This window comes from Maribacter sp. R86514, assembly GCF_044597005.1.
Lineage (GTDB): Bacteria > Bacteroidota > Bacteroidia > Flavobacteriales > Flavobacteriaceae > Maribacter.
Genome location: NZ_CP138999.1, coordinates 2,891,070 through 3,352,442, shown reverse-complemented (window position 1 = coordinate 3,352,442; position 461,373 = coordinate 2,891,070). Strand labels below are relative to the sequence as shown.

406 protein-coding genes, 3 tRNA genes and 3 pseudogenes (2 of these 412 running past the window's edge) are annotated in these 461,373 nt (G+C 35.0%); 194 read left to right on the top strand and 218 right to left on the bottom strand.

Annotated elements, in window-relative coordinates; translation table 11 throughout:
• A protein-coding gene (locus tag SJY30_RS14645) for a gliding motility-associated C-terminal domain-containing protein (protein WP_396632883.1) crosses the window boundary here: on the bottom strand, positions 1 to 7,415 show its 5' portion. Its footprint begins 1 nt before the window's first position; only the first 7,415 of its 7,416 coding nucleotides appear in the window; the start codon lies at positions 7,413 to 7,415; only part of the stop codon is in view: it crosses the left edge, with 2 bases visible at positions 1 to 2.
• A gap of 877 nt (positions 7,416 to 8,292) precedes the next feature.
• On the opposite strand from SJY30_RS14645, the gene SJY30_RS14640 reads away from it, so the two are divergent.
• The gene (locus SJY30_RS14640) at positions 8,293 to 8,616 is read left to right on the top strand and encodes a hypothetical protein (protein ID WP_396632882.1); all 324 of its coding nucleotides are present in this window, start codon (positions 8,293 to 8,295) and stop codon (positions 8,614 to 8,616) included.
• A gap of 177 nt (positions 8,617 to 8,793) precedes the next feature.
• On the opposite strand, the gene SJY30_RS14635 is transcribed toward SJY30_RS14640, so the two are convergent.
• From SJY30_RS14635 to SJY30_RS14585, 11 genes are all read right to left on the bottom strand, one after another.
• Positions 8,794 to 9,051 (bottom strand): hypothetical protein, encoded by a 258-nt coding sequence (locus tag SJY30_RS14635; protein ID WP_396632881.1) that lies wholly within the window; start codon positions 9,049 to 9,051, stop codon positions 8,794 to 8,796.
• Positions 9,052 to 9,189: 138 nt separating this feature from the next.
• Positions 9,190 to 9,960 (bottom strand): DUF1883 domain-containing protein, encoded by a 771-nt coding sequence (locus SJY30_RS14630; RefSeq protein WP_396632880.1) that lies wholly within the window; start codon positions 9,958 to 9,960, stop codon positions 9,190 to 9,192.
• A gap of 169 nt (positions 9,961 to 10,129) precedes the next feature.
• Positions 10,130 to 10,762 carry a hypothetical protein gene (locus SJY30_RS14625; protein ID WP_396632879.1) on the bottom strand — a complete coding sequence of 211 codons (633 nt, stop codon included), beginning with the start codon at positions 10,760 to 10,762 and terminating at the stop codon, positions 10,130 to 10,132.
• A 563-nt stretch (positions 10,763 to 11,325) separates the two neighbouring features.
• The gene (locus SJY30_RS14620) at positions 11,326 to 11,622 is read right to left on the bottom strand and encodes a hypothetical protein (RefSeq protein WP_396632878.1); all 297 of its coding nucleotides are present in this window, start codon (positions 11,620 to 11,622) and stop codon (positions 11,326 to 11,328) included.
• Positions 11,623 to 11,673: 51 nt separating this feature from the next.
• A complete protein-coding gene (locus tag SJY30_RS14615) occupies positions 11,674 to 12,129 on the bottom strand; it encodes a hypothetical protein (protein ID WP_247098033.1) in 456 nt (151 codons plus the stop codon).
• Positions 12,129 to 12,503, bottom strand: coding sequence for a helix-turn-helix transcriptional regulator (locus SJY30_RS14610; protein ID WP_116772511.1), 375 nt, complete (start codon positions 12,501 to 12,503; stop codon positions 12,129 to 12,131). Before SJY30_RS14610 ends, SJY30_RS14615 begins: the two co-directional genes overlap by 1 nt.
• A 15-nt stretch (positions 12,504 to 12,518) precedes the next feature.
• The gene (locus tag SJY30_RS14605) at positions 12,519 to 13,061 is read right to left on the bottom strand and encodes a hypothetical protein (protein ID WP_396632877.1); all 543 of its coding nucleotides are present in this window, start codon (positions 13,059 to 13,061) and stop codon (positions 12,519 to 12,521) included.
• 165 nt (positions 13,062 to 13,226) lie between these two features.
• Positions 13,227 to 14,339, bottom strand: coding sequence for a hypothetical protein (locus tag SJY30_RS14600; RefSeq protein WP_396632876.1), 1,113 nt, complete (start codon positions 14,337 to 14,339; stop codon positions 13,227 to 13,229).
• 30 nt (positions 14,340 to 14,369) lie between these two features.
• Positions 14,370 to 14,543 carry a helix-turn-helix domain-containing protein gene (locus tag SJY30_RS14595; protein ID WP_396632875.1) on the bottom strand — a complete coding sequence of 58 codons (174 nt, stop codon included), beginning with the start codon at positions 14,541 to 14,543 and terminating at the stop codon, positions 14,370 to 14,372.
• Between the two features lie 165 nt (positions 14,544 to 14,708).
• Entirely contained in the window at positions 14,709 to 15,320 is a 612-nt protein-coding gene (locus SJY30_RS14590) for an ImmA/IrrE family metallo-endopeptidase (protein ID WP_379935198.1), read from the bottom strand.
• A complete protein-coding gene (locus SJY30_RS14585; protein WP_291960099.1) occupies positions 15,289 to 15,636 on the bottom strand; it encodes a helix-turn-helix domain-containing protein in 348 nt (115 codons plus the stop codon). The genes SJY30_RS14590 and SJY30_RS14585 overlap by 32 nt, the downstream gene beginning before the upstream one ends.
• Before the next feature lie 147 nt (positions 15,637 to 15,783).
• On the opposite strand from SJY30_RS14585, the gene SJY30_RS14580 reads away from it, so the two are divergent.
• The 3 genes from SJY30_RS14580 to SJY30_RS14570 all read left to right on the top strand — a co-directional run bounded on the left by SJY30_RS14580 (position 15,784) and on the right by SJY30_RS14570 (position 17,833).
• Complete coding sequence (locus SJY30_RS14580) at positions 15,784 to 15,957, top strand: hypothetical protein (protein ID WP_379935196.1); 174 nt, start codon at positions 15,784 to 15,786, stop codon at positions 15,955 to 15,957.
• 55 nt (positions 15,958 to 16,012) lie between these two features.
• Positions 16,013 to 17,374, top strand: coding sequence for a Dyp-type peroxidase (locus tag SJY30_RS14575; RefSeq protein ID WP_396632874.1), 1,362 nt, complete (start codon positions 16,013 to 16,015; stop codon positions 17,372 to 17,374).
• A 117-nt stretch (positions 17,375 to 17,491) separates the two neighbouring features.
• A complete protein-coding gene (locus SJY30_RS14570) occupies positions 17,492 to 17,833 on the top strand; it encodes a YegP family protein (RefSeq protein ID WP_291960104.1) in 342 nt (113 codons plus the stop codon).
• A 76-nt stretch (positions 17,834 to 17,909) separates the two neighbouring features.
• On the opposite strand, the gene SJY30_RS14565 is transcribed toward SJY30_RS14570, so the two are convergent.
• The 3 genes from SJY30_RS14565 to SJY30_RS14555 all read right to left on the bottom strand — a co-directional run bounded on the left by SJY30_RS14565 (position 17,910) and on the right by SJY30_RS14555 (position 22,750).
• Positions 17,910 to 18,827 carry an Abi family protein gene (locus tag SJY30_RS14565; protein ID WP_379935192.1) on the bottom strand — a complete coding sequence of 306 codons (918 nt, stop codon included), beginning with the start codon at positions 18,825 to 18,827 and terminating at the stop codon, positions 17,910 to 17,912.
• A 185-nt stretch (positions 18,828 to 19,012) separates the two neighbouring features.
• The gene (locus SJY30_RS14560; protein ID WP_396632873.1) at positions 19,013 to 22,111 is read right to left on the bottom strand and encodes a type ISP restriction/modification enzyme; all 3,099 of its coding nucleotides are present in this window, start codon (positions 22,109 to 22,111) and stop codon (positions 19,013 to 19,015) included.
• A gap of 24 nt (positions 22,112 to 22,135) precedes the next feature.
• Positions 22,136 to 22,750, bottom strand: coding sequence for a recombinase family protein (locus tag SJY30_RS14555; protein ID WP_396632872.1), 615 nt, complete (start codon positions 22,748 to 22,750; stop codon positions 22,136 to 22,138).
• Between the two features lie 550 nt (positions 22,751 to 23,300).
• Between SJY30_RS14555 and SJY30_RS14550 the strand changes: the two genes are divergently transcribed.
• From SJY30_RS14550 to SJY30_RS14500, 11 genes are all read left to right on the top strand, one after another.
• Entirely contained in the window at positions 23,301 to 23,534 is a 234-nt protein-coding gene (locus tag SJY30_RS14550) for a hypothetical protein (RefSeq protein WP_396632871.1), read from the top strand.
• A 41-nt stretch (positions 23,535 to 23,575) separates the two neighbouring features.
• Positions 23,576 to 24,364: a hypothetical protein gene (locus SJY30_RS14545; RefSeq protein WP_396632870.1), complete on the top strand. Its 789-nt coding sequence runs from the start codon at positions 23,576 to 23,578 to the stop codon at positions 24,362 to 24,364.
• A gap of 23 nt (positions 24,365 to 24,387) precedes the next feature.
• Positions 24,388 to 26,052, top strand: coding sequence for a hypothetical protein (locus SJY30_RS14540; protein WP_396632869.1), 1,665 nt, complete (start codon positions 24,388 to 24,390; stop codon positions 26,050 to 26,052).
• Positions 26,053 to 26,186: 134 nt separating this feature from the next.
• Positions 26,187 to 27,221, top strand: a complete 1,035-nt coding sequence (locus SJY30_RS14535) for a BspA family leucine-rich repeat surface protein (protein ID WP_396632868.1) — start codon at positions 26,187 to 26,189, stop codon at positions 27,219 to 27,221.
• Between the two features lie 86 nt (positions 27,222 to 27,307).
• Positions 27,308 to 27,739, top strand: a complete 432-nt coding sequence (locus SJY30_RS14530) for a hypothetical protein (protein WP_396632867.1) — start codon at positions 27,308 to 27,310, stop codon at positions 27,737 to 27,739.
• Between the two features lie 34 nt (positions 27,740 to 27,773).
• Entirely contained in the window at positions 27,774 to 29,678 is a 1,905-nt protein-coding gene (locus tag SJY30_RS14525; protein ID WP_396632866.1) for an ATP-binding protein, read from the top strand.
• Positions 29,679 to 29,727: 49 nt separating this feature from the next.
• Positions 29,728 to 30,501: a tetratricopeptide repeat protein gene (locus tag SJY30_RS14520; protein WP_396632865.1), complete on the top strand. Its 774-nt coding sequence runs from the start codon at positions 29,728 to 29,730 to the stop codon at positions 30,499 to 30,501.
• A 100-nt stretch (positions 30,502 to 30,601) separates the two neighbouring features.
• The gene (locus tag SJY30_RS14515; protein WP_396632864.1) at positions 30,602 to 31,672 is read left to right on the top strand and encodes a sensor histidine kinase; all 1,071 of its coding nucleotides are present in this window, start codon (positions 30,602 to 30,604) and stop codon (positions 31,670 to 31,672) included.
• Complete coding sequence (locus tag SJY30_RS14510) at positions 31,669 to 32,301, top strand: response regulator (RefSeq protein ID WP_396632863.1); 633 nt, start codon at positions 31,669 to 31,671, stop codon at positions 32,299 to 32,301. Before SJY30_RS14515 ends, SJY30_RS14510 begins: the two co-directional genes overlap by 4 nt.
• A gap of 213 nt (positions 32,302 to 32,514) precedes the next feature.
• Positions 32,515 to 34,101, top strand: coding sequence for an IPT/TIG domain-containing protein (locus tag SJY30_RS14505; RefSeq protein WP_396632862.1), 1,587 nt, complete (start codon positions 32,515 to 32,517; stop codon positions 34,099 to 34,101).
• Positions 34,102 to 34,207: 106 nt separating this feature from the next.
• Entirely contained in the window at positions 34,208 to 36,400 is a 2,193-nt protein-coding gene (locus SJY30_RS14500; protein ID WP_396632861.1) for a hypothetical protein, read from the top strand.
• Positions 36,401 to 36,893: 493 nt separating this feature from the next.
• Here SJY30_RS14500 and SJY30_RS14495 read toward each other — a convergent pair whose 3' ends face one another.
• The gene (locus SJY30_RS14495) at positions 36,894 to 37,694 is read right to left on the bottom strand and encodes a membrane metalloprotease (protein WP_396632860.1); all 801 of its coding nucleotides are present in this window, start codon (positions 37,692 to 37,694) and stop codon (positions 36,894 to 36,896) included.
• A gap of 375 nt (positions 37,695 to 38,069) precedes the next feature.
• Here SJY30_RS14495 and SJY30_RS14490 point away from each other — a divergent pair, with 375 nt between their 5' ends.
• Positions 38,070 to 39,017 carry a DUF4382 domain-containing protein gene (locus SJY30_RS14490; protein ID WP_396632859.1) on the top strand — a complete coding sequence of 316 codons (948 nt, stop codon included), beginning with the start codon at positions 38,070 to 38,072 and terminating at the stop codon, positions 39,015 to 39,017.
• A 509-nt stretch (positions 39,018 to 39,526) separates the two neighbouring features.
• Here SJY30_RS14490 and SJY30_RS14485 read toward each other — a convergent pair.
• The 7 genes from SJY30_RS14485 to SJY30_RS14455 form a co-directional block, all read right to left on the bottom strand.
• On the bottom strand, positions 39,527 to 40,384 hold the full coding sequence (locus SJY30_RS14485; protein ID WP_396632858.1) for a DUF4138 domain-containing protein: 858 nt from the start codon (positions 40,382 to 40,384) through the stop codon (positions 39,527 to 39,529).
• Positions 40,381 to 41,160 carry a conjugative transposon protein TraM gene (gene traM / locus SJY30_RS14480; protein ID WP_396632857.1) on the bottom strand — a complete coding sequence of 260 codons (780 nt, stop codon included), beginning with the start codon at positions 41,158 to 41,160 and terminating at the stop codon, positions 40,381 to 40,383. The genes SJY30_RS14485 and traM overlap by 4 nt, the downstream gene beginning before the upstream one ends.
• A gap of 138 nt (positions 41,161 to 41,298) precedes the next feature.
• On the bottom strand, positions 41,299 to 41,913 hold the full coding sequence (locus SJY30_RS14475) for a conjugal transfer protein TraK (protein ID WP_396632856.1): 615 nt from the start codon (positions 41,911 to 41,913) through the stop codon (positions 41,299 to 41,301).
• Between the two features lie 20 nt (positions 41,914 to 41,933).
• Positions 41,934 to 42,776 carry a hypothetical protein gene (locus tag SJY30_RS14470; RefSeq protein ID WP_396632855.1) on the bottom strand — a complete coding sequence of 281 codons (843 nt, stop codon included), beginning with the start codon at positions 42,774 to 42,776 and terminating at the stop codon, positions 41,934 to 41,936.
• A gap of 3 nt (positions 42,777 to 42,779) precedes the next feature.
• Entirely contained in the window at positions 42,780 to 43,349 is a 570-nt protein-coding gene (locus SJY30_RS14465; protein ID WP_396632854.1) for a conjugal transfer protein, read from the bottom strand.
• Between the two features lie 60 nt (positions 43,350 to 43,409).
• Positions 43,410 to 45,821: a TraG family conjugative transposon ATPase gene (locus SJY30_RS14460; RefSeq protein ID WP_396632853.1), complete on the bottom strand. Its 2,412-nt coding sequence runs from the start codon at positions 45,819 to 45,821 to the stop codon at positions 43,410 to 43,412.
• A 270-nt stretch (positions 45,822 to 46,091) separates the two neighbouring features.
• Positions 46,092 to 46,379, bottom strand: a complete 288-nt coding sequence (locus tag SJY30_RS14455; protein ID WP_396632852.1) for a hypothetical protein — start codon at positions 46,377 to 46,379, stop codon at positions 46,092 to 46,094.
• A gap of 185 nt (positions 46,380 to 46,564) precedes the next feature.
• On the opposite strand from SJY30_RS14455, the gene SJY30_RS14450 reads away from it, so the two are divergent.
• Entirely contained in the window at positions 46,565 to 47,206 is a 642-nt protein-coding gene (locus SJY30_RS14450) for an N-acetylmuramoyl-L-alanine amidase (protein ID WP_396632851.1), read from the top strand.
• Positions 47,207 to 47,213: 7 nt separating this feature from the next.
• Here SJY30_RS14450 and SJY30_RS14445 read toward each other — a convergent pair whose 3' ends face one another.
• The 5 genes from SJY30_RS14445 to SJY30_RS14425 all read right to left on the bottom strand — a co-directional run bounded on the left by SJY30_RS14445 (position 47,214) and on the right by SJY30_RS14425 (position 51,320).
• The gene (locus SJY30_RS14445; RefSeq protein ID WP_396632850.1) at positions 47,214 to 48,338 is read right to left on the bottom strand and encodes a hypothetical protein; all 1,125 of its coding nucleotides are present in this window, start codon (positions 48,336 to 48,338) and stop codon (positions 47,214 to 47,216) included.
• A complete protein-coding gene (locus tag SJY30_RS14440) occupies positions 48,335 to 48,622 on the bottom strand; it encodes a DNA-binding protein (RefSeq protein WP_396632849.1) in 288 nt (95 codons plus the stop codon). Before SJY30_RS14440 ends, SJY30_RS14445 begins: the two co-directional genes overlap by 4 nt.
• A gap of 145 nt (positions 48,623 to 48,767) precedes the next feature.
• Positions 48,768 to 49,598, bottom strand: a complete 831-nt coding sequence (locus tag SJY30_RS14435; protein WP_396632848.1) for an RteC domain-containing protein — start codon at positions 49,596 to 49,598, stop codon at positions 48,768 to 48,770.
• Positions 49,599 to 50,009: 411 nt separating this feature from the next.
• Positions 50,010 to 50,086: transfer RNA gene (locus SJY30_RS14430), tRNA-Ala, on the bottom strand.
• A gap of 436 nt (positions 50,087 to 50,522) precedes the next feature.
• Complete coding sequence (locus SJY30_RS14425) at positions 50,523 to 51,320, bottom strand: universal stress protein (RefSeq protein WP_396632847.1); 798 nt, start codon at positions 51,318 to 51,320, stop codon at positions 50,523 to 50,525.
• A 53-nt stretch (positions 51,321 to 51,373) separates the two neighbouring features.
• Here SJY30_RS14425 and SJY30_RS14420 point away from each other — a divergent pair, with 53 nt between their 5' ends.
• The 7 genes from SJY30_RS14420 to SJY30_RS14390 all read left to right on the top strand — a co-directional run bounded on the left by SJY30_RS14420 (position 51,374) and on the right by SJY30_RS14390 (position 57,071).
• Complete coding sequence (locus tag SJY30_RS14420; protein WP_396632846.1) at positions 51,374 to 51,874, top strand: GNAT family N-acetyltransferase; 501 nt, start codon at positions 51,374 to 51,376, stop codon at positions 51,872 to 51,874.
• 12 nt (positions 51,875 to 51,886) lie between these two features.
• Complete coding sequence (locus SJY30_RS14415; protein ID WP_396632845.1) at positions 51,887 to 53,221, top strand: MATE family efflux transporter; 1,335 nt, start codon at positions 51,887 to 51,889, stop codon at positions 53,219 to 53,221.
• A gap of 21 nt (positions 53,222 to 53,242) precedes the next feature.
• Positions 53,243 to 54,010: an enoyl-CoA hydratase/isomerase family protein gene (locus SJY30_RS14410; protein ID WP_396632844.1), complete on the top strand. Its 768-nt coding sequence runs from the start codon at positions 53,243 to 53,245 to the stop codon at positions 54,008 to 54,010.
• A gap of 213 nt (positions 54,011 to 54,223) precedes the next feature.
• A complete protein-coding gene (locus SJY30_RS14405) occupies positions 54,224 to 54,649 on the top strand; it encodes a hypothetical protein (protein WP_396632843.1) in 426 nt (141 codons plus the stop codon).
• A 56-nt stretch (positions 54,650 to 54,705) separates the two neighbouring features.
• Positions 54,706 to 55,155: a 6-pyruvoyl trahydropterin synthase family protein gene (locus tag SJY30_RS14400; protein WP_396632842.1), complete on the top strand. Its 450-nt coding sequence runs from the start codon at positions 54,706 to 54,708 to the stop codon at positions 55,153 to 55,155.
• Positions 55,156 to 55,236: 81 nt separating this feature from the next.
• On the top strand, positions 55,237 to 56,223 hold the full coding sequence (locus SJY30_RS14395; protein WP_396632841.1) for a hypothetical protein: 987 nt from the start codon (positions 55,237 to 55,239) through the stop codon (positions 56,221 to 56,223).
• 83 nt (positions 56,224 to 56,306) lie between these two features.
• The gene (locus SJY30_RS14390; RefSeq protein ID WP_396632840.1) at positions 56,307 to 57,071 is read left to right on the top strand and encodes a UDP-2,3-diacylglucosamine diphosphatase; all 765 of its coding nucleotides are present in this window, start codon (positions 56,307 to 56,309) and stop codon (positions 57,069 to 57,071) included.
• Between the two features lie 639 nt (positions 57,072 to 57,710).
• Here the strand turns inward: SJY30_RS14390 and SJY30_RS14385 are convergent.
• The 6 genes from SJY30_RS14385 to SJY30_RS14360 all read right to left on the bottom strand — a co-directional run bounded on the left by SJY30_RS14385 (position 57,711) and on the right by SJY30_RS14360 (position 62,466).
• The gene (locus tag SJY30_RS14385) at positions 57,711 to 58,973 is read right to left on the bottom strand and encodes an MFS transporter (protein ID WP_396632839.1); all 1,263 of its coding nucleotides are present in this window, start codon (positions 58,971 to 58,973) and stop codon (positions 57,711 to 57,713) included.
• A 100-nt stretch (positions 58,974 to 59,073) separates the two neighbouring features.
• A complete protein-coding gene (locus SJY30_RS14380; protein ID WP_396632838.1) occupies positions 59,074 to 59,436 on the bottom strand; it encodes a hypothetical protein in 363 nt (120 codons plus the stop codon).
• Between the two features lie 62 nt (positions 59,437 to 59,498).
• Positions 59,499 to 59,687, bottom strand: coding sequence for a VOC family protein (locus SJY30_RS14375; RefSeq protein WP_396632837.1), 189 nt, complete (start codon positions 59,685 to 59,687; stop codon positions 59,499 to 59,501).
• Positions 59,688 to 59,728: 41 nt separating this feature from the next.
• Positions 59,729 to 61,417 (bottom strand): single-stranded-DNA-specific exonuclease RecJ, encoded by a 1,689-nt coding sequence (gene recJ / locus SJY30_RS14370; protein ID WP_396632836.1) that lies wholly within the window; start codon positions 61,415 to 61,417, stop codon positions 59,729 to 59,731.
• Between the two features lie 217 nt (positions 61,418 to 61,634).
• On the bottom strand, positions 61,635 to 61,997 hold the full coding sequence (locus SJY30_RS14365; protein ID WP_396632835.1) for a four helix bundle protein: 363 nt from the start codon (positions 61,995 to 61,997) through the stop codon (positions 61,635 to 61,637).
• 40 nt (positions 61,998 to 62,037) lie between these two features.
• Positions 62,038 to 62,466, bottom strand: a complete 429-nt coding sequence (locus SJY30_RS14360) for an OsmC family protein (protein ID WP_396632834.1) — start codon at positions 62,464 to 62,466, stop codon at positions 62,038 to 62,040.
• A gap of 65 nt (positions 62,467 to 62,531) precedes the next feature.
• On the opposite strand from SJY30_RS14360, the gene SJY30_RS14355 reads away from it, so the two are divergent.
• A complete protein-coding gene (locus tag SJY30_RS14355; RefSeq protein ID WP_396632833.1) occupies positions 62,532 to 62,735 on the top strand; it encodes a hypothetical protein in 204 nt (67 codons plus the stop codon).
• On the opposite strand, the gene SJY30_RS14350 is transcribed toward SJY30_RS14355, so the two are convergent.
• The 8 genes from SJY30_RS14350 to SJY30_RS14315 all read right to left on the bottom strand — a co-directional run bounded on the left by SJY30_RS14350 (position 62,719) and on the right by SJY30_RS14315 (position 68,825).
• A complete protein-coding gene (locus tag SJY30_RS14350; RefSeq protein WP_396632832.1) occupies positions 62,719 to 63,291 on the bottom strand; it encodes a uracil-DNA glycosylase family protein in 573 nt (190 codons plus the stop codon). The genes SJY30_RS14355 and SJY30_RS14350 overlap by 17 nt on opposite strands.
• A 77-nt stretch (positions 63,292 to 63,368) precedes the next feature.
• Positions 63,369 to 63,713: a HopJ type III effector protein gene (locus tag SJY30_RS14345; protein WP_396632831.1), complete on the bottom strand. Its 345-nt coding sequence runs from the start codon at positions 63,711 to 63,713 to the stop codon at positions 63,369 to 63,371.
• Positions 63,714 to 63,746: 33 nt separating this feature from the next.
• Positions 63,747 to 64,718 (bottom strand): transporter, encoded by a 972-nt coding sequence (locus SJY30_RS14340; protein ID WP_396632830.1) that lies wholly within the window; start codon positions 64,716 to 64,718, stop codon positions 63,747 to 63,749.
• A gap of 3 nt (positions 64,719 to 64,721) precedes the next feature.
• Positions 64,722 to 65,759, bottom strand: coding sequence for a cytochrome-c peroxidase (locus SJY30_RS14335; RefSeq protein ID WP_396632829.1), 1,038 nt, complete (start codon positions 65,757 to 65,759; stop codon positions 64,722 to 64,724).
• Between the two features lie 53 nt (positions 65,760 to 65,812).
• The gene (locus tag SJY30_RS14330) at positions 65,813 to 66,616 is read right to left on the bottom strand and encodes an MbnP family protein (protein WP_396632828.1); all 804 of its coding nucleotides are present in this window, start codon (positions 66,614 to 66,616) and stop codon (positions 65,813 to 65,815) included.
• Between the two features lie 231 nt (positions 66,617 to 66,847).
• A complete protein-coding gene (locus tag SJY30_RS14325; RefSeq protein ID WP_396632827.1) occupies positions 66,848 to 67,219 on the bottom strand; it encodes a hypothetical protein in 372 nt (123 codons plus the stop codon).
• A gap of 86 nt (positions 67,220 to 67,305) precedes the next feature.
• Entirely contained in the window at positions 67,306 to 67,977 is a 672-nt protein-coding gene (gene rsmI, locus SJY30_RS14320; RefSeq protein ID WP_396632826.1) for a 16S rRNA (cytidine(1402)-2'-O)-methyltransferase, read from the bottom strand.
• Between the two features lie 155 nt (positions 67,978 to 68,132).
• A complete protein-coding gene (locus SJY30_RS14315; RefSeq protein WP_396632825.1) occupies positions 68,133 to 68,825 on the bottom strand; it encodes a hypothetical protein in 693 nt (230 codons plus the stop codon).
• A 103-nt stretch (positions 68,826 to 68,928) separates the two neighbouring features.
• Here SJY30_RS14315 and SJY30_RS14310 point away from each other — a divergent pair, with 103 nt between their 5' ends.
• The 7 genes from SJY30_RS14310 (at position 68,929) to arfB (ending at position 76,125) form a co-directional block, all read left to right on the top strand.
• The gene (locus tag SJY30_RS14310; protein ID WP_396632824.1) at positions 68,929 to 69,573 is read left to right on the top strand and encodes a thymidine kinase; all 645 of its coding nucleotides are present in this window, start codon (positions 68,929 to 68,931) and stop codon (positions 69,571 to 69,573) included.
• Entirely contained in the window at positions 69,566 to 70,672 is a 1,107-nt protein-coding gene (alr, locus tag SJY30_RS14305; RefSeq protein WP_396632823.1) for an alanine racemase, read from the top strand. Before SJY30_RS14310 ends, alr begins: the two co-directional genes overlap by 8 nt.
• Positions 70,673 to 70,757: 85 nt before the next feature.
• The gene (gene mscL, locus SJY30_RS14300) at positions 70,758 to 71,159 is read left to right on the top strand and encodes a large conductance mechanosensitive channel protein MscL (RefSeq protein ID WP_276491319.1); all 402 of its coding nucleotides are present in this window, start codon (positions 70,758 to 70,760) and stop codon (positions 71,157 to 71,159) included.
• A gap of 242 nt (positions 71,160 to 71,401) precedes the next feature.
• Positions 71,402 to 72,391, top strand: a complete 990-nt coding sequence (locus SJY30_RS14295; RefSeq protein WP_396632822.1) for an aspartate-semialdehyde dehydrogenase — start codon at positions 71,402 to 71,404, stop codon at positions 72,389 to 72,391.
• 86 nt (positions 72,392 to 72,477) lie between these two features.
• Complete coding sequence (locus SJY30_RS14290; RefSeq protein ID WP_396632821.1) at positions 72,478 to 74,634, top strand: prolyl oligopeptidase family protein; 2,157 nt, start codon at positions 72,478 to 72,480, stop codon at positions 74,632 to 74,634.
• An 85-nt stretch (positions 74,635 to 74,719) separates the two neighbouring features.
• Entirely contained in the window at positions 74,720 to 75,709 is a 990-nt protein-coding gene (locus SJY30_RS14285) for an ABC transporter ATP-binding protein (protein WP_396632820.1), read from the top strand.
• A gap of 14 nt (positions 75,710 to 75,723) precedes the next feature.
• The gene (gene arfB, locus SJY30_RS14280; protein ID WP_396632819.1) at positions 75,724 to 76,125 is read left to right on the top strand and encodes an alternative ribosome rescue aminoacyl-tRNA hydrolase ArfB; all 402 of its coding nucleotides are present in this window, start codon (positions 75,724 to 75,726) and stop codon (positions 76,123 to 76,125) included.
• Positions 76,126 to 76,138: 13 nt separating this feature from the next.
• On the opposite strand, the gene SJY30_RS14275 is transcribed toward arfB, so the two are convergent.
• The 10 genes from SJY30_RS14275 to pdxA all read right to left on the bottom strand — a co-directional run bounded on the left by SJY30_RS14275 (position 76,139) and on the right by pdxA (position 85,079).
• A complete protein-coding gene (locus SJY30_RS14275) occupies positions 76,139 to 77,467 on the bottom strand; it encodes a GntP family permease (protein WP_396632818.1) in 1,329 nt (442 codons plus the stop codon).
• A gap of 73 nt (positions 77,468 to 77,540) precedes the next feature.
• Positions 77,541 to 78,011: a 3-oxoacyl-ACP synthase gene (locus SJY30_RS14270; protein WP_396632817.1), complete on the bottom strand. Its 471-nt coding sequence runs from the start codon at positions 78,009 to 78,011 to the stop codon at positions 77,541 to 77,543.
• Complete coding sequence (locus tag SJY30_RS14265; protein WP_396632816.1) at positions 77,998 to 78,609, bottom strand: hypothetical protein; 612 nt, start codon at positions 78,607 to 78,609, stop codon at positions 77,998 to 78,000. The genes SJY30_RS14270 and SJY30_RS14265 overlap by 14 nt, the downstream gene beginning before the upstream one ends.
• A 173-nt stretch (positions 78,610 to 78,782) precedes the next feature.
• Positions 78,783 to 79,898: an NAD(P)/FAD-dependent oxidoreductase gene (locus tag SJY30_RS14260; RefSeq protein ID WP_396632815.1), complete on the bottom strand. Its 1,116-nt coding sequence runs from the start codon at positions 79,896 to 79,898 to the stop codon at positions 78,783 to 78,785.
• A gap of 82 nt (positions 79,899 to 79,980) precedes the next feature.
• Complete coding sequence (gene accC / locus SJY30_RS14255; RefSeq protein WP_396632814.1) at positions 79,981 to 81,333, bottom strand: acetyl-CoA carboxylase biotin carboxylase subunit; 1,353 nt, start codon at positions 81,331 to 81,333, stop codon at positions 79,981 to 79,983.
• A gap of 84 nt (positions 81,334 to 81,417) precedes the next feature.
• Complete coding sequence (gene accB, locus SJY30_RS14250) at positions 81,418 to 81,909, bottom strand: acetyl-CoA carboxylase biotin carboxyl carrier protein (protein WP_396632813.1); 492 nt, start codon at positions 81,907 to 81,909, stop codon at positions 81,418 to 81,420.
• 33 nt (positions 81,910 to 81,942) lie between these two features.
• Positions 81,943 to 82,935, bottom strand: coding sequence for a beta-ketoacyl-ACP synthase III (locus SJY30_RS14245; RefSeq protein ID WP_396632812.1), 993 nt, complete (start codon positions 82,933 to 82,935; stop codon positions 81,943 to 81,945).
• A gap of 233 nt (positions 82,936 to 83,168) precedes the next feature.
• Positions 83,169 to 83,366, bottom strand: a complete 198-nt coding sequence (rpmF, locus tag SJY30_RS14240; RefSeq protein WP_027065618.1) for a 50S ribosomal protein L32 — start codon at positions 83,364 to 83,366, stop codon at positions 83,169 to 83,171.
• A gap of 7 nt (positions 83,367 to 83,373) precedes the next feature.
• A complete protein-coding gene (locus SJY30_RS14235) occupies positions 83,374 to 83,904 on the bottom strand; it encodes a YceD family protein (RefSeq protein ID WP_396632811.1) in 531 nt (176 codons plus the stop codon).
• A gap of 122 nt (positions 83,905 to 84,026) precedes the next feature.
• A complete protein-coding gene (gene pdxA / locus SJY30_RS14230; protein ID WP_396632810.1) occupies positions 84,027 to 85,079 on the bottom strand; it encodes a 4-hydroxythreonine-4-phosphate dehydrogenase PdxA in 1,053 nt (350 codons plus the stop codon).
• A gap of 138 nt (positions 85,080 to 85,217) precedes the next feature.
• Here pdxA and SJY30_RS14225 point away from each other — a divergent pair, with 138 nt between their 5' ends.
• Entirely contained in the window at positions 85,218 to 85,802 is a 585-nt protein-coding gene (locus tag SJY30_RS14225; protein WP_036150617.1) for a riboflavin synthase, read from the top strand.
• Positions 85,803 to 85,806: 4 nt separating this feature from the next.
• Here SJY30_RS14225 and SJY30_RS14220 read toward each other — a convergent pair whose 3' ends face one another.
• A complete protein-coding gene (locus SJY30_RS14220; RefSeq protein WP_396632809.1) occupies positions 85,807 to 86,895 on the bottom strand; it encodes an acyltransferase family protein in 1,089 nt (362 codons plus the stop codon).
• Between the two features lie 9 nt (positions 86,896 to 86,904).
• On the bottom strand, positions 86,905 to 88,716 hold the full coding sequence (locus tag SJY30_RS14215; protein WP_396632808.1) for a sodium:solute symporter family protein: 1,812 nt from the start codon (positions 88,714 to 88,716) through the stop codon (positions 86,905 to 86,907).
• 75 nt (positions 88,717 to 88,791) lie between these two features.
• Here SJY30_RS14215 and SJY30_RS14210 point away from each other — a divergent pair, with 75 nt between their 5' ends.
• Entirely contained in the window at positions 88,792 to 89,547 is a 756-nt protein-coding gene (locus SJY30_RS14210; RefSeq protein WP_396632807.1) for a sulfite exporter TauE/SafE family protein, read from the top strand.
• Positions 89,548 to 89,660: 113 nt separating this feature from the next.
• Positions 89,661 to 91,184, top strand: a complete 1,524-nt coding sequence (locus SJY30_RS14205; protein WP_396632806.1) for a GH3 auxin-responsive promoter family protein — start codon at positions 89,661 to 89,663, stop codon at positions 91,182 to 91,184.
• A 14-nt stretch (positions 91,185 to 91,198) separates the two neighbouring features.
• Here SJY30_RS14205 and SJY30_RS14200 read toward each other — a convergent pair whose 3' ends face one another.
• Positions 91,199 to 91,765 (bottom strand): hypothetical protein, encoded by a 567-nt coding sequence (locus SJY30_RS14200; RefSeq protein WP_396635336.1) that lies wholly within the window; start codon positions 91,763 to 91,765, stop codon positions 91,199 to 91,201.
• 59 nt (positions 91,766 to 91,824) lie between these two features.
• Positions 91,825 to 93,252 (bottom strand): cardiolipin synthase, encoded by a 1,428-nt coding sequence (gene cls / locus SJY30_RS14195; RefSeq protein ID WP_396632805.1) that lies wholly within the window; start codon positions 93,250 to 93,252, stop codon positions 91,825 to 91,827.
• A 130-nt stretch (positions 93,253 to 93,382) separates the two neighbouring features.
• Between cls and SJY30_RS14190 the strand changes: the two genes are divergently transcribed.
• The gene (locus SJY30_RS14190; RefSeq protein WP_396632804.1) at positions 93,383 to 93,793 is read left to right on the top strand and encodes an arsenate reductase family protein; all 411 of its coding nucleotides are present in this window, start codon (positions 93,383 to 93,385) and stop codon (positions 93,791 to 93,793) included.
• Between the two features lie 82 nt (positions 93,794 to 93,875).
• A complete protein-coding gene (locus tag SJY30_RS14185; RefSeq protein WP_396632803.1) occupies positions 93,876 to 95,432 on the top strand; it encodes a hypothetical protein in 1,557 nt (518 codons plus the stop codon).
• Between the two features lie 70 nt (positions 95,433 to 95,502).
• On the opposite strand, the gene SJY30_RS14180 is transcribed toward SJY30_RS14185, so the two are convergent.
• A complete protein-coding gene (locus SJY30_RS14180) occupies positions 95,503 to 95,685 on the bottom strand; it encodes a membrane protein (protein ID WP_036150642.1) in 183 nt (60 codons plus the stop codon).
• A 266-nt stretch (positions 95,686 to 95,951) separates the two neighbouring features.
• Here SJY30_RS14180 and SJY30_RS14175 point away from each other — a divergent pair, with 266 nt between their 5' ends.
• Both SJY30_RS14175 and SJY30_RS14170 read left to right on the top strand, forming a co-directional pair.
• Positions 95,952 to 96,998, top strand: coding sequence for a helix-turn-helix domain-containing protein (locus tag SJY30_RS14175; protein WP_396632802.1), 1,047 nt, complete (start codon positions 95,952 to 95,954; stop codon positions 96,996 to 96,998).
• Between the two features lie 152 nt (positions 96,999 to 97,150).
• Positions 97,151 to 98,188, top strand: coding sequence for a helix-turn-helix domain-containing protein (locus tag SJY30_RS14170; protein WP_396632801.1), 1,038 nt, complete (start codon positions 97,151 to 97,153; stop codon positions 98,186 to 98,188).
• Here SJY30_RS14170 and SJY30_RS14165 read toward each other — a convergent pair.
• The 3 genes from SJY30_RS14165 to SJY30_RS14155 all read right to left on the bottom strand — a co-directional run bounded on the left by SJY30_RS14165 (position 98,185) and on the right by SJY30_RS14155 (position 99,803).
• Positions 98,185 to 98,877, bottom strand: a complete 693-nt coding sequence (locus SJY30_RS14165) for an SOS response-associated peptidase family protein (RefSeq protein ID WP_396632800.1) — start codon at positions 98,875 to 98,877, stop codon at positions 98,185 to 98,187. The two genes, SJY30_RS14170 and SJY30_RS14165, sit on opposite strands and share 4 nt — an antisense overlap.
• 183 nt (positions 98,878 to 99,060) lie before the next feature.
• Complete coding sequence (locus SJY30_RS14160; RefSeq protein ID WP_396632799.1) at positions 99,061 to 99,510, bottom strand: PA2169 family four-helix-bundle protein; 450 nt, start codon at positions 99,508 to 99,510, stop codon at positions 99,061 to 99,063.
• A gap of 50 nt (positions 99,511 to 99,560) precedes the next feature.
• On the bottom strand, positions 99,561 to 99,803 hold the full coding sequence (locus SJY30_RS14155) for a hypothetical protein (protein WP_396632798.1): 243 nt from the start codon (positions 99,801 to 99,803) through the stop codon (positions 99,561 to 99,563).
• 265 nt (positions 99,804 to 100,068) lie between these two features.
• Between SJY30_RS14155 and SJY30_RS14150 the strand changes: the two genes are divergently transcribed.
• Positions 100,069 to 100,281: a DUF2945 domain-containing protein gene (locus tag SJY30_RS14150; protein WP_396632797.1), complete on the top strand. Its 213-nt coding sequence runs from the start codon at positions 100,069 to 100,071 to the stop codon at positions 100,279 to 100,281.
• A gap of 15 nt (positions 100,282 to 100,296) precedes the next feature.
• On the opposite strand, the gene SJY30_RS14145 is transcribed toward SJY30_RS14150, so the two are convergent.
• Positions 100,297 to 101,373, bottom strand: a complete 1,077-nt coding sequence (locus SJY30_RS14145) for a DNA topoisomerase IB (protein ID WP_396632796.1) — start codon at positions 101,371 to 101,373, stop codon at positions 100,297 to 100,299.
• Positions 101,374 to 101,624: 251 nt separating this feature from the next.
• Between SJY30_RS14145 and SJY30_RS14140 the strand changes: the two genes are divergently transcribed.
• Together SJY30_RS14140 and SJY30_RS14135 are read left to right on the top strand one after the other, a co-directional pair.
• Positions 101,625 to 102,233, top strand: a complete 609-nt coding sequence (locus SJY30_RS14140; protein ID WP_396632795.1) for a DUF2652 domain-containing protein — start codon at positions 101,625 to 101,627, stop codon at positions 102,231 to 102,233.
• Positions 102,234 to 102,337: 104 nt separating this feature from the next.
• Positions 102,338 to 102,805: a Dps family protein gene (locus SJY30_RS14135; protein ID WP_396632794.1), complete on the top strand. Its 468-nt coding sequence runs from the start codon at positions 102,338 to 102,340 to the stop codon at positions 102,803 to 102,805.
• 90 nt (positions 102,806 to 102,895) lie between these two features.
• On the opposite strand, the gene SJY30_RS14130 is transcribed toward SJY30_RS14135, so the two are convergent.
• The 3 genes from SJY30_RS14130 to SJY30_RS14120 are packed head-to-tail and all read right to left on the bottom strand — an operon-like array spanning position 102,896 to position 103,776.
• Positions 102,896 to 103,090 carry a hypothetical protein gene (locus SJY30_RS14130; protein ID WP_276470658.1) on the bottom strand — a complete coding sequence of 65 codons (195 nt, stop codon included), beginning with the start codon at positions 103,088 to 103,090 and terminating at the stop codon, positions 102,896 to 102,898.
• Positions 103,091 to 103,095: 5 nt separating this feature from the next.
• The gene (locus SJY30_RS14125) at positions 103,096 to 103,443 is read right to left on the bottom strand and encodes a phage holin family protein (protein ID WP_396632793.1); all 348 of its coding nucleotides are present in this window, start codon (positions 103,441 to 103,443) and stop codon (positions 103,096 to 103,098) included.
• Positions 103,444 to 103,776, bottom strand: coding sequence for a YtxH domain-containing protein (locus tag SJY30_RS14120; RefSeq protein WP_396632792.1), 333 nt, complete (start codon positions 103,774 to 103,776; stop codon positions 103,444 to 103,446).
• A 195-nt stretch (positions 103,777 to 103,971) separates the two neighbouring features.
• Between SJY30_RS14120 and SJY30_RS14115 the strand changes: the two genes are divergently transcribed.
• Genes SJY30_RS14115 through SJY30_RS14100 form a run of 4 tightly spaced genes read left to right on the top strand, consistent with a single transcriptional unit; the run spans position 103,972 to position 110,544 of the window.
• Positions 103,972 to 105,333: an NAD-dependent succinate-semialdehyde dehydrogenase gene (locus SJY30_RS14115; RefSeq protein WP_396632791.1), complete on the top strand. Its 1,362-nt coding sequence runs from the start codon at positions 103,972 to 103,974 to the stop codon at positions 105,331 to 105,333.
• 4 nt (positions 105,334 to 105,337) lie between these two features.
• Entirely contained in the window at positions 105,338 to 105,499 is a 162-nt protein-coding gene (locus SJY30_RS14110; protein WP_396632790.1) for a hypothetical protein, read from the top strand.
• A gap of 39 nt (positions 105,500 to 105,538) precedes the next feature.
• Complete coding sequence (locus SJY30_RS14105) at positions 105,539 to 109,279, top strand: ShlB/FhaC/HecB family hemolysin secretion/activation protein (RefSeq protein ID WP_396632789.1); 3,741 nt, start codon at positions 105,539 to 105,541, stop codon at positions 109,277 to 109,279.
• A gap of 53 nt (positions 109,280 to 109,332) precedes the next feature.
• Complete coding sequence (locus tag SJY30_RS14100) at positions 109,333 to 110,544, top strand: Pycsar system effector family protein (protein ID WP_396632788.1); 1,212 nt, start codon at positions 109,333 to 109,335, stop codon at positions 110,542 to 110,544.
• Between the two features lie 19 nt (positions 110,545 to 110,563).
• Here the strand turns inward: SJY30_RS14100 and SJY30_RS14095 are convergent, their stop codons facing one another.
• From SJY30_RS14095 to cobA, 13 genes are all read right to left on the bottom strand, one after another.
• Positions 110,564 to 110,689: a hypothetical protein gene (locus SJY30_RS14095; protein WP_396632787.1), complete on the bottom strand. Its 126-nt coding sequence runs from the start codon at positions 110,687 to 110,689 to the stop codon at positions 110,564 to 110,566.
• Positions 110,690 to 110,834: 145 nt separating this feature from the next.
• Positions 110,835 to 112,271 carry a rubredoxin gene (locus tag SJY30_RS14090; protein ID WP_396632786.1) on the bottom strand — a complete coding sequence of 479 codons (1,437 nt, stop codon included), beginning with the start codon at positions 112,269 to 112,271 and terminating at the stop codon, positions 110,835 to 110,837.
• Positions 112,272 to 112,282: 11 nt separating this feature from the next.
• On the bottom strand, positions 112,283 to 115,813 hold the full coding sequence (locus tag SJY30_RS14085) for a molybdopterin-dependent oxidoreductase (protein WP_396632785.1): 3,531 nt from the start codon (positions 115,811 to 115,813) through the stop codon (positions 112,283 to 112,285).
• Positions 115,814 to 116,172: 359 nt separating this feature from the next.
• A complete protein-coding gene (locus SJY30_RS14080; protein WP_396632784.1) occupies positions 116,173 to 116,850 on the bottom strand; it encodes a hypothetical protein in 678 nt (225 codons plus the stop codon).
• Positions 116,851 to 117,056: 206 nt separating this feature from the next.
• Positions 117,057 to 117,509: a hypothetical protein gene (locus tag SJY30_RS14075; RefSeq protein WP_396632783.1), complete on the bottom strand. Its 453-nt coding sequence runs from the start codon at positions 117,507 to 117,509 to the stop codon at positions 117,057 to 117,059.
• 33 nt (positions 117,510 to 117,542) lie between these two features.
• A complete protein-coding gene (locus SJY30_RS14070; RefSeq protein WP_036157525.1) occupies positions 117,543 to 118,214 on the bottom strand; it encodes a response regulator transcription factor in 672 nt (223 codons plus the stop codon).
• A 113-nt stretch (positions 118,215 to 118,327) separates the two neighbouring features.
• On the bottom strand, positions 118,328 to 119,608 hold the full coding sequence (locus SJY30_RS14065) for an alginate export family protein (RefSeq protein WP_396632782.1): 1,281 nt from the start codon (positions 119,606 to 119,608) through the stop codon (positions 118,328 to 118,330).
• 34 nt (positions 119,609 to 119,642) lie between these two features.
• Positions 119,643 to 120,461, bottom strand: coding sequence for an ABC transporter ATP-binding protein (locus SJY30_RS14060; protein WP_396635335.1), 819 nt, complete (start codon positions 120,459 to 120,461; stop codon positions 119,643 to 119,645).
• A gap of 17 nt (positions 120,462 to 120,478) precedes the next feature.
• Positions 120,479 to 121,318, bottom strand: coding sequence for an ABC transporter ATP-binding protein (locus SJY30_RS14055; RefSeq protein WP_396632781.1), 840 nt, complete (start codon positions 121,316 to 121,318; stop codon positions 120,479 to 120,481).
• Positions 121,319 to 121,337: 19 nt separating this feature from the next.
• Positions 121,338 to 122,438, bottom strand: coding sequence for an ABC transporter permease (locus tag SJY30_RS14050; RefSeq protein ID WP_396632780.1), 1,101 nt, complete (start codon positions 122,436 to 122,438; stop codon positions 121,338 to 121,340).
• 33 nt (positions 122,439 to 122,471) lie between these two features.
• Positions 122,472 to 123,860: a CmpA/NrtA family ABC transporter substrate-binding protein gene (locus SJY30_RS14045; protein WP_396632779.1), complete on the bottom strand. Its 1,389-nt coding sequence runs from the start codon at positions 123,858 to 123,860 to the stop codon at positions 122,472 to 122,474.
• 250 nt (positions 123,861 to 124,110) lie between these two features.
• Positions 124,111 to 124,869 carry a Crp/Fnr family transcriptional regulator gene (locus SJY30_RS14040; protein ID WP_396632778.1) on the bottom strand — a complete coding sequence of 253 codons (759 nt, stop codon included), beginning with the start codon at positions 124,867 to 124,869 and terminating at the stop codon, positions 124,111 to 124,113.
• Positions 124,870 to 125,193: 324 nt separating this feature from the next.
• Positions 125,194 to 125,967 carry a uroporphyrinogen-III C-methyltransferase gene (gene cobA / locus SJY30_RS14035; protein WP_396632777.1) on the bottom strand — a complete coding sequence of 258 codons (774 nt, stop codon included), beginning with the start codon at positions 125,965 to 125,967 and terminating at the stop codon, positions 125,194 to 125,196.
• 124 nt (positions 125,968 to 126,091) lie between these two features.
• Here cobA and nirB point away from each other — a divergent pair, with 124 nt between their 5' ends.
• From nirB to SJY30_RS14010, 5 genes are read left to right on the top strand one after another with little or no spacing between them, the layout of a single operon-like run.
• Complete coding sequence (nirB, locus tag SJY30_RS14030; RefSeq protein WP_396632776.1) at positions 126,092 to 128,608, top strand: nitrite reductase large subunit NirB; 2,517 nt, start codon at positions 126,092 to 126,094, stop codon at positions 128,606 to 128,608.
• A 36-nt stretch (positions 128,609 to 128,644) separates the two neighbouring features.
• Entirely contained in the window at positions 128,645 to 129,022 is a 378-nt protein-coding gene (gene nirD, locus SJY30_RS14025) for a nitrite reductase small subunit NirD (RefSeq protein WP_396632775.1), read from the top strand.
• 21 nt (positions 129,023 to 129,043) lie between these two features.
• On the top strand, positions 129,044 to 129,634 hold the full coding sequence (locus SJY30_RS14020) for a DUF4202 domain-containing protein (protein ID WP_396632774.1): 591 nt from the start codon (positions 129,044 to 129,046) through the stop codon (positions 129,632 to 129,634).
• 23 nt (positions 129,635 to 129,657) lie between these two features.
• Positions 129,658 to 131,508 (top strand): ATP-binding protein, encoded by a 1,851-nt coding sequence (locus tag SJY30_RS14015; RefSeq protein ID WP_396632773.1) that lies wholly within the window; start codon positions 129,658 to 129,660, stop codon positions 131,506 to 131,508.
• Positions 131,495 to 132,079 (top strand): bifunctional precorrin-2 dehydrogenase/sirohydrochlorin ferrochelatase, encoded by a 585-nt coding sequence (locus SJY30_RS14010; RefSeq protein ID WP_396632772.1) that lies wholly within the window; start codon positions 131,495 to 131,497, stop codon positions 132,077 to 132,079. The genes SJY30_RS14015 and SJY30_RS14010 overlap by 14 nt, the downstream gene beginning before the upstream one ends.
• Before the next feature lies 1 nt (position 132,080).
• On the opposite strand, the gene SJY30_RS14005 is transcribed toward SJY30_RS14010, so the two are convergent.
• Complete coding sequence (locus SJY30_RS14005; RefSeq protein ID WP_396632771.1) at positions 132,081 to 132,635, bottom strand: hypothetical protein; 555 nt, start codon at positions 132,633 to 132,635, stop codon at positions 132,081 to 132,083.
• Between the two features lie 182 nt (positions 132,636 to 132,817).
• Between SJY30_RS14005 and SJY30_RS14000 the strand changes: the two genes are divergently transcribed.
• A complete protein-coding gene (locus tag SJY30_RS14000) occupies positions 132,818 to 133,870 on the top strand; it encodes a phosphotransferase enzyme family protein (RefSeq protein WP_396632770.1) in 1,053 nt (350 codons plus the stop codon).
• On the opposite strand, the gene SJY30_RS13995 is transcribed toward SJY30_RS14000, so the two are convergent.
• From SJY30_RS13995 to SJY30_RS13945, 11 genes are all read right to left on the bottom strand, one after another.
• The gene (locus tag SJY30_RS13995) at positions 133,867 to 134,442 is read right to left on the bottom strand and encodes a TlpA family protein disulfide reductase (RefSeq protein WP_396632769.1); all 576 of its coding nucleotides are present in this window, start codon (positions 134,440 to 134,442) and stop codon (positions 133,867 to 133,869) included. The genes SJY30_RS14000 and SJY30_RS13995 overlap by 4 nt on opposite strands.
• A 133-nt stretch (positions 134,443 to 134,575) precedes the next feature.
• A complete protein-coding gene (locus SJY30_RS13990; RefSeq protein WP_396632768.1) occupies positions 134,576 to 134,767 on the bottom strand; it encodes a hypothetical protein in 192 nt (63 codons plus the stop codon).
• Between the two features lie 44 nt (positions 134,768 to 134,811).
• Positions 134,812 to 135,054, bottom strand: a complete 243-nt coding sequence (locus SJY30_RS13985) for a hypothetical protein (protein WP_396632767.1) — start codon at positions 135,052 to 135,054, stop codon at positions 134,812 to 134,814.
• 29 nt (positions 135,055 to 135,083) lie between these two features.
• Complete coding sequence (locus SJY30_RS13980) at positions 135,084 to 135,653, bottom strand: hypothetical protein (protein ID WP_396632766.1); 570 nt, start codon at positions 135,651 to 135,653, stop codon at positions 135,084 to 135,086.
• A gap of 37 nt (positions 135,654 to 135,690) precedes the next feature.
• Positions 135,691 to 135,960 carry a hypothetical protein gene (locus tag SJY30_RS13975; protein WP_396632765.1) on the bottom strand — a complete coding sequence of 90 codons (270 nt, stop codon included), beginning with the start codon at positions 135,958 to 135,960 and terminating at the stop codon, positions 135,691 to 135,693.
• Between the two features lie 9 nt (positions 135,961 to 135,969).
• On the bottom strand, positions 135,970 to 136,146 hold the full coding sequence (locus SJY30_RS13970; RefSeq protein WP_396632764.1) for a hypothetical protein: 177 nt from the start codon (positions 136,144 to 136,146) through the stop codon (positions 135,970 to 135,972).
• A 230-nt stretch (positions 136,147 to 136,376) separates the two neighbouring features.
• Positions 136,377 to 136,991 carry a response regulator gene (locus tag SJY30_RS13965; protein WP_396632763.1) on the bottom strand — a complete coding sequence of 205 codons (615 nt, stop codon included), beginning with the start codon at positions 136,989 to 136,991 and terminating at the stop codon, positions 136,377 to 136,379.
• Entirely contained in the window at positions 136,988 to 138,685 is a 1,698-nt protein-coding gene (locus SJY30_RS13960; RefSeq protein WP_396632762.1) for a sensor histidine kinase, read from the bottom strand. The genes SJY30_RS13965 and SJY30_RS13960 overlap by 4 nt, the downstream gene beginning before the upstream one ends.
• Before the next feature lie 169 nt (positions 138,686 to 138,854).
• Entirely contained in the window at positions 138,855 to 139,472 is a 618-nt protein-coding gene (locus SJY30_RS13955) for a hypothetical protein (protein ID WP_396632761.1), read from the bottom strand.
• A 328-nt stretch (positions 139,473 to 139,800) separates the two neighbouring features.
• A complete protein-coding gene (locus tag SJY30_RS13950) occupies positions 139,801 to 140,562 on the bottom strand; it encodes a hypothetical protein (protein ID WP_396632760.1) in 762 nt (253 codons plus the stop codon).
• A 265-nt stretch (positions 140,563 to 140,827) separates the two neighbouring features.
• Entirely contained in the window at positions 140,828 to 143,443 is a 2,616-nt protein-coding gene (locus tag SJY30_RS13945) for a M14 metallopeptidase family protein (RefSeq protein WP_396632759.1), read from the bottom strand.
• Between the two features lie 292 nt (positions 143,444 to 143,735).
• Here SJY30_RS13945 and SJY30_RS13940 point away from each other — a divergent pair, with 292 nt between their 5' ends.
• Both SJY30_RS13940 and SJY30_RS13935 read left to right on the top strand, forming a co-directional pair.
• Positions 143,736 to 144,047: a hypothetical protein gene (locus SJY30_RS13940; RefSeq protein WP_396632758.1), complete on the top strand. Its 312-nt coding sequence runs from the start codon at positions 143,736 to 143,738 to the stop codon at positions 144,045 to 144,047.
• Positions 144,048 to 144,246: 199 nt separating this feature from the next.
• Positions 144,247 to 144,444 (top strand): hypothetical protein, encoded by a 198-nt coding sequence (locus SJY30_RS13935; RefSeq protein ID WP_396632757.1) that lies wholly within the window; start codon positions 144,247 to 144,249, stop codon positions 144,442 to 144,444.
• 271 nt (positions 144,445 to 144,715) lie between these two features.
• On the opposite strand, the gene SJY30_RS13930 is transcribed toward SJY30_RS13935, so the two are convergent.
• Genes SJY30_RS13930 through SJY30_RS13920 form a run of 3 tightly spaced genes read right to left on the bottom strand, consistent with a single transcriptional unit; the run spans position 144,716 to position 147,373 of the window.
• Positions 144,716 to 145,048, bottom strand: coding sequence for a DUF6527 family protein (locus SJY30_RS13930; RefSeq protein WP_396632756.1), 333 nt, complete (start codon positions 145,046 to 145,048; stop codon positions 144,716 to 144,718).
• The gene (locus SJY30_RS13925) at positions 145,026 to 146,408 is read right to left on the bottom strand and encodes a HesA/MoeB/ThiF family protein (protein WP_396632755.1); all 1,383 of its coding nucleotides are present in this window, start codon (positions 146,406 to 146,408) and stop codon (positions 145,026 to 145,028) included. The genes SJY30_RS13930 and SJY30_RS13925 overlap by 23 nt, the downstream gene beginning before the upstream one ends.
• A gap of 5 nt (positions 146,409 to 146,413) precedes the next feature.
• Positions 146,414 to 147,373, bottom strand: coding sequence for a multiubiquitin domain-containing protein (locus SJY30_RS13920; protein WP_396632754.1), 960 nt, complete (start codon positions 147,371 to 147,373; stop codon positions 146,414 to 146,416).
• 451 nt (positions 147,374 to 147,824) lie between these two features.
• On the opposite strand from SJY30_RS13920, the gene SJY30_RS13915 reads away from it, so the two are divergent.
• Positions 147,825 to 148,172, top strand: coding sequence for a helix-turn-helix domain-containing protein (locus SJY30_RS13915; protein WP_396632753.1), 348 nt, complete (start codon positions 147,825 to 147,827; stop codon positions 148,170 to 148,172).
• Positions 148,165 to 148,686 carry an ImmA/IrrE family metallo-endopeptidase gene (locus SJY30_RS13910; protein WP_396632752.1) on the top strand — a complete coding sequence of 174 codons (522 nt, stop codon included), beginning with the start codon at positions 148,165 to 148,167 and terminating at the stop codon, positions 148,684 to 148,686. The genes SJY30_RS13915 and SJY30_RS13910 overlap by 8 nt, the downstream gene beginning before the upstream one ends.
• A gap of 97 nt (positions 148,687 to 148,783) precedes the next feature.
• Here SJY30_RS13910 and SJY30_RS13905 read toward each other — a convergent pair.
• Together SJY30_RS13905 and mce are read right to left on the bottom strand one after the other, a co-directional pair.
• Positions 148,784 to 148,857: transfer RNA gene (locus tag SJY30_RS13905), tRNA-Ile, on the bottom strand.
• Between the two features lie 132 nt (positions 148,858 to 148,989).
• The gene (mce, locus tag SJY30_RS13900; protein WP_396632751.1) at positions 148,990 to 149,394 is read right to left on the bottom strand and encodes a methylmalonyl-CoA epimerase; all 405 of its coding nucleotides are present in this window, start codon (positions 149,392 to 149,394) and stop codon (positions 148,990 to 148,992) included.
• 64 nt (positions 149,395 to 149,458) lie between these two features.
• Here mce and rbfA point away from each other — a divergent pair, with 64 nt between their 5' ends.
• Positions 149,459 to 149,851 carry a 30S ribosome-binding factor RbfA gene (gene rbfA / locus SJY30_RS13895; RefSeq protein WP_036150772.1) on the top strand — a complete coding sequence of 131 codons (393 nt, stop codon included), beginning with the start codon at positions 149,459 to 149,461 and terminating at the stop codon, positions 149,849 to 149,851.
• Positions 149,852 to 149,855: 4 nt separating this feature from the next.
• Positions 149,856 to 151,064: an ABC transporter permease gene (locus SJY30_RS13890; RefSeq protein WP_396632750.1), complete on the top strand. Its 1,209-nt coding sequence runs from the start codon at positions 149,856 to 149,858 to the stop codon at positions 151,062 to 151,064.
• Here the strand turns inward: SJY30_RS13890 and dusB are convergent.
• The 3 genes from dusB to SJY30_RS13875 form a co-directional block, all read right to left on the bottom strand.
• A complete protein-coding gene (dusB, locus tag SJY30_RS13885; RefSeq protein ID WP_396632749.1) occupies positions 151,061 to 152,059 on the bottom strand; it encodes a tRNA dihydrouridine synthase DusB in 999 nt (332 codons plus the stop codon). The two genes, SJY30_RS13890 and dusB, sit on opposite strands and share 4 nt — an antisense overlap.
• Positions 152,060 to 152,278: 219 nt before the next feature.
• Positions 152,279 to 154,678 carry an outer membrane beta-barrel family protein gene (locus SJY30_RS13880; RefSeq protein WP_396632748.1) on the bottom strand — a complete coding sequence of 800 codons (2,400 nt, stop codon included), beginning with the start codon at positions 154,676 to 154,678 and terminating at the stop codon, positions 152,279 to 152,281.
• A gap of 110 nt (positions 154,679 to 154,788) precedes the next feature.
• The gene (locus SJY30_RS13875) at positions 154,789 to 157,191 is read right to left on the bottom strand and encodes an outer membrane beta-barrel protein (protein ID WP_396632747.1); all 2,403 of its coding nucleotides are present in this window, start codon (positions 157,189 to 157,191) and stop codon (positions 154,789 to 154,791) included.
• A gap of 201 nt (positions 157,192 to 157,392) precedes the next feature.
• Between SJY30_RS13875 and lepA the strand changes: the two genes are divergently transcribed.
• On the top strand, positions 157,393 to 159,189 hold the full coding sequence (lepA, locus tag SJY30_RS13870; RefSeq protein ID WP_396632746.1) for a translation elongation factor 4: 1,797 nt from the start codon (positions 157,393 to 157,395) through the stop codon (positions 159,187 to 159,189).
• An 8-nt stretch (positions 159,190 to 159,197) separates the two neighbouring features.
• On the opposite strand, the gene SJY30_RS13865 is transcribed toward lepA, so the two are convergent.
• The 5 genes from SJY30_RS13865 to SJY30_RS13845 form a co-directional block, all read right to left on the bottom strand.
• Positions 159,198 to 159,962, bottom strand: coding sequence for a LytR/AlgR family response regulator transcription factor (locus SJY30_RS13865; RefSeq protein ID WP_396632745.1), 765 nt, complete (start codon positions 159,960 to 159,962; stop codon positions 159,198 to 159,200).
• 10 nt (positions 159,963 to 159,972) lie between these two features.
• On the bottom strand, positions 159,973 to 160,980 hold the full coding sequence (locus SJY30_RS13860) for a sensor histidine kinase (protein ID WP_396632744.1): 1,008 nt from the start codon (positions 160,978 to 160,980) through the stop codon (positions 159,973 to 159,975).
• 13 nt (positions 160,981 to 160,993) lie between these two features.
• Complete coding sequence (locus SJY30_RS13855) at positions 160,994 to 163,360, bottom strand: outer membrane beta-barrel protein (protein WP_396632743.1); 2,367 nt, start codon at positions 163,358 to 163,360, stop codon at positions 160,994 to 160,996.
• A gap of 182 nt (positions 163,361 to 163,542) precedes the next feature.
• Complete coding sequence (locus tag SJY30_RS13850) at positions 163,543 to 163,806, bottom strand: hypothetical protein (protein WP_396632742.1); 264 nt, start codon at positions 163,804 to 163,806, stop codon at positions 163,543 to 163,545.
• Positions 163,807 to 164,039: 233 nt separating this feature from the next.
• Positions 164,040 to 165,896 carry a cation:proton antiporter gene (locus tag SJY30_RS13845; RefSeq protein ID WP_396632741.1) on the bottom strand — a complete coding sequence of 619 codons (1,857 nt, stop codon included), beginning with the start codon at positions 165,894 to 165,896 and terminating at the stop codon, positions 164,040 to 164,042.
• Between the two features lie 424 nt (positions 165,897 to 166,320).
• On the opposite strand from SJY30_RS13845, the gene SJY30_RS13840 reads away from it, so the two are divergent.
• The 7 genes from SJY30_RS13840 (at position 166,321) to SJY30_RS13810 (ending at position 177,180) form a co-directional block, all read left to right on the top strand.
• On the top strand, positions 166,321 to 170,148 hold the full coding sequence (locus SJY30_RS13840; protein WP_396632740.1) for a PAS domain S-box protein: 3,828 nt from the start codon (positions 166,321 to 166,323) through the stop codon (positions 170,146 to 170,148).
• Positions 170,149 to 170,153: 5 nt separating this feature from the next.
• A complete protein-coding gene (locus SJY30_RS13835; RefSeq protein ID WP_396632739.1) occupies positions 170,154 to 170,552 on the top strand; it encodes a response regulator in 399 nt (132 codons plus the stop codon).
• Positions 170,553 to 170,689: 137 nt separating this feature from the next.
• Positions 170,690 to 171,550 (top strand): MBL fold metallo-hydrolase, encoded by an 861-nt coding sequence (locus tag SJY30_RS13830; protein WP_396632738.1) that lies wholly within the window; start codon positions 170,690 to 170,692, stop codon positions 171,548 to 171,550.
• A 43-nt stretch (positions 171,551 to 171,593) separates the two neighbouring features.
• Positions 171,594 to 173,243 carry a S8 family serine peptidase gene (locus SJY30_RS13825; RefSeq protein WP_396632737.1) on the top strand — a complete coding sequence of 550 codons (1,650 nt, stop codon included), beginning with the start codon at positions 171,594 to 171,596 and terminating at the stop codon, positions 173,241 to 173,243.
• A 16-nt stretch (positions 173,244 to 173,259) separates the two neighbouring features.
• Positions 173,260 to 175,113: a M1 family metallopeptidase gene (locus SJY30_RS13820; RefSeq protein ID WP_396632736.1), complete on the top strand. Its 1,854-nt coding sequence runs from the start codon at positions 173,260 to 173,262 to the stop codon at positions 175,111 to 175,113.
• Between the two features lie 74 nt (positions 175,114 to 175,187).
• A complete protein-coding gene (gene rnpA / locus SJY30_RS13815; protein WP_396632735.1) occupies positions 175,188 to 175,568 on the top strand; it encodes a ribonuclease P protein component in 381 nt (126 codons plus the stop codon).
• Complete coding sequence (locus SJY30_RS13810; protein ID WP_396632734.1) at positions 175,552 to 177,180, top strand: S41 family peptidase; 1,629 nt, start codon at positions 175,552 to 175,554, stop codon at positions 177,178 to 177,180. Before rnpA ends, SJY30_RS13810 begins: the two co-directional genes overlap by 17 nt.
• Before the next feature lie 7 nt (positions 177,181 to 177,187).
• Here SJY30_RS13810 and SJY30_RS13805 read toward each other — a convergent pair whose 3' ends face one another.
• The 3 genes from SJY30_RS13805 to SJY30_RS13795 all read right to left on the bottom strand — a co-directional run bounded on the left by SJY30_RS13805 (position 177,188) and on the right by SJY30_RS13795 (position 180,376).
• The gene (locus SJY30_RS13805; RefSeq protein WP_396632733.1) at positions 177,188 to 178,060 is read right to left on the bottom strand and encodes a DUF1080 domain-containing protein; all 873 of its coding nucleotides are present in this window, start codon (positions 178,058 to 178,060) and stop codon (positions 177,188 to 177,190) included.
• Between the two features lie 390 nt (positions 178,061 to 178,450).
• Positions 178,451 to 179,080: a hypothetical protein gene (locus SJY30_RS13800; protein WP_396632732.1), complete on the bottom strand. Its 630-nt coding sequence runs from the start codon at positions 179,078 to 179,080 to the stop codon at positions 178,451 to 178,453.
• Positions 179,081 to 179,182: 102 nt separating this feature from the next.
• Positions 179,183 to 180,376 (bottom strand): C40 family peptidase, encoded by a 1,194-nt coding sequence (locus tag SJY30_RS13795; RefSeq protein WP_396632731.1) that lies wholly within the window; start codon positions 180,374 to 180,376, stop codon positions 179,183 to 179,185.
• Between the two features lie 56 nt (positions 180,377 to 180,432).
• Between SJY30_RS13795 and dcm the strand changes: the two genes are divergently transcribed.
• Positions 180,433 to 181,662, top strand: coding sequence for a DNA (cytosine-5-)-methyltransferase (gene dcm, locus SJY30_RS13790; RefSeq protein WP_396632730.1), 1,230 nt, complete (start codon positions 180,433 to 180,435; stop codon positions 181,660 to 181,662).
• 138 nt (positions 181,663 to 181,800) lie between these two features.
• Entirely contained in the window at positions 181,801 to 182,175 is a 375-nt protein-coding gene (locus SJY30_RS13785) for a hypothetical protein (protein WP_036150827.1), read from the top strand.
• Positions 182,176 to 182,222: 47 nt separating this feature from the next.
• Here SJY30_RS13785 and SJY30_RS13780 read toward each other — a convergent pair whose 3' ends face one another.
• Complete coding sequence (locus SJY30_RS13780) at positions 182,223 to 182,666, bottom strand: GNAT family N-acetyltransferase (RefSeq protein WP_396632729.1); 444 nt, start codon at positions 182,664 to 182,666, stop codon at positions 182,223 to 182,225.
• Between the two features lie 111 nt (positions 182,667 to 182,777).
• On the bottom strand, positions 182,778 to 183,206 hold the full coding sequence (rpiB, locus tag SJY30_RS13775; protein WP_396632728.1) for a ribose 5-phosphate isomerase B: 429 nt from the start codon (positions 183,204 to 183,206) through the stop codon (positions 182,778 to 182,780).
• Positions 183,207 to 183,852: 646 nt separating this feature from the next.
• Here rpiB and rnr point away from each other — a divergent pair.
• The 3 genes from rnr (at position 183,853) to SJY30_RS13760 (ending at position 187,497) form a co-directional block, all read left to right on the top strand.
• The gene (rnr, locus tag SJY30_RS13770) at positions 183,853 to 186,045 is read left to right on the top strand and encodes a ribonuclease R (protein ID WP_396632727.1); all 2,193 of its coding nucleotides are present in this window, start codon (positions 183,853 to 183,855) and stop codon (positions 186,043 to 186,045) included.
• 87 nt (positions 186,046 to 186,132) lie between these two features.
• Complete coding sequence (locus SJY30_RS13765; protein ID WP_396632726.1) at positions 186,133 to 186,813, top strand: head GIN domain-containing protein; 681 nt, start codon at positions 186,133 to 186,135, stop codon at positions 186,811 to 186,813.
• A 3-nt stretch (positions 186,814 to 186,816) separates the two neighbouring features.
• Positions 186,817 to 187,497 (top strand): LysE family translocator, encoded by a 681-nt coding sequence (locus tag SJY30_RS13760; RefSeq protein ID WP_396632725.1) that lies wholly within the window; start codon positions 186,817 to 186,819, stop codon positions 187,495 to 187,497.
• A 45-nt stretch (positions 187,498 to 187,542) separates the two neighbouring features.
• On the opposite strand, the gene SJY30_RS13755 is transcribed toward SJY30_RS13760, so the two are convergent.
• From SJY30_RS13755 to SJY30_RS13735, 5 genes are all read right to left on the bottom strand, one after another.
• Entirely contained in the window at positions 187,543 to 188,049 is a 507-nt protein-coding gene (locus SJY30_RS13755) for an OmpH family outer membrane protein (protein WP_396632724.1), read from the bottom strand.
• Positions 188,050 to 188,287: 238 nt separating this feature from the next.
• Positions 188,288 to 189,124 carry a class I SAM-dependent methyltransferase gene (locus SJY30_RS13750; protein ID WP_396632723.1) on the bottom strand — a complete coding sequence of 279 codons (837 nt, stop codon included), beginning with the start codon at positions 189,122 to 189,124 and terminating at the stop codon, positions 188,288 to 188,290.
• A gap of 61 nt (positions 189,125 to 189,185) precedes the next feature.
• Entirely contained in the window at positions 189,186 to 191,054 is a 1,869-nt protein-coding gene (mnmG, locus tag SJY30_RS13745) for a tRNA uridine-5-carboxymethylaminomethyl(34) synthesis enzyme MnmG (RefSeq protein WP_396632722.1), read from the bottom strand.
• Between the two features lie 5 nt (positions 191,055 to 191,059).
• Complete coding sequence (gene ybeY, locus SJY30_RS13740) at positions 191,060 to 191,479, bottom strand: rRNA maturation RNase YbeY (RefSeq protein WP_396632721.1); 420 nt, start codon at positions 191,477 to 191,479, stop codon at positions 191,060 to 191,062.
• Positions 191,472 to 194,966, bottom strand: a complete 3,495-nt coding sequence (locus SJY30_RS13735) for a hypothetical protein (protein ID WP_396632720.1) — start codon at positions 194,964 to 194,966, stop codon at positions 191,472 to 191,474. Before SJY30_RS13735 ends, ybeY begins: the two co-directional genes overlap by 8 nt.
• Before the next feature lie 191 nt (positions 194,967 to 195,157).
• Here SJY30_RS13735 and gltX point away from each other — a divergent pair, with 191 nt between their 5' ends.
• On the top strand, positions 195,158 to 196,666 hold the full coding sequence (gene gltX, locus SJY30_RS13730; RefSeq protein WP_396632719.1) for a glutamate--tRNA ligase: 1,509 nt from the start codon (positions 195,158 to 195,160) through the stop codon (positions 196,664 to 196,666).
• Between the two features lie 30 nt (positions 196,667 to 196,696).
• On the opposite strand, the gene SJY30_RS13725 is transcribed toward gltX, so the two are convergent.
• The 3 genes from SJY30_RS13725 to SJY30_RS13715 form a co-directional block, all read right to left on the bottom strand.
• Positions 196,697 to 197,092: an ACT domain-containing protein gene (locus tag SJY30_RS13725; RefSeq protein WP_396632718.1), complete on the bottom strand. Its 396-nt coding sequence runs from the start codon at positions 197,090 to 197,092 to the stop codon at positions 196,697 to 196,699.
• Positions 197,093 to 197,204: 112 nt separating this feature from the next.
• On the bottom strand, positions 197,205 to 198,176 hold the full coding sequence (gene rlmF / locus SJY30_RS13720) for a 23S rRNA (adenine(1618)-N(6))-methyltransferase RlmF (protein WP_396632717.1): 972 nt from the start codon (positions 198,174 to 198,176) through the stop codon (positions 197,205 to 197,207).
• 55 nt (positions 198,177 to 198,231) lie between these two features.
• The gene (locus SJY30_RS13715; protein ID WP_396635334.1) at positions 198,232 to 198,834 is read right to left on the bottom strand and encodes a PepSY domain-containing protein; all 603 of its coding nucleotides are present in this window, start codon (positions 198,832 to 198,834) and stop codon (positions 198,232 to 198,234) included.
• Positions 198,835 to 199,301: 467 nt separating this feature from the next.
• Here SJY30_RS13715 and katG point away from each other — a divergent pair, with 467 nt between their 5' ends.
• A complete protein-coding gene (katG, locus tag SJY30_RS13710; RefSeq protein ID WP_396632716.1) occupies positions 199,302 to 201,545 on the top strand; it encodes a catalase/peroxidase HPI in 2,244 nt (747 codons plus the stop codon).
• 66 nt (positions 201,546 to 201,611) lie between these two features.
• Here the strand turns inward: katG and SJY30_RS13705 are convergent, their stop codons facing one another.
• On the bottom strand, positions 201,612 to 201,974 hold the full coding sequence (locus SJY30_RS13705) for a bleomycin resistance protein (protein WP_396632715.1): 363 nt from the start codon (positions 201,972 to 201,974) through the stop codon (positions 201,612 to 201,614).
• A 214-nt stretch (positions 201,975 to 202,188) separates the two neighbouring features.
• Between SJY30_RS13705 and SJY30_RS13700 the strand changes: the two genes are divergently transcribed.
• Positions 202,189 to 203,118: an SPFH domain-containing protein gene (locus SJY30_RS13700; protein WP_396632714.1), complete on the top strand. Its 930-nt coding sequence runs from the start codon at positions 202,189 to 202,191 to the stop codon at positions 203,116 to 203,118.
• 277 nt (positions 203,119 to 203,395) lie between these two features.
• Here the strand turns inward: SJY30_RS13700 and SJY30_RS13695 are convergent, their stop codons facing one another.
• A complete protein-coding gene (locus tag SJY30_RS13695; protein WP_396632713.1) occupies positions 203,396 to 205,072 on the bottom strand; it encodes a glutamine--tRNA ligase/YqeY domain fusion protein in 1,677 nt (558 codons plus the stop codon).
• 225 nt (positions 205,073 to 205,297) lie between these two features.
• Between SJY30_RS13695 and SJY30_RS13690 the strand changes: the two genes are divergently transcribed.
• Both SJY30_RS13690 and SJY30_RS13685 read left to right on the top strand, forming a co-directional pair.
• On the top strand, positions 205,298 to 207,544 hold the full coding sequence (locus SJY30_RS13690; protein ID WP_396632712.1) for a gliding motility-associated C-terminal domain-containing protein: 2,247 nt from the start codon (positions 205,298 to 205,300) through the stop codon (positions 207,542 to 207,544).
• A gap of 7 nt (positions 207,545 to 207,551) precedes the next feature.
• Positions 207,552 to 209,762 carry a type IX secretion system membrane protein PorP/SprF gene (locus SJY30_RS13685; protein ID WP_396632711.1) on the top strand — a complete coding sequence of 737 codons (2,211 nt, stop codon included), beginning with the start codon at positions 207,552 to 207,554 and terminating at the stop codon, positions 209,760 to 209,762.
• A 336-nt stretch (positions 209,763 to 210,098) separates the two neighbouring features.
• Here SJY30_RS13685 and SJY30_RS13680 read toward each other — a convergent pair whose 3' ends face one another.
• A complete protein-coding gene (locus tag SJY30_RS13680; RefSeq protein WP_396632710.1) occupies positions 210,099 to 210,485 on the bottom strand; it encodes a hypothetical protein in 387 nt (128 codons plus the stop codon).
• A gap of 138 nt (positions 210,486 to 210,623) precedes the next feature.
• Between SJY30_RS13680 and SJY30_RS13675 the strand changes: the two genes are divergently transcribed.
• The gene (locus tag SJY30_RS13675) at positions 210,624 to 211,043 is read left to right on the top strand and encodes a hypothetical protein (protein ID WP_396632709.1); all 420 of its coding nucleotides are present in this window, start codon (positions 210,624 to 210,626) and stop codon (positions 211,041 to 211,043) included.
• 153 nt (positions 211,044 to 211,196) lie between these two features.
• Here SJY30_RS13675 and SJY30_RS13670 read toward each other — a convergent pair whose 3' ends face one another.
• Positions 211,197 to 211,400 carry a hypothetical protein gene (locus SJY30_RS13670; protein WP_396632708.1) on the bottom strand — a complete coding sequence of 68 codons (204 nt, stop codon included), beginning with the start codon at positions 211,398 to 211,400 and terminating at the stop codon, positions 211,197 to 211,199.
• Positions 211,390 to 212,226: a class I SAM-dependent methyltransferase gene (locus tag SJY30_RS13665; protein WP_396632707.1), complete on the bottom strand. Its 837-nt coding sequence runs from the start codon at positions 212,224 to 212,226 to the stop codon at positions 211,390 to 211,392. The genes SJY30_RS13670 and SJY30_RS13665 overlap by 11 nt, the downstream gene beginning before the upstream one ends.
• A gap of 298 nt (positions 212,227 to 212,524) precedes the next feature.
• Between SJY30_RS13665 and SJY30_RS13660 the strand changes: the two are divergent.
• The 6 genes and pseudogenes from SJY30_RS13660 to SJY30_RS13635 form a co-directional block, all read left to right on the top strand.
• Positions 212,525 to 212,833: pseudogene (locus SJY30_RS13660) on the top strand (S41 family peptidase); the annotation flags it as partial.
• A 748-nt stretch (positions 212,834 to 213,581) separates the two neighbouring features.
• A complete protein-coding gene (locus SJY30_RS13655; RefSeq protein WP_396632706.1) occupies positions 213,582 to 227,027 on the top strand; it encodes a hypothetical protein in 13,446 nt (4,481 codons plus the stop codon).
• On the top strand, positions 226,973 to 230,893 hold the full coding sequence (locus SJY30_RS13650) for a T9SS type B sorting domain-containing protein (RefSeq protein WP_396632705.1): 3,921 nt from the start codon (positions 226,973 to 226,975) through the stop codon (positions 230,891 to 230,893). Before SJY30_RS13655 ends, SJY30_RS13650 begins: the two co-directional genes overlap by 55 nt.
• A gap of 20 nt (positions 230,894 to 230,913) precedes the next feature.
• Positions 230,914 to 231,858: a type IX secretion system membrane protein PorP/SprF gene (locus SJY30_RS13645; RefSeq protein WP_396635333.1), complete on the top strand. Its 945-nt coding sequence runs from the start codon at positions 230,914 to 230,916 to the stop codon at positions 231,856 to 231,858.
• Between the two features lie 44 nt (positions 231,859 to 231,902).
• Positions 231,903 to 232,274 carry a dihydroneopterin aldolase gene (gene folB, locus SJY30_RS13640; RefSeq protein ID WP_396632704.1) on the top strand — a complete coding sequence of 124 codons (372 nt, stop codon included), beginning with the start codon at positions 231,903 to 231,905 and terminating at the stop codon, positions 232,272 to 232,274.
• 88 nt (positions 232,275 to 232,362) lie between these two features.
• Positions 232,363 to 232,436, top strand: a tRNA-Cys gene (locus SJY30_RS13635).
• An 84-nt stretch (positions 232,437 to 232,520) separates the two neighbouring features.
• Here SJY30_RS13635 and SJY30_RS13630 read toward each other — a convergent pair.
• Both SJY30_RS13630 and SJY30_RS13625 read right to left on the bottom strand, forming a co-directional pair.
• Entirely contained in the window at positions 232,521 to 232,934 is a 414-nt protein-coding gene (locus SJY30_RS13630) for a DoxX family membrane protein (protein ID WP_396632703.1), read from the bottom strand.
• Between the two features lie 6 nt (positions 232,935 to 232,940).
• Positions 232,941 to 234,101 (bottom strand): ATP-binding protein, encoded by a 1,161-nt coding sequence (locus SJY30_RS13625; protein WP_396632702.1) that lies wholly within the window; start codon positions 234,099 to 234,101, stop codon positions 232,941 to 232,943.
• A gap of 125 nt (positions 234,102 to 234,226) precedes the next feature.
• Here SJY30_RS13625 and SJY30_RS13620 point away from each other — a divergent pair, with 125 nt between their 5' ends.
• From SJY30_RS13620 to SJY30_RS13610, 3 genes are all read left to right on the top strand, one after another.
• Positions 234,227 to 235,417: a phosphoglycerate kinase gene (locus tag SJY30_RS13620; protein WP_396632701.1), complete on the top strand. Its 1,191-nt coding sequence runs from the start codon at positions 234,227 to 234,229 to the stop codon at positions 235,415 to 235,417.
• 120 nt (positions 235,418 to 235,537) lie between these two features.
• Positions 235,538 to 237,169: a LysM peptidoglycan-binding domain-containing protein gene (locus SJY30_RS13615; protein WP_396632700.1), complete on the top strand. Its 1,632-nt coding sequence runs from the start codon at positions 235,538 to 235,540 to the stop codon at positions 237,167 to 237,169.
• A 13-nt stretch (positions 237,170 to 237,182) separates the two neighbouring features.
• A complete protein-coding gene (locus tag SJY30_RS13610) occupies positions 237,183 to 238,187 on the top strand; it encodes a DUF4837 family protein (protein ID WP_396632699.1) in 1,005 nt (334 codons plus the stop codon).
• Between the two features lie 105 nt (positions 238,188 to 238,292).
• Here the strand turns inward: SJY30_RS13610 and SJY30_RS13605 are convergent, their stop codons facing one another.
• The 3 genes from SJY30_RS13605 to tatA form a co-directional block, all read right to left on the bottom strand.
• Positions 238,293 to 238,469, bottom strand: a complete 177-nt coding sequence (locus SJY30_RS13605) for a DUF6747 family protein (RefSeq protein WP_396632698.1) — start codon at positions 238,467 to 238,469, stop codon at positions 238,293 to 238,295.
• Positions 238,470 to 238,764: 295 nt separating this feature from the next.
• Positions 238,765 to 241,308, bottom strand: a complete 2,544-nt coding sequence (locus tag SJY30_RS13600; protein ID WP_396632697.1) for an OmpA family protein — start codon at positions 241,306 to 241,308, stop codon at positions 238,765 to 238,767.
• A 332-nt stretch (positions 241,309 to 241,640) separates the two neighbouring features.
• Positions 241,641 to 241,826, bottom strand: a complete 186-nt coding sequence (gene tatA / locus SJY30_RS13595) for a twin-arginine translocase TatA/TatE family subunit (RefSeq protein WP_073241438.1) — start codon at positions 241,824 to 241,826, stop codon at positions 241,641 to 241,643.
• 194 nt (positions 241,827 to 242,020) lie between these two features.
• On the opposite strand from tatA, the gene SJY30_RS13590 reads away from it, so the two are divergent.
• From SJY30_RS13590 to purD, 16 genes are all read left to right on the top strand, one after another.
• Positions 242,021 to 242,893, top strand: coding sequence for a M23 family metallopeptidase (locus SJY30_RS13590; RefSeq protein WP_396632696.1), 873 nt, complete (start codon positions 242,021 to 242,023; stop codon positions 242,891 to 242,893).
• A 6-nt stretch (positions 242,894 to 242,899) separates the two neighbouring features.
• Positions 242,900 to 244,405, top strand: coding sequence for a GH3 auxin-responsive promoter family protein (locus SJY30_RS13585; protein WP_396632695.1), 1,506 nt, complete (start codon positions 242,900 to 242,902; stop codon positions 244,403 to 244,405).
• A 46-nt stretch (positions 244,406 to 244,451) separates the two neighbouring features.
• Entirely contained in the window at positions 244,452 to 246,134 is a 1,683-nt protein-coding gene (locus SJY30_RS13580) for a DUF6909 family protein (RefSeq protein ID WP_396632694.1), read from the top strand.
• A gap of 1 nt (position 246,135) precedes the next feature.
• Entirely contained in the window at positions 246,136 to 247,131 is a 996-nt protein-coding gene (locus tag SJY30_RS13575; RefSeq protein WP_396632693.1) for a hypothetical protein, read from the top strand.
• 3 nt (positions 247,132 to 247,134) lie between these two features.
• Positions 247,135 to 248,139, top strand: coding sequence for a dTDP-glucose 4,6-dehydratase (rfbB, locus tag SJY30_RS13570; RefSeq protein WP_396632692.1), 1,005 nt, complete (start codon positions 247,135 to 247,137; stop codon positions 248,137 to 248,139).
• Between the two features lie 3 nt (positions 248,140 to 248,142).
• Positions 248,143 to 249,003, top strand: a complete 861-nt coding sequence (gene rfbA, locus SJY30_RS13565; protein ID WP_396632691.1) for a glucose-1-phosphate thymidylyltransferase RfbA — start codon at positions 248,143 to 248,145, stop codon at positions 249,001 to 249,003.
• Positions 249,000 to 249,545: a dTDP-4-dehydrorhamnose 3,5-epimerase gene (rfbC, locus tag SJY30_RS13560; RefSeq protein ID WP_396632690.1), complete on the top strand. Its 546-nt coding sequence runs from the start codon at positions 249,000 to 249,002 to the stop codon at positions 249,543 to 249,545. The genes rfbA and rfbC overlap by 4 nt, the downstream gene beginning before the upstream one ends.
• Entirely contained in the window at positions 249,542 to 250,312 is a 771-nt protein-coding gene (rfbD, locus tag SJY30_RS13555) for a dTDP-4-dehydrorhamnose reductase (protein ID WP_396632689.1), read from the top strand. Before rfbC ends, rfbD begins: the two co-directional genes overlap by 4 nt.
• A 41-nt stretch (positions 250,313 to 250,353) precedes the next feature.
• A complete protein-coding gene (locus tag SJY30_RS13550) occupies positions 250,354 to 251,670 on the top strand; it encodes an O-antigen ligase family protein (RefSeq protein WP_396632688.1) in 1,317 nt (438 codons plus the stop codon).
• Positions 251,651 to 253,063 carry a lipopolysaccharide biosynthesis protein gene (locus SJY30_RS13545; RefSeq protein WP_396632687.1) on the top strand — a complete coding sequence of 471 codons (1,413 nt, stop codon included), beginning with the start codon at positions 251,651 to 251,653 and terminating at the stop codon, positions 253,061 to 253,063. The genes SJY30_RS13550 and SJY30_RS13545 overlap by 20 nt, the downstream gene beginning before the upstream one ends.
• Before the next feature lie 17 nt (positions 253,064 to 253,080).
• The gene (locus SJY30_RS13540; protein ID WP_396632686.1) at positions 253,081 to 254,493 is read left to right on the top strand and encodes an O-antigen polymerase; all 1,413 of its coding nucleotides are present in this window, start codon (positions 253,081 to 253,083) and stop codon (positions 254,491 to 254,493) included.
• On the top strand, positions 254,490 to 255,587 hold the full coding sequence (locus tag SJY30_RS13535; RefSeq protein WP_396632685.1) for a glycosyltransferase family 4 protein: 1,098 nt from the start codon (positions 254,490 to 254,492) through the stop codon (positions 255,585 to 255,587). The genes SJY30_RS13540 and SJY30_RS13535 overlap by 4 nt, the downstream gene beginning before the upstream one ends.
• A complete protein-coding gene (locus SJY30_RS13530; RefSeq protein WP_396632684.1) occupies positions 255,587 to 256,546 on the top strand; it encodes a glycosyltransferase family 4 protein in 960 nt (319 codons plus the stop codon). The genes SJY30_RS13535 and SJY30_RS13530 overlap by 1 nt, the downstream gene beginning before the upstream one ends.
• A gap of 16 nt (positions 256,547 to 256,562) precedes the next feature.
• Positions 256,563 to 257,351 carry a glycosyltransferase family 2 protein gene (locus tag SJY30_RS13525; protein WP_396632683.1) on the top strand — a complete coding sequence of 263 codons (789 nt, stop codon included), beginning with the start codon at positions 256,563 to 256,565 and terminating at the stop codon, positions 257,349 to 257,351.
• A 30-nt stretch (positions 257,352 to 257,381) separates the two neighbouring features.
• Positions 257,382 to 258,548, top strand: coding sequence for a glycosyltransferase family 4 protein (locus SJY30_RS13520; RefSeq protein ID WP_396632682.1), 1,167 nt, complete (start codon positions 257,382 to 257,384; stop codon positions 258,546 to 258,548).
• A 171-nt stretch (positions 258,549 to 258,719) separates the two neighbouring features.
• Complete coding sequence (gene purD, locus SJY30_RS13515; RefSeq protein WP_396632681.1) at positions 258,720 to 259,991, top strand: phosphoribosylamine--glycine ligase; 1,272 nt, start codon at positions 258,720 to 258,722, stop codon at positions 259,989 to 259,991.
• A gap of 57 nt (positions 259,992 to 260,048) precedes the next feature.
• On the opposite strand, the gene SJY30_RS13510 is transcribed toward purD, so the two are convergent.
• A complete protein-coding gene (locus SJY30_RS13510) occupies positions 260,049 to 260,270 on the bottom strand; it encodes a uracil phosphoribosyltransferase (protein ID WP_276491486.1) in 222 nt (73 codons plus the stop codon).
• A 73-nt stretch (positions 260,271 to 260,343) separates the two neighbouring features.
• On the opposite strand from SJY30_RS13510, the gene SJY30_RS13505 reads away from it, so the two are divergent.
• The 3 genes from SJY30_RS13505 to SJY30_RS13495 are packed head-to-tail and all read left to right on the top strand — an operon-like array spanning position 260,344 to position 262,921.
• Entirely contained in the window at positions 260,344 to 261,240 is an 897-nt protein-coding gene (locus SJY30_RS13505; protein ID WP_396632680.1) for a hypothetical protein, read from the top strand.
• 39 nt (positions 261,241 to 261,279) lie between these two features.
• Complete coding sequence (locus SJY30_RS13500) at positions 261,280 to 261,882, top strand: DUF4254 domain-containing protein (protein ID WP_396632679.1); 603 nt, start codon at positions 261,280 to 261,282, stop codon at positions 261,880 to 261,882.
• On the top strand, positions 261,869 to 262,921 hold the full coding sequence (locus SJY30_RS13495; protein ID WP_396632678.1) for a glycosyltransferase family 9 protein: 1,053 nt from the start codon (positions 261,869 to 261,871) through the stop codon (positions 262,919 to 262,921). The genes SJY30_RS13500 and SJY30_RS13495 overlap by 14 nt, the downstream gene beginning before the upstream one ends.
• On the opposite strand, the gene SJY30_RS13490 is transcribed toward SJY30_RS13495, so the two are convergent.
• From SJY30_RS13490 to SJY30_RS13450, 9 genes and pseudogenes are all read right to left on the bottom strand, one after another.
• Entirely contained in the window at positions 262,918 to 263,535 is a 618-nt protein-coding gene (locus tag SJY30_RS13490; RefSeq protein WP_396632677.1) for a TetR/AcrR family transcriptional regulator, read from the bottom strand. The genes SJY30_RS13495 and SJY30_RS13490 overlap by 4 nt on opposite strands.
• 245 nt (positions 263,536 to 263,780) lie before the next feature.
• Positions 263,781 to 264,748, bottom strand: a pseudogene (gene arsM, locus SJY30_RS13485) (arsenosugar biosynthesis arsenite methyltransferase ArsM).
• A gap of 18 nt (positions 264,749 to 264,766) precedes the next feature.
• Positions 264,767 to 265,822 (bottom strand): arsenosugar biosynthesis radical SAM (seleno)protein ArsS, encoded by a 1,056-nt coding sequence (arsS, locus tag SJY30_RS13480; protein WP_396632676.1) that lies wholly within the window; start codon positions 265,820 to 265,822, stop codon positions 264,767 to 264,769.
• Positions 265,823 to 266,032: 210 nt separating this feature from the next.
• Entirely contained in the window at positions 266,033 to 266,368 is a 336-nt protein-coding gene (locus SJY30_RS13475; RefSeq protein WP_082642972.1) for an arsenosugar biosynthesis-associated peroxidase-like protein, read from the bottom strand.
• Between the two features lie 237 nt (positions 266,369 to 266,605).
• Positions 266,606 to 267,238 (bottom strand): annotated as a pseudogene (locus SJY30_RS13470) (metallophosphoesterase family protein); the annotation flags it as partial.
• The gene (locus SJY30_RS13465) at positions 267,223 to 268,560 is read right to left on the bottom strand and encodes a sodium:solute symporter (protein WP_396635332.1); all 1,338 of its coding nucleotides are present in this window, start codon (positions 268,558 to 268,560) and stop codon (positions 267,223 to 267,225) included. The gene SJY30_RS13465 and the pseudogene SJY30_RS13470, both read right to left, overlap by 16 nt.
• A 54-nt stretch (positions 268,561 to 268,614) precedes the next feature.
• A complete protein-coding gene (locus tag SJY30_RS13460; protein ID WP_396632675.1) occupies positions 268,615 to 270,039 on the bottom strand; it encodes a SusD/RagB family nutrient-binding outer membrane lipoprotein in 1,425 nt (474 codons plus the stop codon).
• A 9-nt stretch (positions 270,040 to 270,048) separates the two neighbouring features.
• Positions 270,049 to 273,252, bottom strand: coding sequence for a SusC/RagA family TonB-linked outer membrane protein (locus SJY30_RS13455; protein ID WP_396632674.1), 3,204 nt, complete (start codon positions 273,250 to 273,252; stop codon positions 270,049 to 270,051).
• Between the two features lie 51 nt (positions 273,253 to 273,303).
• Positions 273,304 to 273,990 carry a DUF2064 domain-containing protein gene (locus SJY30_RS13450; protein WP_396632673.1) on the bottom strand — a complete coding sequence of 229 codons (687 nt, stop codon included), beginning with the start codon at positions 273,988 to 273,990 and terminating at the stop codon, positions 273,304 to 273,306.
• A gap of 376 nt (positions 273,991 to 274,366) precedes the next feature.
• Between SJY30_RS13450 and SJY30_RS13445 the strand changes: the two genes are divergently transcribed.
• Both SJY30_RS13445 and SJY30_RS13440 read left to right on the top strand, forming a co-directional pair.
• Positions 274,367 to 275,881: a Do family serine endopeptidase gene (locus SJY30_RS13445; protein WP_396632672.1), complete on the top strand. Its 1,515-nt coding sequence runs from the start codon at positions 274,367 to 274,369 to the stop codon at positions 275,879 to 275,881.
• 78 nt (positions 275,882 to 275,959) lie between these two features.
• Complete coding sequence (locus tag SJY30_RS13440; protein ID WP_396632671.1) at positions 275,960 to 276,733, top strand: patatin-like phospholipase family protein; 774 nt, start codon at positions 275,960 to 275,962, stop codon at positions 276,731 to 276,733.
• 60 nt (positions 276,734 to 276,793) lie between these two features.
• On the opposite strand, the gene SJY30_RS13435 is transcribed toward SJY30_RS13440, so the two are convergent.
• On the bottom strand, positions 276,794 to 277,843 hold the full coding sequence (locus SJY30_RS13435) for a 2Fe-2S iron-sulfur cluster-binding protein (protein ID WP_396632670.1): 1,050 nt from the start codon (positions 277,841 to 277,843) through the stop codon (positions 276,794 to 276,796).
• 399 nt (positions 277,844 to 278,242) lie between these two features.
• Here SJY30_RS13435 and SJY30_RS13430 point away from each other — a divergent pair, with 399 nt between their 5' ends.
• The 29 genes from SJY30_RS13430 to SJY30_RS13290 all read left to right on the top strand — a co-directional run bounded on the left by SJY30_RS13430 (position 278,243) and on the right by SJY30_RS13290 (position 304,481).
• Positions 278,243 to 278,587 (top strand): transposase, encoded by a 345-nt coding sequence (locus SJY30_RS13430; protein ID WP_396632669.1) that lies wholly within the window; start codon positions 278,243 to 278,245, stop codon positions 278,585 to 278,587.
• A 207-nt stretch (positions 278,588 to 278,794) separates the two neighbouring features.
• Complete coding sequence (locus SJY30_RS13425) at positions 278,795 to 279,148, top strand: hypothetical protein (RefSeq protein WP_396632668.1); 354 nt, start codon at positions 278,795 to 278,797, stop codon at positions 279,146 to 279,148.
• A gap of 1,000 nt (positions 279,149 to 280,148) precedes the next feature.
• Positions 280,149 to 281,618 carry a DUF5687 family protein gene (locus SJY30_RS13420; RefSeq protein ID WP_396632667.1) on the top strand — a complete coding sequence of 490 codons (1,470 nt, stop codon included), beginning with the start codon at positions 280,149 to 280,151 and terminating at the stop codon, positions 281,616 to 281,618.
• Positions 281,619 to 281,672: 54 nt separating this feature from the next.
• Positions 281,673 to 282,392 (top strand): ABC transporter ATP-binding protein, encoded by a 720-nt coding sequence (locus SJY30_RS13415; RefSeq protein WP_396632666.1) that lies wholly within the window; start codon positions 281,673 to 281,675, stop codon positions 282,390 to 282,392.
• Between the two features lie 39 nt (positions 282,393 to 282,431).
• On the top strand, positions 282,432 to 283,136 hold the full coding sequence (locus SJY30_RS13410) for a hypothetical protein (RefSeq protein WP_396632665.1): 705 nt from the start codon (positions 282,432 to 282,434) through the stop codon (positions 283,134 to 283,136).
• A 340-nt stretch (positions 283,137 to 283,476) separates the two neighbouring features.
• On the top strand, positions 283,477 to 285,987 hold the full coding sequence (locus tag SJY30_RS13405; RefSeq protein WP_396635331.1) for a tetratricopeptide repeat protein: 2,511 nt from the start codon (positions 283,477 to 283,479) through the stop codon (positions 285,985 to 285,987).
• A gap of 3 nt (positions 285,988 to 285,990) precedes the next feature.
• The gene (locus SJY30_RS13400; RefSeq protein ID WP_396632664.1) at positions 285,991 to 286,407 is read left to right on the top strand and encodes a polymer-forming cytoskeletal protein; all 417 of its coding nucleotides are present in this window, start codon (positions 285,991 to 285,993) and stop codon (positions 286,405 to 286,407) included.
• The gene (locus SJY30_RS13395; protein ID WP_396632663.1) at positions 286,385 to 286,612 is read left to right on the top strand and encodes an AtpZ/AtpI family protein; all 228 of its coding nucleotides are present in this window, start codon (positions 286,385 to 286,387) and stop codon (positions 286,610 to 286,612) included. Before SJY30_RS13400 ends, SJY30_RS13395 begins: the two co-directional genes overlap by 23 nt.
• 3 nt (positions 286,613 to 286,615) lie before the next feature.
• Positions 286,616 to 287,008 (top strand): DUF6168 family protein, encoded by a 393-nt coding sequence (locus tag SJY30_RS13390; RefSeq protein WP_396632662.1) that lies wholly within the window; start codon positions 286,616 to 286,618, stop codon positions 287,006 to 287,008.
• Between the two features lie 90 nt (positions 287,009 to 287,098).
• Positions 287,099 to 288,277, top strand: a complete 1,179-nt coding sequence (atpB, locus tag SJY30_RS13385; protein WP_396632661.1) for a F0F1 ATP synthase subunit A — start codon at positions 287,099 to 287,101, stop codon at positions 288,275 to 288,277.
• Positions 288,278 to 288,315: 38 nt separating this feature from the next.
• Positions 288,316 to 288,510: an ATP synthase F0 subunit C gene (gene atpE, locus SJY30_RS13380; RefSeq protein ID WP_027065438.1), complete on the top strand. Its 195-nt coding sequence runs from the start codon at positions 288,316 to 288,318 to the stop codon at positions 288,508 to 288,510.
• Positions 288,511 to 288,599: 89 nt separating this feature from the next.
• Positions 288,600 to 289,100, top strand: a complete 501-nt coding sequence (locus SJY30_RS13375; RefSeq protein WP_036151002.1) for a F0F1 ATP synthase subunit B — start codon at positions 288,600 to 288,602, stop codon at positions 289,098 to 289,100.
• A gap of 8 nt (positions 289,101 to 289,108) precedes the next feature.
• Positions 289,109 to 289,648: an ATP synthase F1 subunit delta gene (atpH, locus tag SJY30_RS13370; RefSeq protein ID WP_396632660.1), complete on the top strand. Its 540-nt coding sequence runs from the start codon at positions 289,109 to 289,111 to the stop codon at positions 289,646 to 289,648.
• Positions 289,648 to 291,546: a hypothetical protein gene (locus tag SJY30_RS13365; RefSeq protein ID WP_396632659.1), complete on the top strand. Its 1,899-nt coding sequence runs from the start codon at positions 289,648 to 289,650 to the stop codon at positions 291,544 to 291,546. The genes atpH and SJY30_RS13365 overlap by 1 nt, the downstream gene beginning before the upstream one ends.
• An 18-nt stretch (positions 291,547 to 291,564) precedes the next feature.
• Positions 291,565 to 293,142, top strand: a complete 1,578-nt coding sequence (gene atpA, locus SJY30_RS13360) for a F0F1 ATP synthase subunit alpha (protein ID WP_036151008.1) — start codon at positions 291,565 to 291,567, stop codon at positions 293,140 to 293,142.
• A 24-nt stretch (positions 293,143 to 293,166) separates the two neighbouring features.
• A complete protein-coding gene (locus SJY30_RS13355) occupies positions 293,167 to 293,505 on the top strand; it encodes a four helix bundle protein (protein ID WP_133671324.1) in 339 nt (112 codons plus the stop codon).
• A gap of 30 nt (positions 293,506 to 293,535) precedes the next feature.
• Positions 293,536 to 294,399, top strand: a complete 864-nt coding sequence (gene atpG, locus SJY30_RS13350; protein ID WP_036151010.1) for an ATP synthase F1 subunit gamma — start codon at positions 293,536 to 293,538, stop codon at positions 294,397 to 294,399.
• 141 nt (positions 294,400 to 294,540) lie between these two features.
• On the top strand, positions 294,541 to 295,761 hold the full coding sequence (locus tag SJY30_RS13345) for a TCR/Tet family MFS transporter (RefSeq protein ID WP_396632658.1): 1,221 nt from the start codon (positions 294,541 to 294,543) through the stop codon (positions 295,759 to 295,761).
• Positions 295,762 to 295,834: 73 nt separating this feature from the next.
• The gene (locus SJY30_RS13340; RefSeq protein WP_396632657.1) at positions 295,835 to 296,677 is read left to right on the top strand and encodes an alpha/beta fold hydrolase; all 843 of its coding nucleotides are present in this window, start codon (positions 295,835 to 295,837) and stop codon (positions 296,675 to 296,677) included.
• Entirely contained in the window at positions 296,677 to 297,171 is a 495-nt protein-coding gene (locus tag SJY30_RS13335) for an RNA polymerase sigma factor (RefSeq protein ID WP_396632656.1), read from the top strand. Before SJY30_RS13340 ends, SJY30_RS13335 begins: the two co-directional genes overlap by 1 nt.
• Positions 297,164 to 297,730 carry a hypothetical protein gene (locus SJY30_RS13330; RefSeq protein WP_396632655.1) on the top strand — a complete coding sequence of 189 codons (567 nt, stop codon included), beginning with the start codon at positions 297,164 to 297,166 and terminating at the stop codon, positions 297,728 to 297,730. Before SJY30_RS13335 ends, SJY30_RS13330 begins: the two co-directional genes overlap by 8 nt.
• Positions 297,731 to 297,805: 75 nt before the next feature.
• Complete coding sequence (locus SJY30_RS13325) at positions 297,806 to 298,246, top strand: hypothetical protein (RefSeq protein ID WP_396632654.1); 441 nt, start codon at positions 297,806 to 297,808, stop codon at positions 298,244 to 298,246.
• 51 nt (positions 298,247 to 298,297) lie between these two features.
• The gene (locus SJY30_RS13320) at positions 298,298 to 299,758 is read left to right on the top strand and encodes a polysaccharide biosynthesis C-terminal domain-containing protein (RefSeq protein ID WP_396632653.1); all 1,461 of its coding nucleotides are present in this window, start codon (positions 298,298 to 298,300) and stop codon (positions 299,756 to 299,758) included.
• Entirely contained in the window at positions 299,755 to 300,189 is a 435-nt protein-coding gene (gene dut, locus SJY30_RS13315; protein WP_396632652.1) for a dUTP diphosphatase, read from the top strand. Before SJY30_RS13320 ends, dut begins: the two co-directional genes overlap by 4 nt.
• Positions 300,190 to 300,204: 15 nt before the next feature.
• Positions 300,205 to 301,137, top strand: a complete 933-nt coding sequence (locus SJY30_RS13310) for a tetratricopeptide repeat protein (protein WP_396632651.1) — start codon at positions 300,205 to 300,207, stop codon at positions 301,135 to 301,137.
• A gap of 9 nt (positions 301,138 to 301,146) precedes the next feature.
• The gene (locus SJY30_RS13305; protein ID WP_396632650.1) at positions 301,147 to 301,932 is read left to right on the top strand and encodes a DUF4292 domain-containing protein; all 786 of its coding nucleotides are present in this window, start codon (positions 301,147 to 301,149) and stop codon (positions 301,930 to 301,932) included.
• A 4-nt stretch (positions 301,933 to 301,936) separates the two neighbouring features.
• A complete protein-coding gene (locus SJY30_RS13300) occupies positions 301,937 to 303,160 on the top strand; it encodes a murein hydrolase activator EnvC family protein (RefSeq protein ID WP_396632649.1) in 1,224 nt (407 codons plus the stop codon).
• A 12-nt stretch (positions 303,161 to 303,172) separates the two neighbouring features.
• Positions 303,173 to 304,018, top strand: coding sequence for an aldo/keto reductase (locus SJY30_RS13295; RefSeq protein WP_396632648.1), 846 nt, complete (start codon positions 303,173 to 303,175; stop codon positions 304,016 to 304,018).
• A gap of 151 nt (positions 304,019 to 304,169) precedes the next feature.
• The gene (locus SJY30_RS13290) at positions 304,170 to 304,481 is read left to right on the top strand and encodes a hypothetical protein (RefSeq protein WP_396632647.1); all 312 of its coding nucleotides are present in this window, start codon (positions 304,170 to 304,172) and stop codon (positions 304,479 to 304,481) included.
• Between the two features lie 101 nt (positions 304,482 to 304,582).
• Here SJY30_RS13290 and SJY30_RS13285 read toward each other — a convergent pair whose 3' ends face one another.
• Both SJY30_RS13285 and SJY30_RS13280 read right to left on the bottom strand, forming a co-directional pair.
• The gene (locus tag SJY30_RS13285; protein WP_276470492.1) at positions 304,583 to 305,095 is read right to left on the bottom strand and encodes an acyl-CoA thioesterase; all 513 of its coding nucleotides are present in this window, start codon (positions 305,093 to 305,095) and stop codon (positions 304,583 to 304,585) included.
• Between the two features lie 59 nt (positions 305,096 to 305,154).
• Positions 305,155 to 306,126, bottom strand: coding sequence for an SPOR domain-containing protein (locus tag SJY30_RS13280; protein ID WP_396632646.1), 972 nt, complete (start codon positions 306,124 to 306,126; stop codon positions 305,155 to 305,157).
• 92 nt (positions 306,127 to 306,218) lie between these two features.
• Here SJY30_RS13280 and dprA point away from each other — a divergent pair, with 92 nt between their 5' ends.
• Complete coding sequence (dprA, locus tag SJY30_RS13275) at positions 306,219 to 307,337, top strand: DNA-processing protein DprA (RefSeq protein ID WP_396632645.1); 1,119 nt, start codon at positions 306,219 to 306,221, stop codon at positions 307,335 to 307,337.
• Between the two features lie 182 nt (positions 307,338 to 307,519).
• Here dprA and trpS read toward each other — a convergent pair whose 3' ends face one another.
• Positions 307,520 to 308,488 (bottom strand): tryptophan--tRNA ligase, encoded by a 969-nt coding sequence (trpS, locus tag SJY30_RS13270; protein ID WP_036151051.1) that lies wholly within the window; start codon positions 308,486 to 308,488, stop codon positions 307,520 to 307,522.
• Between the two features lie 71 nt (positions 308,489 to 308,559).
• On the opposite strand from trpS, the gene SJY30_RS13265 reads away from it, so the two are divergent.
• Positions 308,560 to 309,300 (top strand): lysophospholipid acyltransferase family protein, encoded by a 741-nt coding sequence (locus tag SJY30_RS13265; protein ID WP_396632644.1) that lies wholly within the window; start codon positions 308,560 to 308,562, stop codon positions 309,298 to 309,300.
• Here the strand turns inward: SJY30_RS13265 and SJY30_RS13260 are convergent.
• The 5 genes from SJY30_RS13260 to recA form a co-directional block, all read right to left on the bottom strand.
• Positions 309,297 to 309,851 carry a DUF3575 domain-containing protein gene (locus tag SJY30_RS13260; protein ID WP_396632643.1) on the bottom strand — a complete coding sequence of 185 codons (555 nt, stop codon included), beginning with the start codon at positions 309,849 to 309,851 and terminating at the stop codon, positions 309,297 to 309,299. The two genes, SJY30_RS13265 and SJY30_RS13260, sit on opposite strands and share 4 nt — an antisense overlap.
• A 9-nt stretch (positions 309,852 to 309,860) precedes the next feature.
• Positions 309,861 to 311,375: an outer membrane beta-barrel protein gene (locus tag SJY30_RS13255; protein WP_396632642.1), complete on the bottom strand. Its 1,515-nt coding sequence runs from the start codon at positions 311,373 to 311,375 to the stop codon at positions 309,861 to 309,863.
• Between the two features lie 33 nt (positions 311,376 to 311,408).
• Positions 311,409 to 311,975, bottom strand: coding sequence for an RNA polymerase sigma factor (locus tag SJY30_RS13250; RefSeq protein ID WP_396632641.1), 567 nt, complete (start codon positions 311,973 to 311,975; stop codon positions 311,409 to 311,411).
• Positions 311,976 to 311,990: 15 nt separating this feature from the next.
• Positions 311,991 to 312,413, bottom strand: a complete 423-nt coding sequence (locus tag SJY30_RS13245; protein WP_396632640.1) for a hypothetical protein — start codon at positions 312,411 to 312,413, stop codon at positions 311,991 to 311,993.
• Positions 312,414 to 312,495: 82 nt separating this feature from the next.
• Complete coding sequence (recA, locus tag SJY30_RS13240; protein ID WP_396632639.1) at positions 312,496 to 313,503, bottom strand: recombinase RecA; 1,008 nt, start codon at positions 313,501 to 313,503, stop codon at positions 312,496 to 312,498.
• A 372-nt stretch (positions 313,504 to 313,875) separates the two neighbouring features.
• On the opposite strand from recA, the gene SJY30_RS13235 reads away from it, so the two are divergent.
• The 9 genes from SJY30_RS13235 to SJY30_RS13195 all read left to right on the top strand — a co-directional run bounded on the left by SJY30_RS13235 (position 313,876) and on the right by SJY30_RS13195 (position 323,335).
• Positions 313,876 to 314,907 (top strand): rhodanese-related sulfurtransferase, encoded by a 1,032-nt coding sequence (locus tag SJY30_RS13235; RefSeq protein ID WP_396632638.1) that lies wholly within the window; start codon positions 313,876 to 313,878, stop codon positions 314,905 to 314,907.
• Positions 314,908 to 315,150: 243 nt separating this feature from the next.
• Positions 315,151 to 316,353, top strand: a complete 1,203-nt coding sequence (locus SJY30_RS13230; RefSeq protein ID WP_036151068.1) for a regulatory iron-sulfur-containing complex subunit RicT — start codon at positions 315,151 to 315,153, stop codon at positions 316,351 to 316,353.
• Positions 316,346 to 316,831, top strand: a complete 486-nt coding sequence (locus SJY30_RS13225; protein ID WP_396632637.1) for a gliding motility lipoprotein GldH — start codon at positions 316,346 to 316,348, stop codon at positions 316,829 to 316,831. The genes SJY30_RS13230 and SJY30_RS13225 overlap by 8 nt, the downstream gene beginning before the upstream one ends.
• Positions 316,832 to 316,834: 3 nt before the next feature.
• Positions 316,835 to 319,180 carry a transglycosylase domain-containing protein gene (locus tag SJY30_RS13220; RefSeq protein ID WP_396632636.1) on the top strand — a complete coding sequence of 782 codons (2,346 nt, stop codon included), beginning with the start codon at positions 316,835 to 316,837 and terminating at the stop codon, positions 319,178 to 319,180.
• A 106-nt stretch (positions 319,181 to 319,286) separates the two neighbouring features.
• Positions 319,287 to 319,985, top strand: coding sequence for a CoA transferase subunit A (locus SJY30_RS13215; protein ID WP_036151072.1), 699 nt, complete (start codon positions 319,287 to 319,289; stop codon positions 319,983 to 319,985).
• Between the two features lie 4 nt (positions 319,986 to 319,989).
• The gene (locus SJY30_RS13210; RefSeq protein WP_396632635.1) at positions 319,990 to 320,643 is read left to right on the top strand and encodes a CoA transferase subunit B; all 654 of its coding nucleotides are present in this window, start codon (positions 319,990 to 319,992) and stop codon (positions 320,641 to 320,643) included.
• 491 nt (positions 320,644 to 321,134) lie between these two features.
• Positions 321,135 to 321,503, top strand: coding sequence for a hypothetical protein (locus SJY30_RS13205; RefSeq protein WP_396632634.1), 369 nt, complete (start codon positions 321,135 to 321,137; stop codon positions 321,501 to 321,503).
• 142 nt (positions 321,504 to 321,645) lie between these two features.
• Positions 321,646 to 322,170 carry a GNAT family N-acetyltransferase gene (locus SJY30_RS13200; protein WP_396632633.1) on the top strand — a complete coding sequence of 175 codons (525 nt, stop codon included), beginning with the start codon at positions 321,646 to 321,648 and terminating at the stop codon, positions 322,168 to 322,170.
• 16 nt (positions 322,171 to 322,186) lie between these two features.
• On the top strand, positions 322,187 to 323,335 hold the full coding sequence (locus tag SJY30_RS13195) for a serine hydrolase domain-containing protein (RefSeq protein ID WP_396632632.1): 1,149 nt from the start codon (positions 322,187 to 322,189) through the stop codon (positions 323,333 to 323,335).
• Between the two features lie 10 nt (positions 323,336 to 323,345).
• Here the strand turns inward: SJY30_RS13195 and SJY30_RS13190 are convergent, their stop codons facing one another.
• From SJY30_RS13190 to SJY30_RS13135, 12 genes are all read right to left on the bottom strand, one after another.
• Complete coding sequence (locus SJY30_RS13190; protein WP_396632631.1) at positions 323,346 to 324,503, bottom strand: methionine aminotransferase; 1,158 nt, start codon at positions 324,501 to 324,503, stop codon at positions 323,346 to 323,348.
• 82 nt (positions 324,504 to 324,585) lie between these two features.
• Positions 324,586 to 325,131, bottom strand: coding sequence for a type 1 glutamine amidotransferase domain-containing protein (locus SJY30_RS13185; RefSeq protein WP_396632630.1), 546 nt, complete (start codon positions 325,129 to 325,131; stop codon positions 324,586 to 324,588).
• A 133-nt stretch (positions 325,132 to 325,264) separates the two neighbouring features.
• Complete coding sequence (locus SJY30_RS13180; protein ID WP_396632629.1) at positions 325,265 to 325,747, bottom strand: very short patch repair endonuclease; 483 nt, start codon at positions 325,745 to 325,747, stop codon at positions 325,265 to 325,267.
• Positions 325,748 to 325,811: 64 nt separating this feature from the next.
• Positions 325,812 to 326,558, bottom strand: coding sequence for a succinate dehydrogenase/fumarate reductase iron-sulfur subunit (locus tag SJY30_RS13175; RefSeq protein ID WP_396632628.1), 747 nt, complete (start codon positions 326,556 to 326,558; stop codon positions 325,812 to 325,814).
• A gap of 10 nt (positions 326,559 to 326,568) precedes the next feature.
• On the bottom strand, positions 326,569 to 328,569 hold the full coding sequence (locus SJY30_RS13170; protein WP_396632627.1) for a fumarate reductase/succinate dehydrogenase flavoprotein subunit: 2,001 nt from the start codon (positions 328,567 to 328,569) through the stop codon (positions 326,569 to 326,571).
• A 12-nt stretch (positions 328,570 to 328,581) separates the two neighbouring features.
• On the bottom strand, positions 328,582 to 329,262 hold the full coding sequence (locus SJY30_RS13165; RefSeq protein WP_396632626.1) for a succinate dehydrogenase cytochrome b subunit: 681 nt from the start codon (positions 329,260 to 329,262) through the stop codon (positions 328,582 to 328,584).
• Positions 329,263 to 329,443: 181 nt separating this feature from the next.
• On the bottom strand, positions 329,444 to 329,863 hold the full coding sequence (locus tag SJY30_RS13160) for a hypothetical protein (protein ID WP_396632625.1): 420 nt from the start codon (positions 329,861 to 329,863) through the stop codon (positions 329,444 to 329,446).
• A 109-nt stretch (positions 329,864 to 329,972) separates the two neighbouring features.
• Positions 329,973 to 330,362: a DUF2721 domain-containing protein gene (locus tag SJY30_RS13155; RefSeq protein ID WP_299798667.1), complete on the bottom strand. Its 390-nt coding sequence runs from the start codon at positions 330,360 to 330,362 to the stop codon at positions 329,973 to 329,975.
• A 12-nt stretch (positions 330,363 to 330,374) separates the two neighbouring features.
• Positions 330,375 to 330,713, bottom strand: a complete 339-nt coding sequence (locus SJY30_RS13150; RefSeq protein WP_396632624.1) for a cupin domain-containing protein — start codon at positions 330,711 to 330,713, stop codon at positions 330,375 to 330,377.
• A 4-nt stretch (positions 330,714 to 330,717) separates the two neighbouring features.
• Positions 330,718 to 333,564, bottom strand: a complete 2,847-nt coding sequence (locus SJY30_RS13145) for a WD40/YVTN/BNR-like repeat-containing protein (protein WP_396632623.1) — start codon at positions 333,562 to 333,564, stop codon at positions 330,718 to 330,720.
• A gap of 81 nt (positions 333,565 to 333,645) precedes the next feature.
• Entirely contained in the window at positions 333,646 to 335,352 is a 1,707-nt protein-coding gene (locus tag SJY30_RS13140) for a M28 family peptidase (RefSeq protein WP_396632622.1), read from the bottom strand.
• Positions 335,353 to 335,372: 20 nt separating this feature from the next.
• A complete protein-coding gene (locus tag SJY30_RS13135; protein ID WP_396632621.1) occupies positions 335,373 to 336,824 on the bottom strand; it encodes a M20/M25/M40 family metallo-hydrolase in 1,452 nt (483 codons plus the stop codon).
• Between the two features lie 147 nt (positions 336,825 to 336,971).
• Between SJY30_RS13135 and SJY30_RS13130 the strand changes: the two genes are divergently transcribed.
• From SJY30_RS13130 to SJY30_RS13120, 3 genes are read left to right on the top strand one after another with little or no spacing between them, the layout of a single operon-like run.
• Positions 336,972 to 338,264, top strand: a complete 1,293-nt coding sequence (locus SJY30_RS13130; RefSeq protein WP_396632620.1) for an aminopeptidase P family protein — start codon at positions 336,972 to 336,974, stop codon at positions 338,262 to 338,264.
• Positions 338,265 to 338,273: 9 nt separating this feature from the next.
• On the top strand, positions 338,274 to 339,044 hold the full coding sequence (locus SJY30_RS13125) for an exodeoxyribonuclease III (protein ID WP_396632619.1): 771 nt from the start codon (positions 338,274 to 338,276) through the stop codon (positions 339,042 to 339,044).
• 3 nt (positions 339,045 to 339,047) lie between these two features.
• Complete coding sequence (locus SJY30_RS13120; RefSeq protein ID WP_396632618.1) at positions 339,048 to 339,221, top strand: hypothetical protein; 174 nt, start codon at positions 339,048 to 339,050, stop codon at positions 339,219 to 339,221.
• Between the two features lie 5 nt (positions 339,222 to 339,226).
• On the opposite strand, the gene SJY30_RS13115 is transcribed toward SJY30_RS13120, so the two are convergent.
• Positions 339,227 to 340,510, bottom strand: a complete 1,284-nt coding sequence (locus SJY30_RS13115; RefSeq protein WP_396632617.1) for a branched-chain amino acid transport system II carrier protein — start codon at positions 340,508 to 340,510, stop codon at positions 339,227 to 339,229.
• Between the two features lie 251 nt (positions 340,511 to 340,761).
• Between SJY30_RS13115 and SJY30_RS13110 the strand changes: the two genes are divergently transcribed.
• Positions 340,762 to 340,998 (top strand): hypothetical protein, encoded by a 237-nt coding sequence (locus tag SJY30_RS13110; protein WP_133671370.1) that lies wholly within the window; start codon positions 340,762 to 340,764, stop codon positions 340,996 to 340,998.
• 11 nt (positions 340,999 to 341,009) lie between these two features.
• Here SJY30_RS13110 and thiL read toward each other — a convergent pair whose 3' ends face one another.
• Both thiL and SJY30_RS13100 read right to left on the bottom strand, forming a co-directional pair.
• The gene (gene thiL / locus SJY30_RS13105; RefSeq protein ID WP_396632616.1) at positions 341,010 to 342,053 is read right to left on the bottom strand and encodes a thiamine-phosphate kinase; all 1,044 of its coding nucleotides are present in this window, start codon (positions 342,051 to 342,053) and stop codon (positions 341,010 to 341,012) included.
• 98 nt (positions 342,054 to 342,151) lie between these two features.
• Positions 342,152 to 343,561 carry a Gfo/Idh/MocA family protein gene (locus tag SJY30_RS13100; RefSeq protein ID WP_396632615.1) on the bottom strand — a complete coding sequence of 470 codons (1,410 nt, stop codon included), beginning with the start codon at positions 343,559 to 343,561 and terminating at the stop codon, positions 342,152 to 342,154.
• Positions 343,562 to 344,082: 521 nt separating this feature from the next.
• On the opposite strand from SJY30_RS13100, the gene SJY30_RS13095 reads away from it, so the two are divergent.
• The 5 genes from SJY30_RS13095 (at position 344,083) to sufD (ending at position 348,515) form a co-directional block, all read left to right on the top strand.
• Complete coding sequence (locus SJY30_RS13095) at positions 344,083 to 344,412, top strand: iron-sulfur cluster assembly accessory protein (protein ID WP_073241609.1); 330 nt, start codon at positions 344,083 to 344,085, stop codon at positions 344,410 to 344,412.
• 175 nt (positions 344,413 to 344,587) lie between these two features.
• Positions 344,588 to 344,821: a four helix bundle protein gene (locus SJY30_RS13090; protein ID WP_396635330.1), complete on the top strand. Its 234-nt coding sequence runs from the start codon at positions 344,588 to 344,590 to the stop codon at positions 344,819 to 344,821.
• A 40-nt stretch (positions 344,822 to 344,861) separates the two neighbouring features.
• Positions 344,862 to 346,307 carry a Fe-S cluster assembly protein SufB gene (gene sufB, locus SJY30_RS13085; protein WP_396632614.1) on the top strand — a complete coding sequence of 482 codons (1,446 nt, stop codon included), beginning with the start codon at positions 344,862 to 344,864 and terminating at the stop codon, positions 346,305 to 346,307.
• Between the two features lie 60 nt (positions 346,308 to 346,367).
• Entirely contained in the window at positions 346,368 to 347,120 is a 753-nt protein-coding gene (gene sufC / locus SJY30_RS13080; RefSeq protein ID WP_036151120.1) for a Fe-S cluster assembly ATPase SufC, read from the top strand.
• Positions 347,121 to 347,198: 78 nt separating this feature from the next.
• Positions 347,199 to 348,515, top strand: a complete 1,317-nt coding sequence (gene sufD / locus SJY30_RS13075) for a Fe-S cluster assembly protein SufD (RefSeq protein WP_396632613.1) — start codon at positions 347,199 to 347,201, stop codon at positions 348,513 to 348,515.
• A gap of 128 nt (positions 348,516 to 348,643) precedes the next feature.
• Here sufD and SJY30_RS13070 read toward each other — a convergent pair whose 3' ends face one another.
• Positions 348,644 to 349,237, bottom strand: coding sequence for an RNA polymerase sigma factor (locus SJY30_RS13070; protein ID WP_396632612.1), 594 nt, complete (start codon positions 349,235 to 349,237; stop codon positions 348,644 to 348,646).
• 45 nt (positions 349,238 to 349,282) lie between these two features.
• Between SJY30_RS13070 and SJY30_RS13065 the strand changes: the two genes are divergently transcribed.
• The 11 genes from SJY30_RS13065 to SJY30_RS13015 all read left to right on the top strand — a co-directional run bounded on the left by SJY30_RS13065 (position 349,283) and on the right by SJY30_RS13015 (position 365,101).
• Positions 349,283 to 350,455: a FecR family protein gene (locus SJY30_RS13065; RefSeq protein WP_396632611.1), complete on the top strand. Its 1,173-nt coding sequence runs from the start codon at positions 349,283 to 349,285 to the stop codon at positions 350,453 to 350,455.
• Positions 350,456 to 350,560: 105 nt separating this feature from the next.
• Entirely contained in the window at positions 350,561 to 353,887 is a 3,327-nt protein-coding gene (locus SJY30_RS13060) for a SusC/RagA family TonB-linked outer membrane protein (protein ID WP_396632610.1), read from the top strand.
• A gap of 19 nt (positions 353,888 to 353,906) precedes the next feature.
• A complete protein-coding gene (locus tag SJY30_RS13055; protein WP_396632609.1) occupies positions 353,907 to 355,490 on the top strand; it encodes a RagB/SusD family nutrient uptake outer membrane protein in 1,584 nt (527 codons plus the stop codon).
• Positions 355,491 to 355,570: 80 nt separating this feature from the next.
• Positions 355,571 to 358,918 (top strand): VCBS repeat-containing protein, encoded by a 3,348-nt coding sequence (locus tag SJY30_RS13050; protein ID WP_396632608.1) that lies wholly within the window; start codon positions 355,571 to 355,573, stop codon positions 358,916 to 358,918.
• 145 nt (positions 358,919 to 359,063) lie between these two features.
• On the top strand, positions 359,064 to 359,723 hold the full coding sequence (locus SJY30_RS13045; protein WP_396632607.1) for a porin family protein: 660 nt from the start codon (positions 359,064 to 359,066) through the stop codon (positions 359,721 to 359,723).
• A gap of 143 nt (positions 359,724 to 359,866) precedes the next feature.
• Positions 359,867 to 361,081, top strand: coding sequence for an aminotransferase class V-fold PLP-dependent enzyme (locus tag SJY30_RS13040; protein WP_396632606.1), 1,215 nt, complete (start codon positions 359,867 to 359,869; stop codon positions 361,079 to 361,081).
• A gap of 105 nt (positions 361,082 to 361,186) precedes the next feature.
• Positions 361,187 to 362,254 carry a zinc metalloprotease gene (locus SJY30_RS13035; RefSeq protein ID WP_396632605.1) on the top strand — a complete coding sequence of 356 codons (1,068 nt, stop codon included), beginning with the start codon at positions 361,187 to 361,189 and terminating at the stop codon, positions 362,252 to 362,254.
• A gap of 547 nt (positions 362,255 to 362,801) precedes the next feature.
• Positions 362,802 to 363,227, top strand: a complete 426-nt coding sequence (locus SJY30_RS13030) for a SufE family protein (protein WP_396632604.1) — start codon at positions 362,802 to 362,804, stop codon at positions 363,225 to 363,227.
• A gap of 6 nt (positions 363,228 to 363,233) precedes the next feature.
• Positions 363,234 to 363,566, top strand: a complete 333-nt coding sequence (locus SJY30_RS13025; protein WP_036151130.1) for an SUF system Fe-S cluster assembly protein — start codon at positions 363,234 to 363,236, stop codon at positions 363,564 to 363,566.
• Positions 363,567 to 363,601: 35 nt separating this feature from the next.
• Positions 363,602 to 364,108, top strand: coding sequence for a DUF2480 family protein (locus tag SJY30_RS13020; RefSeq protein WP_396632603.1), 507 nt, complete (start codon positions 363,602 to 363,604; stop codon positions 364,106 to 364,108).
• Positions 364,109 to 364,180: 72 nt separating this feature from the next.
• Positions 364,181 to 365,101, top strand: coding sequence for a DUF3078 domain-containing protein (locus tag SJY30_RS13015; protein WP_396632602.1), 921 nt, complete (start codon positions 364,181 to 364,183; stop codon positions 365,099 to 365,101).
• A gap of 276 nt (positions 365,102 to 365,377) precedes the next feature.
• On the opposite strand, the gene hflX is transcribed toward SJY30_RS13015, so the two are convergent.
• Complete coding sequence (hflX, locus tag SJY30_RS13010) at positions 365,378 to 366,589, bottom strand: GTPase HflX (protein WP_396632601.1); 1,212 nt, start codon at positions 366,587 to 366,589, stop codon at positions 365,378 to 365,380.
• Positions 366,590 to 366,753: 164 nt separating this feature from the next.
• On the opposite strand from hflX, the gene SJY30_RS13005 reads away from it, so the two are divergent.
• Together SJY30_RS13005 and SJY30_RS13000 are read left to right on the top strand one after the other, a co-directional pair.
• A complete protein-coding gene (locus SJY30_RS13005; RefSeq protein WP_396632600.1) occupies positions 366,754 to 367,731 on the top strand; it encodes an endonuclease/exonuclease/phosphatase family protein in 978 nt (325 codons plus the stop codon).
• Positions 367,732 to 367,895: 164 nt separating this feature from the next.
• Positions 367,896 to 370,094, top strand: coding sequence for a S8 family serine peptidase (locus SJY30_RS13000; protein ID WP_396632599.1), 2,199 nt, complete (start codon positions 367,896 to 367,898; stop codon positions 370,092 to 370,094).
• Between the two features lie 4 nt (positions 370,095 to 370,098).
• Here the strand turns inward: SJY30_RS13000 and SJY30_RS12995 are convergent, their stop codons facing one another.
• The 18 genes from SJY30_RS12995 to SJY30_RS12910 all read right to left on the bottom strand — a co-directional run bounded on the left by SJY30_RS12995 (position 370,099) and on the right by SJY30_RS12910 (position 391,342).
• A complete protein-coding gene (locus tag SJY30_RS12995; protein WP_133685927.1) occupies positions 370,099 to 370,608 on the bottom strand; it encodes a DUF3124 domain-containing protein in 510 nt (169 codons plus the stop codon).
• Positions 370,609 to 370,700: 92 nt separating this feature from the next.
• Complete coding sequence (locus SJY30_RS12990) at positions 370,701 to 371,423, bottom strand: 3'-5' exonuclease (RefSeq protein WP_396632598.1); 723 nt, start codon at positions 371,421 to 371,423, stop codon at positions 370,701 to 370,703.
• Between the two features lie 117 nt (positions 371,424 to 371,540).
• Positions 371,541 to 372,173: a hypothetical protein gene (locus SJY30_RS12985; protein ID WP_396632597.1), complete on the bottom strand. Its 633-nt coding sequence runs from the start codon at positions 372,171 to 372,173 to the stop codon at positions 371,541 to 371,543.
• A gap of 187 nt (positions 372,174 to 372,360) precedes the next feature.
• A complete protein-coding gene (locus SJY30_RS12980) occupies positions 372,361 to 372,741 on the bottom strand; it encodes a hypothetical protein (protein WP_396632596.1) in 381 nt (126 codons plus the stop codon).
• A gap of 518 nt (positions 372,742 to 373,259) precedes the next feature.
• A complete protein-coding gene (locus SJY30_RS12975) occupies positions 373,260 to 374,525 on the bottom strand; it encodes a glycoside hydrolase family 71/99-like protein (RefSeq protein WP_396632595.1) in 1,266 nt (421 codons plus the stop codon).
• Between the two features lie 550 nt (positions 374,526 to 375,075).
• Entirely contained in the window at positions 375,076 to 375,663 is a 588-nt protein-coding gene (locus SJY30_RS12970; protein WP_396632594.1) for a histidine phosphatase family protein, read from the bottom strand.
• A 135-nt stretch (positions 375,664 to 375,798) separates the two neighbouring features.
• The gene (locus tag SJY30_RS12965) at positions 375,799 to 376,755 is read right to left on the bottom strand and encodes a hypothetical protein (protein ID WP_396632593.1); all 957 of its coding nucleotides are present in this window, start codon (positions 376,753 to 376,755) and stop codon (positions 375,799 to 375,801) included.
• A gap of 4 nt (positions 376,756 to 376,759) precedes the next feature.
• The gene (locus SJY30_RS12960) at positions 376,760 to 378,208 is read right to left on the bottom strand and encodes an MBOAT family O-acyltransferase (protein WP_396632592.1); all 1,449 of its coding nucleotides are present in this window, start codon (positions 378,206 to 378,208) and stop codon (positions 376,760 to 376,762) included.
• 1,194 nt (positions 378,209 to 379,402) lie between these two features.
• The gene (locus SJY30_RS12955; RefSeq protein ID WP_396632591.1) at positions 379,403 to 380,065 is read right to left on the bottom strand and encodes a lysostaphin resistance A-like protein; all 663 of its coding nucleotides are present in this window, start codon (positions 380,063 to 380,065) and stop codon (positions 379,403 to 379,405) included.
• 114 nt (positions 380,066 to 380,179) lie between these two features.
• Positions 380,180 to 381,016: a LytR/AlgR family response regulator transcription factor gene (locus SJY30_RS12950; protein WP_396632590.1), complete on the bottom strand. Its 837-nt coding sequence runs from the start codon at positions 381,014 to 381,016 to the stop codon at positions 380,180 to 380,182.
• Positions 381,017 to 381,138: 122 nt separating this feature from the next.
• On the bottom strand, positions 381,139 to 381,615 hold the full coding sequence (locus SJY30_RS12945; protein ID WP_396632589.1) for a GNAT family N-acetyltransferase: 477 nt from the start codon (positions 381,613 to 381,615) through the stop codon (positions 381,139 to 381,141).
• 270 nt (positions 381,616 to 381,885) lie between these two features.
• Positions 381,886 to 382,923, bottom strand: a complete 1,038-nt coding sequence (locus SJY30_RS12940; protein ID WP_396632588.1) for a hypothetical protein — start codon at positions 382,921 to 382,923, stop codon at positions 381,886 to 381,888.
• A gap of 36 nt (positions 382,924 to 382,959) precedes the next feature.
• A complete protein-coding gene (locus SJY30_RS12935; protein WP_396632587.1) occupies positions 382,960 to 384,123 on the bottom strand; it encodes a hypothetical protein in 1,164 nt (387 codons plus the stop codon).
• Between the two features lie 223 nt (positions 384,124 to 384,346).
• Entirely contained in the window at positions 384,347 to 385,588 is a 1,242-nt protein-coding gene (locus SJY30_RS12930) for a toll/interleukin-1 receptor domain-containing protein (protein WP_396632586.1), read from the bottom strand.
• A gap of 484 nt (positions 385,589 to 386,072) precedes the next feature.
• Positions 386,073 to 386,660: a hypothetical protein gene (locus SJY30_RS12925; RefSeq protein ID WP_396632585.1), complete on the bottom strand. Its 588-nt coding sequence runs from the start codon at positions 386,658 to 386,660 to the stop codon at positions 386,073 to 386,075.
• Between the two features lie 156 nt (positions 386,661 to 386,816).
• Entirely contained in the window at positions 386,817 to 387,488 is a 672-nt protein-coding gene (locus SJY30_RS12920; protein ID WP_396632584.1) for a hypothetical protein, read from the bottom strand.
• 216 nt (positions 387,489 to 387,704) lie between these two features.
• Positions 387,705 to 390,365 (bottom strand): T9SS type B sorting domain-containing protein, encoded by a 2,661-nt coding sequence (locus SJY30_RS12915; RefSeq protein WP_396632583.1) that lies wholly within the window; start codon positions 390,363 to 390,365, stop codon positions 387,705 to 387,707.
• A 347-nt stretch (positions 390,366 to 390,712) separates the two neighbouring features.
• Entirely contained in the window at positions 390,713 to 391,342 is a 630-nt protein-coding gene (locus SJY30_RS12910) for a hypothetical protein (RefSeq protein ID WP_396632582.1), read from the bottom strand.
• Positions 391,343 to 391,567: 225 nt separating this feature from the next.
• Between SJY30_RS12910 and SJY30_RS12905 the strand changes: the two genes are divergently transcribed.
• Positions 391,568 to 391,795 (top strand): hypothetical protein, encoded by a 228-nt coding sequence (locus SJY30_RS12905; protein WP_396632581.1) that lies wholly within the window; start codon positions 391,568 to 391,570, stop codon positions 391,793 to 391,795.
• Between the two features lie 33 nt (positions 391,796 to 391,828).
• On the opposite strand, the gene SJY30_RS12900 is transcribed toward SJY30_RS12905, so the two are convergent.
• The 8 genes from SJY30_RS12900 to SJY30_RS12865 form a co-directional block, all read right to left on the bottom strand.
• On the bottom strand, positions 391,829 to 392,611 hold the full coding sequence (locus SJY30_RS12900) for a tetratricopeptide repeat protein (protein WP_396632580.1): 783 nt from the start codon (positions 392,609 to 392,611) through the stop codon (positions 391,829 to 391,831).
• On the bottom strand, positions 392,595 to 393,017 hold the full coding sequence (locus SJY30_RS12895; RefSeq protein ID WP_396632579.1) for a hypothetical protein: 423 nt from the start codon (positions 393,015 to 393,017) through the stop codon (positions 392,595 to 392,597). Before SJY30_RS12895 ends, SJY30_RS12900 begins: the two co-directional genes overlap by 17 nt.
• 84 nt (positions 393,018 to 393,101) lie before the next feature.
• Positions 393,102 to 393,716, bottom strand: coding sequence for a hypothetical protein (locus SJY30_RS12890; RefSeq protein WP_396632578.1), 615 nt, complete (start codon positions 393,714 to 393,716; stop codon positions 393,102 to 393,104).
• Between the two features lie 64 nt (positions 393,717 to 393,780).
• On the bottom strand, positions 393,781 to 394,119 hold the full coding sequence (locus SJY30_RS12885; protein WP_396632577.1) for a hypothetical protein: 339 nt from the start codon (positions 394,117 to 394,119) through the stop codon (positions 393,781 to 393,783).
• A gap of 220 nt (positions 394,120 to 394,339) precedes the next feature.
• On the bottom strand, positions 394,340 to 394,819 hold the full coding sequence (locus SJY30_RS12880; RefSeq protein WP_396632576.1) for a hypothetical protein: 480 nt from the start codon (positions 394,817 to 394,819) through the stop codon (positions 394,340 to 394,342).
• A gap of 708 nt (positions 394,820 to 395,527) precedes the next feature.
• Positions 395,528 to 396,202: an HNH endonuclease gene (locus SJY30_RS12875; protein ID WP_396632575.1), complete on the bottom strand. Its 675-nt coding sequence runs from the start codon at positions 396,200 to 396,202 to the stop codon at positions 395,528 to 395,530.
• Positions 396,203 to 396,755: 553 nt separating this feature from the next.
• Positions 396,756 to 397,613, bottom strand: a complete 858-nt coding sequence (locus SJY30_RS12870; RefSeq protein ID WP_396632138.1) for an IS3 family transposase — start codon at positions 397,611 to 397,613, stop codon at positions 396,756 to 396,758.
• The gene (locus tag SJY30_RS12865; RefSeq protein WP_024479941.1) at positions 397,613 to 397,984 is read right to left on the bottom strand and encodes a transposase; all 372 of its coding nucleotides are present in this window, start codon (positions 397,982 to 397,984) and stop codon (positions 397,613 to 397,615) included. The genes SJY30_RS12870 and SJY30_RS12865 overlap by 1 nt, the downstream gene beginning before the upstream one ends.
• Positions 397,985 to 398,798: 814 nt before the next feature.
• Here SJY30_RS12865 and SJY30_RS12860 point away from each other — a divergent pair.
• Positions 398,799 to 399,854: an IS110 family transposase gene (locus tag SJY30_RS12860; RefSeq protein WP_396632131.1), complete on the top strand. Its 1,056-nt coding sequence runs from the start codon at positions 398,799 to 398,801 to the stop codon at positions 399,852 to 399,854.
• A gap of 463 nt (positions 399,855 to 400,317) precedes the next feature.
• Here SJY30_RS12860 and SJY30_RS12855 read toward each other — a convergent pair whose 3' ends face one another.
• The 7 genes from SJY30_RS12855 to SJY30_RS12825 form a co-directional block, all read right to left on the bottom strand.
• A complete protein-coding gene (locus SJY30_RS12855; RefSeq protein ID WP_396632574.1) occupies positions 400,318 to 400,818 on the bottom strand; it encodes a hypothetical protein in 501 nt (166 codons plus the stop codon).
• A 220-nt stretch (positions 400,819 to 401,038) separates the two neighbouring features.
• Positions 401,039 to 402,016: a hypothetical protein gene (locus SJY30_RS12850; protein WP_396632573.1), complete on the bottom strand. Its 978-nt coding sequence runs from the start codon at positions 402,014 to 402,016 to the stop codon at positions 401,039 to 401,041.
• A 386-nt stretch (positions 402,017 to 402,402) separates the two neighbouring features.
• Positions 402,403 to 402,879, bottom strand: a complete 477-nt coding sequence (locus SJY30_RS12845) for a methylated-DNA--[protein]-cysteine S-methyltransferase (protein WP_396632572.1) — start codon at positions 402,877 to 402,879, stop codon at positions 402,403 to 402,405.
• 15 nt (positions 402,880 to 402,894) lie between these two features.
• The gene (locus tag SJY30_RS12840) at positions 402,895 to 404,019 is read right to left on the bottom strand and encodes a CNNM domain-containing protein (RefSeq protein WP_396632571.1); all 1,125 of its coding nucleotides are present in this window, start codon (positions 404,017 to 404,019) and stop codon (positions 402,895 to 402,897) included.
• 37 nt (positions 404,020 to 404,056) lie between these two features.
• The gene (locus SJY30_RS12835; protein ID WP_396632570.1) at positions 404,057 to 405,400 is read right to left on the bottom strand and encodes a serine hydrolase domain-containing protein; all 1,344 of its coding nucleotides are present in this window, start codon (positions 405,398 to 405,400) and stop codon (positions 404,057 to 404,059) included.
• Positions 405,401 to 405,422: 22 nt separating this feature from the next.
• Positions 405,423 to 406,412: a porphobilinogen synthase gene (gene hemB, locus SJY30_RS12830; RefSeq protein ID WP_396632569.1), complete on the bottom strand. Its 990-nt coding sequence runs from the start codon at positions 406,410 to 406,412 to the stop codon at positions 405,423 to 405,425.
• A gap of 18 nt (positions 406,413 to 406,430) precedes the next feature.
• Positions 406,431 to 406,580 (bottom strand): hypothetical protein, encoded by a 150-nt coding sequence (locus SJY30_RS12825; RefSeq protein WP_167333088.1) that lies wholly within the window; start codon positions 406,578 to 406,580, stop codon positions 406,431 to 406,433.
• 158 nt (positions 406,581 to 406,738) lie between these two features.
• Here SJY30_RS12825 and SJY30_RS12820 point away from each other — a divergent pair, with 158 nt between their 5' ends.
• Positions 406,739 to 409,381 (top strand): DEAD/DEAH box helicase family protein, encoded by a 2,643-nt coding sequence (locus SJY30_RS12820; protein ID WP_396632568.1) that lies wholly within the window; start codon positions 406,739 to 406,741, stop codon positions 409,379 to 409,381.
• Positions 409,382 to 409,402: 21 nt separating this feature from the next.
• Here the strand turns inward: SJY30_RS12820 and SJY30_RS12815 are convergent, their stop codons facing one another.
• Genes SJY30_RS12815 through hemA form a run of 8 tightly spaced genes read right to left on the bottom strand, consistent with a single transcriptional unit; the run spans position 409,403 to position 416,930 of the window.
• A complete protein-coding gene (locus SJY30_RS12815) occupies positions 409,403 to 410,191 on the bottom strand; it encodes a PhzF family phenazine biosynthesis protein (protein ID WP_396632567.1) in 789 nt (262 codons plus the stop codon).
• An 11-nt stretch (positions 410,192 to 410,202) separates the two neighbouring features.
• Positions 410,203 to 411,147, bottom strand: a complete 945-nt coding sequence (locus SJY30_RS12810) for a DUF4421 family protein (protein ID WP_396632566.1) — start codon at positions 411,145 to 411,147, stop codon at positions 410,203 to 410,205.
• Entirely contained in the window at positions 411,138 to 412,040 is a 903-nt protein-coding gene (hemF, locus tag SJY30_RS12805) for an oxygen-dependent coproporphyrinogen oxidase (RefSeq protein ID WP_396632565.1), read from the bottom strand. The genes SJY30_RS12810 and hemF overlap by 10 nt, the downstream gene beginning before the upstream one ends.
• On the bottom strand, positions 412,030 to 412,572 hold the full coding sequence (locus tag SJY30_RS12800; protein WP_396632564.1) for a GNAT family N-acetyltransferase: 543 nt from the start codon (positions 412,570 to 412,572) through the stop codon (positions 412,030 to 412,032). Before SJY30_RS12800 ends, hemF begins: the two co-directional genes overlap by 11 nt.
• A 49-nt stretch (positions 412,573 to 412,621) precedes the next feature.
• Positions 412,622 to 413,653: a uroporphyrinogen decarboxylase gene (hemE, locus tag SJY30_RS12795; RefSeq protein WP_396632563.1), complete on the bottom strand. Its 1,032-nt coding sequence runs from the start codon at positions 413,651 to 413,653 to the stop codon at positions 412,622 to 412,624.
• Positions 413,654 to 413,690: 37 nt separating this feature from the next.
• A complete protein-coding gene (locus SJY30_RS12790) occupies positions 413,691 to 414,047 on the bottom strand; it encodes a four helix bundle protein (protein WP_396632562.1) in 357 nt (118 codons plus the stop codon).
• 49 nt (positions 414,048 to 414,096) lie between these two features.
• Positions 414,097 to 415,677 carry a hydroxymethylbilane synthase gene (hemC, locus tag SJY30_RS12785; RefSeq protein ID WP_396632561.1) on the bottom strand — a complete coding sequence of 527 codons (1,581 nt, stop codon included), beginning with the start codon at positions 415,675 to 415,677 and terminating at the stop codon, positions 414,097 to 414,099.
• Positions 415,674 to 416,930, bottom strand: a complete 1,257-nt coding sequence (gene hemA / locus SJY30_RS12780) for a glutamyl-tRNA reductase (RefSeq protein ID WP_396632560.1) — start codon at positions 416,928 to 416,930, stop codon at positions 415,674 to 415,676. Before hemA ends, hemC begins: the two co-directional genes overlap by 4 nt.
• A gap of 192 nt (positions 416,931 to 417,122) precedes the next feature.
• Between hemA and SJY30_RS12775 the strand changes: the two genes are divergently transcribed.
• Positions 417,123 to 418,013 (top strand): helix-turn-helix transcriptional regulator, encoded by an 891-nt coding sequence (locus SJY30_RS12775; RefSeq protein ID WP_396632559.1) that lies wholly within the window; start codon positions 417,123 to 417,125, stop codon positions 418,011 to 418,013.
• 4 nt (positions 418,014 to 418,017) lie between these two features.
• On the opposite strand, the gene SJY30_RS12770 is transcribed toward SJY30_RS12775, so the two are convergent.
• Positions 418,018 to 418,860, bottom strand: coding sequence for an N-acetylmuramoyl-L-alanine amidase-like domain-containing protein (locus tag SJY30_RS12770; RefSeq protein ID WP_396632558.1), 843 nt, complete (start codon positions 418,858 to 418,860; stop codon positions 418,018 to 418,020).
• Positions 418,861 to 418,869: 9 nt separating this feature from the next.
• Entirely contained in the window at positions 418,870 to 419,940 is a 1,071-nt protein-coding gene (locus SJY30_RS12765; protein WP_396632557.1) for a mechanosensitive ion channel family protein, read from the bottom strand.
• A 177-nt stretch (positions 419,941 to 420,117) separates the two neighbouring features.
• On the opposite strand from SJY30_RS12765, the gene hemH reads away from it, so the two are divergent.
• The 4 genes from hemH to SJY30_RS12745 all read left to right on the top strand — a co-directional run bounded on the left by hemH (position 420,118) and on the right by SJY30_RS12745 (position 423,591).
• Positions 420,118 to 421,161 carry a ferrochelatase gene (gene hemH, locus SJY30_RS12760; protein WP_396632556.1) on the top strand — a complete coding sequence of 348 codons (1,044 nt, stop codon included), beginning with the start codon at positions 420,118 to 420,120 and terminating at the stop codon, positions 421,159 to 421,161.
• A 30-nt stretch (positions 421,162 to 421,191) separates the two neighbouring features.
• Complete coding sequence (locus SJY30_RS12755) at positions 421,192 to 421,965, top strand: DUF3050 domain-containing protein (protein WP_396632555.1); 774 nt, start codon at positions 421,192 to 421,194, stop codon at positions 421,963 to 421,965.
• 40 nt (positions 421,966 to 422,005) lie between these two features.
• Positions 422,006 to 423,382, top strand: a complete 1,377-nt coding sequence (locus tag SJY30_RS12750; protein ID WP_396632554.1) for an MATE family efflux transporter — start codon at positions 422,006 to 422,008, stop codon at positions 423,380 to 423,382.
• Between the two features lie 68 nt (positions 423,383 to 423,450).
• Entirely contained in the window at positions 423,451 to 423,591 is a 141-nt protein-coding gene (locus SJY30_RS12745; protein ID WP_396632553.1) for a hypothetical protein, read from the top strand.
• A gap of 1 nt (position 423,592) precedes the next feature.
• On the opposite strand, the gene SJY30_RS12740 is transcribed toward SJY30_RS12745, so the two are convergent.
• A complete protein-coding gene (locus SJY30_RS12740) occupies positions 423,593 to 424,897 on the bottom strand; it encodes an alpha/beta hydrolase family protein (RefSeq protein WP_396632552.1) in 1,305 nt (434 codons plus the stop codon).
• Between the two features lie 273 nt (positions 424,898 to 425,170).
• On the opposite strand from SJY30_RS12740, the gene SJY30_RS12735 reads away from it, so the two are divergent.
• The 3 genes from SJY30_RS12735 (at position 425,171) to SJY30_RS12725 (ending at position 432,285) form a co-directional block, all read left to right on the top strand.
• A complete protein-coding gene (locus SJY30_RS12735) occupies positions 425,171 to 428,335 on the top strand; it encodes a glycosyl hydrolase (RefSeq protein WP_396632551.1) in 3,165 nt (1,054 codons plus the stop codon).
• 161 nt (positions 428,336 to 428,496) lie between these two features.
• Entirely contained in the window at positions 428,497 to 431,622 is a 3,126-nt protein-coding gene (locus tag SJY30_RS12730) for a glycosyl hydrolase (protein WP_396632550.1), read from the top strand.
• Between the two features lie 111 nt (positions 431,623 to 431,733).
• Complete coding sequence (locus tag SJY30_RS12725) at positions 431,734 to 432,285, top strand: CopD family protein (RefSeq protein ID WP_396632549.1); 552 nt, start codon at positions 431,734 to 431,736, stop codon at positions 432,283 to 432,285.
• 28 nt (positions 432,286 to 432,313) lie between these two features.
• On the opposite strand, the gene SJY30_RS12720 is transcribed toward SJY30_RS12725, so the two are convergent.
• Positions 432,314 to 435,556 (bottom strand): two-component regulator propeller domain-containing protein, encoded by a 3,243-nt coding sequence (locus SJY30_RS12720; protein ID WP_396632548.1) that lies wholly within the window; start codon positions 435,554 to 435,556, stop codon positions 432,314 to 432,316.
• A gap of 224 nt (positions 435,557 to 435,780) precedes the next feature.
• Here SJY30_RS12720 and SJY30_RS12715 point away from each other — a divergent pair, with 224 nt between their 5' ends.
• The 3 genes from SJY30_RS12715 to SJY30_RS12705 are packed head-to-tail and all read left to right on the top strand — an operon-like array spanning position 435,781 to position 439,565.
• Entirely contained in the window at positions 435,781 to 437,193 is a 1,413-nt protein-coding gene (locus SJY30_RS12715; protein WP_396635329.1) for a sensor histidine kinase, read from the top strand.
• Between the two features lie 18 nt (positions 437,194 to 437,211).
• Positions 437,212 to 437,994: an enoyl-CoA hydratase/isomerase family protein gene (locus SJY30_RS12710; RefSeq protein WP_396632547.1), complete on the top strand. Its 783-nt coding sequence runs from the start codon at positions 437,212 to 437,214 to the stop codon at positions 437,992 to 437,994.
• A gap of 17 nt (positions 437,995 to 438,011) precedes the next feature.
• Complete coding sequence (locus SJY30_RS12705; protein WP_396632546.1) at positions 438,012 to 439,565, top strand: hypothetical protein; 1,554 nt, start codon at positions 438,012 to 438,014, stop codon at positions 439,563 to 439,565.
• Here the strand turns inward: SJY30_RS12705 and SJY30_RS12700 are convergent.
• Positions 439,558 to 440,214, bottom strand: coding sequence for a hypothetical protein (locus SJY30_RS12700; protein WP_396632545.1), 657 nt, complete (start codon positions 440,212 to 440,214; stop codon positions 439,558 to 439,560). The two genes, SJY30_RS12705 and SJY30_RS12700, sit on opposite strands and share 8 nt — an antisense overlap.
• Before the next feature lie 88 nt (positions 440,215 to 440,302).
• Here SJY30_RS12700 and SJY30_RS12695 point away from each other — a divergent pair, with 88 nt between their 5' ends.
• Positions 440,303 to 441,376, top strand: a complete 1,074-nt coding sequence (locus tag SJY30_RS12695; RefSeq protein ID WP_396632544.1) for a PA0069 family radical SAM protein — start codon at positions 440,303 to 440,305, stop codon at positions 441,374 to 441,376.
• Positions 441,377 to 441,675: 299 nt separating this feature from the next.
• A complete protein-coding gene (locus SJY30_RS12690) occupies positions 441,676 to 443,106 on the top strand; it encodes a glycosyltransferase (RefSeq protein ID WP_396632543.1) in 1,431 nt (476 codons plus the stop codon).
• A gap of 87 nt (positions 443,107 to 443,193) precedes the next feature.
• Here the strand turns inward: SJY30_RS12690 and SJY30_RS12685 are convergent, their stop codons facing one another.
• The 3 genes from SJY30_RS12685 to SJY30_RS12675 all read right to left on the bottom strand — a co-directional run bounded on the left by SJY30_RS12685 (position 443,194) and on the right by SJY30_RS12675 (position 445,100).
• Complete coding sequence (locus SJY30_RS12685; RefSeq protein WP_396632542.1) at positions 443,194 to 443,874, bottom strand: HD domain-containing protein; 681 nt, start codon at positions 443,872 to 443,874, stop codon at positions 443,194 to 443,196.
• Positions 443,871 to 444,455 (bottom strand): lysophospholipid acyltransferase family protein, encoded by a 585-nt coding sequence (locus SJY30_RS12680; protein ID WP_396632541.1) that lies wholly within the window; start codon positions 444,453 to 444,455, stop codon positions 443,871 to 443,873. The genes SJY30_RS12685 and SJY30_RS12680 overlap by 4 nt, the downstream gene beginning before the upstream one ends.
• Positions 444,456 to 444,689: 234 nt before the next feature.
• On the bottom strand, positions 444,690 to 445,100 hold the full coding sequence (locus tag SJY30_RS12675) for a BrxA/BrxB family bacilliredoxin (protein WP_396632540.1): 411 nt from the start codon (positions 445,098 to 445,100) through the stop codon (positions 444,690 to 444,692).
• Between the two features lie 130 nt (positions 445,101 to 445,230).
• On the opposite strand from SJY30_RS12675, the gene SJY30_RS12670 reads away from it, so the two are divergent.
• From SJY30_RS12670 to SJY30_RS12655, 4 genes are all read left to right on the top strand, one after another.
• On the top strand, positions 445,231 to 445,971 hold the full coding sequence (locus SJY30_RS12670) for a TerB family tellurite resistance protein (RefSeq protein ID WP_396632539.1): 741 nt from the start codon (positions 445,231 to 445,233) through the stop codon (positions 445,969 to 445,971).
• A gap of 26 nt (positions 445,972 to 445,997) precedes the next feature.
• Positions 445,998 to 446,582, top strand: a complete 585-nt coding sequence (locus tag SJY30_RS12665) for a HupE/UreJ family protein (protein ID WP_396632538.1) — start codon at positions 445,998 to 446,000, stop codon at positions 446,580 to 446,582.
• 85 nt (positions 446,583 to 446,667) lie between these two features.
• Complete coding sequence (locus SJY30_RS12660) at positions 446,668 to 447,105, top strand: deoxycytidylate deaminase (RefSeq protein WP_396632537.1); 438 nt, start codon at positions 446,668 to 446,670, stop codon at positions 447,103 to 447,105.
• Between the two features lie 14 nt (positions 447,106 to 447,119).
• Entirely contained in the window at positions 447,120 to 448,745 is a 1,626-nt protein-coding gene (locus tag SJY30_RS12655; protein WP_396635328.1) for a S41 family peptidase, read from the top strand.
• Here SJY30_RS12655 and SJY30_RS12650 read toward each other — a convergent pair.
• Both SJY30_RS12650 and SJY30_RS12645 read right to left on the bottom strand, forming a co-directional pair.
• Positions 448,742 to 448,945: a hypothetical protein gene (locus SJY30_RS12650; protein ID WP_276491622.1), complete on the bottom strand. Its 204-nt coding sequence runs from the start codon at positions 448,943 to 448,945 to the stop codon at positions 448,742 to 448,744. The two genes, SJY30_RS12655 and SJY30_RS12650, sit on opposite strands and share 4 nt — an antisense overlap.
• Before the next feature lie 36 nt (positions 448,946 to 448,981).
• Positions 448,982 to 449,560 (bottom strand): MarC family protein, encoded by a 579-nt coding sequence (locus tag SJY30_RS12645; RefSeq protein ID WP_396632536.1) that lies wholly within the window; start codon positions 449,558 to 449,560, stop codon positions 448,982 to 448,984.
• A gap of 114 nt (positions 449,561 to 449,674) precedes the next feature.
• On the opposite strand from SJY30_RS12645, the gene SJY30_RS12640 reads away from it, so the two are divergent.
• Entirely contained in the window at positions 449,675 to 450,244 is a 570-nt protein-coding gene (locus tag SJY30_RS12640) for a DUF3109 family protein (RefSeq protein WP_396632535.1), read from the top strand.
• On the opposite strand, the gene SJY30_RS12635 is transcribed toward SJY30_RS12640, so the two are convergent.
• Positions 450,237 to 452,174, bottom strand: a complete 1,938-nt coding sequence (locus SJY30_RS12635) for a tetratricopeptide repeat protein (protein WP_396632534.1) — start codon at positions 452,172 to 452,174, stop codon at positions 450,237 to 450,239. The two genes, SJY30_RS12640 and SJY30_RS12635, sit on opposite strands and share 8 nt — an antisense overlap.
• Positions 452,175 to 452,225: 51 nt before the next feature.
• Positions 452,226 to 452,960 carry a LytR/AlgR family response regulator transcription factor gene (locus tag SJY30_RS12630; protein ID WP_396632533.1) on the bottom strand — a complete coding sequence of 245 codons (735 nt, stop codon included), beginning with the start codon at positions 452,958 to 452,960 and terminating at the stop codon, positions 452,226 to 452,228.
• Positions 452,961 to 453,416: 456 nt separating this feature from the next.
• Between SJY30_RS12630 and SJY30_RS12625 the strand changes: the two genes are divergently transcribed.
• Complete coding sequence (locus SJY30_RS12625; RefSeq protein ID WP_396632532.1) at positions 453,417 to 453,974, top strand: hypothetical protein; 558 nt, start codon at positions 453,417 to 453,419, stop codon at positions 453,972 to 453,974.
• Between the two features lie 934 nt (positions 453,975 to 454,908).
• Here the strand turns inward: SJY30_RS12625 and SJY30_RS12620 are convergent.
• The 3 genes from SJY30_RS12620 to SJY30_RS12610 all read right to left on the bottom strand — a co-directional run bounded on the left by SJY30_RS12620 (position 454,909) and on the right by SJY30_RS12610 (position 458,271).
• Positions 454,909 to 455,832 (bottom strand): hydroxypyruvate isomerase family protein, encoded by a 924-nt coding sequence (locus tag SJY30_RS12620; protein ID WP_396632531.1) that lies wholly within the window; start codon positions 455,830 to 455,832, stop codon positions 454,909 to 454,911.
• A 79-nt stretch (positions 455,833 to 455,911) separates the two neighbouring features.
• Positions 455,912 to 456,559 carry a gluconate 2-dehydrogenase subunit 3 family protein gene (locus tag SJY30_RS12615; RefSeq protein WP_396632530.1) on the bottom strand — a complete coding sequence of 216 codons (648 nt, stop codon included), beginning with the start codon at positions 456,557 to 456,559 and terminating at the stop codon, positions 455,912 to 455,914.
• A complete protein-coding gene (locus SJY30_RS12610) occupies positions 456,559 to 458,271 on the bottom strand; it encodes a GMC oxidoreductase (RefSeq protein ID WP_396632529.1) in 1,713 nt (570 codons plus the stop codon). Before SJY30_RS12610 ends, SJY30_RS12615 begins: the two co-directional genes overlap by 1 nt.
• Positions 458,272 to 458,444: 173 nt before the next feature.
• On the opposite strand from SJY30_RS12610, the gene SJY30_RS12605 reads away from it, so the two are divergent.
• The 3 genes from SJY30_RS12605 to SJY30_RS12595 all read left to right on the top strand — a co-directional run bounded on the left by SJY30_RS12605 (position 458,445) and on the right by SJY30_RS12595 (position 461,157).
• Entirely contained in the window at positions 458,445 to 459,437 is a 993-nt protein-coding gene (locus tag SJY30_RS12605; protein WP_396632528.1) for a sugar phosphate isomerase/epimerase family protein, read from the top strand.
• 15 nt (positions 459,438 to 459,452) lie between these two features.
• Positions 459,453 to 459,896, top strand: a complete 444-nt coding sequence (locus SJY30_RS12600; RefSeq protein WP_396632527.1) for a DinB family protein — start codon at positions 459,453 to 459,455, stop codon at positions 459,894 to 459,896.
• 121 nt (positions 459,897 to 460,017) lie between these two features.
• Positions 460,018 to 461,157 carry a Gfo/Idh/MocA family protein gene (locus SJY30_RS12595; protein ID WP_396632526.1) on the top strand — a complete coding sequence of 380 codons (1,140 nt, stop codon included), beginning with the start codon at positions 460,018 to 460,020 and terminating at the stop codon, positions 461,155 to 461,157.
• Between the two features lie 74 nt (positions 461,158 to 461,231).
• Here the strand turns inward: SJY30_RS12595 and SJY30_RS12590 are convergent, their stop codons facing one another.
• Positions 461,232 to 461,373, bottom strand: the end of a protein-coding gene (locus SJY30_RS12590; RefSeq protein ID WP_396632525.1) for an ASCH domain-containing protein. The gene runs 317 nt beyond the window's last position; 142 of the gene's 459 nt are visible here — the last part of the coding sequence; its start codon lies off the right edge, out of view; it ends in the stop codon at positions 461,232 to 461,234.

Sequence of the window (461,373 nt, the reverse complement as noted above, 5' to 3'; positions counted from 1 at the left end):
TATCTGTTTATGTATAGGTAACCGGACTTGGTAAGGTTATTACCTTCCTTATCGTACTTGATCACGTAGAAGTACACACCGACCGGCAGTTCTGAATCTTGGCTTATGGTAACTCTACCATTTGAAACGCCTTGGAAGGTGTTCGTAACATTGTCGTAACCGTTCATCTCATACACTATGATTCCCCATCTGTTATAAATCTGTACCGTGTTGTTCGGATAAGACTCGATATTATCTATTAATAACTCATCATTGGTACCATCATTATCTGGAGTTATGATTTCATTGATAACAGATATACCTGTTTCTACTAACTCTTCACCACAACCTGCAGCTAAAGTAGGTACACCGTTCAATGAATCACAAGGGTTCAATGGGTCTGTACCATCTGTTATTTCTTGACCGTCTAGAATAGTATCACCATCCGTATCGGCTACATCTGGATCCGTACCGATGGCATCTTCCTGAGCAGTCGTCAATCCGTCGCCATCACAATCGCTATCCGGTAATGCCGTACCACCTACATGGTCACAATCATCTAAAGGATTTGTACCGTCCAATACTTCTTGACCATCTAGAATACCATCTCCATCTGTATCTGGATTGTTAGGGTCTGTTCCTAAAGCAGCTTCTTCAGCATCGGTTAAGCCATCACCATCTGTGTCGCACAATGCATTCGCATTATTTGGGTCGCATGGGTTTAATGGGTCTGAACCGTTAATAACCTCATCACCATCGGTAACACCATCACCATCTGTATCTGGATTGTTTGGATTAGTTCCGGCTGTAGTTTCTTCTTCATTGGTTAAACCATCATTATCACAATCTGCAGCTCCTGTTGGTGTACCACCAATTGAATCACAAGAATCATTTGGGTCTGTACCATCTAAGGCTTCTTGCCCATCGGATATTCCATCACCATCTGTGTCAGCTAGATTAGGATTTGTAATAGCACCAGTAGGATTGGCTGGTGTAGATGGATCGTTCACTCCGGTTATTTCTTCGTTATTCGTCAACCCATCATTATCACAGTCACTTGTTCTTAATGGGGTTCCACCCTTAGAATCACAATCATCTAGTGGGTTAGTACCATCTATGTTTACTTCTTGTCCGTCAGAAATGCCATCGTTATCCGAATCATTATCTCTAGGATCTGTTCCTAAAGCAGCTTCTTCATCATTGGTAAGACCATCATTATCACAGTCGCTTGTGCCAAGAGGTGTACCTCCATTAGAGTTACAGTCGTTCAGAGGATTACTGCCGTCCACATTTACTTCTTGTCCGTCATTGATACCATCACCATCCGTATCCGGGTTGTTAGGATTTGTTCCAATAGCAATTTCTTCATCATTGGTTAAGCCGTCATTATCACAGTCACTAGTTCCAAGCGGAATACCGCCAACAGAATCACAATCATTGTTAGGGTCTGTACCACCTAAGGCTTCTTGCCCATCAGATATTCCGTCACCATCTGTATCAGCATCATCTGGATCTGTAGTTTCTCCATTCGGATTCGCTGGCGTAACAGAATCATTTACTCCTGTTGTTTCCTCACCATAAGTTAGTCCATCACCATCACAATCACTGGTAGCCACAGGCTGCCAGTCAGGATTTGATCTTGGCATACAAGGATCATTAGGTGCAGGATCATCTACATCGCAAATATTATCGCCATCGGTATCAACACAGGTTGGAATGGATATGAAAACCGTCGCTGTTGCACATACCGTACCATTACAAACTTCATAGGTTACAGTAACCGTTGAGTTGTCTTCAGCAGCAATTGCTATATAGGTTAGTTCTCCTGTAGCAGGGTCAAAACTAATTGTTCCTGCAGCGGTACCCCCCGTAATGGTTACGGTACTGCCGTTTAGGAAATCATCATTGAATAAAATATTCAATATTTTAGGTACGCCAACATCTGCTGTAGTATTGTCGTCAACTGCCGTTGCTACTGTTGGGTTAGGATCCCTTCCGTTAGGATTACCGTCGCCATCACAATCAGTAGTTGCCAAAGGTGTTCCACCAACGGAATCACAATCGTTATTTGGATCTGTACCATCTATAGCTTCTTGACCATCGTTTATACCATCTCCGTCAGTATCGGCATCGCGAGGATCGGTTGTGTTGCCATTCGGATTTGCCGGAGTTGAAGGATCATCTACACCTGTAGTTTCTTCATCGTTTGTTAATCCGTCGTTATCACAATCACTTGCTCCTAATGCTGTTCCACCAAATGAACTACAATCATTGTTAGGGTCCGTGCCATCTAAAGCTTCTTGTCCGTCGGAGATACCATCACCATCTGTGTCTACTACATTTGGATCTGTTGTATTTCCGTTTGGATTTCCTGGAGTTGAAGGATCATCTACACCTGTTGTTTCCTCATCGTTCGTTAATCCGTCGTTATCACAATCAGTCGCGCCCAGTGCATTTCCGCCAATAGAATCACAGTCATCATTAGGATCTGTACCATCTAAGGCTTCTTGTCCGTCTGAAATACCGTCACCATCTGTATCAGTTATATTTGGATCTGTCGTATTTCCGTTCGGATTAGCTGAAGTTGCAGGGTCATCTACCCCTGTTGTTTCCTCGTCGTTCGTTAAACCGTCATTATCACAATCGGCAGTTCCAAGCGGTGTACCGCCTACTGAACTACAAGAATCATTCGGGTCTGTGCCATCTAAAGCTTCTTGCCCATCAGAGATACCATCACCATCCGTATCTGTTAGATTTGGATCAGTTGTATTTCCATTTGGATTAGCCGGAGTAGATCCATCATCTACACCTGTAGTTTCTTCATCATTAGTCAATCCGTCGTTATCACAGTCACTGTTTCCAAGTGGTGTTCCACCAACAGAATCACAATCATTGTTTGGATTTGTACCATCCAATGCTTCCTGTCCGTCAGATATTCCGTCACCATCGGTGTCTTCATCCATTGGGTCGGTAGTTTCACCATTAGGATTTGCCGAAGTTGAAGGGTCGTCTACGCCCGTGGTTTCTTCATCATAGGTTAATCCGTCACCATCACAATCGCTTGTACCTACTGGCAACCAATTAGGGTCGCTCATAGGAGCACAAGGGTCGTTGGGCGCTGTATCATCTACATCGCAAATATTATCACCATCTGTATCTACACAAGATGGTATGGTAATGTTGACCGTCGCGTTAGCACATACGGTACCGTTACATACTTGGTAGGTTACGGTTACCGTATTATTATCTTCTGCAGCAGTTGCTACATACGTTAATTCACCCGTTGCTTGGTTTATCGTTACGGTACCCGCAGCTGTTCCACCGGTTATCGTGATGGTGCTACCTGTTGGGAAATCATCATTGAACAGAATATCAATCCTTTTAGCGATGCCTACATCTGCAGTAGTGTTATCATCCACTGCCGTTGCTACTGTTGGGTTAGGATCCGTTCCGTTAGGATTACCGTCGCCATCACAATCTGATGTTGGTAAAGGCGTACCTCCAATAGCGCTACAATCATCATTAGGGTCAGTACCATCTAAGGCTTCTTGTCCATCAGAAATACCATCGCCATCTGTATCTACTAGATTCGGATTTGTTGTGTTGCCATTAGAATTTGCCGTAGTAGAAGGATCATCTACCCCTGTAGTTTCTTCATCATTGGTTAAACCGTCATTATCGCAATCGGCAGTTCCAAGTGGCGTACCACCTATAGAGCTACAAGAATCGTTAGGGTCTGTACCGTCCAAGGCTTCTTGCCCATCGGAGATACCATCACCATCTGTATCTGGATCATTAGGATCGGTGATATTTCCATTAGGATTTGCTGGAGTTGATGGGTCGTCTATTCCTGTATTTTCTTCATTATTGGTCAATCCGTCATTATCACAATCGACAGTTCCCAGTGGTGTACCACCTATAGAGCTACAAGAATCATTAGGATCTGTACCATCTAAGGCTTCTTGACCATCTGAAATTCCGTCACCATCGGTATCTACTACATTTGGATCTGTCGTATTTCCGTTCGGATTAGCTGGAGTTGCAGGGTCATCTACCCCTGTTGTTTCCTCGTCGTTCGTTAAACCGTCATTATCACAATCGGCAGTTCCAAGCGGTGTACCGCCTACTGAACTACAAGAATCATTCGGGTTTGTGCCATCTAAAGCTTCTTGCCCATCAGAAATTCCGTCACCATCAGTATCTTCATTCGTAGGGTCTGTTGTTTCACCGTTTGGATTTGCTGGGGTAGAAGGGTCATCTACGCCTGTTGTTTCCTCTTCATTTGTTAGTCCATCACCATCATCATCGCAAGCACCGCTTGTTACAGTATCATCTGTTGAACTTGTGCTTGACTGCCCTGTGCCTGCAACTAAAGGTATTCCTGTATTTGGGTCTACTCCACCTGTAAGTCGTCCGTTAGCATCAATATCATCTAGACCCAAACCGCCATCACCTTCTAAGGCGTCTGGGCAGCCATCGCCGTCTGAATCGTTATTTAATGCATTTGGAATATTGTCGGTATTGCTATCGCATCCCAATAAAGTAAGATTAACATTATCGATACCAATATCATTACCGGCACTACCATTCGATTGTGAATTTAAAATTACGATGTTTGATAGATTGGTGGTCGCGGTAAACCTGACCTCGATCGTTCTCCAAATATCATCGTTCAAGACACCTAGACCTGTAGAATTTACGGATGCAATAATTGTATTGGTGGCATCTTCTACATTAAGTCCAAGGATTGGAAGGTCCCCACAATTTTCGCAAAGACCTGCTAAGGCAATTTGAAAAACATAATCTTGTCCTATTTGAGTGTTCAACGAATTTATGCGATATATTTCAGAGGGTACAGGTATGGATGAATCCACATTGACCACCAAATACCTTCCGCTGGTATCACCACTGGCATCAACATTGCCATTTCTATTGGTTCTGTTGTAGAATTGTAATCCAGGGTTGGAAGAATTAGCTACTGCATAAAAACCATCTCCCACGGCACCTGATGCCCTGTAGCCATGGTTTACTACATTTGCATCACTTGCTCTGGTTGAACCAAAGCCAAAATTGTTGCTATATATTTCTTGTACAGGAATTTTACTTGCGGTTGGACAGTTTTGATTTTCCTCAGTATCCAAAATCCCATCATTGTCATCATCTTGATCACAACCATCTGGCACGCCATCGGCATCGTTATCCAATGTATCATCAAAACCTTCACATTTATCGGTTGCATTTGGCACACCATCTCCGTCACAATCGCTAGTGGGCGCGGGTGTACCGCCAATAGAACTACAATCGTTCAAAGGATCAGTTCCATCTATTGCTTCTTGGGCATCACTTATACCGTCATTATCATCATCCGGATCTGTATTATCTGGGTCACCATCGCCATCGGTATCTGCAAAAATGGTCACCTGTTCATCTAAATCATCTGTAATGGTATTTACTTCGGTTGCAGATTCATCAAAAGTAGCCGAAATTGTATTGGTCACAGTAATATCCGAAGGAACATTATTGGCCGTAGCAACTATGTCAAGTGTAAATAACTGACCTCTTTGCATGGTCCCTATCGTCCAATCTGGAGAAGACCATGTACCCGAACTAGGTGTTGCACTAACCAAGGTAAATTCTGTTGGTAATATATCTGTAATGACCAAGTTATTTATCGCATTAAAACCTAAATATTCGGCCGTGATCGTAAACGTAACATCATTGCCGGCAATGATAGGGTCCACATCGTCTATTTTGGTCAATACCAATTCTGGTGCACAACTATATACCGATAGAATGGCAGAATCATAGGTACAACCACCTTTGGTTACCCTTACAAAATAGTCTCCAGGGGTATCCGGGGTAAATGAACTATTAGTTTCACTTGCAATTATAGCCCCATTTTTAAACCATTGATAGGCATCAAAACCACCAGTTGCCTCAAAAACATCTGCTGGTAAACAACCACCACCGGTAACGTCGAGTTCTACCACCGGAACCGTATCGAAGCCAGAAAAGTAGCCTGCAATACCCGCATTATTATTTGCGCCTAAAAAACCAACGGCGATAGGTCCCGTAGAGTTAACGGATACATTGCCCGTAAGTCCACTTACAAAAAAGGTTTTCCAGTCCGATGTTCCCGCAACTGGTGTCGATGCCGGTAAAGCTACATTACCATTACCATCTGTAACGGTAATATTACCATCTGGTGTAGCTGTAGAAGCAACCACGGTAACACCACCATTAAAGTTTAAACCGTCGACGTCCTGTATATTCGGAATATTGCTTAAGACACTTGGTAATAAACAATTTACGGGAGCTATGAAATTAAGACCCAGCGTTTGTATACCAGAGGCACCAGTTAAACATTGATAGGCATAAGCCTCTTTGGAAGTAGTCACGAACATGTTCGCACCTGCTGTATTTGAAGAATAGTTACTACCCGGTATTTCAAAATACTCTCCGTTGTTAATTGTTGCAATGGCGGTTGCCGAACCATTAACAAAAATCTGGGTATTATTTTGTGTTCCTATAATGATCGGAAATTCGGTTTCGTTATTGGTTTGACCATTTCCTCTAATGAACACGTATTCCCTACCTAAAACGTTTTCAGGTACGGGTTGATCTATGGCAGCATCCCTAGCACCCGAGGTGGTTCGTACGCCCACATTAAGACCTCCATTGCTAATTACTATTTTTTTGTCAGATTTTATTGAAGCCCCTAACCAACCATCAATATTAGCTGCTGTTTGGTTTTTTGCAGCTTCCAATACATAGGTTTGACCTGCGTTCAATACAATTTGGATCGCATCGGCGGTAATTCCTCCAAGGTTGTTGCCAAGTCTAAATTCACACGCCGGATCATAGCCAAAAATATCTACTACGGTATTATCTACGGTAGCCATTATACCAAGGGTCGTGGTTAGATTTGCGTTGTTGGCCCGGTTGGGAATACCGCCCCATTTGAAGCTGTTTCCAGCGGCGGCACGACCTTTAGATGTTAATGAAGTTGCTTGAGAGCCCGATCGCCCTCTGTAGTTCACATAAAATTTTTCGCCGCCCGGGGCTTCAAAACGAAGTCCGCTGTTGCTAAGAACAATTCCTGTATTAGTTTCGTCAACAAGACTGATATTATTGTCACCATCAGAAACATTATACTGCCCAGATGTAGCATTTGAAATAGACAAGGTAGCGACAGGAATAGTACCAGTACCTTGATATACATTCACGTTAAAGACCGAAGTTTCGGGTGTGGAAAGATAAAATGCCTGTTGAACAATTGCCTGATTATTGGAAACCTGTTTTAATGGCGGCAAATAATGAACATCGCTTAATTGTGCTGCTAGTTCGCTTGTTCCAAAAATGATGGATGCCAAGAAAATTATAAGATGGAAAGTAAAATTACGATTTAATATAGTGGTCGGGAAAACTTTTTTCATAACTGAGGATAATGGTTTGTACTTCAATACTGATATTAATATGTTTACTTTCTAATCTTAAACTTTTAGCAAACAAGGAACTTGCGGATTTTCAATTCTTAGCTTGTCAAGTCCTTTTAATATATAAGAAACGGTTATTTCGTTTTGGTCACTATCATTTCCATCTTTTATAGGGAACGTTCGGATAAACTTATTTATGTTTCATAAAAGCCGAATACTTAAAACACCGCCTTGGCTAGTTTAGGGTTGGGCTAAAAATCAATAAAAAATAACTTGAACAGAAAGGTCGATGAAATACACAAAGAATAAAGAAAATTTGTTGCGAATTGCTTAAAATTATAGGCGAGTTAAGGCGATTCTGTAGTCGACCGGTATATTTTAACCTGTATTAAACCCTTTCAAATTAAGCCATACCATCATAACTCAACGCTTTATTGAATTTAATTTTTTTTCCATTTTTAATAAAATTTCATCCAAGAAATTTGGACCGTTACATTTGGATAAAGTATTTTCTACAACACTTTAGGAAAATATTCAAGAATTACAATAAATAGTCGCTTGTACCTTTGATTTAAAATTGATTCCTGTGATTTGTACTTATTAATTCGGTATAGCAGCTTACATATCAATATACCCCCTATATACAGGCAAATAATTTTCAATTTTCCAAAAAAATGAATAAAATTTACTGTAAACTTCCATTATAACAACATTTTTTAAAGTTAATCTTGATTTTGATAATGTTAACAAATGGAAATGTAATTAATATATTGTATTGAAATAGTTGACCAATGTTCGAACAAAATATATTGCTTAAAATAAATGTTGAGGACTTTTGTAAGGCAATAGAGTTTTATACAAAAAATTGAATTTTATTTTGATAGAAGATATTATCAAAGCTGACTCAGGAAAAAGGTGGATAATGATTTCACCACCAAATTCAAGACAAATTGGAATAGTACTTGTCAAGAAAAATAAACTCCATAATAAGAAGCAGAATGATAATATTTATAAGCAAAAAGCTTTTTTATGTTTGGATTCAGTTGACTTTTGGCAAGATTATTATAAAATGATATCAGCGGAAATCGAATTTATTAATGCACCAAAATATTCCGAATTTGGGATAATGGTATCTTTTAATGACTTGGATGGCAATTTTTGGAACTTATTACAAAGTGATTTTATAAAAATTTCCAAATAATAATGTATTTAATGGATACATATTTTCTTAGGTCCAAAAGATAATGGTCATCGAATCAAGCTTAGAATTGATATTCGAAATCATCCTTTATTTGAACTTTGAAGGAATATACTAAAAATCACCTAAAACAATAAACTCTTTACAAAAGATGCGTTCTGTAAAGAGTTTATTGTATAATCAGACTTTAGTTTTTCTGTTGGATTCTATAATACCAAAACCTCCTATTATAATAGAACCCACTACGGTAGCCAATAACGATAATTTTGAATTTGTGTAAATGTTTCGTTTAATTACTGAGGAACTTATTCTACCAGTAGAAAAAGTTTTTCTTTCTTTTACATGTTCTGGATATATATAGAAAAAGCCAGTTAAACCTATTCCTATGGCTACCCATAAAACCAAAATATTTTTATAGTATCTAATAAATGTGTTCATGTGATAATTAAGTTTCGGTATTGAAAAAATGGGTTTTTATTTTGACTACTATTTGCAGTATTCCTTAGTATGCTGGTTTAATAGTTATTTACCTTTATTTGAACTTCGACGCCTCATTTATTTGTTGCACATAATGCTTTACCGACTACTAATTACTACTGCAATTTCTGTCGCAATTTCCTCCACAGTAAATGATGAAGTGTTTCTTGCTAATTTGTCTGCTAAAGATGGACTGTAATCGATAACTTCTTTTTTAGTCAGATTATGCCAAATCGGTAACATAACCTGTTCGTCAGAAACGGACTTTGTAATAATTCCGTCAAGTTCGTAATTTGTCCAACCTTTGCGAATAAAGTCTTTCGATAAAACAACTATTCCAAATCGACTGTTTGCTAATCCTTTGTCAATTTTTCTTCTCAAAGAGTCTCCAATTTTCATTTCAAATTCATCATACCATACTTTCAGTCCTTCTGATTTTAGAGCTAAGGCTAAAGGTCTAACAACTTCATCTTTATCCTCTGAAGCGTGTGAAATAAAAACATCATATTCTCTTACTTCGTTATCGTATTCTGGTGCTTTTTCTTTGTCTTGTACTAATGATGGAACTGTCGATAAAGAAGGTTGTCGCATTTCAGGTAATGCACTTGGCATCATCCTAATCGAACTTCTTGTCGTTCCTCTCAATCCTTGCATATCAACTGTAACATACCAATGTCCCGAATTAGGGATTTTTAATCGAATTGGGGACTTTTTCGCTAAACCTCCAATATAACTATGTCTTCTTCCATTTTTATAACTTTGAAAACTTGATGAATTCATTAGACGCACATTGGCAGCACTTCCTTGTAATGTTATTTCAACCACATCACCTATTTGTTTGTTTCCTAAATCATATTTGGTAAAGTTCATTCTATTCTTAATGTTTTTTGGGCATTATCTACAACGTATGTTTCTGTACAATAATTATGTACTTATCTTAGAACTAAGATAAAAGATTTTTGATGTCTTTGTACGACCTTTTGGCCACATTGTAAGCTTCCCTTAAAACCGAACTGTTTAAATGTAGAATAATAATCGTTTATTTAAACTTTTTTGCAGTATCAAAATTAAATATTGTGGCGAATAGATGAAAGAGCGTTAAAATAAAATAAAAAATACTAAATACAATATCAACTGTTTTCCATTCATATTCATACGAAAAATCATTCATCAATTGTAAAATCCAATGCATGATTGGTGGTATTGAACTAAAAAATAATAAAGCAAAAAATAAATCTATGTACGCCTGAATTAAATAGTAAGATTTTGTTCTTCCTTGAGTTTCAATTTCAACAGACAAAAATTTTCCAATATTAGTAATACCTACAATTCTATGATGAATATTAATTGAACTAATAAAGTCCATTTTTTCTTGTTGGTTGTACTCAGCAGAATTATTAAAGCATATTAGGGATTGTATCTTAATTGATTCCTTTGGTTTCAATGTATCCCAAGAGATTGTTAACTTATTAGAATCAAATTCTAAGTTTTCATCTATAACGTCTGACTTTTCTTTTAATTTGGCGTCTAGAATCTTGAATTTCCCTGAAAAATCAATTTCAACGGGTTTTCTAAGCATTTGACTAGTGACATCAATTTCACCAGTATTTCTAATTGAAAACTCAAAAAACTTAGCATCAATTATATGTTTATTATCAAAGGATAATTTCAAATTAGGAAATTGGTCAAAAGCAGGGCGAATTACATCATATTCAAATTCCTTTACGAAACTTAAATCATATTCTATCTTTTGTTTAGGGTAAAAGTGTCTATAAATTTGAAATAAGAGACCACCTATACCTTAAAACTCTTTTGTTTCTAACATTAAAAACTATCGTTTAAATATATTTAAGAATTTATAATTCTTCATCTTGTCTTTCGTCCCAAAAAGAACCAATAAGGAAATAATGGTAATGATTATTTTTTATTTCTAGCTTAATCCCGATATCGTCATTGGAATAGTTCATGTCTTTGCATCCTTCTTAAATAAATTCGTCATAATATAGATAAAAGGATAAGATGTTGTTTTTTATTGTGAAAGTATTCATGTCTATTTCAAAATTTACTATCTGACCCCGTCGTTCTCCATAAGCTTGTAGCAACGAGCAAATCTCTGAATGATACGTTTTAGAAATTAAATCATTTAAGCACTGCTCATCATTCATTCTGCCAGATTCAAAAATTATATTTAAAGAAGAATTGAAATCTAATTCTGTTATTATTTACATCCTTTAATTAAAATATTGTTTGTGTTAACTGACAGCTTACCTCAAAGCAATCGAAACAGACAAATTGGTGTATTACCATACAATCGGCTAAATCGTATTTATCACCAATAGAATCTATCTGAGCGTAAAAGGTCATCTTTGAATTACATGAAACACATTTCGGATACATCTCTTCACTTAAACCGTCTGGTTCCCCACCTAATTTATGTCTAGTGCCTGCTTCTTTATTCCATTCATAACCCAAAGCCTTTTCGGCTTCATCTGTTTTGGGTTGCGGAATAAGTTTTATTTCAGGTATTTTCATAGAATCTTTTAAGTAGACTTTTCAAATCACCACCTTTTGTGTTAAATGACTTTATTCATTCTCAATCCAGCTTTGTAGTAGTATTGACGGCTTTATTACTGGAAGCAATAATCCGTTCCAAAGTGTTTTGTTAGTTTTTTCATAAATCATTCCTCTAAATGTAGAATATGAAATACCAGCAAGGGTAGCGACAAAATTCTCTTGAAAAACTGGAGTATCTTCTTCATTGTAAGTAAACATCTTATCCAAATTATCAACTTGGAAGTGAAAATTAACTCTGAAACTACACTCAGGTTGGTCTTGTATTTCAATAGCCTTAAAAACTACTTTCAAACCGAGTAAAAATAAATTTTCAGAAACATTAAAGGCACTTTTATGAGCAATTTTGGTATCAAATGAAGATACTGGTGTTTGATTTCCAATTAACTCTCCAATATCAGCATATAGCTCCTCTATGTGCTTAAGGTGTATTTTGGAAGGGTCGATATGGTGTGTTTTTTTAGTCATTAACCAACTTTCCCAGGCATTGTTTCTTGATATTTCGCTTCGGTATATTCATTTACAGACTCTTGCCAAGTTCCCTTAATTAGACCTAAATGGACATATTCTTTCACAGGTTCAACATGTAGAAGTCGTTCTTCTAAAGCCAATTCCATCTTGATAATGGATTTTCCAGTGAAATTATGCGTTCCACTTAACCATTTGCTAATTTCAGAAGGAGTTTTATTTAGCATTTTAGCAAAGTCTTTATCGCTAAGACCTTTTTCGTCTAATATGTTTCTAACCTTATTGGCAATAGCTAGATTGCGTTTTACAAGGCGCTCAATGACTGGGTCATTATTCTCATTAAGCCATTCGTTAATAATATTGTTTTTTTTCATTCTTTGGTTTTGTAACTATAAATCCATTATGATGTCATCTTCAAAGGCGATATCTGAAAAATTGTCTATCCATCTAATATCTTTCTCTTTGATTGCAGTATCAATAGCTTTAGTCAATCGATTTGCTTCTGCAAAGTGTGGGTTTACATTTGGGCAATCTTGGGCATATTTTGCAGTCTTTACAGCACCTGAGAAAAGAATTACCACATGTTCGTTTAATCTGTAGCAATATAACCTTAAGTTATTTGGTATGTTTTTACCAGCTTCAGTATAAGTAGGTCTTCTATTGGTACCTTCGGGCGGCAGTGCATTTGCTTCGCCTTGTTTTTGCTCATCTCTGAATAAATGTTTTTGCGCGCCATATCTTTCTCCAATTTCTTTTAACCAGTTAATAATATGGATTACCTTCTTTCTATTAACTTCACCTTGTGTTTTTAAAAAAGATTCATATAAGGAATCTTGGTCGTCAAAGGTTTGAGGGTCATCACCAACACAGACTGAATAGTAACTGACCTGATCATAATCTTGTATGTGTTTAAGCCGTGCAAAACTACTCATCTATTTGTAAATATAAAAATTAAATTCACTTATAAGTGAATTTGAAGGTTATTTGTTGTCAAAATGCAAAATTTAAGAGTATAAACGTTTGAATAAGAGGTATTAAGAATGTATTTATTTATCAGATATATCATGTTACATATATTACTTTAGTAATTAGAGGGATTATAGTCCTTTTAAATTCACATAATTTGAGCCTTGAAATATCCCTTTTTTATAAGAGTCTTCAGATATTACTTCACCTTTTTCATTATAAATTATAAGTGTGCCATTTCCATTTTTTAAAGTACCCATCTCTTGAGCAATTCCTTTAGAATCGAAATTAGAAATAACTGTCCAAGGAAAACCATTCTTATATATCCTTTCGCTCCAAATCTTACCGGTTGAATAGTAATAAACATACTTCCCATTAAATGAAGGTGCTAAATCAATAGTTTCTGCTATGAATTTAGCTGGTACTATTGCGGCAAAACCACCGGTTTTATCATTAATCGTTCCATGAACAAGACCAACAATATCAGGGCTCATTCTAACTCGTTTATTTGAATATGGATTTTCATATGACTCTTTTATGATAACAACGGGACCACCACTAAATCCTGAAATACTAGGGTCATCTAGTAAATAAAAAGCATTAGCAACTTTATTGTCAAATCTATTTAAATAAAGTATATCACTTGCAGCCTTAAGTTTTTTAGTTATCGGAGAAACTTGGTTTCCCATTGCTCCTAGAGACAATGGAAAGCCGAAAATTGTTAAATCCTGTAATCTGTTAGGGCTAGTAAGTTCATTTTTTATCGAAGAATAAGAAAAACTTGATATTCCCAATTCATCAAGATACATACTATCCTTTTCATTGATGTTTAACCGTAAAACTGAAACATCTGCCGTAGGATGTGAAATCCAAGTAGAGTTTTTATTTACTAGCTCTTTTAACTTCAGGCTTCTTTTTTCATTATCTACATTTTGAAAGTAAATTTCTCCTTCCAAAGAAATTTGATTAGCCACATGATTAGCTGTGACAAGATAGGAGTCTAGGTCCTTACTGACAAAAAATCCTGATCCTGTTACGGCATATTTAAAGGGTTTTATCTTTCCTGTGGAAATATCCTTAATATATATTTCGTAGTTGTTTTCCTTTTTCACAACTGAATCTTTAAGGTAAACGATAGAATTAAAAAAAACTCTTTCATCTCCATCTCCATCTTCGCTCTGAGCTAAAGCCTTTGAGTTATTGAGTATAATGACTAAAAATAATAGTGTATATTTTATTTTCATTTTTACTTTATATATTGATATTTGCAAAATTTATTCTTTTACTAGATAGGGTCTTAATTTCCCTTTAAGTCCGCGATGCTTTAAATACTTATAATAAGTTGCCCTCGAGATACCTACACGGTCGCAGATTTCAGAAACGGTTAATTTGCCCTCTTTAAAGTATTGTTCGCAAATTATCCTTTTATTAAACTTTTGATATCTCATAGCTCTCATTACCAGCATCTTCTTTGATCGAGATAGTTCCGGGAATAAAGAGACGTTCATAGACGTCTTGAGGTAAAATTACTTTCAATTGTTGTAAGGTGGTATTGCCCTCCTTTGTCAATTCATTTTCAGGTGAGTTGTCTATTATTTTATATTCTTACATAATCATGGATAGTTATAACGATTCAACTTTGAGTAATGAAGTTGTGCTTTGACTCCAGTTATATTTATACGGTACCTGGTCATTTCGATACTTGCATTGAAATAATCTGCAATATCTCTCTCCGACATTCCTTTTTTTAACGCCCAAATTAAGGCGGGCCTGGGTAGTTGCAAACACGCACCTAACCATTCAGCTTCATTTTCCTGCTCCTCGTTATAATCTCTCAAAAAACCTGATAGCCCCAAGCTTAGCTTATCTTGATCTACCTTGTGGCCACATATAATATGTGCAAGCTCATGCATTACATTACTCTGCTGCCTGGGAAGACTGTGAGTATTATTGTGAATTACCAAATATTTATCATTACCTAACGGAACTGTTGCTGCTGACCAATCATTACTTCCATTCGACAAAAGATGCTTAAGCATCTTAGGGTCTTGCCCTTTTATCTCACCTGGAGTTAAAATTGGTATTTTAAAAAATTTGCAAAGGTCAAACCCACAAAGTGGAGATATATTCTTCAACCCCAATTTCTTTCGTAACTCTAAGCATTTATCGTCAGACCACTTTTTAAAACCTCTTTTAAATTTGGGCTTCTTTTTTTGCTGACTCATATGCTAGATTAATCATTTGAATTAATGCTTCTGCCGTTGTTGAGGGCAATGTTTTATCAGCTCTTAGATGCGCTATTACATCACCATGGTTTTTTAATTCATCTTGCTTTTTCTTTAATACAAAATATTCCGTTGAAACATTTAACCAATTACACAATTTTAAATAAGTATCTATATCAGGTAGGTTTCCCTGTTCTATTCTAGATAATGTTGATGCACTAATACTTATTTCATTTGCTAGTAATCTTAGCCCTTTGCTTCCCCTTTTTGATTTAATCATTTCCGAGAATTTTTCGGTATCTAAAGTAGTGTTCATTGTAGGATGTTGATAAAGTGTTAATAACGTTTCGTTAAAAATACAAATGTTTCTTTGGTGATACAAAAATTATTTCGTGTCTTTGTCGGGACGAACGTTTCTTTTGAGAGACAGTTCAAATATATAACAAATAAATATAATATAAAGATGGCAAAGAATAAACCTGTTGGTGACAATGCAAGAAAAGGAGCAGTTAGAAATCGTTCTCAAGTTCTGAATCCTAAAACAAAGCTATATGTGAAGAGAAATAGCGACAACGGTCAGTTCATGGATATAAAGACTACTGGAGGTAAATTTAAAGGAGTACGAAAAGAAAGTTAAGCAATAAGCAATATAACCCCAAACCTATTTTACCAATAACATAATACTTATCGTTATGAATAAACAAGATATAATGATTGACTTAAATCAATCGATTAACTCTAATTCGGAAGAGTTTAAAAGATTGTCGTTCGATTTACAGGGGAATATCCTTTCCCCTCATGCTCGAGATAATGCTGCGCATATCTTTATCGAATTCAAAAACCCGCAAAGTGCTCGAAAATTCATTAAGGATTATTTGGTAGGCAGGATTACTTCATCTGCTAAACAAAAAGCCGATAGCGATGCATTTAAGACAGGGGAAAGTAATGGACTAAGGACTTTTATAAACTTTAGCTTCTCAATGAATGGATATCGATTTCTTGATATTGATGAGCATAAAACTCCAACGGATAGCAGCTTTCGAAATGGCATGAAATCTAAACAAAGAAACCTTAATGACCCCTTGATAGATTTTTGGCAAGGGGAATATCAGAAAGATTGGCACGCGGTGATGATAGTAAGTAATAAAAGCTCAAAAATTTTACGCAATAGAGTTTCAACAATAAAAAAAGAGCTCAATAAAGTAATTAAATCAATTTACGTTGAAATAGGCAAAGGAATAAGAAATAATGAAGGCAACCACATAGAACACTTTGGATATGTTGATGGTATTTCGCAACCCCACATGTTAACAGATAAAATTGATGATGGAAAAATTAGTATAGTAAATTGGAATCCAAAAGGTAGACTGAACTTAGCTTTAGTAGAAGACCCTGGAGGTCAGGGCCCAAATTCATTTGGCAGCTATTTGATTTTCAGAAAACTAGACCAGAATGTAAAAGCATTTAGACTCGCTGAGCAGAAATTAGCAGAGAAAATGCAAATTTCAGTTGATTACGCCGGTGCCCAGATGGTAGGACGTTATCGAAATGGCACTCCATTGATTCCTATTTCGCCACCGCAACCTACTTCGGCAGGTAAAATGAATGACTTTAATTATTCTTCAGATAGAACAACCGGTTCAAAATGCCCATTTGGGTCACATATAAGAAAAACGAATCAAAGAAATTCGATAATACCTGATGGTGTTCAATTTCCTAGACGTGGTATTACATATGGAGGTAACTTATCCAAAAATGCAGAAAGTGGGGTTGGTTTACTTTTTATGGCCTATAATAGTAATATTGGTAGTCAATTCGAATTAATGCAAAGCTCTTGGGCTAATAGTACTGGCTTTCCTGGTGGAGTGAATAGCCCAAATGGTATTGATTCGATAATTGGTCAGGGAAATGATACTGGAGGACAAGTATATTTCAAAGAATGGGGCAATGATTCAAGTGTTCTTAGAGAGGATAAATCCCTAGGCGGTTTTGTGACCATGAAAGGCGGTGAGTACTTTTTTACCCCATCCTTGTCATTTTTAAAGAATATTTAATTTTTACATAGTCGAATTATTTTTATAAAACGCCAAGCATATTATATATTGAAATTTAGTCCTGAAAATGACTTAAAAAGGTTCAAAATAATTTTATTAATACAAATCCTCAAATCTATGAGTACAATTACAAATCCAAAATTCCAGATTTACAAATCTGGCACAGAATTCCGCTATAGACTAAAAGCCAGAAATGGTGAAATTATTCTTCATGGAGAAGGATATACTTCAAAACAAGGGTGTTTGAACGGTATTGATTCGGTAAAACGCAATTCTCCAAATGATGAGCGTTATGATAGGAAAAACGCTACTAATGGCCAATACTATTTTGTCTTAAAAGCCTTAAACGGAGAGCCCATAGGTGTAAGTGAGACATATACAACTGTGTCCTCACGTGAAAACGGTATATATGCTGTTAAGACTATCGCTCCAACGGCACCAGTAGAAGACTTATCATAGAATTAGCGGGATTTTTGTAAAATAAAAAGCAACGATATAATTCGTTGCTTTTTTAGAACTTTTTAGCATTTTACAATTACTGTTGTTGCCATAGTGGTTCTTTTGTCCAATCAGGTTTCATTCCTAAAGCATCAGAATCAACATTTGGATATTTGGTAAATAAATTGTCTAACCGGTCAGTAAAATTATTTTTTGGCTGGATAACATTTATTAAATATTTCATAAGGCACAAATGGACATAAAGCTTACTGAATTCATGCTGCTTTGGAATGTTTCCCTCTTCGGTTATCCATAGGTGAGGTGGCTTCGATAATAATTTCACCGTTCCTGGTAAATTCCTATTCCAGAGTCTTGAATGATGTGCACAATAATTTCTTATTTGGGCAATAGACTGTAACCAGCTCGGCAAATACGTATGGTTTACAGCCCCTAATTCCTGTGCTATAATATCTTTAGAACGTACCGTTGGTTTTAAATTTCCATATAATTTTGATAACGCCCCAAAACTAGTTTGCTCCAATGCCTTCCATGCTGGAGGAAAGCGTTTGTCATCCTTGTGATTTTTAAAATGATTTTTAATCGTAATATCCTTAGACCTCTCTAATTCCTCTTGTAAATTGGATAAAGTTTTAACTAAAGCCATACTATCATTAAATAATTCAAAATTTTGAAACCACCATGGGTCGATTTCATGCGAAAGATGATATATTAGTTTGGTACGTAAACTGATTTCAATTTTTTCTATTACATCAAATAGTAGTAAGCGTAATTCAGCATCAAAATTATAGAGGGCTATCACATCCTTAAACTTACTATTTGGTTTAAAAATATGCTGTTCCTTATCTAATTGCATTACATACCAATACTCACCTAATCGGTAATAACTTATATTGGATAAATATTTTTCAGCAAGTAAATTGTTAGGTATATGTAGGCCTCTTTGTTGAAGTTGCTCTATTTGCTCTTTTATGGTTAGTGCCTTTTTGCTGAACATATTTAGTTTATTAATAAATTTCTAAAAACAAGAAGGTGTATAAAGCAAAAGACACACCCTGGGACGCTGTTCTTAAGGGTAGCGTGGTGTGTACTGTTATAAGCAAAAATACATATTTTATCACTTATTATAATATTTTTTAACATTTTTTAATTTAAATCAAAATTTCTAGTTCACCTTAATATCTACTCTATTTCTATTTTATCAATCTCTTTCATCAATCTATCGGTTTCAGAGAGCGCAACAATAATTTTTTGATAATGTAAAATATCCTCAAATTTTAATTCTCTTTCTTTTCTGTCTTTTAACCATTTTTGTGCAGGCTGGTAACCACCAATATAAAACTGCCAAGAAGTTACCGGAATATTGTCAAAATATTTGCTTTCATTAATCCAAATCCTACCCAATTGTTTTTCGGTGTCGATTATTTCCCAATCTTTCTTTCCAATTTTTGTGGTAATTACATTATGATCGTTTTCTGCATTATCTGCCATTTCATAACTCGTAATGTAATCCTCAATTTTATTACTTTCTAACAAATGAATTTCACGTACTTCTTTTCCTAATTTCACTAAATCCCAAAAAGTTTTTTCGTCTTTTGGATAAGGTACTCTTGGAAAATCAATCATTAAAAACTCTTCATATTTCTCTCTATAGGTAGGCGAGTGCAAAACTGCATAAATGTAATCTAATACGTCTATTGGTGCGTAAACATTCTTTCTTTCTTCTTTTTCTTTGGTAAAAGTTAAATCAATCTTCTTAGAAAAGTTACCTATGATTTCCTTGTTTAAATTTGGGTTTCTGTTGGCCGAAACTTCAATTTCCGTTTGATTGCTATTATAGTACTGATATAAAGGAAACACATAACCGTTATCCAAAGTTGAAATGACTGATTTATCTACTATGTGATTAACCATACCAAACTTAGACGTCAAATTATTACGAACACGTTTAAGACTTATGAGACCCAAATTATTCTTGTCCAATAAATGTGACATTAGACTTTCTCTTCCTCTTTCTATTTTGTCATTATTGTAATAGATATATCTTTTATCAAACAGTCTATAATTGACAGTTTTTACTAGCTTATTATGTTCAAATCTTTCTTCTAATTCTTTTCTATCGAATGATACATATTCTTTGTCATTACCAGTTGCTATACCCATTCCAGATTTAATGAATAAATCTGATATTAAAAATCCTTTTTCATAGTCTTTAAAAGTTGAGAAGTCCTTTTCGACCATAAAATACATTGGTTCGACATTTGGCAAATGTTTGAATTTAATATTTTTGAGACTTGATTTATTTAAAAACGCGTATTTATCTTCTCTTTTACCGTATAAATCATAATGAAAAACTTCCGCCAAACTATTTGATTTATTTTCAGTTTTTACAAAAAACGTTACAGCTACACCTTGCATTATATCGAACACATTTTCATCTACAGAACCGTCAGGACTTACTTCTTTCTTTTTACTATTTCCGTGTAAGTCTATAGTATATATTTTATCATAGGTTTTAAGTAAATTCCATCGCATTCCTCTAAAAGTAGGATTATCTAAAAAACCGTGAGGATTTATAAATGCTAAAATTCCTGACTTATTTTTTTCAATGTAATGTTGACTATAACGTATAAATTTGACATAATCGTCATTTATAGACTTTGGGTTTCTTTCTTTTAATTTTACTTTTCCACCAGGTTCTTTTTTATAGTCCTGCATTAAATCCATTATCCAATCGCCTTTATTAGCACTTTCGGCACTATAAGGTGGATTACCAATAACACACATTACAGGTGTATCTCGTTTTATATGATTGGCTTCATTGGCTTCACTACTTAACCAATTAGAAAATAAAGTTCCTGTGTCTTTGTGGTGTTCTTCTAAAGAATTAGTTAAGTAAATATTTAATCGTTCATTTTTAGTGGATTTGTAACCTGTTTCGGTTAACAACATATCTAATTTTAGATGTGCCATAGAGTAGGAAGCCATTAATAACTCAAAACCGTTTAGTCTTGGTATTAAGTGTTCTTCTACATAACCACTCCAAGCACCTTTCATTGCTTTAAAGTTCTTGCTGTAAATAAACTTCACCACTTCTGCTAAAAATGTTCCTGTACCTGTTGCAGGATCTAGTATTTGTACTCTATGTACTTCTTTTTCTACTTGTTTATAACCTGTTGTAGAACGTTTGTCGGCTACATCCGTATTAACTTTTATAGTCGTTTTACTCGTATCTGCTAAACCTTGGGGTAAATCAAATTCGGTTTTTAAAATATCATCTACAGCACGTACTATAAAATTTACAACGGGTTCTGGTGTGTACCAAACACCTCTTGCTTTACGTAATTTTGGGTCGTATTCTGCCAAAAACGTTTCGTAGAAATGTATTATAGGGTCATTAGTTTGTGTGCTTTTTCCAAAGTTATGCAAGAGTTGCTCCACATTTGTTGCTCTAAATACTTCTGCGAGATTATCTACCACCGTAACCATACGATCATCAATATCTGGTCCTGCAATGTATCCAAAAAGTTTACGTAAAAATGGATTTGATTTTGGGATTAACTCTGCTGCTTCTTGTCTACTAAAATCATCTAAAGTTGGGTCGTGTAAACGAGCTGCAAACATTCCGTAAGCTAAAGTTTGAGCATAAATATCTGCAAAGCCTTTAGGTTCTAAGTCGTGAATTAATATTTCTTTAAACGTATCATATTGTCCTCTTAGAGAGGTGTTTTCTTTTGTTTCTTCATCAGATGTAATAGCTCGTTCTAGAATATCTTGAAGTAAACGTGCTTTGCCAGCCATCATCTCTGCCAATTTTTTTGACGATTTGATGGTTTGACCAATGTGGGCAGAAAAATCTTTTATTAAGTTTTCAAACTTTGAAAAGTTTTCGGGGATTGGCCTAACTGAATTGTTTTCAATTTCTCCAATTTTTATTTCATGAACTAACTCTCCGTTTTGAAAGAATTGAAACCAGATGTAATCTGTAATTATTAGATTGTCAAGTGCTTTTTTATAACGTCCAAATTGTTCTTTGTAAGATTTACTGTTAAGATCTTTTCCAATATCTTTTGCCTCAATATAACCAACAGGGATTTTTCCTTTTGTAATTACATAATCTGGGTTTCCGCAATCGGTTACATTTGTAGGTTCGTTTGTTATTTCAATTCCGCTTACTAATTCTCTAATTAGTGTTTCTAAATCTCCTCTATAAGAATGTTCTCTTGATATTCCAGATTGAAGTCTTTTGCTAACTATGTCTATGTATTCTTTTATTGTCATTCCAGTTTTGTACAATATCTATAATTAATTTTTTTGTTTATAAGGCCTCAATTTCCCCTTAAGCCCTCGATACTTTAAATACTTATAATAAGTTGCCCTAGAAATACCTACACGATGGCAGATTTCAGAAACGCTTAATTTACCCTCTTTAAAGTATTGTTCACAAATTATAGCTTTTTGCTGGTTCTTTTTACTGATTCCCGTAGGGGCACCAAGTATTTTACCCCTTGCCCTTGCAGAAGCCAAACCCGCCTTTGTCCTTTCAATAATAATGTCACGCTCTAACTGCGCCAAGGCTGCAAAAAGGTTTACTATAAATTGTGAATGCGAAGACTTGTCTGTAGTATCTAGGAATGGTTCGGTAATACTGCGGAACTTTACACCTTTTTCATTGAGCTGGTTTATGAAATTTGTAAAATGGATCAAGCTTCTGGCCAAGCGGTCTAATTTCCACACCACAATAGTATCGCCTTCACGGGCATACTCCAAAAGTTTACTTAGACTTTTACGTTCTTCTTGGGAACTGGATACTTTATCGGTATAAATATTCTTTTCATCAATACCTTCTTTTAAAAAGGCATCCAATTGCAGATCCAGATTCTGTTCTGCGGTACTTACCCTAGCGTAACCAAAAACCATAACATAAAGTTTAAATAAACGTCAAAATACATACTAATAAATTAGTACGTCAATTTAAACTTTTTAAAACCAATAAACAAGGGTGCAATCTAAAGTTCAATAAAACGGTCGTTTGTTTATACTTTTTTAGTTCCGTAAAACGTGAATTACCGGAACTATTAAAAAGAACGACAAATGGAACTGGATAAGGATTTGTTTGACGCAAATATCGATAGTGCCGAAAAACGACCGATTTACGAAACCACAAATTTCTAGTACTTTTTTTGTACAGTATCGGCCTCAAGGACATCAGCAGCTGAGACCACAGCTTTTAGATATTTTTTTTTGTGTAATGGTTTCCCTTGACAAGTCCTTTTCCAATAGAAGGTAATACCCCCATGTTAATCTTATGTCATAAACCAGTTTTGACTATACGATACTACTCTTTCACGAAGGTGCCTATTCAAAACTCAGGGTTTTCCCTGAGTTTTTTATTTCAGGGAATACCCTGAACTGTAAACGCTTTATAATAAGCAACTTGCAACCAAGAATAACTATAAAACCTAGAACCATGAAAACGTCTATCATTTTACTCGCCCTTATCATCTTAAATACATCAGCCTTACTTTCTGAAACACTTGCCAGTTTGGTCAAGGGAATTAATCCTTGGTTTTTAGTTGGTCTTGAAATAATACTGCTTTTAATATTCTATGTGAACAAGCAGTTAAAAGGCCTACAAGAAATTGCCAATGTGGACTTTAACGGGATTGAGCTTTTTGTAATCAAGTCCAAAGAAAAGAAATAACGGCAACTCCTAACACGGTATTCCATTAAATAAAATTAAACATGAAGCAGCTATATTTTTTATGTATCCTATTAGGAACAGTTGTACAGAGTTGCGGTCAGGTTAAGACCGATGAAAACCAAACCATAGCCTCTTCTTACGGCTATGTCCTTACCGAAAGGCAATTTGATACCTATTTAAAATTTTTAGAGCAACAAACTGGGGAGGAGAGTACCCTAGACACTCAAATAGCTTTAAAAGCACAGCTAAAAGAAGCTTTTCTATCAAATCCTGAAACTATAGCCCAAGAACTGGCAACCTTAGAAAATATGCTGGGCGCTCCAAAAATAGATAAAGATGATAAGACCTTATTTTCCATGGCAGAAGGTCATAAAATTGTCCGCGATTTGTTGGGCAGCGACATTGGCGAGATGCAGTTTGATACCGATGCAGCGAATAGCTTTAGAAACTATATGACCAATACGGTATTGACTACCTCTTCGAATAATTATAATACAAGCTATAATTCTTCGGATTATTCAAGTTCACAAGGGCAGATTCAGTTTTGTGCCAATGGTACTTTCGTAGAAGTACTCTCTGGCCATCTAAGTATCGATACCGAAGGAATGGACGCTACAAGTTCTGGCAGTAGTGCCATGCCAGGTTATTGGGAGGCCGCCGCTTTACCCAATGGCATGTTCATCATTATCATGTACAGCACCCACGCTAGAATGTTAGAAGATTCTCCAAATGGCATATTGCCTTTTGTAGTGGCCAAACATGGGATAGATTTTGTGCAGCTGCCTAGTGGCGATCTATACCGTAGAACGCCGAACCAGTATTGTAATTAATTCAAATTTAAAATATAGAACTTATGAAAATTACACACTTTTTAAAAACCACATTTTTTATTCTCTTATTAAGCACAATGGCCTTCGGACAAAGAAGTAAAGAGTTAAAGTGCTTTGATAATTTTGAATATAATAATTCAAACAAAAGCAGAGCGAATGCATATCTGCTGGCTATGGTCAATTATTATATGTACCCTCATAACCTTTTGGGAGTAGCTTCAGGAGCTAGTGAATCGGTTAATTTATCTCGTCATAATGATCAATTTGAAGCTGCATTTAAACTTCGAATGGAGCCGTGGTTTCAAACCAATAGATTGGGAACCATAGCTATTAATAATAGTACGAAGTTTAGTTCTTTGAATGGGAAAGTTTTGAAAAAAGTAAATCAGACCCAAATAAAAACCCCGAGACAAGCCCCAATAATTGAATTTATTTCTGAGACTAACGGCGCAGGATACGACCCCGAGGTAATGTTAATATCTACCGCTGAATATATCATTTTGGCTTGGAGAGGAACAGATCGAGTAAGTAGTAACACGCCTATCTTAGGAGGCGCTATTTTTCAAGCTGGTGAATGGGTGCAAACTAATTTTGATTTTCCTTTGGTTAACGCGCCATCAGGAATTCCTGGAAGAGTGCATAGGGGGTTTAGTACAAGTGTAAATTATAATAATCTACTTGGCAGATTAGCAGATAGATTAATTGAATTAGATGTGAATAATAAAAATTTGTGGATAACGGGGCATAGTTTAGGAGGGGCACATGCTCAAATTTCAAGCCTTTATCTCAAAGAGCAGCATGATATTCAGCCTTTTGCGGTATATTCTTATGCGGCTCCAGCAGTTGGGGATCAACGATTCTGTAACGCTATTGAAGCAGTAGTTCCTGGATCCAAACTTCAACGTTTTAGATATATATACGACCCTGTTCCAACTGTTCCATCATCACTTTTACCTGGTATGTCCGATTATAGAAAAGCGGGTCAGTTAAATTATTTCAAGAGTGAACAAGGAAGCAAAAATTATCATTATGATTATAAAAGAGAACCAAAATATCCGATGCCTTTCTTCTGCCATCATAACCCGCATTGGTACGCCAGAGCTGCTTACTTTGAGTTAATAGATAAGACACCCGGAATGAATTCCAAAGTGCCAGATGCACCAGATATGCCAACAGAGGGCTGTACCCCTTTGGATCAACAAATGGCAGAAGGGCATTATAATTTTTTGAGTTCTATTAGAGGTATTGATGATGATTTGGAACCTGGAACCTATTATATCATAAATGCTAAAACAGGAGGCTATTTAAATATCCATCCGAATGATTTTAATGAGAGTGGTAGGCCAATAGGTTTAGATAGCTTTAGAACGGATAGGCGTTTTAAATGGGAAATAGAACCCATTGGTCTTAGCATATTATTAGGAGGCTCCTATATTACTAATAATAAAGCGAACAGGGTAATGGAAGCAAAGTTGGGCGATGTTGGAGAACAAAATAGCATTGTTCAAACCTACCGTAGATGGACTGGGCCACAGCAAAATTGGGAGATTGAAAGGCTTAATAATGGTAGGTTTCATATTAAGAACATGAGAAACCGACGATTTATGCTAAAAGTCACTAATTCAAATAGTATAGTTTTAGATGACGCTACCTCTATTGCTAGCCAATGGTATTTTGTAAAAATCTGATAAGCAATAACATTTCAATCGATTTTAAAAACTCAGGGAATACCCTGAGTTTTTTATTTCAGGGAATACCCTGAAGGTTTTCAAAAGTGGCTATGATACCTTGCTAACAATTAATCACCATAAAACTTTAGATTATGAAAGCCACAATAAAAATCATTTCAATACTGCTTGTTCTCCATGCTTTTCAAAGCTGTAGCAAAGACGATACTCCTGCGACACCACCTGTGATAGAAGAGACAAATAATGCTCCCGTTATCAATGCCCAGACCTTTACTGTTGACGAAAATGTAGCCGATAATATACCCATAGGCGAAGTGGTGGCAAGCGACCTTGATGATGATGCCTTAGCATTTAGCATCAGTGCTAATGATGGCAACCTATTTGAGATAAGCGAAGCAGGTGTTCTTAGTCTAGATGACCTGCAGCTCCTAGATTTTGAAACTACTCAAAGCCATACTATTACTGTTCAAGTAAGTGACGGCACAACAAGCACCGAGGCATTGATAACGGTAAATGTAACCGATATAGATGACACCTCTTTTGTGACCACTTGGGAAACCTCAAGTGCCAACGAAACCGTAACCATACCCACAAGAGCCGACGAGTATACCTATGATTATACTATAGATTGGGGTGATGGTACTATACAAAGTGGAAGAACGGGAGATGTTACTCATTCTTATGAGGTCTCAGGTACTTATGCTGTGCTTATTAGCGGTGTGTTTCCAGCAATTTCCATGGCAAAAGATCCAAACTCTGTATTAAGAACTGTAGAGCGTTGGGGGAACATTGAATGGCTAAGTATGGAGGGGGCTTTTAGTGATGTTGCCTTAACTATTAATGCGGTAGACACGCCTAATCTTTCACAAGTAAGTAGTATGAGAAGAATGTTCTTTTTTTCCGAGACCTTAAGTGGTGACCTAAGCAAGTGGGACGTTAGCAATGTGCTAGATATGCGAGGTATGTTTAGATCTTCTGCATTTAATCAAGATATTGGTGATTGGGATGTTAGTAATGCAACAGATATGGAAAGAATGTTCCAAGATTCTGAATTCAACAAAGATATTAGGGATTGGGATGTAGCCAATGTGACAATTTGTGACGATTTTTCAACAAATGCACCACTTACCCCTGCCAATACGCCCAATTTCACGAACTGTACCTTTTAACTAAGCCAATTTGGCCCAATGTATATAACAGACAAGAAAACTGTATTGAAACAAATCGTAAATTTAAGAACCTGAAAACCAACTCGATGAAAAAAGTCTTTCTCATTTTTGCATTCTTGCTTTGTTGTGCAAGTTCATTAACCGCACAAAAAGCCTCATCGGATATTACGAACAAGTTTTTCGAAATATTTGAAAATGATGCTTTACAGGCAATAGACTATGCTTTTGCCACCAACCCCTATCTGGAATCGGAAAAGCTGGCCATTGAAACCCTTAAGAATAAATATAAAAAGGCGATTAGCCAAACCGGGACCTACCTGGGTTTTGAAAAAATCACGGAAAAGGACATTGTCGACAGGTATAAAGTCTGCAGTTTTTTGTTACGCTATGAGAAGATGCCCATCCGGTTTACCTTTATTATGTACCGAGCAAAAGAGACCTGGTGCGTAAACCAGTTGTATTATGATAGTAGTATGCAGTTAGAACTGGAGGCCAGTGCCAAACAAGATCGCTTATAAGTAGCTAATAATAAGAATTTAAAAACCAAACTTTATGAAAAAAGTATTACCCACCTGTTTGCTTTTGTTGCTGTTTTCGGGTTTTGCCTTTGGGCAGACGAAGGAGATTGATACACTCGATATTATTAAAATTATTGATAAATCGGAGGCTATAGAATATACAGAACCAAAACAGGCATTAAGTGGGTATAAGAAAGCTTACGATTTAAGCAAATTATTGGATTATCACGATGGGGCTTTTAAAGCAAGTCTTTATGCCGGTCTGGTACATTCCAACATCGCTCAGTACGATTCCGCTTTGTATTATTATAAAAGGGCCGAGGACGTTAATAAAATTGTGAAGTCAAGCCTAAATGAAATGAAAATTTCCTTGAACAGGGCCAATAGCTATATGTTCAAGGGCGAACTTGAAAATTCAATTAAAAATCATTTACAAGGGATTCGCATTCTTGAAAAAAGAAAGGACAGTATGCGTCTTAGTGACGCCTATGTTAATTTATCGGCAGTATATTTAGAATTAGATGATTTTGATAAACAAATAGCGCTTTTGAAAAAATCACTGAATATCACACCCAAAACAAATATCGCTAAACTCGGACTCACCCATTGTGATATGGCATTGCCTTACTTGATGAAAGAGAACTATACAAGAGCATATTTTCATATGACTAAGGCAGATAGTATTTCGAAAATTATTACTGACCAAATGTTAGATTTTTTTGTAAGTAGAAATTGGGGAGAATATTATTTACATCAAGAAATGTTCGATAAAGCGATTACCTATCACAAAGCAGCTCTAAAATTGGCGAAAGAATACAACTATAGCTACTATGAAAAAGATCTTAGCATCGGTTTAGGTGATGCGCTACTAAATCAAGGTCTTTATAATGAGGCTGAAACATATATAAATACTGCGCTAAGTTTGGGGAAAGAGCAGGGCCTTGATGAGCTAACCAAAAAGTCTCTTTTTATGTTGGCAGTTTTAAATGAAAGGAAAAAAAATTACCAAAAAGCTTTCAAGTTTATGCAAGAGCATAATCAGTTAAAGGATTCTATGATTAATAAAGATCAAATAGGAATAGTAAACGCTTTAGATAAAAAATATCAATCCGAAAAAAAAGACAAAGAAATTGCCGAACAACAATTAGAACTGGCTGACCAACAATTAACAGTTCAAGAAAGCAAATCAAAAACCCGAACCATGACCATATTGATCGTTTCCCTCCTTTTAGGGTCTATATTATTGTGGTTCTCTTTCAGTCAACGTCAAAAACGTATGCAGCAGCAGTTGGTGTCTATTGAAAGAGAACAAGAAGTAAGAACGTTGGAATCGCTGATGGAAGGCGAAGAAAAAGAACGATTGCGTATTGCCAAAGAACTGCACGACGGCGTCAATGGCGACCTTTCAGCCATTAAGTTTAAGCTGGTCTCACTGTTGGAGACCAATAATACGGTAATTAACGAGGCCGTTGCTATGATTGATAGCAGTTGCGAGCAGGTACGGAGTATTTCCCATAATTTAGTGCCGCCTTCCTTACGTGATTTTGACCTTTTAGAAGCCGTTGAAAATTATTGCAACGATATGAATGCCATTCACAAACCGGAGATTACATTTCAGCATGTGGGTGATGCAATTGTTTTGGAGAAAAAACAAGAAGCCAATGTGTTTCGTATTATACAAGAGTTGGTCACCAACGCTATTAAACATGCCGAGGCCAAAGAAATTTTGGTGGAATTGAGTAATGTCGAAAATAACCTTCAACTTACGGTCGAGGATGACGGCAAAGGCTTTGACATAGACACTGTTAAAAGCGATGGTATAGGCATGCAGAATGTTCGATCAAGAGTGGCTTATTTAGATGGGCAGTTAAATATTAAATCGGATGCCAAAGGAACATCATTTACGATTAATCTTAAGGATAAAAACAAAAATGCATGATGACCAATTTAGTAAAGAGCAGCGTGCTATCATTTGAAAACCAAACTTTATGAAAAAAGTACTTTCCATTTGTTTGTTTTTCTTGCTGTTTTCAGGTTTTACCTTTGGGCAGACGAAGGAGATTGATAGTTTGAAAATGTTACTGAACACCGCTAATTTACATGACACTATTAAGATAAGAACCAACCTCAATATTGCTTCAAAATATGCGCGGTATAGTTTAGATAGCCTTAAAAAGTATACGACTAAGGCAGTAGACCTCTCTAAAGTAAATAATGATTATTTATTAGGTGAGGCTTACAGTAATTTCGGAGGATATTACGATAATATAGGTAAGTTGGAACTATCAAAAGAATACTATAGTAAGGCAATGACTTTAATAGATAGTGTTACGGCTACAAAAAAATTCGCTAGGGTTTTATCCAATTATGCCACATTATTAAATGAAACCACAGAACTTGATAAAAAAATTGCTTACAACCAACGAGCATTGAAATTGAGAGAAACGATTGACGATAAATTCCAAGTGGGAATATCGCAGTTTAATTTGGCAATACTTTATAGTGATACCGATTTTGATAGTCTTTCTGTTAAATACTTAAAGTTAGCTCTAAAAAACGGGGAAATTAGTAATGAAAAACTATTTACCGGGTATGTAATCAACAGCTTGATAATGTACACGATAAGAAAAGAAAATTTAATTGAAGCGAAAGAATACCTATTAAAATCTGAGGATATTTGTAAAGAAACAGGTTCAAATAAGCTTTGCTATAATACTTACACTAGAAAAGGTGAATATTTAGATCATTTTAAAAAGGTTTAGTGAAGCGGAAGGTGCATTTTTAAAATCAGTAGAATATGCTAAGAAAATAGAAGGGACTGGAGATATCAAGTTCGCATATGCTAATCTAGGTAAACATTATGTGCGTGCAGAAAAACCATATAAAGCGATTGAAAGTTTCAAAAAATTCAAAGAGAATAAAAAAAATAATCTTGAAGGAAAAATAAGTCAATTGGTTTATTCAAACTGGTCAAAAGCTGAAAAAATGGTTGGTAATTATAAGAAATCAAATGAGTATTTACAGCGATATATAGACCTAAAGGACTCTATGAATACAGAAATAAATAAAAGTTTATTGACTAATGCTGAAGCCAAGTACCAATCTGAAAAAAAAGACAAGGAAATAGCAGAACAGCAGTTGACCTTAGCCGATCAAAAATTGTCCATTCAAGAAAACAAATCAAAAACCCGTACCATGACGATATTGATCGTTTCCCTCCTTTTAGGGTCTATATTATTGTGGTTCTCTTTCAGCCAACGCCAAAAACGTATGCAGCAGCAATTGGTGTCCATAGAAAGAGAACAAGAAGTAAGAACCCTCGAATCGTTGATGGAAGGCGAAGAAAAAGAACGCCTTCGTATTGCCAAAGAACTGCATGATGGCGTCAATGGCGACCTTTCTGCCATTAAGTTTAAGCTGGTCTCACTGTTGGAGACCAATAATACGGTCATCAACGAGGCCGTTGCTATGATTGATAGCAGTTGCGAGCAGGTACGGAGTATTTCCCATAATTTAGTGCCGCCTTCCTTACGTGATTTTGACCTTTTAGAAGCCGTTGAAACCTATTGTGATGATATGAACGCCATTCATAAACCGGAGATCAGCTTTCAGCATGTGGGCGATGCCATCGTATTAGAGAAAAAACAAGAGGCCAATATGTTCCGTATTATTCAAGAATTGGTGACCAATAGTATCAAACATGCCGAGGCCAAAGAAATACTAGTGCAACTTAGTAATGTGGAAAATAATCTTCAATTAACGGTCGAGGATGACGGCAAAGGTTTTGATGTAGATACAGTGAAAAGCGATGGTATCGGGATGCAGAATATTCGTTCTAGGGTGGCTTATTTAAATGGTATGTTAGATATTAAATCGGATACCAAAGGCACTTCTTTTACCATAAGCTTGAATGATAATACCAAGAATACATGATACAAATAGCCATTACCGACGACCATGAACTTGTGATGCAAGGCATTGAAAGTATGCTTCAAAAGACCGATGTAAAGGTCATTGGTAAGTACACGAATGCTGTATCAACCCTTCAAGCACTTGCCGAGTCGCAACCTGAAATTTTATTGTTGGACATTAACCTGCCCGACATCAATGGCATCGACCTGTGCAAGCAGTTGGTGAAGTTGTACCCAACCCTTAAAATAATAGCTTTGAGCAGTCATGACGATACCTCATTTGTAAAACGAATACTCCGAAACGGCGCACATGGCTACCTCTTAAAAAACACAGGCAAAGAAGAATTACTGGAAGCCTTTGAAACGGTTCTTTCTGGAGGGCAATACCTGCAGAAAAACATCCAACAGAAATTATTGAACCAATCGCTGGGCACTAAAAAACGAAACACCCTAAAACCCAAACTCACTCGCCGGGAGAAAGAAGTACTCGCCGCTATCTGCGAAGAACATACCACTCAAGAAATCGCAGATCAACTTTTTGTAAGTCCCAAAACCGTAGAGACCCATCGCATGAATCTCATTAGTAAGTTGGGGGCACGAAATAGTGTCGGTTTGGTCAAGATTGCTATGGAGATGGAGTTGTTGAAGTAAAAATGCCCTCCCTAGCCCTCCCCGAAGGGAAGGGAACAAGAATTATTTCCACTAAAAGATTTATCCAACCTAAAAACGAATCCCCCTCCTTCGGAGGCGTTAGGGGAGGACTTTCTCAGGGAAAACCCTGAGTTTTTTATTTCAGGGAATACCCTGAAGTTTTATCGAACCTTCGCGAATACCTTGCACCCATAATCGATAAAACTAGAAATGATGAAAATTCAAACTAAAATTACAATGCTACTGTTCGTTCTTTTTGCGATAGGCTGTAGTAAAAAAGAAGACGATACTCCCGTGATTGTACAGAGCAGTGCAAAGCAGCTAACAAGCTTTGTTTTTAATGCTTCGGATAATGCAGCGCTTTCAGAAACTATTACTGTTAGTATTTCTGAAGCTGCTAAAACAGCGTCAAGCAGTATACCTGACGCAACAGATGTAACGGCGCTGACCCCGACCATTACCGCATCAGCTAAAGCAACTGTAAGCCCAAGTGGTGCGCAAGATTTTTCGTCACCCGTAATTTATACGGTAACTGCCGAAGACGGCTCAACTGCCGCATATTCTGTAAGCCTTGAAAAGGAAGCGCCAATTGCTACCGTTGCCAGTATGAGCCCCCTAAGCGGACCAAAAACAACAATCGTCACCTTTACGGGTACTAATTTTGGTGAGGACGCAAGTGTAGTACAAGTCTTTTTTGATGACCTAGAAGCTGAAATACAAAGTGTTACAAATACTGAAATTAAAACCGTTGTGCCACCGCGCTCGTATAGCGGTGAGGTGAAAATTATGATTAACGGTACAGAATTTACAGACTTTACTTTTGGCTACGAAATTGTTGATATTCAGGTGAGTACTATAGCAGGAAGTACAGGAGGCTTTACAAATGGCAATGGCACAAATGCGCAATTTAGATTTCCCTACGACATAGCTCTTGATGCTCAAGGCATTTTGTATGTAGCAGATAATGATAATGATGTTATACGTAAAATAAACTTGGATGGAGAGGTAACCACCTTGGCAGGAAGCACAGATGGATTTGCAGATGGTAATGGTGTAAATGCACAGTTTGATTTTCCTTCAGCTTTGGCAACTGATAATGCAGGAAATATTTATGTAGCAGACACTCGAAATTTTAAAATACGGAAAATAACTCCCTCTGGTGTGGTCAGTACTTTAGCAGGAAGCACATTAGGGTTTGCAGATGGTGATGGTTCGGACGCAAAATTTTCTGTAATGGAAGGTATAACTGTAGATTTAATGGGCAATGTATATGTGTCTGATTCTGGGAATAGTAGGATAAGAAAAATCACACCAGAAGGTACAGTTACTACAATTGCTGGAAATGGCCTACAAGGTTCTACAGATGGTGCCGGTACTAGCGCTGAATTTAGATTACCAGTTGGAATTACCACTGATAGTGCAGGAAATATTTATGTAGCTGATGAATTCAATCATAACATTCGAAAAATAGACCTTGAAGGGGTAGTTAGTACCATAGCAGGAGGTACCCCGGGTTTTATGGATGGTAATGGTACAAATGCTCAATTTAATTCTCCAAGAGGAATAACTGTAGATGCTTTTGGTAATATTTATGTCGCCGATGATTTTAACCACAGTATACGAAAAATCACAGCGGATGGAGAAGTTACTACTATAGCGGGAAGCACAGAAGGTATTGAAGACGGTACTGGAGCTAATGCACGGTTTAATAGGCCAAGAGGAATAATTGTTGATGAATCTTTTACGCTTTATGTTGCGGATACCGGTAATAGTAGAATTCGTAAAATAACACAAGAGTAGAAAAAAAGTTTAAAAGTTTCAAAACCTTTGGGCTTTTACTTTTTTTATAACCGACCAAAAAGTAGACGGCTCTTACGCTATTAACGGTCTTGAAAACACCACGAAAATGAAAAATAGAATAACCAAAATTCACTCTTTGCTACTAGCCGTTGTACTTTTATCGATGCTATCTAGCTGCCGAACCTATATATGGACACCCAAAGGCCCTGTGGGTAAGAGCGGCCCCGTAAAGCAAATTATAGTAGATAAAAACGATTCCAAAAAACTATATGCCGCTACCGAAAACGGCGGTGTGTGGGTAATAGCGGATTACACCGATGAAACTTCCCTTTGGAGACCGCTTACCGATGACTTGGAGAACTTACAGACCAGAGGTTTTGATGTATCAAAGCACGACCCTGACGTAATGGTAATGGGCAATGGACTAGGTAATCTGCATCTCTCCCGAAACGGGGGTGAAAGTTGGTCTAAAATCAACACTCCTAATTTCGGATATATACGAAAAATAGCAATTGATGACGCCTTAGGCACTATTTTGATTTTTAATGTCGCTTCGCAAAATGGCTTATATAAAATTGAAGTTAGAGGTAATGGCCAAAACCCGATAATTCATGATGATAGAACTATTGATAAAGAGATATTAGACTTTGTAATCGATAGAAATTCAGAAACACAGAATGTAAGGTATTATGCTGCTAGAAATGATGGAGTTTATAAATCTATTGATTATGGGCGTACTTGGAAGAATATTATAAGTGTTGATTCAACTGAAAATGGAATGATTAAAATAGCACAGCCATCCGAGGAAGACATAACAGTAGTTAAAATAGATAGGAAACTTTTTTCCAACAACAATTTAAACGGTAGATTTGATTCTATAAATAGACCTGTTGATGATAAGTTTACTAGAGCTAATAGTGATATTAGTTATCGGAATAGATTCGGAGGTAATACGAATGACTGGAACCATGCCATAGCTATTAATCCCAAAATTCCAGAAGAAATCATATTTGGAACGTTTAAGCCCTTTAGCTCAAATGACAACGGTGGAAATTGGTCTGCCATAGGTTATGGCCACGAAGATTTACATGATATTGTCTATGTTAATGATGATGTTTTGACTGCAACTGATGGTGGAGTTGTCAAGTTAATACGTAATCGTAGTGGTGATTTGGTCCCTGGTCATCAGTATTTAAATAATGGATTTAATACTTTTCAATTTTATAGAATTGCCATGACCGGTAATAATGCCGTAGGGAACGCCGATCACAATGGTATAAAATATACACAGAATCTAAATAATGATGAGCCCACTTGGGAAGATGTTTACTATTCTGGCTACGGTGATAATAGTTTAGAAAATGATTTTGTCCATAAAGACAACAAGAATCCCAACAGAGTTTTTGTGGCCTTTGATAATGAAAGCCTACTGCGATTGAAAATTCCTTTTGATAATGAAAGACCAGATGACTTTACGGAGCATCATGATTCGATACTACCGGTCAAGCCCTTTACCCGTTTTGTGGATGATTCGTTCTGTACAAAAAATGGAATACCGTATAACAACTGCAATCAATATTACAATAATCTCAACTACGCCCTTGGAACTTTAGCACAGGATCCAAGGTCATCTTCCAATACCATGCTATTATCTTCCCATGATTCACCCAATAAGAGAATTAATCAAAATGATGAATTTTTGATTAAAATTTCAAAAAATGCAAATCAAAATCCGGTAAATGGTGAACCCACATGGAGTATTTCGCACAACAACGGAAAAATTCCTATTGTAAGTATTGCATATTCCCCATATGAGAATGGTAGGGCATATGCTATGGATGAATCTGGTAAGGTTTTATTGAATATAGATCCAGACAGTACGGATACTTGGGCAGTACAAAACACCAGTACTATACAGAAAGGGGAAACCATGCGACAACTTATTGTTGACCGTACAAATGAAAACCGTTTGGTGGCTATTTCAAATGAACGCATATTTGTTAGTGCCGATGCCGGTAGCACTTGGGTGAACCTTCCTTTTGCGCTTTCCAATGAAAATAAGATCAATACCATAGCCCAACACCCTACAAATGCTAATACCGTTTTCGTTGGTACCGATAGAGGGGTCTATTCTTACAAAAGGAATAGATGGGTCAAATTCGGAAAGAACCTCCCAAACGCCCCCGTGATGCAAATTTCAATAGAAGGGGGCTCTTTATATGCTGCAACATTCGGTAGGGGACTATGGAAATGTAGCGTGAACAGTCAAAGAAGATTCGTACGGCCTGCGGGTTCCTGAAAATTCATTTGTACAAAATATGAAGACCTATCGTCAACTTTGGAATACTGTTTTCGGCATTCACGGGCGTTTCAAAGTATGTCAGACTCCATAGGTTCTTTTTTATTAAAGGTATAGCGTGGAAGAACTTTTTGCTGTACCCTCCTCAATGCTAAAGTGATAAAGGCTTAGTTCCCTAAAATGAACCTTTTTTGGCACTACATTTTATCTCTAACGTTCAAATAAACCTGTTTTCACTTAGTTGAACAGGTATGTTTAATCCCAGGTATAATTATACTTTCAATTCATCAGTTATAGTTTACTTTTAGCGGTCGAATTAGGATAAATTTAAAAATGTACTTGCTGAAAGTTGGACTGAATTTGCTTTATTCCAATCACAGACCCTGCCTATTCAGAGGTCGGTACAAAAGGACAAAATGTGTAATGACAACATTCGAAAAGTGAACATTTAGACCATAAGGAACCTGTTTGGCCGCTTAAGGAAAGAGATTCATTACTTCCCACCATTGGCCTGTAGATCTAAAATGCAGGAAGCGTCCAATGAGGGGATAGATCCTCCTGTCAACATGTTGAGCAATCCTTCCCCTGTTTCGGCCGTCCAAAACATAAGACAGTTGTCATCTGTACAATGTCTGCCATGTTCGATATCCTGGTGGTCTGTTTGCATGGTGGTTCCGGCATTTACCAAGCCGAGTAAATGCCCCACCTCATGATTTACTACAACCGATTCCAAAGTTGTCAAACTTGGAGCCAAAGGCTGGTCACTAAATTCCTTTATGGTCTGTTCGAAAATTACAAATGAAGTATTGCGATAGGCCACTCCAAGCACAGAACCGTTATCGGTATTTTGGTCGTACTCGCCATCTATGAATATTCCGCTTACCGCAATCGTTCCTTGATCATTGAATTTACTTCGATGCGTGTCTTCTATATTCCTTATGTCCTGTATGGAATATACTTCTTGGCCCTCGTTTTCAATTTGTCTCTGAACAATTTCAATTCCTTGCGGTTTGTTCAACCGGGCTTCCAAAAATTCCTCAAAATTATCCAATGTTGCGGAAGTTGGGTTCAGTTCTCCAACATACAATATTTCCACTACCAACTTCTCAAAACTACCTGATGATAGAAGATCGTTCGCCGAATCCCCTACATTTTTTTTATTTTCAGAAGTGTCTACTTCCATAGGGTTTCCATTTTCATCTTCAATAATTGCTGTGTTATTTTCTGAATCTTTTGAACAGGATATAATGACAGCGAATAAAATGAGAATAAGTTTTAGACTTTTATTATTCATGGTAATTGAATTAAATGCCTCGACCTACCTAAGTAGCCTTTATAAATTATAACGTGTTTCATTTACTGAAATTGTGTTTGTATTATAATTGAAAAAAACAATGAAAAATGGCCGTTGTTATGTCCTTTATTATTTAAAAATATTAGCCTCCTTTGTAAACACTGAAAATCCTTACCTAAAAATTCTACCTAGAAAAGGACTTTTTATAACCAAATTATTTTAAAGGAGCTGATTGGATTAATGGATTAGAAAACAAATGATTAAGTAATTCAAATATGAAGGTTTAGGATTGTTTTGGAAAATTTTAACACTTTTTATATAGGGTAAATTTATTTTCAGATGTTATATAATTCCAAATCATAAAAATTAATAAATATGAAAAATCATTTGAAAACAGTAGCAATCGCATTAACGACTATATTCCAGATAGCTTCGTGCAGTAAGGATGATGGGGGTTCGGAGATGGGTGCTGAATCTTATGAAACCACTTTCAAAATTACGGATGCCCCAATCGATAACGCCAATGTAGAGGCAGTTTTTGTTACCGTTTCCGACATTAAGGTCGATGGTACTTCCCTAGAGGGATTCAACAAAACAACGTTCGATTTGGCAGCACTGGTCAATGAACAGACTAAAACTTTAGGAAATTTACAGCTGGAAGCAGGTTCTTATTCCAATATTGAATTGGAGTTGGACTATGACATGGATGCTTCGGGTAATGTCCCCGGTTGTTATGTAGAACTGGTCAATGGGGAAAAAGATAAACTGGAGGCCGCTTCCAACAGAATAAATATTACTGATACGTATGAAATATTTGCTTCCAATACCAATGAGATAATTTTAGATTTTGACCTCAGAAAGACCATAAAAGAAGAACAGGGAACCGTATCCAGTAATTTTGATTTTGTAACAATGACAGAGCTTTCAGCAGGTATCCGTACCGTTAATAAGGAAGCTACGGGAAAAATCTACGGAACTGCCAACGATACCCAGAATCCTTCCGATAAAATTATTGTTTATGCTTACGAGAAAGGAACGTTTGACGCGGAGGTGGAAACAAAAGGGAAGGGAGATAGCAATATAACTTTTGCGAATGCCGTTACCAGTTCTGAGGTAAGCGGATTTAACAATGAATATAGTCTGAATTTCTTGGCCGAAGGTGAATATGAGTTGATCTTTGCCTCATACAGTGAGGAAGATGACGTGCTTACCTTTAGTTCGCTTTTGGAAGTCGAGTCGACAACAGGGCTCAATCTCGGGGCGCTCTCAGTGACCTCGGCTATCCAGTTAAGTGCCAACGTAACGATTACGGGTACGAAATAGTTAAAATTAGTTTGATTTATGTAAATAGCCCCTTTGAAATCCTGGGGCTATTTCTTTCAAATTTTGCACTACTGAAAAATTGTTCCTTAAAACGAAGGATTTTTGGCATTCTTCAAAAGGCAAATAATCCCACGTTTAATTGTACTTTAAATATCACTTTCAAAGTCTATAAAAAGGTATTTATAATTATACCTTACCTGAAGACTTGTAAATAGTTTGATTGTCCTTGCCTATCGATAAACTATTGGAAAGTTTAGCGAAACGCTAATTTTCAAAGGGGTCAAACGGTAAATTAATTGAACTACATAATGATCAATATTCATTTGAAATCTAGACCGCCATCATTTAAAATAAAAATAATCTTTCACATTAATAAAATAGGGAATTGATCTTTACTTATACTTTATTGTAAAATGAAAATAATTTATATATTGAAAAAAGGTTTTTAAATCCTTGATAATTTGTTGATATTCAATAAGCCTAAAACTAGCCTTAGACTCTTTAGGGTTTTATAGACTACTGCTTAGCACCAATTCCCTATTCCCATTCAATTCTTTGAGATAAACTTGGATTCTTTCTTTAGCACCAAAGGTAAACTTAGGAAGGACATAGACAAATCGGGAGGTCTCTGCGTATCTGGTTTTCTTAGGTATTTTATAGATGTATTTGGGAACTAGCGTATTAGTCTGTAAGGACGATTGGCGCTTAGTGTTGCCCGTTAAAATCACTAATTTTAAGTAGTCTATCTCAAAATCAATCCCAGAATCGTTTTTTATCTCGAACTGCATAAAAACTAAATCATCGTAGTATACCATGTTTTTGATTGCTAATGACATGCCATCTTTACTTTGTTTTATACTTTTCTTTTCTGGACGTTTCAATAAGGAAGCGCAGGATTTTTCAAGAAACTCCTTCGAATATTTAGTATGATTGTTAGAAATTGAATCTGAATCCATAGTTTCTATAGCGAAGAGAGAAGGAATCCAATTTAGCTTGCCCTTTTCCTTAGTACGACCTTCTTTTTCATTTCCAATACTTTCTGTTGCTAGAACAAAACGGTTTAGCTCTTTTAGTTGGGTGGAATATTTTAGAATAAAGGAGTACACTTTGCCATCCGTTGTAATCACCAATAGATTGCTATTTGCGCCCTTTGTTGCTTTTAATAGCCCAAGACGTTGCCCTTGCTCGCGGTTATGTGTAAACACAAAGTTGGAAGCGCCTGAGATGCCTTGCCGTATTTCGGAAGGAAATATTAGGGCTGTGTTCATTTTTTCATTGGCATAAATAGTATCCAACCTTTGAGAACTTTGGGCAAAGAAGAAGTTAGTATTTAAGAATAGCGAAATTAGCATTAGTGAACGTATCATAGTTTTGTTTTTATAATGAGTTTATAATTTGCATTGACGGTAACTTTTATATTTCTATTGTTTCGTTGAAAGACTCTTTTAATGCCACTTACTTGAGGTAGCCCTGGAATATTAATATCTCTGACCGCGTCTTCTAAAACCTCATTTAGCGCATCACCTTTAAAGCTATTTTTTATATAGATACCCTCTAAGCCATCAGCTAAATCAAAAGCTATAAGTTTGACAGGGCGATGTTCTATATTATCTACTTCTAATACCACCCTATTTGGTCGAAATTTTACAATACCGTAGATAATGGTGTTCTTTTTTATAAGGCTATTATTCACAAGCACATCTTTGATAACCCGCATTTGTAAACGGTCATTTACCTTTACCGTTTGTTCCCCATCTACTTCTACTTCAATTTTATCTGTATACCCAGCAGTTTGTATTGCAGGACTAACAGCAAAAAATAACTGTTGTTCTAAAGCCATTTCCTTTAGAGCGTTTGTATTTCTATCGTCATCAACTAAGACAACACTTTTCTTTTTTCTAACTTTCTGTTTACTTTTTATAAGTGGCAGACTATCCGAATACTTGATGCTTCCTAATCTATAGATACTATCTACCATCCGTTCTTTTTCCTTATCTAAAAGATTAGGGGTGTACTGCCCAGTGGAATCTAACAGGCTCTCGTTATAAATACTTGGAGCGTTACGTTCCCTCTTCTCTTCCAAGGCATCCACAGCCTCTTTTTTAGTTTTAAAGGCTGGCTTTTGAACTTCAAGTTCTGGCACTTAGGTATGTTTTAGAAGGTTATCACCTCCTGAGGGTGTTTTTATCATTAAATAGTAGTACCCAATCATGAATACCAAGATGATAAGCAGTATGCTACTAAATACTATTTTCTTTTTATCGATTTGCATAACATTGTTTTAGTTTCGATTATCAATTTTCTTTAAGGACTTTTCAAAATAATTTGAGATTAATAGTCCGTGTGTATTGGTAGGATAGTTGCGGTCAACCGGAACTAAATTCCCTGTAGTTGTCAATTCATATCTATCTACTGTAGTTCCTCTATTGATTTCAAAAATGGTAACTGTAGTGAAGGGATAAGGCTCTTTTTCTAAATCAACCTCTGAATTAACGCTGATTATCTTCTGCATTAAAGAGTACTGTAATAAACGATTATAGACCCCATCAGCCTTTTTTTGCCGATATACATTATCGACAGAACTATTTCCCAACCATAGTGCCTTTTCTAAATTAGATTCGTAATTACTGGCATCTATACCATAAAAATTTCTATGAAATAATTCAAGATGAGCTAGTGCCTCTACATTTAGATTTTCGCGTTGAGAAATCAATTTTAAGGGTATAATTGCACCATCAGTATTGATAGCAAAGGCATTATCCAATGCTTTTTGATACATTGTAAAGACTAAAATGCCTGAAAAGACACTGGACAGTAAAGCAGTTACGGTTACGATAATGGTTACATATCGATTGAATTTCAGTACATCGTAAATATTTTTATAAGGTAATTTCATGTGTCAATTTTGGTGTTAACTTATTGTGTGAAAATGCGAAGAGTGAATGTAATTGCACGTTTGTAGAGTTTAAACTTTAGAAAAACAATAAAACCAATTGTTGCAGCTTCTACCAATATTTCCATTGTAGTGCCACCCCTTGATGCACCCAATAGATTGATCCAAAAATTAGCATTGATTTCGGCATACAATTGGTTGACAAAAATATTGACCAGAAAGAAAGCCGGAACTAACATGTATACAGCGGCATAAAGTTTAAAATAAGCATAGGCCATACTGCGGTACTTTTCAAAAACGGCTAAGCTGATGACCAAAGGAAAAAACGCTTGCATAATGCCTAGAAGGAAATAACGTTCCGTTAAAAAGAGAGGATAAAGAAAAAGGTCTATCATCCAAAGAATTAAACCAATACCAAAGGAGAACATCTTAATGCCAAAAACGGGTGTTATTAATGCATCGAAAAGCAATGAAAGCGCCTTAGATGCTGCATCAAGAGTACCTAAATCCTCTTCAATTGGAATATCTTGAAGTTGAAGTGGAATTAATGCCGGTGCCGTATCCCGATATTGTGTTTCGATAGCCACTAATATGGAATCGAAAAAGCCGAGAATCTGCGTAGAAAAGATAACCAACAGTACAAAAGCAAAGTTTTTTGCTAGTTCACCAGGAGAAAGCCCCCATGAATATCCATACCTGTCCGCCACCCCTTCATTGTATTTTTTAAGGATATTGACCAAAAAAAATAAAACACCTAGACCCTTAATTCCGCCAATTGTATAGTTGGAAAAATCGGTCGCCTTTATGGTTTGGAAAACCGCATCTACATACTCAATTCCCATGCCTAAAAAAATAGTAGCTTGCATAGTTTAGTAGTTTGTTTCTCTATTGTTTATCTTGTCTTGCATCTCTCTGAAAGAAATAATCTCTTGATAACGTTTTGTTTTGCGCCCAACCGCTGAGACCATTTCCTTAGACTTTTGTTGTTGTAGGTGAATAGTGCTCATGCGTTCGCCATCAGTTAATTTTAAATGGTTACTAGAAAGTATTTCATTAATTAATTCCAAATCACTAGAGGCCTGCCGTAGAATTGCATTGAAGGATTCTGAAATTCGTGATACTTCTTCAACCTTGATATAGGGAGAATTGAGAATATTTCTTAAATCATCTTGAACAAGACTATGCAGTTGTGCATTGTTTCTTATCAGTTCTTGAACAGCATTAAGTTTTTCAATAGCGGCACTTACCTCCTCTATATTTTCTTTTTGTTCCTTTAGGAAATTTACAGTCTTTATAATATTGTCTGTCTGTTTAGCAGCTTCTAATAATTGCTTGCCAAATGACAAGAAATTTACATTGTCATAAACGGGCATACCTTGCCCTAAACTCTTCCCACTCATTAAAAGGCCTAAGGCCATTACAAAAAATAATTTTTTCATGATTTCTATGATTTGTGATGCACTCCTATTTTGAGGATATTCATCGGGTTAACCCATTAGTTATAATTTTGTTTGTACTAGATATTCTTTGATGGCTTTTTCCATGTTTCCGTATTTAGAAAAAAGCTTCATAATGGTTTCATTTTCAGACCCGTCTGTTAAATAGGCGGCAAAAACTTCTGGTGGGACTTCTAAACGGAAAATGTTGCTCTCTCTACCAATCTTGATAAACATCTCGGTATATTTTCGTTCTCCGGTAAAATTATTTTTGATAGATTTTAATTGGTTGAGGTCGTGACTGGAAAGGTGAAGTCGCTTTACAAGTTCATCATATCCCTTTTCATTGTTAAGGCTGTACACTATTTGTGTATTTTCTAAAATACTAGCGGAGGTAGAATTGTCTGGTAATTGATTTATAGATTGTAAAATGATACCAATTGCACCTTCCTGCTTTCGTATAGCCTGATAATAAAATTCTACACTCTCCAATACATTTGGAAATTTCAACTGTTTGGCAAATTCGTCAAAGAGAATAATCCCCTTTTCATTTTTGTTTCTCCAGATGGTTCTTTGGACAGCGGTTTTAATCAGTTTTAGCATAACCGAAAGAATTTCCTTGTTGTCTTTTACCTCGTCTAATTCAAAAACAATTAAGCGTTTGTCCTCTATTTTATAAGATTGATCTTCACTTGTCTCAAAAAGGAAACTATATAAACCACCTTCCACATATTCAGAAAGGATATGCAAGAAATTAGAGATGTTGAAGTAATCTGTATGAATGCCCAAGAGTTCCAAAAGAATTTCTTGGTTATCCTTTATAAACTGATAGAAATTATTCAGCGAATGTTGAGCATTACGCATTTCATCGTAATAGAATGCAAGCAATTTTTTTAAGGATACCGACTGCGCTTTTGATACTTTCGTATCTGAAGAAATCAATTCGAAAAGAAAAACGGACAAATCTTCCAAACGTTCTGGAGTAATGTCAATTTCACCAGAGATATAAAAGGGATTAATGCCTAAGCTTTTTCCACTTTCATAACGCAATACGGTATACTGTTCTGGGTACAGCTTAGCGAATTTGGTATAGGACCCACCAAGGTCGATAATGACCAAGCGGACGTTCATCTCAAAATACTGCCGAAGGATGTTATTGGCCAGAAAAGACTTGCCTTCTCCTGTAGGTGCGAAGATGGCAAAGTTTCTTGCTTTTATGCGTTTCTTTTTTTCATCCCATACATCTTTTAGAACAGGAATATTAAACTCCCTGTCATTGAAGATGATCCCTGTTTTATCTGATTTATAGTTGGTATTATTAATAAAGAGACAGAGTGCATGTTTCAAATCTGTAACGTAGAGATCGTCGTTATGAAAATTAGAGGAAAAGCACCCATAACTATTCAAGATATAATTTTTACGCTCTTCACTTCCTGGGTAGTAGGGGATAATATCAAGTTCTTTGAACTCTGTTTTTATTCGAGTAGCAATCTTTATAAGATTCTCTGGTCTCTTGTCCCAATACACAATGTTTAAATGTCCCCTAGTAATTCGAGAGCTATCGTCAGTATTGATTCGCTCCTGAATATCAATTATTTTTTTAAGGGTAACCTTGTTCTGTGAACCAAAATTTGAGCTTTTGGAAAGTTCTTCTATTTTCTTGTCCAAAAGTTTTCTCCATTTTTGCTTGTCATCTAAATAGATAATCTGGTTGACGATGTGGTTTTCATTAAGTGATAAGCCAAGACCATCTATGAATCCTTGATGGAACACAAAATCATCTGAGGCAAATCGTTCATTAATTTTACTGGTCTGCAAACCTTCCCCAAAAGAAAGTTCGCTGTTAACCGCCAAAACATCAAAGAAATTCTCGCCGATATGTATATGCTTTTTATCGAGTTCAAAGGAGGTATCAAAGCCTTCATTAAATCCATTAAAATATTCATTTGTAATGGCATGAATTTCATTTTCCTTGAGCAAGGAAAGGGTCATCTTTCTACTATTATTTACAAATAAAACTGTATCGTTTACAGAATTGCTAAACCTTTGCAGCTCTTCTTTTAGAATAGCTGGAATTTCTTTGCCTACACTCTTAAAAGGATTCACATATTTGGAATTATTTAGATGTTTGTTCTTAGTCAGGATAAAAAAGAGATAACAAGAATGTTGCATGTATTCTCTTCCTTTGAAATAGTCGTGGGTAGCCTTGGATAAAAAAGTACTATTAGGTAAGCTTTCAGATGAAAAAGCCTTTTTTAAATACACATCCTGTTTGTGTACCACACATCCCACAGGCAATGACTTTAGTGCTTGAAACCAAGTACTATGTAAATCCTCAAAATCTTTATCCGAAAGAGAATAAATCTCAGGAAGCATTAAGGAATAACAAAGAACTAGATTTCCATTATTGGCGATAATCAAGTTATCTGAGATATCGGAAATAGGATAATTTTCTGATAGATTAATCTTCGACATAATAGATTGGATTTACTTTTTTGTTACTGATACTCTTAGGAAAGACGGTTCGCCATTGAAGCTTTTTCAGAATAAAATTCAATCTCGTTAAGACAATATATAGACCACTGTTCCAAACAAGCAGTCCTATAATCATTGTCAGGCTAAAGGAGAAAATAATGACCAACATGGAAACGACCACGGAAACCATCAATAGAGCAAATAGCGTTATGGGAAGTCCCCAAATCAAAGCCCCTATTCGGATGTTGCGATATGCTTTATACTTTCTCATTACACAACAATTGAAATGAGATAAGTAAAGATGCCTACTACTGCACCTGCAATCAAAACAAAAACTAGTACCCTCGTGATACCTTTTTTTAAATCGGCATTTTCTCCAAAAAAATGACCAGCATTAAACAAGAAGCCAATTAAGAATATGACCCCTAAAATGATTGGAAATATAACACGTATAGTATCGGATACTTCGTTTACGGAATCTTCTATTCCGCCAATTTGAGCAAATGCGGGAAGTGCTGTTAAAAGCGTTCCCCATGTAAGATTTCTAACTCTTTTCATAATATGTAGTTTTAAAAGGCCTAGACTTTGACCCATTGATTAATTACTGCGAAATGTAGAAGTGGATAGTACTTTTTGTAGAAGGATTCTTAGAAATTAACTAGATAAAGGGTTAATTTTTAAAGAAAACACATGGTTTTGAAATATTCTTTGAACATTGTGTAACGAAAAATAATTCAAATGAAATGAAAAAAGCGGTAATAATTTTTTTAATATTTAAGTTGGGAACTTATAATTGCAGTGCTCAATCAAGTGATATAAAAAGGAAAATTATTGTAATAGACCCAGGTCATGGAGGTAGGGATTCTGGTACGATAACAACTAATGGAATACAAGAAAAGGAAGTGGTTTTAGATATAGCTAGATCTATGGTTTTCTGGAATAGGAACATTCTAAATAATGCTTTTGATATTTATCTCACCCGAAGCAAAGACACTCTAATATCTTTGAGTGATAGAACAAGACTTGCAAAACACTTAAAACCTGATATTTTTATTTCACTTCATTGTAATCATTCGGCAAGAAAGTCAATCAAAGGGGTTGAAATTTATATGTATGATTCAAAACTTAAATACTCCGAAATCAGTCCAGAATCAGAAAATAGCGCACAAACTATTTTAAGAAAGCTTGAAAAAAACTTAGGGTTAAAAACTAATGGAATAAGAATAGCAAATTTTCAAGTGCTACGAGAAACAATAAAACTATGCCCATCTCTGCTTTTAGAGCTTGGTTATCTGTCTAATAATGATGAGGCACTATATTTGGGTAAAGAAGAAAACAGAAATGCCATCGGACTGGCAGTCTTGATGGCACTTAAAGAAGAATAGCAGTAGTTTAAAGCGATATATCAGTCCAAATCAACGGGTGTGCACTAGCTGCATCAATTTCGTTTGTAACTGACTTGTATAGATTCCATTTCGGTATTTTAGAAGGCCATATTGCTTTTCGGTTTAAGCCGCTAGAATTTACAATTTTAAACAGTGATGGGGATAATAGTAGGTAATCTTTCTGTTTGATGTTTACCCCTTTTCTATAACCACCCATTCTATAGTATCCACTATGGTCGCCTAAGTCCAAATCTGCTTCAAAAGAATCATGCTTAACAATATCCTTTAAATTAGTGTCCGTCAAAATTGGAGTTAGGGATTTGGAATAGCAAGGTGCATTTAGATTTCCTAGAATAATGATATTCTTATGCCCCTGAGTTTGTAAATCTTTATAAATCTCAGAAATTTTCGATGCTTGTCGTTGTCTTTTGTTTTCTAGCTTTAAATTATCCGACTCTGGCGAAAGTTGGCAGGATATGATATAGACTTCAATGCCACTTGAGTTAGTTATCTTGAATTGCAGAACGTTTCCATTAAACAAAGGTTCTTCATCTAAATCTCGTTCATTAGCGAATGAACGGATAGCCGTAATGCGGAATTGCTTTTTCAAAAGTATACCCAACCCCAAACCTCTCGTTTCGTTGCCGTCCATATAAATAATTTCAGTATATGGATTTTCCATTTCTCTTATCAGAAACGAAGTATTAAATTGAAGAAGAGATTTTCTGTTTTCTACTTCTTGGAGAAAAAGGATGTCAGCATCGGTATCCACAATTACCTTTGCTTTGTTCTTAATAGCATTTTTATTAAAAGGATTTGTAGCCAAACTTATCCACCCGTTCCAATCGCTCAGTTCCGAAGCTTTATTGTCTAAATCCAATGGAGAGGTTTCCACCACTAGTTCCCCTTCAAGATTGCGAATAGAAAGATAAGGTTCAAATGGAGACTTATTGAAGCCTAATAGAATTGCCAATTCCCGCATTCTAATATAATCTTGTTCTGCTTTATTTTTCTTAGTAAAAAGTGTTTCAAGTTCTTCGTTCCAATCATCCTGTCGTTTCAATCGTCTTTCCTTTGATAAACTTTTATCCCTATGAAATAGATTCTGGATATTATATGTAGCTATTTTCATGACTTTAGATTTAGAAATCGATTTTTATTGTCAATCAGTATTTGATTGATTTCCTCTTCATCGTAATAGATGATTCCACCAAGTTTACTAAATGGTATGGTTTCGTTTATTCTAAAGTTTTGTAAAGTACCTGGGCTAATTTCAAGCTTGTTCATAACGGCACCTGACTTAATCCATTTGTCAATAGTGATTTTATCGTATTTAAGCAGTAGTTGCTTAATATCGGAAAGCAGTTCGTCTTTGAGAAGTTTTAAATCTTCTGTGGTAGCGATGTTTACAGGCATAGTATTGATTTTATAAGGGCTCATGCTAATTTATGCATGTATCAAACCCTTTGATTTCAATACAAATTTGAAGGATAATTACGAAAGGTTTTCGGGGGGTAGACAGTAGGTACGGTCAAATTTTAACATTTTAAATACCAATAATTTACCTGTCTTCGTTTCCCATTTTGGTTTGTAGGCCAATGGCCAGCTCATCAAGAAATTTGGTTCTACTTTTCTTTCGCATCCGCATTTCAGAATAATTTTTATATGGGTCACCAGAACTAAAATTAAATACCTGTTCTAATTGCTGAATGATTTCGTTAACGCTTGAATTTCCGTTATTAACCGAACCATGATATTTTAGAGCATAACCAAGCTCGGTCATGTCTACTTTTGAACCTGTCCAGTTTAATTTATTTAAAGTCAGATTACAATTTTTTCCGTTAGGGTTGCCCAAATTAGCTAATCTCATTCCTACATACTCTAGCATTCTTTTATTAGCATAATACTTCGCTAATAAAAGATCATGGGAACTACAAAAGGCAGAATTTCTAAAATACTGTTGGGAATGAGTAATATTTATATCGTTGAAGCATTTTGTCGTGAAATAATGTTCATCTAAGTAGGTTTTACCATGACCAATGTATTGGAAAAATTCAATATTTTTTACATAAAATTTATTGAACTTATCGAGTTTCTTTTCGATGTATTTTTTCTGTCTTTCTCTATAACCTTTAGGCATGAAAAGCTCAAAAGATTTGATATCAAAATAGTATACCAAATTTGAAAGTGGTACTAGCTTATATTCCTTAAAGTATCTAATCTCATCAAGCGTATTATTAAATCCATTAGCTAGAATTTCCTTGTTAAATTCTGAGAGTAAATCCCGGCAAAGTGTTATAGCTTTGTCGGTTATAAATAGAATACTATCATTTTTTGAATTTAAAACTGATAGTTGACTATTCAAGTTTAGTATTTTTTGTTTAAAATTCATGACTTTACCTTTTAAGTTAGAAAATAGAAGGAAGTTTCATGGGCCTATTTGAGGAAATACTTTTTTGGACCTTATTAATTCAATTAGAATTGTTATCCATTCAAGATTCATTGAGAATATATTTTTCTACACAACTCTAAACTAAATGATTATAATGTAAATTTCTAATTCTTTATATGGTAATTCATGAATATTAGCCTGTAAATTCATGAATTACTACATCTTTTTTCAATTCAAATATGAGTCTTGTTGTACAAGTGACTTAATAGTCTCTGACACTTAATTATGATACCATTTAACTTCTTTTAAAGCGAGATTTATTAAAATTTTGTTAAAAACAAAAAAATGTGCAAAAAGTGTGCAATTTCTAAAACCAAAAAAGGCTTCACATCTGTGAAGCCCCGTCTTTACTGGTGGAGAATACCGGATTCGAACCGGTGACCTCTTGCCTGCCAGGCAAGCGCTCTAGCCAACTGAGCTAATCCCCCTTCATTACCTTTTTCACTCGAAAAAACCAGAAACGACCTTCCCGAATGCCTTCGGGACGCTCTAGCCAACTGAGATAATCCCCCTTATATTATCTTTTTCACTCGAAAAAAAACCAGAAACGACCTTCCCGAATGTCTTCGGGACGCTCTAGCCAACTGAGCTAATCCCCCCTTATATTACCTTTTTCACTCGAAAAAACCAGAAACGACCTTCCCGAATGTCTTCGGGACGCTCTAGCCAACTGAGCTAATCCCCCTTATATTACCTTTTCCACTCGAAAAAACCAGAAACGACCTACCCGAACGCCTTCGGGACGCTCTAGCCAACTGAGCTGATTCCCATTCATTACCTTATTCACTCAAAAAGTCAGAATAAATCCCTCAAATTTTAAGCAGCTCAAAGAAAACCTATTTTAAAAAGCCATCAAAGCACTACTTAATCTTTCTTTACACTAAGCACCAATACCGGTACCGGGGCATAAAACTCTGTTTTTGAAATTGTACTCTTTTCCCATAATTTCTTGAAAAAACCACGTTTCCTTCTAAAAACACATAGTAAATCGGGGTGTTTTGCTTGAAAATGCTCTAAAACACCATGGTAAGTAGTTGAGTTTTCTGTAAAGGTCAATTGCGAACTTATGTCCATCAACGCCGTATTAATCTTTAAGTCGTCATCTGAATATCCTTGTGTTTTTACCATCAGTAAATTCACGTTTGCATTATGTTTGTTCTGAATTTCAATTAACGGATCAAGAATTCTTTTTCTCTTTAAAATTCCAGATTTGAATGCTACCAATATATTTTCAAACGATTTGTATGTTGTTCCTTTTGGTACGATCAACGTTGGTATATTGGTTCTTTTAATTATGGCTCCTGAGGTTTGTCCTAAATAGTTCTCTTCTTGAATGTCATTACTTCTAGGTGCCAAAACAATTAGATCAATACCAATTCCTTTATCAATTTCTTTTAGTCCGTCTTTTAGATCACCGTTAAAGCTTGCTATTTTTATTGATACTTCTTTTGTATCTACGGTCCCTATAATTTCTTTTAATCTTTCCTTCGAATTTTCGGCTACCTTTAGTGTTACATTGGTAAGTGTTCCTGTTTTTCCACTGACATTAAAAACCTCCATTACATATATTTCGGCACCAAAGTCTTTTGCAAAATCTACTGCATATTGTAATGTTTGATTCGCATTTGAGGAGGTCCCGATCGGAACAAGAATATTCATCATGATAAAAAGTATTGATTATAACTCTAAATTTACAATTTAATTAAATTCATTGTATGATAGCATCGGCAAAGATATCGCAAATACCCGAAATTTTAATCATGACACATGCTTGTAGAATTTCCATGGAAGCCAATGGTATTTACCAGTGGACTACAGAATATCCTTCTAAACAAGCTTTTGAAAATGATATAGAACGCAATGAACTTTTTGTACTACAGCCTGATAACGAAATAGTTGGTTGTATTGTTGTTTCCCTTTTTATGGATGAGGAATATACATCTGTTGATTGGTTAACGGAAAATACCAAGAACTACTACATCCATCGTCTTGCGGTGCACCCTAAACATCAAGGCAAAGGTTTTGCCCAGCGTTTAATGGACTTCGGTGAAAACTTTGCCAGAGAAAATAATGCCCTATCGGTTAGGTTAGATACCTTTAGCCAAAACAAAAGAAATCAGAAATTTTACGAGCAACGTGGGTATACCAAATTAGGAAATATTTTTTTTCCAAAACAAAGCGAACACCCCTTTCATTGCTACGAACTTGTACTATAGAAAACCTATTTTTTGAAGACCTCTGTTAATTTAAAATCTATAAACGCCTTAGCTATACCTGCTACCATTGCAGGTATAGCAGAACCTCTTTTATCTATAACCGATACGGCTATTGTAGGTAATATACCGGTGGACGGATTAGAGTCTCTTGCCGCTGCAGGTATTGTGGGTTCTTTTCTTTCTATGCTCATCTGGATTCTTGGTCAGACGCGTAGCGCCATTTCCGCCATTATTTCACAATACTTAGGTGCCGGTAAATTGGAAGAAGTTAAAACACTGCCCGCTCAGGCAATTTACCTCAACATTGCCTTAAGTATTCTAGTTTTGCTTTCTACCATTTTTGTCATTCAAGAAATCTTTGAGCTATTGAATGCCAAAGGAAAAATATTGCAATACTGCATCAGCTACTACTCCATTCGCGTTTGGGGCTTTCCATTAACCCTATTCGTATTTGCGGTAATGGGTATTTTCCGCGGATTGCAGAATACCTATTGGCCTATGGTCATAGCCATAACCGGAGCAATATTGAATATAATTTTCGATTTTGTATTTGTATACGGTATTGAAGGTTTCATACCTGCCATGTATCTTGAAGGTGCCGCGTATGCAAGTTTGTTGGCGCAAGCGATCATGGCTATCATGGCGTTCTATCTTCTTGTAACGAAAACCGATATTAGCCTAAAACTAAAACTGCCCATTCATCAAGAACTTGGTAGATTGGTAGTTATGAGCTTAAATTTGTTTGTACGTGCCATTGCACTGAACACCGCACTTATTCTTGCCGTTCGTGAAGCCACTGCGCTTGGCGATAAATATATTGGTGCACATACCATTGCGATTAACCTCTGGTTATTTTCCGCCTTTTTTATTGATGGCTACGGTGCCGCTGGGAATATTATGGGAGGTAGACTTTTAGGGGAACGCAATTATGACGGACTCTGGCTACTGGCAAAAAAGATTACGAAATACGGGCTACTCGTTAGCCTTGTTATTATGGCATTGGCAACTATTTTCTATAAACCTTTGGGCAGTCTTTTTTCTAATGAACCCTTAGTGTTATCTGCTTTTTACGGTATCTTCTATATTATTATTCTGGGTCTTCCTTTTAATAGTACCGCCTTTGTTCTAGACGGAGTCTTTAAGGGTCTTGGTGAAATGAAATACCTACGCAATACCCTGCTTGTAGCTACTTTTCTAGGATTTGTGCCAACGCTGTTCTTAGGCAAATATCTTCACTGGGGATTAACAGGAATTTGGCTTGCCTTCACCGTTTGGATGTTTATTAGAGGTGCTGCCCTGGTGTGGAAATTCAGAAACAAATTCAAACCTTTATTGCAAAATCCGTAATTTTGAGGCAAATAAAATGCTATGGTAACTACAAGAAAAAATGGAAGTTTATATACACGAATAGATGGTAAAGTTGCTCACGTAGAGTTTGGGCATCCTGCCAGTAATTCTTTTGTTTCTGAACTTTTAGAACGCCTGACGGATACCATTAACGAACTTTCTGATAATGAAGGTATTTCTGTTATCCTATTAAAATCTGAAGGTGAAAAAGCGTTTTGTGCCGGTGCTTCTTTTGATGAACTTTTAGAGGTTTCTAACCTTGAAGAAGGTAAGGCATTCTTTAGTGGTTTTGCCCATGTCATAAACGCCATGCGCAAATGTAAAAAAGTAATTGTAGGCCGGGTACATGGTAAAACCGTTGGTGGTGGTGTAGGTTTGGCCGCTGCTTGTGACTATGTGTATTCTAACGTAAACTCATCTATTAAACTTTCTGAGCTTAGTATTGGTATTGCACCTTTAGTAATTGCACCTGCCGTTGCCCGTAAAATAGGTAATGCCGCTATAGGCGAAATGTCTTTGGCACCTACGGAATGGAAAAGTGCTTATTGGGCTCAAGAAAAAGGACTATTCAATAAAGTATATGACTCTGCAGACGAAATGGATAAAGAACTTGACTTCTTCATTCATAAATTGGCAAGCTATAATGCCGAAGCTTTAACCGAATGGAAGAAAGTTTTGTGGGAAGGTACCGACCATTGGGATACCTTATTGACAGAACGTGCCGCTATCACAGGTAAATTAGCCCTTTCTGATTTTACTAGAAAAGCACTGTCAAAATTTAAAAAATAAACAATAACTGAAACAGCTATTCGTTCTGTTTCTAAATCATTAGTATGGAGTTTTTTCAATTTTTAAACGGCAATCTCGTATTTCCAGTTCTTGCACTTTCTGTTTTGATCATTTATGTAGTGAACAAAATGCGTGCGAAAAAGAAATACAAGAGGTAATTCAAGTCTCTACGCAACGAATTGGTATTTGAACATCTTATAAAAAACCAGTTTTATGTTCGCAAAAATCATAGTAGCTTTTCTATCTATATTCTTAGTTGCTTGCAACGATAATGACGATGCTGAACAACAAGATTGTTCTGAAGCCATTTGTACACTTAATTTTGTAACTATAACGGTTAGCGTTAAAGATGCGTCGGGCGAACCAGTATCCCTTGACAGCTATGAGGTTATCGATAATGAAATTGGAGAAAACCTTGCTACGGATTTCAACGGTGACGAATATCAATACCTCAAAGAACAAGGCTTCTATCCTATTCTTAGTGACGCCAATCGTATTCAATACCAAAATACTACGGCAACTCTTACATTTAAGGGTTTCAGAACTAATGAAGAGGTCATCAATGAAGATTATGAAGTTGGTGCAGACTGTTGCCATGTTAATTTATTCTCTGGAAATACCGAGATTGTTTTAGAATGATTTCTTCTTATAAATCCTTTTAAAGATTCCCTACCTTTGCCATATAATTATAGGTCATGAGCAATATTCGTATTACCAAACAATTCAATTTTGAAACCGGACACGCACTTTACGGGTATGACGGTAAATGTAGAAATGTACATGGTCATAGTTATAAATTATCCGTTACCGTTATTGGTAGCCCTATTACAGACACTAGCCACGTAAAATTAGGAATGGTAATCGATTTTGGAGATCTTAAAAAAATAGTGAAAGAAGATATCGTTGATGTTTTTGATCACGCCACCGTATTCAATAAAAATACTCCTCACGTAGAACTGGCCAAAGAATTGACAGACAGAGGGCATAACGTTATCTTGGCAGATTACCAACCTACTAGTGAGAATATGGTCATCGATTTTGCCGCGAAAATAAAATCTCGCCTTCCTGAAAACATTTCTTTATTCTCTTTAAAACTGCAAGAAACAGATACTTCTTTCGCAGAATGGTATGCCAGTGATAATTAAGTTCAACAAAACTTAACCATATACTTACTTTACAAGCTTTTAAATTGTTTTATTTTTAGGGAATCTCCTTAATATAACAACATGACAAAGCATCATATTTACTGGTGGAATCTTGAAAATCTATTTGACGTAGAAAATTCTCCGAGACGAAGTGAATTTTTAAATAACCATTTAGGTAAGGAACTTGACGGATGGAACGCTGCTATTCTTAATAGGAAAATTGCGAACCTAACCGCAGTCATATCAAAATTCAATGATGGTAAAGGTCCTGATTTATTGGGAGTTTGTGAGGTAGAAAATGAATATGTTATCGAATTACTTATTGATGCCATGAGCACTGCACTTGATAAGAACTATGGTTATGTTATCTCTGAAGGAGAAGATAAACGAGGTATTGATACAGCGCTTATTTATGACAAGACCAAATACGGACCTGAGCAACAAACTTTCAGTCTACGTATTATAAAACGAAATACCACCAGAGATTTATTTCAAGTACACATCAACACTGCCAATGGCAACAAGCTGGTATGTGTACTTAACCATTGGCCTTCTAGATCTGGCGGTGAACTTGAAAGTGAGCCATTTAGAATTATGGTAGCGGAAAATTTATCGTATTGGATAGAGAGAATTTACGAAGAACAAGGTAACGATGCCAATATCATATTAATGGGAGATTTCAATGACAACCCTTATAACAAGAGTATTACTGCGTATTTAAAGGCTATCAATAACAAAGCCTTGGTGAAAAGTAATAGAGTGCGCCTAAAGTACTTTTATAATGTAATGCATCGATTTTTAGATGATCAAATAGGCACCTTTGTATTCGGTAATGAGTATAATCTGTTAGATCAGTTTATGATCTCTAAAAGTATTTTGTCAGAGAAGTCAGAATTACCTTTTAAATTGAGTACCGTAGAAATCATCGCATACCCTGAGCTTACTTCTGGATCTTACCAGAAACCTGTAAAGTTTGGTAGACCCAATTCTTCAACCTTCAATGAAAAAGGGTTTAGTGATCACCTACCCATAAAAATAGTACTGAACGAAAAAGATGCCGTAGTATAATTACACCTCTATAAACTAGCATTCTCTTATTTTGACCAGTGTATTCCCGTGGTACGCAAAACAGTTATTATATTTACATCCTGATGACGAACATTGAACTTCCCGCAGGAAAAAAAGTATATTTTGCTAGTGATAACCACCTAGGCGCACCTACTATGGAAGAAAGTAGGGTGAGAGAGCTAAAGTTTATTCGTTGGCTAGATACGATCAAGTCGGATGCAGGAGTCATTTTCTTAATGGGCGATTTGTTCGATTTTTGGTTTGAATATACCACCGTTATCCCAAAAGGATTTACCAGAACACTGGGGAAACTTGCAGAACTGTCTGATGCCGGTATAAAAATACACTACTTTGTTGGTAATCATGATCTTTGGATGAACGGTTACTTTGAAGAAGAATTAAACATACCTGTTTACCACAAACCTCAACAGTATTCTATTAACGGAGCTTCGTTCTTTATAGGTCATGGTGACGGACTAGGACCAGATGATAAGGGTTTCAAAAGAATGAAAAAGGTATTTACAAACCCGCTAGCTAAATGGTTCTTTAGATGGCTACACCCCGATATAGGTGTTCGTTTGGCGAAGTACCTTTCTGTAAGCAATAAGTTGATTAGTGGAGATGATGATGCCAAGTTTTTAGGTAATGACAAAGAATGGCTGGTACAATACGCACATAGAAAGTTAGAAACCCAACATTACGACCATTTCATTTTTGGTCATAGACATCTTCCATTGGAAATTGAACTAAAAGAAAATTCAAAATATACCAATCTTGGAGATTGGATTAAATACTACACGTATGCCGAGTTTGACGGGCAGCAACTTTCGCTAAAAGAATTCAGCTAAATTCCAGCAAAAATATCGACGAAATACACAATTTATATTGTAATCTTTTTCTTACAACAAGAATTGGATAGTTCACAACAATAGTTTCATAAAACTAGGTCTCCGTTATATCTTTACAGTGTTATTAAGTTTAAGTGTTGACCCAAATCTTCACATTACCTACAAGTTTCCCCAGCTTAAAACCCAAATTTTAAGTGTACCTACTTTTAAGAACAGCCCCTATTTTAGGGGCTTTTTCGTTGTTTATACTTTTTCTATTCAATTTTAAATTTTTAGGATTAACAAATCCCATAAATTTTTCAAATCTGATATCTTATTAATTATCACTTCATAAATTGCAAATAATTTACATTCTGCATATGATGGTTTTATTATTGAAACAGACATATTCAAGTGATACATATCACTAAACCACATGTAATACTTTTCTTACATATTAAAATCGATAGTTCACAACAAAAGTTATCACAAACTAGACATTGTTACTATCTTTACACTGTTGTTAAGATTAAGTGTTGATTCCCAAATCTTCAGTTTACCTACAAGTTCCCCCGCTTAATGACCCAAACATTAAGCATTACCTACAATAAAAAAAGCTCCTTTATAAGGGGCTTTTTTTATGATGAAATTTGAAGTATGTTAGCTCTCATGCTCTTCCACATCTTTCTGCAAGTCTAGTTTTCTAAATTTTGGTGAAACAATTGCCGTAAGTCCCACGGTCAATAAGGTCATAGTACCACCAAAAACAACGGCGGTTACCGTACCCATCAATTTTGCTGTTACCCCACTCTCAAAAGCACCCAATTCATTAGATGATCCTACGAACATAGAATTTACAGAAGCTACACGCCCACGCATATTATCGGGAGTCTTTAATTGCAATATTGTTTGTCTTATAATCATTGATACACCGTCTACCGCTCCGCTTAAGAATAAGGCGATAACAGATAACCAGAAATAGGTAGATAATCCAAATACAATCATACACACACCAAAACCAAATACGGCTAATAATAACTTTTTACCTGCATTTTTATGCAAAGGAAATCTCGTAGACCCCAACATGGTTAAAGCAGCCCCAACAGCAGGTGCGGCTCTTAGCACACCAAAACCTTCTGAACCTACATGTAAAATGTCTTGTGCAAAAATGGGTAACAATGCTACCGCACCTCCAAAAAGTACGGCAATCATATCCAAAGTCAAAGCACCTAATACTGTTCTGGTCTTAAATACAAATGTTAATCCCTCTTTTAAACTCTGAAAAACAGGTTCGCCAATCTTCGGATTCAAAATTGGTTTCTTTGAAATATTGAAAAGAGCGGTCAACGCAAGCAATGAAAAGCCAAAAATGACGCACATAGACCAGTGCACCCCTATTAAACTAATAGAAAATCCTGCTAATGCCGGACCAAGAACCGATGCCATTTGCCAAGTAGTACTGCTCCACGTAGCCGCATTCGGATATATTTTTTTAGGTACGATTAAGGCTATTAAAGAAAATATTGTAGGGCCTAAGAATGCACGTACCAATCCGCCACAGAATACCAAGGCATAGATACCATAAAGAATTACTTTAGTTTCATAAGTCTCTAAAACTGAAGGCATACTCAACATAAAAAGTCCAAAACTAATGACAGAGAATCCGAAAATGCATTTTATCAATAGATTTCTTTTCTCTTTTTGATCTACAATATGACCGGCAAAAAGTGCCATACTCACCGCAGGTATCACTTCCATCAAACCAATTATACCTAATGATAGCGGGTCTTTTGTCATTGAATAGACTTGCCATTCTATGACTATAAATTGCATTGACCAGGCAAAAACCATGGCAAAACGAACTAGAAGAAAAATATTGAATTCCTTATATCTTAAGGCTGCATATGGATCGTTAACGCTCATAAGGCAATCGCTAAATAGGGTCTAAAGATATTTAATAAATAACAGGGCTAATAAATAATAACGAATTAATTAATAGAAGCAGAATCAGTTTCATTGCACCTTAATCAATGCCTAATTCTCCAAAATAGGAATCTAACTCTAGCTTAAATAATGTGCCGTTAATTAAATCTCTAACCTCTACAGCTTCTTGATAACTCACCGCAAAGGTTACCTGGTAGGCAGGTGTATTCAACAATAATGACCTGCAAGTCTCTTTTGTTTTACAATCTCCACAAAGATGACCCTTGCCGTTTTCAACAGTATCCGCAATGCATTTAGAAAAATGGCGCAATTCACTTTGGGTAAGTAATAATCCAATATCCCTGAAAATCACTTGAACTTTATTGGCTTGGCTAGGTTTATCTTTTTTCCATTGGAAGGCTATTCCAAAATCATTCTGGTAAATAGGATGTATATCGTTCATAAGAATCTACATATTTAATATAAATATATGCATCTTATTTAGAACTATTATAAATAGTATTGTTAAATGGTGATTTCTATCTGATTACCTTCTGGATCCAAGACCACGCTTTCGTAGTAACCATCTCCGGTAGTTCTAGGTTCGCCGGCAATTGTAAATCCGTCTGCTCTCAATTTTTCAGTTAAAACATGTACTTGCTCTTTTGAGACGACTAACAGGGCATTGAAATACCTTTCATAAAATACGCGCATTACTTCTAAATCTGCGACTCAAATAGCAATATGCTCTATTCTCATTTAATGTCCTTTAGCTTCAATTGCAAACTCACATTACCTTGCCATTCATTCTCATCAATAGAAAAAACAGCGCTAAAAGGTTTTCTACCCGTTACTAGAGATAGTTTATCACCCATATTAAAGCCGATACCATCAATTCTATGACTGTCTTGCTGAACCACAGAAACTTTTAAATGTGCTTCTTCTTTACCTACACCTTTTGCATAACCAGTATCATGTAAATCTTCTGCCATAAATATTGGCGACATATTACCGGGACCAAAAGGGGCGAATTGCTTTAGAATTCGCATTAACTTAGGTGTAATATCTTTTAATTCTATTACGGTATCTATTGTAATTTCAGGTATCAACATTTGTGGGTCAATACTCTCTTTCACAACCTTTTCAAACTGATGCTTAAAATTATTATACTGCGCCTCTAACAAGGTTAAACCTGCGGCATATTTATGACCTCCAAATTGCTCAATATAATCTGCGCAACCTTCTAAAGCATTGTAAACATCAAAACCTCTAACTGATCTTGCCGATGCTGCCAACTTATCGCCACTTTTTGTAAAAACCAGCGTTGGTCTATAGTAGGTTTCCGTTAACCTTGATGCTACAATACCGATAACTCCTTTATGCCAAGTATCTTTATAAACTACAGAAGTAAAACCTTCTTCTTCCTGATTTTCTTGAATTTGCCCTAGTGCCTCAATCGTAATTTCCTGATCTAGCCCTCTTCTATCGGTATTGAATTTTTCAATTTCAGAAGCGAATTGTATGGCTTGATTCATATTGGTTTCCGTCAGTAGGTTTACTGCATATTGACCATGTTTCATTCTACCGGCTGCATTAATTCTAGGGGCAATGATGAAAACTACGTCTGTAATGGTAAGCTCTTTTTTATTTATTTGATCGATAATAGCTTTAAAACCGATTCTAGGTCGCTGATTGATAACTTGCAAGCCATAAAAAGCCAGTATTCGATTCTCTCCAGTTATCGGTACAATATCCGCTCCTATTGCGGTTGCCACTAAATCAAGGAAATAGATAACATCGTCAATAGTTTCTCCTCTACGGGAACCTAATGCCTGAATCAGCTTAAAACCTACACCGCAACCACATAGTTCATCATACGGATATGAACAATCTTCTCTTTTTGGGTCTAAAACCGCTATTGCACTTGGTAATTTTGTGCCAGGCCTGTGGTGGTCACATATGATAAAATCGATTCCCTTTTCTTTGGCATACGCTACTTTGTCAATTGCCTTCACTCCACAGTCCAACGCAACGATCAATGTAAACCCATTATCCTCTGCAAAATCAATTCCTTTATACGATACTCCGTATCCCTCATCATACCGATCCGGAATATAGGTTGCAACATTAGGATAGTAGCTTAACAGATATGATGACATTAAAGCTACGGCCGTAGTACCATCTACATCATAATCGCCATATACCAAAATGTTTTCTCCGTTGGCAATGGCTTCTTCAATTCTGTTCACCGCAATATCCATATCCTTCATTAAGAAAGGATCATGCAAATCTTCTAACTGCGGACGAAAGAAATCTTTAGCCTCTTCATAGGTAGAAATACCTCTTTGTAATAACAATTGTGCCACCAAATCATCAACCTTTAACGCTTTTGCTAAAGCATCAATATCTTCTTGTTTCGGTTTTGGTTTAATTGTCCAGCGCATTCTAGTCAGTGTTCAGTTTACAGTTTCAGTTGGCAGTTTTTTAAATTCAAACTCAAATATCAAATTCAAACTCAAATTCAAATTCAAATTCAAACTCAAACTCAAATATCAAATTCAAACTCAAATATCAAATTCAAACTCAAATTCAAATTCAAACTCAAATTCAAATTCAAATTCAAATTCAAATTCAAATTCAATCTAAATGTGAAATTAAAATTTAAGTAATTGTTTGCTTCTTGTTTTTAATAATAGTCGCTACGATTTTTATTAATTGCTCAACTTCATCCAAAATCATTATTCTTTTAGCTGCATCACCATAATTTATCTTTGTCAGAATCTTTAAATTAATTCTAGATTCTTTTAACTCCTTTAAAGAGATAGTTGCTTTATTCTTAAAATCTTTATCCGATTGAGCACCCTGCATTTCTCCGAAATTAAGAGCTGAACTACCTGCAGACCGTAAAAGCTGATGTCCATAATATTGTCCTGTAAAATCATTCGGGATTCCTTTACAAAATAAAGCAGCATCAGCTGCAAAATTTACTAATCTTTCCTCCAAATCATACGGCTTATTAGACATCTAGTTGTATTTGATTTTTGAATTTGTATTTGAGTTTTTTTTATTTTTTGTGAAAAACAGTCTTAATATCAAGCTCGGCAAATTGTCTGAACATCTCCATTACTCCGCAATATTTTTCAATGGATAGGTCTACCGCTCTTTGTAATTTTTTCTCGGCTAAATTTGAACCATGAAAATGATATTCTATAACTACTTTGTCATAAAATTTAGGATGCTCATCTGTTAGGTTTGCGATTGTCTCAATATGAAACTCATCTACTTCCAACTTCATCTTCTTGAACATTGCCGCTACATCTAAACCAGAGCAACCAGCTAATGAAGACAACATCAGTGCTTTTGGTCTTAAACCACTACCATCACCACCATCTTCTTTTGCAATATCTATTCGTAAAGAGTGCCCTGAAGGATTGTTACTTTCAAAGGACATGTTGCCCAACCACTTTGTGCTAATATGATTTGTTGTACTCATAATTTTAAATTTTTGTAGGGTACAAAAATACGATAATATAGGCTGAGATGATGTTAGGTAGCCGAATGAAAAGAGTTAATGATTTAGGTATTGACTGCTGGCTGCTGGCTGCTGGCTGCTGGCTGCTGGCTGCTGGCTGCTGGCTGCTGGCTGCTGGCTGCTGGCTGCTGGCTGCTGGCTGCTGGCTGCTGGCTGCTGGCTGCTGGCTGCTGGAAAATAAAAATCTGCCTTTGGAAGTGCAAGACAAACTGTTTATTTTAAAATCTTAGCCACTAATTTCTGCAACTCCCCAACAACCTCATCTTCAAACCAAGGGTTTTTACTTCGCCAAAAGCGATTTACTGGTGATGGATGTGGTAAGAGGAAAAACTTTGGCAGGTATTCTTTATAGTGCAATACATTCTCGGTCAGGTTCTTTTTGGCTTGCTTACCTAAGTATTGATCTTGAGAGTATTTACCGATCAGTAAAATGAGCTGTACATTTTTAAATTGGTCCCACACCTGAGAATGCCATAAGGGGGCACATTCTTTTCTGGGTGGTAAATCGCCGGTCTTTCCTTTTCCCGGATAACAAAAACCCATGGGCAGTACTGCAAAATTATCAGGGTTATAGAATACCTCTTCGTTTACACCAAGCCACTCTCTAAGCTTTTTACCACTTGGGTCATCCCAAGCTTTATTTTCAACATGTGCTTTTCTACCCGGTGCCTGACTTACCAATATAATTTTAGAATTCTTAGTACCCGCAACAATAGGTCTTGGTTCTAAAGGCAAATGTGCCTTACAAACCTCGCAACCTCTTATTTCAGCTAATAATTCTTGCACGTTATCTTTCTATTGAATTGAATGTTTAATATAAATACCATCGAATTACCTTTTAGCAATGATAAATTAGATTGCCTTTAAAGCAACTTCAATGCTTCACCATCAAAAGACAATCCTTCAAAACCTGTTTCCATAAAGTTTCTAATATTTTGATGTGAAGTTCCTTTAAGGTCTAACAATACCTCATCAAAATAATATTGACCAAAACAGGCCAAGGTTTCCTCTTTTGAAAGTCCTTCTTTCATGGCAAAAGAGAATAATTTACAAGACCCGGAATTCTGACCAACCTCATTTCTAACGTTACCATTGGTATAAGCGGTTGGCGTAAATGCATATTTAGAATCTATAGCCGCCATAGTCTCTGAAAAGGAAATTTCTTTAGGACTAGCAGCTAATTTTTTCTTGAATTCTTCTAAGGTCATGGTTAGTTATTTAGATTTTTAAATAGTCATCAATTAAATATTGATGTTCAAATATAACGAAACCCTATTTTTTACCTCTACTTTACCTTGATTCAAATTTTGAGGAATCGGTAGCATACTTGAAATGCCCAATGCATATCTGTTGTAGTTTGCCTCTAGCCCAAATCTAGCAAAATACACATCGCCACCTGTGTCAGGAACAGCAAAATCAAACTCTTTATTTTTGGCGAAGAACTCTGCTCCCAAACCTGCTTGTGGGGTTAGGGAAACCGACGGAGACGGGTAATAGGTCTTATAGGTATTCAATGTTGCATTCCACTGATTTCCGAACAAATAATTTTTACTGTTTTCCGTTTTTATCGTGTAGTTCAATAGGGCGGCAAAACCCCAATTTCTATGTGTAATACCGTAATTTGCGGCTAATATATAATCCCAACTTCCCGTTCCTAATTGAAAACCAGGGTTAACACTGCCTTCATTATTGGCTGCATCAAAAGTTCCTGTCGGTAATTTTATACCTCCGCCAATTTGTAAAGCATGTTCTGGTTTTATTGAAATTATACTATCGGCAGTTTGCTTCAGTACATTGTAATATGCTAAAACCGTAGCATCACCAATACCATTTATAGTCTGCTCTGTATTATCTACAAATGTTCTATTGTGTGAATGATAGGGGAGTATGGCATTTACCAAAAATCGGTCTCCAATCGGAAATTTTCCCCATGCCTGCACGGTATTGAAATTCTCATTTATCCATGGCGAATTATCAAAAATACCATCGCGAGAACGGTACTTCTGACCAATATATCTAAGCCCTACAAAGTTATTATTCAATCCGGTTCCAAAACCCATACTTCCTCCATTACCACCACACCCACAGGTATCGCAGAAATATTCATATGCTGTATTTTTCCAGATACACTCGGTTGTTTCTTCTGGTAAATCATTTGCTTGGGCAGTAAAAAATCCGCCAAGCACAAGTATACTTATTATTATTTTTTTCATTTTTTAATATTCTGAAAATCGTTCGTCATTTATAAAAGTATCATCCGTCAAAGTTTCAAAAAAAGCTAATAACCCCTCTTTTTCTGTATCATTTAAAGCTATTCCTAATCCGTCATTGGTACGTAGAGCATCATCAATTGTTTCCGATTCAACCATGCCGTTGGTATAAAAATTCAATACCGATTCTAGACTTCCAAACCTACCATCATGCATGTACGGCGCGGTCAGTGATACGTTTCTTAAACTTGGCACTTTAAATTTATAATTGTCACTATCGCTACCGCTCACTTCGGCTCTGCCAATATCATTTAATTGTGGATTTGGTGGCAAGCCATTGTTTCTAAAACTGCCATCGGTAAATAGATCTGTTGCGTGACATGTAGCGCACTTTTGCTGAAACACTTCTAGACCATATGCCTCTTGCTCGGTCAATTCTCCTCCTTCTTCATTGCGTACATACTTATCGTATTTACTATTTGAAGAAATCATCATGACCATAAACTGTGATATCGCTTTTAGAAAGTTCTCGGCATTTACACCACCTTCCTCAAAAGCCATTTCAAATTCTATTTGATACTCGGCATCTGCTATCAGTTTATTGATTACCCCTGTCATGGTTTCACCCATCTCCACTTCATTAGTGATAGGAATTATTGGAAAGAGGTCTAAGTGAGACGTAGCACCATCCCAAGCGAATTCATTAAAGAATGCCATATTAGATATGGTAGGCGTATTTCTTGTACCCTCCAAATCATTTACACCGTGACTAAATTGATGTCCGTGGTGAGTGAAGGCAGAACTCTGCTCATGACAAAATCCGCAAGAGATAAATCCGGATGAGGATAGTTTACCATCATAGAATAATTTCTTACCCAGCTCAAATCCTAATTGTGTTGGTGGATTAGCCTCAATATCATAAGCCAATTCAGGAAAATTCTCTGGAACTTCTACCGTTAAAAGCGTGTTCTCAATAGCCACATAATCATCATCAATGCAAGACACCAAAAACACGGACAGTAATACCCAAAATAAATATTTCATCTGTTATCGTTTTAAAAATTAGGGTCGCCCTATTAAGAGCGACCCGGAAATATTTAGTGTGAATCTCCTGTGCCGTTATGGACATGGTCTACGGTAAACATGCTTGCAGTATTCAAAGCAACTTGTGGCGACTTTTCTTCGCTTACCATAATTACCGATTGCTCGGTTAATGACAGTTTGTTTTCTCCGTCTAAAATAGCACCAGCATCAGCTACCAGATGTATAACAGGCGACATTTCATCGCTTACCAAAGCATCTGTCCCCAAACTCAAAGTAACTTCTTTGTAGTTGTCCAAACTAGAACCGTGGCTACCCATGTGTACTTTAAAATCTGTTGCCTCAGTAATAGTTTCCGATGTGAAAGTCCCTTCAAAATTTAGAAACTTATAACCCGCTTGCCATGACCACATCATATTGGTTTCTTCGGCTACGGTCAAAAAATCGCCCTGACCCTCTGCTCCTTGAAGATACTTTTCTTGGTCTACGCCTATACCAAAAGTTAAAGACACATAATTGCCTGCAGGTATGTTCTCTAACACAACTTCTGTACTACCCGTTTCTTCACTAGTTACAAAATAGCTATCGTCTTTTTCATAGGTAAACACTTCACCTTCATCATTAGTTAATCTAAAATTACTGACAATGTAATTTAGTCTTGTAATAGTCAATGTTTCGTTTTGAGAATTGGTGTAACTTGAAGTTGCCAACAGCAAATCATCTGATCCAACACTATTGTCAAATTCAAGAGTTATGCTGTTTTCGCCCATTAATTCTTCTGTAGCATCGTCATCGTTACTACAACTGGCGAATACAGTTAATATTAAGGTTACTGCAAAAAGTTTATATATAGATTTCATCTGTTGATTTATTAATTATTCGATATAATTCGCCAAACTATATCTGGTTTTCACCAATAAATATAGCGGCGCATTACACCTTAGTTTATGTAATGGTTTCACCTAAATAGATTGCATTAGGCATGATTTTAAAATAATTGATTGTGTACACGACTACTGGATATGTGTCGTGATTAGAGTATACAACGGTATGCACCTTTTTAAAAAGGCATATGTGTACTGTGTTGTATTTTAAGATAAGAAGTTAGGCGGATGAAATACAGCTGATATATACTGCTGCTCGTTTAAGTTAGGATGCATTGAAACCACTTTTGTTTCAACAATTGTACTTTGAAAATTACAATCAAGAATACTTACAAAACCAATTGGGTATTCACGAAGGTCAGCAGAAGGTATATCTTGATGGTCTTCTTGCTGCTGCTTTTTAATCAATTGCGAGAGGTAACATTTACCATCGCAATTTAGCATCGGCTTATCTTTATTAACACATAAAACCTCAGCTATATAATCTTGATTAATTACATATTCTAATACAGGCAATACCGGTTTTACCATCGCAGTGATGTATAACAAGATAAACGTGTATGTGAGAATTTTTTTCATTAATCGCCACGAAGATAATTCTGATTTTGAAATTTTCTTAACTCCTTATTAGTATTAACACTTAAATCTTTAGAATTTTATTGTTTCTACTTATTCCCTCCAACAATAATAACAATTTCCCCTTTTGGTGGTTTTTCGGTAAAATGCTTTAGAACTTCTTCTGCAGTACCACGAACAGTTTCTTCATAAAGTTTGGTAAGTTCCCTTGAAACGGAAACAGGTCTTTCGGCACCAAAATATTCTACAAAATTGCCCAAAGTCTTTAATAACTTATGCGGAGATTCATAGAAGATTATAGTACGTGGCTCTTCAGCTAATAACTTTAAACGTGTTTGTCTTCCTTTTTTTACGGGTAAGAACCCTTCAAATACAAACTTATCATTAGGTAAACCACTATTAACCAAAGCTGGTACAAAAGCGGTTGCACCTGGTAAACATTCCACTTCTACACCTGCTTCAATACAAGCGCGTGTCAAAAGAAATCCGGGATCGGAAATTGCCGGTGTACCTGCATCTGAAATTAATGCGATGTTCTCTCCTCCTTTCAACTTTCCCACTAAAAAATCAACCATTTTATGCTCATTATGCATGTGGTGACTTTTCATTTGCGTACCAATTTCAAAATGATGCAAAAGCTTTCCACTTGTACGGGTATCTTCCGCCAGAATTAAATCAACTTCTTTAAGAATACGAATTGCCCTTAAGGTCATATCCTCTAGATTACCTATTGGCGTTGGCACTAAATAAAGTTTTCCCATGTATTTTAAAGTGAACAACCTCAAGGTATGTCCTTGAAGCATTGAATTGAAAAATTAATTTAGATTTCGATGCAAACTTAGGAATATTTAAATCTTTACTATCGAATAAAAAACCCAACACAAGTGCTGGGTTTATGATTTATATATTGTATTGATTACGAGAATCTACGAGATACCAACTCAATAAATCGTTCTTCGTATGGTTCTTTGCCCACCCAATTATTATAATCTGGCTTTACCATGTTTCTTATAAAAGCAATAGAACGCTCTTCTGTATCTATGGTATTTAGTTGAGACAATACACGATTATAATCTTCCATGTTATCATTGAACAAATGTTTTACAAAAGCCAAGCGATCGTTCAAATCTACTTTTACATTACTTTTTGCCAAACGGTCATTTAATGATTTTGGTGCGGTATCTACTGGTTTAAAATCTTCCTTTCTTGGTGTAAAGAGCTCCTTATCATTTTTCATAAGATCGGGCTTCGACATAAAATCTGCCAAAACATCTTCTAGCTCTTCATTATCCGGCATTTCAGAAATAAATCCTTTAATGGTGTCCATGCCTGGGTGCTTGACTATATCCTCTTCATGCGGATTATTTTCCGGCACTCCTGTATTTCCTTTCATTACGGCATTTGCCATTTCCTCAAATTTTGCCGCAATTGCATTTTTAGAAACATCGACTTCCATATCATTGAGTTCTACCTCAATAAATTTGAGCACAGCGAGTTTCTCATATAGGTTTTTAGAAACCTCATATAATTTTGTAACATCATCTAAGTTCTCTGCAGTTAAAATTTCTGTAGATAACTTTCTCAATTCCAGTTTCAACTTATTTTTCATCTCACAATTTTTACGGTAAAGACCTAAATAGCGGGTTTTTTAAATACCTTTATCATCTTTAAAGAATAACGAAAAACCAATTATTTTCGTCTAAAATTACAAAATGTTTCTTGAAAACACAGTTAATCATAAAGAACAATTCGGCTGGATAGAAGTCATTGCCGGCTCGATGTTTTCTGGAAAGACAGAAGAATTGATCCGTAGACTTAAACGAGCACAGTTTGCCAAATTAAAGGTTGAAATTTTTAAACCTATGGTAGACACTCGTTATGATGATGAAATGGTGGTATCTCATGATGCCAATGAAATACGGTCTACACCAGTACCCGCAGCTGCCAATATTCGCATTCTTGCAGATACGTGCGATGTTATAGGTATTGATGAAGCTCAATTTTTTGATGATGAAATAGTTACCGTTTGTAATGACCTGGCCAATAAAGGGGTTAGGGTAATTGTCGCGGGACTAGATATGGACTTTAAAGGAAAACCCTTCGGACCCATGCCTGCTCTTATGGCTACCGCAGAATATGTTACTAAAGTTCATGCTATTTGCACCCGTACGGGCAATTTGGCAAATTACAGTTATAGAAAATCTAGCAACGATAATTTGGTGATGTTAGGTGAAGTAAATGAATATGAACCGTTAAGCAGAGGTGCATATTACAAGGCAATGCTGAAAGAAAAGGTAAAAACGATGGATGTAAAATCTGAAGAGGTCGATACCCTTAAAAAGAAGCAAAATGGCTAAGGCAGAAGAGACCGTTTTAGAAATTGACCTAAAGGCACTTGGTCATAACTACTCTTATTTGCGATCTAAAATAAAGACGGAAACTAAATTTATGGCTGTGGTAAAAGCATATGCCTATGGCAGTCATTCTGTAGCTATTGCCAAACATCTTCAAGATTTAGGTGCCCATTATTTTGCCGTAGCCTATGTAGATGAGGGGATAACCCTTAGGAAAGGAGGTATTACCGCTCCTATTTTAGTACTGCACCCACAAAAAGTTCATTTTAAAACGCTCATTGTAAACAATCTTGAGCCCAGTATATATTCCAAAGCTATTCTATCGGATTTTATTGCAATAGCCGAAGAACTAGGCGAGACAGATTATCCTATTCATTTAAAATTTAATACGGGACTTAATAGATTAGGTTTCTCCGTAGATGAATTACCAGAAATCTCTACACTTATTCAGCAACAGAATGCTGTAAAAGCTATTGCCCTGTTATCTCATTTGGCTGCAACGGAAGATCCTAACGAAACCGAATTCACCAACCTTCAGCTAAAACGGTTCAACGCTATTTGTAAAAAAGCAGATGAACTTTTCAAAACCAAGACTTTAAAGCATGTGCTCAATACTTCGGGGATTATTAATTACCCAGATGCACAGTATGATATGGTCAGAAGTGGAATTGGACTATACGGTTATGGTAACGAACCGCATATAGATGCTGATTTACAACCTGTAATGACCTTGAAAACGATTATTTCCCAAAAACACACCATCGCTACAGGAGAATCTGTTGGTTACAATCGCAAATACAAATCTGATCATAAAACCATAACCGCTACCCTACCTTTGGGTCATGCAGATGGTATTGGTAGAGAATATGGCCATGGAAAAACGTATGTACTTATACATGGTAAACCAGCTCCAATTATTGGTAATGTTTGTATGGATATGATTATGGTAGATGTTACCGATATTGAATGTGAAGAAGGAGATGAAGTGGAAATTTTTGGAAAAAACCTGTCTGCGAACGAATTTGCAGAAACAGCCAATACCATAACGTATGAAATACTTACGGGACTTTCTCAACGCATAAAGCGAGTTTTAATAAATTGAATCGTTAACATTTCATTAAGGAATCAAATTTTTTAGTAAATTGCGTTACTTTTTAAATTTAACCATTAATATAAATTAAGTAAACATGTTAAAAGAATTCAAGAATTTTATTTTGACGGGTAACGTCATCGATTTTGCTGTAGCAGTTATTTTAGCTGGAGCAGTAGGATTAGTAGTAAACGGATTTGTTGCTGATATCATCATGCCAATCGTAGGTCACTTCGCAGGTGGAGTTGATTTCGCTGATTTGAAAATCGTATTAGATGAAGCTGTTGTTGGTGCTGATGGCGCAATCGCTAAGCCAGAAAATGCTATCCGTTGGGGTGCATGGGTAAATGCTATCGTTAACCTTCTTATTGTTGGATTCGTAATGTTTATCATTGTTAAAGCTTACAACAAAACTAAAACTCCTCCAGCTCCAGCTGCACCAGCAGGACCAACTGCAGAAGAGTTATTAGCAGAGATAAGAGATGCTTTAAAAAAGTAATCTTAATAATACTCCCTAGTTCTAGGGTACCGTTGCACTGCAACTTACATTAATTAAAACCGTCAACTTTGTTTCGCTAACATTGTTGACGGTTCTTTTTTATAGCACACTTTCCAAATTACGGCCCCATAAACAATTGTTATATTTTGAACAATTTGTTATATTTTGATTATTCTATTCTTTTTTACTTGTGCAAGTACCAGTAATACGTATTTTTGCCGCTTAATATAATTGTTTTACAAATGAAAGTAGCTGTAATTGGTGCCACAGGCATGGTTGGCGATGTAATGTTGAAAGTATTGGCAGAACGTAATTTTCCATTAACGGAGTTATTATTGGTAGCCTCTGAACGTTCTGTAGGTAAAAAGATGACCTTTAAAGGAAAAGAACATACGGTTATAGGCTTAGCTGATGCGGTAGCCGCAAGACCAAATATTGCCATATTCTCTGCGGGTGGTGATACCTCTTTAGAATGGGCTCCTAAATTTGCAGAAGTGGGAACTACGGTAGTAGATAATTCCTCTGCCTGGAGAATGGACCCAACCAAAAAATTGGTGGTTCCTGAAATTAATGCTCATGAGCTTACGGTAGAAGATAAAATCATTGCAAACCCTAACTGCTCTACCATACAATTGGTAATGGCATTGCACCCTTTACACAACAAATATAAAATGAAACGAGTTGTTGTTTCTACCTATCAGTCGGTTTCCGGTACTGGCGTTAAAGCGGTAAAACAATTGGAAAATGAAATTGCCGGCGTGCAAGGAGAAATGGCGTACCCTTACCCAATTGGTAGAAATGCATTGCCACACTGTGATGTTTTCATGGAAAACGGATACACTAAAGAAGAAATGAAATTGGCGCGCGAGCCACAAAAAATTCTTGATGATCGCACTTTCTCAATTAGCGCAACAGCAGTACGTATACCTACCGCTGGTGGACATTCGGAATCTGTAAACGTAGAGTTTGAAAATGATTTTGAGCTAAACGAAGTGCGTCGTTTGTTAAATGAAATGCCTGGTGTAACCGTTCAAGATAATCCTGATACAAATACCTACCCAATGCCAATCTATGCTCATGATAAAGATGAGGTTTTTGTTGGTCGTATACGTAGAGATGAAACGCAAAGAAATACATTGAATATGTGGATTGTTGCAGATAACCTTAGAAAAGGTGCTGCAACTAACGCTGTTCAAATCTCAGAATACCTAGTAGAAAAAGGCTTAGTTTAATTTATATCCTTTACAACGTTAAAACCTTCAAAACTTCACTGTTTTGAAGGTTTTTTTATGGTATTTTAGTACAAACTGAACTACTCATGATAAAAGTAATACCTGCGCTACTTGTCTTTGCGCTAATCTCTTCCTGTAAAAACGAATCTAAACCTGAACCTATTACTGTGAATTACCCTGTTACCGCAAAAGTTGATACTGTAGATACTTATTTTGGAACCGAAGTTAAAGACCCTTATCGTTGGTTAGAAGATGATAGAAGCCCAGAAACAGAAGCTTGGGTTAAAGAACAGAACAAAACTACATTCGGCTATTTAGAACATATTCCTTTCAGAACCGACTTAAAAAATCGTCTTGAAAAACTATGGAACTATGAGAAACTTGGTTCTCCATTTAAAAATGGCGACTATACCTATTTTTATAAAAATGACGGACTCCAAAATCAATATGTTGTCTACAGAGCCAAAGGTGATGAAGAACCAGAAGTTTTTTTAGATCCGAATACATTCTCTGAAGATGGCACAACTTCTCTAGCAGGTTTAAGCTTTACTAAAGATGGCTCATTGGCTGCCTACCTTATTTCTGAAGGTGGTAGCGATTGGCGAAAAGCGATAATTTTAAATGCTGAAACCAAAGAGATTGTTGAAGACACCCTAATTGATATTAAATTCAGCGGACTCTCTTGGAAAGGTAAAGAAGGCTTTTACTATTCCAGCTACGATAAACCAAAAGGTAGCGAGCTTTCTGCAAAAACAGATCAACATAAAGTATACTATCATAAATTAGGTACTTCTCAAAAAGATGATAAACTTATATTCGGTGGCACTCCAGTAGAAAAACATCGTTATATAGGAGCCTATGTTACCGAAGACAATAAATACCTACTGATCAGCGCTTCTGTTTCTACCTCTGGCAATAAATTATTCATCAGAAATTTAGAAGACCCTAACGGATTACTTATCCCCATGGTTGAAGACACCGATTCTGACAACTATGTTATTGATAATGTAGGTTCTAAACTGTATATCGTTACCAATAGAAATGCTCCTAACAAGAAAATAGTTACGGTTGACGCTGCTAACCCTGAGGCAAAAAACTGGGTAGATTTCATTCCGGAAACGGAGAATGTATTGAACCCCAATACTGGTGGTGGTTACTTCTTTACGGAATATATGGTAGATGCTATTTCTAAGGTAATTCAATATGATTATGATGGTAAACTTATTCGTGAAGTAGAGTTACCTGGTATAGGATCCGTTGGTGGATTTGGTGGTGATAAAGAAGATAAAGAACTGTACTTCTCTTTTACAAATTACAACACACCAAGTTCTACCTATAAATTCGATCCCGCAACCGGTGAATATGAATTGTACTGGAAACCTGAGATAGATTTCAATCCTAATAACTATACTTCAGAACAAGTATTCTACTCTTCAAAAGATGGCACTAAAGTGCCTATGATCATTACCTATAAAAAAGGCACAGAATTGAATGGTAAAAATCCAACGATCCTTTACGCCTATGGCGGATTCAATGTAAGCTTGACCCCGTCTTTCAGCATTGGTAATGCAGTTTGGATGGAGCAAGGCGGAATTTATGCCGTTCCCAATCTACGTGGTGGTGGCGAATATGGTAAAAAATGGCATGATGCAGGTATTAAAACTAAAAAGCAAAATGTATTCGATGACTTTATTGCCGCTGCAGAATATTTAATAGAAAACAAATACACTTCAAAAGAATACTTAGCTATACGCGGAGGTTCTAATGGCGGATTGTTAGTTGGTGCCACAATGACACAAAGACCAGATTTAATGCAAGTAGCCTTACCGGCAGTTGGTGTTATGGATATGTTGCGCTACCATACATTTACGGCTGGTGCCGGATGGGCTTATGATTACGGTACCGCCGAAGACGATGATGAAATGTTTCAGTACTTGAAAGGATATTCACCTGTACATAATGTAAAAGCAGGTACAGCTTATCCTGCTACTTTAGTTACTACCGGTGATCATGATGACAGAGTAGTACCAGCACATAGTTTTAAGTTTGCAGCAGAACTACAAGAAAAACAAGAAGGCACGAACCCAACCTTAATACGAATTGAAACAAATGCCGGTCATGGTGCTGGTACTCCTGTAAGTAAAACTATAGAACAATATGCAGATATTTTTGGCTTTACACTTTACAATATGGGCTATACCAAGCTACCTAACAAAAGTGTTTTAAAAGAATTTAAGGAGTAATTACTATCTTAAATCAATAAATTATTGAAAAATCCGTTTCAAATTGGAACGGATTTTTCAATTTTACATTCCTAAGAATAAAAGCATGTTACGAGTAGAGAATCTATCATTTTCATATGATAAACTTCCAGTTTTAGAGTCCATTGATTTACGTATTCAACGTGGAGAGCATGTGGCCATTATTGGTGAAAGCGGTTGCGGCAAAAGCACCTTGCTAAAACTAATGTATGGTTTAATGGATTTAGAACAGGGCGAAATATTCTGGGAAGACGAACAAATTTTAGGTCCTGCATTTCATCTGGTTCCAGGTATGCCTTTTATGAAATACTTGTCTCAAGATTTTGATTTAATGCCATTCATTACCGTTTCTGAAAACATTAGCCAGTACCTATCTGTTTTTTATCCTGATGAATTAAAAGAACGTACTCAAGAGCTATTAGAGATGATAGAACTCACTGAGTTTGCAGATAAAAAAGTAAAAACCCTAAGTGGTGGTCAACAACAACGCGTTGCTTTGGCTAGAGTATTGGCGCAAAAACCAGAAGTGCTTCTTTTAGACGAACCGTTTAGCCATATCGACAATTTTCTTAAAAACAGCTTGCGTCGAAATATTTTCAATTACTTGAAAGAGAATCTTATTACTACCATTGTTGCCACGCATGACGTACATGATGTTTTACCTTTTGCCGATCGCGCGGTTGTTTTACGTGATAAAGAAATTATAGCCAGGGCAAGACCTATGGAGCTATATAAAAACCCTAAAAACTTGTATGTAGCCTCTCTTTTTGGTGAGGCCAGTATGATTTCTATAGATGTGCTTAAAACATATGCGAATACCAAAAGAAAAATTATAGTATATGCACATGAGTTTCGGGTTTCACCCTCACAAGGCTTTCATGTTACCGTTGAAAAAGCTTATCCAATGGGCAGTCATTACCTAACAGAAAGTAAAAGCGATGATGATGAAACCATCTTCTTCAATGCTGATAAACTGTACCCAAAAGGGAAAGAAGTGTTTTTGAATGTAGCCATTGAAACTATCAATCAACGCATACAAGAAGCCGCTGCTAATTAATACAAAAGCAAGTTGTGAACAAAGAACAAATTCTTACCGAATTACAATTTAAAGCCATTAGAAGTAGTGGTCCCGGAGGTCAGCATGCCAATAAAGTTTCCTCTAAAGTAGAATTATCTTTTCATATTGAAGCTTCAGTGGGACTAACAGAACGCCAGAAGAAAAGGGTACATCTGAAATTAGGTAACAAACTGAGTAAAGAGGGCTTACTCATATTACAATGCGATGAATCTCGCAGCCAACATAAAAACAAAGAGTTGGTCATTAAAAGATTCTTGAAACTTATAGAAAAATCTTTAGTAGTACCTAAGGCAAGAAAGAAAAGCAGACCTACTAGATCATCTATTGAAAAGAGATTGAAAGGGAAGAAAATCGCTTCTTTAAAAAAGCAGAGTCGTGGTAAGCCAGACTACTAATATGTAAATCCATTTATGCGAAAATGGAATAGAATACAAATACGGTTATGGCTCCTGTTAGACCAAGCACTCCAGTGCCTAAGCCAAAAAGACGATAACCTGTCTTTACATTCATGCCGCTCATTTGAGTGACTACCCAAAAGAAGCTGTCGTTTGCATGAGAAATTACAGCAGAACCCGCACCAATTACTACTACAACCAGAGCTTTCTGTATTTCGGTATCAAAACTAAGTGACGACATCATCGGCATAATTATGGATGCTGTAGTTACCAATGCCACCGTTGAAGAACCTTGCGCTGTTTTCAAGGCTGCCGCTAAAACAAAAGGCAAGAAAATACCCATATTATAATCGGTCAAGGTTTGCCCTAGAATTTCTGCAATGCCGGAATTCTGTAATATTTTACCAAATATGCCACCTGCACCTGTAATCAATAAAATAGAGGCCGCATCCTTAATTGCTTTACCTACCCAACCAGCCGATGAGAGCATATCATAATTCAATTTTTTAGGCAAGAGCAGACATAAGAAAACTCCTATCAATAGTGATATTACCGGTTCACCCACAAAATTGATAAAATCTAATAGTCCGTTTTCTTGTCCGATATCCATGGAGTTCAGTACGGACTTCAAGACAATTAGAAAAATGGGAACCAGAATGGGTATAGATGCTTTTAAAGCACTGGGCGAATCTTTAATTTCTTGTTCTGCTTCTAAAGCATCTTCAACATCAGGCGCTATCATGGTTTTTGATGCATATTTCTTAGCGAATATGATTCCGACAATCAAGGCGACAATACTTGTTGGAAACCCAAAAGCAATAACCAAACCTAAATCTGCACCAAGAATACCTGCAGCTGCAATTGGGCCAGGAGTTGGCGGCACCATTGTATGTGATGCCATTAAGCCCAAACCTAATGCTATTGCCGGACCGGCAATTGAGATTTTCGCTTTTTTGGAAAGACTTTTATTCAAAGGATATAGCAGCATAAAACCACTATCCGCAAATACTGGAATAGAAACAATATAGCCAATGATTCCCATTGCCATCGTCACCCGTTTCTTCCCTATTATACCCAATACTTTCTCTGCAATGGCAAATGCACCACCAGTATGTTCTAGAAAAGCACCAATGATGACCCCGAGAACTATGATCAACCCAATTTTACCTAGCGTTCCGCCAAAACCGTCATTTATGGAAACAATGATATTAGCATAAGGCATACCTGCAAAAACGCCGTATAAAATTGAAATAATAAACAGCGCAAGAAACGCGTGAATCTTTAGTTTTGTCGTTAATATAATTATGGCAATGACTGCAAGAAATAGGTAAAATATTTCCATAATTCAAGTTATATATGTGGTTTGGTCTTTTAATTAATTGCTTTAAGATAGTTAAATAAAGACCAGGATGTAACTATTGAACGCTGACAATAGTCAACTCCTTTCCATTAAAACTAAAAACATCGCCTACTGCTTTACCAAAGGCGAGTTTACCAATAGGTGTTGCGGCAGAAATACAATAGACGGAGTTAGGTTTGCTTTTAAATTCTCCTGCAGATATAGCTATGTAATATATGAAGGCATCTGTAACAACCAAACTTCCTAAACCTACGGTTGGGGCATTTCTATCTTTTGATACTTTTGACAGTAATTGTTGTGTTTTTTCTAATTCTGCCAACTGTTGACCTAACTTTTCTCGCTCTAACTGAATCATTGCACGACCAGTTTCGTGCTTATCACCAGCACTACTTTTTGTCTCTGAGGTTAAGGCAGACTCTAATTCTTTAATTTGATTCTGTATTCTAGTTGACCGATCGTCAACAAACTCCAGGCAAAAATTATGGGCTTCTTTCTTTAAGTTATCAAGTGATTCAGTTTCCTTCAATGTGATACAGATCTGCTAGTTTATAGATCAAGTAATTTACGATTTGATTATCACTTTCACCACCACTTATCATGTTTTGAATTTCTATTTCATTTTCAGCTTTAAAATAGTCCAAATCACCAGAGCGATCGTCACTAAAAATATTCCACGATTTAAGTCCGTTTAGCATTGCTTTATGAGCTTCATATCGTTTTGTTATTGCTTGAATCTTCTTCTTATCAACTTTTACTGCCGACTCGTTTTCGATTAGCAATTTATAATCTGCCGTAATTTGTGCATCTGCTTTTTCTGCCTCGGTAATAATTTTAAAATAAGCTCTAGACACTAGAGATTCATATTTAGAATGAAATGTAGATTCCACGATATTATCATCAGCTAGTGGCACTTCAGCATCTGTACTGGCATATAAATCATCTGCAACATATGAATTATCGGCAATAAGGGATTGTTTCCAAGCCTCGCTCTTTATATATTCTTTCCAAACTTTTGCATATTCTCGCTGGTAGTGGGTTTTCGTCAATCCGCAGCTACTAAGACACACCATTGCCATAACGGCTAAAAATGTAGCCGAAGTAATTCTTCTAATCAATCTTTTCATATAGTATACTTGCTATTACAAACCATATTAGAAGTTTGCTGTTCTAAGGCAAACCAATAAGCGCATTTTGGGTAATAGATAATCTAAGGGGACGTACAATTTAAAAATAAATATAAGAGTACACCTACGTTTTGAATAAGATTTCTAAAAAATTGGATGAACGGGATATTTCATTAGTCTAATACATTGGCAAGCTTTTTACCTATAATGCTACCAATAGCAATACCCATACCACCTAAGCGGACACCGCATGCCACATTGTTGGTTACTTGTTTTACTATTGGCTTCTTTTGTTGACCTACACCCATTATACCACTCCAGCTGTAATCAATTTCAAAATCGCTTTTTGGTAGAATGACTGATTTCAACAACTCTTGTAGTTTATTTTCTACTAAACTAGTTGTGCCAAAGTCAGTAGTTTCTTCGGTTTTAAAATTCAGATTACGACCACCCCCCAATAAAATTCGATTATCAATATTTCGGAAGTAATAGTAGCCTTCTTCTAGATGAAATGTTCCTTTTATATGCAGGTCTTTAATTGGTTTTGTAATCAATACTTGTGCCCGTGCAGGTTTTACGTTCTCCGACAGTAGTTGAGCAGCAAAACCATTTGTTGCTATCAGTAATTTTTGGGTCATAAATTCCAGGTCATCTGTTTTGACTATTACTTTTGCACCTGCATCTTCAAAAGAATGTACTTGGGTTGAATTTACAATTGTGATGCCTTTTTGCTGTGCTAATTGCACTAAAGCTGACATCATCTTACCGGTATGGATTTGCCCTTCAAATACCTGAGAAATGTAATTACTTTTTATTCCATTGAAATTAAAAGTATTTGGCGTGACTTTAAAGGCATCATTCTTAAAGACGGGATGTAGTAGCTCATTGACCCGCGTTAATTCCTTTAGACAGCTCTCATATAACGCTACATCCTGATTTAAAAATAATTCGTGTCCGCCATTATTCTGATAACCAATTGCATCATCACCTAACAACGTACGTAGCGATTGTATTCCATGAAACCGATCTTGAACCAATTGCAATACTTCTTGTTCTGAATGTGTTTTTAGGTCTGATAAAATTTCAGAAATACTACCAAAACAGGCGAACCCTGCATTTTTGGTACTGGCACCTTGAGGAAGTTTTCCTTTTTCCAAAATAAGAATACGTGCTTTAGGATGCTTTCTTCTTAATTCTAAAGCACAGTTTAAGCCTACTATTCCACTACCTATAATTGTAAAATCGATATTAGAAAACCAAGATGTACGTTCCCAGTAGCTTAAATTCATAGTTGCATTTTGATAGAAGATAAAAAATCAATCTTAAAAAAAGAACATAAAAAAACTCCAACATTGCTGTTGGAGTTCGTTATTAATTTTCTGGTTGGGGATCCATTTTAAAATCATCCATAAAGGCTGTTGTATAATTACCAGCCAAATAATCCGGGTGGTCCATTAACTGCCTGTGGAAAGGAATGGTCGTTTTAATTCCCTCAATTACGAATTCATCTAAAGCACGCTTCATTTTGTTGATCGCCTCTTCCCTAGTTTGGGCAGTAGTGATCAGCTTTGCGATCATAGAATCATAGTTTGGAGGAATACTGTACCCACTATATACATGCGTATCCATACGTACACCATGACCTCCGGGCGTATGTAAGGTTGTAATCTTACCTGGTGATGGTCTAAAATTGTTATATGGGTCTTCCGCATTAATTCTACACTCAATTGAATGTAGTTTTGGAAGGTAGTTTTTACCTGAAATCGGCACACCTGCAGCTACAAGTATTTGCTCACGAATTAAATCGTAATCAATAACCTGCTCTGTAATAGGGTGCTCTACTTGAATACGGGTATTCATTTCCATAAAATAGAACTTACGGTGCTTATCTACCAAAAATTCTATGGTACCAGCGCCTTCATATTTTATGTATTCGGCAGCTTTAACCGCAGCTTCACCCATTTGCTCTCTCAACTTATCTGTCATGAAAGGTGACGGAGTCTCCTCTGTCAACTTTTGGTGACGACGTTGTACAGAACAATCTCTTTCTGACAAGTGACAAGCTTTACCGAATTGATCACCAACAATTTGAATTTCAATATGTCTTGGCTCTTCGATCAGCTTTTCCATATACATACCACCATTACCAAAAGCAGCAGTTGCTTCGTTAACGGCACTATCAAAAAGCTCTTCCATTTTGTCTTCGGACATTACGGCACGCATACCTTTACCACCACCACCGGCAGTAGCTTTGATCATTACCGGATAGCCCATTTTCTTCGCTATCTTCTTGGCATCTGCAACATCTTTCAATAGACCTTCTGAACCTGGCACACAAGGTACACCGGCTTCTTTCATGGTTTCTTTGGCCGTAGCCTTATCTCCCATTTTGTCTATTTGATCACCAGAAGCACCAATGAATTTTATATCATGCTCTGCACAGATTCGTGAGAACTTTGAATTTTCTGAAAGAAAACCATAGCCTGGGTGAATGGCATCTGCATTTGTAATCTCTGCAGCTGCAATTATATTTGGTATCTTTAAATAGGATTCACTACTAGCGGCAGGACCAATACATACAGCCTCATCTGCAAAACGCACATGTAAACTTTCTTCATCTGCCTTACTATATACGGCTACCGTTTTAATACCCATTTCTTTACAGGTACGGATAACACGCAAAGCGATTTCTCCCCTATTGGCAATCAGTATTTTTTTAAACATCTTTTAAATTTTAAGTTCTTGGTTCTACATAATTCTTACACACCGCAGAACAGCGGTATCTAACAATAACTACTCAAAATTTAGTTAAGAAGGATCTACCAAGAATAATGGTTGATCAAACTCTACCGGTGAAGAATCGTCTACCAAAATCTTAACGATTTTACCAGAAACTTCAGATTCTATGTCGTTAAACAATTTCATTGCCTCAATAACACAAAGTACATCTCCTGTACCAATTGTCTGACCTACTTCAACAAAAACAGGTTTGTCTGGAGAAGGTTTTCTGTAGAATGTACCAATGATAGGAGACTTTATTGTAATATACTTATCGTCTTCAGCCTCTGCTGCAGGTGCTGCAGGTGTAGCTGCTTCTGCAGGAGCTGCAGGTGCCGCTGCTATCGGTGCCGCTGCTGCTGGCTGTGCCATAGGCATAGTATGCACGTAAGTTGGTTCAGAATTACCAGTTAAGCTTCCGGTACGAATGGTGATCTTAATATCATCCGTTTCCAGTTTTACCTCGCTAGCGCCAGACTTGGCAACAAACTTGATAAGGCTTTGAATTTCTTTAATATCCATATTTTCTAAGTTATAATTGGTAGTTGATGTTAGTTAATACGCCCATTTAAGGTAAATAGAACCCCATGTAAAACCGCCACCAAAGGCTGCAAATACAAGATTATCTCCTTTTTTAAGCTGTTTTTCGTAATCAAATAATAATAATGGTAATGTTGCTGATGTAGTATTACCGTAACGTTGAATATTCATCAACACTTTTGAATCACCTACACCCATTCTTTTGGCCGTGGCATCAATAATACGTTTGTTCGCCTGATGTGGCACTAGCCAATCTACATCTGACTCGGTAAGATCATTTCTATCCATAATCTTTGCCGCTACATCTGCCATATTAGAGACGGCAAATTTGAATACCGTTTTACCTTCTTGAAAAATGAAGTGTTTTTTATTGGTAACACTTTCTATAGTAGCCGGCATTAGAGATCCGCCACCTTCCATGCCCAAATATTGTCTACCGCTACCGTCTGCTCTCAAATACTCATCTTGTAGACCAAGACCTTCTGTATTAGGTTCAAAAAGAACTGCGCCGGCACCATCACCAAAAATAATACATGTGGTACGGTCGGTATAATCAATAATAGATGACATTTTATCTGCACCTATTAGTAGTACTTTTTTATATCTACCGGTTTCTATATGACCTGCGGCTGTGGACATGCCAAAAAGAAAACTTGAACATGCAGCTAATAAATCGTAGGCAAAAGCATTAACGGCTCCAATTTCCGAAGCAACGAAAGCTGCTGTAGAAGCAACCATACTATCTGGTGTTGCCGTAGAAACTATAACAAGGTCTATTTCAGAAGCATCTAGTCCCTTCTTTTCCATTAGGTCTTGTGCCGCTTTAATGGCTAAATACGACGTACCTTCTCCCTCTTCCTTTTTAAGTACCCTTCTTTCCTTAATTCCCGTTCTGGTAGTGATCCATTCGTCATTGGTTTCAACCAAATCCTCTAGCATTTTGTTGGTCATTACAAACTGGGGAACATAGCCTCCTACCGCGGTAATAGCTGCTGTAATTTTGGTCATACTTTATTTGCTTTCTTGTAAAAAACTTAAAAAACCTGTCAAAAGTCATGAAAATTAGTGATTTTCAACGACTTTTTGGGTAAAGTTATCGGGTTTTTGAAAAATTGCAATTAATAGCCATACCTCTATCATCAGTTAATTTATCTGAGTAACAAGGGCGTAAAATACAAATTGGGCTAAAAAAAACTCCCTACTTCAAATGAAGTGGGAGTATAGTATAATGTAAAAGGTTCTTAAGCTTCTGCTTCTTCAGTTTTGTCAACCAAAACTTGACCTCTATAATGTAATTTACCTTCGTGCCAGTGAGCTCTGTGAAAAAGGTGAGTCTCGCCAGTTGTAGAATCGGTAGCCAATGTAGGTGCTACTGCTTTATAATGTGTTCTTCTTTTGTCTCTCCTTGTTTTGGAAATTTTTCTTTTAGGATGTGCCATTTAAACCTTATTTATCCGTTAATAGTTTCTTTAATGCGTCCCATCTGGGATCGTTTTCTTCTTTATCTGATCTTTTCTCTTTTGGTTGAAGCTCCTTTAACCTGTCTAACACTTCAGATTCTAAAGTGCCATCTTCAATACCAGGGTGAATTCTTTTTTGCGGAACTGCCAATACTAGCATTTCATACACGTATTGCGCAATGTTCAATTGGTGCTCGTTATGAGGAAGAATCAATATTTCATCATTCTCGTCATTATACTCTTCACCAAACTTTACCACCAAATGTAAATCTCCGCTTATAGCTTGATCATACGGTTCGCTAGTAATGTCACAATCAACATTCACTGTTCCAGATGCTTCCATATCAACCTCCATCATTGTACTTGTTTTATTAAGTACTACATCTAAATTGATGTTGGTAGCGTTGAATTCATCATATCCAAAAGAATCAAAGAACGTATTGTCAATCTGGTAATTAAAGTTGTGTTTTCCTTGCTTCAATCCTGAGAAAGGAATATTGAACTCCTTTTGCTTCATCACGTACACACTTAAATTAACACTAATTGCCCACAAAAGGCGGGTGCAAAGATACTATAATTTTGATAAAAGACAATAGTTATCAACTATTTATCTTTATAACTTTTTAATCCAACCAAATTTTAACGTTCTCTCTTTAAACGTTGCTTTTTTAATACGTCTTTCGTAAGCTCTTCGAACTCGGTTCTGTTTTTAAAAACCTTCAATGCCATAAAGACCGCTTCTTTAAAAGAACTCTCGTCTGCCACGCCTTTTCCTGCTATTTCATAGGCTGTTCCATGATCTGGAGATGTCCTCACTTTGCTTAAGCCTGCCGTGAAATTTACACCTTGACCAAATGCTATCGTTTTAAAAGGGATTAACCCTTGATCATGATATGCCGCTAAAATAGCATCGAACTTTTTATAACCATCAGATCCAAAAAAACTATCTGCTGAGTACGGTCCATATACTAAATGACCCATATTTGACATTTCTTTTATCACCGGCTTCATTACCTCATCGTCTTCTTTGCCAATTACTCCGTTATCTCCACTATGCGGATTTATACCCAGTAAAGCTATTTTTGGTTTGCGAATACCAAAATCCATCTTCAATGATTTTTCAATGGTATTGATCTTATCGCGTATTAACCTTGGTATTATAGCTGCAGAGACATCTTTTACCGCTACATGATCGGTCAACAAACCTACCTTTAAGGTATCTGTTACCATAAACATTAAACTCTCACCATCTAGTTCTTGTGCTAAAAAGTCTGTATGTCCTGGAAATTTAAATTCGTCTGACTGAATATTATTCTTGTTGATCGGTGCCGTTACCAACACATCTATATCTCCTTTTTTTAATGCATCTACCGCTGCTCTTAAAGATTTAATGGCATATTCACCACCAGCTTTGGTAGCTTGTCCAAAATCAATTCTTGGTACTTCTTTCCAAACATTTACAATATTGACCTTATTATCTATTGCTTTTGACGCATCTGGAATTCCGTTGAAAACAACATTAAGTTTCAACTGCTTCATTTGAAAGGAAACCGTTTTATTAGAGGCAAAAATAACGGGAGTACAGAAGTCTAACATTCTGCTGTCTTGGAATGTTTTCAATGCAACTTCACATCCTATTCCGTTCAAGTCCCCTATTGAGATGCCTAACCTTATTTTCCTATTTTCCTCCATGATAATCTGTACCTTTGTAACCCCACTTAAAAACCTTAAAATTGGTTTTGCCTTTCCAAAAGGAGAAGCAAAGTGGTCGTCCTAATTTAAATATTGGGACACATATTAAAGGACAAAATTACTTAAATTAAACGACACATGTTTACGGGAATTATTGAAACATTAGGTAAAGTCACCTCTCTGGAAGCCAAAGGCGGAAACTTAGATATCACTATAGAATCTAGCTTAACTCCTGAACTTAAAATAGATCAAAGTGTTGCACATAACGGCGTTTGCCTAACGGTTGTAAGTCTTACCGATACGACTTACACGGTAACTGCTATTGCAGAAACACTGAATAAAACCAACTTAGATACGCTTAAAACCAATGATGTTGTAAACTTGGAACGTGCCATGATCTTAGGGTCTAGGTTAGACGGTCATATTGTTCAAGGTCATGTAGATCAAACAGGGGAATGTACTAGCGTAAAAGAAGATAATGGTAGTTGGATATTTTCTTTCACCTACGATGTAAAAACTGGTAACCCCACCATTGAAAAAGGATCTATTACCATTGACGGTACTAGTTTAACCGTTGTTAATTCTGGAAAAAACTCTTTTGACGTAGCGATTATACCTTATACCTACGAACATACTAGATTTAACACCTATAAACCGGGTACTATTGTAAATCTAGAGTTTGATGTTATTGGAAAGTATGTTGCCAAGTTGATGGCGAAATAATCGGCTATACCTTTATAAATATATTTTTCTGATATAGAATATAGCCAACCAAGCTATAAAACAGCACTACACTTAATCCGTATAATAAGGACGATGTTTCTAGTGCCAGAAAATCATGGACATATACTTTTTGGAACAACCACCCATGTAACGAGGTGTCACCAACTTGTATTTGACCCATTACCTTGCTGATGAAACTAGACAAGAAATAAATGACAATGGCATTTGCCCCTGCATACCTAAAGACAGAACCGAATTCTATTTTCTTTACATCGGTCAAATAATAAATTAATGCTAGAATAAGATTTGCCCAACCTGCGGTTACTAACACAAAACTACTTGTCCAAAGGGCTTTGTTGATCGGGAAAACGAAATCCCAAATATGACCTATAATAAGAAGACTACCGCCCAACCCTATTAGAATAGTGGCTTTCTTTTCTTGTTTACTGGTTAAGATGAGTCCTGTGAATATCCCTAATAATGAGCTTGCAATTGAAGGTATGGTACTTAGCAACCCTTCTGGGTCATAATCTGCTTTGTAATTGTGACAACCGAATACTTGTACGTCTATCCAATTGGCCAAATTATTTGGAGCTCTTTCTAATGTAGATGCCACGCCTTCTACAGGAACAAATATCATCAGCAGCCAATAGCCTATTAATAATATCGCCGTCACCCAAATCAACTGTTTCCAATTTAGGTTAACGAACAATACTGCCGCGAAAAAGAATACGACACCTATTCGTTGCAACACTCCAGGAAAACGGATATCGCCGAAATTTTTAAAGAATGGAAAATGAATTATAAATGCGCCTAAGAAAAGACCCAATGCAATTAACTTCAATGACCTAATGGCAATCTTTTTATAGGCAGCTGCATCTACAGTCCTATTTTTATACGAGAATGCAATTGATGTACCTACGATAAACAAGAAGAACGGAAATACTAAATCGGTTGGGGTATACCCATGCCAATCGGCATGCAGAAAAGGGGCGTAAACATTAGACCACGTGCCTGGTGTGTTTACTAATACCATTAATACAATGGTGGCTCCTCTAAAAATATCAACCGAAACAATTCTGTCCTTTTTCATATCTCGCCATTATAGTATGTTCCCTTTTAAGCGATTCCAAGCTTTTACCAACAACACCCCTGCTATTGCAGAAACAATGGTTAAAACGATAGCTTGCGTAGTTCTTCCATAAATCCAATAACCGGTAGCGAACATTATAGAATAAATTAGAATTACGCCTAACAACATAGCGGTTACACCAGCAGGCACACTCCACTTCTCTTTATCTTCTACAATTTTAACGGCATCGGTTTTTGCATCGACAACTACTTTTGACCAACCCGGACCACCTGGTTGTATTTTCTTGTAAAAGCTTCTTAGGGTATCATTTGATTCTGGCTGCGTCATAAAAGTGGCAATCAACCAAATAATCGTAGTTACAACTACTATAAATATATACTCAGACCAGTCTGGTAATACACCTGTTTCCGTTGCAAAAAGATAAGCACCTACGGGAGTCAATTTTAGTATAATAGAAATAATACCTGATGCGAACATTGCCGCAATCTCACTCCAAGCATTGATCCTCCACCAGAACCATCTTAGTATAAATATAAGTCCGGTGCCTGCACCAAATGCCAATAAAATATCAAATAACTGAAGTGCATTTTGAAGCAACAAAGCCAATGCTGCACTAAACAACATTAAAACAATGGTTGAAATTCTACCTACGGCCACCAATCTTTTTTCAGATGCATTCGGGTTTATCTGCTGCTTATAAAAATCAAATACAATGTATGACGATCCCCAATTTAACTGTGTACTAATAGTACTCATATAAGCAGCTACCAAGGATGCCAACACAACACCCAATAATCCACTAGGTAGTTTGGTCAACATGGCAGAATATGCTAGATCATGACCTAATTTATCTGCCGTAACATTTGGGAAAGCTTCTTGTATACTCGCTAAATCTGGGTATACTACTATAGATGCCAATGCCACTAAGATCCACGGCCATGGTCTTAGCGCGTAATGCATTATATTAAAAAAGAACGTTGCGCCAATTGCATGATTTTCATCTTTTGCCGCCAACATACGTTGCGCAATATAACCACCACCACCCGGCTCTGCACCTGGGTACCAAGAACTCCACCATTGTACGGCTAGAGGAATTATAAATAAAGTAATCAATGCTTTCTTGTTACTAAAATCTGGAAGGATGTTTAGTTTTTCAGAAACATTTTCATTTGCCATTAAAGCTTCAATACCACCAACCTCTGGTATATTCACCAAGTAATAAGCAGCGCCAATTGACCCTGCCATGGCTACAAAGAATAAAAGGAAATCGGTATAAACCACCCCTTTGAATCCGCCAAGGGCGCTAAAGGTTACTGTAATCAGACCAGCACTTACAACCGTTTGCCAAGGTTCCAGACCTAGCATTATGCTACCTATTTTAATAGCTGCCAATGTTACAGCAGACATGGTTATTACATTGAAAATCACTCCTAAATAAACTGCCCTAAATTTTCTTAAGAAACTTGCCGGTTTACCGCCATATCGCATTTCGTAGAACTCTAAATCGGTATTTACATTCGATTTACGCCATAGTTTTGCATAAACGAAAACGGTCAACATTCCTGTAATCAAAAAACACCACCAAACCCAATTACCGGAAACACCGTTGGTACGCACAATATCTGTCACCAAATTGGGCGTATCGGTTGAAAATGTTGTTGCCACCATTGAAAGACCTAGCAACCACCATGGCATCGTACGACCCGATAGAAAAAACTCCGATGAATTTTTACCCGATGTTTTTGATACATAAAACCCTATGCCTAAGACAAGGGAGAAGAAAACTATAATAAAACTATAGTCTAGCGTACTGAGTTCCATAAGTTGGTTTTAGGTTGATTGTTAAAGATATATTATTTTAGGACATTCTTATACCTAATACGCTAAACGTACCACGTGCTACTATCAATAACTACAGAAATTACCCCAACAGCTTGGATATTGGCATCAATTGCCACCTTTATTATTGGATTATCTAAAGCGGGAATTAAAGGAATTGCTGTTTTGAACGTTACCATAATGGCTTTGGCATTTGGCGCAAGACAGTCTACAGGCATGGTGGTACCTCTTCTAGTTCTTGCTGATATATTTTCCGTTATCTATTATAATAAATATACACAGTGGAAATATGTTTTTAAAGTATTACCGTGGATGCTCGTTGGTTTATTAATAGGTGTATTCATAGGTAACGAGCTGCCCGAAAAGTTCTTTAAAATAGCCATGGCAATCATAATCATCATTACCGTTGGCATGATGTTTTATTGGGATCGCAAAAAGGACAAGAACGTACCTTCTCACTGGACATTTGCCGGAGCCATTGGCACCATAGCAGGTATTACTACCATGGTAGGTAATTTAGCCGGAGCTTTCTCTAACATTTACTTTTTAGCCATGCGTTTACCAAAAAATCAATTTATAGGTACGGCAGCTTGGTTATTTTTAATTGTAAATATTATTAAACTCCCCTTTCACTTTTTCGTCTGGAAAACCATAACCCTTGAATCTTTACAATTGAACTTGATGCTTTTACCTGGTATTCTTTTAGGGTTTTTCGTTGGAGTTCGATTTATAAAACACATTAAAGAAGCTTTCTTTAGAAAGATGATTTTAGTATTAACTGCTGTGGGTGCGGTGCTTATTATGCTTAGTTAGAATTTTGTTATTTCCGACTAAAGCTTAATAAAGTCCACATATTTCATATTAGGGTTAATCTTTACCCCACGTAACCAGTAATTTAGCAGTAATAACCTAAAATACCGTTACATATGAATATCATAGGAAATTTTATAAAAGGAGTTATTGATATTACCGACAAAATTACTGGTGATGATAACCCTATTGAAGATCAAAAAGCTGTTCTTCAAAACCTTTTAGAAACCGCAAAAGATACTTCTTTTGGTAAAGCCTATGACTTCAATAATATTCTAGAAAGTGATCATCCACAGCAAGCATTTCGTGATGCCGTGCCTTATTTCGATTATAATCAAATCAATGAAAAATGGTGGCATAAATTGCACGAAGACCAGACTGATGTAACGTGGCCTGGTAGTCCTGATTATTTTGCACTGAGTTCTGGTACAACTGGTAAAACAAGCAAACGTATTCCCGTGACCGATGCTATGATCGATGCTATTAGACAAGCAGGAATCAAGCAAGTGTTAGCGATTTCGAATTTCGATCTTCCGGCAGATTTCTTTGAAACGGGAATTTTAATGCTGGGCAGTTCTACTGATTTGGTTGAAAACGACGACCATTTAGAAGGTGAGATCAGCGGTATTAGTGCCAGTAATATTCCATCTTGGTTTAGTGGATATTACAAACCAGGAAAAGAAATTGCCAAAATTGATGACTGGGACGAGCGTGTTGCTAAAATTGCCGAAAAAGCTGCAGATTGGGATATTGGTGCTCTTAGCGGAATACCATCATGGATTGAGTTGATGTTGAAAGAAGTCATTAAAAAGCACAACCTCAACAATATTCATGAGATTTGGCCAAACCTGAAGGTGTACACTTCTGGCGGAGTGGCATTTGGACCATATGAAAAGAGTTTTAATGCCTTAATGGGGAAACCGGTAACGGTAATTGACACCTATTTAGCATCCGAAGGGTTTATTGCCTTTCAAGCAAGACCAGAAACCGATGCCATGAAATTAGTGACCGATAACGGAATCTATTTTGAGTTTGTTCCCTTTGATCCTGATTATATTTTAGAAGATGGTTCTCTTTCTCAAGATGCTCCTTCGCTAACTTTATCAGAGGTTGAAACCGGTCAAAATTATGTGCTTATAATCAGCACAGTTAGTGGTGCTTGGCGCTATCTTATTGGTGATACCATTGAGTTTACCGATGTGGAACGTGCCGAAATTAAAATTACGGGTCGTACCAAATTCTTCTTAAATACGGTGGGTTCGCAATTATCGGTCAATAAATTGGATGATGCTCTACAAGACATCATGGAAACCTTTGATATCGAAATACCTGAATATACCCTCTGTGCAAAAAAGTATGAAGACGGATTTTACCACACTTGGTATTTGGGAACTACAGCAACACAAGACGCCGAAGCTATAGCTGAAAAGCTAGATGAATCTTTAAAAGCCGCCAATAAAAATTATAAGGTTGCGAGGTCAAAAGCCCTAAAAGGAGTAAAAGTTTTTACCGTAAACCCTGAGGTGTTTTACGAGTGGAACGATAGTAATAAAAAGAAGGGCGGACAAGTAAAGATGGAACGCGTTATGAAAGAAGAAAAGTTTGCCGAATGGGAGGCATTCGTTCAAAAAAATCTATAACACATAGCTTAATTTTATTTTTTGAGCGCAGCATCTCTTTGTTCTACCAAAACCATAATTTCTTCTGGTGATAGGTATAAGTTTTTTATACGATTAACATAAGATTTGGTTAACCCTGCTTTTGTTAATATGAATTCTTTTGTAGCCAAAATATAGGTTTCCATACCATGTGCTACCGCAAATGAATCTGCCCTGCGTTCTGCCTCCCTAATATAAGGCTCAGAAGTTATATATTTAAAACCAAAAGCTATTAAATTAAAACCGCTTCGCTGCTGGTAGTCCATAATATGACCTAGTTCATGCCCCAACCAGCCTATCATAATTTCCGATGGTATGTCTACGGTATAGTAGACCGAATCTGCAATCTTAATTTTCTCGCTAATAAATATATTGTACGACCTGTTCTCTTTAGACTTGAAAATACTCCAAAAAGAAGGTTGTGCCTGCATTGTAGACTTTTTGATGTTCTTCTTGAACTTAAATTCTATTTTAGTATTGGCAAGCTCAGGATAATGTGAAAGGGCAATTTTTGCTTCTTCTGTTATTTCTTCAGGTATTATATGTTGTGCAGATGCAACCATAGGGTAGCTTAATTGTATTAAGATTAAATAGTTTAATTTGATTTGATAAAATAATTTCGTCACAATAGCGGACTAAAGAATTTGGCGAGACCTTCTAAAAACTTACTGAACGGCGACCTCTTTTTAAATGTTTCTAAATCTACTTTTGCATCGTCTGTACAATGCTTTGTAAAAAATTTTTCTATACGTGATGCTTTTTCTTTGTCATATAATATGGCATTGGTTTCAAAATTATGCTCAAAGCTTCGGTAATCGAAATTACCAGAACCTACAGAAACTATTTCTGAATCTATGATAATGACTTTGCTATGAGAAAAATCTGGTCTTAGGTAAATATTAGCCCCAACTTCCAACAAAGCCTCAAAGGTTGAGAACATACTGTATTGAGCCAATAAAGAATCTGATATTTTAGGGGTCAAAAGCGTAACTTCTACACCACTTAATGCCGCAATTCTTATGGCTTCCAATACCGGTTCTCCTGGAATAAAATAAGGGTTGGCTATACAAATACTTTTTGTGGCAATATTGATCATTGCCAAATATTGCTGCATAATGGCAGGGTATCTAGAATCTGGTCCGCTAGATATTATCTGAGCTATGGTGCTACCTACAGGCGCTACCTTTGGAAAATATTTGTCTTGCAACAACAATTCTTCCTCACCGGCAAAATGATAATCTTTAACAAAAATACGCTGTAAACTGTTCACCAAAGGACCCTGGATCTTTAAATGAAGATCTTGCCAAACACCCAATTCAGATACTGGTTTCATATACTTATCCGATACATTGAATCCGCCGGTGAAACCAACCTTACCATCAATTATCATAATTTTTCTATGATTTCTATAATTTAAGGTAAACAGTAAATTTCCAAACCTTATGGGCATGGTAGAAAATGCTTTTACACCTATATCCTTAAATCTTTTTACTCGTTTACCACGCATAGAATTACTACCAAAAGAATCGTATAACATTCTAATTTCTACCCCTTCCTTTACTTTTTTGGCAAAGAGCTCATGAAACCGATCCAATAACATACCTTCTTCTAAAATATAGTATTGAAGGTGTATAAAATCTTTTGCTTCATCTATGGCCTTGAATATAGAACCAAATGCCTCTTCCCCATCATTTAATAAGGTAATCTCATTACCCTCATAAGGGGCAAAATAACTGTTCTTTCTAATTAAACTGGCTAGCTTGTCGTGCTTATAATTATCGAATTCATGTACACTTTGCTCTCCGCCTTCTAATTCTTTATGGGTTTCGGAATATAGCTTTCGTTTCTCGGTCTGCTTTAACTTAAAGAGTTTAAATTTTCTTCTGTTAATTCCAAAAAGATAGTACAAAAGCGGTCCTAAAAAGGGAAATATAATTACGGACAAAGACCAACTGATCATTTTAGTTGCCTTTGATCCATTGAAGATTATATTGACAATGCTCCACAGTGTAACTGCAATATAAACAAGCCAAAGAATTGTATTTACCACCTTATTATTTCTTTTACATCAATATACTATAAATAACCCCAGCCTAAAACCTTAAAACCCTATGAAGATACTTTTCATTTTAAAAGAGTCAATTATTGGTTTTGATAGTGAGTACATTTAAAAAAAAGTAATGGGAGTAATTGCTATGGATAAAAAACAGATAACATTATACTACAGTTCAGAAAACTCTATTGGAAAACAATTGAATGCCTACGTGCAGTCTTCTGATAAAGAACATTTAACAATAGACATTTCTAAAACGAATGTAACAGGCACCCAATGGGCAGAGTTAGCCGATGGTCTTGGTAATAATCTTTCTGATCTGATCAATACCGATCACCCAGATTTTAAAGATGCTTATGGTGAAGATACCGTAAATCTTGATGATGACGGTTGGTTGAAAATATTGGACAAAAACCCAAGTTTTTTGAAAAACGCCATTGTCATAAAAGGTAAGGAATTTATTGAGCTTACAAGTGCATCAGACTTTAAGCAATATATGGATTCTGATAGTGCCGGTATAGAAAAACCTTATAAGTAAGGGTTTTTTTAAATAGCACTTAATTTATTTTTGAAACATAGGGTTTACTTAACTTCTAAAACCATTGCTTTAAATATACCTTATGTCCAAAATTTTAAAATGGCTTGTCTTAATAATTGTTTTCTGCGTGGGCGGTTATATGCTTGCCGAATGGAAAATGAATAAAGAGGTCGTTAGCTTTTTAGAAAGAAAGGTGCCCGATCATATAGACTTCTCTTACGACCAGATAAGTATCAATCTTATAAAGGGCAACATAGCGTTTAAAAATGTTGCCGTAATTAGTTCTGGTAAACAGACCTCTTCTTGCGAAATTAAGGTAGATGCAGAACTGTTATCTATAAAAGGTTTCGACTACTGGAAAATATTATTTCAGAACGCCATCTACATAAAATCGCTTACCCTTACTAAACCTCATCTAAACTTTAAGACCTGCCCGCAAGAATCAGATAATGTAGTTGCGAATAAAAGCAACCCGATTAATCTATTGAAAGAGATTTTCGTAGAAGAAATTATTTTTGATGCAGGTAAGCTTAATATCTGGGATTCTAATGAAGAAAAAGAACTCATAGCTATTGAGCAAATAAACCTTTCATTAAAAAAAGTTGCTACCGATCCAGATATCATAACAAAATATGTTCCTTTTGAATTTGCCGATTATAACATAGAGGTCAATAACATCAATGCACCATTGGGTGAATTCGAAGAGCTTGAAATGGCTTCTTTACTAATGAATAACACGACTATAAATATTACTGACATAGTACTTTCTACAGTATATTCTAAAGCTGAATTAAGTAAAAAAATAAGGTATGAAAGAGACCATATTTACTTATCCGTTCCTACTATAAAAGTAGACAAACATAATTATACGGTCTCCAACGACTCTTTACAAGTAAACTTTAAAGAGCTTCTGCTATCTAACCCTAAATTAGAAATATATCGCGATAAAGCTAGATTAGAAGATTTTAGAAATAAGCCACTTTATGGCAAATTATTGCAGAAACTACCTTTTAAAGTTGCAATTGACTCCATTTTTATTGAAAAAGGGACAATTATGTATGAAGAGAATATTCCAAATAATGTTGGGGCAGGTGCATTGAGTTTTGAAAATTTAGATGTAAAAATCAGCAATTTATCGAACAAAAGAAATGTTGAAAACCCTGTTCAAATTCAGCTTAATGCCGATTTAATGGGCACGGGAAAATTCGATCTTAATTGGCAGTTTAATGTTTACGATCCTAAAAGTACTTTTCTTATATCAGGTGGTTTATCTAATTTCAATACAGCTAGTTTAAACGATTTTTTGGTGCCCAATTTAAGAACACAGACTACAGGGACTATTGACCAGCTTTATTTTACTATATCAGGTGATGAGTATGCCGCAACAGGTGATATTAAAATGAAGTATGAAGATTTTAAATTTCAAGTGCTCAACAAAGAAAGAAACGGGGTCAAAAGCGTACTCTCCTTTATAGGCAACCTATTTATAAACGATGGTTCAAAAACAGACATTGACGGTTATAGATACGGCGAAATATCTACTGAACGGGTCAAAAACAAATCATTCTTCAATTATTTATGGATCAATCTTCAAGACGGCTTGCTAAGTGTATTAACTGGAAACGGAAAAAAAGATTGAAGTACCGTTGTAAATGAAAAAGCCAGATAGTTGAACTATCTGGCTTCGATTTTCATAGCAATATTATATTCTAGTTGTCATCTGTAGCATCTTCTACCGCGTCTTCAACTTCGTCGGCGCCATCTTCTATTTCATCTCCAACATCATCCATTCCTTCTTCAATTTTCTCTCCAGTAGTTTTTTCTTCTCTACAGCTTGTTGCAATGCTCATTGTAGCAAATGCAAATACAATCATTAATAGTGACTTTTTCATAATATGTGATTTTAATAATTAGGTTAACATTTTAATATGTAAGTATATTGGATAATTTGTTAACTATATAGTTTCCAATACCTTTCATGCCAAAGATGCATTTTTTAAGAGAGAGCGCTTAGTTGTAAAAAAAAGGATATTAACTCATCTACCCAATTACTATAATCAATTTGACGCTTACTATGTTTTATATGTTTAAACTACGGTTTTTTAACGTACATCATCTTTAAAAATTTAACCTATATTGTACATCTATACCGTTGTCAATGAGCACAAAAAAAGAACTTAAAGAATTGAATGTTATAGATGTGGTAAAAGACATTGCACTAAGATTAGGTGTGAACTATAAGGAAGAAAATAATGAGATATGTATGGATATTCCTGAAGAATCGGGTACCGGACATATAAAAGCAATTAGTTTTTCTCATGGTGTTGGTATTATGGACGTTGATATCACGCTTAAAAAAGATGTTCGGTTTGTGCTAAATCAGTCCTTGGTTCAGCCATTGGAAATAGTATTCAATAGAGAAAAAACATTGCTACATGAGTTTGATGGACAAGACAAACAGACAGAAATCAAGCATTTGGAAAGTGCCATTTTCTCTTGTAATAGTAAGTATGGTAATGTTCTTACCCTAAAAGCGAATGAACCTATGTGCTTTTTTAATCTTGAGATCAACAGAAAACTATTTGAAGAAAAAATAGAATCGTTTCTACCAGAAATGAATGAAGATCTTGAAGGGCTTTTTAGAGATGTAAACGGCATAAACCTGTTTTTTCACAAAGGCCATTATAGTTTAGATATCGCTAAATGTATTGATGCAATAAACGATACCGAAGATGAAGGTTTTACCAAAAGTGTTTTTATAGAGGGTAAATGTTATGAAATTCTTGCACACCACTTAAGGCAGTATTTAGACGATGCGTCGCCATCGGATAAGAGAACAATATTAAGGCAATCTACAGTAGTTAAAATTGAGGAAGCAGCAAATATTTTAAATAAAAACCTAGAAGAAACTCCAGATATAATTACACTAGCTAAAAAAGTTGGACTCAACCAAAATACATTGCAAAATGGTTTTCAAAGTTTATTTGGTTTATCGGTCAAAGAATTTTCCCAAGACAAGAAAATGGAAAAAGCGCGTAAATTAATGGAGACTACAACTTTGAATATAACAGAAATTACCTATAGAATTGGAATTAATTCTAGAAGCTATTTTTCTAAATTATTTAAAGAAAGATATGCAATGTCTCCAAAACAATACATGCAAAAATTGGCATCTTCAAATAGTTCAAATACAGAAATAAAATAATAATCGTCTAATCTTTATTGCATATATTTTAACACTTTAATTATTTACAAAGTGCTCATTCGTGTTAATTAACATTTCATAAATGTTAATCTTAAAATTCTGTTTTCGTTTTTTTTGTAGTGTACAATTAGTATTGTGCTCGAACTTAAAATATGAACGAACTAAATATAACCACTTCTACCTCTGACGATATAGTGGCTCAAATACAGAATAGCCTTAAAGGTAGGCTGTTGAAAAAATGGGGCGAGAGTATTATAACCTTTAACAATAGTTGTGGCAAAGGAACATTAAGAACAATCAGCTTTGAACGAGGTGTTTCATTTATTGACTGTAACATTAAACTTAATGAGGATGTTAAGGTTGTTTTTCAAAACCAAAATTTAACTCCTATAGAATTTATATTTATTTCCGAAGGATACTTTAAGTATAGTAATGATAATACGGATAAATATACCAGGTTAGAACAATTTCAAAACACGATAATATCTCACAAACGAGATACGAAAAAGACCTTTCTGTTTCCTAAAGATGAACTTCTAAAAATCAACTTTATTCGTGTAGATAGAAAAGAATATTTACAAAAGAAAAACAATAATGTTTCTCAATTAAATCAGCTATTGGTTTCACTGTTTAATGACAGTAAAGGCGAAATCTCCTTTCAGCACGAAGGAAACTTTAGCCTAAGAATTGCAGACGAGATTAAATTATTGAACGATATCGATGCAAATGATGGTATGCTAAGGTCACTTTCTTTAGAAGGCAGACTGTACATTATTCTATCATTGCAATTATTGGAACATAAAAAATTTGAAGAAAATATGAATTTACCTGAAGCTATTTCAAAAGAAGATATTCTTAAAATTCATAAACTTACAACCTATATTTTAGAACATATTTCCGATAATATATCTATTTCCGCTTTAAGTACAGAATCTGGGTTGAGCCCAAAAAAATTGCAATTAGGATTCAAAGTTCTATACTCAAAAACTGTAAACGAGTATGTAAGACAATTAAAATTAGAGATATCAAAAGACTATCTTAAAAATTCTGACCTATCAATATCTGAAATCGTATACGCCATAGGCATTAAAAGTAGAAGTTACTTTTCTAAGATTTTCTTTGAGACTTATGGTATTCTACCCACGGAATATAGAAAGCACATAAAGAATAAAAATGCTGCAATTCGCTAACTTTCTGGATATTCATAAGGCATTAGCATACTATCGTACGATATGCCTTGATTGAACAGATTTTTGGCAATAGGTCTTATCTCCAAATCTGTTTTATGCGGGGGCCGTAATATCTCTTTGGTCCTTTCGATTGTAGTGTCACTAAAGAACCATTCGTATTTATCATCGCGGTCAATTATTACCGGCATATAATCTACTAGGTTCTGAAAATTGACCACTTCTTTTTCTAAAGGTCCGGTCAATAAAGAACACGTAATAAAACCATCGTTCAGAATAGTATAAATACCCGCTAAATACAGAATTTCGCCTTTCTTACTGCTAATATGATACGGATAGATCTCTCCATTTTTCAATACCGAAGTAAAGAAGCCGGTTACAGGAATTATACACCGCCGATTCATGAAAGAATCATGGTACCAAATATCAGATTCTAATTTGTGTGCCGGTAGGGTCAGTGTATTGGTAAGCTTTTGAAACAACCCCCAATCATCATTGAAATTACTGGGCAACAAACCCCAAATTGCCAAATTAATGACTTCCGGCTCATTCATAGTTATTATAGGTATGGAAACCTCTGTTAAACCGCTAATGACCACTTGTGGACTATATAAATTTGGATACTTGAACAAAGCATTTACATCTCGCTCTATCTCCCTCATTTTTGCTGTATTCGAAATTTTAAAATACATATCAATCTTTTGCTTTAAACATAAAGTTCGGCAAATAACCACTGCGTCTTTATTGCAGAAACATAAAAAGATAACGCATTAAAGAAGAGCTGTAATTTCTTATTTTAAGCTCGATTTGTGTTTAAAACAAAGCAAAAAAAAAGAGGCTATAATAGCCTCTTTTTTAATTGGACAAACATGAGTTTATCTAATATCCTCTAACATTTTAATGTTTGATAGCCCGTTTTTAATTGCCTGTTTTTGGCTTGTTAAAACAGTTGCCGTTGTAGATGGTAACGAGGTGTCTTCTAAAACATCGTCATACTCCTCTATTGCGGCTTTCTCACCTCTAATGGCTTCCTCTAGCATGGCTTCTGCACTATCTAATGAGAATAACGCTTTTACATCCATCCAAGCTCTATGGGCTTTTCCGGTTACGCTATCACCTTTATCTATTTCTTGACCGAAGGTCTTGAATTCAGATTTTAGTTCATGCCCAAAATCGTAACGTTGTTGCGCCTTTGTTTCAAAATATGATTTTAACTGAGCGTTCTCGGTATTTTCAGCTGCCTTCTTAAAGCCTCTCTCGGCATCGTATGTTTTTTCTAAAAGGTCGTTTAACTTGTTTCCTACTTCTTCTGTATATGTACTCATTGTATATTATTTTAATGATGTGGTTTTTTATTTTAAGATGTAAACCACATTTACATCCTGTAAAATTTATTCCTATTCTTGAAATCCTGTAATTTTCTTTTAAGTTCGTTTAAGTCTTTTGGTTTAGATTGATTCGAATACATTAGCACGTGTTCCATATCAATCTCAAAAGCTGCATCGTTCTCGTCTTCGGTTAAATCTTTCAATGTACTTTCAATTAAATAATCTTGCACTAAAAAAGCTACATAGCCTAAAATGCCCATGATTAAAATACCTATTACTAAATCTAACATATGCTTTGTTTTGAATTCAAATTTATAGTAGATAAGCGGTCTTTTTTACCTTGAAAAAAAATTGGATTAACTCCTTTGAATTGGGTTAATAATCAGATGAATAGCATTAAAAATATAGTGCCCATCTTACACAATAAACTATTAGATTTTAGAACTTGCAGTATCAAATTAGTTCTCACGTTTGTGCATCTTATATAGGTAGTTTCCATCACTTGTTCTCCAAACACTAGAAGTGATGGAAAGCACAAACAAAAATTAAAATATTATGATTAGAAAAGGTACTACAGTAAAATGGTCATGGGGTAATGGCACCGCCGAAGGTAAAGTAGAAGAAACATATACTTCAAAAACAACAAAGACTATAAAAGGAAACGATGTTACCAGAAATGGTAGTGATGACGATAAGGCGCTATACATTAAACAAGATGACGGAGATTACGTTTTAAAAAGCGAAAGCGAAGTAGAACGTGCAGACTAAGGTTTTATTCGAGCCTTAGTTTTCTTGAGCCAAACTTTTTAACGGATTAAAGTCGGCTATTAAATTGATCAACACTTTCTCGGCAGCGGTTTGGTTTTCCGTTGCTTTTGTAGTTTCTACTTCTTTAATGGCTTCACCTAGCTCATTTCTTTCATATTTACTTACTACGAATGGATGTACATAGTACTTTTTACATACATTTCTAGTATTGCCCAAAGCCTTTGCGGTATCGTCAAAAGCCTTTATAATATTCTTCTTAATCTCGCTTTCTATCTTTGTGGGTTCATTTTCGACTAAAGATTCAAAGAAAATCAATGTTCCAGACCATGTTCTAAAATCTTTTGCCGTAAAAACATCTCCACTGATTTCTTGCAAATATTCATTTACCATACCACTATCTACCGCAGTTTTTGTACCGTCTTCATCAAAAAACTGAAAAAGGTCCCAACCTGGTATTTCTTCACATTGTAAAACCAATTTTCTTAATTTTCTATTATTAAGGGTAATATTATGTTTTTTACCCTTCTTACCGGTAAACTCAAACTTTAGCTTATTCTTACTGGTCTTTAAATGTCTCGTTCTTAAAGTCGATAAGCCATAGGTTTTGTTTCTTTTCGCATATTGTCTATTTCCAATACGAATATGGGTTTCTTCCATTAACCTAACAATTAAGGCCAAAACCTTTTCTTTGGGCCAGCCTTCTAACTGTAGATCCTCATCTACCTTTTTACGAATATTCGGCAAGGCTTCCCCAAAATGGTGCATTCTTAAAAACTTGGTTCGGTTTCTTACCCTTAGCCATAAATCATGATAACGATATTGCAGCCTTTGTTTTACATCATAGCCTACTGCCTGTAAGTGTGCGTTGGCAATAGATGCTATTTTTACTTCTTGCCATGCAGGTGGTATAACCAACTTTTCTATTCTAGTAATTTCAGACTTTTTTTTAAGGGGCTTATTTTTTAATAGATACAGAAATTTTTCTTTTTCCTTTATTCTTAATATGGACAAGGACTCTCTATTCACATATTTCAAATGCATATGCGCAGCTACATCATGTGGTTCACTTGATAATAGTTCAGAGTAGTTCATATATAAGTTCTTTTAAGAATATTTGCTTGACATAAACTAGAAAGAATAGTTGTCTATGTTCTTTTTACAATATGGAATAAAATTAATCATTCAAGTTACCAGTTGAGTGTTCTATTCCAATCTTTTGTAACCTAAAACCGCTGTTTGTGAGCTGGTTTATGTTTAGGCGAGTTGCTTTGGGATATTATTTTTCTGAAATGGATTCTTTTAAATAGTCAAAGTTGTATACCTTAATCCAAAATACAAAGCTTATGAAAGGAGAACCTATGTTAATATGTATACCAGACATAAGCGGGTTTACCGAGTTTATGAGCGAAACGGATTTTGAACTGAGCTCAAAAATTATACCTGCGTTATTAAACCAAATTATCTACACCAATAAAATTGGGCTAAAGGTTTCAGAAATAGAAGGCGATGCTGTTCTCTTTTTTAAGACCGGAGAAATGCCAAGTCTAGAAAACCTTATCGATCAATGCAGAATTTTTTATACTGAATTTTATAAAGAATTAGATACCCTTCGAAAAAAACATAAAACAAACAAAGATGCCGCTACGATCCCAGATATATTGGGATTAAAAATCATTTTACATTATGGAAAAGAAATAGCCCTTACCAAAGTAGGCAACAGTATTAAGCTATTTGGCGAGGATCTTATAATCGCCCATAAATTACTAAAGAATAAAATACGACTTAACGAATATCTTTTGTTGACCGAAGGTCTGACAAAATATTATAAAGATAACAACCTCAACGATCAATTCGATTGGGGGTCGCTAAAACAAAACTCTACCGAATATGACCATGTAGGCAAAATCAACTACTCTTACATCAACCTTAAACCCTTGGTAAACGAAGAGTAATTTATACGTAAAATATTTGTTAAAGGGTTCATCATGTAGGTATCTGAGTTAACACTAATGGATCAACTTCATTAATTTTGTTCAAAACAATTAAACAAAATTTTATGAGCTATTTAGATATAAAATCAAAAGATATAAAGCCAATTGTTAACGAATTAAATACCTTATTGGCAGATTATAATATATATTATCAAAACCTAAGAGGATACCACTGGAACGTGTCTGGAAAAAATTTCTTTGACCTTCATATCAAGTTTGAAGAGTTATATACAGATGCAAGAATAAAAATTGACGAAATCGCTGAGCGTATATTAACCTTAAGGGATAATCCAACAAGCGAGTTCTCAAAATATTTTGAAATGTCTTCTATCAAAGAAACTCCTTCTTTGATTGCCGATACCAAAATGGTTAAAAATATCTTGGATCAACATGAGACTTTATTAAAGCAAATGAACAAGGTCATCAAGAAAGCCGAAGATGGTGGCGATGAAGGTACTATTGATATGATGGGCGGTTATATTGGTGAAATAGAAAAGGTAAGTTGGATGTTAGATGCTTGGACCAAAGAATAACAACACTTAGTACAATCAACATAAAAAAAGCACCTTTTAAAGGTGCTTTTTTTATACCGTAGCTTTCACTACTAGAATATTTTATGCTAATTATTTTACCACTTTACGCATGAGATAAAGCATACCAAATTTTTTGGCTGCGGAAAATGCCGTAGAAACCCAGTTATACGGACTCAAATCTTCTTGTACATCTTGTTTAAGTCCTTTTAGTTCTTCTAAAGCTATCTCTCGCTCTAACTTTAAGCGTTTTAAATTAAACTCGACCTCCTCAAAATTTTTGTACATATTTTTTAATTAAAGAATTTATCCGATAACTTTTTTACCAACATGCTGTCAATTTTACTTCTAAGAACATAAGCTATAACCAACAACAATAAAAAGAGAGCACCTGCAATTAAACAAGCACCTACCATACTATCAATGACGTTTGCCAAAAAAACGACTCCGGCCACGGTAATGAACATAAGTGCCAAAAAAGCAAGACCACCCATAACTACCATTTTCAGTAGCATACCAGTGGTCATTGTTAATTGTTGAAACACTTTAAGCCTATAGTACTCCTGAGTTTTTTTATAATAAACCTCTCCTACATCAATTGCCTTGTTAGACGTTTCGTTAAGTGAATCAATAACTCCCATTTATACCGTTTTCTGCAATTTTTTGTTTTTCGTTTTCAACTCTGATAATTTCTTTTCAAGGGTTGAAATCACATCTTCTGTTTTATAACTTAAGTCAGATACCAAAGATTCTACTCTAGTGTCCAACGTTTGCTTTTCATCGGTCATTTTAGAGGCAACTCTATTTTTTAAATCTACCGCACTATCGGCAAAATTATCTCGAGTTGCCGCTGCTTGATCTGCTATTAATCTTCTAGTATTCTCACCCTTATCAGGTGCATAAAGAATTCCTAAGGCCGCACCAATGGCAGAACCTGCAATAATCGCCAATAATGTATTTCCACTATTATTCATGTTATAATTTTTAAGGTTAAACGTTCTTTTTAAATACGACCATAAATATATCATCGTCTTCAACAAAGGTCTAAGATCATTCATCGATTACTTGACTCTAAACCTTTTAATATTAACTATAACAATAGTTTAAACGGGTCAAGAATAAAATGAAACGAATTAACACATGGGTCTTCTTAACTCTACATTTGTACCATGGAAAAATATGAAGTTAAAAACCCATATAATGGTACTATAGTAAACACCTACACTAAAGATACCTATGCCGATATTGAAGCTAAGTTGAAAAAAGCCTTAACTATTGAAGCTTCTTGGGCAGAAATGGAAATTAAAGACAGATGTTCATTATTGACCAATGTCGCAGAACTGCTTATTGAACGTAAAGAGGAGTATGCTACACTTATGGCTCAAGAAATGGGTAAGCCATATACACAAGGTATATCAGAAATTGAAAAATGTGCTTGGGCGTGCGACTTTTACGCGCTAAATGCCGAAGATTTATTGGCAGACGAGATAATAGAAACCGATGCAGACGAAAGTTTCATAAGTCACGACCCTATAGGTTGCGTTCTTGCGGTTATGCCTTGGAACTACCCTTTTTGGCAGGTAATTCGCTTTGCAGCACCAACCTTGACGGCAGGTAATACGGCACTTCTAAAACATGCACAAAATGTAACGGGTTGTTCTTTGGCAATTGAACAGTTGTTTTTAGATGCAGGTTACCCTGAAGGATGTTTTCAAAGTATAAAAGCCGGACACGAAGAAATAGAAAAGCTAATTGGCGATGACGGTATTAAAGCGGTAACCTTGACCGGAAGTGAAAAAGCCGGAAAATCCATCGCGGCAACAGCGGGTAAAAACTTAAAGAAATCTGTTCTTGAACTTGGTGGTAACAATGCTTGTATAATTTGGGAAGATGCAGATTTAGATAGTTATTTAGACACCATGGTCACAGCACGTATGCAAAATACGGGTCAAAGTTGTATCGCCGCTAAACGCTTTATCGTCTGCGAAGAAATTTATGACGCCTTTTTAGAAAAATTTATAGCCAAAACGAAGTCGCTTAAAAGTGGTGATCCTATGAACGAAGATACATTTTTAGGTACAATGGCCCGCGAAGATTTAGCCGAAGAATTACAACAACAAGTCAATGATTCAGTAAAGTTAGGGGCAAAAGTAGTATTGGGAAACATGAGAAACCAAGCCTATTTTTCACCAACTATACTTACAGAAGTAACTGCGGATATGCCGGTATTCAAAGAGGAAACTTTTGGGCCCGTTGCCGCGATTACCAAAGTAAAAAACAGGAAAGAGGCTATATCTTTAGCAACGAATTCTAGGTTTGGCTTAGGTAGCATGCTATTTACAGCGGATATCAATGAAGCTATGAACGTAATTTCAAACATACCAGATGGTGCTTTTTTTATCAATGACATGGTAAAATCGGACCCAAGACTACCTTTCGGAGGCACAAAAGCATCTGGCTACGGTAGAGAATTATCTAGAGAAGGAATTCTAGAATTTGTAAACAAAAAAACAGTATATATTAAAAAATAAAACGATGACAGAAGAAACAAAATTTGTAAAAGAACCTGAAGAAGAAACACAAGAATATATTCTTCAAAAGAACAAGAAGACTAAATTGGGCGTAACCATATTAATTGCGTTTCTAGTACTTCTTATATGTGGTATTATTGTATCAAACATATTTTTCACCAACTAAGTACGGCAACATAGTGCCATTATCAACTTAACATAATATATGATCAACCGACCATTTCAACTTACCGATAGCAATTATAAAAAGAGTAAACACATTATTTTTGTTTTTCTGCTGCTCTTATTTGCTTCATGCGCTACATTTAAAGAACAGCGTAATTCACAAGAGCTTGCATTGCCTTTTAGCGATGAAATTACGTATTCATTTTATATAGCGGGTGGTTTAGGTAATATATCTTCAGCATCAAATGATAAGCTATTAAATCGATTTCAAGAAGAACTGAACAAGGCTCCTGAAAATAGCACTTTGGTATTTACCGGCGATAATATAACCGCAGAAACCAGTAATTGGGCTGTAGACAGTACTTTAATTCAAAAACAGCTAAACATTTCCGATAATTTTAAAGGCGAGACTATTTTCCTGCCCGGTAACAATGAGTGGAAAAGTTATAAGTTGGATAAAATTGAAAAGGTTGAAAATTATCTGAAAGACATTGAAAGAGAAAATACGGCGGTAGTACCCAATAACGGCTGCCCAATTGACCATAGAGTGATCAACGATGATTTGGATCTTATATTGGTAGATTCGAAATGGTTTGTATCTAACTGGTCTAGAATTGAAGGTATAAACAGTAAGTGCACTGATATTGTTACACGCAGACGGTTTATGGAAGAATTGGAAGGGTACATTGGTGACGGTCAAGGTAAGAATATTGTAATTGCCATGCACCACCCGGTATTTACAAACGGTACCTATGCCGGTAAGACAACGGTTAAGGATCATGCTACTCCGCTACCATTATTAGGCACTATTAAAAATGCCGTTATGGACTTGGGTGCATTTGATCCAGAACATGTAAACTCTAGACGCTACAACTACCTGCGCATTGCAGTTAGCGCATTGGCACAGGCTAATGACAGAATTACGCTAATCTCTGGGCATGAAGAAAGTCTACAATTACTTGAAGGCGGGGGTATTCACCAAATTGTAAGTGGTTCCCTTGGCACTAAAAGTGCAGCAAAATTAGGTCCTGGCAGAATTACCGCTATTGGTGGATCTATCGAATACAATGGTAAATACGTTTTTGGAGAAAGAGGTTTTGCTCGTTTAGACTACTTTAAAGATGGTAGTTCTAAAGTAACATTCATTACAGAAGACAATCTTGATTCTGGTAAAATTTTTAATGTTCTTCCTAAAAAAGAACCAAATAAAGAGTTTAGTTCATTTGCTTTAAATTCAGGAAAATCAAAGAAAGCTAAAATCTTGGATAATCCAAAAGACTATAATAAGAGTAAATCTTATAAATTTCTGTGGGGAGAGCGGTACCGTGAATTTTACGGACAACCTGTTGAGGCTCCCATAGTGCAACTAGATACTCTATATGGTGGTCTTTCGGTTGTAAAAGAAGGTGGGGGGCATCAATCTTTCTCCTTAAGGTTAGAAGATAAAAACGGTAGACAATACGCCATGCGTTCGCTAAAAAAGAGTGCATTAAAGTTCTTAAAATTCAAATTGCCCGGTATATCCTATAACACCGAAGATTATCAAGATACTTGGGCAGAAAAGGCTATTTCAGATTTCTTTACTACTGCACACCCCTACATGCAATTAGTAATCAACCCTCTAGCAAGGTCGGTAGATATCAATCATTCAGATACCGATTTGTTTTATGTTCCAAAACAAGATAGTTTAAAGCAGTTCAATGAAAACTACGGAGACGAACTTTACTACATTGAGCGTAGACCATCTGAAGAGCAGGCACATTACAAAGGCTATAGAAGAACCATTAATGAAAATTCGGGCGAGGTTACAGATTATGAAAGCACTACCGATATGCTTGAGAAAATTAAAAGTGACGAGTCTTACTGGGTAGATGAAAAAAGCTTGATCAGAGCAAGATTATTCGATATGTTGATAGGCGACTGGGATCGTCATCAAGATCAATGGAGATGGGTAGAATATGAAAGTGAGGATGGAGAAAAGGAATTTATGCCTATACCTAGAGATCGCGACAATGCATTTCCAAGATTTGACGGAAAAGTGATTCCGTTTATTAATTGGTTCGTACCTAACTCAAGAAACTGGGAAACTTACGATGAAGACATTGATAATGTTAAATGGTTAAACCTTTCGGGTAACAAACTTGACCGTACGTTACTAACATCTTATGGGCCTGAAGTGTGGGTAGAAGAAGCCAAGGCTATTCAAAAAGGTATGACCGACGATGTTATTGAAAAAGCATTTAAAAGATTACCTAAATCAGTACAAGACGAAACTTCTGAATATATTAAGAAGAGTTTAAAACAAAGACTTACAACGCTGACCCAATCAGCTAAAGATTATGCTGAATATCTCAATAAGATCGTGGCTGTAACCGGTACCGAAAAAGATGATATTTTCACCATGACCCGCATGGATAACGGAGATACGAAAATTGAGATTAGACGTAACCTATCCGACGAAAAAAATGAATTGTTCTACTCTAGAACCCTTAACGATAGTCTAACGAAAGAGGTTTGGCTATATGGTTTGGGCGATGATGATGTATTTGTCGTACAAGGCGAAAAAAATTCAAAGACAAAGCTAAGAATTGTGGGCGGATATGGTGAAGACACTTTTAATATTGCTAACAAGAAAAAGGTAAAACTTTATGATTGGGAGCATGAGAAAATCAATATCAAAAATCTACAACCCAAAACCTTATTGACCGACAATTACAAAACGAATACCTTTCATTTTAGATATTTTAAACCGAACACTAACATATTAGTACCAACTTTAGGTTTTAGAACAGATGACGGTCTGTTCTTGGGCGCATCTAACACATACACCCAACAAGGTATTGATGGTGGTTCGTTTAGACAGCGACATACCATTAGTGCAAATTATTTTTTCAAATTCAAAGCGGCAGAACTTTCTTACTCTGGTGTCTACGGAAGTGTTTTTCCGGGATGGAACTTTGAAATGGACGCTTATTTTGCCAACGACCGTTACGTAAGTAATTTTTTTGGTTTTGGAAACGAAACCATAAATAATGAAGATGCCTTAAGCAGAGATTTTTATAGAGGTAGAATTAGAACATTTAAAGCCAGTGCAGGTTTAGCTTATTATAGCTTTCGTATAAAAGGCCTTTTTGAATCTTTTAAGGTTGCAGATAATGCCGATCGCCTTTTTAAGCCCACTAATTTAGAAGATGCCATTTTTGAAAATCAAAATTACGGCGGGGCAGAACTAACCGGTTATTACGACCGCGACGACGCAGGCGATTTCCCTTCGAAAGCTATTTATTTTGGTTTTTCTGCAGGATACAAAATCAATCTTAATAATAATGCCAACAAATTTGGATATGCCTCTTTAAAAGTCGGTATTGATCACAAATTGGAATCTAAAGGAAATTTAGTACTAAGTACCACTGCAGAATACAAAGGTCTTTTTGATTATAATGATGTTTACTTTTACCATACCCCTTCTATTGGAGGTAATAACGGACTAAGAGGTTTTAGAGATGAACGTTTTACGGGAAAGTCTTACTTTTATCAATCATCAGATTTAAAATTAAAGCTTAAACGCTATGTAACGGCTGTGTCTCCTGTTACTATCGGAATGTATGGTGGCTTTGATTATGGTAGGGTTTGGATGCCCAACGAATCATCTAACGTATGGCATACCTCACAAGGTGGTGGTTTCTGGATCAGTAGCTTAAAGGCACTTACTTTTAACATTGGGTATTTTAATTCAAAGGAAAGTAATTTGATACAGGTAGGCTTTGGTCTATCCATCTAATGCTACTAAATATTTTCGTACTTTTCTAAAGTGTTCTTTTATACAATCGACCTATGTCTAAATTAGTTTCTAAAGCTGAAGTGTTTGCCACTGCAAAATTGAGTGACAATATTGATACACGATTTCTATATCATAATCTAAGGCATACACAACGTGTTGTAAATAGTACCAAAGAACTCATAGAAGGCGAAAAAGTAAATGAAACCGATAGTGAGCCGCTCTTGGTAGCTGCATGGTTTCATGATCTCGGCTACACTGTATCTTATGATAATCATGAAGAGAACAGCTGCCAGATCGCCAAAGACTTCTTAACACAACATGGGGTCGAAAATACATTTATAGAAACGGTATGTAGCCTTATAATGGCTACCAAAAAGAATTATGAGCCTAAAAATGAACTAGAAAAAATTATACGTGACGCCGATTCGTCCCATTTTCATGTAAAGAACTTTATAGCCACAACAGCGTTATTACGCGAAGAACTTTCCCTCTTAGAAAAGCAAAAGAAAACTGCTGCAGATTGGCGAGAAGAGAATATCACTTTACTAAGATCAAAACATCGTTTTTATACAGACTATGCGATTGCCAATTGGCAGAAAGGAAAAGATAAGAACATTAAAAAGCTCATTAAGGCAAAAAAGAAGTATAAAGAACTTGTTAAAAAAGAAAGTCTTAAAGCGAAATTTAAAGGAGAATTACCAGATAGGGGAATACAAACCTTGTACAGGGTAACCCTACAAAATCATTTAAAACTTAGTGATATTGCCGATACAAAAGCAAATATTCTACTTTCGGTAAATGCGATTATCGTCTCTATGGCTTTGGCAAACCTAGTTCCGAAATTAGATAACCCTACCAACGATTATCTATTTTACCCTACTTTCGTTTTTATTATTTTTAGTGTTGTTTCAATGGTCATGTCTATCATTGCGACCAAACCGAACATTACCACTGGGCAGTTTACCGAGGAAGAGGTGACTACCAAAAAAGTAAATTTATTGTTCTTTGGCAATTTTCATAAAATGAAGTTAGAGCAATATAATTGGGCAATGAACGAACTTATTAAAGATAAAGACTATATCTACAGTTCATTGACAAAAGATTTATATTTTCTTGGTGTAGTATTGGAAAGGAAATATAGAATTCTACGGTGGACGTACACCGTTTTCATGGTAGGCATGATTATTTCAGTAATTGTTTTTGGTATTGCCCTTAAGTTCTACGGGCCAGAAAGAGTATTAGAACTACCCGTAATGCAGCCTTAATCGGTATTTGATTACTGTTTTAAGCTCCAGAAGCCATTAGCCCAATACATAACAATATTCCTAATGCGGCAATTACTATGGTGAACTTCAATGCTTTTGCCAAAACTGGTTCTTTACTTTGGTTATTTATATTTACCCTGGTCATGAGCGTTGGTCTATTTCATATTATACCGTAAAATTATATGTAAACGGTTTATGTTTTTGACTTCATAGGGGAATTTGTTGTCTCAATTACGATTTTATTAACATTTACATATAGGTATACACCACTGTATTACATATGGTTACAATTAATTTAATTGAATCATTGCCTCTTTAAACCTTGATTTTGATGCTCCGCACATAGAGCATTCATATGAGTCGTCAATATCTTCAAACTGGGTACCCGCCGCAATATTGAAAACATCATCGCCAAAAGTGGCATCATATACCGTTAAACAATCTTGACATTGGTATACCGACTGAGTAGCTTCTAAAATTTCTACGCTAGTTTTTTCTTTATCATCATCCATTCTACCCAATTGATCAAAATACATTTTACTCAACTCCATTAAAAGACCAGGCAATTCAATTTTATCTATGTCTTGTGCATAGGTAATGTACTTTTGACTATTAGGGTCAAAATGTTCAAAATGCAATACATTATAGGTAGGGCGAACTTCAAATTCTTTAACGATAGTGGGCAAACTGTTCTTTTCAATTATCACCGAGGCAAAGTGCGAACGTTTACCCACCTCATTACTAATACCAAAGGTGAGGCCATAAGTACTAATATCATTTTGATCAAAGCTACGTACCAAATATTTTTTTAGCTCTAAGGCCTCACCGTCATCAATGGGCACATGCCAATTCATCTCTAGTTGAGAGTGCCTTACATTAATACCTTTTTTACCCAGAAAACGTTCAAGTTCTGGTCTGCTAGATTTTTTTATTCCTTTTACCACAAATGATTTCCATGGTGTAATACATATTTTACCTATACTGTTATCCAAGCAAAAACCACAAAATTCTTTTAAGAAAGACAGGTCATATTTGTTGTTTCTCCAATAGAGACCCAACCAGTACAAATCTGACCCTAAACGGTTCATACCTTCATAATACGGAAAGGTTTGAAAAGGAACCTTTAATTCCTTCTCCATAGTCTTATTATTGGTCTCCAAGTTTTTGTTCATGATGAAAAAAAGCTCGTCTATATCTGAGATATCTTCATATATTTCTTCAATCTGTTTGGAGATGGAATTGATATCCCAACTATAAATTAGAACAGGATAAAATGCCGATGAACTCCAGTGCGGAAGTTTTATATTCAGATACCAATAATCTTCTTGATCAGAGGCTATAAAGTTGAGGTTACCACTAAAAATTGGCACCAATCTTTGCTTTGGATCCGTAATATTGATTTTAAGCTTGGGCAAAAAATCAAATCCTTCTAAAATATAGAGATAGGTAGACCCTTTTAACCAATGGGTCATATCAAAAATATCTGCAGAAACATATGAACTAACGATATTCTGAAATGAACGATTGGCGATGATATCGGTATTGAATTTTGATATACTCTCTAGCTGCTCTTCTTTTGCATCTTTCAAAGGAAACAAAATATCTTGCCGTGATCCAAAGTTTACACTTGTTAGTCCCGCAGCTTCTAACATGGTAATAATATCTTTTAGTTCACCAGGAGAGGTAACGCCTCCTTTTATCAAAATTCTATGCAGATCATCATTCATAATGTGCTCTTTTAATTGGCTAAAACCAACTGTTTTTTTAATAAATCTTTTATTTCGGGCTTACAACTACCACATCCCAGACCTGCCCCGGTTTCTGAACATAATTTATTGAAGTCTGAGCATCCTCCATTGATAGCATCTATAACATTGCCTTCGCCAACCTGACTACAAGAACAGACCAATTTCCCTTTTAAAGGAACCGAGGTGGAAGCTCCACGCAACAATTCGTCTCGTTTTTCAGAGAGTTCAATTTCTTCTTCTATTAGCCTTTTAAACTCCGCAAACTCATTTTTATCGCCCATTAAAATGGCTCCTTTAAGGGTATCGTCTTTTACAATGCATTTCTTGTAAAAGCGCTTGCTTACATCCATTAAAATAATTTCTTCGTAAGATGAATCGCCAATTGGTGAATTCACCATACCTATACTGCAGAGATCAAGATTTTCAAATTTTAATATGTTCATTAACACCGAACCATTGTATATACTACTAAAGTCTCCCAGTATAAAATTGGCTGCAATATCTGCCTGTTGCTCTGCTGCAGAGGTAATGCCGAACAACGAATTCTTAAATTCCGCAATTTCTCCCAAAGCGAAAATAGAGGGATCACTGCTTTGCAAATATGAATTGACCACTACACCTCTACGGGTATGTACACCGGTTTGTTTTGCCAATTCTATATTCGGTCTTGTACCTATGGCATATACAATTGCATTACACTGAATGGTACGCCCCGTTTTAAGGTTTACCAACAAGCTATGTTTTTGTTCTTTATCTTCAAAAACGGTACTTACTTCATTGTCAAAATATAGATTAATACCGCGTTCCATAACATCTTCTGCCAACAAACGGCTGGCCACACTATCTAGTTGACGCTCCATTAATCGTGGTGCACGTTGAATAATACTGATGTTTATGTTGATTTTCTTTAAAGCTGCCGCAAGCTCCAATCCTAGGAGTCCACCACCAACGATAACCACATTTTGGTCTTTTGCCCGCAATCCGGTCTCTAACAGATATTTTCTAAGTTTATCTGCGTCACCTCTTTCACGCATGGTAAAACGACCAGGTAATTTTATTTGTACATCACTTGGTATAAAGGCTCTACTACCTGTTGCCATAATAAGCAAATCATAGCTATGCTTTTCTCCTTTAGAATCTATTACAGTTTTGTCATCTGCGTTTACGTTATTGATGCCTACACCTGGGTGTAACGTAACATCAAGCTTCTGTAATTCGCCATCTTTCAACTTTTCCAAAGCTTCCCATGAGAGTTCATCACTTACATACTCCGGTAATAATACACGGTTATAAAAAGGGTCTTTCTCCTTAGAAAATACATGAAGTTCATCTAGGCTATTTTTCTCTCTATATGATTGTATAAAGCGGTAAGCCGCAGCTCCAGCACCAATAACAACCACCTTCTGCTTTTCTTTTACAAACTTTGTTACCTCAACGGCACAGTACTTAAAATCTGGCTCTTTAGAAACCGGATCAACCAAATCATTAGTCAGGTTATTTGCCCTACCAAAATCATTGTTCAATACTTTACCCCAATGCATTGGTAAAAAAACAACCGATTCTCTAATATCATAATTAAGCTGCACTTTTACCTGTACTTGCCCTCTTCTACTTTTTACTACCGCAATATCACCTTCCCTAATTTTACGTACATAGGCATCTACCGCGTTCATTTCTAAATACGGTTGGGGTATATGGGTCAATAACCTTTTCACCTTACCGGTTTTGGTTCTGGTATGCCATTGATCACGTACACGACCTGAATTTAATATCAGCGGATAATCACTACTTGTTTCTTCAGATTTGTTGTACAGGGTACTTGGCGCATTAAAATGTGCCTTTTTATCGTCGGTCAAAAATTTACGATCTGTAAATAGCCTTGGTGTTCCTTTATGTGTTTTATGCGGTACCGGCCATTGAAAACTACCTTCGTTAATTAACCTTTCATAAGACAACCCAGAAATATCTATATCTGTGCCTTTGGTCAATAAACAATGTTCGTCATAAACCTCACTGCTATTATTGTAGTCAAAGCCGCTACAACCCATGGCTTGTGCAAAACGCCAAATAATTTCGGCATCTGGCAGTGCTTCACCGGGAGCGTCTATCACTTTAGGCAAGTGACTTATACGCCTTTCTGAATTGGTCATGGTACCTTCTTTCTCTAACCAACCTGCTGCAGGTAATAATAAATCGGCAAATTTGGTAGTCTCTGAGTTATGTGATATATCTTGAACGACTACGAACTTTGCCTTTTTCAATGCTCTTTCTACTTTATTGGAATTGGGCATACTTACCGCTGGGTTAGTACAAACGATCCAAACTGCTTTTAGCTTTCCTTCATCTAATGCATCGAACATTTCTGTTGCCGTGTACCCTGGTTCGGCTTGTATTTCTCCGCCTCCCCAAAAATCCGAGACTTCTTTTCTATGTGCAGGATTACCTAAGTTTTTATGTGCAGCCAATAAACTTGCCATACCACCAACTTCTCTGCCGCCCATAGCATTTGGCTGACCTGTTAATGAAAATGGTCCTGATCCTGGCTTACCTATTTGACCTGTTAATAAGGATAGGTTTAATAGCGATACATTTTTAGCAACACCTATAACACTTTGGTTCAGCCCCATGGTCCACATACTTATGAACTTTTTGGCGTTACCTATATATTCTGCCGCCTTACGAATATCAGCAACGGGAATACCACATTTTTTTGCCGCTTCTTTAAGAGACAGGCTATAAGCCATTTCTTTACAAGCTTCAAAATTGGCAGTGTGCTTTTTAATAAAAGCACTATCTATTTTTCTTTTCTCTATTAATCTACGGGCAATGGCATTGAATAGAATTACATCTGTACCCGGTAATATCTGCAAATGTAAATCTGCCCCGGCACAAGTCTGTGTTTTACGTGGGTCTACTACAATTATCTTTACATTCGCATTTTCTTCTTTATGCTTTTCCAATCTTCTATATAAGATAGGATGGCACCATGCCGGGTTTGCGCCTGCAATTAAAAAACAATCTGCCAGTTCTATATCTTCATATGAAATGGGAACGGAGTCTTCACCCAGGGTTTTCTTATACCCTACCACGGCAGAACTCATACATAGCCTAGAATTGGTATCTATATTATTTGTACCAATAAATCCTTTTGTTAATTTATTGATGAGGTAGTACTCTTCCGTTAAGCACTGACCAGACACATAAAACCCTACACTATCTGGACCATGTTTGGCAATAATACTTTTAAAAACCGCAGCGGCACGCTCAAAAGCGGCATCCCAAGAAACTCGTTGCAATGGGTGATTTCTGCTCCATTTCATTTCTGGATATAGAATTCTATCTGTAGTATCTTGAGCTACGTAGTTTAGATTACGCCCTTTTGTACAAAGCATGCCTTTATTAGACGGATAATCTGGATTACCGTCTACCGAAATAGTTCCTTTTGCATCAACATCTACAAGTATACCGCAGCCTACACCGCAATAGGAACATATTGTTTTATGAGTTTTATTACTGTTCATTTTATCAATGATAAAGAATGGTTCAGAAGTATACTGCAAATTATAAAAAGTACGTATAAATACGTACTTTTTTATCGTAAATGTTTTGGATTAAATCGAGTGATCCGCAATTTTAACAAGCAGACACTGAGAATTGATCAATAAATGAGAAAGTGAGGTGTTGAAATGTTAAAATAAAATGTTGATTGGGTGAACTGTACTGAGAATACTTTTAAGCGGAATTGACTGTTTTAGCTATAAACATTTCTGGAGAAAATTTTGCTAAAAATGCCATCATCGCAACAATAATGCGGTAAATAGTCTAATTTTTCTTGGTAAAGCGTGTCATCGCTTGAACTAGTAATTATCTCTATTCTTTATTAACTATCTAAATTATATTTTGGTTGTATTGAAGGTAAAACAATCTTGAGCTTTTCGTAATAGGGTTTCCAATTGGCATAGTTTGGTTTTTCAAGTTTCAAATCCACCATTGCTTTTTTCGATTCATAATTAGTGTCATTACATAGTTTAGAAATTATCAAAGCTCTAAAATTCGCATCTAGCGTACCTGCTAAAATTCCTCCATTTTTTCTATCATGCCAGAGTATACCCTCACTGTCAAGTTCATCCATTCTTTCAAGAATATTCGGCAAAGACAAATAGTTGTCCAAGAACAGCTTACCATCTCCATTGATGTAACTTTTTATTAGTTCAATACCTTGCTCTATTTCCTCATGAGTAGTTGCATTAAAACTATGTGAACCAATGCTTGACCAATCATACGCGGTATGTAAGTGATATTTTTTCTTATCATTAAAATGTTCTGGGAAAAAATCTAAATCAAGAATGTAATTTTCAACTTCGTAATGGGTAATACCTATTTTTGAAAAAGTTATTTTACCATAACTTTTAAAATTGAAAAAGAAATCTTGGGCAACTATTCCGTCGAAATAAACATAACTAGGATCTGTACCTGCTTTATAAAGTTTATACCCATTTGATTTTAACAAAGGATTTAAGCCTTCAAATAATATTTTACGTTTTTCTGCGGTAGTCATCGAATTAATTTCTTGCGGTGTAAGTGTAATTTTGTTTTTGTATTCAAAAAAGAATTCTAAAGATATATATCTCCGAAAATATTATTTACCATTGCAGCAAACAACCAAACAAGTACCTAAATCAAATTATGCCTCTGTAATTTTTAGAAAGATAAATGAAGTTTTTTACTTGCTTGTAAGCATTAAAACAAAGCCTGTTATTTAGTTTATTGCGTTACGAGGATGGTATAAATTCCATTTTCATCATTCAATTCAAATTCAGCGTTTTCAATTCTTATTTCATTATATTTTGTAAACGTGCAGCAATCTTCAGTAGTTCTTTCTGCGTCAACGATTAAATTGAAAATATCAATACCTGACACGGTAATCAATGCATCTACTGTTTCAGATTCCCAACCAATAGCATTTATTTGAATTAGATTAACATCATCTTCATCTATAAAATTAAATTCTAAATTCGAATTATCAACAAGGTTAGTTACACTAATTTCATTGGAACTAAAGGTCTCGTTTGTAAAAAGATTTTCCCTCGTTGTTTTATCTACCAATTCAAAAGTGAAGCCTTCTGGTGGTGTAAAGCAAGCTTTATCATCACAATTATCGCAAGAATTAAAAATAAATACGAAAGCTACAAGGGCTATGAGGATATTATTTTTCATTTAGAATTTTTCTTACAATATGGTAAGTTTTTACTAAATCAAATTGTGTTTCTGTGATTTTTTAGAAAGATCAATAAGGTTTTTTACATCCATCTTACGCATTAAATTAAAACGGTGCGTTTCTATAGTACGCTTGCTGTTTTGAAGTTTCTCTGATATTTGTTGATTGGTTAATCCTGACAACACCAATTCCAATACCTTCAATTCTTTATTGGTCAAATCAAAGACATTATCACCTGTTTTGCGCGGCGCTTCTTCTTTTACTTCTTCTTTTTTGGCTCCCAATAAGTTATTTACCAAAACATTACTTATATCTCCACTAAAGTATTTACCGCCTTCCCTTACGGTATGAATTGCCTTTATAAACTCTGATTTATCAGTGTCTTTCAACAAATACCCATTGGCACCAGAACTGATGGATTTTAAGATATATTCCTCAGAATCATGCATAGAGAGTATTATGGTCTTTACCTCTGATTTGCTCTTGGTCAATTCTGCAACGGCATCTATACCATTCATTACGGGCATTCTAATATCTATGATTAAAATATCTGGAGATACTTTGCCTACCAGCTCAATAGCTTCTTTTCCGTTGGCTGCCTCACCGATTACTTCTAAATCAGATTCCGATTCCAATAAAGAACGAATTCCGTCCCTAACCAAAGCGTGATCATCTGCTAATACTATCCTCGTTGTTTCACTCAAAATATAGGTAATTATACGTAACATGCTAAATTACGCAATATTTTAAAAATAAAAATACGGTCCATACAACCATAGCTGTATAGACCGCATAACTAACTACTTACTTTATAAAACTACTCTTTCTTTGTGTTCAAAAATTGGGGTTTGATCGTTAATTGAACCCAAGCCCAATTTTGACTGCTTGCCGCTAAATCATCTGTAATTCCTTTTAGCTCATACATACCATCTGCAGCGAACATTTGAGAATACCCAATTGCCAGACCGTAACCCTTGAATTTCTTTGCAAATACCAAATCTATTTCCGTACCCAATGATTTTTCACCACTTGCTAATCCTTGTTCTCCACTAAAGTTCAATACTTTGACCAATAGACTAGACTGCTTGCCTAAATCGAATTTCGCACTTGCATGAATATCAAAAAGACCCACTGAATTAGCATGGTTACCTACGTAGAAATAATCCATGAATCCGTTGAACTTATGATTGGTTCCGTATAAAGGAAAAAATGCTTCTGTTTTATCTGTAGTATCAGCCTTATTACCACTGATTACTTCCGTACCTACACCCAACATCACTTTATCACTTGCTTTATAACCCAATTCCAAACCTAATAAATACGCACTGGATTTCACTTCGTTTTGTCTTTCTCCTGTCTGTAAAAACAAGTTGGCGTTCGCATTGAATTTCCCTTGTTTAAAATTTAAGTGCGTACCAATTGTTTGTAGATTGCTTACACCGTCTGCAGCATCGGTATCATCGAAATTTTGAAAGCCATTATTCAATGCCAACAAACTTGCAGAAAAACCATCCCATTGTTGTTTTGCATATAAGTACTGCATTGTTTTGTAAGTAAAGAACCCAGCTGTATTATAGGCTGTACCTACAGATTGAAAACCTGTTGGGTTGTCAAAATCTTGACTGAAAGCCAAACCTATATCCATGATAAACTTATCTTTTTTATACTTTAAAAGCCCCGCATCATGGTTTCTACCTTGTTGCGCCCAGTCTAAGCCACCAAAAATTCTTTGATCGTCATAAGATATTACTTGACGCCCTAATTTGGTAGACCAGCCTTTACCTAAATTAATATTAGCCCATGCTTCAAATACAGCAAAAGAATCATTCTGATCATCTGGTAAAATTTGTCTGTTCTCTCCCCAAACCATTACATCTTGTAAGCTTAGGTAAAATTGATACGCCTCAGATTCATACTTTGCATTTAATCGTGCTCGTGTAGAAATGGCGAAACCTGCATCTGCAGCATCCGGTATTAAATTACCAAAACCATGTCTGTATTCTGTTCTTGGTCTAAACTGCCCGTCTAACGTAAATTGTGCATAAATGCCATTTGCGGTTAGAAACAATAGTGTAATGATTAGATATTGCTTTTTCATAATCGTAATTTTTAATGTTTGATTGAGTTATTTGTTAGTGTTCTAAGAAGTCTATTAAATGTTTTCTGTAGGTGTAATAATCATCGTTTTCCAAAACAGATTTTCTAGTCCTTGGTCTTTCAAAATCTATGGAAAGAATATCCCCTATTTTAGCTTTAGGCCCACTGGTCATCATTACCACACGATCTGCCAAAAAGATGGCCTCATCCACATCATGCGTAATCATGACCGCGGTAATTTTTTCTTTATTCCAAATCTCTATTAAAATATCTTGTAGTTCTCCACGGGTCAAAGAATCTAGCATCCCAAACGGCTCGTCTAACAACAATACTTTTGGCTTAATGGCAAAAGCCCGTGCTATACCCACACGTTGCTGCATACCTTGCGAAAGTTCAGATGCTTTTTTATAAAATGCGTCTTCCAAGCCTACTTTGTGCAAGTAATATTTTGCAACGTCTTGACGTTGTGTTTTAGTTGCACCTGGAAAAACTTGATTTACACCTAGCAATACATTATCCAAAGCGGTCATCCAAGGCATTAGACTTGGGGATTGAAAAATGACACCCCTATCTGGACCGGGACCTTTTACCGGGTTGCCCAAAACCGATATATTACCTCCAGAGATTTCATTAAGACCTGCAATCATAGAAAGCATGGTTGTTTTTCCACAACCTGAATGCCCAATAATGGTTACAAACTCTTCTTTTAAGATTTTCAGGTTCAAATCTTCAAGTACCACATAATCGCCCTTTGGAGTAGGATAGACCTTTTTCAAATTCGCAAGATCCAGCATTACATTATCAGGGTAGACAATACCATTCTCTGAATACACTTCGTTAGATTGTTGTGTCATGTTCATATTCTTTTTTTTTAGGCTACAAAGCTTTTAGGAGTAAGCTCCGGTAATTTATATTCTACCTCTGATACTGTTTTTCTCTCATCGCCAATATCCATTAGATATTCTATGATGGCATTTCTGGTTTTCTTGTATACAGGATTATCGTTCATTGCCGTTTTATCCCTTGGTCTTTCAATGTCGATTTTAAACTCTGGCCCCAACGTTGCATTTGGTCCTGGCTTTAGAGGAATAATCCGATCTGCCATATAAATACCTTCATCGACATCATTGGTAATCAATAATGCAGTACGCTTATCTTGACTCCAGATATTTAAAATTTCATCTTGTAAATTTCCACGGGTCAAGGCATCTAAAGCACCTAGAGGTTCATCCATTATGATCATTTCAGGATTCATGGCCAGCGCGCGGGCTACCGCAACTCTTTGACGCATACCACCAGATAACTCTTTAGGTCTTTTGTTGATTGCAGGGCTTAAACTTACCATAGCCACATACTCTCTTACACTTTCCATCAACACTTTTTTACTCTCTTTTGGAAAAGCCTCTTTTACGGCCATGTAAATATTTTGCCCAACGGTAAGCCAAGGTAAAAGCGAATAGTTTTGAAATATTACGCCACGCTCATGACTGGTATCAGTAACTGGAACTCCTTTAAAAAGAACCTCACCGCTTGTGGGTTGTAGAAGACCATTTATAAGATTTACCAATGTGGTTTTTCCACTTCCGGTAAAGCCGACAATAGCTACAAACTCTCCTTCATCCATAGAAAGGTTTATGTTAGAAAGTACCTCTGTACTGTTCTCACCCTCACCATAGGTTTTGTATATTTTATTTAGTTCTAAGTATGCCATGTTCTATCTTTTAAAAGCGTTATGCCATTTCGTTTTTATTGAAGGAAACCATATTCTGTACGGCAAGCATTAGTCTATCTAACAAGAAACCAATGATACCGATGACGAACATTGCCACAATAATTTTTGCGTTTGAGTCATTGGCTCCGTTTTGAAATTCTTCCCACACGAAAAGACCTAAACCTTGACTTTGTGCTAAAAGCTCAATAGCAATTAATACCATCCACGCCACAGAAAGTGTAATACGTAGTCCTGTAAAAATCAACGGTAATGAAGAAGGTAAAATCACCTTGAACACTTTTTGAAAAGTGCCCAACTTTAAAACCTTGGCAACATTGATGTAATCTTTATCTACCGATGCAACACCCATTGCCGTATTAACCAATGTTGCCCACATGGCACAAAAACCAACACTTATAAAGGAGATAACAAAAGCATTATCAGAACTGTCACCGATATACAAGGTTTTTACAATCATGAAAACCAACAAATACCATACTACAGGAGATACAGGCTTAAAAATTTGAATGAACCAATTGAAGGCACTACGTAATGACGGACTTAATCCTATAACTATACCAATAGGCACTGCTATCAATAATGCTAATAGGAAACCGGCAAATACTGTTTTTATACTAGTAAGAACGATATCTATAAATGATGCTCTACCCGTATAAACAATTGGGTCTTTACCCGCCGCGATCATCTTTTCATTGGTAGCGGCCATTTTCTCTGCAAAAGCAGCTTTGTCAGCGCTAATTACATGGTGATCCGCCACTAAAGATTTTAAAGAAGCCCATACTTGAGAAGGAGAAGGCAATGTATTTGGTTGGCAACTACTATCACCAGATTCTATACATGCGCGTTCTGCCGCAGCCGCTTCCTCTCCTCTTTCCGTTAAGGCTTTTTCAATTTTATAGTCCGCTTCTTTATTGTATAAGGCTTTAGAACCCATGTGCCATAACCCTAAAAACAATAATATGGATAGTAGTGTTATACCAGTATTTTTTAAGGATTTCATAATACCATCCTTTTTTATGCTTGGTGTAAGTTTTGCAAGTATCTGCTTGAAATTTGTAGACATACTCTTTTCCTTTTTTAAGACCATTTCCTGTTCCATAATATCTAGTTTAGGGTCAATGAATTGCTTTAATTATTTCTTGTCTTTGTTACCTATTGAGAAGCTATTGATATACCCAATTGGGTCTTTGGCATCATAACTAGTTCCATCTATAAAATCTGAAGTGGCAGCTTTGTAACCATCCGTATCAGGAACGTCTGCCGCAGGAATCTGTCCTTCAGCTACTAATAAATCGGCTGCTTTTTTCCAGATATCTGGACGATAAATATCCTTAATTGTAGATGCATACCAATCTGAAGATTTAGCCTCAGGAATCTGTCCCCATCTACGCATTTGAGTTAAGAACCAAATACCGTCAGAATAGAATGGATATGTTGCGTTGTACTTATAGAATACATTGAAATCTGGCATTTCTCGCTTGTCTCCTTTTTCAAATTCAAATGTTCCTGTCATAGAATTAGCCAATACTTCTTTTGGCGCACCTACGTATTGAGACATAGATAATATTTCTACCGCTTCGTCTCTGTTTGTTGGTTCATCTAACCACTTACCAGCTCTGATCAATGCTTTTGTTACCGCAATCGCCGTATTAGGGTTTTGCTCTACAAATTGCTTTGTCATTACAAATACTTTTTCAGGATTATTTTTCCAGATATCATAGTTTGTAGTAACCGGTACACCAATACCTTTAAATACCGCTTGTTGGTTCCAAGGTTCACCTACACAGTATCCGTAAATAGTACCAGACTCTAATGTAGCTGGCATTTGTGGCGGTGGCGTTACAGAAAGTAAAACTTCGGCATCTATCTGCCCTTGTACATTATCAGCTGTATACATACCTGGGTGAATACCTGCTGCAGCTAACCAATAACGCAATTCGTAATTGTGGGTAGATACCGGGAAAACCATTCCCATTTTAAAAGGTTTACCTTCATTTTTATAAGATGTTATTACCGGTTTTAAAGCATCTGCCTTAATTGGGTGAATTGGCTTACCATCAGAATCTGCAGGTACATTTGGTTTCATTTTTGACCAAACATCATTAGATACGGTAATTCCGTTACCATTTAAATCCATTGAAAACGGAGTAACCAATTCTGCTTGTCTACCAAATCCTGCTCCTGCAGCAATTGGCTGACCTGCCAACATATGTGATCCGTCTAATTGACCGTCAATTACACGGTCTAAAACATTTTTCCAGTTAGATTGTGCTTCTACAGAAACAAAAAGTCCTTCTTCTTCAAAAAATCCTTTTTCTTTAGCAATCGCCAAAGGAGCCATATCCGTTAGTTTGATAAAACCGAATGTTAACTGTGGCTTTTCAATATCTAGCATTTTAGTTTTTGAAGCTACCGCTTCTTCAGAAACCGCTTCGGTTTTCTTAGTTTTTGTATCTCCACACGCCGTAAATACCAAGGCGAGGGAAAGGGTTAAAATAGATGAAGTAAAAATGTTTTTCATAATCTTATCATTTAGTGTTCTACGTATTAATACTTATTTCTACAAATATATACGTAACAGCATTTCTCGTTAATGATATAAACGATGTTTAAACCTCTTTTTATAACACATTAAAACATATCAATCAAGCATATTAAAAACTGCTAAAAGACAGTTTATTACAAATAATACACTGTAAAACAATGACTTATAATGAATAAAAGGCGCGGTGTTAACTACGTAAATAGAAGTGTGAAATAAGTACGTACTACTAGCTGTCTAGATAGAAATTATGCTCTGATATTTCTTTTTTAAGCAAATCAATATTAGAAATACCGACTCTTTTGCCTTTGGTAAGTAATAACCCTTCTTTTTTAAGGATAGAGAACATTCTAATGACTTGTTCTTCTGTAGTACCCGCATAGTCTGCGTACTCTCGTCTGCTTAATAATAGGGAAGAAAATCCGTTGGTTTGCCCAAACTTACGATTGATGTATAATAAGGTATCTATGACACGTTCCCTTACTGTCATTTGGGATAAAGATTTTACTCGGATTTCACTGCGATTAAGCTCATTCGCATAAAACAGCATAAAATCATAGGTTAGACTAGGCGTCTCCCTTAATGTTTCTTGTAGTAATTCTTTTGAGAAATAACATAGTGTACAATCTACTAATGCAATGGCACTTATGGGGTAGGTCTCTTCTGTACCAAAACCTCTATGTCCAATAATTTCACCTGGTACTGCAAAACGTACAATCTGTTCTTTACCGTGAAGCCCGGTTCTTAATACTTTTACTTTGCCGCTCAATAAAAAAAACAGCCCGGTAACGGAAGCACCTTCCATGATGAACTGTTGCCCTTTTTTACATTTAATTTCTTTTCTTGCTTGAACTAATTTTTCAATATTAGAAGAATGAATATTCTTTTGAATCAGGCATTTTTTATTGGAACAAATACCACAGGCACTATCAAGTAGTTCCGAATTTTCAGAAGAAAACTTTGATATATTTGTTGTGCCTGTGCGCATAGATATATTTATTTATATAGTACTTGGGTTTAATTTAACGACAGGAGCATCAGATTTTTTGGATTGATTCTCCATGATATATTTTGTTTCGTTTATAAATCTGTACAAACCTAAACTATTTTATACGTAATTATACTTAGTTTTAAATAATTTACTAATTTACTACGTATAATTACATAAAATTTAGAATTTAAGTCTGTTCATTATTATATTATAAATTTTGAACGTATAAAATTTAGCTATTCTTAATTTCAGATTTGAAACAAGTAGTTGATTTCTTAAAATAGCTACGTAGAAAGCAATATTTAAAGGAAGAAATTTGCTCTAAATAGCATCATGCAATATACGTTGCACTTCATCTTCAAAAAAGGATGGGTGATCCGCGACAACATCACCAATAACTATGATACCGTGCATATTGGTTTCTATTGTCGATGTATACTTATGTATCGATTCTAAAGTAGCCACAACACATCTTTCATTTGGTGTTGTTCCATTTTGAATTACAGCAACAGGTGTCATTCTATCCCTGTATTTACTGACCTCATCAATAATTTGATTTAATTTTCTTATCCCCATTAAAATCACCATAGTAGTCGTTGACTTAGCGGCATATTGCAAATCTTGAGAGAATGTACCGTCTTTTTTGCTCGCGGTCATTACCCAAAAACTACTACTGACACCTCTTTTGGTCATAGGTATTCCTTGACTAGATGGTACGGCGATAGAACTTGAAATACCCGGTATAATACTTACAGGAATACCAAAAGCTTCTACATATTCTATCTCTTCGTTTGCCCTACCAAAAACAAATGGATCTCCGCCTTTTAATCTAACTACATGTCCGTATTCAAAAGCATATTTTACTATCAATTCATTGATCTCATCTTGAGTATGAGAGTGTTTTCCACATCTTTTACCCGTATATATCTTAGGAATATCAGTACGTAGTTCAGATAAAAGTTCATCACTAATTAATGCGTCGTACAATATAACATCTGCCTCGTTCAAAACTCTCAAACCCCTTACTGTTATTAGGTCTTTTGCTCCTGGTCCTGCTCCAACCAAACTTACTTTTGCCGTTTTCTCTAATTCCATCTTCATAGTATTTAGCATTATTAATTATCGATTCCTTAACAAGAATACGTATTTATTTTGGTATAATCATAGAATATGTACGTATTTATACGTAATATTGCTGTGTAGCATAAATAATAAGGGTATGAAAACTATACTAGTTGTCGGTAATGGAATGGTAGGATACAAATTCTGTGAGAAATTTGTAGCTAAGAAGGAAAGCAAACAATTTAAACTTATTGTTTTTGGTGAAGAGCCAAGACCTGCGTATGACAGAGTTCACTTAAGTGAGTTTTTCGAAAACCAAGATGCTAAAGCCTTGGAAATGGCTCCGGCAGAATGGTACACAGAAAATGGTATTGATCTTATCGTAGATGAACGCGTTGCCGACATCGACAGAACGAACAAAACCATAACTACAGCTAAAGACAGAGCGTTTTCTTATGACTATTTGGTTTTAGCAACAGGATCATCTGCTTTTGTACCACCTATTAAGGGTGTTGAGAAGGAAGGTGTTTTTGTATACAGAACTATTGAAGATTTAGAAGGCATGTTGGCTTACGCAGCTAAAATAAAAGCAAAGAACCCAAATGCAAAAGCTGCAGTTCTAGGTGGTGGACTTCTGGGTCTGGAAGCTGGAAAAGCGGTTATGGACATGGGTCTGGAACCACATATTGTAGAGTTCGCACCTAAATTAATGCCAAGACAGTTAGATTCTAGAAGTAGTCAGGTATTACAATTGAAATTGGAATCTATTGGTTTAAACATTCATTTAAGCAAAGCAACCAATCAAATTCTTGGGGATGACGGGTATATAACAGGAATGGAGTTTGGAGAAGATGATGTTCTAGATGTTGACATGTTAGTGGTTTCTGCAGGAATTTGCCCAAGGGATGAACTAGGAAAAAATTCGGGATTAGAAGTTGGTGTTCGTGGTGGTATCGTTGTGGACAACAAAATGCAAACATCTGACAGTAATATATACGCCATTGGCGAAATTGCTCTTTACAATCAAATGATATATGGATTAGTAGCTCCTGGCTATGATATGGCAGGTATTGCTGTAGACCAAATTCTCGGAGAAGAAACGCTAATGCCTGCTTCAATAGACATGTCCACCAAACTAAAACTAATTGGTGTTGATGTTGCCAGTTTCGGTGAGCCTTTTATGCCAGCAGCTAAAGGACATTCTATTATTTTTGAAAACAAAACAAAACACCTTTATAAAAGAATAAATGTAAGCCTTGACGGCAAAACATTATTAGGTGGTATTCTAGTTGGTGATGCATCAGATTATAGCATGCTGCACCAAATATTTTTAAATGGAATGGCTATCCCTGAGGATCCTGCACAATTAATTTTACCTGCTGGTGAAGGTGGTAGTTCTTTTGGTGATGTTATGGATTTACCAGATGAAGCACAAATATGTTCTTGTGAAAATGTTACCAAAGGACAAATTTGCGGTACTATTGAGAGTGGTGAATCTAAAGACCTTGCCGATGTGGTAAATTGTACTAAAGCAGGTACTGGTTGTGGTGGATGTAAGCCCATGGTTAAAGACCTTACCGAGGCTACTCTAAAATCTTTAGGTATAGAAGTCAAAGATACAGTTTGTGAACATTTTGATTTAAACAGACAAGATTTATATAAAATAATACAAGTAAAAGGATACAAAACTTTTAATGAGGTATTAGATAACCACGGAAACGGTGGTCATGGTTGCGAATTGTGTAAACCGGTTGTAGCATCATTAATGGCGAGTATAAATGCTGATACTGCAAATAAAGAATATGCTATACAAGATTCTAATGATCGATTCTTAGCAAACATTCAGCGTAATGGAACCTATTCTGTTGTTCCTCGCGTTCCTGGCGGGGAAATTACACCATATAAGCTAATTGCTCTTGGAGAAATTGCTAAAAAATATGATTTATATACCAAAGTAACTGGTGGTGTACGTATCGATTTATTTGGTGCTACCTTAAACCAATTGCCATTAATCTGGAAAGATTTAATTGATCACGGATTTGAAAGTGGACACGCCTACGGGAAATCTTTACGTACAGTAAAAACTTGTGTGGGTTCTACTTGGTGTCGTTACGGGATGGATGAAAGTGTAAGTTTTGGTATTGAATTGGAAAATAGATACCGAGGAATACGTGCTCCACACAAAATTAAAGGTGGTGTTTCTGGTTGTATTCGTGAATGTGCCGAAGCTCGTGGAAAAGATTTTGGTTTAATTGCCGTTGAAGGTGGTTGGAACTTATACCTTGGAGGTAATGGTGGCGCTACACCAAGACATGCTGAGTTATTTGCAGAACAGATAGATAATGAAACTGTGATAAAATATATAGATCGTTACCTAATGTTATACATGCGTACTGCAAAACCTTTACAAAGAACAGCAGCATGGCAAGAGCGTTTAGAAGGTGGTCTTCATTATTTAAAAGAAGTAATTATTGAAGATAAATTAGGGATTGCAGAAGACTTAGAAAATGAAATGCAAACGCTAGTCAATAAGTTTGAGTGCGAATGGACACAAGCTATTAACGACCCAGAAATGATGAAGCGTTTTAATCACTTTGTAAATAGTGAAGAAGAAGATGACAACTTAGTTTTTGTTCCATTAAGAGAACAAAAAATGCCAGAAAAATGGGTCTAACCACGTTTTAAACAACCAATTTCTAAGATTTAAAAAATGACTATAATTTCAGATAAATATAAGACCGTAAAACCAGAGGAAGTAACCGTTTGGTTTAAAGCAGCACCAGTTACTGCGTTTCCAAAAGATGGAGGCGCTTGTATAAAATATAAAGATTTACAAATTGCTGTATTTAATTTTGAACGACTAAATACATGGTATGCTTGCCAAAACCTTTCTCCTGAAAAACAAGAAATGGTTTTAAGCAGAGGTATGATTGGTGACCATAAGGGTATACCAATGGTAGCCTGTCCGTTACACAAAAAGACATTTTCATTAGAAAATGGCGAAAATTTAAATAGTGATTTGGACCCAATAGCAGTATATCCTATTAAAATAGAAGATGATTTTGTGTATGTTGGCTTTTCTGAATAGTTTTGAGTAAACATACGACTTATGGCCACCACGGATAAATTACTAGTAGCATTTCAACATTTTGATGAAGCCAATAAGCAAGACCCAAATACCGAAGTTTTTGAAGGTACTACCTACCCAAAAGAAGTACTTTATGGTATTAGAATGACAGAAAGACTAAACGAATTTGACCCAACAGCATCTGAAGCTTTACGGTTAACCGCAAGATGTCAACATATCTGTAGATGGGAAATACCACGAGAGTCTTATGAAATGAACCGTGAGGGCTACTTAAGATGGCGCCAAGAATTAAAGAAATTTCATGCAAAGAAAGCTGCTTCTATTTTAGAAGATGTGGGCTATGATGATGAAACCATTGATAATGTCAAGTTTCTTTTAGAGAAAAAACAGCTGAAGAAAAACGAAGAAACACAAGCATTGGAAGATGTCATCTGTTTGGTATTCTTGGAGTATTACTTTGAGCCTTTTGCACATAAACATGAGGAAGACAAAACTATAGATATCCTTCAGAAAACATGGAGAAAAATGTCTATTAAGGGCCAAGAGGCCGCATTAAAATTACCGCTATCTAAATTTTCCTTAGATTTAATTACCAAGGCACTTCAAGCCTAATTACTAGTTACTATTCAATTTTTATGGCCAATAACGAGCAAAATATACCATTGGACACGGCTACGTTTATACGTATTCGAAAATGGTATTTGTTGGCATTGGCAGCCATTGCCCTAACCGTTATTATAGCCCAAGTACTTATTCAATTACACCTAAAGGCACAATCTGGTGATTCTGAACTTATAAATATAGCAGGTAGACAGCGTGCCTTTAGTCAAAAATTGACTAAAGAGACCTTACTTCTAAAAGAACTACATAATCCAGAAGATAAAAAGATGGTGCTCTCTGAGATTGAGAAAACCCTTGCGGTTTGGAAAATATCTCACGAAGGTCTTCATTTGGGCGATGCCTCTTTTAATCTGCCTTATGAAGATGATCCCAAAGTTCAAGCATTATTTAAAAAACTTGACCCGCACCACTCGGCAATGGTAAGTGCAGTAGAGCATGTACTTGCAACCCATAAACAAGACATTAACGCATCTGTACAACAAAACGACTTAGATGCTTTGCTCAACAATGAACGTTCTTTTTTGAATCTTATGGATCAGATCGTAAACGAATATGATGCCCGTAGCAATGAACAGCTTCAAAAACTAAAACAAAAAGAATACTGGCTTCTTGCTTTTTCTTTACTAATTCTTCTGCTAGAAATTTTTGTAATCTTCAGACCCTTATCCATCCAAATTAAAAATACTATAGGACACCTTATTGGCAAAGACGAAGAGTCTAAAGGGCAATTAGAAAAGATTCAAAACTTATATGATGAAAAAGAGCGCTCATTAAAAGAATTGCAAGAACTAAATTTCGTAATAGATAACGCCGCGCTATTTGCCAGCATTCGTAAAGACGGTAGTATCGTATTTATAAGTAAAAAGTTTCTTGACCTTTTAGGTCTTGAGACCACACCTGTAAACAAGCCTATTTCTGAAATATTAACCACAGAAGAAGGTCAGCAATCCTACTTAAAAGAGGTGTTGAAAATCAATAGAAAAAATGTTATTCGTACAGAAGAGTTACAAGTTGTGAATGCCAAAGGCACCAATCTTTGGTTAGATATGTCTATTGTACCCATGCACCAGTCTTCTTTAGAGCAAGACATTTTAATTTTATGTTCAGATATTACCGAGCGTAAAGAAAACCAACTTAAGGTACAGCAATTGACCAAGCAGAATTTTGAGGAGCGCATGCAGCAAAAAAAGGTGCAAGCAAGCCAAATCGTAGAAGGCCAGGAAGAGGAAAGAAAGCGTATTGCCAAAGATATTCATGATGGTATAGGTCAAATGCTAACCGCTTTAAAGTTTAATATTGAATCTATAGATATTGAAGACCAGGCTAAAACCGGAGAAAAAATAGCCTATCTAAAAGGGCTAACATCTGATCTTATAAAAGGGGTCAGAACGGCCACATTTAACTTAACTCCACCAGAATTAAGTGATCACGGCATTTTCCCTGCAATACATAAAATGACTACAGAGCTGTCTAAACTTACAGGAAAAACTGTTCTGTTTAAAAATAAGACCGATGCCAATATAAGGTTTGATTCGTTAGCTGAAACCAATATTTATCGTGTTACCCAAGAAGCGGTTAACAATGCCATAAAATATGCAGAAGCAAATTATATTTTGGTTACCTTAAATTACTCCTATCCTATTTTAAGCGTAGTAATAGATGATGATGGCAAAGGTTTTGATGATTCTATTTTAGGAAAATTACCAAAAAATAATAGTGAAGGCGGTATGGGGCTGTTTTTTATGAAAGAACGTATCGACTATATTAACGGTCGTTTATTTATAAACTCAGAACTTGGAAAAGGTACACGTGTTACCATCAACTATAAAACAGAAGAAAATAAAATAGCAAATGGAACGGAATGAGCTTTACCCCGTATTTTTAAAAGTATCTAACCTTCAGATTTTAATTGTTGGCGGAGGCAATGTTGCCTTAGAAAAATTGACTTTTCTATTAAAGTCAAGTCCCACCGCACAAGTTGAAATGGTTTCCCCAATGTTTAGGGAAGAAACTATTGCATTGGCCAACAAGTTCAATATAAAAATGAATGTGGCAACCTATGATGTTTCTTATTTGAAAGGGAAAAATATTGCCATAGCAACTACAGATAATGTACCTGTAAACGAGCAGGTATATCATGATTGTAGGGAAAGACAAATACTTGTGAACGTAGCTGACAACCCTCCTTTTTGCGATTTCTACATGGGCGGCATTGTTACTAAGGGCAATGTAAAAGTGGCGATTTCCACCAATGGAAAATCTCCTACTACCGCCAAAAGATTGCGTCAATTTTTTGAGGATGTTATTCCAGAAAATATAGACGACTTGGTAAAAAACCTCAACGAGTTTAGAAAAACCATCAAAGGAGATTTCGAAGAAAAAGTGGAAACCTTAAATGAGTTTACCAAAGGTTTAGTTAATAAGAAAGAGGAGTGATCTAGTTCTCAAAACTAAGATGGGCAACGTCATGGCTACAGCTATAATGCGCATTGTCTGCTGCATATACTGCTGAATCTGCAGACTCTTGTGCTTCTCGCATAAGCCTTTGCGCTTTGCGCATGTAAAACTGTAAGTTACCCAAGTTGTTTGCCTTTGAGGCATTTTTTACATTCTCAAAAGCTTCGGTAGAAAAGTCACGAGAATCAATAGTATGTCTTTCGGCATCAATCGTATAACTCATGGCGTCTTGTAAACCACAAGTCTGTGAATCATATTGAGCTTCTGATGCTAAAATTACAGCTTCGTCTGCTGCATTAACTGCCTGACCCATTAACAACATTGCAGCTTTTGTGCTTTTTCTTGCCTTACTAATAGAGGCATCAAAAGAAGCAATTTCAACAGCGGTACTCAATGAATCTGAGAGCTGACTAAATTGCGACATGTAACGTTGTACATCACTGATTTCACTTTTAAAAACTTCGCATTGTGCTTGTACGTAAGTGGTTGTAAATAAAAATACAACAACTTTTAGGCAGGTTTTAATCTTACTCATTCTTGGGGGAAATTTGATTGGTTTAGTTATTAACTGCGATAATTTGAAAATCGTATTATAATTAGGCCAACTGCACAAAATAAAGAAAATTCTTATTAAATGCTATTTGTGGCTACTAAGTTTGTTCAAAACAGTGCGCAAGTTTTACATACCTTTAAAAACTGAATCTTAGTGCTAAAACAATGACCTCAGAGTCCATCCAAAAAATACTGATTGAATTCAACCTTAACGGAAATTCATTAAAATGGTCACCCTTGACTAGCGGACTCATTAATGACACGTATTTGGTTGCGGAGGACGATGGTCAACAGTATATCCTTCAGAAAGTAAACACTCTTATATTTAAAAATGCAGAAATACTAATGGATAACATTAGCTATACCCTCCCATTTTTGAATGTAGATGATTATGCACAAATCACTTTTTTACAAACAAAAAATGGAGAACATTCTTTAAAGAAAAATGATGGTCTATGGAGAATGATGACTTATATTCCTAACAGCACCACATATAACACAACTACAGATAATAATATTGCTTTTGAAGCGGGTCGTATTGTGGGTCGTTTTCATAGTTTATTAAAAGACGTGGTCCCTTCTATAGTTAAAGATACGTTGCCAAAATTTCATAACCTGAACCATAGAAAACAAGAGTTTAATGAAGCACTTGCAGATGCAGATGCACAGAAAAAACAAATTGCCGAACATGCCATTAATAAAGCTCATCTTTTCTTAACTGAACTTGAAGACCTTAATATTAGCGACTTACCTGTTAGAATTTGTCACAACGATACCAAGTTAAATAATATCCTATTCTCAGAAACCAACAATAAAGCATTGTGCCTTATTGACTTGGACACCATTATGAAAGGCTATTTCTTCTATGATTTTGGTGATGCTATAAGAACTGTAGTTAACAATGCACCTGAAGATGAGCAAAACCATGAACTCATAAACTTTGATGAATCATTATTTAAAGCTTTTCTTGATGGCTTAGCTGTTAATAGTTCATTTTTAACGATCGCAGATAAAAACAGTTTACCCTTAGGTGCTGTTTTTATGCCATTTATTCATGGTTTACGTGCATTAACTGACTATCTGAATAATAACAGATACTACAAAGTTACTTACGAGAATCAGAACTTAGACCGTTGCTTAAGCCTTTTTGATTTTGCTGAAAAGGCACTCAATAAAAAGGATTTTATGGCAGCTTGTATTAAAGAACGACTTAGCTAGTCAGAATAATTTGAAACTAAATCATCTAACAGATTGCGTATTTTTTTACTGTTCCAATCTGCGGCACCTGTTTCTTTAATGATGATTTTTCCTGTAGTATCAATTACATAATTAGTGGGGATGCTATTTTCTTGCAACACATCTGGAGCTTGCATTTGTGGAAAATAAATAGGTAGTTCATAACCTCTCTTTTCAATAAACCGCTGTACTTTTTCTGGCTCTTCTTGGGTCAATAATATAAAATTGACTTTGTCTCCGTAGTCTTTATACAAATCTTGAATTCCTGGTAATTCTGCAATACAAGGCGGACACCAAGTTGCCCAATAACTGATAAAAGTAATCTTGCCCTTACCTACGAAAATGCTTTCGGTTTTACCTTTTAAATCAATAACGGCATATTGAAATGGAGTAACTTGATCTTGGTCTTCTTCATCTTCAATACTAGGTGACCAAATTGCTACTTTCAGTTTATTGACAGCTACCTGAATTGGCGTTCTTGTCTGTGGAATTATCAACAACAGAATGAACACCACAAAAATGATATCACTGATTTTAAACTTTCGCTTTTTCATGTAATGTGTGAGTCGAAGTATTTGGTGATTGATTACGAAAATCTATATACAAGCTTAGATAATAATACTATTTTATCATTTTTTCCTTTCAATTGTGCCCAAAAATGGTACTATTGTTCAATTTTTTGAACAATCAGGTATTCTTTCTCTCCTTTAAATAACCATTCAAAATCACCCCGAACAAGGCAAGCCAAATTAAGCGATACATCCAAATATCCATTTCAAAACCAAATAAAGAACCGGTATCATTACCCTTAATAAAAGTAGATACTATTGTTATTATCGCTATTACCATTCCTATGATTGATATGGTTGTACTTTTCATTTTTTAACTGTTATTTTTCTAATTACTTGATAAAAATTGAACACTTATTTTCTAGAGTCCAATTCCTTTTTAAACGCATTCATGTTCTTTACATTCAAAGGAATGATGGTTGATAACGCTAACGGAACTGCCAATAAAGGAGTAAGTCCATCTTGTATTGAAATGTAGATAAAAAAGAGTAAAACTCCGGTTAAAACAATTGCCAAGAGCCACACCATTGTTTTTGCTGCTGTATGTTTTTTAAGTAGTTCTTCGTTACTTAGTTTAGAGAGTGATTCTTTGTTCATTTTCAAATAATTAAAATAAGACTATCAAGTTAATCTTTATTTGGACTACAACTTTTCTGTGTGTTCTTGTTTTTCCATTGAATCCAATATTCCTGTAGTCCTTCAGTGGTCGTTTTTAGCTTACTGATATATAAAGACTCGCCAAGCATTAAAAGAGAACTTAGTTCCTTCTTTCTTCTGGGTAAAGATGGTGTATGATTCCAGCCACCAACATGATCAAAAGACGTATAGGCTTCACATTTTGTAGCTACCGTAACAAACGGAATTTTCAGCTCATACCTCACCATACCAGAACCCATGCCCTTGGTAGTCATAAGTATGTTCTCAAAATCTACTTTTACGTATGTATCTTTAGAATAGAGTTCCTTTAATTTATGCCCTACTTTAGCAGACATGGTGTTAGAGAATTGATGAGCTACATCTGAACCATCTATAAATTCTTTGCCATAATAACTGCCAAAACATCCATCATCATTGCATTCAATATTAACCGTAGTTTGTATCTGGGTTTTTACTACTACTTTTTGAGAATAAGCAGCGTGAGACACCCAAACAGAAATAAGAATAAGAAATACTTGCATGTACTTTAAAAATCTCATTCCTCTTGTGTTATGTATTTGAATCTGCCAAAGAGGGTTACTCTGCCTCTTCTCCTTTAGATTTATTGTATTTGGTAAATTCTACTTTTTTATCTTCCAAAATTTTATAGAATCTGCGGTGACTTATTTTAAGGTCTTTGGTTATCTGTGCCACCTTTTTCTTTTTTTTCTTATAAAGTTTGATCTCTGCAGTTACCGCTTTATTGAAGTAATACTTACGTAATGCATCTACTACTTCTAGTTCGGTTTTATTATTAGAACTCGTCAACAGTTCAATTTCAGATTTTATTTGTTGTAAGCCTTTCATGGATTTGGGTTATTTTTCTGTCACTGGGTCAGAGAACCTAGTTTTTAAATGCTCATACTTGTCTAAATCTTCTAGAGAGTGGTTACCATATTCATTGAACACATCAAACTTTACGTTATTGTTTGCTAAAAAAGCAGCTACTCTTTCTAGCTCTTCGGGGGAACCTTTAATTTCAATCTTTGCCATTATTTACAAATGCATTTTATATAGTGCTTGCCTAATTTAATACTATTCTTTGAATTCTGTGCGGTAAAATTTACCACCAAGGCATATACCTTTTAAAGTTAATTGAATTTTTAGAATTATCAACGTTACGCTGCTTATTCCCAAGATTGTATTAGGCGTAGCTTTTTATATTTTTACTTAAATGGGGTAATTACCGTAATCAATAGCTAAGCATGTAGTATTAATAAAATTTAAAACTCATATTTCTTCTCCACCGCATATCGCAACAACTCGCCCGCACCACTTAAGCCCAGTTTACGGATCATGTTTTTACGATGGGTGTCTACAGTGCTTTTACCAATAAAGAGTTCATCCGCAATTTGATGACTGGTATGCCCATTACCTATTAATTGTAAAATTTCTCGTTCACGGGCACTGAGTATGCTTTTAGTGCTATTCTTTTCTCCATCGGGAATATGAATTTTCTTATCGTAGTATGTTTTGTTATCGTAGACGGTACGTATAGCTTCCAAAACCACATCTAAGCTGCTATTTTTTAAAATATAACCATGGGCACCAGCAGCTAGCATTTGCTGTACGGCATCATCTTGATCAAACATGGTAAAAGCAACTATTCTAGTATTTGGAAATTCTTTTAAAATACATTTGGTGGCTTCTATACCATCTAATTTGGGCATTCGAATATCACATAATACCACTTTGGGCTGTTTTAACCGTACCAACTTCAATAGTTCTTCTCCATTATTTGCATGCCCGATTATTTCAATATCATCTTCATGTTTTAAATAGGAGATGATGCCATCTATTAAGGCTTGGTGATCTTCAGCTATGGCTACGGTTATCATACAGGTATGTCTATTAAAATGGAAGTGCCTTTTCCCAGCACACTATCTATGGTAAAATTACCTTCTAAATGTTCCATTCGTTTTTCAATATTGGTGAGTCCCATTCCCGTTTTGCTTTTGTCAATTTTAGAACGGTCAAAGCCTTTTCCATTATCTTCTATAATAATATTCATGTTATCCTCATATTGTGAAATTTGAATACTAAGTTTAGTTGCTTCTGCATGTTTAATAGCATTTGCCACCAATTCTTGTATGGTTCTAAAAAGACTGAGTTCTAGGGAGTTTTCCATACGCTCGCCCATACCAAAATCTTCTACACTTACTTCTAAAGCATTGGTTTCTGAAATAACATACGCCATTTTTTTAATTGCAGGTAACAAACCCTGGCTACTCATTACTCCGGAGTTTTTACTATGCGCTATTCCCCTTACTTTTTGGTAGGCTTCTTCCAATAAAGATTGCGCTTGTTTTAGCGCTGGGTCCTTCCCTTTTCCCTTTACATTACTGAAGTGTAATTTTATGGTTGCCATAAGACTACCTAAATCGTCATGCAATTCGTTGGCTACGCGTTGGCGTTCTTTCTCTTGACCCTCAATCATGGCATCTATACTCACCAATTCTTGCTGCTTTAATAGATTGTCTACACGTTCTTGTTTCAATAGTGTTTCTTGTTCTGCCAGTTTGCGTTTTTTGGTCGTGTTCTTTTGAACCAGAATGGCAATACCTGTTCCAAAAACAAGGGCTAGAGTGGCAGCGATAAGCCAATTTCTAGTTATTTGTGCTTTTTGCTTTTCTTCAAGTATTTGTTTTTCTTTTTCTGCGGTTCTTAATTTAACTTCTAAAGCAGATTTTTCTAACATATTGGTTTTGTATTCAAGTTTATGCTCTAAATCTATAGATTCTTCTAACTGAGCATATGCAGTTTCAAAATTTTTAATTTTTAAATTATGCTTAGACTTGTATTTGTTAATATAAATCAGACTTCTCAATGTATCAGATTTATCTATATAGTTAATAGCTGTATCCAATAGTACTATACCTTTCTCAAAATCATTCTCCTTTTGTGCTATGATAGACATTCTAATCAATGATCTGAATGCAATATATTTTAGAAATGGCTTTTCTTTAGATAAATCTAAAGCCAACTGATGATATTTTAAAGCCTCTTGATTACTATCCGTGTATTCATATTTGAGCGCCTTGAGCGAATAAAATAATGGTCTCAAATTACTATTTTTAGATACCGATAACATGCGGTTTTCTAATTGTTTTAAGTCACGAATTGAAGACCAGCTCTCTTTTGATAAACTTTGTAAATTGAAATAAACTTTATATAAATAGAGCCATACATAGTCTAGATTACTTACACAAATTTTTTCAAATTCCTGGATATAGGTTTCAAATTGATTATTAGTTTGTGAATATTTGAACTGATAATATTCTAAAATACCAAGTAAGGAAAGTTTATATAAATTTGAATGGTGTTTACTTTTTGCTAAAGTATAGGCATTGAAAAAATATTCAAAAGAATCTTCTCCCGTTTTCTCATAAAGTATATAATATCCTTTACTTAAGTAATTAATGGTTTTTTCAATTGAATTATTATTTACGGATATTGTACTATCTTTAAAATAGGTGATGTTTGTTTTATTAGCTTGACCATTATTATATAAAATAGTAGCTAAATTTTTCATACTTATCTTAAGTTTATTATTTGTTATTTTACTGGAAATGGTTAAAGCATCTTGATAATTCAAATTCATCAAAGAATTGGCATAGCTCTTTATATATTCATTTTTCTCTGAATTTTGAGCATGCGAAATCGTCGTCATCAGTAGACTAAAAAATAATATACTGGAAAAATCAAAAAATAATTTTCGCATATCCTCTAGGGCATATTCCACCTGGACCAAGTAATTCAACGTTACCGTCATCTTCATTATCTAAATTATTGTATTTGTTCCAAGATGATAAACCACTAATCTCATTTAGTTTTTTTGGAATAGGCTTACTTAGTCCATCCCTATAGTAAAATTCAGAATCGAATACACCATCTACAACACAATTTCCGTTATCACTTAGAGGTAACAGTTTTCTGTTAATTTCAAGATAAGTCTCGTCGTTATTTATTGACTGTTCAATTGTTATTGGCTTCTCGCAACCATCTTGTTCAATAAGTGCCCTTACCCATAATGTAACAGAAACAACATTGATAGTTACGGAATCACCATTCATATGATCGATTATACTAATCTCTTTTCTCTTTACATTGTAAGTTGCTTCATGTATACCCAAATTTATTGGTCCCTTATAATTTATTAACTTAAGGTCAATGGAATTCATACATTTTTCATCCTTATTCGCTACTATTTTAGCATATACTGAAAAAAAGGTACCATATAATTGACTAGCATAAACCATCTGCCATGTATCTTTCAATTCTGGATTACAATTAATTGTGGTAGTTAAATTCAACTTCATAATTTCTAGCTTTTTGGTTTGATTAAAAATGAAATAAATAACAATGGGATATCATCCCTATGATTGGGTATTTTATTAGCGTGTGGGGGAAGTCTTGTCTTAAATATACACCAACAAAAAAAGCCCAATAATAAAGAGCAACACTAATAGATTCTGGGGGAACTTTAGTATACCAATATTAAGGGCTGCTTCAATTTAACATTTTATTGGGAAATACAAAAATCGGTTTTTTAAGTTATAATGAAATTTTAAACACAAAAACTACCTAAAAAGCAAGAAAGCAGCCTTTTAGGGCTGCTTTCTAATATCTAAAAATTTTTCAATTTACTTAGTCACCTACATAAGTGAATGTAGTTAAATATGTTTCACTGTCACTACCATCTGCCGATGCCGAAGATACGGTTGCTGCTGTTGGGTAATCACCATCATAAGTGTATGACATATTAATGGTGTATTCTATTTCACCTTCCTCATTTTTATACACTACTTGCGACGGATTATTGTTTGGGAACAATGCTTTTGCTCTTACAATTTCTTCTGCTTGTGGCGCCTCTGCAAAGTTTAATTTAATCTGATCTAATACAGCTATCATGCCTGCTGCTTCCGCAGTTTTGTAAAACGGATTCGGCTTATCGTCATAAGAGATTTCTGCCGTGTAATACACTACTTCTTCTTCGCCTGTCATATAATCATAATCGTACTCAATAAATTTAATTACAGATGGGTTACCGTTATCATCATACTCCTCAATTTGTCCGGTTTCAAAAGCATCATAAGGAGATTCATATAATTCTTCTACATTGCCGTTATCTACATTGCCCGTTACATTACTAAGATCACCATCTTCGTAGGTGAAATTGGTTGTTTCCGTTCCGTCGAAAATTGATGTTAACTGTAAATCATTATTATACGAAAATAAAATGTTTGCGCTGTCTTCTGAATCTTCTGCAGATGCTACATCAATAGCACTTATTAGCTTAGTTTCTACATTTCCGTTTACTTCTTCAAACTCTTCTGATGTTGATTTTTCACAGCTAAAATTAAATACTGCAATAGAAGAAAGTACTAGTAATTGATTAAATGTTTTCATTGGTGATTTTGGTTTTAATTTATTTGTTAGGTCTCTATCTAACCATTGAATTTTAAAATTATTGCTCTAATTATATTACGGTTTTCCGTAATATTCACCTCAAGTCAATAGCCACGGTATTTGTAGGATTATTTTTATTTTAAAGTTTTTAAAAAAGAAAAATGCCCATCAAATTTTGATGGGCATTTTATTAGAAAATTTTGTACGACTTGCTCTAAACTAATTTCGACTGTGCCTGTATATGATTAGTTTCCTCATCAATAGACTATTCTGCCGCTCCTTCAAAAATGGAGTTGAAAATAAGTTTATACGTTCCTCTTGGTTGCGCTCTAAACTGCGGTCTAAAAGCAAACAAAACGACAGATCCTTTTCCGTATGTTGCTTTTACCATAGCTGGCTTTTTTGCAATGTACTTTTTCTCGCCCATTGCCCAACCACTCATCAATAAATCTTTGGGTGCATAATTGGCAATGACCTCAACTTCTGGTGCCGGCGCATCTTTAATATCTTCTGTACCGCCTTCTCCTTTTTTAGATTGCTTATCAATGACAAATGCACGACTTTTATTAAAAGATACCGCTACCGTGTCTTGCATTCCAAATGCTAACGGATGCGTTGTATCTATTCCTGTTTTTATTAATGACCCCGGAATAAAGAATTCATTACTGTCGGTACCTTCGGTAGCATCTCTTAACGGCAAACCAAATTGCTCTATAACATAATTACTAGCTTCATCGAAAGCCAATAATGTACCACCATTCTTTACATAATTACTTAAAGCTACAGATCCTTCTAGACCAATACCACCTGTAAACTTCTCTGGCATTTTTAATGGGGAATTACCATGTAATATAGACTTTGGTCGTTGCGATGGTATGATCAATACATCATACTGCGATAAATCTTTTGTTTGAATATCGGTATCATGAAGCGTATCTGTTTCAAACGAATATTCATCCATGATAAAACGAGTCCAGCCTTCATCCATATTAGAAACCCAAGATTTGTACAAGCCTACTTTTGGTGCGTGAACCTTTGTCATTTCTACTTTTGGTTCTGCGGATAATCCTGTTACTTCTAAACCATATTCGGCTGCTAACTCTTCTACTGAAGCACTACCGCCTGAAACAATATAGGCACCCGCCGGATAGGTGGTTTTACCAGATTTAAATGATGTTTTTGTTTTATAAGCCGTGCCGCCGGCATTCAATACTTTGTTGGTTACTATAACCGATGCATTACTGTTAGCACTTAACAAATACCCGTAAGAAGCATTCCCTTTTACCTCTCCTTCATAATAAGGAGCTGAATCCAACACCTTTTCTGTAGCTACCTCAAAAGGTTTTGCAATTTTATCTACAGTGATTCCCATTTGCATAGGTAATGTCCAACCAGCTAAATCATACGGAGTATCTGGTGGTCCACCTGGGTATTGAAAACGTGTTGGATAATTTTGCTTTTCCATTAAATCCATCAAATACGGTCTAAATGCTTGTGCCGTGTAAATGATATAGGCACCTTTCTCGTATTTCTTACCGTTAAGTTCAAAGCTTTTAGTGGTTTTCTCTATTTCGATTCCACCCTTTAGAAGAACGTTTACTAAGTTCACGGACTCGAAAGCATCCCATTGATCTTTACCGATTACGTATGCAAACGGACCTTCTTCTTTCGACTTCTCGATTGCCGAAGCTCCCATTTTGTAAATGTTGTACAAGTAGTTGCTCTTGCGATCGGCAGATAAATCTAACGTTGCCCAAGTAGCGGTCAACATATAATCTACCGCATCACGAAAATGAGATTCACCACCTTTCCATGGATCCGGATACATGATATCCGTACCATCTGTAGGTGTACCGCCCGCAACGGTTTTAGGTAATTTCTCTGGGTCGTAATATCTTGGAGTTGGTGAGGTATGACCAACTTCTGTTAAAATACCAATCATGTTATGGTAATAAGGCACGGTACGCCCGCCACCGTTCCAGAACATGGTATAAAAATTATCTGCAATGGCACCTGGCATATTCTCCAATGAAAATCTTTTGGTCATTGCCGAACCTACCTCACTTACACCTGCAGTAATTGCTGGGTGAATTCTTGGGTTTACCGGATCTGCATATGGTGGTAAAGATATTTTTGTCCAAGACGGTGAAGATTGATGGTGGTTATACACAATTTGTGGATACCACTCATTGTACAATATCCTCGTAACATTATACGTCTCTGGCATGGTATTCATGAACCAATCTCTGTTGTTATCATGACCCATATAGTAGTGATATAAAATCGGTGGGCGAGATGTTTCATAAGCGGTACCTAAGTTCTTCTTGTACCAGTCTACAACAATATCCAACCCATCAGGATTCATTACAGGCATTAAAATGGTGATAACATTCTCCCTGATTTTCTTTATTTCCGTAGTTTCAGAAGTAGCCAAAGTATATGCAAATTCAGAAGTCATTTGCCCATGCGCCAACTCTGTAGAGTGCATACCGCCATCAATCCATACTATAGCTTTGCCCTCTTCAGACAATTTCATGGCTTCTTCATTAGAAACTTGTACTCTGGCAAGTTTGGTGCTAATGTCTTTCCACTTATCTAAATCCTTAAGGTTCTCTTCACTAGAAATAAAAAGAATGTACATTTTTCTACCAAGTACAGTAGTCCCTATTTCTACTTTTTTTACACGCTCTGAAGATGCATCTAATTGAGAAAGGTAGTCTTCAATTTGGCTGTAGTCTGCCAGTTTGTAGTCGGTACCTACCTTAAAACCATAAACATCTTCTGGTGAAGGTACGGTTTGCGCCATCGTCACAGATATGCACGAAATGGCTAGTGCAAGGGTTATTAAGACCAACTTATACAGGTTAAATTTTAAAGTCATTTTGAGTTAGTTTGAATTAGTCAGTAATTTAAACAAATGGATATAGAAAAATAAATTCTAACGTACGTAAAAAAGAAAAACGAATAAATTTTCACTTCTTATCAATTTGAGCCCACTTCTCTTGCCATATTATAAAAGTATATTAAGCCCAAGACCTTTTCAGCTTTAAATAGATACATCGTTTTATACAGGACATCTTTCTAATGAATACGACAACATTAGTTATTCGTGTTTGGCTATATTTAGGTAATATCGTACTGAATAAAATCAGCGACACATTAAATATGCTGTTATGAGCAATGAAACCTACCGAATATGTCAAAATTGCGGAACTGTAAACTTGAATCGCGATTATTGTAAGAACTGCGGGGAAATCATCAATATAAACCTTAAAAGAAAGCTAGAACGCGAAGAAAAGAACAAGAAAAAGATAGCATCTGAAAAAGTGAAAGAAAAAAATGATGTTACCCTATTTTTTGAGAATGCGAAAGATCATAAGAACATTTTTATTCGTTATATCTCCCGCTTTTTTTATTCCATCTGGATAGTGGTACTCGCTATAGGTTCTTTTTTAGCTTTGGTCTTTGGCTATATTGCCGCGTAGCTCAACAAAAATTTACATTTGACCACCATTGAAAATGTTTAAAATACTCATCAAAAAATACTATTTCCAAGTATGTATACTTATTGGTCTCTTAGTTTACTTATTACAACGCTTCAATGTTCATATACACCCACTTATAAACAATTATCTTAATGATCTTTTGTGCATACCAATTGTTCTTAAAATCGGACTTTGCTGTGTGCGCTACATAAAATCTGACAAACGTTTAAAACTACCTTTACCGTTACAAATTGTAGTCACTTTATTGTACGTCGTTTATTTTGAAGCGATACTTCCTCATATCAATGACCGATATACGGCAGATGTTTGGGACGTTGTTGCTTATCTCGTTGGACTCCTATTATTTATCCGTATTGAAGGATTTCACAAAAAATAGCCGCATTTTAAAAAACACTAATTGTAATCACTTTTCGTGTTAGTTTGTTTATACCAATAGTGACCTAGGCATAGCTAACCAAGACAGATTGTGTTAATAGAAATATTCATTTCTTAGTTGATAATCTAAAGGTAGTGTTATTGAGGAAATGGTGTGTATAATAAAGACTTAGTTAAATTACCTAATTTCTTACAAACAATTTCTTTAGAAATTGAATAAATACGACCGGGTATTAAAACTAGCAGATACCATCCTCTTTAAAATATCAAAATTATGCCCAAACCAACTTACCATCTTTTATCCAAAAATGGCTTTTACAATTTTTTGTTCTCCATACAGAAGGGTAAACTGAAGGGTATTTATTTACGCTTACTTTCCAACAAGGTTTTGTATCTGTAATGAGGTTTAGCATTATAATGTCCCCGCAACCGCAGGGACATTTTAACAATGCATACCAATAATCCTTTTCTTTAAAACTCCCTTCTAAGTAAAGAGTACGTTCTAATGGATTCTCTGGTAATTCAGAAACTATTTTCAATTTAAAATAATTACTTTCTTTTTTAAAGAAACTAACTATCCATTTAAATAACTGTTTCACTATCATATATTTCCAATTCGGGTTCTATATTACCTATCCCAATATGTCTCAACGCAGACTTAGATTCGGTTTCCTTCACTTCTGATCTATTGATATCCCAATCAGATAAATTTATACAAGTATGTGAGAACTTTATGTTATCGCTATATCTGAATGGGTGAAATCTTGCTAACATTTCATTTACAGCAAAAGAAGCAAAGGTCATATTAACACTTATGACAGCTGGGCTTTCAATATCCAAATTATCAAAATATGTTTTTCTCTTTTCATATTCATGAGGGGATATTCTTCTTAAAGATTCAGCAGTTAATTGTTCTTGTGTAAAAACACCTCTTTCCAAAAGCGTTTCAGAACCTGGATTAACGTAATGTATATTTCCGTTTATAGAATCAACTCCACCATTACCATCTGCAACTAATTTTACACCAATATCAATTAATGGAACTAAATAATAAGTGGAAATTAAATTCAAATAGAACCTTCCCTCAAAAGAATCAACACAACCAAAAATCATATCGCAACTAGCAAGTGTGTCTATTGCCTTTCTATTTTCTTGAATTAAGCTTGGAAACGTTATCACTTTAGTACCTAAACCAATTTTTTCTATATGGTTTTTAAGTGCTAAAACTTTAAGTGTATTAGCTTTTGCATCAGCGAAAGTTGAACCTATAATCCTATTAAGATTTTTATATTCAATAAAATCCCCATCCGCTAATACGAGTGTACCAACTCCAAGTCTAACTAATTGCTCAATAACTGGGCTTCCTGTACCAGAACATCCAATAACAGCTATTTTTAATCCTCGCAACAATTTGGTGGTTTTTTCGCCAAACGCCTGTTGGGTTCTAATAAACTCTTTACCTACACTTGCTCTTTCAAAAAACTGAAAATTCTTAATATCATTACCTACTACAGTAATTTTAGGTATAGCAGAAAAGCTCATGTCATTTTCAATTGTTCTTCCTTTCATTGAGCCATCAGGATACATTATAATACTAGCATGTGGTAAATCAGAGTTTGACCAACCATATACTGACTCAAAAAATGACTTATCTGAAATATCATCTAATTCTGAAAAATCAGAATCAAGCATAAAATGGGAATGAATTTTTACAATTGCAAAACCCTTGTCTTTAGCTTTATCTAATAGATGTTCTATATGCTTAGTTTTCCAACTTACATAATTTACATCTCTTGAACATTTTTCATATGGCATAAGAAAAATTTCATGTGCAAGTAACCAGTTATCGCCTTCATGATTTAATCGCCCGCATATTATGAACGCAAGAGCTTCCAAGCCATCTCCATTATGGAGATGACTCTTCAACTCTTGGCACATCTTATCTGTAATTTTAAAATGTACCATGGCTTTTATCGTTTAGCAAATTCAGCTGTTAAACATCTAACCATTAAATCAACATGAGACTCAACATTATGTATGTTGGGATTCCACTTGTTAGCGGCACTTCTGTGCCTAGACCATCTTTGATATCTTTTCCCTTCTATTGTTTGATTTGACAAAGCTTTTATCGCTGCTCCATCTTTTCTTGCAAGAGGTGGGTTTAAATACATCATATCTAATCCTGCTGTTGGATAGTGTGGAGGAATTAATATCGCTAAATCAGCAACTTCAACATTGTATCCATCAGGAATTTTGTAGCCTCTAAAGATTAACCACCGTCTATTACCCTCTTGAATCAAGTCTACTCCATTCCTAATTGAATCCAAAAAATGTACATCTTCATCAGGTAAAGTAAATTGGTTTTTAGTGACAAAACCCTCTGTACAATCCAAGGGTTCAGCTACAAATCTTTCTACTCCACATTTAGTAAGGTCAATTGTTTCGTCTGCATCAACAATGACTTTACCTTTTTTGGTGAACATCCTTAATCTATGGGTTTTAGAATCTTTTCCAGCCAAGGCCAAAATTTCTCTGCCAGTTAATATTTCCTTCTCAGATGTATACTTATCTCTATTTACCTTTATAACATATTGATAAGTTATTATTGGGGTCGCACCCTCGCAGAAACAAGTTTCCAAATCTATAGTTTCTTGCTCAAAAGGGCGAATAATGAATTTCTCTATTCCACATTTAGTAAGGTCTACCTTAGTTAAAGGCCCTACTTCCTTTTTACCCTCTTTTACTACCATTCTTATAAAATGGGTGCTGGCATTTGAACCAAATAACTCATGGAGGTCATTTCCTGTTATAACTTGTTTTCTTGTTAAGTAGTCTTCTTTAAATATTTTAAAGGAGTACTCATATGCTATTTCTGGCTTTACCCCATCACAATAGCATTTATATAAATCAACTGTATTATTATCTTTCATGATAATTCTTCTTTTTTAATTAAAAATTAATTTCTAACACTTAAACAACCACATTAGACCAAACAACTAGTTAGGAAATCAATGGAATAGATTGACCAGTAAGTCAAAATCAACCTTTTTGTTGTATAAATAATTTGTAAAAAATGCGCAATTATTAGTTTAAAATTCAACAATAATCAGGCGGAGTGCAGAAATTTGGTAATTTAAAGAAGAATATGTACCTTTGCTTTAACGAAAAGAAGAGGATTTCTCGGGCTGCGAACCCAAGTATATTCCAAAATTTAAATTAATCAGGTGCACTCCACCTGATTTTTTTTGGTCCAATACGAACCTGATTTGTCAAAGATACAACAAATAATTGATACTGGAAAATGTATTAAATATTTATAAATTTTAACCATTTGCTTGTTACATAAGCAAAATAAATCTATATTTGATACGTTAACATTATATGAGCAATAGGGGGGACTTTTTGTACGAAAGCATAAGTAAGAATATTAAAGAATTAAGAAAAGCAAAAGGATTAGGTCAAGAAAACTTAGCTGAACTTATATCTTTAAGTAGGTCTTCAATTTCGAATATTGAAATAGGTAAGCATCAACCCTCTATATTTACAATTTATGAGATTGCTATTGCATTAGATTGTAAAATGACTGATCTTCTACCTTCCATGGATACCTACCAATCTTCTTTAGGTACTATCGATGAGAAGTATAAAACTATCTTGGACTCTTTACCACAGGATAAAAGCAAAAAGAGTTTATTGATTATCAACGAAATACTTAGAAAAAATGGCTAGCACTACAATTGAATTCAAATCAAATGCACTATTAAAAGAGTTCGGACTATTTTATGTACCCGTAAATGTTGAAAAACTTACGAGAAAGATGGGTATTAATATTGATGAACAAGATTTAGACGATGATGTTTCTGGTTTTTTAGTTAGAAAAGATGGAGCAGATATTATTGGTGTTAATAAGTATCATCCAGAAGTTCGAAAAAGATTTACAATTTCTCACGAAATAGGGCATTTTAAATTACACGTGGAAACCCCTTTATTTGTAGATTATTATAAAGGTTCTAAATTAAATAGAAAGAATAGTGGGGGAGATTATAAAATGGAAAAAGAAGCGAACGCTTTTGCTGCTTCTCTTTTAATGCCAAAAAAATTAATCCTTTCTGAAATAACCAAACTGGATGACGATATGGAATATGAATCTAAATTATATTCTTTAAGTAAGAAATTTAAAGTAAGTACAGCCGCAATGGATTTCAGATTAAAAGCTTTAGGATTATATGATTATGGTTTCTAATGTAAAACCACACTTCTTAAAAATACAAAAACCGTACATATTATTAAATAAAAAATCCATAACTCCTTAATTAAAAGTGTGTTATGGATTTTAAATGTGGTCCCACCTGGACTCGAACCAGGGACCACCTGATTATGAGTCAGGTGCTCTAACCAGCTGAGCTATAGGACCGGTTATAATTTTGAAATGCGTATTCTGATTAAAATCAGTAAGACTGGTGCTCATGCCAGCTGCACTACAAAACCCGCAAATTGCGGATGCAATATTACTACTTATTTTTAACTGACACAAACAAAATAATGCTTACTCTCTAATTTCTTGACATAACTCTACCAACACTCCGTTCGCAGTCTTTGGGTGAACGAAGGCTACTAGCTTGTTATCAGCTCCTTTCTTGGGTTTTTCATTCAATAATGTAAAGCCTTCTTTTTTTAAACGTTCCATTTCTGCAACGATATCTTCTACCTCAAAAGCTACATGGTGTATGCCTTCACCTTTTTTCTCTAAAAATTTGGCAATGGGCCCGTTTGGTTCCGTAGCAGCCAAAAGCTCTATCTTATTGGGTCCGTTTTGAAAGAAAGAAGTCATTACGCCCTCAGAAGCCACTTCTTCTTGTTTATAGGGAGCGACACCCAATAATTTCTCGAAAAGCGCATTAGAATCTTCCATGTTCTTCACCGCTATACCTAAATGTTCTATCTTTTTCATTCCTTATTTACTTCAGTGTGCCTTATATAGGGGTTAAGATACAATTTCTATGTATTTTTGCAGTATGGAAACGCAAAGACAACGTAAAATAGCTGGGGTCATTCAGAAAGACATTGTAGACATTCTACAAAAGGCTGCCATTGATGGCGGACTTCGTAATACGCTTATCTCTGTATCCAAGGTTTCGGTAACTACAGACCTATCTATCGCCAAAATATACTTGAGCATTTTCCCTAATGAGAAATCGGGTGAATTGATGGAAGGTATAAAATCTAACCAACCACTTATTAAACATGAGCTTTCTCAACGTACCCGCAACCAATTGCGTAGAGTGCCCGAGTTGCTATTTTACCTAGACGATTCTTTAGATTACATAGAGAATATAGAAAAGTCGTTAAAACGCGAAGAGAACCCAATAGAAAACAGAGATTTGTTACCTAAACGTAAAAAGAGCTGATCGGTTGAATTTTCCTCTCTATATCGCTAAAAGGTATGTGCGTTCTAAAAGTACCCAGAACGCGGTCAACATCATTAATTTTATCACCTTTTTAGTTATAGTTATTGGTTCTGCAGCACTTTTTATTGTGCTTTCGGCTTTCGCCGGATTAAAAACTTTTAGCCTTTCGTTTACCGAATCTTTTGATCCTGACTTAAAGGCTTCTCCTATAACCGGAAAGATTTTTACCATAACGCCCGAACAGGAACAACGTTTACTTTCTGTTGACGGTCTCGCATTTTACGCTAAAGAAATAGAAGAAAAGGTATCTCTTGAACACCGGGGTAAAAACCATATTGCATACATAAAAGGAATCGATAGTAATTACACCAAGGTAACCGGTGTTGACAGTACACTCTACATTGGCGATTGGACCATTAATGATACCCAAGTAGTGGCAGGTTTAGGTATTGCCAATATATTAGGGGTAACCATCAATCAGTTTCGTAGCCCTATGCAGATTTATGCCTTCAAACCCGGTAAAGGTTCGCTTTCACAAACCATGAACACATCAACGCTCTACAATCAACTACCTATGGTCATTGGCGGTGTTTATGCCGTAGAGGCTGATTTGGATAATAAATATGTGTTTGCCGATTTAAGATTGACTCAGGCTTTATTAGAAAAAGATTCGCTTTCCATTTCCGGTATTAATTTTAAGATGGATGAAGGTGTTGAACCAATTACGGTTCGAGATGAAATTCAGTCTATTCTAGGTACTAACGTGCAATTGAAAAATAGACAACAACTGAATAGTACGCTTTATAAAATGCTGAATACCGAAAATGTGGCTACCTACCTCATTTTTACCTTAGTACTCATTATTGCACTGTTTAATGTGGTTGGTGCAATCATTATGATGATTTTAGATAAGCAACAAAATTCTAAAACACTTTACAGCCTTGGTACTACCATTAAAGAATTACGCCGAATATACTTTGTACAAGGAGTTCTAGTTACTGGTTTTGGCGGATTAATTGGTGTGCTACTTGGTGTGCTGATTGTATGGTCTCAACTTGCGTTTAGTTGGCTGAAAATTACGCCTTCGCTGGCTTACCCTGTAAAGTTTGAATTCATCAACATTGTCATAGTGCTGGCAACCATTTTGGTATTGGGCGTAATTGCTTCTAAAGTTGCAAGTAGCCGTATCAATAAAAAGCTGGTAGACCTTTAAGCGTTGGTAAATTGGTGGTCACCAAACTTTTGCAATACCTCATCAAAAGCAGCAAATACAGATGCAGAGTCATCGCTAGTAACCATTTTCATACGATACTCCTTAAAGTTGGGGATACCCTTGAAATAGTTGGTGTAATGCCTACGGGTTTCGAAGACCCCTAAAGTTTCCCCTTTCCAGTCTATTGACATCTGCAAGTGACGTCGAGCAGCTTCTACACGCTCTGCCATAGTTGGCGGCGCTAAGTGTGTTCCTGTTTCAAAAAAGTGCTTTATTTCCCTAAATATCCAAGGGTAACCGATACTTGCACGACCGATCATAGCGCCATCCAATCCGTATTCATCACGCATTTTCATAGCTGTTTCCGGAGAATTTACATCTCCGTTACCAAATACGGGTATATGCATTCTCGGGTTGTTCTTGACATCTCTAATTGGGTTCCAATCTGCACTACCCTTGTACATTTGTGCACGGGTTCTACCATGTATGGCAATTGCGGCACAGCCTACATCTTGTAAGCGCTCTGCAACCTCAACAATTTTTATAGAGCTATCATCCCAACCCAGTCTAGTTTTTACCGTAACGGGCAAATTGCTATGTTCTACCATTGCCTTGGTCAAAGAGACCATAAGGTCAATATCTTTCAAAATACCAGCTCCTGCTCCTCTAGAAACTACTTTCTTTACAGGGCAGCCAAAATTTATATCGATAATATCCGGCTTAGATTTCTCTACAATCTCTACAGATTGTAACATACTATCTAAATTCGCCCCAAATATTTGAATTCCCACTGGGCGTTCTTTTTCGTAAATATCTAACTTCATGACACTCTTTGCGGCATCACGAATCAATCCTTCCGAAGAAATGAATTCTGTGTATACCACATCGGCACCTTGTTCTTTGCAAAGGGCACGAAACGGCGGGTCGCTCACATCTTCCATAGGTGCTAAAAGCAACGGGAAATCAGGCAGTTGTATGTCTCCTATTTTGGGCACTGGCGTATTTTAATTTTGGGTTGCAAAGTTATATAAAAATACGGGAAGGGCATTACCGTATCTATTGTATAAATAATATGGCAATAATGATTATTAGAACAAATTGAAATACTTGTTTTATAATTAAAGAAAAAAGCGGGTAAGGTCTTTATGATTTTAGCCGGCGTGTATTGCTTAATAAGCCTTGGGATCTGCGGTGGTATTCTATCTTAGAAATTGTTATAATCGCTTATTTTCGTCTGTATTCTTTCTTTTAGAATTATCACGAATTTTTGTGTTTCCGAATTTATATCTAAAACCGAATACAAATAATCGACTTTCTGGCCTAGTACTTGTGGCATTATTCTGGTCAAGATAATTTCTTTTAGAAAAAGTATTTCCGTTATTAAATATATCTTCGACTCCTATTGAAATACTAGCATCTTTATTACAAAAAGTCTTTCTAAAACTTATACCTAATTTACTATATGCTCTATAACTAGCGTTACCTTTCACGTACGGAGAAATATAGCTGAAAGCCATGTCTGCGTACAACGATTCGTCTTTTAATAATGTAAAATAGTTATTTGCTCGTAAATAAGTGGTCCAAATAGAATTATCAATAATAGCACCTGTTGCTATATCATTAAACTTATTTTGATTATAATACTGGCTCACCAAAAAATAAAAATACCAGTATGAGGTAAGATATTTTGACACACTAATATCTGCACCAACATTATAATTGGTTTCTAAATTTAGATATTGTGCTTTAAGAATATTGGTGTCATTATCTTGAATAAATTGTTGTACTTGCTCGTCTGATTTTATACTGGTAAATAAGGCAAGCTTAAAGTCTTTGTCGTACACATAATCAACTTCTACGTATGTATTGTAAGCTGGTTTTAAATTAGGGTTTCCCTCAAAGATAGAATTTGCGGATAGATAATATTGAAAAGGGTTAATACTGCTATATCTGGCCCGGGTAATTCGCCTGTAGTATTTTAACATGAAGGCATTTTTTTCTTTCGTATAAGACATTGAAAGGTTTGGGAATAAATCAAAATAAGAAGTGGTGTTCGCTATTGATCGAACATCTAAATCTCCCTTTGTATCTGTATATTCTGCTCTAAGACCTACATTCAACTTCCATTTTTCCCAACTGTTGCTAAGACTGACATACCCTGCATAAATTTGTTCATCGTAATTAAAAATACCTGATCCTGTAGGGTTAATGCCTTCAAATGTTTCATCAAAACCGGACTGTAGAATACTTGACTCAGAATTTATATTTGCAAATCTCAAGCCTGTTTCCATGGTCGACTGTTCTGACAGTGGTAACGTTAGGTCTGTTTGAACACTGAAAAGATTTATGATTTGGTCTGATGCTATATCTAAGGTATTCTCAGAAGTATTATCGGTAAAACCCATTACTATATCATTGTTTAACTCTTGACTATCTTTAGAATCATAATATGTGAAATGTGCATTTGTTGTTATTTCTGCTCCTTTACCATTCAACTTATGCACCCAATCTAAATAATTAGAGGAGTTATAGGTATCATCGTTTAATATATTGAGCCCTTTTAAACGCGCTATTAAATCTACATCTGTATTTTCTATATCGGTCGTAGATGTATATATGGTTCTTCCATTGGGTGCAAAACTTGAGGTGGAAGAAAGACTAATCGCATTTTTATCATTTAATTCAACATCTAAGAAAAGGTTTAGACTATGACTTTTTTTCTTAGTTACCGATTTTTGTTCTGCTGTCCAAATCTCACTTTCCTGTTGGTCTTCAAAAAATGTGGTAACATCAGAATATCTGGTCCAATCCCTATCATGACTAAAACTATAATTCGTTGAAAAATCTATTTTTTTACCTTTAAAAAAGTGATCTGTACCTACAGTATGTTTTGGTAAAACCCCTTGTGTATATCTATTAAAAACAGCACCATTATAACCTGCAACCAGGTTTTTCTTCATTTTAATGTCAATCAACAATCCGCCTTCGGCACTATATTTTGCAGGGGGATTCGTTATTACTTCTATAGATTGTACATTACTTGCCGAACTGCCACTAAGTAAATTAATAATATCACCTTCTGGTAAGTTCACTAGCTTACCATTGATCATCACATTAACATTAGGGCTGCCATTAATGTACAATCGATTATTCATTACCATTACACCAGGAGTACGTTTTAGAACACTCCAGATATCTCCATCAGAAATTGCAGTGTTTTCCACGGTAAAAATATGCCGGTCTGCCCGTTGTTCTAATTTCGGTTTGTTTTGAGTTACGACCACTTCGTCTAACTCTTGGGCGCTTTGAAGAATTAAAGGTTTCAGTTCTATATTTTCTGTAACTGAAATATTAGCGCTCTCAACAGTATTTGCTATATAACTGGCGACAATATTATACGTACCCGAAGTAACTGCTTTAAATTCATAAAAACCCTGATCATTTGTTACTGTGCCTTTAATGAATTCACCTTCGCCGGTCAACAAAATTACATTTGCTAAAACGACAGGGTTTTGATTGTCATCTACTACTACACCTTTAATAATAAAATCTTGGGCAAACGCTAAGGTAAACGTAAGACAGAATAGTAGTGTTAAGTAAAAATTACCAGTCATTTAGTGTGCGTAAAACACCTAAATGTAGGAAAGTAATATTGAATTATCTTACAGTATTCTTAAGTTTTTCTTAATAAATAATCAAGTGGTTGATTGTTAATGTTTTAGCTTTACTCAAGTCGTTCACGCTCTATTTTATCTATATCACGTTGGTTGTCATCTAAGCGGAAATTACCAAATTTATAGGTGAAGCCAAACTTTACATACTGGGTTTCTGGCGTAGTAAGCAGACTATTATCTTGATTTAAATATTTAGAAGAAACTATATTGTTAAACTTGCCCAAAATATCATTGGCACTAAGGCTTAATACTGCCCTGTTGTTCATTAATGATTTTCTTAAACCTAGCGTTAAGTTGGTAGTTTCTTTTTGTATATAAGATCCTTCTAACCAACCTGTAAGGTAAACAAAACCTAACTCACCTTTAAAGCTGCCATCAGTAGAAAGGGTTATATAATTTGTTATGTCTATATAAGCTCCATTAAATTTATTGGTATATGAAAATGCATCGCTCTGCGCAGCCAAAAAAGTCTCTTCTTCATGAAAAAGGGATATATAGCTGTAGAGGTACCAAATGTTAGATACAGACTTCCCATAAGTAAAATCTAAACCAAAAGAAGTGCTGCCCAAAATATTTTGAAAATTATCGGTCAACACAAAATTATCATTGTTCTGAAATGTAAGATCAGAAATATACCTACCATTATCTCTATAATAGAGATCAAAATAATATTCTTGATTTAAGGTGTAATTCAAATTAAAATTATGAATAAAACTTGGTATTAAATTAGGATTACCTTCTTCAAAAGTTCTTTCATTCAAATATGTTCTAAAAGGATTTAAATTTTCATATCTCGGGCGTTGAACTTTTCTAGCATAATCAAAAGACAGACTGTGGTTATCATTAATAGTATGTAGAATATATAAAGAGGGAAATAACTCAAAATAACTAAGATCATTTATTGTCGATACATTTACAGATACCCCTGAACTTTCTGTATGTTCTGCACGCAACCCTGTTTTTACGCTCCATTTTTCCCAATCTTTAGATAAGCTAAAATAACCCGCATAAACACTTTCGTCGTATCTATAATCATCAGACAAACTAGGTATAAATTCCGTTTCCGTATTCCGTAAGAAATAATCTAATTTACTTTCAGAATCAATAAAAGAGCCTTTAGCCCCTATTTCAAAAAACACACTACCGAAATAATCTGTATAATCTATTTGAGCGGTCATTATTTCTATCTGCTGATCGGCAACAGTCGAGAAATTAAAATCGCGCAGAAATGAGCCGTTAGGTTGAAAATAATCTGAGTTGGCATCTTGATTTCGGTTCAGATCAAAATTTGTATAATGTGCATTTAACGTAACATTTGCTTGGTCTTCAAATTGATGTTTAAAAGTGAGGTCACCCGAAATATTATTCTTTCTTTCACTCAGAAAACTCTGTGTTGTAAATAAAGAGTCTAAAACTCCCGATGCATTTCTAATTGTAGTTTCCTGAAAAAAATCAGCATCTCTTTTTGGTTGTAACAATGCGTTGCTTGTTAAGCTTATGGTATTCTTATCATTAAACTCATAGTCTACAGCTAAACCTGCACTATGTGTATTAGTTCGTATTACTTGATCAAAATCTGTGTCCCAAATAGATACAATACCAATATTATCCATATAGTTGATATTGCTCAAAGTATTCTTAAACTCTTTCTTAGGTGTGTAATTGTAGCTTGCGTTTACATTTAACTTTTTTGTCTTGTAAAAGTGAGATGTTCCAAAATTGTACTTCGGAAAGACCCCTTGTGTATACCCGGCATTTACATTGCCTTTATAACCAACGGATACGTTTTTACTGGTAATGATATTTAAAACTGATCCGCCCTCGGCATCATAACTTGCTGGTGGGTTATGTATAACCTCAACCGATTTTATATTTTCCCCTTGGTAATTTTCTAAAAGACTTCTTACCTCATCTGAAGACAATTGCACTTTACGATTGTTGATATAAACTGTAGTGGCTTGATTTCTAACTTTCAGTTCATCATTCATCATAATCACTCCTGGTGTTTGACGAAGAATGTCCCAAGAACTGTTCTGAGAAATAACCGTGTTTTCTACATTGAAAACTATACGATCCACTTCTCTTTTAACTACAGGTTTGTTACTGGTTACGGTTACCTCGTTTAATTGTTCTGCTTCCTGTTCAATAATCAAGGCTCCGATTTTAGTGTTCTTTAAAATTTGAAGAGGCAACTTTTTAGAGACTTGACCAACATATGATGCCTTTAAGAAATAAAGTCCTTCATCAACCTCAGAAAACAAAAAAGCCCCATTTTCATCTGCAGAAGTACCTTTTACCAAACTTGAATCTGTAACAGTCAATAAAAATACCGACGCAAATGCAATAGGTTCTTGGTATTGATCTTTAACCTCTCCTTTTAGTTCAAAGGTTTGGGCATGCGCAGTATGAAAAACACCAATGGTGAAGAATAAAATAGCAAATAATACTTTCAATTGTAATTGGGGTTGGTTTTCAAATCTAACAAAAAAACGTGGTAATTTTTTACAATATATGTAATACAAACCAATCTTTGCAACAATAAATAGATAACCACTCTAAAGCTTAGCGCTGGAAATTAGATTATATTTGCAATTGCTCTTCAATACCGGGCGTTGTACCTAGTATAAATTAGCAATATTATTACTATTACCGCTATGAAAAACATTAGAAATTTCTGTATTATCGCACATATTGACCATGGTAAAAGTACCTTGGCAGATAGACTGTTAGAATTTACCGGATCGGTAACCGATCGAGAGAAAAAAGAACAGCTTTTGGATAGTATGGACCTTGAAAGGGAGCGTGGTATCACTATAAAAAGTCACGCCATACAAATGGATTACATTTATAAAGGAGAAGAATATGTGCTAAATTTAATCGACACTCCTGGCCACGTAGATTTCTCTTACGAGGTATCTAGATCCATTGCAGCCTGTGAAGGTGCCTTGCTAGTCGTAGACGCGGCTCAGAGCATACAAGCGCAGACAATTTCTAACCTGTATTTAGCATTAGAAAATGATTTAGAAATCATACCTGTTTTAAACAAGGTAGATTTACCAAGTGCCAACCCAGAAGAGGTTACTGACGATATCGTTGACCTTTTAGGGTGTGATGCAGAAGAAGTTATACCTGCATCTGCAAAGACAGGTATTGGTATAGAAGAAATATTAGCAGCTATCATTGAGCGTATTCCTGCTCCTACCGGTAATCCAGATGAAGCGCTGCAAGCTTTGGTGTTCGATTCTGTCTACAACCCTTTTAGAGGTGTTGAAACTTACTTTAGAGTTATAAACGGTGAAATTAAAAAAGGACAAAAGATAAAATTCGTAGCTACTGACAAAGACTACTTTGCCGATGAGGTAGGAACTTTAAAATTGACCCAAGAAGTTAAAAAGAGCGTAAAAGCTGGTGATGTTGGGTATTTAATTACTGGGATAAAAGATGCTCGTGAAGTTAAAGTGGGTGACACCATTACAGATGCCACTAACCCAACCAAAAATGCAATTGCAGGATTTGAAGATGTAAAACCAATGGTATTTGCAGGGATTTACCCCGTTGATACAGATGAGTTTGAAGAGTTACGTGCTTCAATGGAAAAATTACAATTGAACGATGCCTCTCTTGTTTTTGCACCAGAAAGTAGTGCTGCCCTAGGTTTTGGGTTTAGATGTGGTTTCTTAGGTATGCTTCACATGGAAATCATTCAGGAGCGTTTAGAACGAGAGTTCAATATGACGGTAATTACCACAGTACCCAACGTTAGTTACCATGCATATACTCGTAAAGATCCTGAAACACCTATTATTGTAAACAACCCTACAGATTTACCAGATCCTTCTGGTATAGATCGTGTAGAAGAACCTTATATTAAAGCCACGATCATTACAAAATCTGACTTTGTTGGTAATGTCATGTCTTTGTGTATAGAGAAAAGAGGTCAAATAACGAACCAAACGTATTTGACCACCGAACGTGTTGAACTTAATTTTGACATGCCATTGGCAGAAATCGTTTTTGATTTCTATGACCGACTTAAAACCGTTTCAAAAGGCTATGCTTCTTTTGATTATGCACCAATAGGTATGCGTACCTCTAAATTAGTACGTGTAGATATTCTTTTAAACGCACAACCGGTAGATGCCCTTTCTGCTCTTATTCATGCGGATAATGCTGTTCATATCGGTAAAAAAATGTGTGAAAAGCTGAAGGAATTGATACCAAGACAACAGTTCGATATTCCTATTCAGGCTGCTATTGGGGCAAAAATTATCTCTAGAGAAACTACCAAAGCACTACGTAAAGATGTAACCGCTAAATGTTATGGTGGTGATATCTCGCGTAAGCGTAAGCTGCTAGAAAAGCAGAAGAAAGGTAAAAAACGTATGCGTCAAGTAGGTAACGTAGAGGTGCCACAAGAGGCATTTATGGCGGTATTGAAGTTGAACGACTAAACATCAGATTACTCTAACCACTTTCTAAAGTCGGAAGTGGTAGAGGTACTGGTCATTGCTTTTTCTTTACATCCTTTTACCGTAATAAGTAGTCGGTTTTTAAAGTGACTCTCTATCTGTTCTATATAATCTATATGTACAATTTGACTGCGGTTGATTCTAAAGAACTTTTTAGGTGGTAATTGTTGTATTATGCCCCCAATAGTTTGTGATATTGGGTGTCTTTTGCCTTCTTGATCAACGGCTATACAGAAATCTCCAGAAGCTTCTATCATACTAATTTCAGAAGTATTCAATAACTGAATACCATTTGGTCTCTTGATAACAAAACGCTTCTTATAATTGCTCTGTTCTTCTTGCAAAGCTGATTTTAATGCACTTAATGTTTCATTGCTTAGTTTACTATCATATTCTCCCTGTTTAAAAAGAGATTGATACTTTTCCAATGCTTTTATGAAATCAGCATTCGTGTATGGTTTTAAAATATAGGCTATGCCGTTGGTATTAAATGCCTGAAATAAATAATCGTCATAAGCCGAACAAAATATAATCGGGCAACTTACCTCAACGGCATTGAACAAATCAAAAGAAATACCGTCTAACAATTTAATATCAGACAAGATAAGGTCGTACGAATTAGCTTCTAAAAGCGTTTTACCCTCTGCAATTGATCTTGCCCAATGATTTGTTATATCATTATCAAAAAACGTTTTAAGATGACTTAATAATTTCTGATAAGCGGGAATTTCATCTTCTAATATTAAAAGTGTCATAGGCTTCTTATTAGTTGCTTAACTTAATTATAGGAATTGAAATTTTAAACTCAATTTCACTATCCTCTATTTTAGGGATATCTTCTGAGAGTAATTTATATCGTGCTTTTAGGTTGTTAAGACCCGTACCTAAACTATCGTTTGATACTGTAAATTTTGATTTGTTGTTTGTCACTGTCAACCAATTCTCACCAATATCAATACTTGTATGTACTTTATTTTCTCCACTTGCTTTGTTGTGTTTTACGACATTTTCCAATAAGGCCTGTATAGCACCAGTGGGTAAAAATTTATTGGAAAAGTCGCTGTTCTTGTTTATATGAAAACTATAATCATCCCCAAATCGTGTTTGAATAAGAAACATATAATTATCCGCTAAATTCATTTCTTCTGAAAGCTCCATGACCTCAGCATCTTTTGTTTGAATCAAATATCTATAGATTAAAGAAAGGCGATTTATATATTCCTTTGCCTTATCAGCATTACTGTCTATTAAGGCATCTAAAGTGTTTAGATTGTTAAAAAGAAAGTGAGGGTCTAATTGCGAACGTAAAAGCTTAAGCTCATTCTCCTTCTGCTGTTTTTGAATTTTTACAACCTGTGTTTGGCTTTCATAAAACTTCTTGGTCAACAAAATACCTAAGGGAATACCAACATTATCAGCACCAGCAAAAAGACCGTCTAATAATGCTCTGTGCCAAACCGGATATGTTCTGCAATCATTTTCACATGACCAATACCCGGCAAGGTTTTCTATAAAACCCGTTACGGTCAATATTACAATTGCTAAGCTAATGAACAGTAAGTAGTTTGTATTCTTCAATAAAAAATTTGGTAACAACCAATACATAAACAACCCAATAGCAATGCATGCCATGACTATATATGTTGGAATATCAACTATAAATTCTAACAGATCATTACCATAAACATAATACTGCCAAACATTAAGAAGTGATGTTACGCCTATAATAACACACAGTAATATGAAGTCTGACTTATTTAGTTTCGTATTCATTTACGTTACTGTATTAATTGTCTTGTTTAATACGGTTTTGTTCCTCTTTTGAACCGTTCTCTCGCTTATTGCTTTTTCCAAATTTTGAACCAAAACTATAGTTCAATTGTAAAAATACATTGTTTCTGGCCCAATTAGAAACGATAGTTGCATCTACATTATCATACCTCACAGTACCTGTAAAAGGTCTTTGTATCAGCTCTTCATACTCTAAACTAACCTTTAATTTGTCATCAAGAAAGCTTTTGCTGATGGCTAAATCGATACCGGCCATCCATTCATATTCAATAATACCTTCCAATCCGCCTGAAGTATAATATCCAGATATTTCCGAATTGATTTCCCAAGGCAATTCATATTCTGCGCTTGTAAACCAAGTAATACTCCATTTAGACAAATCTAGCTCAGGATCTAGATTTTCTGACGCGTAACGATTATGATTAGCGATTACACCAGTATACCCATCTAATCCATTAATAAAACTTAAGGGTGCAAAGAGGCTAAAATTCCAATTTTCGTTTTTTGCCAAATTGATCATGGTTCTAGAAGTCTCAGCAGATGCATCATTTTGGGTTATGATTTCAAATAATTGGTCTGAGGTTTCTCTATAACTTATATTGAAGAAGGGTTGGTTCTCATACGTCAAATTAAACTGATAGCTGTTGGTAAAAGCAGGTTTTAGATTGGGGTTTCCTTCTTCAAAAGTATACGGATCATAGAAATACACGAAAGAATTTAGCGAGCTGTAAGACGGTCTGCGAATTCTATAACTGTATGCAAGATTAGCACTGATCTCTTCTGTAATTTCTCGGCTTAGGCTTGCACTTGGAAATAGTTTAGATATTTTTCTTGTTCTTGTTTCTCCTGTAGTCGTTGCAGTGCCCCGGGTATCACTTTCTTCCCAACGTAATCCTCCGGAAAAACTCCATTTATCAACCTTTACGTTTAATTTAGAATACAATGCCAGTATTGTTTCATCTACCAAGAACCTGTTGCTCTCTGCCGGTTGAAACTGAAATACACCTTCATCATCTTCTGTAAAAGACTGTAAATCGCTATCTGATTCTACATCTGAAAATTTGGCGCCTGCATTCCAGGAAAAGCTCTCATTGACCGTTCTTTTATAGTCGGCTTTATACGTATTAATCTTGTATGCTGCATCTTGAAAGTAACGTCTATTATCATAAGGTAGTTCAGAAGTGCCTATTTGAAATAAATTGTTTTCATTGTCATAACCGTAGTCCACAAAATTATAATCCAGTACAAGTTTATTCTTGTCATCTTTAAACTCGTAATAAGGGTTCAAGGATTTAATATTTCTATTTCTATCGAAACTATTATCGGTTAATAAAGTAATGTTAGATGTACCGTTTGATATGGTCGTATTGTTATTAGAAACACGATCAGAATCACTGTTTACTATTCTACCACTTACACCAATTGAATGTTTGTCTGTTATATAATAATCAAGACCTGCCCCAACATTAATAATAATTGGATCAAAGGCAGATTTTGAAGTCTGTTCATAAGTGTCATCCAAAACACTACGAGACAGTATAAGATCATCTCTAGAAGTTGATTTTCTATACCCTGCGCTTAATTGCCAATTAAGTTTGTTTTTATAACTAGCAACCGATGCACTTGTAGCATACTCAAACCTATTCTCATAACCTACCATTTGCTTTACGTTACCATGAGTACCTAGTTTTACATTATTCTTTAATATGATGTTTAATATAGGACCCGCGCCTTCCGCATCATATTCCGAACCTGGCTGTTGTATTAATTCTACTTTAGAAATATTGTCTGCAGGCAAATCTCTGAGCAAGCTAGCCGTATCCATATAATCTGTAGTCTTTCCGTTTATAAGTATTCTGATATTACCCTGACCTGCATAGCTTACATTACCATTAGTCAATATAATACCGGGAACCTTTTTTACGACATCTTGAAGATTGGTATTCACCATATCTGAATTTTCAAGATTTACTATAAGCTTTTCCGCGGTCTGTTTAATTTGTGGTCTCTTACTTTTTACAACAACCTCATCTAGGTTTTGAGTTTCTTCTTGTAAGGTAAAATCAACTACTTCATTCGATCCTGATAATTGTAGTTCATCAGATTTTTTGGTTTCAAAACCCAATACCGATACTTCTATTACATAAGTACCATTTGCAAGGTTTTCAAACACATAAGTTCCGTTGTCATTGCTAATTACTCCGGTAACCGCTTCTTCTTTTCCTACTTCGTACAGAATGATGTTGGCAAAAGAAAGCGGTGTTTCTAATGTGTCTGTAATAGTACCGTTGATGGTGTTCTGTGCAATAGAAACAGCTGTGATGAATAGTGCTGCTATTAAAGTTGTTAATTTAAATTTCATGACTGGTCGTTTTATTATTGATACCGTAAAACTATAGTCAGCACATGCTTTAATAAAGTAAATTCTGCCCAATTGGGATAAAAAAGGGATGAGTTGGGTATTCTTTTGGATATAGATTTTAGGAAACAAAAAAGTCCTACATTTTAAATGTAGGACTTTTAAAAAAATACTAATTTCCTATATTAGAAATCGGAAAGTAAATTTAAAGCTTCACAAGTTGCATCTACTACTTGTTGTGGAGACATACCTTCTAAATCAGATTCATCTAACGTTCCGGCGCTTTCACCGCCTACGGTTAAATCATATGTTCCGTCGCCATTATCGCAAATTTCCACTTTTTGATCTGCAGCGGTACATGATTTACATCCATTATCATCGTCATCTTTTGAACAACTAGTAAAAGCTACGGTAGCACATAATGCTAAAAATAAAATTGATTTTTTCATAAAAAATTTGGTTTTGGTTGGTTTTTCTTACCTACCTAACGAAATCGTTTTACAAAATATTTCGAGATCATGGTGTTTAGAAAATTTATGACCTGCCAAAAACAAATAGATAATAGTGCCAAACCTCTTATGTATATATAACAGTAGCGGAAAAAAAATCTTTTAAATTCTATATCGTTTACATGGTAAACAATAAGGATCAATATTAAGAAAATGATTTAAGCTTTGATGTTTTAGCTTTCTTTAGCTTCTTCTTTATCTGGGTCTTCGTTAGGAAACATTTTACCTAAATATGCCAATTTATAACCTTTCTGAATATCTGTAAATTCTTTACTGAATGCCGTAATAATGTGAATATCACCTTCTGGGTCCAAAAGAAACAAAGGAACAATATCCGCGTCTGCTTTTGTAATCTCAATCAAACCTTCATAATGCTCTGTGTCGTGAAGTTCTATTTCATGAATAGCCGGAAATTTTCTTGCTGCTTCGGTCAATTTTATAAAATCATCCGTATGTGAAAACAAGCCTTCTTTAGGGTTGTTTTCCGGGTCAGACATTTCATCTGCATCTACCAATCTAAACGATCCGTTCTCACCAAATGCATCTTGAAACTTATCTATGGCATACTTGTTTATATCAGAGTTTGCCGTTAATGCCATTAAATATCCAATATCGTTCAGTTCTATATTATCGGTTAAATTGTCTGAATATATATTAGCCGAAATAGCTTCTAATCCTAATTTTTCTGCTTTGTCAATATTAGATTGGTTATTGTCAATTAATACAACGTGCCTGTCGTTTTTATGTAGATATTCACCTATTAAACGTGATACCTTTGATGCCCCTAAAATCAAAATTCCTTCAGATTTATTTAGAAAAACCCCTATTAGTTTGGCAAACACTCTTGCCGTTGTGGCATTTAACAAAACAGTACCAAGAACAATCATGAATACCAATGGCGTAATATATTCTGCCCCGGCCTCTCCTTTCGTCAACAATTTTGATCCAAATAAAGATGCTATACCTGCGGCCACAATACCCCTAGGACCTACCCAACTAATAAACATCTTTTCATTGAACTTTAAATTAGAACCAATTGAGCTCAAGAAAACCCCAAGTGGTCTAATGATCAATACAATGGATAAGAATAGTGCAATCGTTTTCCATGTAAATATTAATTCTAGATCTGAAATGTCAATACTAGCCGCCAGTAAAATGAACAGTATGGATATCAAAAGAATACTTAAAGATTCTTTGAAATATAAAAGCTCTTTAATGTTCGGTAAATTGGTATTACCCATAACCATACCCATTACAACTACAGCTAGTAAGCCAGATTCATGTGCAAAAACATCTGACATTACAAAAACCCCCAAAACCACTGATAATGATACTACGTTCAATAAATAATGTGGAATAAAGTTTTTCTTGATTAAAAATGTAAGTGCATGGGCAAAAGTGAATCCGAATGTAAAACCGAATAATAATATTTTAGCAAACTCGATCAATGCAGTCATAGTATACGCCTGACCTTCGCCTACACTAATAAATTCATAAACCAAAACCGCGGCCAATGCTCCAATGGGATCAATTAAAATACCCTCCCATTTTAATATCGCCGAAACATCTTTTTTAAGCGGAATATTCCTTAAAATAGGAGTAATTACCGTGGGGCCTGTTACAATTATCAAAGCTGAAAACAGAAAACATAGCTGCCATGAAAGTCCAAACAGCAAATAGGCCGCCAATGCCGCCCCAAAAAAGGTGGTTAAACTACCAAGAGTAATTAATTTGGTAATTACAGGACCAATATTTTTAATCTCTGAACGCTTAAGCGTAAGTCCGCCCTCGAACAAAATAATACTAATGGCCAGCGACACAAAATAGTACAAACCTTCTCCAGGAAACAGACCTTTGTCCCCGTTCCATATGGGTTCAATAATCTTAGAACCATCTTCAGTATACAATGTTGACAACGGTCCAACGATTAAACCTATAAGAATTAAAGGTAAAATTGCGGGTAGTTTTAATCGCCAGGCCACCCATTGAGCAAGTATTCCTAAAATGATAATTCCAGCAAGCTCTAGCATTTATTTGATTTTGGATAAAAATAACAATTAAACACCACTATATAACATAAAAACATTGGTAAACAGTGCATTTTTAAAGACTGTTACAGCATACTAAATTTTACCATAGATTATTTAGATACTTTATAATCATAAAAATGTAACCCTTGATCTTACAAAAGCTATTCTATTTTATAACAAAGGGAGAAAAGGTTTTTAATCTGTGTTAAATAATAAATCTTTAAACAGTTTGTCTTACCGTATAAAAATATAAATTTTAGAACGCATCAACTTAACGCTCAGATAATAAGTGTACCTTATACACCGGGTTAAATCTTACAAAAAACAGAGAAAAAACGTTTATTTATACGATACTTTTTTAACTTCGTAGATATCACCTTGGTTTAGGCTGTTGTTGTTAACCAATAATTTTGAATTCATTTAAATGTCTGAACCAGAAAAAAGCTCCTTCCATAAAAACCCATTATTTTATGGTATTTCTACGTTTTTACTTGTTTTAATCATTACTCAATTCATTGCCTATCAAAATCATCAACTTTATCAAAAAACAGAACAGCAAGAAATTGAGCAACATGTTTCAAAATTAAAAATAGATTTACAAAATATCTTAGGTCAAAGTTATAACGCTACACAAACTCTTGCATTTATAGTAAACCAGTACGGGACACCAGATAATTTTGACAGTATTGCTCAATTGCTTTTAAATAACAATACTAGTATCGATGCTTTAGAACTAGTAAATGAAAAAGGTATCATCACCCATGTTTATCCATTAAAAGGCAACGATGTTCTTGGAATGAATATTTTAAATGATCCAGATAATAAGTTTGGTGCAAAAATTACGCTTGAAAAAAAAGATTATTATACAGCCGGACCCCTATATTTAAAACAAGGTGGCTCAGGAATTATTGGAAGAAGACCTTTGTATAACAATGGGAAATTCAATGGTTTTGTGGCGGCAGTTGTTCGTTTATCAACTGTAATAAATACTATTAAACTAGATAGTCCCTTTGATCAAAAATTCTCATATCAACTAGTAAAAATCAACGCCGATAAAACCGAAGAAACTTTTTACTCTTCTAATAATATTTCTAAAGAAAACGCTACCACTTTACCACTTACCACTAGCCAAGGAGAATGGAAGTTATATGTTTATTTGCATGATAATACCATTATTTCATCTAGCGTACTATTTTCTGTACTTGGCTTTTTACTCTCTTTGGTTTGTGGTGTTCTTTTTTGGTTTTTAATGCGACAACCTACAAAACTAAAAAAAATAGTAGACGAAAAAACAGCGCTTCTAAAAGATAGCAAAGAGCGATATAAATCATTGATAAACGGAGCTTCAGATGGTATTTTCTTGAACGATTTTCGGGGAAACATATTAGATGTAAACCCATATGCTATAAGTATGTTCGGTTTTACCAAAGAAGAATTGTTGAATAAAAACATTAATGAACTTGTACCTGCTGAAGAATCTAGTAAAAACCCACCAAGGTTTGCTGATATCAAATCAGGTAAAGCCTTACGTTCAGAACGAAAACTGTTAAAGAAAGATGGTTCGGTATTTTTTGGAGAAGTTAGAGCCAAAATGCTTGATGACAATATCATTATGGGCATTATCAGAGATATAACAGAAAGAAAAGAATTAGAGTTATCCGTTGAAGAAAACTTAGCTAAATTCAGCAAGGCATATAATAACAAATTTGTTGGTATGGCCATTAAGGACCAGAACAATAAATTTGTGGATGCCAACTCCTATTTTCTCGATTTAATAGGTTATTCGCTTGAGGAGATCAAAGGTAAATCCGCTACGGAACTAGGTTTGATAAATTTAGACAAAGTCAATAAAGATGGTAACGTAGATTTGTTGAACAGTCCTCATAAAATAGATAGACTTCAAGCTGAATTCATTACAAAAAAAGGTAGCATTTTACATTTATTATTATCTAAAGAACCTTATAAATATCTAGATAAAAACTTCAGTTTAAGTACTTATGTAGATCAAACAGAAGCAAAAAGAGCTGATCGAGAAAAGCAACGTTTAATTTCAATTATTGAAAATAGTCCTGGTTTCATTGGCTTGGCCACACTATCCGGTGAACCCCTCTATTTAAATGATGCCGGTAAAAAAATGATTAATTTACCTAGTGATTTTAATATTTACGAATCTAAAATTTTTGATTTTTTCGATGATAAATATAAAAGTGTTATTGTAAATGAGCATATGCCAACCGTAATGAAAAAAGGGTTGTGGACAGGAGAAGTACCACTTAAAAATTTTAAAACTGACACCATAACACCTTTAGAATTTTATGGTTTTCTTATTAAGGATGAAACAACAGATGAGCCTATTGCCATTGGTTCTATTGGTTTTGATCTTACCGAGCGTAAAAAAAACCAAAAAGAAATTCTAGAACTACAAAGTAAAATGAACGCAGCAATACGCATTGGTAAAATTGGGTATTGGGATTTTGATATTTCTACGCAATCTTTTGTATGCTCACCTTTAATGTATTCTATTTACGATATAGAACCTGATCAATTATTGACTATACCTTTACTTGAAAGTTTAATTCATCCTGACGATGTAGAAAAACATCGAAAAAATGTAAGAGAGATAATACTAGAAAAAAGTTCGCATGCTTTTTCTTATCGAATAATTGTCAAAGACGGTTCTATTAAATATGTAATGGTAGATATTGAGGTACTAAGAGATTCTGAAGATAAGGCCATTAATTTTAGGGGTACCGTAATAGATATAACAAAGCAAAAAGAAGCTGATTTTGAAATTTTAGACTTACAATCTAAAATGAACGCAGCTATAAGAATAGGCAATATTGGGTATTGGAATTGGGATATGTCAGATGATAATATAGAATGGTCCAAAGAAATGTATGCCATTCATGATGTGGAACCGGGCACGAAGATTACTCCAGATTTAATTAAAGAAATTATTTATCACAAAGATTTAGGTATTTTAGATAGAAAACTTGCTGAGAAAAAAGGGCAAGGCATTTCTGCACCAAGCAACTATAGAATTAAACTTAAAGACAATTCGTTAAGATACTTGCTGTCATTTTCAGAAATAATATATGACGATAATGACAAGCCTATTATTTATCGTGGCACCACTATGGATGTTACTAAAAACATACAATCGGAATTAGCACTTAAAGAAAGTCAAGAAAAATTTTCAAAGGCTTTTCAGACCAATTTAATGGGTATGCTCATTTTAGATGGGAAAAGAAGGGTAATCGAAGCTAATGAGATGGCTTATACCATTTTGGAGACATCTAAGAAAAAATTGATCGGTAAAACGGTTATGGATTCTAAAGAAGTTAAAATTGATGAAATAGAAAGAGATAGACTCTGGGGGAAACTACAAGAAGATGGTGAGATATTAAACGAAGAATATAAAATTGAACTTAAAAGTGGAGTGAAAAAAACACTCATAATGTCTATAGCACAACTGCAGTTAAAAGACAAAATAAATTATTTGGTCAATATCTATGACGACTCAAAGCGAAAAGAAGCCGAGAACAGACTTGAAACTCAATTCCATGAACTCCAAAAAACCAACTCAGAACTAGATAGTTTTGTATATAGCGCGTCTCACGAATTAAGAGCTCCTTTATCTTCAGTTCTAGGGCTCATACAATTAATTCAAATGGAAGATATAAACCCAAAATTATTTCAGCATTTGAATATGATGGAAAAATCTATTGAAAGACTAGATGATTTTATCAAAGACATTATTGAATACTCAAGAAATAAACACTTGGCCCTTAATTTAGAGACCATTGACTTTACCACTTTAATTGAACATTCTATAGAAAGTTTATGGTATTTAGAAAACACACATAAAATCAATATCAACATAAATGTAGAAGATAACATCGATTTTGCATCAGATAGTAAGCGAATTTCAGTTTTATTGAATAATTTTATATCCAATGCTATAAAATATCATGACACCAACAAGAAGGACCCTACTATTTGGATACTTGTAAAAACTACAAACCAAGAAGCTATATTAGTTATAAAAGATAATGGTCTTGGTATGGCTAACAGCCAACTAGATAAAATATTTGATATGTTTTACAGAGTATCTTCTAAAGTAATGGGTTCTGGTATAGGGCTATTTATAGCAAAAGAAGTTTTGTTTAAATTAAAAGGAACGGTAGACGTACAATCCAAAATAGGCGAAGGAACTACGTTTACTTTAAAAATACCAAACGAAATAAGCTAAAAAACATGGCAAAGGATATAAATATTTTACTGATCGACGATTCAGACGTGGACAACTTTATTAACAAAGCCATTATCTCGAAAGAAGATAATATTTCTCAAATTACAACCATGACCTCTGGGAGTGAAGCCTTAAATTATTTAAATACCAATATTCATAATACCGAGGCATTACCAGATGTTATTTTTTTAGATATAAAAATGCCAGGTATGAACGGGTTTGAATTTTTAGATGAATATATCAAATTACCCCACACTCTTATAAACCATTGTAAAGTTTATATTTTAAGTTCTTCTATAGACAGTTTAGATACTGAAAAGGGTAAAAATTATCCTGTCATAAAAAAACATTTAACCAAACCTTTAGCCCATCATTCCATCGGAGATATACTTAATGAGGATTAAGCCGAGATTTAAATCTTTTAATTTAAAAATTCATAATTAAACTTCTACACCTACAAAAACCTTATAATCTCAAGGTTAAATGATAATACTTTCTTAATAATACTAAGAATACAGACACTTTTATTATTTTGCCTTTTATGAAAATTTATCCTGTTGAAACCGGTAATTTTAAATTGGACGGTGGTGCTATGTTCGGCGTTGTACCCAAAACAATTTGGCAAAGAACAAACCCGGCAGACGATAATAATTTAATAGATATTGCCGCCAGAAGTCTATTAATCGAAGATGGCGATAGATTAATACTGGTAGATACCGGTATGGGCAACAAACAATCTGATCAATTTTTTGGCTATTACTACAGATGGGGAGATTATACGATAGATTCTTCTCTAAAAAAATATGGTTTTCACAGAGATGATATTACCGATGTTTTTTTAACACACCTTCATTTTGATCACGTTGGTGGTGCCATACAATGGAACAAGGATAAAACCGGATACGAACCTGCTTTTAAAAATGCTAAATTTTGGACCAATGAAAAACATTGGAAATGGGCTACGGAACCAAATCCGAGAGAAAAAGCTTCTTTCTTGACAGAGAATCTTTTGCCTATGCAAGAAAGCGAACAATTATTCTTTGTCGATGATGCAGAAAATAGTTTTCTAAAAAACAGTCCTTTAGGTTTTGACATCCGTTTTGTAGATGGTCATACCGAAAAACAAATGCTACCACAATTCTCATATCAAGGTAAAACAATTGCCTTTATGGCAGACCTTATACCTACAGTCGGGCACATCTCATTACCTTATGTTATGGGTTATGATACCAGACCACTATTGACAATGTCCGAAAAAAAGATATTCTTGAACGAAGCTGCAGATAATAATTACTTTCTCTTTTTTGAACATGATGCCCATAACCAACTTTGTACCCTAAAACACACAGATCGGGGTGTTCGTTTAGATCAGATATACACTTTTAACGAGCTCTTCAATTAATTTTACATTATAAATAAAAACATTAACTAACAGTTGCCCATATATGACGAATTCATATTTTAAATCAATTTTTGCCCTTTCTATAGCTGCAATATTAACAGGATGCGGAAGCACAAAAACTGCCGGAGGAAGCGGATTAATCCTTACCCCTGTAGAAAATATAGACGATACGCCTTTAAAAATTTCTGATCTTACTACAAAAGAAAAGAATAACTGGGGACATTTAGATCTAGTTGCCGATACTATACCTGGTATGAGTGTAGATAAAGCGTACAGCGAAATCATTAAAAATAAAAAAGGGACTAAAACAATTGTTGCCGTTCTTGATTCTGGTATTGATTTAAGTCATGAAGATTTAGATGATGTTTTATGGACGAACACCAAAGAAAAAGCCGGTAATGGTATTGACGATGACGGTAACGGGTTCATTGACGATATACACGGTTATAATTTCTTGGGCGAATCTTATAACGAGCAATTAGAATATGTTCGTATGCTTCGTTTGGGCATAGGTGACGCTGCTACTTTAGCAAAAGCAAAAACCAAACTAGACACCAAGTATAATGAGGCTTTACAAGGTAAAGAACAATATGAATCTATTTACCAAGCTGTAAAAAATGCAGATGCAGCTGTAAAAAAGTATCTCAATAAAGATACCTATACCAAAAAAGATTTAGCCGGTATTAATGCTACGGATGAGACTATGCAACGTAATGTTGCCATTCTTAATCAAATGTTCGGCATTAATGAAACCATACCAGGTGTTCTTGAAGATTTAACTAAAGGACTTAAATACTATACAGAACAACTTAACTATAATCTAAACAAAGATTTCAATGGTAGGGCCTCTGTTGGTGATAATGCCTATGACATTACCGATGTAGATTATGGTAACGGAAACCCAAACAATAGGGTAGATGATGAAAGCCACGGAACACACGTAGCGGGTATAATCGCTGCCGAACGTAACAACGGTAAAGGTGTTAACGGTGTTGCCAACAATGTAGCTATAATGAGTATTAGAGCCGTACCTAACGGTGATGAGTATGATAAGGATATTGCCAGAGGTATTCGTTACGCAGTTGATAACGGAGCACGTATAATCAATGGTAGTTTTGGAAAGTCTTTTTCACCTAATGCCGATTGGGTGTACGACGCTATTAAATATGCTGCAGATAATAATGTTCTTTTTGTACACGCTGCAGGTAATGATGCTGCTGATCTAGATAACCCGGTTAACGCTAACTTCCCTAATGATCAAATAAATAACGGACCAGAAATTACCGATAATGTTATAACCGTAGGTGCCTTAAATCCAAAATACGGCTCTGAGTTGGTGGCAAGCTATTCTAATTACGGTAAAATAAATGTTGATATTTTTGCCCCAGGTACAGACATCTATTCTACGTATCCTAATAACGAATATGAATATTCTCCAGGTACTTCCATGGCTGCACCTGGTGTCGCAGGTGTTGCTGCTTTGGTAATGTCTCAATATCCAAAATTAACGGCTGCCCAAGTGAAAAAAATAATACTACAATCTGGTTTACCTATTAAAACCAAAGTAGTGTTGGGTAAAAACACAGGTAAGAGCGGTTCTTTAGATGAAATATCTACTTCTGGCAAAATTGCCAATGCCTACAATGCTTTGGTTTTAGCCAGTAAAATAGCTGCAGGACAGATTAAATTATAATACTTACATAACTCATATGACTAAATCATTTTTTACATTTTTGACCGCAATTTTCTCTATAGGATTGCTGGCACAAAACAAGACAGATTATTGGCAACAGCATGTTGATTATACCATGGCCGTTGATATGGATGTTGAAACTTTTCAATATACCGGTACCCAAACCTTAGTATACACGAACAACTCACCAGATGAGTTAAAACGTGTTTATTTCCATTTGTATTTCAACGCTTTTCAGCCAGGTAGTGAAATGGATATTCGACTACAGACAATTGCCGATCCAGATGATAGAATGACTACTACAGACAAGAAAAGTAGAATTGCTTCTCTTACCGATAGTGAAATAGGATATCTACATGCTACCTCTTTAACACAAGATGGAAACAAGGTTACTTTTTCTGAGGAAGGTACCGTATTGGTGGTAGATTTAGCTAAGCCGATAGCTGCTGGTGCAAAGTCTACTTTTAATATGGAATTCAAAGGTCAAGTGCCTTTACAAATTAGACGTTCTGGTAGAAACAGTGAAGAAGGTGTTGCATTGTCCATGAGCCAATGGTATCCAAAATTGGCGGAGTATGATTTTGAAGGTTGGCACGCAGATCCATATATAGCTCGTGAGTTTCAGGGAGTTTGGGGAGATTTTGATGTGAAATTGACCATTGACAAAGAGTATACCGTTGGTGGAACAGGTTATTTGCAAAACCCAAACGAGATAGGTCATGGGTATGAAACCCCTGGTACCAAAATCAAAAAACAAAAGGGAAAGACCTTAACATGGCACTTTAAAGCTCCAATGGTACATGATTTTATGTGGGCCGCAGACCCAGAATACATTCACGATATTCAGCAAGTGCCTGACGGACCAGTGCTTCATTTTCTTTACAAAGACGATGCTAAAATTTTAGAGAACTGGAAAAAGCTTCAGCCTAAAACGATGGAGGCTATGCAGTTTTTCAGTAAAAACATTGGTAAATACCCATATGATCAATATTCGGTTATTCAAGGAGGTGATGGCGGTATGGAGTATGCCATGTCAACACTTATTACCGGTAATAGAAAGTTTGGTAGTCTAGTGGGTGTTATGGCTCATGAAATGGCACATTCTTGGTTTCAACATATATTAGCTACAAACGAAGCTAAACATGAGTGGATGGATGAAGGGTTTACTTCTTTTATTTCTAAACTTTGTATGACTGAAATTATGGATTATGAAAAAGAGAATCCTTTTGAGGGGACTTACAAAGGGTATAGAAACTTGGCGCTTTCAGGTAAAGAACAACCACAAGGTACATATGCAGACCGTTACGCTCTTAACTTTGCCTATGGTATTTCTGCGTACAGCAAAGGTTCTATATTTTTATCTCAATTAGGTTATGTTATCGGTCAAGATAAATTGATTGAAACCATTCGTAAATATTATGATGAGTTTAAATTTAAGCATCCTGTGCCTAACGATTTTAAACGTGTTGCAGAAAAAGTATCTGGTTTTGAACTAGACTGGTATTTAACAGATTGGACACAAACTACAAATACAATTGATTACGGTATTAAAGAAGTTACAGCATCAGAAAACAACACTAAAGTTACTTTAGAACGAATTGGTCTAATGCCAATGCCTTTAGATATTTTAGTAGTGTATAATGATGGTAGCAAAGAAACTTTTTATGCTCCTTTACGTATGATGCGAGGAGAAAAAGAGAATGCTTATGCTGGTATTGAAAGAACTGTTATTGAAGATTGGCCATGGGCTTACCCAACCTATGATTTTGAAATCAATAAACCAATGACCTCAATACAAGCAATCGTTATTGATCCTTCTCAATTAATGGCAGATGTTAATTTAGAGAACAATGTTTGGCAAGCAGAGTAATTTCTTCTTCTAAACGTTAAGATATTTATGCCCCCAAATTGGGGGCTAATTCTTTTTTAAAACTTCTTTTATAAATGGATGCATCCTTCGGAAAAAAGGAAAAACTAAAAAGTAAAATACTCATTACCCAGTTGTTTGAAGAGGGTAGGGGTATTTCTGTTTATCCGTTGAAATTAATTTATCTATCCGTAGAGAAAAAAGAAGTTCCGATTAAAACCGCTGTTACGGTATCTAAGCGCAATTTTAAAAGTGCCGTAGATAGAAACCACATTAAACGTTTGCTAAGAGAGTCTTATAGACTCAACAAAGGCTTGGTTATTAACAATACAGATACAAACTTTGCGTTTCTATTTTTATACCTTGGTAAAGATATGCCCACCTTTGAGCAGTTAGATCATAAAATGAAGCTCGTTTTAAACAAGTTTAAGCTACAGATTGATGAAAAAAATAGTTAGTAAAAAAGTACTAGTACCCATAATTGCCATCGCTTTCCTTTTTGTAGGAAGTAGTTATAAAAGCGACTTTTTCGAAATAGCCAAACAGATAGAAATCTTTACCACCTTGTTCAAAGAACTGAACATGAATTACGTGGATGAAACCAATCCGGCAGAATTAATGGATACCGCCATTAAAAATATGCTTAACGAGTTGGATCCCTATACCAAATTCTTAAACGAACAAGATGTTGAAACGTATCGTATAAACAATGCTGGTGAATATTCTGGTATTGGTGCCATGGTACGCTCTTTTGATGATAAATTACTGATTATTGAACCACACCAGGGATATCCCGCAGATAAAGCAGGATTAAAGGCTGGTGATGAGATAATACAAATAGGAGATATCAAAGTTGCGGATTTTGAAGATAATGCCAGTGAGCTTTTAAAAGGGGCTAATGGGTCAACTATAAACGTTACTTACAAGAGACAAGGTAAATTAAACACTACAAGTATCACAAGAGAAGGGATAGAAGTAGATGCCGTGCCTTTCTTTAAAATGATCGATAACAAAACAGGGTATATTGTTCTTGCAAAGTTCAATGCCAAAGCAACCGAACAAACGAAATCTGCCTTATTGGATCTGAAAGGAAAAGGGGCCGAAAAAATCATTTTGGACTTAAGAGGAAATCCTGGTGGTTTATTATCTGAAGCTATCAATGTTACCAACTTATTCGTTCCAAAAGGGGAATTAGTAGTAACTACAAAATCTAAGGTTAAAAAATTCAACCGAGAATATCATACCAATAACCAACCTGTAGATGAGGAAATTCCTTTAGTGGTATTGGTAAACGGTAGTAGTGCCTCTGCAAGTGAAATTGTTTCAGGTAGTTTACAAGATTTAGATAGAGCGGTTATTATGGGTGCCAGAAGCTTTGGAAAAGGCTTGGTACAACGCCCTCTTAAACTAACTTATGGTACACAGTTAAAGGTTACCATTTCTAGATATTACACTTCTTCTGGTCGTTGTATACAATCATTGGATTATTGGAACCGTGATGAAAGTGGTAAAGCGGTTCGCAATACTACCTTCAACGATTTTACTACTCGTAATGGTAGAAAAGTACAAGACGGTGGTGGTATTTTACCAGATATTGAAGTAGCTACTTCTAAAACCAATGACCTTACTTTGGCATTGCTACAGAACAATGTTATTTTCGATTATGCTACCAATTACCATTACACACACGAGTATAACGATGTTGCCGATTTTAAATTCACAGATGCTGATTTTAATGCTTTTAAAAACTATGTAAAGCAAAGTAGTTTCTCATTCGAGACCAAGGCAGAAGAAGCTATTAAAAAAGCGCTCTCAGGCGATGAAAACGACTTTTTAGGGGCAGATGTTAAGGATAGCTACAAAACCTTATTAGCGAACATAGAAAAAGGTAAAATCAATGCTTTAGATAAATACCAAAGCGAAATTCAAAAGAATCTTGAAGATGAAATCGTTAAACGTTATTTCTACAGAGATGGTTTATACCAATATTACCTAAATAACGATGATGCCATTTTAGCGGCTACCGAATTATTAAGTAATAATTCTAAATACAGCGCTATTTTAAAATAACGGGTAATTAATAAGTACAAGCTTCTTTATCCGATACTTGGTAGTATGCATTAAAGTTACTTGCCTTTGGGTCTGTGCATCCTTTTAGATTGCGGATTTTAATAGTTCTGAAATCAATTGGCTGACCTTCACTTTGTAAAGCAATAAAGCCCTTTGTCAACAGCTTACCATCTTGTTTCATTTTAGGGTCATATCCATTGGCTACACCACCACCAATTTGTGGTTTTGTGTATTCTAATACCGTTTTGCCGTTAATGATATGTTTAACCAATGAATCGTGATATACAACCAATTCCGCCGTTACCCATTGATCACCATAATAGGTATCTGATGTTGAGTTAATGCAGTGTCTTGGGTCTATTTTACCCTCATAAACTACATCGGTACCTGGTGAGCACATATTACCTGTTGGGCGTTCTACACCTTCTTCTACTCCCGCTAAAAATTGTATTTCTACACTAATGGGCCAATCTTGTTCTTTTAGCATTGTTTTGGGGTCTTGCGAATGAAACATTACACCGCTGTTTAATATTGTATAATCTGGTGCACCTCTATATAGTTCACCTACAAAACGATATTGCATCGTTAAATGAAAATCTGAAAAAGGCTTGTCGTAATATAAATGAGCATACCTATTGTTAAATTCTCCTTCATATTTATCATACCTCACCTTTACCATATTATCTTCAGCCCTAAAGGTATCCGCATAGTTGTCGCCCACTTCAAAATGATGTACTTTAGTTGTCCACCCATTTAAATCACTACCATTGAACATAGTTTCCCAACCATCGTTCGTTTCTTGCGAGGTAATTAATCCGCATCCTAATAAAAATAAAAGTGAAGTTCCTAGTAGTTGAGATTTAAGTTGTTGCGTTTTCATATTGATAAATAGTTGAATCTTTAAATACTGGATTTATAAAATGAATATTCTTCTAAATATACTTAATGTTCTGATACCTTAAATAATACCAATATATAAACATACATCTATAGGCTGCACATCAATTTGTGTTATAGCACTTTAATATGCTTGTTCTTCAAACGAATTATAGAAAATGTTTTGACAACTATTTTGTAGTATACTAGATACTTAATACAATAAACGTTATAGCTTATGGCAAACCAATAGAAGATAAAAATTGGTAATTATTGTCTTGAAATGAAGTATTATGAAGCTGGTCATATGATGTATACACATGAACCAGATTTTATAAAACTAAGTAAAGATATACGTGAATTTATTTCAACTAATTAATTAAAAATAATTACTCTATTTCTTTAAAACAACCACATGCTGATTATTACATTGTAGATTGTAAAATTTGACAATATCTCTAACATGCTTTTTCTTGAACTCTTTGTTCTGAATCTTAGTTATTAGTTCAGGGCAATCGGCAAAATATTCTGAAGCAGCATTTTTAAAATTTTTACTAAAAAGTTGATTTGAACCTAAGTGTGTAATTTCTCCACTTACACCTCTTCTAACATAAAGGTTTTTAATATCGTAGTAATTACCGTTCGACATATTCATTTGACCATTGGCACCACCAACGAACATTGGTGAAGAATACCCTGTTTGTTCTAAAATATATAGATTAACGATACCTATTTCAAGTTCTCTTACAACATTGAAATAGCCTTTTTTTGTCTCTAGATAGATATAAGTAGATGGCTCTTCCCTATCATTTATAACTGCTTGCTCTAGATTTTCAAAATGATATTTTTCCGGTTTATCTCCTTTATTTTTTTTGAATTTTACCTGGTCGCCATTTACAAGCTTTGCCATTCCCCTTAATTGTTTGCCATCTTTAAAGTATAAAGTTGCTGCATCTTTTTGGGCAATAGCAATAGATGATCCAACAAAACAGCAGATTAAAACTAAAAGATTTGTTTTTTTCATAGCAGGTAAATGAGAGATAACTATGATAAAACGGGTACAATTTTACTATGTTATAATTTTTATCTTAAAATCGATGAAACGCCATTTTAATAAATGAACTGCTTAATCTTTAATAGGCATAGTAATATGTAAGTTTTGAAGTAAAGGATCTTCTTCATTTAATAAGCGCTGTGTTCTTAAATATCTACCTACATTAAACGCATCATAATTTGGTGCATCTTTATCTACACTACTTATACGTACCATTTCAGATGAATGTATAAATTGATTATCACCGATCCACATACCTACATGCACTACTTTTTCTGAAGTAGTTTCTGTTGCTTTTCTTCCAAAGAACAATAAATCTCCTTTCTGCAATTTGCTGAAATCTGCAATAGAATCTATCGGTTTACCAGCGTGCACTTGTTGAGAGGCATCACGTGGAATTACCATACCATTTAAATAATAGATAGTCTTTGTGTAGCCACTACAATCAACACCTTTTGTAGAAGTACCACCCCACAAATATGGTACGCCCATTAATGTTTTTGAGGTTGCAATAAGTGAATCTGCATTAAAATTCAAGTTTGAAAGCCACGTGTTATATGCTACAGATTCGTCTTTAGAAATATACCCTTGTCTACCATCGGGAAATTCAATTTTATAATACTCATCATCACTACTTAATAGTTTTAACAAGCTACCGGCAACAATATCGGAAGTTCTTTCTTTAGCCTCTTCTGTATTAAAAGCATGTCCATAAGTATCGGTGTAAATAATTTTATCTGCTGCAATCCAATTTTCAATTTCCTGTGCGTTCATTAATTGAATTCCGCCTGGATCCACCCATGCTAAATACTTATCTGGTGTTTGTATCAAATACCAATCTCCTTCTTTTTTTAGAACATTAACAATGGTACCTAAAGTTGCCTGTGTTGCCAATTCTGCGGAATGTTTAGGGTTACTTCTAAGATTGGCGGCAGAGATGTTAATAACCGCCTTGGTCATACCTTCTAGCTCGTCGCCAGGTAAAATTTTAATATCGTTAGTGGTTTTTATTCCCTTTTCTTTTAAAAGATTATTCAAAGAATCTACAGCCAATGGTAAGTTAGTTTCACCAACTAAGGTAAAACCTGATGGACCATCTAATACTTCTAAATTAAAAAGTGCGGTACGTTTATCTGGTGCAAATGTGTTTTTTATGATTTCAATTTCTTTGACCAATAATTTCTTTTCGTCTATATGTACACCACATGCCGTATTTAAAGCAATCAAAATCAATACAAAAGACCTCTTTAAGATAATTCTCTTCATCCGTAAAATAATTTCTAATAGTATTAGCCTTGTGAAATTATGTAATTTTATCGCAAATGAAGAAACTAAAGGTCATAGAACTTTTTGCTGGCGTTGGCGGCTTTCGCTTAGGATTAGAGGATACCGAGAACTACGAAGTAGTTTGGAGTAATCAATTTGAGCCTAGTACGAAAGCACAACACGCCTCTAAAGTCTATGAAGCTAGATTTGGTCATGAAAACCATAGAAATGAAGACATTTCTGAAGTACCTACCAAAGACATACCAGATGGCGATATCTTAGTTGGTGGTTTTCCTTGTCAAGATTATTCAGTTGCCGCCACTTCAAATAACTCTAAAGGACTTATTGGTAAAAAGGGAGTTTTATGGTGGAGTATCCACAGAATACTATCGGAAAAGAAAAATCCGCCTAAATACTTATTTCTTGAAAATGTAGATCGGTTATTAAAATCTCCATCAAGCCAAAGAGGTAGGGATTTTGCCATTATGCTTAAAAGTTTAGATGACTTAGGCTATGCCGTAGAATGGAGAGTTATTAACGCTGCAGATTATGGAATGCCACAAAGACGTAGACGTATTTTTTTCTTAGGATACCATAAATCTACACCCTTATACAAACAATTTAAAAAGGTCAAAGCCGAAGACTGGATTTTTGAAAAAGGAACTATAGCAACGGCTTTTCCAATAACAAGCACTTCTTCAAAAATGATTTCTTTTGATATCACCGATGACCTTGTTACACTATCTGAGAATTTTAATCTAGGCGAAAAATTATCTCCATTTCAAAATACTGGAGTATTCATTAAAGGAAAAGCATATACTACTAAAACTACAGCTAGTTTTATTGGAAAAAGAACGGTCTTAGCCGATGTTCTTGAAAAAGGAACTATACCTGAAGAGTTTTATATTCCTGAAGAGGAGCATGATAAGTGGTACTATTTAAAAGGTGCTAAAAAAGAAACCAGAACTTCTAAATCTGGATTTGCCTATCATTATAATGAAGGTAACATGATTTTTCCTGATGCTCTAGATAATGCCTCTAGAACAGTTATTACAGGTGAAGGCGGTAAAAGTGCATCGCGCTTTAAACATGTTATCAACACCAAAAAAGGACTTCGTAGATTAACTCCCGTAGAACTTGAACGTTTAAATATGTTCCCCGATAACCATACTTTACTAGAAGGAATTTCTAATACCAAAAGAGCTTTTTTCATGGGTAATGCTTTGGTAGTTGGTGTAGTTAAAAGAATAGGTGAAGTGCTTTCAGATAAAATTAAATCAACATAATATTTCTTCCTTCTTTAAGCAAAAGGGAACTAGTCTAACTAAAAATCATACTTCATTAAAATCTGTTTTTAAACTCAACATATTGTTAATCAACGTTTAAAATTAGGAATTGTCCTTTTTTTTGTTATTTTATTAGGTATGGTAAAAGTAGAAAAGTCAGAAAACGTAGAATTTTTAGAAAAGTCAATTCAACATTTAGAAGCTACCGGTTTCGAGAATATCAAAGCTGATATGGAAGGTTATGAAACTCCTAAATCATACTCAAGAAAAGGTTTGGAAGACAATGTTACTCCAGATATTGTAGCTATCAAAAACGGTAGAAAATATTATTTTGATATTAGCTTAAAATCTCCAAAAACCAGATTACTGAAATCTAAGTGGTTGTTTTTAGATACTTTGAGTAGAATGAATTCCAACAGATTTAGAATTATTACTACCAAAGGGCACTATAAGTTTACAGATAATATGCTTGAGGATATTAACTTAAGTAATAAAACACCTATCAAAATTTAAATCTTTGAATGCAACATATTAAAAAAGACCGCTAAAAGCGGTCTTTTTTATTTTCTGATCATTGCTATATGTGGTATACCATCTTCTAAATACCCGTCTCCCATTGATTTAAAACCTAAGTCAGTATAAAATTTGGTAAGGTATTTTTGAGCTGAAATCTTTATTTCATCTTTATTAAATTGTTCTTCTACAGCTTTTATTGAAGCTTGCATAATAATTTTTCCATAACCAAATTTTCTATATTCTTTGTGCACCGCCACTCTACCTATACTAGCTTGGTCAAAATAATCACCTGGCTTAAAAATACGGGTATATGCTACTACCTTATCATTTTTATATCCTAGTACGTGAATGGCTTTATCATCTTTACCATCTATATCTAAATAAACACAATCTTGTTCTACCACAAAAATATCACTACGTAACTGTAGCACATTATATAGTTCTTCAATATCAAATTCTTTAAAACTTTTTACCTTAATATCTAACATGAAATTGTTCAATTAACGAGTTATGTTCATATCTATTATAAAATAACTAATTGATTACCATGTACTTATAATAACTATTTTAGGTTATCAACATAGTTGTAATAACTAACTTTATAATGGAATCTTTTCAATTCTACGTTCATGCCTACCGCCATCAAAAGAAGTGTTTAAAAAGGTGGATACCATTTCAAGTGCTTGAGGTAGTGCAATATACCTTGCAGGTAGGCATAATATATTTGCATCATTATGTTCTCTTGCCAATTTGGTGATTTCTTTTGTCCAACAAAGAGCAGCTCTTATATTTTGTTGTTTATTAGCGGTCATATTAGCCCCATTACCACTGCCACAGATTAAAATACCGAAATCTGCCGTACCATTTTCAACATCTAGCGCTACAGGGTGTGCAAAATCTGGATAATCTACGCTATCAGTACCATCTGTACCATAATTGATAACTTCAACTTGTTTAGATTTCAATAAACCTATAATAGCTAACTTGTATTCTGTACCAGCGTGGTCGTTACCAATAGCTATTTTCATATGTGTAGTATTTAAAGGTTAATAGTTCATGTTTATATCCAGTGGGGGTGGAACAAAACCGAGCTAAAGGTACAATAATCAGACATTCACAACAAAAAACGAGGAGTTCACAACAATAGTTATCATGTCATTAATAAAAATTGTTAATTAGTATGTTATAAGCAAGATTACGTAATGCATAAATTGTTTAGAAAAAGTTGCTAAAAAATTTGGTTATTAAAGTTGACATCTGCTTACACTTTTAATCCTCTGAAGACGAATTTAAATATTAGAAACTATTAGAGGATTTTCATCAAATTAACACCCCTAGTTAACATTAAAATTACATTTAGTTATTAATAAATTCATGTTAATAGCACTTATAAACCATGTTTAATAACTTCTCAAAATACTGATTTTCAATTGTAGATTTATAAAACATATTGTCAACAAGTATTAGTATCTCATAAAGACAAGTAATATTGAAATAAGTTATTCTAGATATTAACAAGCTATAATAACCATTAATTTTTAATTTAATTTAAAAGAAAAAATGTCTAATATGATATATATGTTAATAACAACTCGTTTACTTAACTTTTCAATAAGAAGTTGAATAACAGCTAGTGGATTATAATTCGTAATTTTCCAATAAATTAAAAGTTTAATGTCGAAGAAGAATAAGAAGGCGAAGAATCATAGAAAGAACGAAATTACAAGAGGAATTTTTACTGTTCTTGAAAAGGAACCGAATAAGAGTTTCAACTATAAGCAGATTGCTGCTAAAATTAATGTTACAGACGCTCAAGATAGAAATACCCTTATTAAAAGGTTAAATGAGCTTAAAGAGAAAAAAAGAATTCAAGAAATAGATCGTGGTCAGTATAAGGTTTTAGAAAATACAAAGTCTTCTCATGAAGGAACTGTGGATCTTACCGGAAAGGGTAATGCATATATAGTTGTTGATGGTATGGATGACGACATCTTTATACCTGCCAATAAACTAAATAAAGCCTTCCATAAAGATAAGGTTGAAGTATATATCTATCCTCGAAAAAAGAGTAAAAAGCTTGAAGGTGAAATAGTTAAAGTACTTGAAAGATATAAGACCACTTTCGTTGGTATTGTTGATATGCAAAAGACTTTTGCATTTGTTAGACCTTCAGATTTTAGAATGTATACTGATATTTTTGTCTCGAAGGATAAGTTGAATGGTGCTCAAGACGGTGAAAAGGTTTTAGTTGAAATTACCGATTGGCCAGATGATGTAGATTCTCCTTTTGGTAGAGTTACTGAAGTATTGGGTATTCCTGGAGAGCATGATACAGAAATTCATTCCATTTTAGCAGAGTATGGTTTACCATATTCTTTTCCTGCAGATGTTCAAAAATTTGCAGATGGTTTAGATACCAGTATTAAAGATGAGGAAATTAAAAAGCGTAGAGATTTACGTAAGGTTCTCACATTTACGATTGATCCAAAAGATGCTAAAGATTTTGATGATGCCCTTTCTTTTCAAAAATTAGAAAATGGTAATTATGAAATAGGTATCCATATTGCAGATGTTTCTCACTACCTACAAAAAAATACCATTTTAGATGATGAAGCCTATGAAAGAGCAACATCTGTGTATTTAGTAGATCGTGTGGTACCTATGTTACCAGAAGTGCTTTCTAATAATGCTTGTTCATTAAGACCTAATGAAGAAAAATATACTTTTTCTGCCATTTTTGAATTAGATAGCAACGCTATTATAAGAGATCAATGGTTTGGAAGAACTGTAATCGATTCTAACGAACGTTTTGCATATGAAGAGGCTCAGTATATCATTGAGAACGGTAATGGTAACATACCAGAGGATATATCCATTAGAGAAGCTGCATATACGGTTTCTAAGGATGTTGTAGAGGCTACGTTAGAAATGGATAGACTTGCAAAAATTATGCGCTCTAAGCGTATGAATCAGGGTGCACTTTCTTTTGATAAAGTTGAAGTTCGTTTTAATTTAGATGAGAATAGTGAACCTATTGGCGTTTATTTTAAAGAATCTAAAGATGCTAATAAGCTTATAGAAGAGTTCATGCTTTTAGCTAATAGAAAAGTGGCTGAATTTATAGGTAAACAAAAACCTAAAAAGACATTTGTTTATAGAATTCATGATGATCCAGATCCAGATAAGTTAATGGCTTTAAATGGTATCGTTTCTAAATTCGGACATAAATTAGATTTTAAGGATAAGAAATCCATAAGTTCTTCTTTAAACCAATTACTACAAGATGTAAAAGGTAAAAAAGAACAGAATATGGTAGATACGCTTACGATACGTAGTATGAGTAAAGCGATTTATACTATTGATAATATTGGTCATTATGGGTTGGCTTTTGATTATTATACACATTTTACTTCTCCAATTAGAAGATACCCAGATGTAATGGTACATAGATTATTACAACATTATTTGGATGGTGGTAGTTCTGCAAATGCTGAAGAATTTGAGAAAAAATGTAAGCATTCTTCTGATATGGAATATCTAGCATCAAGTGCTGAAAGAGATTCTATTAAGTACATGCAGATTAAATTTATGCAAGACCATAAAGATGAAGAATTCCGCGGAGTTATCAGTGGTGTTACAGAATGGGGAATCTATGTTGAAATCATTGATAATAAATGTGAAGGCATGATTCGTATTAGAGACATCAAAGGAGATTATTATATCTTTGATGAGAAGCAATACGCTATTGTGGGTGAACGTACCAAGAAAAAATACACATTAGGTGATGAAATAACCGTTATGGTTAAAAGTACCGATTTAATAAAAAGGCATTTAGATTTTGCTTTGATTCCTGATAACTTAAAATAATTTGGAATAGATTTTGGTATATCATGGCTGAATTAAGTAAACCCTTTGTTTATAAGTTGTTTACTTACATAAATTACATATAACAAAATGAAACAAGTTTTAGTTTTAATGTTTCTCTTAGGATGTCTTTCGGTGGTTGCCCAAGACAATAAGGTTACCCAAAACTTAGAACCTTTTAAAGAGTTAAAGGTTTTTGATGGTTTGAGTATTAACCTAATTAAATCTTCAGAAAACAAGGTTATTATTACTGGAGAAAATACGGGTAAAGTTGCTATTGTTAATAACGAAGGTATTTTAAAAATTAGAATGCAAATAGGTAAAATTTTCAGTGGTTATAAAACCTTTGTAGATTTATATTATGCTGGTGATATTGTGGTAATTGATGTAAATGAAGATGCTAGAATAGTTACGGAAGATATCATACAACAAGATGTTCTAGAATTGAAAGCTCAAGAGGGTGGTGAACTTGTTATTAATGCAGAGGTTGAACAGATGATAATAAAATCTGTATCTGGCGGAGTTATTAGAACTGCAGGTTTTTCAAATCTACAAGACGTTCAAATAAATACTGGTGGTGTTTATGAAGGCAAAGGTTTTCTTACCAATTTTTCCACAATTAATGTAAACGCCGGTTCAAGGGCAGAGATAAATGCAAAAGATTATGTAAAAGCAACGGTAAAAGCCGGTGGTGAAGTTCTGGTATTCGGTAACCCTAATAAATTAGAAGAGAAAACGGTATTTGGCGGTACCATTAAAAGAATGCAATAGTTCATGTTAGAAGATATACAGGCAGCAATTCCACTAGGCTTTTTCCTAAGTTTTATGGTTGGTCCAGTTTTCTTTGTCTTGTTACAAACTAGTGCGGTAAAAGGATTTAGGGCTGCTCTAACCTTTGATATTGGTGTATTATTAGCCGATATTCTTTTTATTCTTGTTGCTTATTTTAGTAGTTTCCAGTTATTGGAAAATTTAAGTAATCAACCTGGTCTTTATGTTTTTGGTGGTGTAATACTTCTTGTTTATGGCTTGGTAACTTTCTTTAAAGTAGATAAAAAGGAGATACCTGTAGATTCCAAGAAAATTAGAAAATCAGATTATTTCGGACTTTTCGTAAAAGGTTTTCTACTGAACTTTATTAATATAGGTGTATTGGTTTTCTGGTTAGGAATAATCATAATTGTAGGTCCAGCTTTAGATAATCAGCCTAATCGTTTTTTCACCTTTTTTGCAACTGTGCTTCTCTCCTATTTTGTAACAGATATTTTTAAAATACTCTTGGCAAAACAATTAAAGCGTAAGCTCACAGCTAAACGCATAATTTATATTAAAAAGATAATAGGAGTAATATTGGTTATATGTGGAATTGTTCTTATTACAAAAGGTTTTTTACCTAAGGATCAGTTTAACATAGAACAAGAATTAGAAAGATTTGATACACATACTATAGAATAAAAAAAGCCGGTCAATGACCGGCTTTTTAATTAAGAAATTTTGAATTTATTTCTTGTACTTATCGTTTAGTAGTTTTACTATTTCATCAGTAAGATCATTAGCTTCTTTACCATAAAGAACACTACCACCATCACCTCCACCTAAAATGTAAGAGTAACCTTTGGCTTCACCATAAGCTTTTATTTCTTCTTTTACTTTAGAAACAATACTATCCATTTCTGTTTGACCTTCCATTTGTAATTGTTGGTCTTGTTGTTGAAGTTGTTGACCTATAATCTGACCTCTTTGTTGCATTGCTGCATATTCTTCTTGAGCTTTTGATTGAGACATTTTTTGAGCTTTAGTTTGAAAAGCTTGAGCTTCAAATTGAAAAGCTTGAGTTATACTATCTCTAGTTTTAGCTAGGGCATCTGCCTTTACTTTGAATTTAGATTCAACATCAATTTTTTGTTGATACTCATCCATCAATTTTACGTTATCTACGTATCCAATTTTTTCTTGTTGGCAAGATGCTAATAATGCGATAGCGAAAATTAAAATTAGGTTTTTCATTTTTTCATTTTTATGTGGTGCAAAAGTAATAAAGCTTTTAGAATGAAAATATTTAAAATTTAAGATAAATACTTAGATTTGACTTAAAATAAGATTTAGTTATATTAAAATTATATTTCATTGATTTTACTTATTAGTAATTGGTATTTTAAAGAGTATTTAAGACGTTTATTTAAATTTTATAGTATTATATATGGTTTATGGTATATATGTTCTTAAAACAACTCTAAATAGGTATTTACTCTTTTTTAAGCACATATATAAGCGAGGAATACTCAGTTGTAGATTTTGCCTTTAAATTTGATACGAAACCACGATAAAATGCTTTTATATAATTGGACGAACCATTTTTATAATTTTCAGATAATAGAGAAACATAATATGAATCAAAGTACATTGGTAGTGTATCTTTAACTATAAAATTCTTTTCAGCAAAAATTGTTTTAATTGCTTTTTGGGAGAAATGCCATAAATGTCTTGGAGTATCATATGCTGCCCAATATTGCTTATAGTATTTTGCATCGTAAGATTTATAGTTTGGTACGGCTATTATTAAAGTTCCATTTTTTTCTAGAAGAGATTTTATTTTTAGAATTTGATCTTCTAAATTTGGCAGATGTTCTAGAACATGCCATAAGGTTATAACATCAAATTTTTGATTGTTTAAATTATCTAAACTTTTGAAAGTATCTATTTTTTTATTTGATGCCTTTTGTCTTGCTTGATCATTTAGCTCTACTCCTACTGTTTTCCAATTTTTATTTTTAGCATGTATTAGAAATTCACCTGTACCACAACCAATATCTAGAAGTTTTTTTTCTTGATTAGTATAGTGGTTTATGAGTTGAACTTTTTTATTTAAGGTATATTTTTTTACTAGCTGGTAAATTTTTTCTAACAAACCATTACCATCATCTGAATGTGAAATGTAGTTATTAGGGTCATAGTATTTCGATAAATCCTTAGGGACAGGTTTAGTAACTAGCATGTCTGTTTTGGAGTCATAGACTAATTCAAAATTTTCCTGCGTTACTAGAAAATCCCTGGTTTGTAGGTTTGTAATTTTTTCTTGCATGATGTTAGTAGGTGTTTTAATGTATAGTAATTTTTCATTGTTCCACGTGGAACAATTTGCCCTACCTTCCAAGATAAACTAAAAGTACACTGATGTCACTCGGTGTAACTCCACTAATTCTTGATGCTTGAGAAATAGTAACGGGTTGAATTTTTGTCATTTTTTCTCTTGCTTCAAAAGAAAGTGATTTCAATTTAGAGTAATCAAAATTTTCTGGAATCTTTACTGCTTCTAATCTATGAAGTTTATCAGCGTTTAATTTTTCTTTAGCTATGTACCCAGAGTATTTAATTTGTACTTCTGCTTGTTCAAGAATTTCACTATCAAAATTGTTTTGTTTTACAAAGTTTGAAACTGATTCTAATTGTAGCATATGATTCATGGTAACATTAGGTCTTGAAAATGCTTTATACATTTTGTCTGATTGCTTTACTAAAGAAGACTCAACACTTTCAAATATTGGATTAATGTCTTTTGGTAATACACTTGTTTCTCTAAAGAAGTTGACAAGAGCTTCAGACTGTTCTAATTTTTGCTCCATTCTTTTCATTCTAGAATCGGTTGCAAAACCTATAGCATGGCTCAATGGTGTTAATCTCAAATCAGCATTGTCTTGTCTAAGTAAGGTTCTATATTCTGCACGAGAAGTAAACATACGGTATGGTTCTTCTGTACCTTTTGTAATTAGGTCATCAATTAAAACACCAATGTATGCTTCGTCTCTTTTTAGAATTAACGGATTTTCTTCTTTTATTTTTAGGTGAGCATTTATTCCAGCCATTAATCCTTGAGATGCTGCTTCTTCATATCCGGTAGTTCCATTTATTTGTCCTGCGAAATATAAATTTTCAACTAGCTTAGTTTCTAGGGTATGCTTTAATTGTGTTGGCGGAAAGTAGTCGTACTCTATCGCATAACCTGGTCTAAAAAATTTTACTTTTTCAAATCCTACAACAGAACGTAATGCTTTGAACTGAACATCTTCTGGTAATGAAGTTGAAAATCCGTTTACATATACTTCTACAGTTTCCCATCCTTCTGGTTCAATAAACATTTGGTGACTATCTTTATCTGCAAACCTGTTTATTTTATCTTCAATAGATGGACAGTATCTAGGACCTAAACTTTTTATTCTACCGTTGAACATTGGTGATCTATCAAAACCTTCGCGTAACAAATCATGTACCAGAGCACTAGTATGTGTCATGTAACAATCACGTTGATGTGCTAATGGTTTTGTATTTGTATAAGAAAATTTTTCAGGAATTGCATCACCAGGTTGTACGATCATTTTAGAATAATCTAAAGATCTACCATCAACTCGTGGAGGAGTTCCGGTTTTCATTCTCCCACTTTCAAATCCTAATTCAACTAATTGTTCTGTAATTCCGGTTGCCGCTTTTTCTCCTGCTCTACCTCCACCAAATTGTTTTTCACCAATATGTATCAATCCATTTAAGAAGGTTCCGTTGGTCAATACTACTGCTTTAGATTTTATATTGATTCCTAAAGAGGTTTTTACTCCAACTATTTTATGATTTTCTACTAACAACCCTGAGACCATTTCTTGGTAAAAATCTACATTAGGTGTACGTTCTAACATTAAACGCCACTCCTCTGCAAAACGCATTCTGTCGTTTTGCGTTCTTGGGCTCCACATTGCGGGTCCTTTGGATTTATTCAACATTTTAAATTGAATAGCAGATTTGTCAGATACAATTCCACTGTATCCACCAAGAGCATCTATCTCCCTAACAATTTGTCCTTTTGCAATTCCACCCATTGCTGGGTTACAAGACATCTGTCCTATATTTTGCAAATTCATGGTTACTAATAAGGTTTTTGAACCCAAGTTTGCAGCTGCTGCTGCCGCTTCTGCACCGGCGTGTCCTCCGCCAACTACAATTACATCATATTCTTCTCCAAACATATTTTCTATTGTTCCACGTGGAACAGCTTTATTTTTTCTTCTTCTTTAGCGCGCATTTCGGCAGTAGCTGTATCCGATTTATCCGAATAACCCATAAGATGTAAAACCCCATGAATCATTACGCGTTTTAATTCATTATCAAATGAAACATTAAACTCTTCTGCGTTTTCTTTTACGCGGTCAATTGAAATGTAAAGGTCGCCCGATACATTTTTTCCTGACACATAATCAAAAGTGATAATGTCTGTTAGATAATCGTGTTGTAAATAATCTTGATTTATTTTAAGCAAGTAGTCATCACTACAGAAAATGTAGTTGAGTTCAATTATAGAAAACCCTTCGGTATTACAAGATTCAGTAATCCACGAATCGAAGTTATTTTCTGCTACAAGTTTAAAATCAGTTAGGTAATTGTAATTAATCATTTGCTTTGAAGTACTCTTTAACCTTAGATTGAAAATTTTGCCGCAAAGGTAAGCTTTGCCTATTTAAAATTTCAACTTCATTACGATAATTATCTAATAATGAGGGTTTAGTAGTAATAGGATTTGTGAAGTCTTTGGTATTTCTATTACTTTCTCGCTCAGATTTCTCTCCTTGCTTAAGAGCTGCATTTTCCAATTTCAACAATTCATACTGTATAGTATTGGCTTTGTTGATGGTACGTTGTGTTATTCCATTTTCTAAAAGATCGTTCTCAAAATCTTCCATCTGTTTAATTAATTTTTGACCTAGTTTTTGGTCACCGGAATTAATCATGTTTTCAAGTTGTTTTTCTAATTCCTGTCTTAATTTTTGCTGACTTTGATAGATTTCATAAATTTCTTTTAGCTCACTTTCACTCATTGACCCTGGCCCTTGCCCATTTGTACCGTTAGAGCCATTATTTCCTTGCCCGTTTTCTCCACCCTGTCCATTTTCTCCACTTTTCCCATTTTTTCCTTTTCCATTTTTCCCATTTTCACCGTTATTTCCATTCTCTCCCTCTTTTCCGTTAGCCCCTTGTTTACTAGGTTCGCCTTGTTTTCCATCTTCACCGTTTTCTCCATTTTCACCCTGTTTTCCTTCTCCACTTTTACCTTCTTTTCCTTCACTCCCAGACTGACCTTGTTGTCCCATTTTTTCACCTAATTCTTGCTGACCTTTGATGATATCTGGCAATTGAAAACCACCTTCACTTTCTCCAGAACCTTTTCCCATTTGCATACTTGAATTCATATTATCCATTACTTCGGCGAGAAAATCTGCAAGACTATTTGCTGAAGTTAAAACATATTTTTGATGAGAAATACCTTGAAACATTTGACCATCTGCCATAGTTTCTAAAGATTTATCAATGTTGTAATACACTTCGGTAATTTGTTCATTTACAAATTCTGAAATCTCAGCCTGTCTAAGTGATAATGCAAAAAGACTATCATCTACATGTTCAAATAAACCCTTCAATTCATTTTGACCACGCACGGTTTCAGAATACTGGGTTGCATCTTGGTCTTCTCTAGCTGATAATCGATCATATAGGATTTCTTGTTTGAATGAAAATATGATCAAGTTATCAAGAATTTGTCTCAACATTTCCGCATCTTCAGTTACAGATGAACCACCGCCTCCGCTTGAAGATGATTCGCTAAGTTGTTCACTCATTTCTTTCATCTTTTCTGCAGCAGATTTTTGCTTCTTATTCGCACCGGAACTGTTTGGTTTATTCTTGTCGTTTGTTGCATCTTTTTCTAGTTGTTCCAATGCATTTTTTTGGTCTTCTTTTATGCCATCTTTTTTTCTCTTTTCAATATTTATATCAATCGGTTTTTTGAGCTTTTCATTATCTTTTTTAAGGTCATCCATTTCAGCTGAAATCTCATCGAATTTTTTATTTAATTCTTTCTGTTTTTCAGCGGTATTATTTTCTTCATTTTGTTGAGAAAGCTCTTCTTGTTTTTTAGCTAATTCTTCTAAATCGCGTGCAATCTGAGATGCCTTTTCTGTTACATAATACCGTTTGGTTAATTCTAATAACTGTTCAAGACTACGTTGACTATTTTGTTGTTTTTTACCTAGTTCTTCAAGTTTTTTGGTTAAGTCTTCTTTCTTTATTTTATCAGCTACTTTATTAAGTTCTTCAAGGAGTTGCTGGTTTTTCTTAGCTTGTTCTTCTTGGCGTTCTAGGCGCTCTTGTAACAATTGGTTTAATTTGTCATCTTTATTTTCTTTACTCAGATTTTCTTTTAATTCTTTGCTGAATTTTTGCATCAGCTGTTCTTGTTGTTCTTGTTTTTTTAGATAGTCTTTTATCTGGTTTTTATCATTAAAATTTAGACTGTTTTTTTCTTTCTGATTTTGATTAATCTCTTCTAAGGATTCCTTCTGTTCTTTAGATTTTTGTAATGATTTATCAAGGTCTTTTATGAGAGATTGTTGGGACTCTAAATCTTTGTTTTTTAATTGATTTTCATCTAGTAATACCTGCTGGTAGATTTGGCTTTTTATCGTCTTGCCATTATGTATGGCATCGTTATCAGTAACCTCAAAATAAAAGCCATAATTTTTGCCTGCTTCAAGTGCTAAACCAGATGGGAAAGTGTAATAGAATTGTTCGTAATTAGAAGTAGTTTTTAATAGGTTAACCGTATTCTTCTTTTCTTCTTTTCCTACTTCAAAATAAACTACATCTATTTTGCGTAAACCATAATCATCACTTGCATTACCAGTGTAGTAAGAAACATTAGGATTTAAACTATCTAGAACCTGATTAACCTTCATTGAAGGGTATGCATCTTTTATTACTTTAAAATTATAGGTTAATCGTTCGTAATCTTGTACGTTTTTGTTTGTAGTTGTTAGTTCATAATTCAAATCAGTATAGATTCGTTTTTCTAATTGAAAGGTATTTTTTTCTTTATTTAATTGTATTACCGTATCTTTTGTAAAAAGATTAATCTTATCGGTATTTTCTCCATTTATCTTCCAATGTATTTTGGTTCCTTCTGGTATTACAGCGTTTCCCGTGCTTTTAATAGTTTCATTTGGTTTGTTCAGGTACGATGGATAGGTAAGATTCATGGTGAAATCTAAGATAGAAGGTGTCTCTAAAGCTGTTAAGGTATAATCTCTAGAACTTACTTCATTCGCTTTGAATTTGAAGTTCGTTGTGGATATCGGTGGGGTGAAAACATATTCATAAAAACCATTGTTTTTTTGTAAAAGCATCTGTTTGCCATCTATTTCTATAAATACGTTCTCTGGTTTTACTTCCCCTCTAGTAGCAATTTGTATGGTAAAGGCTTCATCTTGTAAAGTCTTCAGGTTATCCGATAGTACTTCAAAATGGAACGGTGCTGGTTTTTCATAAGCCATTTCATAGTTAACGACACGTTCGTAACTGCCAAAGAAAGTATTCCAGTTTCCGGAAATGAATAAAAGTGCTATTATGGCTATCGGAATTATAGCATATTTCAAATATTTTAAAGAATCTCTAAAATCTATGGCGTTTGAAAACGGAATGGGATCTAATTGTTTTGATCTTTGGTTTATACTGGCAAGTAATAATTCAGATTGTTGTGGGTCATTTGCTAGATCTAATAAGTTGGTAAGCTTATCTCCTACTTCAGGAAAATGCTTTCCTATCATTTGAGCAGCATCTTTTGGACCTATACCCTGTTTCAATTTAAGTAAGTAAAATATTGGGGTTAAGATGTATTTAAACAGTAGAAATAGCTCAACCGCCATAAAGATTCCGAAAAGTATCATTCTTCCGGTAGTGTTCATCCATAGAAAATATTCTACTCCTAAAATCAATAAGAAAAACAATAATCCTAAGGCAAAAAACAATAATATACCTTTCAGTAGAACTTGAGAATAATGTTTTTGAATAAACTGATTTAAACGCTGTAATATGTGCTGGTAGTCTTGCAATTGTTCTTTTTTATACCAAGATAACGGTTATCACCTATGTTTGTTGGGAAATATTTGTTAAATCAAAACACTGACCTGTTGATAACTACACAACTACATGAAACTAAGTAGCTGTTTTTTGTAAAAATCCTATTTAGCATTATTAAGTAAAAAGTTAGGGATGTGTATCTTTGTAGCCTTATAAAAATACTATGTCAAAAAAAGTTCGTGTTCGTTTTGCCCCTAGTCCTACTGGACCATTGCATATTGGTGGTGTTCGTACTGCCCTATTTAATTATTTATTTGCCAAAAAACATGGCGGTGATTTTATTCTAAGAATAGAAGATACCGACCAGAATAGATATGTTGAAGGTGCTGAGCAATATATTATTGACTCTTTGAATTGGTGCGGAATTCCTTTTGACGAAGGAATTGGTAAAGACGGTGGTTTTGGTCCGTATAGACAGAGCGAGCGAAAATCATTGTACAAAAAATATGCCGATGAGTTAGTTGAAAAAGGTAAGGCATATTATGCTTTTGATACTTCTGAAAGTTTGGATGGTCATAGAAAAGAGCATGAAAAACAGGGCAAAACCTTTATTTATAATTGGCACAATAGATTAAAGCTTAATAATTCACTTTCATTAATGCCAGAGGAGGTAAAAGCCAAGTTAGATAATGGTGATGATTATGTAATTCGTTTTTTGACTCCGCCAGATGAAACGTTACTTCTACAAGATTTAATACGTGGCTCCATAAAAATAGACACTAATGTTTTAGACGATAAGGTATTGTTTAAAAGTGATGGTATGCCAACATACCATTTAGCAAATATTGTTGATGATTATTTAATGGAAATTAGCCATGTAATTCGTGGTGAAGAATGGTTGCCTTCTATGGCATTACACAAACAACTGTATGATGCTTTTGGATGGGATGCTCCTGAATTTGCACATTTACCTTTGATCATGAAACCCGTAGGAAAAGGAAAGTTGAGTAAACGTGATGGCGAAAAAATGGGCTTTCCGGTTTTTCCCCTTTCTTGGAATGAATCTATTGGGTATAAAGAATCAGGTTATTTTCCTGAGGCGGTTATAAATTTCTTGGCATTATTAGGATGGAACCCTGGTACGGAACAAGAATTATTTTCTTTAGATGAATTGGTAAAAACCTTCAGTCTAGACCGTGTAAATAAATCTGGAGCTCGATTTGATCCAGAAAAAACCAAATGGTACAACCAGCATTATCTTCAAGAAACCGCTGATAATGAGTTGGCTAAGTTATTCTTACCGACAGTAAAAGAGCATACTTCTGATGATGACAAATTAGATTTAGCGTATGTTACCAAAGTGGTTACGCTAATAAAAGAGCGCGCAATTTTTGTTTCAGATTTTTGGGACTTGAGCGATTATTTCTTCGTAGCGCCTAATGAGTACAATGCGAAAGCTGCAAAAAAACAATGGAAAGAAGATACCGCTTCAATCATGAACGATCTTATTTCTGTATTAAGATCCATAGAAGATTTTTCTTCTGAAAACAGCGAAACCATTGTAAAAGCATGGATTGGCGAGAAAGAATTGTCTTTTGGAAAAGTGATGCCACCTTTACGCCTATTCTTAGTTGGTGATATGAAAGGACCACATATTTTCGATATCATGGCCATGATCGGTAAAGAGGAAGGTATTTCTAGAATAGAAACAGCTTTAAACAAATTGGGATAAAATAAAATTTTCAGGAAAATGAAGCAGTCTTTATTTTCCTGAAAATTCACTTAAAACTTCCATTGCTTTTTTTGTGTCTTTGGTTGATACAAAAATATGGTCATGATAATATGCCGCAACAACATTGCAACTGATATTATATTTCGTTAGTGCTGTAGAAACTGCAGCTGTTAAACCAACAGCATATAATGCAGAATGAACGGTAAGTGTAATCCAAGATGCAACAAATTCGTATTTAAAATTTAATTCATCGGCTTTGGCTTGTTCTAAGACGATAGTTATACCTTCTTTTTCTTTGAACTCGAATAAAATATTGTCCCTAGAAATATGCTGAATATCTTTTACAGATATAAAAACATAATTGCCTTTGTTCAAACTAGGTTTTAAAGTCCTTAAAAGTATATTTAAATCTGTTTCTCCTGCCATTTTAGCGTTTTTGCTGAATTTTCAAAAAAATTTCGACCCTTCGGGTCAATTTACAAAAGAGAACCGCTTAAAATACCTCCATTGATGATTAAAAAAGGTCCGCGGCAAAATTTTATTCGCTTACCCATCTATCTTCTGCCCAAGTTTTCATTTCTGCTGCCGATAAAAATGTCCAAGCAATTATTCTACTTAGTTTATTACCCTGCCCCATTGGTGTAGTTTTGTGCTCCACAATTCCTACTTTTTCTAATCTATCATAAAACGCACGTAGGTTAGATTGCTTTGAAACCAAAGTTGAAAACCAAGCACAATTTTTAGAATATTGCGCACTTTCATTAATCATATTAAGTACAAATCGTTTTTCTCCGCCATCCGTCCAAAGTTCTCCACCTTGACCGCTAAAATTCAGCTCGGGTTTCTTGACCCTTTTTTTCTTTAGATTACTTAATTTTCTAAGTGTTCCGGCTTCCGCTTCCGCTTGTGTAGCATGAAATGGTGGATTGCAGATAGTTAAATCTACTTTTTCATCGGTATTTAAAATTCCAGAAAATATATGTTCAGGTTTGGGTTGAAGTCGAAATTCGACTTTACCATGAAGATAAGGGTTTGAAGTCACAATTTTTTGTGCTGCTTCTATCGCCTTTGGGTCAATATCAGATCCTATGAAAGACCAACCGTAAGCATTATTTCCAATTATTGGGTATACACAATTTGCTCCTACTCCAATATCCAGGCATTTAATTTTATCGCCTTTAACCAAATTGCCATCGTTACTGGCTGCCAAGATATCAGCAATGTGGTGAATATAATCTGCTCTTCCTGGTATCGGAGGGCACAAGAAACCATCTGGTATATCCCAGAAGTCTAGTCCGTATTGTGAAATTAAAATTGCTTTATTCAGGGCTTTTACAGCAACTGGGTTAAAGAAGTCTATTGTAAAGTTTCCGTACTTATTTTTGGTTACAAATGGCTTTAAATCAGCATTTACCAATTTAAGTGCTTTAAGATCGTAACGACCGGTATGTTTGTTTCTTGGGTGTAAAGTTGGTTTTTCTAAACCCTCTTTTTTCTTGTGGTCTGCCATAATTATTGAGCCTTATTAAGACCCCAAAGCTAACCTTAATTTTTAAGCTGTTGTTTTATTTTTTTCGCATACGTTTTGGCCCATACCACAACCAAAAACCGGTTATCGTAAAAAGAAGAAGTGCAAGCCCCATTATTGTAGTGTAGAAGACTTTTATTTGATTATCACTAGTGCCCACATAATTATCTAAAATTGAACCATCATGTATTTGTTCTAAGAGGTCAGAATATCTACGTTCTATATGAAGTAATTTGCCGGTTACCCCATCTAATTGCAGTCCCCATAGATGATTTTCATAAACGAATTTCACCATTCCCTTTTCTTTTCTGATGTCAATTCTATCAATTTTAGTGGATAATTCTTTAGATACGTTTTCTAAAAGATAGGTATTAGCGAGGGTGTGTAAACTATCAATAGGTAACCAATGTTTTAATTCTGTAGAAGTGCCTTCATACGATTTTGATAGAATTACCCCGCCACTGTGTTTTTTCCATCCTAAAAGAAGTCCGGTAATAGCGATAATAAAGAAGAAAATAAACAAAGCCGCACCAGTGGCCCTATGTACTTTTCTAAAAATACGTAGCCATTTTGCTTGTCTTTGTCTTTTGGTGAATTTAGGCATTATTTTGGGGTAAGTTAACGGGCAATATAGATAGATTTACAAAACAGTTATTAGAAGGAATTGTTAAAATGAATGACTTAGTTTATTTGATTTTATCAATTGTTGGTTATTTCAGTATCAAGATTTCTTTTATATACTACGCAAATGAATGGTGCCCAGGTTTTGCTTATAATATCATGTCGTAAACAACCATAAGCACTACCATAGACTTATAGCGAAAGATCATTCAAAATTTAGATTGTTCTAGTAAGTTATGGTTTGCTGTTGTTTTACGAAATTATTAAATATCGTATAATGGTACTTGTTCGATAGAACTAAGTGTTTATCTTTAGGATATTCCAATATTTATGGGTTTTAAACAACGAACTTGATAATAATTTATGGGTTTATATGAATTAGGAATATGATACAATAAGTTTTATCTATCTAAATTTAAATATCAATAGATTTATTAAGCATAGTTTTACAATCAATATTAGAAACAACTTAAAAACTATATAATCATGAGTAGTACTAACGGAAAGGGTGAAGCTTGGGATTTAAATGAATCCGATGCAGCAAATTGTCCATTTTTAAATGGTGAAATGCATCAAGCTGCAGGAGGCGGAACAAGGAATAAGGATTGGTGGCCAAATATGTTGAATCTTAATATTTTAAGATTGCATTCTAAAATGGCTGACCCAATGGGAGATGATTTTGATTATACCGAAGAGTTTAATTCTTTGGACTTAGCCGCCATAAAGAAAGACTTAACAGATTTAATGACCGATAGTCAAGATTGGTGGCCTGCCGATTATGGTCATTATGGACCATTTTTTATTCGTATGGCCTGGCATAGTGCTGGTACTTATCGAACATCTGACGGTAGAGGTGGTGCTAGTGCTGGAAACCAGCGTTTTGCACCGCTAAATAGTTGGCCAGATAATGCGAATTTAGATAAGGCACGTTTGCTATTATGGCCAATTAAACAGAAATACGGAAAGAAAATTTCTTGGGCAGATTTAATGATACTTGCCGGTAATGTTGCGCACGAAAGTATGGGGTTACCCATGTTCGGTTTTGCAGGTGGTCGAGAAGATATTTGGCAGCCTGAAGAAGATATCTATTGGGGTTCTGAAACAGAATGGTTGGGTAACAAACAACGTTATGATGATGATGGTAAAGAATTGGAAAATCCTTTGGGTGCTGCACACATGGGATTGATTTATGTAAACCCAGAGGGTCATAATGCCAATCCTGATCCATTAGAAGCTGCCCATTATATTAGGCAAACCTTTAAAAGAATGGCAATGGATGACTATGAAACCGTTGCTTTAATTGCCGGTGGTCATACATTTGGTAAAACACACGGTGCCGCGAACCCTGATGATTATGTTAGTGTCGAGCCTGCAGCTGCAGATATTACAGCTCAAGGTTTAGGTTGGGCAAATAGTTATGGTACCGGTTCTGGTGCTGATACCATAACAAGCGGTATTGAAGGTGCTTGGTCTCAAACACCAACAAAGTGGAGTCATCACTTTTTTGAAAATTTATTTGGTTATGAGTGGGAATTAACAAAGAGTCCTGCAGGGGCTTGGCAGTATAAACCAGTTGGTGATGCGGGAGCAGGAGAAATGCCAGATGCCCATATTCCAGGTAAAACACACCAACCTTTTATGTTGGTAACGGATATGTCTCTACGTGTTGATCCTGCTTACGAAAAGATCTCTAGAAACTTTTTAGAAAATCCAGATGAGTTTAAAGATGCCTATTCAAGAGCTTGGTATAAATTAACACACCGTGACATGGGGCCTGTTGAACGTTATTTAGGACCTGAAGTACCAAAAGAGGAATTACTATGGCAAGACCCTGTACCGGCAGTCGATTTTGATTTGATTGACGATGCGGATATAGAAGCTTTAAAGAAAACAATTTTATCTTCTGGTCTGTCAACTGCTGAATTAGTTGCTACGGCTTGGGCCTCCGCTTCTACTTTTAGAGGTTCTGATAAACGTGGTGGTGCCAATGGTGGTCGTATTCGTTTAGCACCTCAAAAAGATTGGACAGTAAATAACCCTACACAATTAGCTAAGGTTACTACCATGTTAGAGAAGATTCAGAAAGAATTTAATGATAGTCAGTCTGGTAATAAGAAAGTTACTTTTGCCGATTTAGTTGTTCTAGCTGGTACTGCCGCTGTTGAAAATGCCGCTAAACTTGCAGGTTTTGATACTGAAGTGACATTTAAACCTGGTCGTACGGATGCGACTCAAGAAAAAACGGATATTGAGGCTTTTGACGCACTTGAACCACTTGCTGACGGATTTAGAAATTATACCAATAAGAATGTTTCTATTAAACCTGAAGAGTTGCTAATTGACAAAGCAAATTTATTGACCTTAACTGCGCCAGAAATGACCGTATTAGTTGGCGGTCTTCGTGTATTAGGGGCTAATTATGATGGTTCTAATAACGGAGTGTTTACCGATAAACCAGGGTTACTTACAAATGATTTCTTTATTAACTTATTAGATATGGGTACCACTTGGAAAGCTGCTTCTGATGATGATACCGTTTTTGAGGGTAGTGATCGTAAAACCGGAGCGGTAAAATGGACTGGTACTAGAGCAGATTTAATATTCGGTTCTAATTCAGAATTACGAGCTTTAGCAGAAGTTTATGGAACAGAAGATGCGAAACAAAAATTTGTACGTGACTTTAGTAGAACGTGGACTAAAGTGATGAATTTAGATCGATTTGATATCTAATGTTTATTTTTAATATATAAAAAAGGGCAGCTCGAAAGAGCTGCCCTTTTTCTTTTACTTACAATTCTATTTCTTGACTGATTCTCCGAATGTTAATAGATTGTGATCTGGGTCTAGTAGAGCGAACTCCTTTTGCCCCCAGGGTTTTATTTCTAAGGCGCCATTTGGATGTATGGGTACATTCCTATTTAAGAACGATTGGTATAAAGAAGTAATTTCCTTGGTACGAATATATACTTGACCATAATTTTCTTTTGGATCAAGGGTTTCAAACAGAAAGAAGTGTATTTCAACTCCATCCTTTTCTATCATTAAATAGTCAGGATAATCTAGTTCACCTACTTTTTTAAATTCGAGCGAATCAATATAATAGGATATGGTTTTCTCCCTATTTCGCATGGGTAACTTGGGGATTATGGCTGTCAGCATATTTTTTATATTACGATAATAACAAATTACTAAAACCAAAATAAAATGTTGATGTTGAACTACTTTATTTACGGTAAGATGTATAATCGTTAATGCTTAATACATTGCCATATCTATTTTAATTCTTGTGCTTTTGTAACAAATGTGCAACATTTGCTACTAATAGTATGAAGGCTTTTAGTATCTTCAAATATTAACTATAAAAGAAAAAAATATGGGCTCATTTATTTGGATTCCGATTGCGTTTTTAGTGATTATAACTATTCTGTCGGGTGTATTTATCGTAAAACAACAAACAGCTGTTTTAATTGAAACTTTTGGAAAGTTTACTAGTGTTAGACAATCGGGTATTCATTTTAAAATTCCTTTTGTACAGCGCATAGCTGCAAGAATAGGTTTAAAGATTCAGCAGTTGGATGTAATTATTGAAACGAAAACATTGGATGATGTATTCGTAAAATTGAAAGTATCTGTACAGTATGTGGTTATTAGGGAAAAAGTTTACGATGCTTATTATAAATTAGAGTACCCACATGAACAAATAACCTCATATGTTTTTGACGTTGTACGTGCAGAAGTTCCTAAAATGAAGTTGGATGATGTATTCGTTAAAAAAGATGATATAGCCATTGCGGTAAAATCTGAACTACAAGAAGCTATGTTAGACTACGGTTTTGATATTATAAAGACCTTGGTAACTGATATTGATCCTGATCCGCAGGTTAAGGAGGCAATGAACCGTATTAATGCTTCTGAACGTCAAAAGACCGCTGCACAGTTTGAAGGTGATGCTGCTCGTATCTTAATTGTAGAAAAAGCGAAAGCCGAGGCAGAAAGTAAAAGATTACAAGGTCAAGGTATAGCAGATCAAAGAAGAGAAATTGCTCGTGGTTTAGAAGAGTCGGTTGAGGTACTAAATAAAGTAGGTATTAATTCACAAGAAGCTTCTGCCTTAATTGTAGTAACACAACATTATGATACTCTACAAAGTATAGGTGAAGAAACAAATACGAATTTGATTTTATTACCAAATTCTCCGCAAGCGGGTAGTGACATGTTAAACAACATGGTGGCAAGTTTTACTGCTAGTAATATGATCGGTGAAAGCATGAAGAAAACCAATAAGCCTAAACTTGAGGAATAAGTAAATTTACTTTTATCAATTTCAGATATAGCCCGAGAATTTTTGTTCTCGGGCTTTTTAATGCTTATTTAATTCAGTATTGGTAATATACTTCTTAAGATAAACAACCTGTTCATTTTGGCTATTTTAAAGCCAATAGCGAATACTTTTATTAGTATTAATACCAATTAGTCTAAAAAACAAAAACCACCTTTAGACAACATGCCTAAAGGTGGTTTTTAATAGCTAACCTTAATTAAAACAGATTTTAACTATAAGGTATACCTATACTGTTTTTTTATTGAATTTTAGCCCAAGAATCGCGTAAACCGACCGTTCTGTTAAAAACCAAGTTATCAGCTGTCGTGTCTGGATCTACACAAAAATATCCGATGCGTTGAAATTGAACTCGGTCTCCAATTTTGGCATCCTTAAGATGAGGTTCTACATAACCGGTTATTACTTTTAGTGAATCAGGATTTACAAATTCCATAAAATCTTTGTCCTTGTGTGTATCTGGACTTGCATCTGTAAACAAACGATCGTATAAACGAACTTCTGCTTCAACAGCATGTTTTATAGAAACCCAATGTAATGTTCCTTTTACCTTACGTAAACTTTCTTCAGTACCGCTTCCACTTTTACTTTTTGGGTCGTATGTACACTGTACCTCAATAATATTCCCATCAGTATCTTTTGTGCAAGATTCAGCTTTTATAATGTATGCGTTCTTTAAACGAACTTCTTTTCCAAGTTTTAATCTAAAGAACTTTTTATTGGCCTCTTCTCTAAAATCTTCTTTTTCAATGTAAAATTCTTTTGAAAAAGGTACTTTTCTTGAACCTGCACTTTCATCTTCGGGGTTGTTTTCGGCATCTAACCACTCTTCTTCACCTTCTGGATAATTTGTAATGACCACTTTTAAAGGATCTAAAACACCCATAACCCTCGGGGCAACTTTATTTAAGTGATCTCGTACCTGAAATTCTAATAAAGAAACATCTATTAAGTTATCCCTTTTTGCGATACCTATAGTATCCGTAAAATTGCGGATAGATTCTGGAGTATACCCTCTTCTTCTTAAACCGGATATTGTTGGCATTCTAGGGTTGTCCCAAGAATCTACAACACCACTTTCTACCAATTTTGCCAGTTTTCTTTTACTAACTACGGTGTGACTCAAATTTCTCCGAGCGAACTCACGTTGTTTAGGTCTTACTTTAGTTTCATCATATACTTGATCTAAAAACCAGTTGTATAGCTCACGGTGCATGGCGAATTCTAACGTACAGAAAGAATGTGAGACCTGTTCTATATAATCGCTTTCTCCATGAGTCCAATCATACATCGGGTAAATACACCAATCGGTATTTGTTCTGTGGTGAGCTTTGTGTAAAACACGGTACATTATAGGATCACGCATTAACATATTTGAAGAAGCCATATCAATTTTGGCTCTAAGCACATGTGTACCTTCTTCAAGTTCTCCGTTTTTCATCTTTTCAAAGAGCTCTAAATTCTCTTCAATGGATCGATTTCTATTGGGGCTATCTTTTCCTGGTTCTGTAGGTGTACCCTTTTGAAGCGCCATTTCTTCAGAAGATTGATCATCTACATAAGCTTTGCCTTCTTTTATCAATTCAACCGCCCAGTCGTACAATTGTTGAAAATAATCAGAAGCATACCGTTCGGTATCCCACTTAAAACCCAGCCATTCGACATCTTTTTTAATGGCATCTACAAATTCTTGTTCTTCTTTTGCCGGGTTGGTATCGTCAAATCTCAGATTTACAGGTGCATTATACCTAAGACCTAAACCAAAATTTAAGCATATGGAACTTGCGTGGCCAATATGCAGATAACCATTAGGCTCTGGAGGAAAACGAAAACGTAATTCGTCTTTGGTATAACCATTTACCAAGTCCTCTTCAACAATTTGTTCAATAAAATTCAAAGACTTTGTTGTCTCGCTCATGTCATAATTTTTCAGGCTACAAAAGTAGCAAAATTGCCTTAAATCATTAATTTAAATAAAACACACCTTACTTAAAATGAGTTTCACAACAGAAATCTTCCTTCTAACAACATAAAATTCCTGTTCGTCGTATTTAATAACATATTTGTCTAAGAAATGTTGGGATTTTAAAAAACTTATTAACCAACTTTTCAACCGTAGTGGCCCCCATAACTACAAATGCATATGAAAACCTTGAACAAACTTACCCTATTTACAGCACTATCCATGCTATTTTGCGCATTTCAATTATCTGCACAAGCAATTGTGATCAATGCTCCTGAACCAGCAGACAATCCAAACTTGTCGGGTAGTACCCCGTGGTCTGCGGTATGCGCAGGAAATGGTGGATTTAATGAGTATTTCGTTAACATAACTTGGATCGGTACCGCCAATCCAAACAACGAATTTATTCTAGAATTATCCGATGCAACTGGCAACTTTGATAATGCACAAACTTTACAAACTATTACCGACAAAAACGATGTCAAAGATTTTGATACCAGTTTTGCTATACCTACAGATATCAGAGGGCAAGGTTATAAAATGAGAGTTCGTAGTACAGACCCGGTAAAGCTAGGTAACGAATCTGAAGCCTATAATATGTACTATATGGATGTTACCTCTAATTTGAACATTAGTGAATTAGGTGATGGAGTACCACCAGGTACGGTTTGTAGTACCGGTGCAATAACATTACAGGTAGACAATATTGCCAACCCAGAAACCTACCAGTATATTTGGTTTCGAAGTGGAACTGAACTAACAGGTGAAACCGGTCATACCTTAAACGTTGCACAATCGGGTATGTATAATGTATATATCGATTATGGACCAAGATGTACAGGTTCTGGTAATACGGATTCTAATATTGTCGATGTAACTATTGGCGGTTCTGGTAGTGGCATTGCAGTAACGGCCCCAACCAAAACTTCTTTATGTAGTACGGATATTGAAACGTTGACTATAGACCAAACAGATGCTTCATGGAACTATCAATGGTTTAAGGATGATGTTGAGATTGTTGGTGCTACTTCAACTTCTTATGATGTGAATGCTGCTAATGCAGGATTTGAAGGTGACTATGCAGTAGAGATTTCGGGTACAGGCATCTGTAATGAAAGATCAGCTGTAGTAAGCATAACCAATGCAGATTTATATACGGTAACTGTAGACAATGAAACCAATATGGTTTTATTACCTACACAGAACGAAGTTTTGGCTGTTAGTACTACGGCGGTTACACCAAGTTATAAATGGTTTAGAAATAACATAGAGATATCGGGTGAAACAAGTAACACTTTAACAATTACCGAAGATGGTGAATACTATGCAGAGGTTACGCAAACGGGGGGTACATGTTCTGTTTCTTCTAAAAACTCTGATGTTACCACTGTTGTTTCTCCTGCCTCATTTGAAATCACTATAGATTATACCGAAGCGTATACTTCTTGTGAAACGACTAGTACAACTTTGGGTGTTAACTTAATTAACGCTGTAGCCGCAGATGGTACAAAAACAGATGTTACCAGTGCTTTATTAAACGGGTTTACCTATGAATGGAGTAAAGATGGCGCAGCTATAAGTGGTGCAACAAACAATAGTATTAGTCTGGCTTCAAATTCTGAAAATGGCGATTATGATCTAAACGCAACTGTCGGCGGTTTCAATGTAGATTCAAATATTTTACCCGTTCAATTATTAACAAATGAGACGGTGGCGATTACAAGTTCGGGTACTGTATTCTGTAGTGGTGGCGAAACCATTACGTTAAGTACGACAACAGACCTAAGTTCTGCCAACTTTCAATGGCAATTAGACGGTAATTCAATTAATACTACAGATGCTGTTTTGACAGTTTCCACAGCGGGTACTTACAGCCTGGCAATAGAAAGAGATGGGTGTTCTTTGGTTTCTAATGAAATTGTAGTTACCCCATTAGATGAAAACTTAATTACACTTGACCCAGGTACAGAACTAGTAATACCTGAAGGTACCACTAGAACGGTTACAGCTAGTGGCGGTACAGCTTACAGATGGTTAGATGCCAATGCTGTTGAATTAAGCAACTCTGACAGCGTAACTATTACCGAAGCGGGTAGTTATACCCTAATTGCTTCTATTGACAATTGCGAGATTGTTAGGCAGCTAGAAGTATCTTATTTGGACACGTTCAAAGTACCTAATGTAATTACCGTGAATGGAGATGGTATTAACGATCAATGGATCATACCCAACTCTTATTCCAATAAGGCCGATGTCAATGTAATTATCTACAATGAGCAAGGTCAAGAAATTGTAAACGAATTCGATTATAAAAATAACTGGCCGCAGTCAACTACGGCTTTTACCAAACAAAACATGGTATTCTATTATAAGATCAGGAATGCCAGTGAAGTACTTAAACAAGGTACTATCACAGTAATACGTTAAGCTCACCATGCTAAAGAAAAGTGTTTTATATCTATTGTTATTTGTGTTGGCTATCATGAAGGTTAGCGGGCAAGAGGAAAATCCGTTTGTATCATACGATGTTCCTTCCCAAAACCTTTTGAAGTATAACCGATTCTTAATCAACCCAACGTTTTCAACGGTTAGGGAAGATAAATCCTATATTAACTTATTGCATCGAAACCAATCGGTACAATTTGATGATAACAATCAAAACTATTTCTTAAGTTATAGTGGGCGTATCAATGATAAAACAGGATTAGGTCTTAGTCTATATTCTCAAAGAGAAGGTATCTTAAGCAACTTTGGCGTGTTGGCAAATTATGCCTACGGTATTAAACTGAACGACAAGAGTAACTTTACTTTTGGTGCAAATGTTTCTTACTACCAAAGTGGGTTCGATAATGGTAGAGTTTCTACTGTAGAAGAAGATCCTTTTTTAGCAGGATTGCAAGATCAGAACCTTTTATCGTTTCAACCTGGTTTTAACCTTTCTTATGGTAAATTCGATGTTGGTGTATTTGCAGAAAACCTTTTTGATTACAACTTAAAAACAAGCGAATCTGTAACGGAATTTAAAGACAAAACATATTCTGGTCACTTACAATATACCCATCAGTTTGAAAAGCAAGATGGTATTTTTGAGCAAGGTCGTTTAATGCCTTTGGCGAGAGTTAGAAAAGTAGGAGAAGAAGATGTTACCCTTGGAGGAAGTTTAATTCTAGATCTTCCAAAACTAGGATGGATTCAAGGTGGGTACGATAGCTTTTATGGTGCAGCCGCTGGTGTAGGTTTTAACCTTAACCAAAGAATTTCTTTAGGCTATACCATGGAAAAAGGATTGTCTAATAACTTCGATAATTTTGGAGTTACGCATGAGATATCATTTGCCTATTCATTCACTCCAAACCTTACTGAAGATAGGGTAATGTTAGAAGATGATTATGAAGATGATTTAGTGCAGAATGATGAGGAGCCAGAGAACATTGCAACCAATGAGGAAGTTGAAGACTTGAAGATGAAGTTGGCAGAAAACGACGCCATCATCGAAGAGTTGATGTTTCGTCAAGATTCATTGGAAGCTATTCGTCAATCAGATTTAGAAAGACGTTTTGCCATGGTTATGCGTATGGTTCGTAATGAAACCAACGGAGAAAGACCAGACCTTGAAAATAAGGCAAAAGAACTGTTCTTAGACGGGGACAGTAATACTGCGGTTGCTTCTAATTATAACCCAAGCAATTCTGGTAATTCAAATACCGATAGTTATAATCCTAGTAACTCAGGTGGGTTGGTAAATGGTAATGAAACAGCTGGCGTAACCCAACAAGATAGGGTAGCGGTGATTACCAACGAAAGACAAAACCCGGTTACGGAAAGACAAGAGGTTGCTGAGACCAATACAATTTATACTGATAAGAATAATTTTAAAGAGCAAGTACAGCCTAAAGACGCAGTGGTTGCCAACAGACCAAGAAATACTTCTACTCCTGTAGCTAATGCAGCTAGAGAGGTTGCACAAGACGGAGTAAAAAGTCAAAGGTTTAAAGACTTACCAGATGTTACAGATGGTTATTATGTAGTAGCCAATGTATACAAGGGCGGTCAGTATATGAACAACTTTATTGATGACTTAAATGCTAAAGGTATTAATGCTGATTACATTGATAACCCGAATACAGGTTTGAAGTATGTTTACCTTCAACGCTATGACACTTTTGAAGATGCTGTTGCTGCACACGATTCTAAATTGAACGGTGCATATGATGGTGCTATGTGGATTATGAACGTTGATAATAGATATACTAATGACGCCTACGCTAGTAATGTAAATAAGATCAAAGAGAAGTCTTCTAAGTACGACTCTAATGTGCTTACCTCTAGTGAGGTGGTAAGAGATAACGTAGAGTCTAGAGAAGCCGATTCTAAATCTTATGTTATTGAGGGTGCCGGTTCTGGGTATTACTTAATTGCGAATGTATTTGCCAACCCTAGCAATGCCAAGAAGTTTGTTTCGCTTTTAAATTCATTTGGATTGAATGCGAGTTACTTCATCAACCCTAAGAATAATTACAGATACGTATACCTTAAAAAGCACGACTCTTGGACCAATGCTTTAATATCTTATTACTCTAAGCTAAACGACGCCTATGATGAGAAGATGTGGATTATGCGGGTCAATCAAGAACTGCTGGTTTAGAACGACTATAGGTTAACATAACAATTATACAAATCCCTTATCATCTAAGATGATAAGGGATTTTTGTTTTAATAGATTGAGATTCATTTTCAGTATAAAATATTTAAAAACCAACCATTATATTTTGATAAGGTGTTTCAAGTTTATTTCATAAAAAATTGAAATCAGACAAACTTAAAATGTTTTAACGATGGGCCAATTAAAAATACCGATATGTATTTATAGATTCTTATTCTAGTTTCAAAGAGTGAAGATATTTAATGTTTCAATGCCATCACACTATATGATTACTATGTCCTAAACAAAAGAGAAAGATTGTTTTAATACCATTAGGTTTTAGTTGCTTTTCTTTAAACTAAGAACGATAATATTACTAAGATGTAAATTCAAAATGCATTTTTTAAAAGTGATTTTTGAACGATAATCTTCTTGATGGTTTTTCGATTTTATAATAAGATAATCATCTTCTAAATACCAAAGTATCTCCTCTTTATATTTAAATTGAAACTGGTTACTTTTTGAAGTCATCAATAGTTGTTGACTTTCTGTAAATTTAAAAGTAGTCCCAATCATTTGGCTGAAATCATTTTGAATGCAAACTCCGGGTCGTGTAACTTGAACTTTTTCAATCTTCCATGTACCGATTAATTTTTTCTTCAGTATAATATCAGATGCAACTTGACCTTGAATTAGTATGAGAAGTAAAAGCATAATTCCTTTCATAAGTTTAAGACGAATGAAATCCATACGTGTTACTTAATTTTAATATGGAATCATCAATGTAATAAGAGAACAGTAATCTTCAATTTCTTTTGCAGGCAATGTTACTTATATTGGAACGGTTCTTGTTTTCTCTGATTCATGAGAAATTCAATATTATTGCTTACGCTTTTTTTAGCTCAATTAAGTTTTGCTCAAGAGAAGGAAATATCTAAATCTTTTCTGATCGATCGTTGGAAAGTTTATAAAACTATAAAAGATGGCGATACTGAAATTACAGTTTACAAGCGGAGTAGAACTTTGAAAATTGGTAGGGAACTTCGTTTTTTTACCACCGGCAAATTTCACATGACTTTTAATTCTAAAAGGAGAATAGGGAGGCGGTGCGGAAATAGAATTCTCCCAGAAGGAATCAATGGAGATTATTTTTTTAATACTCAAGATCAATCAGTAACTTTTAAAAGCAACGATACACGTTCTATGATGCATTGGAAACTTGTTTGGATTGATGAAAACTCATTTGGAGTTTTGAAAGCAAATGACAATAGTACTTATAATTAAAAAGGTCTTTTACTGTAGGTGTTTGCCAATCGACACAAAAAAAGCACATTGCAAGTAACCGGAAACCAAATAGATTTCCGGATGTTACTTGTTATATTAAATCTTAATAATCAAGATTATTACTATTGAAAACCAACTCGTCTAATTTGATTTTCAATAGCTCCTATTCCTTTTATTCATAGCCCGATAATTACAAACACTATTTTCATCATATCTAATTCTATGTTCAGATAACAGTTGTGTAATTATTTCTCTAGTTTCCTTTTCATCTAGTTGAATTTTTTCTCCTAAATCAAGTGTATTTAATTGACCTTGGTTTTCAATGAGTGCTTTAAAATATCTTTCTTTATTTTCCATGAATTTGTTTTTTTACGGCTATCATCATATGCGGACTAAATGGCAAAATGTAGCTGTCGTTTTCTGTAATTTGTAGTAGTTCAATTAATGTCTTTCTCTTTTTATGATTTCCCATGTTCGCAAAGAAGTCTTTATCAAGCCAAGCCATACCTTCAACTGCATATGTGTTTAAGTACGTTAAATCTTGCTGTAAAAATTCCTCTTTTAGTTGTTCGGGTTTGTGATAATAGGCTTCGGTCAAGAGCCAAGGAAAATCATCTGGTGGATTGTGTATTCCTGTCGTCAATTCCAACTTGCACATTTCAAAGAAAGACCTTTTATGTATGAGACCATTTAACAGCCCAACTAAAGTTGACGCCGTATAATTGATAGCAAACCCTAAAATAGTTCCGTCATTTTTTATAACTCGCCTAGCTTCTATAATGGTTGATTCTCGATCTTCTTTTCTCTGAAAATGATAAAGAGGGCCATGTAGTATGATGAGGTCTGCATAATTATTTGGGAAGTCTAATTTTCTAGATTCACCCAAATGAACCAAGAACTTGTTTTTTAATTTCCTAGCTCTATTTTCTGCTAGTTGTAAATGTTTAGCAACAGGTTCTACCAAATGAACTTCATGACCTTTTTTGGCAAGCCACTCCGCATACTTTCCTGTACCGCCACCAACATCTATAATCTTAGAAGATGATGTAGAAAGGTATTTTTCAATAAGGGATTTTATTCTTTCAAACTCAAATATGCCCATGCCTTTTTCAAGTCTGGTTTCTTCAGATGCTTTGTTATAGAATACCTCTATATTTCTTGATATTAACTGTTCATTTTTCATTTTTGGTTTACGGTAAGAGCATCGCATTTCAAATTGAGTTATACAATTGAAAGAGATACGGCAATCGATTTTTTAATCAATTGTTTTTGTTTAAAACTTTATAAAATAATGGGTCGTAATTATCTGTGCATTAGAAAGCTTCTATGCACTAGCTACTCGTTTATAGAGTTTGTCTTTTTAGAAAGACCTAGATAATATGTAGAATTAATATAACAGATTTTAAAGATAGAAATTCTTAATTAATATTTCTCAGTTGATTTACATTACAAGTAACTAAAATGATTTAAAATATAAAGGCAAAGTGGTCTTATTGGTAGGTGAGATATCTCAAAGTCGTACAGAATTTACCGCAATGTGTCTTCAAGCAGGCGATAATGTAACTACTATTGGTAGCCAAACTTCAGGTGCTGATGGAACTGTTAGTCGATTTGAAATGGTTGGTAACTATAAAACCATGATAACTGGTATAGGAATATTTTATCCAGATAAAACCGAAACTCAAAGAGAAGGTGTCAAAATTGATATTGTGTGTAAACCAACTATTGCTGGTATTACATCAAAAAAAAATGAGGTTTTAGAACGTGCTTTAGACTATATTAATAACTAAATACTGCCCATTTAAATTTAAAGCATTTAAAGAATGGTACTTGTCTTCAACTAGGTTATGAATTGCCTGTAATAGGATAGCGCAACACTGTTTTTAAGCCCAAGAAAGTGTTCTTTTATAATTACCTGAGAAATTTGCGCCGAGTATATGAAAAGCCGCTAGAGCGGCTTATTTTAATTTATCAGGCTTGTTTTTTAAAATGGGTTCTCGTCAAAATCACATGTTAATATGGCCCTATTTTGTAATCGATTAACCTATAAAGTGTAAAACTATCTTATTCAAAAAGCACTTTCAGTTTACATTTTTCATATAAAAAGTAAAGTAATTTCGCTTAAAACATGGTGTCTTTATATGGTGTTTTGGCTGTTTTAAACAGTACTTTTCAAGTCAACATTATAGTATTTAGTACTAAAATAGAACAACAAAAAAGAGCGATTATTTTAGATAAAATTGTTCTAGAAACATGAAATTTTGCAACTCTTCAAAAATATTTTCATCCTATTTTTTTTGAAATAATCTCAAACGATCAAATATTAAGATAGCGCTACTAGGTGTATTATCGTTGAAATACACTCTTTTCTAAAAAACGTAAACCCATTCTATTTGCTGTTTCACAACAGAAAACATCGTTGCTACAACAATAAATTCTTTACCTAAATACTTAGGTTAATATTTGTTATTGGAGAATTCCGCGTGGAACGATATGAAATTAATATCGATTGAATGGATTCTTCAGAAATTATAGAAGATGACCAAACTGACTCAATTTTTAGATTTTACCAAACACACTTCTCTTATGGGAAAACAGTACTCAAAATGTTTATTTTTCATTTTATTCTTGGCGTTAGGTTTACAAACCGCTGTATCTCAGGTTAAAAATGATTTCGACGTTCGTTACGAAGCTGATATTCGGGGAGATATCACTTTTATTGCCAATAGCATTGTTGGTCCAGTAAGAGACGGCTATTGTGAGGGAAATGGAAAAAATAGAGTTTGTTATCCAGGGCCAACTCCTAACGACCCCTATAACGACAATGACCCAGACACATCTACTTCTAATGATTCATTTGACATGCGGTATATAGATGTAGATAATGATGCTTCAACCTTTAGTTCTAGTAGTGCAACGTTAACCGTGCCAGATATTGACTGCGCCATTGTACGTTATGCCGGGTTATATTGGGCTGCGGTATATACAGACCCAGACAGATCTAATCTTGGTAATATAAAATTTAAAATGCCAGGCGGTGCATACCAAGATATTATTGGTGAAGAAATTTGGGATGGTTTCGGAGATAGTCAATTTGGATATTATTCGCCTTATGCATATTACAAAGACGTTACTTCCATGGTGTCTGGTTTAGCTGATCCTAATGGGGAATACTTTGCCGCCAACATACTTGCAGATAATACAGATTTTGTACGAGGAGGCATTTCTGGTGGCTGGAAAATGGTCGTTGTTTATGAAAACCCTAATTTACCGAATGATAAATTTATTACCACTTTTGATGGGTATGCAGGTATTGCTTCGGGTGAAACTTTAGATATTCCTGTAGACGGCTTTACCACGTTACCGGCACCTTTTCCAGTTTTTGCAAATATGGGGGTAGCAGCCTTGGAAGGTGATAATGGTATTAATCGTGATGCGCTACAAATAAATGCAAACGGTACTTTTACAACATTACTAAACGATCAAAACGAGAATGACAACTTCTTTAATTCAAGTATTACTTTTAAAGGTAATCAGGTTTTAGACAGAAACCCTAATAGTTTAAACACGCTTGGTTGGGATGTTGATTATTTTAATATACCTAATAATAGTAACTCAATTATCCCTAATGATGCTACAAGTGCCATTTTAAGAGCGAGTTCTTCCCAAGATAAATATGATATTTTCTTTACTTCTTTTGACGTAGACATTATAGCGCCCAAAATTGTTTTGGAGAAAAGAGTACAAACACCAGGTGGTGTTGATATTACAGGGCAAGGCGTAAATTTAGGTCAAACTCTTGATTATGTTTTAACGTTTGAAAATATTGGTAATGATGATGGTATTAATTATACGATTAGAGATGTATTGCCTGTAAATGTTTCGCCACCAGATGGAAGAAGCTTTTTTAATGATTCTGATTTTGTTTTTCCTGCGCGTATTTGTGAAGGAGGTTCATGTTATGAAATAACATACACGTATGACCCATTAACTAGAGAAATTGTTTTCACAATACCAGATGTATTTGTTCAAGAAGAAGATGGTGAGTATTCAATAATTTTTCGAGTTCAAGTTGCTAAAAACTGTTTTGACTTTATTGATGCTTGTTCAGATTTAATAGAGAACCTTGCTTATAGTACCTATACTGGTAAAACCAATTCTGCGCAAGTAACCGACGACCCAAGTGTTACTGAATTTAATACTTGTGGATTTATTATACCAGGCGCCACAAACTTTCTTCTTGATGACCTTTCTGATTGTAATTTTGAAAGAACAATAGAAATATGTGGAACAAATGCAATATTAAATGCAGGAGACGGATTTGATTCTTATATATGGTATCGCGATACTAACAATAATGGTGAAATTGATGATACTGATATTGAAATAAATGATGGTGATCCAGATAACGATCCTAGTACGCAAGTTGTAACTCTTGTTGGGCAGTATATAGTTGATAAAATTGTTGCTGATCCTTGTAAAGGATTTAAAGAGATTATTACTGTTGAGCCATTTGGTTCGGGTAATTTGCCAAACCCGATTATAGAGTATTTTAATGAAGTAAATAGTGATGCTGATCCAAACAATGATATACCTGGGGAAATAGTATTTTGTTCTGACAGTACTGAACTGCCAAAAATATTCTTGTGTGGTATTAATGACTCGCAACCATTAGCGGTTAATATTGTTGATGCGCAAAGTGTTACTTGGGAATTGCTAGACGAAGGAAGTTGTGGCGTAAATGCAGAAGCAGGTGAAGATTGTGCTAACAGAGCTCTTACATGTACATGGACAGAAGTAGGTACTGGTAGCAGCTATTTATTAAATGCACCAGGCGAATATAGACTATCTGTTGTTTATCAAAATGGTTGTACAAGTCGCTTTTTCTTTAAAGGTTTTCAGAACAACCTAGATATAGAATTTAATAATAGAGATATTATTTGTGATACCGATGGTAACATTACCATTACCAATATTGGGTCTGGTTATGGTTACCAACTAGTAGACAATGAAACAAATAATGTTATTGTACCGTTTAGTTCAAATAACGGACCAAGCTTTGACTTCGTAAGTGGTGAGAACGGATCTTATAGAGTAGAAGTTACACAACTAGACCTTAATGGCGACCCTATTCAAGATGCTTGTATTTTTACAACACCTGTAATTGGTATTCGTGATCGTTCTGTATCTTATGAAGTTAACGTTACGCCAGAAACTTGTTCTAGTCTTGGTACCGTAAACTTACAGATAGTAAACGGCGATCCGCCATACACTTTTGAACTAAGAAGCAATGACGGTGCCAATGGTGGCCTAGGCACACTCATAGATAGCCAAAACGGTCATGGCGATAATAATTTTACTTTTACAGACGTAAGTGAAGGCAATTATATTGCCTACATGAGTACTGACAACGGTTGTTCTTATAGTGAAGAAATCACCGTTATAGATGAAAACGATTTAGATTTAACCGCAAGGGTGTCTCAACATATTACTTGTAGAGAAGGTAATATTTTAATGGATTCTGAGGGCGGTAAAACACCACATACTTACGCCATTTGGGAGCATATAGATCCTTCCGGTACAACCGTAACATCTTATCCTAATTATTCTGATATTCCTGCAACTAATTTTCAATCGAGTCAAATATTTGACATTCTTGACCCGGGTGATTATACTTTTGTAGTGTTAGATAGAAATGGTTGTTATAGTGAATCCAATACGGTTACTATAGAATTTAGACCCGCTGCCGAATTTGCCGCTACTACGGTTAATGATGTTTTATGTTTTGGTGAATCTACTGGTAGAATTCAGTTTAATTTAATAGATGATAATGGGTATCAATTGACCTTTTACCTTTATGATTCTAATGATGTATTGTTAGCTGAAAACAATACTGGTCTTTTTCCTAATTTGGCAGATGACGATTATACAATTGTAATCAATCAAAGAAAAGGTAGCTCATCATGTGATTATGAAGAGAATTATTCAATAGCCGCACCTGCTACTGCTGTTAGTGGTACTTCTGTCTTAATTCAAGATTATACGTGTCTTCAAGAGGGTATTATTGAGGCACAAAATGTTACCGGCGGTACTGCACCATACGAATATAGTATTGATGGAATCAACTTTGTTCCAGATACGACCGTTAATGCACATCGTTTTGAAAACCTTACCGATGGTTCTTATACCATTACCATAAGAGATGCCAATGACTGTACATTTCCAACAAACCAAATAATAATTGACAGACCAAATCCACCAACGGATTTAACTATTGTAGAGTCTCAAATTTCATGTCCGGCACAAACCGTTAATTTAACGGTAAATGCTGTTAATGGTGCGGCGCCATATGTTTATACAATTACGGCACCTTCTGCTTTAACTCCTACAAGTACTTCAGGTAACGAAGCTGTTTTTGAAGATTTGGCTCCTGATACTTATACGGTAAGAGTTACCGATGCCGATGGTTGTTTTTATGAAGAAAATTATACGATTAATGCGATTAACCCAATATCTGCTAGTGGTCAAACAACACAGCCTATTAGTTGTTTTGGTGTTGCAGACGGGGTTATCCGTTTTAATGTAAACTTCCAAGCTGGTCAAAATTTCACGTATACGATTACAGGTCCTTCAGGAGTTGAAAGAACAGGTGGTGCCGAAGCTTTAATTGACAATATCAACAACTTGGCTCCTGGTATATATACCATAGCTATTGTTGATACTGATACTAACTGTACATACAGTGCTTCACATGAATTAGAAGGTCCTGCTTCAGCATTGACTATTTCTAGTTTAACCGAAATACAACCTAGTTGTACATCACAGGGTAGTGTAAGTGTTCTTGCCGATGGCGGATGGGGAAGTTATGTTTATGAACTGAACAATCCAGATAATACCGTATTCGGTTCTAATTCAACAGGTTCTTTCAATGGTTTAACACAAACAGGAACCTACAACGGTACAATTACCGATGCTAATAACTGTAGCATACCTTTTACTTTCGATTTAAACCCAGCAACTGCACCGGTTTTAGAAATAACACCTAATCAAGATTGTTTTGACGATGCTGTATTATTGACCTTGACCGCTAGTGTTTCTTCTGGTGGTGACGGTACTTTTGAATATAGCTTGAATGGTGGTGCTTTTAGTAGTACCAATATATTCTCTGGACTTGCAGCGGGTACATATACCATCGATGTTAGAGATGGTAATAATTGTACAGATACACAAAGTATTACTATTGACCCGGCATTAACAGTAAACGCAAGTGCAAGTAATATTACCGCTTGTAGTACCGATACCGACATTACTATCAGTGGTGCTGGTGGAGATGGTAATTATGTGTACGCTGTAGTAGCTGATGGTGTTACACCAACCGCTGGTGATTTTGACCCAAGTAATACAGTTACGGTGACCGGAACAGGTGACTATGATGTGTACGTTAGAGACAATAGCGGAAACGCTGATTTTTGTGAATCTTTATATGAGATTACAATAGACCAAGATGCTCCTGTAGCTGCAACAGAAACTGTTGTAGATGTTACTTGTTTTGGCGGAAATAACGGTAGTATTTCTTTAGCACCAAGTGGTGGTGAGGCGCCTTATACGTTTAGTATTAATGGCGGTACTTTCGGTACGGAAAGTTCTTTTAATAACCTTACCTCTGGTACGTATGATGTTAGGGTAAGGGACGCAAATAGTTGTGAAGCGATATTATCACTTCCGGTAAACGAGTCGCCTGAAATTATAGCGGAAAGCGCACAGACAGAAGATTATACTTGTAATCAATTAGCAGAAATTACTGTTGGTGGCATAACGCCTACAACGGGTGGTTCTGGTTCTTACCAATATAGCTTAAATGGTGGTGCTTGGACAACTGCTACGGCGGGCGGTACAGTTTTTACCGATTTAACGGATAATACGTATCAGGTTCAGGTTAGAGATGCAAACAATATTAATTGTGTTGTAACTCTTCCTGAAATTATAATCGCTCCATTACCAACAGTACCTTCTTTAAGTAGTAGTGTTGCTTATAGTTGTGATGGAACAGGGATAATTACAATTCTTCCAAACGATGCATCTTATTCCTATAGCATTGATGGTAATACTCCTCAAATAGGCGACAATGTATTTAATAATGTTTTAGTTGGTCAGCATACTATTACCGTAAATTATGGTAGTGATTGTACAACGGATATTACTGTAAATGTTGAAGACGGTTACCAATTTGAAGCTGCTTTGCTTTCTTCTAAAGATTTGGATTGTAATGCAGATAATTCTGGTGCGATAACTTTTGAAGTAGATAATTATGGTGCAAGCGGATTCGAATACAGCTTAGATAATTTTGCTAGTATTTTAGGAAGTACTACGGTATCACCACAAACCATATCTGGTCTTGCAGCTGGTAGTTATAGAGTTTATGTTAGAGAAGCTGGTAGTACTTTGCCAGGTTGTACAACATTTTTCGATGAAATTATTGAAGAACCAACATTGGTTGTTGCCGATGCAGATCTTACACAAGATTTTACATGTAACAATGGTGGTGCAGAAATTACGGCAAGTGCAACTGGCGGAACTCCAGGATATGAATATCAATTAGAAGAAGATGTTCTTGGTATTGTAACTGCATACAGAACAAATGCTGTTTTTAACGGATTGCCTGCCGGTACGTATTATGTTCGTGCTAGAGATACAAATGGCTGTATAGACGTAAGCGATACTCCAATTGTAATTACAGCTCCAGAAATACCTGCTTTCACTTTACGGGAAACACGATGTTATAGTGGTGGTAATGATGCAACTATAGTGGTAGATGTTACAGCTGGTAATGGAGATTACCTATTTAGAATCAATGGAGGTTCTTTTGTAACTCCAATGCCAGTAGATGCAACTTCTTATACCTTCACCGGACTTTCAAATGGTACTTATACCATAGAAGTAACAGATGCTTTTGGTTGTGATGCTCCGGCTCAAACGGTAACCATCGAACAAGAAGTTACGGTTAGCGCAAGTGCCAGTACAATTACAGCATGTGGCACCGATAGTGAAATTAATATTACCGCTGCAGGTGGTGATGGCAATTATGTTTATGCGGTAGTTGCCGATGGTGCAACTCCTTCAGCTGGTGACTATGCAGCAACTAATCCAGTTACTGTTACAGGTGCTGGAGATTACGATGTTTATGTTTTAGACAATAATGGAGGCGCAGATGCGTGTCCTGCAATGTATGATATTTCTATTGCTCAAGATGCTCCTGTAGCCGCAACAGAAACTGTTGTAGATGTTACTTGTTTTGGTAGTAATAATGGTAGTATTTCTTTAGCCCCAAGTGGTGGTGAGGCTCCATATACCTATAGTATCAATGGCGGTACTTTCGGTACGGAAAGTTCTTTCAACAATCTTACCGCAGGTACTTATGATGTTCGAGTTAGAGATGCGAATAATTGTGAGGCGACATTATCACTTCCTGTAAACGAATTGCCTGAAATTATAGCGGAAAGCGCACAGACAGAAGATTATACTTGTAATCAATTAGCAGAGATTACCGTTGGTGGTGTAACCCCTACCACAGGTGGTTCTGGTTCTTATCAATATAGCTTAAACGGTGGTAGTTGGACAGCCGCAACTGCTGGCGGTACAGTTTTTACCGATTTAACCGATGGTATATTTACTGTTCGAGTAAGAGATGCAAACAATATCGCATGTGTAATTAATCTTCCGAATATAATTATTGCTCCTTTACCAACAGCTCCTTTATTAAGTAGTTCTGTTGATTACAGTTGTGATGGAACAGGAATAATTACAATTCTCCCAAATGATGCATCGTATGCATACAGCATTGATGGTAATACACCTCAAATTGGTAACAATGTATTTAATAACGTAGCAGTTGGTCAACATACTGTTACTGTAAACTATGGTAGTGATTGTACAACAGATATCGTTCTAGATGTTCAAGATGGTAATGCTTTTGAAGCTGCAATTTTATCTTACGAAGATTTAGATTGTAATGCCGATAATTCTGGTACCATAACTTTTGAAGTAGAGAATTTTGGAGCAGGTGGTTATGAGTATAGCTATGATAGTGCTTTTACAACTATTGAGGGTAGCGATACGGCTGCAACGCACCAGATTACAGGTTTGGCTGCCGGTACTTATACTATCTATGTTAGAGATGTTGACAACCCTATTGCCGGTTGTACTGAAATGTTGACTCAAATTATTAATGAGCCTGCAGTTTTAACGGTTTCTAATACGCCAACACAACCTACATGTATAGATGATGGTGCTGTAGATATTACGGTTACAGGTGGTACTGCCGCATATTCTTATGTAATTCAATTACCAGATGCTTCCTTAACACCAGTACAAAACACGGGAATATTTACTGGTCTTGATCAAATAGGTTTACATACCATTACGGTTACCGATGCTAATGGATGTACAGATACGGATACTTTTACATTAACAGCACCTGTTATTCCAGTAGCTAGTATTTTACCAAGTTCAGATGTGTGTTTTGATTCTTCTGTAACTGGTTCTGCGACTATTGAAGTTGGTGCAACTGGTGGTGTGGCTCCATATTCATATAAAATGAATACAGGTGTATTTGGAAACTCAAACACTTTTACAAATCTTACACCAGGTAGTTATACTTTTGAAATTAGAGATGCCAATGGTTGTACTGATACGGTATCTTTTGATATTGAAGCTCAGTTAACGGCTAATCTTGCATTAACCAAAGACTTAGATTGTTCTGTATCACCAGAGGCAACTATGAACTTGGTAACCAATGGCGGTTATGCTCCTTACACCTATGAATTGGAAGTTAATGGTGGGGGCTATGCTGCTTTTGCAGGAACATTCCCGTATTCAACTTCAACAGTTGGTACTTATAGATTTAGAGTAACAGATGACCAAGGTTGTACTGCTGTTTCTAATTTGGTTACGGTTACTGCAACGGTAAACCCTGTTGCTAGCGAAACTGTTACGAACCCTACTTGTTTTGGTGATTCTAATGGTATCGTTGAAATCAATGTTGATCCTAATTTTGGGTCATCACCGTATGAAATTAGTTTTAATGGTAGTGCTTTTTCAAGTCAAAGAGTGTATACCGGTTTAGTCGCTGGCACATATAATTATATTGTAAGGGATTCTAAAGAATGTATTTATAATGGCAGCGCAACTGTTGTTGACCCTGTATTGTTTGATGCCAATGTTGTAGCTACTGATGTTAGTTGTGGTGCAACTGGTGATATACCAGGTAATATTGAAATTACGATTACAAGTGGTGGGGTGCCTAATTTTACGTATACCCTATATGATAATCTTAATAATGTTGTTCCTACGACAGGGCCAAACCCCGTTGTAAACACGACAGCAACTACGGTAACTTTTGACGGTTTAGCTTTCGGTGACTACTATGTTCGTGTATTAGATGCCAATGGCTGTGAGTACTATGAAAATCCGGTTAGAGTGCTTTCTAACCCATATTTGTCGGTTGATGCTGTAATACCTGCTGTTAGTTGTATTACTGGCGGTACGGCAGAACTTACGGCTAGCGGTGGTTCGGGTAATTATGACTTTACGATTTATGGTTCGGGCACAACTCCAGATGCTGAGTCTGCCGGTGCTAATCCAAATGAGGAAGTCGCAACTTACAACGGACTAAACCCAGGTCAATCTTATGTTTTTCAGGTAATTGATACTACAACAGGATGTTCAAGTTTTGTTGAGGTCGATGTTCCTAACCTATCAAGTATTGATGTAGTTCCAACACCAACGGTAACAGATGTTGCTTGTTTTGGTGATACAAATGGGTCAATTGCTTTTCAATTTGAGGGTTATGATACTTCGGTTACTACCATTAATTATGAATTAAGGGAAAGTATTAGCAACACACCATTAGGTGGTGCTTATTCAGGTAGCGTTACAGGTCCAAACGGTCCTGGTCCAACAGCGACTGAAACAATTTCGAATATTCCTCCAGGAGATTATGTATTATTCTTCCAAGAGGCAGCTACTCCTGAGTGTACAAATACTTTTGAGTTCAGAATATTAGAACCGAACCCGGTTACCTTGACTCTAGCAGACCAAAACAATGGCTACTGTTCAGAAGATGCCAATGTAACGGTTATCGCTGGTGGTGGTAATGGTTCTTATACGTATGCATATGTTGAAGACGGAGCTACTCCGGTTGCAACAGATTATATAACTAGTAACTATGCTGAATTAGATCCTTCTGTAAATACAGAATGGGATATTTATGTAATGGACGGAAATGGTTGTTCAACAGCTTTACCTATAGATGTTACTATTGCAGATGATCCAACCCCTGCTATTTCTGGTTTGGTTATTAACCAATGTACTGCAGATGAGGGTGACTTTATAATAGAAATTACGTTAGACGGAGAAGGGTCTCAACCATATACACTTAGTGTAAACAGCGGTTCATACCAGTCTTCTACGTTAACGACCGCAGGTACTACACATCAGTTTACCGACCTTAGTTCTGGTAATTATACTGTTCAGGTTCGTGATTTTAACGGATGTGGAAATACGGCAAACATTGAGATTTTCCCGCCAACATCTATTAAAGCTGAGGTTAACGCTCAACCTTCTTGTACTGAAGGTGATGGTGAAATTATAATTACCGCATATGGTGGTTCTACATTCTATGAATATGAATTATTTGATAATGGAGGAGTTAGTGTAGCTGGCGGACCTCAACTATCACCAATTTTTACAGGATTGGATTCAGGTGTATATACAGCTCATGTTTATGATACTGTTTTAGGTGGATGTACTGCCCAAACCGATGTTGAATTAGAATTGGCAACTCCTGTGCTATTTACTACAGATATAACAGATGTTACTTGTTTCGGTGATACAGATGGGTCAATTGTTACAGTTCTAGATGCAACAATGGATAATCCTCCTTATGTATACCAACTATTTATAGAAACACCAACTTCTGTATATACACCAGCAAGCTTACCTCAAACTACTGGGACATTTACAAATTTACCAGCAAATGATGATTATGTGGTTAGAGTTACTTCTGGTCGTGGTTGTGAATTAGAAGTTGACAGTCCGGTAGGTACTCCATTACAAATTACAAACGTGAATGCAGATGTTGTTGAATTTGGTTGTACCGTTGGTAACAATTCAAATAATGCAACGGTAACTGTAGATACAGCAGCAATAACAGGTGGTAGCAATATCTATGTTACGTATGAATTTATCGATAGCAGTTCTGCTGTTGTTCAATCTGGTACATCAAATGTGTTAACGGTTACAGACAGAACAGGCGAAACATATACAATTAATGTGTATGATGATAATGGTTGTTTTGGTAGCACAACGGCTACGGTATTGCCTTATGATGAAATGACAGGAGCAACAGCTGCAGTAACTACTACAGTTACGTGTGCTCCAGGAAGTGATGGTGTAATTACGGTTACAGCAACGTCTTCTGCTAGTGATGCTACTAAATATGAATATAGTATCGATAACGGTTCAACTTATGTTCCTACCAATGTCTTTGGCGGATTATCTGCAGGAAACTATAACTTCTTAATAAGACATACAGATACAGATTGTATTGTAACGGCTTCAGCTATTATTGAGGAACCAAATACATTTACTATCGATGTCGTTAAAACAAGTGATGTAATTTGTTTTGGAACAAATACTGGTGAAGTAACTTTTGAATTGGTCGATGCTACGTATAACACAGGATTCGATTGGGAAATTTTCCGTACCGATAATACCTCTGTTGATAGTGGTTCAGAAGCTGCAAATGGTACAACACCGATTATTAATTTAGGTGTAGGTGAATACTATGTATCAATATCACAATCTAATAATCCTTTCTGTACCAATGTTGAATATTTCAATATTGCAGGTCCTGATGCTGATATTACAGGAGATACTATAGTAACTGATATTACATGTGCTTTAGGCGATGGTTCAATTACGATTACTGACGTTGTCGGTGGTTGGGGCGGTTATACCTACTTTGTTGATACGGTAGCACCAACATTACCTACCGATTTCGTAGCAGATGCTGCTTTCACAGGATTAGGAGCGGGCACATACCAAGCTTGGGTTCGTGATGCTGAAGGTTGTGAAAGATTAATTCAAGATAATATTGTTCTTGATGTTCCTGAGGATATTAATGCCGATTTACTTGTTACTCAAGAGAATTGTACAAACTTACAGGGAGAAGTTACGGTAAGCAATGTTATTGGCGGACAAGGAAGTAACTATACTTACCAATTGGTAATGGATGGCTCTAATTTCCGAGCACCACAAAACACGCTGGTTTTCTCTGGTCTAGGTGCTGGTGAATATGAAGTAATTGTTTCAGATCAATGGGGTTGTACATTTACGACAGACCCGGTGGAATTATACGAACAGTTAAGTGCTACTACTTCAGTAGATAAAGCAATTGACTGTACAAGTATACCAGGTGGTACAATTACGATTAATGTAACGGGTGGTTCTACAAACCTTGAGTTTATAATGACACCTCCAGCAGGTGCTGCAGTAACTCAGTTGAATGACCCAACTTTTACAGGTTTGGTTGATGCTGGTTCATATAGCTTCTTAGTTAGAGATTTAGATACTACAAACCCTGTTTGTGAATTAACGGTTACGCAAGAGTTAGCTCCTGCAATTCAGCCAGTATTTACAGATTCTCATATAGATATTACTTGTTTCGGATCTAACGACGGTTCAATTACATTGACACAAACCGAAAACGGAGTAAACCCGCTGACATTTACCATATCTCCTGTAGCAGGAACATTTAACCCAAGCAACAATACGTTTGAAGGTTTACCTCCAAATACATACGTTGTAACTGCAACGGGAACCAATGGTTGTAGCTCAGTATCAGGTAACATTGTAATTGATGAACCTGCATTAATTTCGAATATCAATACTTCGGTAGTTGAATTCGGTTGTACTGTAGGTAATAACCCTAATAACGCTACAATTACAGTTGACGAGGCTGCCATAACCGGTGGTAGTGGTAACTATGTAATTTATGAGTTTGTAGATAGTAGTTCTGCCGTTGTTCAATCTGGTGCGTCTAACGTTTTAAACGTTTCAAATATAGCAGGAGGTACCTATACTATTAATGTGTATGATGATAAAGGATGTGTTGGTAGCACAACGGAAACCATACTTCCTTTTGATGAGATCACTAATGCAGTTGCAAATGTTTCCAATTCGGTTACTTGTAATCCAATTAGTGATGGAGAATTAACGGTAGTCGTAACTTCAACCTTAGGTGATGCTACTAAATTCGAGTATAGTATTGATAATGGCGTAAACTACCAATCATCCAACGTGTTCGGCGGATTATCTGCGGGATCGTATACGATTCTTGTGAAGCATTTAGATACAGATTGTTTCGTTTCTGCGACGCAAACTCTAGTAGAGCCAAATACATTTACTATCGATATTGTGAAAACAAGTGATGTTATCTGTTATGGTACCGCAACAGGCGCTGTTAATTTTGAATTAGTTGATGCAACATACCCTGGCGGATTTACTTGGACTATTTATGATACCGAAGGGACACTGGCAAATACCGGTGATGATACCATTGTTATCTCTGGTACAGAAGCAACAACAAATGGTCCTACAGCAGACATTAGCTTAGAAGCTGGTAATTACTATGTTTCCATAACACAAGATAATAACCCATTCTGTACAAATACAGAAGCATTCACTATAAACGGTCCTACAGCTGATATCAGTGGTGATACCGTTGTAACCGAAATTACCTGTAACCCTGGTGATGATGGTTCAATTACAATCATTGACTTAGTTGGTGGTTGGGGTGGCTATACATACTATGTAGGTGTGGGTGTTCCTGCAACTGTAGATTTCGTAGCAGGTGCTACTTTCGATTCGCTTTGGCCGGAACATATCAAGCTTGGGTTCGTGACGCTGAAGGTTGTGAAAGATTAATTCAAGATAATATTGTTCTTGAGGTTCCTGAGGATATTACTGCCGATTTACTTGTTACTCAAGAGAACTGTACCAATTTACAGGGAGAATTGACGGTTAGCAACGTAGTTGGTGGACAAGGAAGTAACTATACATATCAATTAAGATTAAACGGTACTGATTTCCGTGCACCACAAAACACGAGAGTATTCTCAGGTTTAGGTGCTGGTAGTTATGACGTAACGATTATAGACCAGTGGGGTTGTCCTTTTACAACCAATGCGGTGGTGCTTTATGAGCAAATGGATGTTTCTACGACAGTAGACAAATCTATTGATTGTTCATCTGTACCAGGTGGTGAAATCACCGTAAATGTTAATGGTGGTTCCACAAACCTTGAGTTTGAAATGACAACTCCATCTGGTAGTGTGGTAACGCAAACAACAGAAGTATTTACAAACTTAACTGAGGAAGGACTATATCGTTTCATCGTAAGAGATTTAGATACAACTAATCCTATTTGTGAAAGAGAAGTAACTCAAACATTAGATGCACCGGTTGATCCAGTATTATTAGATGCAACTATTGTAAACGTAAGCTGTTTCGGTGGTTCAGATGGTAGTATTAGCGCTAACATTGACCCGGCTACAAATACCAATCCTGAATATCAATATGAATTATATGATATTGCTGATTTGGTTACTCCGATTGCAACACAAACCAATCCTTTATTTACAGGATTAACGGAAGGTGATTATCAAGTAAGAGTAATTTCTAGTAGAGGTTGTGAAGACATCAAGAATGAAACTATCACAGAACCATTAGCATTAACGGTTAGTGCAACGGCAACAGAATTTAATTGTTCGGTAGATAATAGTGTTAATACCGCAACGATAACGGCAACTGCTGGCGCTGGTACAGGTACCGCACCATATTTATATAGTATTGATAATGTTATTTTCCAAGCATCGAATACATTCAACGTTAGCGATACTGGAAGTACACAAACGATTAATGTATATGTAAAAGATGCCAAAGGTTGTGACACGTTCGACACGGTTACAATTCAACCGATCAACACGTTCACAGCTTCAATTGCTCAAGATGTAGCTATTAATTGTACTGTTGATGAAACAATAACAATCACCGTTGCAGATAATGGACTGGCACATAACTATGGTTATGAGTTATTACCAATTGGTAATACTACGGCTACATTAGTTAGCTCTACCGCAACTTCTGCAACGTACGATTTAACGACTGTGAGCTCTTATGTATTTAGAGTTACAGATTTAGATACGGGTTGTTATGTAAATACAGCTAGTTATACGGTAGCACCTTTTGATTTCATTACGGCAACAGCCACACCCGTATCAGAGGTTACATGTTTTGGTGATGCAAACGGAAGTTTGGAAATTGATATCGATGGCTACACGGGTAATTATACTTACGAGGTATTTACCACGGCAGGTGTTTCTGTTATAGCATCGACCGCTACCGACACCAGTGTTAACCCAAGAACGATTACAGGATTATCTGGCGGTAGCTATTATGTTACCATTACAGAAACCGATATTCCTTTATGTTCAGAAGACACGAATATAGTGACTATTGTATCTCCGGATATAGCGTTAAGCGGAACTGTGACTCCTCTAGCAGAACCAACTTGTACTGATGACCAAGGTGCAATTAGAGTTGAAGTTGAAGGCGGTTATAGACTTTATGATATTGTATTGACTAACACTACAACGGGTGATTCATATACTATGGACGATGTTAGTGAAGGATTGTTTACTGGTTTAGCTTCAGGTGCTTATACGGTAAGTATTACCGATGATGCCGGATGTGCAGTAAACTATACAGAAACATTAACAGCAGCTACACCAATAGTGGCAAACGCAACTCCGCTTGTAACAGACTTAGCTTGTTATGGAGACAGGGGTGCCGTGGTCACTGCAAACGTAACTGGTGGCGGTAGCGGTAATTATGAATATCAATTGAATTATTATGATGAAACCGGTACTACAGTTACAAGTACAACTGGAGTTCAGACCAATCCTAACTTCAATGATTTAGGAGCAGGCTTCTATAGTATTACCGTTGTTGACGGATGGAACTGTGATACCACGACCAATATAGTTGAGGTAACTGAACCGACCGAGGTAGAAGCTAACTTAATTAGAACAGATGCATTGACTTGTGAGTCTGGTGTAGCGTTCGAGCTTAGCGCAACAGGTGGTAGTGGTACATATGAGTATAGTGTCGATAACATTAACTTCTTACCAATGACAAGTAACCCTATTGGATTACCGGAAACAGGGGAGTATGGTGCAGGTAGATATCAATTCTATGTACGTGATGCAATCAACGGTTGTGAATCTGCAATCTCCAATGCAATTACCGAAAGCGAAATACCACCGTTATTATTAACAGTTGATACTACGGCAGCAGTACTGAACTGTACTGGTGAAAGCACGGCTATTATTTATGCTACTGCTGATGGCGGATTAGGAAACTACCAATATGAATTGTTTACCGATAGCTCTTTAAGCGTAGCTTCTAGAATTGCCGGCCCACAATCTCTTGGTGTGTTTAGAGATTTAGGTGCAGGTACGTATTATGTAACTGTAGTTAGCGATGATTGTGAAACAGCACCAGAGACTGTTGTTATAGATGAGCCAACACCGCTTTCTTATACAGATAATGTTATTGACATTACATGTTCTGGTGAAAATGATGGCGAGATTACGGTAACACTTTCAGGTGGAGCTGGTGGTTATCAGTATGCGATTTCTCCGAACTTGAATCAATTTTATGCTGATGGTACATTTACCGAATTGACTCCAGGAGAATATACTGTTATTGCACAAGATCAAAATGGTTGTTTCGAATACTTGACATATACTATTTCAGAACCGTCAAGTTTAGAAGTAACGGTAGAGACTACACCAGAAATTTGTGTTGATAGTCAAGATGGTACTATCATCCTTGAAATAACGGGTGGTACGGCACCATACAGTACGGCATTGAATTCTAATAGTGATGAAGACTTTGTATTGAACAGAACAGAATTCTATGACATGGCTGCAGGTAACTACCTCATCGTAATTAAAGATGCCAATGGTTGTGATACTAACGTAGTGGTTGATATTGAAACAGGAGTAAACCTTAATGCAACAGTAGTACCGGTTTATGAATGTACAGGTGATATTCCAGATAATTATGTGAATATTACTCTTGAAGATGATAGTGTTATCGGTGATGTGCTTTATGCAATAGATTCCGTTGATCCAGCTGATTTACAGTTAAATGCTGACTTTAGAAATACTGCACCTGGTAATCATTATATTACCATAGCGCATTCTAATGGATGTTTACAAACCGTTGATTTCGTAATTGAAGCGTTTGAACCTTTGACTCTTGCTTTAGAGCAAAATAACATGAACGAAATTACAGCTATAGCAGAAGGTGGTCTAGAGGCATATACGTTCTTCTTTGACGGCTATGATAATGGCGACAGTAATACGTTCTATATCACTAGAACCGATACTTATGAGGTGCGTGTTGTAGATGAGAACGGATGTTCTACAGTTGCAAATATATTTATGGAGTACGTAGATATCGAATTGCCTAATTTCTTTACGCCTGACGGAGATGGACAGAACGATTTATGGATCCCGAGAAATATTGAGCAATACCCTGAAATACTAATAAAAATATTTGATCGTTATGGTAGAGTGGTTTCTGAACAAGCAGTTGATTCTGAAGGATGGGACGGAACTTATCAAAACAATGAATTGCCAACCGGAGACTACTGGTACGTAGTACAACTGAATGGTGAAAGAGACGAAAGAGAATTTGTTGGACACTTTACTTTATACCGTTAAAAACTTAACCTAAAATGATGATGCGGAACAGTCTATTGACACTGGTATTATTTATAAGCGTATGCTCCCTAAGAGGGCAGGAGCTTACGATACCTCAATTATCTCAATATCTAGCCGACAACCCCTTTGTAATGTCTCCAACTTACGCAGGTATCGGTGACCATGTTAAAATAAGACTTAACGGTCTTACACAGTGGGTAGGTATTAAAGATGCACCCGATACCCAATCTCTAGCTGCAGATATGCGTGTTGGTGAGAAATCTGGTATTGGTATGCTATTGTATAACGATAGTAATGGACAAACAAAGCAACAAGGAGCTAGGTTTTCTTTTGCACATCACCTTACATTAGATCGTTATGATGATGAGTTTTTATCATTCGGTATATCGTATAACTTTAATCAGTTTAGAATTGATATTCAGGAATTTGATTCTGAAGATCAGGCTGTTACCGACGATAGAGCAACTACTAATCATAACTTTGATATTGGGGCACTTTATAGATATGACAAATTTTATTTCAGTATCAATGCTTCAAATATCTTAGATAAGGATTTAAGTAATTTCAACGCCCTTTACGAGCCTAATAGATTAAGAAACTATTATGTGTATACGGGTTATAGATACATGAAGAAAAGAACCAGTAAGATGGAAATCGAACCATCTGTATTGTTCCAATTATTTGAGAGTGATGGGCGTTCTGTTACGGATTTAAACTTGAAATTTAGATTTTACGATTTTGAAGATTATTTCTATGCAGGTGTCAACTATCGTTTCTTGAATGATCAAATTGGTAATCCGCTTTACATCGCTCCTATAGCAGGTCTAAAGAAAAGTAATTTTTACTTCGGATATTCTTATCAAGTTATTCTTAACGAACTTCTTGGCTATAGTTCTGGTACGCATGTAATCACCTTAGGGGTAGATTTATTTCAGGGTATCAGTAATTGTCGTTGTACTTATTAATCCTTCATGGAGATTCATTAACTTTGATTTCCAGAACATAAATAATGGGTAAAGTACAATTAGAGAATATAAAAGCATATGCCCACCACGGGTGTTTGCCCCAAGAAACCAATATTGGCAGTGATTATTTGGTCAACGTATCCGTCGACACAAATTTATTGGTTGCCTCAGTTTCCGATGAGTTGAAAGATACTGTTGATTATGTTCATATCAACCGGATTGTAAAACAAGAGATGGCTACGCCTTCTAAGTTATTAGAGCATGTGGCCAAAAGAATAATCGACAGAATTTTTATTGAACTTCCAACCGTAGATGCTGCTATGGTTTCCGTTTCTAAAATTAATCCACCTATAAACGGTGACGTTGAAAAGGTAACGGTATCATTGAATTTGCAAAGGGGACAATCTGTTCAATAATCCATCCGACCTTAAATAAATATAATTTCTTAGTTGTTAATGCAGCTTAAATTGGGAATAATGTTTATTTTTGCTCTCGCTAAAAAATGGCATCGTGGCCGAGTGGCTAGGCACAGCTCTGCAAAAGCTTGTACAGCGGTTCGAATCCGCTCGATGCCTCCAAGACCCTCCTAATTAGGAGGGTTTTTTGTTTCCAAAACATTGGAATAAAAATGGGTTATCTTTTACAAGCAGTTTTACCTCTTATTAAAAATGATAGCTCTGAGCTTGTAGTAGAAATACAAGAAGAATTGTTGGTATAAAATAAACAGCTATTGTTTTAGCACCTTCATAATCTTTTGCAAGTCTCTGCCCAAATAATAGCATTAGCAATGTTATACCTGATAATATTGCCCCATACAGTGCGAAACTTGATTTTCCGGAACTAAAAATCTCATATATACCTACTATACATAACAAACCTGCAACAACTTCGGTAACCAAGATTATACCGACCAATAAAGGGACTATGTTTTTAAATATAGTTTTTGAGAAGTGTTCTTTAAGCCAAGATATATTACCGTTCCAATCGGTTATTTTATCAATTCCGCTTTGTAAAAAAGTAATAATCAAAAACAATAGCAATAAAATTTCTGTGGCGTTGTTCAAAACTGCATTCATGGTGGTTTATTTAAGTGCAGACTTCTTTCTGTGAAGTAGTCTAGTTAGTTTAATAGAAAGGTCGGTAAATATGATTTTAGAATTCCCATTTCTTTCCACGTGGTAAATAGCATCTTCTAGCTCTTTGGTAATGTCCAAAATATTATTTTCATGCACAAAGGGCGCAAATTTCTTTAGTTGAAAACCTTCGGCATGTATTTTTAGATAAGCAAGTTCTTCAGCTCCATAATTGATCATCAAAGCCTGCCTCATTACGGTAATGCAATAACTTAGAAAATTCTTCTGCGTTTCTCTACCGGTTTTCGCAACCTCTTCGCTCCATAATAACAATTCATGAATTGCGGCCTTGTTACCTTTTGCTTTGAATGCGGTTCTTACCCATTGTACAAACCAATTTTCAAACACAAGGTCTTCAGAATCCTTATTTAAGAGATCAAGAGCTTTGTTATAATTACCGTTGGCTTCGTGAGCCAATAGCATTGCTTCTGCATTGCTTGCCCCTTTCTCACTTAAAGCCGTGGCTATGGCGTCTTCCGCCAAAGGAGGAAAATGAACTATTTGACATCTAGATTTTATGGTCTGTATAATTTGCTCCTCGTCCTCGCACAATAGTAAGAAGATGGTTTTATCGGGCGGTTCTTCAATCAGTTTTAATAATTTGTTCGAAGCGGCTGTGTTCATCTTTTCAGCCATCCAAATAAGCATCACCTTATATCCGCCTTCATAAGATTTTAAGGATAATTTTTTTACGATATCCTGTGCTTCATCAACACCAATTTGACCTTGTTTCTTTTCAATTTCAATATGGCGATACCAATCGAACAGATTTCCATAGGGCTGTTCCGTAATAAACTCTCGCCACTCTTTCATGTAATGGTTGCTTACGGCGTGAGACTTCACCTTATCGGAATTAGAAACAGGAAATGCAAAATGAACATCTGGGTGGGCAAACGACTTGAACTTTAAATTACAAGCTTCATTGCCACCACTGTTATCTCCATTAGTGTTTTGACAGATAATATATTGAGCATAAGCTAATGCCATAGGCAGAAGCCCACAGCCTTCTGGACCAACAAATAACTGGGCATGTGGTATTCTACCTGCATCTGCACTAGAGGATAAATGCTTTTTAATATGTGAAAGTCCTAAAATTTCATTGAATAACATAGATTCAAATATAGTTGTTTAAAGCACAACAAATTTAATGGTATTGGGTGTAAATTATCCTAAATAGCACTTTATCACAAGCCATTTAATCTTTACATTTGTTACCTAACAAAAGGTAATATCACATGAAAGTATTGAATGACTTTAATTTTGAAGATAAAAAGGCGTTAATTAGAGTGGACTTCAATGTTCCATTAAATGACCAATTTGAAGTAACTGATAACACTAGAATTCAGGCAGCTAAGCCAACAATTATAAAAGTGTTGGAAGATGGCGGTAGTGCTGTGTTAATGAGTCATTTGGGAAGACCAAAAGGGGAACGCAATCCAGATTTGTCTTTAAGTCATATCGTAGATGCTGTTTCTGATGTTATTGGTGTAGCTGTAAAGTTTGTTGCAGATTGTGTTGGTGCAGAAGCTGAAAAAGCTGTTGCGGATTTAAAAAGTGGAGAGGTACTTTTATTGGAGAACCTTAGATTTCATAGCGAAGAAGAAAAAGGAGACGAAGCTTTTGCCGAGCAACTTTCTAAATTAGGTGATATATATGTAAATGATGCTTTTGGCACGGCTCACCGTGCACATGCATCAACTACAGTAGCAGCTAAATTTTTTCCGGAAGCTAAATGTTTTGGATATTTATTAGCGAAAGAAATTGAGTCTATAGATAAAGTGATGGCGACTGGTGAAAAACCTGTTTTGGCAATTCTTGGCGGAGCAAAGGTTTCTTCTAAGATTACGATTATTGAAAACATACTTGATAAGATAGATGATCTTATTATTGGTGGTGGTATGACTTATACCTTTATTAAGGCTCAAGGAGGTAAAATAGGAGATTCTATTTGTGAAGACGATAAAATGGAACTTGCTATGGAGATTCTTGAACAGGCTAAACAGAAGAATGTAAACGTTCATATACCTGTAGACGTAATTGCTGCAGATGCTTTTGATGCAAACGCAAATACCCAAGTGGTAGATGTAGATAAAATACCAGATGGTTGGCAAGGATTAGATGCCGGACCTGATACTTTACAAAACTTCAAAAAAGTGATTCTAGCTTCTAAGACTATTCTTTGGAACGGACCAATTGGTGTTTTTGAAATGGAGAAATTTGCTGCCGGGACCATAGCTGTTGGTGATTATATTGCCGAAGCTACCAAAGAAGGTGCATTTTCTTTAGTTGGTGGTGGAGATTCTGTTGCCGCAGTGAAACAATTTGGCTTTGAAAACAAAGTTAGTTATGTATCAACAGGTGGAGGTGCAATGTTAGAAAGTTTAGAAGGTAAAACATTACCTGGGATCGCTGCTATATTAGACTAGTAAAGGGGTTATCGATAAACGGCATACAACGAAAATTTGTGCATTTTAAGAGAAATTATTTTATTCTCATTAAAAAATGTACGATTTTCGTTTGTTCCGTTAACATATTTTCACCCCATTATGAAGAAAGTAGCCTATAACTGTTTTTATTTTTTAGGATTAAGCTTAGTTCCTATTTTAGGATCGGCACAACAACAGGAAACAGTCACAACTGTTACAGACTCTTTGATCACTACCACAATAGTCGTAAGTGATTCATTGAAAAATGAAGCTCCGTTAGGTCAAATGAGTATCGTACAAAATTCTCAAACAGAAAATTTAACGCTATTTAAACCAACGAAATCTTCTTCTTATAATCTTCAGGATAACGCTTTGGCTGCCAAGTTTGATAGTCTTTGGATGAAAGAATTGGTTGAGGCGGCACCTCTTTACAATGAAATGTACGAGGAAATCTTAGTTGAGCCCGATACAGCTTCTACATTCGTTTTAGATTTGCCTACAGATACATTGAAGATGCGTTTGGCAAGATTAAACGCAAAAACACCTTTTAACGTTGAGTACAATAAGTCTTTAGAAAGTGTTATCAAATCATTTTTGACCAGAAAAAGGGGGTTAATGGAGCGTATGCTTACCATTAGCCAATTTTACTTTCCTTTATTTGAACAAGAATTTGACAATAAGAATATTCCGTTAGAAATGAAATATTTGTCTATTGTTGAATCTGCATTAAATCCTAAAGCACGTTCAAGAGTAGGGGCAACAGGTCTTTGGCAATTTATGTACGGTACGGGTAAAGAAATGAAATTGAATATCAATAGTTATGTAGATGAGCGTAGCGATCCTATAAAATCTACAGCTGCAGCTGCTAACTATCTAAATAGATTACATAGAATATATGATGATTGGGATTTGGCATTGGCAGCCTATAATTCTGGTCCAGGTAATGTAAACAAGGCTATACGTAGAAGTGGTGGGCAACGTAATTACTGGAATATTAGAAGAAACCTGCCAAGGGAAACTGCTGGTTACGTTCCTGCTTTTCAAGCCACCATGTACATATTTGAATATGCGGAAGAGCATGGCTTAAAATCAAAAAAGACAGACCGTGCATATTTTGAAACGGATACCATACATGTAAAAAGCTTAATTACATTCGATCAAATTTCTGAATTAGCGGCTATTGATAAAGAAGAGCTAAAGGTCCTTAATCCTCATTATAAACTAGATGTTATTCCTTTTATAGAAGGTAAACCTCATGCATTACGATTGCCTGTTCATAAAATGGGAAAATTTGTGGCTAACGAAGCAGCAATTTATGCCCATGTGGAGAAGGAATTGAAAAGTAAAGAAAGTCCGATCGCTCAAATTACAAAGCAAGCAGACGCAAATAGTATTAGATATAAAGTTAGAGATGGTGATTTTCTTGGTAAAATTGCGGAACGTTACGGAGTGCGTGTAAGCCAATTAAAGCAATGGAATGGTTTACGAAGTAATAATTTACGTATTGGACAACGTTTAACCATATACCCTAGAAAAAAAGCTAGCTCTTCTGTAAAGCCTAAGGAAACCCCTTCTAGAACGGCAGTTGCAGGTAATTCTAAAACTCATGAGGTGAGAAGTGGAGACAGTTTATGGACGATTTCTAGAAAATATCCTGGTGTAACTATTGAAAATTTACGAAAGTGGAACGGTATTAGTGGTAATAATTTAAAGCTAGGCACAAAACTTAAATTGTGCGACTGTTCATCGTAAATTAAAAACACCAATGAAAAAAAGAATTTTACTTTGTTTTATGGCAATTTTAGGATTGTCAATTGCCTGTAAAGAAGAGGGCAAAGCAGATTACTTACCAGAATCTGTAGGCGCTATGAATACCTTAACAGTGGTTATTGATAACGACCTTTGGAATAGTAGTGTGGGTGATGCTATTCGTGAAAATTATACAGCCGCTGCCCAAGGTCTTACCTGGGATGAAGCTCTTTTTAGCGTTACACAAATACCACAGCAAATTTTTTCCGGTGCCATACGTAATACCAGTTCTGTGCTGTATGTTATGGAAGATACCCTTAATGTTGCGCATATGAAATCAAACATGTATGCCAAGCCACAGAAAGTAGGTGTCATCAAAGGATTGAATAAAGAAGAGTTAATAGCAAATATTCATAAAACCGCACCAGAGTTTATTGCCGATTTTAAAGCATTGGAAATTGGTAAGGCGCAAAAGCGTTTTGAGAAGTCTTTGAATAAAGAAAAGGCGCTAGAGGACAAGTTTGATATTTCAATGAAAATACCTTCTATTTATAGAGTGGGTAGAGAAGAAGATAACTTTGTATGGATAGATCGTCAAATTCAAAAGGGAAACATGAATATTATCGCATACACCATGCCATGGGATAGTTTCAAGAACGATTCTACTTTTGTACAGGATATTATAAAGATGCGCGATTCTATTGGCGGACTTTATATTGGTGGCGAAGATATACCTGGTAAGCAAAATCATATGATTACAGAAAAAGCTTTTTCTCCATATGTCTTCCCTGCTGAGGTTTCAGGTAAAAAAGCAGCAGAGGTAAGGGGAATCTGGGAAATGTCGGCTTACCCTATGGCAGGTCCGTTTTTAACCTATATTATTAGCGATAAAGAGAACAATCGTAAATTAATTATCGAAGGCTTTGTTTTTGCCCCTGCAACTAAAAAAAGAGATTACATGTTCGAACTAGAGGCGATCATGAAATCTGTGAAGTTCAATGTTAACGAGGAAAGTAAATAACTACTATTTATTTAGTATCATAAAAAGCAAAACGCTCAGGAATTTCCTGAGCGTTTTTTATATTAATACCGTTTGGTCTAAAATGAGAACTAAACTGTAACAGTATTATAAGTTGCTAAAAGAAAAACCTGTAGATACTCTAAAAATTAGGGCATAAGAAGCATATGCAATCAATAGAAAACACAACCAGGAGAATATTTTAAAATAATGTTCTAAAATGAAACTTTTCCAGTTTCTAAAGGCTTCAATGTAGATTTCTTTGACTAAAGTAATTTTTTCCATGTTCAATGATTTAGGAGTTCTACCGTAAAGATGTTCAATCTTAATGCCTTTATTGAAAAGTTTAGGTAAAAAACCCAATTACTCTACAAAATGTAACTGGTTGAGAAGCTTATCTTTTAAGTGTAAAAAATTATAGATTAACTACACATTTTAAATGTTGAAGTTGATTGATACATAACAGCTTGCATAACCAATCATGATTGTATTTACTTTGAAAGTACAATTCCTTGAATGTGATATAAAACAAAAGACCCGCTACATAGCGGGTCTTTTGTTTTATAGATGTTATTTTATATTACATATCTACGATTATGAACTCTGATCTACGGTTTAGGTAGTGTTGTTCTTCTGTACAACGAATGGTACCATCACAATCGTTTATTAATCTTTCTTCTCCATAACCAATAGCGCTTTCAATTCTGCTTGGGTCTATACCTTGAGAAATGATATAGTCTCTGGTAGACTTAGCACGTTTGTCAGATAAGTATTTGTTATATACCGCCGCACCCCTTGAATCTGTATGAGATTCTATTTTTATGACCATATTAGGCGAATCGTTCATTACTTCAATTAGTTTGTTAAGTTCTACAGCAGCATCGTCACGTATATATGATTTATCAAAGTCAAAGTGGATCATCTCTGTCTTAAGCTTCTTAATACCATTTTCAACAGCGATCATATCATTAAGTTTTCTCATCGAGATATCTACGTTGACAATTTCATTGTCTTTAGTTGCAGCTTCTCTTGTATCGTCAAAGTATGTTCCTTTGGTGGTTTTTAATACATATCTAGTATCAGCATCTAAATCTTCGAAAATGAAGTTACCGTTTTCATCGGTTTCCATTTCTTTAAGTTTAATGTTGTTTTCATCTAGTAGCTCCACTAATGCATTAGGCATTAAATCACCAGTAATCAATTCTGTTACCACACCAGCAATAGCATTTATACTAGTTGGTATTTCTTCAACTTCCAAGGTTTTAAATGAATAGATATCATCATCTCCTTTACCACCATCACGGTTAGATGCAAAGTACCCTTTTTGGGTTTCTTCATTAACAATAAATGAAAAATCATCTTTACTACTATTAACAGGCTTACCTACATTACGTACTTCTAAAAAGCCAGCTTCATCATCAAAAGCAACTTCAAAGACGTCTAAGCCCCCTAAACCGACATGACCGTCTGATGAGAAATATAACTTCTTGTCATTTATAAAAGGAAACATTTCCTTATGCTCCGTATTAATTTCAGGACCAAGGTTTCTTGGTGAAGAAAAAGAACCATCTTCAAGTACATCTACTACAAAAATATCGGTATCACCAATACTACCTGGCATATCAGATACGAAATATAATTGCTTTCCGTCAGGGCTCAATGCAGGGTGACCGGTAGAATAGTTATCACTATTAAAAGAAACTTCTTCTGCCTCTGACCATTCTCCATCTACTTTTTTGGAACGATAAATTTTAAGGTGATTAATTCCGTTTTTATCTCTCTTTAATTTTTTACCATAATTATTTCTAGTAAAATACATGGTCTCATTATCTGGAGAGAACGCTACAGAAGCTTCGTGATATTTAGTGTTTATTTTTTTAGAGAACTTAATGGCATCTTTAAAATCTTGAGACTCTTCGTTTACCTTTGCTACGAATAAATCTAAATACGGCTGATTGTTCCATTTATACTTTCTGGTATTAAAAATCGAAGAATCTTTAGCAGAGGCATAAACCACCTCGTCCCCACCGTAATACATAGGTGAGAATTCTGAGTACTTAGAGTTGATGGAAAGGTTGTCTATATCGAATCTTTCTTCCATTCTTAACAGTCCGTCCAAAACTATTTCATTTTGTTCAATGTCCTGCTCAATTTCTTCGCCCGCTAATTTTCTGTTATATAATTTTAAAAGGCGTTTTGACCTTTTGTAGTTTCCAATACCTTTAAGAGAGTGTGCATATTTAAATAGGTAGTCAGAACTCATGTCAGACTCATATTTAGTATATAATATGTTGTACCATTTATATGCGTTTTCCATATCGGTATTAAAGTAATGGGCATCACCTGCTTTCTTTAATACATCATATGTATATGCTTTTTCCCCTTTAGATAAAGCTTGCTCATAAATTTTAGCAGCCTCTGCATACCACATTTTATCAAAATACTCATCTGCTCTTTTTATAAGTTTAGATTTGTAGGCAGGGTCTTTTTCTTTTGACGAGGTAAGCATATCATAAGAAACATCTTCTACAGGTATAGTTTCTGTTTCTAACAAACTTTCTTGAGCTAATACTAATTCTGGTGTTTTTTCTAATGTTACGTTTTCATCGAATATTGTAGTAGTTTCTATTCCTGGTTCGGCAGGTAACTTAGCTAATGATTCTGATTCAACATATGAGTTACTGTTTATCATCTTTAAAATCCAAACTTCATCATCGTAACGATTATCAAATTCTGTTGAACAGTCATTCAATGCTTCTTCCCAAGAAGTATAGTGGTTTAAGTATAAATAGTATAAAAGGTTTTGAGGATTTTGAAAGTACCCTGCGTTAAAACCTTTTCTATTAAGTTTTTTAATTTGAGACTTTAGATTTTTATTTTTGGAGAAGGCACCTGCTACAACGTAATATCCATTTTCGGTTTCTGGAATATCATGAAAAGCCCTGTACGGAATAGATAGTGCTTCAGCAGCTCTTTGAAAATCTTTTTTGTCGTTTTCTTCGGCTACCGATACTATTGGGTTGTCGGTGTTATTTGATACATCGGACTCTAGTTCATCTTGAAAACCTTGAGCTTGGGCAAAAACGATAAAGACCAGAAAAAATAAATTCAATACACTTCTCATAGACATAATTCTTAGTTGAACTTTACATTCAACAGGGGTTTTAAGTATAGTACCAACGGTTAGTTATGGATTTTTAGTACTATAAGTCTAACGAAATTAGTAGTAAAGCAATATTTTGAATAGTAATTGTTGTGAAAGAGGGTTTTTATGTCGTGTATGCATACTATTTAGTAGCCTCGTAGCCAATGCGGTCTCGATAAACAGACAATTTATACGATAAGTTGCGCTTACGGTGCTTACACATGAGATTTCAAAAACAAATAAAAGGTGTGTAAAATAAAAAAGCCCTGAATATCAGGGCTTTAAAAGTTATATGAAAGAATAGATGTAACTTATTCCTTTTTCTTTTCTTCTAATTGTTCATCTTCTTTCGAAGCATCTTTAAACTCTTTAATTCCACTACCTAAACCTCTCATTAGTTCCGGTATTTTTTTTCCTCCGAATAATAGTAGAATTACGACTACCACTAGAATTATTTGTGGAGCCCCTATGGCTAAAAAAGTAGATAATATTGTCATAAGACCATGATTTAAAATGGATTTCAAAGATACTAAAAAGTACTAAAGAAAAGAGAGGTAAACACAAATTGGTTTTACTAAATCAACATTTTAACTATAAATTAGGTAGATAGCTGATCAAAGTAGTGATTATTGCTCATATATTTCACTTAAGAAACGGTAAAAACTAAATTTCTAAGTTTATCTTTGTTTAGATGGCCAAAAAGAAAGTCAAAAAAAGAAAGGAAATAAAAAGAAAACTTCTTCATAAGTATCGTTTGGTAATACTAAACGAAAGTACTTTTGAAGAGAAAATATCTTTTAAGTTAAGTAGACTTAATGTATTTGTAACGGGATCTTTATTCATGATTACCTTAATAGGGCTTACCACACTACTTATTGCCTTTACGCCATTGCGGGAATATATACCGGGCTATTCATCTACTAGATTAAAAAAAGAGGCTACAGAACTTACCTATAAAACAGATTCTTTGGTTAGAACCCTAAATTATACCAATAGGTATTTAGATAATATTCGTATGGTATTAAAAGGTGATATTGAAAATAACGTTGTCAATAGAGATTCTCTTTTTCAACAATTTAAATTGGATCCCGCTTCTGTAGATTTAAATCCCATAAAAGAAGATTCGTTGTTACGTGCAGAGGTTGCTCTTGAAGATAAATATAACTTGTTCGAAAGAACCATTGATAAGAAGAATTTGGTGTTGTTTACTCCCGTTTCAGGTTCGGTCTCCATGGGCTTCAATCCTAATGAAAAACATTATGCAGTAGATATCACTGCAAAAACCGATAGTCCGGTAAAGGCAGTTGCAAACGGTACGGTCATTTTTTCTGAATGGACGGCAGATACCGGGTATGTAATTATAATTGAACATGAAGGCGGATTGTTAAGTGTGTATAAACACAATGGTTCTTTGTCCAAATATCAAGGTAATATTGTGAGAGGCGGTGAAGTAATAGCTGCAGTCGGTAATACCGGTGAATTGACTACAGGACCACATCTGCATTTTGAAATTTGGGACAACGGAACACCTATTGATCCTTTAAATTATATAGATTTTAATTAGAACAAAATGTCTTTAAAGACCATTGCTGCCAAAATATTTGCACACCGTATCGCTAAACGAACCTATAGGTGGGTCAGTAATCCTATTGAAACCCAAGAAAAAGTTTTTAATAAACTTATTGCTAAAGGCAGCGAAACAAAATTCGGTAAAGATCACAATTTCAAAACAGTAAAAACACATAACGATTTTATAGCTCAGGTTCCTATTAGAGATTACGAAGAACTCAAGGATTATGTGAATTTATCGGTCGCTGGGCAAGAAGATATTCTATGGCCGGGAAAACCATTATACTTTGCGAAAACCTCTGGTACTACTTCTGGAGCAAAATATATTCCCATTACAGAAGGTAGTATTAAAGAACAAGTAAAAGCATCTAGAAATGCCATTCTTAATTACATACATGAAAGTGGTAATGCAGATTTTGTAACCGGTAAAATGATATTTTTACAGGGCAGCCCTGTTCTAACAGAGAAAAACGGAGTAAAACTGGGTCGGCTTTCTGGTATTTCGGCACATTATGTTCCTAATTATTTACAGAAAAATAGAATGCCAAGTTGGGAAACCAATTGTATTGAGGATTGGGAAACTAAAGTGAATGCCATTGTAGAAGAAACCAAGAATGAAGATATGACGGTAATTGCCGGCATACCATCATGGGTTCAGATGTATTTCGAGAAATTAAAGGAAAATACCAATGAGTATGTAGGTGATTTGTTCAAGAATTTTGAGTTATTTATTTATGGTGGAGTCAATTATGAACCATATAGAAAGAAGTTTGAATCATTAATTGGTCGTAAAGTAGCAAGTATAGAATTGTTTCCGGCAAGTGAAGGTTTCTTTGCCTATCAGAATTCTCAAACCGAAAAAGGAATGTTGCTGCTTTTAGATGCAGGAATATTTTATGAGTTTGTAAGATCAGATGAATTTTTTGACGAGCATCCAAAAAGAATCACTTTAAAAGATGTTGAGATAGGCGTTGATTATGTGATGATTATTACCACAAATGCTGGGTTATGGGCATATAACCTAGGTGATACCATTCGGTTTATTTCTACTTTTCCTTTTAAAATAGTAGTATCTGGGCGTATAAAACATTTTATTTCTGCTTTTGGGGAACACGTTATTGCCAAAGAAGTAGAAGAGGCTATGTTGGTAGCTACAAAGGCTACTGATGCTAGTGTAAATGAATTTACGGTGGCACCACAAATTACTCCACAAGAAAATGAATTGCCATATCACGAGTGGTTTATAGAATTTGAGAAACTACCGTCTGATATGGCGCTATTTATACAAGAACTAGATTCGGCACTTCAAAAACAAAATAGTTATTATTATGACCTTATTGTAGGTAAGGTGTTACAAACTTTAAAAGTAACCGCTGTGAAAAGTGGCGGGTTTTTAGAGTATATGAAATCTATAGGTAAGCTTGGTGGACAAAACAAAGTTCAGCGGCTATCTAACGACCGAAAAGTCGTTGAGGGTCTGTCAAAATATAAGGCTGATAACAACTAGCTTTTAAATAACAAATTATAAATCGTAATTTCGTTTGAAATCATAAATGGGAAAAGCAATTACAACAACAAGAGCGCAAGAGTCTACAAATGCCATAGAACGCATGTATATTACTATGCGTCATCTTTTTAATAGAGGTTTTTATAAGCCAAACGGAGTTTCAGGTGAAGCATTGAAAAATGCCTTACTGCAACTAAGACCAGAGATATATGGTTCTGTAGGAGAAGAGAAAGCTGAATTAAACGGACTTATATATGTTTTAGAAAGATTACCTGAAGGAATAGAACAATGTTCATTCATAAATTTAACTTCAGATGAAGGGTATGGTATTTCTCATATTAACCCAATTATTCCGCCTAAAAGAAGAAGAAACTGCTATCGTATTGATGATGAGCAGATGAATATTGAAATCACTAGAGGTCGTTCAGACATTTATGATATTCTAACACATCTTACTTTCCTATTCATTGAATCTGAAAAAATATGTAAACGTGTTTTAATTACGGATACAGAAAAAACTATAAGAGACTGGGAAAAACTTGAAGCTGCGGTTAAAAAAGAAGAATTAACACAGGCCGAGAGAGAAATTGCACTTATACATACAGCTAACATTTTGGGTAGGTCTTTTGAAGAAATTTTAGAGGTTTATAAAAAGTTCAGTTCCAAAAATAACCCAGATAGATTTTTGAATGTAATCTATTGGTTAGGTAAACTAGCGTTGGACGAAGAAATCTCTGGTGAAAAAAGAGCGGTTACATTTAGTGCTTTACTAAGAGAACGCTTAGGACATCATATTCATGGAGAACGTTGGGCAAATAACATTAAGGAGGTTTTAACCAAAAACAACCTAATGCATAGGCCAATTCATATTATCTCTGCGAATATGCATAGTGTTATGAATTCGCTTTTTGCCAAAGCAGCTCTTAAAAAGGAGTTCCCAAATACAGATTCATTAGAAATCTATGAAGCGCTTAGTAGCTCTGGTAATGCAGCGCTAAGAAAGAAAGTGACGGAATTGGCAGAGAAAAATGGTATGATCATTATGGATGATACCTCAGGAACAAATATAGATGTACAGATTTTTGATACCGCAAAAATCAAAATCAATAATTGCTCGTATGAATTTTCTGAGGAGGAGCTTGATAATAAACCTGTTATATTTGTAATGGATTACGCATTTGGCGAGCAAGCATATGAGACAATTGATGAGCTGTTGAAGCCATATATAACTAATAAGAACAATACCTCTTTAATCAATGTAGATTCCGTTTCAATAATGGGAAAAGCTGGTATTTTGGAAGGTGGAAAAGGAGATTTAATGATTCCTTCAGCACATATTTTTGAGGGGACGGCAGATAATTATCCTTTTAAAAATGAATTGTGTGCCAAAGACTTTGAAGGTTACGGTTTAGAGGTTTTTGAAGGTACGATGGTAACTGTTTTAGGAACCTCGCTTCAGAATAAAGATATTCTTAAGTTCTTTCATAAATCAACTTGGAATGTAATCGGTTTAGAGATGGAAGGTGTGCATTACCAAAAAGCAATACAGTCTGCATCAAAAATCAGAAAGAGTATAGGTGAAAACGTGAAAGTACGTTATGCGTATTATGCATCGGATAACCCTTTAGAAACAGGAAGTACATTAGCATCTGGAGGATTGGGAACAACAGGAGTAAAACCTACATACCTTATTACAGATAAAATTTTAAAGCAAATATTTAATTCATAAAATGGCAAGCAATCAATCACCATCAACTCAGAACAATTCCGATGAAATTGATTTGGGGCAGTTATTTCAATTAATAGGAAGGGGCTTCAATGCTATTTTTCGTTGGATTTTAAGAGTATTCCTATACCTTAAAAAGAATATTCTCTTACTTATCGGTCTAGTAGTTGTTGGACTTGCAATTGGTTATGGTTTAAACCAAATTATATCAAAAAAGTATAAAACCGAGGTGATTGTAAAACCTCAAATTGAAAGTAAAAATTACTTGTATGATGTAGTGAGCGAAATTCAATCTAATATAAAATCAAAGGACACTTTATTTTTTAATTCTATAGGTGTTGAAAATATCGATTTCAAGGGGTTAAACATTGAAATTAATAGAGTTGTTGAAATAGGTAATGCAGAGAGTGATCTTAAATATTTAGAATTACTTCAAAGTTTTGAGAATACCGATGCTATTTCAGATATCGTAAGGGCAGAATTACAGAATAAGAGCTCGTTTAATCATAGAATTACCTTCTATTATAAGGATACAGCTTTTGGAAAACAATTTGCAGAACAAATATTGAATTACATCAATACTAACGCATACTTCAACGGTCTCTTAGAGGTCTATAAGAGCAATGCAGCGGCTAGAATAAAGGAGGATGAAAAATTGTTGGAGCAAGTTGATCAAATTATTACTAATTATACAAAGGGATTAGTAAATAATGGGAGTTCTTCTTCAAATGATAAAATTGTTTTAGACAATCAAGAGCAAGTCAATATAGCTGATATTTTTCAATACAAAACAGGACTGATTAGAGATATTGAAACTAAGAAATTAGAACTAGAGGAGCGTAAAGAACCGGTCAGTATAATTAATTTGGGGCAACCTCAAGTTGAACAAAAGTCGTTCTTTGGTAAAAGTATTGTGTTGATTCCCGTAATATTTGTTTCTGTCTTTTTCATACTATCTGCACTGGTTTATTTAAATAGAAAAGCAAAATCTATAGCTTAGTTTATGTTGGACCACCATTCTAATAATACCATACTAATTACTGGTGGCGCTGGTTTTATAGGAAGCAACTTTATACCCTTCTTTTTAAATAAAAACCCAAGTGTCAAAGTCGTAAATTTAGATGTATTAACCTACGCCGGTAATTTGGGTAATCTAAAGGAAGTTGAGAAACACCCAAATTACACATTTAAAAGAGGTGATATCTGCGATAATGTTTTGGTAGGGCATTTATTTGAGGAATATGGAATTAGCGGAGTTATAAATTTCGCTGCAGAATCTCATGTAGATAATTCAATAAATTCTCCAAGGCAATTCATAAAAACAAATATTGAGGGTACTTTTAATTTATTAGAGACAGCTAGAAAATATTGGAATCGGAAGAATTATAGATTTCATCACATTTCTACTGATGAGGTGTATGGTTCATTAGGGGAAGATGGTTTTTTTACAGAGACATCAAATTATCAACCAAATAGCCCTTACAGCGCATCTAAAGCATCTTCAGATTTTTTGGTTAGAAGCTATCACAATACATATGGAATGAACGTAGTAACCAGTAACTGTTCAAATAATTATGGACCAAAACAACATGATGAAAAATTGATTCCCACGATTATTAGGTCAGCCATCAATGGTGTAAAGATTCCTATATATGGAAATGGAAAAAATATAAGGGATTGGTTATTTGTTAATGATCATTGTGTAGGTATCGACGATATTTATCATAAAGGAAAAGCAGGAGAAACTTATTTATTAGGAGGTAATAATGAATATGATAACCTAACAATAGCAAATAAAATATGTGATATTTTAGATGTAAAACTTCCAAAGAATAATGGTAGTTATCATGATCAAATTCAATTTGTTGAGGATCGTTTAGGACACGATTTCAGATATGCAATTGATGCGTCAAAGGTTTCAAAAGAGCTAAGTTGGAATGCCAATGAAAGCTTTGATACTGGCCTAGAAAAAACTGTAGACTGGTATTTAAAAAAATATCAACTTTAATATATGAAAGGAATCATACTTGCAGGTGGTACCGGATCACGTTTATGGCCATTAACAAAGGCTTTAAGTAAGCAGCTCATGCCTATTTATGATAAACCAATGATATATTACCCCTTGTCTACTTTAATGACAACAGGTATTCGCGAAATTTTAATCATTACTACTCCCGAAGATTTACCTTTATTTAAAAAGTTACTTTCAGACGGCAGTCAGTTAGGTTGTAGATTTGAATATGCCGTTCAAAAAGAACCTAAAGGATTAGCGGAAGCATTCATTATAGGTAAAGATTTTATTGGCTCTAGTAAGGTTGCCTTAATTTTAGGGGATAATATTTTTTATGGTAATGGTCTTGAGAGATTATTAAAAGAAAATTATAAGCCAGACGGAGGTATTATATATGGGTATCACGTAAATAACCCAAAGAGATATGGGGTAGTTGAATTTGATAATGACGGAAAGGCTATTTCAATTGTTGAAAAACCAGAAACACCGAAATCTAATTATGCTATACCAGGAATCTATTTTTATGACAATGAAGTAATTGAAATTGCTGAAAACATAGATCCAAGTAGCAGAGGAGAATTAGAAATTACAGATGTTAATATTGCTTACCTAAAAAAGGAAAGGCTACAAGTAAGTGTTCTTGATAAGGGAATTGCATGGCTTGATACCGGTACATTCAGTTCTCTAATGCAAGCTTCTCAATTTGTTCAGGTAATAGAAGAGAGACAAGGATTAAAAATTGGTTGTATAGAAGAAGTAGCTTTTACACAAGGTTTTATTGATGCAAAGCAACTTGAAAAACTAGCAAAACCTTTGTTAAAGAGCGGTTATGGGGAATATTTAATGAATTTGATTAAATGAAAATAACCGAAACTAAGCTAAAGGGTTGTTTAATTCTAGAGCCTCAAATTTTTGAAGATAATAGAGGTGTCTTTTATGAGGTCTTTAAAAAAAAGGAACTTGAAAGTGTTTTAGGGTATGAAGTAGATTTTGTACAAGAGAATACATCTATCTCTAAGAAAGGAGTTTTAAGAGGCTTACATTTTCAAACAGGAGATAGCGCGCAAGCAAAGTTAGTTTCAGTACAAAATGGTGAGGTAGTTGATGTTATCGTTGATGTTAGGTCAGATAGCGCATCATACGGACAACACATTAAGATAAACTTATCTGAGACAAATAAAAAAAGTATTTTTATACCAAAAGGTATGGCTCACGGATTTTTAGCTCTTACCGATCAAGTGGTGTTCAATTATTTATGTGATGACTATTATAACCCTAAAGAAGAGTCGGGCATTATATATAATGATCCTGATTTGGCTATAGATTGGAATTACCCTTTGTCAGAATTAATAGTGTCAGAAAAAGACCTGTTATTACCGACTTTTAAAAATTTAATGCAATGAAGAACGTATTAGTTACAGGGGCAAATGGGCAGTTAGGTCAGTGTTTACAGAAAATTGCTCCTAACTATAAGGAGTTAACTTTTGTTTTTAAGAATTCCAAGGACTTGGATATTACAAATAAGAATCAAATGAATTCTTTTTTTGCAGAAGATGATTTTGATTATTGTATAAACTGTGCCGCCTATACAAACGTTGAGCAAGCCGAGAAAACCCCAGATATTGCTTACGAGGTCAATGCAGAAGGGGTTAAAAATTTAGCTTTAGTATGTATAGAAAATGATACATTTTTAATACATATTTCTACTGATTATGTATTTGACGGGGAGAAAAAGGAACCCTACACAGTAAATGATATACCTAATCCAATAAATGAATACGGTAAATCTAAATTGCTAGGAGAAAAATATATTGAAGAGATAATGGAAGATTATCTTATTATTAGAACTTCTTGGTTATATTCAGAATTTGGAAAGAATTTTTATACTACAATTTTGGAGAAGGCTAAGGCTGGTGAAAACCTTTTGGTAACCGATGAGCAGATTGGTTGTCCTACAAATGCCAATAATTTGGCATTGCACATAGTAGAAAAGTTAACCCAGAATAATAATTTTGGTATCGAACACTTCACAGATGGATATTCGTGTACATGGTTTGATTTTGCCAAAAAGATACTTCTAGAAAATAATTTAACTGATAAAGTCCAACTTGAGAAAGTTAAGAATTATCGTACTTTTGCAAGAAGACCTAAAAATAGTGTGCTTAACTAGCTTTTATTTTTACTTCATACATAAAAATCATACATCTTAAAATGCCCAAACAAAAGGTATTTCAAAATATTCCATATTTTTTATTATTTACCTTATCATTTTTTCCTGTAATGAAGGCGAATATTGCATCAATGATTGCAATATGTTATTTGACTACAACTTTAGTATTTTATTGGAACAATTTTAAAACTAGATTTAATGAACTAGGGTTGAAACCTTTGATTGCGAACTGTGGTTTCTATATTCTGCTAGTTATTTCAATAGGTTATTCAGATGATTATTTTATCGCATTTAAAACATTGCAAGCTAGTATACTTCTTTTGTTTTTTCCTATTATTACTCTTTACTTTTTACCTAGAATTGAGAAAAAAACAATGGAGTATTTTTCTTATGGTTTTATCATAAGTGTTTTTGTCTTATTGTTATATTTTTTCAACTTACTTGTAGACGCTTTAGAGGTTGACAGAATCTATAAACTTTCTGAAAAGGGTTTTATAGAGCAACTTAAGGCTTTAAATACTTATCCTTATGAATTTGTGCTTTCTAAAGCATTTAAACATTTAGAGGTACTTTTTGAATCACATAAAGTTTATCTGTCCCTTCAATTTCTTGTGACAATTGTTTTGTCGGTTAATTTAATAGTTAAACACAAAGTAAATAATTTAAAAAAAGTAGTCTTATTATTTTTAATATTGATATTCACGATAGCAATTATCTACACACAGGCTATAACTACTGTTTTGACGTTATTTCTTTTAGTAATCATGTTTCCTTTCTTTTATTTTAAAGGAAGCTTAAAGAAAGTTGCTTATCTATCGCTTCTAATTATTTTTGGTTTCTTTTCTTTAAATTCAGGTTTTTTTAAGACTTACTCAAATAAAAATACAACATCGGTAATAAAACTATTAAGGTCAATATCAGAAAACGATTTAGAAGAAGGCACAGATAAACGAATTTACATATATAGCTGCTCTATACATTTGATTAAAAACAATGTTATATTTGGATATGGAGTTGGAGACGTTCAAAATGAATTAAATAATTGCTATCAAGAAAACGACTATGTTGTTGCGGAATATGAGTCGGTAGGTTCTAATATTAATTCTCACAACTATTATTTAAATCTGTGGTTAGCGGGAGGGATTATTACACTGCTTTTCTTTTTATTTATGCTAGTTACTAACTTACAAATTGCAATTAAATCGAATAGTTTTTGCTATGGTTTTTTTCTGTTAATATTTACAATCGGTCTTTTAACAGAAAATATACTAGTTAGAATGTCTGGTGTTTTCTTGTTTGTTATTCTTAACTCTCTTTTTCATTCAATAAACCATATAAATGACGAAAGAGAAAACTGAGTTAAAACCAAAGAGCCTTGCTAAAGGCTCTATTATTTATGGAATTGGTAATATTGGTACTTTGGTAATCAACTTTTTTTTGGTTCCATTATACACCTTTTATCTTACAAATGAAGAATTAGGATACTTTGATCTTGTTGCCTCATCTTTAATTTTATTTGCACCAATCTTTTTTGGTCATGTAGAACTAGCTGTAATTAGGTGGACTCTTTCTAGTAAAGACAAGGAAAATTTGACAAAGGTTGTTACCAATAGTCTTATTATATTTATCGTAGGTCTTATAATTTTCTCTATTGTCTATTTTTCAATTGACTTTTTTGTCACGTTAAAATTGGCTCCTTATGTATTTTTGTATTTCATTTCAAATTTTTTCTACATTATAGCTAAGCAAATAGTAAGAAGTGTGTATTCTTCTTCTCAATATGTTTTTACTGAGTTAACTTATATACTTATAGTACTTTTTTGCACTATTTTTTTAGTTCAAAATCATGGGTTGAAAGCTATATTTATTGCTTATGGCTTTGCTTCATTAGCATTTTTGGTTTACTTATTATTTTTGAAGATCAACAAGTATATTAGCTTTGCTTTCCTAAACTTTAATACCTGTAAAGAGCTTTTGACCTATTCTTTTCCATTAGTGTTAAATGCAATAAGCTTATGGTTAAATAATCAATCTAGTAAATATTTAATTGCAACATTTTTAACGCTAAGTGCTAACGGAATTTATGCCATAGCTTTTAAAATAGCATATGTAATTCAAATTTTTAACCGTATTTTTTATTATTCTTTTCAAGACAAGTTATATGCAGTTTTTGGGAAAGAAGGCTTTCAAGAATACTTTGCAAATACCATTAAAACATACTCTGTAATTCTTTTTTCACTTTGGTATATGATGATAGGTGTTCAACAATTAGCGTTACCATTGGTAATTGACGCTAAATTTCTAAGTGCTATGAATTATATACCGATATTAGGTTTAGGTATAGTATTTATGTCCTTGTCTTCTGTTTTAGGTATTATTTATCAATGTGTAAAAAAGAATATTAATGCTTTTAAAACTTCTTTATTATCTGGTTTAATAATTGTTTTGTTGGGGTTTTTAGTTATTCCTAAATATGATTTACTTGGTGCATCAATTGTTTTTACTTTAGGAAATTTTATGTGGTTGTTATATCGGTTTATAGATATTCAACAATTTGTAAAGGTTAAAATACCATATCAAAGATTCATATGTTACATTGTAATAGGATTATTAATTTGGTCTATTTCCATTTTTGGAACTCTTCTATCATTTATTAGTAGTTTTGTTGTTGCACTAATAATAAGTTTATTGCTCAATAAAGATATTTTCTTAAAGTATAGTTCAATTATTTATTTAAAATTTAAGCGATAATTATTCCAATATAGCAATTGAAAGTTCTATCATCCATATTACTCTGTTTACTTAGCTTGGTGTTTATTTCCTTAGAATGGTTTAATGCCGGGCTTGCATTTTCATTAATATCATATGGGATTCTATTATATTATACAATGAAGTCTGCAGGAGTAAACTCTGTTCTATTTTTATTTATGATTTTATTTGGCTTATACGGGTATAGTGTGCCAATATCTGTGTTTTTTGAAGCTGATATTGGCTGGCATAGGGTAGCAAAACTTTCTACATGGCAAAGTGTAGATTTTACCCTTTTTTCTTTCATGTTATCTAACCAATTGGCATTATTGGCTATAGCTTTATTATATCTGTTCTTTATAAAAAGAAGAACAATGAATATTTCGAATTCGGATTATAAGGAACCTAAATTCAGTTATTTCTACTTTGCTATAATTGCAGGGTTGTTTGCAAGTATAAGTGAGGCTCTAAATTTTCTTAGAGTAGGAGGTTTTAGTGCAATTAGTAACGGAAAGGCTTATTATCAAGGTGCGGTAAATGATTTGGTATTGAACATACCCTACGAAGGTTTTCTATATATTTCAATTGGGCTTTTTGCAATGTTTTTTGCTTCCTTAGGTAGGTCGATGGATAAATATTTGATATATCTGCCAATATATTTAACCAGTATATTTTTTGTTCTATTTACTAACTTATTAATAGGCGAACGAGGTCTTTTAGTAGTTGCAATGGTAATTTTCTTTTTGGGATTAACAATTAAGACTAGAATTACAAAAGTTAAATTTATTTATTTTGTTTTAATAGGTTTTCTCTACGTAGCGTTTAGTTTTCTAACGTTATTGAGGGAAGATAGAATTAAATACGAAGGTTTTACAAAGTTCATTACTACCTATGAGACTACTTTACTTCGAATTATGAATCCTGCAAATACTGAGTTTGGAGCACCTGCTTTAAATTACAGGATTTTTATGGATTTAAAAGATCCAGATTATAATTATAAATTTGGAGCAACTTATTTAGAGATAACTACAGCTTTCATACCTGTTTATATTTATCCAAATAAACCTATTGGTATTGTTTATGAATTTAGGAATACTTATTTTCCAGAACGCAGAAAACAAGGAAGTACTGCGGGTACAGGATTTTCCTCTCTAATGGAGGCTTATATGAATTTTGGGTATTTTGGACCGTTTGTAGCCTATTTGTTTTTTCTTTTTGTTCTAATTTACTTAGAGAGTAAGAGAGCTAATGACAATATTTTTGTAAATCTATTTTATTTACTTTCTTTTAATGTTTTTCTTATTTTTTCTAGGTCTTCATCACAATATATTCTGCAAACAGCTATATTTTACCTAGTACAAATTGCGGTTGTAGTGATTGTTTATAAGATTTTGCCTAAAAAAGTACTTGCAACTTTAAAATTTGATAAATGAAACGTTTGAAAATTTGTTTTTTCATACCCTTTTTTCCTTTTACTAAAGGAGGAGCTGAATATCAATCTAAGCTTATAGCTCTAGAACTATCAAATTTAGGACATGATGTCTTTTTTATTTCTCAGGGATTAAAAAATGGTCAAGTAATACATGAAGATGGATTCAAAATTCATGGGGTAGAGGTGATATCAAACGTTAAAGAAAAAGTTACTTTATATAAAGATTTTTCGAAAACCTTCAAGAAGATTATTTTGGTAGAAAACCCAGATATTGTATACCAAAGAATTTTAAACACGTTCTCTTATAGAATTTCTACAATAGCAAATAAGCTCAATATACCTTATGTATTACATATTGCGGACAATTATTCAATTGAATTTAAAGGTGTAAAAGGTTTTTTCAAGAAACAGTTGTTCAAAAGCATATTACAGAATAATGTTGCAATAATTACTCAGACAAATTATCAATATTCAATTATTAAGGAATTAGCCCAAAATAATTTGTTAATCAAGGTGCCAAATATGCATCCTATAATTTTAAACGAGGTAATTACTAAACAAAAAAATGAAATTCTATGGATTGGTAATGCAAGACCTGTTAAGCAATTGGAATTGTATTTGGAATTGGCTAAGAGCTATGAAAATTCAAATTATCTATTCAAAGTAGTTGGAAATTTGCCAAATACTGCATATGGACAGCAACTACAAAAAATAATAGATGAAAGCACTAATGTAGAGTACTTTGGAGAACAGGAGAATACTTTTATAAACAAAGAACTTTCAAGTGTAGGATTATTAATTAACACTTCTGTTTCTGAAGGCTTTTCAAATACCTTTATTCAAGCTTGGATGTCCGGAACACCTGTACTATCATTAAATTCTGATCCAGATGGTATTATAGAACAATTTAATTTAGGAGTTAACTGTAATGGTGATACTTCTAAATTATTTATTGAAATGAAGATTATTTTGGATTCTGATAGATATTTAGAAACATGTAAAAACGCATTAAAAGTCTCTAATGAACTTTTTTCACTTCAGAAAAACGTTAAATTAATTGAAAATCTATTTAAAGATATTTTAAGAGAAAACTAATGGACAAAAAGGTTGGTAAAAAGATATTGTGGACGCATAATTTTAAGAATGAACCTGGTGCAGGTGGCGTTTGGATGTTCAATCAATACGAGTACTTAAAAGATGATGTGGATTTATATTATTTAGATAGACTTAGAAACCCCTTTCAATTTATTAAGCATTTCTTTGCCTTAAGAAAGTTGTCTAAAAATTATGATATAATACATGCCCAATATGGCTCTGCTGTAGGTTTTTTAACTAGTTATACTAAAGCTTGTAAAATATTATCGCTAAAAGGTTCTGATTGGTACACTGCTCCTAATCCTTCTGTTCTTCATAAAATTAGGATTCTTGTAGGGGGTATTTTTACAAAATGGTCTATTAGAAGATTTGATCATATAATAGTAATGTCAGATAATATGAAAAGTTTGGTACTTCAGCAGTATCCTAGTAAACACGTTGAAACTATTGTAGACCCGATCGATTTAAAAAGATTTCCTAAACAGAAAGAAAATGAAAAAGAAAAAAATAGTATAAAAAAGGTGCTATTTGCTTCAGTAAATAAGAATAATCCCATAAAACGATTTGATTTGGCAAAAGAAAGTTTCGATATTTTGAATACTGATTTTCCAAACACAGAGTTGGTCGTGATGAGTAATATTGCTCATGATAAAGTTTGCGATTTTATGAAGGGCATGGACGTGTTATTACTTACTTCAACTCATGAGGGTTGGCCCAATGTAGTAAAGGAAATGCTTGCTTTAAATAAACCATTTGTAAGTACCAATGTAAGTGACTTAGACAAAATTGCTAGCCAAACAAAATCTTGTTTTGTATGTAAAGATGATCCAATAGAATTATCAGAAGCTTTAAAGAAATCATTATTGGCTCCTAAGGAAGATTTGAGAAGGTTTGTACTTAATTTCAGTATGGATAACAGCATAAGCTCTTATAAAAGAATTTATAATAAATATCTTTAAAATTCTTACTTTAAATATGAATGAAACAGTTTCAATAATTACTCCTGTATATAATTCAGAAAAGTTTATTAATCAATGTATTGATTCTGTTTTAGCCCAGAATTATACTGATTGGGAATTAATTTTAAGTGATGATTGTTCTACAGATTCTAGTGTAGAAATCATTCATGAATATCTTATGAGGGATAAACGAATAAAATTGATTCAAAGTGTAACTAATAACGGAGCTGGCATTGCTAGAAATCAGGCTATTAAACAAGCTGCCGGAAGATATATAGCTTTTTTAGACTGTGATGACTTTTGGCATGAACAAAAGCTCTCAAAACAGTTAGAATATATAAGGAAAAACAATTTAGAATTAGTTTTTAGCCAATACTATGTTGTTGAAGGTGATTCAAATTTACCAAACTTTAAGATTTGTTCACCTAAAACAGTTACTTATAGAAGAATGTTGTGTAATGATTATATAGGTTTTCTTACTTTATTATACGATACAAAGAGAATAGGTAAAATTTTAATGCCAGAAATTAGAAGAAGGCAAGATTGGGCCTATAAATTAAAGTTGCTCAAGAGTCTAAAAATTGCCCATGGTATTCAAGAACCTCTAGCTTTTTATCGAATTGGCAATTCATCTTTGAGTAGTAATAAGATAAAGTTATTAAAGTATAATTTTAAAATTTACCATGAAGAACTGGGTTATTCATGGTTGAACTCTATTTTAAGGATGATAAATTTTTTAGTTCATTATTTTTATTATAAAGCAGTTTCAAAGAAAAAGGTCAATTATCAACACACTTCTTCATAAAATCCTACTTTTGTATAAAACCATATAACATTGTTTTTCTTAGAAACCGCTATTTCTGTATTTATAGGTAGTTTTTTGCTTACATATCTTACAATACCAAAGATTATCAAAATCGTTGAGTATAAACGACTTATGGATGATCCTAACAAACGAAGTTCTCATTCTTCGAAAACCCCAACCCTAGGAGGTGTATCCTTTTACTATACTTTAGTATTTGTTCTATTTTTTATTCATGGTAGAGACTTAATGGACGAAGCAATTTATATTATACCTGGTTTAACCATTTTGTTTATGACTGGACTTAAAGATGATTTAGTGGTTATTTCACCAGGAGCAAAATTAATCGCTCAGGTCATTGCAGTTGCTTTTATATTAGTTAATCCTAGTTTTACTATTCATTCTTTCAATGGTTTTTTAAACGTATATGAGATTCCTTATTATCTTTATTTGATAATTGCTGGTTTTATTATGGTAACAATTATAAATTCCTACAACTTGATTGATGGGATTGATGGTTTAGCTTCTATAGTCGGTATAGTTATATTGATGATTTATACAACGATCTTTTATACTACAGGAGAGTTTTTTTTTGCTTTAATTAGTATTTCATTGAACGCATGTTTATTGGCATTTTTTGGATTCAATATTTCTTCAGAGAGGAAAATTTTTATGGGAGACACTGGGTCTCTAATTGTTGGTTTTGTAATTAGTGTTTTGACATTAAAGTTCTTGGCACTTACTCCAGATGCATATGACGGTTTACCGTTTTTATTAGAGAATGCTCCTTTAATAGCGATTAGTATATTAATAGTTCCTTTGTTTGACACTGCTCGTGTTTTTGCGATAAGAATTGCTAATAAAAAAGGTCCATTTTCTCCAGACCGTAATCATACCCATCACGTTCTTATTGACTTTTGGGGATTAAGTCATAAACAAGCTAGTTTTATTATTGGATGTTTTAATTTAGTTTTTGTAGTACTCTTTATCGTTCTTGGTAGTAAGGCAGAAAATTTAGGAATGGTCATATTCTTAATTTCTGCGGTAATTATATTGGCTTACATCTTTTTTAAGTATAATTATAATTTTACAACTTTAAAACAGAAAATCCTATTAAAGAGAAAAGTAGGTCAAATTAAGTCGAGTATTGAAAATCCTAAAAAAGAAAAGTCTAAAAAAAATTCTAAAAGAGATATATAATTAGTATTTCAATAAATATTTACAAAAATGAAAAATAGTGGACATTTAAAAATCGTATACGATTATTTCAAATCCTTGTCTCCAGAGGACTTACAAAAGAAAGAGCATAGAGATTTCTCTACTAAATAAGGTTATATAAAAGCGAAAAGTAATTTTGCAAAAATTGAAAAAATGAACATTTTAATTCTAGGATCAGGTGGTCGTGAGCATACTTTTGCTTGGAAATTGGCTCAAAGTAAAAAACTTTCTAAACTATTTGTTGCACCGGGAAATGCAGGTACTGAGAAAATTGCCACTAATGTACCAATTGGTGTAAATGATTTTGAAGCTATTAAAGAATTGGTTTTAAAGGAGAACATTGAACTTATTATGGTTGGTCCTGAAGATCCTTTGGTAAATGGAATTCATGATTTCTTTTTAGGGGACGTTGAATTAAAAAATGTGGCTGTTATCGGTCCTGAAAAATTGGCGGCTACTTTAGAAGGTAGTAAAGAGTTTGCGAAGGAGTTTATGATGCGTCATCAAATACCTACCGCTCAGTATAAAAGTTTTACAGCTGAAACGGTCGAAGATGGATTTAAATTTTTGGAAGAATTAAATCCTCCTTTTGTTTTAAAAGCAGACGGATTAGCTGCCGGTAAAGGTGTGGTTATTCTCAATGACTTAAACAACGCTAAGGTTGAATTGAAATCAATGTTAGTGGACAAAAAATTTGGCGCTGCCAGTACAACTGTTGTTATAGAAGAGTTTCTTGATGGTATTGAATTAAGTGTTTTTGTGCTAACCGATGGTGATAGTTATAAAGTGCTACCAACGGCAAAAGATTACAAAAGAATAGGTGAGGGCGATACCGGACTCAATACTGGTGGTATGGGTGCTATTTCTCCGGTTCCTTTCGCTAGTAAGGCTTTTATGGATAAAATAGAGCAGCGTATTGTAAAACCTACCGTAGAAGGGCTTAAAAAGGATAATATGCCTTATAAAGGTTTTATCTTCATCGGACTTATAAAAGTTGGCGATGATCCTAAGGTTATTGAATATAACGTTAGAATGGGTGACCCGGAAACTGAAGTAGTTTTACCGCGTATTCAAAACGATATGGTAGAAATGTTAAATGCGGTTGCTGGGCAAAAACTATCAGAGGTTGATTTAAAGCTAGATGAAAGAACAGCAACAACGGTTATGACAGTATCCGGTGGGTATCCTGGTGCTTACGAGAAAGGAAAAGAAATTTCTGGTATAGATGCTATTAGCGAATCTTTGGTATTTCACGCTGGTACTAAGCTTAAAGATGGTAAAGTAGTTACTAACGGTGGTAGAGTAATGGCCATTACTTCTTTTGGTAGCGATTTTAAATCGGCACTGGCGCAATCGTATAAAAATGTACAGAAGCTTTCCTTTGAAGGAATGAACTATAGAAAAGATCTAGGTTTCGATCTTTAAGTATAAATCAATTATCGGTTTTTAATAAAAGAAACCGATAGTTGATTTAATTTGATATTATAAGTAAGAGTGAGAAGTACTTGAGGTATCTTCCTCTCCTTTATCATTGTATTTCTTCAATTCAAGCATCCAATAAACAAAAGCGACTGAACCAATCAACATAAATATCCAGTTTAAGATATTTGATAATGCCCAGCTATCTGTAAAACGCAAAAAATCTAACGGTGCAAATAGTACATTTACGAACAAATCTGCGATACCTTCAAAAAATGATTTCATCTTATTACTATATTTACCAGCAAAAATATAAAAAGCTTAGATGATTTCAAGCATTTTTGAGAAAACAAAACCGGTGAATTTCATTATTCTCTTGGTTTTTTTGTTTCTTTTCTATTGGTCGGTTCAATTTTACCTATTCGATTTATCGATAGGCAATGTAGAAATTGTCCCGTCAATCGGTATTTTGACGATTCTTCTTTTTAGTGTTTTTGTTGTTGACTTTATAGTTAAGCGTAATAAACTCACGGGTACCAATTCATTTGCTATTTTGTTTTTTACCCTGTTATTTGTTGTATTTCCAGAGACTTTAGGTGATAACAACGCTATTTTTACTAGCTTTTTTCTGCTTTTGGCCATGAGACGCCTTTTAAGCATCAAGTCTCTGAAAAATATAAAACTTAAAATTTTCGATGCCGGACTTTGGATTTGCATTTCAAGTGTATTTTATGAATGGGCTTTGTTATACTTGTTATTGGTTTTTGCAGCTATTTATATTTATGATCCAAAAAATATAAGAAACTGGCTGGTTTTATTATCTGTTGGATTCTGTTTTTTTATGATACTCTACGGTATTTTAGTGTTGTTGGATAAACCAAATTTTATTCTCGATCATTACGATTTTGCTATTGATTATAGCGCTATATTTCCTATAAAATGGTGGACTAGTTTAAAAATGACACTCTATGCCCTGTTTAATATGGCGCTGGCTTTTTCAGCATTTGTAAACCTTAGTAAATCTGGTGTTGGTAAAGTTATAACACTGCGTTTAATTGCATTTTCATTTGTAATAGGTTTAATCGTTAATATTCTTGTTACTTCAGATAATAACAATGCGGTTATGATTACCTTTTTTCCTTCTGTGGTTTTTATAGTAAATTATTTACAATCCATTAAAAAACCAAAATTTTTGGAACTGATACTGATAGCAAGTATTATGGTGCCGATCATAGTTTTTGTAACTAAACTATAGAATACATCTTTAAGCTTTATCTTTGTAAAAAAGGCACTTATGTTTAGCGATTTCGCATTTAATATTTTTAATAAGAGTATTGAAAAGTACCACATCAAAGACGATGTATATCAGAGTTTTGAAAATCCTTATTCTAAAGAGGATATTGAACATTTGCTTTATAGAAAGAACTGGATAGATACCGTGCAATGGCATTATGAAGATATCATAAGAAATCCTGATATTAATCCGGATGACGCTTTGGTGCTAAAACGTAAAATTGATGCAAGTAATCAAGATAGAACAGACTTAGTAGAATTTATCGACAGTTATTTCCTTAAAAAATATCAATCGGTAGATGTTCATTTAGACGCTACTATTAATACAGAAAGCCCCGCTTGGGCAATTGATCGTCTTTCTATTTTAGCATTGAAAATTTATCATATGGCGGAAGAAGCCACTAGAGCTGACGCTTCTTTAGAACACCGCGAAAAATGTCAAGCTAAGTTAGAAGTTTTGCTTGTACAGAAAAACGATCTTTCTTCGGCTATAGACCAATTATTGGCAGACATTGAAAGTGGCGCTAAATATATGAAAGTATACAAGCAAATGAAGATGTATAATGATGAGGAACTAAACCCCATCCTTCGTGGCAATAAATAATACCAAACATATTCTGGTCATACGACTATCTGCAATGGGTGATGTAGCTATGACCGTTCCGGTTATTTTGGGTCTTATTAAAAAATACCCAGAGGTAAAGATTACCGTTTTAACCAAAGCTTTTACTGCGCCAATTTTTGCTAACATACCTAATGTAAGGGTTTATAAAGCCGATGTAAAGGGAAAACATAAAGGTGTACTAGGACTGTGGAAACTATACAAGGAATTAAAATCTTTGCAGTTAGATGCGGTCGCAGATATTCACAATGTACTGCGAAGTACCATTTTAAAACAGTACTTTAAATTTTCTTCGATTCCCTTTATTCAAATTGATAAAGGTAGGGCTGCTAAAAAAGAATTGGTTAATTCGCAGAGGACATCTTTTATTCCTCTAAAAACCACTTTTGAGCGCTATGCTGAGGTGTTCGGTAAGTTAGGTTATCCAATTGCTATATCAGAGATGGAAACCTTGCCAAAAAGGGCTATCTCAGAAAACGTATCGTATTTAAAAGATAGCAAGGCTAAATCTCTAATTGGCATAGCCCCGTTTGCCGCTTTTAGCGGAAAAATGTATCCACATCATCTGATGGAAGAAGTGCTAGGCTTATTGAATTCTTCTAATAATTATCAAATTGTATTGTTTGGGGGAGGAGAGAAAGAAATAGAAATTTTGAGCAAATGGGATGCTCAGTTCGAAAACTGCCACAGTGTTGCTGGTAAATTATCCTTTTCAGATGAATTAAAACTTATATCAAACCTTGAATTAATGTTGGCAATGGATAGCGGAAATGCGCATTTAGCAGCAATGTTTGCTGTGCCAACCGTAACAATATGGGGTGTTACTCATCCGTATGCTGGTTTTTACCCTTTTAATCAGCCAGAGCAAAATGCCCTTTTATCCGACAGAAAAAAATATCCTGCTATACCCACTTCTATTTATGGTAATAAATTTCCTGGTGGTTATGATAAGGTTATGGAAACAATATTACCTGAAACAATCGTCCAGAAAATCAGTGAAATTTTAAGTGATTCGGTTTAAGAATTTACGGGCTTAGCTTCTATACTTTTAAAGTATTGACGTATCTGAGACATAAATCGATATTTCTTAGAAGAAGGTGCTGCACTGGTCATTAAAACTCTTACTCCAAAATAAGAGCTCATGATAAAAGTAGCTGCAGCTTCACAATCTACATGGCGGTCTAAATAGCCATTAAATTTACCTTTTTGTAAAGCAGTTACCAGATTTACCTCCCATACAGTAACAATCTCATTTAGATGACGCATAACAACATCATTCTTACCATTGAATTCGGCTAAAAAATTACTTAGTACACAACCATAATCCATTTCATTATGCACTGCGGTTTCCAAGGCATCGTCGAAACATTTTGTAATAAGTGTTAATGGATTATCATGACCCTCAATAGGTTCTATTAAAGTGCTGTATATTTTACGTGCAAGAAGGTTTTCTATAATTTGTATGAAGAAATCTTCTTTAGATTCGAAGTGATAATAGAAAGCACCTTTAGAAAGGTCTAGTTTTTTTAGAATATCATCTACACTAGTATCATAATACCCTTGGGCATAAAACAATTCTAATCCGGTGTTCTGTAAACGTTGCATGGTTGCCATGCGCTTAAGGCTCTTGTTCATAATATGTAGATTTGGGTAAATCCGACCATGTGGTCTTTTTATAGAACGTTAGACTGTCAAACAACTTCAGGTTTTCTAGATTATATGCAGGTTTTTTCGACGAACGGAGGTTTTATCGGTGTATAACATCTTTTTTATACTATAGAACAAACCAGGTGGTCACTTTATAAAGTTCAAGACTAACGTATATAATTTAAGAAACCGTCTGAAATTAAACAGACGGTTATTAATATCAAGAATATATTTTAGCAGCAGCCACCACCATCATAGTGGTAGGTAGATTCACTGATATAAATATCACTACTGATTAATGTAGCTAATGCCTTAGCCGTTTTATCACAAATCGACAAGGGTTGGTTTTTAATTAATACATGACCATTTTGATCATCATAATAATCATCTTTACCATAGTATATTGCTGCTTTTCCAGTAAATATACAAGGACCATCTTTTGGCATGGGATCCTTAATAGCTGCTACTTCAATAGATTCTATATAAATTAATTCATCTGTTGGATATGCATTTGGGGCTAAAACTCTATAAGGTTTTCTAGCTCTAATCTCTATTGTTCCAAAACCTACATCGGTTAAAGCTTTTACATAATCCTTTATTGGGATACTTCCGCTTAAGCAAAGTGCTCTTAGTCTGTCATCTTCACGTAATACATCGTTCATTTGTTGCTCACATGTTGGATCGCTCATTACTAGTTTTCCATGTGGCTTTAATACCCTATACATCTCTTCAATAGCGCGCTTTAAATCTTCAGATTTAAAAATGTTAAACAAACAATTTTGAGCAGCGACATCAATCGTATTGTCCTCTACCGGTAAGTTTAGAGCATCACCTTTTTTAAATCAATAAAATCTGATTTAAACCAGTCGTTCTCTTCTTCGGCAAGGTTAAAATTCTTTCTGCTGGCTTCTAGCATTTCATCAACTACATCTACGCCTACGACACCGGATTTTTGACGATTGAAGTATGAGAATTGTAATAATTCCATTCCACCACCAACACCTACATAAAGCATTTTCGGATTGTTGGAAAGATCTCGTGCATGAACTGTACTACCACAGCCATAGTTCATTTCTTGCATTATTTTAGGAATCTTTAAACCTGGCAATTCCCAAATAGGGTTGGTTGTGCAACATAAGCCTATATCTGGTTTAAGTGCCGCTTCTTTGTAAAGATTGTTTGTTGCATCTAAATAACTCATGAATAATTTAATTAAAGGTTAAGCAACGGTACCCTGGCAACTACTACCGGCACCTGCCGTACAGCCATAGCAATGTTGAGATATAATAATGTTTCTATCGTTCAAAATATCCTCGTTATAATCTTTTATATGTTTCACTTTGCTAGCTACTTTTAGGTCTAGCATTTGATTAAAATCGCAATCATACAACCAACCGTCCCAACTAATTGAAATGGTATTGGTGCACATCACATTTTCTACTGCAGAGGGATTATAAGCTTCTACTAACGCATACATATAATCTTCATAATTTTCTGATGCAATTAAGTAATCCAAGAAGCGCGCAATTGGTAGATTGGTAATGGCGAAAAGATTGTGGAACTGAATATCAAAATCCTCTTTTAAGGCTTTTTTAAAATCCTTTTCCATAGCTGCTTGGTCGCCTGGTAAATAAGCCCCAGATGGATTATAAACCAAATCCAACTTTAAATCGCTACCGGGCATACCATAACCTCTTTCGTTTAATTCTTGCAATGCCTTTATCGACTTGTCAAAAACTCCGTCCCCTCTTTGCTTATCGGTTTTTCCACGGGTATAGTGTGGCATTGAAGAAATAATATGGACGTTGTGTTTTTTAAAGAAATCCGGTAGATGATGGTACTTCTTATTTGCTCTTATTATCGTCAAGTTAGAACGAACAATAAAATCTTTGATTCCGGCTTTGGCAGCTTCTTCTACAAACCACTCAAAATCAGGATTCATTTCTGGTGCACCACCGGTTAAATCTAAGGTATGCGCCCCTGTATTTTTAATCACCTCTAAACATTGCTGCATAGTTTCACGAGTCATAATCTCTTTACGATCGGGGCCTGCATCTACGTGGCAATGCTCGCAAACCTGATTACACATGTAACCTACGTTAATTTGCAAGATTTCCAGCTTTTTTGGGCGTAAAGGAAAATGCCCTATGTCTGCAATTTTATCTTTAAAGTAAGGAAGCTCGCCATCAGCAAATATGCCTCCGTTCAATATTTCTAACTGCTTGTTGGAAACCGCTAAATCGTTCCCTTTCGCTTTTAATGATTTTGTAGCCATTTTTTAGTTGTTCGTTGTTGGTTGTTGGTTGTTGGCATTTTGTAAATGCTTCAAACTTTAACATGACAACAATTAATTTCTTATTCTTAACCATGGATATTCATTATGAATATTCCATTTGCAATTTTTTAAACTAATTTAAATTTCAATCAATTGATTATTGCAGAAAGCTGCTACGAACAACCATCAACCAACAACCAACAACGAAATTTACATTGACAATTTATTGTACTTATTCATCATCTGTACACCATGCACCAATGTTGCGCCACCTTCAATTGCTGCTCCTACATGTACAGCCTCCATCATTTCTTCCTTCGTAATTCCTTTCTGTAAGCCGTCTTTGGTATAGGCGTCAATACAGTACGGGCATTTAACTACGTGCGAAACTGCTAAAGCAATTAAAGACTTTTCCCTAGCACTTAGTGCGCCTTCTTCGAAAACCTTACCATAATAATCAAAAAATTTAGTTCCAAGCTCTTCGCTCCACTCTGTAATTTTTCCGAATTTTCTTAAATCTGCTGGGTCATAGTATGTATTTGCCATCTTTTTTTGAGTTTTAGGTTTTATTGAATTTTTTTGTTCTTGGTTAAAATAAATCGGAATTCCCTGTCCCATTTTTTCTAGTTCGGGAAGTATTTCCATATTGTCCCAAATACCAGAGGTAAGTGTATCGCCGTAGGCTTCTGGCAAATGGTTTTTGTACATTAATTTTTGTGCGGTTTCTGCATCATATTCAAAAGAGTGATGTGCGTAATTAACTTCGCCACCCTCAATATCCAAAATCATATACCATACACGAGTAGTGCCATCATTTGCCGGCATACCTATTACACCAGGGTTTAGCCATACCTTCTCTTTTATGGTTTGATGAAATGGTAAGCCACAATGCCCCGCAACGATGATATCACTTTTAGTCTCTTGAAAACTACGTTCTTTACTTTCTGTAGCGTTTGATTTAAAGATGAATTCTGAAGTGTTGCCATAGTTGCCATGGACTACCGTTACTTTTTTGTTTCCATAATCAAAACTTAAGTATTCTCTAATTTGCTTAATCCAATCTAAAGACTGTTGTGATAAATGTCCTTTAGTATATGGAAACCACATTTTTGAGAAATCATCACAACGGCTACCGCTTTTAAAATCACAACCACAATCTTCACTATCGCTTGCTAGTTGCAATTCTACATTGCCGGCAATACTAAGTGCTCCCCATTTTTGAAATAGCTGTACCGTTTCTTCTGGTTGTGCGCAGTAACCGGTAAGATCTCCTGTACTTATACAGTTCTCAGGTTTAATCCCTGCTTCTTCGGCAATGGAAATTAATTTCTCCAATGCCTGTAGATTACTATACACACCACCGAAAAGCAACAGCTTACCGCTTTTGGTACCAATATGTTTTATTTCTTTATCCATGTAGGTATTATATAAACGAATAGGCAACATAAAATACCCCAAAAATTAATCCATAGTAAATTGGCATACTTGCCAGTCGTAAAAATCAAATTATCTGGAAACCAATTGAAAATCAACAAGAAACCAAATATCAGCCCAATAATAACACTTAAATGAAAACTGATTTTAGGTGCTTTATCTTTCCAGAATAGAAAAACAGGGGTTAGGCCAATAACCATTGTTCCACTAATAGTTGTAGCGGATAAAATTTCTGCATCTAAAAAAACGGGTACGGTACCTAAAACAGCAATTGCTACCATAGACCAACGACCAAATTTTAAAGTATTTCCCAGGTTTAGATCAAGTGCCAGTAATTTTGAAAATGATGAAAATGTAGAATCTAAAGTGGATGCTGCGGATGTAATCATGATGAAGTTGATGACCAGTAAAATCATTGTTCCAAAAGCCTTACCGACTTGAACAGCCGCTTGACCTTGCATACCTTGAGATTGGGCATAAACACCAATAAGGCTAAATAGAATGATACAAATAGCCCCTAGAATACTTGCCCATAAAAAACTCTTCAATGTTACGTTCGGACTACTGATAAAACCTCTATCGGTTAACACGGGGTCATGAAAAGGATAGCTGAACGATTGCAACAAGGCAGCAAATAATAAATTTAGTCCGGTTTCAAAAGACCAAATACCTGAATTTATAACTGTTGTCGTGCTTATAGCATTGTCTTTTCCAAAAATAGTGAACAATATTACCGCTAATAGTATAGAGAATAGCCCCATTTGAACAACATCGGTAAAAATAGAGCTGCTCATGCCTCCTTTGAGTACATATGCCAATGTTAGTCCGGTAAATACTAAGATGGACCAGTAATATGGACTCGTACCCATATCGCCAAAATAAGATCCAATGACCATGGTATTGCTCCAGACTTCATTGAATAACCGAAATGCAATAAGAATTGAAAAAACCGTTACCGCCGTTTTGCCAAATTTTGAGGATAAGAAATGATGAATACTGGTATACTTACCATGTAGCCTCATCTTATAAATTACGATACCCGCAACCGCAAAAGACAGATAATAACCCGCATAGGCAACCCCACCTACAATACCGAAATCCAATCCTAAATTGGCTGCATTGGTGATGCTTTTGGCGAAAATCCATGAGATGATCAAACTACCCATTAACATAAACGTATTGGGTGCTTTCTTCTTTTGTACGGCTTTAAAAAACTGATTGGTATCTTTTGCCCATGGGGAAAGGAAGAACAACACCAAACTTGATGCTATTATCAATCCCCATTGCCAAATCTTTACTTCAATCATTTTTTTGTTTTTTCCTAACTCCTAACTCCTAACTCCTAACTCCTAACTCTGTTACTCATCCCACCAAACTGCAACATTTATGCTATTGCCTTCAGTGTTATTTGAAGCTGCGATATAATTCGCATTATTTAAAGCTTCTTCCTCAGCAGGGTAAGGCATGCGTATGGGAATCAAATTATTGTTCAAACTTGCTGAAATCGTTTTCAATTGTGGAAAACCTGTTCTTCTATATTCGATCCAACCTTCATAACCATTTATACTATTTGCAATCCATTTTTGTGTGATGATATTTTCTAATGGATCTCCGTTATTCAATGCAGCATCAGCTGTTAGATAATCATCAGGAAGTGCTACCTGCCAATATTCAAAAGCTTGTGTTACTCCTGTGTTGTAAAGGGGTTCCGTGTCGGCTGAAATAAGCCCTTGTTGTGCAGCCTCAGCTAATAGAAAGTGAGTTTCCATGCTGGTCATAAAATTGGCATCTAAAAGCCCTGTATTCTCTCTGAAAATAGCACCCAATAAAGAGTAATCAGCTAACGATACTCCCGCAGAGGCATCGATTCCATTTAATAGTCCGTTATAACCGCCATCTGTACTATTGGCAAAAGGTTGGTATAAGCGTGCAATACGTGGATCGTTTAAATTGGTCAAAATTTCATCCATCGTTTCAGAGAGTACATAGTTGTTAAAGTCTCCAACCCTAAGTTGCGCAAGTCTAAAACTATTTGGTTCGCCATCGGTAAAGTTGAAAATGGCATTTTCGCTATTATCATCTATAAAATTACCTTCTGCGACAATTGCTTGTAGTTGTGAGGCCACATCTATTTTACTGGAAACTCGCATTAGATATTTAATTTTCAAGGAATTTGCAAAACGTATCCATCCGTTTAAATCACCATTAAAGAGAATGTCTCCCTCTAACGCTATGGTACCTGAATAATTCTGAATGGCTAAAATTCCCCTATCAAGATTGTCAAATATTCCTCCTTCATCCATATAAATTGACTCCTGTGTGTCATAGGACGGAGTAACAGTTTCTGTATCTCCTTGAAATGCTTCTGAATATGGTACATCACCGAATAAATCTGTTAAACCAGCTGCCATATACGCTTTCATAATTCTTGCTGGACCTTCATAAACGGCATACGCCGCATTCTCTTGAGATAAATTCAATATAATTTCATTGTCTCGTAAATTCTGATAGAATATGGGCCATGGGTTTCCACCCAGTTGGGGCGATTTTAAATCATGACGGTCAAACAGGTTAAAATCTAGTGCCGTACTATATTGACCCAACAGATTACCTGCAGTAAAACCTTCATAAGACATTTGCTCCCCAAAATCATAGATTACCTGTCTTAACAAAAGACTGGGTTGTACGGTAACGGGATCGTTGGTGTTCGTATTAATTTCTTCAAAATCTTTTGTGCAGCCAACGGCCAACAATAAGACTAAAATGCTATATATATGTTTCATTTTCTTTTCTTAAAAATTAAATCCGGCTTTAAAACCTATACTTCTTGTTGTGGCATATGACATATCTTCAACACCGCTAATAAAGCCTTGCCCTTGTACTGCCAATTGCTCTGGGTCAAAATGCGGATTCTCTGTAATGGCAAACAGGTTTTTCCCAATTAGAGATAAACTCAACGTGGCATCTTGATTAAACAGACTAAGGTTTTCAAACGTATAACCAACGGATACTTGACGTAGCTTCAAAAAGGAAGCATCATACGTATTGTTTTCCTCGTGGTTTCTATCATAAAATTGGCGGTAATAACTTTCTGCCGTGACGGCTACGGTATTTGGTGCATATACAGGATTATCAGTAGTGCCCGTATTTACAACGCCTTCCGGTACAATTCCTCCTTCTGGTCTAAAAGCCGTTTCTGCTAGCTGACCACCAACATTACCTAATGCTCTTGTTCTAGAAACAATGATGCCACCTTGTCGCCAATCGAAAAGGAAACCCATATTCCAGTTCTTGTAATTAAATTGATTGTTGAAACCCAACATAAAATCGGGATTGTAATTTCCTAATTTTTGTAGTTCATTATCGGGTATGTATCTGCCTTCATCCGTTAAAATAAAATCACCATTTTCATTCTTCAAATATCCTGTTCCATACAAATCACCAACACGACCACCTTCTTCTGCCTGTAAAAATACCGTTTGGTTTTGACTGTCATAAATTCTGGAGTATGCCAATGTTAATCGACCTTCATCTTGTGGTAAGCTTTCTACCGTAGATCTATTCGTGCTAAAATTTAAAGTACTGTTCCATTTGAAATCTTGACTTGTAACCGGCGATATGCCCAAAATAATCTCTACACCTTTAGAACGAACTTCACCACCATTAACTACTTGTTGTGTATACCCAGAAGATATACCTATTGGCAATGAAATAATTTGATCTTTGGTCAATGCGTTATAGTAAGAAACATCTAATCTTAATTGGTCTCCAAACAAACGTACATCTGCACCTACTTCAAATGAAGAGGTTAGTTCTGGTTGAAGATTTGCGTTTGCTATAGTGTTTGAGTTACTGAAAGTTGGTTGCCCATTAAAAGGAGTTTGTGCTACAAAAGCACCTGTAGTTTGGTAGGGATCAGTGTCATTACCTACTTGTGCCCAACTTGCCCTTAGTTTTGCAAATGAAACGACCTCAGGTAAATCAACCACTTCCGATACTATAAAACTACTTGATACGGATGGATAAAAGAATGACGTATTATCTACGGAAAACGGAGTAGCCAATGCACTAGACCAATCGTTTCTTCCTGTAACGTCCAAGAAAAGGAAGTCTTTGTATCCAAATTTTGCCAAGCCGTAAAAACTGTTGATTCGCTTATTAGATTCAAATTCGAATACTTCAATAGGTGAAGCTGCATTAGATAACCTAAAAATACCCGGTTGCGCCAAACTCGTGGTTTGCGATTGTGAAGTGAATGCCTTTTGATCTAATCTGTTTCCACCTAAAGAGACATCAATATTAAAATCATTGAACTGATTGGTGTAATTTAATAAGAAATCAGTGTTTATTTCCCTAAAAAATACATCATGCTCGGCATAACCACCATTTACAAATCGATTTGAACTATAGGCTCTACGCAGTTGGCGTAATTCACTTGAATAATCCATTCCGGTTCTAATAGTCGCAGTAATATGTTCGGTAATATCATAGCTAGCCGAAATATTTCCGAATACCCTGTCTCTATTAAAGGAGTTTCTATTTTCATTAAGAATAAAATACGGATTATCAAAAAACGTATAATTGTAAGAATACTGTTGTAAACCCTCTATACCTGGTTGCCAATAGTTTTTTAAGTTTTCAATATTTAATGACCTTGGTCCCCAAGCTACTAAAGAGTAATTGGCATTTTCAGATCCATAACCATTAGATGGTCTGTTGTCACTATTAGAATTAATATAACTTATAGAGGAATTTATACGCAGTTTATCAATTGGTTGAAAGTTTAGTCTTGTACCTATAGTTTGGCGGTCAAGATTTACTCCCGGAATGATAGATTCGCTTCGTAAGTCAGTAAACGATAGACGGAAACTCCCTTTGTCAAATCCATTAGAAATAGCAATATTATTGATTAAGGTTGTGCCGGTTTCATAGAAGTTCTTTAAGTTGTCTGGGTTAGACCTAAACTCTGTAGGTGTAATTGGTAATCCGCTGTAAAGGGCAGTATCACCACCACGTACTATAGTGCCATCTGCTAAAGTTACGGGGCTGTCATATTGTGGTATAAGATTGCCTACATCTAAGCGTGGTCCCCAACTATAGGTGATCAAATCATTGGTTCCACCACCTAATCCGTCTACAAAAGCAAACTCACCAGAATTTCCTTGTCCGTATTCATTTTGAAATTCGGGTAGTTGAAATGCCGAATCCACAAAGAAACTAGTGTTGTAGCTAACGCCTAATCCTTTTGAATTTTTTCCGCTTTTGGTTTCTATGATTATAACACCATTAGATGCTCTTGTTCCATAAAGAGCCGCCGCACTGGGTCCTTTTAAAACCGACACTTCGGCAATATCATCAGGATTCACATCCATAGCACCGTTTCCAAAATCTATTTCTTGAAATCCGGCTGCTGCCTCATTGGTAAAATTAAAGACCGAATTGTTGTTAATAGGCACTCCGTCTACAACAAATAACGGATTGTTATTGGAAAAAGAGGCTTCACCACGAATAGTAATTTTTGATGAAGACCCAACACCAGTAGCACCTTGGTTAATGGTTACACCTGCCAGTTTACCAGAAAGGTTGTCTAAAAAGTTAACCGATTTTACCTCTGTAACTCCTTTTGCGTCTAAGCTTTGAACTACATAGCCTAATTCTTTGGTTTCTCGTTTTAGACCTAAAGCCGTTAGCACGACTTCATCTAAAACTTCAGATGAATCTGCCAAGGTGATATTAATGGTACGTCTATTGTTTATGGAAACCACTTGAGTTTCATATCCTAAAACCGAAAATTCAATGGCGCCAGAAAGATCAGGGACATGTATAGTATAAAAACCATCTTCATTGGTTGTAGAGCCTGTTGCGGTGCCAGATAGTAGAATGTTGACATACGGTATGGTATTTCCATCGGTATCTGTTACAATACCTGTAATTGTTTCTTGAGCATTGACCATGTTTATTATAAACAGTGTCAACACTAGTAATAAGTGTTTCATATATAGTTTTTCGACTAAGGTTTCATTTATCCAACTATTGGATAAAGGGGATTAGATAAACGAAAATGCAGGAGAACCTTTGTTATAAGGAAAGCTGTTAGAATATTGAGAAGAGAAGTTCTGGTTAGTGTAGAATAGACTTCTGTTACTTTTTAATAGATTGATGATCAACAATAATATTGTTGATGACAGACCGTTAGAAAATGATAGTATGGATTGTAAATCTCTTTCGTTATCCAAATCCTGTAATACAGGTAATTTTATTAGTTCTGTTGATTCTTGATGTAACCACGAAGAAATTTGGTGATACAAGCCCAAGCGTTGCCAAGGTAAATTTTGAAATTCAGTAACATCAAAATTTGATTTTTGCAGACCTAACAAATAAAATCCACCATCAATTGAAGGACCTATTACAGTTTTGCCCATTGCCAATTGTTGTGCGGTATGCTTAAGATGATGGGTTTTTAAATGCGGTGTGTCATTGCCTATGGTGATAATACTAGAAAAACCCTTGTTGAAAACACTGGCGATGGCATTTGTAAAACGTTCGCCAAAAGAAGCACCAATTTGATCTTCATCTGAAAAGTGAAAAACAGGTAAACCCGTTTTTTTTGCTTTTTTAAGGGTAGAACGGGTTAAAACATCAAATAATTCTTCACCTCTAAGAATGTGCTTATTCGCCAAATCTTGTTTGGCGGAATTGGCAAATACTAAAATTGCAGTATGTAGTGAATTCAATTAATTGTTCTTTTTCGTCGTTAAACTTACGTAAAAATAAAGCAAAGGTTTTCTATGAAATGCATAATTGCAAAAATTAAAATATGCGAAATCTCTTACCCTGAGTCAAAATGTCAGTTTTAAACCAGGTAGTCGGTTTTAAATCATACAATTAAGCTTTAGTCTTATCATATTACCCATCAATTTGCTTTAAAATCAGATTATCTACCATTTCGATGCTTAAAATCTGACAAGATTTTAAGGTTACAGACTGGTTAGTCTAAAAAAAGCCTTAAAATTTCAATCAGTTTTAATTTTTTTTTAGCATTGGCAGTCCTATGCGTGGCATAGCCTTTGCCAATAAGACATCAGAAGAATCATAAAAATTTTAATACATATGAAATCAAACACAAATACCAGAAGCGCTTGGAAGGTTTACTTCTTCTCGGCAGTTATTGCTTTAGTCGTAAGTTACGGAGTAATTCAATTTAACAAACAAGAAACAAAAGAAACTAGCGGAGTTACCGTAGTAGAATCTGTACCCGGTGCACAGGCTTTATATACAAAAGATAATGAAGGAAATATTAAGCCATTAGATTTTACCGAAACTTCTGAAAAAGTTTTAGATGCTGTAGTACATATTAAATCTACCCAAACGGGATCAACAAGCCAGAGACAAGGCGCGAGAGAATTACCAGACCCTTTTAAAGAATTTTTTGGAGATATGTTTAAAGGGCAATCTCCAAATGGAGCGCAATCAATACCTAGAGTAGGTACAGGTTCGGGTGTTATCATTAATGATAAAGGGTATATCGTTACCAATAACCATGTTATCGATAATGCAGATGAGGTTGAGGTAACTTTATATAACAATCAATCGTATAAAGCTACTGTAATCGGTACAGACCCGACAACAGATTTGGCGTTATTACAAATCAAAGCAGATAATTTAAAAACGATGTCCTTGGTCAATTCAGATGATGTTGAAGTTGGCGAGTGGGTATTGGCAGTCGGTAATCCATTAGGATTGAATTCAACGGTTACCGCCGGTATCGTTAGTGCAAAGGCAAGAAGCATTCATATTAATACCGATAAGTTTGCGGTAGAAAGCTTTATACAGACAGATGCTGCTATCAACCCTGGTAACAGTGGTGGTGCTTTGGTGAATTTAGACGGAAACCTTGTTGGTATTAACACTGCTATAGCCAGTACAACAGGTACATATACAGGATACGGATTTGCTGTTCCTAGTAATATTGTTACTAAAGTGGTTGAAGATTTACTAAAATTCGGTAACGTACAACGTGGTATGTTGGGGGTTTCTATTAGAACTATGGACAGTAACCTTGCCAAAGAAAAAGATGTTGACTTTACCAAAGGCGTATGGGTAGAGCAAGTAGGTGAAGATAGCGGTGCAGATTTGGCAGGAATGGAATCTGGCGATATTATCGTTAGTGTTAACGGTAAAGAAACAGCTACGTCACCAAGACTACAAGAAATTATTGCAGGAAAAAGACCTGGTGATAAGGTCACTATTATTGTAAATAGAAATGGAAAGGAAAAAGAATTGGAAGTAGAGCTACATAATTCTCAAGGAGGAACCGATTTCATCAAGAAAGAGAAGAAAGAAGTATTTAATCTTTTAGGTGCCGATTTTGAAAATGTAGACAAGCAATTAGCTAAAAAATTAGATATTGATGGTGGGGTACAAGTTTCTAAACTATACCCTGGTAAGATTAAGAGTGAGACGCAAATGAGAGTTGGTTTCATTATTACGCATATTGATGGAAAACGTGTAGATGACATTGATGATGTTGCTGCTATTTTGGAGAACAAAAAAGGCGGAGTGATGTTAGAAGGTGTTTATGAAGATGGCACTAAAAATTATTATGCCTTCGGATTGGATTCATAGTCCGCTATAATGATTAATTTTATGCCAAGCGGATAATAGTATCCGTTTGGCATTTTTTTTGAAATTAATTCTAGATAGATGCAATTAGGTTCTAAGTCCATTGGTTTGGTGCTTTCCGGTGGAGGCATTAGAGGCATGGCACATATAGGTGTTATTAAGGCAATGCAAGAGTTTGGCATTGAGGCTAAGGTGGTATCCGGTAGTAGTATTGGTGCATTAGTGGGTGCATTGTATGCGGCAGACAAACCTGTAGTAGATATGCTTAAGTTTTTTAAGGAAACACCGCTTTTTAAATATAATTACTTTGCTGTTGCTAAACCAGGTTTATTGAATAGCGAGAGTTATATAGCTTCTTTTAAACAGTATTTTCCAGATGATAGTTTTGAGGCCTTGAATAGAGAGCTCCATGTAGTCGCTACAAATTTGCAAAAAGGTGAAGAGCTTTTTATCGATAAAGGTGAATTGATAAAGCCTTTATTGGCATCGGCCGCATTACCACCTGTTTTTAGTCCTGTAGAGTATAAGGGTGAACTATATGCCGATGGCGGGATCATGAACAATTTTCCGTCTGAAGCTGTGCTGCCAAAAGTTGATTATGTAATAGGTAGTAATGTATCTGTGGTTTCTAAATTAGAGAAAAAACATTTGAACAATTCATTTCAATTGACAGGCAGAGTAACCGGATTAATGATTTACGCCATTAACCGACAAAAAATTAATAATTGTCATCTTGTACTAGAATCTAAAGAACTGGAACATATTGGCTTGCTAGATAGAAGAGGCATTGAAAAAGCTTACGCAATAGGCTATGAAGCCGCGGTTAGAAAGTTTGAAGAAGTCTTTACTTCTTAGATAAATAAAAACGGCCGGTTGAATTGTATCAACCGGCCGTTTTTTGATTATTATATGAGCTTATACATCATCATAATCTACCTTAATAGTAGGTGTTGTAGCATGCGCTTGACAGGTAAGAATAAAACCATCTGCAATTTCTTTATCGGTCAGAATCTGATTCATAACCATTTCAGCTTTTCCTTCCGTTACCTTGGCAATACAGCTACTACATACTCCGCCTTGGCATGAATATGGCGCATCAATATTTTCTTTTAATACCGCATCAAGGATCATGGTTTTCTTATCCATAGTAAACTCAAATTCTTCGTCATCAACAAGAACGGTAACCGCGGTTTGGCCATCTGCCTGTATGGGCAATTCTTCTTTTATTTCAGTAGGCGTAAAAAGTTCAAAATGGATTTTATCCTTATCCACTTCATTCTCAATTAAGGTATCTTGTACCAAACGAATCATCTCTTCCGGTCCACATAAATAATATCCATCAAAATTAACGTCTTTATGCTTATTTAACAAAACATAATTTACAGTTGAGGTGTCAATTCTACCAAATAAAGCCTTGTCTTCACGGGTTTGACTATTGGTGAAATACACAAAAAACCGATTGGCATATTCTAGTTCTAATTTTACCAAATCTGTATAGAACATGGTCTCCTCGTAAGATTTGTTACCGTAAACCAAAACAAATTTGTTCTTAGGGTTACTATCTAAAACAGACTTCACAATACTCATAATTGGTGTAATACCACTACCCGCAGCAAAAGCGGCAATATTCTGTGCGTCATTGGTCGTATTGAATACAAAACGACCTTCTGGCTCCATTACTTCTAATGTATCACCAACTTTTAATTCTGAGTTGGCGTAATTGGAGAACCCGCCATTATCTACTTTTTTAATACCGATGGTGATGCCATCTTTTTCAGGTGATGAACTTATAGAGTATGCTCTTCTAAGTTCTTTACCCTTAATCTCTTTTTTAATGGTGATATACTGACCCGCCGTAAAGGTGAAAGTCTGTGCCAATTCTTTCGGAATTGAAAACGTAACGGCAACAGAGGTTGGCGTCAATTGTTTGATATGTTTAACCGTTAATGGGTGAAAATGCGACATATATTCGTTTCTTTAAATCGAATTACAAAATTAAGCATGCTTTTGCGATAAAATATGACATTTGTCAAAAAAGTCGGTATTACTCCTTTTTGTTTAACTTTTCAGATTATTACTTTGCTAGCGCTCGTCTGTGAAGAGTGCCGTACCGAGTAAGTATTGGGTTATAAATCGATAAAATATAATTTGAACACAATAGCTAGTTGGCAATCTGTACCATATCAATTAAAATCTTGGAGATATGGTAATAATTCTAATTTATAATAAAGTTTCTTTCTGTTGTGGTCACTTGTTGCAAACGAGCGCTAGCAAAGCATTGTCTATATTATTAAATAATAAAAAAGAAATAATGAGAAATGAAGAACATTTGCAAGATCTGTGGTTTTTGTATTTTTAATAACAATGAGTAGAAAATATAAATTTTATAATCCTACAGCAGTTTATTTCATAAGTTTTGCAACTGTTTATTGGATTGATGTTTTTACGAGACAAATTTATTTTGACATATTAGAACAAAGTATTCAATATTGCAGAAAAGTATGGTTGTTATGGATATTCGAAAGGGCTGGTAAGAAAAAAGATAACGTTTCAAAATATCAATTTTGGCAGCATCATAACAATCCTATAGAATTGTGGAGCAATAATGTAATAAAGCAAAAAATAGATTATATACATAATAACCCTGTTGTGGCTGGTTTAGTAGTTAGCCCAGAAGATTGGAAGTATTCAAGTGCTAGAAACTTTTAAGATGACCAAAACTGTTTTAGAAATAGATGCTATTGGTTTTTTCGATTAATCATCTAAAGGCTTACTGTTGTCGTAACCAGTTGCAAACTGGAAGTGGGACTCCATTTGCATATTACATCAGATTAGCTAGAATGGAGAAAAGATAAACTTACTTATGATAAATTTTTTTAAAAAGAAAAGTAAATCTATTGAAGACATTTAATTTTTTTGGTACAAAAACCAAAAATTAATTTTCAAATAGATATTATCAGAAACGATTTAGTTGAAATTCAAATAACTAGGCAAAGATTACTGAAAAAGTTTGACTTTAATATTCTTAACCCAGTTGGATTTTCGATATCGTTATCTTTTGATGAAAAAAATGAGATAGATTATCAAAGGTTTTTGAAGTCACATATTTTTAAAAATGCAATTCACTTTGAAAAATTAGGGAAAACTTATTTTTTACTTTGTAAAAATAACTTAAAGGATATTCTTAATTTATTAAATGAAATTCAAGTTTCTGTGTATGATTATAATCAGGGTACTATTTATGGTTTTAAATATATTAAACATAAATAATTAATTTTAAGATATCTGAATTCCAATCAAGGTTTGATGGCTATTCCACCGCTAGCGCTCGTCTGTGACGAGTGCCCTACCGGGTAAGTAGTGGGTTATGAATCGATAAAATATAATTTCAAAACTGGTCCAGTTGGCGTTAACTATTTAATGGCTTACTGTTGTCTCCACCTGTTGCAAACTGGCGATAGCGGGGAAGTAGATAAGGTAATTAAAAGAATATTGAAATCGAAAAAGGGTTAAGTTAGAAACTTAACCGTGTATATTTTCTATAAATAGACTCTACCTCAGTTTTTTTGGACCTTTGAGATTTTTTTGATTAACAGGAAGCTTAGTGTTATGAAAATACATATTCCAACTACTAATAGACCATATTGTAATAACCCTCTAAAAATCAATACAGAAAACACGTTAGAAGGGTACATGGAATACTTATTTTTTTCATAAAATTCAAATATAAAGTTATAATGGTCCAATAAGAAATAATAAACAATACAGACTAAACTAATAATATAAAGTCCATCAATTTTTAAATTCCTTTTATTCATCACTTATTTCTTCGTTATGTTATAATGGCTTAGCTCGCCGTCCAGAGTAAGAATAGGTTTAAAAATCAATTAATATAATTTCCACACTGGTCATATTAAGGCACTAATATAAGTAAACCCTAGCGCGATCTTTCAACTCGAACTGTAACAATAACCATAAGAGCCCCGCTAACGCTCGTCTGTGACGAGTGCTGTACCAAGTAAGTAGTGGGTATAAATCGATAAATTATAATTTACATACTGGTCCCAGTTGGCATTAATTAGCTAATGGCTTACTGTTGCCTTCACCAGTTTTAAACAGGCGGTAGCGTGGAAGAAAGAGGAATTAATCGGTTAATTTTTTCTGAATATATAGTAAGGTATGAAATAAGAGCTTAAAGAATATTTTGAATTTTGTTTGTAACAATCTCAAGATTTTTCTTACTTATATTTAGAATACTAAAACCAACCGAATGTTTAAACGTTTTTCTTCATTACAATGGAAATCCTTTTTTAGGTCCTCTAACCTTGGTAAAAGTCTAGGGATAAAAATAGTAATGGGATTTTTCGGCGTATACATGCTACTTTCACTGGCTGTTGCCGGTGGTGGAATGTACTTTCTTTTAAAAGAAATATTCCCTGATCAAAGCCCTATGTGGAGCATTAGCCAATATTTCATTTACTGGATTTTAATGGAACTATTCTTAAGGTATTTCATGCAGAAACTTCCTGTAATGGATATAAAGCCATTTTTGACCACTCCTGTTAAGAAAAGTACCATTGCACATTATATATTAGGTAGATCAGCAGCATCTATCTATAATTTATTGACGATATTCTTTATAGTTCCGTTTGCAATAGTGTTACTATTTAATGGCTACCCTGTACTCAATGTTTTACTTTGGGTAGTTGGTATTATAGGAATTGTTCTGAGTATAAATTACGTGAACTTGTTAGTAAATAAGAATGATAAGGTTCTTATTGGAATAGGTAGTATTCTTGTCTTAGGGTATGGATTGGATTATTTTGGGGTGTTCTCTATAAAAGAGTTTTTTGCTCCTGTTTTTCATGCGCTTTATGCATACCCAATTTCGGTTTTGATTCCTATTGCTTTAGCAGGAATTATATACTATGTGAATTATAAGTTCTTGAGAGATAAGATTTATCTTGATGCCAAGCTTAAAACAAAGTCAGTTGAGGCAAATACCTCAGATATGTCTTGGACAAAGCGTTTTGGAGAAATGGGTTCTTTCTTACAACTTGATCTTAAAATGATTTGGCGTAATAAAAGAACGAAGTCTCAGGTGTACATTTCAATTCTGTTCGTGTTCTACGGATTGGTGTTTTACACCCAAGATATGTACAGTAGTATGATGCCGATGAAAGCCTTTGTTGGCATTTTCATGACGGGTATTTTCTTGAGTAATTTCGGACAATTTATTCCTGCTTGGGATAGTAGTTACTATAGTATGATGATGTCGCAGAATATACCCATGCGCAAATATTTAGAGTCTAAAGTATCCTTAATTACTGTTAGTATCGTTTTCATGTTTTTATTGACCCTACCCTATGTTTACTTCGGTTGGGACGCTTTAGCCATCAATTTTGGTTGTGCATTATATAACTTAGGAATTAATATACCGGTCATTTTATATTTTGGTTCATTTAATAAAAAGAGAATCGAACTGGATCAGAGTCCGTTTGGGAATATGCAGGGTGCTAGTGCTACTCAATTTTTGGTAATGGTTCCAGTTTTAATCGTTCCTATTATCATATTTTCCATCTTTTATTACATCTTTAGTTTAGAGGTAGCAGTGGGAGTATTATCCGTTCTAGGCATTATAGGTTTTGCTATGAAGAATTATTTACTAGGGTTGATAACAGAACAATACAAGAAAAAGAAATACGGAATGATTGCTGGTTTTAAAGAGAAGGCGAGTTAAGGTTTTTCATTTGACGCATTTCATTTCATCCTAAAAAATTAGAATAATAAGATTATGATTACAATAGAAAATTTATCAAAGAAATTCGGTTCACAACAAGTACTAAATATCGAATCCTTAAATATACCAACAGGACAAAGTTTCGGTTTGGTGGGTAATAACGGAGCGGGTAAAACAACATTATTTAGTTTGTTGCTAGATTTAATACAGCCGAGTACAGGTCATATCATTAATAATGATGTTCAGGTAAACACCAGTGAAGATTGGAAACCATTTACATCATCTTTTATAGATGAAACTTTTCTGATTGGGTACTTGACTCCCGAAGAGTATTTTTACTTTATAGGCGACCTTCGCGGTCAAAATAAAGCCGATGTCGATGCATTATTAGCGCAGTATCAAGACTTTTTTCATGGAGAAATACTAGGACAAAAGAAATACCTGAGAGATTTATCTAAAGGAAACCAGAAGAAAGCAGGTATTGTAGCTTCTTTTATTGGTAACCCCAAAGTGGTCATTTTAGATGAGCCTTTTGCCAATTTGGATCCCACTACACAGATTCGTCTAAAGCAAATCATTAAAGAACTTGCTGCAAAAGAAGACGTCACCGTTTTAGTTTCTAGTCATGATTTAATTCATGTAACTGAAGTATGCGAACGTATTGTAGTATTAAATAAAGGTGAAGTGGTTAAAGACATAGAAACATCTACAGAAACATTGAAAGAATTAGAGGTGTTCTTTGGTGCAGAGAGTGTTCTACCGGTTGCGGAATAAATTGAATTTTCTTAATTTATAGATATTTAAACTATATAAATGGCTTCTGATTTAAATTCGTTAATTGATTATTATCAATGGGAAATTATTAGAATACAGGCTCAAATCGATGAAAATCTAAAAATGCATTTGTACAATGAGGTTGAATTTGATGTGGTTGCTTTACGCAACTTTAAAAATGAGTTGGATGCTATTTTAACATTGCAAGATTCAAGGTTCCCGAAAATTCAAAGAGTAAAAGATCAAATTGAATATTATAAAACTAAGATTACGGAACAAGGAAAATCAAGTGACTTCAAAGAAGTCTATGAAATTCGAATTCGTGAAACGGAGAAGGAACTGGAAGCATTATTACAGATTAAAAATAAGTCTATTTCGTTTGAGACTCAGTTTGTTGATGATGCTTTGTATAAGTTATATTCAAATGAAATCGTTGCTTTTAATTTATATCTAAATGATGATAAACAAGTATACTTAAGTCTTAGCATGGTAGGTGCTAATGAAATAAGAATAATAGTTTATCTTCAGAATAGGGATGCTTATTCTTGGTATAAAAAATACTCCTTAATTAAAGATTTGAAATTTCAGGATTTGGAGGGCGGAGGAATGTATTTGACAAGAAGTATTACTAACGCAAATACCTTGTTGGTAATTAAAGAGTTGCTATCAAGAATCGTAATAGCTATTAAGAATGGCTATTATTTAAAAAATGAAATCTATTTAGAACTCATCGACAATAAGTAGTTATCTAAATTTCATAGTAAAAATCCAAAAACCGACCACTAGGTTGGTTTTTCATTTCTGAGTTTTGTAGCAAAATGGATAAATATCCGATAAAGATCTCTTTAATCAGATTATCTGCTGTTAACTCATATTCGCTTGACTATTTTAATTCAAAACAAACTACATGGTTGGTAAAATTTGGTTGTAGTAGTCTAAAAATGTTGAGAATGCTCAAAAATAAATATGTAGTTTACCGATGAACGGTATAATAATCTGGTTGTTTTTAAGTTAAACATACATACGTAGATCAACTATTTTGAATCTTAGAAACAAACTTATTTTATCCGGTGTTTTGGCGAGTATGCTTTTTAATGCATGTTCTGTCAAGAAAGACAAGTTCGTAAACCGTAATTGGCATGCGCTCAATACCAAATACAATACCTTGTATAATGGTAATATTGCTTTTGAGCTAGGTCGAGAAACTTTGAACGATACCTATCAAGATGATTATTTTGAAGTCTTGCCTATAGAGCGTTTAGAGGTTAGCGGCGAAATAAAATTAGATTCAGAAGACAACAATCCTAATTTCCTTATTGCAGAAGAAAAAGCTACCAAGGCTATTCAACGCCATAGTATGGATATTAAGGATGAAGAACGAAACCCACAAATAGATGAAGCTTTTCTTCTTTTAGGGAAAGCAAGGTATTTTGATGAACGCTACATACCGGCATTAGAATCTTTCAATTATGTACTAAACAAATATTCTGAAAGCGATAAGTTGAACGAGGCAAGTATTTGGAGAGAAAAAGTAAACATCCGCTTAGAAAACGATGACCTTGCAATTAAAAATTTAAAGCGCTTAATGAAGTATGAGCGTTTAAAAGATCAAGAATATGCTGATGCTAGAGCAATGATGGCACAGGCATTTATCAATCTAAATGCCCCAGATACTGCTGTGCAAAATCTTAAGATAGCATCGCACTACACTACAAAAAATCCAGAAAGAGGAAGGTACTATTATATTATAGGTCAATTGTACAATCAATTAGGCTTTAAAGACAGTGCTAATTACGCATTTGATAAGGTGATTGAATTAAATAGGAAGTCGCCTCGTGTTTACATGATAAATGCCAAAATCGAAAAATTAAAGAATACCCAAGTCACTTCTGAAAATAGGGAAGAGGTTTTGGAGTATTTGACAAAAATGGAACTGAATAGGGAGAACAGACCTTATTTAGATGGTATTTACAGACAGTTGGCTGAGTTTCATTTAGAGCAGGAATCTGATAGTTTGGCTTTGGTTTATTTCAATAAATCTTTGCGTGCTTCTCAAAACAAGCCAAAATTGAATGCACTGAATTACGAGAATTTAGCAGAATACAATTTTGATGAAAGTGTTTATAAGCCGGCTGGTGCATATTACGATAGTGTATTGACCAACCTTAATGAAAACACCAAAAAATTTCGTGCTATTAAGAAGAAGCGCGATAATTTGGAAGATGTTATTAAATATGAAGACATCGTTCAGTATTCAGACAGTGTAATTACAATTTATCAAATGCCAAAAGATGAGCAATTGGCTTATTTTGGAAAGCATATTGAAGAATTACAGAAGGCGAAAGAAGCTGCACAGAAAAAAGAAAAAGCAAGAATCACCGATGGTTTTGCTGCATTTAGCAACAGTAAAGGTGGTAAAGAGAATAAGGGGAAATTCTATTTCTATAATATTACCAGTTTAGGATACGGTCAGAACGATTTTAAGAATCGTTGGGGCAATAGAGAATTGACAGATGATTGGCGTTGGTCAGACAAATCGGTTATCAATACTGAAAATGTTGCCTTGCAAAATGCATCGGGTGTAAATGATAGTTTAAGTGTAGTCAGTGAAGATGAGAAATTCTCTTTAGACTATTATATGGACCGTTTGCCAACAGATGTTGCGGTTATTGACAGCTTAAAAACAGAACGTAATTTTGCAAACTATCAATTAGGATTAATATATAAGGAGAAGTTTAACGAGAATCTGTTGGCAGCTGCCAAATTAGAAGATGTATTGGCGTCTAATGCTGAAGAACGATTGATTCTTCCTTCAAAATATAATCTTTATAAGATTTATGAAGAAGTTGATAGTCCGTTGAAAGAAACCATGAAGGCAGATATTATTGCGAACCATGCCGACTCTAGATATGCTGAGATTTTATTGAATCCGCAAGCGGTATTAGCAGATAGTTCCGATAGCCCAGAGAAACGCTATGAGAGTTTGTTCAAACAATATAAAGAGCAACAATATTTACAGGTAATTACGGGGTCAGAAGAGAATATTAATAGATTTACCGGTGACCCTATTGTTCCTAAATTTGAAATGTTGAAGGCAAATGCCATTGGTAGACTTCAAGGCTTTGAACCTTTTAAAGAAGCATTGAATTATGTGGCGCTGACATATCCTAACAATCCAGAGGGTAAAAAGGCGGAACAGATGATTGCAGAGCAGCTTCCTAAGTTAGAACAAAAGGAGTTTTCGCCAGAAACAGATTCCAAAGGAACATCGAACTGGAAAGTAGTTTTCCCTTTTAAAAGAAGCAATAATGAAAAGGCTTTAAAATTGATGGAACTCTTAGAGCAATCTATCATAGATCTTAAATATAAAAATATAGTCTCTAGAGATATTTATAACCTAGAAGACCAATTTGTAGTGGTACACGGATTTAAATCTAAAGATTTTGCCCTAGGGTATGCCGAGCTACTAAAAAATAATAAGGATTACCTTGTTGCTGATGAGAATTTTGTAGTTTTATCGGAGAACTATAAGATTGTACAAGTACACAAGAATATAATCGAATATAGAAATACGCTTTTAACCCCAAAACCGTGAACAATGTTTTCAGACAAACAAAAACCTAGAGCTATGAATGAAGTAGGAGGCCAACCTAACAGAATAGAGAAAAACACCAAAATTAAAGGAGATATCATATCTGAAGCAGATTTTCGTATCGACGGTAAGCTAGATGGTAATGTAAAAACCTCTGGTAAAGTGGTGATCGGTAAAGATGGCTACATACATGGTAAAGTAGAATGTGTAAATGCAGATATAGAAGGTAACTTTAACGGTGAACTTTTAGTGTCTGATCTTTTATCCTTAAAATCATCTGCAGTTATAGAAGGTACCGTATCTGTAAGTAAGTTGGCTGTTGAGCCAGGTGCTACATTTAATGCCTCTTGTACAATGGGTGGTGGTAAAGCTGCTGGTGCAGGTTTTAAATCATCTAATAATGGAGCCGCAAAAGCCTCGTAACGATAATTCTGAACTTTTAAGAAATGCCGCAAGCTTATCTGGTGTTGCTATACAAATGGGTGTCACTATATTTTTGGGCAATCTTTTAGGGGAGTGGTTAGATCAAAAATTTGAAAAAACGTTTTTAGAGGACGCATTTACATTACTTGCTGTATTTTTGTCCATCTATTTAGTCATAAAGAAAGTTATGGCGCTAAATAAATAAACGTTGCTAAAAAATATCATTTTATATATAGTCGTGTTCACTGTTGTGGGCGCGACTTCTTATTTTCTTCAAAATCTTGCCTTGTTGGATCCACCAACTTATTTTGGTTCGCTATTGGTCAAGGCATACACTTTTCACTTTGTGTTCTCTCTTGTGTTGGTCATCATTTTTTTAATCGTCTCAAAAAACAATTCTTTTTTTGATCAGCTGGGTTTTATGTATATGGGTGTACTGGTTTTTAAGATAACGATTTTTGCGGCACTGTTCTATCCTTACCTTTTAGGTGAACTGATTATGCCTCAAATATATAGGGGTGCGCTGCTTATACCGGTAATTATTTTTTTGTTTCTAGAAGTGTTTTTTATTTCAAAAATTATGCGCAAAAAAAGACTCTAAATTTTAAAGCTTTAAAATTGGGTGGTTTATGCAATAATTAACTACTTTTGCGCAAAATTTCTAGGAGCTAAATTTTTTGATAAAGAACTAATGATGCAAGTTTCAAATACGATTAAAACCTTATTACAACTTCTAATACTTTGTTTTTCATTGCAAAGTTTCGCTATATCCGATACTGAAACAGAAGGCGCGGTAAGTGGTAAAGAAGAGGTAGATGCCTATATTTTACATCACCTTAAAGATTCTCATGATTTTCATTTGTTCTCTTATACTGGTGATTCAGGAGAAAGAAAGCATGTTGGTTTTCCGCTTCCTGTTATTCTTTGGTCAAGCAATGGTTTGGCAACTTTTATGTCATCAGAATTTCACCATGATGATAACGGACATGTAATTGTTGAGAGAAACGGTTCTAAATTCGTAAAACTTCATAGTAAAATATATGAATTGGATGCTGGGGCATCTTCAGTAAATTTTGATGAAGAGCACCATGCAACAAATGCACACAAAGTTTTAGATTTTTCTATTACTAAGAGTGTTGTTGGGGTGTTGTTGGTAGGCTTACTTATGTTATTGGCCTTTTCATCATTGGCGAAACAATACGGAAAGAAGAAAATACCTACTGGTTTTGGTAGGGTGTTAGAACCATTGGTACTTTATGTAAGAGATGAGATTGCTAGACCTAATATTGGGGAAAAGCATTACAGAAGGTTTACAGGATACCTATTAACGGTTTTCTTCTTTATCTGGGTGTTGAACTTGTTAGGACTTACCCCATTCGGTTTTAACGTAACAGGACAAATAGCAGTAACTGCTTGTTTAGCTATTTTTACATTGATTATTTATACGGTAAGTGGAAATAAAGATTATTGGATGCATATTTTATGGATGCCAGGTGTACCTGTATTCGTAAAACCTATTTTGGCCATAATAGAATTAGCTGGTGCATTTATCATTAAACCATTTTCATTGTTAGTGCGTTTATTCGCAAACATATCTGCAGGTCACATTGTAGTAATGAGCTTAATTGCAATTATGTTTACATTGAAAGAGAGTTTAGGTGTAGCGGGGGCTACGGGTCTATCATTGGTATTATCATTTTTTATTACGCTTATTGAGGTTTTAGTAGCCTTTTTGCAAGCATATATTTTTACTGCGCTTTCAGCCTTGTTTATAGGTATGGCAGTAGCAGAACACGACCACGATCATGAGCATGATGAGGCGGGTCACGAAGTAGCCGATACAGAAGATGTAAGAGCGGACTTCATTTAATAAGAGTTTTTTTAATTTAATTATATAAATCAATTAGTATGGTAACTTACAATTTAATTGGAGCAGGTTTAATCGTTATCGGAGCAGGTCTAGGTCTTGGTCAAATCGGTGGTAAAGCAATGGAAGGTATTGCTCGTCAACCAGAAGCGGCAGGAAAAATTCAAACTGCGATGATTATCGTAGCTGCACTTTTAGAAGGTTTAGCATTCGGTGCTTTGTTCTTAGGAAAATAAGAACACGAAAACCCAAAGACATCTTCCTGTAACGGTTGGTTACAGGAAATGTTTTTTAATTATTTGATTTAGATTTTAAAGATTAGGATATGGAAGTTTTATTGAACGATTTTTCACCAGGTTTGTTTATAGTTCAAACAATATTATTATTAGGATTGATTTTCTTAATGGTAAAATTTGCTTGGAAACCAATTTTAAACTCTTTGAACGAAAGAGAAGCTGGTATTGAAGATGCATTGGCTGCTGCTGATAAAGCGCGTACAGACATGCAAAACTTACAGGCTGATAATGAGAAGATGCTTCAAGAGGCTCGTGCTGAACGTGAGGCGATGTTGAAAGAAGCTCGTGAGATCAAAGAAAAAATGATCGCAGACTCTAAGGAGCAAGCGAAGCTAGAAGGCGATAAAATGTTGAAGCAAGCACAGACTGCGATTGAAAGCGAAAAGAAAGCTGCTGTTGCTGACATTAAGAGTCAGGTTGCAGAATTATCTGTAGCTATAGCAGAAAAAGTATTGAAAGAAGATTTATCTAGCAATGACAAGCAATTGAAATTGGTAGATACAATGTTGAGCGATATAAAACTTAACTAAAAGAAATAATGAGCGAATCTAGAGCTGCATTACGTTACGCAAAGGCAATATTGGACATGGCCAAGGAGAACAAAGCCTTGGATGCTGTTGAGAAAGATATGCGTTCCATCACCTCTACTATTTCAGATAGTAAAGAACTTAAAGATGTATTGGCTAGTCCGGTGGTTTCCGGTACTGTGAAAAAGAATGCTTTACTTGAAATTTTCAAGGGCAGTCATTCTATTACAGAAGGAACCATTAACATGTTGGTAGACAACAAGCGTTTAGGAATGTTAAACGATGTTGCCTTGAAGTACATTATCCTTAATGAGCAACAAAAAGGTAAAGATGTAGCTTACGTTACAACAGCAGTACCTTTAGATGCCGCAATGGAAAAGAAAATATTAAAGAAAGTTGCAGAACTTACCGGTAATGAAGTTACCATTGAAAGTAAGGTTGACGAAAGTATTATTGGAGGTTTCATCTTAAGAGTAGGAGATTTGCAGTATGATGCTAGTGTTAGCAACAAGCTTAATAATTTAAAAAGAGAATTTTCAAATAGTCTATAATGCAAAGCATATCTAAAATTTTATTTCTTTTATTCTTTACTATTTCTTTTGTGAGTAATGCTCAAAAAGTTAAAGTAAAGAAAGATTTAATAATAATAGACAATATTGAAGTTGGTCTAATACAAGCAGTGGATAAAAAAGAAATTATCTACGTTGTAAAGGATCTTTCGGGTACAGAAATTATGACTGTCGATGTGGATATTGCAAAAGGCTCTACTAGACCTTTTGAATACAACTGGATGACAATTAAGTCTAAAAATTATCCGCAAGTGAATGTAGTAGACTACAGTATGATATCTATGTCTTTGAGTCATGCAAAAATTATAGCCGAAATTTTAACCAAGACCTATGATATTTTTTCAGCAGAAGGCTTGAATACTCAAAATGTAGAAGCTTTTTTTGCTGAAGAAAGGACTAGTAAATATAAAGCTGATGCTACTGGAAATGGTGGTGTAGATATGAAAGGGCTTAATGAAGGTTTTGCTGGTAAAGTAAAACTAAAAAAGAATCAAATAATATTTGATGGAGAGCCTGTGGTAAGTGTAAGTGAAAATCAAGGTGTCTATACGTATACTGACCTTAAAAGTGACGAAGTGCTAAGGGTTTCTTATAATGCTCTTACTATACCAGAAGTATATTCTAAAAAATGGCTTGTCGTTAAAGATTCTGAAAATAGAGAATCGGAGTTGCAGATGGATTATATGTCTGCTTGGGGTGGTTTAAACCTTAAAAAGGATTTAGCAAGATTACTATCAGAGAAATACAATATAATTACTAAAGAGGGTATCAAAAATTTAGAAACTTTCTATGCAGTAGACCGAGAAAAATTATCGGAAGGATACTTAGAGGAATACAATAAACTTCAATCCGAAATCAATAAGCGTGAAGCTGAAAATAAGGCAAGAAGAGCAGATTTTGTTACTAATGAAACAGGCTCGGTATTGTTAACGAACGGTAATGGTGATGTTGGAAGATTTTTCTTAAATGGAAAAAATATACAGAATGTAGGTGGAACGCGAAACCTTATGGTTTTAGGTGATGTTGAAGATAAAGTTATTGCAAAATTTGAAGGAATAGACGCAGGTAATTATACGGTTACCACTTTTGATAAGCAAGTTTATAATTTTAATTCTAAGGTGTTTAGCCCTAATAATAATAAAGACAAGTTTTTTAATGAGGCTTTAGATTTTATTATTGAAATTGGTTATGCTGATCAATTAGAATATAGTCTCAGAGGATATTTAGAAAAAAGACTGAAGGCCGCTAAAGAAGCTTATAATGTAGAAAAAGAAAACTCTGTAAATATATATAGCAAAAATGGATATGCTATAGATGAAGATGGGGTTAGGTTAGAAGGGAAAGTGACTATTTTGTTTGAAGAGTTGATAGATCCTACTAAAGCAACCGGCGGTAACATATTAACTATTGATGGTGGTGATAGCAAATTTGGAAAAGAGGCCAAGGTTGAATATTTAAATGCTAAAGATAAGGTTAGGTACAAAACATTTAAATCGAAATCAGAAGAACAAGTATTTGTTTTAAATGAGGATGGTAATTATACCAAATATTTAGGTATTAAGGTAAGTCCAGATGCAATTACCGCTTTAGAAAATACATCCTCAATTTCTTTTAATTACTCAGGTTTTTATGAAGTTTTGGAAGAGAATGAATTGGCTGTAATTTTTAGAGATCCGCTTGAAGGAGGGCTTGGAATTAAATTAGCAAGTGAAGATAAGGGGTATTTATTTCAAAATTCAATTAAAACAAAGAACACTCAAAAATTGGAGAAGTATTTTTCTGCATGTACAGATATGCCTAAAGAATTATTGAACTCGGAGTTTAATGAAATTTCCGATGTAAAATCAATTTTGGAGTATTATAAAGATTCTTGTAAATAACATATATAATTAGAACAAATGGCAGGAGTAAAAGCCGCTGAAGTATCAGCAATTTTAAAGAAACAATTATCAGGATTTGATGCTACCGCTACTTTAGACGAAGTAGGTACTGTATTACAAGTTGGTGATGGTATCGCAAGAATCTACGGATTAGCGAACGCGCAATACGGAGAATTGGTTGAGTTCGAAGGCGGACTTGAAGGTATCGTTCTTAACCTTGAAGAAGACAACGTTGGTGTGGTTCTTTTAGGACCATCTAAATCAGTTGGTGAAGGTGATACCGTAAAACGTACACAACGTATTGCTTCTGTAAAAGTTGGTGAAGGTATTGTTGGTCGTGTAGTGGATACTTTAGGTAACCCTATTGACGGTAAAGGACCTATTTCTGGTGATACTTATGAGATGCCATTAGAGCGTAAAGCTCCAGGGGTAATCTACAGAGAGCCTGTAACTGAGCCAATGCAATCTGGTATTAAGGCAATTGATGCTATGATTCCAGTTGGTAGAGGACAAAGAGAGCTTGTTATTGGTGACCGTCAAACTGGTAAGACTACAGTTTGTATTGATACCATTCTAAACCAAAAAGAATTTTATGATGCTGGTGAGCCTGTTTACTGTATCTATGTTGCCATAGGTCAGAAAGCATCTACTGTTGCTGGTATCGCTCAAGTATTGGAAGATAAAGGGGCAATGGCATATACTACTATCGTAGCTGCCAACGCATCTGATCCTGCACCAATGCAAGTATATGCACCATTTACTGGAGCATCTATTGGAGAGTATTTCCGTGATACGGGTCGTCCTGCATTAATTATATATGATGATTTATCTAAACAAGCGGTAGCTTACCGTGAGGTGTCTCTTTTATTAAGAAGACCACCAGGACGTGAAGCTTACCCAGGTGATGTTTTCTACTTACACTCTAGATTATTGGAGCGTGCTGCAAAAGTGATCAATGATGATGATATCGCAAAAGAAATGAACGATTTACCTGAGGTATTAAAGCCAATGGTAAAAGGTGGTGGTTCTTTAACGGCATTGCCAATTATTGAAACACAAGCGGGTGACGTTTCTGCCTATATTCCAACGAACGTTATTTCTATTACTGACGGACAAATATTCTTGGAGCAAGATTTATTCAACCAAGGTGTAAGACCAGCAATTAACGTAGGTATTTCAGTATCTCGTGTTGGTGGTAACGCACAGATTAAATCAATGAAGAAGGTTTCTGGTACATTGAAACTGGATCAGGCACAATTCCGTGAATTGGAAGCTTTTGCTAAGTTTGGTTCAGATCTAGATACCGCTACCTTGAACGTTATTGAAAAAGGACGTAGAAACGTAGAAATATTAAAACAAGCACAAAACGATCCTTATACTGTAGAAGATCAGGTTGCTATTATCTATGCTGGTTCTAAGAACTTGTTAAGAGATGTACCTGTTGAGAAAGTAAAAGAATTCGAACGTGATTATTTAGAGTTTTTGAACGCTAAGCACAGAGGTGTTCTTGATACATTGAAGTCTGGTAAATTAACCGATGAGGTTACTGATACATTGACTTCTGTTTGTAAAGAGCTTTCTGCAAAATACAAATAAGTTAAAAGTGCAGAGTGATGAGTTATGAGTAAATTGAATGAAAGTCCTATTAGGATAAAAAGTTTTGATTTTGCTTGTAATATTGTTTTGTACTGTGATACTTTAAAAGGAAATAAAGATTTTGAGCTTGCTTCTCAATTGTTAAGAAGCGGAACTAGTATTGGAGCTAATACTAGAGAAGCACAACGAGGAGTTAGTAAAAAAGATTTTAAAAATAAGTTTGGAATTGCTCTAAAGGAGGCAGACGAGACAATGTATTGGTTAGATATATTGGAAGCAACTGGAAGAAATGTACCAAAGGATATGAAAATTAAATGCGAAGAGTTAATTAGGATTTTAGTTTCAATTATTAAAAACTCATAACTCTTCATTCATAACTTTTAACTTGAACAAATGGCAAATTTAAAGGAAATACGTAATAGGATTTCATCGGTTTCATCAACGATGCAGATTACCAGTGCCATGAAAATGGTATCGGCTGCAAAATTGAAAAAGGCGCAAGATGCTATTACGGCTATGAGACCTTATGCCGATAAACTTACTGAACTATTGCAAAATTTAAGCGCTAGTTTAGAAGGTGATTCCGGAAGTGTTTATGCCGATAATCGTGCTGTGAACAAGGTTTTAGTGGTTTCAGTTACTTCTAATAGAGGTCTTTGTGGTGCTTTTAATACCAACATTTTAAAGCAATCTACTAATTTGGTCGAAAATGTTTACGCAGGTAAACAAGTAGATTTCATAGCAGTTGGTAAAAAAGCTAATGATTACTTAGAGAAACGTTATAAAGTAATCGCTAATCACAGTGGTGTTTATGACGACTTGACTTTTGATAATGTCGCTGATATTGCTGAGAGTCTAATGGCTCTTTTTACGGAAGGTGAATATGATCGTATTGAGATTGTTTACAATAAGTTCAAGAATGCAGCCACTCAAATTGTAATGACAGAGCAATTTTTGCCGATTGTTCCATTAGAAGAAGTTGAAGTAACCGCTAGTGCAGATTATACTTTTGAACCTTCTAAAGTGGAAATCATTGAGCAATTGATTCCTAAATCCTTAAAAACACAATTGTATAAAGGTATTAGAGATTCATTTGCTAGTGAGCATGGTGCGCGTATGACCGCAATGCATAAAGCAACTGATAACGCAACAGAAATGCGTGATCAATTGAAATTAACATACAACAAAGCAAGACAAGCAGCTATTACTAACGAAATCTTAGAAATCGTTGGTGGTGCAGAAGCATTAAATAATTAATACTTCTATTGTACTAATGACTTACTTTAATGAAGTCATGTAAAGCTTGAAAATATATTGAATTGAAAACCCCACCTAAAAGTGGGGTTTTTGGTTTTATAGCTTTAAGATTACTTTTTTTATCCGACTTTTGCTTTGACCATGAAATCTAAAAAAACCGCTTTACTCTTTATCTTCATAACCATTCTCGTTGATGTTATTGGCATTGGTATAATTCTTCCAATTATTCCAGATTTGATTATGGAATTAACGGGTGAGGGTAATCACATGGCTATTATCTATGGCATGTGGCTGACCACGGCATTTGCTGGTATGCAGTTCTTGTTTTCACCAGTGTTAGGTGAAATATCAGATAGGTTTGGTAGAAGACCAATTCTACTTCTTGCGCTTTTGGGTTTAAGTATAGATTACCTGATTCATGCTTGGGCACCAACAATCACTTGGTTGTTTTTAGGTCGTTTCTTAGCGGGATTTACAGGTGCTAGTTTTACGGTTGCTTCTGCTTACATTGCAGATGTAAGTACCAAAGAAAATAAGGCAAAGAACTTTGGATTAATAGGTGCCGCATTCGGAATAGGCTTTATCATCGGTCCTGGTATTGGTGGGTTTTTCGGTGAGATTAATATTCGACTTCCATTTTACATAGCTGCAGGCTTAACATTTGCCAACTTCCTTTTTGGATATTTCTTTGTACCAGAATCTTTAGCACCAGAGAATAGAAGACAGATTAATTTTTCTAAAATGATTCCAGGTGTTTCTTTGTTCGCATTGAGAAACTATAAAGGTATCCTGTTATTGATATCCGCTTTTTTCTTGGCTAATCTTGCAGGGCAGGCATTACCATCTACATGGTCTTACTACGGTATTGAGCGATATGATTGGACTCCGAAACAAATAGGATTGTCGCTAATGGTCGTAGGCTTATTAGTTGCAATCGTACAAGGGTTTTTAGTAGGTAAGATTGTAAAGAAGTTTGGAAAGCGTAAAGTAATTACATTCGGATTTCTGCTTTGGACAGTGGGTATGTTCTTATTTTCTTTCGCCAAAGAACCGTGGATGCTATATGCGTTCTTAATTCCGTATGCATTGGGCGGTATTGCAGGGCCTACGGTTCAAGGTGTAATTTCTAACCAAGTATCTGAAAAAGAGCAGGGAATTTTACAGGGATCGATTACTGGTCTGGTTAGTATTACTGCCATACTTGGACAATTCATCTTCGCGCCCGTGTTTTATTATTTTATACGTCCTGAGGGGTCAATTTACTTTCCTGGAGCACCATATGCTTTGGCGGCAGTATTTCTCTTAGCGGCTTTTATTTTAGCATCTACCGCTATAAAAAGAATGGATGTAGATCCAGAATAATTTTTTTTTCAATTTAAGATGTAACATTCTTTAGTTTTTGAATCTAAAGGGCAAACAAACAAAAACTCTTACGATGAAAACAATTAAAAATTTACTATTCGGATTACTAATTTTATCTGCACTTTCAACAACGGCACAAGGCAATCCTTTTGAAGTAAAAGTTACTGGCGAAGGAAACCCAATTCTTCTTTTTCCTGGATTTGCGTGCACAGGTAAAGTTTGGGACGCTACGGTGGTAGAGCTATCAAAAGAATATGAATGTCACGTTTTTACTTTTGCCGGATTCGGTGACGTTGCTGCCATTGAAAAACCTTGGTTACCAAAAATAAAGGAAGGTGTTGTATCCTATATATCAGAAAATAAATTAGAAAATCCTGTTTTGCTAGGTCATAGTTTAGGTGGTGCATTGGCGCTTTGGATGTCAGCAGAGGGTAATTCATATAAAGAACTGATTATTGTAGATGCTTTACCATCAACCGGTGCTTTAATGATGCCCGATTTTAAAAGTGAGTACATGGTGTATGATTCGCCATATAATAAACAGTTATTAGCTATGAACGATACCGATTTTGAAGCTATGGCTACTCAGATGGCAAGTGGTATGACCAAAGAAAAATCATATCAAGAAATAATTAAAAATTGGATGATTAAGGCAGATAGAGAGACCTATGTCTATGGGTATACAGATTTATTGAAGTTAGATTTACGTGAAGATTTGTCTAAGATAAATGCACCGGTGACTATTTTGGCGGCTACAGAACCTTATGGTTTAGAAATGGCGAAATCCACTTATGGCCTACAGTATAAAGCGCTTGCAGAATATACCATTGAATTTGCAAATGGGTCATCACATTTTATCATGTATGATCAACCACAGTGGTTTATAGAGAATCTTAAAAATGCGTTGAAGAACTAATGGGGTCAAAAGAAATCGCATACCAGAAAATATACGAAGAAAACTACCCAAAGGTAATGCGATTATGTATGGGGTATACTTCAGGTAACCAGTCTCTTGCTAAAGATCTGGTACAAGAAACTTTTATAAAAATTTGGCAGAATTTAGACGCTTTTAGAAATGAAAGCGGAATAGGTACTTGGATCTATCGTATTTGTGTAAATACCTGTTTAGCTGAAATAAGGCGGGAGCGTAAAAAGGAGAGAGAACTTCAGATTGATAGTCTGCAGGTAAGTGACAGTAGTGACAATCCTGTTGAGAAAGAAGATATGTTAGTGCAATTATACAAGTGCATTAATAAACTAAGCAGCACTAATAAAGCCATTATATTATTGGAATTGGAAGGCTTGCCGCAACTAGAGATTTCCGAGATAATAGGGATAAAACATGAAGCTGTACGAACTAGAATTCATCGAATAAAACAACAACTTACAAAATGTGTAAACAATGAATAATTTTGAAGATTTACAAAATAAATGGCAGAACCAATCTGAAGTTTCTGCAACCGAAGACGGATTTAAATCGCTTTTAAAAAGTGTAAAATCCATAGAACAGAAACAAAGAACAGGAAACATAGTTTTGACCCTTACTATTATTATTCTAGTTTCTTTTCTAATTTATGTTTCAGGTTATAAGAGCGCGACATTTATGCTTGGTATTGGTTTAATGATCGGTAGTTTAGTGATTAGAATTGCTATTGAATTGTTTAGTTTAAAGAGGCTGCGTACCATAAAATTTAGTAAAGATGCAAGTACTTTTACTGAAGATTTAACTACCTATTATTCCTTTAGAAAATATACGCATTACATAATTACACCTTTAGCTCTTGTAATTTATACCATTGGGTTTATAATATTATTGCCATTATTTAAGGCTAGCTTATCAAACGGATTTTATATCTATATTCTATGCTCATCAGTATTATTTTTAGTCCTGTTCTCTGTGTTTTTATACAAACAGGTAAAGAATGAACTTTTTAAATTGAAGCAATTGCAAATGCAAGAGGGAGTATAATATTTGTGATCACGATGTTAAATGACCTATTAAACCCATATTACTTATTATCTTTATAAGAATAATATGGGTCTAATGAAATATGTACTTAGTTGCTTTTTAATTTTCTGTCTTTGTTTAACCAGCTGTACCTCACAAAAAAAACTACAAGCAGAAGCTCCGTTTGACATAGGTAGCGCTACTTGTCAGCAATATGTTGGCGGTAGAGAAGAAAGTGGCTCTGGTACCGAATTACGTATTCCGGTTTCATTACTTGAAAATTCTGATATCGAATTAAATGAAGTTTATTTTCGCGGTAAGCAGGTAAAGGCATTAGTGAATATGGTTGATAATCAAAAGATGATTGTGGTTAGAATACCTAACAACAATCCTGAATCATCTGAAACATTAGATTTAAAATTAAATACAGATGAAGCTGTTATAAGTTATAATGAAGATGGAGAAATGAAATATGCTAAAGTAAATGGCATAAAACAAAAGCAACCATTAATTTATAAGGGCGCAACCAAAAACTAACTTTGTAACTAGGCTTTTAATAGGTACTTTTATCGCCTGAATGTATAGTGCTTGAATCCACTCAAAAAACTTTTTAAACAAACTGCAATCTATGGCTTGGCAACTGTCTTGCCTAGAATGCTTAATGTTATATTGGTACCTATCTATACTGGTGTAATGCAACCAGGTTCATATGGCGAAGTCGTTGTAATTTTTGCATATTTTGCTATATTCAATGTCTTCTTGGCCTACGGTATGGAGACCGCCTTTTTTAGATTCTATAAGGATACAGAAAATAAAAAAAGAGTAGTTTCTACATCGTTGATGTCCATTTTGGGATCAACTTTGTTATTTATGCTTATTGGGTTTTTGTTTAAATCTTCATTATCCGATGTTTTTGAAATATCTAATGAGTATATAGGCTATGTTTTTTGGATATTGGCTTTAGATGCTTTAGTAATAATTCCGTTTGCTTGGTTAAGAGCAAATGAAAGACCTATGCGTTATGCCATAGTAAAGCTGGTTAATGTAGCTTTGAACTTAGGTTTGAATTCTTTTTTCTTAATTTTTCTACCCAAAATTGCAGCTGCAGATAGCTCAGGTTTTTTAGGTTCTATCTATAAACCAGATTTTGAGGTTTCATATATTTTAATTTCTAACTTGGTTTCAAGTGCTGTCACATTAATTTTAATGTTAAGGGTTTATTTACGAAGACCTTATGTCTTTGATATGGATATCTGGAAAAGAATGCTAAAGTACGCCATGCCGGTAATGGTAGCGGGTATTGCATTTACCGTAAATGAAGTATTGGATAAAATTTTACTAGAAAAGATTTTACCTGTAGAAATCGCTAGTGATGAAGTGGGTAAGTATGGAGCTTGTGTAAAATTAGCCGTATTTATGACCTTATTTGCAACTGCATTTAGAATGGGTATTGAACCTTTCTTTTTTAGTCATTCAGACACAAAATATCCGCAAAAGGCGTATGCCCAAATAACGAATTACTTTGTAGTGCTTGGGAGTACCATTTTACTTGCTGTAGTTGTATTTTCTGATGTATTAAAGGTTCTTTTTGTTCGTGATGAAGCATATTGGGAGGCAATGCCAGTTGTACCAATAATTTTGTTAGCAGCCTTCTTTTTAGGTATTTACCATAATCTTTCGGTTTGGTATAAAGTTACCGATCGTACAAAATTCGGTGCATATATTTCAATGATAGGTGCTGTGTTGACTATTATCATCAATCTAATATTCATTCCGTATTTCGGATATATGGCATCAGCCGTTGCAACCTTATTAGCCTATGGGACTATGATGTTGCTTTCATTTTATTTTGGTCGCATGTACTATCCTATTCCGTATAACTTTAGAAAAATTATCTTTTATTTAGGAATATCCATCTTGTTTTCTATTCTTTCATTTTACATTTTTGATAGAAACCTTTTTGTTGGTATACCGCTATTAATTCTGTTCTTGGGTCTAGTGTATAAATTAGAGTTTGAGAACCTTAAAAAACTATATGTAAACAGATGAACATAAAAATTATTAATAAGTCGAATCACGATTTACCGCATTACGAAACAAGTGCTTCTGCAGGTATGGACTTAAGAGCTAACCTTACTGAAGCAGTTACTTTACAACCTTTAGGAAGAGCTATTATACCAACTGGTCTTTTCATTGAATTACCAGTTGGTATCGAAGCTCAAGTAAGACCTAGAAGTGGTCTTGCCGCTAAAAAAGGAGTAACAGTACTTAATGCGCCTGGTACAATTGATGCGGATTATAGAGGTGAAGTGGGAGTAATATTGATAAATCTTGGTAGTGAAGATTTTGTAGTTGAAAACGGAGAACGTATTGCACAAATGGTAATCGCCAAGCATGAACGTGCAGATTGGAATCTTGTCGATAACTTGTCTGATACAGCAAGAGGTGAAGGCGGATTCGGTAGTACCGGTGTAAAGTAATTTTATAAAATTGAAATGAAGAAGTTGATTTTTTTGGGCGTACTCTTTGGTGTTTTTGTTACACCGAGGTTAGTGCATGCGCAAGAAAATCAAGAACTGGAAGTGGAGCAAAGCTCAGAAGTTTTTCTGGAAGAATATTCAGATACTTTTCAAGAGAACTTTTTTGAAGGGCTAAAACAAATGGGGATACGAAATTATGATCGTGCTATCACCTATTTTCTGGAATGCAAACGTCTTCAGCCGCAAAATACGGTCGTCTCTTTTGAGCTTGCCAAGTTTCATTTGTATGATGAGCAATTTATACGTGCACAAGAATATGCATTAGAAGCGCTAAACGGTGAGCCTGAGAATTATTGGTATGCAGAAACATTGGTTGATGTTATAGATGCCAAAAAATCTGTAATAGAAGAAGTAAAGGGAGAATTACCATGGAGCAATGTTGAGCTTAGGGGAAATTTGGCGGAAATCTATTATCTAAATGAAGATTACCTTACCGCTAAGACCATGTTAAAAGGGATTAAAACTTCTAAAAAGCAAGAGTATCTAGAAAGTAAAATAAATGACTCTATTGCTCAACAAAAAAGGGAACTGGTACCTGTAGCAAAAAAAGAAGGTGTCGTGCCTTCTCAAGATTTAAATAGTGTAGAAGGGTTCAAGTCAAAAATCGAAACCTTGCTTATTACTGGTTTTGACAATGATAATTTACTTGAAACAACTGAGGAGGCAATGGAGCGTTTCCCTTCTCAACCGTATTTTTATTATGCCAACGGAACCGCTTTGAATAAAGCCCTGAAATATAAAGATGCTATAGATATTCTAGAAACCGCTTTAGATTATATTATTGATGACACTGCCTTAGAACATGCCGTTTATAAAGAATTGGTAAATGCGTATACGGCTACCAACAATACCTCTAAAGCAAATATGTACCTTAGTAAAATTAAATAGGAATTACAGATGACGAAGTTTTTGAATATGATGAAGATAAAGTATGTTTTACTAATAGTAGTAATAGCTTTTACTGCATCCTGTAAAAGTACAAAGGTGATTTCTGGTGGTACTGTAGATGCTAAATTAACGTCTAAATCGGTTATAAAAGCGCATTACCAAAATGAAGCAGGTTTTAATACATTGGCAGGTAGGGTTAAAATCGATTATTCTGATGGCGAATCTTCTCAAGGTGTTTCCGTAAGCTTGAGATTGGAGAAGGATAAAGCCATATGGATGAGCGCACCACTTGGTATTGTTAAAGCTTATATTACCCCAGATAGAGTATCGTTTTATAATAAGTTGGAAAACGAATATTTTGATGGTGATTTTTCATATTTAAGCGATTTACTGGGGACCGAAGTAGATTTTTCTATTCTACAAAATTTATTGACCGGTCAGGCAATAGTAGATTTGAGAGAGGAGAAATATGATGTTGGTATTTCTGAAGATACGTATAAGCTTACGCCTAAGCAGCAAGGTACTTTATACAAAACCTTATTTCAGATAGAGCCTAAAAATTTTAAAATGGCATTGCAGCAGCTTTCTCAACCTGCAGACAAACGCTTATTAGAAATTGCTTATAAAAATTATCAAATTATAGATAAAGAAGTTTTACCCAATGAAATTATGGTAAAGGCTATAAGTAAGGATAAGATGAATACGATCGACCTTGAGTTTAAAAATTTAGAATTGAACGGAAAAGTCAACTTTCCATATTCAATACCAAAAGGGTTTAATGAAATAGAGTTGTAAGCAGATGTTGTTCAAATTTAAAAATGTTTTTTTTCTATTAGTACTGTTCACTGCAGTCTCTGCTTTTGCGCAGACTAGTGAGCAAAAAGCCTTAGAGGAAAAACGGGAGCAGCTTCAATCTGAAATACGTGACATCAATAGATTGCTTTTTGCCGAGAAAAAGGAAAAAGGGAATGTCTTGGATCAAATGGAGGCGTTGGATAAAAAAATTACCGTTCGTCAACAGTTAATTCGTGTTACCAATCAACAATCAAATTTGTTGAATAGGCAGATCAATACCAATATTAGAAATATAGGTAAGCTAAAGACAGAGCTGCAAGAAGTAAAGGATGAGTATGCTAAAATGATTCAGAAGTCATATCAGAACAAATCCAAACAAAATAGATTAATGTTCCTGTTGTCTTCGGAAAGCTTTTTTCAGGCGTTTAAAAGGCTTCAGTATATGAAACAGTATACAGACTATAGAAAAGAACAGGGAGCTCAAATATTGGCTAAAACCGAAGAACTTTCGCGCTTAAATGCAGATTTGAACGAAGAGCGAAAAGTGAAAGAGGTTTTATTGGCTCAAAATAAAAAGGCAAAAAATCAATTATTTGCTGAAATACAGACTCAGAAAGCATTGTTGGGAACTATCCGTAAGAATGAGAGTAAGTATACCACTGCCATTGATAAGAAAAAGAAGGAAGCTAGAAAGATCGATCAGCAGATAGAAAAGCTGATCAGAAGTGCTATTGCAGCTTCTAATAAAAAATCTGGTAGCAAGACTAAAAATACTAGTAAGTTCGTTTTAACTCCTGAAGCAACCGTAATTGCAAATAACTTTTCCGCAAATAAAGGCAAGCTTATCTGGCCGGTTGAAAAAGGAATTAAAAGTCAAGGTTTTGGAGTATATGCCGATCCTGTTTATCCAGGAATAAAACATCAAAGTAACGGCGTTATCATTGCAACTGATGAGGGTTCTAAAGCCCGTGCCATTTTTGAAGGTGAGGTAATTGCTATTTTAGCGGTACCTGGTGGTAATAAAGGGGTGCAGATCAAACATGGTAATTTCATTAGTACCTATTATAACCTTTCTGAGCTTTACGTGAAAAAGGGCGATAAAGTAGCCAGTAAAGAAGAACTTGGCATAGTTTACACGAATAAGAACAATGGTCAGACACGATTAAAATTCTATCTATATCAAGATACATCTCGTCTTAATCCAGAAGAATGGGTGTATCGTCTTTAAAACTTTACACAAATGAAACAGCAACAAACAATTACGGATATTATAGGAAGCTTTGAACTGCGCAATGGGGTTCAAATGCCTTATTTAGGCTTAGGTACTTACCAATCAGATAATGATCAAGAGGTTGTAGATGCAATAAAGAGTGCACTTCAATTGGGATATCGTCATATAGATACTGCTGCTGCTTATAAAAATGAAGAGGGCGTAGGTAAGGGTATACGAGAAAGTGGATTAAATAGAAGTGAAATTTTCTTGGTGACCAAAGTTTGGAATTCCGATCAAGGATATGAAGAAACATTGAAAGCTTTTGATGCGAGTTTAGAACGTTTAGGTGTTGACTACCTTGATTTATATCTTATTCATTGGCCGGTTGAAGGTAAATACAAGGATACTTGGAGAGCTTTAGAGTATTTGTACGCGCAAAAGAAGATTAGAGCTATTGGTGTAAGTAATTTTCTTAAACATCATTTAGAAGATTTGATGAGTGATTGTACCGTGGTGCCTATGGTGAACCAAATGGAGTTTCATCCGCATTTAGTTCAGCAAAACCTGATCGATTTTTGTGTCGATAACGGAATTCAATACGAATCTTGGTCTCCTTTTATGCAGGGTAAGGTTTTTGAGTTGGATATTTGTGCAGATTTAGCCAGTAAGTATCATAAGAGTGTTGCACAGATTATTTTACGCTACAACCTTCAAAAAGGTGTTGTTGCCATCCCAAAGTCTGTTCATGCAAAACGTATTGCATCTAATGCCGATATTTTTGATTTTGAGCTGTCTGATGCTGATATTACCTTTTTAGATGGCTTGGAAACTGGAGAACGTTCAGGTCCTGATCCCGATAACTTCAATTTTTAGTAGCTAATTTTATTAATACTATTTTTCTGTTATTTAAATAATATGATTTCTTTAATTCTGAGTTATCATATTGATTTTCATGATATTATGTAAGGCTAGGTTGGTTGTTTTTTCCGAATTTTACGGTATTAATCAGTAAAAGGGAACTATTATGAGCAACACGATCACTTTGAATTCAGAGTCTACTCAAAATCAATTAGAGAAGAATACTAAACCATCAAGTTTAAATTTAAACTGGTCTCTTAAGCCAATTTTGGTATATGTTGCTTTTTTTGCTACATGTTTGACTTTAGCTTATGGGGGATTAATTGTCTATTCCATTTTCTTCTTTTTAATTGGAAGCATTGGTCTGGCTGCACTTTATATCTGGAATAATGCAAACAAAATTGAAATGGATCTTTCTTTTAAGATTGATTTAGAACAATCAGAACTAGAAAAAGATTTATATAGAGAAGTGGCTTAGCAGAATTTTTTCTATAATAAGGTATAATATAGTTACATCCTCAGCTCCTAATATTTACTTCGAAAATAATTCGGTAAGCTACTTATATTTTAATAGGCATACTACTTCGTAAACAATGCCTTAAGTTCAGTAGCATTATCAGGTTTCATTTTACCTGCAAGAACTAAACTTAATTGCTTTCTACGTAATGCTCCTTCAAAACGTGTAATTTCCAATGGAGTCTCGGGCGTTAGTTCGGGTACTTCGGTTGGCTTACCTGTTTCGTCTACGGCAACAAAGGTATAGATAGCTTCATTAGCTTTCGTTCTTTTGCCGCTGTAGCGGTCTTCTATCCAAACATCGATATAAACCTCCATAGAAGTATTATATGCTCTAGAAACAGCAGCTTCTACAGTAACAACACTACCAAGCGGAATGGCTAAATTAAATGCGACGTGGTTTACAGATGCGGTTACGGTAATTCTGCGGCTATGTCTACCGGCAGCAATACTAGCTGCACGATCCATACGTGCCAATAATTCGCCACCAAATAAATTTTGAAGTGCATTGGTCTCACTCGGTAAAACCAAATCGGTCATTGTAGTACGTGATGCTGCAGGAGTCTTTGCTTCCATTATTTGAAATTTTCCGCAAAGATACGGGCATCAATAGTACTTATAAAATGTGTACGGGTTTATTTTTCGGTTAATAACCAAGCATCTTTAGACTGCTTACGTTTAATTTCACGCAACGCTTTTAACGCATCGTTTGCATTGGTATAACTATCAAAAGTTACCATGTGCAGTCCGTGAGCGTTAGTGCCATAATAGCCGGCATTAAATCCGCTAGCTTTAAGTTGTTCTATTTTTCTATCCGCATTACTTCTAACCCTAAAAGCTCCTGCAACAATAAAATGTGTTACTTCACCCTTGCTTATTACTGGTTTTGCAGCCGAAGTTGTAATAGCATCAACCGTAACCGTTGGTAATTCTAATGGCGATAGGTCGAAGAAAGTAGCTTCTTGTATTTGCTTGTTTACAAACTCTTCCGCATCTTGTCTAGCAACTTGCTCGTTTGTATTTTTTTGTTGGTATGCACGATAGCCGGTTATTCCTGTAGAAAATGCCAACATTAGAATAGCGGCATATTTTAAATAAGGTCTAAAACGGCTGGTTTCTCTACGTTCAGGACTAATAACGAACGGTATTTTTTCTTCGATTTCTTCTACTTCAACCTTTAATACTTCTCTAGTAACAGGTATTGAATTAAAATTAGATAGACCGAATGATGAAGTTAAATAGTTTGTTTCATTTGCAGGTTGAAACAATATTTTATCTTCTTGATTTCTAGTTAAAGAACCAATATTATTTAAGTGCAAAGAAGTTTCTTTAACTAAAACCTCTTGCCAAGATTTTACTTGATTTTCAATTTCAACCAATGCCGTTTCATAAGACACCTTTTCTGCATTAGATACGTAAGAAACCAAAAGGCCATCATTTGAGATGAGCTGTCTATTGAAAACAATAGATTTATTTGGCGCGCTAAACGTGTTTGTAACCACATTTAATTGGGCTGAATTTTTTTGGGTAAGGAATGCTCCAAAACCAGGAACAACAACACAGTTGTACCTATAAAGTAAATCGCTTATATAGTGTTCTAAAACCATAGGATCACAAATATGGAAAAAATATAGAGGTATAAAAACCCCTTTCGTAACTTTTTATTAACATATTTTTTTCGCTTATTTGTGAACAAGAAATGAAAACTACACAACATACTGCTGATGAACTCATTGCAATTCTTCGTTTGCAACATGTACCAAATATTGGTGATGTACTTGCAAAGAAATTAATTTCACATTGTGGTAGTCCATCCGCAATTTTTGAAGATAAAAAGCAAAATCTTCTAAAAATTGATGGTATAGGTACGCATACCATCAGACATTTATTTGACTTGGAGCATTTAGAAGCTGCGGAGTCAGAATACAATTATATTCTTAAGAATGATATTAGTTGTACCTATTTTTTAGATGATGATTATCCTAAATATTTAAAGCATTGTATAGACGGACCTATTCTCATGTTTAAAAAAGGGAATATTGATTTACAGAACCGTAAGTTAATAAGCGTGGTAGGCACTCGTAATATTACGAGCTATGGAATGTCTTTTTGTGAGCAGTTTATTGAAGAAGTAGCGCCTTTAGACCCGGTCATTATTAGTGGTTTTGCATACGGTGTAGATATTTGCATTCAAAAAGAAGCGATTAAGCACGGATTGCAAACCATAGGTTGTTTGGCGCACGGATTAAATCAAATATACCCAAAAGTACATGCCAAGTACCAAGTCGATGTTCTAAAGAATGGTGGATTTTATACGGAATTCTGGAGTACCAGTAATCCTGAAAGAGAAAATTTCCTAAAACGAAACAGAATTATTGCTGGCGTTAGTGAAGCTACGGTTGTTGTGGAATCTGCCGAAAAAGGCGGAAGCCTAGTAACCGCTGATATTGCCAATAGTTACAATAGAGATGTTTTTGCCGTACCTGGCAGAACTACGGATAAATATAGTCTGGGCTGTAATAACCTGATCAAGCAGCAAAAAGCGCATGTTATGACTTCGGCGGCAGATTTGATTTATTTGTTGGATTGGGATATTGAAGAGAAACAGAATAAGAGCATTCAGAAACAATTGTTCATTGAGCTTGATGATATTGAACAAAGTATTTATACCTATTTACAGAATAACGGGAAGCAAATTTTGGATAGTATCGCCTTAGAGTGTAAACTGCCTATTTATAGAACATCTTCTACCTTGTTAACGATGGAAATGAAGGGTGTGATAAGACCCTTACCAGGAAAATTGTTCGAGGCTATTTGAGAATTTTACAAACTACTCAGTTTGTTTTTATGTGGTTTGTATAAAATACCTCATTAAATACACATTTAATCGATATTTCTGATTTTATTATCCATATATAAATGGCAAAGGGTGGATTATTAAAAACAAAAAACCGACCACTAGGTCGGTTTTTGATATTTGTGATTTTTAGACGTTGACAGTTAATAACCTAACTTTTCACGAACTCTTTCTAATACTCCGTCAGCTACTTTTCTTGCTTTTTCAGCACCTAAAGCTAGCGCATCATCAATCTCGTTTAAATTGTTCATGTAGTATTCAAACTTCTCGCGAGGTTCTTCAAACTTATTTACAATCACTTCGTAAAGTGCTTGTTTTGCATGACCATATCCATAGTTTCCTGCTAAATAATTAGCACTCATTTCTTCTATTTGTGGCTCACTTGCCAATATTTTATATAGTGCAAATACATTGTCAGTAGAAGGGTCTTTAGGATCCTCCATTGGTGTGCTGTCTGTTTGTATCCCCATAATCTGCTTACGTAACTTTTTATCGGTCTGAAAAAGACTGATTAAATTACCTTTGCTCTTACTCATTTTGGCACCGTCTGTACCAGGTATGTACATGGTTTCTTCTTGCACCTTTCCATCAGGTATAACAAAAGTTTCACCTAACTGCGCGTGAAAACGAGAGGCAACATCTCTTGTCATTTCTATATGTTGCATTTGATCTTTGCCAACAGGTACAATATCTGCATCATATAAGAGAATATCCGCAGCCATTAACATGGGGTAGGTAAAGAGTCCGGCATTTACATCGTCTAATCTATCTGCCTTGTCCTTAAAAGAATGCGCTAGTGTAAGGCGTTGGTATGGAAAAAAGCAACTTAGGTACCAAGACAACTCGGTGGTTTGTGGTACGTCGCTCTGTCTGTAAAAAACGGTATTCTCTATATCCAAACCAAAAGCAAGCCAGGTTGCGGCAACAGCATAAGTGTTATGACGTAGTTCTGCGCCATTTTTAATCTGTGTCAACGAATGCATATCTGCGATAAATAGAAAAGATTCGTTAGCCGGATCATTTGCCATTTCAATTGCTGGCTTGATCGCTCCTAGAATATTTCCTAAATGCGGGGTTCCTGTACTTTGAATACCTGTTAAAATTCTTGCCATTATCTTAATTTGTATAAAAGCAAAGGTAAAACAAATACAAAAAAACTATCGTAAATAACTACTTTTGATTTATGCTTAAATTGCTTAAACAAACCGGTCAAACGATATATCGTATTTGGTTTTATATTCTAGTGGCCATTCCTATTCTGCTCTTTTTTCCATTTCTTGTCATTTTTGCTTCAAGAGAAGCTTGGTACCCACAGTTTTTTTGGATGGCCAGAAACTTATGGGCAAGATTTATACTATATGGTATGTTTTGTTTCCCTAGAGTGAAATATGATCAGCGGTTAGTTAAAAAGAAGAGTTATATGTTGGTAGCTAATCATACCAGTATGCTTGATATTATGCTAATGTTAATCGTTAGTAGAAATCCGTTTGTATTCGTAGGAAAGAAAGAATTGGTTAAAATACCTTTATTCGGATTTTTCTATAAGCGCGTATGCATCATGGTAGATAGAGATAATACCCAAAGTAGAACGGCTGTCTATAGAAGGGCACAAAGAAGATTGCAACAGGGTTTAAGTATCTGTATTTTTCCTGAAGGTGGTGTGCCCGAAGAGCATATCTTGTTAGATAATTTTAAAGATGGAGCTTTTAAAATGGCCATTGCTCATAAAATACCGGTGGTACCCATGACTTTTTATGATAATAAGGAGCGATTCTCTTTTACATTTTTTAGTGGAGGTCCAGGTAAATGTAGGGCTAGGGTACACTCATTTGTAGAAACACATTCTATACGGCCAGAAGATACGGCAGAGCTTAGAAATAGCGTTAGGGAAACGATACTAAAAGATTTAACTAAAAAAAGCTAGAACCTGTAACCAAGGTTAATACCTCCTTTACCGATAATTGTAAAACCTCTATCGTTTTTAAATAGATTGCGCCCAATGCCTAAATCTATTTCGACTATAAAACCTCTTTTGGTTAATAATTTTACACCCGTGCCAATACCTAAAGCAAAATCGACAACATTATCATCGTATCCAGAATTTGAAAAATAGGTGTCCGTTGGTTCGTCATAATAGGAATCGTAGGTGTAGTCATCAACAGAATTCAGCATTCCAAAAGCTTCTACGAAAAAACCTGAGGCATATTTTTTTCCGAAATATTGACGATAGTAGGGCGCTACATAATAGTTGACGTCAAGAGTCCCATCATCGAAAGCAAACAATACATCGATACCCATGGCAGACTCTTCGTTTAATAAATATTGATAATCTACTTCAATAGCTCCCAAGATTAAAAAAAGACCGTTTATTTTTAATTCATGATGTTCTTCAGAAGTAATATTCGCGTCACTTTGGTTTTGAGAATACATAAAAACGCTAAAAAGACAAAAACAACTTAAAATGTACTTCTTCATATTTAATTTCTAAAATTGAAAGGTGAGTCCGCTATACACTCCAACTGAATACGGTCTAAAAGTACCATTAATGTCAGAAAACGTATTTAACTGATATTTAAATATAGGTTCAACATTAAATCTTACTTTTTGAGAAAAATTATAGTTGAGACCTAGCCCCATATTGGCACTAAAATTTAAATCATTTATGTTGTTAGCCTCTCCAATTTCAGTAGTTAAATCTCCAGAGGTTAGCGAAACCGAATTGTCCAATAAAAATAGTGAGCTAACACCACCAATAAGATTTATTCCAAATTTCTTATCGACCAATGCATAATTTAATTCTACAGGTAGTTCAAGATAACCCATCTGTTGAGACATAAAGCCTTCTCTTGTTGGGCTTTTTGCGGTAATATCTTGTACAGAATTCATAGTATTGAATTTTTCTGAGGCAACCCTATTACTAGAAATTTTCAGGGTACTTGAAGTTTCAGCATAATCAATACTAGCTAATTGTCCGCTTCTGGATTCTAAAGTGGATGAAGACGAAAAAGCAACATCTTGCGTGTCGTAACCGTAATCCACTTTATTGATTCCCGAACGTATAGTTAGTTTTTTAGTTACTGCATAAGCTACCGATACTCCGTAACTCATATTTATATTGCCTGATTTTGCATTGGGACTAAAAATAGAGTTCACTGGCGAACCTTCACCAAGTGCATTAAAATATACCGGTGCAACATTTGGACCTGCAGACCATCGGTTACTAGCAACTTTCTGCTTTTTTAATTCTTCTTGATCTTCTATTTCTTCAAAAATGGATTTCTTGTTAAGCTCCTTTTCTTCCGCAATTTCTTTGACGGTAGTATTCTCGGCTATTGCGTTTTCTTTAGCCATATTATTGGAGTCTGACTGAATAATGGCATCCGTATGGTTGTCAGCAATCGTCTCTTTTGTTTTTTGGATATTGGTAGATGAATTTTCAATATCATTTTTAGCAGTTCGTGGGCTAGCGGTATTTTCAGCCATCAATGCTTCATGCGCTGTAGCATTATTATCCGAAGCAGTTGTATTTTTTTTTGCAATAATGCTTACAGGTTCAGAGTTCTGGTTTGAATTATTACTAACTATTGCACCCTTGTTATAATCATCTTTGTTGTTTGGTGAGTTGCTTTTAGCATCTGAAGATTGTTCTTCTTTAACCGTAGTAGATTGCTCAACTATTGGGTTGGTGTTGTTATCTATAGAATCAATAAAAACCCCGGTTTTGGTAGTTGGTTGAATATCATTTATTACTTCTGATTCGTTATCGGTATCTACCAATATTTCATTGGTAGTGTGTTCTTCGGTAAAAGGATTGAATACTAATAAACCAATCATTATAGCGGCTGCAATGCCCCCAAATGACCACCATAAAGGAATGATTCTTTTCTTTTTTCTTTTGTCCAATGACGCATCAATCGCACGCCAGACCTTATTGTCTGGTGTTTGCTTGAAGTCCGATAACTTATCTCGGAAAAGTTCGTCTATATTTTTCTTCTGCATCTAGTACTATTTCTGTTTATAATCAAAATGAGATTATAAAAAGTGTGTTGATATTATAATTAAGACACTAACAATAGATTGCGTGATCTTAGTTTCTATTTTTTCTTTTAACAATGCGCGGGCCCTGGCAAGATTTGATTTAGAGGTGCCCACTGTTGTTCCCAGCATTTCGCTAATTTCTTTATGCGTATATCCATCCATAACATATAAATTGAATGTAGCGCGGTATTTATTCGGTAATTCTTGTATGTAACTTAATAGGGTTTGTAAGCTAATATCGTCAAAGGCATTATCTACGGTTACTTCCTCTTCTGTATTATCTGTAACTACATTTAAGTATTCTTGCTTTCTATATTTTTGTAGCGCCGTATTAACGGTAATTCTTTTCATCCAACCTTCAAATGAACCTTTGTTTTTAAACTGACCTATTTTGTCATAAATGGTCATAAAACTATCGTGTAAGGTATCTTCTGCCTGTGATTTTGATTTGGAGTATTTAAGGCATATACCAAATAGCGTAGTGGCATAGGCTCTATATAAAAGTTCCTGTGCTTTACGGTCTCCTTTTTTACAATTATGTATGAGTTCTTCTAGACTCACAAATGGTTGGTTGTTTTAAGGGTTGTTTACTGGAACGACAATTTCCATATATTCTGCCTCTCCGTCGCTATTATCTCCTTTGTAAAATTTAAATGTATAGGGTTCGGTATAAATTACCTGGAAATTGAAAGACGCTGTTTCTTCTATTAATTCTTCCATACAATCTTCAAAATCAGTTCTTACCGCCCCTATGGCAACAACACTTCTAACGGTAAGGGAATCTTTAACAACGTCAAAACCTTCATAGTTTGTGCAACTATCCGGTTTTAAATAATTTACAGAAATCGTATAGACCTCATTGAGATCAAAAGATTCTGGTACTTCTGCATCAACAATTTCCAATGCTGTGAAATGGAAATTAGCATCATCATTATCAATAGAACAACCATTGCATATAAATGCTAAGACCAAAGTCAATAACATCAATTTAATTTTCATCGTACAACTATTTTGTAATAAGATGAAAAGTAGCTGCAATGGTTGCGTTAACTCATTTATGTTTGCTTAAATTAAACTGATTTTAAGCATTTAAGGCAGCAATGGCTTCTCTAATCTTACCATCTAATTCCTCAAACAATTCTGGGTTGTCTAAAAGTAGGTTTTTAACCGCATCACGGCCTTGACCTAATTTTGTGTCACCATAGCTGAACCATGATCCACTCTTTTTTACTATTTCGTATTCCACACCTAAGTCGATCACTTCGCCAACCTTAGAAATACCTTCACCATACATAATATCAAATTCAGTGGTACGGAAAGGTGGTGCTACTTTATTCTTAACAACCTTAACTCTGGTCTTATTACCTTTTACATTACCGTCTGTATCTTTTATTTGTGTAGATCTTCTAATATCTAAACGAACGGATGCGTAGAATTTAAGTGCATTACCACCAGTAGTAGTCTCTGGGTTACCGAACATTACACCAATTTTTTCACGTAATTGGTTAATGAATATTACAGTACAATTTGTTTTGCTAATAGAACCGGTAAGCTTTCTTAATGCTTGTGACATTAAACGTGCATGAAGACCCATTTTAGAATCGCCCATTTCGCCCTCGATCTCACTTTTTGGAGTTAAGGCAGCAACAGAATCGACAACTACAATATCTATAGCTCCTGATCTAATTAGGTTATCCGCAATTTCCAATGCTTGTTCACCATTATCTGGTTGAGAGATAATTAAATTGTCTATATCTACACCTAATTTTTGTGCATAAAAACGATCAAATGCATGCTCTGCGTCAATAAAGGCTGCTATACCTCCGTTTTTTTGTGCTTCTGCAATTGCGTGTAAGGTAAGGGTGGTTTTACCTGAAGATTCCGGTCCGTAAATTTCGATTACACGACCTCTTGGGTAACCGCCTACGCCTAATGCTATATCTAAACCTAAAGAGCCAGAAGGTATCACTTCAACATCTGCAACAACGCTATCTCCCAGTTTCATTACAGCGCCCTTACCGTAGGTTTTATCCATCTTGTCAAGGGTCAACTTTAATGCTTTTAATTTTGCTTCTTTTTCAGAACTCATTCTCTATTTTTTTGGAAAGCTAAATTACCAAATCTTTTTTGAATTGAACAATATTGAAATGATTACGCAACCATTTTAATTAATCGCCATCTTTTAATAAATATAAGTTACTTAATTGGTTATCAATCGCTTTTAATTTTAAGCGATTATAGGTGGTTATCTCCTTCATGTATGTTTTTCAATAATGCTATGAAAAAGAGAAGAATGGAATAACCGATAAAGAGTCTTGCTAAAATCAAGGCTCTTTTTTATGCTTTAAGGTGGTTAAGCTTAATAAAATAGGTCTATTTTTCAATATTATAGCTATTTTTGCCTTTCAAAATTTTTCTATAAACCTTCTGCCTAAGGGCAGACTTAAATTATTAGTATAGCATGCAACTGTACAATACGTTAAGTGCAATAGAAAGAGCAGCTTTAATTGAAGAAGCGGGTAAGGAACGCCTTACCATCTCTTTCTATACCTATGCACACATTGGTAATACCAACATTTTTAGAAACCACCTTTTTATCAACTGGAACGATATGGATGTTCTTGGGCGAATTTATGTTGCCCATGAGGGTATTAATGCCCAACTTTCTGTACCAGCTGAAAATTTCAATGTTTTTAAAGCCCATTTAGATAGTATTTCATTTCTGGAGAATGTGCGACTTAATATTGCTATCGAGCAAGACAATCTTTCGTTTTTAAAGTTAAAAGTGAAAGTGCGTAAGAAAATTGTAGCGGACGGATTAGAAGATAATTCTTTTGACGTAACCAATAAAGGTATTCATGTAGGTGCAGAAAAGTTCAATGAACTTATTGAAGATCCAGATACCGTTCTGGTAGATATGCGTAACCATTATGAAAGTGAAATAGGGCATTTTAAGAATGCCGTTACTCCAGATGTAGATACGTTTAGAGATTCCCTGGATATTATTGAACGCGATTTAGCAGATCATAAAAAAGACAAGAAACTGGTAATGTATTGTACCGGTGGTATTCGATGTGAAAAAGCAAGTGCTTATTACAAACACAAGGGTTTTGAACAAGTATACCAGTTAGAAGGAGGAATTATTGAATACACAAGACAAGTAGAAAAGAATAATCTTGAAAATAAATTCAAGGGTAAAAACTTTGTATTTGATCATAGAAGGGGTGAGCGTATTAGTGATGATGTTATTGCCAATTGTCATCAATGTGGAGAGCCTTGTGATGAGCATGTAAATTGTGCCAACGAAGCTTGTCATTTATTATTTATTCAATGTAAATCTTGTGCAGAAAAAATGAACGATTGCTGTTCAGATGCTTGTAAAGAAGTACATGAGCTACCATATGAAGAGCAAAAAGCTCTACGAAAAGGAAAAGTGGTCAGTAATAAGATATTTAAAAAAGGACGATCAGAAGTGCTGAAGTTTAAAAAGTAGGCTTTATCATTCCATATGGTTTATGTCATTAAACTATATGATATATTATAAAAAGGCAGCGTTTTTTGCTGTCTTTTTAGGTTTTAGAAATGGTCTTTAGTTATTGGTAAAGTCACTATTTAAAACCATCACCGCTAATTTCACTTTTATTTCACATTAAAAAAACTGTATCTTTACCTATAAGTTTTTTATGAACCTTTTTTGGTGAATTTTATATAATTCGACCAAACCAATATATATAATATGAGTTGTAGTAGTTGTTCTACCGGTAAGGATGGACAACCAAAGGGATGCAAGAATAACGGTACTTGCGGTACAGATGGTTGCAATAAACTGACAGTCTTTGACTGGCTTTCAAATATGTCGCTCCCTAATGGGGAACGACCATTCGATTTTGTTGAAGTAAGATTTAAAAATAGTAGAAAAGAGTTTTTTAGAAATACAGAGAATCTCTCACTTTCCATTGGCGATATAGTTGCCACACAAGCACAATCTGGTCATGACATTGGTATGGTTACCTTAACTGGTGAACTAGTACGTGTGCAAATGAAACGGAAAAAAGTGTCTTTCACTGACGAAGAGGCACCAAAAGTGTATAGAAAAGCGAGCCAGAAAGACATTGATATTTGGCAGAAATGTAGAGATAGAGAAGAAGAAATTAAGAAAAGAGCACGTGAAATTGCCATCATCTTAAAGCTTCAAATGAAGATTTCTGATGTGGAGTTTCAAGGTGATGGATCAAAAGCTACTTTTTACTATACAGCCGATGAACGAGTAGATTTTCGTCAGTTGATAAAAGATATGGCAAAAGCTTTCGGTATTCGTATTGAAATGCGCCAAATAGGGTATCGCCAAGAAGCACAGCGACTTGGTGGTATAGGTTCTTGTGGGAGAGAGCTATGTTGCTCAACCTGGCTAACGGATTTTAGATCGGTGAGTACTTCTGCAGCTCGTTACCAACAGTTATCATTGAACCCACAAAAGCTTGCAGGTCAATGTGGTAAATTAAAGTGTTGTTTAAATTATGAGTTAGATGTGTATTTAGACGCATTAAAAGATTTTCCTTCACAAGACACCAAACTGTTTACTGAAAAAGGACTCGCTTTTTGTCAGAAAACCGATATTTTCAAAGAAATGCTATGGTTCTCATATAAAGAGGATCCGGGTAATTGGCATGTACTTTCTAAAGATCAGGTAAACGAGATTTTAGCAAAGAACAAGAAGAAAGAGAAGGTTTCTAGTTTGGAGATGTACGCAATGGAAGTTGTCGTAGAAGAAAAAGTGGTTTTTGAGAATGTTGTTGGTCAGGATAGCCTTACCCGTTTTGATAAGCCTAAAGGCGGAGGAAATAGAAACAAAAACAGGAACAAGAATAAAAACCGCAACCGCAATAAGAATAAGAACAAGAATAGAAATCGTAATAGAAATCAGAAGAAGGATGCGTAGTATATTTTGTTGTTTTTTAGCACTTGTGCTATTTGCTTCTTGTGACAGCAATATTATAAAAACTGAATATCAAACCTTAGAAGATGGGGTGTGGAACAAAGACAATGTTCTTGAATTCTCTCTGTCTAAACTGGACACTGTTGCAGCACATGATATATTTATCAATGTTCGTAACGATAATACTTTTCCTTATAGCAATTTATTTATTATTGCTTCATTGACTACGCCTGAGGGCGAAGTAACTAAAGATACCTTAGAATATGCGATGTCATTGCCAGATGGTACATGGCTTGGTAAGGGTAGTGGTAGTATCAAGGAAAATAAATTATGGTATAAAGAAAACATCGTTTTTTCATCTTCTGGCGTATATAGTATTGAGGTATCACAAGCGATGCGAAAAAATGGTAACGTTTCTGGAATTATTGGTCTAGAAGGTATTACAGATGTTGGTATAGAAGTAACAAAAAGCACCCCGTAAACAATGGCAAAACAGGTAAAGAAAAAAGCAACGAATAGTTTTTCTAAATTCATTTTATGGTTTTGGATTTTGTTTGCATCGGGTATTGCGATTGTGGCTTTGATATTTTTATCTGCTTCATGGGGGTTATTCGGTGAGTTACCGCCTTATGAATATTTAGAAAATCCGCAGACAAACTTGGCATCACAGATTATCTCTTCAGACGGTAATTTGTTGGGTAAATTTTATTTAGATGATAACCGTACCGATGTAAAGTTTGATGAGTTACCTGATAACTTGGTAAATGCTTTGATTGCAACAGAAGATGCTCGTTTTAAAGATCATTCTGGTATAGACGCTAGAGGTACAGTTAGGGCTTTTGCATATTTAGGTAGTAAAGGTGGTGCAAGTACCATTTCTCAGCAATTAGCACGTCAGCTTTTTGTTGGTGTACGATCTAGAAGTAAGTTCGATGCTGTAAAACAAAAGATTAAAGAGTGGGTGTTAGCCATTAGACTTGAGCGTAGTTATACCAAAGAAGAAATCATTAGTATGTATTTTAATATTTATGATTTTGGTAATAATGCCGATGGTATACGTTCTGCTGCTCGTATTTATTTTGGTAAAGAACCAAAGGATCTTAAAATTGAAGAGTCTGCCATGTTGGTGGGTATGTTCAAGAACTCATCGTTATTCAACCCTATGCGTAGGGAAGAAATGGTAAAGGATCGTAGAGACGTAGTTCTTGCCCAAATGGCAAAATACGATTATATCACCGAGGTAGAGAAAGATTCGTTACAGGCTATGAAGATGGATATTAATTATAATCCGGAAACGCATAGTGTAGGTTTGGCTACTTACTTTAGAATGTACCTACAGCGATTCATGAAAGATTGGATAGCGAAAAACCCGAAGCCGGCAATTGGCGACGAGCCAGATAAGTATAATCTGTATTTAGACGGATTAAAAATCTACACGACTATCGACTCTAAAATGCAGGCAAATGCAGAAGAAGCGGTAAATGAGCATATGACTAAATTGCAAGCAGAATTTTTTCATCAGAATACACCAGATAGGAATAAAACAGCTCCTTTCTTAGATATTACTCCAGAAGAAACGAAGAAAATCATGGAGCGCGCCATGAAAAATTCTGAACGTTGGAAGATCATGAAAGCTACCGGAAAATCTGAAAAAGAGATTCGCGAGTCTTTTGATAAGAAAACCGAAATGACTGTTTTTGATTGGAAAAGCCCGACCAAAGAAAAAGATACTATTCTTACCCCAAGAGATTCCATACGTTATTACAAGGCTTTCTTAAGAACGGCAATGATGTCTATGGAGCCACAAACGGGTCATGTAAAAGCATGGGTAGGTGGTATCAATTACAAGCACTTTCAATATGACAATGTAATACAAGGTGCTAGACAGGCGGGTTCTACTTTTAAACCTTTTGTATATGCTGCGGCTATAGATCAATTACGATTATCACCTTGTGAAACTCGCCCAGATACGCAATACTGTATTGAAGCTGGCAAGCATGGTAATGTTGAGCCATGGTGCCCAAGAAATTCTAATCTTAAGTATTCAGGTAATAGTTACACCCTTAAAAAGGCATTGGCTAATTCTGTGAATACGGTTACGGCACAATTAATAGATGAGGTAGGTCCAAAATCTGTTGTTAGTATGGTACGTAACTTGGGTCTTTCCGGTGATATTTTAGAAGTACCTTCCATTGCTTTAGGTACTGTAGATGTTAATGTGTATGAAATGGTCGGTGCCTATGGTGCTTTTGCCAACCAAGGGGTCTACGTGAAACCTGTAATGGTAACCCGTATAGAAAATAAAGATGGTACCGTATTATATGAGTATGTACCAGAGACTAAAGATGTGTTAAGTAAAGATGTTTCATACGCTATTTTAGATTTAATGAAAGGTGTTACCCAAGGCGGGTCAGGTACACGATTACGTACTACTGGCTATAATAAGTGGAGACCAGAGTATGATGAAATAATTACTGGCTATCCTTATAAATTGACAAACCCTATTGCAGGTAAAACAGGTACAACACAAAACAATAGTGATGGTTGGTTTATGGGTATGGTGCCTAATCTAGTTACTGGTGTTTGGGTAGGTGGTGAAGAGAGAGCTGTACACTTTAAAAGTATTACCTATGGTCAAGGGGCATCAATGGCATTACCAATTTGGGGCTTGTATATGACCAAAAATTATGCAGATGAAGAACTGGGTATTTCCAAAGAAGATTTTGAAAGACCAAGTAATATGTCCATCGCAATAGATTGTGATAAATTTATAGAGGACGTAGAGGAAGATAATGATATTGAAGACGACCTAGAAGATTTAGATTTCTAGAGAGCATTATTAGATGATTTAAAAAAGGTCTTAGCATTCGCTAAGACCTTTTTTATTTTTTCCCATTTATAATCGGTATTTTAGTAACAAGATAATTAACGACAAAATGATACGTAAAACAGTAGCAAATGTAACTGAGGCTTTGGCAGGTGTACAAGACGGAATGACCTTTATGTTGGGTGGTTTTGGACTTTGTGGTATTCCTGAGAATGCAATTAGTGAATTAGTAAGATTAGGAGTAAAGGATATTACTTGTATTTCTAATAATGCAGGGGTCGATGATTTTGGCTTGGGGTTATTGTTGCATCAACATCAAATTAAAAAAATGGTTTCTTCTTATGTAGGGGAGAACGATGAATTTGAACGACAAATGCTTAGTGGTGAACTAGAAGTGGAACTTACGCCGCAAGGTACTCTTGCAGAAAAGTGTAGGGCTGCACAAGCGGGTTTTCCTGCTTTTTTCACTCCGGCCGGTTATGGTACCGAAGTAGCTGAAGGAAAAGAAGTAAGGGAGTTCAACGGTAAAATGCATATTCTAGAAGAAGCCTTTAAGGCAGATTTCGCTTTTGTAAAGGCCTGGAAAGGTGATGCTGCCGGTAATTTGATATTTAAAGGTACAGCAAGAAATTTTAATCCATGTATGTGCGGTGCTGCGACTATTACTGTTGCTGAGGTGGAAGAGTTGGTGCCAGAAGGTGAATTAGACCCAAATCAAATACACATTCCGGGAATATTCGTTCAACGCATTTTTCAAGGAAAAGATTACGAGAAAAGAATAGAACAAAGAACAGTACGTCAAAAATAAGCTCATGTTAGATAAAAACGGAATTGCTAAAAGAATTGCACAAGAAGTGGAAGACGGCTATTATGTTAACCTTGGTATTGGTATACCTACATTGGTTGCCAATTATGTACGTGATGATATAAGTGTTGAATTTCAAAGTGAAAATGGAATTTTGGGTATGGGCCCTTTTCCTATAGAAGGAGAAGAAGATGCAGATTTGATTAATGCGGGTAAACAAACCATTACGGCGCTACCAGGCGCATCTTATTTTGATTCTGCTACTAGTTTTGCCATGATCAGAGGTAAACATGTAGACTTGACTATTCTGGGCGCTATGGAAGTGGCAGAGAATGGTGATATTGCCAATTGGAAGATTCCTGGTAAAATGGTAAAAGGTATGGGTGGTGCAATGGATCTTGTTGCATCCGCAGAAAATATAATCGTTGCTATGATGCATACCAATAGAGCTGGAGAATCGAAAATCTTAAAGCGTTGTAGTCTTCCCTTGACGGGAGTGGGTTGTGTTAAGAAGATTGTCACCAATTTAGCTGTCTTAGAAGTAACGGAAGATGGATTCTTATTATTAGAGAGAGCACCTGGTGTTACGGTAGATGATATTAAAACTGCAACCGAAGGTAATTTGATTATAAAAGGAGAAGTTAAGGAGATGAATGTTTAATAGGTGTAGGTGAATCATCGATGAAATAAGCTTTTCATATTTTTCACAACAGGTTATATTCAGTACACAACAATTATTATCAAAATTCTGAAGAGCTGATGTATCTTTATCACTCAGTTAAACCCATAACCTATTAATTACTTAACCGTCATGAATTCTCAAATTAACCACACAGCAAACGAACATAAAGTACAAGTTTATAGAAACGACTTTTTTAGTGGATTTCTAAGACTTACTAAAAAGTTATTTATGTTATAAATTACTTTAAAGATTTTAAAAAAGAGCGACTTATATAAGTCGCTCTTTTTTTTTGCTGTTATTTGAATACCGCCTTTTGGTTTTCTATAAAATGCTTTGATGAACTAACTTCTCTAGGTTCACCACATTTTTAATAAGTTTTACCACAAATAATATATTGTAAGAAAAAGACTACATATATTTGAAGTGTAATTAATAGTGAATCCCAAATCACTTATAAAACTTAACCTAAAATGAAGTATGTATTTAGTTGCCTAATCTTGTTGGTACTTGTTACCTCTTGTTCAAAAATTGAAGAAAATGACGATCCTATCATCGGTATTTGGAATCACACCGTGAAAACGGCTACCAATACGAATAAGATGGTTATTGATAATGAAGAATGGATTTTTAATGATGTCTATTTAGGTAGATTTCATGGTTATAAAGATGGGCAAGTCGTTTACTTGACAGATTTTAACTGGAGCGTAAATGGTGACGTATATATCGTTAGTTACCCTGGTACTGATTTTCCCGATGATATAGTAAAAATGCAAGAAACTGATGAAGGCATTATTCTGGTAAGAACAGAGGGTAAAGTTTTTGCAGAAAAACAAGAATGAGTTCGCAATTGAAAAATGCCCACGAACATAAGTATTGCCTTAATAGGTAGTGCGGTGAACAGAAAAGTTATCAAATCAACCTTTTTATAACATTTCCCCCGATTAGGAGCAAAGTAATTTGCTCCTTTTTTATTTTAGGGGTATGGAACTTAAATATAAATTGTGTTCTCTTACAGACCTCGAAGAATTAAGACTTATTTCTGAACAAACTTTTGTAACCGCTTTTGAAAAGGATAATGACCCTGTTGATTTTAAGAATTATATAGATAAAGCTTTTGCCAAAGAAAAAATAAAAGAAGAGCTGTTAAATAAGAATAGCACTTTTTATTTTGCCTATCAAAACAGTACGATTGTTGGTTACTTTAAACTTAATGTTGGTGATGCACAAACAGACCTTAAAACCGATGAAAGTATAGAACTTGAGCGTATATATGTTTTAGCTCAATATCAAGGTAAAGGCTTGGGAAAACATATCTTAGATTATATTAAGGGATTGGCTCTAAGCAAGAGCAAAAAAAAACTCTGGTTAGGGGTTTGGGAACACAATACTGCAGCTATTCGATTTTACCAACGCCAAGGCTTTGTAAAATTTGATACGCACCCTTATTATATTGGAGAAGATGAGCAGACAGATTGGTTAATGGGTTATGATTTAAGTAACTTGTAACATCAATCCAACACTTATGAAATTATACTATTTTACTTTTTTCGCATTAATTGGTTTTATAAACTTAAATGCTCAAGAATATTATTTCCCGGAAAGAAATGCAGATTGGGAAGTAAAAGCCCCAAAAGATTTTAAAATTAATGATGCAGCTTTAATTGAAGCGGTAGATTTTGCAGAAGCCAATGAATATTCTGGTTCTAGAGACCTGCGTATTGCCATTGTAAAAGGATTTGAAAAAGAACCATTTCATAAAATATTAGGTCCTACTAAGAAAAGAGGTGGTCCTGCAGGCATGATACTTAAAAATGGGTATATAGTCGCGCAATGGGGAGATACTAAAAGAGTTGATATGACTTTTAGTGTTACTAAAAGCTTTTTAAGTACAATGGCAGGTCTTGCCGAAGATGAAGGAATTATATCGGATACAAAAAACCTAGTGGGTGATTATATTTGGGACGGCACTTTTGATGGAGCACATAATTCGAAAATTACATGGGAACATCTTTTACAACAAAATTCGGCTTGGTCTGGCGAACTTTGGGGCGGAAAAGATTGGGCTGACAGACCGCCAAGTAAAGGTGGTATCGATGATTGGAAATTAGCGCAACCTAAAGAGCCAGGTACTGTAATGGAATATAATGATGTGCGCGTTAATGTACTGGCATATTCGCTAACTCATGTATGGCGTAAACCAATCCCTTTGGTCTTAAAAGAGAAGATTATGGACAAGATCAGTGCTTCTTCTACGTGGCGCTGGTTTGGTTACGATAATGCTTGGACAGAAATTGACGGTCTACAAATGAAATCGGTAACTGGTGGTGGGCATTCTGGCGCAGGTATTTTTATTAGTGCAGAAGATATGGCGCGTTTTGGAATGTTGTTTTTAAACAATGGTAAGTGGAAGAATGAACAATTAATTTCAGAAAATTGGATAAAGAAAGCAACAAATCCATCAACACCCAATGCGAATTACGGTTACATGTGGTGGTTGAATAAAAAAGGCGCCAGACATTGGGAAGGATTATCTGAAAACATCTATTATGCTGCCGGTTTTGGTGGTAACTTTATTGTTATAGACAAAGAGAATGATGTAGTGGTTGTTACACGTTGGCTAGAGCCTAGTAAAATTGGTGAATTTATGACTAAGCTAAACACTGCTTTTTAAACAGTAACTATTAAAGCTTGCATAGAATTTCAACTGCTTTTTCTAAAGTTTCCTGTTTTTTGGCAAAGCAGAATCTCAACATATAATCATTCCTATTACCGACATTGAAAGATGATATGGGTATAGATGCTATTCCATTTTCGGTAATTAATCGTTTTCCTATAGTTTCATCTTCTTCATTTGAAATGTTGGTATAATCCAATAATTGAAAATATGTGCCTTGGGATGGTTTAAACTTTAATTTGGACGATTTTATTCCATTAAGAAAGAAATCTCTTTTTTCTTGGTAAAAATTGTTCAAATCTAAATAGTGTGATGGATTTTGCAGATATGTAGCCAATGCACGTTGCACCGGATGGTCTACACAGAATACCGCGAATTGATGCACTTTTCTAAATTCGGCCATTAATTCAGCTGGAGCAGCACAATAGCCCATTTTCCAACCGGTTACATGAAATGTTTTTCCGAATGATGCGCAGACAAAACTTCTATTGGCTAAATCTGGAAATCTTGAAGCACTTTCATGCATTTGTCCATCAAAAATAATATGCTCATACACCTCGTCGCTCAAAAGAATGATATTGGTGGGCTTTAATATGTTCTCTAATTGCTCCATATCCCATTTTGATAAAACGGTTCCGCTGGGGTTATGGGGTGTATTGATAATTACCATTTTCGTCTTATCGGTAATTTTTTCTTGAAAAACAGTCCAGTCTATCTTATAATCTGGTGCATCTAATTGAACATAAACAGGTATGCCGCCATTTAATGTAATTGCGGGCTCATAACAGTCATAAGCAGGTTTTATGACAATTACCTCGTCACCTTTATTAATAAAGGCTGTAATAGCCGTAAAAATAGCTTGAGTGGCACCAACGGTTATCGTTATTTCATTATTGGGAGAGTAAGCACGATGATGTAGCGATGCTATTTTCTCTGAAATAATTTCCCTGAGACCATAATACCCTTGCATAGGTGCATATTGATTATGACCAGCTGATAATGCATCATTGACCAAAGACTTCAATTTCTTATCAGCCTGAAAATTTGGGAACCCTTGAGAAAGGTCAAGAGCATGGTGCTTTCTTGCAAGATCACCAACTGTAGTGAATATCGTTGTCTTTACATCTGGTAGTTTTGATGCTTTTAAGTGCTGTTCATAGTCCATAGTAGTAAATGTAAGAATTTTAAAAACGGACATAAAAAAAGCCCAACCAATTGGTTGGGCTTCTTAATTCCACTAAAATGAATTATGCATGCTGCATTTCATGTTTCCCTTCTTTTATTTCCTCAATTAATTTGGAATTAAAAGCTGGTAAATCATCCGGATTTCTACTAGTTACAAATCCTTCATCAACTACGACCTCTTGGTCTACCCAATTGGCTCCTGCATTGATTACATCATCTTTGATTGAATGAAATGAAGTCATTTTTCTTCCTTTAACCACTCCGGCACTAATCAGTGTCCAAGGAGCGTGGCAAATTGCGGCTACTGGTTTCTTTAATTTAAAAAAGTCACGTACAAAGTCCAATGCTGTTTCTTCTCTTCTTAACAAATCTGGGTTAATTACTCCACCTGGTAAAACCAAGGCATTGTAATCTTCAGCTTTTATTTCGTTTAGTGTTTTGTCTACTTTATAGCTGTTAGACCAATTACCATCTGCCCAACCTTTTATTTCTCCGTTTTCTAAACTTACGATCTCTACATTAAAGCCTTCTTTTTCCATGGCTTCTTTTGGAGATTTTAATTCACTTTCTTCAAATCCATTTGTAGCTAATATTGCTATCCTCTTCATATTATATATAGTTTTTAACGATTAATAATTTGTTTGATACTAAGTTACATACCATACTGTTTAAAATCCGTTAATGCCTTATTAATAAAGGACTCCCAAGGGTTAAACATTTATTAAATGAACTTTATAAAACTCATTTTTGGCTCATTTGCACTGTATTTAAGTGATGTATGGTTTTAGCTAAACATTCTTGAAGATTCTTTTTTACTTCTGTCTCCCAAAATCTAAATACGGTATAACCCAAAGCGGTAAGTTCTTGGTTTACTTCAACGTCTCGTTGCATATTTCGTTCAATTTTTGCAATCCAGAATTCTCGGTTGGTTTTTATTTTTGGTTTGCGCTCTTCCCAATTTTTACCATGCCAATATTCTCCATCTATGAATATGACCGTTTTATATTTTGGTAACGCAATATCTGGTCTTCCAATAAGCTTTTTGAAATCTATACGATATCTATATCCGGCAGCGTATAATGCTTTTCTAAAAGCAAGTTCTGGTTTGGTATTCTTACCCTTGATCTTGCTCATGATTTTAGAACGCTGAGGTGTAGTGTAAAATCCTGATGCTTCGTTGAACCTTGGTACTATAATTCGTTCTTTAGAGTAGTCTTTGGACATATCTAAAAATAAAAAATCCCGAACCTTTACGGTCGGGATTTTTTAAAACTTTATGATTAAAAGACTATCCTTTAACGTTAGCGCTTAAAAATTCGCGGTTCATTCTGGCTATATTCTCTAATGAAATTCCTTTAGGGCATTCAACTTCGCAAGCACCGGTATTGGTACAGTTACCAAAACCTTCAAGATCCATTTGTGCAACCATGTTTTTAACACGATCTACAGCTTCTACCTGACCTTGAGGTAATAATGCATACTGAGATACTTTTGCACCTACAAATAACATGGCAGAGGCATTTTTACAACTTGCTACACAAGCACCACAACCTATACATGTAGCGGCGTCCATAGCTTCATCTGCTGCATGTTTTGAAATTAATGTAGCGTTCGCATCTTGCGTATTACCCGAGGTATTGACCGAGATATATCCACCAGCGTGTTGTATTCTATCAAATGCTCCTCTATCAACCACTAAATCCTTAATTACCGGAAATGCCTTAGCTCTAAATGGCTCTATCGTAATAGTATCACCATCGTTGAACATACGCATATGTAATTGACAAGTAGTTACCCCTCTATCAGGACCGTGCGCTTCGCCATTAATGAACATAGAGCACATACCGCAAATACCTTCTCTACAATCGTGATCGAAGGCTACAGGCTCTTCACCTTTATTTATTAATTGTTCGTTAAGAACATCCATCATTTCTAAAAAGGACATGTGTTCAGATATTTCTGTCACTTTATAGTCGACCATTTTACCCTTGTCGTTCGCATCTGATTGACGCCAAATTTTAAGTGTTAAGTTCATGCTACCTTCTTTATTTATAACTTCTTTCTTTAACTTCTATATTTTCATAAACGAGGTCCTCTTTATGCAATACGGCATCTTTTGGTTCCCCCTTATATTCCCAAGCAGAGACAAATTGGAATTCGGTAAGTCTTTTCGCTTCACCTTCTTCTGTTTGGTGTTCTTCTCTAAAGTGTCCACCGGCAGATTCTTCTCTAACCAATGCATCTTTAGCAAATAATTCTCCTAACTCTAAGAAATCTGCAACTCTACCGGCTTTTGCCAATTGTTCGTTATATTCTGTCGTAGTTCCTGGAACATTTACGTTTTTCCAAAAATCTTTTCTTAGTTCAGATATTTCATTAATTGCAGTTTTTAAGCCTTCTGCATTACGAGACATACCACATTTATCCCACATTATTTTACCTAATTTTTTGTGGTAGTAATCTACAGAATGTTCTCCTTTGTTACTGATAAAGAAATTGATTCTATCTGTTACTTCTTTTTCTGCTGCATCAAACTCAGGTGTATCCGTTGGTATTTTACCTGTTCGAATATCATTGGAAAGATAATCGCCAATAGTATATGGTAGAACAAAATACCCATCTGCCAAACCTTGCATTAATGCAGATGCGCCTAATCGGTTTGCACCATGATCAGAGAAGTTTGCTTCCCCAATGGCATAACAACCAGGTATGGTCGTCATTAGGTTATAATCTACCCAAACACCGCCCATTGTGTAGTGAACTGCTGGGTAAATCATCATTGGTGTTTTGTATGGATCTTGATCAACGATTTTCTCATACATTTGAAAAAGGTTACCATACTTTGCTTTTACAATAGAAGCACCTAATTCATATATTTTTTCTGCGGATGCATTGTTGATACCGTGAATTTTAGCTTGCTCTTTACCGTATCTTTCAATAGCGGCGGCAAAATCCAAATAAACAGCTTCACCTGTTGCATTTACTCCATAACCCGCATCGCAACGTTCTTTTGCAGCTCTTGATGCAACATCACGTGGAACAAGGTTACCAAACGCAGGGTATCTTCTTTCTAAGTAGTAATCTCTTTCGTCTTCAGACAAATCGGTTGGCTTTTTCTTGCCTTCGCGAATAGCCTTAACATCGTCTAAGTTCTTTGGTACCCAAATACGCCCGTCATTACGCAGCGATTCTGACATTAATGTCAATTTAGATTGGTAATCCCCAGATCTTGGAATACATGTTGGGTGAATTTGAGTATAACAAGGATTTGCGAAAAATGCTCCTTTTTTATGTATTTTCCAAGATGCGGTAACGTTAGATCCCATAGCGTTGGTAGAAAGAAAATAAACATTTCCATATCCACCGGAAGCTATAACTACGGCATGTGCAGAGTGGCGTTCTATTTCACCTGTAACCAAGTTACGGGCAATGATACCACGAGCTTTGCCATCAACCTTAACTACATCCAACATTTCATGACGATTGTACGGGGTAATTTTACCACGTGCAATTTGTCTGTTCATAGCAGAATAGGCACCAAGCAATAATTGTTGTCCGGTCTGTCCTTTAGCGTAAAAAGTTCTTGAAACCAATACGCCACCAAAAGAGCGGTTGTCCAATAACCCACCATATTCACGTGCAAAAGGAACCCCTTGTGCAACACATTGGTCAATAATATTTGCAGAAACCTCTGCTAATCTATATACGTTTGCTTCTCTTGAACGGTAATCACCACCCTTTACGGTATCGTAAAATAAACGGTAGGTAGAATCACCATCTCCTTGATAGTTCTTTGCAGCGTTAATACCACCTTGTGCAGCAATAGAGTGTGCTCTTCTCGGAGAATCTTGGTAACAAAATGTTTTTACATTATAGCCCAATTCTGCTAAAGTAGCAGCAGCAGAACCACCTGCCAAACCTGTTCCAACAACGATAACATCAATATTACGTTTGTTGGCGGGGTTAACCAAATTAATATGGTTCTTATAATCGGTCCACTTAGTTTTCAACGGACCTTTAGGTACTTTTGAGTCTAATACAGACATAAGTAATAGGTGTTAATGATGATTAAAATGATGAAAAAGGGCAATGAAAATAAATCCTAACGGAATTAAAATCGAATACACTTTTGCAAACAATTGTAATTTTTCTTTTCTCATGCTAGACGCACCTGCAGACTGAAATGCAGAACTAAAGCCATGCATAAGGTGTAGTGACAAGAATATGAAGGCGATTACATAAGCACCAACACGTAAAGGGTTCTCAAATTTATGAGCTAATTCCTCATAATATCGGAAGCCTTCGCCGTTTGGCAGTAAGCCGGTCATGTCTCCATCAATAAACTTGGTATTGATTTCTGGTATCCAGAAATCGATAAAATGAAGTACTAGGAAAGCCAAAATAGCTAAACCACTGTAAATCATATTACGGCTCATCCAAGATGAATTGGCAGCACCATTGTTTTTAGCATATTTTTTTACTCTAGCACTTCTGTTCTTCGCTTCTAAAATGAAACCCATCACAAAATGATAGATAACACCGAAAATTAGAATTGGCTGTAATACATATTGTACGGCCCAAAAAGTACCCATAAAATGCGAAGCTTCATTGAACGCATCGGGACTGAAGACCGATAAAATGTTTATAGCAAAATGCTGAAGTAGAAAAAACATTAAAAAGAAAGCAGAAAGCGCCATTGCGTACTTTCTACCAATCGAAGATTTAAAAAATCCGCTCATTAGTTGTTAATTTTATATGCGAAGTTACATCACAAGCTAGTTATTAACAAGAATTAAGCAGTTTTAGTATGTCAATTTAGACTGATTTTAATATCATTTTTAGAGATGTTTAAGTTTTTTATAAAATTCACGTGTGTAGATTCGCAAACTTTCAACAAAAAAATGAGAATAATTTTAAAATTTATACTGAATTTTTAGAAATCTGCAGTGCCCATGCAACAGCTTCATCCAAATTTGTAAACATTCTTATTCTTTTTGGGAATATTAAGTTCTTAAAAAACGTACTCAAGATATTATTTTTCAATGGCCCCACCGAAGCTATATATTGCATATCAAATCGGTTTTTATGATACTTAAACCATTCAAAAGGAGCTACACGATATTTATTTACCCTATTGGCAATGTAAATTAGCGGAATGTCTTTGTCATAAATTTCTTGTGCGGCATAAACCGCTTTTTTTGCATTTTTCCAGTTAAAATGTGCACCTTCATGCATTTCAGAAATGACAATACCACCTTTAAAGAAATAGAAAACACCAAATTCAAATTCTCTAATTTCCTTTATTTGATTTATTAATTCGAGTTCTCGAACTCTTTTCATGCCTATAATTGTCAGAAGGCAAAGATACTGGTTATTAACTCAATAGCTTATAAAAACATCGACGAACGGTAAGGTTATTAGTTGGGATTCTTTAGTTGACATACAGCAATTATTTTTCCATATCCTTCAACTGAATTTCTAATGCTTTAGTCGATAATTGTACTTCTATCAATGAGAGTACTAATGATACCATTAAAGCGAATAAGCTAACCCCAAAGATTAAATTAGCCCAAAAGGTAAGTTCTACATAAATTAAAGTCATTGTAATTACCGCCAACAAAAAGCTTACTATGGCGGTTGCCTGCATGTTTTTGATAATGGTAAGCCGTTTTCTTAGTTTTTGCACTTGTAGACCTACTGACTGTGATGCTGTTTCTTGATATTTTTGATGTAGTTGGCGTATTAATGCCGCAATAGCCAAATAACGAGCGTTATAGGCTAGCATGGTCAATGAAATGGCAGGAAAAAGTAATGCAGGTATACCTAAAGTGAGTTCCATAAATAATATTTCTTAATCTGTAGCTATGCCGAAATAGGTCCAAGTGACATCAATGTCAAACGGATTGGATTGTCCATGAATTTCACCTGGTGCTATGGTAATGCATTTTCCGGGTCCTACTTCATATGCTTCTCCAGATATGGTGAAAATGGCTTTGCCGGTTTGTATATGAAACACTTCGAACATGGTGTCATGCTTGTGTAATTCTACTTTTTGACCCGGTTTAAAAACAGCAGTACCATACATCATTAATTGTGGTATCTCATCACGATCAATCAGTGTTCTTTTCTTTATACTTGGGTCATGACTTACCCCTAAATCAGGTAGTTCGTTCCAATCTACTATTTTCATGTGGCTATTCTATATCAAAAGTTACCTTTTCAGTGGTTCCGTTTCCAATAATTTCAACGCTGTAACTGCCAGTTGGTAAATATGTGCTACCATTTTTGGCTTGTTTTAAAACAGTTTTATGCTTTTTAAGATAATTTAATTTACCAGATTTTGAAAATGCAACATCATACGATAAGATGTTTAATCCCTTACTGGCTATAATTTCCGTCTCACTAACCACAATATTATCAGATGATTTTATTTTGGCTAGGTATACATCATCTCTGTCTGAGTAGAATGTAATGTCTAAACCTGGTGTTCTAGCTTTAGACCATGAACTCCAAGAGTTACCCCATCGTGAAGAATGTTTGATATTTTCCAAAGGGTAAACATGTAAGTCTTTGTTTAATATTTCTGATGTCATGCTTTGTAATGCGGAAATATCGGCTTTGTAAATACTTCTACCGTGTGTACCCACTAACAAATGTTTAGCTTCTTTCTGAATAACCAAATCATGCACGGCTACATAAGGCATTCCATTTTGAAAAGATTGCCATGTTGCACCTCTATCTAAAGTAACATATAGTCCATTATCCGTACCTACAAATAATAGATTTTCATTTTCAGGGTCTTCAATAATTACATTTATGGCAGAGGTTGGTATGTTTGCCGAAATGCTTTTCCAAGTAGCACCTTTGTCTTCACTTACATATACATACGGAGTAAAATCATCTGAGCGATAGCCATTTAAAGTGGCATACACCCTGTTTTTTTGATGTTTGGAAGCGATAACCCTGCTAACCCATAAATTTTGTGGTAGGTTTTTAGAAATAACATTCCAAGTACCACCACCATTTTCTGTGCGTTGTATGAATCCGTCATCACTACCGGTATATAGTAATCCAAATTTGAAAGGTGATTCTGAAATGGTTGCTAAGGTTCCAAATGCTACATTACCCTTTTTTCCGCCTTGGGTTAAATCGCCAGAAATGGTTTCCCAAGTATCGCCTTGGTTTAAGGAACGATGTAGCTTGTTGCTACCCATGTATAAAATATCTTGATTATGTGGGGAAAGTAGAATAGGGGACTGCCAGTTAAAACGATAAGGTGTTTCACCTAACTCATGCTTTGGCTGAATATAGTTGCGTGTTTCATTTTCTAAATCTATTCTGAAATAATTACCAAATTGGTATCCCGTATAAACGATATTAGCATTGCGATTATCTACTTCTACCTGCATACCATCGCCACCCATAATTGATTTCCATGGGTATTGACCTGTTTGTTGCCATTTGCTGTTTTCTTCAGCATTATTCGGTCCCATCCAAACGCCGTTATCTTGAAGTCCGCCATACACATTATATGGTTTTTCATTATCCACCGCTATGGCATAAAATTGACCAACGGTAGGTGAATTGTTTTTAAACCAATGTTTACCATCATCATAACTAGTATTTACACCACCATCATTTCCATTTATTAAATGTCCTGGTAAATTAGGATTTACCCATACCGCATGGTGATCAGAGTGTACATTGTCGCCACTTATAGAACTGTATGTTTTACCACCATCTTTAGAAGCTATTATTGGTACCCCAGATAAGTAAATGGAATCAACATTATTAGGGTCTACGGTTATTTGCGCAAAATAATACCCGTAACTATAGAATAAATCGTCTATATAATCTTCATTTTGCTTTGACCATTTGCTACCGCCATCATTACTACGGTACACTTCTGCACCAATTACAGGTGTATCAAAAAGCATAGAGTTGGCATCTTCTAAGTACAAGGCAAGGTCTGTAGGTTTTACAGCATTGCTACGTACCATCTGTTTTACATTTGCAGCTCTGTATTTTTCGTGAAAATTATTGGTCTTTAAAAACTCGTTTAAGTCTTTATCGTTTAGGTCTAAGAATTGTTCTTTTGATAGGATCTTAAAATCATCTTTGGTCAACCCAGCTTGCTTTTCTTTCTTTTCTTCGGATGCGTCTCTTCTAAATTGACTGTCATGCACGGCATAAATGGTATTGTCATCAAAAACAGCTAAACCAATTCTACCAACACCTTCACCTGTAGGAAAACCGCTGGTCGGAGTAGAAATTTTAGTCCAATTATTTCCTGCATCAATACTTTTGTAAATGCCAGAACCTTCACCATTTCCAATAAAATCCCACGCTTTTCTATCTTTTTGCCAAGCTGCGGCATATTGAATGTTGTAGTTTTTTGGCGAAACGGCAACATCTATTATTCCTGTTTTGTCATCAATGAACAATGTGTTTTTCCAAGTTTTTCCACCATCTGTAGTTTTGTAAATACCGCGCTCTTTATTTGTAGAATATAAATGACCCGTTACGCCAACCGTTACCTCATTAGCATTATCAGGATTCACCACAATGCGACCTATATGGTGTGAATCTGATAAACCCATATGTTGCCACGTTTTACCTTTGTCGCTAGATTTTAAAATACCGATACCCGCGTATGATGAACGAGAAGAATTGTTTTCCCCTGTACCTACCCAAATAGTACCACTCTGCCAGTGAACGGCAATATCACCAAGATTTTGGGTTTGAGTTTCATCCATTACGGGAGTAAAAGAATTACCGTTGTTGTTGGTATACCACAATCCGCCAGAGGCATAGGCAACGTAATATTCTGTAGGGTTATTTTCATTGACCGCTAAATCAACAACACGACCGCTCATGACAGATGGACCTATATTTTTCAGCGGAATGTTTTTAACCAAAGAACTTGCGTCCATAGCTTTTTTTGCTTGTAAAGACGCATCTATTTTTTGCGATGAGGTAGGTTGAATTTGTGCCGTTGCTATAGAAATGCTGGCGAATACTAATAGGTAAAATTGTTTCATTTTCATGTTGTTGATAGTGCTGATGGTAAGTTACTGATTACTTATGCTCTTGGCAAACTGTAATATCATTTGACTAAACTTCTATTTTAGTGATGCTTTTAATTCTTTCGATTTCGCTTGTATTTCTTTTTGTGCTTTGGAAATGGCCGTTTTAATGTCAGAATTGGTATTAATGTCATTAATAGAATTGAGCGATGATAAATACCACTCTTCCCAAGCCGTAATAATTTTTTCTTCTTCTTTAAAGGAGCTTCCATTTTTAAGTGCAGATTGGCTGAGTTCTGCTTCGTCTTCTAAACGTTGATTTGCTCGCTTCTTAAGATTTTCAATTTGTGCTTGGGCAAAAATATCTGATGCATTTACCAATTCCAGTCCACTAACTAAAGCCGCCGTGCCTACATTTTTCAAGGTTTTTTGAGATACCTTGTCAATACGGTCGTTATCGGTATGGTAAAATTGGTCTGTAAAGTGCCAAAGTAAAAGTCCGGGAATGTTAGCCTGTAAAAACGGAGTATGATCACTACCGCCTTCAAAAGGGTTTGTTCCAACGACCCAATTAGCATATTCTCCTTGCTTTTTAAAGTTTGAAATAATAAAATCATTGAGATAGTGGGGTTTCATATCCGCTAATTTTAAGACCTCACCACCCCATTCACTGTGCTTGTCTTTACCACGTGTCCAAATAGCACTTGGGTCTGGCATTTTTTCAATTAGGAAAGTTCCGCCAGTTACCGCGGTGTTTTCACCGACCATATCTAAACTAATTCCCCATTTAATACCTTTAGCTCGTTCTGAATTTTCTTGAATATACCGGTTGGTAGAAACAATTTCATCGCCCCATAAAAAGGTCATGCTACGCTTAAAATCTATTTTGTTATCCGTAAATAATTTAGAGGCTGTTTTAGCCATTTCTAATTGCGTACCAACGCCAGTTGCATTATCATTTGCGCCCGGTTCTTGAATATGTGCGCTATACACCAAACGCTCATCCGGAAATTTACTTCCCTTAATATCCGCAACAATAGTTAGTTCTTCTGACGGATATCTTTTGGTTTGGATATTCACCAGAACGTCTGTTTTTCCTTTTTTAAGCTGTGCTATTAATTTCTCTTTTGCTTCGTAGGATAGTGCAATGCCCCAAAAATTGTCATCATCCTGCGAAGGAAGACTTCTAAATTGTATAGAAGTAGTGTTCTTTTCTGGTTGTAAATATGCGGGATTATCATAAGTAAGAATCCCCAAAGCACCATTCTTTATGGCTGATTTGTAAAGCTTTCGAACATTCATTTCTGCAAATACCACTTTGCCTTTAACAGAAATTGTCTCTAGTTCATCAATAGATTTGATCCAAACTACTTCTGCCTTTAAACCATCTTTAGGGGTTGAAACCGAATTTAAATAAGTCATGTTACGGTTGGTTTCCGATACCAGTAAAGGCTTCTCTCTACCAACAATTTGCAATGATGCAGATACAGGTTCCCATGTTTGGTGTGTCATTGCCCGTTTTTCAATGCGGTAGGTAAATCGGTCACCTTTCTTGGCTTTTTCTTCTAAAACGTAACCTGCCGCTTTTAAACTATCTGCAATGAGGTATATGGTTTTATTAAAACCGGTATTGCCAACTACGCGCCAATAATCTTCTACAAAATCTGTGGTCTCGTATGCTAGCTGACCTGTAAATTCTGGACGTACAAGTTTAAAATAATCAACCTGTTTTTCTTCAACATGCTGTGAGCATCCTGTTAAAAAAGAAAGACAGAGTAGTGCGGGTACAATTCCCTGCCTCATTATAATTTTTTTGACTACGGTTATTCTTCCCATTTCCACTCGTTACCAATGATCAATTTTTCTTTTAAATCATTTTTAATCATAAATTCTTTAGTGGTTTCGCTATCCATTTTAGTAGCGGGTAATGTATCTGCATTTGCAAGCGCGTATAACATCATGGTTCCAAAACGTGCTGTGTTTTTCATATGATCTTCATTTACCAAATTGAAGTCGTCACAGTCAGAATGGTAACAACCATAAATAGAACGGTCTAGATTACTGTGCACAGATAAAATTGGCACACCTTCTAACATAAACGGTTGGTGATCGCTATGTAACCCTGACTTATTTGAAAACTTATTTTGATAGATGGTATCCTGCTTTTGAATTGCAGCTCCTAAATCTGTAAAGAATTGCTCATTATCTAACTGTCCGCCAGCGTTCATGCCAATAGGGTTACCAGACATATCTAAATTCATCATGTATTTAATGTTCTCGATAGTATTATTTTCAATTGCTTGTTCTACCAAATATTTAGAACCTAGTAATCCTTGTTCTTCACCCATGAACATCACGAATTTTACCGTACGCTTTGGGTGTAGGTTATTTGCTTTAAATGCTCTTGCAATGTCTAATACTGCAAACGAACCAATACCATTGTCAATAGCACCAGTGGCTAGATCCCAAGAATCTAAGTGACCACCAATAACAATTTCTTCTTCCGGAATCTCTGAGCCTGGCAATGTAGCTACCACATTTCTAGCTTTGATGACATCACTTGTATTGGTCATGTCAATTTTAGCAGTTGCTTTCTTAGATTTTAAAGTTTCTTTCAACGCCATACCATCTTCTTTGCCAATACATACTGCGGGTATCGGAATCAATTCTCCCGTAACCGATGCAGTACCTGTTAGTAGAACACCATTGTCCACTTGGTTGATGATGATAATACCAATAGCACCATACTTAATGGCTAAAGCTGTTTTTTCACTTCTGTGTAAATTGGTAAGTCCCTCTTCACTATCTGGAAGAATATTAATGTATACTAAAGAGATCTTTCCTTTAACGGCATCTGGGTTAGCTGCGTAATCTGCATCTAGACCATTACCCATATCTACAATTTCGCCGGTAACGTGTGCTTCTACAGGTGCGTGACCTAAAGTAACTACTTTAATATTTTCATCATTAATCTGTAAAGAAACCTCGTCTCTTGCCCAAGCCTCTACCTCAAAAGTTTGGTAGGCTACATCTTCAAAACCGTATTCTTTAAACTTATTATAGGTATACTCTTCTGCCTTAGCACCGTTGGCAGAACCCGTAAGTCGGTGACCAATAGTTTCAGTAGCTTCTTTTAATGAGCTGTAGCCTTTAGAATTTGCTTTGATTTCGGTATCTATACGTGCAAATAATTCAGCTTGTGATTCTTCTTTTTTGGTTTCTGAGCATGCCTGTAGACATAAAGCGCCTATAAATAGGTAAGCTATTTTTTTCATGAGTTGTTTGTGTTTGGTTTAGGTATACAAGTTAGCCAATTTGTAGTTAAGAATATGAGTAGGTGTTCTTGTAAATCTTACAATTCTATGACCTATTTTTTAAGGAAACAACACATAATGCGTAATTTTATATCAAAATAAGAATTCATGAAATACGATCAAATACCTAACTCCCTGTTTATAAAGAACCGTAAGAAGTTTATGGACCGCATGCAGCCTAAAAGCATAGCTGTTTTTAACTCTAACGATATCTACCCTATTGGTGCTGATAGCGTTTTGCCTTTTGAGCAGCATAGAGATATATTTTACCTTTCTGGGGCTGATCAAGAAGAAACAATTTTAGTATTATTTCCAGATGCCATTAATAAAAAACACCGCGAAATACTTTTTGTTCGTGAAACTAATGAACATATTGCCATTTGGGAAGGTGAAAAATTGACAAAAGAGAAGGCTACAGAAGTTTCAGGTATTGAAACAGTTTGTTGGTTACAAGATTTCGAGAAAATATTCTTCGATTTAATGACCGAAGCTGAAACTATATATTTCAATACCAATGAGCATTATAGACAAGCGGTAGAAACACAGACGCGTGAAGACCGATTTATAAAAAAATGCAAGCGAGAATATCCAGCTCATAAAGTTGCCAAGAGTAACCCAATTCTTCAAGAAATTAGAGGAATTAAGGAATCTGAGGAGATTGCTATTATGCAAACCGCATGTAATATCACCGAAAAAGGATTTCGTAGGCTGCTTGGTTTCGTGAAACCTGGAGTGATGGAATATGAGATCGAAGCAGAACTATTGCACGAGTTTGTTAGAAATAGATCGAAAGGTTTTGCATACCAACCCATTATTGCTTCTGGAAATAATGCCAATGTATTGCACTATTTAGAGAATAACAAACCTTGTAACGATGGTGATTTAATTCTGATGGATGTTGCAGCAGAGTATGCTAATTATTCTAGCGATTTAACTAGAACTATTCCTGCAAACGGAAAATTTACCAAACGCCAAAAAGAAGTGTATAACGCTGTTTTGCGTGTAAAAGATGAGGCTACTAAAATGTTGGTGCCTGGTACACTTTGGGCAGAATACCATAAAGAATGTGGTAAACTAATGACTTCTGAATTATTGGGACTTGGTTTATTGGATAAGGCAGATGTGCAGAATGAAAACCCTGAGTGGCCAGCGTATAAAAAATACTTTATGCACGGAACCAGTCATCACATTGGTTTGAATACACATGATTACGGAGCATTGAAAACACCTATGAAAGCTAATATGGTGTTTACCGTAGAGCCAGGTATTTATATTCCTGCAGAAAATATGGGTATTCGTTTAGAAGATGATGTGGTCATTCAAGAAAAAGGTGAGCCTTTTAACTTGATGGCTAATATTCCTTTAAAAGCAGATGAGATTGAAGAATTAATGAACAAATAAAAACGGAATATGAAATTAGTATCGTGGAATGTTAATGGTATAAGGGCTTCCGTTAAAAAGGGTTTTGAAGATATCGTAAAGGAATTTGATGCAGATGTTTTTTGCGTTCAAGAAACAAAAGCACAAGATGACCAAGTGGCTGAAGCTTTAAAAGGTATTACCGATTACAAGCTTTTCAGCAATAGTGCAGAAAGAAAAGGATATTCTGGTACTGGAATATTATCTAAGCAGGCACCTGTAAAGTTCGATAAGGACATGGGGGTTGAAGAACATGATTTAGAAGGAAGAATTACACATTCTGAATATGAACATTTTCATTTGATCAATGTTTATATTCCTAATAGTGGAAGCGGATTAAAAAGATTGGATTACCGTGCCGGATGGGATAAAGATTTTACTAATTACCTAAAAGAATTGTCTAAATCGAAGCCTTTGATTATTACGGGCGATTTTAATGTAGCTCATACCGAGAACGATTTGGCAAACCCGAAGAGTAACTACAATAAAACATCAGGATTTACGCAAGTTGAAATTGACGGATTTGAGCACATGCTGAAAGAAGTAAACTTGGTAGATAGCTTTAGAAAGTTACACCCCAATACGTTCGATAAATATACCTTTTGGAGCGCAAGAGGTGGTGCACGAGGGCGAAATGTGGGTTGGCGTTTAGATTACTTTTTGGTAAGTGAATCTATTTGGGACAAAGTAAAGTCAGCCGAAATTCATGATCAGGTTATGGGTAGTGATCATTGCCCTATTAGTTTAGAAATAGAATTTTAGATTATGAGGTTATTAGTTTTGATTCAAGATACTTCTGAAATTGAAGAGAAAATGCAAGAAGCACCCAATAGTGCTTATGAGATAGGTGTCGTTATTGGCACCTATTTACCTTTTGTCGTCATGGTTTTAATAGCTTATGCGTTCTATTATTACTCTAAGAAAAGGAAAAATTCGTAAGTGCTTTAAAGTGTGTTCGGCTTTTCCTTATACATAATATTGGTTGCAACAAACACCACCAACGCCGGCAAAACCCAACCTAAACTATATTGTTGAAGAGGTATCCATGAAAAAGTACCTTCTTCAAGTGTTAAGGCACTAATGCTTCCCAAAAAGTCTGGAATACTAAATATTATGGTAGCTATGGTTACGGATTTAAAAACAAGTGGCGAAGCATATTTATCTGGTACTACATTTAATAGAATAAGAATAATGGTTATTGGGTAAATGAACATTAAAGAAGGTACAGCTACTGCAATAATATACCCAACATTAAATTGCCCAACCAAAACACCTAATACACTACCAATTACTGCCATAATAGTATAAGCCAGTTTTGATTCTTTAAACGTAGCCGCTACAAAATCTGCCGTACCGGTTACAATCCCTACTGCCGTAGTAAAACAAGCCAAGCCTACTAGGATGCTTAAAAACAAATTACCTATGTTTCCTAGGCTTTCTATAGCCAAACCAGATAGTATTTCTGTTCTAGTGGTATCAGCATCGAATATAGAATGTACTAAAGATCCAGAAAGTATGAGTCCCATATAGATTAAGAACAACGCCAAACCTGCCAACCAAGCAGCGTTACGTATCAGTATTTTTTTATCCTCATAAGAAGCATTTACATATTTAAGGTTGATCGATATTATTATAACGCCGCCAACTACAACAGCACCAATCGCATCGAATGTCTGGTAACCTTCCAGTATTCCGTTTGTAAACGGACTAGCAATTGTGGTGCTTATAAAATCGAAAGGAAACGAGAAAACAGTAATTCCTATTATTAAAAGAAGAATTAGAATTATTGCAGGAGTTAATATTTTACCGAGTATGTTCAATATTTTAGAACGGTTCAAAGCAAATAATAAAACCAACCCAAAATAGATACTACTTGTAAACCATGAGGAGATATCCCAATAAGGCTGAATGGCCATTTCATGTGTTACCGAAGCTGTTCTAGGGCTAGGCAGTGCAATAGCAATGGCATAAATGAAAAAGGCATAGATTAAACTGAACGTTGGCGATACTTTGTTTCCAAAATCAATGAGCGTCCCCTGTAATTTTGCATGGGCCAAAATACCAAGTACGGGAATAGCTACTGCAGATAGTCCAAAACCAATTGTAACTATAAACCATTGGTCACCTGAATTAAAACCTAATAATGGTGGTAAAATAAGGTTGCCAGCTCCAAAAAAAAGAGAGAATAAGGCAAAGGATGTAACTAGGGTTTCCTTCTTTTTGAACATGGATGCAAATTAAGTGAAAGATTATTAAATAACAGGTAAGAGAGGCTTTTTCATTTTATGAAACAGCAAAAAAAAGGGTATTGACAACAGGTTATGTAAAACTCACAACAATTACTGGCACAGGCTTTTAATGTGTAGTACTTTAACAAAAGGAAACAAAGCGTATGCAAATTTCCTTGATTTTCAATCTAATATATTAACCGCATTTTCTCGATTGCCCAAATCGAAATTTTTGCTAAAAAACCTACAGCATGAAAAAAATATTCTGCAGCATCTTTGGTCATCACTATTCAATTTCAAAAAAGGTGACTTCTCATATTAAAGAGTACAAGTGTATTCACTGTCAAAAAGAAGTAACTACCGATGTAAGTGGTAACCTTTCTATTTTGACTCCTGAATTACAGGATATCAATAGAACTTTAGAGCATATTTATCAAAGAAGACATACTTCGGCACGTGCACATACGCCTACGCAACAAGTAGCTTAAATTTTTCAGATTTATCGGAATGAATTCCAGCCCTGTGCGGTCAATGGAATCTTTGTATTACTCCTTGAAATTAAGAATGCACCTTCGTCTTTTCCTGTAGTATGACCTATAACGGTCAAGTTTGGATTGCCCTTAATTTTCGGGAATTCTTTTTGGTCTATGGTAAACAATAATTCATAGTCCTCACCACCGCTTAAAGCAACTAAAGTACTATCTATCTTAAACTCTTCACAGGCAGAAATTACTGTAGGGTCTAAAGGAATTTTGTCTTCATACAAGTCAATTCCCAGTCCGCTACTCTTGCTTAAATGCAGGATCTCAGATGAAAGTCCGTCACTAATATCAATCATTGATGTTGGTTGAACTTCCAATTGTTTTAATAATTCAGGTATATCCTTTCTTGCTTCTGGTTTCAACTGTCGCTCTACGATATAAGAATAGGGTTCTAGGTCTGGCTGGCTATTAGGATTCACTTTAAAAACTTCTTTTTCACGCTCTAATACCTGCAGCCCCATATATGCGGCGCCTAAATCTCCGGTTACTACCAGAAGATCGTTTGGTTTTGCACCAGAACGGTAAGCAATATTTTCTTCATTTGCAATGCCAATTGCGGTAACGCTAATCATTAATCCTGTTTTAGATGAGGTTGTATCGCCACCTACCAGATCAACATTGTACGTTTTACATGCTGTAGCAACACCTGCATAAAACTCTTCAAGTGCCTCTAGCGGAAATCTATTAGAAACGGCTAAGGAAACGGTTACTTGTGTAGCTGTAGCATTCATGGCATAGATATCAGAAAGATTGACCATGATAGATTTATAACCTAAATGCTTTAATGGCATATAGGCAAGGTCAAAGTGTACACCTTCAATTAAAAGGTCGGTACTTAGAACTGTTTTAGATTTTTCATAATCTAGTACTGCTGCGTCATCACCAATTCCTTTTACGGTAGATTTTTGAGTAAGCTCAAAATCTTTGGTAAGGTGTTCTATGAGTCCGAATTCACCTAATTTCTCTAATGATGTTCTTTCTTGTTCTTTATCTTCTAGCATGATGCAAAAATAAGAAGTAAAACAAGATGTATGGCATAAAAAAATCCGAAGCTGAAAAGCTTCGGGTTTACTATTGAAAATATGAAAGTATTTATGGTTTACCCTAACGAATAACCTTCTCTATAGGTACGTTTCACGTATTTGTTTGCAGGTTCAAAATTGGTGATTTTCATATTTGCTGCATCCCATTGTAAACGTTTTCTGCCATAGTACTGTTTTCCACCTCCCCAGAAGCTTGGATTTTCTACGGTTGGGTCTACTTCAAAATATGATTTTAATGCCAAGTTTCCTATGAGTATGCTTTCTGTAAACGGACCAGCGTAATCAAAAGAAGAGCTTGTTTCAGCATTGCCATAACCTGCCATACATGCATTTACCCACTGTAAATAATGACCTTCAGGTACACGGGCAATAGTTTGTTCTACTTCAAATTGTTCGTTTAATGATAATGGTAACAAACGCGGATTTGCACCGTAGCAATCTGCCATTAATTTTCCTTTTGTACCAATGAAAAGTACACCACCATCCCAGTTTCCTAAAGCTTCGTCATCTCCTAATTCTTCTGGTCTTTCAGGTAGTAGTCCGCCATCCATCCAAGTGACTTTTATTTTTCCTTTGCCGTCCGTTCTTGGGTAGCTTAAATGTATTTTACTGGAGTTTGGAAAACTTTTTGGGTAGTCTTTGTATTGGAAATTTCCGCTGAATGAATCAGAAACACTGCATTCTACCGTATCAGGATATAAAATTGGAAGGATTCTATATACAGGGTCCATAATATGGCAAGCCATATCGCCAAGTGCGCCTGTTCCAAAATCTGACCAACCTCTCCAATCAAAAGGCAGGTAGGCATTATTGTAATCTCGCATTGCAGCGGTGCCTAACCAAAGATCCCAATTCAAGCCTTTTGGTATCCGGTCTTTCTTGGTGGGAGTTTGTAATGCTTGTGGCCAAATGGCTCTGTTCGTCCAACATTTTACGGTGTGTACTTCCCCAATTATGCCCGTATCATAAATTTCTTGCATAGTACGTACGCCATCACCGGAACCACCTTGGTTGCCCATTTGTGTAACTACCTTGAATTTCTTTGCAGATTCGGTTAGCATTCTTGCTTCCCAAATATCATGGGTTAATGGTTTTTGAACGTACACATGCTTGCCCATTGACATTGCCTGGTATGCTGCAACAGCGTGGTTGTGATCAGGAGTAGCTACAGAAACGGCATCTATATTTTTACCCTCCTTATCCAACATTTCCCTATAATCATTAAAATAACTGGCTTTTGGAAATGATTCTCTAGAGGTAATTGCTTGTCTATTATCAACATCGCAAAGCGATACGATATTTACATGGGCACTCTCGGCAAAAGATGCAATATCACTTTGACCTTTTCCACCCACTCCTATGCCAGCAATGTTTAGTTTATCGCTTGGCGGAATGTAGCCGGTACCCCCCAAAACGTGTCTGGGTACAATCATAAAACCGGCTGCCGCCATACCGGTATTTTTCATAAATTTTCGGCGGGTGTTGTTTTTGATGTTTGATTTGTTGTGTGACATAAGTTGTTGTTGTTTGATTTGGTATTGAAGGTAATTGAAATCTCTTAGATTTTGGTGGATTGTAAGGTGTTTTGAATTGTGTATCGATAATTATTTCAGTCTTATTAATTGATTAATAGTTAATTATGAAATATATAAGGTTCTGTATTAAACATTTTGCTTGTGTAGTTAGGGTATGAAATTCTTATTTATACACCTATGCAAATTATATTATGTTCGAGAAATAGATTTCAGTTTTTTTATGTATATGTAGGCGCATTTAGTATTGTTCTCAAAAAAGAAAGGCAAAGTTTCTTAATTAACAATACACAGCATGGTACAAGGTAAATGACCTTGTTGAATTGCAATATTTGTTTTCTTATGAAGTATAGTATTTCTCTATTAGAATATACTTTATAATAATGTTAGGTTCTATGGAAAAAACAGACTTATGACGTATATTTGTAAACTATTTAGATTAAATCTAATTCATTATGATTCAAGTATCAGAAACGGCTAAACAGAAAGTAATAAACCTTATGACAGAGGAAGGTTTTGACGCTACTACGGATTATGTACGTGTGGGGGTGAAGAGTGGCGGATGCAGTGGATTGTCTTACGAGTTAAATTTTGACGACAAGAAAGATGATGCTGATAAAGTATTCGAAGACAACAATGTACGAATTATTGTAGATAAAAAAAGCTTTTTGTACTTAGTAGGAACAGTATTGGAATACTCAGGCGGACTCAACGGAAAAGGGTTTGTTTTTAATAACCCAAATGCACAAAGAACGTGTGGTTGTGGTGAGAGTTTTTCATTATAAACGTTAAGTAAAAAAGAGAAAAAGAAAATAAGTAAAGGTTGTTATGTATAGTTCTTTTGAAGATTTAGAAGTATACAAATTATCGATAACATTTACTGGAAATATCTATAATCTGTTAGATAGGCAACCGTTAAAAAGTGATTTTGCAATGGTTGACCAATTAAGATGAGCAACTATTTCAATTTCTAATAATATTTCTGAAGGTTTTGAAAGAGAAACTGACAAGGAGTTGATTAGGTTTCTTTATTTTTCAAAAGGTTCTTCTGGTGAAGTCAGGAATCTTTTTAATGTAATGGAAGAAATTGGATATTTTGATAAAAGAGAATTAATAGAGTATAGAGAGCAGATTGTTGTAATTTCAAAGCAGTTGGCGAACTATATTAAATATGTTAAAAAGAGATGTGGTTAATTTTTAACTCTTTTACTTTTAGCTTATTAACTATAAATATATGGCATATACAGAAGAAGAATTAAAGAAAGAACTGGAAACCAAAGAGTATGAGTATGGTTTCTATACAGATATTGAGTCCGAAACGTTTCCCAATGGTTTAAACGAAGAAATCGTAATTGCTATTTCTAAGAAAAAGGGAGAGCCGGAATGGATGACACTTTGGAGATTAGAAGCTTTTAAATACTGGAAAGAAATGGAAGAGCCAGAATGGGCTAACGTTCATTACGAGAAGCCAGATTTTCAAGCTATATCTTATTATTCTGCGCCAAAGAAAGCTGATCCTAATAAAACATTGGATGATGTAGATCCAGAATTATTAGAGATGTACAAGAAATTGGGTATTTCTGTAGATGAGCAAAAAAAGCTTCAGAACGTAGCGGTTGACATTGTTATGGATTCTGTATCCGTAGCAACGACATTTAAAAAGACATTAGCTGAAAAGGGTATTATTTTCTGTTCCATTTCAGAGGCTATAAAAGAGCATCCGGAATTAGTAAAGAAATATATTGGTTCTGTTGTTCCACAAAGAGATAACTTTTATGCTGCATTGAACTCCGCTGTTTTTTCAGATGGTAGTTTCTGTTACATTCCTAAAGGTGTTCGTTGCCCAATGGAATTGTCTACTTACTTCAGAATTAATCAGGCAGGTACAGGTCAGTTTGAGCGTACTTTGGTTATTGCAGATGAAGATAGTTATGTAAGTTACCTTGAAGGCTGTACAGCACCTTCTAGAGATGAAAATCAATTACACGCCGCAGTTGTAGAGCTTGTAGCTTTAGATGGCGCCGAAATAAAATACTCAACGGTACAAAACTGGTTCCCTGGTAATAAAGAGGGTAAAGGTGGTGTATTCAACTTCGTTACTAAAAGAGCTATATGCGAAAAGAACGCTAAAGTATCTTGGACACAGGTTGAAACAGGATCCGCAGTAACTTGGAAATATCCTTCTTGTATCTTAAAAGGAGATAATTCTATTGGTGAGTTTTATTCTATTGCAGTAACCAATAATTACCAACAGGCAGATACCGGTACTAAAATGGTACACATTGGTAAAAACACCAAGAGTACAATAATTTCTAAAGGTATTTCTGCTGGTAAATCCCAAAATAGTTATAGAGGCTTGGTACAAGTGAATAGCCGTGCAGATGGCGCGCGTAACTTTTCTCAATGCGATTCTTTGCTAATGGGTAACGAGTGTGGTGCACATACTTTCCCATATATTGAAGCAAAGAACAAATCTGCTATGATAGAGCATGAGGCTACCACAAGTAAAATTGGGGAAGACCAAATATTCTATTGTAACCAAAGAGGTATAGATACAGAAAAAGCGATTGCATTGATTGTAAACGGTTTTAGTAAAGAAGTCCTGAATAAGCTACCAATGGAGTTTGCTGTAGAAGCACAAAAATTATTGGAAATTAGTTTAGAAGGTTCTGTAGGATAAAAAAGTAATTAAGATTTTAGTAAAACGCCGTAGGCGCCACAATATTTAAAGTAACATATTATGTTGAAAATTAAAGATCTACATGCTAACGTAGACGATAAGGAAATATTAAAAGGAATTAACTTAGAGGTAAAAGCAGGTGAAGTACACGCTATAATGGGACCTAACGGTTCTGGTAAAAGTACCTTGGCTTCTGTAATTGCCGGTAACGAGAATTTTGAGGTTACTCAAGGTTCAATAGAGTTAAGTGGTGAAGATTTAGAAGATGTTTCTCCAGAAGAAAGAGCACATAAAGGTGTTTTTCTATCTTTTCAGTATCCAGTTGAAATTCCTGGTGTTTCCGTTACCAACTTTATGAAAACGGCAATCAACGAATCTCGTAAGGCAAAGGGTCTTGAAGATATGCCAGCTAAAGATATGTTGAAGCTAATTCGTGAGAAATCCGAATTACTGGAGATTGACCGTAAGTTCTTATCTAGGTCATTGAACGAAGGTTTCTCTGGTGGTGAGAAAAAACGTAACGAGATTTTTCAAATGGCAATGTTAGAGCCTAAAGTTGCCATATTGGATGAAACCGATTCTGGTTTGGATATTGATGCTCTACGTATTGTTGCTAGTGGTGTCAACAAATTAAAGAGTAAGGATAATGCGGTAATCTTAATTACGCACTACCAACGTTTGTTAGAATATATAGTACCAGATTACGTACACGTTTTACATAATGGTAAAATCGTTAAGTCTGGTGGTAAGGAACTTGCGCTAGAGTTAGAAGAAAAAGGATACGACTGGTTAAAGCAAGAAACAGCGGTATAATTAAGTATACAGTATTCAGTGGCAGTAATTAGAGATTATAACTGCCAACTGCTACTGCAAACTGGCAACTGAAAAAATATGGATTTAAAAGATAAATTGATTTCCTCTTTTATGGCATTTGAGAACAACGTGGATGTTGAGCATCCAGTACACGATGTTCGTATGGCAGCTATAAAAAACTTCGAGGAAAAAGGATTTCCTTCTAAAAAGGAAGAAGCTTGGAAGTATACTTCATTAAATAGTATTCAAAAAATAGATTTTAGCATCTTTCCAAAAGAGCAGAACGCTTTAGAGTATAAGGATGTGAAACCTTATTTTATTCACGAAATCGATACGTATAAAATCGTTTTCGTTGATGGTATTTATAGTTCTTACCTTTCTGAAACTACACATGATGGTGTAGATATCTGCTTAATGAGTGCAGCGCTTACAAAGCCAATGTATAAGCAGGTAATTGATGTTTATTTTAATAAAATAGCATCTAAAGATGAATCTTTAACTTCATTGAACACTGCGTTCAGTAGAGAAGGGGCTTATATCTACATACCAAAGAATAAAATGCCAAAGAAACCTATAGAGATTTTACATTTCTCTACAGGTAATGAGGCTTCTTTATTATTACAACCAAGAAATTTAATTGTTGTAGAGGAAAATGCAGAGGTTCAAATTATTGAGCGTCACCAAAGCTTAACCTCTAATGAGGTGCTAACAAATGCGGTTACTGAGATATTCGCTGCAAAAAGTGCTATTGTAGATTTCTATAAAATACAAAATGATGCCCCTACGGCTTCACTGATTGACAATACCTATATTGATCAGAAAGATAAAAGTCTTGTTAAGGTGCATACGTTCTCTTTCGGTGGTAAATTGACCCGTAATAACCTTAATTTCTATCAAAATGGAGAGTATATAGACTCAACCATGAAAGGGATTACTATATTAGGAGAAAAGCAGCACGTGGATCATCATACTTTAGTGCATCATATTGAGCCTAATTGTGAAAGTCATCAAGATTATAAAGGAATCTATGGCGATGCTTCTACGGGTGTTTTTAATGGTAAGATTATCGTTGATAAAATTGCTCAAAAGACCAATGCTTTTCAGCAAAATAATAATATTTTGATAAGTGATAAGGCTAGCATCAATACAAAACCGCAATTAGAGATTTTTGCCGATGATGTAAAATGTTCTCATGGTTGTACTATTGGTCAACTTGATGAAGATGCTTTGTTTTATCTGCAATCTAGAGGAATTCCTCAGAAAGAAGCTAGAGCATTATTAATGTATGCCTTTGCAAATAACGTATTGTCTTCTGTTCGTATTCCAGAACTAAAGACTAGAATTAATAAATTGATTGCTAAGAAGCTAGGGGTGAACCTCGGGTTTGATTTGTAAGCTATATTAATTAAGAAATTTAAAAAGGGTAGTTATTTAGTTAGCTATCCTTTTTTTTATGCTTTTCAATCGTGTTTTAAGGTTAGTTACTTAAATTAATTACATAAGTTTGAATGTGATAGAAGGTGTTAATAGAAGGTACCTAATATAGTTGCGATAATTGCATTTTTTCTTAAAAAGTGTAGTGCTTTAGACATTTGGTTCTCTACCGTTTTAATAGAAATGTCCATGTCTTCTGCAATTTCCTTATATTTTCTTTTATGCAGTTTGTGCTGTATAAATACTTGTCTGCATCTTAAGGGTAATTGATTGATTAAAGAATATAATTTTTCTTCTTTTTTTTCTTTAATGCTGTTGTCGACATTACTTTCATAAATAACATCCCATTTTACTTGATCTAACCTATCGAATTTTATCTTTTTACTTTTCAAATGTTGTAAAAATTGATTGTGACAACATTTAAATAAATAGCTTTTTAGGGATGTGGTAATAATAATCGTTTTTCTTTTTTCCCAAAATTTAATGATGACTTCTTGAACAATATCTTCAGCCAAAGAACGATCATCGCATAGCTGAAATACATAGTTACAGAGCCAATTATAGTACTCTGAGAATATTTGCTCATATGCTTTTGCAGAGCCTTTTTTAAGCTCAATTATAAGTTCATTTTCTCTTTTTTTGGATAAAAGCATGGTGCAAAATAAAAAAAAATCAAAAAACATAGGGGTTTTTTATGAAAATTGCATCTTAAAGTTAAAAGATTGTTAATGCAGCACTATAAACATTTAATAGATAAATATTTATCGCAATCAATTTCTGAGGAGGAAAAAAGAATTTTGGGCTCTTGGGTTTTTGCCAATGAAGAGAACATGAATTTTTTTAAAAACCAAGTGCGCAATTTTAACAAACACACAGATCTAGATTTCGACGCGCTGTCATCTTATCAAGATTTTATACGAAAAACCGGTTTAAAAGATAAGAGAAGAAGTGTTTTTATGAAGCCGATGAAGTACGCTGCAATTTTTCTTTTGTTATTAGGTACTGGGCTATTCTTAAAAAAGGAATTTTTAGTTGAACCTCAGAAAGAGGTTCAAGTGAGTACAACCGTAGAAAAAGAGCTAAACTATGATGAAGATTCAATTGTTCTAAAATTGTCTGACGGTACTTCTAAAGTTCTTTCTGCAGATGGTGGTGAAGTTGTCTTAGATAAAAATGGTAATGTTATTGCTAGTAAAGCCGATAATTCCATGTCTTTTGATAATGAAGTTGACGGTAACGAAGCATTGGTTTTTAATGAAATATATATCCCTTACGGTGAAACGTTCAAGCTAACCTTGTCAGACGGTACTCAGGTATGGCTAAATTCTGGTTCTAGATTAAAATTCCCGCAGAAATTTGTTGGTACTCATACAAATAGAACGGTGTATTTAGAAGGTGAAGCTTTTTTTGATGTGACTACCAATAAGGAAAATCCATTTATTGTAAACACTAACGGTGTAGACGTAAAGGTCTATGGAACGATGTTCAATGTTTCATCTTACAACGAAGATGAAACTGTAGCGGCAACATTGGTCGAAGGTTCTATAAGCTTATATGAAACCAATGCTCCAGAAAAAGAGGTGAAAATAACACCAAGTCATCAAGCCACTTTTAATAAAAACAGTAGTCGTATTGAGAATAATAAGGTCGATACTGATCTGTACACGGATTGGATGCGAGATAAGCTTGTCATCAATGATTTAAAGTTTTCTGAAATACTTGCCAAGCTAGAGCGCAGAAACAATGTAAAAATCATAAACACTGTCAATGAACTAAATAATGAAACTTTTAGGGGAGAATTCGATGATGAAGAAATCGAGTTGATACTTAAGACCATATCTATGAGTACTCCTTTTAAATATGAAATAGAACAAAATATAATTACGATTTCAAAAAAATAGAGAAAGAGGTATTAGGGCACCTCTCTCTCTTTTATACATATCAATAATAAATCAATTAACTACTAACTACTGAACATTAACTAATTATTAAAGACATTCAAAATTATGAAAAAATGTATTAACCAGCGGGTTCTTGAAAGAGAGCGTGGTGCATCATTACGATTGAAAATGAAATTATGCTTCTTTTTTGCTTCAATAATGCTATTTCAGTTATCTGCAAATACCGTTATGTCTCAAAAGAAAATTAACATCGAATACGAGAATACTCCGCTCAGAAAGGTGTTAAAGGATATTAAATCTCAAACAGGCTATAATTTTTTCTACAATGTAAAGGAGATTAATGATAGACAAAGAATTTCAATTTACGTAAGTGGAGAAACCATATTTCCGGTACTTGAAGTGATTTCAGAAAGTGCAAGCTTAAATTTTAAAATAAACCTGAACCAGATTGTTTTAACTAAACGTATTATTCCCCAAGTGGATAATGCCGTTCAAGAAAATGAGGTATCAGGTACGGTGACAGATCTAGACGGTCTGCCATTAGCTGGTGCTAATGTTGTTGTAGACGGTAGTACGACAGGTACCCAAACAGATTTTGACGGTAACTATACCATAAGTGTATCAGAGGGAGATGTGCTTGTGTTCAGTTACATAGGTTTCATGGCAAAATCGGTAACCGTTGCAAGTAGCAACACTATTAATGTTCAACTTAAGGAAGATTTACAAGAGCTTGATCAGGTAGTGGTAATAGGTTACGGCGCCCAGAAAAAAAGCCTACTTACCGGTGCCATTTCCAGTGTAGATGAAAAAGCCCTAAGCAATAACTCGTTTACAAGAGCAGAGCAAGCTTTGCAAGGTAGAACCCCTGGGGTTTATATAGTACCCAATTCAGGTGCGCCAGGTGCATCGCCGGCAGTACGTATTAGAGGTGTCTCTTCTAACGGAAATGCTGACCCACTATATATTGTAGATGGTTTAAGAACTAGGGACATTAGTAGTATTGACCCTAACGACATCGAAAACATGGAAGTTCTTAAAGATGCTGCATCATCTGCCATCTATGGAGCCGAAGGTGGTAACGGTGTTGTGATCATTACTACTAAATCTGGTAAATTGGGAAGAAGTGAGTTTACCATAAACACCCAATATATCGTCAATTCTATACTTAATAACTCAGAGTATATGAACGCAAGTCAATATAAAGAATATTATGACTTGACCGATAATTCTCAGTTCGACACCAATTGGTTAGATGAGGTTTTTGAGACGGGGTATGCTAATAGACATAATATATCGTATAGCTCTGGAAGTGAGAAATCTAAAACTTTGGTATCAGCTTCTGTTCTTGATCAAGATGGAGTTATCGTTACCGATAAAGATAGTTTTAAAAGGTATTCGTTAAGAATAAATGGTGAGCACAAGGTCAACGATTGGTTGACAATAGGTAACAATATATCTTATATTCATTCTGAACGGTCTGCTATAAGAGAGAACGATCAAACTAACGGGGTACTTTCCTCTGCGTTAAGAATGGATCCTTTAACGCCTGCGGTTTACCCAAATGTTGCAAGCATATCAGATGCAAGTTTAGGTTTGATAAGTGATAGGTTCGATATTGTATTACGTAACAGAGATGGTAATATATTTGGTATTAGCCCAGTAGTTACGAGTATGAACCCATTGGCCCGTATTGCTTCTACGGAAGGTGAAACAAAAACAAATAGAATTTTAGGAAGTATCTTTGGCGACATTAAATTTTCAGAAGCTTTAAAATTTACTTCTAGATTAGGGTTTAACTCCAATACTTCTAACTTTCACAGATTTACAAGACAATTTCAATACAGCCCTAACCATAGAGGTGATCAATCTGAAGTGTATGAAGAGAATAGGTTTTCATTCTTTTGGCAGTGGGAGAATTTTGTAACTTATTCTAAAGATTTTGGCGATCATAATGTAAATGTTGTTGCAGGTGTATCTGCACAAGAAAATACTTTTAGGTCTACAGATCTATCGGCAGGGCCAACTACGGTAAATGATATTAGGTATGGTGAGTTCGATTTTATAGCTAACCAGAACGGATCTAAAGTTTTTGGTACAGAAGGTAAATCTAGTCAAGGCTCTTACTTTGGTAGGGTACAGTATAATTATAAAGAAAGATATCTTTTACAAGGAACCTTAAGAAGAGATGCTGCTAGTAATTTTTTCTTGCCATCAGAAAATCGTTGGGGTACTTTTCCATCTTTTTCTGCAGGTTGGGTAGTTTCTAATGAAGATTTCTTTCCGCAAGATTCCAATGTTATCAACTTTTTAAAGTTTAGAGGTAGTTGGGGTGAAAACGGTAGTTTATCCAATCTAGGTAATTTTGATTATTTAGGATTTCTATCTAGTAAAGATTTAAATTATACAGATGGTGAAGGTAATCTTATAACCGTTATTGAACCTAGACAACTAACGAACTTAGATTTAACTTGGGAAACAAGTGAGCAACTAGATTTAGGAATTGAAGCTAAATTTTTCAACAGTAAGTTGTCTATTGTAATGGACTATTACAAAAAAACGACAAGAGATCTTTTAACAGTGAACACTCCTCCTTTAGAGGCGGGTAATAAAGCCTCGTTTATAAATGCAGGTGATGTTGAGAATAAAGGTTTTGAATTTTCTTTAGGATATAACGATACGGTCGGTGAAGACTTTAGATATGGTCTTAATTTTAACTTTAGTACCCTAAAGAACGAAGTAGTTGGCTTAAATTCATCTGTAGATAGATTGGCAGGTACGGTTTCTAATAATAACTGGACATCGACATGGCTAGAAGAAGGTTTTCCAATCTGGTATTTTAGAGGTTACAAGACAGATGGAATAGATGCTACTACAGGCGAACCAATATTTGTAGATACCGACGGTGAAGAGGGCATTACAGCTGGTGACGAAACGTATATTGGTGATCCTCACCCGGATCTTATATACGGAGCAAATATTAACCTTGGTTACAAAGACTTTGATCTAAACGTATTTTTACAAGGTGTATCTGGTAATGAAATCCTAAACGGTATTATAAGAACCGATAACGGTAACATCAATTTACCTATAAATTATTATAATGGTCGATGGACACCTGGTAGAACCGATGCTACTTGGCCAACAGTAGCACATACCGGCAATGCATATAGAAGTGATTTATTGGTCGAAGATGGTTCTTATACTAAAATAAAGCAAATACAATTAGGATATACTTTACCAGAGTCTATTACAGATAAACTTCCTATTTCAAAATTTAGAACCTATATATCGCTTGAAAACTATTTTACATTTACTAATTACTCAGGTTTAGATCCAGAAATTGGAGCTTCTGCCAATAATAGTATTGGTGTGGACAAAGGTTTTTACCCAACACCAAGAAGTTTCATTTTTGGTATGTCATTATCATTTTAACGAATAAAAATTTAGAACTATGAAAAATTCAAATTATATAAAATATGCATTTGGCCTTTTATTAGCTGTAAGTGTAGTAATATCTTGTTCAGATGATTTTTACACTAATGAACTTAAAGGAGGTGAATCACCAGACACATTTTTTCAAACGGATCAAGGTGCTCTGCAAGGGGTACTGGCCGGTTATATGACCTTAGGCGTTACTTATTCTAATTTATGGGAAACACCTTGGACTTACAGGTTGATGATGGGTGATGAAGTTACCGCAGGTGGTATCAGAAGAGCAGACAAGCTAAGTTATGAAAGGTTGACAGAATATGATTTTGATGCCAATAATGCACACTCGAGTAAAATGTTCAATAATTTATTTCAAGGTATTGGTCGTGTAAACGTGTTATTGGATAATATGCCTACCGACAGTCCTGAGCGCGAAAAAATAGCCGGTGAGGCAAAATTTTTAAGGGCATATAATTATTTTGACCTTGTAACATTGTTCGGCGAGAATATTCCGTTGGTGACCTCTGAATTAAACCCTGATGAGTATCAACAGTTACCTGCAGAGCAAGGTACTATTTGGGCACAAATTGAGCAAGATCTTATAGACGCTATCAGTGTACTTCCTTTAAAAAGTGAATACAGTCAAGCAAATAAGTATAGAGCAAATAGAGGTGCGGCACAAGCCCTTTTAGGTAAGGCTTATCTATACCAACAAAAATATGCTTTGGCGGCAGAACAATTAGACCTTGCAATTATTTCTGGTGAATTTGACCTTGCTCCCGAGTATGATAGAATTTGGAGAAAAGACCAAGAATTCGGTATTGAATCATTATTTGAACTATCATATACAGAAGATAAAGCGATTACTTTAGGTGGTTATAATTGGGGAGAGGCTAAATTTAATTCTGATAATGTATTAATGTTGCAATTTGCCCCTAGAATTGAAAGTTTCGATACTATGGCAGGTATTAACCAAGAACCAGGTTTTGGTTGTGGTTATCCTTTGCCAGGTTTATATGATGCCTATCTTGCGGAAGGAGATGATGTAAGAAGACAAGGTACTATGATTACCGAAGAAGAATTTTTGGCAGGTGGCGTTACTTTCAAAGTACCCTCTAACGAAATTTATGGTTACCATGGTTTGATCAGATCAAAATTGGCACAGTATTTAGATGAGGCAAAAGGTCCTGTAATTACACTGAACAATGGTACAAACTGGCGTTTATTAAGATTTGGGGATGTATTGCTAATGGCTGCTGAGGCGCATGTATTAGGTGGTGGCGATTTGGGCAAGGCAAGAACCTATATCAATAGAGTTCGAACTAGAGTAGAATTGGCAAATACCACTGCTGCAGATGGTGATTTAATGGATGCTATTATAAAAGAAAGAAGATTAGAACTTTCTTATGAAGGCTATAGGTTTCCAGATTTAATTCGTTGGAACGATGCAGGAGTTATTTCTGATGCTGAATTGGCGTCAACACTAGCAGCTGTTACAAATGAAATACCATTAAGAAAACCATTTGAGGAGAAGTTTAAATTAGCTCCTATTCCTCAAATAGAGATTAATACAAACCCTAATATCGAGCAGAACCCTGGGTACTAAGTTATTGAGTTGAGTTAGTTTTTTTATAAGCTGTCAACAATAATGTTGGCAGCTTTTTTTTACCAAGTCATTAAATGTTTATGTTGTTAAGTCAAAAAAGTAGTTTTAAATATTTCTTGTTCTATTTGTTGTGTTTTTGCAGCACAATTGCCTGTAAAAGAATATCATCTAACGAAAATGATTTAGGCAATTCTGCACCATTGCTTTTTGAAACGATTTCACCAGATTCTTCAGGAATAGATTTTGTTAACCACTTAGAAGAAACTACAGACTCAAATTACTTCTCTTATATCTACCTTTACATGGGTGGTGGTGTGGCAGCTGGCGACATTAACAACGACGGACTGGTAGATTTATATTTTACTTCAAATCTTTCTCCAGACAAATTATATTTGAACAAGGGCAACTTTACTTTTGTCGAGGTCAGCGAAGAAGTGGGTATTTTGCATAGACCAGGCTTTAATACCGGCGTAACGTTCGCAGATGTAAACAATGACGGTTTTTTAGATATTTATATTTCTCGCGGAGGTTGGCAAGAAGAGGATGGTAAATTTGAAAACTTGCTCTATATCAACAATGGTAATCTCACTTTTACAGAAAAAGGAAAAGAAATGGGTCTGGCAGATGCCAATAGAAGTATACAGACCACCTTCTTTGATTATGACAATGATAATGATCTAGATGCATACGTTTCTAACGCACCAATGGGTGGATCTACAAGATCAAGCGTCTTAAGTTTAGATATGTTCTACAATAATCCATCTACATTAAAATTAAAGGGAAGTGATCGTTTTTACGAAAATGACGGTAACGGTAAGTTCAAAGATGTTTCAGAAGAAGCTGGTTTGGTCTATGATTTGGGTTACGGTTTAAATCCGCAAGTAGCCGACCTAAATGGTGATAGGTTTTTAGATATTTATATAAGTAATGATTTTAATGGTCCGGATCTGGTTTATTTAAATAATGGCGATAAAACCTTTACAGAATCAGGTAAAAATATGTTCAAGCATATGTCTTTCAATAGTATGGGTAGTGATGTTGCCGATATTAACAATGATGGTTTTTCAGATTTTATGACCTTGGATATGAATCCTGAAGATTACGTTCGTTCTAAAACGACCATGGCCATGACACCTTTGACCAAGTTCGAGAATATGGTGAATAATGGCTACCATTATCAGTACATGCATAACATGTTGCAATTGAACAATGGCAACGGTACGTTCAGTGAAATAGCGAATTTAGCAGGTATAGCGAATACCGATTGGAGCTGGTCATTACTATTGGCAGACTTTGATTTGGACGGATTTAATGATGCATATATAACCAACGGTGTATTTAGAGATGTAATTGATAGGGACAAAAGTGCCGAAATCAGTACTAAATTAATGCAAACCGCTGATGAGCCTACTAAAGAAGATAAGCTGAAATATTCTAAAATGTTACCGCAGCAAAAATTGAATAATTATTTTTTTAAGAACAATGGCGATTTAACTTTTAAGAATACGACTGAAAAATGGTCTAATACCGAGGCCTCTTTTTCAAATGGATCTACCTATGCAGATTTAGATAATGATGGAGATTTAGACATTATTGTCAATAATATAAACGAACCAGCTACCATACTTAAGAACAATGCTATAGAGCAAAATAAAGGAAACTTTTTAAAGGTAAATTTTAAAGGACCAGAAACAAATCCGTTTGGGGTAGGTGCAAAAGTAAAGTTGGTATTAAATGACGGTACTAGTTTAGTAAGGCAACTTATAAATGCCAGAGGGTACCTTTCGTCTGTAGCAAATAATCTTCACTTTGGGTTTGATAAAAATTCAACAATAGATTATTTGGAAATTTTTTGGCCAGATGGTAAAATTCAGAAAATTGAAGATGTAACCTCTAATAAATTGTTGACCATACATTTTAATGACGCAATTTTAGAGCATGAACCTGAAGATGAAAAGAAACCGTTGTTTGTAGAGGTAACTTCGTTGGCAAAGCATGAAGATGCTTATTTTAATGACTTTGACCTGCAAGTTCTTTTGCCTAATAAACTATCGCAGACGGGACCATCGGTAACGAAAGCAGATGTAAATAAAGACGGACTAATCGATGTGTATATCGGTGGGGCAAAAAATCAAGCGGGGCAGCTTTATATAGCTGAGCCCACAGGTGGTTTTAAAGAAACAGGAATTAAAGATTTTAAGACCGATAAAAACTATGAAGATCAAGGTGCGCTTTTTATAGATATAGATCAAGATGGTGATCAAGATTTATATGTTGTTAGCGGTAGTTATGAAGCATACAGCGATATTAATGATTTACAAGACCGGTTATATATAAACGACGGACAGGGAAATTTTAAAAGAGAGGTTCATAGACTGCCAAAAATAACATCTTCTGGTTCGGTGGTAATTTCAGGTGATTATGATAAAGATGGAGATTTAGATCTTTTTGTAGGCGGTAGGGTAGTACCCGGTAAATACCCAACAGCGCCAAAAAGTTATATCTTAAAAAATGAAAACGGAATTTTAAAAAATGTAACGGCTAATGTTGCTCCGCAATTAGAGAAAATAGGTATGGTAACCGCAGCAGCTTGGGCAGATATAAATAATGATGAAGTATTAGATCTTATCGTTACAGGCGAGTGGATGGGTGTTGAGGTCTTTGTAAACAATGGGGAACAATTAATACAAAAGGATACCTACAAAGAATTGGCAAAGCATTCTGGTTGGTGGAGCGCTATCTTGGTTGAAGATGTAGATCAAGACGGAGATATGGATATTATAGCAGGTAACTTGGGTCTCAATTCTAAATTTCATGCCTCTAAAGAAGATCCTTTTAAAATTTACACTAAAGACTTTGATGGCAACGGTAGTGAAGATATTTTGCTGGCAAAAACATATAAAGGCAAAGAAGTACCCATTAGGGGAAAGTCTTGTATGACAGAACAATTACCGTATTTGGAAAAACGTATTACTTCTTATCAAGATTTTGCCAGTCGTGATTTAGAAGGAATTATAGGAGAAGATTTAGAAGAATCGCTTCATTATGAAGTAGTTGAGTTTCGCTCTGGCATATTTATTAATAATGGTGAAGGAGACTTTAGTTTTGAACCTTTTAAATTTGCTGCACAAAGGTCGCCCGTTAATGCCATTATATATGAAGATTTTGATAAAGACGGGTTTAAAGATTTAATTCTCGCAGGAAACAACCATATGTCAGAACCAGAAACAACTAGGTATGATGCCGGTATTTCTACTTATTTTAAAGGTCAAAATAAAGGGCGGTTTAAAGAAATTCCAAATAAGGAGACTGGTCTTTATTTAAATGGAGATACAAGAAAGGTAATATCAATATTGCAAGCTGATCAACAATTTCTTTTGGTAATCAATAATAATGATCTGCATAAGCTTTACAGAAGCATTAATTAGTAACGGTTTACTTATGCGAATAAGGTTTTTTCAGTAAAAATTACCATAAAACTTACAAAAGCGACACTTCAACAGTGTAGCTTTTTTATGATGTATTTTACCTATAAATTAACTTCCTAAAAAATAACCAACAACCAATTTACTTATGAAAAAACACTACTTTTTAGTGCTTTCTTTTCTCATTTTTAATGCCGCTATCTGGGCTCAAGAATCTAGATTTGGAGTAAAAGCAGGATTAAATGTTTCTAACATAGATGATAAAGATTCTTTTTATGATGAAAATAGCAACTATAGAACCTCATTTCATGCAGGTCTTTTTGTAGAGATACCATTGAGCTCTAAATTTTCGTTTCAGCCAGAGCTGTTGTATTCTTCAATAGGGAAAGTAGATGAGTATGATTTAAATTATAGAAGTTTTGACTTAGAACCGCTAAGCGCAGATTCTTTTAAGCTCGTGCAAAAAATAAATTACCTTGCTGTTCCTTTGATATTCAAGTGGTACGTAGGACAACGTTTTTATATAAATGCAGGTCCACAAGTAAGTTTTCTTTTAAATACAGTAGATAAAGCTAAAGGAGATGATTTGCCTGAATCTTTTTCTGAAGTCTACAGGTCTTCGGGAGATTTTAAATTAGATTATGGGGCTGTTCTTGGTGTTGGCTATACTATAAATGACGATTTAAATATCGGTCTACAATATTATAGAGGGTTGAAAAATTTATTTGGAGATTCTGATTTTGGTATTATCGATCGTAAAGCCTATCATTCTGTATTTCAATTATCGGCATCATATTCTGTTTTTTAAATTAATATCTTTTAAATGAGGCTTGTGGTCTAATTCTCTCTTACAAACTTATAGCCCTTAAAGGATTTTAATACTATTTACAATACCCTTCATACCCGATATGTTTTCATTATCGGGTATCTTTGTATATAAGAAGATTGACTATGTTAGATATTAAAAAAATAAGAGAAAATTTTCCAATTCTTAAGCGAGAAGTAAATGGTAAGCCGTTAGTCTATTTAGATAATGCCGCTACATCGCAAACTCCACAGCAAGTTATAGATGTTATTGTAGATTACTATCAAAACTACAACGCAAATATTCACCGTGGGGTGCATACACTTTCTCAAGAAGCTACCGATAAGTATGAGCAGGCGAGAATAAAGATTCAGAAGCATTTTAATGCTGCAAAATCTTATGAGATAATTTTTACTTCGGGTACAACGCACAGTATTAATCTTGTTGCAAACGGTTTCTCATCACTTATAAAAAAAGGAGATGAAGTTATCGTTTCGGCAATGGAGCATCATTCTAATATTGTGCCATGGCAAATGTTATGTGAACGTACAGGGGCTGTCTTAAAAGTTATTCCTATGAATCAAGAAGGGGAATTACTGATGGGTGTTTATGAAGATCTATTATCCGATAATACAAAACTGGTTTTCTGTAACCATATTTCAAATGCTTTAGGTACTATCAACCCTATAGAGGAGATCATAGAAAAAGCACATAAGGTTGGTGCTGCGGTATTAATTGATGGTGCACAGGCGGCTCCACACTTAGTGGCAGATGTTCAAGCTTTAGATGTTGATTTTTATACTTGTTCAGCTCATAAAATCTGTGGCCCTACAGGTGAAGGTATGTTGTATGGCAAAGAAGAATGGCTCAAAAAATTACCTCCATACCAAGGTGGTGGCGAAATGATTGCCGAAGTTACTTTTGAGAAAACTACATATGCAGATTTGCCTCATAAATTTGAAGCGGGTACACCTAATATTTGTGGTGGTATTGCCTTTGGTGCTGCATTGGATTATATGAATGCAATTGGCTTTGATGAAATCGCTGAATATGAACATGAATTGCTAGAATACGCAACGGAAGAGTTATTGAAGATAGACGGACTCAAAATCTACGGTACGGCAAAAAACAAGACCTCTGTAATTTCATTTAATATAGAAGGCATTCACCCGTATGATATGGGTAGTATATTAGATAAGTTGGGTATCGCAGTTCGTACAGGACACCATTGTGCACAACCTATTATGGATTTCTTTAAAATACCGGGTACCGTTCGTGCTAGCTTCGCTTTTTATAATACGAAAGAAGAAGTAGACATACTTGTGCAAGGTATTCTAAAAGCTAAAAGCATGTTACTCTAATTGTAGAAAATGAATTAAAACTTATAATTTTCATAACATTCCTTTAACATAATGTTAATATTTTATATATTGGTGAAACACTAATTATATAATATTTATCTATTTATGAAAAAAGTAATTTTAAGCGTAGCGGTAATGGGAGCATTTCTTTTATCCTGCGAAAATGAGTCCACCACTGAGTTCAATTCAGAAATAGAGGCGCAAGAAGTACAAGTTGACATGAGCGATTTCTCGTTGTATGTTGATGAAGATGATTTATCTGGAAAATCTACAAGCAGTTTTGAAAAATGTGTTTCCATGAAAAACTTGGAATATAGATTATCCAAGAATAATGGTTTGGCTAAAAAGATGTACGATATAGAGTACAATACAAGAAAGGCCATTGCATTAAAAAATCAAGGAAAAGGTAAACCCGGCGGAGGAAATGACGGCGGAGGTACTACACCAACAATTTTTGAAGGAGCTATTACAATTCCTGTAGTCGTTAATATCATAGAACAATTTTCAGGACAGGTTACCCAAAATCAAATCAATTCTCAAATTAGAATACTGAATGAGGATTTCCAGAACAATAATAGTAATACCGCAGGTGTACCATCAGAATTTTCAAGTCTGGTTGCCGATGTTGATGTAGCTTTTGTTTTGGCAGGTGTTAATAGGGTAGTTAATACCAAAGCATCTTGGGGAACTAATGATGCTATGAAAATACCTTCGCAAGGTGGTATAGCACCAACGGACGCTTCTAGTAACTTAAATCTATGGGTTTGTGAGATTGGCGGCGGAATTCTTGGTTATGCACAATTTCCAGGTGGTTCAGATGCTACCGATGGTGTAGTAATAGGAACCAATTTCTTTGGTGAAACCAATGCTGGTGGAATTTATGGAAAAGGGCGTACAGGTACTCATGAGGTAGGTCACTGGTTAAACCTTCGTCATATTTGGGGTGATGGTAGATGTAATAGAGATGATTTCGTTGCTGACACTCCGTCTTCAGATGCTCCTAACTACAACTGCCCAAGTTACCCAACTGTAAATTGTAGATCGGCAGATATGACTATGAATTATATGGATTATGTACAAGATGATTGTATGTATATGTTTACAACTGGTCAAAATGATCGTATGCGTGCATTATTTGTCGCTGGCGGACCAAAAGAAGGTTTTGTAAACTAAAACAATTCCTAAGCTTATTATAAAAGGACATCCAATGGATGTCCTTTTTGTATTATTACATTTAAATATATAATAATGAAAATAGTGGTTTTACTGTTAGGCATAATTATGTTAAATACATGTGGACAAAAATCGAAGTCCAATAAAACAATTATTACCGAATTTAAATATTAGGTTATTTCAAGAGGCTCTAGATATGCATGTTCGATAAATGAAAAAGATATAGTTGTTACATCAAAAGGAATATCTGATTTTCAAAAATCTAACAGCATCAGCAGTGTGCAATGGACTTCTTTAATAAATTCTTCAAATAATATTGATGTAATAAACTTAGAGAAACTAATTGCGCCAAGTAATAATAGTAATACAGACAGGGCAAGAATTGCTATATTAACTATAATAACACCCGATAGTATTTTTATATCTAAACCTTTTGATGAAGGTAATCCCCATTCACAATTAACGTCTTTGATAAACAATATGTTGACCATTGCTAAAACTGTTGATTAACATACTTACTTGTTGTAATTTTGCATAAAATGAAGCAATGGAAATTAAAGAGATACAGGAAGAGATTATAGATGAATTTTCTATGTTCGATGATTGGATGCAGCGCTATGAGTACATGATTGATCTTGGCAAGTCACTTCCATTAATTAATGAAGAGTTTAAGACTGACGATAACATTATTAAAGGTTGTCAAAGTAAGGTTTGGGTACATGCCGAATTAGAAGGTAATAAATTGGTTTTTACTGCAGATAGCGATGCTATAATCACTAAGGGAATTATTGCCATTCTAATACGTGCATTTAGTAACCAAAAACCACAAGATATTTTAGATGCCGATACGCAATTCATTGATGAAATCGGGTTAAAAGAGCATTTGTCGCCTACAAGGGCAAACGGTTTGGTAAGTATGATCAAACAACTGAAGTTATACGCAGTGGCGTATCAAACACAAATTGAAGAATAGAAGATTATGAGTGATGAAAATATAGCTGAAGACAGCGCAGAATTAGGGGAGAAAATCGTTAAGATCCTTAAAACGATATATGATCCAGAAATTCCTGTAGACATATATGAACTAGGGTTGATCTATGATGTTTTGGTCAATGAAGATAATGAGGTTAAAATATTAATGACGCTAACCTCACCTAACTGTCCGGTTGCTGAAAGTTTACCTGCGGAAGTTGAGGAAAAAGTGAAGTCACTAGATGCTATAAAAGATGCTGAGGTAGAAATTACTTTTGATCCACCTTGGACACAAGACTTAATGAGCGAAGAAGCAAAATTGGAATTAGGACTTCTTTAATAAAAAGAAATCATTCCGATTTAAAATACGCCGATATGCAAGATGAAATCGTAAATAAAGTTGCCCAGAGCAAACTCATTACTTTTAACCTAGAAGATTACTATCCTAAGGGTAATAGAGTAGTGCTGGATATTAAAGACTGGCTTTTTGAGGGTTTTATATTAAAGGAAAAGGAATTTAGGGCTTTTGTAGACGCACATGATTGGTCTCAATATGAAGGCGCTTATGTTGCCATGCAATGTTCTACAGATGCTATTGTACCGGGTTGGGCATATTTACTCTTAAGTGTTAAACTTAGTGGTATTGCTAAAAAAGCAATTCAAGGTAGTTTAGTAGATTTAGAAACCAGAATTTATCAATCTGTAATTGAAAATATCGATGTTTCTGAATATCAAGATAAGTTGATTATTATAAAAGGATGCAGTAAAAAACCTGTACCTGCTAACGCTTATCTGTTTCTAGCAGAGCGTTTAAAACCTGTCGCAAAGTCTATTATGTATGGTGAGGCTTGCTCTTCCGTTCCTTTATATAAAAGAAAATAACATAATCGTACTTAAAGATGTTGCGAAGTATTATTACCTTTGCGCCACTATAAATTATAAACATTAATTATTATGAAGAAAATTGTATTAACTCTAGCTCTTGCATTTGTTGCAACTGTTGGTTTTTCTCAGACAGAAGAAGAACTTAAAGGTCAATTAGGTGCAGCGAAAGATTCTATCGCAGCTATTCAAGGAAGAGCTGACGCTATTCAGGGTGCCATAGATGCATTACCAGGATGGAAAAAAGGTGCTTTTGGTACTATTGGTGCCAACATCAGTAGCTTTAACAACTGGTATGGTCAAGGTACTCCAGATTTATCTTCGGGTAACATAGGTGTAACCGTAAATGCATTTGCCAATTTGAACGAAGAGAAATTTTTCTGGAGAAACTCTGGTAACATCAATTTAGGGTGGGTAAAGTTCGATGATAAGAACGACGATACAGATGATGATAGCTTTAAGCAAGGTACAGATGTATTTAACATCTCTTCTCTTTACGGAAGAAAGCTTAGCGAAAAGTGGGCTATTTCTGGTTTAGGGGAGTACAGAACAACGATATTGAATAATTTCAACGACCCAGGATACCTTGATCTAGGTGTTGGTGCTACATGGACACCGATTACTGATTTAGTTGTTGTTATCCACCCATTGAACTACAATTTCGTATTCAGTGATAACGATGCGGTTTTTGAGTCTTCTTTAGGTGCTAAAATCGTTGCTGACTATACAAGACAACTTGGTGCTGTTAGCTTTAAAACGAACCTTTCTATGTTTCAAAGCTATAAGAGCGGAGACCTTTCTAACTTAACTTGGATCAACTCTTTTGGTTATACTTTATGGAATGGTATTGGTCTAGGTTTTGAATTCGGTTTACGTGATAATAAGCAAGAAGCTTTAAATTTCGCATTGACTGATAACGTAAATGAAACGTTCGATACTGTTGACAATAAGTTACAGACATATTTCTTAGTTGGTCTTAACTATGCTTTCTAAGTTGTATTAAAAGTTTAAGTGTATAAATAAAAAAGCCCTCTATTTAGAGGGCTTTTTTCGGTTAAGTAATTATCGTAAAATTTGGGGTTTTACTTTTTAGTTTTCATAAGTTAAATATCGATTTGGGGTCAAGACTTATCTTAAGTACACTGTAAAATTAACTCATATGGTCTTGTTGCAAACAATTTATGTTGTGAACTGATGTCAAAATGTGGTGAGATTTACCATCGGTTTAATTTCATCGATGAACTGCATTAATTTGATTATAATCGGTATCTAATACTCGTCTAAATGTTCTGGATATAGAAAATTATTATATGGAAAGCGAGTTACGTGAATATCTCTTACCTCATCATACACACGTTTTCTAAATTCATCTAGATTTTCTTTGTTCAGTGCTGAGATAAAAATCGCACGGTCTCCCACTTTTTCCATCCAAGTTTGTTTCCAATCATTAATGGTAAAGTGTTTTCCGGTACGTTCGGTTATCAAATCATCATCATCAATGGTTTCGTGTTCGTATTGATCTATCTTGTTGAAGATCATGATGCTTTTCTTTTCTGAACTTTTAATTTCAGACAAAATCTGGTTTACAGACGCTATGTGCTCTTCAAACTGAGGGTGAGAGATATCCACTACATGTAGTAACAAATCTGCCTCTCGTACTTCATCTAATGTACTTTTAAAGCTTTCTACCAATTGTGTGGGTAGTTTTCTAATAAAACCTACCGTATCACTCAATAGAAATGGTAAATTTCCTATAACCACCTTTCTTACCGTAGTGTCTAATGTAGCAAAGAGTTTGTTCTCTGCGAATACATCACTCTTACTGATAACGTTCATTAAGGTAGACTTACCAACGTTGGTATATCCAACTAAAGCTACACGAACCAAAGCGCCACGGTTACCCCTTTGGGTTTCCATTTGGCGATCTATCTTTTTTAATTTCTTTTTAAGTAAGGTAATACGATCACGTACAATACGTCTATCTGTTTCTATCTCGGTTTCACCGGGTCCACGCATACCTATACCCCCTTTTTGACGCTCAAGGTGCGTCCAAAGTCCGGTAAGTCTTGGTAATAAATATTCGTATTGTGCAAGTTCAACTTGTGTTCTAGCATAACTTGTTTGTGCGCGTTGGGCAAAGATGTCCAATATTAAACTGGTACGATCAATGATCTTGCAGCGTAATTGTTTTTCAATGTTTCGTTGTTGACCAGGGGTAAGTTCATCATCAAAAATAACAGAACCTATTTTGTGCTGCTCTACATAACGTTCCACTTCCTCCATTTTACCACTACCGATAAGTGTTTTCGGATTTGGAACATCCATACGTTGAATAAAGCGTTTGGTAACCTCACCACCAGCTGTATATGTAAGGAACTCTAGCTCATCTAGATATTCATTTACTTTTTCTTCATTCTGATCCTTATTGATCACACCAATAAGAACCGCTTTTTCATAATCTATACTTTTCTTTTCTATCATAATACCGTAAAGTGCAAAATTAAGCAATTACCGATAAGCTATTTTGTATTTTTATTGACTCGATAATCGAGTTTACATGCACTAATGCTTTTCTGGAACGTTCAAGTTATTAATCCAGAAATTTTAAAGGACTTATCTTAATATAGTTACCATTAAAAATATACATGCGATTTTCATTCTTTAAAAAAAAGTCAAAAAAACAACGCTATACGGTTGCGTTCTACAATTTAGAAAATCTATTTGATCCAGAACGTAATACTAAGATTCTGGACAAAGATTATACACCAAATGGAGCAAAAAAATGGACGGTTGAACGATACCAGCGTAAATTGGATAAACTTTCTAAGACCATTGTCAAAATTGGTGAAGATGACCATCCTTACCCTCCTGCATTAATTGGTGTTGCAGAAGCTGAAAACAATAGTGTTTTTAAAGCATTGCTAGATACCGATGCAATGGATAATTTAGATTATGGATTCGTGCATTATGATTCGCCCGATGAACGTGGCATAGATACAGGTCTTATTTACAGAAAGCGTTTTTTTAAGGTATTACATTCAGAACCCTTTACCTTAATGGTAGATAATGCCGGGGGAGTTAGGGATACCACTAGAGATATACTATATGTAAAGGGCGAATTTAATAAAGAAGTGGTACACGTATTTGTAAACCACTGGCCGTCTAGAAGAGATGGTGGAGTAGAGACGGAATATAAGCGGGTTATTGCCGCAAATGAAATCGTTCAGAAGATTAAGATTTTAAAGGAAACCGAATTGGACCCCAATATTATTGTTATGGGTGATTTTAATGACGATCCTTCTTCTAAGAGTATGCAGATTTTAAAGCACGAAGCATCTTTGTTCAACCCTTTTGAGACCTTACACATACCCGAAACTATAGGATCATCTGTTTATGGTAACAAATGGAACATGTTTGATCAGATTTTGGTGTCGAACTCTTTTTTCAATTACCAAAAGAATACCCATAGTTTTGATAGTGCCGCTATTTTTGATCATAAATCTTTGAAAGAAAAGAAGGGTAAGTATAAGGGTTCTCCTTACAGAACATTCGTTTCAGATCGATATATGGGTGGTTACAGCGATCATTTTCCGGTTTATGCCATGTTCACCTTTAATTCTTAAAGTGTCGTATATCGAGAGAAAAGTCTTACACATCATAAATTGATGTTTTCACAACATGTCCAACATAATGTTGAAGCATTTCATCGAATAAAAGTGGTCATTCACCGAAACCCTAAACAAGATTAATATTTTTGTAGTCCAAATCTTACAAAATTAATCTAAGGATGAATACGTACAATACCACCTACCGTACCTATAGTATCTTAATAATACTATTTTTTATGTTATCGGCCGTAAACAAAATCAACGGTCAAACCTCTCAAGAACGTTTAAAAATCGCCGCTAGTAATAAGAGGGCTGAATTGGCAAATTTCAAGTCTAATTTGGTTTCTGAATATGCTCTTGAAAGAACTCATCTTAAAGAGGTAGCAAAACTGAACAACTGGAAAATCAAGGAAACCTTGGCGAACGGTAAAAAAATTGAATTACAGGGTATTGGTGAAGACGGTAGCCCGTTGTACTACGAAACCTATGCTGATGAGGCAGGTAAGGTTTCTAGAGCTAGTGCGTTAAATTCAGACGGATTAATGGGCTTGAACTTAGATGGCGATGGAATGGAAGTTGGTGTTTGGGATGCCGGTGTTGCCTTAAAGAATCATATAGAATATACTTCTAGGGTTACTATTGGTGATGGTAGTGCTGATGTTGACACCCATGCTACCCACGTTACGGGAAGTATAATTTCTACTGGACTTAAAAGAGATGCTAAAGGTGTAGCTAATATGGCGAAAGTAGTTTCTCATGATTGGACAAGAGATAAGATTGAAGTAACCGAAGCTGCTGCTGACGGACTTCTATTATCTAACCACTCATACGGTATTAGAGCGGATCGTGTACCAGACTGGTATTTTGGTGCTTACACGAAAGTAGCTCAAGATTGGGACAAGATCATGTATAATGCGCCTTATTACTTAATGGTTACTGCAGCGGGTAATGCCCAAAAAAGCAGAAATAACCTAGAACCTAATTATGGTAACGCAGCCGATGGTTTTGATGTGTTGTTAGGTTTTACCATTTCAAAAAATAATATTACTGTTGCTGCCGCAAATTCTGAAATTGATGGAAACGGAAATCTGAAAAATGCAAATGTTTGTACCTATAGTAGCTTCGGTCCGGTTGATGATGGTAGAATTAAGCCAGACATTGCCGGTAACGGTGGTGCTATTCTTTCTACAGATGCCGCCAGCAGTACTAGCTATGATACTTCTTCTGGTACTTCAATGGCAACACCTGGTGTTACAGGGTCATTATTATTACTACAGCAATACAATAAAGAATTATATGGTGAGTACATGAAAGCAGCGACTTTAAAAGGTTTGGCTTTACATACTGCAGATGATATCGACGATTTAGGTCCGGATTATAGAATGGGATGGGGCATTATGAATTCAAAAACTGCCGCAGAGGTTTTAAACAATAAAGATTTCTCTAGCCACATTGCCGAAGAAACACTAGAAAACGGAAACTCATTTTCATTTGATGTAACTGCAGAAGGTAATGAAACATTGATTGCTTCAATATCTTGGACAGATGTACAATCTAGTTTTATCAATACTGGTGAAATTAACAATACAACCGCTGCATTGGTAAATGACCTTGATATTAGAATCACTAAAAACGGACAGACTTTTTTACCTTGGAAATTGAATCCTGCTCAGGCTGCTAGTGCGGCAACAAAAGGAGATAATAAAGTGGATCCTTTTGAAAGAATTGAAATACCTAATGCAAATGGCACCTATACCATTACCGTTACACATAAAGGTGAACTTGTAAACGATATGCAAGATTTTTCATTGATCGTTTCTGGTGTAACTATGACTACCTGTTCTATAAATGCGCCAGAAGTTGGTCTGGAAGAAGCTGAAATAGCTACTGTAAAATTGGCATGGAATGCATCAGAAGATGCGCTTTATGAGATTCAGTACAAAGAAGTTCACCAACAAGAATGGACTACAGAGTATATTTCTGTAAATAACTTCAGCTGGAAGGGATTGTTAATCGATACTACCTATTCTTTTAAATTAAGAACATTCTGCTCACAGAACATCGCTTCTGAATTCAGTGAAGTTGCAACATTTACTTTTAATGGTGAAGATACCGAGTTAGAAACTTTACATGCGTTAAGTGCAGATTCTGATATTCCGTTTAGCGTATACCCTAACCCTGCGGTTGATGAAATACAATTGAATGTAAAAACGTCTGATACTGCTATCTACAGAATAATGAGTACAGGTGGTGTAGCATTGAAAATGGACAAAGCATCAGATGCTAGAATCAACGTTTCAGATTTACCTTCAGGTTTGTATATATTACAAATTCAAGATTCGAATATCAACAAAAGCACGAAATTTTATAAGTACTAGAAAACTATTTTATTCTTCTAGATTGTGTAGTAAATGAGAGTCCTTGTTGACCAACGGTAGAATTCATGATACCTTCGAATAATGGCTCTGGGCAATCCTTTGGTGCTTGCCATTCAAAAATAAAGTTCGAACCGGTACCGCCTTCAACATCCATCTCGTCAATAATAATTTCAGCCGTTTCTAAAGGGGCTAAATAAATAGGATGGCTGAAGTAATTTCTTAACGAAACCCCATGGGTATCAAAATACTCGGCCTTAGAAAGGTAAATAGTATCGACATCGCTTGTATTTCGTAAGCTGACCATAGCGGTTAAATTATGGGTCTTATGCTCAGAGCTGCTATAAATTTGAGAATAGATCGATAAATAAGATTTACCGTACTCTAAAGAATCTTGAACCTTCATGGTAATTTTTCTCTTAGACCAGTTTTCAGGGTGTATAGAGCTTATTTCCTTTTCTTGTAAACAGCTTGCCAGTACTATGACTACAGATAATAATAAGATGATTTTTTTCATAGGTATGGCTCGTTTTGAATAAATGTCGTTACTAACAAAATTACATCATTAGTGCTGTTTTTATATCGGTGGATGGTAATTTTAACGCGATTCTATGAATTAGCGACTTTCTTTACTTCATTATCGGTTAAAAGATTCTGATTTCTTAATCTTAAATAGACCTGAGCAGTGGTTAAAACGTCTAGTTCGCAATAGGTAACGATTCGGCTTAAATCGTTTTCTTTATAATACACCACCCTTACCATGCTGCCATCGATATCTTCTTTAGGGGAAGGTATGCCCAGCACATGTGCCATAAGTTTTAGCGAAGTATAATGTTTGTAGTCGCCAAATTTCCAAAGCTCCATGGTGTCTATATGCGGAACTTCCCATGGCTTTTTGCCAAATAGATCTAGTTTTTGAGGTAGCGATATACCATGAATAATCATTCTTCTAGCAATGTATGGAAAATCGAATTCTTTACCATTGTGCGCACAAAGTACATTTTTAACATGGTTAAAATGCTCGTCTAATAAGTTTTTGAAGTCCTGTAATAGCTTAGCTTCTTCTCCATAAAACGTTGTAATTCTAAAACTGCGTACCTCTTTTTGAAACGTAAAATAACCTACAGATATACAAATGATTTTACCGAACTCTGCCCAGATGCCGGCACGTTCATAGAATTCTTCTGCAGTTACATTATCTTTTCTTTGGTATTGAGATTTGTGCGCCCACAGTTCTTGTGTAGTTTCATCTAACTGGTCAAAAGAACTTTTTTCAGGGATGGTTTCTATATCTAAAAACAAGATATTTTCGAGATGTATTTTATCAGGCATAGATAGGTAAGATACTAATAAGTAGGAAATTATAACAATTTTGCTGTTACCCTTATTTAGATTTTAAAGATTCTAGTTACATTGAGGTTAATAAATTCTGTGTATAGTTGAGAATAGTTATTTCCAATATATCCCATTTACATTATTGCATTCTACCACAACTTCTTCAATAGTTTTTAATTCTTTTTTTTGAATTTTCTCAACAATTTCCGGGTATTCAGATAAGAATTTTTTTAATCTTTTGTTTTTAAAAAGTGCTTTAGAAAGAATTTTCTCAACACCATCTTTAATAGGTGTTTCTGCTGCTCTTCTAACAGACAACATTAAAATGTTTTGATTTCGGTCTTTTAAATATTTATATCTGTATTCATTTTTTAAAAGATTCAAAGTAGTACCTTTTATATCCCAACGAGTTGGAACAGCATTAGTTGGTTCGTCCCTATAATATAAAGTCATATTAGGGCCATGTATAATTTTTTTAGCTAAAACATAATTCTGAGAACTTAATATCAATGTTTCGAAGAATTCTTTGCCTCTAGTATAACTTTTAATGATTTCCAGAGATATTCTTTTTTCCTTTCCGGCTGCGTCTAAATATTTTAGGTAATTAAAACTCTTAAACCTATTTAGTACTTTTATTTTGCCTTGTATTGTGTCTCCGTTTCTAAAGACTATCTGTCCATACTCAAACTCTTGTTTTTGACTAAAAACGTAAATAGTACAGAATAAAAATATAAAAATTGTTTTCATTTTCTAAATATTGTTAGCGTTTTTGATAAATACAATATGCTGGAGATAAATATTTTATTTCTCTCTTTGAAAGAAGTTTTTCGTCTGAAAAAATTGACGATTACCGTCGAGATCACTATTAAATCCATACTTTCCTATTATGCTCTAAAGTCTGTATTATGTTTAGAATGTTAATAAAGTTCTTGTTTTAAGGCACATAGACTAATTCAATTTGAACCACATATTTATTGTTCTTTTCTCTTACTTCCACATTTAGAACTAAGTCGCTCATTCCCTCATCCTTAGTCCATAAATCAATTAGTAAATTCCAATACCCACCATAGTAAATATAAACTGATGTTATCCAAGTATCTTCAGGGAGTTCAACCAATTCCTCACCATAGTCTTCGATATACTCTTTAATTTGTTCAGCGGTGCTTTTAGAAACAGGTGATACATTTTCAATGCCTGTGTTTAAAGCGTAGTCTTTCTTTACAAAAGCACTTACAATTTCTTTTATAATTGATCGCCATACATGAGGTATTGGACCCTCGTTTTCTTCATTTTTCTCAACGATTATTTCCTTCATTTTTATAACAGTTCACTAAACGCACTCAAGCACGTTTATACCTTTTTCACTAGTAATTTAATAAAACTAAAGTAAAGTCAACAGTTCACTTCTGTTCGGCTGGTCTAATTTAAATGTTTTATAAATCTGCAAATGTGATTTAATAAGTAATGATAGGTACTGAGAGGAGAAATAGTCTTAAAAATAACAAACCGACCAAGCAGTCTGTTTCTTACTTAAAGAATGCGTTGAGAATTCTTTAAACTAACGACGGTAATCGCACTTATATCGATATAATGCAAAGCGTACGAAGTTAAATAGGTGTTTTAGAAACCAAACAAACCAAGCAGTTTGTTTTTTTGCTATATAAAATAAGGCTAGCGCTAACAGATTTTGGTTTTTCAATATAAAATTTGAAAGGTTTACGTTATTCGTTCCTGCACGTATAGAAGTAAAACGTAAACCTTTCATTATAGTTTCCGATACATATGATTGCGTTAAAAATGAAAGACCTTGTTTTTATTTCAAATTTATATTAGTTAAATATTGTACTTTTTTTCTAATGTAGATAATAGAATTTTTGCGTGATCTAAATCTAACATAAAAATGAATTGATATACCCGATCTAAAATAGTTTGAAGCCGTTGATCGTTTTTATGCTCTTTTCTTAACAAGTATAATCTATAAGGCAATTGCAGATCATCGTAGGTATAGTCTACACCGGTATAAGATTGAATTTCCTCTAGATAAGAAAATCCGAATTCATCTGTAGGCTCTATCATGGTGCCTTCACCAAAATCGTTCCAAGTAATCAATTGAATAAATTCTACCGGAGAAGAAGCATTTAAGTTCAGCGTTTCATTTAATACCTGAGTGCCATTGTGTACAATATCCCAATCATCGTCTGTATTTGTTCTCCATCCGCCTTCATAATAGAAGTCATTGAAACCTGGATAAGCACCACCTACGGTCTGTATATTGTTTTCAATTGAATATTGATAGTAATTGGATAATGTGGTCATATGATTTGAATCTACCCAACTATATTCTCCACCAGCATATTGTCCTAATCTATTACTAGCCTCCCATAAACTCATAAAGTAGGGCGTAGTATCTAATTGAGGTATTATGTTGTCCCACTCTAAAGGATCTGTAATAAAATTTGGTCCAAAAAGAAATAGTAACTCCGAATCATTTATTTTTATGTAGTTATCGCTCGTAAAATAGGTGTTTTGAATATATTGCAAATCTAAAACTACATTGTCAATAGATGAATTAGTTTCTGATTGCTCGGTCGAATATTGTGCCGTCTTATCTTCATACATTATGGCAAATTCTAACCCTACTTCTTCAATTTCTTTAATAAAGGACTCTGTACTTTTCTTTAATGCATTATAATCGTTTACATCTCTACTGCTGTACCAGTCAAAAATAACACCATCGATACCCGATAATTTCATTAATAGCAAATGATATTCTTGCAAGTCATCGTCATTAGAAGAATACGGTCCTATTAACGGGTAATAATGAGAGGCAATTTCTCTTTTACCATTAACATCAATAACATTCGGATTTTTATTGGTCATAGTCCAGTGTTGTCCCCAATAGCCATCTTGCTCTGGGTTATAAAACCAAGGCATATAATGAACATAAACTTTTTTAGTATTATTCTTTATGACCTCAGCAGAAGCTGGCTGTTCTTTTTGGTTTGTTACTTGTTGATATGCTTCTTTAAGGGCATCATTGGTTTGTTCGTTATCTATAACTTTAACGGAGTCTTTCTCGCAACTTATTACTAAACTCATTAAAAAGAGTACCCTTAATAATTTAAATTTTGGTTCCATATATTTTTATTAGTAAGAGTTAAAGTTGGTTTTTATTTGTTAATAAAGATTTTGGTTTTCGTTTAATGAATCAGACCTGAAGACCAAAAACAATTCTCTTTCGATGAAGTTGTTCTTCTTTCTAAAAAAAAGTGATTAATAATGTAAGTGTTGAATAAAAGGATGTCTTTACCTCTCTTTTAATTGAAATTGAAAATGGTCGGTTATACTATGTTCTAGAAACCATAATAGCTCTATTTAATTAGGGCTTAATCGATTATTTGAAATGCTCAGAAAAGAATTGCCTTGAAAACATCAAACCAACCAACCAGTCTGTTTTTTACTGGTAAAATGAGTTGAGAATTCTTGAGACAAACGACAGCATTCGCCATTACATCGATGAAATGCAAAGCGATTGCAATTAAATGGGTGTTTTAGGGAGTAAACAGACCAAGTGGTTTGTTTTTTAAATGTAAAAAGCAGCTGTTTTAAAAAAAAATTTGCTGTTTTTTTGTCAGAATTATGGCTATGTTTATGAGACTAAGGCAATGTCTTGCCAATCATGTATGATTTTAAAATTGTCTTTGTAAAAAGTAAAAAAATGACCACCACCATTTTGTGGTTGGTCGTATTGTCTTGATATTTTTTTACTTGCTAAAAAGCAGAATAGTAATGTTCCAACTCCGCCATGAGCGACCACTGCAATATCACCAGAACTCTTATCATTTGAAATTATATATTTTATTGCGGAAACAATTCTGTTTTGAGCGTCAATAGCTTTTTCCCAGCCTCTAATCGATTCATTTGGGTTTGCAAAGAAATTGTTGACTGTGGTCTGAAATTCTTCTTCAAAAAGAAACCCAGTAGATGATCTGTCGTTTTCTTTTAAAGATTCGATCTTTTTTAATTCAATGCCTAAATGATTAGATAATATGAGTCCGCCGTCAATTGCTTTTTGCTCGTAACTAGAATAAACTGCTGTAATATTCTTTGTTTCAGTATTCGAGTTAAACAATTCGTGACGTTCTTTTCCCTTTTTCGATAAACCCCAATCAGGTACAGGTTTGTTTGGGTCAACTACAACATTTGCATGTGTTATAAAGAAAATTTTCTTCAGCATTAATGAATTGTTCGGTGCGTTAGTATGCGAAGCTTAAGCTTTAAATAGTACAAAGTTTAATACAGACCCTAAAACTTCGATGTTATAATCTATGTACCTAGAAGGGCATTTTATAAGATTTTAAAAAAATTGCACCTACTCAGCTGTTAGTTTAATATTCGTTGGTTTTAAGTTTTTTAGAAAGAATTCGGTATATAAACGACTTCCTTTTTCATTTAAATGGTTATAATCTACAAATAAAGATTCTTGCCAGGTTTTGTCTAATGAATTAACAAAAATTGCATCATTATCAAGTAGTATATTCTCTATTTTAGAAGTGTGATTATTTAATATTGCTAATTCTTGTTTACTTAATTTTGAATAATACATCTCTCTAAATGGACTTTGAACAAAAATTAGTTTCATGCTATTCGAAGAACAAAGCTTAGAAATACTATCTAAGTAAGTATATTGAATTAAATCTATTTCCTCGTTAATTAATTTTTCACCTTTCCACCTTTTATCATTAATTTGAAAATTTGATAGAGGATAATTTACACCACCATAGGTATCGAATTTCAAAGATTGGTACATCGTGTTACTATTTTTGTACAAACCTAACAAACGAGAATCTAAAATTAATTGACTTAAGTTGCTGTTTTTTAAGTATTTAATTAAGTTGTTGCCTAAAAGGTATTCTTCTGTGTAATTGAACTTAATTGTTTGATATGAAGCTTGAAAATCACCAAAATTACTTGAGATTACAACTGTTTCTGGATGATATTTTTTTGAGTAAATTTTTAATAAATTAAATGTTTCTTCCATATTTAAACCCCAAGAAGATGCGTTTAAATATTGTTGATTACCATATGTTTTTGCTATTACGTTCGAATTTATATTGTTTAAACTCATTGATGAACCAATAGCAAGAATATCAACATTTTCTTTAGAGAACTTATTCTTTATATATAATGCCTTGGCATTGAAAGATATACTATTTGAAACATTTGGAGGTGGGAAAGAATAATATTGAAACCAACAAAATAAAAATACTAGTAATAAACCGGTAAATACTCCAAAAAACATGAGTAATTTTTTAATAAAACTTTTCATACTATTAAAATTGAAAGTAAATAAATTGTTGTTCTTTACCAGCAAACCAAAAGATTGCAATTATTATCGCGTAATACATAATATATCTTAATGGGCGTTTCCATTTTAAACCTAAATTGTCTAGAGCGTATTGTCCATCTCGTCCAATCCATTCAATTAAAGTAAAAACCATTACAAGAAGTATCGTGATCAAAGCGCCCGTAGTATTCTCAAATTCTGGAATAGTTAAGAGTGAAGCAGAAAAAATTTCGGAAATATAACTTACTGCATGATTAATATTATTTGCTCTAAAAAATATCCAAGAAAGAACGGTCAAACTAAAAGTTAGTAACATATATGAAAGTTCTTTTATGTTTGGAAAATTTCGTCCTAGAGCAACAGTCTCTATATTATTGCGGTTATTTTTAGTTAATAATAGTGGTAAAAAGTAAATAGCGTTTAAAGCTCCCCATACTATAAAAGTCCAGTTTGCACCATGCCAAAATCCGCTAACGATAAATATGATAAATGTATTTCGAATTTTCATCCATGTTCCACCGCGGCTACCACCTAATGGAATGTATAGATAATCTCTAAACCATGTAGATAGTGAAATGTGCCATCGTCTCCAAAATTCTGCAATATCTCTTGAAAAGTAAGGAAAGTTAAAGTTTCTCATTAAGTCAAAACCAAAAAGGCGTGAAGTTCCTATAGCTATATCTGAATAACCTGAGAAGTCACAATAAATTTGGAAAGTAAAGAATAATGCGCCCAATACATGTGTACTTCCAGAATACTCTATAGAATCATTGAATATTAGGTTTGCATATATAGCACAATTGTCGGCTATGACTACTTTTTTAAATAGGCCCCATAAAATTTGCCGTGCACCATCCACAGCCTTTACATAATCAAAAGATCTCTTTTTGTAAAATTGTGGTAGTAAATGTGTTGCTCGTTCTATTGGACCGGCAACTAACTGAGGAAAAAAGCTTACAAATGCTGAAAACGCAATGAAATCTTTGGTTGGTGCTAGTTTTCCTTTATAAACATCAATTGTATAGCTCAATGTTTGAAAAGTATAAAAGCTTATTCCTACCGGTAAAATTATATTAAGCGAATTTGATTTTATTTCGGTTCCAAAAAATGAAAAGGCTGTTATAAAATTATCCAAGAAAAAATTATAGTATTTAAAGAACCCTAGAAAACCGAGGTTGACTAAAATACTTGTCCAAAGTAAAACTTTCCTTTTAATTTCATTTTGTTCTACTCTTAGTTTTCTGCCAATTAAATAGTCAACAATGGTACTGAATAATATTAGGGATAGAAATCGCCAGTCCCACCAACCATAAAACAAATAACTTGCTGCAACGATTAAAAAATTTTGTAGTCTTAAATTCTTATTGGTTACAAACCAATAAAGTATAAAAACTATTGGTAAGAATATTGCAAAATCAATCGAGTTAAAAAACATGAATTCGTTCTATTTTTTAAAATTTATACCTGTTACCGAGTGTTCAATTTATAACATCCAAAAATAAGGCTAAACTTTAACATATTTTTTAAAATGTAAATTGATGCCTAAAATTGACTGTTGTAGAAACTAAAGGCAAATTTGATGCTTCAACTTTATTACGTTTATTTTAAAGATATCTTAGACTGCTGCCTATGCAAACATTATAATATACTATATGGGTTGTTCCCTTAATTATTACAATCTTTTATAGAAATCTGCTATGATATTTGAGCTTTCAAAATTTTTGGAGTAGCATAGTAACTAAAATAGTATACAGATCAAATGTTTCCATTTTGCACTTGGTTATGTTAATCTCACTGAACTGTTCAAGTAACGATTGTTCGTTTATAATTTCATAGTTCTTCATTTGTCTTGTACATATAAACTATCGGAATCATTAGTATTGGGCGTTTAAATTAGACTAGAATAATTAAAGCCTATGCGATTAGCAATGCTGTATTTTTGTTCCACTTAAAATAAGCTGAACCAAATCTTTAAAACATGAATTTTCTTAGAATTGATATGTTCAGTGGGTTGTCTTTTTAAACGTCTTTCTTTAATTAAAGACAATTTTACATAAATTATTAACTATATATAACCTCAGATTTCTAATAATGTATATACTGCTAATTTAGACTAGCCACTAATGCATCATTAAAGATTATACCTATAATTAGCATCTCTTATTTTAGTAATAAAAACTTTAATTAATTAAAATTATTTAGAATAAAATAGTTCTTTTTGAAACTCTTTAGGGATTTTACGTAAAGTTGAAAAACAGACCAACTAGTCTGTTTTTCAATTTAAATCTAAGTTAGAAATTGCTTAAACCTACTGTTGTAATCTAAATTACATCGATGAAATGCAAAGATTACGAAGTTAAAAGGGTGTTTAAAGTACCAAACAAACCAAGTGGTTTGTTTGGTAGTATTGAAAAGAGAGGTTAGAATGATCTATTTCTTACTATCCGTTAAAAATTTAAGGAGATTTACCGTTTATGTTTGTGCTCGCAGACACGTAAAAAGCAAATCTTTCATTTGAACCTATATCCTTTGTTGCTATTAGTGTTACAGTAAGATTTTAATAAAATAAAATGCACGGCGAATATCTATTTAGGGTAGGTGATGATATAACTAATGTTTCCAGTTATCATTAAGCCAAGCCGTAGTAAATGCAAATCAACGATATGGAATCAAAAAAACCATGTACAGCAATTACAAACCACAAATCGTATTTGCGTAAGTAGAATATCAACGCTATGAGGCCTCCAACGGTACCTGCAACAATTTGCCCGGTAATGCCTTGGTAACTATGCATAAAACCAAAAAAACAAGCTAACAAGACAATATTAAGAATAATACTGAATTTGCTTTCTCCAAAGAATTTTACAAATTGTCTCATAAAATAACCACGAAAAATAATTTCTTCTCCAAACCCAGCATTAGCCCACAGGATTAATAAGGCAACAAAGCATGCGGAAAGGTTTCCTTCTAATTCTTTAAAACTAGAATAATCTATGGGAACTCCTGTGAGTTTTGTAATTCCAGGAACTAGTAAAAAGACATAAAAAATAAAGAGACCTAAAGCAAGTAAAGGTGCTAGTACGAAGATGTTTTTTATTGTAGATTTTTCTCGTCGAAAGCCTAGCGCTGAAAATGGTTTTCCTTTGTATTCTATATAATTTGATAAGACGATTATTAGAGAAACAGCGATGTTTGTTATATAACTTAAATTAAGTGGTCCGAACCAAATAAAGCAGATGACTGCAACGGTAATTAATGGAATTAAGGTTTGTCGTAAGGTAACTTTGTTCATTATTTTTGTTTTTAAATTCTAAACGAATTAATGAACAAAAACGCTGAAACCCCTTTTAATTATTGATGTTCTTACTGAGTGGTAGTAAATTAATAACTGAATAGTCGGTGTTTATTATTGAAACCAATTCAAAAATTCTATTCGCTTATACCGACTGATATTTATTTCTTTAATAGCATCGTTTTCAATAGTTGCTTTTAATTGAATACGTAGTTTACCATTTTCAATTTTTTCTATTTCTTCTACAGCATCTTTGTGAACGATAATTTGCCGGTTGGCTCTATAAAACAATTGATTGTTTATTTTTTCTTCCAGCTCATTCAATATAAAATCGGTGCTTATTGTTGTGCCATCATTTTTAACAGCAAATACTATTTTATTTTCACTAAAAAAGCATGCAATATTTTCATAAGCGAGTTTTGTGGTTTTTGCACCGTTTTCTATGGTTACAACAGCATCTTTTATAGATGACTTATATAAATTGTAAATGTCTTGGGCATACGACAACCCTATAAGAATAAAACTCAATAGTAAGGTGATGAGTAAACCTATTAGTAAATAATAGAACTCAATTTCACCGTCTATGACTAGACTAAAACTAAAATTTACAGGAATATACATGAGTGTAATATATCCTAAGGTTGAAGACATAAACCATATAATAGTTGTGATTTCAACTTTTTTAATGAAATGCTTCCTCTTGTAATATTGAAAGTTAACCTCGGTTATGATGCCTATAAGAATACACAAAATAATAGATGCCAAAAAACCTTCAATGGGGAATCTATATACATCACTACCAGGAAAACTTTCTGGTGTAGATAAATGATTTATGATCAAAGAGAAAATAATTAATATGATAACTTTCTTAAACCAACGCCCTGCAGAACTATTGATAAAAGTGTGCCAGTAGGTTTTTAGGTTATTTTTGGTCGTTGGTATGGTGCTCATTAATTGGAAGCTCTATATTTTGGCATCGAACTTATGTTTAGAATATTCCTATACCGTTTAGTATAAAAAGTTATGGATTAATAGGCGCTAACATTATAGTTAAACAATAGTCTTTATTGTACTTACTTTATTCTGTGATATACATTTGGGTTATGTTTCTCCATATAAAATTCAGGATGAGGTATTTCTATAAACCCAAACTTTTTATAAAGCCATTCAGCTGTGTCGGTCAATAAAATCCAGCGTCTTAATCCTTGAAGATTGGGGTGCTCCATTATTTCGTTGATCAGCCATTTGCTTAATCCCTTTCCTCTATGTTCTTCAAGAATGTAAACATCCCCTAAATATGCAATTGTGGAATAGTCAGAAATTATTCTAGCAAAGCCAATTTGTTGGTCTTTGTAATAAAGACCAAAATTTAAAGAGTTTTCAATAGACGTTTTTAAAGTATTAAGTGGAATTCCGTTTGCCCAATCAGTTTCGTTTGCGAGGAATTTGTGAATACTTAAAACATCTAATTTATCCCTGTCGGTTGAAATGGAGTATTCATTTCTATGTGTTTCTCTAATTTCCAATTCTATTTTCTTAATTAATGCCACGATTTACAAACTAAGCTAAAGGGTATTGTTTAGTTTTATTTTTTCTTGTCCAAAGCTAAATGTATTCCCGATAGCTATCGGAATTAGTGACTTTAATAAACCAGCCCGCTGTCAGTCAGGTATACATTGACCTTTCGGTTTTGCACTAAAGTCCGAATTACGTTGAGGTTTTGTTGTCATTAGAAGTGGCACACTACAGTATGAACGTCTTTCCCTACTAGATATGTCCGTCTAGATAAAGAATTTAAAAACTCAATAGCAAAAATTAAACTAGGTAACAGTGGACTTCAATTGAAATTCCTTAATATATTCACACAATTTATTGAAAAATTTTTGTGGTTCGTCTACATGAAATGAGATTGTTGTAAAATTATTTTTTATACCATATAGGCTATAGAGAATTTCAGTCTTTTTTAGAGTTAAAATTACATTATGACTCTCATGTTTACCAAAAATGGAGAGTCTACTTGTTTTTTGAGGTTTATTTTTTGAAGAAAGTACAATACTTTTAATGTTGTTTAACTCAATAGAAGTTTCTTTCATTATGCCATATCTTAAATGAAGAATATCTTCTTCAAAAGAGATTGGTCTTTTAATAATAGATTTTAGGAAACCTAGAATTTGTAGTAATGAATAGATGCTTAAAAAGGTAATCAGCCAAGCTTTTGGATTGCCCTCTTGTTCTAAGATATAATGAAAGACTGTAGTTTCTACACCGATGATTAGCATAATGCCCAGTAATATTGAAATAGAGGTGCTTTTTTTATGAATTGAAAATTCCCCATTTTTAAGTGGGCGGCGTTTCCAATTTATAATTCCGTAGTACACTACTGTAATTTCTGTAGCAATTATTCTCGCCATAAAAATAGGGAGAAGGTCTTGAGAAATTGTTTTTACAATCGTATAAAAATCTATATTACTGTCTCTATTTTGCTTATAGTTTAGTCGTGCCTTTCGAAGGTTTATTAAAATATATACGAAAATTCCAACTTCTAAAATAGGCAACAGATAAGTTCTTAATATTGGTAATACGATTTGATTTTCTGCGGGTATTATTTTGTAACAGAAAAAAAGACCAATAATTAAAGCTAGAATAACTGTGTTCTTTGGAATTTCCTTTTTTCGAATTAAAAAGAAATAAATTAATGGAACGGTTAGAATTAAGTCTATAGTTATCCCTACAGAAATCAAACTAGGGTTTGCTAAAAACTGAGTTGATTTTGAAATAAAAATTAACATGCTTAAAAGTGCAAGAGGAATTAAAAAGGGTATAACTTGATTCTTAAAATCGATGTCTCTAATATCCATGGAGATTTATTAAAATTATATTATTTTTTTGAGCTTTTATTCCTCTTTAATCAATTTTGCAACCTTCGAATTGAAATTTTCTTTATTAATTCCGATTAATGTGTTGGTAGCTTTTAAATAACTTTCTAGCCTATCTTGACTACCAGCATTGATTAATTTTGAAATACCTTCTTTACCTTTTTCCTTTTCAATTTTCTCGGCAATGATTCCTGATATTACAGAACGAACAGAAATTTCTGGAGCGATATTGGTGAAAATCTTTTCATTAGTACTGAAAATCGCAAAGAGATTTGTGTTCGGATTATTGGTTAGATAATCTTTTAATTCAGTTACAAGTCTATCGTGTGTAACCATTTCGCCATTTTTGTCTGTATAGTAAGCGTTGCCCCACGCGTAGGCAATTCCCTCTTCGGTAATCCAATTTCGATTTTCACGTTTGTTAATTTGCTCAGAATAATAATGAAACATATCATGAGAAAAGTCTTCGTTGTTCATTACTGCAAAAATTGTTTTACTATCTACACCGTAACCATCTCTATACTTTCCGTTTGAATAAAGGGAATATCCAAAACCCAAAAGTTCAGAAACCTCCTGAAAATTATCGGTCATGTAGAAGTCCATTTTCTCTGGTTTTAAGCCTAATTTTTCAGCTATCTTACTATTTTTACTATCAAATACTTTTGCTCTCTCTTTATAAATATGATCTCTAAAGTGGTAGGTGATATTACCTACGGTTTCTGTTTTCCAGTATCGCGTTAAATAATCAAGAGGAACTGAAAATGTAAACTTGTCGTTTAATTCAGTTGCTACTAAATTTATCTTATAAAGAAGAATCGGATTCGTTTCGGGGTTTTGATAGGTATAAGAAATGGTGACTAAATAGTTGTCAGTCGAAATCGGATAGATATTTATCAATTGCTTGTCTTGAATCTTTTTAGCACTACTGTCCTTTTTTGCTTCATAGTTCATTAACTCTTGAAGTTGAGATTTTGTTAAATCAGCTCTTTGGGGTGTTAACAAATCTTCGCTTAGTTTACCTTGTTCCATTTCAGAAAAAAAGGTTTCTAAGGTTTCGTTGAAATTCTGTTTGGTAATTGAATCCATCGGGTTTTGTAGATATCTTGGAATACCAACAGATTCTTGGGCAATTGCAGAAGTCAATGCAAAAATTAATAATACTGTTACGATTTTTCTTATCATTTCGGTTTTTTTAAATTTTGTGCAACGTCTCCGTATATGAAACGTAGCGTGTAAAAAGACGCTATAGTTTCGGATTATACACGAGCCGAATTTTTTAATTTTTTTTTATCTTTTTTTTCTCAAAAAGCCAAATTAAAAAATTTGGCGGTCTTCGCAAATACACACAAACCTCTCGGAAAGCCTATGATAGCTATGTTTTATATACATTGTTGCCAGTAGTAATTTACCGCTCGTTCAGTCTTCTTAAACTTTCTACTTGACGTTTTTCGTAATCCAACTGCATTTCATAATCATCTTCCCATTCGCGTCTTCCTTTTTCTCTAATTACCTTAAATTTATCTTCATTGATATCAATTGGATTATGGTCTTTAAGTTTTTGAACTGCTGATGTATGCCTATTTATATAATCAAGTTGCATCTCAAAATCATCTGGCCATTCTTCCTCGCTTTTTCGTTTGATGATTTTGTCGGCATTCTCGAAATATGAGAGGTTTAAATTGTCCTTTGATTTTTTTGGTTTGGTCTTTTCCGTTTGTTCGTTTGAACTTGAGGTGTTTTCCAATAATACTTTTAATTCTTTAAGAACATTATCTCTCTTTCGTTCCCATACCGAATTACTAATTGGTTCTAGGTCAAGAAATTCTTCAACAATAGTTTTTAAACTATTATATTTTGGTTTTTCATTGATTTTCATCCCATTAGATGTTGGTATTACGCCCTTAACATCTTTGTAATCAAATGGTGGTATTAAAACAGGGATGTGTGAATTCGTCTTAACCCAAGTTGCTCCCATTTCACATAGGCTAACGACACTTGAATAAAAATTTTCTGACAAAACAAAAACAACTAAAACTTGACTATTTAAACGCTTTCTAATGTCTTGAAGAAAATCATTGCCCAATCTTACGCCATAACCCTCAAAAGATGAGCAAAAGATTTTATCACTTGGAACTCCAATTATTTCTAAAATGTCAATTATTTTTTCTACGTACTTGGCGTCAAGACTGGAATGACTAATAAAAATTTCTTTCATTTTGATTTCTGGGCTTTGTATTATGGTATCGCTATAGTATTCCACCACATCCATAAATTTTGATTTCCGCTTTAGTAAAACGAGTACATCCGCTTTTTTCTGAATACAAGTCAGAAGATGTTCATATTTGCTCGCAACTGTATCTACTTGCTGTCCTGCAAGAGATTTTATTGCAGCATTCCAATCCGCCTGACTAATATTCTTAAAATCGTTTAAATACTTATTGTCTAAAATAAATGTATGTAATCTTATTTCTAAAAACTCTTGAACTTCCGCATCCCAAAATTTCAATTCACGCTCCAATTTCTCTAGCTGAATTGTAGTTATAGGTGAAGATTTATAGGTTGTGAAAAGTTCGTTTCCCTCGTCAATATAATTGTCGAGTTCTTTTAAAAATTCTTTTCGTGGGTAATCTATTTCAATTTTACTCAAAGTTTCTTCATTATTACTGGCAACGTAAGTATAAACTGACCAGGGTAAGTTTATTTCTTGTTTTGGAGGTTAAAGCTTACTTATAGCTAATATACTATTTAAGAATAAACCTACAATTAACATCTGACATTCTATTACGGAAAACCATAATCATAAAATCACATTCAATAGAAATGGCTGAAAACAACAAACCAACCAACCAGTCTGTTTTTTTCGGGTAAAATAGGTGGTAAATCATTGAAAGTAAAGACAGCAATCGCAATTGTACCGACAAAGTTCAAAGCGTATGAAGTTAAATAGATGTTTTAGGTACTAAACAAACCAAGTAGTTTGTTTTTTGGCTGGGTAAGGCAGCTTTGTTAGAACAAATTTTACTGTTTAAACAAACCCTTATGGTTCAATAACCACTGTTTGCTGTGCAGATTATAATCCTCAAGGCAAAGCATTAGATGACTCCATAGATTTAGAAAGGAACAAACACGCATTAGTCTTCAGTGAGTGTTCTAAAGCCTTCCATCACATAGATTAACTTACGTTTATCTTCGAATCCCGGATATTCTTCATCTGTGAACATTGATGGTAAAAAGCTCTTATATTCTGTATAATTTTCGCCTTGGTATAAACCGAAAGTATAGGTTTGTCCACCACTTATGGCTTTTTTCCATGAGTTCGCTTTTTCTCCTAAGGTCGCTAATTGACTTAGATCTATATCGAATTTTCCTTCGCTAGCACAGAGATTCAAAAATGCCCAATACTCTGAATACTTTTTTTTCTTAACATGGATCCTCTTTATTTTGGCGGAAGCCATTGGTTGGGCGGACTCATTAATTCTGTAGCGCCTTACCTTACCGTTGTTGAGGTAAACGATATAATCTGATTCTGGTTCTATATGTGGCAGTATAGAGTAGACGATGCGAACGACCAATGCGTCTGCATTATTCAAGCTAAATAGCTCAACATACCGGTTTACTTCTTCTGCATTCGATTTAAAGTCGATTTTTGGTATTTGAGGTGCTTGCGAAAATGCTAAAAAGGGCAAAAGAATAAAAAGATAGCATTGAAGTTTTCTCATGGTATAGTTATAAAACACGGTTACGAGCGTATTCTGTTTATTGATTAAACAAGCTTACGAAATAGCTAAATCATGTTAAGATTATGGTAGAGAATATGTTGGTAAATTAAGCTATATTTTTTTATTTTTCATCTAAGTTCTTTGTTGGCAACAGTCTTAATCTGTTTTCAAAGTTTTATTTGGATTCGGTTCAAATACAGCCTTGTCTATATTCTTTTCCTCTATAGAAGTAACTTCTTCAATTGACTTAAAAAGCGGGAAATATTCGGTTTCGTTTCGAATACTTATCGCATTTGATTCCTTCACAAATAGATTCCAAAAACCATCTGTATATTCGGAATAGCGTTTCGCATTTAATTTATATTTGGGATTGAAAAAGTATTTCCCTCGCATTTCTGTAAAAAATGATAAAGAATCTTTAGGCTTGTATTGTAATGTTATCGATTCACATTTTTCTCCTAATATGATTTTTTTATCATTTTGATTGCGTTCAAACTTAATTAAATCATTTTTTTTAGTTCCGAATTTACTTTTGGTAATTGTGTCCAATTTTTCAAATTCCGTATAAGAATAACCTTCGTCTAGGCGGACAATTATTTTCATCCAGCCTTGTTGTCCTTTTCCATGGTATATCATTGCATACCTGTCTTCCTTTACATATGCAGTAAATGATGTTCCGAATTCTCGTTCTAGCATGGAAGTTGGTAAACTCTCATTATTTGATTGATATTCTATTTTATAATTTAATTCTCCTTCAAAAAAATCTTGTGCATTTAATGAAAAGGCGTAAAATATAATTAGTACAACTGAGATTTTGATTTTATTCATGTTTTTTTGATTGTTGCCAACACATTACCTAAGCGTAGTGCGGGAGCAAGGAAACTTTTAGTTTCCGTCTGCGCACGAAGCTAAAGCTTATTGTTTAGTTTTTATCTTTTCTTGTCCAAAGCTAAATCCATAGGATTTACCGACATTGTAAATATATACAGACCTTACGATTTAGCCCTAGTCCGCATTACGTTTAGTTATTGTTGGCAACTGGCTTTATCTTTTGAGGGAAAAGTGTCCTGAAAATACACTTCCGTTTTCAAGAAAGGTTTTAAACCAATAATCACTGGGTATCATTGGTCTACCATTGAATAAACCGTTCCAACCCTTAGCATTTGGTGCTAGCTGAGCTACTAACTTTCCATATCTATCGTAAATGTATGTATAAGAATTCGGGTACTGATCTATCCCATAAATTTGCCAATAATCGTTTACGCTATCATTATTTGGTGTAAAAAACTTTGGATAATCAATAATGGTAACTATCTCACTATCCTCACCGCAACCATTTTTATCTCTTACTTGTACAGTATATACTCCACCATCAACATTGGTAAAATAATTGCTTTCATTAAAATTTATACCATCTAAAGAATATTCAAAATCACCATCACCTGTTGCAATAATTTCTATGTAATTGTTATTCGACAACTCTTGGTAATTTACTTGAGTAATTGTGGGTGGTGATGATCTAATAAATTTAAAATCATAACTGTTTTCGCAATATACTCCATTTGTAGTTTTACCTATCGTAAGAGTATACGACCCTGCATTTATCAATTCTGCTTCATTTGTATCTGAAATTATGTCATCACCTTCATAGAGCCAATTATAAGACTCAAAAACATTCTCTACTTGAATAGTTAATGAAGGTTCTAAATGACATAAAAAATAGCTCGGCTCTAGCTGTGTTATAGGAAGTTCCATAACAACTAATTCAAAACTAGTTTCAGTAAAACAAAGTGGATTCAATGAATTCTCCGCTCGTACAGTAATGGTCTCATTCCAAGAGATACTATTTTCGTATGAATTAGTTAAGGGATTGGGTAATTGAACTCCATTTGCATCAAAATAAGATAGGTTTATTCCTATTTGACCATTAATGATTTCCGATTCAATATGGGAAAGGTCAAAACTGGCAAAACCGTTGCCCGTATCACATGCATAAATTGGTGATGGTATGTTTAGTTGCGGTTGTGAAGATGTTCTTAACACCAATGGAGTTTCTTCATAACAATAGGTCTGCGTATTGGTTACCCTTACGGTTATAGTTTCTTCATTTGCTATGGAATTGGTATAGGGATTGGGTAATGGACTTGGCAATGCATTACCACTTGTGTCAAAATAAGATACCAACAACCCAGTTTGCTCACTAACTATTTGTGATTCTACTGTAGAAGTATCAAAATATTCCGAAATACCATCACCATTGTCATCACAACCAATTAGCACATTAACATTATAGGCAATAGGTAATGAATTCACCTTAAGTTTAAACTTGGTCTCATTATAACAGTTGTTTACACTTTCAAAAGCACGTACGGTTATTTCTTCCTCATTTATAATTAGATTTTCTATTGCATTTAGTGGTCCTTGAATTTGATTTTCATTTGCCCTATAAAAGGAGACCGAAGTTGCCATACTGCTCCCTAAAATTTCATTTTGTACTTGTTCCAAATCAAAAATGGCGAACCCATTGGTATCGTTGCTACACATAAAGAGGTCTGAAATCACAGATAAGTCTGGAATTGGGTTCACAATTAAATCAAAGGAGGTTTCGGAATAACAATTTAAAGCGTTTTGATTAGCGACCCTAACAGTTATTGTTTCTTTATTTGGAATAGAGTTGGAAAAAGGATTTGGAAGCGGACTTGGCAATTCATTTCCATTACCATCAAAATACGTTAAAACAATGTTTTCTTGGCTATTACTTATTAAACTTTCAAGATTTGATGTGTCGAAAGAAGAAGAAAAACCGGAACCGAATGTATCAACACATGAAATTAGATCTGGAACCTTATTTGCATTAGGCCGTTCTAAAATTTCCAATTGTTTATTAATTACTTTAGGTACTGGATTATTAATAGTCTGTATAGTAACAGATACATCATAAACACCTACAGCCGCATAGACATGAGTAGGGTTTAATACATTGGAAGTCGTACTATCTCCAAAATCCCATAGAACAGTATCAATTTCTTCATCGAAATTTAAACTAAACTCAGTGTTATCTCCAAAGCACACATTATTATACTGAAAAGTATTATTCGAAATTATACCATTTGCTGTTATATATAAATTGGCGTTTGGTCTTGGAAGTGGCGCAATATCTGTACTTGTATATGTATAATAACCAAGACATCCTTTGTACCAAGCGGCATTTCCTCCTTCTTCCGTGCCTGCAATAAGAATATTCATTACACCAAAACCTGTGCCATCTGTTTTCTCTACTTCAATTAAAATACGTTCAACATTTGCAGGAACGGTTACTGGAGTATCAAAATCAACAGTTACAATTTGAGGAGATAAAATCGAAACAAATGGAAAAAACTCCTTCTGGCTACTACCTATTAAATTAGATTCTGAAAAAGTACCAGGAAATCCAGAATCAATACTATAAATATTAAATTGTAAGTATGCGTTTTGCTGACCAACTGAAGCCCTTACGCCAATACTACCCGAATTAATTTGAAATTCATCAGTTGCAGATATTCCATATTCCTCAAGGGTAAATGCTCTTGCCCAATGTTCAGGTTCAGAACATGAACCCACAGAAGGGTTTATTAATTCATCACCTACATTTTGGGTTAGTTTAATTTGAGAAGACACCACATTTAGAACTAATAAAAAAAGTAGTAAGAGTGTATTTTTGTGCATGAAGTTGGTAAGTCGTAACGTTTTAGATTTGCAAAATAGGGTTTATTTGATATACGGTTAAAGCTATTTTGACTATCTACATAAAACAACCCTTAAGATGCATACTTAATTTTTTTATCCTGTATTTATTAGCTTGTTGCCAACGTTTTAGCTATGAACAGTACGGGAGCAAACTAGCGTTTGCTTTCCGCCACGCACATAGCAAAATCTTTTTGTTTAGTTTTTTCTTTTCCTTGTTTAAAACAAAATCCAAAAGATTTTGCGGGCTTCATAAAATTACACAAACCCTGCGATTAAGACCAAAGCCCGAATTGTTTATAGGTTGTGTTTTGCTTTCGTACTTATTTCTAGTAAGGGCTTTTAGTAGTTTTTATTCCTTCAGGTAATTGCAAATCACTATCATTAATTTTCATTTCTGTCACTTCAGTAGCAATACTTTCCATTGTAAATTGAGCATTATTCACAATCATTTTTAAAGGCAAAGAGTTTGATTCTTTTAAAAAAGCATACCAATTTCCAAACTTGTGATTTTCAAAAAGGGAAACATTTACTTTTAAAGAAGTATTGAAATAATATTTTTGAATTCCACTTTTACATGTCAATATTAATTCGTCACAATCATAACCAAGTATTTTAATTACATTTTTATTCAATTTTACATTTGAAATAGTATCCACATTTATTAATCCGTCATTCCAAATAGCAGTTTCTGAATTCGCCATTTTACTATAAAGTCTATTTTCTGAATTCACATAAATTTGCCATTGCATAACAGTTCCATTAGTTACAGACCTGTAATCGCCATTTTTTATAAAGTATTCTTGTGTTCCACCCATCATAGTTTGCCATTGTTGGTCTGTCATTTGAGGGTTCTGACTTTCATAAGTATTTGAATAGGTTATTTTTCCTTCAAAATTTTGTCCAAATACTGTTAGTGTTGAAAATGTAATTAATACAAATACTAATATTCTGTTCATATTTTTTATTTAATTGACTTACTCTAATTAGGTTTTCTGTCTTCCTCCTTTTAATCCACCTTGGTTTTTTTGTATGAAGCAAAACGTACATATAAACTGACCACGGTACTTTTATTTCCTGTTTTGGTGGTTAAAGCTTACCTATAGCGAATATACTATTTAAGAATAAACCTACAATTTACATCTTACATTCTATTATGAAAACCCATTATCGCTATTAAATAGATGGAACTAATTGTCATTAATAGCTCTCAGAAGAGAATTGCCTTGAAAACATCAAACCAACCAACCAGTCTGTTTTTTACTGGTAGAATAAGTTCAAAATTCTGGAAGCAAACGGCAATCTTCACCTTTGTGTCGACAAAATGCAAGGCGTACGAAGTTATATGGGTATTTGGAGCATTTAACCAACCAAGTGGTTTGTTTTTTGGCGGATTAAACAAGCTGTTTTAGCGCGGTTTTCTTGCTAGTTGCTTTTCTTTTGGCTTATTTATTCTCCAGAGCATGTTTAAATTCCACTATTTCTGAAAGATAGATTTCGTTCAAATATTCATTATAATAATCGTCTCGTTTAGAGCCGATATGTTCTTCTGCACTAACAATATGTTCTCTTGCTTTTTCAGTTTGCCCTAGTTTTTCATAAGTCTTTGCTAAACCAAAATAGGCTTCTGGCACGTTTTCAGATTGCTGTAATGCACGTTGAAATTCTGCAATTGCTTTTTCGTAATTCCCAAGTTCGTATTCGCAAAGTCCCAGGTAAACAAAACTGTGAATATCTGCCCAGTCTTCTTTTTGGCTCTTGATATTTCTATTAAACATTTCAATTGCTTTTGGGTAGTCTTTTTTTCCATAATAGCATTCTCCACGTAAAAAGTCAATACCCTCTCCCCAAGGCGCATCAACTACATTTGGCGTAAGATTATCTAGGGTGTCAAAATCTAGCAAAGCCTTGTCATAATCGCGCATTTTGCGTAATCTGATCCACCCGCGATACCCCAAATGCTTTTCTGGGTCAAGTGCTACTGCTTTGTCCAAATATTCAAATCCCTTATTGAAATCTCCGGCTTTGTTATAGGAGACGGAACGCTCCATCCATGCATCGCTATTTTCTGGGTCGTATTCCAGTGCTTTCTCATATTGACGAGCTTCTACAAGAAAGTTAGATTTCTCGGTGTCCGGTTTTATTTGCCACCAGATGGTTGATCCAATAACTAGAAATAGAATTAGGGACCCCAAAAAAATGAATAGGTATTTAAAAAATTTCTTCAATTTTTCCGTTTTTAATTTTTAATCTAATAAGGTTGTAGGTCTTAAAATCTTTGTCTCTTTCCCAATTGGTTAAACTCAGTGCAATGGTCTCCAATGCTGTTATTAATGACCCGTTGTTAAATAACGTAGGTTCGTAATTTTCGTCTATTTGAAATGTTTCCATTTCGCAAAATTCTCCTGTTTTAGTAGTATACAGTCTCAAGGTTATAAAACCGCTACTGGGTGTTATGTTGGTTTCGGCTAATTGCACGTCCCTAAAAGCGTTTCTCAGCGTAGGATTCTCGCCTTCTATTCTGCTATTGATATTATTTGCCCAGTAAGGCATTGTACGTTCGTCGCAGTCGTTAGTTTCTTGCGAGAATGCTAGAAGGGGTAGAATGGTTAGTAGGAGTAGGAGGTTTTTCATTTGAATTGGAAAGGTAAAGTTTAAAAATCGTAGAACTCGGCTAGGAGCTAGACTTTTCTATATAGGTTTATAATTGATTTCATTTCATATTCCTTCCATGTAGCATTTAAAGTACTGGCATTCGCGATAAATTGCTTTTTCGTCATAATCGCTTGGCCATTCAGTAAATGGTACATTATGTTCCTTAAGTTCTCCCGAGGTTGACATATATTGGTGATTTAATATTACATCAATATTATTGGCTTCATATCCTTCTGGCATTTGAAAGAATTCAAAGAGGAAAGATGTTCCAAAACCAAACTTTTTGCCATCCTTCATTTTTACGCCGAAACCTGTCCAAGACATGGTTGTTTCGCCATCAATTGTGGATAATATATGTTTGGGTAAAGCAAATGGGCTTATTTCAACTCTGGCAATATCATATTCATTAACCTTATTACCACTTGTTGTATAGAGTTTGACCATATCTCTGTATCCATCAAACCTTAATATTTTTGCAAAAATGGATTTTCCCGTCCTTTCTTCTTTTAATCGTTTGATAGCTTGGTTTACTGTAGGTCCAGGATTTTGAAATATTACACAGGGAAGGTAGGTCCCATCTTTTAGATATGCAGAACATCTATATTGATTTCCTTCAAACTCCTTTTTAAGAGGTTCAATGTTATCTTTTAAAAATTGAATGATTTCAGAGTTATTCATTTAATTTGGACACAATTTTTGGATTAGCGTGAAAAATTGATTTGAGCTATATTTATCTCGGTAATCATTCAATTAAGGTTTTATCAAACCAAACATCTTCGTAATTATTTCCATCGATTAAAAAACGATATCCTGGTGGTAGGTCGAGATATTTAGTTAGGTCCATTTTAATATAGTCACTTAAATGTTCGGTACAAATAGGTTTGAAAAAATCATTGGAATCAGAATAATCTCCACACCATATATACCATCCATTGGATTCATTTTCTGGTGGATGTCGCAACCCATGAATTATGCCCTCATTTAAAGATTCTATAGCAAGACCAATTATTGACTTCTCATTCGGAGTGCTAGGTTTTACTCCTTGCCATTCACATATTGTTTTATTTTTTCTTATTTCCATGTTGGTAATACCACATAAAATTTAGGTTAGTAAAATGGGCAAGTAAATTTTTCGTTTCCGTCTGCATACGAAGCTAAAACTTATTGATCAGTTTTATTTTTTTGTCTAAAGCTAAATCCATTACCGATAGATATCGAGATTAGCGATATTATAAATATACACAGACCTTTCGGTTAAGCCCGAATCCTGTATTGTTTATAGGTGGTGTTACCAACAGACTTTATTCTATAGAAATGTATTTTTCAAACCTTTTTGTATAAGAAATTCCTTCTTCTTGTGAGTCAAGTATTTTTTCTAGAATCATTTCAGAATTGTTAATACTATTTATTTTAGAATCAAGGACCTTGGATGTTTTGTAAAAACTAAACTCATTATCAATGTTTGAAGTAATTAACAGATTACTATTGTTCAATTTCCAATTTCCATTATGAGTTTTTTCACTAAATGAGTAAGAAAACATAACAGATGAGTCTTCGTTAAATTCGAATGTAAAAGTGTCATGCATTCCAGAAATGGCGTTTCTAACCTCATTATCATTTCCATCGTAATAGAAATATTGGCTTTCTATAGGTCCATACCATTTCTTTGAAATTAATATCGATCGATTAGTTTTGTCTAAATTTTCGGAATCATCTTTTGTACATGAAAAAAATAGAAACAGATAAATTAATAGTAACAAGCACTTAAAAATAATCTTCATTTTTTTAATTTGTTGGTAACGACAGGGCTATAAGTAGTGTCCTTTTTCAGGCTAATATGTTTTTAGGACATTACTTATAGGACCTGTTGTAAGTGGTTTTATTTTAATTTTACTTTTGTCTAAAATTAGGAATAATAACCATGTATAGTTTGCCATAAGAGAATAATAAAGACTCTTTTTGTTGAGCCTCCCGTTTTATATTAATTTATACATTCGTGTATGATTAGTGTAAAACGGAACCTGAACACCTCTAAATGAGCAGAAAAACAATAAAATACCGTTTAAAATTTGACTTTCTCAAAATTTTTACCGTCCTTTTACAAGTAGTTTTTAACGTGTCAACGTTCTGAGAGTACACTCTCAACGCTGAAAGCTAAACTACTTGGGAAATATCCGCCGAAAGAGTCGAATATTACCTTAATCCTTTTCTGCTCATTTAGAGATTCCGACTTTTTATATCCACAATATAACTCAGGTAATCCTCAGCAAAAAGAACATTGGCGATGGCAAATTACTTACAACGGTTCGGCTATGGCAAGTAGGGCAGGCAAGGAAACTTTTCGTTTCCGTCTGGTCTGCTAGCCAGAGCTTTTTGTTTTGTAATTATTTTTCCTTTTTAATTGCCAAATCCAAAAGATTTGGCGGACTTAGTAAATTAGCCCAAGCCCTTAAATATAGCACTTTATGCCCTATTTGCTATAGGCATTGTTATCTGCTGCCTTTTTTTATCACTTTGTTGCTTTTTCCTTGATTACATTTTTTACAACTGGTAATTAGGTTGTGATAGTCGTCCGTTCCACCAGCTGAAACGGGCATAATGTGGTCAAGTTCCAATTTAATATTATCATCTTCTCTGGACTTACCGCAATATTGGCAGGTAAAATTATCTCGTTGAAATATTTCAAAACGTAATTTTTGAGAAATTCCAATTCTCCTTTTAGGGGGACTTTTTTTAAGAGGTACTTTTTGATAGTGATGTTTACTAAATTCAGCACATTCGCTGTAATGTCTATACTTTTTGTTTTCAAATTGAATTTTTCTTGAATCCTCCCATTCTCCGCTAATACTGGCAGTCCCACGTGCTTGGTTGAACGCCACGGAATCGAATAAATTTACTTCAGGACAAAAATTTGCATATTCCTTAAAGTTTTTTCCATTTAAGAATTCGGGTACCTCTCCGCTTAATTCGATTGCGTTTTCTTCAAAGTCCTCCTTCAGGGTATCGTTTTCCTGTAATATTTTTATCACGCTTTTCTTTTGTCCTCCAGTATAACCACCTAAAAAATATAAAGTGTACGCTCTTCGAGTACAATAGTCCAAAATCGGACATCTTGCAGGAAGTTTCTTTTGCTCACTTTTATTGAAATATTCCTTTTCTGTCATTATTTTTTTAGGTTGCAGATAACGACAGGGCTATAAGTAGTGTCCTTTTTCAGGCTAATATGTTTTTAGGACATTACTTATAGGACCTGTTGTAAGTGGTTTTATTTTAATTTTACTTTTGTCTAAAATTAGGAATAATAACCATGTATAGTTTGCCATAAGAGAATAATAAAGACTCTTTTTGTTGAGCCTCCCGTTTTATATTAATTTATACATTCGTGTATGATTAGTGTAAAACGGAACCTGAACACCTCTAAATGAGCAGAAAAACAATAAAATACCGTTTAAAATTTGACTTTCTCAAAATTTTTACCGTCCTTTTACAAGTAGTTTTTAACGTGTCAACGTTCTGAGAGTACACTCTCAACGCTGAAAGCTAAACTACTTGGGAAATATCCGCCGAAAGAGTCGAATATTACCTTAATCCTTTTCTGCTCATTTAGAGATTCCGACTTTTTATATCCACAATATAACTCAGGTAATCCTCAGCAAAAAGAACATTGGCGATGGCAAATGTCACGTCCTAAAATACGGCTACAGGTTAATATTAGTTTTAGGCGGCATATTGATGCACGTAATTAGGTGTTTTATAATCTAAAGATAAATGCAATCTTTTAGAGTTGTATAGTTTGATTGCATTTTTGGCTGCTTTTTTAGCATGAACCACACTGGTAAATGTCTGGTCAAGAAAAAATTCATCTTTTAGAATACCGTTTACCCTTTCGGCCAGGGCGTTTTCGTAGCAATGGTTTTCTTCGGTCATACTGATCTTGATTTTCTTTCTTTTTAGTATTTGGGTATAGACATTACTGCAATATTGAATACCTCTGTCCGAGTGATGAATAAGTCGGTCAATGTTCTTGGCATTGTAAATAGCCTTATTTAAAGCTCTGACACAACCTTTTAGTTCTAGGCTATCACTTAGGTCATATCCAACGATTTTACGTGAGTACATGTCCGTTATCAATGCTAGGTAACAGAATCCTTTAATGGTTCTGATATAGGTTATGTCGGAAGCCCATACTTGATTGGGTCTATTGATTTTCAAGTCTTTTATGATATTGCCATACTTGTAAAAGCGGTGATATGAATTGGTGGTTCTAGAGGAGTATTTCTTTCTTCTAATGAGCAATCGATTTTCTCTTAGGATACGGAACAGCTGGTCTCTGCCTACTTTTAAGTCGTACTTATGAAACTCATCTTTTAATGATCTCATGAGTTTCCTGGTACCTTCTCTAGGTAGTGTTCTTCTGCTTTTCCGAACAAGTTCGATTATATCCCGTTCTATCTGTTTTTTGATAACAAAACGTTTTTGGTATTTGTAATAGGCATCTCTTTTCAGATCAAAGGCATTACAGATAGTACCAATTGAATACAGCCTTTCATTACGGTTTATCGGTGCTACTTTCATCAAGGCTTTATGTTTAAGTTTTTTTTTAATTCTTCAACATCTCTATAGCCCAGGTTCTCGGCAGCTACCTCGAGATAGCTATCGGTCACCAGTTTGTCCAGGTCCTTTTTAATAAGAAGGTCCTTAAGTTGTTTCAACTCTTTTTGAAGGGCTTTGATACGGGAAAGTTCGTCGTCTGTTTGCACGGTTACACGGGTGTTCATTAAATCTTTACGGTCATACTTCTTGATCCATACGTTTATAGTACTGGATTGTATACCGTAAGTTAATGCAATTTGTCTTTTTGAATGGTTTCCTTTGGTAAGTTCTGCCAAGACTTTGAGCTTGAAGCTCTCACTATAGCGTTTTACATATCCATCATTTTTATACATATACTTGAAGTGTTTTGTATACATATTTCAGGACGGGTCAAAATTACTTACAACGTTTAAGCTAAAGTTAGTTGCGTTGTGAAATCCGACAGGATTTCCCATCGCGAACTAAGATAGCAAAATAGCTCTAGATTTTCCATCGGAAAATCCGGAGCAATTAATTTTAGGTATTGTTAGCGGTATTAAGCAGCCCGAACCAAACTCTTAAAAGACAAAACAAATGAACAATTCGCGTAGATTTTGCCGCATTTTCCATCCAGCGACAGACTTGGGCGGACATAAATATAGTTTAGCCGACTTTTAATATCTTAACAAAACATGACCAACCAAAAGTCCGTCAACATAACGATTGCGAACAGATTGCGTGCTGGCGGCAAAAGGGATGACCCCGAAAGCTGCTCTTTTTTTTAAGCCCGAACCAAACGATTTGGACTTGTTTAAAATACAAAAACCTTAGATTTTTTACTTTTCTGATAAACGTGCCTACTTACGAACAGAGCGGAAAATATAGGGTAAAAAGTAAAAAATGGGAAAGCCCCGAAGTTGCTCTAATTTTTTAAGAGCTTATTACCGCTAACGGTTTGCGCTATGAACAGTACGGGAGTAAACCAGCGTTTACTTTCCGCCATGCACATAGCGAAAATTTTTTGGTTTTGTTTTTTATTTTTTTTCTGTCAAAGCGAAATCCCAAAGATTTCGCGACATTATAAATATACACAGACCTAAGCGTTTATAACCTAAGCCCGTATTGTTTATAGCATCGATGAAAAAGCAGCAAGTCGAGTATCTTTAAAGTTCTCTAAAACAATAAGATATGAACACTCAACAAACTGCTTGCCCGAAGTTATACATTGGTATCGATATTCACAAACGAAGTTGGAAAGTACATTGTGCAACAGATCTGTTCGCTGGTAAGTCTTTCAGTATGTCGCCCGACCCAAAGCAATTACATAGTTATGTTTCAAAACATTTCAAGGAGTATGAAGTTACCGTAGCTTATGAAGCTGGTTGTTGCGGTTACCACGCTCATCGTTGTTTTGAGAGTTACGGTTGGCGAAGTCTGGTAGTCAATCCAGCAGACATTCATAGAAAGGGCAAAGAGAAACATACCAAGACCGATAAGATAGATGCGCAGTTGATAGCGAGAGAGTTGAAGGATAACCGATTGCAGAGTATCATAGTGCCGGACAGGAAACGTGAAGAACTTCGTAGTCTGTTCAGACGCAGAAATGACCTTGTAAAGGATTTCAGAAGGGTCAAGAGCTATATAAAGATGCAATTGTTGTATTTCGGAATCAGGGAACCTGAAGAGTTCGACAATGACCATTGGAGCCATAAATACAGAAATTGGTTGGATGATATAATGTTCGAGTACCCAACGGCGAAGGCCACATTAGAGAGTAGAATGCGTTTCTTCCGTTTTGTGGACCAAGAGCTTCGCGATGTGTCCACACAGCTAAGAAGGTACTGTAAAGTGAATTATAAGAAGGATTATCTATTACTGAGAAGTATACCTGGTATCGGAGGTATCGTGGCCTGTGGCATATTATGTGAACTAGGGGATTTAAGACGTTTCAAAAACATTAAACATTTGGCAGGTTACGTAGGTCTGGCACCAAGTATGTATCAAAGCGGAAACAGTCAAAGGACAATGGGAATGACCCCACGTGCAAACCGCTTATTGAGAAGTTATTTTGTAGAGGCATCTTGGCAAGCGATACGTGCAGACCCCGTAATGCAGGCCTATTATCGTAAACATCAAGGCAAGAACGTAAAAAGTATCATTGTCAAAGTAGCTAGAAAGCTACTAAGTAGAACCTTGGCGGTAATTAAAACAGAAGTCCCATATACCATTGGGGTTATTGAATAATAAGCAGAAAAACTAATAAAATAAAAATCATAACAAAGCTCTAATATAGTAGTGAGAACCGTATCACAAAACAAAACCCGTGACCTGTACTATTTAGGATCACATTTTTAGCAAGTGACCGGTTTTATTATAATTTATAATCATACAGATGCCGGTGACGTTTCAAGTTTCGAACCGATCACACATAGGAGTGCGAGCAAGTTATATTAAAAGAAAAAAAGGTGGTTTAAGGCAAAAAAGAAAATATTAATTAACTTTAAGAAACTGGACTAAGGCTTTTCATAGGAGGTTTTGTTGCCATTAGTAGAGAAGCGTGAGAGTAATCACAGGCTCTTTTCGTTTTTTGCATAAGAATTAGGTCGATTTCATTGTAGGTGCGTTATGATTACCTTATTGAAGACTCACTGCACAGTTTTATTAGATTAAGGACTAACAAGTAAAAGAGGTTTGAAAAGAGTTAATTCTATTTATTGGGAGTAATTTCATTTGTCTCAAGGTCTTTCATTTCTTTCTTCCTTTTTAGAACACTTTTCCAAAGAAAATCAGCGTCATCACCAAATAATGAATTGGATTTGAATACGTAATAATTTTTTGTACCATTTTTCCCATCTCTTACTACTATTTTCATGTTCTTATGGATAGTATATACCACACGATAAGAATTAACTTTTATGATATCTTCAAATTTTATAACCCATATTTTTTTTCGAAATGGTTTACGTAAAATTAGTTCATGACTTTTTGTGTTTACATAGCCTAAAAAGAAATCTATATAAATGTTAATTGCAATGATATTAGTTGCGAGTAGTACTATTGGAAGAAAATATTGATTATCTGCTATGATGTTTTTCCAGTCCAAAGCCAGTTTTATCATCAAAATAAAGGTTAAGAAAATCATTATAAACCAAAAATTTATTGTGAATTTTGACCTCCAAGAATTAATATCTATTAAGTTTTTTTTCATTTTTTACTAGTATTAATTAATTATTAGCTGAAGTTGAACGTTTTAAGAGCTCTTTTTAGTTTATATACCTTGATTTTTGTTTTGTGAATTTTAAATAATTTCTCGTTGAGTAGGTCATGATCTATTTTTTCGAGCTATTAATGGCAACTATAAAGTAATTGTCCGGTACATCAAAATTTCACGTGGTTTTTGCAATTGTTACCTTCAAGAAAAAACTTTATTAGTATTCAATAAATTTAAATTCAATTTGATCTAGGGTATTTCTATAAATAATTTCCCTATTTAATATGGTTGTACCGCCAAGAAGATAAAATTTATTATTATACTCGATAGGTAAAGCGTTGAATGTTCCTGTATAAAAACTATTCTCTATCTTTTTGGACTCATTATTTATTATATCATAGTAATAGAATTTATCATTGAGACTGAAACTTGCAATACCTCCGTGTACACCAGTTACGATATCTCCACCTAAACCGAAAACGATATTGTCATTAAAAACGAAAGCTGAGCCTCCTGTAAGCCAATCTTCATATTTAAATTCATTTAATAATTCAAAATTTGTAAAATCATCTATCCATTTATAAATGGCCATTTTACCACCATTGGTTAATCTTAGATAATAATAAGAACCTTTTATTTTTAAAATTGTTTTAGTCAATATACCATATACTGGTTTTTGTGTAAATGTACTATGTAGAATAAGTGAGTTGTTCTCAAAATTATATTTATACACATTATCATAAATATTTGAAAATATATAAAGTGAATCATTATGATATACTCCACTTGAAGCCAATAATAGATTGTCAGTAAATTCTTTTAGTATTTCCCATTTATTTGCTGAGAAATCGAAAGTCCATAAACCTTTACGATTTATAATATACCATTTGCTGTCTTTAATAAAACTTACATTAGAATCCTTTGTATTAGCTACATTTAAATTATTAGTATTAATCGTTTCCCAGATATTTGATTCGAAATTGTATTTGTATGTATTTAAATCACTTATTGAATATAAATTATCCTCGTAAATAATGGCTTCAGCAGGTTTTGAGAATGGCGTATTAGAAACACTAGAAGAGTTTGTGATAGTCAAAAGGTTAACACTTTCAATTATGTTTTCCTCAATATTTTCATTCTTATTTGAGCACCCTAAAATCATCATGATAATTAAAAGGTGTAAAATAAATTTCATTTTTAGTTTAATTTTAATTAGCATGTACATGAATTAATTAATGTATGTTTATTTCCTGTAGGTGTGGTCACTGTCTATTTAGCTAATATACCACTAAAGAATAAACCTACAATTAACATATTACTTTCCATTACGGGAAACCATAATCATCATAAATTTTATAGAAATAAGTACCCAGAAGTAGAACCAAGAAGAGAATCAACCTAAAAAACAACGAACCGACCAAGTAGTCGGTTTTTTACGTGAAGCATGTGTTTAGAATTGTTGAAAGCAACGATAGCAATCGCAATTGTGTCGATAAACTGCAAGGTGTACGAAGTATAGAGGGGAATTTTGAAAGGAAACAAACCAAGTAGTTTGTTTTTTAGTTGGGTAAGGCAGCTGTTCTAGAACAGACTTTGCTGTTTTACGGGGCTTTCATGGTTCAATAACCATTGTTTTCTATGCAATCCGCCAGCGTAACCGGTAAGTGAACCATCGGTACCAATAACTCTATGGCAAGGCACCACGATCCATAACGGATTTCGGGCATTTGCAGATGCGGCGGCTCTGGTGGCATTGGGGTCTCCTAATAATTTAGCAAGCTCTAAATAAGACTTCGATTTTCCGTAAGGTATATGCTGCAACTCCACCCAAACCTTCTTTTGAAACTCGGTGCCGTACGGGTTTAGTTTTAGATCAAACTGCGTTCTTGCGCCTTCAAAATATTCGTTCAGTTGATACACGGCATCTTCTAAAGACTCCGGTATCACATCGGTAAGTGGTTCATCAGAATTTAAAACGGTTATAGAAGTAAGGCCGTCAGTGTCGCCCATAATTTTGGCAACGCCAAGGGGTGTTTGTATGTAAGCAACATCGGCCATAGGGGTATTTGCTATTTATTCGTCTGGTGACGTTGGCTTTTCTATCACTCCCGTTGCCTGAGCACGTTTTTCCCAGTTTTTGCGAGCAAGACTCTGCAAATCGGCAACATTGTCGCTCTCATCCATTATTTCGAGCCCTAGAAGGGTTTCAATAACATCTTCCATAGTTACAATACCACTTACAGAACCATATTCATCAACCACTAGAGCAATGGCCTGTCGTTTTTGAATGAATATTTCAAACAATGTTGGTATCGGTGTACTTCTACGGGTTACTAGAATTTCGCGTTTAATATCCTTTAGCGGAATGTCTCCGTTCTGGTTGATCATTTCTTCCAAAACATTATCCTTTAAAACAAAACCGGTAATATTATCCATATTATCGGTATACACAGGTATTCTAGAAAAACGCAATTTAGGGTTATCAGTAAAGAAATCGGCTATCGTTTTCTCGTCAGATGCTACTTTCATTACCGCTCTTGGCGTCATAATATCTTTCACCAGAACTTCATCGAACTTCAATAAGTTTTTAATGATGGTAGATTCAGATTTTTCAAAAACACCTTCTTCATGTGCCATATCCGTCATCGCATGAAAATCCTCACGACTCAACACACTGCCGTGGTGATTGCCACCGCCCACCATTTTGGTAAACAAGCGTAACAACCATAACAGACCCGTATATTTTAAAGCAATGACCATAATATTCAAAGCTTTTGTAGAGAAATTGGCTAGTTGTTTCCAATACGTAGCACCAATGGTCTTTGGTATAATTTCAGAGGCAACCAGAATTAGAATAGTCATAATAGTAGATACGACACCTACCATTAGATCTTCTGTAAACGATATACCCAATATTGTTTTTGTTTCGCTACCGTATAATTCTGCATAAGCCACCTTTGCCTGTACACCTACCAAAATAGCACCAACGGTGTGGGCAATGGTATTTATAGTTAAAATGGCAATTAACGGTTGGTCAACATCTTTTTTAAGTATCTCTAGTTTTTTGGCATAGGCATGGCCTTCGTTCATTTTTACATTAATGAATGTTGGCGTTATACTCAATAACACTGCTTCTAGTATAGAACACAGAAAAGAGAAGAAAATAGAAATAAATGCGTAAAAAAGTAGTAGTCCCATGGGGTTGTTTTATAAATCGAAGATATTAATAAAAATGCTAAGGTTGGTGCTGTTTTGCGTTATCAAGTGCCTTATAAAATATTTGTTGGATGGATGGACGGATATTTAAGTTGTAAATATTGCGATTTTCTCTCGTAGGATACACTCTATTCGATAAAAATATATACACTAATTGGTTTTCAGGATCTGCCCACACAAAAGTACCCGTAAAGCCACTATGACCAAAGCTTGATGCGCCAACTTCTGGTGCAGGGTAGGCATCGGTAATTTTAAATGTATTGTTATTTAAGTAAGGTTTATCAAAACCCAAACCTCTTCTATTATCGTTTTCGGGATATTGAACTTTTATAAATTCTTTAATCGTCTTTTCAGAGATGTATTGCTTACCGGCATAAAGTCCGTTTTGCATGAACATTTGCATAATAATCGCCAAATCATCTGCTGTACCAAACAGCCCTGCATTGCCAGAAATACCACCCAGTAAAGATGCATTTTCATCATGTACCCAGCCTTGGGTCAGCGAATGTCTGTACATAGTATCTACCTCTGTCGGTATAATTTTGTTCGTAAAATTTTTGGTACTCGGCAGAAAACCGAAGGTTTTCATACCAAGTGGTTTGTAAAATTCTTGTGCCATATAATCTGCATACGGAACACCGGTAATTTGAGTAATGAGCTCAGGAAAAATAAGAAATGTGAGTCCGGAATATTTGTATTTTTTCTCAGCCGATACTTTAGAACGATTTATGATTTTGTACATTTTTCGGTGGAATCTATTTTTGACATAGATGCCATCAAAAGCTTGGTTGCTAAATCTGTTATTCGGATTTCTGCGGATGAACCTTTTTTTAAACCGACCGTTATTTTTTAAAGTCTCATTTAGGAATACGACATAAGGTTGAAGTCCCGCCTGATGTGCCAAAATCTCCCGAAGCGTAATATTTGCTTTATCTTTCTGTCTTTTCCAAGGTTTCCAATAGGTGCTAAAGGGAACATCTAAATCTAGCTTACCTTCATCAACCAATTTCATAATTGCTGGTAGCGGACCTAAAATTTTGGTCACCGAAGCCAAATCATAAATGTCATTTAAAGCTACCGGCTGAATGCTATCGTAGGTGTGAAATCCGTATGCCTCATGAAAAATAATATTCCCGTCTTTAGCGATTAAAACCTGAGCACCAGGGAAAGCGTTATTTTTTATACCAGTTGTTACAATACTGTCTACTTTACGATAAATAGATGCGGAATCCAACTCGTAAGCAGCCAATGAAGATGCTTGCAAACTAGAACCCACCGGAAGCAAAAGCGGTTTGTTAGTTGTCTCTTGCGAAACAGCCAAACTACTAATTAAACCAAATAGTATAAAAAATATTTTATGCATGAAAAGTTATTGCGATAATTGACTATCCTAATAATTTTACGGCATCTTTAGCGAAATAGCTGGCGATGATATTTGCACCTGCGCGTTTGATTGCAGTCAGCTGTTCCATCATTACGGCATCATGATCTAACCATCCTTTTTCAGCGGCAGCTTTAACCATGGCATATTCCCCGGAAACTTGATAAACGGCAACTGGCACATCTACTTCGTTCTTAATTTCACGAACTATATCCAAATAGCATAATCCTGGTTTTACCATAACGATATCCGCACCTTCGTCAATATCCATTTGAGTCTCACGAATAGCTTCAAATCGGTTTGCGAAATCCATTTGATAGGTATTTTTATCTTTAGGTACATTTTTAATATCTACCGGAGCAGAATCCAGGGCATCTCTAAACGGACCGTAAAAAGCACTGGCATATTTAGCACTATAAGCCATAATACCGGTGTTTAAATACCCCTCATCTTCCAAAGCCTCACGAATGCTAAGAATACGACCATCCATCATGTCGCTAGGCGCAACAAAATCAGCACCTGCATTGGCATGGGAAACACTCATTTCCGCTAGAACCTCTACACTTTCATCATTCAATATTTCTCCGTCAGCAACAATACCATCATGCCCGTAAGAAGAGTAGGGATCAAGGGCAACATCTGTCATGACCAACATATCCGGACATGCGTTTTTAACCGTTTTAATGGCTAGTTGCATTAATCCGTTTTCGTTCAACGCTTCAGAACCTTTATTGTCCTTTAAATTATCGGGCACTTTTACAAAAAGTAAAACCGAGCGTAATCCCATGTTCCAAAGTTCTTTGACCTCTTTGGTTAAATTATCTAGACTAAGACGGTAGTAATTGGGCATAGAAGGTATTTCTTCTTTAATGCCTTTGCCCTCAACAACAAACAACGGTACTAAAAAATCGCTTGGTGAAATAATGGTTTCACGAACCAAACTTCTAATGGCTTCATTGCTACGTAATCTTCTTGGGCGTATAAGTGGGTACATAATTTTATATTTTATTGCTTATTCAGATTCTTTACTCTTTTTAATGATTGCTTTTAGGCGTTCTTTTCTTAACGCGGCTTCTTTCTTCAATTTGTTCTTCTTTCTATCCATTAGCTTGGCGTGCTTTGCTTTGTTCAATGTGTTTTTAGCCTTGCCTTTTTTTGCCATACCTGAATATTTAAATTCGAATTTTTATTGCTTTAACCAAATAGTTTATATCTATTAAAACGAAAATATCTTGAAGTTTTACAAAAATAGGCGAATTTGAATAATAGCTAGAGCGGTTATTACTTATTTTTATAGGCTTAGCGCTTAAATCATCTTTGATGCATCAAATCAGTACTCTTTTACAATTCAAATACACCTGGCGTAATTACCAACAGAAATTTTTAGATGGTTTTCAAGAGCATATCAAAGATGAGCACTTACACGTAATCGCACCGCCGGGATCCGGCAAAACAATTCTAGGTATAGAAATATTAAAACGTATAGGTAAGCCTACTTTGGTGTTGTCACCAACTTTGACCATTCGTAATCAATGGCGCTCTAGATTGTTGGAGTTCTTTTCGGTCAATGGTGAATTTGATGCTTATTCGTTGGATATTAAGTCTCCAGACCAGATTACTTTTTCTACATACCAATCGTTATTTTCATTGTTCAAATCATTTGGTGAGAATGCTAAAGAGCAGCTGTTGGCGTTTATAAAACTTCATAAAATAGAGACCTTGGTTTTAGACGAGGCGCATCACCTTAAAAATGAATGGTGGCATTGTTTGTATCATTTAAAGGAAATTGAGGGCTTAACGGTCGTAGCTCTTACTGCTACGCCGCCCTATGATAGTACAGCAACAGAAATCAACCGATATTTTAGTTTATGCGGACCAATAGATGACGAAATCGCTGTACCAGATCTCATTAAGAACGGAGATCTATGTGCGCATCAAGATTTCATCTATTTTTCTAAACCAGAAGAAGCTCAGATTAAATATATCGTAAATTATCGTGAACGAATATTACAGTTTACCAATGCTTTAATTGCCAATAAAACCTTACAGGAAAACTTAATCACCCTTGATTTTTATACCGCTCCTAAAAAATCATTGGAATATATATACCAAAACCCCAGCTTTTTTTCGGCCATAATCATTTATTTGAATTCTTGTGGTTATGCCGTTAATGAAGATAACCTGAAGCTATTGGGGTTTGCTAACAACGATGTTGATTTTCCTAGTTTTAACTATGAATGGGCAGAAATACTTTTACAAAATCTATTGATCGATAAACGAGCGGAGTTCATTGATTTTGAAGAAGTGCTATCGCCTATTGAAAAGGAACTAAGGCGAATAGGAGTTTTAGAAAAAAAACAGGTAAATTTTGTCGGTGATGAAGTTTTATATCGAAACTTGTCGAACAGTCCAAGTAAGCTAGAAAGTATCTATCAAATCGTGAAGCATACCGATGAACATTTAGCGGAGCGCACCAGAACGGTCATTTTGACCGATTTTATACGTAAAGAGTTTTTGAATTTTAAAGGAAACGATACCAAAGCTCTAAATAAGTTGGGCATTCTACCTATTTTCAAATATATACTTGCCAAACAAGTAGGTAAAACTTCTTTAGGTGTTCTTACGGGTTCTTTGGTTATACTACATGCATCTGCTTTACCAAAATTGAAAGCGCTTTTAACCTTGCAGAAATTAACGAAAGCAGATGTAGAAGGGTCTGAAGGTTATGTTCTTATTCATGTACCCGATGCCTTAAAAAATGAGATAGCAGAAGCGGTTACCAAATTGTTTGCTAAGGGAGTTATTAAAACGCTTATAGGTACCAAGGCATTTCTTGGAGAGGGCTGGGATGCTCCCTGTATCAATACCTTGGTTTTGGCTTCATATGTGGGTTCGTTTGTGTCTTCAAATCAAATGAGGGGTCGTGCCATACGTGTCGATGCAACTGATCCTGATAAAACGGGTGCAATTTGGCATTTGGCTTGTTTGGATCCCACGGCTATTGACGGCGGAAAGGATATGGAAAAGCTAGAGCAACGTTTTGATGCTTTTACGGGAGTTTCGTTAAGGGAAGAGGTATATATTTCGAATGGAATAGACCGATTGGTATTGCCGTTTAAATGGTCTGAATCTACAGAAATAGCAAGGACTAACAAGGATATGTTGCAATTGTCTCAACAAAAATCGGTGTTTAAAGATAGATGGAACAAGGCTATTGAACATGGCAATGTTTTGGTAAGGGAGCTTAAAATTCCCTATGGTCAAGAGCAACCCTTTGCCAAGACCAAAAAGATGCATGCACTAAACGCCGGCAAATATGTAATGCTCGAAGTTGTTTTAGGTGTTTCGGTATTTGTGCCCGAATTTGTAATTAAAAATATGGGTGCAGTATTGAATAAGGGGATCGTGCAGGTAATGTATTTATTCTTTGCAGCATTGTTCTTAGGTTTTGGACCAAAAACTTTTAAAGCGCTAAAACTATATTTTCTGTTCGGCAATCAGTACAAGAAAACCAGGAAAATAGGTAAAGCTTTATTGGCTTATCTTTTAGAATCTAAAGTGTTTCATTTTGAATCGGTCAATGCTACTATTCATTCCGAACAAAATGTAAAAGGGTCATTTTCGATTTATTTGAAAAATGCGAGTCAGCATGATAGTAACTTGTTTATTTCGCTTTTAGAGGAAGTCATTGCTCCCATTGACAACCCAAAGTATTTATTGGTGAACGGTAACTGGGTAAAAAGGAAATTGGGTATTCGCAACTATTACGTGGTGCCTAAAAATTGTGGTAAGAATAAAAAGGAAGCCCTGCTTTTTCAAAAATATTGGAATAAGGAGGTCGACGGGTCTAAAATTTTATTCACCAGAAGTTTAAAGGGTAGAAAAGAACTGCTTAAAGCAAGATTCTCGCATCTTAAATATCAATTTGAAGAAGTTTCGAAAAAAGCGATTACTTGGAAGTAGAAATCAGGTAGTATAAATTTCTTAAAATGCTATCTCGCCAATCAAATAGCAAACCCCATGACCCGATAATTTTACGCGGTCTCCAAGATATTCGCATTGTATATCGCCACCACGTTCAGATAGTTGTTTTGCAGATAATGTTTTCTTATTCAGTTTTTCTGACCAATAGGGTGTAAGTGTTGTATGCGCAGAGCCGGTTACGGGATCTTCTGGGATACCACATTGCGGAGCAAAAAAACGAGATACAAAATCTACTTCGTTACCTTTTGCCGAAACAATCACCCCTCTACAATCCAATTCATTTAATAAATGAAAATTAGGTTTTATCGCCTCTATTTCTGCCTGAGATTTATAAATAAGCATGTAGTCGGTTTTCCCTTTATAGGTTTCCAACGGTTGCTTTCCTATCGCTTGTGTAATGTTGGTTTGCTCTGAAACAAGCGTTACATTATCCGTAGGGAAATCCATCGTTAATAATCCCGATTCACTTTTTTTAACTAACAGCTCACCACTTCTAGGTGAAATAAACCGAAGCGTATTTTCTTTGTAACCGTAGTAATTAAAGATGACGAAGGCAGTGGCAAGGGTAGCATGTCCGCAAAGGTCAACTTCTATCTCTGGGGTAAACCAACGTAGCTCATAATGATTAGTATTCTTCACCGCAAAAGCTGTTTCAGCCAAGTTATTCTCTGCAGCTATTTGTTGCATTGCATCGGTTTCTAACCAAGATTCTAGAATACAAACCGCTGCCGGATTACCGCCAAATAGTTTGGAGGTAAACGCATCTATTTGATAAATTTTTTGCTTCATGTGACTAAGGTTTATTCAATCCCTAATTTACGACTTATCTCGTCGGCTTTGGCAATCCATTTTTTAGGTGCATCAAAACGATAGCCTACATAGAACTCAAGAAAACTTATAGAATCATCTAAAATGAAGTTCTCATCTGAAGTGTGACTCAATAATTGCGTATTGATATTTACGCCACTAAAGAAATTTTCAGAATTGTAACCGCCAGTCATTCTAAAAATCAGTTGCGCCAAACCATTAAAAGATTTTTTTCCGTCGGTACTTGAATAATTGAAACCTAAACCGCCAGTAGCACCAGCAGAAACGAGGTAATTTTCTTCAAATACCCAATTGTAATAGTAACCCGGACCTATAGCAACTTTTAAAGATTTCTCCAATTGATTATCCAATATGGGATCTTCTAATCTAAACTTTGTGTAGTAGTACGATATGCTTGGAATAAAACTACCGACACTTTGTTTTTGCCATTCGTTCTGAAACCCAATAGCACGAAACGAAAAGTCAGGATTGAATATATAACTAGATGTTCCACCAATTTTAAAGGTTCTTAAATCATCGATAGGCAAGGTTAAATCTGCAGTTCTAACAAAGAATCCTTTTTGCTTATAGATGTCCAAGGTCTGCATGTATTGACTAAAGAACGTACGAATATTGAAAGTGATCAATTTAGAATCGCCGTTATCTTTATTCTCCGCTAAAAAATTAGGGGCATAACCAAAATCAACCTCCAGAAAATGAAATAGAACAGAAAGTCCTAAATAACTTTTGTCGTTGGGTATGAACTCTGTTTTGTTGCGTGTTATCTTGTGCCTAACCGTAAAACTATTAGAAGTGGTCTGTAAAGACAGCCTCACGGTTACCTTGTCAGGAAAAGCTTCTTTGTAATGTGAATTTTGTGCAATACTCAGTTGAGTAAAGCATAGTATACTCCAAAATAAAATGAATCTTACACCCATTCTTTTGGTTTCATCAATACGTCAATTAAACGTTCTTCTTCACTGCCCTTTTCCGGTTGATGGTCATAGCGCCATTGTACATGTGGCGGCAAGCTCATTAGTATACTTTCAATGCGGCCGTTTGTCTTTAAACCGAATAGCGTTCCTTTATCATGAACTAGATTGAATTCTATATATCTACCTCTTCTAATCTCTTGCCAATCCCTTTGTTCCTTGGTATATTCTAAATCTTTTCTTTTTATAACAATCGGTACATAACAATCTAAAAAGCTATTGCCTACTTCAGTTACGAAGTTGTACCAGTCTTGCATATCCATTTCCGGAGTTGCTTTGCAGTAGTCAAAAAATAGCCCGCCTAGTCCGCGAGCTTCATTTCTATGGGTATTCCAAAAATACTCATCGCAACGTTTTTTGTAGGTATCGTAGAATGTAGGATTATGTTTGTCGCAAGCAGTTTTGCATACTTCATGAAAATGAATGGCATCTTCGTCAAATAAGTAATACGGAGTCAAGTCTTGACCGCCACCAAACCATTGATCTACAATTTCGCCATCTTTACCATACATTTCAAAATAGCGCCAGTTGGCATGAACTGTAGGTACCATAGGATTTTTTGGGTGCAGCACTAAACTTAATCCGCATGCGAAAAAATTAGCATCTTCTACTCCAAAATATGCCTTCATACTATCCGGAAGCTCGCCATGTACTCCGGATATGTTTACGCCACCTTTTTCAAAAACTGCTCCGTTTTCAATAACTCTTGTACGGCCACCACCACCTTCTGGGCGTACCCAAATGTCTTCTTTAAAAGTAGCTGTACCGTCTACTTCCTCTAATTTAGAAGTAATGGTATCTTGAAGTTGTTCTATGTAGGCGTAAAATTTATCTTTCATTGTGTAAAACATAAAGTTCCATATCTAAAGGGTCTTCGTTAGGCGGAGTGTGTTCTTTTAATAGTGTCTCTTTCCAAAGATAACTACAATTTTCTGCTACCTTAATACTACCAAGATTCGTTTTATGAGCAATGATTCTTAGTCGCTGTAAATGTTGCTCACTGAAGCCCCATTCTGAAATGGTTTTAACAGCGGTAGAAGTAATACCTCTTTTTTGGTGTGTGTAGTCAATACAATAAGCAATTTCTGCTTCTTTTTTGGTTCGTTTTAGTTCTTTAAGATAAACCAAACCGATAATCTTTCTGTGTTCTGATTCTTTTAAGGTAAACAGATACTCTTTGCCAGATAGAAAATCTGATGCTTTCTCAAGAACAAAAATATTGGATAATGTTGGATTAAGATTTGCAGCTACCGTTTTTGGGAAGTATCTTTTTATATGGTCTGCATTGGTAGATATAAAATCGCACAAACGCCATCCATCTCTCTCTGAAATCGGATTTATTTCGAAATCTTGAAATTGAAATGAATTCATTATGCGATTATTATATCGGCTACTTTAATTCTCTTTAAACCTGTTAGGGTTAATCTTGCTTGTATTCTTTTACAGCATCAATAAATGCCTTGGCATTTTCAACAGGAACATTTGGTAGAATACCATGGCCTAAATTAACCACGTAACTGTCTTTACCAAATTCATTAATCATTTGGTGTACCATCTTCTTGATTTCAGAAGGTGGAGACAACAAACGAGATGGATCAAAGTTACCTTGAAGGGTAATTTTTCCACCACTTAAATAACGGGCATTTCTAGCGGAACAAGTCCAGTCCACACCCAATGCAGAAGCACCTGATTTTGCCATATCACCTAGTGCGAACCAACATCCTTTACCAAAAACAATTACCGGAGCTTCATCTTTTAAAGCATCAATAATTTGCTGAATGTATTTCCAAGAGAACTCTTGATAATCGGTAGGCGATAACATGCCGCCCCAAGAATCAAATACTTGTACCGCATTTACGCCTGCAGCAACTTTTGCTTTAAGGTATGCAATGGTTGTATCTGTAATTTTCTGAAGTAATTCGTGAGCAACAACGGGTTGGGTAAAGCATAACTCTTTAGCCTTATCAAACGTTTTGCTTCCTTGACCTTGTACACAGTAGCATAAAATCGTCCAAGGCGAACCTGCAAATCCTATTAATGGTACTTCATCGTTTAATTTTTCTTTGGTCGCTTTAATGGCCTCCATTACATAACCTAATGTTTCGTGAACATCTGGTACAATAACACTATCTAAATCTTTCTGATTACGAATAGGGTTCGGTAAATACGGACCAAAATTCGGCTTCATCTCCACATGAATGTTCATTGCCTGAGGAATCACTAGAATATCACTGAACAATATAGCGGCATCCATACCGTATCTACGAATAGGTTGAACCGTAATTTCTGATGCCAATTCTGGAGTCTGACATCTGGTAAAGAAGTCATATTTTTCTTTGATTGCCATGAATTCAGGTAAATATCTACCTGCCTGACGCATCATCCACACTGGTGGTCTTTCTACCGTTTCACCTTTTAAGGCTTTTAGAAATAAGTCGTTTTTTAAGCTCATATTCTTGTAATAGCTTTTAGCTGCTGGCCCTTGGCTTTTAGCTATTTTTTATTTTACTAATTAGACTATTGATCATTTTAGATTCTATTGAAATCAATTCAAAAATTGACTTCAAGTCTCCGCTATCTAAAAATTTCAATTCTTCTGATATTATTAATTGAGTTTCTACTTCAAAAAGAGAACCTAGTGCAATCTCTAAAAATCGTTTAAATTCAACTTCACTATTTCTACTGCATCCTTCTGCAATATTTGAAGGAACTGATACTGCGGCTCTAGAAAGTTGACTTTTAAGTCCGAATTTTGCTTCGCTTGGTAACTTTTGAACTAAACTATAAACATGCTTAACCATGGTGATTTCATTTTTCCATATTTCAAGCTTTTTAAAGTCCCTCATAATTTATTAAAAAGCCAAAGGCTAGCAGCCAAAAGCCAAAGGCAATTTATTAATCTTCATAATCCGCATTCACCAATTCAATAACACTTTCTACCGTTGGTATTTTGGCAACTTTTACTTCCTTGAAATGTTCCCTAGCAGCTTTTGCAGTAGTTTCACCAATACAGTAGGCAACTCTGTCAGTAGAATTCTCTTTTAAATAGCTTTCTACGTTAGACGGACTAAAGAACATGATGCCTTTTGCACTTTCTGGTATGGCTTTACCGGATAGTTTAGTACGGTAGGCTTCTATGGCGTTTACCTCAATATTGTTTTCCTCTAAGATGCTTGGCAACTCTTCTAAACTTAAATTACCATGAAAATAGGTGACCTCTGTGCCATCAATAAACTCCACTAAATGGTTGGCTAAATCTTTTGCATTGTTTTCATAATGCGTGATCTTACCAAAGGTATTTTTTAATAGCCTTCGCGTTTTTCTGCCTACACAGTAAATATTTTCAAAATCTAATTCTGCGGCACTTCTACTGGCTAAAACAGCTTCAACCGCATTTCTACTGGTAAAGACAACATTTTTGTGGGTCTTTTTCAATATGATGGGTGAAATACGATTCGGATTAATTTTGATAAAATCGTCGGAATCTGCATTCACGGATATATTCAATAACAATTGTTGTTGCGGAGTCAGTTTCTTGGTAGAGAAAACATTAATTTCTAAACCGGCATTTGCCAGTTCGGTCATCAATCTTTTGCCTCCTCTAGCTAAAATGCTCTTCGCACAGTCAATACCTAAATTTTGGTGTTTACCTAGTGGTGCAGTTAATTCAGCTTCTAGCTTCTTGCTTCCATCAACATTTAGTAAAACCCCTTTTAGGGTAACAATGTTTTCTTTGTTGATATATGATAATGCACCGATCGGTGCACTACAACCACCTTCCAACTCTCTAAGGAATTCTCTTTCCAAGCTTACGCAAGTGTCGGTTTCTTCATGATTTAGTTGAGCACAAGCTTCACGAATTTCTTCATCGTCTTCCATGGCAACTACCATGATAGCTCCTTGTGCAGGGGCTGGTAACATCCACGTTAGTCCGATGGTGTTTTCTGGTTCCAAACCTATACGTTCCAAACCTGCAGCTGCGAAAATAGCACCGTTCCATTCGTTGTTGTACAACTTTTCTAAACGGCTATTTACATTTCCCCTTAAATCTACAATGGTATGTGTTGGGTATCTATTTAGCCATTGCGCTTGTCTACGAAGACTTCCGGTAGCAATAACGGCATCTCTAGAGCCTAAAAATTCTTCATTGTCCTTGAACGCCATAATGTCCATGTAATTACCACGTTTTAAAACAGCGGCTTTTACAATGCCTTTTGGCAGTGCCGTAGGTACATCTTTCATAGAATGTACGGCAATATCAATATCGCCATTGATCATGGCAACGTCTAGTGTTTTGGTAAACACTCCCGTTATTCCTAATTCATATAAAGGCTTGTCTAGTATAAGGTCTCCCGTAGATTTTACAGGGACTAATTTTACTTTATGACCTAGTGCTTGAAGTTGATCTTTTACGGTATTTGCCTGCCATAGCGCTAATTCGCTATCGCGTGTGCCTAATCGTATTACTTTACTCATTTTTCGTCCAATTCTAATTGAAATACTTTTTGGATAAATTCTAAACTTGAATTGGAATCTACCGTGTCATCCTTAAGATGATTTGCAAATTGTTTGGTTATTTTTTGAATGATGCGATTGGTTACTACATCTGCTTGGTGCGAATTGAAATCGACCGTTTTTTTAGATTGGTAGTCTAGCTCTTCATCCTTAATTGTCTTCAATTTCTGTTTTAAAGCTTTAATTACCGGGGCAAATTTTCTAGTTTCTAACCATTGGTTGAAATCGTGTTTCACCTCTTCGTTTATTGCTTCTGCCTCTGGAATAAATTGCTTTCTACGCTCTAGGGTTTCATCCGTCATTTGCGATAAATGATCTAAATGGATTACGGTAACATTATCCATTTCCGAAACGCTGGCATCCACATTTTTTGGCACCGATAAATCTAAAATCAATAACGGTTTATTGGTGTATATTAATTCTTTGGTAATCGTAGGTTTTTGAGCACCTGTAGCAACTACCAAAATATCTGAAGTTCTTATTTCTGACTGCAGATCGCCATAATCCTTCACCTTAAGATTGAACTTACCGGCAATTTGCTCGGCTTTGCCTTTTGTTCTATTGATTAAAGTAATATGCGGATTCTTGGTATGCTTAATTAAATTCTCACAGGTATTACGACCAATTTTGCCAGTTCCGAATAAGAGAATATTCTTTTCAGATACATTTTCTACATTTCGCAATATGTATTGAACAGATGCAAATGCTACCGAAGTTGCACCAGATGAGATTTCAGTTTCATTCTTAATACGCTTACTTGCTTGAATGATGCTATTACAAAGACGTTCTATAAAAGGATTGGCAATGCCCAATTCTTTTGAGCGTTTGAAACTTTGCTTTAATTGACTTATTATTTCAAAATCACCCAATATCTGACTATCCAAACCTGTGCCTACACGGAACAAGTGATTGATGGCTTCTTTATTTTTATACACATATGCTACTTCTTGAAACGCTTCAACGGTTCCGTTAGAGTGGTCGCATAATAATTTTATAAGTTGAAAAGGGTGTTGCGCAAAACCATGTAACTCTGTTCGGTTACATGTTGATGTTGCCAATAACCCATCTATGCCCTGATTTTTAGCTTCTTGTAAAAGTGACTTTACAGCCACTTCGTCTAAACTAAATTTACCACGAGCCTCAGCATCAGCCTTTTTATAGTTAAGACCAATGGTGTAAAAGGAGTTATGTTTAGAAATGTGATAGTCCTTCATAAAGCGGATACAAAAATATGAGCATCCATTCAATAAAAACAACGCTAGAGGTACAATTAATGTCGTCTGCCGAATTTTTGGTCAAAATATGATATTTATCAGTTTATTAGCCATAATTTTATGGTGGTTTCAGTAAATAGGTGCAATTTTATTTAGATACTTTCTAAATAGATATAAAATCAATTGAAGAAAATGGATATAAAAAGTAACGCTCAAGGGTCATATGACGAAGTTTTGATCGAAGACGGATTTTACGTTCTTAAATTTCAAAATGATGAAGATAAGGTAGTTGAATATTCTCGTGATATCAGTAAAAGATTTATACAGTTTCACTTTTGTTTAAAGGGTAGCGGTACCTATAATTTTAACCAAGGAAATTATAGCTTAGATGTAAAGGAAGAAAATTCTTTGTTGTTGTTTAACACACAGTTAGACTTGCCTTTGAATCTAAACCTTAATCCGAAATCATCTTTGGTTTCAGTGGTAATGACCTTGCGAAAATTTCATTCCTTATTTACCGCAGAGGCGGATTACATTCCGTTTTTAAGTGCAGATAATAAAGAGAAAAAATACTATTCTCAAGAGCCTTTTTCACCATCAATTGCGGTTATTTTGAGTCAGATCGTGAATTATAATCTACATCCTTCTATAAAATCACTTTATGTAAAAGGTAAGATTTATGAATTGATAGCCCTGTATTTTAATAGGAGCCCAAATGCCGATATTGAACAGTGCCCTTATTTAGCCGATGAGGAAAATGTAAAAAAGATTAAAAAAGCCAAGGAGATCATATTAGCAAATATGGCAGAACCACCGACATTGGCAGAATTATCAAGTGAGGTCGGGTTAAGTTTAAAGCGCTTAAAGGAAGGTTTTAAGCAAATTTATGGCGATTCTGTTTACAGTTTTTTATTTGATCATAAGATGGATTATGCGAAGCGACTTTTAGAAACCGGTCAGTATAATGTCAATGAAATTGGGCTTAAAGTAGGGTATAGTACTTCTAGTCATTTCATAGCTGCTTTCAAGAAAAAGTATAATACCACACCAAAGAAATATTTATTGGCTTTATCTGGAAGTTAGAATTTTAAAGTGGTCTCGCCACCATAATACCTGTATTGCTTTTAATACCTTTCAGATAATCTGCTAACGGTAATTTAGATACTTCAACTTGCATTGATCCTGTAGATGCATGGAGCAAATGAATTCTGCCATCTTTTTCGCAAGTGGCAATACCTGTATGGGTAACATCTAATCCGTTAATAGAGGTAGCAAGTGCTATAATGTCTCCAGATTGAATTAAATGTTCATTTTCGGCAATTTTATCTTGTGCCAGTACGCAAATAGCTTGATTGTTCAGATAGTTCTCTGATGCCTTAATTTTTGAGTAGTTAGTATCATCCACCAAAAAAGGATATAAATCTCTGTGGGTGCTCATAAAATTGATGTCTTTCGTGATTTCAGCACCACCAATTTCACCGGTGATATCTTGCAGAAGTCCTTTCTCGGCATTATTGGCAATCCATTCAGAAAAGTAATGTAAACGGGAAGCGTAGCCGTCTAGTTCGCCGTCTTTATATCTGATTGTTTCTAAGTTTTTAATGAATGCATCAAAAGAAAGGTCGTCAGCTCTTAAAAGTTTTGAAAGGTCTAGCACATTTTCAACAAAGGTGGTACAATCTAGTCCATGAAGATTTACGACCAATGTTTCCGTATCGCCAATTTCAAGTGTCTTTGCTATATAAGGAGTCTCCATAAACGTTTTACCAACGCTCACCATAGTTTCACCGAAATTGCCATCATACATTCCATCAATTTCTACTAGCTTGTTTTCAACTGCAGCTTTGTCTTTTGGAGAGCAGGTGATTTGTTGAGAGAAAATAGATGCTACGCATGCAAAGAAAAAAAGGAATAGAAATGTATGTTTCATAACGCTAAATTATGAATTGTTATTTTCATCGGTAGATTTTTCCAGCATAACCCTATTTCTTGCAATACTTTCAGGGTAATTTTGTTGTAAAAAAGTAATTAATTTTTCACGTACAAGTACACGTAAGTCCCATGCGGTAGGGGAGTCTTTGGCACTCATTAAGGCTCTGATTTCTACTGAATTTTGCTTGCTTTCCGTTACTTGAAGTACGTTGACCTCTTTATCCCATAGATCCGTACTATTAAGAATTTTCGTCAATTCTTCACGAAGCGCATCAAAAGATACGTTGTAATCGGTATAGAGAAAAACAGTACCTAAAATGTCAGACGAAGTCTTGGTCCAGTTTTGAAATGGTTTTTCAATGAAATAGGGTGTGGGCACTATGAGTCTTCTTTTATCCCAAATCTTCACTACGACGTAGGTCAATGTTATTTCTTCTATTCTTCCCCATTCTCCTTCAACAATAACAACATCATCAATTTTAATAGGTTGGGCAATAGCAATCTGAATTCCTGCCAAGAACGTACCGATCATTTTTTGCGCAGAGAAACCAATGATGATACCGGCGACACCTGCAGAGGCAAAAATACTGACTCCTAATTCGCGAATACCCTCAAAACTCATAAGCACAGCACCAGCGGCAAAAATGATAATGATGAAAATAAATATGCGTTCCAGAATATTGAACTGGGTATAAACTTTTCTTGCTTTTAAATTGTTCTCTACATTAACATCGTAATTACTAACAACGACCTTCTTAATAATTTTTAAAAGATTTAGTGCTAACCAAGTAAGTGATACAATAAATAGAATGGTACTTGCCTTTTTAAAATAAAAGGTATAATCTTCTAATTGCAACAATGTGCGCAATGAGGGTGATCTAAGCCAAATAGAAACTATAATTAAAAAAATGGGACGGCTAATTTTTTTGAACGTACCGTGTGGTATTAAGTATTTGGGGTCTTTGCCAAATTTTTTAATCAATAAAGAGATAATCCAATACGCAATTAAAACCCCCAATGTGGAGGCTATAAAAAAGTAAAGTGCATTCGTTGGCACTGTATCAAAAAATGTATTCATTATAAAATGTGTTATAGTTTTTGATGAATTACAACTTACTAAAATTAAACAGCACTAAAAATTATTTAGGCAGTTATTAGATTGCTTTATGAGAGTATAGAAAAACTATTGCCGAAAATTAAAATATCATCGATTTGCATGTCTTATTTTTGCAATCGAATAACAAACACATACGCTATGAAAGGAGTATTATTGGTCAATTTGGGTTCGCCAGAGAGTCCTACCGCAAAAGATGTTAAGCCGTATTTAGATGAATTTTTAATGGATGAGCGCGTAATCGATGCTCCAAAATGGTTAAGAACAATTCTTGTAAGGGGAATTATTTTACAGACCAGACCAAAGAAATCTGCTGAAGCGTATGCTAAAATATGGTGGGAAGAAGGTTCTCCTCTGGTTGTTATCTCTGAGCGCTTTACAAACAAGCTAAAGACACAGACCAAAATGCCCGTGGCTTTAGGCATGCGTTACGGTACCATGTCTATTAAAAAAGCTATGCAAGAGTTGAAAGACAAGGGAGTTGATGATGTGCTTTTAGTACCGTTATACCCGCATTATGCGATGTCTAGCTTTGAGACTGTGGTCGTAAAGGCATTAGAAGAGCAAAAAGCAGGTTTTCCAGATATGAAAATTACAACGTTACCTGCTTTTTATAAGCATCCGGAGTTTATTAAAGCGCTTTCAGAAAGTATAAAAGACGGCTTAGAAGGTTTTGATTACGACCATATTTTGTTTTCATATCATGGTATTCCTGAACGTCATATTCGCAAAAGTGACCCTACTAGTTTTCATTGTAAAATAGATGGTACGTGTTGTAATGTAAATTCTGTTGCACATAATACATGTTATAGACATCAGGTTTATGATACTACTGAAATGGTAAAAGCATATTTAGGCTTAAAGGAAGAGCAAGTAAGTTCTTCGTTCCAGTCTCGTTTGGCAGGTGATCCATGGTTAAAACCCTATACCGATTATGAGTTTGAAAGATTGGCAAAAGAAGGCAAGAAAAAATTGGCTGTAATTACCCCTGCATTTGTTAGTGATTGCCTTGAAACTCTAGAGGAAATTGCAATGGAAGGAAAAGAGCAGTTTATGGAAGCTGGTGGTGAAGAATATAAACACATTCCTTGTATGAACGACAACGATACTTGGGTTAATGTAATGGCAAAATGGGTAAATGACTGGCAGGCAACCGATAAGCTTGACGTTGTGCCTAGTATCTAATTCATAAATAATTCTGAGAAAGTCACTGCTATGAAAATCGAAGAAATAGAAATAATATTACAACCGTTACGAGAGCAATTAAGAAACCACGCACTTTATTCAGAGCTGAAATCAGTAACTGATATACAAATATTCATGGAAAGCCATGTATATGCCGTTTGGGATTTTATGTCGCTTTTAAAGGCGTTACAGATTAATTTAACTTGTACTTCATTACCATGGAAACCGGTAAAGAATACAAATACCGCACGGTTTATTAATGAGATTGTTCTTGAAGAGGAAACCGATGTTAATGAGTTAGGTGTTTTAAAAAGTCATTATGAAATGTACCTGGACGCTATGGTTGAGGTAGGTGCCGATACTACCAAAATAACCGATTTTCTAAATGGATTGCATTCTCTTGATACTGCATTATCGGCTATTGAAAATGCTGATTTAAACGATGCCGTTAAGTCGTTTCTAAATTTCACCTTTAAAACGATACGAACACAAGAACCTCATAAAATTGCAGCAGCTTTTACTTTTGGTAGAGAAGATCTAATACCGGATATGTTCCTGAAAATTGTTGCTCAAGCTGGTAAAGATGCCTATCCTAAACTGGAGTATTATTTAAGAAGGCATATTGAGTTGGATGGGGATGACCACGGTCCGCTTTCACTAAAAATGATTCAAGAATTATGCGGAGATGATGAGACGAAATGGCATGACGTTTTAGAATGCTCTGAAAAAGCGTTGCAACAGCGAATTAATTTATGGAACCATATTGCAACAGCAATTCAAAAAAATAAAGAGATTACGGTTTAGCAATTTAATCTAGGCATATAATTAATTAAAAACCACACTAATGGCAAACGTTTCCGCAGAACAATTGGGTACGGAATCTATATCAAGTTTGCTCATTAAACAGGCATTACCTGCAAGTATAGGTATATTGGTAATGTCGCTAAACGTTTTGGTCGATTCCATTTTTGTAGGTAATTGGATCGGCTCTATTGCCATTGCGGCAATTAACGTCGTGTTGCCTATTTCCTTTTTCATTGGTGCTTTAGGTATGGCAATCGGTATCGGTGGTGCCAGCATTATTTCTCGTGCTCTAGGTGCTAATGATAAAGAAAAAGCGATACGTACCTTCGGAAATCAAATTTCGTTTACCATTTTAATAACGACTACAATGGTAGCGTTAGGGCTCACCTTTGTTGACACTTTAATACCTGCATTTGGTGGTAAGGGCTCCATTTTTGAGTTGGCCAAAATTTATTATGTCATAGTTTTATATGGTGTTCCTTTACTTGGACTCAATATGATGGGTACTAACGTAATACGTTCGGAAGGCAAACCAAAATTTGCCATGATCGCCATGATTATTCCTTCCATTGGTAATTTATTTTTGGATTATTTGCTTATTAATGTGATGGATTACGGAATGGAAGGTGCCGCCTGGGCAACCACTATTAGTTACTTTCTATGCTTCATGTACATAGTTTATTTTTTCTTGTCCGATAAGTCAGAATTAAAACTAAGCCCGAAGTATTTACGTATCAAATTTTCTATAATCAAAGAAATTAGCTCGCTAGGTGTAGTTACGCTATCTCGTCAAGCTGTTGTGAGTGTTATTTATCTATTGATGAATAATATTTTATTCGATTTGGGAGGAGAAGCTATGGTAGCGGTATATGCTATAATCGGTAGAATGTTGATGTTCGCCCTTTTTCCTGTATTTGGAGTCACGCAGGGCTTTTTACCTATTGCCGGTTTTAACTATGGTGCCGAAAAATTCGATAGGGTAAAAGAATCCATTTATACCGCAATAAAATATGCAGCACTATTGGCGACTATCGTTTTCGCGGGACTCATGATTTTTCCCGCCGAAATAGCCGGACTCTTCTTAAGCCATAAACCAGATATGAGTGTATTGGAGCTTGAAACAAACGCCTTTGTTCTAGGAAACACACCGTCTGCTATGCGTTGGGTATTTGCTGCTACTCCTATTATTGCACTTCAATTGATTGGTGCCGCTTATTTCCAAGCAATAGGAAAACCCGTGCCCGCATTGTTATTGACGTTATGTAGACAAGGCTTTTTCTTTATTCCTCTAATTTTAATTCTGCCAAATTATCTAGGAGAACTTGGTGTGTGGATTTCCTTCCCCATTGCAGATGTTCTTGCAACTATTGTTACCGGGTATTACTTGCGAAAAGAGATTAATACCAATTTGATTTAATCTCTAATGAATAAAACCTTCTTAAAATTCTTCCGTAAGTAGCGTTAGAAACGCTAAAGAATACGAATATGAATTTTATTTTATCGCAATTAATTGCCGGTGCCATTTTTTTATTGGTGTGGAAACTTAAAGAATTGATTTCCAATCAAAATAGATATATGAAGCTGCTAAAGGAAGAGACTCCTAAAGCAGCTACATTTAAAAATTAAATTAATTAGCGGGTTGTGCATGTAACAACTCCATTCCGGTTGAAGATCTTGGTTTAAAACCTATCCAATCTTTTTCATTTGAATTTTCCTGAACATCTAAAAACTTGGCATTGTCTTGTTTTTTAAGATGCTTGCCTATGAACGCGGTAACAAAATGTTGATTTACATTATTCAATTTGCGTTGGTCCCATGATGGTTCTGCGTATCTATAGTACTCGTCTATATGTAATCCAGGGGCTAAAGCTTCTGCTGGCGGTGGGTTAGGTGCTACGTTATGCCTTGCATTTTTATAAGTCAATAAATAACGATCTGCATTTACCGCACCTTCATAAATTGCTTTGATTCCTTTTTCGTAACCAGATATATCATCTTGGCTTCCGGCAATGAAGAAAGTAGGTGTTTTTAGTCCTTTTAATCCTTCGGCATCCCAAACTCCACGTTCCATTCCCCATGGTGCAAATGCTACGATTGCTTTTATTCTAGCATCAGCCAATTTTTCGTATTCCGTATTTCCAGCAAGATTTACGGAGATTGCAGAACTACCGCCTGTCATTCCTGTAAAAAATTGTCCTAAACCAGCACTATATCCAGCTCCGCCAACGTTTAGTACTCCGTATCCGCCCATAGAATATCCTATGATTGCCGTGTTACTGGCATCTACTAGTCCGGCTATTTTATTTTTAGAGCCTTTTGCTCCTAGTTTTTCCATTTCATTTATTACAAAGCGAATGTCTTTAGGTCTATTAAGTAAAGTACTTTGAAATGCGTTCGCATCTTTAAAAGTAGAATCGGTATGGTCAATAGCAGCTACGATGTACCCTTTAGAAGCTAAGTTTTCTGTTAAGTACGTCATTAAATACCTAGAACCTACATAACCGTGAGATACTACCACTAATGGAAATTTATTCCCTTTTAATGCATCGGCATCTCTATAAGCTCTTCCTTTAAAGGTAAATGGAGTTAACGGTCTAAGTGAATCGCCTCTTGTGCCCATGACTTCATCATATACTACGGTTTTTGCTTCGTTTTTTACGCTTGCAGGATACCAAACTTCAATAGTAATTGGTCTGTCATAGGTTGGATCTTTGCCTTCTTTCGAATTTAAAATGTCTATTTGATCAGGATTAGCAAGGTTTACGGTCTGTACGCCAACTTTATACTCGCCTCTTGCACTAAGTTCAGGAGCATCGGGCAATTGGTCTCCGTATAAAAAATCATTGGTTTGGGCATTTACTGTACTAATTGTCAATCCATTGAATAGAATGGCAATTAATGATGCCGAAAATAAAAGTGTTCTAAATTTCATAATTGTTAGTTTGTAGGCTTAAATATAAGAATAGTTTAATTATTTATTGATTTAGATGTTAAACCTTGAATTGCTTTTTTTCTTAGGATTAGTTATCGGGCCATTTAATGATACTTAGAATTTTAAAACTTGATCGAAGATTGTTTATGTAATGGGTAGTGGAACTCATAATCTGATAAATACGACGCTTCAGAGATGCTAATAAAATCTTAAAATAAACATTTGCGTAACAAAATGTTTAATTTTAGAGGAGACTAACATCAAACTATCAAAATGAAAAAGCACCTTACCAATGCTGGCATACTCATGCTGGCATGTTTTCTATTACCATTATCATTATTATCTCAAAGAAAGAAAAAATCACAAACTGCTACTCCAACGTATCCTGAAGAGCTATATTCTAGCTTGGACTATAGATTGATCGGTCCGTTTCGTGGTGGAAGATCGGCTGCTGTTACTGGCGTACCTGGCGAGCCTAATTTGTTTTACTTTGGCGCAGCAGGTGGCGGAGTATGGAAAACTTTAGATGGCGGTCGTACATGGGATAATATTTCCGATGGATATTTCGGCGGTAGTATCGGTGCCGTTGAGGTTGCTAAAAGTGACCCGAACGTAATATATGTTGGTGGTGGAGAAAAAACATTAAGAGGGAACGTATCTTCTGGCTACGGAGTTTGGAAAACGGAAGACGGAGGTAAAACCTGGACTTCTGCCGGATTGAAAAATAGTAGGCATGTACCAAGACTTCGCGTACATCCTACAGATTATAATACGGTTTATGCAGCGGTTCTAGGGGATATTTACAAACCAACGAAAGACCGAGGTATCTATAAAAGTACGGATGGTGGTAAAAATTGGAAGCAGGTATTATTTGTAAACGAGCAGGCGGGTGCGGTAGACTTGACCTTTGATCCTAATAACCCAAGAATTTTATATGCTTCTACATGGCATGCACAACGTACCCCTTACAGTTTAATAAGTGGTGGTGACGGTTCTGCTCTTTGGAAAAGTATGGATAGTGGAGAAACTTGGACAGAGATTTCAAAAAATGAAGGTTTTCCAAAAGATACTTTGGGTATTATTGGTGTAGCCGTATCTCCTAAGAATTCAGAAAAAGTTTGGGCTATAGTAGAGAATAAGGAAAAAGGTGGTTTGTACCGTTCCGAAAATGGAGGTAAAACTTGGTCAATAGTTAATTCGGAAAGAAAGCTAAGACAACGTGCATGGTATTATACAAGAGTATATGCCGATACGCAAGATGAAGATGTGGTGTATGTGTTGAATGTAAATTACCACAAGTCTACGGATGGTGGTAAATCTTTTAATACGTTCAATGCGCCTCATGGTGATCATCATGATTTATGGATATCGCCCGAAGATTCGCAACGCATGATCATTGGCGATGATGGTGGTGCTCAAATTTCTTATGATGGTGGTGAAACCTGGAGTACTTACTACAATCAGCCAACTGCACAATTTTATAGGGTTACGACAGATAACTCTTTTCCATATAGAATTTATGTGGCACAGCAAGATAATTCAACTTTAAGAATAGACCACAGAAGTGATGGGCGTACCATTGATGATAGTAATTGGGAAGAAACTGCCGGTGGTGAATCTGCTTGGATTGCTGTTGACCCAAAAGATAATGATATTGTGTATGGTGGTAGTTATGACGGATTTTTAACCAGGGTCAATCATAAAAACAAAACGGTAAGGGGTATCAATGTATGGCCAGACAACCCAATGGGTGCTGGTGCGGAAGCTATGAAGTATCGTTTTCAGTGGAATTTTCCAATTCTATTCAGTAGACATAACCCGAAGAAATTATATACATTTTCCAATTACGTACATGTATCGGAAAATGAGGGTCAGAGCTGGGAGGTTCTAAGTGGCGACTTAACACGAAACGACCCAACGAAATTGGGTTCTAGTGGCGGACCAATAACTCAAGATAATACGAGTGTGGAATATTACTGTACCATTTTTACGGCAAATGAAAGTCCGTTGAAAGAAGGTATTCTTTGGGTAGGTAGTGATGACGGATTAATTCATGTTTCTAAAGATTCTGGTGCAACATGGGAAAATGTTACGCCTTCAAACATGCCAGAGTGGAATATGATAAACAGTATAGAGCCATCAAACTTTGATGAGGGTACATGCTACGTTGCCGCAACAAGATATAAGTTGGGCGATTTTCAGCCTTATCTTTATAAAACCACGGATTACGGTAAAACGTGGACAAAAATAACCAACGGTATCCCTTCTGAACATTTTACTAGAGTATTGCGTGAAGACCCTAAGAAGAAGGGATTGCTATATGCAGGTACCGAAACAGGCATGTACGTTTCTTTTAATGACGGAGCTAGTTGGTCTCCTTTTCAAATGAATTTACCTATTGTGCCAATTACAGATTTGACTATTAAAAATGATAATTTAATTGTGGCAACGCAAGGTCGTAGCCTTTGGATAATAGATGATTTAACAGTGTTACATCAATTAGATGAAAGCAAGAAGAATGCGAATACTATCTTGTTCAAGCCAAAAGATTCGTATCGTACAAAAGGTAGGGCAGGTAAGAAGCCATCAAAAACTTCAGGTCAAAATTTGGAGAACGGTGTTATTACCCACTTTCTTTTGAAGAACTATTCTGAAAAAGACACTGTTCAATTAACATATACGAGTATGGCTGGCGATACATTGGCGCTTTATAAAAACCATTTGAAGAAAGGTGGGTCGCTGAGCGGAGTCGAAGCGAAGAAACTAGACCTTAAAAAAGGAGGCAACACTTTTGTTTGGGATACGCGCGGTAAAGGTGCTACCAAATTAGAAGGAATGATTTTCTGGTGGGCTAGTTTTGACGGTGCCAAAGCTGTGCCTGGGAATTACAAAGTACACTTGAATGTGAACGGAACTAATAACAGCGAAACGTTTACCATTTTGCCAGACCCAAGAGCAGAAAGTTCTGTAGCGGAAATGCAGCAACAATACGATTTTATCACCGATATCAATACTACTATTGAAAATGCGCATCAATCTATTAAGAAAATTAGAAATGTTACGAAGCAACTGAATGCATTTACTGAGCAGTATAAAGATGATGAAAGAACTACCGAGTTGATAGAAAAGGCCAAAAAAATGAAAGAAAAGCTGGGCGAGGTAGAGAAGGCGCTGTATCAAACAAAAAACAGAAGTCGACAAGATCCTTTGAACTTCCCTATAAAACTGACCAATAAGTTAGGTCACTTGAACAGTTTGGTTTCTATAGACGATTTTCCACCTACGGAGCAAGATATTGCTGTGAAGAATGAACTGACAGCTAAAATTAATAAGGAGCTTCAAGTATTTAATAACGTAATATCATCTGAACTTCAAGAATTCAATAAAGAGTTTAACGAGCTTAATTTGGATTATTTGTTCATTGATGAAAGTAAGTAAAGTCGAAAACGGTCATTTCGAGTGAATTTTTGAAGTATGAAAAAATTAGTATCGAGAAACTTTTGTGTTCAAAATGTTTCTCGATACAATTTTTCTTTATGTATTAAACGGCTTAAACTGACCATTTAGAATGCCTAAAACAATATCCAAACAACCTAAAAATGAAAAAACAACTACTCTTTTTTATAACGGTATTGGCAACTTCCATAACTTTTGCCCAATCTGCCAACGATTATTTTCAACCTTTAAAGTTCAGAAATATTGGTCCGTTTAGAGGTGGGCGTTCGGTAACTGCAACAGGGGTTATTGGTGATCCAATGACCTATTACATGGGTACAACTGGTGGTGGAGTATGGAAAACAGAATCTGCCGGGCAACGTTGGGAAAATATTTCTGATGGTTATTTTGATTTGGGTTCTGTTGGTGCGGTTTCAGTATCGGCATCTAACCCCAACATTGTTTACGTGGGTATGGGCAAACATGCGCCACGTGGGGTAATGACATCTTACGGAGATGGAGTATATAAGTCTACCGATGCGGGTAAAACTTGGAAGAAAATGGGACTTGAAAAAACCCAGCATATTTCAAGAATCATTATTCATCCAACAAATCCTGATATTGTTTATGTTGCTGCGCAAGGTGCTCTTTTTGAGGGTAATGCAGAACGTGGTATCTATAAATCTGTTGATGGGGGTAAGACTTGGAAAAACACCCTATTTGTTAATGAATTAACGGGCGCTTCTGAACTTTCTATGGATGCCAACTATCCTGAAATTATGTATGCCGCCATGTGGGAACATCAACGTAAACCAAATATGGTTGTTAGTGGTGGTGCAGGTAGTGGTCTCTATAAGTCTATTGATGCAGGAGAAACTTGGCAGAAAATACATAATGGGCTTCCGGAGGAAAAAGGAAAAATGGCAATAGCCGTTAGTCCGTCAAACTCTAACAAAGTTTATGCACTAATTGAAAGTGATTCCGACGCAGATAAAGGCGGACTTTTCGTTTCAAATGATGCTGGTGGCTCCTGGAGCATGGTTAGTGGTGATAATAGATTGGTACAACGCGCTTGGTATTATATAGAGGTTTTTGTAGATCCTAATGATGAAGATACAGTGTATGTTTTAAGTGCACCTGCGCTTCGTTCTGAAGATGGTGGAAAAACATGGGAAAGACTTTCAGGAACCCACGGAGATTATCATAACCTATGGATAAATCCAAATAATTCTAAGAATATGGTAATTGCCAATGATGGTGGCGCTGCCGTTTCATTCGATTATGCAAAAACTTGGTCCACTCAAGATAATATGCCTACCGCTCAGTTTTATCGTATTAACGTAGATAACCTGTTTCCTTATAATATTTATGCCGGTCAACAAGATAATACTGCGGTCAAAATTGCAAGTGCCTCTATGGGTAGAAGAAGTATAACAGAACAAGATTGGACATATACTGCCGGCGGTGAAAGTGCTTTTTTAGCTTTTGATCCAGATAATCCCCGCTATGTTTTAGGTGGTAGTTACCTAGGTACTATTGAAGTCTTGGATATGGAATCAAAGGCATCGACAAAAATTATGGCGGCACCCATTCAATATTTGGGTAGGGAAGCTAGAAACATGAAGTACCTGTATAATTGGAATGCACCTATAATTGGTTCTAAACATGAGCTAGGTACATACTATCACGGTGCACAATTGGTTTTGCGTACTAAAGATATGGGTGTAACCTGGGAAGAAATATCGCCTGACCTTACACGCGATATCGATGCAAAACAAGGTAATGGTGGTGGACCATATACGAACGAAGCAGTAGGTGCGGAGAATTATGGAACATTGGCATACATGCTAGAATCGCCACATGTAAAAGGATTTATCTGGACAGGTAGTGATGACGGATTGGTGCACTTGACTAAAAATGGAGGCGAAACATGGGAAAATGTAACCCCTAAAGGATTAAAAGAATGCTTGATTAATGCGATAGAGGTTTCTCCGCATGACCCGGCTACGGCTTACATTGCTACAACACGATATAAATTCAATGACTATACGCCAGGTTTCTATAAAACAACAGATTATGGTAAAACTTGGACGGCTATAAACTCAGGGATACCTTATGGTGCTTTTACGCGTGTGGTTCGAGAAGATGAGTTTAAGAAAGACTTGCTATACGCAGGTACCGAAAAAGGATTATATGCCTCATGGAACGGTGGTAAATCATGGGAACCTTTTCAATTGAATTTACCAAAAACACCTATTACCGATTTAAAGATGCATAAAGGTGATATGGTGGTGGCTACTTCTGGTCGCTCTTTCTGGATTCTAGATGATGTAGTTGCACTTGGGCAATACCAACCTTCTCAAGCGGGACTTCAAATTTTAAAGCCCAAAGATGCTTATAACGGCTCTTGGGGCAGTCCGCTAAGTGGTAATTCTAGTTCATTTACTGGTAGTGATGCGTTTAACGGTATTAACCCTGCCAATGGGGTGGTATTATATTATGAGCTGCCAAAATTAGCAGATAGTACGGCAATTACTCTTGAAATTTCTGATACAAATGGGAAATTGATAAGGACAATCAGTTCAGAAAAAGACTCTACATACAAACCACATAATGGAGGTGGTGCACCACCTGCACCAGTGTTGGGTAAAAAAGAAGGACTAAACCGTTTTGTATGGGATATAAAATATCCAATTATGCCAGGAGTACCTGATGTATATATTGAAGCAGGATTTAGCGGACATAAAGTTTCCCCTGGTACATATACTTTTACATTAAGGGTTGATGGGCAAACAGTTTCTACGACCGGAACAATAAAAGAGGTGCCTACCTATGAGACAAAACCTGGTCAGTATGAAGAGTTTGATACTTTTATGACCAATGCAGAAGCCGAGTTGACCGAAATGCATAATATGGTGAATCTGTTGTACAAAGCACAACAAGATTTGGCAGAAGTGTTGAAAAAGGTAAACGATGTAGAAGCCAAATCTAAAGGTGAAAAGTTGCTGGCTGATTTGAAAGCTTGGGATGCCGATATGGTACAACGAAAATCTCAGGCGTATGATGATGTAGAGAATTTTCCTAATAAATTCACTGCAGAATATCTGTTCATGATCAATCAGACCAATAGCAGTATTGCAAGATTGAACCAATCTAATAAAGACCGAAAGGCTGAATTGGATAAGAAATGGGAGACATTAAAAGCAAAAGGAAATCAATTGAAGAGCACGGCGATACCAGCATATAATAAAACCTTGTGGGATGCAGGAGTAGGTGCAATAAGATTATAAGGTAAGTTCTATCCGCTTTCGCTAACTTTGAACTTGTTTAAGTTGAGAAAATAGAAAAGAGAACTGAGAAATTAGTTTTGCACTTGAACTTGAGTTTGTTTTATAAGCACTATGACAGAATATTACAATTATATAAAATCCCTGCATCTTATCTTCGTAATAACTTGGTTTGCAGGGCTTTTTTATATTCCTAGATTATTCATTTATCATATAGAAGCGCACCTAAAACCATCACCAGAAAAGGAAATTCTTTCGAAACAATTAAAGTTGATGACCAAACGGTTGTGGTATATTATTACCTGGCCATCGGCTGTATTGGCGATATTTTTTGCCATTTGGTTGCTTATTATTTACCCAGGGTGGTTAACCCAACCTTGGATGCACATAAAACTTGGTTTTGTAGTGTTACTGATATTATATCACCTAAAAAATCATCAAATTTTCATGAAGTTTCAACAAGATGATATTCAATACACTTCAAAATTTATGCGTATATGGAATGAAGGTGCCACGCTAATTTTATTCGCAGTTGTCTTCTTGGTAATTTTAAAAAGTTCTTTTAATTGGATTTTTGGGATAGTTGGCATTATTGTCTTAGGCATTCTTTTAATGCTGGGTATAAAACTCTACAAAAGGATAAGAAATAAGAATCCGGAAGCTTAATTAGTGATGTTGTTCATGAATTCTATGCTTAGGATAATATGGAATTTTTTGCGGCAATTTTAGCTTTAGGTAAAATCAGTTTAAACGTTGACCCTTTTTTTATCCCTTCTGACTCAGCTACAATGGTACCACCATGGGAATGGGCAATTTGCTTTACCATATATAGGCCTAAACCGGTTCCTTTAATTTTTTCATGAAATCTTTCGAATGGGGTAAATAGCTTTTCTAAGGCAGCCTTATCCATACCTAAGCCGTTGTCTTTTACATAAAAAATATTTTTGTCTCCGTCTTCTTCGAAATCTACAACTATTTTAGGATTGGCTTGGTCTCCCATATATTTTATGGCATTATCTAAGAAATTTCCAAATACTTGTATAATACGATTGCGATCACCAAAAATATCGGGTAGATTTTCTGCTATGGTAAAATCAATGTTCTTTTTGTTCAGTTGACTTTTTATAAGGTTCGTTGATATGGATAATATTTCGTTTGTTTTTAATAGCTCATTTTTGTTTTCGATTTTACCTAACCTGGCTATTTCAGTAATATCGGATATTAATTCGTTCATATTATTGCACGAGACATTTATCAGCTTTAAATACTCTGCTATATCTTCGTTTTCTTTTAATTCCATTTCCAATGGTATTAGACTGACAAGTCCTTTTATATTGCTTAACGGACTTTTTAAATCGTGTGATACTGCGTAAGTAAAACGTTGAATTTCTTCGTTTTTAGATTTTAGATCATTGGCAGCTTCTATAAGTTTATTTTTCTGTAACTGTAATTCTTGGGTACGCTCGGTAACCATTTGCTTTAAAAGGCGTTGATTTTTTTTAAATGATTTTACTTTAAAATAATACGCAACATAGATCAATAGTAATAAAAAACACACCATTAAAAGTTTAAACCACCACGTATTCCAAAACGGAGGAGTAACGGTTATATGCAGGTCTATTTCATTATCTACCCATACGCCGTCAGAGTTGGTAGATTTCATTCTTAATACATATTCACCTTGATTTAAGTTGGTGTATGTTGCAGTTGGTTTATTGCCTACATAATTCCAATCTTTTTCAAATCCCTCTAGAAAAAAGGCATAATTTACATTTTCATGATGTCTAAAAGTAAGTGCCTTAAAATCAATATTGATAACAGATTGATCATAACTGAAAGTCAAAGAATCTACCTGGCTAATGTCTTTTTCCAATACGCCAAATTCGTCATTGGGTAAGACGGGTTGGTTAAAAATCTTTAGTCCCGAGACAAATAAAGTAAGGGTATCTTTTCGTTTTTCTACTTCACTAGCGGTAAATATGTTTAGACCGTTTACGCCTCCAAATAGATACTCTCCTTTTTTGGTAGTTAGTGAAGAACTTGCTATATATTCTTTAGCTTGTAAGCCATCGCCTAAATCATAATTAATGGTTTCCCCTGTTTTATAATTATATTTAATAATACCGTTTTCTGTACTAAGCCATAAATGACCATTTTTATCATTGATAATACCCTTTATGGCGTCATTTTTAAGTCCATCTTCTTTTGTTATCGCCGTAAAAGAATCCGTTTTGTTAGAATATTTGTGAAGGCCACCTTGTGTACCCACCCATACGGTGTTCTGATCGTCTTGGATGATTACGTTCACAAACCTATTGTTAAGACTATTTTTGGTATGAAAATGTTTAATTGACCATTTATTGTCTTTTTCTGTTAGTTTAAACAAACCTGAGTTTAATGTTCCTAGCCATATGTTACCTCGGTGATCTTCATATATTTTGTGTAAAGAATTTATGAAACGACCGTCAATATCTGAAATAAGCTCTATATTTTGATGTGTTTCTGTAGCTGGATCATATAGTTGTACACCTGCAAAATAATTTACGACCCATATTCTATTCTTTTTATCTTTTAAAAGATCAATGATGATATTGGATTTCAAAAATGAATTTTCTGAGGTTAATACACTGTAATCTTTGGTTTCGGTATTGAAAACAGAAATACCATGGGTCCAAGTTCCTGCCCAGAACTCATTTTCTTTCGTTTTCAATATAGAAAGGACAACATCGCTATTGAATGTTTTATTTTTTAAAGAATAGGTGTCAAACGTATTTAGCGATTTGTTCCAATAGTTTAAACCTCCGCCATCAGTACCTATCCAAATATTACCCTTTGGGTCTTCTAAGAAGCAGTTTACCAGTTTATTACTTAATGATTTCGAATTAAAAGGATTGGGTGAAATATGTTTGAACTTGTAATATTCCTTGTCGTAAAGGTTTAGTCCACTTTTATACGACGCAACCCACATAGTACCATTTCTGGTGCAACGTATAGCCCAAATTGAATTACCCGCCAATGAGCCCGATTTTCGAACATCATATTCTAAATGGTTCTTAAATTTTAAGTCTTTGGTGTAGATATATAGTCCGCTATTTTCAGTACCTATCCATAAATCCCCATTTAAATTTCTTTCAAGCGAACGTATGCCAAAACCCGGACATATTTCTTTTTCTTTATTAATAATGACTTTGTCGTTTTCAACCGTTAAATTATAGAGTATACCACTACCAGATCCTAACATATATGTGTCGTTGGGTAATTTAATACCTGTGATAATAGCCTTTGTTGTTTTGATATTACTAACAACATTCATGTCATGATCCATTAAAAGTGAATTGTAAGTGAAAACGGCAAGTATTTTATCACTATCTAATATTTCAACTTTCACCACTTTGTTCATTCGTGGATTTTTAATTTTTACAAGTTCGTTTGGTGGTGCAAAATGTTTAGTTTTCCCTGTTTTAAGTTCATATCTGTAGATGCCACTAGATTCTGCACCAAGCCACAGAATATCATCTTTTTTGACAATAGTTTCAAAAACTTCGTCTATTAATGATGTACCCTCGTTTTTAAAAGGGTATGGAGTAATTGTATTTAAACTTCGATTATAAAGGCTTAACCCTTCATTAGTACCTATAATGATGTTTTCACCGTCTTCATATAATGAAACTATATATTCATGTTTAAGCCCAGTTTTACCGTCTGTGCTTTTATTATATATTTTAAAATCCTTACCGTCATATCTATTAAGGCCGTTTCGTGTGCCGATCCAAAGAAAACCAAAGTTGTCTTCTAAAAGTACAGTAGCGGTACTTTGAGATAGACCATCGGTAATGTGCTGAAATTTTATTTCCTCTTCTTGCTGAGATTGTAAGCAAAAGGGAGTAAGAGTTAGGGCAAGTAAGTAAAAAAAAGTAACGTAATATTTTAATAACATGCTTAGTCTCTAAAGAAGTGTTTAGTTTAAACGCAAATAAATGTAAGAAATTACTTTCAATTGCATTTTATTGATTTATAAATTTTTATTTATTCCATATTTCATCTTTGTTTTATTGCACAACGCTCGATTTACTCGTTTTTGGTGCGATATTTGCTAACTTTAAACGAAATAATAGAATATTGTTAACAAGAGTATCTTTACGGTCACGTATTTTCTTATCCATGATATTTTTGGTGCTCATTGCATCGGTGTTGATTGCGGGTGTTACGGTATACCAATATCGTGAGCAATCTAAGGATTATCATGAAAATAGAATGGAACGTAAAGAAGAGCAGATACGACAGAGTATTGATCTTGCCATTCAGAAAACCACTTATCCCGTAACCACGGAAAATCTAGATTTAATATTTAAAAATGAAATTTATGAGATTGCCGTTGTGCAAAATATGAATTTCAATATCTATAGTTTAGACGGAGAACTTATAAAAAGTTCACGTCCAAAATTTGCCAACGATTCTATTTCGATGTGCTTGGATGCTGAGGTGTTAAACGAGTTGGAAATAAGTGCCAATAAAAGATATGTACGTGAAAATGCCTTGGCAGGAGACAAGTATCAAGCATCTTTTACCTATATAGCCGATCAAAAGTTTAAACCTATAGGTATTCTTAATCTTCCTTATTTTGAAGATAATTCTTTTAACGACTATGAATTAAAAGAATTTCTATTTCGCTTGTCAGGTGTGTACTTGTTGATGTTGCTTATGGCAATTGCCTTTGCATTTTTTATATCCAAGTACATAACCCGGTCTTTAGAAACCATATCTACCATGATGGGTAGAACCAACTTAAGCAAACAGAACAAGAAGATTTATATCGACAACCCTGGTGAGGAGATAGAAAAGTTAATTGCCGCCTATAACGGTATGATAGATGAATTAGGGCAAAGTGCCGTAAAATTAGCACGTAGTGAGCGTGAACAGGCTTGGCGCGAGATGGCGAAGCAAGTGGCGCACGAGATCAAGAATCCGCTAACACCAATGCGACTTACCGTGCAGAGTTTTGAGCGTAAATTTGATCCAGAAGACCCGTTGATCCATGAAAAACTTAGAGAATACTCAGACACTTTAATTCAGCAAATAGATACTATGAGCAGCATAGCATCTGCCTTCTCTAATTTTGCCGAGATGCCTGCGCAACAGAATGAGACGCTGAACGTGGTTAAAATTGTTAAACTGGCTTTAGATATTTTTAATGAAGATTATATTCATTTCATTGCTGAGGAAGAGGAAATAATTGCGAAATTAGACCGTACACAGTTAATACGTGTAGTAACCAATTTGGTAAAGAACGCCATACAAGCTGTGCCAGATGTGGTATCTCCAAGAGTTTTGGTCAGTGTGGCATCTGAAGGTGATATGGTTAAAATATCTGTGGCAGATAATGGTTATGGTATTGAAAAGGATAATGAAGAAAAAATATTTGAGCCTAAGTTTACCACCAAAACGAGTGGTATGGGGTTAGGCTTAGGAATGGTAAAAAATATTGTGGAAACTTATAAGGGATCAATCAACTTTACATCTCATTTAGGTAAGGGTACGGTCTTCTGTGTAAAGTTTCCCAAAGAAAATGTATAATTCAACAAATCAACAACAATGTCATACGAAACGTTATTAATTAAAAAAGAGGATACTACTGCAATCGTAACTATTAATCGTCCTACTAAATTAAATGCTTTGAATAAGCAAACCATAGGCGAACTACATGAAGCTTTTAAAGATTTGAAAAAAGATGAGACCGTAAAGGCTATTATCTTAACCGGTAGTGGTGAAAAGGCATTTGTTGCCGGTGCCGATATTTCAGAATTTTCTGATTTCAGTGAAAAAGAAGGGAAAAAATTAGCGGCTAAGGGACAAAAACAATTGTTCGATTTTGTAGAAGACTTATCTAAACCTGTAATTGCAGCAGTTAACGGTTTTGCCTTAGGTGGCGGATTAGAACTAGCAATGGCCTGTCATTTTAGAGTGGCAAGTGATAATGCCAAAATGGGCCTGCCAGAAGTATCTCTAGGTGTTATACCTGGTTACGGTGGTACACAACGTTTACCGCAATTAGTGGGTAAGGGAAGAGCTATGGAAATGATCATGACCGCAGGTATGATTACTGCAGAACAGGCAAACAATTATGGCTTGGTAAACCATGTTACTACGCAAGAAGAATTATTGCCTTTGTGCCATAAAATTATCTCTAGAATAACCAATAACTCATCTGTAGCCATTTCACATGCAATAAAAGCAGTAAATGCTGGTTTTAAGAATACTGTAAATGGTTATGAGCAGGAAATTGAAGCTTTTGGTGCCTGTTTTGGAACAGATGATTTTACCGAAGGTACCACTGCGTTTTTAGAGAAAAGAAAAGCAGAGTTTCCAGGTTCATGACATAAACCAATCTGGTTATGTTAAAACGTAGCGCTTTTTTATTTTTATTTCTTATTAATGTTATAAGCTCCTTTGCTCAAGAAGAATTGGTATCCTATACTATCGGTGAAAAATTTCATGATAAATATAGATACTCTAACATGCTTGCTATCGCAGATGATGGTAGCGAAGGTACTGTTGTGGTACGTGCATATTATACAGGTATCGTATTAAGACCAAAAGGGTATTTTATTGAACATTATAATAAAGATTTAGAGCTTGTCTCAGAATATAATTATAAACTTAAAAATGCCAATTTTATAGACGCCTATGTTCGTAACGGCCAAGTTTATTTGTTGTTTTTAGAGTACAACTATAATACCAGAAGTTATCAATATGAAGTGCATAGAAGCCCATTCTCTCAATTTCAGTTTACAAAAGAAACCTTGCTATCTATAGCGTCTGAGCCGGTAGAACAGCCTTTAGATAGAAATTTCTATAATAGAAACTTCTCATCTGGCTTTACCACTTCTATTTTATTCAATGATGATAAATCGGCATTTGCCATAACTACACATTATAAGAAAAGAAAGATCGATCAGCACACTATTCATGTATTCAACGCCAACTTAAACAAGTTAATGGAGCATGATTTCTCTGATGAGGTAGAAGAAAAGAATTATGCATTTGAAAATATAGCCTTCTCAAAAGATTTGCAGAATGTGTATTTGGTAGGTAAAGCATATTTTAAAAAGAAACGTTTTAATGCTACAGAGCGTAAGTTTCAATACGAAATGATTCGAATTTCTAACAGCGGTAGAAGCACTCAGTCATTTTATACTCCGGGTAAATTTCCTGAGTCTTTAAAACCCATTTTTAGAGGTGATGAATTGCTTTGTATCGGTTTTTATGCGGATAGAAAAGATAATCGTTATAATGGAATATCTTATTTCAACTTAGACCAGAAAACCTTAGAAATGAAGACTCAAAAATTTAACCCGTTTTCTGAACAGTTTATGATGGATAAGTTTGGGCGTGAAGATGACAAGGCTATAAAGGATTTAGTGTTCAAAGGAATGGATATTACAAATGAAGGTAATATTCTGTTTAATGCAGAAGAGTATTTTACAAGTAAAAGTGTACAGTCTAACTCTAGTGGTGGTCGCGTTGCAGTAACTAGATATCACCATAACGATATTGTTAGTGCGAAATTGAGCTCTTCGGGAGATTTAATTTGGGCAAGAAATATTAACAAGACAGAGGTAACACAGGGCGACGGTGCTTATGCCTCTTACAGTGCTTATACAAAAAACAATACAACCTACTTTTTTATCAGTACCTCTTCAGAGAATCCGCAGCAGTTGAGTGAAGACCGTATCATGTTCAAGCAAGGATTAAGTAGAAATAGAAATGTCTTTTTAATTCGATTGGATGAAAACGGACATATGAAATACAACAAGGTTATTGACGATACAGAAGCTCGTTTACCTTTGATGGTGTCTGTACCTTATATTGATAGATTGAACGATGAATTAGTGTTCTACGCGAAAAGAGGAACCAAAAAACAATTGGTTCAAGTGGGTGTTAAATAATCTGATTTCGTGCTTTAAAATTATATGAGATTCTAATACCAAGCCCTATGGTTCTGGTATTATAATTATCTTTTGAGAACGATTGGGCATTAAAATCTAATTGATTGAGCGCTTTACCGGCATTTAAACCATTGTAAATGAGGTAAAACCCGTATGTTGCATTGTTCGACCATTTAGATTCTTCTATACCTAATGCAAAAGACCAATAATACATTTTTAATTTTGTAACTTTTTCTAACGCTACATCATCAGAATCTAAGAAATTACCTTTGGCACGAATTTTTCCAAAATGATACTTAGGGATAAAAACCACTCGAGTACCTTCTTCTTCATAAAAGAGCTTTGGTGAAAACCCCAATACGAATCCTTCAAAGTTTTCATTTAAATAGGCGGCATATGTTGGTGGTCCTGTTTGTTCGGCATCAAACATTTCTTGTGAGTTTAAGCCATAGTAGTATGAAACATCAAACTCAGGAGCAATAAATTTGAATGAAGTCAATTCAGAGCCTAAAGTTATTTTATGAAAAATATTGTCGTTAAATTCTTCATCGATAAAAACATCATATTCGCCATAAAGACTCGGTGTGCCTAATTGACCAAAACATTGATAACTGAGAAAAAGAAGTGCTGCTACGAATATGCTTTTCATTTTACCAAATTAGACAATTAGAGCATTGAAATGATAAAAATATATTTAAATAGGATTATTTCCATAATTTTGGAATAAATCCCAATAAATGAAATATAATTCTTCGGTTAAAGGAAGAGGAGCCCAGAAAAATATTAATAATAAATTTTCTGCATACAGCTATGAAACTAGAGATGATTTTCTCGAATTCTGCCGAGTAGAAGGCGAAGTTGCCGACAGAAACAAAACCCAATACCTTCCTATTTTTCCAAAAACGATAGTCAATAAAGTCACTAGTCCAGATGTGGGTATGAGTTATTCCATGAATATGTACCAAGGCTGCGAGCATGGTTGTATTTACTGTTATGCCAGAAATGCACATGAATTTTGGGGCTATAGTGCAGGATTGGATTTTGAACGAAAAATTCTGGTAAAACACGATGCGCCTAAGCTATTAGAAGCTAAATTGAGAAGTAAAAGTTGGAAAGCATGTACCATAGTCATGTCGGGTAATACAGATTGTTATCAACCTGCAGAAAAAGAATTTGAACTGACTAGAAAATGTTTAGAGGTATTTTTAAAATATAGACATCCGGTAGGTATCATAACTAAAAATGCGTTGATTTTGCGAGATCTGGATATTTTAAAAGAACTTAATGAATACGGATTAATAGGCGTAAACATTTCGGTTACTTCCTTATCCGAAGAAACAAGAAGAATTTTAGAGCCGAGAACCACGACCATTAAAAAACGGCTTGAAGCTATACGTGTTCTATCTGAAAACGGTATACCGGTCAATGCAATGTTGGCACCAATAATACCTGGTATAAATAGTCATGAAATTTTGAATTTGGCTAAAGCGGTTTCAGAAAATGGTGCTGTGTCCATGGCATTCACCGTAGTTCGTTTAAACGGGGCAATAGGTGAGATTTTTACTGATTGGATCCGTAAAACGCTTCCTAATAAAGCCGATAAGGTATTGCATCAAATACAAGAATGCCATGGTGGAAATTTAAGCGATAGTAGATTTGGAGTAAGAAGTAGAGGAGAGGGTAAAATTGCTACTCAAATTCATGACATGGTGCGTTTGGCAAAGCGAACCTATTTTAAAGATAAATCTTTTCCTAAATTAAATAGCAGTCTACACGAATCTTGTAAAGACAGACAGCTAAAACTCTTCTAAGGTTGATTTGTTTTTCGTATGTGCGTTGATTACCCAACTAGTATTCTAGCGCTATTTTTTTATTTAGAATTCTTATTTCTAAAGTGTAATTGGTACAATATTATTTGTCATAACAATTGTATGAAAATGAGTTAAATAATGTAAATAAGTCAAAAATTTATGGTTTTAAATTAGCAGGTGAAGTTTAAAAAACGTGCAATAGTTTAAGGTAAATATTTTCTTTAAAAAGTTTTGTTAAAATAAGATCTAAAAGGTAATTGTAAGCGTAGATAGGGCAGAAATAAATACTAGAACTATTTATGAAAACCAAGAACACTACCAAAGAAGATATGAAAACTTTAAAAAACACTACCAATAAAACAGAGAAGAAGCCATTCTTTTCAAGAATGAAACATCTAATTGAAAATGCCAATGCATGGGGTATTTTTGTAATGGGAAGCACCTTTGTAATGATGTTTGGTTCTGCTTATCTGGCATATATTTTACAGAATGATTTTACACAATTACATTTAGAGAGAAGAAGTAACATGATTGGATTCATTTTCATGATCGTAGCTGCTGCTTTTTTTGTATTTAAATTGAGTTTCTTTATTTACACTTTTATAAGATTTTTAAAGTATAAGGCAATACCATCTGTTTCTAATGAAGAGTTACCAATGGTTACCGTTATCGTACCTGCGTATAATGAAGGTAAACAAGTTTGGGCAACTTTGAAGAGTTTAGCAGAAAGTGATTACCCTAAAGATAAAATTCAATTATTGGCTATTGATGACGGTAGTAAAGATGATACTTGGACTTGGATGAAGGAAGCTAAAAAGGAATTAGGTGATAGGGTTTCTATTTTTCAACAACCTAAAAACATGGGTAAACGTCATGCATTGTACAGAGGTTTTAATGAAGGTACTGGTGAGATATTTGTGACTGTAGATAGTGATTCTATCGTTGATAAAGATACCTTGAGAAATCTAGTAAGTCCGTTTATTGTTGATGAGAACTGTGGTGCCGTTGCAGGTAATATTCGTGTATTGAATAATGATAAGATCTTACCTAAAATGCTTGACGTAAGTTTTGCACTTAGTTTTGAGTTTGTACGTTCATCAGAAAGTACTTTAAACTCGGTATTGTGTACACCAGGTGCTTTGGCAGCTTACAGAGCTACTGCAGTATTCGGTTGTTTAGATGAGTGGATCAATCAGACGTTTATGGGTCAAGCTTCAGATATAGGTGAAGATAGAGCTATGACAAACATGATTTTAAAGCAGGGTTTCCACGTGTTATTTCAAAGAAATGCCTTTGCGTATACTAATGTTCCTGAAAAGTATAAAGGGCTTTACAAAATGTTTATTAGATGGGGTAGAAGTAATGTGCGTGAGAACATTCAAATGTCTAAGTATGTATTTAGAAACTTTAGAAAAGGGCCAAAAGCAGGTACAAGGTTATTGTTCTTTAGCCAATTCTCAAGAATTGTGTTATGCTACCCATTTGTATTGTTCATGTTGGTATTTGTATTCACACACCCGTTATTATTCTTAAGTTCTACTTTTGTGAGCATATTGGTTTTATCAACATTCCCTGTGTTGTTCTATGCAAAAAGATACTCTTTTTCAGAATCTTTTTGGGCATATTCATACAGCGTATTGTTCACTTTCGGTCTATTCTGGATTACACCTTATGCAATTGCTACGGCAAGCAGAAGTGGTTGGTTGACTAGAGAGTTGCCAACAAAATAATTGAAAATATTATAAAATGAAAAAAGGGTCTCAATGTATGTTGAGACCCTTTTTAATGGTTTGATGTTGTTGAATTACTTTGTGAATTTAAGTTAAATTTTTTAGAGGATTCCATTCTTGATAAAATTGTTCTAGAAAATCTAGCATGTACTGGTGTCTTTCTTCTGCTAAACGTTTACCGGTTTCAGTATTCATTTTGTCTTTTAGAAGCAATAATTTTTCGTAAAAATGATTTATGGTAGGTGCTGCAGATTTTTTATACTCTTCTTTGGTCATATTTAAATTAGGAGGTATACTAGGGTCGTAGAGCGCACGATTTTTGAATCCGCCATAATTGAACGCCCGTGCAATACCAATAGCGCCTATGGCGTCTAAACGGTCGGCATCTTGCACTACTTTAAGTTCTTTGGAAGTAAATAGCTTCTTCTTCATCTTGCCGTCTGTTAAGCTGGCTTTAAATGAACTGTATTTTATAATATTGGTTACATGGTTGATCGTTCTTTTAGGTACACCAAGACTCAACAAAAAATCTTCTGCCATTTTTGGACCCAAGGCTTCATCACCATCATTAAACTTAGCATCTGCAATATCATGAAGAAGTGCACCTAGGCTAACGACTAAAATATTGATGTCACCTTCTTCTTTTGCAATTAACATGCTGTTATTGAATACACGTTGAATGTGAAACCAGTCATGACCTCCTTCGGCATTTTTCAAGGTTTCTTTGACAAATATTATGGTTTCTTCTACAATTTCTGAGTGGGTCATTTAAAGGAATTTATCCCGCTAACTACGGATGCTTCAATTTGTTGGATCAGGTCATCTAAATTGCCTTTATTCTCTAAAGGTTGCTGAACTTCTAAACGAACCTTAGCTCCCAATCCCATTGGAAATTGCCCGAAACGGACCAATTTCCACGAATTATTGATACTTATTGGAACAATTAGTGCAGATGGAGCCTTTTTAAGAAGCATTTTAAGCCCCATAGGCTTAAATGGTTTTAGGTGTCCGTCTCTACTTCTGGTACCTTCCGGAAAAATAACTGCGCTTCTGTTATGCTTTTCTATATAGGTACCCAGTTTACCAATTTCCATGAGGGCAGATTTACCATCTTTTCTATCTATAAGCACAGATCCACCGTGCACTAGGTTAAATGAGACGCTAGGTATGCCTTTTCCCAATTCTTTTTTACTCACAAACTTTGGATGGTGTTTACGCATATACCAGATCAGGGGCGGTATGTCGTACATGCTTTGATGGTTGGTGACAATAATCAAAGGTCTATTGGTCGGTAAATCAAAATTATTGGTGAAGTTGTATGTAGTACCTAAAATGTTTGTACTACGCATTAAACAAAAGTTAAGCTTGCTTACTGTTGGCTTTAAGCCTTCATATCCAAAAAGTTTAAAACCTAACCATTGAATAGGATGAAATATTCCTAGGCATAGACCAAATGCTATAAAAAAAATGGGGGTTAGTATATAAGAAAGCAACTTCTGCATCGTACAAAAATAAAAAACCGCTCAATTAGAGCGGTTTTTTAATCCTATTATTTTATAGGAATATTGTTTATGCTGTAAAATTTAGCAAAACTCGTCGTAAGCCTGTGCTAAATTCTGAGCGATCATTTCAGCTGGTCTACCTTCAATATGGTGACGCTCGATCATATGAACTAGCTCTCCGTTTTTGAACAATGCCATAGATGGTGAAGATGGAGGGAAAGGAACCATTAGGTTTCTCGCCGCATCAACAGCTTCTTTGTCTACACCTGCGAACACAGTAACTGCGTGGTCAGGTTTTTTATCGTTCTGCAAGCTCATTTTGGCAGCAGGTCTTGCGTTTGCCGCTGCACAACCACAAACAGAATTTACAACAACTAAAGTTGTTCCTTCTTTATTAATGGCATTTGCTACTGCATCTGCTGTATATAATTCTTCAAATCCGGCAGAAGCCAGATCATCTCTCATTGGTTTTACTAATTCCGCAGGGTACATATTATTAATATTTTAATTAAACTATTACAAAGATAATCAATTAGTCGCAGCACTGCTTCAGACCTTAACTTTTCATTGGCCTAACTTTCTATTCGTATTATTTTATCTTTGGCAAAATTGAGCGTACGAAATGATTAAATGGTTGGGAGCCATAATAGGCTTTTCTTTTAGAGGATTATCTGGAGCGGTGTTGGGTTTCTTTGCCGGTAGTATTATAGATAGCTTTTTTGGGTCTAATAAAGGCAGTGCGCGTAGCGTGTTCGAAGATTATACTAGACCAAATGTAACTGCGGCAGATTTTGAATTGAATCTTTTGTCACTCTGTTCTATAGTTATTAAGGCAGACGGACAAGCAAGCCAGTCAGAAATGGATTATGTTCGTCAGTACTTTGTTAGTACCTATGGTAAAGACAAAGCGAACGCTATTTTTAGAAGTTTTAACGAAATCAATAAGAAAGGTCAGATATCTGCACAGAAGGTATGTACTTTTTTGGCGCAGCGTACGCGTTATGAAGTACGTTTACAATTGCTTCATTTTTTATTCGGTATTGCACAAGCAGATGGTAATATTAGCAATCTTGAAATTCAGAAAATTAGAGAAATAGCAGGTTATCTGAGGGTTTCTTTAAACGAATTTGAAAGTATAAAGGCCATGTTCGTTAAATCTGCGAACAACTCTTATAAAATTTTAGATATTCAAAAATCCGCTACCGATGCCGAAGTGAAAAAGGCGTATAGGGCAATGGCTAAGAAATATCATCCGGATAGGGTGAATACGAAAGACGAGGCTATTAAAAAAGGTGCTGAAGAAAAGTTTAAGCAAGTACAAGAGGCTTATGAGACCATTCAAAAAGAACGTGGACTAAACTAGACTACTAATTATTTAGATATACTGCAATGCAAGAATTTTGGTTTTATATAGAATTAGGTTTGCAACATGTGTTGGATATCAATGCATATGACCATATATTATTTCTAGCTGCGCTGGCATTACCATTTACTTTTAAGAGTTGGAAAAATGTATTGCTTTTGGCTACTGTTTTTACTTTTACCCACTGTTTGGCATTAGTATTTTCTGTTTACGAAGTAATGGTCATAGATGCTAGTTGGATCGAATTTTTAATACCTGTTACCATTGTAAGCACGGCTCTTTTTAATTTAGTGGGTAGTACCGATAAAAAAGGCGATAATACTATTTGGTTTCATGTTCTCGTTACCGGTGTTTTTGGACTAGTACATGGTTTTGGATTCTCTAATTATTTTAAAATGATGATTATGGGCGAAGAAGACAAGATGGCGCCGTTATTAGGTTTTGCCGGTGGTATCGAATTAGCTCAAGTAGTTATAGTTTTGCTGGTATTGATGTTGGCCTATGTGATCCAAGCCATTTTAAAGGTGAAACAAAGTTTATTTGTAATGGTAGGTAGTATTTTGATCATATTAATAACGCTACCATTGCTTTATGAAACATTTCCATTTTAGATTGTTAAAGTTTAGCCTAAGATATTGTTGATACTGATCAAAGCAACTACCTTAGGGATAAGTGCTTGAATAAAGCTTACTGTAAATGAAGAAAGAGAAACAATTAAAATATGATAGGGCCTATTTAAGAATGGCCAAAGAATGGGGTAAATTGTCTTTTTGTAAAAGAAAACAAGTAGGTGCAATTATAGTGAAAGACAGAATGATTATCTCTGACGGATATAATGGCACCCCAACGGGTTTTGAGAACTACTGTGAAGATGAAGAAGGGTATACCAAATGGTATGTTTTACATGCAGAGGCTAATGCCATACTAAAAGTAGCCAGTTCTACACAATCATGCCAAGGGGCTACATTGTACATTACTTTATCACCGTGTAGAGAATGTAGTAAACTAATACACCAATCTGGCATTAAACGTGTAGTGTATCAGGTAGGCTATAAAGATGATTCAGGATTAAAATTTTTAGCAAAAGCTGGAGTTGAATTACAACATATGCCAGAAATAAATGTTACTATCTAAGGTTTACATCAATGATGAATAAAAAATACAGTGCTCTATTTCCTTTAATTATCGCTTCTGCACTTGCATTAGGGTTTTTTATAGGCGGAAAACTGAATTTTAATGACTCTCCAGAACGTCTTTTTTCTACCAATTCTAAAAAAGACAAACTCAACAGGCTTATAGATTACATAGATTATGAATATGTAGATGATGTAAATACAGATAGCATCGTAGATGTTACGGTAAATAGTATCCTAGAAAAATTAGACCCCCATTCTGTATATATTTCAGAAAAAGAAATGTCGGGTGTTACCGAAAATATGAAGGGCGATTTTGTAGGTATCGGTATTAATTTTTATACCTATAAAGATTCTATAGCTGTTATCAAAACCGTTAAAGACGGTCCAAGTTATTCTAAAGGTATTTTGCCAGGTGATCGAATTTTAATGGCGGATGAGGATACCTTGTTCGGTAAAGAATTTCCTAGTGAGGTTATTGTTGAAAAACTGAAAGGTAAAGAGGGTACATCTATTGATCTTAAAGTATACAGAAAATCAGAAGATAGAACTTTCAATGTCAAGGTTAGGCGTGGCATAGTGCCTTTAAAAAGTGTTGACGCCTTTTACATGCTAACCCAAGATATTGGGTATATAAAAGTGAATCGTTTTGCAGAATCTACATATAAGGAATTTAAGGATGCTTTGATAAAATTACAGAAGCGTGGTGCAGATAAATTAGTGTTGGACTTACGTGATAACCCTGGTGGTTATTTAGGTATGGCAGAAGAAATGGCTGATGAGTTTCTTGAAGATGGTAAGCTGATCTTATTTACCAAGAACAAGAAAGGAAAGATCAATAAGAGTTTTGCCACGGATCACGGTAGTTTTGAAGACAAGCCAATTTATGTATTGATCAATGAAAGGTCTGCCTCTGCTAGTGAAATTGTAGCAGGTGCTTTACAAGATAATGACATAGGTACTATTGTAGGTCGCCGTTCTTTTGGTAAAGGCTTGGTACAGCGAGAAATGGCTTTAGGTGATGGTTCTGCCGTAAGGCTTACTGTTTCTAGATATTATACTCCTACGGGTAGAAGTATTCAAAAAACGTACGCTAACGGTACCAAAGATTATTATCAACGTTTTACAGATCGGTTCCATAGTGGTGAAATGATATCCGTAGATAGTATTAAGGTAGCAGATTCTCTAAAATTTACGACTCCTAAAGGAAAAGTTGTATACGGCGGTGGTGGTATTATACCTGATGTTTTTGTGCCCATTGGCAGCAATGAAGAGGAAGCTGTAGAGAGTATGGATAATTTAGGTTTCCTTTCCTTTTTTGTTTTTGAGCACTTAGATGAAGATAGAGAAAGATATGGTCAATATAATCAAGAAGAATTTGTGAACGATTTTAGAGTTGACGATATACTTTTTGAGAAATTTGTAACCTATTCTGTAGATAGAAATTTGAGAATGAATTTCTATGATTATGAGGATAGTATAAAAAGATTTTTAAAAGCAAATATCGCAGAGCAGTTGTTCAATACCAATATACACGCTAAAATCAAGGCAGATGAAGACCTTATGCTTCAAAAGGTTTTGGAACTAGATGGCGGGGTAATCACCCAAGAAGAATCTGCTGAAATTAACGCTAACAACTAATCTTTATTGATCTTATCTTGAATTTTTCTGCTGGTAACAAATACCAAAAGAAGCACAATGGCGCACAATGAAGCCATTATTCCAATTAATGCTATTGTACTGTTTTTCTCAAAAGGGTCGGCAAAATTCACTAGAGTTACATTATAGGCTATAAGTGCTACTGCAATTACTATGAATATTATGGATAATGTCTTGCTCATAAACTTGTTTTTATAAAAATACAACCTTCTAACGGTCTAGAAAAGTTCATTAATATTAGCAGCGAATAATTTAACAGCTATGGCCATAAGAATTACTCCAAATACTTTTCTGATAACGTTTACTCCATTTTTACCTAACATCTTTTCAATCCTCACAGATGATTTAAGAACTATAAAAACGAAAATTATGTTGATGACGATGGCTACGATAATGTTCTCTACGTAATACTCTGCGCGTAAAGAAAGTAATGACGTTAGTGTACCTGCACCAGCAATTAAAGGAAAGGCAATGGGTACTACTGAAGCACTTTCAGGTTCGTCATCTTTGTATAGGGTAATACCTAAAATCATTTCAATGGCCAGAAAGAAGATAATGAAAGCACCTGCTACCGCAAATGAATTTACATCAATACCAATTAAACCTAAAATTTCATCTCCAAGAAACAAAAAAGCAATCATAATAACTGCAGCTACAATCGATGCTTTCTCAGACTGAATATGACCTACTTTTTTTCTAAGACCTATAATAATAGGTATGCTACCTAAAATATCAATTACGGCGAATAGTACCATACTAGCGGTAGCAATCTCTCTTAAGTCAAAATGAAATTCCATCCTTCAATTTTTTGCAAATTTACGTTTATAAACATCCACTTGGATGTTTATTGGTAAAATATTCTAAGACCTATACTTTTTAAAAAATGTATCTTGCGCCCTTTAAATTAGGTTATGTTTCAATTAGGGAAAATCATAGTATCCGAAGAGATAATAGAAAACGATTTTGTATGTAATCTTAGCGCATGTAAAGGTGGCTGTTGCGTTGATGGCGAAGCAGGTGCACCGGTAGAGGATTCTGAAACCGAAATAATGGTTGATATCTATGCTAAAGTAAAACGTTTCTTAAGACCGGAAGGTGTTGCAGTTATTGAAGAGCAAGGTGCTTTTGTAAAAGGTGAAGATGGGGAATGGGAAACTCCTTTAGTAAACGGTAGTGAATGTGCCTATGTTATTTTTGATGATAAAAAGGTGGCTAAATGTGGTATTGAAGAAGCATATAACCAAGGTGAAATTGATTGGAAAAAACCTGTTTCATGTCATTTGTACCCAATTAGAGTACGTGAATACACAGAATTAACTGCGGTTAATTATCATAAATGGCAAATTTGTGATCCGGCTTGTGCCTTGGGAGACGAACTAAAAGTGCCTATATACAAGTTTGTAAAAGAGGCGTTGATACGTAAATTTGGAGAAGAGTGGTATACTGAATTAGAAGAAGTGGCAAAAGACCATCTTAAATAGTAGGTATGTAAATTACAATCTGTGTACCGATCGGGTTGGTGTCATCATCGAACTTATCAATGATATCTACATGAAAATAGTTTTCATAATCTCGCGAGAAATTGGCCAAGCGTTCTTTGGTGATATCTATACCTACAGATTTTCTTTTTAGCAATTTACCGTCCTTAATCTTTTCTGCAGCGTCTCTACCTACACCATTGTCGGTAATAACTATTTCTATAAATCCGTTTTTACCTTTTTTAATTTCTAGATCAATATTCTTTGCTCCTTCTTTTGATGATAGTCCATGCCATAAAGCATTTTCTAAAAATGGTTGCAGTATTAACGAGGGTATTTTAATATGATGTGGGTCTATATCATCCTTTATATCTATATTAAAGTTAATTTCATTTGAAAATCTAATATTTTCAATATTCATATATAATTCTACCGTTTCAAGTTCTTCTGCAAGCGATATCTCTCTTTGAGAAGATGCTTCCAAAATTTTGCGCACCAGTTTTGAGAATTTATTTAAATAATGAACGGCATTCTTTTTCTCATTATTTATAATATATAATTTAATGGAATTCAGTGAATTGAATAAAAAATGTGGATTCATCTGACTACGCAGCATACTTTGTTCTAAAGTCAATAGCTTTTTATCTGCGTTTAATTGACTTTGACGGTAAAGAATGTATAAAATACCAATCAATAAAATTAAAGAAATACCAATAATGATAAGCATGGTCTTGTTTTTCTTTAACCTTAAACGTACCGATTCGTTTTCTTGGGCAAGACGCTCTAGTTGGTTTGCTCGTATTTGAGATTCGTACCTTAAAATCATGTCATTGACATACCTAAGGTTGAGTGCTTTGGTTATACGTTGTTCATATTTTTTAGATTCTTTAAAATAGGTCATGCCTTTTTCATAATCATCTCGCTTGATCCAAAGCTCAGATAAGAATTTATTGGCGTCAGCTATTTCAACGTCAAATTCGTATTTTTCCGCAAGTGCCAGTCCAGATTCTAAATTGGTTTCTGCGGCCTCATAATCTTCTGATCTAATATATGCCCAACCTAGATTAATGTAAATCGTTGTAATAATTTTTTGATCGTTTAGAGAAATGGCTTTAAGTAAGTTTGATTTTAAAATTTCAATAGCCTCTTGTACTTTGCCTTCGTGAACATAAACATGTGCTATGTTGTAGTTACATTTAATTTTACCAGTTTCAGAGTCTATAATTTCATAGTATACCAACGATTTTCTGAAATTTTTTAGACCGGGTTCCAAGTCTCCTTGAGATTCATAACATTCCCCTAAGTTGAGGTGATTTATGGCTAAGCCCAATTTATCATCAAGTTCTTTTTCAAGAACCATGGCTTTTTCATATTTCTCTATTGCAAGTTTATATTGCTCAAGTATTTGGTAAATACTACCAATACTGTTTAAAGACACGATGATACTTCTTTTTAAATTTAAACCGGGGTCTGCTACGGTCTCGGCAAGTTCTAATGCTTCTTGACTATAGTCTAAAGCCGATTTAAACGCATCGGTACGTTTGTAAACCGTACTGATCATGTTTAGATTAGATACCCTAAATTCAAGATTCTCGTCTTCAACAGATACTCTAAGTGCTTCTTGATAAAGATCAAGGGATTTATTATATAATGAGCGGTCGCGGTAAATACTACCAAGTTTGTTTAAAGCATATGATTGTCCACTATAGTACTTTTGTGAAAGCGACTTTTGCTCAATATAGCGTAAAGCCGTACTATCGTTGCTGAAAGGGCTTAGCAAATTATCTATCTCTTGACGAGTGTTGGGTTTGGTTGTTAATAGACTATCTAAATTGACTTGTAAACCAATAGGTATGTCTTGAGAGTAACAATCGTGTGATAACACCAAAGTGTACAGAAGAAGAAATAGAATTTTGTACTTGAATTTATGCACTATACGTTTATGGAAAAGCTTGAGTATTATGTTATAAACCAAATTAAGGATTTATAACATGTCTAAAAAATCTGATTTTTTTTGCCTTGATACAGGTATTTTATGATTCGATTTTAAGACAACATAACCATCTGTCTTTAAAAATTCCTTTATTTTATTTAAGTTGATAATATACGAATTATGAATTCTGAAAAAGGAATCAGACGGTAGTAATTCATTTACTTCTTTTAGTTTTTTGGTAAGCACGATTTTTTGACCGTCGGCTAAGAATATAGTGCTGTAATTTCCGTCAGATTCAGCATATAATATTTCATCGCTTTCTAAAAATAACAGTTTACCATCTGTATTAAGCGTAATACGTTTATGTAAGGCTTTAGAGTTGTAATTGATAAGTGCCATTTCCAAATTTTCAACAGAGAAATTCTTACTGTTAAATTTTTTGATTTTTACAATGGTCTCTTCTAGATCATCTGTATCAATTGGTTTCAAAAGATAATCCAGAGCCTGACTTTTTATCGCTTTTAAGGCATATTGGTTGTAAGCTGTGGTAATTATAACGGGAAAATTTTTATTGATCAGTTTACTAATAAACTGAAAACCGTCCATTGTTGGCATTTCTATATCTAAAAAAAGACAATCTGGTGTATGTTTTTCTAAATAAGCTAGAGCTTCATTAGGGTTTGTAAACGAAGCTATTACATTGATTTCATCACTAAAATTTGTGAGCTCCCAAGTTAAACTTTGAAGGGCTTTAATTTCATCATCTACAATAACAGCTTGTAACATAAACGGTAGGTATCAAGTTAGAAAGTTATGAAAAATTACGCGCTTGTGTTGCTTTCAAATACTAATTTGTACCAATGGAAGAGAAATTAGTGTAATCGGTATATTTCAAAGCAAGGGTGTCTAGAACCTAATAAGCATATATATTTTGTAGGAAAAATACTATATATTGTTTTTGTATGAATTTTTTCTCTTTTTCTGTATCCGGTTATACATAAAAAGGTACGAGTTATACAAAACAACTCTATCATTTTTGAGCATAAATCTACCTTTAGCAAAGAAATTCAGTATGTTGTAAAAATAGATGGCATGAGAAAATGTGGCATAATGTTGACATTATTTGTTGTTGTGTTGTTAATTGCTTCGCAATTTTTAGCAGAGAATAAAGAGTTAGATGAAAATTTGGCTGTGGCAACCGAAGTGCGAAAAGAAAATATAACCAGGCCATAATAATAGATTATGCAAAACATTAAACGATTTATAAATAAGTCTTTTAAAATGTTTTGTTTCGGTTTTATACCGTTAATGTTGCTTGCGGGTACTTCAAAAGAAAATTTTGATACCCCTAGACTAGATAACGGAACATGTAGTTTTAAAGTAGATGGAGAACTGAGCTTTAATTTGAATGGAGCTGCAACCTTTGAAAATAAAACTGAAGTGGATAGGTTAGGTTACAAGACAAATAAATTATTGCTTCATTTTACATCATGTAATGATAAAGAGATGCAAATTTTGGAATTTATAATTGCATCTGATAAAGTAGATAAGCTTGAAGTACAAATTGGCAAACATAAAATTAAAGACCTAAACCATTTGATAAATAATTTCAATGGGGTTTATGGCTTTGCAGATTTAGGTAGTGTGAGTGAATTACCTTTTTTTATAGATTCTGGAGATATAACAATCACTGAATTCTTTTCTAACAAAGTCGATGGCAAGTTAGAAGTACAATTAGTAAATGCTGAGGGAGTTTTTTTGAAAATCAAAGGGTCTTTCAATGCAGATATAAAAGCTTAGATTTAGTACGGTTCTTTATGAGATAGTGTATGTTATCTTATATCTAATGTTTGAGCGCCAAAATAAGTATAACTACGATTCGTCGTACGAATACGTTCTAAGAAAAGGTTTCGGGGGAACTACCTTTATTAGACTTGGTGGGCATTTTTCATAATAGAAGCATTAGTGGGGCCGTACATTTTTTGTACTTTCCATTCAATATTATATTACTTTCATTTTATAAAAACTTTATGCGGTTTTATTTAACACATGCATCTTTAGGTTGATAGTTTTTAATGTAATCTACCTAAAAGTCGTTTTTATGTTATAATAAAAGGAGGACTTATCTTGTATAATATGAACGTTGGTTAACCACTACTTTTTTTTAAAAGGATTTAAAATAAGGGAATAAAAAAGACCCCGCATGTAGAGAGGTCTTTTTTATATACGGCTAAGCCGAGGTTAAGTAAGGGGATTCTTATTTATCATTTTTGATATAGGGCTTTAATACTGTCGAGAAAAGAAGTGCAGCTGCATATTTCAATAATATTGTGATGTAGTTTTCCATAACTTAAGTATTAGAGTATAAGAGATATACGTAGCAAATTCCATTTTGGATTACGGAAACTTGATGATATTGTTAAAAATGCTATGAAAAGTTAATCTTATGGCATTTTTAAGATTAAACCACTTATAACTGAGTCTAATTTGAAACAAGTCAAAAGAATGGGACTTAACCTTTTTATAGATATAAAAAGATAATTTGGAGACCAGAAGTAAACTGGCATATACGAGTACTGCTTGTAGGTATTGGGACATATACAAAAGAACGTATAAGTAAGTAAATTCTTACATTTGTAATATGTATTTCATCGAAAAAGCATCAACTATTCGATGAAATACATATTATGCTATTTAGCTAATGTCTAATAACAATAAAACAAACGATATATAATTATAAAAAAGCATCCACTTTTTTATATGCTTCAATTACCGCTAGTTCCCCTTCTTTACCATCTCTAGAGTTACCGTGCTCCATGCCAAGTACTCCATCAAATCCTTGTGTATGTATCCATTTAAATACATTGTGATAGTTAATTTCACCTGTAGTTGGTTCATTTCTTCCAGGGTTGTCCCCAATTTGGATATATGCTATTTCTGACCAAGAAGCTTCCATATTAGGTATTATGTTTCCTTCTTGAATTTGTTGATGGTAGATGTCAAACAGAATTTTACACGATGGTGAGTTGACCGCCTTGCAAATTTCGAACGCTTGTGGCGAATCTGTTAAAAACAGCCCCGGGTGATTTCTTAAATTCAATGGTTCTAAAACCATGGTAATATTATGAGGTTCTAATAGTGCAGAAGCCTGTTTTAAACTTTCAATAACATTAGCCGTTTGGTAGCCCATTCTTAATTTAAGGTCTAAATGCCCCGGTACTACGGTCATCCATTTAGCATTAACACGTTTAGCAACTTCAATGGAATCTTTTATGTCATTCAAAAACTCTTCTCTTTTGGTTGGATTACCAGATGCTAAATTTGGGGTTTTCCAATGTATTTCGTGAGCAACGAACACACCCATTTCTAAACCACGTTCTTTCATGGTTTTTGCCATCTTTACTTGTAGTTCAATTGGTCTTTTACGCATTTCATTATCTTCAAATGCGGTATAACCTTGATCCGCCATAAAATTTAATTGGTCGATTGGATCATCACCTGCCATGTGTTTGAACATACCTATATGTGGCGCATATTTTAAATTGTATTTATGGGTATCTACGGTTTTGTTTATTGTTTTGGCATATGATAACGTGCTGCCTATGGAAATTGCACCAGTAGTCAATGCAGATTTTTGAATAAAGCTTCTTCTTTTCATGAGTAGTGTTTTATAATGAAAATAGCCAAGAGCAACGTAAGAATGCTCTTGGCTATTGAATACATAAGATATTATAAGATTATAAAGACCATGCTTTACCTTCTGTAAGCTCTTGAAGGTCTCCACAAGGTACATATTCACCTGGTACAGGTAAGTATGCCAAAACATTTTCGCCTACATATTCAGAAGCTTTATAGCCCCAAATAGTCATACCTCTTAAGTTGTTGGCAAAAGCAAATCTTGAAACTTCGTCATCTAATTCTGCTGTATCTCCATTTGCAATAGCTTTTGTGTAGCTATTAATGGTTTTGAACATTTCTGCTTGCTCATCTTTGTTGTATTTTAAAGAACTTGCCAAGACAGGTTCTAAGTCTTCAGCAGTCAAATCTTCGGCTTTTTCTTTTCCAGAATCTGCCAAAGCTTTGTTTGTGAATTTTGTCATGGACATTTTAAGAAAATCTTGTTTTTCCTTTTCCATAACATCTTTGGCGAATCTATCAATGAAAACATCTACCTGTACTTCTGAAGCGGAAGGTGTGTCTGTTTTTGGTAAAATAATGTCTACCAGCTTAGAAAGTACGGTACCTTCTGTTTGGGTCAGAAACTCTGGAGTCCAAGTTAGGGCCGGTTCACTTTTACAGCTTTGAACAATTGATAATAATGTTGGGGTAGCCACCATATATCCAAGCGACATCCCCATATTTTTTAATACGCGTCTTCTATCCATTATATGTTTCCTTTTTTAAGTTGTTCAACTGCATGGTTTGCAGCTCTGGCCGTAAAGGCCATGTAAGTCAATGATGGGTTAACACAACTGGCAGAAGTCATAAAAGACCCGTCAGTTACATATACGTTAGGTACATCGTGTAATTGGTTGTTTCCGTTTAGTACAGATGTTTTTCTATCTCTACCCATACGTGCGGTTCCCATCTCGTGAATTCCAAGCCCTAATGCGCTTTCTTCATCATATCCTTTTACATCCCTAAGACCTGCTTTTTCTAGCATATCTACTGCAGATTCCAACATGTCTTTACGCATTTTTAGCTCATTTTCTTGAAGCTCTGCATCAAAAGTAACGGTTGGTAAACCCCAGTCATCTAATTTATCGTAGTCTAATGTAAATCTATTGTTTTCATAAGGTAGTACTTCTCCAAAGCCCATCATACCAAACGTCCATCCACCTGGTTTTAAAATAACATCTTTAAGTTCTTTACCATGGGAAAGTTCTGCAATAGATTCTTGCCAGTTTCCTCTAGATGCACCACCTTGGTATCCAAATCCTCTTTTATAATCTTTTCTATCGGAATCTCCGCCCAAGTTTCTAAATCTAGGAATATAGATTCCGTTAGGCTTTCTTCCTTTGTAGTATTTGTCATCGAATCCGTCAAATTTTCCGGAAGCACCAACCTTTAGTTGATGATCCATAATGTTACGACCCAATTGGTCAGATTCATTACCCATACCGTTAGGGAATGTTTCAGATTTAGATTGCATTAAAATAGATGTCGATGCAATTGCAGATGCACATAAGAATATAACTTTTGCCTTGAATTCAAAATTTTCCTTGGTATTTGCATCTATAACCTTTACCCCTGTTGCTTTCTTTGTCTTTGGGTCATAAATCACTTCATGTACGATAGAGTCTGGTCTTAGTGTCATATTACCCGTAGCCTCTGCTGCAGGTAATGTAGAAGATAAACTACTGAAGTAAGCTCCAAAAGGACACCCTCTAATACATCTATTTCTAAATTGACATTTACTTCTTCCGTTAAACTGCTTGGTTCCTGTAATATGGGCTGTTCTACCGGCGGTTACTACACGACCGTTGAAGTTTTCAGCAACTTTTTCCCTGAATTCCTGCTCTACACAGTTCAAGTCCATCATTGGTAAAAATTTACCATCTGGTAATTGTTCTAAGCCTAGGTTTTCACCACTTACACCAATGTACTCTTCAACCTTATCGTACCAAGGTGCAATATCTTTATAACGAACAGGCCAATCTACGGCAATACCTTCTTTTTTGTTTGCTTCAAAATCAATATCGCTTAAACGGTAACTTTGACGCCCCCATTGTAAAGAACGACCACCTAAGTGATAGCCTCTCATCCAATCAAATCGCTTTGTTTCGTTGTATGGATGCTTAAGGTCATTTACAAACCACATATTACTGGCTTGGTTTGTTGTATAACCGGTTCTATTTTGCTTTGGTTGTTGCTCTATTATTTCTTTAGTCGGTTCACCTGCATTCGGAAAATCCCACGGATCCATATTAGCGGTCTCGTAATCATCAATATGTTTAACCATTCTACCACGCTCCAGTACTAGCGTTTTAAGGCCCGCCTCACATAATTCTTTTGCGGCCCAACCGCCACTAATTCCGGTACCTACAACTATAGCGTCGTAGGACTCCTGTTCTTCGTTATAATAAAATTTGCTCATAAAAGTTGTTTAATCTCTAAATTTATTAAATATTAAATTAATTCTATACATTTAATGTCCATTCTTATTGCGAAATTCGCTAAAATTAACTTTGAGTCAGATTAATTGGTTTATTCAAGAGTTTAACGTCAATGGTTAATATTATATTTCAAACAACAACAAACTACCAAAACATGAGAAGAAAAAGTTTTATCCGATTCGCGTCGATGGCGGGTATAGGTATATCTTTACTAGGAACTTACGCTTGTAAGGAAACAAAAAAAGAGAAAGAAGAAAATGCAGAAATTGTAATGGAAGAAAGTAGCAAAGCTCCATTTTTTAAATTGTCTTTGGCACAATGGTCCATGCACAAAATGATCAGAGAAGATGGTGTAGATCCATATTCTTTTGCCGAAAAAGCAAAAAATTGGGGGTTTACCGGTTTAGAGTATGTAAGCCAACTGTATAATCCTGAATTGGAAGATGCTGGTTATTCTGAAGAGGCAATGGCAAATTTTGTTGCAAAATCTAATGCAGAAGCAGAGAAATACGGAATGAAAAACGTGTTGATCATGATCGATGGTCAAGGTAATTTGGCCGTTGACGATGAAACCGAAAGAAATGAAACTGTTGAGAAACACAAAAAATGGGTAGATGCGGCCGCAGCAATGGGTTGTCATGCCATTAGAGTGAACCTTAATGGAAGTAATGTGCCAGAACAATGGATCAAGAATTCTGTAGACGGTCTTACAAAATTAGCCACTTATGCAAAAACGAAGGGTATTAATATTCTGGTAGAAAACCATGGCGGTTTGTCATCTAATGGAGAATTGCATGCGCAGGTTATGAAAACCGTGAATATGGATAACTGTGGAAGTTTACCTGATTTTGGAAACTTTTGTACAGAACGAAAACCAGATAGCAGGGACTGCCTTACGGAGTATGACAAATACAAGGGTGTAAAAGAATTAATGCCTTATGCAAAAGCGGTAAGTGCAAAATCCAATAATTTTGATGCAGATGGTTATGATACAGGTATCGATTACGTAAAAATGCTCAATATTGTAAACAATGCAGGCTATGACGGCTTTATCGGTGTGGAATATGAAGGGTCTGAAATAAGTGAGGCAGATGGCATCATTGCTACAAGAGATCTTTTGCTGAAAGCTGCAAAAGAAATAGAATAATCAACAGCGTAATTTATGGAAACTTTTTTCAATGAAATTTTTGACTATAATTTTCACTGCAACAAGAAGCTTATAGAACAGTGTTTGGCACTTAATACTGTGCCGCCAGAAACCATGCGTTTATTTAGTCATATCTTAAATGCACATCATATTTGGAACTCAAGAATCTTAAATAAACCTAGTGAGTATAAGGTTTGGCAAGAGCATGATGTGAAAAAATGGGCTGATATTCATTATGAAAATCAACGTAGTTCTTTCGAGATAGTAACTAATGCCGATAACTTTGACAGGCGTATAGATTATGAAAATTCTGAAGGGCGATTGTTTACAAATACCTTACAAGATATTCTTTTTCATATCATCAATCATTCTACTGGTCATAGAGGGCAAATTGCCGTAGATTTTAGAAATAATGACGAAACCCCAATAAGCTCAGATTATGTTTATTATAGGAGATAAATGATATCACATATTTTAGATTTTTTATATGATATAGTTCTTTGCGGTTTTCATAATTTTATTCTTTATTAATTCTGATAAATAATTTTATTTAAAAATTTCAATTTAAACAACAACCAAAATGCCAAAGAAAATACGATTAGGAATATTAGGTGGCGGAGGAGATTCGCTAATAGGAGTGTTGCATAGAGTAGCTTCATTCATTAACGATAATTATGAAATTACAGGGGCTGTATTTAATCCTGACTATGATGCCAGTATAGAATTCGCCAAAGAAATAGATGTTCCGTTAAATAGAATATATAAAGATTTTGATACCTTAATAGAAGAGGAGTTAAAATTGCCGGTAGATGAGCGTATTCAGGTATGCTCTGTTCTAACGCCTAACTTTTTACACTACCCAATGGCTAAGAAGTTATTGGATAACGGTTTCCACGTAATCTGTGAAAAGCCCATGACCACTACTTTAGAGGAAGCTAAAGATTTGCAAAAATCTCATGAAAAAGCTGGTACTGTCTTCGCTTTAACGCATACATATACAGGCTACCCAATGGTTCGCCAAATGCGTGAAATGATAAAGGCCGGTGCTTTGGGTAAAATACACAAAGTTGATGCGGTATATTACCAAGGTTGGATCAATACTATTATTCATGACAAGGAGAAAAGATCTTCTGTTTGGAGATTAGATCCTAAAAAAGCAGGTATTAGTTCTTGTATGGGAGATATTGGTGTGCATGCTTTTAATATGGTAGAATATACTACAGGACTTAAAGTGAATGAACTACTTTGCGATTTCAATTACTTGTATGAAGATAACCAAATGGATGTTGATGGCACCGTACTTATACGTATGGGCGATCATGTAAAAGGTGTTATTAGAGGAAGTCAAGTAGCTACAGGTGAGGAAAACGGACTAGCTATATCTATTTATGGTGAAAAAGGTGCTTTTAGATGGGAGCAAGAAAAACCTAATTTTTTATATAAGTTAAGTGATACGGAGCCAACTCAAATTTACAAGCCGGGTCATGCATATAACTCTGAACTATCTTTGGACGGAACTAAATTGCCGGCAGGTCACCCAGAGGGGATTTTTGATTCTATGGCTAATATCTATAAAGGTGTTGCAAGAGCTATTAGAGGGGAAGAATACAATGATGGTGAATTTCCTACTATGACAGACGGTGTTCGTGGTATGAACTTTATCGAAGCAACCGTAGATTCTCATAAAAGCGGAAATACTTGGGTAGCTTTAGAAAACTAAGTTGAACTGTAAACTATAAAAAAGAGCCGCAATTTGCGGCTCTTTTTGTTTTGTATAACATTATAGAATAATCGTTAATTTACTTTTTTAAAGGTTTGGCAGACAACGATCATACTTTCTTTTGGTTCTCTTTTAAATTCTTGTAATTCTTTAGTAAAGAAGTCCCAATGATATTTTTTCCAGCTGTCTAATGATTTATCCCCATTGGCTTCTAAT

What these genes read in the sequence shown, in the direction of transcription:
- SJY30_RS14635 (WP_396632881.1), bottom strand. Translation starts at nt 9,051, where the DNA reads ATGAACACATTTATTAGATACTATAAAAATATTTTGGTTTTATGGGTA.
- SJY30_RS14630 (WP_396632880.1), bottom strand. Translation starts at nt 9,960, where the DNA reads ATGAACTTTACCAAATATGATTTAGGAAACAAACAAATAGGTGATGTG.
- SJY30_RS14620 (WP_396632878.1), bottom strand. Translation starts at nt 11,622, where the DNA reads ATGAAAATACCTGAAATAAAACTTATTCCGCAACCCAAAACAGATGAA.
- SJY30_RS14615 (WP_247098033.1), bottom strand. Translation starts at nt 12,129, where the DNA reads ATGACTAAAAAAACACACCATATCGACCCTTCCAAAATACACCTTAAG.
- SJY30_RS14610 (WP_116772511.1), bottom strand. Translation starts at nt 12,503, where the DNA reads ATGAAAAAAAACAATATTATTAACGAATGGCTTAATGAGAATAATGAC.
- SJY30_RS14605 (WP_396632877.1), bottom strand. Translation starts at nt 13,061, where the DNA reads ATGAGTAGTTTTGCACGGCTTAAACACATACAAGATTATGATCAGGTC.
- SJY30_RS14600 (WP_396632876.1), bottom strand. Translation starts at nt 14,339, where the DNA reads ATGAAAATAAAATATACACTATTATTTTTAGTCATTATACTCAATAAC.
- SJY30_RS14595 (WP_396632875.1), bottom strand. Translation starts at nt 14,543, where the DNA reads ATGAGATATCAAAAGTTTAATAAAAGGATAATTTGCGAACAATACTTT.
- SJY30_RS14590 (WP_379935198.1), bottom strand. Translation starts at nt 15,320, where the DNA reads ATGAGTCAGCAAAAAAAGAAGCCCAAATTTAAAAGAGGTTTTAAAAAG.
- SJY30_RS14585 (WP_291960099.1), bottom strand. Translation starts at nt 15,636, where the DNA reads ATGAACACTACTTTAGATACCGAAAAATTCTCGGAAATGATTAAATCA.
- SJY30_RS14580 (WP_379935196.1), top strand. Translation starts at nt 15,784, where the DNA reads ATGGCAAAGAATAAACCTGTTGGTGACAATGCAAGAAAAGGAGCAGTT.
- SJY30_RS14575 (WP_396632874.1), top strand. Translation starts at nt 16,013, where the DNA reads ATGAATAAACAAGATATAATGATTGACTTAAATCAATCGATTAACTCT.
- SJY30_RS14570 (WP_291960104.1), top strand. Translation starts at nt 17,492, where the DNA reads ATGAGTACAATTACAAATCCAAAATTCCAGATTTACAAATCTGGCACA.
- SJY30_RS14565 (WP_379935192.1), bottom strand. Translation starts at nt 18,827, where the DNA reads ATGTTCAGCAAAAAGGCACTAACCATAAAAGAGCAAATAGAGCAACTT.
- SJY30_RS14560 (WP_396632873.1), bottom strand. Translation starts at nt 22,111, where the DNA reads ATGACAATAAAAGAATACATAGACATAGTTAGCAAAAGACTTCAATCT.
- SJY30_RS14555 (WP_396632872.1), bottom strand. Translation starts at nt 22,750, where the DNA reads ATGGTTTTTGGTTACGCTAGGGTAAGTACCGCAGAACAGAATCTGGAT.
- SJY30_RS14550 (WP_396632871.1), top strand. Translation starts at nt 23,301, where the DNA reads ATGAAAACGTCTATCATTTTACTCGCCCTTATCATCTTAAATACATCA.
- SJY30_RS14545 (WP_396632870.1), top strand. Translation starts at nt 23,576, where the DNA reads ATGAAGCAGCTATATTTTTTATGTATCCTATTAGGAACAGTTGTACAG.
- SJY30_RS14540 (WP_396632869.1), top strand. Translation starts at nt 24,388, where the DNA reads ATGAAAATTACACACTTTTTAAAAACCACATTTTTTATTCTCTTATTA.
- SJY30_RS14535 (WP_396632868.1), top strand. Translation starts at nt 26,187, where the DNA reads ATGAAAGCCACAATAAAAATCATTTCAATACTGCTTGTTCTCCATGCT.
- SJY30_RS14530 (WP_396632867.1), top strand. Translation starts at nt 27,308, where the DNA reads ATGAAAAAAGTCTTTCTCATTTTTGCATTCTTGCTTTGTTGTGCAAGT.
- SJY30_RS14525 (WP_396632866.1), top strand. Translation starts at nt 27,774, where the DNA reads ATGAAAAAAGTATTACCCACCTGTTTGCTTTTGTTGCTGTTTTCGGGT.
- SJY30_RS14520 (WP_396632865.1), top strand. Translation starts at nt 29,728, where the DNA reads ATGAAAAAAGTACTTTCCATTTGTTTGTTTTTCTTGCTGTTTTCAGGT.
- SJY30_RS14510 (WP_396632863.1), top strand. Translation starts at nt 31,669, where the DNA reads ATGATACAAATAGCCATTACCGACGACCATGAACTTGTGATGCAAGGC.
- SJY30_RS14505 (WP_396632862.1), top strand. Translation starts at nt 32,515, where the DNA reads ATGAAAATTCAAACTAAAATTACAATGCTACTGTTCGTTCTTTTTGCG.
- SJY30_RS14500 (WP_396632861.1), top strand. Translation starts at nt 34,208, where the DNA reads ATGAAAAATAGAATAACCAAAATTCACTCTTTGCTACTAGCCGTTGTA.
- SJY30_RS14495 (WP_396632860.1), bottom strand. Translation starts at nt 37,694, where the DNA reads ATGAATAATAAAAGTCTAAAACTTATTCTCATTTTATTCGCTGTCATT.
- SJY30_RS14490 (WP_396632859.1), top strand. Translation starts at nt 38,070, where the DNA reads ATGAAAAATCATTTGAAAACAGTAGCAATCGCATTAACGACTATATTC.
- SJY30_RS14485 (WP_396632858.1), bottom strand. Translation starts at nt 40,384, where the DNA reads ATGATACGTTCACTAATGCTAATTTCGCTATTCTTAAATACTAACTTC.
- SJY30_RS14475 (WP_396632856.1), bottom strand. Translation starts at nt 41,913, where the DNA reads ATGAAATTACCTTATAAAAATATTTACGATGTACTGAAATTCAATCGA.
- SJY30_RS14470 (WP_396632855.1), bottom strand. Translation starts at nt 42,776, where the DNA reads ATGCAAGCTACTATTTTTTTAGGCATGGGAATTGAGTATGTAGATGCG.
- SJY30_RS14465 (WP_396632854.1), bottom strand. Translation starts at nt 43,349, where the DNA reads ATGAAAAAATTATTTTTTGTAATGGCCTTAGGCCTTTTAATGAGTGGG.
- SJY30_RS14460 (WP_396632853.1), bottom strand. Translation starts at nt 45,821, where the DNA reads ATGTCGAAGATTAATCTATCAGAAAATTATCCTATTTCCGATATCTCA.
- SJY30_RS14455 (WP_396632852.1), bottom strand. Translation starts at nt 46,379, where the DNA reads ATGAAAAGAGTTAGAAATCTTACATGGGGAACGCTTTTAACAGCACTT.
- SJY30_RS14450 (WP_396632851.1), top strand. Translation starts at nt 46,565, where the DNA reads ATGAAAAAAGCGGTAATAATTTTTTTAATATTTAAGTTGGGAACTTAT.
- SJY30_RS14445 (WP_396632850.1), bottom strand. Translation starts at nt 48,338, where the DNA reads ATGAAAATAGCTACATATAATATCCAGAATCTATTTCATAGGGATAAA.
- SJY30_RS14440 (WP_396632849.1), bottom strand. Translation starts at nt 48,622, where the DNA reads ATGCCTGTAAACATCGCTACCACAGAAGATTTAAAACTTCTCAAAGAC.
- SJY30_RS14435 (WP_396632848.1), bottom strand. Translation starts at nt 49,598, where the DNA reads ATGAATTTTAAACAAAAAATACTAAACTTGAATAGTCAACTATCAGTT.
- SJY30_RS14425 (WP_396632847.1), bottom strand. Translation starts at nt 51,320, where the DNA reads ATGATGAATATTCTTGTTCCGATCGGGACCTCCTCAAATGCGAATCAA.
- SJY30_RS14420 (WP_396632846.1), top strand. Translation starts at nt 51,374, where the DNA reads ATGATAGCATCGGCAAAGATATCGCAAATACCCGAAATTTTAATCATG.
- SJY30_RS14410 (WP_396632844.1), top strand. Translation starts at nt 53,243, where the DNA reads ATGGTAACTACAAGAAAAAATGGAAGTTTATATACACGAATAGATGGT.
- SJY30_RS14405 (WP_396632843.1), top strand. Translation starts at nt 54,224, where the DNA reads ATGTTCGCAAAAATCATAGTAGCTTTTCTATCTATATTCTTAGTTGCT.
- SJY30_RS14400 (WP_396632842.1), top strand. Translation starts at nt 54,706, where the DNA reads ATGAGCAATATTCGTATTACCAAACAATTCAATTTTGAAACCGGACAC.
- SJY30_RS14395 (WP_396632841.1), top strand. Translation starts at nt 55,237, where the DNA reads ATGACAAAGCATCATATTTACTGGTGGAATCTTGAAAATCTATTTGAC.
- SJY30_RS14390 (WP_396632840.1), top strand. Translation starts at nt 56,307, where the DNA reads ATGACGAACATTGAACTTCCCGCAGGAAAAAAAGTATATTTTGCTAGT.
- SJY30_RS14385 (WP_396632839.1), bottom strand. Translation starts at nt 58,973, where the DNA reads ATGAGCGTTAACGATCCATATGCAGCCTTAAGATATAAGGAATTCAAT.
- SJY30_RS14380 (WP_396632838.1), bottom strand. Translation starts at nt 59,436, where the DNA reads ATGAACGATATACATCCTATTTACCAGAATGATTTTGGAATAGCCTTC.
- SJY30_RS14375 (WP_396632837.1), bottom strand. Translation starts at nt 59,687, where the DNA reads ATGCGCGTATTTTATGAAAGGTATTTCAATGCCCTGTTAGTCGTCTCA.
- recJ (WP_396632836.1), bottom strand. Translation starts at nt 61,417, where the DNA reads ATGCGCTGGACAATTAAACCAAAACCGAAACAAGAAGATATTGATGCT.
- SJY30_RS14365 (WP_396632835.1), bottom strand. Translation starts at nt 61,997, where the DNA reads ATGTCTAATAAGCCGTATGATTTGGAGGAAAGATTAGTAAATTTTGCA.
- SJY30_RS14360 (WP_396632834.1), bottom strand. Translation starts at nt 62,466, where the DNA reads ATGAGTACAACAAATCATATTAGCACAAAGTGGTTGGGCAACATGTCC.
- SJY30_RS14355 (WP_396632833.1), top strand. Translation starts at nt 62,532, where the DNA reads ATGAAAAGAGTTAATGATTTAGGTATTGACTGCTGGCTGCTGGCTGCT.
- SJY30_RS14345 (WP_396632831.1), bottom strand. Translation starts at nt 63,713, where the DNA reads ATGACCTTAGAAGAATTCAAGAAAAAATTAGCTGCTAGTCCTAAAGAA.
- SJY30_RS14340 (WP_396632830.1), bottom strand. Translation starts at nt 64,718, where the DNA reads ATGAAAAAAATAATAATAAGTATACTTGTGCTTGGCGGATTTTTTACT.
- SJY30_RS14335 (WP_396632829.1), bottom strand. Translation starts at nt 65,759, where the DNA reads ATGAAATATTTATTTTGGGTATTACTGTCCGTGTTTTTGGTGTCTTGC.
- SJY30_RS14330 (WP_396632828.1), bottom strand. Translation starts at nt 66,616, where the DNA reads ATGAAATCTATATATAAACTTTTTGCAGTAACCTTAATATTAACTGTA.
- SJY30_RS14325 (WP_396632827.1), bottom strand. Translation starts at nt 67,219, where the DNA reads ATGAAAAAAATTCTCACATACACGTTTATCTTGTTATACATCACTGCG.
- rsmI (WP_396632826.1), bottom strand. Translation starts at nt 67,977, where the DNA reads ATGGGAAAACTTTATTTAGTGCCAACGCCAATAGGTAATCTAGAGGAT.
- SJY30_RS14315 (WP_396632825.1), bottom strand. Translation starts at nt 68,825, where the DNA reads ATGAAAAATAAGTTGAAACTGGAATTGAGAAAGTTATCTACAGAAATT.
- SJY30_RS14310 (WP_396632824.1), top strand. Translation starts at nt 68,929, where the DNA reads ATGTTTCTTGAAAACACAGTTAATCATAAAGAACAATTCGGCTGGATA.
- alr (WP_396632823.1), top strand. Translation starts at nt 69,566, where the DNA reads ATGGCTAAGGCAGAAGAGACCGTTTTAGAAATTGACCTAAAGGCACTT.
- mscL (WP_276491319.1), top strand. Translation starts at nt 70,758, where the DNA reads ATGTTAAAAGAATTCAAGAATTTTATTTTGACGGGTAACGTCATCGAT.
- SJY30_RS14295 (WP_396632822.1), top strand. Translation starts at nt 71,402, where the DNA reads ATGAAAGTAGCTGTAATTGGTGCCACAGGCATGGTTGGCGATGTAATG.
- SJY30_RS14290 (WP_396632821.1), top strand. Translation starts at nt 72,478, where the DNA reads ATGATAAAAGTAATACCTGCGCTACTTGTCTTTGCGCTAATCTCTTCC.
- SJY30_RS14285 (WP_396632820.1), top strand. Translation starts at nt 74,720, where the DNA reads ATGTTACGAGTAGAGAATCTATCATTTTCATATGATAAACTTCCAGTT.
- SJY30_RS14275 (WP_396632818.1), bottom strand. Translation starts at nt 77,467, where the DNA reads ATGGAAATATTTTACCTATTTCTTGCAGTCATTGCCATAATTATATTA.
- SJY30_RS14265 (WP_396632816.1), bottom strand. Translation starts at nt 78,609, where the DNA reads ATGAAAAGATTGATTAGAAGAATTACTTCGGCTACATTTTTAGCCGTT.
- SJY30_RS14260 (WP_396632815.1), bottom strand. Translation starts at nt 79,898, where the DNA reads ATGAATTTAAGCTACTGGGAACGTACATCTTGGTTTTCTAATATCGAT.
- accC (WP_396632814.1), bottom strand. Translation starts at nt 81,333, where the DNA reads ATGTTTAAAAAAATACTGATTGCCAATAGGGGAGAAATCGCTTTGCGT.
- accB (WP_396632813.1), bottom strand. Translation starts at nt 81,909, where the DNA reads ATGGATATTAAAGAAATTCAAAGCCTTATCAAGTTTGTTGCCAAGTCT.
- SJY30_RS14245 (WP_396632812.1), bottom strand. Translation starts at nt 82,935, where the DNA reads ATGACCAAAATTACAGCAGCTATTACCGCGGTAGGAGGCTATGTTCCC.
- rpmF (WP_027065618.1), bottom strand. Translation starts at nt 83,366, where the DNA reads ATGGCACATCCTAAAAGAAAAATTTCCAAAACAAGGAGAGACAAAAGA.
- SJY30_RS14235 (WP_396632811.1), bottom strand. Translation starts at nt 83,904, where the DNA reads ATGAAGCAAAAGGAGTTCAATATTCCTTTCTCAGGATTGAAGCAAGGA.
- pdxA (WP_396632810.1), bottom strand. Translation starts at nt 85,079, where the DNA reads ATGGAGGAAAATAGGAAAATAAGGTTAGGCATCTCAATAGGGGACTTG.
- SJY30_RS14225 (WP_036150617.1), top strand. Translation starts at nt 85,218, where the DNA reads ATGTTTACGGGAATTATTGAAACATTAGGTAAAGTCACCTCTCTGGAA.
- SJY30_RS14220 (WP_396632809.1), bottom strand. Translation starts at nt 86,895, where the DNA reads ATGAAAAAGGACAGAATTGTTTCGGTTGATATTTTTAGAGGAGCCACC.
- SJY30_RS14215 (WP_396632808.1), bottom strand. Translation starts at nt 88,716, where the DNA reads ATGGAACTCAGTACGCTAGACTATAGTTTTATTATAGTTTTCTTCTCC.
- SJY30_RS14205 (WP_396632806.1), top strand. Translation starts at nt 89,661, where the DNA reads ATGAATATCATAGGAAATTTTATAAAAGGAGTTATTGATATTACCGAC.
- SJY30_RS14200 (WP_396635336.1), bottom strand. Translation starts at nt 91,765, where the DNA reads ATGGTTGCATCTGCACAACATATAATACCTGAAGAAATAACAGAAGAA.
- SJY30_RS14190 (WP_396632804.1), top strand. Translation starts at nt 93,383, where the DNA reads ATGGGAGTAATTGCTATGGATAAAAAACAGATAACATTATACTACAGT.
- SJY30_RS14185 (WP_396632803.1), top strand. Translation starts at nt 93,876, where the DNA reads ATGTCCAAAATTTTAAAATGGCTTGTCTTAATAATTGTTTTCTGCGTG.
- SJY30_RS14180 (WP_036150642.1), bottom strand. Translation starts at nt 95,685, where the DNA reads ATGAAAAAGTCACTATTAATGATTGTATTTGCATTTGCTACAATGAGC.
- SJY30_RS14175 (WP_396632802.1), top strand. Translation starts at nt 95,952, where the DNA reads ATGAGCACAAAAAAAGAACTTAAAGAATTGAATGTTATAGATGTGGTA.
- SJY30_RS14170 (WP_396632801.1), top strand. Translation starts at nt 97,151, where the DNA reads ATGAACGAACTAAATATAACCACTTCTACCTCTGACGATATAGTGGCT.
- SJY30_RS14165 (WP_396632800.1), bottom strand. Translation starts at nt 98,877, where the DNA reads ATGTATTTTAAAATTTCGAATACAGCAAAAATGAGGGAGATAGAGCGA.
- SJY30_RS14160 (WP_396632799.1), bottom strand. Translation starts at nt 99,510, where the DNA reads ATGAGTACATATACAGAAGAAGTAGGAAACAAGTTAAACGACCTTTTA.
- SJY30_RS14155 (WP_396632798.1), bottom strand. Translation starts at nt 99,803, where the DNA reads ATGTTAGATTTAGTAATAGGTATTTTAATCATGGGCATTTTAGGCTAT.
- SJY30_RS14150 (WP_396632797.1), top strand. Translation starts at nt 100,069, where the DNA reads ATGATTAGAAAAGGTACTACAGTAAAATGGTCATGGGGTAATGGCACC.
- SJY30_RS14145 (WP_396632796.1), bottom strand. Translation starts at nt 101,373, where the DNA reads ATGAACTACTCTGAACTATTATCAAGTGAACCACATGATGTAGCTGCG.
- SJY30_RS14140 (WP_396632795.1), top strand. Translation starts at nt 101,625, where the DNA reads ATGAAAGGAGAACCTATGTTAATATGTATACCAGACATAAGCGGGTTT.
- SJY30_RS14135 (WP_396632794.1), top strand. Translation starts at nt 102,338, where the DNA reads ATGAGCTATTTAGATATAAAATCAAAAGATATAAAGCCAATTGTTAAC.
- SJY30_RS14130 (WP_276470658.1), bottom strand. Translation starts at nt 103,090, where the DNA reads ATGTACAAAAATTTTGAGGAGGTCGAGTTTAATTTAAAACGCTTAAAG.
- SJY30_RS14125 (WP_396632793.1), bottom strand. Translation starts at nt 103,443, where the DNA reads ATGGGAGTTATTGATTCACTTAACGAAACGTCTAACAAGGCAATTGAT.
- SJY30_RS14120 (WP_396632792.1), bottom strand. Translation starts at nt 103,776, where the DNA reads ATGAATAATAGTGGAAATACATTATTGGCGATTATTGCAGGTTCTGCC.
- SJY30_RS14115 (WP_396632791.1), top strand. Translation starts at nt 103,972, where the DNA reads ATGGAAAAATATGAAGTTAAAAACCCATATAATGGTACTATAGTAAAC.
- SJY30_RS14110 (WP_396632790.1), top strand. Translation starts at nt 105,338, where the DNA reads ATGACAGAAGAAACAAAATTTGTAAAAGAACCTGAAGAAGAAACACAA.
- SJY30_RS14105 (WP_396632789.1), top strand. Translation starts at nt 105,539, where the DNA reads ATGATCAACCGACCATTTCAACTTACCGATAGCAATTATAAAAAGAGT.
- SJY30_RS14100 (WP_396632788.1), top strand. Translation starts at nt 109,333, where the DNA reads ATGTCTAAATTAGTTTCTAAAGCTGAAGTGTTTGCCACTGCAAAATTG.
- SJY30_RS14095 (WP_396632787.1), bottom strand. Translation starts at nt 110,689, where the DNA reads ATGACCAGGGTAAATATAAATAACCAAAGTAAAGAACCAGTTTTGGCA.
- SJY30_RS14090 (WP_396632786.1), bottom strand. Translation starts at nt 112,271, where the DNA reads ATGAATGATGATCTGCATAGAATTTTGATAAAAGGAGGCGTTACCTCT.
- SJY30_RS14085 (WP_396632785.1), bottom strand. Translation starts at nt 115,813, where the DNA reads ATGAACAGTAATAAAACTCATAAAACAATATGTTCCTATTGCGGTGTA.
- SJY30_RS14080 (WP_396632784.1), bottom strand. Translation starts at nt 116,850, where the DNA reads ATGACTACCGCAGAAAAACGTAAAATATTATTTGAAGGCTTAAATCCT.
- SJY30_RS14075 (WP_396632783.1), bottom strand. Translation starts at nt 117,509, where the DNA reads ATGAAAAATAATATCCTCATAGCCCTTGTAGCTTTCGTATTTATTTTT.
- SJY30_RS14065 (WP_396632782.1), bottom strand. Translation starts at nt 119,608, where the DNA reads ATGAAAAAGCAATATCTAATCATTACACTATTGTTTCTAACCGCAAAT.
- SJY30_RS14060 (WP_396635335.1), bottom strand. Translation starts at nt 120,461, where the DNA reads ATGACACAACAATCTAACGAAGTGTATTCAGAGAATGGTATTGTCTAC.
- SJY30_RS14055 (WP_396632781.1), bottom strand. Translation starts at nt 121,318, where the DNA reads ATGGCATACTTAGAACTAAATAAAATATACAAAACCTATGGTGAGGGT.
- SJY30_RS14050 (WP_396632780.1), bottom strand. Translation starts at nt 122,438, where the DNA reads ATGGAACAGGAAATGGTCTTAAAAAAGGAAAAGAGTATGTCTACAAAT.
- SJY30_RS14045 (WP_396632779.1), bottom strand. Translation starts at nt 123,860, where the DNA reads ATGAAAAACATTTTTACTTCATCTATTTTAACCCTTTCCCTCGCCTTG.
- SJY30_RS14040 (WP_396632778.1), bottom strand. Translation starts at nt 124,869, where the DNA reads ATGCGCACAGGCACAACAAATATATCAAAGTTTTCTTCTGAAAATTCG.
- cobA (WP_396632777.1), bottom strand. Translation starts at nt 125,967, where the DNA reads ATGGAATTAGAGAAAACGGCAAAAGTAAGTTTGGTTGGAGCAGGACCA.
- nirB (WP_396632776.1), top strand. Translation starts at nt 126,092, where the DNA reads ATGAAAACTATACTAGTTGTCGGTAATGGAATGGTAGGATACAAATTC.
- nirD (WP_396632775.1), top strand. Translation starts at nt 128,645, where the DNA reads ATGACTATAATTTCAGATAAATATAAGACCGTAAAACCAGAGGAAGTA.
- SJY30_RS14020 (WP_396632774.1), top strand. Translation starts at nt 129,044, where the DNA reads ATGGCCACCACGGATAAATTACTAGTAGCATTTCAACATTTTGATGAA.
- SJY30_RS14015 (WP_396632773.1), top strand. Translation starts at nt 129,658, where the DNA reads ATGGCCAATAACGAGCAAAATATACCATTGGACACGGCTACGTTTATA.
- SJY30_RS14010 (WP_396632772.1), top strand. Translation starts at nt 131,495, where the DNA reads ATGGAACGGAATGAGCTTTACCCCGTATTTTTAAAAGTATCTAACCTT.
- SJY30_RS14005 (WP_396632771.1), bottom strand. Translation starts at nt 132,635, where the DNA reads ATGAGTAAGATTAAAACCTGCCTAAAAGTTGTTGTATTTTTATTTACA.
- SJY30_RS14000 (WP_396632770.1), top strand. Translation starts at nt 132,818, where the DNA reads ATGACCTCAGAGTCCATCCAAAAAATACTGATTGAATTCAACCTTAAC.
- SJY30_RS13995 (WP_396632769.1), bottom strand. Translation starts at nt 134,442, where the DNA reads ATGAAAAAGCGAAAGTTTAAAATCAGTGATATCATTTTTGTGGTGTTC.
- SJY30_RS13990 (WP_396632768.1), bottom strand. Translation starts at nt 134,767, where the DNA reads ATGAAAAGTACAACCATATCAATCATAGGAATGGTAATAGCGATAATA.
- SJY30_RS13985 (WP_396632767.1), bottom strand. Translation starts at nt 135,054, where the DNA reads ATGAACAAAGAATCACTCTCTAAACTAAGTAACGAAGAACTACTTAAA.
- SJY30_RS13980 (WP_396632766.1), bottom strand. Translation starts at nt 135,653, where the DNA reads ATGAGATTTTTAAAGTACATGCAAGTATTTCTTATTCTTATTTCTGTT.
- SJY30_RS13975 (WP_396632765.1), bottom strand. Translation starts at nt 135,960, where the DNA reads ATGAAAGGCTTACAACAAATAAAATCTGAAATTGAACTGTTGACGAGT.
- SJY30_RS13970 (WP_396632764.1), bottom strand. Translation starts at nt 136,146, where the DNA reads ATGGCAAAGATTGAAATTAAAGGTTCCCCCGAAGAGCTAGAAAGAGTA.
- SJY30_RS13965 (WP_396632763.1), bottom strand. Translation starts at nt 136,991, where the DNA reads ATGATAACCGTAGCCATAGCTGAAGATCACCAAGCCTTAATAGATGGC.
- SJY30_RS13960 (WP_396632762.1), bottom strand. Translation starts at nt 138,685, where the DNA reads ATGAAAAATTTAGCTACTATTTTATATAATAATGGTCAAGCTAATAAA.
- SJY30_RS13955 (WP_396632761.1), bottom strand. Translation starts at nt 139,472, where the DNA reads ATGAAGTTGAATTTAACTACCACAATTAATTGTAATCCAGAATTGAAA.
- SJY30_RS13950 (WP_396632760.1), bottom strand. Translation starts at nt 140,562, where the DNA reads ATGAAAACATTTAATCAATTACTAGTACTTTCTTCTATTGCAGTATTT.
- SJY30_RS13945 (WP_396632759.1), bottom strand. Translation starts at nt 143,443, where the DNA reads ATGACTTTAAAATTTAACCTGTATAAGTTGGTCTTAATAACCCTTGCA.
- SJY30_RS13940 (WP_396632758.1), top strand. Translation starts at nt 143,736, where the DNA reads ATGAGCAATGAAACCTACCGAATATGTCAAAATTGCGGAACTGTAAAC.
- SJY30_RS13930 (WP_396632756.1), bottom strand. Translation starts at nt 145,048, where the DNA reads ATGATAGTGAAACAGTTATTTAAATGGATAGTTAGTTTCTTTAAAAAA.
- SJY30_RS13925 (WP_396632755.1), bottom strand. Translation starts at nt 146,408, where the DNA reads ATGGTACATTTTAAAATTACAGATAAGATGTGCCAAGAGTTGAAGAGT.
- SJY30_RS13920 (WP_396632754.1), bottom strand. Translation starts at nt 147,373, where the DNA reads ATGAAAGATAATAATACAGTTGATTTATATAAATGCTATTGTGATGGG.
- SJY30_RS13915 (WP_396632753.1), top strand. Translation starts at nt 147,825, where the DNA reads ATGAGCAATAGGGGGGACTTTTTGTACGAAAGCATAAGTAAGAATATT.
- SJY30_RS13910 (WP_396632752.1), top strand. Translation starts at nt 148,165, where the DNA reads ATGGCTAGCACTACAATTGAATTCAAATCAAATGCACTATTAAAAGAG.
- mce (WP_396632751.1), bottom strand. Translation starts at nt 149,394, where the DNA reads ATGAAAAAGATAGAACATTTAGGTATAGCGGTGAAGAACATGGAAGAT.
- rbfA (WP_036150772.1), top strand. Translation starts at nt 149,459, where the DNA reads ATGGAAACGCAAAGACAACGTAAAATAGCTGGGGTCATTCAGAAAGAC.
- SJY30_RS13880 (WP_396632748.1), bottom strand. Translation starts at nt 154,678, where the DNA reads ATGACTGGTAATTTTTACTTAACACTACTATTCTGTCTTACGTTTACC.
- lepA (WP_396632746.1), top strand. Translation starts at nt 157,393, where the DNA reads ATGAAAAACATTAGAAATTTCTGTATTATCGCACATATTGACCATGGT.
- SJY30_RS13865 (WP_396632745.1), bottom strand. Translation starts at nt 159,962, where the DNA reads ATGACACTTTTAATATTAGAAGATGAAATTCCCGCTTATCAGAAATTA.
- SJY30_RS13860 (WP_396632744.1), bottom strand. Translation starts at nt 160,980, where the DNA reads ATGAATACGAAACTAAATAAGTCAGACTTCATATTACTGTGTGTTATT.
- SJY30_RS13855 (WP_396632743.1), bottom strand. Translation starts at nt 163,360, where the DNA reads ATGAAATTTAAATTAACAACTTTAATAGCAGCACTATTCATCACAGCT.
- SJY30_RS13850 (WP_396632742.1), bottom strand. Translation starts at nt 163,806, where the DNA reads ATGAAAAAATCAATTTTATTTTTAGCATTATGTGCTACCGTAGCTTTT.
- SJY30_RS13845 (WP_396632741.1), bottom strand. Translation starts at nt 165,896, where the DNA reads ATGCTAGAGCTTGCTGGAATTATCATTTTAGGAATACTTGCTCAATGG.
- SJY30_RS13840 (WP_396632740.1), top strand. Translation starts at nt 166,321, where the DNA reads ATGTCTGAACCAGAAAAAAGCTCCTTCCATAAAAACCCATTATTTTAT.
- SJY30_RS13835 (WP_396632739.1), top strand. Translation starts at nt 170,154, where the DNA reads ATGGCAAAGGATATAAATATTTTACTGATCGACGATTCAGACGTGGAC.
- SJY30_RS13830 (WP_396632738.1), top strand. Translation starts at nt 170,690, where the DNA reads ATGAAAATTTATCCTGTTGAAACCGGTAATTTTAAATTGGACGGTGGT.
- SJY30_RS13825 (WP_396632737.1), top strand. Translation starts at nt 171,594, where the DNA reads ATGACGAATTCATATTTTAAATCAATTTTTGCCCTTTCTATAGCTGCA.
- SJY30_RS13820 (WP_396632736.1), top strand. Translation starts at nt 173,260, where the DNA reads ATGACTAAATCATTTTTTACATTTTTGACCGCAATTTTCTCTATAGGA.
- rnpA (WP_396632735.1), top strand. Translation starts at nt 175,188, where the DNA reads ATGGATGCATCCTTCGGAAAAAAGGAAAAACTAAAAAGTAAAATACTC.
- SJY30_RS13810 (WP_396632734.1), top strand. Translation starts at nt 175,552, where the DNA reads ATGAAAAAAATAGTTAGTAAAAAAGTACTAGTACCCATAATTGCCATC.
- SJY30_RS13805 (WP_396632733.1), bottom strand. Translation starts at nt 178,060, where the DNA reads ATGAAAACGCAACAACTTAAATCTCAACTACTAGGAACTTCACTTTTA.
- SJY30_RS13800 (WP_396632732.1), bottom strand. Translation starts at nt 179,080, where the DNA reads ATGAAAAAAACAAATCTTTTAGTTTTAATCTGCTGTTTTGTTGGATCA.
- SJY30_RS13795 (WP_396632731.1), bottom strand. Translation starts at nt 180,376, where the DNA reads ATGAAGAGAATTATCTTAAAGAGGTCTTTTGTATTGATTTTGATTGCT.
- dcm (WP_396632730.1), top strand. Translation starts at nt 180,433, where the DNA reads ATGAAGAAACTAAAGGTCATAGAACTTTTTGCTGGCGTTGGCGGCTTT.
- SJY30_RS13785 (WP_036150827.1), top strand. Translation starts at nt 181,801, where the DNA reads ATGGTAAAAGTAGAAAAGTCAGAAAACGTAGAATTTTTAGAAAAGTCA.
- SJY30_RS13780 (WP_396632729.1), bottom strand. Translation starts at nt 182,666, where the DNA reads ATGTTAGATATTAAGGTAAAAAGTTTTAAAGAATTTGATATTGAAGAA.
- rpiB (WP_396632728.1), bottom strand. Translation starts at nt 183,206, where the DNA reads ATGAAAATAGCTATTGGTAACGACCACGCTGGTACAGAATACAAGTTA.
- rnr (WP_396632727.1), top strand. Translation starts at nt 183,853, where the DNA reads ATGTCGAAGAAGAATAAGAAGGCGAAGAATCATAGAAAGAACGAAATT.
- SJY30_RS13765 (WP_396632726.1), top strand. Translation starts at nt 186,133, where the DNA reads ATGAAACAAGTTTTAGTTTTAATGTTTCTCTTAGGATGTCTTTCGGTG.
- SJY30_RS13760 (WP_396632725.1), top strand. Translation starts at nt 186,817, where the DNA reads ATGTTAGAAGATATACAGGCAGCAATTCCACTAGGCTTTTTCCTAAGT.
- SJY30_RS13755 (WP_396632724.1), bottom strand. Translation starts at nt 188,049, where the DNA reads ATGAAAAACCTAATTTTAATTTTCGCTATCGCATTATTAGCATCTTGC.
- SJY30_RS13750 (WP_396632723.1), bottom strand. Translation starts at nt 189,124, where the DNA reads ATGCAAGAAAAAATTACAAACCTACAAACCAGGGATTTTCTAGTAACG.
- mnmG (WP_396632722.1), bottom strand. Translation starts at nt 191,054, where the DNA reads ATGTTTGGAGAAGAATATGATGTAATTGTAGTTGGCGGAGGACACGCC.
- ybeY (WP_396632721.1), bottom strand. Translation starts at nt 191,479, where the DNA reads ATGATTAATTACAATTACCTAACTGATTTTAAACTTGTAGCAGAAAAT.
- gltX (WP_396632719.1), top strand. Translation starts at nt 195,158, where the DNA reads ATGTCAAAAAAAGTTCGTGTTCGTTTTGCCCCTAGTCCTACTGGACCA.
- SJY30_RS13725 (WP_396632718.1), bottom strand. Translation starts at nt 197,092, where the DNA reads ATGGCAGGAGAAACAGATTTAAATATACTTTTAAGGACTTTAAAACCT.
- rlmF (WP_396632717.1), bottom strand. Translation starts at nt 198,176, where the DNA reads ATGGCAGACCACAAGAAAAAAGAGGGTTTAGAAAAACCAACTTTACAC.
- katG (WP_396632716.1), top strand. Translation starts at nt 199,302, where the DNA reads ATGAGTAGTACTAACGGAAAGGGTGAAGCTTGGGATTTAAATGAATCC.
- SJY30_RS13705 (WP_396632715.1), bottom strand. Translation starts at nt 201,974, where the DNA reads ATGCTGACAGCCATAATCCCCAAGTTACCCATGCGAAATAGGGAGAAA.
- SJY30_RS13700 (WP_396632714.1), top strand. Translation starts at nt 202,189, where the DNA reads ATGGGCTCATTTATTTGGATTCCGATTGCGTTTTTAGTGATTATAACT.
- SJY30_RS13695 (WP_396632713.1), bottom strand. Translation starts at nt 205,072, where the DNA reads ATGAGCGAGACAACAAAGTCTTTGAATTTTATTGAACAAATTGTTGAA.
- SJY30_RS13690 (WP_396632712.1), top strand. Translation starts at nt 205,298, where the DNA reads ATGAAAACCTTGAACAAACTTACCCTATTTACAGCACTATCCATGCTA.
- SJY30_RS13685 (WP_396632711.1), top strand. Translation starts at nt 207,552, where the DNA reads ATGCTAAAGAAAAGTGTTTTATATCTATTGTTATTTGTGTTGGCTATC.
- SJY30_RS13680 (WP_396632710.1), bottom strand. Translation starts at nt 210,485, where the DNA reads ATGAAAGGAATTATGCTTTTACTTCTCATACTAATTCAAGGTCAAGTT.
- SJY30_RS13675 (WP_396632709.1), top strand. Translation starts at nt 210,624, where the DNA reads ATGAGAAATTCAATATTATTGCTTACGCTTTTTTTAGCTCAATTAAGT.
- SJY30_RS13670 (WP_396632708.1), bottom strand. Translation starts at nt 211,400, where the DNA reads ATGGAAAATAAAGAAAGATATTTTAAAGCACTCATTGAAAACCAAGGT.
- SJY30_RS13665 (WP_396632707.1), bottom strand. Translation starts at nt 212,226, where the DNA reads ATGAAAAATGAACAGTTAATATCAAGAAATATAGAGGTATTCTATAAC.
- SJY30_RS13655 (WP_396632706.1), top strand. Translation starts at nt 213,582, where the DNA reads ATGACCAAACTGACTCAATTTTTAGATTTTACCAAACACACTTCTCTT.
- SJY30_RS13645 (WP_396635333.1), top strand. Translation starts at nt 230,914, where the DNA reads ATGCGGAACAGTCTATTGACACTGGTATTATTTATAAGCGTATGCTCC.
- folB (WP_396632704.1), top strand. Translation starts at nt 231,903, where the DNA reads ATGGGTAAAGTACAATTAGAGAATATAAAAGCATATGCCCACCACGGG.
- SJY30_RS13630 (WP_396632703.1), bottom strand. Translation starts at nt 232,934, where the DNA reads ATGAATGCAGTTTTGAACAACGCCACAGAAATTTTATTGCTATTGTTT.
- SJY30_RS13625 (WP_396632702.1), bottom strand. Translation starts at nt 234,101, where the DNA reads ATGTTATTCAATGAAATTTTAGGACTTTCACATATTAAAAAGCATTTA.
- SJY30_RS13620 (WP_396632701.1), top strand. Translation starts at nt 234,227, where the DNA reads ATGAAAGTATTGAATGACTTTAATTTTGAAGATAAAAAGGCGTTAATT.
- SJY30_RS13615 (WP_396632700.1), top strand. Translation starts at nt 235,538, where the DNA reads ATGAAGAAAGTAGCCTATAACTGTTTTTATTTTTTAGGATTAAGCTTA.
- SJY30_RS13610 (WP_396632699.1), top strand. Translation starts at nt 237,183, where the DNA reads ATGAAAAAAAGAATTTTACTTTGTTTTATGGCAATTTTAGGATTGTCA.
- SJY30_RS13605 (WP_396632698.1), bottom strand. Translation starts at nt 238,469, where the DNA reads ATGGAAAAAATTACTTTAGTCAAAGAAATCTACATTGAAGCCTTTAGA.
- SJY30_RS13600 (WP_396632697.1), bottom strand. Translation starts at nt 241,308, where the DNA reads ATGAGAAGTGTATTGAATTTATTTTTTCTGGTCTTTATCGTTTTTGCC.
- tatA (WP_073241438.1), bottom strand. Translation starts at nt 241,826, where the DNA reads ATGACAATATTATCTACTTTTTTAGCCATAGGGGCTCCACAAATAATT.
- SJY30_RS13590 (WP_396632696.1), top strand. Translation starts at nt 242,021, where the DNA reads ATGGCCAAAAAGAAAGTCAAAAAAAGAAAGGAAATAAAAAGAAAACTT.
- SJY30_RS13585 (WP_396632695.1), top strand. Translation starts at nt 242,900, where the DNA reads ATGTCTTTAAAGACCATTGCTGCCAAAATATTTGCACACCGTATCGCT.
- SJY30_RS13580 (WP_396632694.1), top strand. Translation starts at nt 244,452, where the DNA reads ATGGGAAAAGCAATTACAACAACAAGAGCGCAAGAGTCTACAAATGCC.
- SJY30_RS13575 (WP_396632693.1), top strand. Translation starts at nt 246,136, where the DNA reads ATGGCAAGCAATCAATCACCATCAACTCAGAACAATTCCGATGAAATT.
- rfbB (WP_396632692.1), top strand. Translation starts at nt 247,135, where the DNA reads ATGTTGGACCACCATTCTAATAATACCATACTAATTACTGGTGGCGCT.
- rfbA (WP_396632691.1), top strand. Translation starts at nt 248,143, where the DNA reads ATGAAAGGAATCATACTTGCAGGTGGTACCGGATCACGTTTATGGCCA.
- rfbC (WP_396632690.1), top strand. Translation starts at nt 249,000, where the DNA reads ATGAAAATAACCGAAACTAAGCTAAAGGGTTGTTTAATTCTAGAGCCT.
- rfbD (WP_396632689.1), top strand. Translation starts at nt 249,542, where the DNA reads ATGAAGAACGTATTAGTTACAGGGGCAAATGGGCAGTTAGGTCAGTGT.
- SJY30_RS13550 (WP_396632688.1), top strand. Translation starts at nt 250,354, where the DNA reads ATGCCCAAACAAAAGGTATTTCAAAATATTCCATATTTTTTATTATTT.
- SJY30_RS13545 (WP_396632687.1), top strand. Translation starts at nt 251,651, where the DNA reads ATGACGAAAGAGAAAACTGAGTTAAAACCAAAGAGCCTTGCTAAAGGC.
- SJY30_RS13535 (WP_396632685.1), top strand. Translation starts at nt 254,490, where the DNA reads ATGAAACGTTTGAAAATTTGTTTTTTCATACCCTTTTTTCCTTTTACT.
- SJY30_RS13530 (WP_396632684.1), top strand. Translation starts at nt 255,587, where the DNA reads ATGGACAAAAAGGTTGGTAAAAAGATATTGTGGACGCATAATTTTAAG.
- SJY30_RS13525 (WP_396632683.1), top strand. Translation starts at nt 256,563, where the DNA reads ATGAATGAAACAGTTTCAATAATTACTCCTGTATATAATTCAGAAAAG.
- purD (WP_396632681.1), top strand. Translation starts at nt 258,720, where the DNA reads ATGAACATTTTAATTCTAGGATCAGGTGGTCGTGAGCATACTTTTGCT.
- SJY30_RS13510 (WP_276491486.1), bottom strand. Translation starts at nt 260,270, where the DNA reads ATGAAATCATTTTTTGAAGGTATCGCAGATTTGTTCGTAAATGTACTA.
- SJY30_RS13500 (WP_396632679.1), top strand. Translation starts at nt 261,280, where the DNA reads ATGTTTAGCGATTTCGCATTTAATATTTTTAATAAGAGTATTGAAAAG.
- SJY30_RS13490 (WP_396632677.1), bottom strand. Translation starts at nt 263,535, where the DNA reads ATGAACAAGAGCCTTAAGCGCATGGCAACCATGCAACGTTTACAGAAC.
- arsS (WP_396632676.1), bottom strand. Translation starts at nt 265,822, where the DNA reads ATGGCTACAAAATCATTAAAAGCGAAAGGGAACGATTTAGCGGTTTCC.
- SJY30_RS13475 (WP_082642972.1), bottom strand. Translation starts at nt 266,368, where the DNA reads ATGGCAAATACATACTATGACCCAGCAGATTTAAGAAAATTCGGAAAA.
- SJY30_RS13460 (WP_396632675.1), bottom strand. Translation starts at nt 270,039, where the DNA reads ATGAAACATATATATAGCATTTTAGTCTTATTGTTGGCCGTTGGCTGC.
- SJY30_RS13455 (WP_396632674.1), bottom strand. Translation starts at nt 273,252, where the DNA reads ATGAAACACTTATTACTAGTGTTGACACTGTTTATAATAAACATGGTC.
- SJY30_RS13445 (WP_396632672.1), top strand. Translation starts at nt 274,367, where the DNA reads ATGAAATCAAACACAAATACCAGAAGCGCTTGGAAGGTTTACTTCTTC.
- SJY30_RS13440 (WP_396632671.1), top strand. Translation starts at nt 275,960, where the DNA reads ATGCAATTAGGTTCTAAGTCCATTGGTTTGGTGCTTTCCGGTGGAGGC.
- SJY30_RS13435 (WP_396632670.1), bottom strand. Translation starts at nt 277,843, where the DNA reads ATGTCGCATTTTCACCCATTAACGGTTAAACATATCAAACAATTGACG.
- SJY30_RS13430 (WP_396632669.1), top strand. Translation starts at nt 278,243, where the DNA reads ATGAGTAGAAAATATAAATTTTATAATCCTACAGCAGTTTATTTCATA.
- SJY30_RS13420 (WP_396632667.1), top strand. Translation starts at nt 280,149, where the DNA reads ATGTTTAAACGTTTTTCTTCATTACAATGGAAATCCTTTTTTAGGTCC.
- SJY30_RS13415 (WP_396632666.1), top strand. Translation starts at nt 281,673, where the DNA reads ATGATTACAATAGAAAATTTATCAAAGAAATTCGGTTCACAACAAGTA.
- SJY30_RS13410 (WP_396632665.1), top strand. Translation starts at nt 282,432, where the DNA reads ATGGCTTCTGATTTAAATTCGTTAATTGATTATTATCAATGGGAAATT.
- SJY30_RS13405 (WP_396635331.1), top strand. Translation starts at nt 283,477, where the DNA reads ATGCTTTTTAATGCATGTTCTGTCAAGAAAGACAAGTTCGTAAACCGT.
- SJY30_RS13400 (WP_396632664.1), top strand. Translation starts at nt 285,991, where the DNA reads ATGTTTTCAGACAAACAAAAACCTAGAGCTATGAATGAAGTAGGAGGC.
- SJY30_RS13395 (WP_396632663.1), top strand. Translation starts at nt 286,385, where the DNA reads ATGGAGCCGCAAAAGCCTCGTAACGATAATTCTGAACTTTTAAGAAAT.
- atpB (WP_396632661.1), top strand. Translation starts at nt 287,099, where the DNA reads ATGATGCAAGTTTCAAATACGATTAAAACCTTATTACAACTTCTAATA.
- atpE (WP_027065438.1), top strand. Translation starts at nt 288,316, where the DNA reads ATGGTAACTTACAATTTAATTGGAGCAGGTTTAATCGTTATCGGAGCA.
- SJY30_RS13375 (WP_036151002.1), top strand. Translation starts at nt 288,600, where the DNA reads ATGGAAGTTTTATTGAACGATTTTTCACCAGGTTTGTTTATAGTTCAA.
- atpH (WP_396632660.1), top strand. Translation starts at nt 289,109, where the DNA reads ATGAGCGAATCTAGAGCTGCATTACGTTACGCAAAGGCAATATTGGAC.
- SJY30_RS13365 (WP_396632659.1), top strand. Translation starts at nt 289,648, where the DNA reads ATGCAAAGCATATCTAAAATTTTATTTCTTTTATTCTTTACTATTTCT.
- atpA (WP_036151008.1), top strand. Translation starts at nt 291,565, where the DNA reads ATGGCAGGAGTAAAAGCCGCTGAAGTATCAGCAATTTTAAAGAAACAA.
- SJY30_RS13355 (WP_133671324.1), top strand. Translation starts at nt 293,167, where the DNA reads ATGAGTAAATTGAATGAAAGTCCTATTAGGATAAAAAGTTTTGATTTT.
- atpG (WP_036151010.1), top strand. Translation starts at nt 293,536, where the DNA reads ATGGCAAATTTAAAGGAAATACGTAATAGGATTTCATCGGTTTCATCA.
- SJY30_RS13345 (WP_396632658.1), top strand. Translation starts at nt 294,541, where the DNA reads ATGAAATCTAAAAAAACCGCTTTACTCTTTATCTTCATAACCATTCTC.
- SJY30_RS13340 (WP_396632657.1), top strand. Translation starts at nt 295,835, where the DNA reads ATGAAAACAATTAAAAATTTACTATTCGGATTACTAATTTTATCTGCA.
- SJY30_RS13335 (WP_396632656.1), top strand. Translation starts at nt 296,677, where the DNA reads ATGGGGTCAAAAGAAATCGCATACCAGAAAATATACGAAGAAAACTAC.
- SJY30_RS13330 (WP_396632655.1), top strand. Translation starts at nt 297,164, where the DNA reads ATGAATAATTTTGAAGATTTACAAAATAAATGGCAGAACCAATCTGAA.
- SJY30_RS13325 (WP_396632654.1), top strand. Translation starts at nt 297,806, where the DNA reads ATGAAATATGTACTTAGTTGCTTTTTAATTTTCTGTCTTTGTTTAACC.
- dut (WP_396632652.1), top strand. Translation starts at nt 299,755, where the DNA reads ATGAACATAAAAATTATTAATAAGTCGAATCACGATTTACCGCATTAC.
- SJY30_RS13310 (WP_396632651.1), top strand. Translation starts at nt 300,205, where the DNA reads ATGAAGAAGTTGATTTTTTTGGGCGTACTCTTTGGTGTTTTTGTTACA.
- SJY30_RS13305 (WP_396632650.1), top strand. Translation starts at nt 301,147, where the DNA reads ATGACGAAGTTTTTGAATATGATGAAGATAAAGTATGTTTTACTAATA.
- SJY30_RS13300 (WP_396632649.1), top strand. Translation starts at nt 301,937, where the DNA reads ATGTTGTTCAAATTTAAAAATGTTTTTTTTCTATTAGTACTGTTCACT.
- SJY30_RS13295 (WP_396632648.1), top strand. Translation starts at nt 303,173, where the DNA reads ATGAAACAGCAACAAACAATTACGGATATTATAGGAAGCTTTGAACTG.
- SJY30_RS13290 (WP_396632647.1), top strand. Translation starts at nt 304,170, where the DNA reads ATGAGCAACACGATCACTTTGAATTCAGAGTCTACTCAAAATCAATTA.
- SJY30_RS13285 (WP_276470492.1), bottom strand. Translation starts at nt 305,095, where the DNA reads ATGGAAGCAAAGACTCCTGCAGCATCACGTACTACAATGACCGATTTG.
- SJY30_RS13280 (WP_396632646.1), bottom strand. Translation starts at nt 306,126, where the DNA reads ATGGTTTTAGAACACTATATAAGCGATTTACTTTATAGGTACAACTGT.
- dprA (WP_396632645.1), top strand. Translation starts at nt 306,219, where the DNA reads ATGAAAACTACACAACATACTGCTGATGAACTCATTGCAATTCTTCGT.
- trpS (WP_036151051.1), bottom strand. Translation starts at nt 308,488, where the DNA reads ATGGCAAGAATTTTAACAGGTATTCAAAGTACAGGAACCCCGCATTTA.
- SJY30_RS13265 (WP_396632644.1), top strand. Translation starts at nt 308,560, where the DNA reads ATGCTTAAATTGCTTAAACAAACCGGTCAAACGATATATCGTATTTGG.
- SJY30_RS13260 (WP_396632643.1), bottom strand. Translation starts at nt 309,851, where the DNA reads ATGAAGAAGTACATTTTAAGTTGTTTTTGTCTTTTTAGCGTTTTTATG.
- SJY30_RS13255 (WP_396632642.1), bottom strand. Translation starts at nt 311,375, where the DNA reads ATGCAGAAGAAAAATATAGACGAACTTTTCCGAGATAAGTTATCGGAC.
- SJY30_RS13245 (WP_396632640.1), bottom strand. Translation starts at nt 312,413, where the DNA reads ATGAAAATTAAATTGATGTTATTGACTTTGGTCTTAGCATTTATATGC.
- recA (WP_396632639.1), bottom strand. Translation starts at nt 313,503, where the DNA reads ATGAGTTCTGAAAAAGAAGCAAAATTAAAAGCATTAAAGTTGACCCTT.
- SJY30_RS13235 (WP_396632638.1), top strand. Translation starts at nt 313,876, where the DNA reads ATGCAACTGTACAATACGTTAAGTGCAATAGAAAGAGCAGCTTTAATT.
- SJY30_RS13230 (WP_036151068.1), top strand. Translation starts at nt 315,151, where the DNA reads ATGAGTTGTAGTAGTTGTTCTACCGGTAAGGATGGACAACCAAAGGGA.
- SJY30_RS13225 (WP_396632637.1), top strand. Translation starts at nt 316,346, where the DNA reads ATGCGTAGTATATTTTGTTGTTTTTTAGCACTTGTGCTATTTGCTTCT.
- SJY30_RS13220 (WP_396632636.1), top strand. Translation starts at nt 316,835, where the DNA reads ATGGCAAAACAGGTAAAGAAAAAAGCAACGAATAGTTTTTCTAAATTC.
- SJY30_RS13215 (WP_036151072.1), top strand. Translation starts at nt 319,287, where the DNA reads ATGATACGTAAAACAGTAGCAAATGTAACTGAGGCTTTGGCAGGTGTA.
- SJY30_RS13210 (WP_396632635.1), top strand. Translation starts at nt 319,990, where the DNA reads ATGTTAGATAAAAACGGAATTGCTAAAAGAATTGCACAAGAAGTGGAA.
- SJY30_RS13205 (WP_396632634.1), top strand. Translation starts at nt 321,135, where the DNA reads ATGAAGTATGTATTTAGTTGCCTAATCTTGTTGGTACTTGTTACCTCT.
- SJY30_RS13200 (WP_396632633.1), top strand. Translation starts at nt 321,646, where the DNA reads ATGGAACTTAAATATAAATTGTGTTCTCTTACAGACCTCGAAGAATTA.
- SJY30_RS13195 (WP_396632632.1), top strand. Translation starts at nt 322,187, where the DNA reads ATGAAATTATACTATTTTACTTTTTTCGCATTAATTGGTTTTATAAAC.
- SJY30_RS13190 (WP_396632631.1), bottom strand. Translation starts at nt 324,503, where the DNA reads ATGGACTATGAACAGCACTTAAAAGCATCAAAACTACCAGATGTAAAG.
- SJY30_RS13185 (WP_396632630.1), bottom strand. Translation starts at nt 325,131, where the DNA reads ATGAAGAGGATAGCAATATTAGCTACAAATGGATTTGAAGAAAGTGAA.
- SJY30_RS13180 (WP_396632629.1), bottom strand. Translation starts at nt 325,747, where the DNA reads ATGTCCAAAGACTACTCTAAAGAACGAATTATAGTACCAAGGTTCAAC.
- SJY30_RS13175 (WP_396632628.1), bottom strand. Translation starts at nt 326,558, where the DNA reads ATGAACTTAACACTTAAAATTTGGCGTCAATCAGATGCGAACGACAAG.
- SJY30_RS13170 (WP_396632627.1), bottom strand. Translation starts at nt 328,569, where the DNA reads ATGTCTGTATTAGACTCAAAAGTACCTAAAGGTCCGTTGAAAACTAAG.
- SJY30_RS13165 (WP_396632626.1), bottom strand. Translation starts at nt 329,262, where the DNA reads ATGAGCGGATTTTTTAAATCTTCGATTGGTAGAAAGTACGCAATGGCG.
- SJY30_RS13160 (WP_396632625.1), bottom strand. Translation starts at nt 329,863, where the DNA reads ATGAAAAGAGTTCGAGAACTCGAATTAATAAATCAAATAAAGGAAATT.
- SJY30_RS13155 (WP_299798667.1), bottom strand. Translation starts at nt 330,362, where the DNA reads ATGGAACTCACTTTAGGTATACCTGCATTACTTTTTCCTGCCATTTCA.
- SJY30_RS13150 (WP_396632624.1), bottom strand. Translation starts at nt 330,713, where the DNA reads ATGAAAATAGTAGATTGGAACGAACTACCTGATTTAGGGGTAAGTCAT.
- SJY30_RS13145 (WP_396632623.1), bottom strand. Translation starts at nt 333,564, where the DNA reads ATGAAACAATTTTACCTATTAGTATTCGCCAGCATTTCTATAGCAACG.
- SJY30_RS13140 (WP_396632622.1), bottom strand. Translation starts at nt 335,352, where the DNA reads ATGAGGCAGGGAATTGTACCCGCACTACTCTGTCTTTCTTTTTTAACA.
- SJY30_RS13135 (WP_396632621.1), bottom strand. Translation starts at nt 336,824, where the DNA reads ATGAAAAAAATAGCTTACCTATTTATAGGCGCTTTATGTCTACAGGCA.
- SJY30_RS13130 (WP_396632620.1), top strand. Translation starts at nt 336,972, where the DNA reads ATGAAATACGATCAAATACCTAACTCCCTGTTTATAAAGAACCGTAAG.
- SJY30_RS13125 (WP_396632619.1), top strand. Translation starts at nt 338,274, where the DNA reads ATGAAATTAGTATCGTGGAATGTTAATGGTATAAGGGCTTCCGTTAAA.
- SJY30_RS13120 (WP_396632618.1), top strand. Translation starts at nt 339,048, where the DNA reads ATGAGGTTATTAGTTTTGATTCAAGATACTTCTGAAATTGAAGAGAAA.
- SJY30_RS13115 (WP_396632617.1), bottom strand. Translation starts at nt 340,510, where the DNA reads ATGTTCAAAAAGAAGGAAACCCTAGTTACATCCTTTGCCTTATTCTCT.
- SJY30_RS13110 (WP_133671370.1), top strand. Translation starts at nt 340,762, where the DNA reads ATGAAAAAAATATTCTGCAGCATCTTTGGTCATCACTATTCAATTTCA.
- thiL (WP_396632616.1), bottom strand. Translation starts at nt 342,053, where the DNA reads ATGCTAGAAGATAAAGAACAAGAAAGAACATCATTAGAGAAATTAGGT.
- SJY30_RS13100 (WP_396632615.1), bottom strand. Translation starts at nt 343,561, where the DNA reads ATGAAAAATACCGGTATGGCGGCAGCCGGTTTTATGATTGTACCCAGA.
- SJY30_RS13095 (WP_073241609.1), top strand. Translation starts at nt 344,083, where the DNA reads ATGATTCAAGTATCAGAAACGGCTAAACAGAAAGTAATAAACCTTATG.
- sufB (WP_396632614.1), top strand. Translation starts at nt 344,862, where the DNA reads ATGGCATATACAGAAGAAGAATTAAAGAAAGAACTGGAAACCAAAGAG.
- sufC (WP_036151120.1), top strand. Translation starts at nt 346,368, where the DNA reads ATGTTGAAAATTAAAGATCTACATGCTAACGTAGACGATAAGGAAATA.
- sufD (WP_396632613.1), top strand. Translation starts at nt 347,199, where the DNA reads ATGGATTTAAAAGATAAATTGATTTCCTCTTTTATGGCATTTGAGAAC.
- SJY30_RS13070 (WP_396632612.1), bottom strand. Translation starts at nt 349,237, where the DNA reads ATGTTTTTTGATTTTTTTTTATTTTGCACCATGCTTTTATCCAAAAAA.
- SJY30_RS13065 (WP_396632611.1), top strand. Translation starts at nt 349,283, where the DNA reads ATGCAGCACTATAAACATTTAATAGATAAATATTTATCGCAATCAATT.
- SJY30_RS13060 (WP_396632610.1), top strand. Translation starts at nt 350,561, where the DNA reads ATGAAAAAATGTATTAACCAGCGGGTTCTTGAAAGAGAGCGTGGTGCA.
- SJY30_RS13055 (WP_396632609.1), top strand. Translation starts at nt 353,907, where the DNA reads ATGAAAAATTCAAATTATATAAAATATGCATTTGGCCTTTTATTAGCT.
- SJY30_RS13050 (WP_396632608.1), top strand. Translation starts at nt 355,571, where the DNA reads ATGTTGTTAAGTCAAAAAAGTAGTTTTAAATATTTCTTGTTCTATTTG.
- SJY30_RS13045 (WP_396632607.1), top strand. Translation starts at nt 359,064, where the DNA reads ATGAAAAAACACTACTTTTTAGTGCTTTCTTTTCTCATTTTTAATGCC.
- SJY30_RS13040 (WP_396632606.1), top strand. Translation starts at nt 359,867, where the DNA reads ATGTTAGATATTAAAAAAATAAGAGAAAATTTTCCAATTCTTAAGCGA.
- SJY30_RS13035 (WP_396632605.1), top strand. Translation starts at nt 361,187, where the DNA reads ATGAAAAAAGTAATTTTAAGCGTAGCGGTAATGGGAGCATTTCTTTTA.
- SJY30_RS13030 (WP_396632604.1), top strand. Translation starts at nt 362,802, where the DNA reads ATGGAAATTAAAGAGATACAGGAAGAGATTATAGATGAATTTTCTATG.
- SJY30_RS13025 (WP_036151130.1), top strand. Translation starts at nt 363,234, where the DNA reads ATGAGTGATGAAAATATAGCTGAAGACAGCGCAGAATTAGGGGAGAAA.
- SJY30_RS13020 (WP_396632603.1), top strand. Translation starts at nt 363,602, where the DNA reads ATGCAAGATGAAATCGTAAATAAAGTTGCCCAGAGCAAACTCATTACT.
- SJY30_RS13015 (WP_396632602.1), top strand. Translation starts at nt 364,181, where the DNA reads ATGAAGAAAATTGTATTAACTCTAGCTCTTGCATTTGTTGCAACTGTT.
- hflX (WP_396632601.1), bottom strand. Translation starts at nt 366,589, where the DNA reads ATGATAGAAAAGAAAAGTATAGATTATGAAAAAGCGGTTCTTATTGGT.
- SJY30_RS13005 (WP_396632600.1), top strand. Translation starts at nt 366,754, where the DNA reads ATGCGATTTTCATTCTTTAAAAAAAAGTCAAAAAAACAACGCTATACG.
- SJY30_RS13000 (WP_396632599.1), top strand. Translation starts at nt 367,896, where the DNA reads ATGAATACGTACAATACCACCTACCGTACCTATAGTATCTTAATAATA.
- SJY30_RS12995 (WP_133685927.1), bottom strand. Translation starts at nt 370,608, where the DNA reads ATGAAAAAAATCATCTTATTATTATCTGTAGTCATAGTACTGGCAAGC.
- SJY30_RS12990 (WP_396632598.1), bottom strand. Translation starts at nt 371,423, where the DNA reads ATGCCTGATAAAATACATCTCGAAAATATCTTGTTTTTAGATATAGAA.
- SJY30_RS12985 (WP_396632597.1), bottom strand. Translation starts at nt 372,173, where the DNA reads ATGAAAACAATTTTTATATTTTTATTCTGTACTATTTACGTTTTTAGT.
- SJY30_RS12980 (WP_396632596.1), bottom strand. Translation starts at nt 372,741, where the DNA reads ATGAAGGAAATAATCGTTGAGAAAAATGAAGAAAACGAGGGTCCAATA.
- SJY30_RS12975 (WP_396632595.1), bottom strand. Translation starts at nt 374,525, where the DNA reads ATGAGTTTAGTAATAAGTTGCGAGAAAGACTCCGTTAAAGTTATAGAT.
- SJY30_RS12970 (WP_396632594.1), bottom strand. Translation starts at nt 375,663, where the DNA reads ATGCTGAAGAAAATTTTCTTTATAACACATGCAAATGTTGTAGTTGAC.
- SJY30_RS12965 (WP_396632593.1), bottom strand. Translation starts at nt 376,755, where the DNA reads ATGAAAAGTTTTATTAAAAAATTACTCATGTTTTTTGGAGTATTTACC.
- SJY30_RS12960 (WP_396632592.1), bottom strand. Translation starts at nt 378,208, where the DNA reads ATGTTTTTTAACTCGATTGATTTTGCAATATTCTTACCAATAGTTTTT.
- SJY30_RS12955 (WP_396632591.1), bottom strand. Translation starts at nt 380,065, where the DNA reads ATGAACAAAGTTACCTTACGACAAACCTTAATTCCATTAATTACCGTT.
- SJY30_RS12950 (WP_396632590.1), bottom strand. Translation starts at nt 381,016, where the DNA reads ATGAGCACCATACCAACGACCAAAAATAACCTAAAAACCTACTGGCAC.
- SJY30_RS12940 (WP_396632588.1), bottom strand. Translation starts at nt 382,923, where the DNA reads ATGGATATTAGAGACATCGATTTTAAGAATCAAGTTATACCCTTTTTA.
- SJY30_RS12935 (WP_396632587.1), bottom strand. Translation starts at nt 384,123, where the DNA reads ATGATAAGAAAAATCGTAACAGTATTATTAATTTTTGCATTGACTTCT.
- SJY30_RS12925 (WP_396632585.1), bottom strand. Translation starts at nt 386,660, where the DNA reads ATGAGAAAACTTCAATGCTATCTTTTTATTCTTTTGCCCTTTTTAGCA.
- SJY30_RS12920 (WP_396632584.1), bottom strand. Translation starts at nt 387,488, where the DNA reads ATGAATAAAATCAAAATCTCAGTTGTACTAATTATATTTTACGCCTTT.
- SJY30_RS12915 (WP_396632583.1), bottom strand. Translation starts at nt 390,365, where the DNA reads ATGCACAAAAATACACTCTTACTACTTTTTTTATTAGTTCTAAATGTG.
- SJY30_RS12910 (WP_396632582.1), bottom strand. Translation starts at nt 391,342, where the DNA reads ATGAACAGAATATTAGTATTTGTATTAATTACATTTTCAACACTAACA.
- SJY30_RS12905 (WP_396632581.1), top strand. Translation starts at nt 391,568, where the DNA reads ATGGAACTAATTGTCATTAATAGCTCTCAGAAGAGAATTGCCTTGAAA.
- SJY30_RS12895 (WP_396632579.1), bottom strand. Translation starts at nt 393,017, where the DNA reads ATGAAAAACCTCCTACTCCTACTAACCATTCTACCCCTTCTAGCATTC.
- SJY30_RS12890 (WP_396632578.1), bottom strand. Translation starts at nt 393,716, where the DNA reads ATGAATAACTCTGAAATCATTCAATTTTTAAAAGATAACATTGAACCT.
- SJY30_RS12885 (WP_396632577.1), bottom strand. Translation starts at nt 394,119, where the DNA reads ATGGAAATAAGAAAAAATAAAACAATATGTGAATGGCAAGGAGTAAAA.
- SJY30_RS12880 (WP_396632576.1), bottom strand. Translation starts at nt 394,819, where the DNA reads ATGAAGATTATTTTTAAGTGCTTGTTACTATTAATTTATCTGTTTCTA.
- SJY30_RS12875 (WP_396632575.1), bottom strand. Translation starts at nt 396,202, where the DNA reads ATGACAGAAAAGGAATATTTCAATAAAAGTGAGCAAAAGAAACTTCCT.
- SJY30_RS12870 (WP_396632138.1), bottom strand. Translation starts at nt 397,613, where the DNA reads ATGAAAGTAGCACCGATAAACCGTAATGAAAGGCTGTATTCAATTGGT.
- SJY30_RS12865 (WP_024479941.1), bottom strand. Translation starts at nt 397,984, where the DNA reads ATGTATAAAAATGATGGATATGTAAAACGCTATAGTGAGAGCTTCAAG.
- SJY30_RS12860 (WP_396632131.1), top strand. Translation starts at nt 398,799, where the DNA reads ATGAACACTCAACAAACTGCTTGCCCGAAGTTATACATTGGTATCGAT.
- SJY30_RS12855 (WP_396632574.1), bottom strand. Translation starts at nt 400,818, where the DNA reads ATGAAAAAAAACTTAATAGATATTAATTCTTGGAGGTCAAAATTCACA.
- SJY30_RS12850 (WP_396632573.1), bottom strand. Translation starts at nt 402,016, where the DNA reads ATGAAATTTATTTTACACCTTTTAATTATCATGATGATTTTAGGGTGC.
- SJY30_RS12845 (WP_396632572.1), bottom strand. Translation starts at nt 402,879, where the DNA reads ATGGCCGATGTTGCTTACATACAAACACCCCTTGGCGTTGCCAAAATT.
- SJY30_RS12840 (WP_396632571.1), bottom strand. Translation starts at nt 404,019, where the DNA reads ATGGGACTACTACTTTTTTACGCATTTATTTCTATTTTCTTCTCTTTT.
- SJY30_RS12835 (WP_396632570.1), bottom strand. Translation starts at nt 405,400, where the DNA reads ATGCATAAAATATTTTTTATACTATTTGGTTTAATTAGTAGTTTGGCT.
- hemB (WP_396632569.1), bottom strand. Translation starts at nt 406,412, where the DNA reads ATGTACCCACTTATACGCCCAAGAAGATTACGTAGCAATGAAGCCATT.
- SJY30_RS12825 (WP_167333088.1), bottom strand. Translation starts at nt 406,580, where the DNA reads ATGGCAAAAAAAGGCAAGGCTAAAAACACATTGAACAAAGCAAAGCAC.
- SJY30_RS12820 (WP_396632568.1), top strand. Translation starts at nt 406,739, where the DNA reads ATGCATCAAATCAGTACTCTTTTACAATTCAAATACACCTGGCGTAAT.
- SJY30_RS12815 (WP_396632567.1), bottom strand. Translation starts at nt 410,191, where the DNA reads ATGAAGCAAAAAATTTATCAAATAGATGCGTTTACCTCCAAACTATTT.
- SJY30_RS12810 (WP_396632566.1), bottom strand. Translation starts at nt 411,147, where the DNA reads ATGGGTGTAAGATTCATTTTATTTTGGAGTATACTATGCTTTACTCAA.
- hemF (WP_396632565.1), bottom strand. Translation starts at nt 412,040, where the DNA reads ATGAAAGATAAATTTTACGCCTACATAGAACAACTTCAAGATACCATT.
- SJY30_RS12800 (WP_396632564.1), bottom strand. Translation starts at nt 412,572, where the DNA reads ATGAATTCATTTCAATTTCAAGATTTCGAAATAAATCCGATTTCAGAG.
- hemE (WP_396632563.1), bottom strand. Translation starts at nt 413,653, where the DNA reads ATGAGCTTAAAAAACGACTTATTTCTAAAAGCCTTAAAAGGTGAAACG.
- SJY30_RS12790 (WP_396632562.1), bottom strand. Translation starts at nt 414,047, where the DNA reads ATGAGGGACTTTAAAAAGCTTGAAATATGGAAAAATGAAATCACCATG.
- hemC (WP_396632561.1), bottom strand. Translation starts at nt 415,677, where the DNA reads ATGAGTAAAGTAATACGATTAGGCACACGCGATAGCGAATTAGCGCTA.
- hemA (WP_396632560.1), bottom strand. Translation starts at nt 416,930, where the DNA reads ATGAAGGACTATCACATTTCTAAACATAACTCCTTTTACACCATTGGT.
- SJY30_RS12775 (WP_396632559.1), top strand. Translation starts at nt 417,123, where the DNA reads ATGGATATAAAAAGTAACGCTCAAGGGTCATATGACGAAGTTTTGATC.
- SJY30_RS12770 (WP_396632558.1), bottom strand. Translation starts at nt 418,860, where the DNA reads ATGAAACATACATTTCTATTCCTTTTTTTCTTTGCATGCGTAGCATCT.
- SJY30_RS12765 (WP_396632557.1), bottom strand. Translation starts at nt 419,940, where the DNA reads ATGAATACATTTTTTGATACAGTGCCAACGAATGCACTTTACTTTTTT.
- hemH (WP_396632556.1), top strand. Translation starts at nt 420,118, where the DNA reads ATGAAAGGAGTATTATTGGTCAATTTGGGTTCGCCAGAGAGTCCTACC.
- SJY30_RS12755 (WP_396632555.1), top strand. Translation starts at nt 421,192, where the DNA reads ATGAAAATCGAAGAAATAGAAATAATATTACAACCGTTACGAGAGCAA.
- SJY30_RS12750 (WP_396632554.1), top strand. Translation starts at nt 422,006, where the DNA reads ATGGCAAACGTTTCCGCAGAACAATTGGGTACGGAATCTATATCAAGT.
- SJY30_RS12745 (WP_396632553.1), top strand. Translation starts at nt 423,451, where the DNA reads ATGAATTTTATTTTATCGCAATTAATTGCCGGTGCCATTTTTTTATTG.
- SJY30_RS12740 (WP_396632552.1), bottom strand. Translation starts at nt 424,897, where the DNA reads ATGAAATTTAGAACACTTTTATTTTCGGCATCATTAATTGCCATTCTA.
- SJY30_RS12735 (WP_396632551.1), top strand. Translation starts at nt 425,171, where the DNA reads ATGAAAAAGCACCTTACCAATGCTGGCATACTCATGCTGGCATGTTTT.
- SJY30_RS12730 (WP_396632550.1), top strand. Translation starts at nt 428,497, where the DNA reads ATGAAAAAACAACTACTCTTTTTTATAACGGTATTGGCAACTTCCATA.
- SJY30_RS12725 (WP_396632549.1), top strand. Translation starts at nt 431,734, where the DNA reads ATGACAGAATATTACAATTATATAAAATCCCTGCATCTTATCTTCGTA.
- SJY30_RS12720 (WP_396632548.1), bottom strand. Translation starts at nt 435,556, where the DNA reads ATGTTATTAAAATATTACGTTACTTTTTTTTACTTACTTGCCCTAACT.
- SJY30_RS12715 (WP_396635329.1), top strand. Translation starts at nt 435,781, where the DNA reads ATGATATTTTTGGTGCTCATTGCATCGGTGTTGATTGCGGGTGTTACG.
- SJY30_RS12710 (WP_396632547.1), top strand. Translation starts at nt 437,212, where the DNA reads ATGTCATACGAAACGTTATTAATTAAAAAAGAGGATACTACTGCAATC.
- SJY30_RS12705 (WP_396632546.1), top strand. Translation starts at nt 438,012, where the DNA reads ATGTTAAAACGTAGCGCTTTTTTATTTTTATTTCTTATTAATGTTATA.
- SJY30_RS12700 (WP_396632545.1), bottom strand. Translation starts at nt 440,214, where the DNA reads ATGAAAAGCATATTCGTAGCAGCACTTCTTTTTCTCAGTTATCAATGT.
- SJY30_RS12695 (WP_396632544.1), top strand. Translation starts at nt 440,303, where the DNA reads ATGAAATATAATTCTTCGGTTAAAGGAAGAGGAGCCCAGAAAAATATT.
- SJY30_RS12690 (WP_396632543.1), top strand. Translation starts at nt 441,676, where the DNA reads ATGAAAACCAAGAACACTACCAAAGAAGATATGAAAACTTTAAAAAAC.
- SJY30_RS12685 (WP_396632542.1), bottom strand. Translation starts at nt 443,874, where the DNA reads ATGACCCACTCAGAAATTGTAGAAGAAACCATAATATTTGTCAAAGAA.
- SJY30_RS12680 (WP_396632541.1), bottom strand. Translation starts at nt 444,455, where the DNA reads ATGCGTAGTACAAACATTTTAGGTACTACATACAACTTCACCAATAAT.
- SJY30_RS12675 (WP_396632540.1), bottom strand. Translation starts at nt 445,100, where the DNA reads ATGTACCCTGCGGAATTAGTAAAACCAATGAGAGATGATCTGGCTTCT.
- SJY30_RS12670 (WP_396632539.1), top strand. Translation starts at nt 445,231, where the DNA reads ATGATTAAATGGTTGGGAGCCATAATAGGCTTTTCTTTTAGAGGATTA.
- SJY30_RS12665 (WP_396632538.1), top strand. Translation starts at nt 445,998, where the DNA reads ATGCAAGAATTTTGGTTTTATATAGAATTAGGTTTGCAACATGTGTTG.
- SJY30_RS12660 (WP_396632537.1), top strand. Translation starts at nt 446,668, where the DNA reads ATGAAGAAAGAGAAACAATTAAAATATGATAGGGCCTATTTAAGAATG.
- SJY30_RS12655 (WP_396635328.1), top strand. Translation starts at nt 447,120, where the DNA reads ATGAATAAAAAATACAGTGCTCTATTTCCTTTAATTATCGCTTCTGCA.
- SJY30_RS12650 (WP_276491622.1), bottom strand. Translation starts at nt 448,945, where the DNA reads ATGAGCAAGACATTATCCATAATATTCATAGTAATTGCAGTAGCACTT.
- SJY30_RS12645 (WP_396632536.1), bottom strand. Translation starts at nt 449,560, where the DNA reads ATGGAATTTCATTTTGACTTAAGAGAGATTGCTACCGCTAGTATGGTA.
- SJY30_RS12640 (WP_396632535.1), top strand. Translation starts at nt 449,675, where the DNA reads ATGTTTCAATTAGGGAAAATCATAGTATCCGAAGAGATAATAGAAAAC.
- SJY30_RS12630 (WP_396632533.1), bottom strand. Translation starts at nt 452,960, where the DNA reads ATGTTACAAGCTGTTATTGTAGATGATGAAATTAAAGCCCTTCAAAGT.
- SJY30_RS12625 (WP_396632532.1), top strand. Translation starts at nt 453,417, where the DNA reads ATGCAAAACATTAAACGATTTATAAATAAGTCTTTTAAAATGTTTTGT.
- SJY30_RS12620 (WP_396632531.1), bottom strand. Translation starts at nt 455,832, where the DNA reads ATGAAAAGAAGAAGCTTTATTCAAAAATCTGCATTGACTACTGGTGCA.
- SJY30_RS12615 (WP_396632530.1), bottom strand. Translation starts at nt 456,559, where the DNA reads ATGGATAGAAGACGCGTATTAAAAAATATGGGGATGTCGCTTGGATAT.
- SJY30_RS12610 (WP_396632529.1), bottom strand. Translation starts at nt 458,271, where the DNA reads ATGAGCAAATTTTATTATAACGAAGAACAGGAGTCCTACGACGCTATA.
- SJY30_RS12605 (WP_396632528.1), top strand. Translation starts at nt 458,445, where the DNA reads ATGAGAAGAAAAAGTTTTATCCGATTCGCGTCGATGGCGGGTATAGGT.
- SJY30_RS12600 (WP_396632527.1), top strand. Translation starts at nt 459,453, where the DNA reads ATGGAAACTTTTTTCAATGAAATTTTTGACTATAATTTTCACTGCAAC.
- SJY30_RS12595 (WP_396632526.1), top strand. Translation starts at nt 460,018, where the DNA reads ATGCCAAAGAAAATACGATTAGGAATATTAGGTGGCGGAGGAGATTCG.